The 335,218-nt window shown below is 66.1% G+C and carries 282 protein-coding genes, 2 tRNA genes and 2 pseudogenes; 149 read left to right on the top strand and 137 right to left on the bottom strand.

All coding sequences use genetic code 11. The features are described 5' to 3' along the window. Positions 1-291 precede the first annotated feature (291 nt). Entirely contained in the window at positions 292-2,007 is a 1,716-nt protein-coding gene (locus QX128_RS17695; RefSeq protein WP_316238076.1) for an N-acyl-D-amino-acid deacylase family protein, read from the top strand. Between the two features lie 4 nt (positions 2,008-2,011). Here QX128_RS17695 and QX128_RS17690 read toward each other — a convergent pair whose 3' ends face one another. Together QX128_RS17690 and QX128_RS17685 are read right to left on the bottom strand one after the other, a co-directional pair. After that, complete coding sequence (locus QX128_RS17690; protein ID WP_316238075.1) at positions 2,012-2,884, bottom strand: tetratricopeptide repeat protein; 873 nt, start codon at positions 2,882-2,884, stop codon at positions 2,012-2,014. A gap of 64 nt (positions 2,885-2,948) precedes the next feature. After that, positions 2,949-4,253 carry an MFS transporter gene (locus QX128_RS17685; protein WP_316238086.1) on the bottom strand — a complete coding sequence of 435 codons (1,305 nt, stop codon included), beginning with the start codon at positions 4,251-4,253 and terminating at the stop codon, positions 2,949-2,951. 256 nt (positions 4,254-4,509) lie between these two features. Here QX128_RS17685 and QX128_RS17680 point away from each other — a divergent pair, with 256 nt between their 5' ends. From QX128_RS17680 to QX128_RS17665, 4 genes are read left to right on the top strand one after another with little or no spacing between them, the layout of a single operon-like run. Further along, complete coding sequence (locus QX128_RS17680) at positions 4,510-5,169, top strand: ABC transporter ATP-binding protein (RefSeq protein ID WP_316218720.1); 660 nt, start codon at positions 4,510-4,512, stop codon at positions 5,167-5,169. Continuing rightward, a complete protein-coding gene (locus QX128_RS17675; protein WP_316238074.1) occupies positions 5,166-7,628 on the top strand; it encodes an FtsX-like permease family protein in 2,463 nt (820 codons plus the stop codon). The genes QX128_RS17680 and QX128_RS17675 overlap by 4 nt, the downstream gene beginning before the upstream one ends. Beyond that, positions 7,618-8,700 (top strand): lipocalin-like domain-containing protein, encoded by a 1,083-nt coding sequence (locus tag QX128_RS17670; protein WP_316238073.1) that lies wholly within the window; start codon positions 7,618-7,620, stop codon positions 8,698-8,700. Before QX128_RS17675 ends, QX128_RS17670 begins: the two co-directional genes overlap by 11 nt. A gap of 28 nt (positions 8,701-8,728) precedes the next feature. Further along, complete coding sequence (locus tag QX128_RS17665; RefSeq protein ID WP_316238072.1) at positions 8,729-9,121, top strand: MAPEG family protein; 393 nt, start codon at positions 8,729-8,731, stop codon at positions 9,119-9,121. A 61-nt stretch (positions 9,122-9,182) separates the two neighbouring features. Here QX128_RS17665 and QX128_RS17660 read toward each other — a convergent pair whose 3' ends face one another. After that, the gene (locus QX128_RS17660) at positions 9,183-10,370 is read right to left on the bottom strand and encodes an ABC transporter substrate-binding protein (protein ID WP_316238071.1); all 1,188 of its coding nucleotides are present in this window, start codon (positions 10,368-10,370) and stop codon (positions 9,183-9,185) included. A gap of 318 nt (positions 10,371-10,688) precedes the next feature. Between QX128_RS17660 and QX128_RS17655 the strand changes: the two genes are divergently transcribed. The 5 genes from QX128_RS17655 to QX128_RS17635 all read left to right on the top strand — a co-directional run bounded on the left by QX128_RS17655 (position 10,689) and on the right by QX128_RS17635 (position 15,464). After that, on the top strand, positions 10,689-12,239 hold the full coding sequence (locus tag QX128_RS17655) for an AMP-binding protein (RefSeq protein WP_316238070.1): 1,551 nt from the start codon (positions 10,689-10,691) through the stop codon (positions 12,237-12,239). Between the two features lie 97 nt (positions 12,240-12,336). Next, the gene (locus QX128_RS17650; RefSeq protein WP_315801664.1) at positions 12,337-13,086 is read left to right on the top strand and encodes a CBS domain-containing protein; all 750 of its coding nucleotides are present in this window, start codon (positions 12,337-12,339) and stop codon (positions 13,084-13,086) included. A gap of 12 nt (positions 13,087-13,098) precedes the next feature. After that, complete coding sequence (locus QX128_RS17645; RefSeq protein WP_316238069.1) at positions 13,099-13,404, top strand: cytochrome c; 306 nt, start codon at positions 13,099-13,101, stop codon at positions 13,402-13,404. Positions 13,405-13,732: 328 nt separating this feature from the next. Further along, positions 13,733-15,115 (top strand): PAS domain S-box protein, encoded by a 1,383-nt coding sequence (locus QX128_RS17640; protein WP_316238068.1) that lies wholly within the window; start codon positions 13,733-13,735, stop codon positions 15,113-15,115. Continuing rightward, positions 15,102-15,464 (top strand): response regulator, encoded by a 363-nt coding sequence (locus QX128_RS17635; protein WP_316238067.1) that lies wholly within the window; start codon positions 15,102-15,104, stop codon positions 15,462-15,464. Before QX128_RS17640 ends, QX128_RS17635 begins: the two co-directional genes overlap by 14 nt. Before the next feature lie 227 nt (positions 15,465-15,691). Here QX128_RS17635 and QX128_RS17630 read toward each other — a convergent pair whose 3' ends face one another. The 4 genes from QX128_RS17630 to QX128_RS17615 form a co-directional block, all read right to left on the bottom strand. Further along, positions 15,692-17,647, bottom strand: a complete 1,956-nt coding sequence (locus QX128_RS17630; RefSeq protein ID WP_316238085.1) for an acetyl-CoA carboxylase biotin carboxylase subunit — start codon at positions 17,645-17,647, stop codon at positions 15,692-15,694. 17 nt (positions 17,648-17,664) lie between these two features. Next, on the bottom strand, positions 17,665-19,281 hold the full coding sequence (locus QX128_RS17625) for an acyl-CoA carboxylase subunit beta (protein ID WP_316238066.1): 1,617 nt from the start codon (positions 19,279-19,281) through the stop codon (positions 17,665-17,667). A 140-nt stretch (positions 19,282-19,421) separates the two neighbouring features. Further along, positions 19,422-21,020 carry an AMP-binding protein gene (locus QX128_RS17620; RefSeq protein WP_315801669.1) on the bottom strand — a complete coding sequence of 533 codons (1,599 nt, stop codon included), beginning with the start codon at positions 21,018-21,020 and terminating at the stop codon, positions 19,422-19,424. Positions 21,021-21,135: 115 nt separating this feature from the next. Continuing rightward, positions 21,136-22,002, bottom strand: coding sequence for a 3-keto-5-aminohexanoate cleavage protein (locus QX128_RS17615; RefSeq protein ID WP_316238065.1), 867 nt, complete (start codon positions 22,000-22,002; stop codon positions 21,136-21,138). Positions 22,003-22,191: 189 nt separating this feature from the next. Between QX128_RS17615 and QX128_RS17610 the strand changes: the two genes are divergently transcribed. Beyond that, a complete protein-coding gene (locus QX128_RS17610) occupies positions 22,192-24,777 on the top strand; it encodes a cation-translocating P-type ATPase (protein ID WP_316238064.1) in 2,586 nt (861 codons plus the stop codon). On the opposite strand, the gene QX128_RS17605 is transcribed toward QX128_RS17610, so the two are convergent. The 4 genes from QX128_RS17605 to QX128_RS17590 all read right to left on the bottom strand — a co-directional run bounded on the left by QX128_RS17605 (position 24,744) and on the right by QX128_RS17590 (position 28,857). Next, positions 24,744-25,538 (bottom strand): helix-turn-helix domain-containing protein, encoded by a 795-nt coding sequence (locus tag QX128_RS17605; RefSeq protein WP_316179432.1) that lies wholly within the window; start codon positions 25,536-25,538, stop codon positions 24,744-24,746. The two genes, QX128_RS17610 and QX128_RS17605, sit on opposite strands and share 34 nt — an antisense overlap. 177 nt (positions 25,539-25,715) lie before the next feature. Next, complete coding sequence (locus tag QX128_RS17600; RefSeq protein WP_316238063.1) at positions 25,716-26,372, bottom strand: glutathione S-transferase family protein; 657 nt, start codon at positions 26,370-26,372, stop codon at positions 25,716-25,718. Next, positions 26,372-27,541 (bottom strand): acyl-CoA dehydrogenase family protein, encoded by a 1,170-nt coding sequence (locus QX128_RS17595; protein ID WP_316238062.1) that lies wholly within the window; start codon positions 27,539-27,541, stop codon positions 26,372-26,374. The genes QX128_RS17600 and QX128_RS17595 overlap by 1 nt, the downstream gene beginning before the upstream one ends. A gap of 176 nt (positions 27,542-27,717) precedes the next feature. Next, entirely contained in the window at positions 27,718-28,857 is a 1,140-nt protein-coding gene (locus QX128_RS17590) for an acyl-CoA dehydrogenase family protein (RefSeq protein ID WP_316238061.1), read from the bottom strand. A gap of 269 nt (positions 28,858-29,126) precedes the next feature. On the opposite strand from QX128_RS17590, the gene QX128_RS17585 reads away from it, so the two are divergent. After that, positions 29,127-30,359: an ABC transporter substrate-binding protein gene (locus tag QX128_RS17585; RefSeq protein ID WP_316179363.1), complete on the top strand. Its 1,233-nt coding sequence runs from the start codon at positions 29,127-29,129 to the stop codon at positions 30,357-30,359. A gap of 1,161 nt (positions 30,360-31,520) precedes the next feature. Here QX128_RS17585 and QX128_RS17580 read toward each other — a convergent pair. Further along, entirely contained in the window at positions 31,521-32,294 is a 774-nt protein-coding gene (locus tag QX128_RS17580) for a helix-turn-helix transcriptional regulator (protein ID WP_315801676.1), read from the bottom strand. 200 nt (positions 32,295-32,494) lie between these two features. Between QX128_RS17580 and QX128_RS17575 the strand changes: the two genes are divergently transcribed. From QX128_RS17575 to QX128_RS17560, 4 genes are all read left to right on the top strand, one after another. Continuing rightward, the gene (locus QX128_RS17575; RefSeq protein ID WP_316238060.1) at positions 32,495-34,762 is read left to right on the top strand and encodes a marine proteobacterial sortase target protein; all 2,268 of its coding nucleotides are present in this window, start codon (positions 32,495-32,497) and stop codon (positions 34,760-34,762) included. Between the two features lie 100 nt (positions 34,763-34,862). Further along, a complete protein-coding gene (locus tag QX128_RS17570) occupies positions 34,863-35,432 on the top strand; it encodes a class GN sortase (protein ID WP_316238059.1) in 570 nt (189 codons plus the stop codon). Positions 35,433-35,546: 114 nt separating this feature from the next. Then, the gene (locus QX128_RS17565; RefSeq protein ID WP_316238058.1) at positions 35,547-36,263 is read left to right on the top strand and encodes a DUF1614 domain-containing protein; all 717 of its coding nucleotides are present in this window, start codon (positions 35,547-35,549) and stop codon (positions 36,261-36,263) included. A gap of 57 nt (positions 36,264-36,320) precedes the next feature. Then, the gene (locus QX128_RS17560) at positions 36,321-37,142 is read left to right on the top strand and encodes an MlaD family protein (RefSeq protein ID WP_316238057.1); all 822 of its coding nucleotides are present in this window, start codon (positions 36,321-36,323) and stop codon (positions 37,140-37,142) included. A 29-nt stretch (positions 37,143-37,171) separates the two neighbouring features. Here the strand turns inward: QX128_RS17560 and QX128_RS17555 are convergent, their stop codons facing one another. The 7 genes from QX128_RS17555 to urtA all read right to left on the bottom strand — a co-directional run bounded on the left by QX128_RS17555 (position 37,172) and on the right by urtA (position 44,151). After that, the gene (locus QX128_RS17555; RefSeq protein ID WP_316238056.1) at positions 37,172-37,513 is read right to left on the bottom strand and encodes a zinc ribbon domain-containing protein; all 342 of its coding nucleotides are present in this window, start codon (positions 37,511-37,513) and stop codon (positions 37,172-37,174) included. A gap of 99 nt (positions 37,514-37,612) precedes the next feature. Continuing rightward, the gene (gene fmdA, locus QX128_RS17550) at positions 37,613-38,842 is read right to left on the bottom strand and encodes a formamidase (RefSeq protein ID WP_035648524.1); all 1,230 of its coding nucleotides are present in this window, start codon (positions 38,840-38,842) and stop codon (positions 37,613-37,615) included. A 36-nt stretch (positions 38,843-38,878) separates the two neighbouring features. Next, a complete protein-coding gene (urtE, locus tag QX128_RS17545) occupies positions 38,879-39,568 on the bottom strand; it encodes an urea ABC transporter ATP-binding subunit UrtE (protein WP_315801682.1) in 690 nt (229 codons plus the stop codon). Between the two features lie 200 nt (positions 39,569-39,768). Further along, positions 39,769-40,524, bottom strand: coding sequence for an urea ABC transporter ATP-binding protein UrtD (gene urtD, locus QX128_RS17540; RefSeq protein ID WP_315801683.1), 756 nt, complete (start codon positions 40,522-40,524; stop codon positions 39,769-39,771). 10 nt (positions 40,525-40,534) lie between these two features. Next, positions 40,535-41,674, bottom strand: a complete 1,140-nt coding sequence (urtC, locus tag QX128_RS17535; RefSeq protein ID WP_315801684.1) for an urea ABC transporter permease subunit UrtC — start codon at positions 41,672-41,674, stop codon at positions 40,535-40,537. A 38-nt stretch (positions 41,675-41,712) separates the two neighbouring features. Continuing rightward, positions 41,713-42,639 carry an urea ABC transporter permease subunit UrtB gene (urtB, locus tag QX128_RS17530; protein ID WP_315801685.1) on the bottom strand — a complete coding sequence of 309 codons (927 nt, stop codon included), beginning with the start codon at positions 42,637-42,639 and terminating at the stop codon, positions 41,713-41,715. A 249-nt stretch (positions 42,640-42,888) separates the two neighbouring features. After that, the gene (urtA, locus tag QX128_RS17525) at positions 42,889-44,151 is read right to left on the bottom strand and encodes an urea ABC transporter substrate-binding protein (protein ID WP_315801686.1); all 1,263 of its coding nucleotides are present in this window, start codon (positions 44,149-44,151) and stop codon (positions 42,889-42,891) included. Between the two features lie 183 nt (positions 44,152-44,334). Here urtA and QX128_RS17520 point away from each other — a divergent pair, with 183 nt between their 5' ends. After that, the gene (locus QX128_RS17520) at positions 44,335-47,709 is read left to right on the top strand and encodes an ATP-binding protein (RefSeq protein ID WP_316238055.1); all 3,375 of its coding nucleotides are present in this window, start codon (positions 44,335-44,337) and stop codon (positions 47,707-47,709) included. Beyond that, positions 47,699-48,610 (top strand): response regulator transcription factor, encoded by a 912-nt coding sequence (locus QX128_RS17515; protein ID WP_316179431.1) that lies wholly within the window; start codon positions 47,699-47,701, stop codon positions 48,608-48,610. Before QX128_RS17520 ends, QX128_RS17515 begins: the two co-directional genes overlap by 11 nt. 230 nt (positions 48,611-48,840) lie before the next feature. On the opposite strand, the gene QX128_RS17510 is transcribed toward QX128_RS17515, so the two are convergent. Next, a complete protein-coding gene (locus QX128_RS17510; protein ID WP_316238054.1) occupies positions 48,841-50,343 on the bottom strand; it encodes an NAD(P)/FAD-dependent oxidoreductase in 1,503 nt (500 codons plus the stop codon). 108 nt (positions 50,344-50,451) lie between these two features. Then, entirely contained in the window at positions 50,452-51,222 is a 771-nt protein-coding gene (locus tag QX128_RS17505; protein ID WP_316238053.1) for a S1 family peptidase, read from the bottom strand. Positions 51,223-51,331: 109 nt separating this feature from the next. On the opposite strand from QX128_RS17505, the gene QX128_RS17500 reads away from it, so the two are divergent. Further along, a complete protein-coding gene (locus QX128_RS17500; RefSeq protein WP_315801689.1) occupies positions 51,332-51,967 on the top strand; it encodes an HAD-IA family hydrolase in 636 nt (211 codons plus the stop codon). 89 nt (positions 51,968-52,056) lie between these two features. On the opposite strand, the gene mtnA is transcribed toward QX128_RS17500, so the two are convergent. The 3 genes from mtnA to QX128_RS17485 form a co-directional block, all read right to left on the bottom strand. Further along, positions 52,057-53,163, bottom strand: a complete 1,107-nt coding sequence (gene mtnA, locus QX128_RS17495) for an S-methyl-5-thioribose-1-phosphate isomerase (RefSeq protein WP_316238052.1) — start codon at positions 53,161-53,163, stop codon at positions 52,057-52,059. Between the two features lie 13 nt (positions 53,164-53,176). After that, positions 53,177-54,052 carry an S-methyl-5'-thioadenosine phosphorylase gene (locus tag QX128_RS17490; protein ID WP_315801691.1) on the bottom strand — a complete coding sequence of 292 codons (876 nt, stop codon included), beginning with the start codon at positions 54,050-54,052 and terminating at the stop codon, positions 53,177-53,179. Positions 54,053-54,142: 90 nt separating this feature from the next. After that, entirely contained in the window at positions 54,143-54,415 is a 273-nt protein-coding gene (locus QX128_RS17485; protein ID WP_316238084.1) for a phosphopantetheine-binding protein, read from the bottom strand. 403 nt (positions 54,416-54,818) lie between these two features. On the opposite strand from QX128_RS17485, the gene QX128_RS17480 reads away from it, so the two are divergent. From QX128_RS17480 to QX128_RS17470, 3 genes are read left to right on the top strand one after another with little or no spacing between them, the layout of a single operon-like run. Further along, positions 54,819-55,988 carry an acyl-CoA dehydrogenase family protein gene (locus QX128_RS17480; RefSeq protein WP_316238083.1) on the top strand — a complete coding sequence of 390 codons (1,170 nt, stop codon included), beginning with the start codon at positions 54,819-54,821 and terminating at the stop codon, positions 55,986-55,988. A gap of 42 nt (positions 55,989-56,030) precedes the next feature. Continuing rightward, positions 56,031-56,993 carry an amino acid--[acyl-carrier-protein] ligase gene (locus QX128_RS17475; RefSeq protein WP_316179339.1) on the top strand — a complete coding sequence of 321 codons (963 nt, stop codon included), beginning with the start codon at positions 56,031-56,033 and terminating at the stop codon, positions 56,991-56,993. A gap of 39 nt (positions 56,994-57,032) precedes the next feature. After that, positions 57,033-57,914, top strand: coding sequence for an acyl-CoA acyltransferase (locus tag QX128_RS17470; RefSeq protein WP_316238051.1), 882 nt, complete (start codon positions 57,033-57,035; stop codon positions 57,912-57,914). A 1-nt stretch (position 57,915) separates the two neighbouring features. On the opposite strand, the gene QX128_RS17465 is transcribed toward QX128_RS17470, so the two are convergent. Further along, a complete protein-coding gene (locus QX128_RS17465; RefSeq protein ID WP_316238050.1) occupies positions 57,916-58,803 on the bottom strand; it encodes a branched-chain amino acid aminotransferase in 888 nt (295 codons plus the stop codon). 141 nt (positions 58,804-58,944) lie between these two features. Here QX128_RS17465 and QX128_RS17460 point away from each other — a divergent pair, with 141 nt between their 5' ends. The 5 genes from QX128_RS17460 (at position 58,945) to QX128_RS17440 (ending at position 64,144) form a co-directional block, all read left to right on the top strand. Further along, positions 58,945-59,901, top strand: a complete 957-nt coding sequence (locus QX128_RS17460) for an alpha/beta hydrolase (RefSeq protein ID WP_316238049.1) — start codon at positions 58,945-58,947, stop codon at positions 59,899-59,901. 150 nt (positions 59,902-60,051) lie between these two features. Next, complete coding sequence (locus tag QX128_RS17455; protein WP_315801697.1) at positions 60,052-61,356, top strand: O-acetylhomoserine aminocarboxypropyltransferase/cysteine synthase family protein; 1,305 nt, start codon at positions 60,052-60,054, stop codon at positions 61,354-61,356. Positions 61,357-61,368: 12 nt separating this feature from the next. Then, entirely contained in the window at positions 61,369-62,349 is a 981-nt protein-coding gene (locus QX128_RS17450) for a homoserine O-succinyltransferase (protein ID WP_315801698.1), read from the top strand. Positions 62,350-62,436: 87 nt separating this feature from the next. After that, positions 62,437-63,678 (top strand): DUF763 domain-containing protein, encoded by a 1,242-nt coding sequence (locus QX128_RS17445; protein ID WP_316238048.1) that lies wholly within the window; start codon positions 62,437-62,439, stop codon positions 63,676-63,678. A 4-nt stretch (positions 63,679-63,682) separates the two neighbouring features. Beyond that, entirely contained in the window at positions 63,683-64,144 is a 462-nt protein-coding gene (locus QX128_RS17440; RefSeq protein ID WP_316238047.1) for an NUDIX domain-containing protein, read from the top strand. A 23-nt stretch (positions 64,145-64,167) separates the two neighbouring features. Here the strand turns inward: QX128_RS17440 and QX128_RS17435 are convergent, their stop codons facing one another. From QX128_RS17435 to QX128_RS17425, 3 genes and pseudogenes are all read right to left on the bottom strand, one after another. Continuing rightward, complete coding sequence (locus QX128_RS17435) at positions 64,168-65,865, bottom strand: methyl-accepting chemotaxis protein (RefSeq protein ID WP_315801701.1); 1,698 nt, start codon at positions 65,863-65,865, stop codon at positions 64,168-64,170. A gap of 844 nt (positions 65,866-66,709) precedes the next feature. After that, complete coding sequence (locus tag QX128_RS17430; protein WP_316238046.1) at positions 66,710-67,915, bottom strand: MFS transporter; 1,206 nt, start codon at positions 67,913-67,915, stop codon at positions 66,710-66,712. 104 nt (positions 67,916-68,019) lie between these two features. Beyond that, positions 68,020-68,297 (bottom strand): annotated as a pseudogene (locus QX128_RS17425) (MFS transporter); the annotation flags it as partial. 209 nt (positions 68,298-68,506) lie between these two features. On the opposite strand from QX128_RS17425, the gene QX128_RS17420 reads away from it, so the two are divergent. The 3 genes from QX128_RS17420 to QX128_RS17410 all read left to right on the top strand — a co-directional run bounded on the left by QX128_RS17420 (position 68,507) and on the right by QX128_RS17410 (position 72,339). Beyond that, complete coding sequence (locus QX128_RS17420; protein ID WP_316179322.1) at positions 68,507-69,703, top strand: FAD-binding domain; 1,197 nt, start codon at positions 68,507-68,509, stop codon at positions 69,701-69,703. 80 nt (positions 69,704-69,783) lie between these two features. Continuing rightward, a complete protein-coding gene (locus tag QX128_RS17415; protein ID WP_316238045.1) occupies positions 69,784-71,658 on the top strand; it encodes a chloride channel protein in 1,875 nt (624 codons plus the stop codon). 447 nt (positions 71,659-72,105) lie between these two features. Beyond that, positions 72,106-72,339: a hypothetical protein gene (locus QX128_RS17410; RefSeq protein ID WP_316238044.1), complete on the top strand. Its 234-nt coding sequence runs from the start codon at positions 72,106-72,108 to the stop codon at positions 72,337-72,339. 450 nt (positions 72,340-72,789) lie between these two features. Here QX128_RS17410 and QX128_RS17405 read toward each other — a convergent pair. Further along, positions 72,790-72,879 (bottom strand) — tRNA-Ser (locus QX128_RS17405). 220 nt (positions 72,880-73,099) lie between these two features. Here QX128_RS17405 and QX128_RS17400 point away from each other — a divergent pair. Further along, positions 73,100-73,444, top strand: a complete 345-nt coding sequence (locus QX128_RS17400) for a hypothetical protein (protein ID WP_316215259.1) — start codon at positions 73,100-73,102, stop codon at positions 73,442-73,444. 42 nt (positions 73,445-73,486) lie between these two features. On the opposite strand, the gene QX128_RS17395 is transcribed toward QX128_RS17400, so the two are convergent. The 4 genes from QX128_RS17395 to QX128_RS17380 all read right to left on the bottom strand — a co-directional run bounded on the left by QX128_RS17395 (position 73,487) and on the right by QX128_RS17380 (position 79,957). Beyond that, positions 73,487-74,947, bottom strand: a complete 1,461-nt coding sequence (locus QX128_RS17395; protein WP_316179270.1) for a trehalose-6-phosphate synthase — start codon at positions 74,945-74,947, stop codon at positions 73,487-73,489. 216 nt (positions 74,948-75,163) lie between these two features. Further along, on the bottom strand, positions 75,164-75,985 hold the full coding sequence (otsB, locus tag QX128_RS17390; protein WP_316238043.1) for a trehalose-phosphatase: 822 nt from the start codon (positions 75,983-75,985) through the stop codon (positions 75,164-75,166). Continuing rightward, positions 75,986-77,500 carry an MFS transporter gene (locus tag QX128_RS17385; protein ID WP_316238042.1) on the bottom strand — a complete coding sequence of 505 codons (1,515 nt, stop codon included), beginning with the start codon at positions 77,498-77,500 and terminating at the stop codon, positions 75,986-75,988. Between the two features lie 420 nt (positions 77,501-77,920). Further along, a complete protein-coding gene (locus QX128_RS17380) occupies positions 77,921-79,957 on the bottom strand; it encodes a methyl-accepting chemotaxis protein (protein WP_316238041.1) in 2,037 nt (678 codons plus the stop codon). 300 nt (positions 79,958-80,257) lie between these two features. Between QX128_RS17380 and QX128_RS17375 the strand changes: the two genes are divergently transcribed. From QX128_RS17375 to QX128_RS17360, 4 genes are all read left to right on the top strand, one after another. Then, entirely contained in the window at positions 80,258-80,743 is a 486-nt protein-coding gene (locus QX128_RS17375; RefSeq protein WP_315717018.1) for a (2Fe-2S)-binding protein, read from the top strand. Between the two features lie 99 nt (positions 80,744-80,842). Beyond that, on the top strand, positions 80,843-83,188 hold the full coding sequence (locus QX128_RS17370) for a xanthine dehydrogenase family protein molybdopterin-binding subunit (RefSeq protein ID WP_316238040.1): 2,346 nt from the start codon (positions 80,843-80,845) through the stop codon (positions 83,186-83,188). A gap of 18 nt (positions 83,189-83,206) precedes the next feature. Beyond that, positions 83,207-84,007: a xanthine dehydrogenase family protein subunit M gene (locus tag QX128_RS17365; protein WP_316179262.1), complete on the top strand. Its 801-nt coding sequence runs from the start codon at positions 83,207-83,209 to the stop codon at positions 84,005-84,007. A gap of 173 nt (positions 84,008-84,180) precedes the next feature. Next, positions 84,181-85,293: a CaiB/BaiF CoA-transferase family protein gene (locus QX128_RS17360; protein WP_316238082.1), complete on the top strand. Its 1,113-nt coding sequence runs from the start codon at positions 84,181-84,183 to the stop codon at positions 85,291-85,293. Positions 85,294-85,652: 359 nt separating this feature from the next. Here the strand turns inward: QX128_RS17360 and hppD are convergent, their stop codons facing one another. Further along, on the bottom strand, positions 85,653-86,771 hold the full coding sequence (gene hppD / locus QX128_RS17355) for a 4-hydroxyphenylpyruvate dioxygenase (protein WP_316215266.1): 1,119 nt from the start codon (positions 86,769-86,771) through the stop codon (positions 85,653-85,655). A 118-nt stretch (positions 86,772-86,889) separates the two neighbouring features. Here hppD and QX128_RS17350 point away from each other — a divergent pair, with 118 nt between their 5' ends. Both QX128_RS17350 and QX128_RS17345 read left to right on the top strand, forming a co-directional pair. Further along, on the top strand, positions 86,890-87,369 hold the full coding sequence (locus QX128_RS17350; protein ID WP_316238039.1) for an Lrp/AsnC family transcriptional regulator: 480 nt from the start codon (positions 86,890-86,892) through the stop codon (positions 87,367-87,369). A 90-nt stretch (positions 87,370-87,459) separates the two neighbouring features. Next, positions 87,460-87,771, top strand: a complete 312-nt coding sequence (locus tag QX128_RS17345) for a DUF1272 domain-containing protein (protein WP_315801714.1) — start codon at positions 87,460-87,462, stop codon at positions 87,769-87,771. Positions 87,772-87,846: 75 nt separating this feature from the next. Here the strand turns inward: QX128_RS17345 and fahA are convergent, their stop codons facing one another. The 5 genes from fahA to QX128_RS17320 all read right to left on the bottom strand — a co-directional run bounded on the left by fahA (position 87,847) and on the right by QX128_RS17320 (position 93,487). Then, positions 87,847-89,121 carry a fumarylacetoacetase gene (gene fahA, locus QX128_RS17340; protein ID WP_316238038.1) on the bottom strand — a complete coding sequence of 425 codons (1,275 nt, stop codon included), beginning with the start codon at positions 89,119-89,121 and terminating at the stop codon, positions 87,847-87,849. A 160-nt stretch (positions 89,122-89,281) separates the two neighbouring features. Beyond that, complete coding sequence (gene hmgA / locus QX128_RS17335) at positions 89,282-90,628, bottom strand: homogentisate 1,2-dioxygenase (RefSeq protein WP_316238037.1); 1,347 nt, start codon at positions 90,626-90,628, stop codon at positions 89,282-89,284. Beyond that, positions 90,628-91,584 (bottom strand): MBL fold metallo-hydrolase, encoded by a 957-nt coding sequence (locus QX128_RS17330; RefSeq protein ID WP_315801717.1) that lies wholly within the window; start codon positions 91,582-91,584, stop codon positions 90,628-90,630. The genes hmgA and QX128_RS17330 overlap by 1 nt, the downstream gene beginning before the upstream one ends. 27 nt (positions 91,585-91,611) lie before the next feature. After that, complete coding sequence (locus tag QX128_RS17325; RefSeq protein ID WP_316238036.1) at positions 91,612-91,839, bottom strand: DUF2783 domain-containing protein; 228 nt, start codon at positions 91,837-91,839, stop codon at positions 91,612-91,614. 13 nt (positions 91,840-91,852) lie between these two features. Next, complete coding sequence (locus tag QX128_RS17320; protein WP_316238035.1) at positions 91,853-93,487, bottom strand: FAD-dependent oxidoreductase; 1,635 nt, start codon at positions 93,485-93,487, stop codon at positions 91,853-91,855. A gap of 167 nt (positions 93,488-93,654) precedes the next feature. On the opposite strand from QX128_RS17320, the gene QX128_RS17315 reads away from it, so the two are divergent. Next, positions 93,655-94,212: a MarR family transcriptional regulator gene (locus tag QX128_RS17315; RefSeq protein WP_316179251.1), complete on the top strand. Its 558-nt coding sequence runs from the start codon at positions 93,655-93,657 to the stop codon at positions 94,210-94,212. 135 nt (positions 94,213-94,347) lie between these two features. On the opposite strand, the gene QX128_RS17310 is transcribed toward QX128_RS17315, so the two are convergent. Together QX128_RS17310 and QX128_RS17305 are read right to left on the bottom strand one after the other, a co-directional pair. Beyond that, the gene (locus QX128_RS17310) at positions 94,348-96,804 is read right to left on the bottom strand and encodes an adenylate/guanylate cyclase domain-containing protein (protein ID WP_316238034.1); all 2,457 of its coding nucleotides are present in this window, start codon (positions 96,802-96,804) and stop codon (positions 94,348-94,350) included. Between the two features lie 261 nt (positions 96,805-97,065). Then, entirely contained in the window at positions 97,066-99,147 is a 2,082-nt protein-coding gene (locus tag QX128_RS17305; protein ID WP_315801722.1) for an AsmA family protein, read from the bottom strand. Between the two features lie 212 nt (positions 99,148-99,359). Between QX128_RS17305 and QX128_RS17300 the strand changes: the two genes are divergently transcribed. Next, positions 99,360-100,034, top strand: a complete 675-nt coding sequence (locus QX128_RS17300; RefSeq protein WP_316179246.1) for a Crp/Fnr family transcriptional regulator — start codon at positions 99,360-99,362, stop codon at positions 100,032-100,034. A gap of 276 nt (positions 100,035-100,310) precedes the next feature. Next, the gene (locus tag QX128_RS17295; protein WP_316238033.1) at positions 100,311-101,945 is read left to right on the top strand and encodes a glycosyltransferase family 39 protein; all 1,635 of its coding nucleotides are present in this window, start codon (positions 100,311-100,313) and stop codon (positions 101,943-101,945) included. 24 nt (positions 101,946-101,969) lie between these two features. On the opposite strand, the gene QX128_RS17290 is transcribed toward QX128_RS17295, so the two are convergent. The 4 genes from QX128_RS17290 to QX128_RS17275 form a co-directional block, all read right to left on the bottom strand. Further along, a complete protein-coding gene (locus tag QX128_RS17290) occupies positions 101,970-105,122 on the bottom strand; it encodes an efflux RND transporter permease subunit (protein WP_316179242.1) in 3,153 nt (1,050 codons plus the stop codon). Then, positions 105,122-106,048 (bottom strand): efflux RND transporter periplasmic adaptor subunit, encoded by a 927-nt coding sequence (locus QX128_RS17285; protein WP_316179240.1) that lies wholly within the window; start codon positions 106,046-106,048, stop codon positions 105,122-105,124. Before QX128_RS17285 ends, QX128_RS17290 begins: the two co-directional genes overlap by 1 nt. A gap of 160 nt (positions 106,049-106,208) precedes the next feature. After that, positions 106,209-106,886 carry an OmpA family protein gene (locus QX128_RS17280; protein WP_315801727.1) on the bottom strand — a complete coding sequence of 226 codons (678 nt, stop codon included), beginning with the start codon at positions 106,884-106,886 and terminating at the stop codon, positions 106,209-106,211. A gap of 131 nt (positions 106,887-107,017) precedes the next feature. Next, positions 107,018-108,571 carry a caspase family protein gene (locus QX128_RS17275; protein WP_410053159.1) on the bottom strand — a complete coding sequence of 518 codons (1,554 nt, stop codon included), beginning with the start codon at positions 108,569-108,571 and terminating at the stop codon, positions 107,018-107,020. A gap of 351 nt (positions 108,572-108,922) precedes the next feature. Here QX128_RS17275 and QX128_RS17270 point away from each other — a divergent pair, with 351 nt between their 5' ends. Next, the gene (locus QX128_RS17270; protein ID WP_316238031.1) at positions 108,923-109,729 is read left to right on the top strand and encodes an N-acyl homoserine lactonase family protein; all 807 of its coding nucleotides are present in this window, start codon (positions 108,923-108,925) and stop codon (positions 109,727-109,729) included. Between the two features lie 944 nt (positions 109,730-110,673). Here QX128_RS17270 and QX128_RS17265 read toward each other — a convergent pair. Then, positions 110,674-111,651, bottom strand: a complete 978-nt coding sequence (locus tag QX128_RS17265; RefSeq protein ID WP_315801782.1) for a L,D-transpeptidase — start codon at positions 111,649-111,651, stop codon at positions 110,674-110,676. Positions 111,652-111,853: 202 nt separating this feature from the next. Here QX128_RS17265 and QX128_RS17260 point away from each other — a divergent pair, with 202 nt between their 5' ends. Then, entirely contained in the window at positions 111,854-112,732 is an 879-nt protein-coding gene (locus QX128_RS17260; RefSeq protein WP_409997898.1) for an efflux RND transporter periplasmic adaptor subunit, read from the top strand. A 377-nt stretch (positions 112,733-113,109) separates the two neighbouring features. On the opposite strand, the gene QX128_RS17255 is transcribed toward QX128_RS17260, so the two are convergent. Beyond that, complete coding sequence (locus QX128_RS17255) at positions 113,110-113,970, bottom strand: caspase family protein (protein ID WP_316179233.1); 861 nt, start codon at positions 113,968-113,970, stop codon at positions 113,110-113,112. 430 nt (positions 113,971-114,400) lie between these two features. On the opposite strand from QX128_RS17255, the gene QX128_RS17250 reads away from it, so the two are divergent. The 4 genes from QX128_RS17250 to QX128_RS17235 all read left to right on the top strand — a co-directional run bounded on the left by QX128_RS17250 (position 114,401) and on the right by QX128_RS17235 (position 120,512). Next, entirely contained in the window at positions 114,401-116,125 is a 1,725-nt protein-coding gene (locus QX128_RS17250; RefSeq protein ID WP_316238030.1) for a hypothetical protein, read from the top strand. Positions 116,126-116,336: 211 nt separating this feature from the next. After that, positions 116,337-117,062, top strand: a complete 726-nt coding sequence (locus QX128_RS17245; RefSeq protein ID WP_316215279.1) for a thermonuclease family protein — start codon at positions 116,337-116,339, stop codon at positions 117,060-117,062. Positions 117,063-117,216: 154 nt separating this feature from the next. Continuing rightward, on the top strand, positions 117,217-118,404 hold the full coding sequence (locus QX128_RS17240) for a pyridoxal-phosphate-dependent aminotransferase family protein (protein WP_315801732.1): 1,188 nt from the start codon (positions 117,217-117,219) through the stop codon (positions 118,402-118,404). Between the two features lie 8 nt (positions 118,405-118,412). Beyond that, positions 118,413-120,512, top strand: coding sequence for a S9 family peptidase (locus QX128_RS17235; RefSeq protein WP_316238029.1), 2,100 nt, complete (start codon positions 118,413-118,415; stop codon positions 120,510-120,512). A gap of 91 nt (positions 120,513-120,603) precedes the next feature. Here QX128_RS17235 and ubiG read toward each other — a convergent pair whose 3' ends face one another. Both ubiG and QX128_RS17225 read right to left on the bottom strand, forming a co-directional pair. Further along, positions 120,604-121,368 (bottom strand): bifunctional 2-polyprenyl-6-hydroxyphenol methylase/3-demethylubiquinol 3-O-methyltransferase UbiG, encoded by a 765-nt coding sequence (ubiG, locus tag QX128_RS17230; RefSeq protein WP_409997904.1) that lies wholly within the window; start codon positions 121,366-121,368, stop codon positions 120,604-120,606. Between the two features lie 47 nt (positions 121,369-121,415). After that, entirely contained in the window at positions 121,416-121,883 is a 468-nt protein-coding gene (locus QX128_RS17225) for a PH domain-containing protein (protein WP_315801735.1), read from the bottom strand. A gap of 159 nt (positions 121,884-122,042) precedes the next feature. Here QX128_RS17225 and QX128_RS17220 point away from each other — a divergent pair, with 159 nt between their 5' ends. From QX128_RS17220 to QX128_RS17200, 5 genes are all read left to right on the top strand, one after another. Next, complete coding sequence (locus QX128_RS17220) at positions 122,043-123,299, top strand: aspartate kinase (protein WP_315801736.1); 1,257 nt, start codon at positions 122,043-122,045, stop codon at positions 123,297-123,299. A gap of 302 nt (positions 123,300-123,601) precedes the next feature. Beyond that, complete coding sequence (gene ptsP / locus QX128_RS17215) at positions 123,602-125,869, top strand: phosphoenolpyruvate--protein phosphotransferase (RefSeq protein WP_315715187.1); 2,268 nt, start codon at positions 123,602-123,604, stop codon at positions 125,867-125,869. A 60-nt stretch (positions 125,870-125,929) separates the two neighbouring features. Further along, positions 125,930-127,015 (top strand): peptide chain release factor 1, encoded by a 1,086-nt coding sequence (gene prfA, locus QX128_RS17210; protein ID WP_316238028.1) that lies wholly within the window; start codon positions 125,930-125,932, stop codon positions 127,013-127,015. A 193-nt stretch (positions 127,016-127,208) separates the two neighbouring features. Continuing rightward, entirely contained in the window at positions 127,209-128,096 is an 888-nt protein-coding gene (prmC, locus tag QX128_RS17205; RefSeq protein WP_316238027.1) for a peptide chain release factor N(5)-glutamine methyltransferase, read from the top strand. Between the two features lie 563 nt (positions 128,097-128,659). Further along, positions 128,660-129,469: a DUF4167 domain-containing protein gene (locus QX128_RS17200; protein WP_316238026.1), complete on the top strand. Its 810-nt coding sequence runs from the start codon at positions 128,660-128,662 to the stop codon at positions 129,467-129,469. 86 nt (positions 129,470-129,555) lie between these two features. On the opposite strand, the gene QX128_RS17195 is transcribed toward QX128_RS17200, so the two are convergent. Then, entirely contained in the window at positions 129,556-130,332 is a 777-nt protein-coding gene (locus QX128_RS17195; protein ID WP_315801740.1) for a class I SAM-dependent methyltransferase, read from the bottom strand. Between the two features lie 192 nt (positions 130,333-130,524). Here QX128_RS17195 and gloB point away from each other — a divergent pair, with 192 nt between their 5' ends. Both gloB and QX128_RS17185 read left to right on the top strand, forming a co-directional pair. Then, on the top strand, positions 130,525-131,292 hold the full coding sequence (gloB, locus tag QX128_RS17190) for a hydroxyacylglutathione hydrolase (protein ID WP_315801741.1): 768 nt from the start codon (positions 130,525-130,527) through the stop codon (positions 131,290-131,292). A gap of 11 nt (positions 131,293-131,303) precedes the next feature. Continuing rightward, positions 131,304-131,738 (top strand): cupin domain-containing protein, encoded by a 435-nt coding sequence (locus tag QX128_RS17185; protein WP_315801742.1) that lies wholly within the window; start codon positions 131,304-131,306, stop codon positions 131,736-131,738. A 1-nt stretch (position 131,739) separates the two neighbouring features. Here QX128_RS17185 and QX128_RS17180 read toward each other — a convergent pair whose 3' ends face one another. The 4 genes from QX128_RS17180 to QX128_RS17165 all read right to left on the bottom strand — a co-directional run bounded on the left by QX128_RS17180 (position 131,740) and on the right by QX128_RS17165 (position 137,175). Next, positions 131,740-133,749: a putative bifunctional diguanylate cyclase/phosphodiesterase gene (locus QX128_RS17180; RefSeq protein WP_316215285.1), complete on the bottom strand. Its 2,010-nt coding sequence runs from the start codon at positions 133,747-133,749 to the stop codon at positions 131,740-131,742. Positions 133,750-133,973: 224 nt separating this feature from the next. Further along, positions 133,974-134,846 (bottom strand): DMT family transporter, encoded by an 873-nt coding sequence (locus QX128_RS17175; protein ID WP_316238025.1) that lies wholly within the window; start codon positions 134,844-134,846, stop codon positions 133,974-133,976. A gap of 153 nt (positions 134,847-134,999) precedes the next feature. Continuing rightward, complete coding sequence (locus QX128_RS17170) at positions 135,000-135,725, bottom strand: beta-ketoacyl-ACP reductase (protein ID WP_315801745.1); 726 nt, start codon at positions 135,723-135,725, stop codon at positions 135,000-135,002. Positions 135,726-135,996: 271 nt separating this feature from the next. Then, a complete protein-coding gene (locus QX128_RS17165; protein ID WP_315801746.1) occupies positions 135,997-137,175 on the bottom strand; it encodes an acetyl-CoA C-acetyltransferase in 1,179 nt (392 codons plus the stop codon). A gap of 383 nt (positions 137,176-137,558) precedes the next feature. Between QX128_RS17165 and phaR the strand changes: the two genes are divergently transcribed. Next, positions 137,559-138,158, top strand: a complete 600-nt coding sequence (gene phaR, locus QX128_RS17160; RefSeq protein WP_257167926.1) for a polyhydroxyalkanoate synthesis repressor PhaR — start codon at positions 137,559-137,561, stop codon at positions 138,156-138,158. Between the two features lie 39 nt (positions 138,159-138,197). On the opposite strand, the gene QX128_RS17155 is transcribed toward phaR, so the two are convergent. After that, a complete protein-coding gene (locus QX128_RS17155) occupies positions 138,198-139,865 on the bottom strand; it encodes a bifunctional diguanylate cyclase/phosphodiesterase (protein ID WP_316179424.1) in 1,668 nt (555 codons plus the stop codon). Between the two features lie 367 nt (positions 139,866-140,232). On the opposite strand from QX128_RS17155, the gene QX128_RS17150 reads away from it, so the two are divergent. Then, entirely contained in the window at positions 140,233-140,454 is a 222-nt protein-coding gene (locus QX128_RS17150) for a hypothetical protein (protein WP_315801747.1), read from the top strand. A 17-nt stretch (positions 140,455-140,471) separates the two neighbouring features. Here the strand turns inward: QX128_RS17150 and QX128_RS17145 are convergent, their stop codons facing one another. The 3 genes from QX128_RS17145 to mtgA form a co-directional block, all read right to left on the bottom strand. Further along, positions 140,472-141,197 (bottom strand): hypothetical protein, encoded by a 726-nt coding sequence (locus tag QX128_RS17145; protein WP_316179210.1) that lies wholly within the window; start codon positions 141,195-141,197, stop codon positions 140,472-140,474. A 188-nt stretch (positions 141,198-141,385) separates the two neighbouring features. Then, positions 141,386-141,568, bottom strand: a complete 183-nt coding sequence (gene rpmF / locus QX128_RS17140; RefSeq protein WP_006610266.1) for a 50S ribosomal protein L32 — start codon at positions 141,566-141,568, stop codon at positions 141,386-141,388. Positions 141,569-141,735: 167 nt separating this feature from the next. After that, positions 141,736-142,407 (bottom strand): monofunctional biosynthetic peptidoglycan transglycosylase, encoded by a 672-nt coding sequence (gene mtgA / locus QX128_RS17135; protein ID WP_316179423.1) that lies wholly within the window; start codon positions 142,405-142,407, stop codon positions 141,736-141,738. Positions 142,408-142,594: 187 nt separating this feature from the next. On the opposite strand from mtgA, the gene QX128_RS17130 reads away from it, so the two are divergent. Further along, positions 142,595-143,515, top strand: a complete 921-nt coding sequence (locus QX128_RS17130; protein ID WP_315801749.1) for a farnesyl diphosphate synthase — start codon at positions 142,595-142,597, stop codon at positions 143,513-143,515. Positions 143,516-143,524: 9 nt separating this feature from the next. Further along, positions 143,525-144,217: a DUF1345 domain-containing protein gene (locus QX128_RS17125; protein WP_316238024.1), complete on the top strand. Its 693-nt coding sequence runs from the start codon at positions 143,525-143,527 to the stop codon at positions 144,215-144,217. Here the strand turns inward: QX128_RS17125 and QX128_RS17120 are convergent, their stop codons facing one another. Next, on the bottom strand, positions 144,218-146,122 hold the full coding sequence (locus tag QX128_RS17120; RefSeq protein WP_316238023.1) for a caspase domain-containing protein: 1,905 nt from the start codon (positions 146,120-146,122) through the stop codon (positions 144,218-144,220). 220 nt (positions 146,123-146,342) lie between these two features. On the opposite strand from QX128_RS17120, the gene QX128_RS17115 reads away from it, so the two are divergent. Together QX128_RS17115 and QX128_RS17110 are read left to right on the top strand one after the other, a co-directional pair. Further along, positions 146,343-146,717: a nuclear transport factor 2 family protein gene (locus tag QX128_RS17115; protein WP_315801752.1), complete on the top strand. Its 375-nt coding sequence runs from the start codon at positions 146,343-146,345 to the stop codon at positions 146,715-146,717. A gap of 30 nt (positions 146,718-146,747) precedes the next feature. Further along, a complete protein-coding gene (locus tag QX128_RS17110) occupies positions 146,748-148,355 on the top strand; it encodes a Na+/H+ antiporter (protein WP_316179203.1) in 1,608 nt (535 codons plus the stop codon). Positions 148,356-149,276: 921 nt separating this feature from the next. On the opposite strand, the gene QX128_RS17105 is transcribed toward QX128_RS17110, so the two are convergent. The 5 genes from QX128_RS17105 to QX128_RS17085 form a co-directional block, all read right to left on the bottom strand. Beyond that, positions 149,277-149,789, bottom strand: coding sequence for a GNAT family protein (locus QX128_RS17105; RefSeq protein WP_316179201.1), 513 nt, complete (start codon positions 149,787-149,789; stop codon positions 149,277-149,279). 173 nt (positions 149,790-149,962) lie between these two features. After that, complete coding sequence (locus tag QX128_RS17100; RefSeq protein ID WP_316179199.1) at positions 149,963-150,220, bottom strand: hypothetical protein; 258 nt, start codon at positions 150,218-150,220, stop codon at positions 149,963-149,965. A 43-nt stretch (positions 150,221-150,263) separates the two neighbouring features. Continuing rightward, positions 150,264-151,553 (bottom strand): flavodoxin-dependent (E)-4-hydroxy-3-methylbut-2-enyl-diphosphate synthase, encoded by a 1,290-nt coding sequence (gene ispG, locus QX128_RS17095; protein WP_315803808.1) that lies wholly within the window; start codon positions 151,551-151,553, stop codon positions 150,264-150,266. A gap of 13 nt (positions 151,554-151,566) precedes the next feature. Then, the gene (locus tag QX128_RS17090) at positions 151,567-152,520 is read right to left on the bottom strand and encodes a DMT family transporter (RefSeq protein WP_316179196.1); all 954 of its coding nucleotides are present in this window, start codon (positions 152,518-152,520) and stop codon (positions 151,567-151,569) included. Positions 152,521-152,745: 225 nt separating this feature from the next. After that, positions 152,746-153,237 carry a Fur family transcriptional regulator gene (locus QX128_RS17085; protein WP_315751916.1) on the bottom strand — a complete coding sequence of 164 codons (492 nt, stop codon included), beginning with the start codon at positions 153,235-153,237 and terminating at the stop codon, positions 152,746-152,748. 174 nt (positions 153,238-153,411) lie between these two features. Here QX128_RS17085 and QX128_RS17080 point away from each other — a divergent pair, with 174 nt between their 5' ends. From QX128_RS17080 to QX128_RS17070, 3 genes are read left to right on the top strand one after another with little or no spacing between them, the layout of a single operon-like run. Further along, positions 153,412-153,891, top strand: a complete 480-nt coding sequence (locus tag QX128_RS17080) for a MarR family transcriptional regulator (RefSeq protein WP_315803810.1) — start codon at positions 153,412-153,414, stop codon at positions 153,889-153,891. Next, a complete protein-coding gene (locus QX128_RS17075; RefSeq protein ID WP_316179190.1) occupies positions 153,884-155,041 on the top strand; it encodes an HlyD family secretion protein in 1,158 nt (385 codons plus the stop codon). Before QX128_RS17080 ends, QX128_RS17075 begins: the two co-directional genes overlap by 8 nt. A gap of 4 nt (positions 155,042-155,045) precedes the next feature. Beyond that, entirely contained in the window at positions 155,046-156,602 is a 1,557-nt protein-coding gene (locus tag QX128_RS17070; RefSeq protein ID WP_316238022.1) for a DHA2 family efflux MFS transporter permease subunit, read from the top strand. A 264-nt stretch (positions 156,603-156,866) separates the two neighbouring features. On the opposite strand, the gene QX128_RS17065 is transcribed toward QX128_RS17070, so the two are convergent. The 6 genes from QX128_RS17065 to pcaF form a co-directional block, all read right to left on the bottom strand. Beyond that, entirely contained in the window at positions 156,867-158,561 is a 1,695-nt protein-coding gene (locus tag QX128_RS17065) for a flotillin family protein (protein ID WP_315803813.1), read from the bottom strand. A 36-nt stretch (positions 158,562-158,597) separates the two neighbouring features. Then, positions 158,598-159,248, bottom strand: coding sequence for an OB-fold-containig protein (locus tag QX128_RS17060; protein ID WP_316238021.1), 651 nt, complete (start codon positions 159,246-159,248; stop codon positions 158,598-158,600). A gap of 22 nt (positions 159,249-159,270) precedes the next feature. Next, a complete protein-coding gene (locus tag QX128_RS17055; RefSeq protein WP_316238020.1) occupies positions 159,271-160,437 on the bottom strand; it encodes a PspA/IM30 family protein in 1,167 nt (388 codons plus the stop codon). Between the two features lie 250 nt (positions 160,438-160,687). Beyond that, positions 160,688-161,752, bottom strand: a complete 1,065-nt coding sequence (locus QX128_RS17050) for a phosphotransferase (protein WP_316179183.1) — start codon at positions 161,750-161,752, stop codon at positions 160,688-160,690. 60 nt (positions 161,753-161,812) lie between these two features. After that, positions 161,813-162,706: a dioxygenase gene (locus QX128_RS17045; RefSeq protein ID WP_316179181.1), complete on the bottom strand. Its 894-nt coding sequence runs from the start codon at positions 162,704-162,706 to the stop codon at positions 161,813-161,815. A 132-nt stretch (positions 162,707-162,838) separates the two neighbouring features. Further along, positions 162,839-164,047 carry a 3-oxoadipyl-CoA thiolase gene (gene pcaF, locus QX128_RS17040; RefSeq protein ID WP_315803817.1) on the bottom strand — a complete coding sequence of 403 codons (1,209 nt, stop codon included), beginning with the start codon at positions 164,045-164,047 and terminating at the stop codon, positions 162,839-162,841. Positions 164,048-164,639: 592 nt separating this feature from the next. On the opposite strand from pcaF, the gene mutS reads away from it, so the two are divergent. Both mutS and QX128_RS17030 read left to right on the top strand, forming a co-directional pair. Beyond that, positions 164,640-167,372 carry a DNA mismatch repair protein MutS gene (gene mutS, locus QX128_RS17035; protein ID WP_316238019.1) on the top strand — a complete coding sequence of 911 codons (2,733 nt, stop codon included), beginning with the start codon at positions 164,640-164,642 and terminating at the stop codon, positions 167,370-167,372. 340 nt (positions 167,373-167,712) lie between these two features. Further along, entirely contained in the window at positions 167,713-168,711 is a 999-nt protein-coding gene (locus QX128_RS17030; RefSeq protein WP_316238018.1) for a hypothetical protein, read from the top strand. Here QX128_RS17030 and QX128_RS17025 read toward each other — a convergent pair. From QX128_RS17025 to QX128_RS17015, 3 genes and pseudogenes are all read right to left on the bottom strand, one after another. Next, a complete protein-coding gene (locus QX128_RS17025; RefSeq protein ID WP_316238017.1) occupies positions 168,703-169,512 on the bottom strand; it encodes a hypothetical protein in 810 nt (269 codons plus the stop codon). The two genes, QX128_RS17030 and QX128_RS17025, sit on opposite strands and share 9 nt — an antisense overlap. 214 nt (positions 169,513-169,726) lie before the next feature. Continuing rightward, positions 169,727-170,242 carry an OsmC family protein gene (locus QX128_RS17020; protein WP_315803820.1) on the bottom strand — a complete coding sequence of 172 codons (516 nt, stop codon included), beginning with the start codon at positions 170,240-170,242 and terminating at the stop codon, positions 169,727-169,729. Positions 170,243-170,299: 57 nt separating this feature from the next. After that, a pseudogene (locus tag QX128_RS17015) lies at positions 170,300-170,609 on the bottom strand (ABC transporter ATP-binding protein); the annotation flags it as partial. A 288-nt stretch (positions 170,610-170,897) separates the two neighbouring features. Here QX128_RS17015 and QX128_RS17010 point away from each other — a divergent pair. The 4 genes from QX128_RS17010 to QX128_RS16995 all read left to right on the top strand — a co-directional run bounded on the left by QX128_RS17010 (position 170,898) and on the right by QX128_RS16995 (position 177,215). Then, complete coding sequence (locus QX128_RS17010) at positions 170,898-173,693, top strand: [protein-PII] uridylyltransferase (RefSeq protein ID WP_316238016.1); 2,796 nt, start codon at positions 170,898-170,900, stop codon at positions 173,691-173,693. Between the two features lie 93 nt (positions 173,694-173,786). After that, positions 173,787-174,152, top strand: coding sequence for a DUF1304 domain-containing protein (locus tag QX128_RS17005; RefSeq protein WP_316238015.1), 366 nt, complete (start codon positions 173,787-173,789; stop codon positions 174,150-174,152). 308 nt (positions 174,153-174,460) lie between these two features. Further along, positions 174,461-175,687: an ABC transporter substrate-binding protein gene (locus QX128_RS17000; RefSeq protein WP_316238014.1), complete on the top strand. Its 1,227-nt coding sequence runs from the start codon at positions 174,461-174,463 to the stop codon at positions 175,685-175,687. A 277-nt stretch (positions 175,688-175,964) separates the two neighbouring features. Continuing rightward, positions 175,965-177,215, top strand: coding sequence for an ABC transporter substrate-binding protein (locus QX128_RS16995; RefSeq protein ID WP_316238013.1), 1,251 nt, complete (start codon positions 175,965-175,967; stop codon positions 177,213-177,215). A 331-nt stretch (positions 177,216-177,546) separates the two neighbouring features. Here the strand turns inward: QX128_RS16995 and QX128_RS16990 are convergent, their stop codons facing one another. From QX128_RS16990 to QX128_RS16975, 4 genes are all read right to left on the bottom strand, one after another. Beyond that, positions 177,547-178,164 carry an ATP-dependent Clp protease proteolytic subunit gene (locus QX128_RS16990; protein ID WP_316179172.1) on the bottom strand — a complete coding sequence of 206 codons (618 nt, stop codon included), beginning with the start codon at positions 178,162-178,164 and terminating at the stop codon, positions 177,547-177,549. A 41-nt stretch (positions 178,165-178,205) separates the two neighbouring features. After that, positions 178,206-178,565 carry a polyketide cyclase gene (locus QX128_RS16985; RefSeq protein ID WP_316179170.1) on the bottom strand — a complete coding sequence of 120 codons (360 nt, stop codon included), beginning with the start codon at positions 178,563-178,565 and terminating at the stop codon, positions 178,206-178,208. Next, positions 178,562-178,876 carry a metalloregulator ArsR/SmtB family transcription factor gene (locus QX128_RS16980; protein ID WP_315803827.1) on the bottom strand — a complete coding sequence of 105 codons (315 nt, stop codon included), beginning with the start codon at positions 178,874-178,876 and terminating at the stop codon, positions 178,562-178,564. The genes QX128_RS16985 and QX128_RS16980 overlap by 4 nt, the downstream gene beginning before the upstream one ends. Before the next feature lie 280 nt (positions 178,877-179,156). Beyond that, positions 179,157-179,582, bottom strand: coding sequence for a DUF1330 domain-containing protein (locus QX128_RS16975; protein ID WP_315803828.1), 426 nt, complete (start codon positions 179,580-179,582; stop codon positions 179,157-179,159). Between the two features lie 154 nt (positions 179,583-179,736). Here QX128_RS16975 and QX128_RS16970 point away from each other — a divergent pair, with 154 nt between their 5' ends. Continuing rightward, on the top strand, positions 179,737-181,941 hold the full coding sequence (locus QX128_RS16970) for a penicillin-binding protein 1A (RefSeq protein ID WP_316238081.1): 2,205 nt from the start codon (positions 179,737-179,739) through the stop codon (positions 181,939-181,941). Positions 181,942-182,150: 209 nt separating this feature from the next. Here the strand turns inward: QX128_RS16970 and QX128_RS16965 are convergent, their stop codons facing one another. The 5 genes from QX128_RS16965 to QX128_RS16945 form a co-directional block, all read right to left on the bottom strand. Then, positions 182,151-184,814, bottom strand: coding sequence for an EAL domain-containing protein (locus QX128_RS16965; RefSeq protein ID WP_316238012.1), 2,664 nt, complete (start codon positions 184,812-184,814; stop codon positions 182,151-182,153). 316 nt (positions 184,815-185,130) lie between these two features. After that, positions 185,131-185,970, bottom strand: coding sequence for a SprT family zinc-dependent metalloprotease (locus QX128_RS16960; RefSeq protein WP_316238080.1), 840 nt, complete (start codon positions 185,968-185,970; stop codon positions 185,131-185,133). Positions 185,971-186,178: 208 nt separating this feature from the next. Further along, on the bottom strand, positions 186,179-187,507 hold the full coding sequence (locus QX128_RS16955) for a polyhydroxyalkanoate depolymerase (protein WP_315803830.1): 1,329 nt from the start codon (positions 187,505-187,507) through the stop codon (positions 186,179-186,181). A gap of 124 nt (positions 187,508-187,631) precedes the next feature. Then, positions 187,632-188,444 (bottom strand): ABC transporter permease, encoded by an 813-nt coding sequence (locus tag QX128_RS16950; protein WP_316238011.1) that lies wholly within the window; start codon positions 188,442-188,444, stop codon positions 187,632-187,634. Further along, positions 188,441-189,232, bottom strand: a complete 792-nt coding sequence (locus tag QX128_RS16945) for an ABC transporter ATP-binding protein (RefSeq protein ID WP_316238010.1) — start codon at positions 189,230-189,232, stop codon at positions 188,441-188,443. Before QX128_RS16945 ends, QX128_RS16950 begins: the two co-directional genes overlap by 4 nt. A gap of 97 nt (positions 189,233-189,329) precedes the next feature. Here QX128_RS16945 and QX128_RS16940 point away from each other — a divergent pair, with 97 nt between their 5' ends. Together QX128_RS16940 and QX128_RS16935 are read left to right on the top strand one after the other, a co-directional pair. Beyond that, complete coding sequence (locus QX128_RS16940; protein WP_316238009.1) at positions 189,330-190,685, top strand: ActS/PrrB/RegB family redox-sensitive histidine kinase; 1,356 nt, start codon at positions 189,330-189,332, stop codon at positions 190,683-190,685. A gap of 178 nt (positions 190,686-190,863) precedes the next feature. Continuing rightward, complete coding sequence (locus QX128_RS16935) at positions 190,864-191,418, top strand: ActR/PrrA/RegA family redox response regulator transcription factor (protein ID WP_315715137.1); 555 nt, start codon at positions 190,864-190,866, stop codon at positions 191,416-191,418. Between the two features lie 23 nt (positions 191,419-191,441). On the opposite strand, the gene QX128_RS16930 is transcribed toward QX128_RS16935, so the two are convergent. The 3 genes from QX128_RS16930 to QX128_RS16920 all read right to left on the bottom strand — a co-directional run bounded on the left by QX128_RS16930 (position 191,442) and on the right by QX128_RS16920 (position 192,575). Then, the gene (locus tag QX128_RS16930) at positions 191,442-191,807 is read right to left on the bottom strand and encodes a hypothetical protein (RefSeq protein WP_316238008.1); all 366 of its coding nucleotides are present in this window, start codon (positions 191,805-191,807) and stop codon (positions 191,442-191,444) included. Between the two features lie 209 nt (positions 191,808-192,016). Beyond that, positions 192,017-192,313, bottom strand: a complete 297-nt coding sequence (locus QX128_RS16925; protein ID WP_316215310.1) for a hypothetical protein — start codon at positions 192,311-192,313, stop codon at positions 192,017-192,019. Continuing rightward, entirely contained in the window at positions 192,306-192,575 is a 270-nt protein-coding gene (locus QX128_RS16920) for a hypothetical protein (protein WP_316179156.1), read from the bottom strand. The genes QX128_RS16925 and QX128_RS16920 overlap by 8 nt, the downstream gene beginning before the upstream one ends. A gap of 509 nt (positions 192,576-193,084) precedes the next feature. Here QX128_RS16920 and QX128_RS16915 point away from each other — a divergent pair. The 3 genes from QX128_RS16915 (at position 193,085) to QX128_RS16905 (ending at position 193,927) form a co-directional block, all read left to right on the top strand. Beyond that, entirely contained in the window at positions 193,085-193,222 is a 138-nt protein-coding gene (locus tag QX128_RS16915; protein ID WP_316215311.1) for a hypothetical protein, read from the top strand. A gap of 103 nt (positions 193,223-193,325) precedes the next feature. Continuing rightward, positions 193,326-193,568, top strand: a complete 243-nt coding sequence (locus QX128_RS16910) for a hypothetical protein (RefSeq protein WP_315803839.1) — start codon at positions 193,326-193,328, stop codon at positions 193,566-193,568. Positions 193,569-193,666: 98 nt separating this feature from the next. Beyond that, positions 193,667-193,927 (top strand): DUF1488 domain-containing protein, encoded by a 261-nt coding sequence (locus QX128_RS16905; protein WP_315803840.1) that lies wholly within the window; start codon positions 193,667-193,669, stop codon positions 193,925-193,927. Between the two features lie 126 nt (positions 193,928-194,053). On the opposite strand, the gene QX128_RS16900 is transcribed toward QX128_RS16905, so the two are convergent. Continuing rightward, complete coding sequence (locus QX128_RS16900) at positions 194,054-194,536, bottom strand: MmcB family DNA repair protein (protein WP_316238007.1); 483 nt, start codon at positions 194,534-194,536, stop codon at positions 194,054-194,056. A gap of 146 nt (positions 194,537-194,682) precedes the next feature. Here QX128_RS16900 and QX128_RS16895 point away from each other — a divergent pair, with 146 nt between their 5' ends. Next, the gene (locus QX128_RS16895; protein WP_316238079.1) at positions 194,683-195,351 is read left to right on the top strand and encodes an MBL fold metallo-hydrolase; all 669 of its coding nucleotides are present in this window, start codon (positions 194,683-194,685) and stop codon (positions 195,349-195,351) included. A 6-nt stretch (positions 195,352-195,357) separates the two neighbouring features. On the opposite strand, the gene QX128_RS16890 is transcribed toward QX128_RS16895, so the two are convergent. After that, entirely contained in the window at positions 195,358-196,860 is a 1,503-nt protein-coding gene (locus QX128_RS16890) for a PHB depolymerase family esterase (RefSeq protein WP_316238006.1), read from the bottom strand. Between the two features lie 444 nt (positions 196,861-197,304). Between QX128_RS16890 and QX128_RS16885 the strand changes: the two genes are divergently transcribed. Beyond that, positions 197,305-198,543, top strand: coding sequence for an LLM class flavin-dependent oxidoreductase (locus tag QX128_RS16885; protein ID WP_315803843.1), 1,239 nt, complete (start codon positions 197,305-197,307; stop codon positions 198,541-198,543). A 149-nt stretch (positions 198,544-198,692) separates the two neighbouring features. On the opposite strand, the gene QX128_RS16880 is transcribed toward QX128_RS16885, so the two are convergent. Together QX128_RS16880 and QX128_RS16875 are read right to left on the bottom strand one after the other, a co-directional pair. Next, a complete protein-coding gene (locus QX128_RS16880; protein ID WP_316238005.1) occupies positions 198,693-199,976 on the bottom strand; it encodes an IS701 family transposase in 1,284 nt (427 codons plus the stop codon). 105 nt (positions 199,977-200,081) lie between these two features. Continuing rightward, on the bottom strand, positions 200,082-200,492 hold the full coding sequence (locus QX128_RS16875; RefSeq protein WP_316238004.1) for a response regulator: 411 nt from the start codon (positions 200,490-200,492) through the stop codon (positions 200,082-200,084). 359 nt (positions 200,493-200,851) lie between these two features. Between QX128_RS16875 and QX128_RS16870 the strand changes: the two genes are divergently transcribed. The 3 genes from QX128_RS16870 (at position 200,852) to QX128_RS16860 (ending at position 204,495) form a co-directional block, all read left to right on the top strand. After that, entirely contained in the window at positions 200,852-201,670 is an 819-nt protein-coding gene (locus tag QX128_RS16870; protein ID WP_316238003.1) for an outer membrane protein, read from the top strand. A 377-nt stretch (positions 201,671-202,047) separates the two neighbouring features. Continuing rightward, a complete protein-coding gene (locus tag QX128_RS16865) occupies positions 202,048-202,206 on the top strand; it encodes a hypothetical protein (RefSeq protein ID WP_315803846.1) in 159 nt (52 codons plus the stop codon). 912 nt (positions 202,207-203,118) lie between these two features. Continuing rightward, positions 203,119-204,495 carry a cytochrome P450 gene (locus tag QX128_RS16860; protein WP_316238002.1) on the top strand — a complete coding sequence of 459 codons (1,377 nt, stop codon included), beginning with the start codon at positions 203,119-203,121 and terminating at the stop codon, positions 204,493-204,495. Between the two features lie 149 nt (positions 204,496-204,644). On the opposite strand, the gene QX128_RS16855 is transcribed toward QX128_RS16860, so the two are convergent. After that, on the bottom strand, positions 204,645-205,487 hold the full coding sequence (locus tag QX128_RS16855; RefSeq protein WP_316238001.1) for a glucose 1-dehydrogenase: 843 nt from the start codon (positions 205,485-205,487) through the stop codon (positions 204,645-204,647). Positions 205,488-205,668: 181 nt separating this feature from the next. Between QX128_RS16855 and QX128_RS16850 the strand changes: the two genes are divergently transcribed. The 10 genes from QX128_RS16850 (at position 205,669) to QX128_RS16805 (ending at position 217,630) form a co-directional block, all read left to right on the top strand. Beyond that, on the top strand, positions 205,669-206,637 hold the full coding sequence (locus tag QX128_RS16850) for a sensor histidine kinase (protein WP_316238000.1): 969 nt from the start codon (positions 205,669-205,671) through the stop codon (positions 206,635-206,637). A gap of 191 nt (positions 206,638-206,828) precedes the next feature. Beyond that, complete coding sequence (locus tag QX128_RS16845) at positions 206,829-208,607, top strand: putative bifunctional diguanylate cyclase/phosphodiesterase (RefSeq protein ID WP_315803850.1); 1,779 nt, start codon at positions 206,829-206,831, stop codon at positions 208,605-208,607. Positions 208,608-208,739: 132 nt separating this feature from the next. Further along, a complete protein-coding gene (locus QX128_RS16840) occupies positions 208,740-209,933 on the top strand; it encodes a substrate-binding domain-containing protein (protein WP_315715117.1) in 1,194 nt (397 codons plus the stop codon). A gap of 66 nt (positions 209,934-209,999) precedes the next feature. Then, positions 210,000-210,764 carry an ABC transporter ATP-binding protein gene (locus QX128_RS16835; protein ID WP_316179140.1) on the top strand — a complete coding sequence of 255 codons (765 nt, stop codon included), beginning with the start codon at positions 210,000-210,002 and terminating at the stop codon, positions 210,762-210,764. After that, complete coding sequence (locus QX128_RS16830; protein WP_316237999.1) at positions 210,761-211,483, top strand: ABC transporter ATP-binding protein; 723 nt, start codon at positions 210,761-210,763, stop codon at positions 211,481-211,483. Before QX128_RS16835 ends, QX128_RS16830 begins: the two co-directional genes overlap by 4 nt. Further along, positions 211,480-212,490 carry a branched-chain amino acid ABC transporter permease gene (locus QX128_RS16825; RefSeq protein ID WP_315803853.1) on the top strand — a complete coding sequence of 337 codons (1,011 nt, stop codon included), beginning with the start codon at positions 211,480-211,482 and terminating at the stop codon, positions 212,488-212,490. The genes QX128_RS16830 and QX128_RS16825 overlap by 4 nt, the downstream gene beginning before the upstream one ends. Continuing rightward, entirely contained in the window at positions 212,487-213,557 is a 1,071-nt protein-coding gene (locus QX128_RS16820) for a branched-chain amino acid ABC transporter permease (RefSeq protein ID WP_316237998.1), read from the top strand. The genes QX128_RS16825 and QX128_RS16820 overlap by 4 nt, the downstream gene beginning before the upstream one ends. A gap of 204 nt (positions 213,558-213,761) precedes the next feature. Continuing rightward, positions 213,762-216,860 carry an EAL domain-containing protein gene (locus tag QX128_RS16815; RefSeq protein WP_316237997.1) on the top strand — a complete coding sequence of 1,033 codons (3,099 nt, stop codon included), beginning with the start codon at positions 213,762-213,764 and terminating at the stop codon, positions 216,858-216,860. Between the two features lie 146 nt (positions 216,861-217,006). Next, positions 217,007-217,411, top strand: a complete 405-nt coding sequence (locus tag QX128_RS16810) for a YccF domain-containing protein (protein WP_315756821.1) — start codon at positions 217,007-217,009, stop codon at positions 217,409-217,411. A gap of 142 nt (positions 217,412-217,553) precedes the next feature. Further along, a tRNA-Arg gene (locus QX128_RS16805) sits at positions 217,554-217,630 on the top strand. 30 nt (positions 217,631-217,660) lie between these two features. Here QX128_RS16805 and QX128_RS16800 read toward each other — a convergent pair. The 4 genes from QX128_RS16800 to QX128_RS16785 all read right to left on the bottom strand — a co-directional run bounded on the left by QX128_RS16800 (position 217,661) and on the right by QX128_RS16785 (position 221,137). Beyond that, on the bottom strand, positions 217,661-218,857 hold the full coding sequence (locus tag QX128_RS16800; protein WP_316179133.1) for an acyl-CoA dehydrogenase family protein: 1,197 nt from the start codon (positions 218,855-218,857) through the stop codon (positions 217,661-217,663). A 95-nt stretch (positions 218,858-218,952) separates the two neighbouring features. Next, positions 218,953-219,966, bottom strand: coding sequence for a formamidase (locus QX128_RS16795; protein WP_315803859.1), 1,014 nt, complete (start codon positions 219,964-219,966; stop codon positions 218,953-218,955). Between the two features lie 132 nt (positions 219,967-220,098). Beyond that, entirely contained in the window at positions 220,099-220,662 is a 564-nt protein-coding gene (locus QX128_RS16790) for a TetR/AcrR family transcriptional regulator (protein ID WP_316237996.1), read from the bottom strand. 13 nt (positions 220,663-220,675) lie between these two features. Next, positions 220,676-221,137 carry a nuclear transport factor 2 family protein gene (locus tag QX128_RS16785; RefSeq protein WP_316237995.1) on the bottom strand — a complete coding sequence of 154 codons (462 nt, stop codon included), beginning with the start codon at positions 221,135-221,137 and terminating at the stop codon, positions 220,676-220,678. Positions 221,138-221,413: 276 nt separating this feature from the next. On the opposite strand from QX128_RS16785, the gene QX128_RS16780 reads away from it, so the two are divergent. Both QX128_RS16780 and QX128_RS16775 read left to right on the top strand, forming a co-directional pair. Next, entirely contained in the window at positions 221,414-223,003 is a 1,590-nt protein-coding gene (locus tag QX128_RS16780) for an ATP-binding protein (RefSeq protein WP_316237994.1), read from the top strand. 95 nt (positions 223,004-223,098) lie between these two features. Then, positions 223,099-223,659 (top strand): hypothetical protein, encoded by a 561-nt coding sequence (locus QX128_RS16775; protein WP_316237993.1) that lies wholly within the window; start codon positions 223,099-223,101, stop codon positions 223,657-223,659. Between the two features lie 60 nt (positions 223,660-223,719). Here the strand turns inward: QX128_RS16775 and QX128_RS16770 are convergent, their stop codons facing one another. After that, on the bottom strand, positions 223,720-223,989 hold the full coding sequence (locus QX128_RS16770) for a hypothetical protein (RefSeq protein ID WP_316215327.1): 270 nt from the start codon (positions 223,987-223,989) through the stop codon (positions 223,720-223,722). A 342-nt stretch (positions 223,990-224,331) separates the two neighbouring features. Between QX128_RS16770 and QX128_RS16765 the strand changes: the two genes are divergently transcribed. After that, positions 224,332-225,153 (top strand): porin family protein, encoded by an 822-nt coding sequence (locus QX128_RS16765; RefSeq protein WP_315803865.1) that lies wholly within the window; start codon positions 224,332-224,334, stop codon positions 225,151-225,153. Between the two features lie 82 nt (positions 225,154-225,235). On the opposite strand, the gene QX128_RS16760 is transcribed toward QX128_RS16765, so the two are convergent. The 5 genes from QX128_RS16760 to QX128_RS16740 form a co-directional block, all read right to left on the bottom strand. After that, on the bottom strand, positions 225,236-226,360 hold the full coding sequence (locus tag QX128_RS16760; RefSeq protein WP_316237992.1) for an ABC transporter permease: 1,125 nt from the start codon (positions 226,358-226,360) through the stop codon (positions 225,236-225,238). Between the two features lie 3 nt (positions 226,361-226,363). Beyond that, the gene (gene rbbA, locus QX128_RS16755; RefSeq protein WP_316238078.1) at positions 226,364-229,111 is read right to left on the bottom strand and encodes a ribosome-associated ATPase/putative transporter RbbA; all 2,748 of its coding nucleotides are present in this window, start codon (positions 229,109-229,111) and stop codon (positions 226,364-226,366) included. 8 nt (positions 229,112-229,119) lie between these two features. After that, positions 229,120-230,220 carry an HlyD family secretion protein gene (locus tag QX128_RS16750; protein ID WP_410053158.1) on the bottom strand — a complete coding sequence of 367 codons (1,101 nt, stop codon included), beginning with the start codon at positions 230,218-230,220 and terminating at the stop codon, positions 229,120-229,122. Between the two features lie 116 nt (positions 230,221-230,336). After that, on the bottom strand, positions 230,337-230,549 hold the full coding sequence (locus QX128_RS16745; protein WP_316237991.1) for a hypothetical protein: 213 nt from the start codon (positions 230,547-230,549) through the stop codon (positions 230,337-230,339). Next, a complete protein-coding gene (locus QX128_RS16740) occupies positions 230,546-231,565 on the bottom strand; it encodes an AraC family transcriptional regulator (protein WP_316237990.1) in 1,020 nt (339 codons plus the stop codon). The genes QX128_RS16745 and QX128_RS16740 overlap by 4 nt, the downstream gene beginning before the upstream one ends. A 243-nt stretch (positions 231,566-231,808) precedes the next feature. On the opposite strand from QX128_RS16740, the gene QX128_RS16735 reads away from it, so the two are divergent. Beyond that, positions 231,809-232,231 (top strand): GFA family protein, encoded by a 423-nt coding sequence (locus QX128_RS16735; RefSeq protein WP_315803869.1) that lies wholly within the window; start codon positions 231,809-231,811, stop codon positions 232,229-232,231. Positions 232,232-232,579: 348 nt separating this feature from the next. Then, a complete protein-coding gene (locus tag QX128_RS16730; RefSeq protein WP_316237989.1) occupies positions 232,580-233,794 on the top strand; it encodes a helix-turn-helix transcriptional regulator in 1,215 nt (404 codons plus the stop codon). Here QX128_RS16730 and QX128_RS16725 read toward each other — a convergent pair. From QX128_RS16725 to QX128_RS16700, 6 genes are all read right to left on the bottom strand, one after another. Next, on the bottom strand, positions 233,791-235,746 hold the full coding sequence (locus tag QX128_RS16725; protein WP_316237988.1) for a tetratricopeptide repeat protein: 1,956 nt from the start codon (positions 235,744-235,746) through the stop codon (positions 233,791-233,793). The genes QX128_RS16730 and QX128_RS16725 overlap by 4 nt on opposite strands. Positions 235,747-235,815: 69 nt before the next feature. Further along, positions 235,816-236,559: a di-trans,poly-cis-decaprenylcistransferase gene (locus QX128_RS16720; RefSeq protein ID WP_316237987.1), complete on the bottom strand. Its 744-nt coding sequence runs from the start codon at positions 236,557-236,559 to the stop codon at positions 235,816-235,818. 38 nt (positions 236,560-236,597) lie between these two features. Continuing rightward, complete coding sequence (locus tag QX128_RS16715; protein WP_315803873.1) at positions 236,598-236,978, bottom strand: transcriptional regulator; 381 nt, start codon at positions 236,976-236,978, stop codon at positions 236,598-236,600. Continuing rightward, entirely contained in the window at positions 236,965-237,582 is a 618-nt protein-coding gene (locus QX128_RS16710) for a hypothetical protein (RefSeq protein ID WP_315715042.1), read from the bottom strand. The genes QX128_RS16715 and QX128_RS16710 overlap by 14 nt, the downstream gene beginning before the upstream one ends. 146 nt (positions 237,583-237,728) lie before the next feature. After that, positions 237,729-238,022, bottom strand: coding sequence for a DUF3551 domain-containing protein (locus QX128_RS16705; protein WP_316237986.1), 294 nt, complete (start codon positions 238,020-238,022; stop codon positions 237,729-237,731). A 208-nt stretch (positions 238,023-238,230) separates the two neighbouring features. Continuing rightward, a complete protein-coding gene (locus tag QX128_RS16700; RefSeq protein WP_316179112.1) occupies positions 238,231-239,205 on the bottom strand; it encodes a tripartite tricarboxylate transporter substrate binding protein in 975 nt (324 codons plus the stop codon). Positions 239,206-239,328: 123 nt separating this feature from the next. Between QX128_RS16700 and QX128_RS16695 the strand changes: the two genes are divergently transcribed. Beyond that, the gene (locus tag QX128_RS16695; protein ID WP_316237985.1) at positions 239,329-239,739 is read left to right on the top strand and encodes a VOC family protein; all 411 of its coding nucleotides are present in this window, start codon (positions 239,329-239,331) and stop codon (positions 239,737-239,739) included. Between the two features lie 18 nt (positions 239,740-239,757). Here the strand turns inward: QX128_RS16695 and QX128_RS16690 are convergent, their stop codons facing one another. Together QX128_RS16690 and QX128_RS16685 are read right to left on the bottom strand one after the other, a co-directional pair. Continuing rightward, positions 239,758-241,083 (bottom strand): DUF2330 domain-containing protein, encoded by a 1,326-nt coding sequence (locus QX128_RS16690; RefSeq protein WP_316237984.1) that lies wholly within the window; start codon positions 241,081-241,083, stop codon positions 239,758-239,760. After that, positions 241,080-241,904, bottom strand: coding sequence for an RnfABCDGE type electron transport complex subunit D (locus QX128_RS16685; protein WP_316237983.1), 825 nt, complete (start codon positions 241,902-241,904; stop codon positions 241,080-241,082). Before QX128_RS16685 ends, QX128_RS16690 begins: the two co-directional genes overlap by 4 nt. Before the next feature lie 155 nt (positions 241,905-242,059). Here QX128_RS16685 and QX128_RS16680 point away from each other — a divergent pair, with 155 nt between their 5' ends. Beyond that, positions 242,060-243,634, top strand: a complete 1,575-nt coding sequence (locus QX128_RS16680; protein ID WP_316237982.1) for an AMP-binding protein — start codon at positions 242,060-242,062, stop codon at positions 243,632-243,634. Between the two features lie 21 nt (positions 243,635-243,655). Here the strand turns inward: QX128_RS16680 and QX128_RS16675 are convergent, their stop codons facing one another. The 4 genes from QX128_RS16675 to QX128_RS16660 all read right to left on the bottom strand — a co-directional run bounded on the left by QX128_RS16675 (position 243,656) and on the right by QX128_RS16660 (position 249,165). Next, positions 243,656-244,957, bottom strand: coding sequence for a cytochrome P450 (locus QX128_RS16675; RefSeq protein ID WP_316237981.1), 1,302 nt, complete (start codon positions 244,955-244,957; stop codon positions 243,656-243,658). 112 nt (positions 244,958-245,069) lie between these two features. After that, positions 245,070-246,179 (bottom strand): HD-GYP domain-containing protein, encoded by a 1,110-nt coding sequence (locus QX128_RS16670; protein ID WP_315803881.1) that lies wholly within the window; start codon positions 246,177-246,179, stop codon positions 245,070-245,072. Positions 246,180-246,397: 218 nt separating this feature from the next. Continuing rightward, positions 246,398-248,680 (bottom strand): xanthine dehydrogenase family protein molybdopterin-binding subunit, encoded by a 2,283-nt coding sequence (locus QX128_RS16665; protein WP_316237980.1) that lies wholly within the window; start codon positions 248,678-248,680, stop codon positions 246,398-246,400. After that, complete coding sequence (locus QX128_RS16660) at positions 248,677-249,165, bottom strand: (2Fe-2S)-binding protein (RefSeq protein WP_315735504.1); 489 nt, start codon at positions 249,163-249,165, stop codon at positions 248,677-248,679. The genes QX128_RS16665 and QX128_RS16660 overlap by 4 nt, the downstream gene beginning before the upstream one ends. Positions 249,166-249,463: 298 nt before the next feature. On the opposite strand from QX128_RS16660, the gene QX128_RS16655 reads away from it, so the two are divergent. Both QX128_RS16655 and QX128_RS16650 read left to right on the top strand, forming a co-directional pair. Further along, complete coding sequence (locus QX128_RS16655) at positions 249,464-249,778, top strand: hypothetical protein (RefSeq protein WP_409997958.1); 315 nt, start codon at positions 249,464-249,466, stop codon at positions 249,776-249,778. Positions 249,779-249,810: 32 nt separating this feature from the next. Continuing rightward, a complete protein-coding gene (locus QX128_RS16650; RefSeq protein ID WP_315803883.1) occupies positions 249,811-250,482 on the top strand; it encodes a dienelactone hydrolase family protein in 672 nt (223 codons plus the stop codon). A gap of 193 nt (positions 250,483-250,675) precedes the next feature. On the opposite strand, the gene QX128_RS16645 is transcribed toward QX128_RS16650, so the two are convergent. The 3 genes from QX128_RS16645 to QX128_RS16635 all read right to left on the bottom strand — a co-directional run bounded on the left by QX128_RS16645 (position 250,676) and on the right by QX128_RS16635 (position 252,726). Then, a complete protein-coding gene (locus QX128_RS16645; protein WP_315803884.1) occupies positions 250,676-251,392 on the bottom strand; it encodes a polysaccharide biosynthesis/export family protein in 717 nt (238 codons plus the stop codon). Positions 251,393-251,574: 182 nt separating this feature from the next. Then, a complete protein-coding gene (gene msrA, locus QX128_RS16640; RefSeq protein WP_316237979.1) occupies positions 251,575-252,231 on the bottom strand; it encodes a peptide-methionine (S)-S-oxide reductase MsrA in 657 nt (218 codons plus the stop codon). A 177-nt stretch (positions 252,232-252,408) separates the two neighbouring features. Next, positions 252,409-252,726 carry a hypothetical protein gene (locus QX128_RS16635; RefSeq protein ID WP_315715027.1) on the bottom strand — a complete coding sequence of 106 codons (318 nt, stop codon included), beginning with the start codon at positions 252,724-252,726 and terminating at the stop codon, positions 252,409-252,411. Between the two features lie 357 nt (positions 252,727-253,083). Between QX128_RS16635 and rpsT the strand changes: the two genes are divergently transcribed. After that, the gene (gene rpsT, locus QX128_RS16630) at positions 253,084-253,350 is read left to right on the top strand and encodes a 30S ribosomal protein S20 (protein WP_012047584.1); all 267 of its coding nucleotides are present in this window, start codon (positions 253,084-253,086) and stop codon (positions 253,348-253,350) included. A 501-nt stretch (positions 253,351-253,851) separates the two neighbouring features. On the opposite strand, the gene QX128_RS16625 is transcribed toward rpsT, so the two are convergent. Beyond that, positions 253,852-254,172 (bottom strand): hypothetical protein, encoded by a 321-nt coding sequence (locus QX128_RS16625; RefSeq protein ID WP_315803886.1) that lies wholly within the window; start codon positions 254,170-254,172, stop codon positions 253,852-253,854. A gap of 496 nt (positions 254,173-254,668) precedes the next feature. Between QX128_RS16625 and dnaA the strand changes: the two genes are divergently transcribed. From dnaA to gyrB, 5 genes are all read left to right on the top strand, one after another. Then, positions 254,669-256,108 (top strand): chromosomal replication initiator protein DnaA, encoded by a 1,440-nt coding sequence (dnaA, locus tag QX128_RS16620; protein ID WP_315803887.1) that lies wholly within the window; start codon positions 254,669-254,671, stop codon positions 256,106-256,108. A 311-nt stretch (positions 256,109-256,419) separates the two neighbouring features. Beyond that, positions 256,420-257,538: a DNA polymerase III subunit beta gene (dnaN, locus tag QX128_RS16615; RefSeq protein ID WP_315803888.1), complete on the top strand. Its 1,119-nt coding sequence runs from the start codon at positions 256,420-256,422 to the stop codon at positions 257,536-257,538. A 97-nt stretch (positions 257,539-257,635) separates the two neighbouring features. Further along, positions 257,636-258,004, top strand: coding sequence for an endonuclease domain-containing protein (locus tag QX128_RS16610; RefSeq protein ID WP_316179097.1), 369 nt, complete (start codon positions 257,636-257,638; stop codon positions 258,002-258,004). 81 nt (positions 258,005-258,085) lie between these two features. Next, the gene (gene recF, locus QX128_RS16605) at positions 258,086-259,222 is read left to right on the top strand and encodes a DNA replication/repair protein RecF (RefSeq protein WP_316179095.1); all 1,137 of its coding nucleotides are present in this window, start codon (positions 258,086-258,088) and stop codon (positions 259,220-259,222) included. Positions 259,223-259,520: 298 nt separating this feature from the next. Continuing rightward, positions 259,521-261,956, top strand: a complete 2,436-nt coding sequence (gyrB, locus tag QX128_RS16600; protein WP_316215340.1) for a DNA topoisomerase (ATP-hydrolyzing) subunit B — start codon at positions 259,521-259,523, stop codon at positions 261,954-261,956. A gap of 63 nt (positions 261,957-262,019) precedes the next feature. Here the strand turns inward: gyrB and QX128_RS16595 are convergent, their stop codons facing one another. Further along, the gene (locus QX128_RS16595) at positions 262,020-264,014 is read right to left on the bottom strand and encodes an acetoacetate--CoA ligase (RefSeq protein WP_316237978.1); all 1,995 of its coding nucleotides are present in this window, start codon (positions 264,012-264,014) and stop codon (positions 262,020-262,022) included. Between the two features lie 321 nt (positions 264,015-264,335). Between QX128_RS16595 and murA the strand changes: the two genes are divergently transcribed. The 5 genes from murA to QX128_RS16570 all read left to right on the top strand — a co-directional run bounded on the left by murA (position 264,336) and on the right by QX128_RS16570 (position 269,768). Beyond that, a complete protein-coding gene (murA, locus tag QX128_RS16590; RefSeq protein WP_315803893.1) occupies positions 264,336-265,631 on the top strand; it encodes a UDP-N-acetylglucosamine 1-carboxyvinyltransferase in 1,296 nt (431 codons plus the stop codon). A gap of 443 nt (positions 265,632-266,074) precedes the next feature. Beyond that, a complete protein-coding gene (locus tag QX128_RS16585) occupies positions 266,075-266,731 on the top strand; it encodes a HEAT repeat domain-containing protein (protein ID WP_316237977.1) in 657 nt (218 codons plus the stop codon). Positions 266,732-266,738: 7 nt separating this feature from the next. Beyond that, positions 266,739-267,134 (top strand): DUF5071 domain-containing protein, encoded by a 396-nt coding sequence (locus QX128_RS16580; RefSeq protein ID WP_316237976.1) that lies wholly within the window; start codon positions 266,739-266,741, stop codon positions 267,132-267,134. 66 nt (positions 267,135-267,200) lie between these two features. Beyond that, entirely contained in the window at positions 267,201-267,680 is a 480-nt protein-coding gene (locus tag QX128_RS16575) for a DUF2867 domain-containing protein (protein ID WP_316237975.1), read from the top strand. Positions 267,681-268,382: 702 nt separating this feature from the next. Next, the gene (locus QX128_RS16570) at positions 268,383-269,768 is read left to right on the top strand and encodes an MATE family efflux transporter (protein WP_316237974.1); all 1,386 of its coding nucleotides are present in this window, start codon (positions 268,383-268,385) and stop codon (positions 269,766-269,768) included. A 5-nt stretch (positions 269,769-269,773) separates the two neighbouring features. On the opposite strand, the gene QX128_RS16565 is transcribed toward QX128_RS16570, so the two are convergent. Continuing rightward, positions 269,774-270,916 (bottom strand): FUSC family protein, encoded by a 1,143-nt coding sequence (locus QX128_RS16565; protein WP_316237973.1) that lies wholly within the window; start codon positions 270,914-270,916, stop codon positions 269,774-269,776. A 117-nt stretch (positions 270,917-271,033) separates the two neighbouring features. Here QX128_RS16565 and QX128_RS16560 point away from each other — a divergent pair, with 117 nt between their 5' ends. Further along, positions 271,034-272,404 (top strand): MmgE/PrpD family protein, encoded by a 1,371-nt coding sequence (locus QX128_RS16560; RefSeq protein WP_316237972.1) that lies wholly within the window; start codon positions 271,034-271,036, stop codon positions 272,402-272,404. 8 nt (positions 272,405-272,412) lie between these two features. Here QX128_RS16560 and QX128_RS16555 read toward each other — a convergent pair whose 3' ends face one another. Both QX128_RS16555 and QX128_RS16550 read right to left on the bottom strand, forming a co-directional pair. Continuing rightward, positions 272,413-273,819 (bottom strand): serine hydrolase, encoded by a 1,407-nt coding sequence (locus tag QX128_RS16555; protein ID WP_316237971.1) that lies wholly within the window; start codon positions 273,817-273,819, stop codon positions 272,413-272,415. A gap of 141 nt (positions 273,820-273,960) precedes the next feature. After that, positions 273,961-275,013 (bottom strand): helix-turn-helix domain-containing protein, encoded by a 1,053-nt coding sequence (locus QX128_RS16550; RefSeq protein WP_316215346.1) that lies wholly within the window; start codon positions 275,011-275,013, stop codon positions 273,961-273,963. A 140-nt stretch (positions 275,014-275,153) separates the two neighbouring features. Between QX128_RS16550 and QX128_RS16545 the strand changes: the two genes are divergently transcribed. Beyond that, positions 275,154-276,071 (top strand): pirin family protein, encoded by a 918-nt coding sequence (locus QX128_RS16545; protein ID WP_316179076.1) that lies wholly within the window; start codon positions 275,154-275,156, stop codon positions 276,069-276,071. Between the two features lie 39 nt (positions 276,072-276,110). Beyond that, positions 276,111-277,025: a phosphoribosylaminoimidazolesuccinocarboxamide synthase gene (locus tag QX128_RS16540; RefSeq protein WP_316237970.1), complete on the top strand. Its 915-nt coding sequence runs from the start codon at positions 276,111-276,113 to the stop codon at positions 277,023-277,025. Positions 277,026-277,978: 953 nt separating this feature from the next. On the opposite strand, the gene QX128_RS16535 is transcribed toward QX128_RS16540, so the two are convergent. Further along, a complete protein-coding gene (locus tag QX128_RS16535; protein ID WP_315803902.1) occupies positions 277,979-278,371 on the bottom strand; it encodes a nuclear transport factor 2 family protein in 393 nt (130 codons plus the stop codon). A 134-nt stretch (positions 278,372-278,505) separates the two neighbouring features. On the opposite strand from QX128_RS16535, the gene QX128_RS16530 reads away from it, so the two are divergent. Next, positions 278,506-278,985 carry an Lrp/AsnC family transcriptional regulator gene (locus QX128_RS16530; protein ID WP_316237969.1) on the top strand — a complete coding sequence of 160 codons (480 nt, stop codon included), beginning with the start codon at positions 278,506-278,508 and terminating at the stop codon, positions 278,983-278,985. A 140-nt stretch (positions 278,986-279,125) separates the two neighbouring features. On the opposite strand, the gene QX128_RS16525 is transcribed toward QX128_RS16530, so the two are convergent. Together QX128_RS16525 and QX128_RS16520 are read right to left on the bottom strand one after the other, a co-directional pair. Beyond that, complete coding sequence (locus tag QX128_RS16525) at positions 279,126-279,803, bottom strand: nitroreductase (protein ID WP_315803904.1); 678 nt, start codon at positions 279,801-279,803, stop codon at positions 279,126-279,128. Between the two features lie 113 nt (positions 279,804-279,916). Continuing rightward, positions 279,917-280,582: an HAD hydrolase-like protein gene (locus tag QX128_RS16520; RefSeq protein WP_316237968.1), complete on the bottom strand. Its 666-nt coding sequence runs from the start codon at positions 280,580-280,582 to the stop codon at positions 279,917-279,919. Between the two features lie 171 nt (positions 280,583-280,753). On the opposite strand from QX128_RS16520, the gene QX128_RS16515 reads away from it, so the two are divergent. Both QX128_RS16515 and QX128_RS16510 read left to right on the top strand, forming a co-directional pair. Next, positions 280,754-281,842: a mandelate racemase/muconate lactonizing enzyme family protein gene (locus tag QX128_RS16515; RefSeq protein WP_316237967.1), complete on the top strand. Its 1,089-nt coding sequence runs from the start codon at positions 280,754-280,756 to the stop codon at positions 281,840-281,842. A gap of 95 nt (positions 281,843-281,937) precedes the next feature. Next, positions 281,938-282,336, top strand: a complete 399-nt coding sequence (locus QX128_RS16510; protein WP_316237966.1) for a VOC family protein — start codon at positions 281,938-281,940, stop codon at positions 282,334-282,336. A gap of 25 nt (positions 282,337-282,361) precedes the next feature. Here the strand turns inward: QX128_RS16510 and QX128_RS16505 are convergent, their stop codons facing one another. Together QX128_RS16505 and QX128_RS16500 are read right to left on the bottom strand one after the other, a co-directional pair. Beyond that, complete coding sequence (locus QX128_RS16505; RefSeq protein ID WP_315803908.1) at positions 282,362-282,991, bottom strand: glutathione S-transferase; 630 nt, start codon at positions 282,989-282,991, stop codon at positions 282,362-282,364. Positions 282,992-283,139: 148 nt separating this feature from the next. Beyond that, complete coding sequence (locus tag QX128_RS16500; RefSeq protein ID WP_316237965.1) at positions 283,140-283,829, bottom strand: phytanoyl-CoA dioxygenase family protein; 690 nt, start codon at positions 283,827-283,829, stop codon at positions 283,140-283,142. A gap of 295 nt (positions 283,830-284,124) precedes the next feature. Between QX128_RS16500 and QX128_RS16495 the strand changes: the two genes are divergently transcribed. Then, positions 284,125-284,727: a hypothetical protein gene (locus QX128_RS16495; protein ID WP_316237964.1), complete on the top strand. Its 603-nt coding sequence runs from the start codon at positions 284,125-284,127 to the stop codon at positions 284,725-284,727. A gap of 17 nt (positions 284,728-284,744) precedes the next feature. On the opposite strand, the gene QX128_RS16490 is transcribed toward QX128_RS16495, so the two are convergent. Together QX128_RS16490 and QX128_RS16485 are read right to left on the bottom strand one after the other, a co-directional pair. Further along, on the bottom strand, positions 284,745-286,238 hold the full coding sequence (locus QX128_RS16490) for an NAD-dependent succinate-semialdehyde dehydrogenase (RefSeq protein ID WP_316237963.1): 1,494 nt from the start codon (positions 286,236-286,238) through the stop codon (positions 284,745-284,747). A gap of 153 nt (positions 286,239-286,391) precedes the next feature. Beyond that, on the bottom strand, positions 286,392-286,712 hold the full coding sequence (locus tag QX128_RS16485; RefSeq protein ID WP_315803912.1) for a hypothetical protein: 321 nt from the start codon (positions 286,710-286,712) through the stop codon (positions 286,392-286,394). Positions 286,713-287,052: 340 nt separating this feature from the next. Here QX128_RS16485 and QX128_RS16480 point away from each other — a divergent pair, with 340 nt between their 5' ends. Next, on the top strand, positions 287,053-288,243 hold the full coding sequence (locus QX128_RS16480) for a serine hydrolase domain-containing protein (protein ID WP_316237962.1): 1,191 nt from the start codon (positions 287,053-287,055) through the stop codon (positions 288,241-288,243). Positions 288,244-288,434: 191 nt separating this feature from the next. Here the strand turns inward: QX128_RS16480 and QX128_RS16475 are convergent, their stop codons facing one another. Beyond that, positions 288,435-289,436 carry an adenosine kinase gene (locus tag QX128_RS16475; RefSeq protein ID WP_315803914.1) on the bottom strand — a complete coding sequence of 334 codons (1,002 nt, stop codon included), beginning with the start codon at positions 289,434-289,436 and terminating at the stop codon, positions 288,435-288,437. A 70-nt stretch (positions 289,437-289,506) separates the two neighbouring features. On the opposite strand from QX128_RS16475, the gene murJ reads away from it, so the two are divergent. The 4 genes from murJ to QX128_RS16455 all read left to right on the top strand — a co-directional run bounded on the left by murJ (position 289,507) and on the right by QX128_RS16455 (position 293,494). Continuing rightward, complete coding sequence (murJ, locus tag QX128_RS16470) at positions 289,507-291,066, top strand: murein biosynthesis integral membrane protein MurJ (protein WP_315803915.1); 1,560 nt, start codon at positions 289,507-289,509, stop codon at positions 291,064-291,066. A 48-nt stretch (positions 291,067-291,114) separates the two neighbouring features. Continuing rightward, positions 291,115-292,167 (top strand): tryptophan--tRNA ligase, encoded by a 1,053-nt coding sequence (gene trpS / locus QX128_RS16465; protein ID WP_315803916.1) that lies wholly within the window; start codon positions 291,115-291,117, stop codon positions 292,165-292,167. Between the two features lie 154 nt (positions 292,168-292,321). Then, positions 292,322-292,816 (top strand): universal stress protein, encoded by a 495-nt coding sequence (locus QX128_RS16460; protein WP_315716941.1) that lies wholly within the window; start codon positions 292,322-292,324, stop codon positions 292,814-292,816. A 108-nt stretch (positions 292,817-292,924) separates the two neighbouring features. Next, the gene (locus QX128_RS16455) at positions 292,925-293,494 is read left to right on the top strand and encodes a NifU family protein (RefSeq protein WP_315803917.1); all 570 of its coding nucleotides are present in this window, start codon (positions 292,925-292,927) and stop codon (positions 293,492-293,494) included. An 82-nt stretch (positions 293,495-293,576) separates the two neighbouring features. On the opposite strand, the gene QX128_RS16450 is transcribed toward QX128_RS16455, so the two are convergent. Continuing rightward, on the bottom strand, positions 293,577-295,259 hold the full coding sequence (locus QX128_RS16450; RefSeq protein WP_316237961.1) for a PAS domain-containing methyl-accepting chemotaxis protein: 1,683 nt from the start codon (positions 295,257-295,259) through the stop codon (positions 293,577-293,579). 254 nt (positions 295,260-295,513) lie between these two features. Between QX128_RS16450 and tsaB the strand changes: the two genes are divergently transcribed. From tsaB to QX128_RS16390, 12 genes are all read left to right on the top strand, one after another. Continuing rightward, a complete protein-coding gene (gene tsaB / locus QX128_RS16445; protein ID WP_315803919.1) occupies positions 295,514-296,215 on the top strand; it encodes a tRNA (adenosine(37)-N6)-threonylcarbamoyltransferase complex dimerization subunit type 1 TsaB in 702 nt (233 codons plus the stop codon). Beyond that, a complete protein-coding gene (gene rimI / locus QX128_RS16440) occupies positions 296,212-296,694 on the top strand; it encodes a ribosomal protein S18-alanine N-acetyltransferase (protein WP_315803920.1) in 483 nt (160 codons plus the stop codon). The genes tsaB and rimI overlap by 4 nt, the downstream gene beginning before the upstream one ends. A 43-nt stretch (positions 296,695-296,737) precedes the next feature. Then, positions 296,738-297,193 carry a Fur family transcriptional regulator gene (locus tag QX128_RS16435; protein ID WP_315803921.1) on the top strand — a complete coding sequence of 152 codons (456 nt, stop codon included), beginning with the start codon at positions 296,738-296,740 and terminating at the stop codon, positions 297,191-297,193. Continuing rightward, positions 297,186-297,905, top strand: a complete 720-nt coding sequence (locus QX128_RS16430; protein WP_315803922.1) for an HAD family hydrolase — start codon at positions 297,186-297,188, stop codon at positions 297,903-297,905. The genes QX128_RS16435 and QX128_RS16430 overlap by 8 nt, the downstream gene beginning before the upstream one ends. Positions 297,906-297,960: 55 nt before the next feature. Beyond that, complete coding sequence (gene miaB, locus QX128_RS16425; RefSeq protein WP_315803923.1) at positions 297,961-299,358, top strand: tRNA (N6-isopentenyl adenosine(37)-C2)-methylthiotransferase MiaB; 1,398 nt, start codon at positions 297,961-297,963, stop codon at positions 299,356-299,358. Positions 299,359-299,422: 64 nt separating this feature from the next. Continuing rightward, positions 299,423-300,400: a PhoH family protein gene (locus tag QX128_RS16420; protein ID WP_316215359.1), complete on the top strand. Its 978-nt coding sequence runs from the start codon at positions 299,423-299,425 to the stop codon at positions 300,398-300,400. Positions 300,401-300,462: 62 nt separating this feature from the next. Continuing rightward, entirely contained in the window at positions 300,463-300,972 is a 510-nt protein-coding gene (gene ybeY, locus QX128_RS16415) for an rRNA maturation RNase YbeY (protein ID WP_315803925.1), read from the top strand. Between the two features lie 2 nt (positions 300,973-300,974). Beyond that, positions 300,975-302,144, top strand: a complete 1,170-nt coding sequence (locus QX128_RS16410; RefSeq protein ID WP_316237960.1) for a hemolysin family protein — start codon at positions 300,975-300,977, stop codon at positions 302,142-302,144. Then, positions 302,141-303,751, top strand: a complete 1,611-nt coding sequence (gene lnt, locus QX128_RS16405; protein WP_316237959.1) for an apolipoprotein N-acyltransferase — start codon at positions 302,141-302,143, stop codon at positions 303,749-303,751. Before QX128_RS16410 ends, lnt begins: the two co-directional genes overlap by 4 nt. 232 nt (positions 303,752-303,983) lie before the next feature. Next, a complete protein-coding gene (locus QX128_RS16400; RefSeq protein ID WP_006615449.1) occupies positions 303,984-304,400 on the top strand; it encodes a helix-turn-helix domain-containing protein in 417 nt (138 codons plus the stop codon). Positions 304,401-304,722: 322 nt separating this feature from the next. Beyond that, positions 304,723-305,856, top strand: a complete 1,134-nt coding sequence (locus QX128_RS16395) for a M20 family metallopeptidase (protein ID WP_316179044.1) — start codon at positions 304,723-304,725, stop codon at positions 305,854-305,856. Beyond that, a complete protein-coding gene (locus tag QX128_RS16390) occupies positions 305,853-306,590 on the top strand; it encodes a tRNA (guanine(46)-N(7))-methyltransferase TrmB (protein WP_316237958.1) in 738 nt (245 codons plus the stop codon). Before QX128_RS16395 ends, QX128_RS16390 begins: the two co-directional genes overlap by 4 nt. 21 nt (positions 306,591-306,611) lie before the next feature. Here the strand turns inward: QX128_RS16390 and QX128_RS16385 are convergent, their stop codons facing one another. After that, the gene (locus QX128_RS16385) at positions 306,612-307,688 is read right to left on the bottom strand and encodes a DUF2336 domain-containing protein (RefSeq protein ID WP_316237957.1); all 1,077 of its coding nucleotides are present in this window, start codon (positions 307,686-307,688) and stop codon (positions 306,612-306,614) included. Between the two features lie 424 nt (positions 307,689-308,112). Here QX128_RS16385 and rimP point away from each other — a divergent pair, with 424 nt between their 5' ends. The 11 genes from rimP to QX128_RS16330 all read left to right on the top strand — a co-directional run bounded on the left by rimP (position 308,113) and on the right by QX128_RS16330 (position 321,078). After that, positions 308,113-308,874, top strand: a complete 762-nt coding sequence (rimP, locus tag QX128_RS16380) for a ribosome maturation factor RimP (protein WP_316179039.1) — start codon at positions 308,113-308,115, stop codon at positions 308,872-308,874. A 14-nt stretch (positions 308,875-308,888) separates the two neighbouring features. Beyond that, a complete protein-coding gene (gene nusA, locus QX128_RS16375) occupies positions 308,889-310,511 on the top strand; it encodes a transcription termination factor NusA (RefSeq protein WP_316179038.1) in 1,623 nt (540 codons plus the stop codon). 80 nt (positions 310,512-310,591) lie between these two features. Beyond that, entirely contained in the window at positions 310,592-311,305 is a 714-nt protein-coding gene (locus tag QX128_RS16370; protein ID WP_315803932.1) for an RNA-binding protein, read from the top strand. Positions 311,306-311,382: 77 nt separating this feature from the next. Further along, positions 311,383-314,145: a translation initiation factor IF-2 gene (gene infB, locus QX128_RS16365; RefSeq protein ID WP_315803933.1), complete on the top strand. Its 2,763-nt coding sequence runs from the start codon at positions 311,383-311,385 to the stop codon at positions 314,143-314,145. Positions 314,146-314,305: 160 nt separating this feature from the next. Next, positions 314,306-314,722: a 30S ribosome-binding factor RbfA gene (gene rbfA / locus QX128_RS16360; RefSeq protein ID WP_315716923.1), complete on the top strand. Its 417-nt coding sequence runs from the start codon at positions 314,306-314,308 to the stop codon at positions 314,720-314,722. Beyond that, positions 314,722-315,828, top strand: coding sequence for a tRNA pseudouridine(55) synthase TruB (gene truB / locus QX128_RS16355; RefSeq protein WP_316237956.1), 1,107 nt, complete (start codon positions 314,722-314,724; stop codon positions 315,826-315,828). The genes rbfA and truB overlap by 1 nt, the downstream gene beginning before the upstream one ends. A gap of 2 nt (positions 315,829-315,830) precedes the next feature. Then, positions 315,831-316,100 carry a 30S ribosomal protein S15 gene (rpsO, locus tag QX128_RS16350; RefSeq protein ID WP_015663225.1) on the top strand — a complete coding sequence of 90 codons (270 nt, stop codon included), beginning with the start codon at positions 315,831-315,833 and terminating at the stop codon, positions 316,098-316,100. A gap of 359 nt (positions 316,101-316,459) precedes the next feature. Then, positions 316,460-318,616, top strand: a complete 2,157-nt coding sequence (gene pnp / locus QX128_RS16345; RefSeq protein ID WP_315803936.1) for a polyribonucleotide nucleotidyltransferase — start codon at positions 316,460-316,462, stop codon at positions 318,614-318,616. A 146-nt stretch (positions 318,617-318,762) separates the two neighbouring features. Continuing rightward, positions 318,763-319,233, top strand: a complete 471-nt coding sequence (locus QX128_RS16340) for a GNAT family N-acetyltransferase (RefSeq protein WP_316237955.1) — start codon at positions 318,763-318,765, stop codon at positions 319,231-319,233. A gap of 115 nt (positions 319,234-319,348) precedes the next feature. Then, entirely contained in the window at positions 319,349-320,188 is an 840-nt protein-coding gene (locus QX128_RS16335; RefSeq protein WP_316237954.1) for a hypothetical protein, read from the top strand. Positions 320,189-320,262: 74 nt separating this feature from the next. Further along, complete coding sequence (locus QX128_RS16330; RefSeq protein ID WP_316237953.1) at positions 320,263-321,078, top strand: hypothetical protein; 816 nt, start codon at positions 320,263-320,265, stop codon at positions 321,076-321,078. Positions 321,079-321,096: 18 nt separating this feature from the next. Here the strand turns inward: QX128_RS16330 and QX128_RS16325 are convergent, their stop codons facing one another. The 4 genes from QX128_RS16325 to fabA all read right to left on the bottom strand — a co-directional run bounded on the left by QX128_RS16325 (position 321,097) and on the right by fabA (position 326,076). Further along, positions 321,097-323,082, bottom strand: coding sequence for an autotransporter outer membrane beta-barrel domain-containing protein (locus QX128_RS16325; protein ID WP_316237952.1), 1,986 nt, complete (start codon positions 323,080-323,082; stop codon positions 321,097-321,099). 225 nt (positions 323,083-323,307) lie between these two features. Continuing rightward, positions 323,308-324,108: an enoyl-ACP reductase FabI gene (fabI, locus tag QX128_RS16320; RefSeq protein ID WP_316237951.1), complete on the bottom strand. Its 801-nt coding sequence runs from the start codon at positions 324,106-324,108 to the stop codon at positions 323,308-323,310. 146 nt (positions 324,109-324,254) lie between these two features. Then, the gene (gene fabB, locus QX128_RS16315; protein WP_315803942.1) at positions 324,255-325,478 is read right to left on the bottom strand and encodes a beta-ketoacyl-ACP synthase I; all 1,224 of its coding nucleotides are present in this window, start codon (positions 325,476-325,478) and stop codon (positions 324,255-324,257) included. Positions 325,479-325,554: 76 nt separating this feature from the next. Beyond that, positions 325,555-326,076, bottom strand: coding sequence for a bifunctional 3-hydroxydecanoyl-ACP dehydratase/trans-2-decenoyl-ACP isomerase (gene fabA / locus QX128_RS16310; RefSeq protein ID WP_316237950.1), 522 nt, complete (start codon positions 326,074-326,076; stop codon positions 325,555-325,557). 455 nt (positions 326,077-326,531) lie between these two features. Here fabA and irrA point away from each other — a divergent pair, with 455 nt between their 5' ends. Then, positions 326,532-327,002 carry an iron response transcriptional regulator IrrA gene (gene irrA, locus QX128_RS16305; protein ID WP_315803979.1) on the top strand — a complete coding sequence of 157 codons (471 nt, stop codon included), beginning with the start codon at positions 326,532-326,534 and terminating at the stop codon, positions 327,000-327,002. 107 nt (positions 327,003-327,109) lie between these two features. Here irrA and QX128_RS16300 read toward each other — a convergent pair whose 3' ends face one another. Continuing rightward, positions 327,110-327,595 carry an SH3 domain-containing protein gene (locus tag QX128_RS16300; protein ID WP_315803980.1) on the bottom strand — a complete coding sequence of 162 codons (486 nt, stop codon included), beginning with the start codon at positions 327,593-327,595 and terminating at the stop codon, positions 327,110-327,112. 413 nt (positions 327,596-328,008) lie between these two features. Here QX128_RS16300 and QX128_RS16295 point away from each other — a divergent pair, with 413 nt between their 5' ends. Continuing rightward, positions 328,009-329,010, top strand: a complete 1,002-nt coding sequence (locus QX128_RS16295) for a D-glycerate dehydrogenase (RefSeq protein WP_315803944.1) — start codon at positions 328,009-328,011, stop codon at positions 329,008-329,010. A gap of 127 nt (positions 329,011-329,137) precedes the next feature. On the opposite strand, the gene QX128_RS16290 is transcribed toward QX128_RS16295, so the two are convergent. After that, the gene (locus QX128_RS16290) at positions 329,138-330,067 is read right to left on the bottom strand and encodes a LysR family transcriptional regulator (RefSeq protein WP_315803945.1); all 930 of its coding nucleotides are present in this window, start codon (positions 330,065-330,067) and stop codon (positions 329,138-329,140) included. A gap of 122 nt (positions 330,068-330,189) precedes the next feature. Between QX128_RS16290 and QX128_RS16285 the strand changes: the two genes are divergently transcribed. Continuing rightward, a complete protein-coding gene (locus QX128_RS16285; protein WP_316237949.1) occupies positions 330,190-331,194 on the top strand; it encodes an aldo/keto reductase in 1,005 nt (334 codons plus the stop codon). 252 nt (positions 331,195-331,446) lie between these two features. Here QX128_RS16285 and QX128_RS16280 read toward each other — a convergent pair whose 3' ends face one another. Next, on the bottom strand, positions 331,447-332,250 hold the full coding sequence (locus QX128_RS16280; protein ID WP_315803981.1) for a molybdopterin-synthase adenylyltransferase MoeB: 804 nt from the start codon (positions 332,248-332,250) through the stop codon (positions 331,447-331,449). A gap of 151 nt (positions 332,251-332,401) precedes the next feature. Between QX128_RS16280 and QX128_RS16275 the strand changes: the two genes are divergently transcribed. Further along, positions 332,402-333,754: a peptidoglycan-binding protein gene (locus QX128_RS16275; RefSeq protein WP_316237948.1), complete on the top strand. Its 1,353-nt coding sequence runs from the start codon at positions 332,402-332,404 to the stop codon at positions 333,752-333,754. Positions 333,755-334,205: 451 nt separating this feature from the next. Then, positions 334,206-335,009 carry a ParA family protein gene (locus QX128_RS16270; RefSeq protein WP_316179014.1) on the top strand — a complete coding sequence of 268 codons (804 nt, stop codon included), beginning with the start codon at positions 334,206-334,208 and terminating at the stop codon, positions 335,007-335,009. The last annotated feature ends 209 nt before the right edge of the window (positions 335,010-335,218 follow it).

Below are 335,218 nucleotides of genomic sequence, written 5' to 3'. Positions count from 1 at the left end.
GAACATTCAACGCCATCTCCGAGAGCCGCCAAGAAAACGAGAATACCAAGCGTTAATTTGGTAAGTTAGCGCCAATGAGAGAGACCCCTCACCCGACCGAGCTTGCTGATCTGTCCTACATGCCCTCTCCCACAAGGGGAGAGGACGCAATCATGAGCACCTCTGATAGTTGCGCGACGTTTGAGACGCTTCCACCTCTCCATGCAACGCTGCTGTCTCTTCCCGCGTGTTGACATCATCGTGCATGCGTCGATGATGTCCCGATAATGACAATATCGGGGAAGACACGCCATGACGCAGCCAGATCTCGTGATCCGCGGTGGAACCGTTGCCGATGGCTCAGGCGGCGAGCTGCGTGAGGCGGATGTTGCGATCGCGGACGGCCGCATCATCGAGGTTGGCAAGGTCACAGCATCAGGCCGCGAGGAGATCGACGCCAAGGGCAAGCTGGTCACGCCCGGCTTCGTCGACGTCCACACCCATTACGACGGCCAGGTCACCTGGAGCCACGACATCTCGCCGTCGTCGCAGAACGGCGTCACGTCAGCGATCATGGGCAATTGCGGCGTCGGCTTCGCGCCGTGCCGGCCGGCCGATCATCAGCGGCTGATCCAGTTGATGGAGGGCGTCGAAGACATTCCCGAGCCGGTGCTCGAGGCCGGCATTCCCTGGGAATGGGAGAGCTTTCCGGACTACATGGAGTGGCTGGGCAAGCGTGAATTCGATCTCGACATCGGCGCGCAACTGCCGCATGCGGCGCTGCGCGTCTATGTGATGGGCGAGCGCGGCGCGCGGCGTGATCCCGCCACCGCCGACGACAACCGCGCGATGGCGGCGCTGGCGCGCGATGCGGTCAAGGCCGGCGCGCTCGGCTTCTCGACCTCGCGCACGCTCAACCACCGGACCTCGACCGGCGACTACACGCCGACCTTGAAGGCCGGCGAGGACGAGCTGACGACGATCGCGCAGGCCATGCACGGCGCCGGCCGCAGCGTGCTGCAATTCGTGCTCGACATCTCGACCATCCATGAAGACCTGCCGATGATGCTGCGCATTGCCGAGGCAACGAAATGCCCGATCTCGTTCTCGGTGACGCAGAACGACCGCGCGCCGCAGCGCTGGCGGCAGACGCTGGCCGAGATCAACGCCGCCGCTGCGCGCGGCCTGTCGGTGACGGCGCAGATCGCGGCGCGTCCGGTCGGGCTGCTGCTCGGGCTGGAGCTGTCGCGCAACCCGCTGCAGACGCATCCGAGCTATCAGGCGATCGCGCATCTGCCGCTGGCGGAGCGCGTCACCCGGATGCGCGATCCGCAGGTTCGCGCGGCGATCCTGAGCGAGCAGGCCAGCGCGACCGACGACCCGCTGTTCTTCAAGCCGAACTACGACAAGATGTACCTGCTCGGCGATCCGCCGGACTATGAGCAGCCGCCCGAGCGGTCGCTCGGCGCCCAGGCCCGCGCCCGCGGCTGTCGCCCCGAGGAACTGGCCTATGACGCGATGCTGACGGACGGCGGGCGCGGCATGCTCTACGTGCCGTTCCTCAACTATTCCGACGGCAATCTCGATGCCACCTACGAGATGCTGCGTGACCCGCGCAGCGTGCCCGGTCTCAGCGACGGCGGCGCGCATTGCGGCATCATCTGCGATGCCAGCTTCCCGACCTATCTGCTGACGCACTGGACCCGCGACCGCAAGCGCGGCGACAGGCTGTCGATCCCCTTCGTCGTCGCCGCGCAGTCGCGCAAGACCGCACTCTCCGTCGGCCTCGACGATCGCGGCCTGATCGCGCCGGGCTACAAGGCGGACGTCAACGTCATCGACTACGACCGGCTGCACCTGCATCCGCCGAAGGTGCATTATGACCTGCCGGTCGGCGGCCGCCGCCTGATGCAGGAGGTCGACGGCTACGACGCGACGATCGTGTCCGGCGTGGTCACGCGCCGCCACGGCGAGGCCACCGGCGCACGGCCGGGGCGGCTGGTCAGGGGAGCGCGCCGTGTGAGCTGAGACATCAACTGGCCGCGGCGACCGTCTCGGCGAGCCTCGCAAGCTCGGATCGTGCGGCCGAGTATTCGTTGAACCATGGCGGCAACGAGCGCAGGGCGATCTCCAGTGCCCGTGCGGCCTCGTCGTGGCGGCCGTTCAAGAGATGCCACTCACCGATGTAGAAATAGGCTTCAGCCTGTTCGGGAGCCGTTGCGGTCGCATTCAGCACCTGCTGCGCCGTCGCACGCTCCATCAGCAGATCGAACACCGGTCCAGGCCACTGCGCCGCAGTCCAGCGCGATGCGACAGCGGCGAGGTCGGGCCCGGCGCGCCCCGGCAACCGGGCGAGCGACAGGTAAAGAAACAGAACCGCATAGGGATCGAACTCGAGCGCGAGCGATCTTTCCATGTCCGCTGCCGCGGCATCGAACCTGCCGCGGCAAAACTGGATATAGCCACGCCCCCTCTGCATGATGGGGTCCTTGGGTGCGAGGCCGATCGCCGTCGTGCTCTCGACGATCGCGCGATCCGAATCGCCCTTTACGTGATGAAGGAACGCGAGTTCGCCATGAGCCGCGGCGACCCTGGGGTCGAGAGCGAGAGCTCGCGCCTGGTCATCAAAGGCGCCGTCCAAGTCGCCAAGGAGTTTCCGCGACACGCCCCGGGCGCCGAATGTCTGCGCGTTCGGCTTCAGCTTGAGGGCCAGGCCGAAATCCGCGATCGAACTGGCGTGGCTTCCCATGCCCTGAAGGGCGACGCCACGATTATGGTAGGCGTAATAGTTGCGCGGGTTGAGCTGGATCACCTTGCTGAAGTGGAGGATGGCGCCTGGGAAGTCCTCGATCTTCAGGCATCGCGCACCGCGCCAGTAGTGCAGCATATGATAGAACAGGCGCATCGTGCAGGACCTCAGCAAGGATGAATGCGAGGCCGCCTCCTGATGACCCCCGGCAGGGGTTGTATCACGCAAATTCCGGCGCGGCAGCCTGCTGCGCCTGCAGGCGGGCGCGTTCGCTGTTCGGCCAGAGCAACGCCAGGCCGAGCAGGCCGGAGATCACCATGATCACGGCGTTGATGGTGAAGCCGGACATGTAGCCTTCGAGCAGGCTGCCGGAGGCCTGGATCATCTTGCCCATCACCACCGGCGCCACGATGCCCGCCAGCGTATAGAGCGCGCCGTAGATCGCCATGGCGGCGCCCCGCTGCGTGACCGGCGTGAACTCGCCGATCATCGGCGGGCAGACGACGTAGATCGAGCCGCACAATCCCGATCCGACCACGAGCAGTGCGATCTTGGCCGACGCGGCGTCGACATGCGGCATCATCGCCATCAGGGCGCCGCCGATCACGAGCGGCGTCGCGCCGAGCACGCCGCGGGCCATGCGGGTGGATACGCCGCGCGCCATCAGCGTCTGCGACACGAAGCCCGTGGTCAGCACCACGCACGCGCCGAAGATCCAGGGCAGGATCGAGATGAAGCCGGCCTGCTGCTGCGAGAAGCCGAGACCCTTCACCAGGAACGGCGTGAACCAGGTGAGCCCGAGCGACAGCGCCCAATAGGCGCCGAAGGTCGCGGCGACGCAGCCGACGAAGGTGCGCGACGTCAGCAATTGCAGATACGGCACACGCTGCTCGCGCAGGCCGGCGAATTCGACCTCGGCCAGCGGCCCTTCCTTGCCCAGCCACAGCCACGCTACGCTCCACATCAGCCCGACCACGCCGAGCGCGCCGAAGGCATAGTGCCAGCCGTGATTGACGATGATCCAGTTCAGCGCGGGCACCGCGAGGATGACGCCGAACGCCGACCCCTGTGACAGGATCGCGGTCGGCATCGCTCGTTTCTCATCGGGAAACCATTTGTAGACGGCGTGAACGGCCACGGACGCGGCGGGACCTTCGCCGGCGCCGAGAATGACGCGGCAGATCAGCAGCGTGGTGAAGCCGACGGTGCCGACCATCGGGAACTGCGCCACCGCCCAGATCAGCGCCAGCACCAGCAGCACCCAGCGCGTCGGCACCTTGTTGACGACGAAGCCGACGACGATGGCGGAGATCGAGAACAGGAAGAAGAAGGACGATCCGAGCAGGCCGAACTGCTCGGCGTTCAGGTTGAGCTCGGTCATGATCGGCACGCCGGCGAGCCCGACCACGATCTTGTCGGCGAAGTTCACCAGCATGAACAGGAACAGCAGGAAGGTGATCTTCCAGGCGCCCTTCGGGGTCGCGCTTGCGCGGGATGTGCCCTTCAGCGTCGTCGGCGCGGCCATGGTCGTTCCCCGTTCTGTCATGATCCGCCCCTGTCATCCGGGCGTTTCGACGATGCTACCCACGAAGCGGCTCCGCAGGCAACCGGCTCGCGCGCTAAGTTGTTGCTGCAACGCGGGAATCCGCCCTCTTGGGCTGCATCGCGATACCCTCGCAACCTGATTGCGCGCGGCCGGCATCACATCGGCGGCGTCACGAAGAACGAGCACGTGATGTTCGCGTTGGCCCTTGTTATGTTGTGACGCAACAACCCCGATCATGCCCGTGCTCAGCGTCCGTCATCTCACCAAATCCTATCGATCCGGCGGCGAGCCGATCCATGTTCTGCGTGGCGTCGACCTCGACGTCTCCTCCGGCGAGCGCGTCGCACTGACCGGCGAATCCGGCTCCGGCAAGAGCACGCTGCTGCATCTGATCGCCGGGCTCGATGCCGCCGACAGTGGCGACATCCTGCTGGACGGCGCTGCGGTCGGCGCGCTCGACGATTCGGCACGCGCGGCGGTCCGGCGCGAGCGGCTCGGCCTCGTGTTCCAGCAGTTCAACCTGGTGCCGAGCCTGTCGGTGCAGGACAATCTCAGTTTCCAGGCGCGGCTGGCCGGTCGGCATGATCCGGCGTGGCACAGCGAGCTGGTCGAGCGGCTCGGGCTGAAGCCGCTGCTCAAGCGCTATCCCGAGCAATTGTCGGGCGGGCAGCAGCAGCGCGTCGCGATCGGCCGCGCGCTGGCGATCAAGCCGGCGCTGCTGCTTGCTGACGAGCCGACCGGCAACCTCGACGAGGACACCGCCGACGAGGTGATGGCGCTGACGCGCGACCTCGTCGCGCGCACCGGCTGCGGCTTCCTGATGGTGACGCACAGCGCGCGGCTCGCGGCGATGCTCGACCGTCACGTCCACCTGCATGCCGGACGCATCGCATGAGACGCGCGCTGTGGATATTAGCGGTGCTGCTCAGCCACTGGCGCCGGCATCCGATGCAGCTCGCGACCTTGCTGATCGGGCTGATCTCGGCGACCGCGCTGTGGAGCGGCGTGCAGGCGCTGAATCAGCAGGCCCGCAGCTCGTATGACCGCGCCGCCGCGATCTTCGGCGGCGCGCGCACGCCGATGCTGGTCGCGACCGACGGCAAGATGCTGCCGCAGAGCGTGTTCGCGGAATTGCGCCGCGCCGGCTGGGCGGTGTCGCCGGTGCTGGAGGGCCGCGTGCAGATCGACGGCCATTCACTGCGGCTGCTCGGCATCGAGCCGTTCAGCATCCCCCGGGAGGTCGGCGATGCGCCGATGGTCGGCCGCAGCGAGCTCGAGGCGTTCCTGACACCGCCGCACCGGACGCTGATCTCGCCGGACACGCTGGCCGATCTCGGAGTCAAGGACGGCGCGACGCCGCGGCTCAGCAACGATGTCAAGCTGCCGCCCTTGATGGCGCAGCAGCAGCTCGCGCCCGGCGTGCTCGTGGTCGATATCAGCGACGCGCAGCGGCTGCTCGACAAGCCCGGCCAGATGTCGCGGCTGCTCGTCGGCAAGGCGGCCGGTCAATTGCCACCGTTGCGGTCATTCGCCGGCGGCCGGCTACAGCTCCTGCAGCCGGAGGCCGAGACCGACCTGGAGCGGCTGACCGACAGCTTCCACCTCAACCTCACCGCCTTCGGCCTGCTGTCCTTCGTCGTCGGCCTGTTCATCGTCAATTCCGCCATCGGCCTCGCCTTCGAGCAGCGGCTGCCGGTGCTGCGCACCTTGCGCGCCTGCGGCGTGTCGGCGCGGCAGCTCAATGGCGTGCTGATCGGCGAGCTGATCGGCTTTGCCTTGGTGGCGGGCCTGGCCGGACTGGTGTGCGGCTACGTCATCGCCGCCGCGCTGCTGCCGAACGTGGCGGCATCGCTGCGCGGGCTGTATGGCGCGCAGGTGCCGGGCGAGCTGAGCCTGCAGCCGGAATGGTGGCTGGCGGGCCTCGTCATCAGCATCGCCGGCGAGCTGGCAGCGGCGACCACGAGCCTGATCAAATCGATGCGGCTGCCGATCCTGTCCACCGCGCAGCCCTATGCGTGGCAGGAGGCGCAGCGGCGCTGGCTGCGGCTGCAGAGCGCCTTCGCGCTCGCCTTCTTCGTCGCAGCCGGCCTGCTGCTGTGGTTCGGGCAATCGCTGCTGGCCGGCTTCGGCGTGCTCGCGGCGATGATGCTCGGTGCCGCGCTGCTGCTGCCGGCGATCCTGGAGCTCGTGCTGCGGCTCGGCGAGCGCGGCGCGCGCGCGGCGCTGGCGCAGTGGTTCTGGGCCGACAGCCGGCAGCAGATCTCGGGCCTGTCGCTGGCGCTGATGGCGCTCCTGCTGGCGCTTGCCGTCAATGTCGGCGTCGCGACGATGGTCGAGACCTTCAGCCGCACCTTCCTGGTCTGGCTCGACGGCCGGCTCGCCGCCGACGTCTACATCAGCGCCGCGGATGAAGCGCAGGCGCGCGACATCCAGACCTGGCTGCGCGCGCAGCCCGATGTCCAGGCCGTGCTGCCGGGCGGCCGCGCCGAGACGCAGTTGGCGGGCGCGCCGATCGACATTCTCGGCCTGCCCGATCACGACACCTATCGCGACCACTGGCCGCTGCTGCAGGCCGGCGACAACGCGTGGAAGCAGTTGGTGCGCGGCGACGCAGGCTTCGTCAGCGAGCAGTTGGCGCGGCGGCTCAATCTGTCTGTCGGCGACAGCATCGACCTCGCCGCGCCGACCGGCGATTGGCGCATCACTATCGTGGGGATCTATGCCGACTATGGCAATCCGAAGGGCCAGGTCACGGTCAACGTCGCCGCGCTGACGCGGCGCTTTCCGGCGACGCCGATCACGCGCATGGCCGTCCGCGCGGCGCCGGCCGACGTGCCGGGACTGATCGCCGCTCTCACCGACAAGTTCGGCCTGGACGGCCGCAATGTCATCGACCAGGCGACCGTGAAGCAGGAGTCGAAGCAGATCTTCAACCGCACCTTCGCGGTCACCGGCGCGCTCAACACCTTCACGCTGGGCGTCGCCGCGATCGCGCTGCTGACCAGCCTGCTGACCCTCGCGAACTCGCGGCTGCCGCAGCTCGCGCCGCTCTGGGCGATCGGGCTGACGCGGCGGCGGCTCGCCGAGGTCGAGCTGCTGAAGACGCTGTCGCTCGCCGGGTTGACCGCGCTGCTGGCGCTGCCGCTCGGGCTCGTCGTGGCATGGTGCCTGATCGCGATCGTCAACGTCAAGGCGTTCGGCTGGCGGCTGCCGTTCGACGTGTTTCCGCTGCAGCTCATCCGGCTGCTGATCGTGACGCTGGTCGCGGCGGTGATCGCCTCGCTGCTGCCGGTGCTGCGGCTGGCGCGGATGCAGCCGGCCGATCTGGTCAGGACCTTCACCATTGAGCGCTAGAGCGATCATCACGCGGCGCGGGCTGATCGGCGGGCTCGGCCTGCTGGCGCTGCCGCGGCTCGCGCGCGCGCAGGGCTTTGCGGGCCTGAGCGACAGCGCCGAGGGCTTTGCGCCGGTGACGCCGGGACGAGAGTTCAGCTTCCCAGCTGACCACGGCCCGCACGACCATTTCCGCATCGAATGGTGGTATGTCACCGCGAATCTCAGCGACGAGAACGGCAAGGCCTACGGCCTGCAATGGACGCTGTTCCGCTCGGCGGCGCGGCCGGGCCCGCAAGCCGAAGGTTTCGACAATCAGCAGCTCTGGATGGCGCATGCCGCGGTGACGCGCGCCGACAGCCACCGCTCGACGGAAAAGTTCGCGCGCGGCGGTGTCGGCCAGGCCGGCGTCGAGGCCAAGCCGTTCCAGGCCTGGATCGATGATTGGCAACTGCGCGGTACCGCCGCGACCGACGATCGAGCGCTGGCGCCGCTCGACATGCGCGGCGCCGGGCCGGATTTCTCCTACGCGCTGCATCTGGAGGCCGACCGTCCCGTGGTGCTGCAGGGCATCGGCGGCTACAGCCGCAAATCCGAGCGCGGCCAGGCCTCCTACTACTACAGCCAGCCGTTCTACCGCGCCCGCGGCCGCATCAGCTTCGACGATCAACCGGTCGAGGTCTCAGGCCAGGCTTGGCTCGACCGCGAATGGAGCAGTCAGCCGCTGGCCGCCGACCAGAGCGGCTGGGACTGGTTCGCGCTGCATTTTTCCGGCGGCGAGAAGCTGATGCTGTACCGGATGCGGCAGGGCAACGGCGACTACACGTCCGGCACCTGGATCCCAACGGACGGCGCCTCGCGCCCGCTCGGGCCCGGAGACATTGCCATGAGCCCGAAGGAGACGGTCACGATCGGTGAGCGCAAGCTGCCGGTCGGCTGGCGCGTCGAGATCGCCGCGCTCGGCATCGCCATCGACACCGCGCCGCTCAACCCCAAGGCCTGGATGGGCACGCGCGTGCCGTATTGGGAGGGACCGATCAGCTTCAAGGGCAGCCACACCGGGGTGGGCTATCTCGAGCTGACGGGATATTAACAGGCCGTCATCAAGGGGGGAACCGCGCATGTATCATTTCACCGCACTCGTCACCGTGCTCGCGCTCATGCTGTATTTCTACATGGCGGTCCGCGTCGCGCAGGCGCGCGCCCGGTTCGGCGTGAAGGCGCCGGCCGTCACCGGCAATCTCGATTTCGAGCGCACCTATCGCGTGCAGGTGAATACGCTGGAATGGCTGCCGATCTTCCTGCCGGCGCTGTGGCTGTTCGCGATCTATGTCAGCGACGCGATCGCGGCCCTGATCGGCCTCGTCTGGATCGCGGGCCGCGCGATGTACATGTTGTCCTACGCCAAGGCCGCGGAGAAGCGGGGCCCCGGCTTCGGCGTGCAGGCGCTCGCCGCCTCGGCGCTGCTGGTCGGCGCGCTCATCGCCATTCTCTGGCGCATGCTGCACGGCTGACCGCTCCGCCCTCTTCCGTCGTCCCGGCTTTCGCCGGGACGACCCCTTTAGCGTGGCAGGATCACTTCGTCAGCGGGCAGCCGCTCTCCTTGGCGGTGAAGAACGCCTTGTCGCCGGGCACCGTGGCGAGCTGCTTGTAGTAGTCCCACGGCTTCTTCGATTCCGACGGCTTCTTGACCTCGAACAGATACATGTCGTGGACCATGCGACCGTTGGCGAGCACCTTGCCTTGAGCAAAGGCGTCGTCGACCGGCAGCTCCTTCAGCTTCGCAGCCACCGCGTCGGAGTCCTTGGTTCCGGCGGCCTTCACCGCCTTCAGATAGGACAAGGTCGCGGAATAGGTGCCGGCGTGGATCATGCTCGGCATCCGGCCGGTGCGCTTCATGAAGCGCTCGCTGAAGGCGCGGGACTTGTCGTCACGATCCCAGTAGAAGCCTTCGGTGAGGATCAGGCCCTGCGCCGCCTCCAGCCCGAGGCCATGCACCTCGGACAGCGTCATCAGCAGGCCGGCAAGCTTCTGCCCGCCCTTGACGATGCCGAACTCGGCCGCCTGCTTGATCGAGTTGGTGGTGTCGAGGCCGGCATTGGCGAGCCCGATGATCTTGGCCTTCGAGCTCTGCGCCTGCAGCAGGAAGGAGGAGAAGTCCGACGAGTTGAGCGGGATGCGCACCGAGCCCAGCACCTTGCCCCCCTTCGACGTCACGATGTCGCTGGTGTCCTTCTCCAGCGCATAGCCAAAGGCGTAGTCGGCGGTCATGAAGAACCAGGTGTCGCCGCCGGATTCGACCAGCGCGCCGCCGGTGCCGACCGCGAGCGCGCGGGTGTCATAGGCCCAGTGGAAGCCGTAGGGCGTGCAGGCATCGCCCGTGATGCGCGAGGTCGCGGCGCCGACGACGATGTCGATCTTCTTCTTCTCCTTCGACAGCTCCTGGATCGCCAGCGCGACCGAAGAGGTCGTCAGCTCGGTGATCATGTCGACACCCTCGGTGTCGTACCAGCGGCGCGCGATCGTGGAGGCGAGATCCGGCTTGTTCTGATGGTCGGCCGTCACCATCTCGACCTTCTGCCCCAGCACCTCGCCGCCGAAATCCTCGATCGCCATCTTGGCCGCTTCGACGGAATATTTGCCGCCGTAGTCGGCATAGACGCCGGACTGGTCATTGAGGATGCCGATCTTGACCTGTGCCGACGCCGGCGCCGCCGCCAGCAGCGCACCGACGGCCGCAATAGCCAGCAAACCCGATTTCATATGGTCTCTCCCCGCATTTCTTGGTCTTGAGATGTCATTCGTTGGAATGCGCGCTCATGTTAGGCCAGAACCCCGGCCGCGCCCATCCCTTCCCGCCTCAGTCAATCGGCTGACAGCCATGTTGAGAGAGGCGGGCTCCTCCGCTACATTCGCGCCCAAACAACGAGCCGTCCCGCCGGGATGGTGCGCAGGGACGGAAACCGCCTGGACGCGTGAGGCAGCATCGTCTGCATCGCGTCGCCATGCCAAGGTGCCGCGGCAGGCGCCTTCCTCCCGCCCGCGCGCCGCGGCGAGCTGCGCGTATCGGCAGGAGGACACATGTACACCGGCAAGCACGCCCGGCTGCGCCCACTGCAGCCTGCCTTCATCATGGCCTCGACCGGCGAGGTCGTGACCTATCGCGAGCTGGAGGCGCGCAGCAACCGTCTGGCGCATCTGTTCCGCCAACGCGGCCTGAAGCGGCTCGACCACTATTCGATCTTCATGGAGAACAACAGCCGCTATCTGGAGGCGTGCGGCGCCGGCGAGCGCTCCGGGCTGTATTTCACCTGCGTGAACTCCTACCTCACGCCCGGCGAGCTGACCTACATCCTCAATAACAGCCGGTCGCGGCTCCTGATCACTTCCCTCGCCAAGCTCGACGTCGCGCGCGAGGCGCTGAAGGAGGCGCCCGGCATCGAGCTGTGCATCGTCGCCGATGGCGCAGGCGAGAGCGAGGGGATCGTCGGCCTCGCCGAGGCCACAGCCGGCCTGCCGGCGACGCCGATCGCCGACGAATGCGTCGGCACCGCAATGCTGTACTCCTCCGGCACCACGGGCCGGCCGAAGGGCATCCTGCGGCCGCTGCCCGAGCAGCCGCCGGTGCAGCAGCTTCCGATCTTCGACTTCCTGGAAAGGCTGTGGCGCTACCGCGAGGGCATGATCTACCTGTCGCCGGCGCCGCTCTATCACTCCGCGCCGCAGGCCGCGGTCAACCTCACCATCCGCGTCGGCGGCACCGCCATCATCATGGAGACGTTCGATCCCGAGCGTTATCTCCAGCTCGTCGAGCAATGGGGCATCACGCACACCCAATTGGTGCCGACGATGTTCTCGCGCATGCTCAAGCTGCCGGAGGACGTTCGTACCCGCTACGACCTCTCCTCGCTCGAGGTCGCAATCCACGCCGCAGCGCCCTGCCCGGCACAGGTCAAGGAGGACATGATCAGATGGTGGGGGCCGATCATCCACGAATATTACGGCGCCACCGAAGGCCTCGGCTTCACCGCCTGCGACAGCGCGGAATGGCTCGCGCATCGCGGCACGGTCGGCAAGGTGCTGTTCGGCGACCTGCACATCCTCGACGAAAACATGCAGCCTTGCCCGGTCGGGACCGCCGGCACGGTGTGGTTCAAGACGGGCTCGCCGTTCGAATACTTCAACGACCCCGAGCGCACCAAGGAGGCCCGTTCGGCCGACGGCAGCATGAGCACCGTGGGCGACGTCGGCTATGTCGATGCCGACGGCTATCTCTATCTCACCGACCGCGCCACCTTCATGATCATCTCCGGCGGCGTGAACATCTACCCGCAGGAATGCGAGAACCTGCTGATCACGCATCCGACGGTCGCCGATGCCGCCGTGTTCGGCGTGCCCAATCCCGATCTCGGCGAGGAGGTGAAGGCGGTGGTCCAGCCGATGTCGGGCATCATGCCCGGGCCTGAGCTGGAAGAGGAGCTGATCGCGTTCTGCCGGCAGTCGCTGTCGCGGCAGAAGGTGCCGCGCTCGATCGATTTCGAGAAGGAGCTGCCGCGGCTGCCGACCGGCAAGCTCTACAAGAGCCTGCTGCGCGACCGCTATTGGGGCAACAAGACGTCAAGGATCGTGTAGGGCGGCACGACCTCGGATTGATCCTGGTCAAGCGCGCGCGATGCCGCGGAGCTATTCTCCATCGATTGCGACCGTAGCGATTGCACGAGACGACGACATGCGCGCTCATCAAATCATGACCAGATCCGTGATCGCGGTGACGCCCGGAACCCCGGTGGCCGAGGCAGCGCGGATCATGCTGCACAACCACATCGGCGGGCTGCCGGTGGTCGACGCGTCCGGCACGCTCGTCGGCATGGTGACGGACGGTGATTTCCTGCGCCGCGCCGAGCTCGGCACCGAGCGCAGGCAAGGCCGCTGGCTCGACCTCCTGGTCGGCCGCGGTCGCATCGGCGCCGACTTCGTCCATTCCCACGGCCGGACGGTCGGCGACATCATGAGCCAGCCTCCGGTCACCGTCAGCGCCGATGCCAGCCTGGCGGAGATCGCCGAGATCATGGAAAAGCGCAACATCAAGCGTCTCCCGGTGATGAGTGGCGACCGGCTGGCCGGCGTGGTGACACATACGGATTTCCTGCAAACCGTGGCCGACCTCGCCACTGCCGTTCCGGGCCCCACCCCCGACGATGACGGCATCCGCAGCGCCATCCTCGATTCACTCGACCAGGCCGCCTGCAAGCATTGCCGCTTCAACGTCGTCGTCCGCAACGGCATCGCGCATCTCACGGGGGCGGTGCGCAACGAGAAGGAGCGGGCCACGGCGATCGTGGCGGCCAAGAGCGTCCAGGGCGTCAGGAGCGTGCGCGACCACATGTGGGTCTATCCGCCCCCAGAAGACGAGTTCGGCGGCGGTGACATCGTCTCGCTGCAGGACCAGCCGTCGACCGACGACGACCAGCCGCTGTGAGGAGAACCGGGCGTGCGACGTGCCTCCGTACCATCGCTGCTGCTGCTGGTCCTGCTCTCCGCTCCGGCGGCCGCCGAGGATCTCGACCACGGCCGCCAACTCGCCGAGCGCTGGTGCGCCGCCTGCCACGCGGTGGCCACCAAGCCGACCAAGTTCCGGCGCGCCCGGCCGTTCGTCGCCATCGCGGCCAGGGACAACGTGACGAAGGAGATGCTGACCAAGTTCCTCCTGCTTCCCCACGCAACGATGGCCAACAATCCGCTCAGTGCGAATGATGCGGCCGACCTGGCAGGCTACATTCTCAGCCTGAGGAAGTAGTTAAGGCCACATTCGCCAATGGGTTGAGCCGCAGCCCCCGGCCGGCGGCGTCCGGCTGCAAGCGCACCCTGGCGCCGGTTCGGCGGCAATTTAACAGGATCCCTTGGAACAAACCGCCCAAGCCTGCGTTCTCGGTGTTCGCCGTCGTGAGCTGGAGCACGTCGCACGGCCCCTGGGGGGTCTGCTGGCGGCAAGCCGTCCTGTCCTCGTTGCCGGAAAAACCAACAACAAGCAGCGATCGAGATAGCCCTTGCATTTGTACACAAACAAGTTGGTAATCCCGTGCGCGGCGTCTTCTCTGTCGACCTGTTAGCAAGGAGCCTGCGACGTGCACGGAATGCCCGGCGCCTCCCCCGCCCCACGCGTAACCGACGACGATACGGCCTATCTGGCGGCGATCGTGGAGTGCTCGGCCGACGCCATTGTCGGCACCACCGCAGACGGTATCATCCGCAGCTGGAACGCGGCTAGCGAACGGATGCTGGGGTTCACCGCGGCTGAAATGATCGGCAGACCCGTCTCCGAGATCATACCCCCCGAGCTGGCGGAAGAAGCGAGCGCCTTGCGCGCCAGGGTCAACGCGGGCGAAGCGATCGAGAGCTTCGAGACCGTCCGGCTGACCAAGCCGGGACGCCCGATCGAGGTTTCCATCACGTTTTCACCGATCCGCAGCAGCACCGGCGTGATCGTCGGCATCTCCAAAATCATCCGCGACGTCACGCTGTCGAAGAAGGCCGAGCGTGCGTCGGCGATGCTCGCGGCCATCGTCGCCTCGTCCTCGGACGGCGTCGTCAGCAAGACGCTGGACGGCACGATCACCAGCTGGAACAAGAGCGCCGAACGCATCTTCGGCTTCTCGGAAGGCGAGATGATCAACCACTCGATCCGCACGATCATCCCGCAGGAGCGCCAGGCCGAGGAGGACCGGATCCTTGCCACCGTGCTGTCCGGCGAGATCATCGACAATTTCGAGACCATCCGCCTGCGCAAGGATGGGGCACTCATCGACGTATCGGTGACGGTCTCGCCGGTCCGGGATTCCAGCGGCCGCATCATCGGCGCCTCCAAGATCGTGCGTGACATCACCGACAAGCGCCAGACAAGGGAGCAGTTGCGCACCTTGCTGGCCGAGGTGAACCACCGCAGCAAGAACCTGCTGTCGCTGGTGCAGGCGATCGCCCGGCAGATGACCCGTCACGGCCGCCAGCTCGACCTCAACCGCTTTCTGGAGCGCCTGCAGGCGATCGCGAGCAATCAGGATCTCCTGATTCAGAACGATTGGCGTTTCATTCCGCTCGACGGCCTCGTCCGCTCGCAGCTCGGCGCATTCAACGACCTGATCGGCAACCGCATCGCGATCGACGGACCATCGATCGAGCTGACGCCGGAGGCCGCGCAGTCGATCGGCATGGCGGTTCACGAGCTCGCCACCAACGCCGCCAAATATGGTGCGCTGTCGAACGACGACGGACGGATCGCGATCCGCTGGCTGCGCATCGATGACAGCTTCGACATGACCTGGGTCGAGAGCGGCGGGCCTGAGGTCGCGCCGCCGGAGCACACCGGTTTCGGCAGCCGGGTGATTTCCGACCTGGTGCGCGCCGGCCTGGATGGAACGGTCGAGGTCGAGTTCCTGCCGACCGGACTGCGCTGGCACCTGAGGTGCCCCCTGCAACGCCTCTGCCGCGACCGTCATCATGCGCGCCAGTGAGAAGACTCATCTCCTGATCGTCGAGGACGATCCCATGATCGGCTTCGACCTCGCGGTCGAGCTGGAAGCCGCCGGATTCACGGTGGTCGGCGTGGCGCCGACCGTGCACAAAGCCCTCCATCTGCTGGAGCGGAATCATTGCGATCTTGCCGTGCTCGACGTCAATCTCGGGCAGGAAACATCGGCGCCGATCGCGCGCGCCTTGGCGGCGGCCGGCGTGCCCTTCGTCGCCGTCACCGGCTATTCCGTCGATCAATGCCCGGAGGAATTCGCTACGGCACCGCTGCTGTCGAAGCCGTTCCAGACGTCACGGCTGGTAGCCGCACTGAGGCGGCAATTGCATCCGTGAAGTCTGTTGCAGTGGGAGACGAGCTTCCGCGTGACGTGGCTGCAGCCGTTGCATCTTCGAGACAAGCCGGCCTCTTCCCGCAAGTGCCCGCGCAATCGCTTGTGGCGGTCTCCGTCTTTCGCCCGTCTGTTTCCCACGTCGTCATGGCCGGGCTCGTCCCGGCCATCCACGTCGACGTTACGCCTGAAAGGACTCACGCAGGCAACTCACGCCCACCTGCCCGACGGTCAGGCCGCAATCTCCGCCACGATCCGGCCCGTCGTCACCTGGTCGCCCTCGGCGACCTCGATCGCGGTCACCGTGCCGGCGATGCCGGCGGTGTGGACGTGCTCCATCTTCATCGCCTCGAGCGTCACCACCGGCTGTCCCACAGCCACGCTGTCGCCCGGCTTCACCAGCACCGCGACCACACGACCATTCAACGCCGCGCGAACCCTGCCATCACCGCCGCCAGCCGCTGAGGATTGCGGCCTGGCCAACGTCACGTCGCGCAGCGCCAGCGTCTGGCCGCGATGCTGGACGAACAGCCGATCGTTGTCGCGGACGAAGCGCACGCTCTCGACGATCTCGGCGTGACGAACCCGAATCGCATCATCCGTGAGCGATACGATCTCGAAGCGATGCTCTGCATCGCCACGCGTCACGCGATAGATTCCATCACGCTCGCGCAGCAGCTCGCACTCGGCCACCTCGCCGGCGATCTCGAACCGGAGCGGCGTCGCGAAGGCGGCCGCGAGCGAGCGGCCGCGGCGGACGGGATGCGCGAGCGGATGGCTGACGGAGAGCAGCAGCGCGCCCAGCGCGAGGTCTGCCGCTTCGGCGGCCGGCGCACGCAGCTCGTCGCGATGCGCCGCGATGAATGCGGTGGTCGCATTGCCCGCGGCGAAGGCCGGATGCCGCAGGCAGGACATCAGGAAGGCCCGGTTGGTCGGGACGCCCAAGGCAACGGCCTGCTCCAATCCGGCGATCAGCCTTGCGCGCGCCTCCTCACGAGTCGCAGCATGGCTGATCAGCTTGGCGATCATCGAATCGTAATGGGGCGGGATCTCCGCGCCGGACTCCAGCGCATGCTCGACCCGGATCGTCTCGGGCATCTGCCACAGCGCCATCCGCCCGGACTGCGGCATGAAGTCGTGCGCCGCATCCTCGGAGCATAGTCGCACCTCGATCGCATGACCCGAGAAGCTGATCTGCTCCTGGCGTAACGGCAGCGGCTCGCCGGCGGCGACGCGCAATTGCCATTCGACGAGATCGAGTCCCGTCAAGGCCTCTGTCACGGGATGCTCGACCTGCAGCCGCGTGTTCATCTCCATGAAGTAGAACTGCCCGTCGCCGTCGAGCAGGAATTCCAGCGTCCCCGCTCCCTCATAGCCCAGCGCCTTCACCGCCTGCACCGCCACCGCGCCCATGCGCGCGCGCAGCTCCGGCCCGACCGCCGGCGACGGCGCCTCCTCGATCAGCTTCTGATGCCGCCGCTGTACCGAGCAGTCGCGCTCGCCGAGATGGACGGCATTGCCGAACGAATCGCCGAACACCTGGATCTCGATGTGGCGCGGATTGGCGATCGCCTTCTCGAGGATGACGGTGCCGTCGCCGAACGCCGTCGCGGCTTCCGAGCGTGCGCTGCGCAGCAGGTCGGGAAAGGCGTCCGCATCCGTCACCAGCCGCATGCCGCGGCCACCTCCACCGGCCACGGCCTTGATCATCACGGGAAAGCCGATGCGGCGCGCTTCGCGCAGCATCGCCTCGTCGCCCTGGTCCTCGCCCTGATAGCCGGGCACGCAGGGGACCCCGGCGCGGTGCATGATGTCCTTGGCGCCGGCCTTGTTGCCCATCGCCGCGATCGCCACCGGCGATGGTCCGATGAAGACCAGCCCCGCCTCCTCGCAGGCCTGCGCGAATCCTTCGTTCTCGGCGAGAAAGCCGTAGCCGGGATGCACGGCATCGGCCCCGCTCGCCTTGGCCGCAGCAATGATCGCGGCAATGTTCAGATAGGATTGCGCCGGCGGTGGCGCGCCGATGCGGACCGCCTGATCGGCGAGCCGGACATGCGGCGCACCATGATCAGCATCGGAATAGACTGCGACCACGCCGTAGCCGAGCCGGCGCGCGGTGCGCATGATCCGCAAGCCGATCTCGCCGCGGTTGGCGATCAGCACCTTGTGGAACGGCCTGCGTTGCATTCCCGTCATCTCTCCGCTCATGGCCTGGACACCGAGAATTGCATGCGCTGCGGCCGTCGCGCCTCCGCCTCGCGGCAGATCGCCAGCACCTCCGACAGCACCGCGCGGGTGTCGCGCGGATCGATCACGCCGTCGTCGAGCACGCGCGCCGAGGTCGCAAATACGTCCATCTGGCTGTCGAACACGCCGATGATCTGCGCCTTCATGGCGTCGAGCTTCTCGCGCTCCACCGGCTTGCCGCGGCGGGCCGCGGCCGCTTCGGTCACGATCGCCATCGTCTCCGCCGCCTGCTCACCACCCATCACGGCGGTCTTGGCGTTGGGCCAGGAGAAGCAGAAGCGCGGGTGGAACCCACGGCCACACATGCCGTAATTGCCGGCGCCGAACGAGGCGCCGCAATAGAGCGTGATCTGCGGCACGGTCGCCGAGGTCACCGCCTGGATCATCTTGGAGCCGTGCTTGATCATGCCGGCCTCCTCATAGGCGCGGCCGACCATGTAGCCTGTGGTGTTGTTGAGATAGAGGATCGGCGTTCGGCTCTGGCAACAGGACTGGATGAAGTGCGTCGCCTTGTTGGCGCCCGCCGGATCGAGCGGGCCGTTGTTGGTGACGATGCCGATCGCCTGCCCCTCGACGCGGGCATGGCCGCACACCGTGGCCGGTCCGTAGTTCGGAGCCATCTCGACGAAGTCACTGTCGTCGACGATGCGCGCAATGACCTGGCGCATGTCAACGGGACGCTTGTGGTCGAGCGGCATGATGCCGAGCAGCTCCTCCTGATCGTAGCGCGGCGGCTTGACCGGCGATGGCTCCTGCGATGGCCGGTCCCAGTTGAGCTTGCCCATGATCTCGCGCGCGATGCGCAGCGCGTCGCGATCGTCCTCGGCGAGATAGTCGCCGAGCCCGGAGATCGAGGTGTGCATCTCGGCGCCGCCGAGCTCCTCCTCGGTGGCGATCTCCCCGGTCGCGGCCTTCAGCAGCGGCGGTCCGGCGAGGAAGGCGCGGGTGCGGCCGCGCACCATGACGATGTAGTCGGACAATCCGGTCTGATAGGCACCGCCCGCGGTCGACGAACCATGCGTCACGGTGACCACCGGCAGGCCGGCCGCCGAGAGTCGCGCCAGGTTGCGAAAGATGTTGCCGCCGCGGACGAAATCCTCGACGCGGTAGCGCAGCAGGTTGGCGCCGGCGCTCTCGACGAGCTGCACGTAGGGCAGCTTGTTCTCCAGCGCCAGCTCCTGCACGCGCAAGGTCTTGTCGAGGCCGTAAGGCTGCAGCGCGCCGGCATCGATGCCGGCGTCGTTGGCCGAGACCATGCAGCGCACGCCGGCGACGAAGCCGATACCCGCAATGACGCCGCCACCCGGCACGCTCTTGGCCGGGTCCGGCGTATCGAACATGTAGCCGGCAAGCGTCGACAGCTCGAGGAACGGCGCGCCAGGGTCGAGCACCAGGGCGACGCGCTCGCGCGGCAGCAACTGGCCGCGCTGATGGAAGCGCTCCTTGGCCGCCGCGGAGGCATTGCGCGCGCGCGCCTCGAGATCGCGCATCCGCGCGATCAGGCCGAGCATGCCGTCACGGTTGGCCTGGAAGGCGGCGCCGGACGGAGAGATGGTGTTGTCGATCACAGCCACGAACGAGGTTCTCTCTTTTGGCCGTCATTCCGGGGCGCGCGAAGCGCGAGCCCGGAATCCATACTCCCGATGGTGGTTATGGATTCCGGGCCTGGCCCTCCGGGCCATCCCGGAATGACGGCGGAAGTCGTTGATACAACTCACGCGCTCTTCGCCGCGAAATGCTCGCCATAGGCCTGGCGCAGCTCGACCTTGCGCAGCTTGCCGGTGGCCGTCATCGGCATCTCCTCGAGCACCCGCACCAGCTTCGGCACCTGGAAGCCGCCGAGCGACTTGCGGCAGTGCTCGAGCAGTTCGGTCTCGCTGGCCTGCGCGCCGGGCTTGAGCTTGACGAAGGCCGAGACGGCCTCGCCCCATTGCGGATGCGGCAGGCCGACGACGGCGGCATTCTGCACCGCCGGATGCGCCAGCAGGGTCTCCTCGATCTTGACCGAGGCGACGTTCTCGCCGCCGGACTTGATCATGTCCTTCTTGCGGTCGAGGAACAGCACCTCGCCGTTGTCGATGACCGCGAGATCGCCGGTGTGGTGCCAGCCGAACTTGCGGGCGTCCTCGGTCGACTTCGGATCCTTGTAGTAGCCCAACATCACGTTCGGCCCGCGATGCACCAGCTCGCCGATCTCGCCCGGCGGCAGCAGATTGCCGGCATCGTCCATGATCGCGGTCTCGTTGACGAATAGCGACTCGCCCCAGTAGTTGCCGAAGCGGTTGAGCTGGACCTCGGGCCGCGACATCGTCGTCGCGGGATACATCTCGGTCTGGCCGCTGGTCAGCGCGAAGTTCGGACACAGCTCCTTGATCGCGCGCTCGAGCAGCGGCCGGCCCATCGGCGCCATGGTGTAGAGGCAGGTGCGCAGATGCGAGAGGTCGAACTCCTTGCGCCGCGGATGATCGAGGATGGCCTGGTACATCAACGGCAGACCGACGAACACGGTCAGCCGATCGCGCACGATCGCCTCCATGCAGGCGACCGGGTCGAAGCCGCGCATCAGCGCCATGCGGCCGCCGACCGAGAGATAGCTGAGCAGCAGCACGTGGCCGGCACAGTGGAACAGCGGGAACTGCCCGGTGATGCCGTCGTCACGCGAGAGCTGCATCTCGATGCAGTTGCTCATCACGGCCATCACCACGGCGAGGTGACAGTGCATCGCGCCCTTCGGCCGCGACGTCGTGCCCGACGTGTAGATGATCATCGCGAGATCGCGGTCGTTGATCTCGATCTCGGGCTCGACGTCCGAATGCCCCTGGATGAGGTCGTTGAAGCTGGCAAGCCCCGCGGTCCTCGCCGTCCCGGTGAGATCGACGGCGATCAGCTCGACGCCGCGCTGTTCCAGCGCCGCCCGCCGCTCCGGCTGCGCAAACAGATTGTCGTCGATGAGCGCGAAGCGGACCTCGGCGTGGCCGAGGATGTAGTCCATGTCGGCGGGCCCGAGCATCGTATTGATCGGCACCCAGACGAGACCGGCGCGATGGATGCCGAACAGCGCTTTGACGAACTCGATCGAGTTGTTGCAGACGGTCGAGATTGTCTCGCCCGGCTTCAGCCCCTTGGCGAGGAGATGGTTCGCGAACCGGTTGGCATCGCGCTCGAGCTCGGTGAACGTCACCTGGCGGCCGCCATCGGTGATCGCAACCCGATCCGGGAAGCGCCGCGCCGCGCGCTTCAAGAGATCGCCGATCGCAACCCGGCCGATCCGGCCCGGACCGGGCACGCCGCCGGTGGTCTCAAGATTGGTCATTGATTTACTCCTCCCCATCGGCGTCATTGCGAGGAGCGCAGCGACGAAGCAATCCAGAGCCCCGCCCACGACTCTGGATTGCTTCGCTGCGCTCGCAATGACGGAGCACTTCGCATCAGTTGACGGTGCCGAACATCCGCCGCGCCTCGGCGGGGCTTGCGATCTCGCGGCCCGCCCGCCTTGCGCAGGCGGCGATCGCCTCGATCAATTGGCCGTTCGAGGTCACCTTGGTGCCGTCGGCGAGATAGAACGTGTCCTCCAGTCCGGTGCGGAGATGGCCGCCGAGCTCGGCGCAACGCTGGTGCAGCGGCCAGATCTCGGCGCGGCCGATCGCGGTGACCTGCCAATGCGCCTCGGCGAGCTTCAGCTTGAGCAGGATCGGCAGCAACTCGGGATCAGCCGGCATGCCCGACGCGACGCCCATCACGAAGTTGTATTCGAGCGGGCCGTCATACATGCCGGTCTGGCGATACATCCCGACACAGCGCACGATGCCGACATCGAAGCATTCGAACTCCGGGATCGTTTGCGCGTCCTTCATCGCGGCGAGATAGTCCTGGATCTTCTCCACCGAGTTGTCGAACATCATCGGCGGCCAGGCCCAATTGTTGTCGGCCTTGACCTTGAGGTAGTTCAGCGAGCCGGCATTGCAGGCCGCGATCTCCGGCCGGGTCTGCCGGATGCAGTCGAGCGCACCTTGATAGTCCGGTCCCGATACGCCCGAGGTGTGATTGATGATCACGCCAGGACAGGCCTCCCGGATCGCCTGCTGGATCTCGCGGGAGACGTCGACGTCCCAGGACGGCAGATGCCCCTTGCCGGGCGCCTGCTGACGCAGATGGATGTGCATGATGGCGGCGCCAGCGTCATAGGCGCGCCGCGCCTCGCGCGCCATCTCCTCGGGCGTGACCGGCACGTGATGCTGCCTGGGATCGGTGAGCACGCCGTTCAGCGCGCAGGTGATGACGGCTTTGTCGCTCATGGCACTCGTTCGATGGGCTGCGCGCAGGCGGCGCTGTGCTGATAGGGTCCGTATATGACGGTCGCACGCCGGGATCTGCTTGCGTTGACTCGCTGGTGACAAGCAGCGCAACCGGATATTGCTTTGCATCAAGTCCGCGGCCGGAAACGGCGCTAAGCGGTTCCTGCTTCTCCTCCTTACGGGCGTGCAATGTCGACCGACCCACAACCTGCGCCAATGTTTCCCGATGGCTTGAGCGCGGCGGAAGCCGCGCGCCGGCTGCAGACGGAGGGCTTCAACGAGCTGCCGCAAGCAGGCTCGCGCTCGATCCTGCGCCTCGTCGCCGACGTTCTGAAGGAACCGATGCTGCTCCTGCTGCTGGGTGGCGCCGGGATCTATCTCGCGCTGGGCGACATGGCCGAGGCGATCCTGCTCGGCGTGTTCGCCTCGGCCTCCGTCTTCATCACCATCGTGCAGGAGGCGCGGACCGAGCGCGTGCTGGAATCGCTGCGCGACCTGTCCAGCCCGCGCGCCCTGGTGATCCGCGACGGCGAGCGCATCCGCATCGCCGGCCGCGAGGTGGTGCGCGGCGATCTCATCGTGCTCTCGGAGGGCGATCGCGTCGCAGCCGATGCGGTGCTGCGCGACTGCGACGATCTGCTCACGGATGAATCGCTGTTGACAGGCGAATCCGTGCCGGTGCGCAAGCGGCCGGCCGCCGGCGAAGCGATGGACGCGGCAACCGTGGCCGGCGGCGACGACCAGCCCTTCGTCTTCTCCGGCAGCCTGGTGGTGCGCGGCGGCGGCATCGCCGAGGTGATGGCGACAGGGCCGCACACGGCGATCGGCAGGATCGGCCAGTCGGTGACCGCGCTCGAGACCGAGACGCCGCGGCTGCGGCAGCAGACCCGGCGCCTGGTGGTGGCGTTCGCGATCGGCGGCGCCATCGTGGTTGCGATCACGGTCGTGCTCTATGCGATGTACCGCGGCGGCTGGCTGGAGGGAATCCTCGCCGGCATCGCGCTGGGCATGTCGATGCTCCCTGAGGAATTCCCGGTGGTGCTGACGGTGTTCCTGGCGATGGGCGCCTGGCGCATCTCGCAGGCGCGGGTGCTGACGCGGCGCGCCTCGGCAATCGAATCGCTCGGCGCCGCCACCGTGCTGTGCTCCGACAAGACCGGCACCCTGACGCAAAACCGCATGATGGTGGCCCGGCTGGTGCTGCCGGACGGCGGCGTGCTGCAGCCTGCGACGGCGACGCCGGAAGCCATCGCACCGCCGTTCCGCGATCTCGTCGCCACCGCCGTGCTCGCCTGCGACCCGCAGTCGCATGATCCGATGGAGAAGGCGCTTCACGCGCTCGGCGCCGACGCCACCGCGGGCGCCACGTTGCAGCGGCGCTACGGTTTGCGCCCCGACCTGCTGGCGATGACCAACGTCTGGTCGCGCGACGGCGCCGGTGTCGCGGCGGCCAAGGGTGCTCCGGAAGCGATCGCGAAGCTGTGCGGCGTCGACGGCGGCGCGCTGGCGGCGCTGCAGGCGCGCGTCGAGACGCTCGCCGCCGAGGGCCTGCGCGTGCTCGGCGTCGCCGAGGCGAGCTGGAGCGGCGAGGCGCTCCCCGACGCGCAGCAGGACTTCGCGTTCTCATTCCGCGGTCTCGTCGGCTTCGCCGACCCGCTGCGCCCGGAGGTGAAGGATGCCGTCGCCGAGTGCCGCGCCGCCGGCGTCCGCGTCATCATGATCACCGGCGACTATCCCGCGACGGCCACCGCCATTGCGCGGCAGGCCGGGATCGATCCCGAGCGCGTCATCGCGGGCCCCGAGCTTGCCGATCTCGACGACGACGCCCTGGCGCTTGCGGCGCGCGCGCCGACGGCGTTCGCGCGCATCATGCCGGAGCAGAAGCTGCGCATCGTCACCGCGCTCAAGGCCGACGGCGAGATCGTCGCGATGACCGGCGACGGCGTCAACGACGCGCCGTCGCTCAAGGCCGCGCATATCGGCATCGCCATGGGCGGCCGCGGCACCGACGTCGCGCGCGAGGCCTCGGCGATCGTGCTGCTCGACGATGATTTCGGCTCGATCGTCAAGGCGATCCGGCTCGGCCGGCGCATCTACGATAATCTGCGCAAGGCGATGAGCTTCATCCTCGCCGTGCACTTTCCCATCGCCGGGCTGGCGCTGCTGCCGCTCGTCACGGGCCTGCCGCTGCTGCTCGGACCCGTGCACATCGCGTTTCTCGAGATGATCATCGATCCCGTCTGCTCGCTGGTGTTCGAGGCCGAGACCGAGGAGAGCGACATCATGCGGCGGCCGCCGCGCGATCCGCAGGAGCCTTTGCTGCCGCGGCCGCTGGTGCTGTGGGGGGCGTTGCAGGGCATCCTGGCGATGCTCGCCACGGGTGGCGTACTGCTGCTTGCACACCGCAATGGCATGCCGGACGACGAGCTCCGCGCGCTGGTGTTCTTCAGCCTGGTGTCGGTGATCGTCAGCCTGATCTTCGTCAACCGCTCGTTCTCGAGCTCGCTGCGCGAGGCGCTGCTGCGGCCGAACCGCATGCTGCTGCTGGTGATCGGCTTCGTCGTCGCCGTGCTCGCGACAAGTCTGACGCTGCCTGCCGCTGCGGCGCTGTTCCGGTTCGGACCGCTGCACGCCGACGATCTCGCGCTGACTGCAGCCGCCGCGATCACGACGCTGATCATGCTCGAACTGTCGAAGTTTCCGCTGCGCGCCGCCCTGTCGCGGCGCGCGGACAAGCCGGATCAGGTGGTCAAGGCCGCCTCGCCGGCGCGGTAGATCGCGAGATCGCGCGAGCCGGAGAAGATCGCGCGCGGCTTCAGCCCGTAGAAGCGGCGGATCGAGTGGCTGAAATGCGTGGAATCGGGATAGCCGATGTCCTGCGCGAGATGCGCCAGGTTGAGGTCCTGGTTGGCGTAGTTGAGCAGATGCCGCGCGCGCTTCCAGGCGCGGAACGAGCGGAAGGAGATGTCGGTCTCCTCCTTGAACAGATGCAGGAAGCGCGACGTCGAGAGCCCGACGGCGGCGGCGCAGCTCTCGGCGGTCGCCGGCTCGCCGGAGAAGCGGCTGATCAGGCCGATCGCCTTGACCACGCGGGGATCGAGCGTCCGCTGCGGCAGCACCTCGCCGAAGCACAGCCGGTCGAACACGGCGCTGGTGACGTCGCCGCTCAGCGGCCGCTGCACCAGCTCCTCATAGGCGGCGCGGATGCGGCAGGCATAGGCCTCCGCCTCGCGCGCGACCTTGCTGGCGAAGCGGTCCAGGGTGCCGATCGGCACGCTCTCCGGCTCGATCGTCACGACGATGACGGTGCGATAATCACTCTCGATCGTGTGCTGCCTGTTGGGCGGCACGACCAGCAGCTCGCCGCAACGCTCCTCGCCGCCATCGGGAATCAGCCGCAGGCTGCCGGTGAGCGCGACGTAGATATGGCACGCGCCCGAGCAGCGCTGGCGCGGACGGCCGAGCAGCCCGGCGTAGAAGACGCGCTCGGGCGTGATCAGCATGAGATGGCCGGAGTCCCGGCGCGTCACGTCCATGGTCTTCACATCCATGGTCTTCCTCCTGAGGCGCGGCTCTGTCGGCCGCTTCTTTGGAAGAGAACCATAGCGCAATTCGCGTCGCTGTCATCGGCGATGACTGCCGATTTTTGTCGCGGTTAACCCAGTGCTCAAGGATGCATCCGTCATCCGGGACGCCCGAATGACGTGCGCAACTCACGGCCTGACACGCGGCTTGATGCCCTGCTCCACGCCTGCACGCTGCTCGGCAGCGCGCGCCCTCTGGTAGCCATCGCGCTGCTGCAGGCGCGCCCAATAGGCCGCCACATTCGGCCCGAACTCCTTGGAAAGGCCGAGCGTGTCGGCGAGCCGCAGCGCATAGCCGATCACGATGTCGGCCGCGGTGAAACGACCGGCGCACAAGAACTCGGCATTCGCGGTCGCTGCCTCCACCGCGCGCAGCCGGCCCAGGAACCATTTGGCATAGTCGGCGGCGACTTGCGACGAACGACGCTCTTCCGGCTCGAGCTGAGTGTATCGCAATACCAGCGTCTGCGGGAACGTCAGCGTCGCGTCGGAGAAATACATCCAGTTCAGGAACGCACCGTAGGCCGCCTCCTCAGGTCCGACCATCAGCGGCGTCGGGCCGTGCTTGATGCCGAGATAGTGACAGATGCCGGAAGACTCCGTCATCTTCGTCTCGCCGTCGATCAGAAGCGGGATCGTGCCGAGCGGATTGATCGCCAGATACTCCTTCGCCAGCACCCGCGGCGGGAACGGCAGCATCTTCAACTCGTAGTTCAGCTCAAGCTCTTCCAACATCCACAGCGGGCGGAACGAACGCGCGCCGTCGCAATGATACAGCGTGATCATCAGGCGTTCCCCGCTTTGCCGGTGCCGGGCAAGGTCCCCATCATCTTGCACAGGATGGTCAACATCACCTCGTCGGCGCCGCCGCCGATCGAGCTCAGGCGCGAATCGCGATAGGCGCGGCTGACCGGGGTCTCGTTCATGAAGCCCATGCCGCCCCAATATTGCAGGCAGGCGTCGGTGAGCTCGCGGCCGAGCCGGCCGGTCTTGAGCTTCACCATGGTTGCGAGCCGCGTCACGTCCTCGCCGGCGATCATCGCCTCCGCGGCCTGATAGGTCAGTGCGCGCAGCAGCTCGACCTCGGTCTGCATCTCCGCGAGCTTGAAGTGGACGACCTGGTTGTCGAGGATCGAGCGGCCGAAGGCCTTGCGGTTGCGCGTGTACTCGATGGTCGCATTGATGATCGCCTCATGCGCCTTGAGGCAGGCGGCGCCGGCCCACAGCCGCTCCTCCTGGAACTGCATCATCTGATAGGTAAAACCCTGCCCCTCCTCGCCGACGCGGTTGCGCTTGGGCACCCGGACATTGTCGAAGAAGATCTGCGCGGTGTCGGACGAGCGCATGCCCATCTTGTCGAGCTTGCGCGCGACCTGCACGCCCTTGCTCTTCATCGGCACGCAGATCAGCGACTTGTTGCGATGGACAGGTCCGTCGCTGGTGTTGGCGAGCAGGCAGATGAAATCGGCCTGGGTACCGTTGGTGATCCACATCTTGCCGCCATTGATGACGTAGTCGTCGCCATCGGAGCGCGCCTGGGTCTTGATCGAGGCGACGTCGGAGCCGGCACCGGGCTCGGACACGCCGATGCAGGCGACGTAGTCGCCTGAGATGGCTGGCGCCAGGAACTCCTTGCGCACCTCGTCGGAGCCGAACCGCGCCAGCGCCGGGGTCGCCATGTCGGTCTGCACACCGATCGCCATCGGGATCGCGCCGCAATTGATGGCGCCGAGCTCTTCCGCCATCATCAGCGCGTAGGAATAGTCCAGCCCCTGGCCGCCGAACTCGACCGGCTTGTTGAGGCCGAGAAAGCCGAGGTCGCCGAGCTTCTTGAACAGCTCATGCGCGGGGAAGATGCCAGCCTCCTCCCATGCGTCGACGTGAGGATTGATCTCGGCGGCGATGAACTTCTGCAGGATGCGGCGCGGTTCGTCGTGGTCGGCGGTGAAGAGCATTCTTCCTCGAGCTCCTGTCGTCTCTTTTCTTGACGTCATGGCCGGGCTTGTCCCGGCCATCCACGTCGTTGTTCTTGTGTGGCAAGCACCGTGGATACCCGGGCTCCGCCGCGCCGAAGGGGCTTTGGCCCCGCAGGCGGGTCAAGCCCGGGCATGACGAGCGAAGAGAGCGCTGCTCACAATCCCATCTGTCGGCTCGCCAGGTCCTTCATGATCTCCTCGGTGCCGCCGCCGATCGCATTGACCTTCACCTCGCGATAGATCCGCTCCACGCGGATGCCGCGCATGAACCCGGCGCCACCGAAGATCTGCACCGCTTCGGAGGCGCAGTAGGCCATCGTCTGCGTCGCCTGGTTCTTCATCATGCAAATCTCGGCGACCGGATTGTCGCCCTGTTCGAGCCGCCACGCCAGCATTTCCAGCATCGCCTGCGACGCCGCCACGCGCTGCGCCATGTCGACCAGCTTGTGGCGGATGACCTGGTGCTGCGCGAGCGGCTTGCCGAAGGTGTGGCGCTCCCGGGCGTAGGAGATCGCATCGTCGAGGCAGACACGGGCGTAGGCCGTGCAGCTCGCCGCCATGCCCATCCGCTCGCTGTTGAAATTGTGCATGATCAGCTTGAAGCCCTGCCCTTCCTCTCCGATCAGGTTCTCGACGGGCACGCGGCAGCCGTCGAAATGCAGGGTCGCCGTGTCCGACGCCCACCAGCCCATCTTGTCGAGCCTGGTGCGCGTCAGCCCCGGCGTGTCGCCGGGCACGAGCAGCAGACTGACGCCCGCCGGCCCCGGTCCGCCGGTGCGCACCGCGACGGTGATGTAGTCGGCCCGCATCCCGGAGGTGATGAATGTCTTCTCGCCGCTGACGACATAATGATCGCCGTCGCGGACGGCCCTGGTCCTGAGATTGGCAACGTCAGAGCCACCGCTCGGCTCGGTGATCGCCAGCGCCGAGATCTTGCGCCCCGCAAGAATCTCCGGCAGCACGCGCGCCCTCACCTGCGGCTGCGCGGCGCGCGCGATCGGCGGCGCGCCGATCGTATGGCTCATCAGGCTGGCACTGATGCCGCCGGCCCCCGCACGCGCCAATTCCTGCGACGATACGATCTTCATGAACTGGTCGGCCGGCACGCCGCCGAATTCCTCCGGGAAGCCGAGCCCAAGCAGGCCGATCTCCGCCGCCTTCAGATACAGCGCGCGCGGAAATTCGCCGGCCTCGTCCCACGCGCTCGCGAACGGCGCGATCTCCTTGTCGACGAAGCGCTTGATGACGTCGCGGAAGGCCTCGTGCTCGGCCGTATAGAACGGGCTTTTCGTCATGGCGGTGCCGGGAGGATCCTGCTTCGTGCGCCTCAGAAGATGCGCCGGAAACGCCCGTATCAACTTGCGTGGAGTGGCTGGCTGGCAAAATCACCTGCGGCGCGCCCGGTCGGCCCGGCCGGCTTCCCAGGGCCAGCGCCTGGACGCAAGACAGTGCATTGCACACATCTGCCCACTCGTTGTGGTGAGCGGCCTTGCACGGTCGCCATCGCCGCAGGCCAAGAGCAAGAACGACAATCACGAAAATTCAACCAGAGGAAGCCCAGGGAATGTTGCCGATGACGACCAGGACACTGCTCTCATTCGCGGCCGCGGCCGCCTTTTCCGTACTGGCGAGCCAGAGCGCCCTTGCGCAAAAGAAATACGACACCGGCGCCACCGACACCGAGATCAAGATCGGCAATGTCGAGGCCTATAGCGGCCCGGCCTCGGCCTACGGCATCATCGGCAAGACCGAGGAAGCCTATTTCAAGATGATCAACGACCAGGGCGGCATCAACGGTCGCCGGATCAACTTCATCTCCTATGACGACGGCTACAGCCCGCCGAAGACGGTCGAGCAGGTGCGCAAGCTGATCGAGAGCGACGAGGTGTTCCTGGTGTTCAACGCGCTGGGCACGCCGACCCAGACCGCCGTGCAGAAATATCACAACGCCAAGAAGGTGCCGCAGCTGTTCCTCGCCACCGGCGCCAGCAAGTGGAACGACCCCAAGGAATTTCCGTGGACGATGGGTTTCCAGCCCAGCTACCGCGTCGAGGCGCGGATCTTCGCCAAGTATATCTTGAAGGAAAAGCCGAACGCGAAGATCGCGATCTTCTATGCCAATGACGATTTCGGCAAGGACTATGTCCTCGGCATCAAGGAGGTACTGGGCGACAAGGCCAAGACCATGATCGTGGCCGAGGAGAGCTACGAGACCTCGGAGCCGTCGATCGATGCTCATATCGTCAAGCTGAAGGGCACCGGCGCCGACGTGTTCGTCAACATCGCGACCCCGAAATTCGCGGCCCAGGCGATCAAGAAGATCGCCGAGCTCGAGTGGAAGCCGATGCACCTGATGACCGACGTCTCGATCTCGATCGGCGCCGTGATGAAGCCGGCCGGCCTCGAAGCCTCCGAGGGCGTGCTCTCCGCCGGCTATCTCAAGGACCCGTCGGATCCGCAGTGGAAGGACGACGAGGGCATGAAGAAGTTCATGGCCTTCATCGACAAGTACATGCCCGGCGCCAACATCTCCGACGCCAACCTCGCCTATGGCTATGCCGCGGCGCAGACCATGGTGCAGACCCTGAAGCAGTGCGGCGACACTCTGACCCGCGAGAACGTCATGAAGCAGGCCGCCAGCCTGAAGGATTTCGCGCCGGATACCCTGATCCCCGGCATCAAGGTCAACACCGGCCCCAACGACTTCGCCCCGATCGAGCAGCTCAAGATGATGCAGTTCAAGGGCGGCAAGTGGGACCTGTTCGGCGACATCATCAGCGCGGATGTCGGGGGATAGCAGCGTCGCTGCGGCGCCTCACTCGGAATCGTCTAACGGCGCGCCGCATCGCTTGAGCCCCCCTCTCTCTACGCCGACGATCGGCTCCCCTCCCCCTTGCGGGGGGGGTTGGGGGTGGGGGTCTCCGCACTCCAAAGGCCGTGAAGGGCACAGCGCATTTCGGCGCCGCAACCACCCCCCAGAACAATTCCTTCTCATCACCCCAATACTTCGAGCGGTCTTCGTGGACCCCCACCCCCGACTCCTCCCCGCACGGGGGAGGGGAGCAGACTGCCCGTGACGCAACGTTCTGCCATCCAAAAACTTCTTGCTATTTTTCCGAATCCATGATCATCTCTCGACATCCCGCCTCACCGCAGAGGGGCGTTGCGCGCGATCGTCACGACACGCGAGGCGGGGATGCGGTGGCCGCGAGAGATCGCAGCGTCTTCTCACGAGGGCGCGGACGAACGATCGCTTGCGGACGTGAAGTCGCAGCGTCCTGACACCCCGAAGCTGGTGTCTCCCGCGCAACGCGCAAGCATTGTCGCGGCATGGTGGCCAACAAGCCGGTGCACCAGGGAGACTGCGTATAAGCGTTCAACCCATCGCGCAGGGAATGCCGGCGTGCTCGGCTTTGCCTGTGGTACCTGCCGCCTGCATTTTTTTCGCAGGCGGGCCATGGGTGAGGCCTTCACCCGGCATTCCCTGCGCCCTCTGCACGTGAAGAGGGACGGACTGATTGAAACCTCGGGCGAGTGTCGCCGCGAGACTGCGATGACACGTCCTTAGTCGATTGTCTGCTGATCGATCCGATCTGTCGTTGAGACGTTCGGCTGCTTGAACGTCGCGCTGTTTGATCCCGTGAATCCGCCTCACCCCACCGCCGTCGTCCCGGACAAGCCGTGACGCGCGAAGCGCGGCACGGTGCCGATCCGGGACCCATACTCCGCGGCGGTGATGTGGCGCGAAAAAGCCAATGACCAGCCGGACTCAAACCGCACCCTGGGGGTATGGGTCCCGGCGTTCGCCGGGACGACGCTGCATGGCTAGAAGCACGGCGGCAACTACAAACTCCGTCATTGCGAGCGAAGCGAAGCAATCCAGGGCCGAGTTCACGACTCTGGATTGCTTCGTCGCTTCGCTCCTCGCAATGACGGTGGTTAGTCGTGTGCCCAAATCTCACGGCACGCCCTGCACGAACAGCGCAAACGGCTCCTCGACGGTCTTGCGCAGGTGCTCGCGATAAAAACCATAGTGCGGATCGTCAGCACCGAGTCTGCCGAAGCTCGGCTCCACCACATTGCGCAGCGGGAGCAGCGCGATCGGCGCGGCGATCGGGGTCAGCAGCGAGCCGCGGCCCGCCAGGAGCGTCGTGATGATGCCGTACATCTCGCCGGTGATGGTCGGCCTGGAGACCGTGATCAGGCGGTGCTGGCCGTGGCGGTTGGTGACGAGGTAGACGAAGCCGGACTGGTTTGGCACGGCAACCTCGCCGAACTGCGTGAACGCCGCATCGAGCCGCGCGCCTTCGCGAAACGTCAGCGACGACGCGGCATCGTCCCAGACGATGTCGGTGCGGTAGGCGTAGATCGCGTCCTTGTCGCCGAATGACGGGCGCAAGGTGACGTAGGTGCCCTCGATCCACTCCACAGCCCGCCGCGAATAGGAGCCGAGGCTGTCGGGTGCAATGCCGCCGCTCGCGGCAGGCGCGGCGAGAGGTGCGCTCGGCGCCTTGCGCAGGGACATGCCGAGCGCCTGCTCGAGCCTGACAATGGTGGCGAGCGTGAACGGGCGGCGGCCGCCGAGCGCCTTCTCGAGGGTCGAGAGGCTCAGCTTGGCCTGCTCCGCCAGCGCTTGCCGCGACATCCGGCGCCGCGCGATCTCCTCGCGGACGGTCTCGGCGACCTGCCGGCTCTGCTCGTCGGAAAGCTCGCTGTTGTCCGGTATCGACATCCTGTCCCCTGCCGCGTGATGCGCACCTCTTCTAGCAGACGGACAAATCAGCACAAACCCGGACAGATCAGCCGCGCTCTCGACCACGACAGGACATGCGCGGGCGGGCGGCGGCCGAACAAGACCGACCATTCCGCTCGCGGTGCCGGCGCGCTGCGCCCAGTCTCGGCCTGCCGAATTTGTTCGTTGCGGAGGCAATGATGAGCGAGACAATGGACCACGATATCAGAAGCAGCACCCATCCGGTCAGGTCATGGATCGTGACCATGCTGCTATTCCTGCTGCTCCAGGCCGCCGCCGTGCTGCTGGTCGGCTTCACGGCGCTGTTTCTCAGCGTCACCCCTGGCTGGTCCGCCGAAGGGCCATTGGCGCCGCTGACCAGGCCGGGCGACGCCCGCTCCGGCGCACTGCTGTTCAAGTCCGACGGCCGCTATGCCGAGGCGCCGCGGCTCGGCATCGATGTCGACATCGTCGTCTCCGGCCCGACCGCGCGGGCGCGCGTGACGCAGCTGTTCAAGAACACCAGCTCGCAATGGATGGAGGCGGTCTATGTCTATCCGCTGCCACCCGACAGCGCGGTCGACACACTGAAGATGATCGTCGGCGACCGCGTCGTGGTCGGCGACATCAAGCCGCGCGAACAGGCCAAGGTGATCTATGAGCAGGCCAAGCGCGACGGCAAGACCGCGGCGCTCACCGAGCAGGAGCGACCGAACATCTTCACCAACTCGCTCGCCAATATCGGCCCCGGCGAGACCGTGCTGGTGCAGATCGAATATCAGCAGCCGGTGGCCGCGAGCGGCGGCGAGTTCTCGCTGCGGGTGCCGCTGGTCGTGGCGCCGCGCTACAATCCGGCGCCGATCGTGCAGAGCGTCGATCTGCGCCCGGGCGGCAACGGCTGGGGCGCAGCGAGCAACGATCCCGTGCCTGATCGCGACCGCATCTCGCCGGAGGTGCTCGACCCAGCCAAGACCGATCCGGTCAATCCGACGAGGATCACGGTGCGGCTGCAGGCGGGCTTCGCCATCGGCGAGGTCAAGAGTCACCATCACCAGGTGACGATCGACAGCCCCGATGCGAAGACGCGTGTCGTGACGCTCGCCGAGGGCGTGGTGCCGGCCGATCGCGATTTCGAGCTGACCTGGAAGCCGGCGGCCGCCGCGACGCCGTCGGTCGGCCTGTTCCACGAGCAGGTCGGCGATGCCGACTATCTGCTCGCCTTCGTCACGCCTCCCGCAGTGACGGCGTCGGCACAGCGTCCGCAGCCGCGCGACGTGATCTTCGTGATCGACAATTCCGGCTCGATGGGCGGCACCTCGATCCGCCAGGCCAAGGCCAGCCTGCTCTATGCGCTGAACCGCCTGCAGCCGGGCGACCGCTTCAACGTGATCCGCTTCGACGACACCATGACCGTGCTGTTTCCCGCCTCGGTGCCGGCCGATGCCGAGCATGTCGGCAGCGCGACCAGCTTCGTCAGTGCGCTCGACGCGCGCGGCGGCACCGAGATGGTGCCGGCGATGCGCGCGGCGCTCACCGACGACGGCAGCGACTCCGACCGCGTGCGTCAGGTGGTGTTTCTGACCGATGGTGCCATCGGCAACGAGCAGCAGCTGTTCGAGACCATCACCGCGATGCGCGGCCGCTCGCGCATCTTCATGGTCGGCATCGGCTCGGCGCCGAACACCTATCTGATGACGCGCGCCGCCGAGCTCGGACGCGGCGCCTTCATCCATATCGGTTCGGTCGAGCAGGTCGAGGACCGCATGCGCGATTTGTTCGCCAAGCTGGAGAACCCGGTGGTGACTGGGCTGAGCGCGACGTTCTCCGAAGCCTCTGCCGACCTCACGCCCACGGTGCTGCCGGACGTCTATCGCAACGAGCCGCTGGTGCTGGCCGCCAAAATCGATCGCCTCGCCGGATCGCTGCAGCTCAAGGGCCGCATCGGCGACCAGCCCTGGACCATCACGCTGCCGCTGTCCGGCGCCGCCGAGGGCAAGGGCCTCTCAAAGCTGTGGGCGCGGCGCAAGATCGGCGATGCCGAGGTGGCGAAGACGATGCGGCAGATGACGCCGGAGGAAGCCGACGGCGCCATTCTGAAGCTCGCGCTGGAGCACCAGCTGGTGAGCCGCCTGACCAGCCTCGTCGCCGTCGACAAGACGCCGCGCCGTCCCGACGGCGAGCCACTGAGGCTCGCCGAACTGCCGATCAACCTGCCGGCCGGCTGGGACTACGAGAAGGTGTTCGGCGAACGCGGCCGGATTCCGGCGATGCAGAAGGAGCGCCGCGCTGAAGCAGACCACGACGTCCAGCTCGCCGCGCTGAAGCGGCCGGTGGTGCCGGCAGCGCCGGCGACGGTCACGCTGCCGAAGACGGCGACCGATGCGGAGCTCAGCATGCTGCTCGGGTTGGGCCTGCTGATGCTCGAACTGATCTGGCTCGTCGCGATCAGGCGGCGGGCGGCCAACTAAGCAATGTCGTCATTGCGAGGAGCGAAGCGACGAAGCAATCCAGGGGCTGCACAACGACTCTGGATTGCTTCGCTTCGCTCGCAATGACGGAGGAGAGAGAATGCCACGATTTGTCATCCCGCTCGCAGTCGCGCTTGTCGGCCTCATCCTGTTCGGCCACGGCGCCCTCATCCATGCCAAGGCGATCGTGGCGCAGGTGCTGCTCGATCGCGCCTTCACCCGGACCATTGCGACCGGCCATGCGGTCAAGCCATGGTCCTGGGCCGACACCGTCCCGGTCGCGCGCATCGAGGTGAAGAGCCTCGGCGTCTCCACCATCGCGCTGGCCGGCTCGAGCGGCCAGGCACTCGCCTTCGGCGCCGGCCATGTCGAGGGCACGGCCGAGCCGGGCGAGACCGGAATCGCCGTCTATTCCGCCCATCGCGACACGCACTTCCGCTTCCTGAAGGACGTCAGCATCGGCGACGAGATCGACATCGTCAGGCGCGACGGCAAGACCTTCCGCTATCGCGCCGACGGGGCCAGCGTCGTGCGTTTCGATGCGTCCGGCATCGATCCGGACACCGAACGCCCTGAGCTCGTGCTCTCCACCTGCTGGCCGTTCGACGCGCTGACACAGGGCCCGGAGCGCTACGTGCTGCACGCCACGCTGATCGCGTCTGAAGAATGAACGAGACCATGGCTGCCCTTGGGAACTAGGCGCCGAATGACCATTTGTCACCCTGTCGCCCGCGTGAGATGATCCTGCGCGGGCAGCACGGTCCATCATCGAAGCGCTTTCGACATGCATTCCCAGATCCAATATCTGCCGATCACGCCCGTATTCTTTGCGATCCTGGTGCTCGCCTTCGGCGTCCTGATCGTCCTGATCCAGTTCGGCATCCTGCGCTACGCCTACATGAAGCTCGGCGTCAGCTCGGGCACCGCGATGCTGCTGCTGTTCGGCTCGCTGGTCGGCAGCTATTTCAACATCCCGATCACCATGCTGCCTGGGCAGGTCGCGCGCTCTGGCGAGATCATCGACTTTTTCGGCATGCAATATGTCGTGCCGTTGGTGCATCAATGGCCGGGTACTCTGCTCGCCGTGAATGTCGGCGGCGCGGTGATCCCGACGATCATGTCGACCTATCTCATGCTGCGCTACCAGCTCTGGCTGCGCGCCGCGATCGCGGTGCTGGTGATCGCCGTGATCATCCACGCGATGGCGACGCCGGTGCAGGGCGTCGGCATCGCCGTGCCGGTGTTCGCGCCGGTGGTCGTGACCGCGATCCTGGCGTTCCTGCTGTCGCGCGAATATGCCGCGCCGCTGGCCTATATCGGCGGCTCGATGGGCACGCTGGTCGGCGCCGACCTGATGAACCTCGACAAGATCGGCAGCCTCGGCGCGCCCGTGGCCTCGATCGGCGGCGCCGGGACGTTCGACGGCATTTTTCTCACCGGTATCCTGGCGGTGCTGCTGGCCGGCCTCGCCGCGCCCTCCCGGCCGGGCCTCGCGCGCTGAGCTTTCAACCGGGAGACATTGCGGCTAAAATCGAGCAGAGGCAGCAGTGGACACGGAATGCGCGCGATCAATCTTATCGTGGGAACCCTGACGATCGCGGCCGTCGCGGCCGGGATCAGCGGCGTCCTGATCAAGCAGAAGCGCCGCATCGCCGAGCAGCGCAGCACCATGCGCGTGGTGTTCGACGGCGGTTCGGCGGCCGGCCTCCGCAAGGGCGGGCCGGTGAATTTCGATGGCGTGCAGGCCGGGCAGATCCTCTCGATCAATCTCGAGAGCCCGCGCAAGATCGTTGCCATGATCACGCTCGACAAGTCAGCGCCGATCCGCAAGGACACCACAGCGGGCATCGAGTTCCAGGGCCTGACCGGTATCGCTGCGATCTCGCTGGTCGGCGGCGCGCCGACCGCTCCGCCGGTGCCGCTGGATCGCGACGGCGTGCCGGTGCTGACGGCCGACCTCAAGGACCAGGAGACGATGGTCGAGACGGTGCACAACATCGACAAATACGTCGTCAGCAACGCACCGGCGATCAAGCAAGCGCTGCAGACGTTCGAAACGGAGACCGCCTCGCTGCAGGCCAAGACCGCCGCCTTCGACTCTGCGATCGACAAGGCCGAGGATGTCTTCAAGGGCTTCGATACGCTGGTCACCAAGATCGACGGCGCCATTCCCGGGTTCGCGGACGGCAATCCGGGCCAGTTGTTCGACCAGATCAAGTCCATGCGCGAGCTCGTCGACAGCTTCAAGCGCAAGTCCGCCAAGGTGATCGACGAGGGCCGCAAGACGCTGGTCGACATCAGCGACGGCGCCAATGCGATGAGCGTCAAGTTCGGCGGCCAGCCCGCGCCGGGACCACGCCGGGTGCCGGCCTCACGCTGAGGGGCGGACACGCCGCCCCTCGCGTTCGTTCAGTGGCTGATCATCCAGGGGCGCGCCGTCGGAAAGCCCTTGGCGCCGCTCCTGGACTTGGTCATCAGCCGCGGCGATTTCTTCGGCGAGCAGCAGCCGCAGGCCGGCCCATGCTTGGCCTTGTACTCGGCAACCGTCTGCGGCGCGTGGCGGCTGCGCTCGTTGGTCGCATGCGCCGTGCGCCGCTCCGCCGGCATGCAGGCGAAGGCGGGCGCGGTGAGGATCACCCGCGGCGCCATGTCCTGGCATTGCGGACAGACCTGCGGCTCGTCACATTCCGACATCGGGCGCATGTCGGTGAAGGGGCCGCATTCGTCACAGAGATATTCATAGACCGGCATTGTCTCGTCTCCTGCGCAACATCGTCTCTCTCGTCCGCGCGGCGGATGCGGGGCGGCCAAATACGCGGCGGTCCCGCATCCCGTCGCACAGGGAGAGGGTTATTTGTCCGGCGAGATCGGCATCTGGATATCGCCGGTGATGTGCTTGATCGGGCCTGCCGCCGACGGCATCACGTCGAAGTCGAAGATCTCGGTCGGCAGCCACAAGGTCGCGCAGGCATTGGGCACGTCGACCACGCCGGAGATGTGACCCTGCACCGGCGCGGTGCCGAGGATCGAATAGGCCTGGGCGCCGGAGTAGCCGAACTTCTTCAGGTACTCGATCGCGTTGAGACAGGCCTGCCGATAGGCGATGTGGACGTCGAGATAGTGCTGCTTGCCGGCCTCGTCGACCGAGATGCCCTCGAAGATCAGGTAGTCACGATAGTTCGGCGTGATCGGCGACGGCTTGAAGATCGGGTTCTTAATGCCGTACTTCGCGACGCCGTCCTTGATGACGTCGACCTTGATGTGCAGCCAGCCCGCCATCTCGATGGCGCCGCAGAAGGTGATCTCGCCGTCGCCCTGGCTGAAGTGCAGATCGCCCATCGAGAGGCCGCCACCGGGCACGTAGACCGGGAAGTAGATCTTCGAGCCGCGCGACAGGTCCTTGATGTCGCAATTGCCGCCATGCTCGCGCGGCGGCACGGTGCGGGCGCCCTCGGCGCCGATCTTGGCCTTGACGTCGCCCTTGGCCTGGCCGGCATGCGCGGTCGGTGCGAACGGCGGATTGGCGAGGCCCGGCACGCGGGTCGGGTTGGTCGCGATCAACGCCGTCTCACGCTCGTTCCAGGTCGCCAGCAGCTTCGGATCGGGCAGACAGCCGATCAGGCCGGGATGGATCAGGCCGGCGAAGTTCACGCCGGGCACGTGACGCGACGAGGTGTAGAGGCCCTTGATGTCCCAGATCGACTTCTGCGCCAGCGGGAAGTGGTCGGTCAGGAAACCGCCGCCGTTCTGCTTGGAGAAGAAACCGTTGAAGCCCCACAGGCTCTCCTTCAGCGGACCGACGTCGAGCAGGTCGACGACCAGGAGGTCGCCTGGCTCGGCGCCCTTGACGCCGATCGGGCCGGACAGGAAGTGCACGATCGACAGGTCGATGTCGCGGACGTCGTCGGCCGAGTCGTTGTTCTTGATGAAGCCGCCGGTCCAGTCATAGGTCTCGATGATGAAGTCGTCGCCGGGATTGACCCACTCCACCATCGGAATGTCCGGGTGCCAGCGGTTGTGCACCTTGTCGTTCTCGTAGGCCGACTTGGTCAGATCGACCTTGATCAGTGTGTCAGGCATCAAGAGCTCCCCTTTACCTTTGCTTGGACGGAGTGGTTAGACGGACAGATATTTCGAGACCTGCGCGGCATCGACGGACTCGCGCGGATCGTCGCGGACGATCTCGCCGTTCTCGATCACCAGCACGCGGTCGGCGATGTCGAGCGCGAAGCTCAGCACCTGCTCGGAGACAACGATGGACAGCCCTTTCTCGTCGCGGATGCGCTTCAAGGTGCGCGCCATCTCCTTGATGATCGACGGCTGGATGCCCTCGGTCGGCTCATCGAGCAGCAGCACCTTCGGCTTGGTGGCGAGCGCGCGCGCGATCGCGAGCTGCTGCTGCTGGCCGCCGGAGAGATTGCCGCCGCGTCGGCCCTTCATCTCGAGCAGCACTGGAAACAGCTCGTAGATGTCGCCGGGCACCTCGGACTCGCCGGAGACGACGAGGCCGGTCTCGATATTCTCCTTGACCGTCATCGTCGAGAAGATCATGCGGCCCTGCGGCACGTAGGCGAGACCCTTGGCGACGCGCTCGTAGCTCTTCAGGCCCGACAGCTCGGTGCCGTTCATGTCGATGGAGCCGCTCTTGGACGGCAGGATGCCCATCAGCGACTTCATCAGCGTGGTCTTGCCCATGCCGTTGCGCCCCATGATCGCAACGATCTCATTGGGCGCGACCTTGACGTTCAGGCCATGCAGCACCTCGCTCTGGCCATAGGCGACATGGAGATCGGAGATTGCGAGCATCAATGGCTCCTGCAAAGTGATGAATTGGGACGAGGCTGCAGCAACATCGGCAGCGCGCTCCCTCCCCCCTTGTGGGGGAGAGTTGGAGAGGGGGGTAGTCCCAAGCGATACTGCCGCCGTGGGCCCCCTCCCCTAGCCCCTCCCCACAAGGGGGAGGGGAACGCAGCGTCACTCGGAGCAAACAAGATCGCGATCATCGCTCAGTGCCCCAGATAGACTTCGACGACCTTGGGGTCGTTCTTGACCTTGTCCATCGTGCCTTCGGATAGGATCTGTCCCTGGTGCAGCACGGTGACCTTGTGGGCGATGTCCTCGACGAACTTCATGTCGTGCTCGATGACGAGCACCGAACGGTCCTTGATGATGCGGTTGAGCAGCTCGGCGGTCTTGGCGCGCTCGCTGACGCTCATGCCGGCCACAGGCTCGTCGAGCATCAGAAGGTCCGGGTTCTGGATCAGCAGCATGCCGATCTCGAGCCACTGCTTCTGGCCATGGCTGAGCTCGGCCGCCGAGGTCTTGAGACGATCCTTCAGGAAGATCATCTCCGCGACCTCCTCCACGCGATCCTTGACGACCGCGTCGCGCTGGAAGGTCAGCGAGCCGAACACGGTGCGGCCGCGCGGAAAGGATATCTCGAGATTCTCGAACACGCTGAGATCCTCGAACACCGACGGCGTCTGGAACTTGCGGCCAACACCGGTCTTGACGATCTCGTTCTCGCGCAGCTTGGTCAGCTCCTTGCCGCGGAACTGGATCGAGCCCGAGGTCGCTTTGGTTTTGCCGCAGATCAGGTCGAGCACCGTGGTCTTGCCGGCGCCGTTCGGGCCGATGATGACGCGGATCTCGTTCTCTTCGACGTAGAAGGAGAGATCGTTGACCGCCTTGAAGCCGTCGAACGAGACGGTGAGGGCTTCGACCGCGAGCAGGAATTCCTTGGGCTGATGACCGATGAGCATCGCTGTCTCCTCACTCTGCGGGGGCGCCGTTGGCGACCAGGCCGCCATTGCCGGGCTTCTTGCTGCGGGACGCCAGCAGCCGGTCGATGCGCGGCTGCACGTAGTCACCCCAGATTCCGGCCAATCCGTTCGGGAAGGCGAGAACCACGGCGATGAACAAGGCACCCAAGCCGAACAGCCAGAGCTGCGGGAAGGTCTCCGACAGGCTGGTCTTGGCGAAGTTGACGAGGAGCGAGCCATAGACCGCGCCGAAGATCGAGAGCCGGCCGCCGACCGCCGTGTAGATCACCATCTCGATCGACGGCACGATGCCGACGAAGGACGGCGACATGAAGCCGACCTCGAGCGTGAACAGCGCGCCGCCGACCGCGGCGAATACCGCCGCGGCGCAGAAGGCGAAGATCTTGAAATTGGCGACGCTGTAGCCGGAGAAGCGGACCCGGTCCTCCTGCTCCCGCATCGCCACCAGGATGCGGCCGAGCTTGGTGAGACGGATGAACTGCGCGACCAGGATGGCGGCGAACAGGAAGAACACCTCGACGAAGTAGAGGATGTATTTGGCGTGATCGGTGCGGATGTCCCAGCCGTGCAGGGTGCGCAGGTCGGTGATGCCGTTGATGCCGCCGGTGTAGCCCTGCTGTCCCACGATCAGGATGGTCATGATGGCCGCGATCGCCTGGGTGATGATGGCGAAGTAGACGCCGCCGACACGCCGCTTGAACATCGCAGCGCCGATGATGAAGGCGAAGATCGCCGGCACCAGGATGATCGCGGCGAGCGCGAACGGGAAGCTCTGGAACGGCTTCCAGAAGAACGGCAGCTGCGTCAGCTGATTCCAGTCCATGAAGTCGGGAATGCCAGGGGTCGACTGGATCTTGGTGTTGGCGACGCTGGAGGCCTCAAGCTTGAGGAACATTGCCATGCAGTAGCCGCCGAGGCCGAAGAACACACCCTGCCCCAGGCTCAGAATGCCGCCATAGCCCCAGCACAGCACCAGGCCGATGGCGACGAAGGAGTACGTCAGGTACTTCGCGACCAGGTTGAGGCGGAAGATGTCGACCGCCAGCGGCAGGATGACCACGAGCAGAAGCAGCAGAGAGACGAAGCCGATGAGCTCGGAGCGATTGAAGAAGCGCGTATTGATGATCATGACGGTGCTTTCTGATTCCCGATTCCTGCGCGTTCCGGCTATTTGCGGACCTTGAGGGCGAACAGGCCCTGCGGCCGCAGCATCAGGATGGCGACGATCGCCAGCAGAGTGAGCACCTTGGCCATCGAGCCGGACATGAAGAACTCCATCGTCGACTGCGCCTGGGAGATGGTGAAGGCAGAGGCGATGGTGCCGATCAGGCTGGCGGCGCCGCCGAACACGACGACCAGGAAGGTGTCGACGATGTAGAGTTGGCCGGCGGTCGGGCCGGTCGAGCCGATCATCGTGAAGGCGGAGCCGGCGACACCGGCGATGCCGCAGCCGAGACCGAAGGTGTAGCGGTCGACCTTCTCGGTGTTGATGCCGACGGCGCCGGCCATCACGCGGTTCTGCACGACGGCGCGGACCTGCTTGCCCCAGCGCGACAGGAAGAGGACATAGGCGACCACGATCGTGATCAGAATGGTCAGGCACATCACGAACATGCCGTTGATCGGAATCTGGATCGCGTCAGTCGCCTGCCAGGAGCCCATCATCCACTCAGGCAGTTCGACGCCGACCTCGCGCGCGCCAAACACCGAGCGATAGGCCTGCTGCAGGATCAGGCTGAGGCCCCAGGTCGCGAGCAGCGTATCGAGCGGCCGCTTGTAGAGCCGGCGAATCATCGCCCACTCGACCAGCATGCCGAGCGCTCCGGAGGCGATGAAGGCCAGCATCATCGCGACGAAGAAGTAGCCCGGAAACAACGACGGCAGGAAATGCTGGAAGGCGTTCGAGGTCATCCAGGTGACGTAGGCGCCGAGGATCATGAACTCGCCATGCGCCATGTTGATGACGCCCATCTGGCCGAAGATGATGGCAAGCCCCAGCGCCATCAGCACGTAGACCGAAAACAGGATGAGGCCTGCGAACCCCTGCATCGCGAAGATAGCCCCGAGGTCGCCGATGGAATAGTCACCGAACATGATCCGTCCTCTCGTGATGCGTGGTGTCGGTGCGCACTGACTTGCGATGCGCGTTGGCGCCCGCAGCATTGCCGCCGGTAAGGTCGTTCCCTCCCCCCTTGTGGGGGAGGGCCAGGGAGGGGGGTCCACACGACGAACTGTGGGTGGGGTACCCCCCTCCCCAACCCTCCCCCACAAGGGGGGAGGGAGCGCACTGGTTGTGCGGCAACGGCGTCGCTTCATCGGCCGTCGCGATGCGCGACTCGCGACTTACTGATAGCCCTTCGGGAACGGATCGGGCTCGACCAGGTCGGCGGTCTCGTAGATCAGCTCGTACTGACCGTCCGCCTTGGCGCGGCCGACGCGGGTCTTGGACCAGAGATGGTGGTTCTCATGGATCCGGACATAGCCTTCCGGCGCGCCCTTGAACTCGATGCCTGGCGAGGCGGCGGCGACCTTGTCGATGTCGAAGCTGCCGGCCTTCTCGACGGTCAGCTTCCACAGCCACGGACCGAGATAGGCGGCTTGCGTCACGTCGCCGATCACGGTCTTCTCACCCCACATCTTCTTGAAATCGGCGACGAAGGCCTTGTTGTTGGGGTTGTCGAGCGACTGGAAGTACTTCATGCAGGCATAGGCGCCCGCGATGTTCTCGCCGCCGATGCCGTCGATCTCGTCCTCGGTCACGGAGATGGTGAGCAAGGTCTGCTTCGACATGTCGATGCCGGCGGCTTTCAGCTGCTTGTAGAACGCGACATTGGAGCCGCCGACGATGATCGCGTAGATCACGTCCGGCTTGGTCAGCTTGATCTTGTTGATGACCGAGTTGAACTGGGTGTGGCCGAGCGGGAAGTACTCTTCGCCGACGACCTTGCAGCCCTGCAGATGGCCCTCGATGTGCTTGCGCGCGATCTTGTTCGAGGTGCGCGGCCAGATGTAGTCGGAGCCGAGCAGGTAGAAGGTCTTCGCACCCTTGGTCTTGTTGACCCAGTCGAGGCCGGCGATGATCTGCTGGGTGGCTTCCTGGCCGGTGTAGATGACGTTCTTGGACTGCTCGAGGCCTTCGTAGAAGGTCGGGTAGTACAGCATGCCGTTGTACTGCTCGAACACCGGCAGCACCGCCTTGCGCGAGGCCGAGGTCCAGCAGCCCATCACGGCGGCGCACTTGTCGTTGACCAGGAGCTTCTTGGCCTTCTCCGCGAAGGTCGGCCAATCCGAGGCGCCGTCCTCCTGGATGTACTTGATCTTGCGGCCGAGCACGCCGCCGGCGGCATTGATCTGCTCGATCGCGAGCTTCTCGGCCTGCACCGACCCGGTCTCGGAGATCGCCATCGTGCCGGTGACCGAATGCAGGATGCCGACCGTCACTTCGCTATCGGTGACTGCAAGTCCGGTGGTGTTGACAGCGGAGGTTGCGGGACCGGCGCCAAAGGATGGCCGCGGCATCATGGCCAGCGCCGGGATTGCGGCCATTCCCATCAGCAATTGGCGCCGAAGTGGCGACTTCAGGCCCTTTTTGGTTTCATCTGACATGAGCACCCCATTCATTGGTTCGAGGACACGCGTTGGGTCAGACGAAGGATGGCGCGGTTTGTGCAACGCACGGATACGCAAGATTGCGTATACTGCACCGCAAAAGCGCGACGTAGGCTCTGCGTAGGTCTTGCGAGGGGCAGGCGAGTTGCGGACAAGCGCCCGCGGGTGAGGAGTTCGAAAGTGGCAGGGCGGCAGCGGATCGACCGCGTCAGGCGCCAGTACAACCAGTGGGTCGCCAACCAGACGTTGGAGGACTATGCGCTCCGCTTCACGGCCAAGAGCGCGCGGCGCTGGTCGGCCGCCCGCGTCGCCAACACCGCGCTGGGCGCAATCTCGTTCCTGGCGCTGGAGGCCATCGGCGGCACAATCACCTTGAACTACGGCGTGACCAATGCGACCGCCGCCATCCTAGTCGCCAGCGTGATCATCTTCTGCTGCGGCCTGCCGATCGCCTATCATGCAGCTAAATGCGGCATCGACATCGACCTGCTGACGCGTGGCGCCGGCTTCGGCTACATCGGCTCCACCATCACCTCGCTGATCTACGCCTCCTTCACCTTCATCTTCTTCGCCATCGAGGCGGTGATCCTCGCCTCCGCCCTCGAGATGTGCTTCGGCATTCCGCGCCCGGTCGGCTATCTCATCAGCGCCGTCGTCATCATCCCGCTCGTGACCTACGGCATCACGCTGATCAGCCGCTTCCAACTGTGGACGCAGCCGCTGTGGGTCGTGCTGCACGTCCTGCCCTTTGCCGCAATCGCCTATGCGAGCCCGCACTCCTTCGCCGATTGGCTGCAGTTTCCCGGCGAGCATGGCGATCCCATGGGCCATCTCGATCTGGCGCTGTTCGGGACCGCGGCGGCGGTCGTGTTCTCGCTGGTCGCCCAGATCGGCGAGCAGGTCGACTTCCTGCGCTTTCTGCCGCGCGATCGCCGCACGTCGAGGCGGTCATGGTGGATTGCGCTGTTATCCGCAGGCCCCGGCTGGATCGTGCTCGGTGCGCTGAAGCTGCTTGCGGGCTCGTTCCTGGCCTACTTCGCGCTCAGCCATGGAGTCTCGGCCGACCGCGCCGCCGAACCGGCACACATGTATCTCGAGGCGTTCCGCTACGTGCTGGCCCGGCCGGACCTGGCGCTTGCGTTGACCGGCACCTTCGTGATCGTGTCCCAGATCAAGATCAACGTTACCAACGCCTACGCCGGCTCGATCGCCTGGTCGAACTTCTTCTCCCGCCTCACCCACAGTCATCCGGGACGCGTCGTATGGCTGGTCTTCAACGTCGTGGTCGCGCTGCTGCTGATGGAGATCGGCGTCTACAAGGCGCTCGAGCAGACGCTGGCGCTGTACTCCAACATCGCGATCTCCTGGGTCGGCGCCCTGGTCGCCGACCTCGTGATCAACAAGCCGCTCGGCCTGCGCCCGCCGCAGATGGAGTTCAAGCGCGCTCATCTCTACGACATCAATCCGGTCGGCGTCGGCGCGATGACGATCGCCACGATCGTCTCGATCTGCGCCTTCTATGGCCTGTTCGGTCCGACCGGAAAGGCGCTGTCGACTTTCGTCGCGCTCGGCGTCGCGCTCGTCACGGCGCCCGCGATCGCCTATCTGACCGACGGAAAGTACTATCTGGCGCGCAAGCCGAAGCGGAGCTGGCAGAACATCGAGCAGATCCAATGCTGCATCTGTGAGCATCATTTCGAGCCGGAGGACACCGCCTCCTGCCCGGCCTATGCCGGCCCGATCTGCTCGCTGTGCTGCTCGCTCGACGCTCGCTGTCACGATCTGTGCAAACCGCACGCGCGGGCGCAAGCCCAGGTCGCCGCGGCGCTTGGCGGCATGCTGCCGGGGTCGGTGCTCGCCAAGATCAACTCGCAGCTCGGTCACTATGTCGGTGTCTTTCTGACATCGGCCGGACTCGTCGCGCTGACGCTCGGCATGATCTATCTGGAGACCTCGGCGGCGCTGCCAGGATTCAAGGGCATCATCTCCGACGTGCTGTGGAAGGTGTTCTTCGCTCTCTCCATCATCATCGGCGTCGTGACCTGGCTGTTCGTGCTGGCGCAGCAGAGCCGTCGCGCCGCCGAGGCCGAGACACGCCGGCAGACGCAGCTGTTGATTCAGGAGATCGAGGCGCACAAGCGCACCGACGCCGAGCTGCAGCGCGCCAAGGAGGTTGCGGAGTCCGCCAACCTCGCCAAGAGCCGCTATGTCGTCGGCCTCAGCCACGAGCTGCGCTCGCCGCTGAACGCGATCTCCGGCTATGCGCAACTGCTCGAGCAGGACACGAGCCTCGCACCGAAGCCGCGGGACCAGGTCCGCGTCGTCCGCCGCAGCGCCGATCATCTGTCCGGCCTGATCGACGGCATCCTCGATATCTCCAAGATCGAAGCCGGGCGGCTGTATCTGTCGCGCGACGAGGTCCGTCTCAGCGAATTCCTCGACCAGCTTGTGGGCATGTTCCGATTGCAAGCCGCCGCCAAGGGCGTCGACTTCGTGTTCAAGCGGCCGGCGGTACTGCCGCTGGTCGTCTACGCCGACGAGAAACGGCTGCGCCAGATCCTGATCAACCTGCTGTCGAATGCGATCAAATTCACCGCGGAAGGCAGCGTCCAGTTCGTCGTGCATTATCGCAGTCCGGTCGCGGAGTTCGAGGTGATTGATACCGGGCCCGGCATCCAGCCCGACGACCTCGAGCGCATCTTTGCGCCGTTCGAGCGCGGCGCGCTCGGGGCCGCTCAACCGCAGACCGGCACGGGACTGGGCCTGACGATCAGCCGCCTGCTCGCCGGGGTGATGGGCGGCGACATCAAGGTCGAGAGCAGGGTCGGCACCGGCAGCACCTTCAAGGTCAAGATCCTCCTGTCCGAGGTCACCAACCCGACGCGGCATGCGCCGGTGAAGGCGCCGGTCGCCGGCTATCTCGGACCGCGCAGGACGATTCTGATCACCGACGACGATCCCGTTCATCGCGACCTCCTGCGCGAGGTGTTGACGCCGCTCGGCTTCATCCTGCTGAGCGCGCCCGACGGTCCCGCCTGCCTCGCGCTCGCACAGCACTGCCAGCCGGACCTGTTCATTCTGGACATCTCGATGCCCGGCATGGACGGCTGGACGGTGGCCGAGACCTTGCGCAACAGCGGTCATCATCAGGCCCGGATCCTGATGACATCTGCGAGCGCGCTCGAAGCGCATGGCCGGCCGCTGGCGCAACCATTCCACGACAGCTACCTGATGAAGCCGATCGACATCCCAAGGCTGCTGGAGGCGATACGTCAATTGCTGAAGCTCGAATGGAGCTACCAGACCGACATCCCAGCGGCGCCGCCACGCTGGCGGCCGGACACCGGGTCCCGGCCCCCGCTCAACTATGTCGAGGAGCTGATGAGCCTCGGCCAGATCGGCTACATCAGGGCCATTCAGCTCAAGCTCGACGACATCAGCAACGCGCATCCGGAGCATGCCGACTTCGTCGCCCAGATGCGCACGCTTATCGACCGCTTCGATCTCGATCAGTACATGGCCACTCTGAAGACCTTGCATGCCTATGAGCACTGACAGCAGGAAGCGCGATGTCGCGCTGGTGGTGGACGACTCGCCGGAGACGCTTCGGCTGCTCACCGACGCGCTGGATGGTGCCGGCATGACGGTCATGGTCGCACTCGATGGCGCCGCGGCCATGCGCATCATCGACCAGATCACGCCGGACATCATCCTGCTCGACGCCGTCATGCCCGGCATGGACGGCTTCGAGACGTGCCGCAAGCTCAAGCGCGAGACGGGTCTCTCCAACGTCCCCGTCATCTTCATGACCGGGCTCGCCGATACCGAGCATATCGTGAAGGGACTGGAGGCCGGCGGCGTCGACTACGTCACCAAGCCGATCGCCGTCTCGGAGATGCTGGCGCGCATCCGCGTGCATCTCGCCAACGCCCGGATGACGCAGAGTGCGCGCGCCGCGCTCGACGTCTCCGGCCGCTTCCTGCTCGCCGTCAACCGCGAGGGACGGCTGATGTGGGCAACGCCGCAGGCGCAGAAGCTGCTGTCGGACAGTTTTGGCACCGCCGAGGAGCTCGTTCTTCCTGAAGCGCTGCGGCTCTGGCTGGATCAGGCGCAGAACGGCGGCGGGAAGGCCGCCGCTTCGATCCCCGATCATCCCGAATTGCGCCTCTATTACATGGGCGGAGCCGGGCCCAACGAGTTCCTGCTGCGGCTCGCCAAGGAGTCCTCCGGTGAGTTGCCCAAGGAATTCTCCAGCGAGTTCGGTCTCACCACGCGCGAGGGCGAAGTGCTGTCATGGCTGTCCAAGGGCAAGACCAACCGCGACATCGCGCAGATCCTGGGGCTGAGCCCGCGGACCGTCGACAAGCACCTCGAGCAGATCTACGCCAAGCTCGGCGTCGAGAACCGAACCGCCGCCGCGGCGATCGCGACGGGGGTGACGCGGCGGGAGGGATGAGACGGGCGGCGCACTCAGAAGCGCGCTCTGAAACTCGCTGTCGTCCCGGGCAAGCCCGCTGACGCACAGCGTCAACGGGCGCCGACCCGGGACCCATACCGCGTGATCTCGCTTGGGGCAGGATGTAAGCTGGCGTCGTGCCTCACATATCCGGCTGTGGTTATGGATCCCCGCGTTCGCGGGGATGACACCGAGGTTAGAGCGACAGCGAGTACTCCACCCCTCGGCGCTCACCCATATACGAACGCCGGATCATCCAGATCGATCGCCGGAATCTGGTCCTTCTCGCTCCAATAATCCTGGCTGTGCTGCCACTCCGGCTTGTCGCCGCGCTTGGGCAGCAGATGCATGTTGCGCATCATGTAGCCGGGATTGAAGTTTTCCGGGTCGATCCATGGCAGCAGCGGCATGTTGTGATCCTCCGGGCGCAGCGCCGGCACGACCTTGCTCACGCCCTTCTCCTTCATGTGCGCGAGCAGGCGGCACACGAAATCCGCGACCAGATCGGTGCGCAACGTCCAGCTGGCGCGGAAATAGCCGAACACCCAGGCGAGATTCGGCACGCCGGTGAACATCATGCCGCGATAGGTCACGGTGTCGGCGAAGTCGAGCGGCTTGCCGTCGATCGTGAACGCGATGTCGCCGAGCACGCAGAGATCGAAGCCGGTCGCGGTGACGATGATGTCGGCCTTGAGCTCGTCGCCGGACTTCAGCTTGATGCCGCCTTCGGTGAAGCTTTCGATCTCGTCGGTGACGACGGAGGCTTTGCCACTCTTGATGCCCTCGAACAGATCGGCATCCGGCACGAACGCGATGCGCTGTCGCCACGGGCGATAGCTCGGGGTGAAATGCTTGGCCGCCTGTTCGGGGCCGATGATGGCGCTGATCTGGCCGATCAGCTCCTTCTTGACCTGCTCGGGCTCCGTCAAGCAGCGCTTGGTGAACCAATCCTGCTCGAACAGGATCTTGCGCCTGACGATCTCGTGGATCCACTCTTCCTTGACATCAAGCCGACGCAACTCCTCGGCCAGCTCGATCGCGTTGCGGCCGATGCGGAAGTAGGTCGGCGAGCGCTGCAGCATCGTCACATGCGCGCATTTTCCGGCGATCGACGGCAGGATGGTCGCGGCCGTCGCACCGGAGCCGATGACCACGACCTGCTTGCCGGTGAGATCGAGATCCTCGGGCCAGAGTTGCGGATGCACGATGCGGCCCTTGAATTTCGCCATGTCCGGCCACTCCGGCGTGTAGCCCTTGGAGTGGCGGTAGTAGCCCTGGCACATCCAGAGGAAATTCGTGGTGAAGGTGACGGGCTGCTGATCCCTGCCCTTCACGGCTTGGACCGTCCAGAGATTGGTCGCGCTCGACCAGCTGGCCGACACGATGTGATGGCCGTAGCGGATGTGGCGGCCGAGATCGTTCTCTTCAATCACCTCGCCCATGTAGCTGAGGATTTCTTCCGCGGTCGCGATCGGCGGCCCGACCCACGGCTTGAAGCTGTATCCAAATGTGTGCAGGTCGCTGTCGGAGCGGATGCCGGGATAGCGGTGCGTCCGCCAGGTGCCGCCGAAGCCGTCCTGGCTCTCCAGGATCACGAAGCGCTTGTCGGGCATCTGCCTGGTCAACTGATAGGCGCTGCCGACACCGGAGATGCCGGCGCCGACGATGAGCACGTCGAAATGTTCGGTCGCGTGAGAGGACGCGGCCTCCCGGATGGGCGCGATGACGTTCATGGGAGTCCCTGGGCTTTGGTCTTGATGTTGTTTCCTCGCGTGACAGGCTGAACCCGATCACAGCGACGGTCAACCCATCGCGACGCGCGGCGTCGTGAACGCGGCGCCTCAATTTCCGCCGAGCGGCATGCCCCACTGCCGCGCGGTCTGCACGACCCAATCGCGATACAACGTGAGCGGCGTGACGCCGGTCATGCCGCCGCAGCCATCGCCGAGATTTGGCCCGGTCGACCATGAGATGACGCCGATCAGCACCTGTCCTTGCGCCTGCGTCTCGAATGCAGGCCCGCCGGAATCCCCGGTGCAGCCACCGAGCCCGGACCGCACGCCTTGCGTCGCCGGATCGACCAGCCGGATCTGCAATGTGCCTGGCCTGCCTGTGGCCACCAGCGCCGCGCCGCGCACCACGCCCCCGCTCTTGCCGTCGCCGGGGACGGCGACACCGATGCCTGCGACCGTGAATGCGTTGCCGGCGGCAAGCGGCGGCTGCGGCACGCCGAGCGCCACCGGCACGCGCTCCTTCGCTGGCGCCTCCAATTCCAGCAGCGCGACATCGGCGGTGGCGCGATGCGCCAGGATGGCCTGCACGCTGAAGCTGGGATGCACCGCCACCCGCCGGACCGTCTTGAGAACCGGCCTGCGGTCGCGATCGTATTCCACGATGCGGTAATCGAGACCCGGCTGCACGCAATGCCCGGCGGTCAGCACCAGCTTCGGGGCAATCAGCGCGCCGCTGCAGAAATTGCCGCGCGAGCCGACGATCGTGACCACGGCGCGGCCGATGCCATCATTCAGCGCCGGCGCATTGCCGACGATGGCCAGGGCCTGCGACGGCGCCAGCAGAGCGGCGGCTGCAATGATTGCGTGAGACGGCTTCATCGCGGCAGCAATAGCGGCTGACGCCGAGGTCGCCAAGTGCGACCGAGGTCGCCAAGTGCGGCATCCCATGCTAGCGATCATCCAGGGATCAAGGAAGGACAGGACTGACATGGTCGAGGCGGTGATCTTCGATTTCGGTGGCGTGCTGACGACATCGCCATTCGAGGCATTCGCACGGTTCGAGAAGGAGCGCGGCTATCCTGTCGACATCATCCGCAACACCAATGCCGCCAACCATCTCGAGAACGCCTGGGCGAAATTCGAGCGGGCCGAGATCGACCTCGACACTTTCGACCGGCTGTTCGCGGAGGAGTCGCTGGCGCTGGGCGGCGCTGCGGTCAGCGGGCGGGAGGTGCTGCCACTGCTCACCGGCGACCTCCGTCCCGACATGGTCGAGGCGCTCCGCCGCATCAAGGCGGAGTGCAAGACCGGCTGCATCACCAACAATCTGCCGGCGAACGCAATCGGCAGCCAGGGCGGCCGCTCGTTGTACGTCGCGGAGGTGATGGCGCTGTTCGATCACGTGATCGAGTCGGCCAAGATCGGCCTGCGCAAGCCCGATCCCCGGATCTACCAGATGATGACCGAGACGCTCGGCGTCAGCCCCGCGGACTGCGTCTACCTCGACGATCTCGGCATCAACCTGAAGCCGGCGCGCGAGATGGGCATGACGACGATCAAGGTGGTCAGCGCAGCGCAGGCGATCGCCGAGTTGGAAGCCGCGACGGGTCTGAGCCTGCGCTGATCGTCATTGCGAGGCATCCTTGCGCCGAAGCAATCCGAAGGCTTCGTGGGATTCTGGATTGCGTCGCTGCCCTCGCAACGGCGCTGATCCTAATCGTTCGTCTGTTTGGCCCGATCCGGAAATGCCGCCGCCAGTGCCGCGCCGTCGGCCCGCAGCACGCCGCGCTCGGTGATCAGCCCGCTCACCAGCCGCGCCGGCGTGACGTCGAAGCCGTAGTTTGCGACCGGCGATCCCGGCGGCACGATGCGCACCGTCTCGATACGGCCGTCGGCGGTGCGGCCGGTCATCTCGGTGACTTCCTGCGCACCGCGCTGCTCGATCGGGATCTGTCGTCCCTCGGCGACCGCGAAATCGATCGTCGGCGACGGCAACGCGACATAGAACGGCACGCCGTTGTCGTGTGCCGCGAGCGCCTTGAGATAGGTGCCGATCTTGTTACAGACATCGCCGTTGGCGGCGACGCGGTCGGTGCCGACGATGGCGAGATCGACCATCCCATGCTGCATGAGATGGCCGCCGGTGTTGTCCGGGATGACGGTGTGCGCCACGCCATGATGACCGAGCTCCCAGGCGGTCAGCGACGCGCCCTGATTGCGCGGCCTGGTCTCGTCGACCCACATATGGATCGGAATGCCGCGATCATGCGCGAGATAGATCGGCGCGGTCGCCGTGCCCCAATCGACGGTCGCAAGCCAGCCGGCATTGCAGTGGGTCAGCACGTTCACGATTTCGCCCGGCTTCTTGCGCGCCGCGGCCGCTTCGATCAGCGCGAGGCCATGCGCGGCGATGCCCTGGTTGATCGTGACGTCCTCGCCGGCAATGTCGACGGCGCGGGAATACGCCGCATCTCGCCGCTCCGACGGCGCCAGCCGGCGCAGCATCGTGCCCATCGTGTCGAGCGCCCATTTCAGGTTGATCGCCGTCGGCCGCGTCGCGATCAACATCTCGTAGGCGCGGTCGATGCCGGGATCGGAGCGGTCGTCGCGCATCGCCAGCGCCATGCCGAAGGCGGCGGTGGCGCCGATCAGCGGCGCGCCGCGAACCAGCATGCCGCGGATCGCGTCCGCCGCCTCCTCGCATGTCGTGATCTTCGCCACCACGAACTCGTGCGGCAACCGGCGCTGATCGATCGCGCAGACCGACCAGCCGTCGGAGTCGAGCCAGATGCTGCGATAGTGCCGGCCGTCCACCTTCATGTTCGATCCCCCTTCAACCGCGCAAGATACGGCCTGCGACCGCATCGAGCTTGTTCAGAAGCTCGGGATCGCGCGCCTCCGGCGCAGTGATCAAGGCGGTGTCGAGCGCACGGTCGGAGCCGATCGGGCACGGTTCGTGCTCGCGCGGAAACTCGCGGGCGAGCCGCGCAACTAGTGATTTCGCCTTGTCGGCGTTGGTGGTGAGCACGCGAATGATGTCCTGCACGGTAACGGCGTCGTGATCCGGATGCCAGCAGTCGAAGTCGGTCACCATCGCGACCGTCGCGTAGCAGATCTCGGCCTCGCGAGCGAGCTTCGCCTCAGGCATGTTGGTCATGCCGATCACCGAATAGCCCGACGCCTTGTAGGTCATGCTCTCGGCATAGGTCGAGAATTGCGGTCCCTCCATGCAGACATAGGTGCCGCCGCGCGCGATCGCGATGCCTTCGGCCTCGGCCGCCGCCGCCAGATGAATGCGCAACCGCGGCGAAACCGGATGCGCCATCGAGACGTGGGCGACGCATCCCCTGCCGAAAAACGAGCTCTCACGCTTGTAGGTGCGATCGACGAACTGATCGACCAGCACGAAAGTGCCCGGCGGCAGCTCTTCCTTGAACGAGCCGCAGGCCGACAGCGACACCAGGTCGGTGACGCCCGCGCGCTTCAGCACGTCGATGTTGGCGCGGTAATTGATGTCGGACGGGGACAGCCGGTGTCCCTTGTCATGGCGCGGCAGGAACACGATCGGCAGCCCCGCGATCGTTCCCCGGCGCAATGGCGCCGACGGCTCGCCCCAGGGGCTCGCGATCACCTCTTCGCGCGCATCTTCCAGTCCCGGCAGATCATAGATGCCCGAGCCGCCGATAATGCCAAGCACAGCCTTCGTCATGACGTCCCCATCTCCAACGGAGACGAGAATGCCAGCTTTGCGACGGATTGAAAACAGCGACGCGGGAAACCGCGGGGCGTGGCAGCCGGGTCAGGCGGCCTTGGCTGCCGCAAGCTGACCGCTCACCAGACGCTCCAGCGTGGCGACAGACTGGAAGTTCTCCGGCGTGATCAGCTCCTGCGGAATGGTGAAATCGAACTCCGATTCGAGCGCCAACATCAGGTTGACCATGTCTATGGACGTCAGCCCGATGTCGACGAGCTTTGCATCCGCCGTCACGTCGGTAGAACTGGCGTTCTGCGCGAGGATATCGCGCACGAGCACCATGATCCTGTGACTGACATCGACATCGAAACTCGGCATGGGGACCTCTTCACTCGCGGCTTGTTCCGGCACGTCGAATTTAATCGACGCTCGCGCAAGGAGATAACGCAATCCGGCGGCGAAAGAGTTACGCCGCATCCCCGTTCCAGGTCTGAACTCGTCTTAACGCTAACGGCTTGGCCCGAAATTCTCGGACCGAAACAACCAGGAATTAACCCCCACCCGTCGATCGCACAGCGTTTACCCTGAATTTCGTCGACGTATTTGAATCAAATCCATACCCTGCGTGCAGCCCAAAAAAGAAGGCGCAGTGCATCTGTCCTGATCTTGCGAGGACGCACGTGCCGATCTCTCAACGAGACAAAATCCGGAGTATCGATCGGTCATGACTCTCCAGGGAACCGCGCTTCGCAACCCGATCCCCGATGATGGCGAGAGCCTTATGCTCGATCGCAGCTCCTTGTTCCTGCAGCGGACCGCCGCTGTTGCCGCGCAGGCCGCCGCGGAAGCCGACGAGGTCGACCGTGACGGCCGCTTCCCCAAGGCCGCAATCGATGCGGCACGCGAGCACAAGCTGCTCGGGATGCAGATCCCGGTCGAGTTCGGCGGCTTCGGAGCCTCGATCCACGACATCGCCGACGTCTGCTATGCGCTCGGCCGCGCCTGTGCCTCCAGCGCCATGATCTTCGCCATGCACCAGACCAAGGTCGCCTGCCTTGTGCGTCACGGCCGCGGCAGCGCCTACATGGAATCCCTGATGCGCCGTATCGCATCCGAGCAGCTGCTGATGGCCTCTTCCACCACCGAGGGACAGAACGGCGGCAACATCCGCGCCAGCGCCGCGGCCGTCGGCCACGACGGTAACCGCATCTCGCTGAAGCGCGACGCCACGGTGATCTCCTATGGCGCGGAAGCCGACGGCCTCGTCACCATTGCCCGTCGCGCCGACAGCGCAGCCGCCTCTGATCAGGTGTTGCTGGCGCTGACCACGGACGATTATACGATCTCGCGCACCCTTGGCTGGGAAACGCTGGGCATGCGCGGCACCTGCTCGACCGGATTCGCGCTCGAGGTGAGCTGTCCGTCCGACCGCATGTTCACCGAATCCTATGACCGCATCCACGGCCAGACGATGACGCCGTTCGCGCATCTCTGCTGGTCATCGGCCTGGTCCGGCATTGCTGCGGCCGCGGTGGAGCGCGCCCAGCGCTTCCTGCGCAAGGCCGCTCGCGGCGCCGGCGGACAGATGCCGCCGGCAGCTGCACATTACACCGCGGCTAAGATGGCGCTGGCCCGGCTGCGCGCAATGATCGTCACCAACATGGATGCCTTCGTCGCCCATGAATATGACGAGCGGGCGCTGAGCTCGCTCGACTTCCAATCCTCGATCACGCTGTTGAAGGTGCAGGCCTCGGAGCTTGCCGTTGAGACCGTGATGCATGCGATGCGCGCCTGCGGGCTCTCGGGTTATCGCAACGACGGCGAGTTCTCGATCGGCCGCCACCTGCGCGATGTTCTGTCGGCGCCGATCATGATCAACAACGACCGTATTCTCACGAACATTGCCACGGCCAATTTGATGAGCACGGTACCGGCCTCGCTCCATGAATGACCGCGCCGATCGCAGCCATTGCCTCCACCCAGGATTTGCACAATGACGATCCCCGTTCTCCCGCAGTCGCCCGAGATTGCGCCCCAGCCGGCCGACGCGCTCGATCATCTGACCGACGCCCTGTTCCATCGCATGGGCGCGGATGGCGTCTATGCACGGACCGCGCTGTATGAAGGTGTTGTGGAGCGGCTCACGACGCTCATCACGCGGCATCGTGAGCCCGGCACGGAGGTCATGCGCTTCCCGCCGGTCATGAGCCGGACGCAGCTTGAGAAGTCCGGCTATCTCAAGAGCTTTCCAAATCTGCTCGGCTGCGTCTGTGGCCTGCACGGCACCGAGCGGGACATCCACGAAGCCGTGGCACGTTTCGACAAGGGCGGCGACTGGACCACCTCGTTGTCGCCGGCCGACCTCGTGCTGTCGCCCGCAGCCTGCTATCCGGTGTATCCGATCGCGGCGAGCCGTGGTGCACTGCCGGTCGGCGGCCTGCGCTTCGACGTCGCGGCCGATTGCTTCCGCCGCGAGCCGTCGCGGCATCTCGACCGCCTGCAGTCGTTCCGTATGCGCGAATATGTCTGCATCGGCACACCCGACGACGTCTCGGCATTCCGCGACCGTTGGATGGTGAAGGCGCAAACGATCGCCCACGATCTCGGGCTGTCGTTCCGCGTCGATCACGCCAGCGACCCGTTCTTCGGTCGCGTCGGCCAGATGAAGGCGGTCAGCCAGAAGCAGCAGGCGCTGAAATTCGAACTCCTGGTGCCGTTGCGATCGGAAGAGCAGCCGACCGCCTGCATGAGCTTCAACTATCACCGCGAGCATTTCGGCACGACCTGGGGCATCGACGACGCCGACGGCGCGCCGGCGCACACCGGTTGCGTGGCCTTCGGCATGGACCGCCTCGCGGTCGCGCTGTTCCACACGCACGGCATCGATCCGACGCGCTGGCCGTCGCGCGTGCGCGACGCGCTGCTGGTGGAGCGTCAGCCCGACGTCGTCGGCTGACGTCCTACCGCCATCGTCGGGAGATCGGCAGGCAATCTCATGACCGCGCGCAAGCCGCTGATCCGCTGCCGGGAGATCGGGGAGCCCGATCTCGACGCGGTCGCCGATCTGCTCACGCGCGGATTTCCGCGGCGGTCCCGCGCGTATTGGGCCACGGGCCTGCACCGACAGACCGCGCGTCCGGCGCCCGGAGGCTATCCCCGCTATGGCTATCTGCTGGAGAACGACGGCGCGGCCGTCGGCGTGTTGTTGCTGATCTACAGCAACCGGGGCACACCCGCGCAGCCGCAGATCTGGTGCAACCTGTCGAGCTGGTATGTCGAGCCGTCGTTTCGCAACTATGCGACGATGCTGACCCGGATCGCACAGCGTTTGCCTGAGGTGACCTACATCAACATCAGCGCCGCGCGCCAGACATGGCCGATCATCGAGGCGCAGGGCTTTCGTCCCTATTGTTACGGCTTGTTCTTTTCAGTGCCCGCCATGTCATTTGCCGGCCGCGGCGCGCAAGTGGAGCAGGTCGCCGTTGACGCCCAGGCGCTCGATGGACTTCCGCCCAGCGAGGCTGACCTGCTGATCCGCCACGCAGGCTATGGCTGCCTCAGCATCGTGGTCCGGTCGAAGCATGGCCCGGTTCCGTTGGTGTTGCAGCAGCTCCGGGTCCGGCAAGGACGGTTCGCATTGCCGGCAATGCAGCTGATCTACTGCCGTGACACCTCCGACTATGTTGCCTGCGCCGGCGCCGTGGGCCGCTTCCTGCTGCCGCGCGGACGCGTGTCCGTCGTCGTCGACGCCGACGGGCCGATTGCCGGGCTCTACGGCGTCTACACCGAACGCCGCGGCCGCAAATACGTCAAGGGACCGGAGCCGGGGCGGCTCGGCGATCTCAGCGATACCGAACTTCCCGTCTATGGGTCCTGACCTATGCCGCGGCCCTGAACCGGTGGGCATAGTCCCAGTACAGCCTGCGTGCGCGGCTGAAGACGGGACCGATTGGCAGCGTCCGGTCGTCGATGCGGATCACCGGCGCGACCTTGGCGAAGTTGCCCGACGAGAATATCTCGTCGGCGTTCAGGAAATCGTCATATCGGAGCGTCGTCTCGACCACACTGACACCATCGCCTCGCAGCAATTCGATCACGCGCTGTCGCGTGATCCCGTTGAGGAAGGTTCCGTTCGGCACCGGCGTGAAGACAACGCCGTCCTTGACCATGAACACGTTGGCATTGCCGAACTCCGCGACGTTGCCGAGCAGATCCAGCATCAGGCAGTTGTTGAAGCCGCGCGAGGCCGCTTCGATCAGCGCGCGCGAATTGTTCGGATAGAGGCAGGCCGCCTTGGCGTCGACCGGCGCGCATTCGGCCGTCGGCCTTCGGAACGGCGACAGCGTGATGGCGTTGCCCGTCGGCTGCGGCATCGGCGCCTCATAGATGCACAGGCACCAATTGGTGGTGTCGGGATCGAACAGGACACCGCCGCCGGCGCCATGCTGCGCCCAGTACATCGGGCGGATGTAGAGCTCGGCTCCCGCTCCGAACCGCGCGATCCCTTCCCGCGCCAGCCCCATCCAGGTCTCGACGTCCACCACGGGTTTGAGCCGGAAATTGATCGCGGACTGATTCACACGCGCGCAGTGCCGATCGAGATCGGGCGTCACGCCTTCGAACGCGCGCGCCCCGTCGAACACGGTCGATGCGAGCCAGGTCGCGTGGGTCCGCACGCCCATGATCGGCGCATTGCCCTCGCGCCATTCGCCGTCGAAGAAGGTCCAGGTCTGCGAGTAGCTGACAGGCTTGACGATGTGGGTCATGGCGGCGCTCCCGTTCGGCATCGATCGTATCTGCACTTCTGGCTTGAAGATTTTAAGGATTTCCCCGCCGCGGCCTGCCGCTCATGATCGATTCACTGCTGATGGGCACAATGGTCGCTGCCTTGGTTAACTGGAGCTGTCATGCCGCTCGACCCTCGCGCCCAGCGCCTGCTTTCGATGGTAGCTGCCGCTATGCCGGAAAGCCGGCAGCATCCGAGTGTCGGGCAACGCCGGCAGTCGCTGGCCAAGCTGATGCAGTTCGCGCGGAACGACTGCGGCGCCGTCATCACGCGGGATGGCACGTTCGCCGGCCCCTCCGGGCCGCTTCGTTATCGCCTTTATACGCCGGCAGCAGATCCGCACGATAGCGGAGCGCGCCCTGGCTTCGTCTATTTTCATGGCGGCGGTCTCGTGGCGGGCAGCATCGACACGCACGACAACGTCGCCGCTGCGCTTGCCGCCGCCTCCCGCTGCCGGCTGCTCTCGATCGACTATCGCCTCGCGCCCGAGCACCCGTTCCCGGCAGCGATCGAGGATGCGATCGCTGCCGTTCACTTCGCGATCGATCACGCGGCCGCGCTCGGCATCGACGGCAATCGGATGGTGATCGGCGGCGATTCCGCGGGCGCGACGCTCGCCGCCGCGGTTTGTCAGCAGGCCCACGACCGCGCCGACCTCAGAATCGCGGTGCAGTGCCTGATCTGCCCGGTGCTCGACTTTTTCAATCCCTGGCCATCGCGCGAGCTGTTCGGGACTGGCTACCTGATCGACAGGGGAACGTGGCAGGCGGACCTCGCCGACTGTCTGGACGGCAAGACCGATGTCGCGCATCCACTGATATCGCCGCTGTGCCGCGAGACGCTGGCCGGGCTTCCGCCCGCCGTGATCCACACCGCAGAGTTCGATCCGATGCGTGACGAGGGCAATGCCTATGCGGCACGGCTGGCGGAGGCCGACGTCACGGTCGCGCATGTCTGTCACGACGGCATGGTCCACAATTTCCACGCGCTCGGTGCGATCCTGCCGCAGGCCAAGGCCGCGCTGGATCTGGTCGGGCGGCAAATCCGGTCGCTCCTGCAAGTTTCTTCTATCCGCTAATTCGAAGTTCTTCGGCCACATCTCGTTAGGGTTATTTCGTCGTTCTTGTCGCGAATTATTGCCCGCTTTACGCCTGCGCTCCTACAACGGCACCACTCGCGGAATACGAGCAGCTCGCCGCATTGGTCGAAGCGAGCGTGGAGATCGCCGATGCGCAACGAGACGATTGCAATCCACGCAGGCTATGAGCCGGAGGCGACCACCAAGGCCGTCGCGGTTCCGATCTATCAGACCGCCGCCTACGCCTTCGACAGCGCCGACCACGGCGCCGCCCTGTTCAATCTCGAAGCCGAGGGCTACCGCTACAGCCGCATCTCCAATCCGACCACGGCGGTGCTCGAGAAGCGCGTCAGCGAGCTCGAGGGCGGCGTCGGCGCGCTCGCCGTCGGCACCGGGCAGGCGGCGCTCCACTTTGCATTCGTCAACCTCGCCGATGGCGGCGGCAACATCGTTTCGGTGCCGCAGCTCTACGGCACCACGCACACGCTGCTCGGTCACATCCTGCCGCGTCAAGGCATCACTGGACGCTTTGCCGACAGCGATGCGCCCGACGCCATCGAGCGTCTCATCGACGACAACACCAAGGCGGTGTTCGCGGAGACGATCGGCAACCCCGCCGGCAATGTCTGCGACATCGAGGCGTTGGCCAAGGTCGCGCATCGCAACGGCGTGCCACTGATCGTCGACAACACCGTCGCGACACCGATCCTGCTGCGGCCGTTCGACTACGGCGCCGACATCGCGGTGCATTCGCTGACCAAATTTCTCGGCGGCCATGGCACGACGCTGGGTGGCATGCTGGTCGACAGCGGCAACTTCCCCTGGAAGGATCACGCCGACCGCTTTCCCGCCTTTACCCAGCCCGATGCGTCCTATCACGGGATGGTCTACGCCGATCATTTCGGCCGCAGCGCCTACATCCAGCGCGCGCGCAGCGTCTATCAGCGCACCATGGGCGCGGTGCTGTCGCCGTTCAATGCCTTCCTGCTGCTGCAGGGTATCGAGACGGTCGCTCTGCGCATGGAGCGCCACGTCGAGAATGCGCGCAAGGTCGCCGAATTCCTCCGCAACGATCCGCGCGTGGCGTGGGTCAACTACGCCGGCTTCGCCGACAGCCGCTACTATCCCCTCGTCCAGAAATATCTCGACGGTCGCGCGTCGTCGCTGTTCACGTTCGGGATCAACGGCGGCATGGAGGCCGGCAAGGCGTTCTACGACGCCCTGAAGCTGGTCACGCGGCTGGTCAATATCGGCGATGCGAAGTCGCTGGCCTGCCATCCCGCATCGACCACGCATCGGCAGATGCCGCCGGACGACCAGCGCAAGGCGGGCGTCCTTCCCGAGACGATCCGGCTGTCGATCGGCATCGAGCATGTCAGCGACATCATCGAGGATCTCGACCAGGCGCTCGCCCAGGCCTGCCCTCGCCCGCGTCAATTGGATGCGGCGGAGTAGAGCGATCAGCCGATGACCCTGCTGTTCGACCGACATCGCAGGATCGCGAGCCCTGCCCTCGCGCCCGCCGAGTTCGACGACCGGGGCCGGCGCCCGATCGAGCTTTCGATCGGCCTCGTCAACAACATGCCGGACAGCGCCTTGAAGGCGACCGATCTCCAGATCGCCCGCCTGCTGCAACAGTGCGCGCCGCGGCACGTCCGCATCCGCCTGCACTGCTTCTCGCTGCCCTCCATCATGCGCTCGCAGGCGGCGAGGCACCACGTCGCCCAGTCCTACGCCGACATCGGGTCGCTCGACCGGCTCGGCATCGACGGCCTGATCGTGACCGGCGCCGAGCCCGTCGCGGCGGCCTTGCGCGACGAGCCTTATTGGTCGGACCTCACCTCGGTCATCGACTGGGCCAGAACCAACACCCGCTCGACGATCTGGTCCTGTCTCGCGGCCCACGCGGCCGTGCTGCATCTCGACGACATCGAGCGGCAGCGGCTGGCGAGCAAATGCTCCGGCATCTTCGACTGCGAGAAGGTCCAGGACGACTGGCTCACGCACGGCATCCATTTGCCGCTCCAAGTGCCGCACTCCCGCCTCAACGCCGTCAACGAGCCGCTGCTGGCGGAGCGCGGCTACGACATCCTGACCCGGTCTGACGAGGTCGGCGTCGACATCTTCGCGCGCTCGATGCCAAGCCGGTTCGTGTTCTTCCAGGGCCATCCCGAATATGACGCGCTCTCCCTGCAGCGCGAATACATGCGCGACATCGCGCGGTTTCTCGCCGGTCAGCGCGACGACTATCCGCGGCTGCCGAAATCCTACTTCAGCGCCGAGAGCGAGGCGGTGCTCAACGCGTTCGAGTGGCGGGCCAAGGAAAGGCGCGACCCGACGCTGGCGGCCGAGCTTCCGGGGTTGACGTTGCGGCCTGACCTCGCCGCCGAAAGCGCTGCACAGACGCTGTTCAGGAACTGGATCGCCCATCTCGGGCAGACCGGCTAACGCCAAAGTCCGCCCGACATCGGATCGATCGCGCATCGGCGCGCCTTCTGTTAGATTGGTGCGACACGCCTCCTCTGCAAGGTTCCGATGGCCCGACGTACCGGCAGCGCCGATCTTCCGCTCCATTCCGGACGCGTGCCGGCCTGGCTCGGCATGCGCATGGCCTCGCTTGGCGCCATCATCACCCAGGCGATCGTGCATCATTACGGCCGCGACGAATTCCTGGCGCGGATGTCGCATCCGTTCTGGTTCCAGTCGTTCGGCGCCGTGATGGGCATGGACTGGCATTCCTCCGGCATCACCACCAGCGTGATCGGCGCGCTGAAGCGCGGACTGAAGCCGCTGTCCGGCGAGCTCGGCATCTACGTCTGCGGCGGCCGCGGCGAACACTCGCGCAAGACGCCCGACGAGTTGCGCCTGCTCAGCGACCGGCTCGGCCTCGACGGCGAGGAGCTGGTGCGGACCAGCAAGCTGGTCGCCAAGGTCGACAGCGCCGCGGTGCAGGACGGCTTCGACCTCTATCTGCACGGCTTCTTCGTCACTGCGGACGGCAAATGGACCGTGGTGCAGCAGGGCATGAATGGCGGCAGCCGCCAGGCCCGGCGCTACCATTGGCACTCGCGCGAGCTTGCGAGCTTCGTCGACGCGCCACACAGCGCCATCGATGGTCCCGTCCAGGGCGAGATCGTCAACCTCACCGACAAGCGCGCCGCGCCGTCGCGCAACGCCCAGCTCGAACTGCTCACCGAGCTTGGCCCCGACCGCGTCGTCACCGAGTTCGAACGGCTGAGCACGCCGGAGCCGGCGCAGGGCGTCCTGCCGCATCTGGTCATGCCTGCGCATCACGACGTCAGGCCGAAGGACGTGTTCGCCCGCCGGCTGCACGGCACGCTCGCGGCCGCAGCCGAGCGCGGTCCGGTCGACTTTCCCGACCTGCTGCTGACGCCGGGCGTCGGCGCCCGCACCGTGCGCTCGCTCGCCATGGTCGCCGAGGTCGTGCATGGCGCGCCCTATCGATTCAGCGATCCGGCGCGGTTCTCGCTGGCGCATGGCGGCAAGGACCGGCATCCCTATCCGGTGCCGGTCAAGGTCTACGACGAGACCATCCGCGTGCTCAAATCCGCCGTCGGCAACGCCAGGCTCGGCCGCGACGAGGCGATGTCGGCGCTGAAGCGGCTCGACGACCAGGCGCGCCGGCTTGAGCGCAGCGCGACCGGCCCCTCGCTCGACGCCTTCATCGCGACCGAGCGCGCCGCCTCGCCCGAGCTCGACGGCCGCTCGGTGTTCGGCTGGGAGCGCGACCTCATCCAGCGCACCGGCGAGGCGTAGCGGCATGCCGGCGCGCAGCGCGGGCGTGCTCGCGTTTCGCCGCACCGCCAATGGAGTCGAGGTGCTGCTGGTGCATCCCGGCGGACCATTCTGGCGCAACAAGGATCTCGGCGCCTGGTCGATCCCGAAGGGCGAGTTCGGGCACGGCGAGGCGGCCGAGGCGGTGGCGCGGCGCGAATTCGCCGAGGAGCTCGGCACCGCGCTGACGGCGCCGCTCGTGCCGCTCGGCGAGATCAAGCAGCGCGGCGGCAAGGTGGTCGAGGCGTTCGCCGCCGAGACCGACCTCGACGCCGGCAGCATCACCAGCAACGCGTTCGAGCTCGAATGGCCGCCGCGCAGCGGCCGTATCCAGCGTTTTCCCGAGGTCGACCGCGCCGCCTGGTTCGACCTCGCCGAGGCGAGGATCCGGATCAATCCGGCGCAGGCCGCACTGCTCGACCGTCTCGTGGCGATCGGCGGAGGGTGAGCTGTCACCATCCGCCGCCGGCGTCACGCCGCGCGGACGTTGCCGAGGAATCGTCCGGTCTGGGTCTTGAGCTGATCCGACTGGCTGCCGAGCTGGGAGGCCGCGCTCAGCACCTGCGCCGCCGCGGCGCCGACCTGGCCGGACGCCTCGCGCACGCCGACGATGTGCTGCATGACGCCCTGCGTGCCCTGCGCCGCCTGCTGCACGCTGCGGGCGATTTCCTTCGTCGCCGCGCCCTGCTCCTCGACCGCGGCCGCGATCGCGTCGGTGATCTCGTTCATCTGGCCGATGGTCGCGCCGATCTCGCGGATGGCGTTGACGGTGGAGCCGGTGGCGTCGCGGATGGCTTCGATCTGGCTGGTGATCTCCTCGGTCGCCTTGGCGGTCTGCGCCGACAGCGCCTTGACCTCGTTGGCGACCACCGCGAAGCCCTTGCCGGCCTCGCCGGCACGCGCCGATTCGATGGTGGCGTTCAGCGCCAGCAGGTTGGTCTGGCCGGCGATGGTCTGGATCAGCGCCATCACCTCGCCGATCTTCTGCGACGCGTGGACCAGCCGGTCGACCATCGCTTCCGTCCGCGTCGCCTGTCCGACCGCGTTCTGGGCGATCGAGGACGACTGCGTGACCTGCTTGGCGATCTCCTGGATCGATGACGACAGTTGCTCGGCGGAGGCCGACACCGTCTGCACGTTCCTGGCGGTCTGCTCCGCGGCCGCGGCCACCTTCGCGCTCTGGTCGGTGGTGCCGGAGACGATGCTCGACATCGACTGTGCCGAGGTCTGCAGCTCGCCGGCGGCGGTCGCGGTGGTCTGGATCACGCCCCCGATCGAGCGCTCGAACTCGTCGGCGATCCGCACCAGCACCGTACGGCGCTCCTCGGCGGCCTGCTGCTTGGACTGCTCCTGCTCGGCCCGGAGCCGCTCGCTCTCGGCGAGATGCTCCTTGAAGATCTGCAGGCTGCGCGCCATGCGGCCGATCTCGTTCCGGCGATCGGTGAACGGCACCTCGAAGCTCAGATTGCCCTTGCTCAGCTCGTCCATCACGGCGCAGGTGCGGTCGAGCGGAACGACGACGCTGCGTCCGAGCCAGAAGGCGACGATCGCGGCGACCAGCAGACCGGCAAGCGCGCCGAAGCCGGCCCACATCGCGCGCTGATAGACGACCGCATCGACGTCGTCGACATACACGCCGGCCTGGATCGCCAGCATCTTGTCGCCGCTGCCATAGGCGCCGACATAGGACATCTTCGGCAGCTCGGTCGTGCCCCCGGCACGCGGCACCTTGTACTCGACGAATCCACCGCCGGCGCGGGCCATGCGGACGATGTCCTGGATCAGGAGCTTGCCAGTGGAATCCTTGAAGTCCCAGCGGTTGACGTTGATGTATTTCGGGTTGGCGTGGACATAGGTCACGCCCGCATCCGACGATCCGGTTCCGTAGACGCCGAGATAGTCGTTGTATTGGCCCCACCGCATGGCGCCGATCGCGGCGTAAGCCTGCTGCCGCGCCTGCTCCGGCGCCATCTTGCCGGCTGTCGCAGCGGCGTCATAATAGCTCAGCACCTTGACGGCGGACTCGACGAGGTTGCGGACCATGGTCTGCCGCTCCTCGAGAACGGTTCCGCGCAGCATCATGATCTGCATGGCGGAGACGGCGAACAGTGCGATCGACATCACGGCGATGATCGCCGCGAGACGCTGATAGACAGTCAGGTGTCGCATTTTCTGGTTCTCGTTGCGTGGACTGTATGCACGATACCAACCGTACATTAATGGTTTGCTATCCGTGCCGTCCGAACATCGGGCGAACTAATTAGTTTTTGGGCTGACCACCTCTGCGCACGCGAACTTTCGCTGGAGAACAACCAAAACAACATCGAGCAGCGATCGCTCGGATTAACATGCGATATTTGGAGGTATCCTCGAAGGCCGGCCGGTTCCCGGCCAAGTTCCCGTGGGTTAGGTGTCGAGTTCCATGGGTTCGCGCTGTCGCGACGCGTTCGGCGCCCGAGCTTTGTGCAGCGAAGCCCCTCGACTCACGAGGGCGCAGGGAAGACCAGGCATCGGCTGATTCCTGCGGCCCCCGTGCGGAAAGGAATGCACGGGGCAGGAACCACAGGTTCAGCCGGGTTGCCCGGCCTTCCCTGCGCAATGGTGTTACGGCTGCTTCGCACTCTCCCCGGGGACCGGCGTTCTTGCCCCCGTTTGCGACGACGCGCCAAAGGCACGCCACGCAGGCATCAGCGTCGGGATGCCAGGACCATGCGACTTGACCGTCCGTGCGGGCGCCGCTCGTCAGTCGGCGCCTGCACGTCCATCACATCCCACCCCAACGCTCCTGACGATGCGCAGCGCCCCTCGTCGATGAGGCGGGACAGCCATAGAGGAACACGAATTCCGATAAAACGAAAGATCAAAATTTGTGCAGGTCGGCGCGACCGAACCGATGTTATTGAAGCAATCGGCGAAATTCGTGTTTCGACGCAGGACGGATGCGGGCCGTCCCCGCGCCCTGGCGCTCCCGGCGACCCCATGTCCGGCCCGACGGGCGACTCAGTCGAACGCCTCAGGACGAGACCGTCGCGCGCATCGGACGGCGCTGCCGCAGCAGCAGCAGGATGACCACGGCCGCGCATGAGCAGGCCAGGCTCAGCGCCAGCGGCGCGTTGCTGCCGTAGCGGGTCAAAAGCTCGACGAGGATGGGCGCCGACACCGCCGATAGCAGGTTGAGCGGCAGTCCGATCTGGGCGGACGCCTTGGCGAACGCCGCCTTGTCGTAGAACACCAGCGGCATGGTGGCCCGCGCCACGGCGAGCGCGCCGCTGCCGAGCCCGTAGATCAGGATGAAGCCGCCGATCGCCGCGTGCGAACCGTCGCTCAGCATCAGCAGCAGCATCGCCACCGGCAGCGCCAGTCCGGCGACGATCGCAGTGGAGATGCCGTCCCAGCGGCCGCCGCCGAGAAAATCGATGGCGCGGGCGCTGATCTGGATCACGCCCAGCATCGAGCCGAAGCCGACCGCTTCGGCCGCCGACAGGCCTTCGGCCTTCAGGAGCTCGATCAGCACGGCGCCCATCCCGAACGCGACGAAGGCGTTGAGGCCGGAGGCACCGACCAGCAGATAAAAGGTGCTGCGCGCCGGCTTTGCAACCGGCACCGAGGTCGCGGTGTCCGATGCCGGCGGCAGATGATCATGGACGCGCCGCGGCAGCAGGAACACGAACAGCGGCAGCGACACCAGCAGCAGCAGCCCAGAATAGACGAGACAGGTGCTGCGCCAGCCGATCTGCGCTGACAGCGCCGAGGTGACCGGCCAGAAGATGCTGCTCGACAGGCCCGTGACCAGCATCAGCGCGCCGATGGCGCTGCGCGCGCGCAGGCCGGCAATTTCATTGAGCACGATGTAGGAGGCGGTCGAGAGCGTGGCGCTGCCGGCCACGCCGAGCAGGAGCCATGCGGCGTAGTAGGAGAGCGGCCCCTGCGCGGCCGACAGCAGCGCATAGCCGGGCGCCGCCAGCAGGGTGCCCGCGATCATCACCCGCCGGCCGCCATGCTTGACGAACGGCCGCGCCAGCAGCGGCGAGCACAGCCCCATCGACATGTACAGCACCGTGGTGCTGGCGAAGATCGCGGTCAGATCCATCTCCAGATCCGCCGCCATGGCCCGGCCGATCACCGCCGGCAGGCTGAGCGTGCCCCAGGCGATGAGCTGCGTGACGGCGAGGACGATCAGGACGCGCAGGAGGGAGGGATCGGCGATGACGGGGGGCATTTCTGGGCGAGGGCACTACAGGAGAGGGCGCGCGACACGCGCCACAATGCTGGTTTTAGAGCATTCGAGCCGCACGAGCCCCGCTGTTTCGGAATTGCGTCCCGTCACCGATGAGGGGGCTCGGACCACGTGCCGGCCATGACGTGCGCCGGTCGCCGCCGGCGAAGCAGCAACAGCATGAGCGGGGCGACGGAGGAGCAAGCGAAGGTCACCCCGGCGACGCGTTGCCGCCATAGCTGGTGAGCAGCGCAGCCAGGACAGGCGCCCAGACGGCCGACAGCAGATTGAGCGGCAACGCGATCTGCGCCGACGCTTTGGCAGACGCCGCCTTGTCGTAGAACACGAGCGGCATGGTCGCCAGTGACACCGCCAGCGCGCCGCTGCTGCTCCATCTCGATGATCCATCGAAGAACAGAGCTAGGAGCGGCCAACCACACCAAGCTCCGCTGTACTGCGTACGATAGCGTACCGAATATTCCACTTTGCATCCTATAAGCGCTGTTGCTGATAGCCTGTAAAATTTGTCCATGCGTTACCAACGTGCAACAGGACGCTCGATCAGCGAAGTTGGTCCACCTCATGAGAACCGCCTTGATTTCCGGCGCCGGGATCGCGGGGCCTGCGCTCGCATATTGGTTGAAGGCGGCCGATTTCGAGCCGACGCTCGTTGAGCGGGCCCCGGCCTTGCGCCAAGGTGGCTATGTCATCGACTTTTGGGGGCTTGGCTATGATCTCGCGGAGCGCATGGGTCTGCTCGGCGACATCAATCGCGTCGGTTATCATATGCGGGAGATGCGCATTGTAGACGGCGGGGGCCGGTCCGTTGCCGGATTCGGCGCAGCGATATTCTCGGAATTGACTGCCGGCCGCTATGTGACGCTCCAACGAAGCGACCTTTCCCGGCTGCTGTTTGAGAGATCACAGGGACAGGTCGAAAGCATCTTCGGCGATACGATCGTCGCCTTGGAAGAGCAGGCGGATTGCGTCCGGGTCCGGTTCGAGCGCGAGCGTGAACGACGATTCGATCTCGTGATTGGCGCGGACGGATTGCATTCGCGTACGCGCGCACTCGCCTTCGGACCGCAATCCAGGTTCGAAAAGCACCTGGGCTATGCCGTCGCGGCGTTCGAGGCGCGCGGCTATCGCCCTCGCGACGAGGATATTTATCTGATGTACGGACGACCGGGCCGGATGCTCGGTCGTTTCACGTTGCGCGACGATCGCACGCTGTTTCTGTTTGTTTTCCTTTCGACGAGAGAGGAGTTGCCCACCACGATGGATGCCCAGAAGGCGCTCCTCGACGACCTCTATCGGCACGATGGCTGGGAATGCTGCAAGATTCTGGCCGAACTCGAGCAAACTGAGTCGCTCTATTTCGACAGCGTCAGTCAGATCCAGATGCAAAACTGGTCCCACGGCCGCATCGCGCTGGTGGGAGACGCGGCATTCTGCGTCTCGCTGCTGGCCGGGCAGGGCTCGGCGCTGGCAATGATCTCGGCTTACGTCCTTGCCGGTGAACTCGCAGCTGCAGACGGGCAGTATCAACTCGCATTTCGGAGATACGAAACATTGTTGCGAAGCTACATCAATGCCAAGCAGCGTGGAGCCGAGCGCTTTGCCGGTGCTTTTGCACCGAAGACAGAGTTCGGGCTACGATTCCGCAACTTGGTGGTCAAAGCGTTTGCTCTTCCCGGCCTGGCCAGGCTCGCTATCGGGCGTGACATCACAGATTCCTTGGAACTTCCGCAGTATAGTTGGCCATTGTTCAGCAGAAGGGCGATCGATTAGCACTTGCCCTGACGCTGCACTCTGCGTCAAAGCCGTCCAAGTCCCTGTTGCCCAGTGCGGACGGCGTCCGGAACGCTTTTATGGCCGACCAGTCCGTATCTTGCGATCCCCACCTTGAGCCATTTCGTGTGACCCGGATGCCCACAGGACTGACTTCCGACAATATCAAAGCGATCGCAGCCGGCGGCCGCAAATCGCTGCTGGAGGAACGGCGGGTGAGCCTGCTCGTTCTTTGTGGCCTCGCCTTGGTTATCGGGGTGATGACTGGACTAGGCGCAGTTGTGTTCCGCGCCCTGATCGGCTTCGTGCACAACGTCTCTTACAATGGCAGACTCAGTTTCGTTTACGACGCCAATATCAGCGAGGGTCCCAGCCGCTTTGGCGACTTCGTTCTGTTGTCCCCGATGGTCGGGGGCCTGATTGTCGTTTTTCTCGTGAGGCGCTTTGCTCCCGAAGCAAAGGGACACGGCGTCCCCGAAGTGATGGATGCGATCTTCTACAAGCGCGGCAATATCCGCGGCACGGTCGCCGTGATCAAGGCGCTGGCCTCCGCAATATCGATCGGTAGCGGCGCCGCCGTCGGGCGCGAGGGGCCGATCATCCAGATCGGCTCGGCGCTTGGTTCGGCCTTCTCTCAATTCATCGGACTCTCCACGCGGCAGAAGATAACGCTGTTGTCCGCGGGCGCCGGCGCGGGCATCGCCGGAACGTTCAACACGCCGCTTGGCGGTGTGCTGTTCGCCCTCGAAATTCTCCTGCCGGAAGTGTCGAACCGCACCTTCCTTCCCGTCGTCGTGGCGACGGGCGCTGCGACGACGATCGGGCGAATTCTCATCGGCCCGGACCCGGCCTTTGCGGTGCCGGACGTTCAATTTCCCATGGTTGCGTCGTTCAATCCGCAGGAGGCGGTTGCGTTCGTCCTGCTTGGAGTGCTGTGCGGCGCAGCAGCCTGGTCGTTCATTCGGCTGCTCGTTTTCATGGAGGATGGATTTCCGAAACTGTCCGGAAACGAGTACGTCCAGAACATCGTGGGCATGGCTGTGATCGGCCTGATGATGGTGGGACTCAGTCACGCGTTCGGCCATTCCTACGTCGATGGGGTTGGCTATTCGGTCATTCAGGACATCCTAGACCACAAGATGACCGCGACGGGTCTTCTTGCGCTGCTATTCGCGCTGAAGCTGCTCGCCACCACCGTCAGCCTTGGCTGCGGGGCCTCTGGCGGGATCTTCTCTCCCTCGCTCTATCTTGGCGCCACTCTTGGCGCGGCATTTGCGACCGGGACCAGTTCGATCTTGCCTCATTCCGGGCTGACGCCGTCCTCGGCCGCTATCGTTGGAATGGCGGCCATGGTCGGCGCGGGAACCGGCGGCGTGATGACGGCCATCGTCATGGTGTTCGAGATGACGCGTGACTACGCGATCATTGTACCGGTGATCGTCGCGGTGGCGCTGGCTGCCGGCGTAAGGCGCGCGCTCGTCAATGAGACGATCTACACGGTCAAGCTGCGTCATCGCGGCCACCGTATCCCCAAGGAGCGGCATATCAATCTTTACCTGGTTAAGCAGGCGCAAGACATCATGGAGCGTCGCTTTATCGTAGCCAGGGCCGGCACAACGCTGAAGCAAGCCTTGCCCGCGGAAGATACCGATGACGCTCGAGCCATCGTCGTCGAGCGGGATGGCCGGATCGTGGGGCTGATTCCGCCGCGTTCGGGTCTGTGGATGGAATCTCAAACCAACCCTGACCTGTTTGTCGAAACCTTTGCCGAACGGCGGATGGTCATTTGTCGCGATCAGGACCTCCTGAGCCTGGTGTTTGCGAGACTCAAGCGCCACGGCGCCGGTGCCGCCATCGTCTTCCAGGGCGGCTCCCGCCCGCGGGTGAATGACATCGTCGGCATCGTCACCAAGCGTACGATTGCTGACGCGGTCATCGACAGCTACGAGGACTGATCCGCGCGGGGATCTGAAGCACGGCGGCCGCCGCGCCGTTTCGCTCGACGTCGTGCTGCCGCAGGCCCGCCACGTCCAAAGTCCGTACGATAGCGTACGACTCCTCGCGCTGGTTGTCTTCAAAGTCGCCCCAAGGAGGAGGGAAGTGAATGTTGTGGGAACGGGGGATGATTCGTGGACACTTCAAGAGAAATTGCGTTGCGATTGCCGCAGGCATATTGCGAGTTCTGTACGATGAGGACTCCTCACGTCCACGAACGGTTGGCCATCAACGGAACTCAAGTTGCACGTTCGGTCTGTTTCGCATGCAAGAGCGAGCGGCCGAAGGAACAACCGCAAGAGAGCCGCGGTCGTAGCTCGCAACTGCAAAAATAGACCAGCGCCGATCATTTCGGCGTGCAGCATGAGCAGGGGCCGCCAAGCCGACCGTCATACGGAGAAGCGCTCATGACCGCGAATGTTTTCGACGAGCACGAAGATCGCGTGAGGTTCATCACCGCCATTGCCATGGAGGTGAAAGCCCTCGCTCTGAGCGCATCCAGAGATGAGATGATCTCGACGAGCGATCCAGGGGCCGAAAAGTTGGTTTACGCCAAGGCTTACCAAGCCTGGGCCGATAGCAAGATCGAAGGGACGGCAGACGACATATTTGAGGCAGTCCAGGAAGTGCTCGACGTCTGAAGATGCGTCGTGTGAGCGAAATATCCTGAAGACTGTCATCCTCGGCATGGAAAAACGGAGAGCCACGGGAGCGCAACCCTGCGCAGTCTGCCGAAGGGCACCTGCAAGATGACTCTCTGCCAGCTTTCGCCCCATCGACGCCGCGCGGTTCGGCCAAGACCGCTCTGAGCTTGAGCGAGCATCGCGAAGTTCACCTCCTGGATTTCTCCCGCCGACGTGTGCCAAACGGCCGGGGCTGCTCGGTCCACTCCAATGAGGTTGTGCGGGATGATCCGATCCCGTTGGCGACCTTGGGGGAAGACCGTCTGGATCGAGGAGAAGTTGAGCCTTCCGTTAAAGGACGGGAATTGGCTCGCCCCAAGCCGAACGTTCGAGTTCCGCCATGCAACGAGCGGACGCCGCCTATCGAAGGCCCGCCATAGCGCAGTTTGGCGTAGAAAATCGTGCAGCTGGCGGAGAGAGTGGGATTCGAACCCACGGTACGGTTTCCCGCACACACGCTTTCCAAGCGTGCGCCTTAAGCCACTCGGCCATCTCTCCGGCGGCCCTCTCTTGGCGGGGTCGGCGGCGTTTTGCAAGCCGGGCGGGGGCCTCGGCGGCAAATTTCCCCCAAATCGCTGATAAAAATCATCAATCCGCCCTGGTTGCGGGCTCGATCTGGCCTCGCCGCCGCCTGGCCGGACCCACCGTGAACCGGCCGGGCGGACGGCACGACCACTGATTTGCGGCCTCGATCCGGCTGCCCATGAGGGACCTCGCCATGCCGCCATCCTCCCCTGCCTGTCTCGCCATCCTGCTGGCCGCGGCGTTCAGCCTCGCCGCCGCCGGGGCGGCGCGCGCCGATCAATGCACCAAACAGGGGGTCGACGTGACCTGCGACGACGGGCGCAAGGGGATCTGGCAGGGCGACGCGATCCTGTGGCCGGACGGGACCAGGTCCAGCCTGAATCCACACCCGTCCGTCATCATCGGCAACAAGGCCTCGGTGGTCGTCGGGCCGGGCGTGTTCGTCGGACAGGGCAAGGGCATGGTGCCGATGGACAATCCGAGCTCGCCGAACAAGCTGCGCTGCGCCGTGCTCGACGGCGTGTCCTACTGCCATTGAGCCTGTGAGCCTCGCCGCCACCGGCGGCGAGGCGCGAGCCATTCAGTGATAGCGCGCACCGGGCGAGAGCATGCGGCCGGCCAGGAAGCCCGCGGGCGCCGCAGGCAGGGGTTCGATCTCGACCTCGGCGGCGTCGCCGTCCTGCAGGGTTTCGACGAAGTCGGCAAACCATTGCTGGATCGAATGGCGGCGCAGCTTCGTCATCATGATCTCGTAGCGCATGCGGCGCTCGTTGAGCGGCATCGACAACGCCGTCGCGATCGTCCGGGCCATGCCATCGATGTCATGCGGATTGACCAGGAGTGCCGCGTCGAGCTCGTTGGCGGCGCCGGCGAATTTCGACAGCACCAGCACGCCCGGATCGACCGGGCTCTGCGCGGCGACATACTCCTTCGCCACCAGGTTCATGCCGTCGTGCAGCGGCGTGACGACGCCGACCTGGGCGCTGCGATAGAGTCCGGCCAGCACACCCTGGCCATAGCCCTTGTTGAGGTAGCGGATCGGCGTCCAGTCGACCTCACCGTGGCGGCCGTTGACCTCGCTGACGAGGCGCGCGACTTCGCTCTGCAGATTGCCATAGGCCTCGATCGATTCCCGCGAAGGCGTCGCGATCTGCAGCAGCGACGCGGCACGCAGCAGGCTCGGGTGCATCGTCCACATGCGATCGAAGGCATTGACGCGGTTGACGAGGCCCTTGGAGTAGTCCAGCCGGTCGACGCCGATGGCGAGCTTCTCGCCATTCAGGCTGCGGCGCAGCCGCGACACGTCCGGATGCGCCACCGCCTTCGCGGCCTGCTGCGCGAACTTGTCGGCGTCGATACCGATCGGGAACACGGCCAGACGCGTGCGGCCGTGCAGCGACCTGACCACGCCGTCGCGCACCTGAAGGCCGAGATCGGTGCGGATGCAGGCGGTGAAATTCTCCCGATCATCCTCGGTCTGGAAGCCGATCAGATCATAGGCGAGCATCGCGGTGACGAGATCGCGGTGATTCGGCACGCTGTCGATGACGCAGCGCGCGGGCCACGGCGTGTGCAGGAAGAAACCGATCGGGCTCTTCACACCGAGCGTGCGCAACTCCGCGCCGAGCGACAGGAAGTGATAGTCCTGGATCCAGAACAAGGTGTCCGGCTTCTGGAATCGAAGCAGCGCGCGCGCCACGAAGGCGTTGACCTCGCGATAGGACCGATAATCATCATGCGAGACGCTGATCAGATCGCTGCGCGAATGCAGCGCCGGCCACAGTGCCGAATTGGCGAAGCCTTCGTAGTAGCCGGCGTAATGCGCGGCTGGCAGATCGAGCAGCGCCAGCGCGCCTTCACCGATCTGCTCGATCTCCGCAATCGGTTCCGTCTGCGCGCCGTCACGCACACGTCCCGAAGACCCCACCCATACTGCCCCCGATTTCTCCACAACGGGCAGCAATGCTGCCGCAAGTCCGCCGGTCATTGGCTCGTTGGCTTTGCCACGCGCCACCCGATTCGAAACCACGACGAGGTTCACAGCTCCCTCCTGTTGGTCATGTCGGTTAACAGCTGTTCATCAATATGGTTCCAGGCCACCCTTTCAACCAAATGAAACCAAATTCGGGCATTCGCGCGGTGTAATCACAGCGTCAATCAAGTCAGAACGTTTCTAATCAAGAACGACGCATGCAACATGCGAATGCATGGCGAATGGAACTAATAACGCGGCGATGCGGAACCCCTGCGCGGACTGCTAGGTCGACGAATTAGTTCCGCCGTCGGCGAGGCGCGCCAGGAACGCGCGCACGTCGTCCGGTGCGTCGAAATGTCCGTCGACACCGAGCGCGCGGCGGCCGACCGAGAACGACAGGCCAGCGAAATCCGGCATGATCGCGAACACCGTCTCGTCGGTGACGTCGTCGCCGATGAAGAACGGCTTGCGTCCCTTGAACGGCGCGTGCCGCATCAGCTCGCGCACGCCGCTCGCCTTGGTGAGGCCGGCGTGCTTGATCTCGCACACACACTTGCCGGGCAGCACCTCGATCGGCGCCCCCGGCAACTCGGCGCGGATGCGCGACACCTCCTCGTAGATCGTTTTCTCCGCCTGCGGCGCGAGGCGATAATGCAGCGCCAGCGAGTACCCCTTGTCCTCGAGCAGAATGCCGGGGCTGAGCTTGGCGATCGCGGCGAGCCTGCGCTTCAGCTCCTTGTCCAGCGGCGGCGCCTTGATCGCATCCGCCTCGCCGCCGCCGCCGAGCCGCATCTCCGCGCCATGGCCGCCGACGGCGGGGTAGACCTCCGGCGCGAAGATGAGATCGATGTCGTTGAGCGAGCGGCCCGAGACCAGCGCCAGCGCGCCGGAGGTTCGTTGCAGCAACGCGTTCAGTGCCTCGGCGAGACCTGGCGGCACCCACACCTCGCGCGGCGTCGGCGCGAGATCGAGCAGGGTGCCGTCGATGTCGAGCAGGATCGCCACCTCGCGCAGATGCGGCACGAGACTCACCGGCGCCGGAACGATCTCGGCGGGCTCCGACGCAGGAGAACCGATCAGATCGGAGTTGTCGGACTTCATCATCTACTCCATGACAGCGAGCGGACGCGCCACCTGCTCGAGCGATTTGCGCTCGGCCGCGATGGCATAGCGCCAAGCGACGAGCGCCGCCACCAGCATCAGCGCGGCACCGAACAGATAGCCGCCGAACACCGCGCCGCGCGCCCCGCTGTCGAGCAGCACGCCGAACAGCGCGGGTCCCGCGACGCCGCCGATCCCGGTGCCGATGGCGTAGAACAGCGCGATCGCGAGCGCGCGCACCTCCAGCGGAAAATTCTCCGACACGGTGAGATAGGCGGCGCTCGCCGCCGGTGACGCGAAGAAGAAGATCACCATCCAGGCCGCGGTCTGGGTCGCGGCGCTCAGCACGCCGATCGAGAACAGATAGCCGGTGAGCGCAAGCAGCACGCCGGAGACGCCGTAGGTGAAGGTGATCATGGCGCGGCGGCCGAGCGTGTCGAACAGGCGGCCGAGCAGCAGCGGCCCGAGCACGTTGCCGGCCGCGAAGGGCAGGATGTACCAGCCGACGTGATCGGACTTGATGCCGTAGAAATCGGTCAGCACCAGCGCGAAGGTGAAGAAGATCGCGTTGTAGAAGAACGCCTGCGCGATCATCAGCGTCAAGCCGACCAGCGAGCGCTGGCGATAGACCGAGAACAGCGTGCGCGCGACCTCGGCGAGCGGCGTGTGATCGCGCATGCGCAGCCGGATCTTCGGCAGGGTCTTCGCACGCTCCTCGCGGTCATGGCCGGTGACGTCGCGCTCGATGGCGGCGACGATGTCGTGCGCCTGGTCCGGATGGCCATGGATCATCAGCCAGCGCGGACTTTCCGGAATCCACATGCGCATGATCAGCACGACCAGGCCGAGACAGGCGCCGATGCCGTAGGCCAGCCGCCAGCCGACATCCGGGCCGGTGACATCGGGATCGAGCAGCACGATGGCGCCGACGGCGCCGAGCGCGGCGCCCAGCCAGAAGCTGCCGTTGATCATGAGATCGGTCCAGCCGCGATAGCGCGCCGGCACCAGCTCCTGGATCGTCGAGTTGATCGCGGTGTACTCGCCGCCGATGCCGGCTCCGGTCAGGAAGCGAAACAGCGCGTAGGTCGCGACATTCCACGACAAGGCGGTGGCGGCGGTCGCGGACAGATAGAGCGCGAGCGTGATGAAGAACAGCTTGCGGCGGCCGATGCGGTCGGTCAGCCAGCCGAAGCCGAGCGCGCCGAGCACGGCGCCGGCGAGATAGGCGCTGTTGGCAAGCCCGATGTCGAGATTGGAGAAGTGCAGCGCCGGGCTCTGCTTCAGCGCACCCGACAAGGCGCCGGCGAGCGTCACCTCGAGCCCGTCGAGCACCCAGGTGATGCCGAGCGCGAGCACGACGCGGGTGTGGAAGGCGCTCCAGCGGAGGTCGTCGAGCCGGGCGGGGATGTTGGTTTCGATGACACGATCCTGGCCTGCCGTGTCGTCCGGCGGCGCGCTGGATGGCGGCGCTGACGTGATGACGCGGAGGTGCGGAAAGGATGCCTGTCGGGGTGCCATGGAATCCCAATGCGACGGCGCGGGTCGCACCGCATGCTCGACCGAGAGGATGAAGCAAATGCGGCAGCGAAACCCTGCCGCTGCGACCCAACGTCTCGGCCAGCGCTGGGTTCCCCCAAGCGGGGTGGGGAACCTACTCTCGGCACCAATCAGGCCGGGTCAGACGGTCGCGTGGCGGGCCCCAAATGCCGCCTCACACTTGGCTGTCGTCCCGGGCAAGTCCGCTGACGCGAAGCGTCGGCGGGCGCAGACCTGGGACCCATACCGCGGGATTGCACGATTGGGGCAGGCGACCGATACCGCCCGTCCCACGACTGCTGCGGCGTATGGGTCCCCGCGTGCGCGGGGACGACAGCGGAATGTGACGGGAGCAGGTCCGCTCTCACTGGCGATGCAGTGTGGACAAGCCGTGGTGAGACCTTACGCCGCGCGGATGTTGGCCATGAAGCGGTTGAGCTCCGCGCGCAGGCGGGCGCTCTCCGAGGACAGCGACTGGGCCGAGCGCAGCACCTCCTCCGAGGCTTCGCCGGTCTGGGTCGCACCGCGATTGACCTGGGTGATGTCGGTGGCGGCGGCCTGCGTGCCCGCAGCGACGCTCTGCACGTTCCTGGCGATCTCCTGGGTCGCGCCGCCCTGCTGCTCGACCGCGGTCGCGATCGACGAGGCGATGGTCGAGATCTGGCGGATGGTGCCGCCGATCTGCTTGATCGCGGTCACCGACTCCTGGGTCGCCGCCTGCATGCCTGAGATGTGGTTGGAGATGTCGTCGGTCGCCTTGGCGGTCTGCTCCGCCAGCGACTTGACCTCGGAAGCCACCACGGCGAAGCCGCGGCCGGCATCGCCGGCGCGGGCGGCCTCGATGGTCGCGTTCAGCGCCAGCAGGTTGGTCTGCTCGGCGATCGCGGTGATCAGCTTGACGACGTCGCCGATCTCCTGCGCCGCGCGCGACAGCTTGCCGATGCGCCCGTCGGTCTCCTCGGCCTGGGCCACGGCGGATTCCGCGATGCGGCTGGACTCGCGGACCTGGCGGCCGATCTCGTCGACCGAGGCCGACAGCTCGTCGGTCGCGCTCGCCACCGAGTGGATGCGGCCGGTGGCCTGGTCGGAGGTGCCGCTGACGCGACTCGCCAGCGACTGCGTGGTCTCGGCGGTGCGCGTCAGCGTCGAGGCCGCCTGCTCGAGGTGCTCGGCCGAGGTCGAGACGTTGGACACGATCGAGCCGACGGCGGTCTCGAACTCGTCGGCGAAGCGGATGAGCTCGGCCCGCCGCGCGGCGCCCGCCGCCTTGTTCTGGGCGTCCTGCGTCGCGGCGTCGCGCTCGGCCTTGGCCACCGCCTGCACTTTGAACTCCTCGACCGCCGCCGCCATCTCGCCGATCTCGTCGCTGCGCCCGAGGCCGGGCAGCCGGACGTCGAAATTGCCCGAGGCAAGCTCGCGCATCGCCTTGCACATCGTGATCATCGGCTTGGAAATGCCGTTGCCGAGCATCAGCGCCAGCACGGCGCCGAGCGTCAGCCCGCCGATCGCCAGCATCGCGATCAGCCGCTCGATGTCCGCGATGGTGGTGTTGGCGGCGGCCTCGATGCGCTGCTGGTCGGAGGCGACCTCGGATTTCAGCCCGTTCGACAGCGCGATGATCTCGGTCCCGACGAGGCCCATTTCCTGTTCGAGCTTGCCGAGCGCCTTCATGTTCTCCGATAGCTTGATGAAGGCGGCGCGATACTGCTTGATCAGGTCGCCGAGCTCGGCGACACGCTGGGTGATCTTCTCGTCATTGGCATAGATCGTCACCAGCGAGGTTTCCAGGAAGCGCGTGCGCGCGATGGCGCCGTCGGCGGTCTTGGCATCCGGCTTGGCGATATAGGTCCCGACCAGCGCGGACACGGTCAGGTACTGGCCGGTGAGGTCCTTGGCCGTCGTCTGCACCGACGGCAGGCCGGCGAGCGCGGCAGTGTCCGCCAGATCATCGAACTTGAAGCGGATCTTGTTGCCGATGATGCCGATCTGGTCGGTCGCCAGCTTGGCGTTCTCGCGGGTCAGGGCAACGATGCTCGAGAACGTCTTGGCGAAGGCCTGAAACTGCGCCTGCAACTTGCCGACCTGCGCACGCCGCTCGGCGCCGGTCGCGGCCATCGATTTGTCGATCGCGGCCTGGAGCGCCTGCTGGGCAGCGGTGGCCGCCGCCTCGTCCTCGGCTTTGCCGGTCAGGGCATAATAACGGGCGAGCGCCTGGTACGAGACCAGCTCGCGATCGACGGTGCGGGCAGTGTCGGCTTCCGCAACGCTGCCGCGATAGGCCGCCACCGCCGCGGCGACCCGCTCGAACCCCAGATAGGAGAAGCCGATGCTGACGGCGGAGATGGCCAGCACCACGGCAAAGCCGAGGACGATCTTGCCGCGAAATCGCAGGGTCAGAAAATTGGCACGCCGCGACTGCGGCGCAAGCTGCGCAGACATTCCCACCCCCGACACGCCATGCTTTAATATTGGCCACAAACCAACCCGCCCGGCGGCAACGCACCAGAGCGTGATCAAAACTACGTCACAATGGCTAAGGGGCGGTAAATGGGCAGCATCGGCCTACGGCCTGCGCTCTCACCTGTGCCGGTGCCGCCTCGCATGGCGGGCCACATGCGACCGAATCGCCGAGGCCGCGCGCAAGACGTCGCAATGACATCAGAGACGAAAATTCGAGTTGCAAAGTCCTGAGGGCGCTGTTTCTAATCAGAATAAGAAAAATTCATCGGGAGGTTACTCGTGTCGACAGTCAAACTGACGGTGAACGGCAAGGCGGTCTCGGTCGAGGCCGAGGATCGCACCCTGCTCGTTCACCTCCTGCGGGATCATCTCAATCTCACCGGCACCCATGTCGGCTGTGACACCAGCCAATGCGGCGCCTGCGTCGTCCATATCGACGGCCGTGCCGTGAAATCCTGCACCGTGCTGGCCGGCCAGGCCGCCGGCGCCAACGTCACCACCATCGAAGGCATCGCCAAGGGCGACGAGCTGCATCCGATGCAGGCCGCCTTCCGCGACAATCACGGCCTGCAATGCGGCTATTGCACGCCGGGCATGATCATGTCGGCCATCGATATTGTGCACCGCCACGGAGGCGAGCTCGACGAGAGCACCGTGCGTGAGGAGCTGGAAGGCAACATCTGCCGCTGTACCGGCTATCACAACATCGTCAAGGCCGTGCTCGACGCTGCCGGACGGATGAAGGTCGCGCAAGCTGCCGAATGAGGCGGGCGAGAGCCGCCGTTTACCGCAATACCGAGACCACGACCGCTGCGCGCGATGGCCGCGGCGGGACAATAGAACTCCGGTAGGGGAGAGATTCGCATGGGTATGGAAGGCATTGGCGCCAGCGTCGTCCGCAAGGAGGACAAGCGTTTCATCACCGGCAAGGGCCGCTACGTCGACGACGTCAAACTGGTGGGCATGACCTTTGCCCATTTCATCCGCAGCCCGCACGCGCATGCCAAGGTCAAGAGCATCGACTCCTCGGCCGCCGAGGCGATGCCGGGCGTGGTCGCGGTGCTGACCGGCAGGCAGATCGTCGACGACAAGGTCGGCAACCTGATCTGCGGCTGGGCCATCACCTCGAAAGACGGCTCGCCGATGAAGATGGGAGCATGGCCGGCGATGGCGCCGGAGACCGTGCGGTTCGTCGGCCAGGCCGTCGCTGTGGTGATCGCCGAGAGCAAGAACCTCGCCCGTGACGCGGCCGAAGCCGTCGTGGTGGAATATGAAGAGCTGCCGGCAGTGGCCGACATGCCCTCCGCGCTGAAGCCCGGCGCGCCGCAGCTTCACCCGGAGGCCCCCGGCAACGTCGTCTACGACTGGCACATTGGCGACGAGGGAGCGGTCAACGCCGCCTTCGCCAAGGCCGCCAACGTCGTCACGCTGGAATTGACCAACAACCGGCTCGCGCCCAACGCGATGGAGCCGCGCGCCGCGATCGCCGACTACGACGCGGCCGAAGAGCATTTCACGCTCTACACCACGTCGCAGAACCCGCATGTCGCCCGCCTGGTGCTGTCGGCGTTCTACAACATCGCACCCGAGCACAAGCTGCGCGTCATCGCGCCCGACGTCGGCGGCGGCTTCGGCTCCAAGATCTTCATCTATCCCGAGGAGATGGTGGCGCTGTGGGCCTCCAAGAAGGTCGGCCGCCCGGTGAAGTGGACCGGCGACCGCACCGAGGCGTTCCTGACCGACGCGCACGGCCGCGACCACATCTCCAAGGCGGAGATGGCGCTCGATGCCGACAACAAGATCCTGGGGCTGCGGGTCAAGACCCACGCCAATTTCGGCGCCTACATGTCGCTGTTCTCGTCCTCGGTGCCGACCTATCTGTACGCGACCCTGCTGTCGGGCCAGTACAACATCCCGGCGATCTATGCCGAGGTGATGGGCGTCTACACCAACACCACGCCGGTCGACGCCTATCGCGGCGCCGGACGCCCTGAGGCGAGCTATCTGCTGGAGCGGCTGATGGAGACCGCGGCGCGTCAGCTCAAGGTCGATCCGGCCGAGCTGCGGCGCAAGAACTTCATCACCCAGTTCCCGCACCAGACCCCGGTGATCATGGCCTACGACACCGGCGACTTCAACGCCTCGCTCGACGCGGCGATGAAGGCCATCGACTATGCCGGCTTCCCGGCGCGCAAGGCAGCCGCCAAGGCGCAAGGCAAGCTGCGCGGCATCGGCTTCTCCTGCTACATCGAGGCCTGCGGCATCGCGCCGTCGAAGGCAGTCGGCAGCCTTGGCGCCGGCGTCGGTCTGTGGGAATCGGCTGAGATCCGCGTCAACCCGGTCGGCACCATCGAGGTGCTCACCGGCTCGCACAGCCACGGCCAGGGCCACGAGACCACCTTCTGCCAGCTGATCGCCGAGCGCCTGGGCGTGCCGATCAGCCAGGTCTCGATCGTCCATGGCGACACCGACAAGGTGCAGTTCGGCATGGGCACCTACGGCTCGCGCTCGGCCGCAGTCGGCCTCACCGCGATCCTCAAGGCGATGGAGAAGGTCGAGGCCAAGGCCAAGAAGATCGCAGCGCATGCGCTGGAGGCTTCGGAAGGCGACATCGTCATCGAGAACGGCGAGTTCAAGGTGACCGGCACCGACAAGTCGATCGCGCTGCCGATGGTCGCCCTCGCCGCCTACACCGCGCACAACCTGCCGGACGGCATGGAGCCCGGATTGAAGGAGAGTGCCTTCTACGATCCGACCAACTTCACCTTCCCGGCCGGCACCTATATCTGCGAGCTCGAGGTCGACGAGGCCACCGGCAAGACGTCGTTCGTCAACTTCGTGGCGGCGGACGATTTCGGCCGGCTCATCAACCCGATGATCGTCGAAGGTCAGGTCCACGGCGGTCTCGTCCAGGGCATCGGCCAGGCGCTGCTCGAGCACGCGATCTACGACAGCAACGGCCAGCCGGTCACGGCGTCCTTCATGGACTACGCGATGCCGCGCGCCGACGACGTGCCGTCCTTCAAGCTCAGCCACACCACGACCCTGTGCCCGGGCAATCCGCTCGGCGTGAAGGGCTGCGGCGAGGCCGGCGCGATCGGCGCATCCGCCGCCGTGATCAACGCGATCACGGATGCGATCGGCAACAACAAGCTGGAAATGCCGGCGACGCCGGACCGCGTCTGGCACGCGATCCATGGCAACGCCTGATCGAACGGAGGAGCAACCATGTACCAGACCACTTATCACCGTGCCTCCTCGGTCGACGAGGCCGCGGCGCTGTTCTCCAAGGGCAGCGAAGCCAAGTTCCTGGCCGGCGGTCATACCCTGATCCCGGTGATGAAGCAGCGGCTTGCTGCTCCGTCCGATGTCATCGACATCGGCAAGATCAAGGACCTGATCGGCATCCAGTTGACCGGCGACACGCTCACCATCAAGGCCGCGACCACCTACTACGACATCATGACCAATGCCGATGTGAAGAAAGCGATCCCTGCCATCGCCCATCTCACCTCGGTGCTCGGCGATCCCGCGGTACGCTCCCGCGGCACGATCGGCGGCTCGATCGCCAACAACGATCCGGCAGCGGACTTCCCCGCGGCGCTGGTCTCGCTCGGTGCAACCGTGAAGACCAACAAGCGGTCGATCGCGGCCGGTGATTTCTTCAAGGGCCTGTTCACGACGGCGCTCGAGGACGGCGAGATCATCACCGAGGTGTCGTTCCCGGTGCCGGAGAAGGCCGGCTACGCCAAGATGCGCCACCCCGCGTCGCGCTTTGCGCTCACGGGTGTGTTCGTCACCAAGACCAAGGGCGGCGACGTCCGCGTCGCGGCCACCGGCGCCTCGCAGAGCGGCGTGATGCGCGTGCCCGCGATCGAGGCGGCTTTGAAGTCGAACTGGTCGGCGTCGGCGATCGACGGGGTCAGCATCCCGGCGAGCGGCCTGCTCAGCGACATCCACGGCTCGGCCGATTATCGCGCCAATCTGGTGAAGGTGATGGCGCAGCGCGCGGTGCAGGCCGCGGGCTGACCTCACAACGCGGATCATTCCGCGCAACGGCACGACAAATTCCATGCGGCGCGCAGCAATGCGCGCCGTTTTGCTTTGCGGCATACGGCGCGCTTGCGTTGGCCTGATGCACGCGGGACAATTGCGGATCAGAACGCGATCCGACAAGACGCGTGAATCAAGGACACAACGACGTGCTCGACAAGACCGCACCAGACACTCAGACCCGCGCCACCGGACCGCTCGCAGGCTTCCGCATCGTCGAGTTCGCCGGCATCGGACCGGGTCCGTTCGCCTGCATGCTGCTGGCGGACATGGGCGCGGAGGTGGTGACGCTGGATCGTGTCGGCGCGCGCAAGACGATGAAGTCGGTCGCCGGCCGCGGCCGCAAGGTGATCGAGCTCGATCTCAAGGACAAGTCGGTCATCGCCGAGGTGCTCGATCTGCTCGCCGGTGCCGACGCGCTGATCGAAGGCTTCCGGCCCGGCGTGATGGAGCGGCTCGGCCTCGGCCCCGACGTGGTGCTCGCGCGCAATCCGAAGCTGGTCTACGGCCGCATGACCGGCTGGGGCCAGGAGGGACCGCTGGCGCATGCGGCCGGTCACGACATCAACTACATCTCGATCACCGGCGCGTTGGCCGCGATCGGACCCAGGGAGCGCCCGGTGCCGCCGCTCAACCTGGTCGGCGATTTCGGCGGCGGCGCGCTGTATCTCGTGGTCGGCGTGCTCGCGGCGTTGCTGGAAGCCTCGAAGTCCGGCAAGGGCCAGGTGGTGGACACCGCGATGTGCGACGGCGCCGCCTCGCTGCTCGCGATGTTCTTCGACCTCACCGCGATGGGCCGCTGGACGGAGGGGCGTGAGCGCAACTTCCTCGACGGCGGCGCGCATTTCTACGGCGTCTACGAATGCGCCTGCGGCAACTTCATCTCGATCGGCTCGATCGAACCGCAGTTCTACGCGCTGCTGCGGCAGCACGCCGATCTTTCCGATCCCGCCTTCGATGCACAGATGGATCCGCGCGCATGGCCGGCGCTGAAGGAGAAGCTGGTCAGCGTGTTCAAGAGCAAGACGCGGGAAGAGTGGTGCGCGATCATGGAAGGCACCGACATCTGCTTCGCGCCGGTGCTGACGATGTCGGAGGCGCCCAAGCACGCCCACATGGCCGCGCGCGGCGTGTTCGTCCAGCGGCACGGCGTGACGCAGCCCGCGCCAGCGCCAAGGTTCTCACGGACGCCGTCGACCATCCGTGAGCCGGAGGTGACGGAGATCGGGACGCTGGTGAATGCTTGGAAGGCTGGGCGTTAAGCGGACGGCTGCGGTCGCGCCGACGGTGCGCTACGCGACTATTCCGATCTGAGTGAGTTGGCCACGCCCCTGCCTCAAACGCGGTGTCGTCCCGGCGAACGCCGGGACCCATAGCCACCGGCCGTCGTGTGGCGAAAATTATCGATGACTGTGCCCGACCGATACATCACGCGGTATGGGTCCCGGCGTTCGCCGGGACGACACTGTCTGTGGAGCGAAGGCGTGCGTCCCACACACACCGTCATTGCGTGCGCAACGACTTGTCCGCCGAAGCTCGAAGAGCGAAGGCGGAAGCAATCCAGGGCTACAGCGGAAGTCTGGGCTGCATCAGCGAGAACAACACACACCGATGAACGGCCCTACTCCGCCGCCTCGACCTTGAGCACGCCGCGGCGGATCTGGTCCTCCTCGATCGACTCGAACAGCGCCTTGAAGTTGCCTTCGCCAAAACCGTCGTCGCCCTTGCGCTGGATGAACTCGAAGAAGATCGGGCCGATGGCATTGGCCGAGAAGATCTGCAGCAGCACCTTGGTGTGACCGCCGGCAACGACGCCCTCGCCGTCGATCAGGATGCCGTTTCTCTGCAGCCGGGCGAGGTCCTCGCCATGCTTGGGCAAACGCGCGTCGATGCGCTCGAAATAGGTGTCGGGCGGCGACGGCATGAACGGCAGGCCGGCGGCGCGCAGGCCCTCGACGGTTGAGTAGATGTCGCGGGCGCCGCAGGCGATGTGCTGGATGCCTTCGCCGCGATAGATCTTCAGATACTCCTCGATCTGCCCGGAATCGCCGGCGTCCTCGTTGATCGGAATCCGGATCTTGCCGTCGGGGCTGGTCAGCGCGCGCGAGAACAGGCCGGAGGCGCGGCCCTCGATGTCGAAGAAGCGGATCTGGCGGAAGTTGAACAGCTTTTCGTAGAAGCCGGCCCACACGTTCATGCGACCGCGATGCACATTGTGGGTCAGGTGATCGATATAGTAGAGGCCCGAGCCCGCGGGCCGCGGGTCGCGCGCGCCGGTCCAGTCGAATTCGAGATCATAGGCCGAGCCCTTGGCGCCATAGCGATCGACCAGATACAGCAGGCTGCCGCCGATGCCCTTGATCACAGGAACGTCCAGCGTCTTCTGCGATGCGGGCAGGTCGGCCGGCTCCGCGCCGAGCGCGATCGCGCGCGCGTAAGCCTTGTTGGCATCGACCACGCGGAACGCCATCGACGGCGCGCAGGGGCCGTGCGCGGCGACGAAGTCGTGACCGTGGCTGCCGGGCTCCTCGTTGACGAGATAGTTGATGTCGCCCTGGCGATACAGCGTGATCGCCTTGGTCTTGTGGCGCGCGACCGCCACGAAGCCCATCAGCTTGAACAGGGCATGCAGCTCGCCGGCGTCGGGATGCGCATATTCGACGAACTCGAAGCCATCCGTGCCCATCGGGTTGTCGGCGGAGATGGTGGCAGGCGGCGCATCGTGCGGAAACGGACCCATGGCAAGCTCCTAGGCTGATTGGGTTCATGATCTCCCCAATTCGGTGCATGGAGTATGCAAACCATTGTCATTTTCGCCTAGATATGCACGATCCGTGCATGATTATGGGAGATAGCGCATGAATTTCGTCGATAGCTTCGATCTCCGCATCTTGGCCGCGCTCCAGGATGACGGTCGCCTGACCAACCAGGAGCTGGCCGAGATCGCCGGGCTCTCGGCCTCGCAATGCTCGCGGCGGCGGATGCGGCTGGAGGAGGACGGCGTCATCGCCGGCTACCGCGCCCAGCTCGCCAGCCAAGCGCTCGGCTTCGAGCTGATCGCCTTCATCCAGATCACGCTGGCGACGCATTCGCCCGACAACGCCGAGAAGTTTCGTGCGCTGGTGAACCGCATCGACGACATCCAGGAGGCCTACGCGCTGACGGGCGATTCCGATTACCTGCTGAAGGTGGTGCTGCGCGACCTCAAGAGCCTGTCAGACATCGTCAACAACGTGCTGATGCCACACCAGAGCGTGGCGCATGTACGCTCCTCGATCGTGCTCGATCGTCTCAAGGAAAGCGCCAAGCTGCCGCTGGCGTCGTTGTCGACTGGCTGAGCTTTCGCGGCGCGAATCGAGGGAAATGCGCCCTTCAACATCATCATTGCTTTTGCGACAGTGATCGCGTCCCTGACCTGCGAGACGCCCATGGCCCTGCAGCTTCGGCCCAATTGCGAATATTGCGACAAGGACCTGCCGCCGGCCGCGCAGGACGCGCGCATCTGCTCCTATGAATGCACCTTCTGCGCCGACTGCGTCGAGACCAGGCTGTTCAACGTCTGCCCGAACTGCGGCGGCGGCTTCGCGCCGCGGCCGATCCGGCCGGCGCGGCAGTGGCGGCCGGGGGTCTGCACGGTGAAACAAGTGCCGTCGGACAAGCGCGTTCACCTGAAATATGCGGCCGAGGATGTTGCCGCCTTCGTCGCCGGCGTGAAGCACGTGCCGCCAGTGGAGCGTTGAGCTCTCTTCCCGTCACTATGGATTCCGGGCTCGGCCCTGCGGGCCGCCCCGGAATGACGGCAGTGGATGGGGCGGCTACTCCGCTGCGACGATCGTGCCTTCGACCTCGCCGAAGCCGACGCGATAGCCGTTGCCCTGGCACCAGCCGCGCATCACCAGCGAATCGCCGTCCTCCAGGAACGTGCGCTTCACGCCGCCGGCGAGTTCGATGGGCTCGGTGCCGTTCCAGCTGATCTCGAGCAGGCTCCCGCGCTGGTGCTTCTCCGGGCCGGAGATGGTGCCACTCCCCAGGAGATCGCCGACGCTCATGGCACACCCTGACGAGGCATGGTGCATCAGCTGCTGCACGCTCGACCAGTACATGTACTTGAAATTGGTCTGCGCGATGGTCTGCGCGGCGTTGCTGCCCGACGCACGCAAGGCGACGTCGAGCGCGAGATCGTAGTTCTGCGCGGCCTTCTGCTGCAGGTAGGGCAGCGGCACCGGGTCCTGCGTTGGCCCGGCCACCCGGAACGGCTCCAGCGCCTCTGATGTCACCACCCATGGACTGATCGAGGTCGCGAACGCCTTGGCCTGGAACGGCCCGAGCGGGACGTACTCCCATTGCTGGATGTCGCGCGCGCTCCAGTCATTGAGCAACACGAAGCCGAAGATCATCGCCTCCGCCTGCGCCTCGGTCAGCATCTCGCCGAGCGGAGATGATTGGCCGATGACGACGCCCATCTCCAGCTCGAAATCGAGCCGCTTGCACGGGCCGAAGCTCGGCACGTCGGCGCTCGGCGGCTTCAGCTGCCCGCGCGGCCGGCGCACCTTGGTGCCGGAGACGACCACGGTCGACGCGCGGCCGTTATAGCCGATCGGCATGTGCAGCCAGTTCGGCTGCAGCGCGTTGTCCTTGCCGCGGAACATGACGCCGACATTGGTGGCGTGCTCCTTCGACGAATAGAAGTCGGTGTAGCCGGCGACGTGAAACGGCAAGTGCAGGTTGACGTCGTTGCGCGGCAGCAGCGCGCGGCTGCGCAGCGGCTTGTCGTCACGCAGGCGCGGATTGTCATGGCGCAGCAGTGCGCTGATCGCCGCGCGGGTCTTCGACCACACGGCGGGGCCGAGCGCCATGAAGGCATTCAGCGAGGATTGCGCGAACACCTCATAGGCCGGCGACAGGTCGAGCAGGCCCTCATCTTCGAGCACGGCGAGATCGAGCACGAAATCGCCAATGGCGACACCGACGCGCGGCTTCGGCGAATCGGCGGCGGAGAACACGCCATAGGGCAGGTTCTGGATCGGAAAGTCCGAGGCCGGATCGGCCGGAATGAAGGAGCGGAGTGAGGGGTCGTTGGGGTGGGTCAAAATGCTTCTCCAAACCGGGTCGTCATGCCCGGGCTTGACCCGCCTGCGCGGCCGAAGCCGCTTCGGCGCGGCGAAGGCCCGGGCATCCATCTAGCCGGCGGGACGATAGACGTGGATGGCCGGGTCAAGCCCGGCCATGACGGCATTGACATAGTTCGCGCTAAGGCCTGTTCGGATCAAACCGCCTCTCCAGTCCGTTCCAGCAATCGGCATAGTCAGGCTGCAAGGTGCCGGACTCCGCTGCGTGCCTGGTGATCCGCTGCGGGAAGCGCGTCTCGAACATGAAGGCCATGGTGCCGGTGAGCTTGACGGGCTTCAACTCGCCATTGCTGGCGTGATCGAACGCCTCGCGGTCCGGGCCGTGCGGCAGCATGCAATTGTGCAAGGACATGCCGCCCGGCACGAAGCCCTGCGGCTTGGCGTCGTAGACGCCGTAGATCAGGCCCATGAACTCCGACATGATGTTCATGTGATACCACGGCGGGCGGAAGGTGTTGTCGGCGACCATCCAGCGCTCCGGGAAGATCACGAAGTCGATGTTGGCGGTGCCCGCCGTCTCCGACGGTGAGGTCAGCACGGTGAAGATCGACGGATCGGGATGATCGAAGCCGATCGCGCCGACCGGCGAGAAGGTGCGCAGGTCGTATTTGTAGGGCGCGTAGTTGCCGTGCCAGGCGACGACGTCGATCGGAGAGTGCTTCAGCTCGGTCTTGAACAGCGCGCCGCCCCACTTCACATAGAGCTCGGTCGGGGTGTCCTTGTCCTCATACGACGCCACCGGCGTCAGGAAGTCGCGGGCATTGGCAAGGCAATTCGCGCCGATCGGGCCGCGCTCCGGCAGGGTGAAGGCGCCGCCGTAGTTCTCGCACAGATAGCCGCGCGCAGGTCCGGCCGGAATCTCGACCCGGAACTTGACGCCGCGCGGGATCACGACGATCTCGCCGGGCTCGGCATCGATGCGGCCGAACTCCGTGACGAACAACAGGCGGCCCTGCTGCAGCACGAACATCAGCTCGCCGTCGGCGTCGTAGAAGTGCTGATCGACCATCGACCTGGTGATGACGTAGACATGCGTCGCCATGCCGGCCTGCGTCGCCGCGTCACCAGCGGTCGTCATGGTCTGCACGCCCTGCAGGAACGTCACCTCGCCCGACGGCATCGGAGTCGGATCCCAGCGCAGCTGCTGTACCGTGATCTCCTGCTCGTGGCAGGGCGCGGTGCGCCACAGCCCGGCATCGACGCGTGTGAAGCGGCCGGAATGCTTCACCGACGGACGGATGCGATACAGCCATGAGCGCTCGTTGGACCCGCGCGGCGCCGTAAACGGCGAGCCCGAGAGCTGCTCGGCATAGAGACCATAGGCGCAGCGCTGCGGCGAGTTGCGCCCGATTGGCAGCGCACCAGGCAGCGCTTCGGTCTCGAACGAATTGCCGAAGCCGGACATGTAGCCCGGCGTAACCTGCCCCGTGGCGCGGTTGAGCTGGTCAGGCGATGTGTTGACGTTCATCATCCTTCTCCTTGCAGGCGGGCCCACATCTCGCGGTCGCGCTCGGCGGTCCAGATCACGGGATCGTCGATGCCACTGGCCTCGTCATAGGCGCGCGACACGTTGAACGGCAGGCAGTGCTCGTAGATCGCGAAGCTCGAGAACTTCGGGTCCATCACGTCGCGCGTGGCGGCCATGGATTCCTTCAGGCTGCGTCCCTTCGCGACCGACATCTCGGCCGCGCCGTACAGCGAGCTGACGAAGTCGCGCGTCATCGCGATCGCCTCGCGCACGGTGGCCTCGCCTTTCAGCGCATCGCCGCGACCGGGCGCGATCGCCTTGGGATTGAAGTCGCGGATCTCGTTCAAGGTCGACGGCCATTCGCGCAGATAGGCGTCGCCGCAATAGCAGGCCGAATGATATTCGATGAGGTCGCCGGAGAACATCACCTCGGCGTCCGGCACCCAGGCGACGATGTCGCCGGAGGTGTGGCCGGCGCCGAGCTGGATCAGCTGCACCTCGCGCTTGCCGAGATGGATCGTCATCTCGCCTTCGAAAGTCAGCGTCGGCCAGGTCAGGCCGGGGATGCTCTCGGCGTCCTGGAACAGGCGCGGGAAGCGGCCGTATTCGGAATCCCAGTCCTGCTGGCCGCGCTCGACGATCAGTCGGCGCGTCTCCTGCGAGGCGACGATGCCCTGGGCGTGATAGGCCGAAGCGCCAAGCACGCGCACCGCGTGGTAATGCGACAGCACGACATATTTGATCGGCTTGTCGGTGACGGTCTTGACGCGCTCGATCACCTTGTTGGCCATCGCCGGCGTCGCCTGCGCATCGAACACGATGCAGCCGTCATCGCCGACGATCACCGCCGAGTTCGGATCGCCCTCCGCGGTGAACGCATAGAGATCCGGGCCGATCTCGGAGAAGGTCACCTTCTTCTCGGTGAGATCCGTCGTGGATGCGAAACCTTTCGCCATCAGTTCATTCCTTGTGTGCGCGGCAGCCTATTGCTGCTGTTGTTGTTGCTGTTGACCGGCATCAGCCATGCTGCGTTTCGCCAGCGTGATCGCGGCACGCAGGACGCCGATGTCGCCGATGTGATTGGCGAGGATCAGGACCAATGCCGCATCGAGGTCGGCGCTTTCGAGGTCCGAGAGGCCGCGATGGGCTTCGACAATGGCGCGGAAGGCATCGTCGGGCTTGGGGAAATTGGAGGCGGTCGAGAGCGTCATCGTTGCGGCTTCCTCAGTTCAGGCCGCAGGCGCGTGCGACCGCCGCCGCGATCGCGGCGCGGCTCGGGTGCCGGAAGCGCGCCGCGACATAGCCATCCGGACGCAGCAGATAGGATGTGCCGGGTTTGGCACCGTAACGCTTGACCGCGAAGCCCTCGCCATCGGTGAGGCCATTCGGGTCGCCGACGCGGATGACACCGACATCGTCGGGCACGTCGATCGCCTCACCATTGGCGAACGACAGCAGCGTGAAGCGCCGGCCCTGAGCGTTGAACGCATCGGTAAGATGGAGGTGCCGTCCGTCGGCTGCCTTCAGCGGCGCATCCGGCATCGATGTCCCCGGGCGCGGTCCGGTCTCCCAGGCCTCGTCATCTTCGGTCGACAGCGGCGTCTCGTAGACCGAGGGAACCGACAGCCGGCCGCCATTGACCATGCGCTTGCCGAATTCGGTATCCCGGGCGAGCGCGAGCACCACTTTGCGCAGCCGCGCCTCCTGGTGCGAGTTCGGCGCCATGAAATCCGTCGCGCGCGTCGACTCGCGAATGTTCTCGTCGGCCGCCGCGCTTCGCTCCAGATGGTAGGTGTCGAGCAGCGCCGCAGGCGAGCTTCCGCGCAGCACGCGATCGAGCTTCCAGGCCAGATTCTCGGCATCCTCCAGCCCCGAATTGGCCCCGCGTGCGCCGAACGGCGAAACCTGATGGGCAGAGTCGCCGGCGAAGACGACGCGACCATGAATGAAGCGCTCCATGCGCCGGCACTGGAATTTATAGAGCGAGATCCACTCGAATTCGAACTGGTCATGGCCGAGCATGCGCGCGATCCGTGGCCGCACATTCTCCGGCTGCTTCTCGACGTTGGGATCGGCATAGCGGCTGAGCTGCAGGTCGATGCGCCAGACATTGTCCGGCTGCCGGTGCAACAGCGCCGAGCGTCCGGCGTGGAACGGCGGATCGAACCAGAACCAGCGCTCGGTGGGGAATTCGGCCGTCATCCTGACGTCGGCGATCAGGAACTGATCCTCGAACACCTTGCCGGAGAAGCCCGCGCCGACCATCTGGCGCAGCGAGGAGCGCGCGCCATCACAGGCGATCACATATTGCGCCGACAGCCGATACGGGCCGTCCGGCGTCTCGATCGTCAGCACCACGTGATCATTGCGCTGTTCGAGCGCGGTGACCTTGTTGCGCCAGCGCAGCGAGATCGCCGGCAGCGCGTTGACGCGATCGACCAGATAGGCCTCGGCGTAGAACTGCTGCAGGTTGATGAAGGCCGGCCGCTTGTGCCCGGGCTCCGGCAACAGGTTGAACTGATAGAGCTCGGACGGGCCGTGGAAGATGCGGCCGACGTTCCACACCACGCCCTTGTCGACCATCCGGTCGCCGACGCCAAGCCGATCCCAATATTCCAGCGAGCGCTTCGAAAAGCAGATCGCACGCGAGCCCTCGCCGATACGATCGGCATCATCGAGCACGACGACCGCATGGCCGCGCTGCGCGAGATCTATCGCGAACGACAGCCCGACGGGACCCGCACCTACGACGACGACCGGATGCGCGGCCGGCGTGGCCTGATCCTGGTCTTCGTGCCGATGATAGCCGAACTGAACCTTCGCCTGGCCCGCGCCCTGCCCCGGATTGGCCTGCACCATGGCTTGCTCGCCTTGTGGTTTTCTTGGACTTTTCGAAGCGACGATTTTCGAAGCGACCGACATTTCCTCGGGCGAGGCCATCTGGCCGTCTTGCCAGATAGTCTCACCTGCAACTATTCTAAAGCCGACGGCTTCGGCCGCGTCAACTCAAAAATCGGAGCGCGATCTTGGCGAAGCCATCTCCCGCGGCGTCCAGGCAGCAGGCGAAGCCGGTCGAGGATGACCGAAATGCCGCGGTGCCGCAGGACGACGAGCGGCTCGACCTGTTCAAGTTCGCGCCATTCCGGCTCAACCGTCTGGCCGCGGAGGTCAGCGCGGCGCTCGCCGTCGAGTATCGCGAGCGCTATGGGCTCGACATTCCGGAATGGCGCGTGCTGGCGACGCTCGGCTTCCGCCGCGAGGCCTGCAGCGCGCAATATGTCGCAGCGTGCACCCGCACGCACAAATCGACCATCAGCCGGGCCGTGACGTCGCTGCTGGAGCGGCGGCTGATCGAGCGGGTCGAGAACACCGAGGATCGCCGCGAGTTCCGCCTGCGCCTGACACGGAAGGGCAAGACGCTGTACGAGGAGTTGATCCCGCGTTTGCAGCAGCGCGAGCGCGAAATCATGGCATGCCTGTCCGCCGACGAGCGCAGGACGTTCGACCGCCTGATCGGCAAGATCGAGGCGAGCCTCGACCTGATCCAGACGAGCGAGGAGGCCGACGCGAAGCAGGCCTATTAGTTGCCAAGGTGTAGAGTGGGCAAAGCGCCGCCGGAGGCGGCGCGTGCCCGCCGTTCTTCGTCGGATTGAGACGGTGGGCGCGGCGCGTGAGACTGCTGCCAAGCAACAAGCACCGCCCAGGCGCCTTTGCCCACCCTACTTGTTGGTCGCCGACGAACGCCGCGGCTCCGCTGGGACGTCCAACACGTCGATACCCTCTCCCCGCCAGCGCAAAATCTCCATCGCCAGCACCGGGTGGTTGAATCCCTTCAGATGCAGGTCGTCGATCGGCCTGGCGTCGACCGACTGTTCGACCACGCCGTAGACACGACGCGACACGATCAGCTGTCCCGCCTTGGCCTCGTCGCACAGCCGCGAGGCGAGATTGGTGACGCTGCCGATCGCGGCATATTCCAGCCGGTGCTCGAAGCCGACCTGGCCGAGCGTCGCATATCCCAGCGCAATGCCGACGCCGAACCCCAGGCTGTGGCCGCGGTTTTTCCAGCGCTCGGTCAATTGTCCGATCTCTTCGCGCATTTCGAGCGCCATCCTCACCGCGCGCGTGGTGTGGTCCTCGAACGGGATCGGCGCGTTGAACAGGATCATCACGCCGTCGCCGGCATAGCGATCGAGCGTGCCCTCATATTTGAAGATGAGCTTGCCGAGCGCGGCGTGATATTCGCGCAGCACGTTCATCGCCTCCTCGGGCTCGGTGGTCTCGGTGAACGCGGTGAAGCCGCGCAGATCGCAGAACACGACCGTGACCTCGCGGCGGTGGCTTTCCAGCAGCGCTTCGTGACCATCCGACGACGCGATGATCTGGGCCACCTGCGGCGCCAGGAAGCGCTCCAGCCGTCTGATCCGCTCGATCTCCGCGAGCTGCTTCTCGACGCGCTCCTCGAGCGACTTGTTCCACTCGCGCAACTGCTCGGTCTGCTCGGTGAGCTTGGCGGCCTGCTGCTGCACGGTGGCGTGGGTCAGCGCCAGCTCGCGGCCCTTCTGGTCGACCTCGGTGAACAATCGCGCATTGCGCATCGCCAGCACGGCCTGGTTGGCAAATGTCCGCATCAGTCCGATCAGGTTCGGCGGGAACGTGCCGGCCGCCCGCCGAAGCACCACCAGCGCGCCGAGCACGCCCTGCTGATCGACCAGCGGCGTGAACAGCACGGCGCGGAAGCCGGCGGCGACGGCGACATCGCGCAGCGGGTGATCGGGTGCGCTTTCAAGCTCGGCGATCGCGATCGGCTCGCCGCTGCGCACGGAATCGGAGAGCAGGCTCATGCGCTCGTCGAGCACATTGTGCGCGCCGTCCCGGTCGACGCCCTTGGCCTCCACCAGCCTGAAGCGGCGTTCCGTGGCATCGTAGGAATAGATCAGCACGGCATCGGCATGCGTGATCTCCAGCGCGCGCGCCGCCACCGTCGGCAGCACGGCATTGAGATCGAGCGAGGAGGCCACCGCGCGTCCGACCTCCTCGAGCACCTTCAGCTCATTGATCGACTGAGCGAGATCGCGCGTCCGCTCCTCGACCTTGGCTTCCAGCACGGCATAGGACTGCGCGAGCTGGCCGGCCATGCTGTTGAACTGATCGGCGAGCTCCTCCAGCTCATCATGCGTCTTGACCTCGATGCGCTGGGCGAAATCCCCGGCGCCGAGCTTGCGCGCGCCGGCGCGCAATGCGGTGATCGGAACGAGCATGCGGCGCGCCAGCAGCGAGCCCGCGAGGATCGCCACGGAAAGACCGAGCGCGATCAACAGCGCCCCACGCAACAGCTGGTCCCGGATCGGCGCCAGCGCGTGCGCCGTCGATTGCTCGAAGAACACGGACCAGCCGAGCTTGGGCAGCGTCGCGACCGCCGAGAGCACGGCGTGCCCGGCGCTGTCCGCGCCGGAGGCCAGCGGCTGGCCATCCGGCGCGAGCACCGCCGCGACCTGCGGCAGCTTGGCGAGGTCCTGGCCGACGGCCGGCCCTTTCGCGGAGCTCGCCAGCACCTGGCCGCGCGGATCGACCACGTAGGCGGTGCCGACCTTGCCGACCTGTGCCTCGGTCATGAAGTCTTCGAGAAAGTCGAGATCGATGTCAGCCACGGTCACACCGGCATTGAAGCCGGAATGCGCGACCGAGATCGACATCATCGGCTGCGCGCCCTTGAAGGTCACGGCCGAGAAGCTGCTTCCATGCGTGACGGTGTCGGTGAAGCGCAGATCGCGCGACAGGTCGTTGCCCGAGGAGAACGAGATCGAGGTGCGCGATACCCTGAGCTGCTCGCGGCCCTGTCCGTCGAGCTGATACAACTGCCGCACGGCCGGTGCCTGACTCAGCAGCTGCACATAGTCGGCGCGGCGCAGCTCCAGCGTGTTGGCGCTCGCCCGCGTCACCCAGCTGATCTGCCGCTGCAGATCCGAGAGCGCCTGATCGATCCGCCGGGCGCTGGCGTCGGCCTTTTCGGCCATGGCGGCGGTCAGGCTCGCCTTGGTGGACTGATAGCTGATCCAGGTTTCGGTCGCGCCGTTCACGGCCAGGACGAACACGACGAGCCCGACCAGCGACACGACGTATTTGGCGAACAGGCCCTGCCGCAACGACCAGCCTCTGTTCTCGACCTCGCTCATCCGGACCCCTCACGCGCATCATCGCCGAGGTCAGCCTCGGACAAGCGCGTCCGCTGCCGTCCTCGCGGCAGCAACACCTCGGAGACGGGACCGCTCGGGTGCGAGACGATCCGTCGCCGGCATCCGTTTAGCACAGAATGGCATGCACAGCGGCGCCCACGCCGCGCGCGCTCGCGCGCCTCGTTATCGTGCGGCTGGCCCTGAATTGCATCCACCGCTCGGGGGACATCCTTCGCGGACTCGGCCGGTAGCGGTCATATATTACCTATTGAAGATGCGCTTCAGAACGTCGTTCATCGGCTGGCTGTCCTGGGCACCGTCCTGCAAGGGCTCGGCGGGAGCGGCCTCTGCCGCGCCCTGGCCGGCGTCGCCCGGAGGCCGCGAAACAGCGCCGTCCTGGGGCGCAACCAGCGTACGGCCGCGGCTCTTGGCGGGCGGCGACGCGCCCTGCAGTCCTTGCTGAATCAGATTGCCGATCGCCGATCCGAGATCGCCGCCAAGCAGGTCGGATTGGCCGGGGGCCGGGGCCTGCCCATTCGGGGCTGCCGCTGACGGCGCGCCGTTCGGACCAGCAGCACCGGTGGGCGCAGAATTTCCGATCAGGCCGCCGATGCCGTTGATCAAATTGTTCAGCCCGGCTCCGTCCTTGCCGAACAGGCCCTGGCCCATCTGCTTGAGCCTGGCGTAGGCCGCGTCCGGATTGTCGAGGATGCCGGCCATGTCGGGGTAGAAGCGCGGCTGACTCCAGGGGCCGTCGATGACGACGGGAATCCCAAGGCCGATCGGCTCCGAGGTGCGGCCCTGGCCCTCGGTCGTCATCACGAGCTTCGGCTCGACCCGCATCGCCAGCGCCCGATTGCCCAGATCGATCGTCCCCGTACCGGCGACCTTGACCAGCGGTCCGACCAAATTGAGGTCACTGGTGGCGGCCTGCCCGCGCTCGACCTGAAACGAGGCCGAGAGCTGCGTGAGATCGGTCGTCAGTTCCTTCGAATCCTGCCATCCCGACAGCGGATTGGATGTCAATGAGCGGATCATCTGCGCAACGTTGATGCCGCGGATCGCGCCGTCCTGGAACAACAGGAACGCCGAGCCGCTCAGGTTGCTCATGATCGCCTGCTGGCTGGCGCCATTGGAGCGCAAGGCGAGCTTGCCTTGCATCCGCGCATCGAGCTTGTCGAATCCGGCGACGTTAGAGAGCAGCGGCAGCGCCCGGATGCCGACGAGATCACAGTGCATCGCATAGGCCGGATTGCCCGTGGAGGCGTCGATCACGACCTCGCCACTGGCCTGCCCCTCATAGGCGCCGAGATTGGCGATGGTCGCCTTCAGCAGGCCACCGGCCAGCGAGGCTTCGAGATCGAGCGGACCGAGGCGGGCCCCGGAGAGAACGACGTCCGTCGCCGACAGCTTCACACGGGCATCGACGTAGTTGAGACCGCGCAAGTCGATTGCCGCCGTGCTCCATCCCGACGCGCCGGCAGGGCCCTGCGCGGCAGGCGCTCCCAAGTCGAGCCGGCGAACGTCGAGATCGACCTTCACCAGCGGCTTGCTCGCCAGATCGACCGAGGCCCAGCCGTTGAAATCGCCATCGCCGAGCGTTCCGCTGAGACCGTTGATCATCACCACCGGGCCATTCAGGCGAACGTCGGCGCGGCCGGCAAGACCGCCGCGGAATGCATTGGCCACGTCGATCTTGAACTCGACCGGCAGGGTCTGGCGGTCAATCGGCAGCGCCGGCGCCGGCGCTGTGACGTCGAACGTGACCGGGCGGTCGCCGGCCCGGGCCGTACCCGTGATCTTGACCTTGCCATCGGACAGAGACGCCGTCGCGCCGATGCCCTCGAGACGATTCTCGACGCGGTCGCGCGGGTTGGACAGGATGACGGCGCCGTCCCTGACGGTGACCCGTTCGATCCGGGCCGCAGGCGCCGCTTCTGGCTTCGCCGAGGCACGGCTGCGCGGCGCATTATCCCGCAGCCGCTCGCGCAGCAGCGGCAGATAGAGTGTGGGCTTGTCGATGATGATCTCGCCGATGTCGGGCCGGCCGGACCACAGGCTCGACAGCGCCACGTCAGCCTGCAGCTTGCCGATCGTCAGCCGATTGTTGCCGTCCCGCTCCTTCGGATCCTGCACGGTGATGTCCGTCAGGGTTGCATGCAGCGACGGCCACAGGCTGACGCTTGCCGAGCCGGCGATGCTCAGGCGATAGCCGGTGTCACGTTCGACGCGGTCCTGGATGGCCACCGTAAGGAAGCTCGCCGGAAGTCCAAAAGCCAGCGCCAGAGCCAGCACGACGATGACGGCGCCAATCAAACCGCCTGCGATCTTCAATGCCTTCATGTCGATGTCCCAAGCGCGAGGCGCGAGCGGTCTCCACCGGTTAGCGTGCGGCAATGCCGACCCGGTTCAATCCGAAATTTTCTCGGAACGAAGACCGCTCCCAGCGCGACCAAAATAGTCGGAAGCCCGTGCGTCATTATGTGACTTATGACACACTTCCGACCGGGGGGTTTCTGTAACTGAGGCTTTGAACCATTGCCGAAGGTATAGTGATGAGCAAGCAGGCCGAATTTGCGGTCATTCTGAAGATGAACCCGATGTTCGCCGACCTCGGTGCGGACGAGTTGCAGCGAATCTCGGGCCTCTGCCACACTCAGCATCTGTCGTCGGGCGAGGTACTGTTCCAGAAGGGCGACCCCGGCAATGCCCTGTTCGGGGTGCGGCGCGGCCAGATTCGCATCGAGACCGGTGCCACTGACGGCAGCCGGCTGACGCTCAACTTCATGGGGCCCGGCGATCTGTTCGGCGAGGTCGCCGTGCTCGACGGGCAGGAGCGCACGGCGGACGCCACCGCCGGTGAAGCAACCGAGCTGTTCGTGCTCCGCCGCGAGGATTTCCTCAGTTTCCTGGAACGCGAGCCCAAGGTGGCGATCAGGATCATTCAGCTGCTGTGCCAGCGCATCCGCTGGCAGAGTGAGCGCATGGAGGAATCCGTGCTGCAGCCGCTGCCGGTGCGGCTGGCACGCCGGCTGTGCGCGCTAGCGGAGGATTTCGGCTCCGAGGTTCACATCTCGCAGGAACAGCTCGGCGTCTTCGTCGGCGCGGCGCGCGAAAGCGTGAACCGCCAGTTGCAGGCCTGGCGCAAGGACAAGATCCTGGATCTGCAACGCGGCCGCATCCTGCTGCATGACCTGACCAGGCTGAACACGATCGCACGCAACGATTAGTTGGCCGAGCGCGGCAAGCGCGCAGCGTCGTTCACCGCAAATTTGTCGATTGCGGGTCCAGTCCATGGCGGGAACTGCCCGTCGTGCATCGTTTCGTATCAGCATCGGCCAAAGATGATCGCAATTGGGCCACCACGCCTCACAATTTGCGACATGAACTCTTTTTAACAGTTCTAACAGGGTTCAATCCGGCAGCGATGAACTCCACGGGCTCGCGCGCGGACGGTGCGCGGGGTGGGGCTTTGCGCGCCAGACAAGCGTGGTGGAAGCGAAGTCATGAGTCTTGCGTTGCCGGCGATCGCGATCGAGGCCAGTGGTTCGGTAGGCCGGTGGCGCAGAGCTCTCACGATCTGGATCGACGCCGTGGAGGACGGTTGGGCCGTTCCGGCCCTGATCGTCGGGTTCGTCGCGGTCTGGATGGTGTATTTCTCGGTCGCCTATCTGGGGGGCGATCTCCATCAGGATGTGATCGAGACCTGGTCGCTCGGACGCAGCTTCGACTGGGGCTCGACCAAGCATCCGCCGCTGATGGGCTGGGCCGCGCGGGCCTGGACCACCGTGTTTCCGCTGACCAACTGGTCGTTCAACCTGCTGGCGCTGACCAACGCGGCGGTCGGCCTCTGGGCCGTCGACCTCATCACCCGGCGTTTCGCGCGCGGTGACAAGCGCCTGGTCGTCCTGCTGCTGCTCATGCTGCTGCCGGTCTATCAACTGCACGCGCAACGCTTCAACGCCAACGCCGTGCTGCTGTCGAGCTGGCCGCTGGCGACGTGGTGTTTCCTGCGCTCGTTCGAGACACGTCACGTCGGCTGGGCCGTCGCGGCCGGCCTGACCGCGGCACTCGCCATGCTCGGCAAGTACTACTCGGTCTTCCTGATCGCGGGCTTTGCGGTCGCAGCGTTGTGCCACGGCGAGCGTCGGGCCTATTTCACCTCGTCCGCGCCTTGGATCGCGGCGCTGTCCGGCCTGGTCGCGCTCGCCCCCCATATCTATTGGCTCGCCACGACCGGCGCCCAGCCGTTCTCGCATGCGATCGAGCATCACGTCGGCAAGACCGCCTCGGCCGCCCTGGTCGAGGGCAGCGGCTTCCTGTCGGCGATGGCCGGCATCGCCGGTATCCCCGGCCTCATATGGCTCGCCATGACCCGGCCCCGCGCCACCCGCGTGCTGAACGATGCGCTCAGCCTCGACCCCGGACTACGGCTGCTGGCGATGATCAGCATCGGGACCGTGGTGTTCCCCGCGCTGGTCTCGATCGTGTTCGGCACCGACATGCCGCCGCTCTGGGGCCTGCAGGGCGTCTTCCTGTTCGTCATCGTGATCGTGTGTGGCGCGAGCTATCACGCCCCCCGCGACGTCACGATCAATCTCGCCGCTGCGACGATCGCGATCGCGGCATTCGCGGCCACAGTCGTAGCGCCCTTCCATGCCTTGTACCGGAACTACGTTCCGTTGAACGAGGGCCGCGATTTCTACGAGCCGGCCGTGACCGAGCTCGACCGCCTGTGGCATACGGCGTCGAACGGAGCCCTTGTCGCCGTCGGCGGCGATGACGGCCTCGCCTTTGCCGCCGCGTTCTACAGTCCCGACCACCCGCACTATGAAATGGCGCTTGTGCACCCGCACGAGTTGCACCCTCCGTCGGAAGAGCTGACTGCGCAGGGCTGGGCGGCGCTGTGCTACGACACCGACACCTCCTGCATCTCCGGCATGCAAGCCGCGGCAGCGCAGGCGCGACGTTCGGTACGGGCCGATTTCACGCTCCGGACCAAGCTGTTCGGCCTGGAGGGCGCGAGCCAGGGCTTCGTTGCCCTGATCGTTCCGCCTGAGACCACCGCGCCAGTCGACAGCGCGCCGAACGTGGCCCACGATCTCAGCGCGCGCCGCCGTACGCCCTCGACCGCGAACTGAAACAGCACGTTCCAGCACGTCATCTCATTCCGCGGCCGGCGACATCGCCGACGGCGGCGGCTTTGGCTGATGCCCCGCCTCCGGCCCATGGCCGGACTGCGCCTCGTCGGCAGTCTCGCCGGAGGAGACGATCAGCTTGCGGCCGAGGCGGGCGAACAACGCGCCGACGTCGTCCATCACCAGGAACATCGCCGGCACGAACAGCAGCGACAGCACGGTCGAGAACACCAGGCCGCCGATCACCGCGAGCGCCATCGGCGAGCGGAACTCGCCGCCGGCACCGACCGCGAGCGCGCTCGGCATCATGCCGGCGACCATCGCGATCGTGGTCATCACGATCGGACGGGCCCGCTTCATGCCGGCGTCGATGATCGCCTCGTCGCGCCTGACACCGGCATGAATCGCTTCGACCGCGAACTCGACCAGCATGATCGCGTTCTTGGTCACGATGCCCATCAGCATCATCATGCCGATATAGACCGGGATCGTGAGCTGCTTGCCCGTCAGCATCAGCGCGCCGATCGCCCCGCCGATCGACAGCGGCAGCGAGAACAGAATCGTGATCGGCTGCAGGAAGGTGCCGAACAGCAGCACCAGCACGGCGTAGACGATCATCAGCCCTGCCGTGATCGCCGTGATGAAGCCGGACGCCAGCTCGTTCAGGCTCTCGGCATCATCCGAAGGGATCAGCTTGACGCTGGCCGGCATGCTCTTTCTGACCGGCAGCTCGTCGATCTGCCTGGTCGCATCGCCGAGCGCCGCAAGTCCGACGAGGTCGGCCGCGACGGTGGCCTGCCGCCCGCGATCGTAGCGGCTGATGCTGGTCGGGCCCTGATCGAGCTTGATATCGGCGACCACCGCCAGCGGCACACCGCCCTTTTCGCCGTACTGCCCGAGCGGCACCCGCAACTGTTCGAGGATCTTCACGTCGCTGCGCGCCGCATCCTCGAGCTGCACCCGGATCGGGACGAGGCGGCCGCCGGCATCGTATTTCGCCAGCGCGGGACCGACATCTCCGATCGTGGCGACGCGGATGGTCTGCGACAGGCTTTCTGTCGACACGCCCAGACGCGCGGCCAGGTCGGCGCGCGGCTGCACCCGCAACTCCGGCCGGTCGAGCGAGGTGTCCGACACGACGTTGGAGATGATCGGAATCCGCTTCATCTGCGACGCGAGCTCGCTGGCAACGTTGTCGACCAGCTTGGGATCCGAGCCCGTCAGCACCAGCTTGATCGGGCGCAGACCATTTTCGTCGGTGAACCAGAAGCGGATGTCCGGAATGCTCTCGAGATCCTTGGTGATCTCGAGCTCGAGCTCCTTCTGGGTGATCTTGCGCTCGGTCTTCGGCGTGTAGTTGACGATCATCCCGGCGCGGCGAACCTCCATCGCGCCCTGAAGCCGGCCGCCGTCAACGAACACGCTGCGGACCTCGGGCCGCTTGCGCAGGCGCGCGACGATGTCCTCGGTCACCTTCTCGGTGTAGGCGAGCTGCGCCCCGGGCGGCAGCTCGATCGCGAGCAGCGATCGCGCGGCGTCCTGCGCCGGCAGGAACCCCTGCGACAGCAGGGTCGTGCTCCAGATCGAGCCCGCGAAGATCCCGATGCCCAGGAGAACCGTGATGAAGTAGTGCTTCACCGACCATGTGACGATGCGCTGATACGCACGCAGGATGAAACCGGGCGGCGGGTCGTCATGGTCGTGATGCTTGAGGAAGTAGGCCGCCAGCATCGGCGTGACGAAGCGCGCCGCCAGCAGCGAGAAGAACACCTGCACCGAGACGGTGATGCCGAACTGTTTGAAGAACTGTCCGGCGATGCCGGACATGAAACTGGCCGGTGCAAAGATCGCGATGATGGTGAGGCTGATCGCGATGACCGCGAGCCCGATCTCGTCCGCGGCATCGAGCGCCGCGCGATAGGGCGACTTCCCCATCCGCATGTGGCGCACGATGTTCTCGATCTCGACGATGGCGTCGTCGACCAGAATTCCGGTCGACAACGTGATCGCCAGGAACGACACCATGTTCAGCGAGAAGCCGAGAATATCCATCGCCCAGAAGGCCGGAAAGATCGACAGCGGCAGCGAGATCGCCGCGATCATCGTGGCGCGGAAGTCACGCAGGAACAGCAGCACGATGATGACGGCGAGGATCGCGCCCTCGAACAGGGTCGAGATCGCCGCTTCGTAATTGCCCTTGGTGAAATCGACCGACGTATCGATCAGCTTCAGCTCGACATCGGGATGGGCGGCTCTGACCTGGTCGATGCGCTTCTGGACCGCGGCGGCGACGACCACGTCGCTGGCGCCCTTGGCGCGCTTGATGCCGAGCGCGACCACCGGCTCGCCGTTGAAGCGCGCAAAGGTGCGCCGATCGGCGATCGTGTCGGTGACCGTCCCGAGATCGGCGAGCCGGACCTCGCCGCCGCCGAACAAGGGAATCATCGTGTTGGACAGCTCGTTCAGCGTCTTGGCGCCGGCAAGCGTGCGGATCGCCTGGTCGTTCTTGCCGATCTCGGCGCGGCCGCCGGCGACGTCGACATTGGTGCCGCGCAGGCTCTGGCTGACATTGACGGCAGTAAGGCCCATGGCCTGCAGCCGGTCGGGATCGAGCGAGACCAGAATCTCGCGCTCGACGCCACCGATGCGCTCGACCTGGCTGACGCCGCGCACGCCCTGCAGCTCGCGCTTGACCACGTCGTCGACGAAGAACGACAGCTGCTCCGGGGTCTTGCCCGGCGAGATCGCCGCATAGGTGACGATCGGCAGCCCGATCTTGTCGACGCGCGAGATCAGCGGCTCGGTGACGTTCTGCGGCAGGTCGGAACGGACCCGGGTGACGGCGTCCTTGACGTCGTTGATGGCGCGATCGGTGTTGGTCTCCAGCGCAAACGTAATCGTCGTCACCGACAGGCCGTCGGTGATCAGCGACTGGATGTGGCGCGCACCCTCGACGCCGGAGACGCCGTCCTCGATGATCTTGGTGACCTGGGATTCAAGCTCCGACGGCGCCGCGCCGAATTGCGCCACCGCGACCGAGATCACTGGAATGTCGGCGTTCGGCAGCCGCGTCACCGCGAGCTTGGTGAAGCTCATCCAGCCCAGGATCAGCAGGATGATGGAGAAGAGGATCGACGGCAGCGGGTTCCGGATCGACCATGCCGAAATATTCAGTGCCATCAGCGTACCCGCGTGCGATCGATGTCTTCGGCAAACATGGTCTTGATCTGGTCGCCATCGTGCAGCGAGCTGCCGGCGTCGGCCACCACGATTTCTCCCTCTGTCAGCCCGTCGAGGATCTCGCTCGACGTATCCGACACCAGGCCGACCCGCACCCGGCGGGTCTCGATCGTGTTGCCCTTCACGACCTGGATGGTGAGATGATCGATCGCCGTATTGGGCACGGCGACGCCGCAGCTCCGCCGGGCATCGATATTGGCGCGCGCGAACATGCCGGGCTTGAGCGACGGATTGCTGGTCAGCGCGATGCGCACATGGCCCAGCTGGGTGGTCCGGTCGACCTGCGGCGCCACCACGCGCAGGCGGCCGACAATGTCGGGAAGGTTGTCACGAGTGATGCGCACCGGCGCGCCCGTGCCGAGCTTCAGGAGATGAACGCTCGGAACCTCGGCGTCGAGCTCCAGCTCGTTGTTGACGGCGATGCGGAACATTGGGCCGGCCTGCGGCGAGGCCGGCGCACCGGCGATCGTGCGGACCTCGGTGACGAGTCCTGCGGCCGGCGCACGCAGCGACACCGGCCGGCTCGCGGCCGCTGCCGGCGCTCCCGGCTGCTGCGGCGGCGGCGTCAGGCGCGCCAGCTCCTGGTTCTCGGTGACGGTGTCGCCCTCCTTGACCAGAACGTCGATGACCCGCGATCCCTCCTGATCGGCGCCGACCACCGCCTCGCGGCGGGCCACGACGAAGCCGGTGACGCGCACGAGATCCGAGAAGCAGGCCTTCACCGCCTTGGTCACCAGCACCTGGGCCTGCATCGGCGGCTCCTCGGCAGTGTGATGGGGACGATGCTCGTACCAGTAATAGCCGGCGAACAGGGCCACGAAGACCACCGCGCTGGCTGCGGTTTTAAGGGATTTTGGCAGCTTCATCGGCAGGGGGATCCGGTCGGCGCGAGATGCGGGTTATGGATGCTGCGAATTTGGCGCGGGACGCTCCGACAAGGCGATGCGCCCCGCAATCCTGCGGGACGCATCCGGCCACCTCGATCTCCGGCCACGCGACCTCCGACGGCGCTTGATGGACGCGGCGCTACTTGGCCGCCGCCGTCTTGCTCTGCATGTTGACGACCTGGACGCGGCGGTTCACCTCGGCGAGCGGCTGGCTCGGATCCTTCAGCTTGCTCTTGCCGTAGCCCACCGTCACCAGGTCGGCGCCGGCGATGCCGAACTTCTCGACCAGATAGCGCTTGATCGAATCGGCGCGGCGCTCGGACAGGTCCTGATTGTAGGCCTCGCCACCGGCGGCATCGGTATGACCGGCGACGACGAAGGTCGACCCCTTCAGCTCGGCGTTGGTCAGCGCCCGGCCGAGCGCCTGCACCGACGGCAGCGACTTCTGGCTGATGTTGGCGGAGTTGTAGTCGAAGGTGATCTCGAGATCGATGTTCGGCTTGGTCTTGGCGACCGCCGCGATCTCCTCGCGCTCGGCTGATGACAGCGACCGCGTCGAGCGGCCGCGAATGCTCTGCAGGAACTTGTCCTGCTCCGGCGAAACCGCGGGCGCAGCCTCCGACGGCGGCGACATCGACAGCCCCCGGGTCAGCGGCTTCTTCTGCCCGGCCAGGGCGCGGACGATCTGATCCTCGCTGACGTCATCGGCGGCGAAGGCCGGCATCGCGACGAGCGACGCGGCTGCGCTCAGGACCGTCGCGGCCAGGAGAGCCGTCAAGCCGGCGGTCATGGTCGAATTCGTTTTCGGTGCGGTCATTGCCAATCCCTCCTCACGCGAACTGATCGTCCCGGTCTCCGCCGCGCCCGCACGCGACACCCGGCTGTTCGCTGTTATGTCGGTCCGGCCTGCCGCATGGTTCGAGCCGGCCGGCCGACGCGCGCAACAAATCAGCGCACGCCGTAAGCTTCGAACTCGCGGACGATGTTGGGGTCCATCGCCTTGGCGTTGGCGATGTCGAGCGCGCCCTCCTGCGCGGCGCCGTTACGCTGCTTGGCGAGACCTCGGCCATACAATGATGACGTCAGGCGCGGATTGATCTTCAGCGCCGCATCGAAATCGGCGATGGCGTTCTTGACCGCGCCGCTCTTGAGGTTGACCAGCCCGCGGCTGTCGAGCGCGTCCACGAAATTCGGCCGCAGCCGCAGCGCCTCGTTGCAGTCGCGCAGCGCAGGCTGCAGCTCGCCGACGACCGTGCGGGCCCAGCAGCGGTTGTTGAGCGCCTCGACGTCCTTCGGATTGATCCGGATGGTGTCGTCGAAATCGCGGATCGCCTGCGCGTAGGCGCCCTTGCTCGCATACACCTGGCCGCGCCGGTACAGCGCGCCGGCATCCTCCGGATTGGCCGCGATCTTGGCGGTCAGGCTCTTGATCGTGGGATCGTCGGCAAACGCATCCTCCGCCGGAGCAGCGGGGGCCGCGGGCGCAGCAGGCGCGGCGGGCGCCACGTTCGCGATCACGGGAGATGGCGCGGGCGCCGGCGGCGCCGGAGCAACCGGCGGTGCCGGCGGAGTATCCACCTTCTGCACCGGCGTCGGCTGCGGCGCGGGCGGAGCCGGCGGCAGCGGCGACGGCACCGGCGGCGCCACCACGACCTGCGTCGGAGCCGGCGCAGGGACGGGTGGTGCCGGAATCGGCGCGGCATTGCTCTCGGCCGGCGCAGGCGGCCTGACGCCGCCATTACCGGGCACGAAGGAGAAGTCCTCGGCCAGCGACGACGAGATCCACGGCACCTGCTCGCTGCGCGACGCGCGGGTGACGCCGACGCGGGTGCGGTTCAGCGTCTCCTCGGCGGTGAGGTCGGGAACGCGGATCTCCTTCAGCAGCTCCTGCACGAACAGGCTGTGATCCCGGCCGCTATCCGACACGACGGCGGACAGCGCGGCCGAGTACATCACCAAAGTACCGCTCGGTGCGATGACCGGCGCGAGCCCAGCCGAGGCGGTGCGGAACCTGCGCTCATAGGGATTGCGCCGGGAGGCATCGAGCAGCGCGATCTTCACGCCGGCGCCGCGGCTGTTGATCTCCTGCAGCACCTGCTCGAGGCCGATGCCGTCGCGCCGCACGTCGGCCTCCTGCCAGATCTGCGCATCGACCGGGATCATGTAGCTCTGCCGGCTCGACTGGATGCCGTAGCCGGAGAAGAACAGCAGCGCCACCGAGCCCGGCTTGAGCTTGCCATAGAGCCGGTCGAGGCCGCGGCGCATCGCGTCGCCGCCGGCATTTTCCAGGGTCTCGACGCTGAAACCGTCGCGCTTCAACTCGTCGGTGAGATCGCGGGCATCGTTGACCGGTTCCTTGAGCGGCGCCTCGGCATCCGGATATTTCGCATTGCCGATGACCAGCGCGAAGCGGTCGCCGGCCGCGCGCGCGGGCCAGGAGACCACGGCCGAGAACGCGACGGAGAACATCAGGCCGAGCGGCAGCAGCAGGCGGAAAGTCATCACGATGGCGGTCCAGCGGTCAGCAATCAGGCGCCGTCCAGCTTGCGCCGCGGCGACCATATCCCACGCGTCAGGCATTATCAAATCGCCGTGACGGTCCGTCAACCGCTTGCGGCAGTTGAAGAATCGTCTGAGGCGGCAACCGCCCGCAGGAGCCTGTTGCGAGCTGCTTGCCATGACACGAGCGGACCATGCAACGATCCCGATGTGTTGAAATGTGAGATGCCTCACGCTGTGTCGCGGCAGCGCACCGTCCGGTTCGACGGGCACCGCGATTGACCTCGATGCGATTGACCTCGATGCCTGCCGATGGCTCGATGGCTGCCGTGCCCAACCAACGAGAAGGCCATCATGGGGAACGCCACCGAGATCTACGCGCTGCGCTATGCAACGATGTCGCCGCGCACGCCGCACATGAACTTCCTGCAGCCCGACCCGCACGACAGCACGGCGCAGGATCTCGACTATTTCGTGTGGCTGATCCGCACTGACGGTCGCGACATCCTGGTCGACACCGGCTTCAACGCCGCGGAGGCCGAGATCCGCCACCGCACCCTGACGCGCGATCCGATCGATGCGCTCGCGTCCTTCGGCGTCGCGGCCGCCGATATCCGCGACATCATCGTGACCCATCTGCACTACGATCACGCCGGCAATCTCGACCGCTTCCCGAACGCGCGCTTTCATCTGCAGGAGCGCGAGATGGCCTATGCCACGGGCCGCTGCATGTGCAACGGCATGCTGCGCTACCCGTTCACGGTCGAGCACGTCACCACCATGGTGCGCCACGTGTATGGCGAGCGCGTCACCTTCCACAACGGCGACGGCGAGGTCGCGCCCGGCGTCACCGTGCACCGGGTCGGCGGCCATTCCGACGGGCTGCAGGTGGTGCGCGTCGACACCGCGCGCGGTCCGGTCGTGCTCGCCTCCGACGCCGCGCATTACTACGCCAATCTGCAGCGCCGCAGCCCGTTTCCGATCGTCTACAACATCGGCGACATGGCGCAGGGCTGGGAGATCATCGAGCGCCTCGCCGGCCATCCCGACCGCTTCATCCCCGGGCACGATCCGCTGGTGACCGAGCTCTATCCGCGCGTGAGCGAGGCGGCCGATGCCTATGCGCTGCATGTCGCGCCGTCGCGGTCGTTTGCGAGATGACGGAGAAGACCTGATCTTCTGATGTAATTGTCAAACAGCCCACGCGGTTGCAGGTCCGCGGTCTCGCGGCGCGTTTCGCGTCCGAGCTGTGATCATCGGGACACCCTCTTCAAGAGAGAGGGCGCAGGGAGAGCCAGGCCTCGGCTGAGGCCTGCGGCCCGCCTGCGAGAAAAAATGCAGGCGGCAGAACCACAGGTACAGCCGGAACGACCCGGCCCTCCCTGCGCGATGGCTTTACGATTTATACGCAGTCTCCCCGGTGACCGGCTTGTTTGCCACCGTAGCAACGACGCGCGCATCGCGCGCCGTGCGGACCTCAGCGTCGGGAGGCCAGGACCCTGCGACTTCACCGTCCGCGGCATGGCGTACGTCGGCATGCATTGAGCACGCTGCGCCATCTCGCGGCCATCGCATCCCACCCCAACGCGTCGTGACGTTCGCGAGCGCCCCTCTTCAATGAGGCGGGACGGGCGGAAATTTCCACCTGATTTGCCCGACGGCGCAAGGGAATTCTTTTTATCGGAATATCTGGACAAGCCCGATCGGCTTGGCATTGCTCGTTAAATTCGCCGCGGCGCGCAGGAAAGACGATGCGGCCGGTAGGGTGGGCAAAGGCGCTGGCACGTCCTCGCGACACGCACGATGGCTGCGCGCTTTGCCCACCATACGCGGTGAATTGGTCGTTGCAGCGATGCTGCTGTACTCCGCCACTCGCCGTCCCGAGCAAGTAGCGACGCGCGATCGCGTGGTTGCGATGCCGACCCGAGACTCATACGCGGCGGCGGTCGCGATGGGCGAACTGTCAATGACCGGCCTGCCTCAAACCGCTCCCTGGGGTTATGGGTCCCGGCGTTCGCCGGGATGACGGCGGTGGGTGTGGATCGAGCCGGGTCACGTCGTTCGGCCGGGATGATGGCGTAGCTTCGCCAGGCAACGGTGCCCGCTCAATGCAGCTCCACCTTCGCCTTCTTCGACAGGTGGTCGCCGAGGAAGCGCACGTCCCAATTGGTCAGGCGGACGCAGCCGTGCGATTCCGATTTGCCGACCTTGGACGGCTCGGCGGTGCCGTGGATGCCGTAGCCGTTGCCGACCGACAGGCCGATCCAATAGGCGCCGACCGGATTGTTCGGGCCGGGCTTGATGGTGAACGGCTTGCGCGACTTGACGCCCTTGAACTCGTAGTCCGGATTGTAGCGGTAGTTGGGATCGGCATCGCGCGAGGTGACCTTGAAGGTGCCGTCGGGCGTCGGTTTCTCCTCGCTGCCGACGGTGGCCGGAAACACCGCCACCAGCCTGCCGTCCTTGTCGAATGCCTGCACCGTGCCGGCGTCCTTGCTGATGTCGAGCCGCATGATCTCCGGCGCCTTGTCGTCCGGCCGGATCACGTTGGCGACGGCGATCTGCTCGCCCTCCTTGTCGAAGCTGGCCTTCGGATTGAGCGCCGACAGCAGCTGTTCGCTCATGTGGAATTTCTCGGCCAGCGCCTCGCGCGGCGAGGTGTAGCCGAGCGCCGGCAGGTCCTTCATGTCCTCCATGTGCTGCGGCAGCTTCTTCAGGAACGGCCCTTTCACATCGTCGCGGGTGATGGTGTAGGAGACGATCGCCGGCGCCTGGTCGCCGCGCAGCAGCGCGTCCCACAGCTCGGGCGTCAGCTTCGCATCCCCGGCAAGCCCCTTGGCGCGCGCGAACGCGGCGAGCGCCGTGCGCGCATTGTCGCCGAAGCGGCCGTCGATCTCGCCGGGCGAGATACGCGCGCGATCGAGCAGCACCTGGGCGCGGATCGCCACCGGGTCCATCTTCTCCTCGGCCGGCGGCCGCTTGCGCAGCTCCGCGCCGTTGACGGCGTCGGCGGTGAGCTCGGCGGAGACCGCCGGCGTGACGAGGGCGGCGCAGAGCAGAAGTGGTATCCAGAGCCGAAGCATGATCGTGAGTCCCAAATAGAGATGGCCGACATTCGGCAGCGTCAACGTGGACCCTGCCGAGAAAGTTCGGGGGTCCTCCGCTGAACGTCGCAGCATGCTGGCGCGACTACCAGGGACGCGGGTCGGCTGGCCCGGCGGCTGCACGTCTGCTATCCCGACTTCAGCCGTTCAATTGACGTGAGTTCGCGAGGATCGGTTTCGCATGCGACATGCCGCAATTGCCACGATGCGCCGGATGCCGCTATTGGCCGCGGCCGGCGTGCTGGCCCTGATCCAGCCGGTGCTGGCAGCCGACGACAGCGCACCGAAGGGCGCCGCGGTCAGCGTGCTCAAGGCGACCAAGGCCTGCTTCGACAACACGGTCGAGGTGTCCGGCATGGTGCTGGCGCGCAACGAGACCGCCGTCAGGCCCGACCGTCCCGGACTGAAGGTCGCGGAGGTGCTGGTCGATGCCGGCGACAGCGTCACGGCCGGGCAGAACCTGGCGCGGCTGACGCCGCCGGAGGGCGGCACGATCATGATCCAGGCGCCGGTCGCGGGCACAATCCTGTCGTCGAGCGCCACCATCGGCGCCTTCGCTTCCGGCCGCGGCGAGGCGCTGTTCTCCATTCTCGCCCGCAACGAATATGATCTCGTCGGCCTGGTGCCATCAGCGCAGCTCGGCAAGCTCGCGGTCAACCAGACCGCGCGGATCCGCATCGTCGGGGCCGGCGAGGTCGAGGGCAAGATCCGAAGGGTGGCGCCGACCGTCGAGCCGAACAGCCAGCTCGGCCAGGCCTTCATCGGCATCAACGGCACGGCGCGGCTGCTGGTGAATTCGTTCGGGCGCGCCGTGATCAAGATCGGCCAGAGCTGCGGCGTCGCGGTGCCGCTGACCGCCGTGCTGTACGATCCGGACGGCACCGTGGTGCAGGTGGTGCGCGCCCAGCGCATCGAGACCAAGCGGGTCGAAATCGGCCTGATGGCCGGCGGCCAGGTCGAGATCCGCGACGGCCTCGCCGAGGGCGACGTCGTCGTCACCCGCGCCGGCGCGCTGCTGCGCGAGGGCGACCCGGTGCGGCCGGTGATGGCGAGCAATTGAGGGCGGCGGCCGAGTCCTGCGGAACGGATGAAATGGGGAGGTCGCGCCAGTGGCGGTCGGCTCCCCTCCCCCTGGCGGGGAGGGGTCGGGGGTGGGGGTTCTCCGAGTCGCGCTCGACGTGATTTGCGAGCCAGCTCCTGGGAGGTTTTCAGCGATCCAAGGCAGCGCCATGCGGGAGGGATCGCTCCCGCATCCGCCAAAGCAGGATGTTTGCAGCAAAGGCTCAAGCCAACGACGCGCGGCGCCCGTGGACCCCCACCCCCAACCCCTCCCCGCAAGGGGGGAGGGGAGCTGACCGTCAGCTTGGTGAGAGGGGGGCAAACGCTCAGGCGCTCTGAGCGTCAGACGCGTTGAACGAGAGATGGAAACCCCAGGCCTCAGCTGCCGGCGTTGGCGACGTCGGCGCTGAAGCGGATGTCCTCGACCAGGGAGGACGACACCATCGGCACCTGCTCGCCGTCGGAGCTACGCGCGATGGCGTTGCGGGTCTTGTTGAACACGGTCTCGGCGCTCGGGCTCTTGCCGAGCTGGTTGAGCAGCTCGCCGACCAGCACGCTGTTCTGGCCCTTCGGATCGTCCAGCACCTTGCCCGGCGTCGCCGACGACAGGATCAGCGCATTGGCCGGTGCGTTGATCGGCGCGAGGCCGTGCGAATAGGCGCGGAAGCGGCGTTCATAGGGATTGCGGCGGGAGGCGTCGATCACCACCAGCTTGGCGCGCGCGCCCTGCTCGCGGACCGTATCGAGCAGACGCTCGATGCTGGTGCCCTCGCGGCGCACGTCGGATTCCCGCCAGATCTTGGCGTCGACCGGGATCATGTAGCTCTCGCGTCCCGCCTGGATGGCGTAGCCGCCGAAGAACAGCATCACGACCGAGTCGGGCTTGATCCTGGCCTTGAGGCGCTCGACCGCGCGGGTCATGTCGTCCTTGTTGGCATCCTCGACGACATCGACATCGAAGCCGTCGCGGCGCAGCGCGCCGGTCAGCGCGCGGGCATCGTTGATCGGCTGGACGAGCGGCGCATTCGCATCGGGATAGTGACCATTGCCGATGACGAGCGCGAGGCGCGCGCCGTTGCCGGTCGCCACGCTGCTCTGCTCGGAGGCGGCCGCCTTGGGCGCCTCGAGCGAACGCTTGTTGAGGGCAGCATGCGCGCCGATCGCGAGCGACACCGTGCAGAGAAGCGCGGCGGCGATCACGGCCGATCGGCGGGAAAGAGAAGGCTGCCTTGCGGTCATCACGTCAATCCTGGTCCGAGCCTGCCCGTCGATGCCAAAGGGGTGCACCCTTTGGTCGCGCTGGCGCCTCTGAGGTTTGAGGGGTTGCGAGACGATGTGTCGTCCCAATGCGCGCAAATTGCGGCGCCGCAACGAAGAAAGGATTAACCCGAACGAGCACCCAGGGCAACATCGGAACACCATTGACTTTTCAAGTACTTGAAGAGAAACGCAAATTTAACCATGGCGGCGATCTCCAAACGGCCCTGGGCGGACCGCCGGGAGGCCACATTGCCGCCAAATCCGCCTGCCGCGCCGTGACCGCCGTCACGTTGTCTTTGGCGGTCGAGCGTGTCAGTTTGCCCCATGCATGCGCACGGCGCGCCGTTTGTGGGGCGTTTCGAGCAGCGCATGCCGTTCGTCCCGCCTCCGACAACCCGCGAGTCCTCGCTTGAGTTTCCAGTATTTCGCCGGCGCGGCCTGTCGCGCACTGACGGCCCGGAAGGATGGGCCCTCGCTGTACGAGGTCTGCGACCCCATCCTGCGCCGGCCCGGCAGCGGCGACCCGCATCTGTCGAAATTCTACCGGACCGCGCTGGGGAACCCGGCGCTGCGCGCATTGCTGCGCCGTGCCGGCCTGCCCGAGCTGAACGATCCCGCTCGCCTCAATGCGCTGCGCGACGCGCTGGTTCTCGCCCGCGACAATCCGACGCCGGACTGGGAGCAGGTCGGCCGCCCGGTCGCCGATCTGGTCGACAGCATCGCCTTGCACCACCCTGCCCCGCCGCGCCGGACTGCGGCGGCGGCCATGCCGCCGGCCGGCGAGATCGACCGGGTGATCCGGGCCTGCGGTGCCGACCTGCTCGGCTCGTTCAGCCGCAATGGCTTCATCCCGACCTATGCCGCCTTCAACCTGATCGGCGATCCCGACATGAAGGGCTCCGAGGTCCAGATGGCGCTGCAGGGGCTCGACGCGCGCGGCTACAAGAACTCGACCCTGCTGTTCAACCTCGCCCGCGTCTTCATCGCGCGCTCGCCGGCGGCCGCGGTGATCAATCCGCCGTGGCGCGGCATCGCCGAACCGATGTGGGAGCCGGTGCAGATCCGCCACCGCTCGGCGTATTACGACGCGTTCTTCACCGAGGCGCTGCTGAGCTATCTGGAGACCGGCCTCGCCTCATCGGAGCAGACGAGCGCGGCGCGCGGCGCCATCGCGGCGATGGTCGAGTTCTGCCTGACCATCAGCCGCGAGCAGGTGCGCGGCGCCGACGGCAAGAGCTACGACGTCGTCACCGCGCTGGCGCCGCATCCGCATCCGCGGTTCTCGCGCTTCTTCACCCAGATCAAGCAGGACCTCGGCTTCGGCGTCTACGTGCCGGATTGCGACACCACGGCATGCTCGTTCTCGGCGGCGACGCAGGCCGGATCGGACGATCCGATGCTGAGCCAGCCGCTGCTGGACTTCTATGCCGGCTACCAGGTGCGCGCCGGCGGCAACGAGCCGCGCGTGACGGTGCCGATCAACGACAACGTCGACTACGAAGGCGGCGTCGCCACCTGGATCGACAGCCTGGCCGGCGAGCGGCCCTACGGCAACGATCTCGATCCGACGCTGAATCTCGACGTGCTCGAGGTCTCGTTCCGCAATCTCAAGCGCTGGCAGGTCCTGGAGACGCAAGGCAGGCTCGACGTCGTCAGGCGGATCGTCGGCTTCCAGCAGCGGCTGGTGCTGAGCGGCGCCTTCGCCGATCCGCGCTCGCACATCTATTATTTGCCGGAGCTGTACTGCGCCTATTTCGGCCGCTGCTACCACGCCTTCATGGCGCTGCCACCGGCGGCGCGGCAGGCGATCGACCCCGACGGCGCGTTCGAGCTCATCCGCCTGCGCGTGCTGGCCTATGTCGAGGACGAGCTGATCGGCCGCGAGATGAACCCGTTCGACGCGGCGCTGGCGCTGATCGCGCTCGGCCATCTCGGCGGCGCTGCAGCGAGCTTCGCGCCCGCGGTGCATTGCATCGTGACGTCGTTCGGCGAGGGCGGCCGGCGGCATCCGTACCGCGCCTATGAGTGGAACAAGATGAAGACCCCGACCCGCATCCTGGTCGGCGGCCCCGAGGTGACATCCGCGTTTGTGCTGATGGGCCTGGCGCTGGCCCGGCGGGTGGCGGTGAACTGATCGAGCGCGATCTCGGCGGCAAGGGCGGTGTGCTCCCCTCCCCCTTGCGGGGAGGGAAGCAGAGCGACGCCTTGGCCATAGCTCGGCTCCTACTTTCGGCCGCCATCGCGCGAAGTTGAGCGACTCAGGCAATCGCGGCGCTGGAACTGGCGGGCGATCCGCCGCACTATCGCTGCTATTGCCCATCCCCAAGGACGACCCGCGCCCGTTGATGTCGATGAAACCAGCCCTGCTCGTGCTCCTCCTGCTGCTGCCCTCCGTCGCGTCCGCGGCCGACATCACCGGGATTCCCAAGATCCGTGAGGCCGACGGGATCACGATCGGGGCCACCCGCATCCGGCTCGGCGGCATCGACGCGCCCTCCGTGGATCAGCTCTGCCTCAACAAGAACGGCGAGCGCTGGACCTGCGGCGTGGCCGCGCGTGACGAACTGATCAAGCACGCGGACGGCAAGAGCTGGACCTGTCATATCAGGTCGATCGATCGCCGCGGCCGCCAGGTGGCGCGCTGCGACGTCGACGGCGAGGACATCCAGAAATGGCTGGTGCGCAGCGGCTGGGCGCTGGCCTATCGCACCCTCTCGCATGACTACGAGCCGGACGAGGCGGAGGCGCGAGCCGCCAAGGCCGGCATGTGGCAGGGCGCGTTCATCGCGCCATGGGACTGGCGCGTACGCAACAAGAAGACTGCGATCCTCGGCGCCACCAAGCCGCCGGAGGGCGCGCGCAAGATCCTGCTCGCCTCGGCTTCGGGCCCGGTCGCGCCCTCGCCGGACTGCACCATCAAGGGCAATGTCAACGGCGCCGGCGAATGCATCTATCACACGCAGAAGAGCCGCTGGTACGCGCAGATCAAGATGCACGTGTCGAAGGGCACGCGCTGGTTCTGCTCGGTCGAGGAGGCCGAGGCCGCCGGCTGCCGCGAGACCCGGCGCTGAGCCCCGCCGCGCCGGCCCGCCGGGGCATGCCAGCCCCCCGGGTTCTCCGGCTTTTCTTATGCGGCGCCGCCACGTAAAACGGCGCTGGGCCGGCCGTGTGCGAGAGCCCATCACCACCCTCAACCGCCAAACCACATCGCCGAGGACACTGACAATGACCGTTCGCGCGGGCCGGGAGTTTCTGGCCATCCCGGGACCCACCACGATGCCCGACGAGGTGCTGCAGGCGATGCACCGCCCCGCGCTCGACATCTACTCCAAGCAGATGGTCGAGCTGACCGACGGCATCATGTCCGACCTCGGCCGGCTGTTCGCGACCAAGGGCAAGACCTACATCTACATCGCCAACGGTCACGGCGCCTGGGAGGCCGTGCTCTCCAACGTGCTGGCGCGCGGCGACAAGGTGCTGGTGCTGGAGAGCGGCCGCTTCGCGATCGGCTGGGGCAATGCGGCACGCGCGATGGGCGCCGACGTCGAAGTGCTCCGTGGCGACTGGCGCCGCGCGGTGCGGCCGGCCGAGGTCGAGGCGCGGCTGCGCGCCGACAAGGAGCACTCCATCAAGGCGATCGTGGTGGCGCAGATCGATACGGCGTCGGGCGTCGTCAATGACGTCGAGGCGATCGGCCGCGCCATCAAGGCCGCAGGCCATCCGGCGCTCTACATGGTCGACACCGTCGCTTCGCTCGGCTGCATGCCGTTCGAGATGGATGAATGGGGCATCGACGTCGCGATGTCCGGCTCGCAGAAGGGCCTGATGACGCCGCCCGGTCTCGGCTTCGTCGCCGCGAACGCCCGCGCGCTCGAGGCGCACAAGCGCGCCAACATGCGCACGCCCTATTGGGACTGGAGCGAGCGCGAGGGCACCGAGCACTATCGCAAATATGGCGGCACCGCGCCGGTGCATCTCTTGTTCGCGCTGCGCCAGGCCATGGACATGCTGTTCGACGAAGGGCTGCCGCACGCCTTCCGCCGCCATGAGCTGCTCGCCGAGGCCGTGCGACGCGCGGTGGCGAAGTGGAGCGAGGGCCAGGTGATCGGCTTCAATATCGCAGACGCCGCCGAGCGCTCCAACACCGTGACCACGGTGCTGGTCGGCGGCGGCCATGATCCGGCGGTGCTGCAGACCTACTGCAAGGAGCAGTGCGGCGTCGTGCTCGGCACCGGGATCGGCGATCTGCAGGGCCAGGCGTTCCGCATCGCCCATATGGGCCATGTCAACGCGCCGATGGTGCTGGGCACGCTCGGCGTGATCGAAATGGCGCTGGTGGCGTTGAAGATCCCGCACGGCCGCGGCGGCCTCGACGCCGCGATCCAATGGCTCGGCGAGAGCGTGACCCCGTAAAGGACGAGATGACAGACAGCAGCAAAACAGCGCCGGTGGCGCCGCGCCATCAGCACAGCTTCACCCGCCACGGCATCACCGTGCAGGACGACTATGCATGGCTGAAAGACGCGCGCTGGCAGGAGGTGCTGCACGATCCGTCGCTGCTGGATGCTGATATCCGCGCCTATCTCGAAGCCGAGAACGCCTATGCGGAATCCGTGCTCGGCCACACCTCACCGCTGCAGAAGAAGCTCGTCGCGGAGATGCGCGGCCGCATCAAGGAGGACGATTCCTCGGTGCCGTCGCCGGACGGGCCCTACGCTTATTTCCGCAAGTACCGCGAGGGCGGCCAGCACGAATTGTTCTGCCGGACGCCGCGCAACGGCGGAGCGGAGACCATCGGGCTCGACGGCGACGCGCTGGCGCGCGGGCATGAGTATTTCAAGTTCGGCGGCAGCCGGCATTCGCACGACCACAAGCGCGTCGCCTGGAGCGCCGACACCAAGGGCTCGGAATATTTCACCATCCGCGTGCGCGACTGGGATGGCGGCGATGATCTCGCCGACGTCGTCGAGGAGACCGACGGCGGCGCGGTGTGGTCGCGCGACTGCACGAGCTTCTTCTACGTCAAGCTCGACGACAATCACCGCCCGATGCAGGTGTGGCGGCATAAGCTCGGCACCAGGCAGGCCGATGACGTGCTGGTGTACGAGGAGAAGGACACCGGCTGGTTCACCCATGTGCACGAGTCGACCTCGGGCCGGTTCTGCGTCATCGCCGGCGGCGACCACGAGACCTCCGAGCAGCGGCTGATCGATCTCGACCATCCCGAGGCGCCGCCGCGGCTCGTCGCCGCCCGCGAGAACGGCGTGCAATATTCGATCGCCGACCGCGGCGACGAGCTGTTCATCCTGACCAATGCCGATGGCGCGATCGACTTCAAGATCGTCACCGCGCCGCTGTCTACGCCCGAGCGCGCCAACTGGCGCGACCTCATTCCGCACCGCGCCGGCATCTACGTGCTCGACCACGATCTCTATGCGGGCCATCTCGTGCGACTGGAGCGCGCCAACGCGCTGCCGTCGATCGTGATCCGCGACCTGACATCCGGCGAGGAGCACGCGATCGCCTTCGACGAGGGCGCCTATTCGCTCGACGCGATGGGCTCCTACGAGTTCGATACGACCAACCTGCGCTTTGCCTATTCGTCGATGACGACGCCGTCGGAGGTGTGGGACTACGACATGGTGACGCGCGCGAAAACCTTGCGCAAGCGCCAGGAGATTCCGTCCGGGCACAATCCCGCCGACTACGTCACCACGCGCATCATGGCGAAGGCCGATGATGGCGCCGAGGTGCCGGTGTCGCTGCTGCACCGGCGCGACTTCAAGGCCGACGGCTCGGCGCCGCTGCTGCTCTATGGCTACGGGTCCTATGGGCATGCGATGCCGGCGTCTTTCAGCACCAACCGGCTGTCGCTGGTCGACCGCGGCTTCGTCTACGCCATCGCCCATATCCGCGGCGGCACCGACAAGGGCTGGGGCTGGTACCTCGACGGCAAGCGCGAGAAGAAGACCAACAGCTTTGACGATTTCGCGGCTAGCGCCCGGGCGCTGATCGCGGCGAACTACACCAGCGCGAAGCGCATCGTCGGCCATGGCGGCAGCGCCGGCGGCATGCTGATGGGCGCGGTCGCCAACCGCGCAGGCGAGCTGTTCGCCGGCATCGTCGCCGAGGTCCCGTTCGTCGACGTGCTCAACACGATGCTCGACGACACCCTGCCGCTGACGCCGCCGGAATGGCCCGAATGGGGCAACCCGATCGAGAGCGAGACGGATTTCCGCACCATCCTGTCCTACTCGCCGTATGACAACGTCGCGGCCAAGGACTATCCGGCGATCCTGGCCATGGCCGGCCTGACGGACCCGCGCGTCACCTATTGGGAGCCGGCGAAATGGATCGCGCGGCTGCGCGCGACGATGACGGGGGGCGGTCCGGTCCTCCTGCGCACCAACATGGGCGCCGGCCACGGCGGCGCCTCCGGGCGCTTCAACCGGCTGGATGAGGTCGCGATCGTCTATGCGTTCGCCCTGTGGGCGGTGGGGCTGGCGGATCGGACAGCGTGAGCGCGGCCGACGCCGGCAATTGCCGGATGTGGCGCGGGATCGCACCCCATCGACACCGGTTGTGGAGCGGCAGCCGGGCACACCGCGCCGGCTAGACCATCTGCTCGGCGACCACCATGTAGTTCACGTCCATGTCGGTCGACAGGCTCCAGCGGTCGGCGAAGGGGCTGTAGACGACACCGCTCTGCTCGGTGATGACCAGGCGGTTGTCGAGCAGGTATTTGGTCAGTTCGTCCGGCGTGACGAACTTGCTCCACTCGTGCGTGCCGCGCGGCAGCCAGCGCAGCACGTATTCGGCGCCGACGATGGCGAGCGCAAAGCTCTTCCAGTTGCGGTTCAGGGTCGAGACCACCATCATGCCGCCCGGCTTCAGCACCGCGGCACAGCGGCCGAGGAAGGCACTGACGTCGGTGACGTGCTCGACGACCTCCATCGCCAGCACGATGTCGAAGCGCTCGCGCGGGTCCATCTCCTCGATGGTGGTGCAGCGGTAGTCGATCGACAGATGACCCTTCTCGGCATGCAGCCTGGCAGCGGCAATGTTGCTGGCCGAGGGGTCGACGCCGACGACCTGCGCGCCCAGCCGCGTGAACGGCTCGCACAGCAATCCCGCGCCACAGCCGATGTCGAGCATGCGCAGCCCCGACAGGCAATTCAGGCTCTTGGCGTTGCGCTCGAATTTCCGGCAGGCGGCATCGCGGATATAGGTCAGGCGCAGCGGGTTGATCTTGTGCAGGGGCGCCATCTTGCCCTTCGGGTCCCACCAGGTCTCGGACAGTTTCGAGAACTTCGCGATCTCGGCCGGATCGACGGTCGAGCCGGAGGGGACAGAAGGGCTGCGGGAATCCTGAGGCATTGTCATCGCTGAATACTCAATGATCGAAGCTGCGGCGCCGTACCGGGCTAACGCGCCGTGATGGCGTTCCGGAACGCCAGCGGCTCCGCGATGGTCGAAATGGTTTCCTTGCCCTCGCCCACACCCAAGATGGTGACATCGCCGTAATTGAGAACCCGTCCCATGATGGTCTGGTTGACGTCGACGCTCTCGACCTTGTCGAGGGCCATCTCGAAGGTACGGCGCTTGATGAAACCGGTTTTGTGCACGACGCGGCGATTGGTGACGTCCGTCTCGGTGGTGAGACGATGGAACCAGGCCCGGACCGTCCAATACAGCGCAACAATGGCGATGACGGCGGCGGTGGCCAGGCACAGCATGACCAGATTGTCGTTCACGGTCATGCGGGTGAGGACGAGCAATCCGAACACGACGATCCAGGCCCCGATCGCCGGAAGGTAGAACATCCAGTGCGCATTGGTCGAATACAGCACCTTCTCGCCGGGTTGCAGGATTTCGTCGATGTAACGCGCCATTCCAAGCCTCTAACCTGACCCTTAACCTGACCCTGTCACCACAAGGAACCGTCTTGCCCCCAGCCGCGGCGCTATGTATACGCGCGTTTCGGCTGGCGCGCCTCCGGTTTCGCGCTCAGTCGGTCAACTTATCCTCCTGATGGGAATGAGCGCGTCGTCATGGGTCGCCTCGTGCTGAAATTCGGCGGCACCTCCGTCGCCAACATCGACCGCATCCGCAACGTCGCGCGCCACGTCAAGCGCGAGGTCGATGCCGGTCATGAGGTCGCCGTGGTCGTCTCGGCGATGTCGGGCAAGACCAACGAACTGGTCGCCTGGTGCACCGAGGCGTCGCCGATGCACGATGCGCGCGAATACGACGCCGTCGTGGCCTCGGGCGAGCAGGTCACGTCCGGCCTGCTGGCGATCGTGCTGCAGGGCATGGGCATCCAGGCCCGCTCGTGGCAGGGCTGGCAGATCCCGATCAAGACCAGCGATGCCCATGCCTCGGCGCGAATCGTCGATATCGACGGCTCCGAGCTGATCCAGCGCTTTCGCGACCGCAAGGAGGTCGCGGTCATCGCCGGCTTCCAGGGCATCAACGCCGAAACCGGGCGAATCACCACGCTCGGCCGCGGCGGCTCGGACACCTCGGCGGTGGCGATCGCGGCCGCCATCAAGGCCGACCGCTGCGACATCTATACCGACGTCGACGGCGTCTATACCACCGATCCCCGGGTGGTGCCGAAGGCCAAGCGGCTCGACAAGATCGCCTTCGAGGACATGCTGGAGCTGGCGTCCCAGGGCGCCAAGGTGCTGCAGGTCCGCTCGGTGGAACTGGGCATGGTCCACAACATGCCGATCTTTGTCCGCTCCTCATTCGACAAGCCCGAGGATATCGACCCGCACGCCAACCAGCCGCCGGGGACGCTGATCTGCAGCGAGGAACAAATCATGGAAAATCACGTCGTGACCGGCATCGCCTTCTCCAAGGACGAGGCCCAGATCTCGGTGCGCCAGATCGAGGACAAGCCGGGTGTTGCCGCCTCGATCTTCGGACCACTGGCGGATGCCAACATCAACGTCGACATGATCGTCCAGAACGTCTCCGAAGACGGCAAGACAACCGATCTCACCTTCACGGTGCCGGCCACCGATTACAATCGCGCGCGCGAGACCATCACGGCGGCCAAGGACAAGATCGGCTATCAGCGCCTGGATACCGCGACCGACGTTGCCAAGGTCTCGGTGATCGGCTCGGGCATGCGCAGCCATGCCGGCGTCGCCGCCAAGGGATTTGCCGCCCTCGCCGCCCGCAACATCAACATCCGCGCGATCACGACCTCCGAGATCAAGTTCTCGGTGCTGATCGACGCCGCCTACACCGAGCTCGCCGTCCGCACGCTGCATACGCTCTACGGACTGGACCAGGCCTAGAAAATCCTCCTCCGCGACCACACCTGTCCCGTTATGTGACAGCGGGACGGGCCGGAGATCGTTCGAAAGCCGTTGACGCCGCCCGCGGTGGCAGGCGTTTTGCTTGGCAAAACAAGCCCTAATTCGCTATACGCCATCGCAGGATGGCAGCCGCAAACTGTGCTCCAGTGATGGTTGTTCTGGTTCGGGCCGGCACTCTGAGCGTGCGATAGTGCCGAATCGAGAAAGCTGTTCGATGCCGCGAGTTTAGCGCCAGATCCGGCCGCGTGCCGGGCTGGCCCCAGGAAGGGGGATTGTGCCACATGCGAAGCGCGTCGGGAGGCCCCCGCGTCCTGCTCAGACGGCTTCGCGAGACCATGGCGGAGCAGGTCTCGGCACAGGAGCGGCTCGACAAGATCGTGGTGCTGATCGCGGCCAACATGGTCGCTGAGGTCTGCTCGGTCTATGTGCTGCGCGTCGACAACACGCTCGAGCTCTACGCTACCGAAGGTCTGAACCGCGACGCCGTGCACATGACCGTGCTGAGCGCGCATGAGGGCCTTGTCGGCCTCGTCGCCAGCGAGGCCACGCCGCTCAACCTGAACGACGCGCAGAGCCACCCCGCCTTCTCGTATCGCCCGGAGACCGGCGAGGAGATCTACCACTCCTTCCTCGGCGTGCCGATCCTGCGCGCCGGCAACACGCTCGGCGTGCTGGTGGTGCAGAACCGCGCCAAGCGCACCTATGTCGAGGAAGAGGTCGAGGCGCTGCAGACCACCGCGATGGTGCTCGCCGAGATGATCGCCTCCGGCGAGCTCGCAGCGCTCGCCCAGCCCGGCGCCGAGCCGGCGGCGCGGCACTCGATCCACAAGACCGGTACGGTGCTCTCCGATGGCATCGCGCTCGGCCATGTCGTGCTGCACGAGCCGCGCGTCGTCATCAACAACTACATCGCCGAGGACCTGCCCAAGGAGATCAAGCGGCTCGACGCCGCGCTGCTCAAGCTGCGCGCCGACCTCGACCGCATGCTGGAGCGCGGTGACGTCGCCGATGGCGGCGAGCACCGCGAGGTGCTCGAAGCCTATCGCATGTTCGCCAACGATCAGGGCTGGTCGCACAAGCTGCACGAGGCGGTGGCGACCGGCCTCACGGCCGAAGCCGCCGTCGAGCGCGTGCAGTCCGACACCCGCGCCCGCATGCTGCGCTCGACCGATCCGTATCTGCGCGAGCGCCTGCACGATCTCGAGGATCTCGGCTACCGGCTGCTGCGCCAGCTCGTCGGCCAGGATCACGCGCCGCGGCGCGAGCACCTGCCCGACAACGCCATCCTGATCGCGCGCGCGATGGGTCCGGCGGCGCTGCTCGACTACGACCGCAAACGGCTGCGCGGCCTCGTGCTCGAGGAAGGCACCGCCAACTCGCATGTCGCGATCGTGGCGCGTGCGCTCGGCATTCCCGCCGTCGGCGAGGTGCCGAACGCGCCGGGCATCGCCGATCCCGGCGACGCCATCATCGTCGATGGCACGTCGGGCTCGATCTACGTTCGGCCGTCCTCCGAGATCGAATCCGCCTATGCCGAACGGGTGCGCTTCCGCGCCCGCCGCCAGGCGCAATATGGCGAGCTGCGCAACAAGCCCTGCGTGACCAAGGACGGCCAGCCGGTCGAGCTGATGATCAATGCCGGCCTGGTCATCGACCTGCCGCATATCGAGGACACCGGCAGCGCCGGCATCGGCCTGTTCCGCACCGAGTTGCAGTTCATGGTGTCCGCCAGCCTGCCGCGCTCCAGCGACCAGCTGGCGCTGTATCGCACGGTGCTCGACGCCGCCGGCCACAAGCCGGTCACGTTCCGCACGCTCGACATCGGCGGCGACAAGGCTCTGCCCTACATGGAGACCGTGATCGAGGAGAATCCGGCGCTCGGCTGGCGCGCGATCCGCCTCGGCCTCGACCGTCCGGGCCTGCTGCGCGGCCAGATCCGGGCGCTGCTGCGCGCCGGCGGCGGCCGCTCGCTGCGCATCATGTTCCCGATGATCTCGGAAGTCGCCGAGTTCGACACGGCCAAGGCGATCGTCGAGCGCGAGCTGACCTATCTGCGCCAGCACGGCCATACGCTGCCGGAGCGCGTCGACGTCGGCACCATGCTCGAGGTCCCGGCGCTGCTGTATCAGCTCGACGAGCTGCTTTCGAAGGTCGATTTCATCTCGGTCGGCTCGAACGACCTGTTCCAGTTCCTGTTCGCGGTCGATCGCGGCAACGCCAAGGTCTCCGAGCGCTTCGACACGCTGTCGACGCCGATCCTGCGGGCGTTGCAGCAGATCGTGCACAAGGCCAAGGCGGCGAAACGGTCGGTGTCACTGTGCGGCGAGATGGCCTCCAAGCCGATCGGCGCATTGGCGCTGATCGCGCTCGGCTACCGCTCGCTGTCGTTGTCGGCCACCGCGCACGGCCCTGTGAAGGCGATGATCCTCGAACTGGACGCCGGCAAGGCGGCGACGAAGATGGCCGAATGGCTGGCCGCGCCGGCCGGCAGCTTCTCGATGCGGCAGAAGCTGACCGAGTTCGCCGAGAGCGAAGGCCTCGCGCTGTAGCCGGCCTGTCGCGCCGGCCGCCTTCCGTCCGTATCGTTTGCTCCCAGATCAGATTGCAACATGTCGTCGCTTCCCGAAGCCAAACTCGATGTCCTGCTCGCGCATCACGCCTCGCTCGAGGCGGAGCTGCTCGGCCAGGTCAATTCCGACCGCTACGTTCAGATCACCCGCGAGCTCGCCGAGCTCAATCCGCTGATCGACGCGGTGAAGGCTTATCGTGCAGGAGTCAAAGAACTCGCCGACACCGAGGCGCTGATCGCCGATCCCGCCACCGATGCCGAGATGCGGGCGATGGCCGAGGCCGAGCGCGACGAGCTGATCGCGCGCCGCGGCGAGCTCGAGCAGAAGATCCGTGTCGCGCTGCTGCCCAAGGATGCGATGGACGACCGCAACGTCGTGCTCGAAATCCGCGCCGGCACCGGCGGCGACGAGGCCTCGTTGTTCGCCGGCGATCTGTTCCGCATGTACGAACGGTTCGCCGCCCTGCAGGGCTGGAAGGTCGAGGTGATCTCGGCGTCCGAAGGCACCGTCGGCGGCTACAAGGAGATCATCGCCGAGGTGCAGGGCCGCGGCGCCTTCGCCAAGCTGAAGTTCGAATCCGGCGTGCACCGGGTGCAGCGCGTGCCGGATACCGAGACGCAGGGCCGCATCCACACCTCGGCGGCGACGGTCGCCGTGCTGCCCGAGGTCGAGGATGTCGACGTCGACATCAAGCAGGACGATTTGCGCATCGAGACCATGCGCGCGCAGGGCGCCGGCGGCCAGCACGTCAACAAGACCGAATCGGCGATCCGCATCACCCACCTTCCGACCGGCATCGTGGTGATGATGCAGGACAGCCGCTCGCAGCATAAGAACCGCGCCTCGGCGATGAACATCCTGCGCTCGCGCATCTACGACGCCGAGCAGCAGAAGGTCGACGCGGCGCGCTCGGCCGAGCGCAAGGAGAAGGTCGGCTCCGGCGACCGCTCGGAGCGCATCCGCACCTACAATTTCCCGCAGGGGCGCGTCACCGACCACCGCATCAACCTGACGCTCTACAAGCTGCCGCAGGTGATCGCGGGCGAAGCGCTGGGCGAACTGATCGACGCGCTGACGACGGAGCATCAGGCGGCACAGCTTGCCGCGCAGGGCGCTGCGGCGTGAGCGGCGCCTGCGCGCTGCCAACCGAAGCGCGACCGTGTTGCGGCACATCAGCTGTCGTCCCGGCGAACGCCGGGACCCATCACCACAGGCATCCGTGGCTGGCAAAGGCTGCAACTCCGACCTTCCGCCTCGCAACGGCACGGCGTATGGATCCCCGCGTTCGCGGGGATGACCCGTGGAGAGAGCGCGGGCGATGACCGAGATCATCGCCGGCGCAAACATCGACTCGGCGCGGCGCGCGGTTGCGGCCCGCTTTGCAGCCGCCGGTCTCGATTCGCCGGAGCTCGATGCGCGGCTGCTACTGGGCCATGCGCTTCAGCTCGACCTCACCGGTCTCGTAATGCATGGCCAACGGCAGCTATCCCACGCGGATGCGCAGCGTCTGGAAGCGCTGGTGCAACGCCGGCTGGTCGGCGAGCCGGTGGCGCGCCTCCTCGGAGCCAAGGAGTTCTGGGGCCTGCCGCTGCAGCTCTCGGCGGATACGCTGGTGCCGCGGCCGGACACCGAGACCGTGGTCGAACTGGCACTCGAGCATCTCGCCACCGGCGGCGCCCTGACGCGCCCCTTGCGCATCGCCGATCTCGGCACCGGCTCCGGCGCGATCCTGCTGGCATTGCTGTCCGAGCTGCCACGGGCCCATGGCGTCGGCACCGACATCAGCGTCGGTGCGCTGGCCACTGCGCGGGACAATGCGCGCGCGCTCGGATTGGCCGACCGCGCCGGCTTCGTCGCCTGCTCCTATGCAGCAGCGCTGTCCGCTGGCTTCGACCTGATCGTGTCGAACCCGCCCTACATTCCGTCGTCCGAGATCAGCGAGCTCGACGTCGAGGTGCGCAGTCATGATCCGCTGCGCGCACTGGACGGAGGCAAGGACGGGCTCGACGCCTACCGCGCGCTGATCCCGCAGGCAGCGGCCCTGCTTCGGCCGGGCGGCGCTGTCATCGTGGAGGTCGGGCTTGGCCAGAGTGACGGCGTCGCTGCATTGATGGTGAGGGCTGGCCTGGCGGCCGATTCCTCCACGATCCGGGCCGATCTGGCCGGTATTCCCCGAACCGTCATGGGCCTAAAAAAGCTCCGGTAAAGGTCCGGGGATACGGAAAAAGCTCTTGGAATATCCCCCGGGAGCGACTACGTTCCATTCACAGCACCGGTGCAGGCCACGACGAGCGGTATTCACGGAACACCGCCGCGGTCAGATGCCAGAGAGCCACGCCGGGCGATAGGTTCCAGAACGCAGATCTGCTGAGCGCGAGAGCCGGATGGCTGCGCAGCCCGCGACTGCAAAGCGAACGAAAGCCTGACTTTGCACTTGAGGTCTTACGCTAAGCAAACTGGGTGGTCGTGGCGCATGTCGCCTTGGCTGGCTGAATGACGTGGTTCGCCGGTCCCAGGGACTGGCGGGTGGGGAACGCGTTTTGAACGCGCTTTTGTCGAGAGAATCGGCTGTCGATCACATCGGCATGGATCAAACCGGCATGTCGGAACCGACATGGGTCGGATGGGACCATTTGGACCGCGCGCGAGGCGCCCGAGCCCGGCGAAGGTATTTCAATACGCTCTCGGTATTCCGATAACAATCAGTGCATAACAATCAGTGCTCAGACAATCGGTGCTCCTAACGCAGGGTTGGAATAAAGGCAGGACATGAGAAACGGTCAGAACAACAAGCGGATGCGCAACCGGAACAGCGGTAACAACAATAATAACCGGCGCGGCCAGAATCCGCTGACCAGGGTGTTCGAGTCCAACGGGCCGGACATCAAGATCCGCGGCACAGCCTCTCATGTCGCCGAGAAATATGTCCAGCTTGCCCGCGACGCCCGCTCCTCGGGTGACCCCGTTGCCGCCGAAAATTACTACCAGCATGCCGAGCACTATTTCCGCCTGATTGCCGCCGCGCAGGAGCAATTCCGCCAGAACCAGCCGCAGCAGCCGCGCAACACCGAGGACCTGACCGTCGACGACCTCGATGATGACGGCGAGAGCTTCTCGCATTTCGGCCAAGAGCCCGGCTTCGTTCCGGCCCAGCCGCAGCCTCAGCCCCAGCCCTTCATGCGCGACCGCGAAGGCGGCCAGCGCGAGCGCGGCGACAACCAGCCCTATCAGCGCGAGCAGCAGCCACGCGAGCATCGCGAAGCGCGTGAGCATCGCGAGCCGCGGGAGCACCGTGAACCGCGGGAGCATCGCGAGCGGGAGCCGCGCGAGCACCGCGAGCGTCCGCAGCCCGTCCAGTACCAGCCGCAGCCGCAACCCCAGCCCGTCATCGCCGACAGCGGCGTCGATCGGCTGCCGTCCTTCATCACCGGTCCGCAGCCGCAGATCGCCAATCCCCCGGCCGCCTTCGAGGGCGCTGCCGAGCGCTATCCGCGCCGCCGCCGGCGTCCGCATGGTCCGCGCACTGAAGCGGCCGCTGCTGCACCGGCGCCGAGCGAGGATCTCAATCCGGGCGAATAGCGATTACGCTCCATCATGACGAAACGGGTGGGCTCAGAGCCCACCCGTTTTTTTGTGCGGGAGGCGCGCAGGAGAACGGCCCGGGATCATCCCTCGCGCGACGGCGGACCGGCCTCGCGGCGACCGGAGCCACTGGATCCGGGGGCCGACGGCGACGGCGCCAGCACCGGTTCGAGCCGCGGGATCAGCCGGATGCGCTCGCGGCGCGCCGGGATCACCCGGTAGACCTGCTTGGTCGCCTCGACGATGTGGACACCGGCGAACGGCAGCGACAGCGCCGCGCCGACGCGCTCCCAGGCCATCGCCGATTTCAGGAACCAGCCGCCAACCGGGGGCATGAACAGCGCCTCGCCCCAGCCGGTCGGCGTGAACCAGGTCTGCCGCAGCAGCTGCGTGATCTGCGAGCGCGAATAAGGCCGGCCATGGCCGAACGGCGTGTTGTCGGTCCGCGTCCAGACGCCGCGCCGGTTCGGGATCACGATGATCATGCGTCCCGCCGGCGCCAGCACCCGCCACATCTCGCGCAGCAGCCCGGCCGGATCGTCCGACATCTCCAGCGCATGCACGATCAGGATGCGGTCGACCGCCGCATCAGGCAGCGGCAGCGAGAATTCGTCCACCAGCGAGGCCAGCGTCGGCCGTGCCGTCGGCCATTTCAGCACCCCCTGGGCCGCCGGCATGAAGGCGATGCAGCGTTCGGAATCCTCGCGGAACAAGCCGAGATAGGGCGTGGGATAGCCGATGCCCAGCACCCGCTGCCCGGCCGCGCTCGGCCAGCGCGCGCGGATACCGCGGTTGATCAGGAGCCGCGCGACGATCCCGAGGCGACCCGAATAGAAATTTCGCAGATCGATCACGTCCATGACGTCAATGTATCATGCGGGCGCGCGCCGCCGCGCGCCCAATATTGCGTTGCGCCTCCAGCGTTAACGCCATATCTCTGCCCGGCACATCGGAGGCCGCCCGCAACGCCGCGCCCGGGCTCCGCCTCCACGACCTCTTGGCATCGCGAGCGCGACCATCGTGCCTCGCCCGGTCCCGCCGACGGAGACATCATGGCCGCCGACATCCGCGCCTTCACCTGCCTGTCCGACAATTTCGGCTATCTGATCCATGACCCTGCGACCGGTGCGACTGCCTCGATCGACGCCCCCGAGGCCGGACCGATCGTCCGGCAGTTGGACGCCGAAGGCTGGACGCTCACCGACATCCTGATCACGCATCATCATCACGACCACGTCGGCGGCGTCGCCGAGCTCAAGCAGAAATATGGCTGCCGGGTCGTCGCGCCGCACGACAAGACGACGGCGATCGCCAACGTCGATCTGCGAGTCGCCCATGGCGATGTCGTGAAGATCGGCGAATTGCTCGCGCGCGTGCTGGAAACGCCAGGCCATACGCTCGACCACGTCTCCTACGTGTTCGATGCCGACAAGGCGTTGTTTGCGGCCGACACGCTGTTCTCGGTCGGCTGCGGCCGCGTGTTCGAGGGCACCTATTCGATGATGTGGGACTCGCTGCTCAAGCTGCGCGCCCTGCCGGACGATTTCAGGCTGTATTGCGGCCACGAATACACCGCATCGAACGTCAAATTCGCCCTCACCGTCGACGGCGACAACGAGGCACTGAAAGCCCGCGCCGACGAGGTGGGACGGCTCCGTGCCGCCAACCGGCCGACCATCCCGTCGCTGCTCGGCGACGAAAAGAACACCAACGTGTTCCTGCGCGCCGACGATCCGGCCGTCGCGCTGCGGCTGCGCATGAAGGGCGCGAGCGCCGAGCAGGTGTTCGGCGAGTTGCGCGAGCGCAAGAACAAGTCGTAGGGCTGAGGACGATGGCTACGCTCTCGGCTGCCGACATCATCGCGCGTCTCGGTCTGCAGCCGCATCCGGAGGGCGGACATTTTCGCGAGACGTTTCGCGATCCGGCCGTCGACGCCTCCGGCCGCGCCGCATCGACGCTGATCTATTTCCTGCTTGCGCGCGGCGAGCGTTCGCATTGGCACAGGGTCGATGCAGTCGAGACCTGGCACTTCTATGCCGGGGCACCGCTGACCTTGCGGATCGCCGCCGAAGGCCAGGCGCCGCAAACGACGACGCTGGGCATCGACCTCGCAGCCGGCCAGCAACCGCAGGCGGTGGTGCCCGCCCATGCCTGGCAGGCCGCCGAGAGCAGCGGCGATTGGACGCTCGTCGGCTGCACGGTGGCGCCGGGCTTCATGTTCGAAGGATTCGAACTCGCGCCGCCCGGCTGGGAGCCGGAGGTCTGAGTCAGGCGCTCGCGCCGACGACCTTCGCGGCCGGCTCGGCGAAGCGCTCGCGCTCCTGGGCGAGGAAGCCGGAAACCGCATCGGCCGGCATCGGCTTGGCGAAGTAGTAGCCCTGGATGTAGTCCGCGCCCAGACGCCGCAGGCTGTCGAGCTGCTCCTTGGTCTCGACACCTTCGACTACGCACGAAATTTCCATGTCGGCGCAGAGGCCGGTCAGCGACTTGATGATCTTGTGGCTGATCGGATTGGCATTGACGTCGCTCACGAAACTGCGGTCGACCTTGAGCTTGTCGAGCGGCAGCCGGTGAACGTGGCTGAGCGACGAGTAGCCGGTGCCGAAATCGTCCAGCGAGATGCCGCAACCGATCGCCTTCAATGCCGCGATCGACTGCTCGGCACGAGCGAAATCGAAGGTGACGGCGGTTTCGGTGATCTCGAACTCGATGCGGCGCGGCGGCACACCGCTGGCATGGATGACCGCCAGCAGCGGCAGAACGCCGTCCGGAGAACAGATGTCGTGTGCGGAGAGATTGAACGACACGCGAATGTCGTCCGGCCAGGTCCGCGCCGCGGCGAGCGCCTTGACCAGGAGACAACGCGTCAGGCTGCGGATGACGCCGATCCGCTCGGCGGCCGGGATGAAGCTCGCGGGCGACACCGTGCCCAGCTTGGGACTGTGCCAGCGCGCCAGGACCTCGAAGCCGGTGGTGCGTGAGTTCGTGGCGTCCATGATCGGCTGAAACGCCAGATCCATCTCGGCGTCGAAATCGGCCGTGCGCAACAGATGCTCGATCACGCTGCGGCTGCGGATCTCCGCCTCGAGCTCGGTCGAGAAGATGATGGCCTGGCCGCGGGCGCGACGCTTGGCGTGGTAGAGCGCATAATCGGCGCATTCGTACAGCGCATCCGCAACCATGGCCGAGCGCGGATACAGCGCAAAGCCGGTCGAGCACGACAGGCCCGTATGAGTCGTGTCGAACTGATAAGGCAGCTTGATGAGGTCGGTGATCTGCCGTCCGAGGTTGAGCAGATCGTCGTCCGTTGGATTGCCGGCGACCACCAGTCCGAACTCGTCGCCGCCGAGCCGGGCGAGATGGACCTGGCCGCCATGGCCGGCACAGGCGTCGCGGATGCGGCGCGCGGCCTCCATCAGCACGCGGTCGCCGACCGTATGCCCATAGGTGTCGTTGATCGGCTTGAAGCCGTCGAGATCGATGATGCCGACGGCAAGCCGCGTGCCGTCCCGCTCGGCCTCGGCGAAGGCTTGCGTGAGCTCCGAGAAGAAGCGACGGCGATTGGGCAGATCGGTCAGCGAATCCAGATTGGCGAGCCGGAAGTTCTCATCCGACAGCGCTTGCGTCGCGGCCTGCTCCGCGAGCAGCGATTTGCGGCTGGCAACCAGCGCAGCGAAATCGCGGTAGTAGATGAACAGCACCGTGACCATGGCGCCGGACACGAGCAGCTGATTGACAGCGATCGCCCGCAGCGCGTGAACGCCCGTGGACATGAAGAAGACGACATAGGGGACGATGACCACGAGGGTCACGATCAGCGCCGCGGAGCGCAGATGCATGAGGCAGAAGATGATGCCGATGACCGTGACCGCCATGTAGAACGCGACCTGCCCCTTGGCGAACGGATCGCCATAGGGAAACAACGCGAACGACCAGACGACGAACAGCGCTCCGATCGGACCGGCAATCCGGTTGGTGACACGGAGGTTGCGCAGCACCTCGGCGTCGCTGCTGGCGGACTCGCCCTGCCGCAGCCACCACAGCATGCGAACGCCGGTAATCGTCGACAGCAGCGCCGGCACTGAAATCGTCAGCCACGCCGGCGCCACCGGCAGGAACGTGTAGGCGAGCGCCAGACTATTGGTGATGAGAATGAAATAGAGCAGCGGCACCTGCTTGGAGAACGCTTGGAACTGCGCACGCGTCAGCTCGGGATTGTCGGCGGGAACGCGAAACAACTCCGCCGCGCGGGCCATGTAACGTCTCACGTCCGGCATTGCCGCCCCGTTGTCAGCACCATTTCGCAGGGACTATCGCTCAGGACGGGTAAAGGGCGGGTTAGGTGCAGAACGCGTCAAACTGTAATCGACGGTTGTGAGCTACCGGCCGGCGCGCTGGTTTTGCGCACGGTTAAGTGCGCATCAAGGATAACCGTCGGATTGGGCCGCCGAAGTTCGCATGCGAGGCCTGACTCCGCTCACCTCGCCCTTCACCCGAGCGCTCAGCGCTTGCGCAGAAGGAACATGTCCTTGGCCGCGACCAGACCGCCACCGGCGATCAGCAGCGCCGCCACGGCGATCGTCGCGCTCGGCCGCGCGTAGCCGGCAACGATCAGGAACGCCGTCGACAACAGCGGCGTCGCATAGGACGCCGCACCCAGCACCCGAATGTCGCCGCGCTTCATGCCGATGTCCCAGGCATAGAACGCAGCACCGACCGGACCGATGCCGAGACCGACAACAGCGAGCCACTGCATCGGACCGTCAGGCCAGACCGTTCGCTCGACCGCAACATGGACCAGAGCCGCGAGAGCGGACGTCGCCAGGCAGAAGCCGGCGACGGCATCGGTCGGCACCGCCTTCAGACGGCGCGAGAGCACCGAATAGATCGCCCACACGAACGCCGCGACGAAGGCGGCCGCAAGCCCCGGCAACTGGCTCGCAGCGAAGCTCGCACCATTGCCGAGCAACAGCAGCGCGGTGCCGACGAGACCGATCCCGGCACCGATCACGTGATGAACCGCGAGCCGCTCGCCCGGCAGAAAGGCCGAGAACAGCACGATCAGCAGCGGCCAGAGATAGTTCAGCAGCCCGGCCTCGGCCGGTGGCGCGAAGCGCAGCGCCAGAAAATAAAGCGCGTGGTAGCCAAACAGCCCGCCCACGCCCACGACCCACGCCGCCACCGGCTGCCGCAGCACCTCCAGCCCGGCCGCTCGGCGGATCAAACTGGCCAGGCCGACCGCACCGCCGATCGCGAAGGTCATTGCCGCCAGTTGGAAGGCGGGAATCGTGCCGGTCGCGACCGTCAACAAGGCGAGCAGCGACCACATCAGGATCGCGGTCAGACCGATCAGGGTCGCAGTGCGCTGGGACATCAGGCGGCAGGCTCCGTCACGGCCGGCTCATGCCGGCCACCCACGCCTGCGTCCGTGCGGGGAGCGTCCAAGACGTGAATGCCCGCGGCGAGCGCGGGCATCACGTTTTCCTTAGCCGCAGACGGCGGCCGGAGGCAACGCCGCCGGCGCAGATCACACCATGTACTGGCCGCCATTGACCGACAGCGTCGAGCCGGTGATGGCCCCTGCCTCGTCGGCCGCGAGGAACACCACAGCGCGCGCGATCTCCTCGGGCTCGCCGAGGCGCCCCACCGGAATCAGCGGCAGGATGGCTTTCTCGAGCACGTCCTTCGGCACCGCCTGCACCATCTCGGTGTTGATGTAGCCCGGGCAGATCACGTTGACGGTGATGCCGGCCTTGGCCGTCTCCAGCGCGAGCGCCTTGGTGAAGCCGATGTCGCCGGCCTTCGCCGCGGAGTAGTTGACCTGGCCGAACTGGCCCTTCTGGCCGTTGATCGAGGAGATGTTGATGATGCGGCCGAACTTGCGCGCGCGCATGCCCTCGATGACCGGGCGGGTCATGTTGAACAGCGAGCCGAGATTGGTGTTGATCACCGCGCTCCATTGCTCGAGCGTCATCTTGTGGAAGGCGGTGTCACGGGTGATGCCGGCATTGTTGATCAGGACATCGACGGGACCGAGATCGGCTTCGACCTTCTTGATGCCCTCACCGCAGGCCTCGAACGAGCTGACGTCCCATTTGTAGACGGGGATATCGGTCTCGCTCTTGAACTTCTCCGCAGCGGCATCGTTGCCGCCGTAATTCGCCGCGACCTTGTACCCAGCCGCCTTCAGCGCCTTGCTGATCGCCGCTCCGATACCGCGCGTTCCCCCCGTCACCAACGCCACACGTGCCATGTCGAATCCTTCCCTCGATGACTGATCGCACAGGACAACCTCTGGCTGCCACCATGCACACCGTTGTTATTGGATCATGAACCTCCGTGCGACGATCAACTTGCCGCACGACCATCCATGCTCGCTCAACTCCATTTTTTTAGTGGTCGATTATGCGACGTGTTTGACGGACATCAAGAACAAAACGCCCGGCGAGATCGCCGGGCGTTGATCTTTAGTTGAGCTGGACGCGATTGCGAAGACTGAACGGTTCGCAGTCACTGCCGGCTTTTTAGTCGCGTGCGACGCACAGCGCGATGCCCATGCCGCCACCGATGCACAGCGTCGCGAGGCCCTTCTTAGCGTCGCGCTTCTGCATCTCATGCAGCAGGGTCACGAGCACGCGCGCGCCGGATGCGCCGATCGGATGGCCGATCGCGATCGCGCCGCCGTTGACGTTGACCTTGGCCGGATCCCAGCCGAGGTCCTTGTTCACGGCACAGGCCTGCGCGGCGAACGCCTCGTTGGCTTCGATCAGGTCGAGGTCGGCGATGTTCCAACCGGCCTTCTTCAGCGCCGTGCGCGACGCCGGGATCGGGCCGGTGCCCATGACCTTCGGATCGACGCCGGCCTGGCCCCAGGACACGATCCGCGCGAGCGGGGTCTTGCCTTCCTTGGCCGCCTGCTTGGCGGTCATCAGCACCACGGCCGCTGCGCCGTCATTGATGCCCGACGCGTTGCCGGCTGTGACCGTGCCGTCCTTCTCGAAGGCCGCGCGCAACTTGGCCATGGCCTCGATCGTCGCGCCATGACGCGGATATTCGTCGGTGTCGACCACAGTGTCGCCCTTGCGGCTCTTCACCGTCACGGGCGCGATCTCGTCCTTGAACCTGCCGGCCTTCTGAGCCGCCTCGGCCTTGTTCTGCGATGCAACGGCGAACTCGTCCTGCTGCGCACGCGTGATCTGATATTGCTTCGCAACGTTCTCGGCGGTGTTGCCCATGTGATAGCCATTGAAGGCGTCCCACAGGCCGTCCTTGATCATCGTGTCGACCAGATCGAGCGAGCCCATCTTCACGCCGGCGCGCAGATATTGCGCATGCGCCGCCATGCTCATCGACTCCTGGCCGCCGGCGACCACGATGTCGGAGTCGCCATTGACGAGCGCCTGATAGCCGAGCGCAACGGAGCGCAGGCCGGAGCCGCACAGCTGGTTGATGCCCCAGGCCGGGCTCTCGACTGGAATGCCGGCGGCGATCGAGGCCTGGCGCGCCGGGTTCTGGCCCTGCGCCGCAGTCAGGATCTGGCCCATGATGACCTCCGAGACGCGGCCGGGCTCGACACCGGCGCGCTCCAGCGCGGCCTTGATGGCCACCGCACCCAGCTCATGGGCCGGGACACTGGCGAAGGCACCGTTGAAACTTCCAACCGCGGTGCGGGCGGCGCTGACGATGACGACATCGTCTGACATGAGCATCTCCTGGGGTTCTTGATCTTGGACGTGGAAACGAGGGCTTGAGAGATCGGGCGTATTTGAAATCAAACCGAATTTCTTCGTTCACGGTCGCGCCGGCCGTCCGCAAGCCTCGGATTGGCAGATGCGCAACCTTCGCACTTCATCCTGTTAACGTCGTTGCGACATGTCAATTGGCGGCATCAGCGATTCCTGTTGCGGCGCATTCAAATTGGCACGCTTGGCGGTTTCGTGAGCAGGAATTCTGCTGCGGGATTAACCGTTCCGCACAAAACCGTAGCCGAACTCGCCCGAAAGTGATTACGTTATTGCATTGCGTAGCTCTTCGCCCTGCGGCGACGCCGCCGGGTTCCCTGTTCTCGGTTTGCATGTGTGAGCTCATGGCGAAATCTGACCAACCCACCACGATCAAGAAATACGCGAACCGGCGGCTCTACAATACCGGGACGAGTACCTACGTGACCCTCGAAGATCTGGCCTCGATGGTTAAGAACGGGGAGGATTTCCTGGTCTACGACGCCAAGACCGGCGACGACATCACCCGGTCCGTGCTCGCCCAGATCATCTTCGAGCAGGAGAACAAGGCGGGACAGAACCTGCTGCCCACCACATTCCTGCGCCAGTTGATCCGCTTCTACGGCGACAGCATGCAGATGGTGGTACCAAAATACCTGGAGCAGTCGATCGACACACTGACCAAGGAGCAGGAGAAGTTCCGCAAGCAGATCGCCGACACCTTCAGCGGGACGCCGTTCGCGCCGCTCGAGGAGCAGGTGCGCCGCAACATGGAGCTGTTCCAGCAGACCTTCTCGATGTTCAAGCCGTTCGCGCCTGGTGCGGTCCGCGCCGAGGAGAAGGCCGCCGAGCCCGCTGCTGCCGCCGCCGACGACAACATCGACGAGCTGCGCCGCCAGATGAAGGAAATGCAGGACCGGCTCGACCGCATGTCGGAGCCGAAGAAGGACGAGCAGCAAGGCTGACGCTTGCCGCTTGATCCGCGATTGGAGGCCGGCGGCTGATCAGCTCGCCGCCGGCAATTCTGCCCTGCCGTGCTCGATCCACGGCCGATCGACCGAGGCGAGGCCGATCACCCGGCCCTGGATGTAATCGCAGCCCCAGTCGCGCAGCAGCGCGACCGACGCCTCGTCCTGCACCCATTCCGCGACCGTCTTGATCTGCAGCCGTCGCGCCAGCTCGACCAGCGTCTGGACGAAGGCGCGGTCGTCAGCCGAGCGCACGAGATTCTGCACGAAGGCGCCGTCGATCTTGACGATGTCGACGCCGAGCTTGCGCAGATTGCGGAACGAGGTGTGCCCGGCGCCGAAATCATCGATGGCGATTCGGCTGCCGAGATCCTTCAGCCGCGTCACGAAGCCGCGGAGATCGTCGACGTCCTGGATCTCGACCGTCTCGGTGATCTCGACGATCAGCCGTTCGGCGACCCCAGGATGGGCGCGCATCATGGATTCGATCGAGGCCCACCAGTCCGGATCCATGGTGGTCTCAGGCGAGATGTTGAGGCTCAGGGTGACGTCGGGCGTGCTCGCGAGCTCAGCCACCACCAGCTCCAGAATGCGGTGATCGACCAGACGGATCAATCCGAGCCGTTCGGCGACCGGGACGACGTCCGGCGCCAGCAAGGCCCGGCCGTCATCCTGGCGCATCCGCACCAGACATTCATAGAAGGCGGGCGCAAGCGTGTTGGCATTCACCACCGGCTCGAACGCCGTGACGATGCGCCGCTCATTGAGCGCCGTCACGATCTCGTCGGTGACGCGGATGTTGACCTTGCGCTGCGCGTCGCGCTCCACGTTCGGCCGCCAGGTCGAGAACGATCCGATGCGGCGGCGCTTGGCGGCGTCGAGCGTCTCATGGGCGCGGTTGACCGCTTCCTCGACCGAGCGGGCGTGACGGGGAACACTCACTGCGCCGATCGTCGCGGTGACGGCGACCGGACCTGACTTGGTCGGCACCACCTCGTCGCGCACGGTCGCGAGAAAGCGCTCGGCGGCGGTGGTCATGTCGTCCATCGTACAGTTCTTCAGGATCAACCCGAACTTGTTGCCCGAGAACCGCCCGAGCGTGTCGCCACCACGGAGCCGGCCCCGGATGCGCTGCGCGATCTCCAGCACGACGCCGTCGGCGACGTCGAAGCCGAAGGCGTCGTTGATGCGCGCGAGATGATCGATGCCGACCAGCATGAAGGCGCAGGAGAAGCGGAACCGCTGCGCCTCCTCGATCACCTCGGCAAGCGTCGCCAGCAGATGCGTCCGGTTCAGCTCGCCGGTCAGCGGATCGTGCCGTGACAGCTTGAGCAGTTGCTCCTCGCGGGCGTGGCGCTCGTTGTTGATCCGGACGATGCCCTGGGCGCGGGCCGGCCGCCCGTCGGAGCCTGCGAACCAGCAGCCGGTTTCCTCGACCCAGATCAGCGGCGCCCCGGCGTGGGTGCGCACGCCATATTCGATCCGGTACGGCGTGCCGCTGGCGCCGTATAGCGGTGCCGTCTGGAGCATGATCTCAGTGCGGATGCCGCGGTCCGGCTCGATCAGCTTGCTGAACTCGGCCCCATTGCAGAGCTGCGGCAACGGAACATCGGCAAACACCGCCCCGACGTGATCGCTCCAGACGATCACGTCGCTTGCCAGATCCCAGACGAAGGCGGCTTGGCCCAGGGACGCCAGGATCATCGCGGTCTGTGGCAATTCGGATGTCAAGGTCGCCTCGTTTCGGCACAGGCCGGCAGGACCGGCGCTGATTTGGGAACGGCCGACGCGTACCCGCGCGAGCGGCGGCGGCCGACTTCGCGAATCAGACTACGCATCTCTGGTTAACGGAGAGCATGCCGAGGCGACGAGCGCGTGTCCGAGACGCGTCAACCATGTTTGGAACATGCAGCGCCCAGCGACGCTTGGGACGGCATTGCTTTTGCGAGATCGAGGAGCGAAAGGTACCGGCGTCCCAGAACGTGACAATCGCGCCGGCGATGGTTGGACAATGTTAACGATTGATCAGGACGGCGGTCGCCTGGACGGGTTGGAGGAGACCTCCCGCTCGGTGACGCTGCTGCCGAGCGATGCGAGCCATGACCGTCGCGCGCGGATCATTCGCGCAGCCCGCCCCGATGCCGGCTTCGTGACCCATCTGATCGCGACCGCCGAGCAGCTGCCGCAGACCCGCACGCTCAGGCGCGCGGCCGCTGCCGACGTCCACAGTGCCTATGCGGCGAGGCTTCAGCCGGTCACGCGTGCCGGCGGCCGGACCCGAGAAATGATCTAAGCGCGCGCTCCTGCGTCTCAGGGCTTCAGCGTCTCGGGCTTGGGCGGCTCAGAAGCGGTCGGAGCAGCGGCCTCGGCCTCCTTCGGCTCCGCGACCCAGCCGGTCGTCGGCGCGGGAGCCGGCCGAGGGACCGAGCGGTCGAGCAGGACGGATTCGGCGACCGAAGCAGCCGCCGGCACCGCATCGGTCGGCTCTTGAACGACGGGTGCAGCAGCGTCCGCGTGCTGGACCTCCGGCTCCTGAATTTCCGTCTTGGTCGGTTCTTTGACCGCTTCCCGGGCAGGCTCTTCGACAGGCTCAGGTTCTGGATCCGCCACGGGCGCTTCGACGGGAGCCGGCATGGGTGCGGGGGCTGCGACGACGGCGCGGGCGGCGCGCTTGGTGCGCAGCGAGACTCCGCTGAAAAAATCGACCATCGCCAGCAGGGTCAGCAGCAGGAAGGTCGAGTTCCCGAACTTCTGCCACATCGCGAATTCGGCGGCGGCGCCGCCGAAGACCAGCAACGACAGCAGGTGGTCGGTGAGATATTTGCCGTTCGGCTTCGCCGCCTTGATGATCTCAAGCAGCAGCAGCAGCACGCCCAGGGCCAGCAGCATGTCGCCGAGCGAGATCGTCCAGAGCTCGCCGGACGGAAGCTGAAGGCGCAGCAGCGTCTCGCTGAAGGCGACCCCCGGCATCAGGAAGACGATCATGTTGTAGATCGCCAGCGGGATCAGCAGCAGCGGGAAACCGACCATGGACATCGGTTGAAGCCTTGGATGGCGCGGGCGGCGGCCCGGCGCAAAATCAATCGGTGCGAAGAAGATGACAGCGAGACGGGATCACGCGGCACAGATACGCAACGGTCCCGGCGAATCACGTCGCACGGGACCGCTTTCAACCCCATCGATGGCCGAATTCGGGCGGCTTGGAAAGCGGCCCGCGCGGACAATCAGGCGTCTTTCTTCTTCAGGACCTGGCGGCCCTTGTACATGCCGGTCTTCAGGTCCAGGTGGTGCGGACGACGCAGCTCGCCGGAATCCTTGTCCTCGACATAGGTCGGCTTCTTGATCGCGTCAGCCGAGCGGCGCATGCCGCGGCGCGACGGCGAAGTTTTTCTTCTGGGGACGGCCATATCGGTATCCTCTAGGGTATTTTTGCAAGGCATCGTCCGCAAAGGACGGCTGCAGCCATGAAGCTGGCGAGCCCGGATGCCGATCAAGGCCGCGCTTATAGAGGAAGGGGTGCGGCATGGCTAGGGCTCTCCGAGGCATTTTTGGCCAAAATTGCGCCGCTCGGACCTTACCGCCGCTCCCCCCAACAGGTCTGCAGGCCGGAGGACTGCGCCCGCATCATATAGGTTGCGGACAGCCGTCTCACGCCGGGGCCGGGCGTGCGGGCACTGCGCCGGACCGGGTTCGGCAGGATCGAGGCCATCAGCGCCGCCTCGCGCGGGCCGAGCCCCGCGGCCGAGCGGTTGAAGGCGTAATTCGCGCCGGCTTCGGCGCCGAACTGGCCGGACGGGCCGAGCTCGGCGATGTTGAGGTAGATTTCGAGGATGCGCCGCTTGCCGAGGACGAGGTCGATCCACAGCGCCAGCGGCAGTTCCAGCGCCTTGCGGACATAGCTGCGGCCCTGCCACAGGAACAGGTTCTTGGCGACCTGCTGGGTGATGGTCGAGCCGCCGCGGCTGACCTCGCCGTCCTCGGCATCGTCCATGACCTCGCGCAGCGCGCCCCAGTCGATGCCGTGATGGCTGCAGAATTTGGCATCCTCCGCCGCCACCACCGAGCGCGGCAGATACGGCGACATCGCCGAGAGGTCGATCCAGTGCCGCGTCACCGGCTGCCCCGTCACCGACCGCCACAGCATCAGGGTCGAGACCGGGTGGCCCACGGCATAGAACGGCGTCAGCGCGTAGGGCACGAGCAGCACCAGCACGGCGATCACGAGGAGGGTTCTGACGGTACGCAAGGGCAGGCGCCGCTCGGTTGGGACCGCCGTGGGGGCGGCCAGTTGGCCGGGATTATCCGACATCTCGATGTGGTTTCCTGCTTTTTTCCGCCGTTGCGGCTGAAAGCCGCCACCGCCCCGGCAATTGACGAAGTCGCCGCCATCAACGATTGTCCGGCGAATTTCGCCTCCCTGGAGCTCTTCTTAAATGACTGCGACGGCCACCGACTTCACCCAACGCCTGGACAAGACCGCGGAGGAGACCGAAGCGCTGCTCGGGGAGCTCCTGTCCGATGCGCCGATGGCCGACGAGATCATCAGGCCGAAGCGGCTGATCGAATCGATGCGCTATTCCAGCCTGAACGGCGGCAAGCGGCTGCGCCCGTTCCTGGTGGTCGAGAGCGCCGCCGTGTTCGGCGTCCCGCGCCGGGGCGCGCTGATGGCCGGCGCCGCACTCGAATGCATCCACTGCTACTCCCTCATCCATGACGACCTGCCGGCGATGGACAATTCCGATCTGCGCCGCGGCCGCCCCACGCTGCACAAGGCCTATGACGACGCCACCGCGATCCTGGCCGGTGACGCCCTGCTGACCATCGCCTTCGACATCATCACCCGCGACGAGATTCATCCCGATGCCGGCGTCCGCCTCGCTTTGACCCGGGCGCTGGCCCGCTGCGCCGGTGTCGGCGGCATGGCCGGCGGCCAGATCCTCGACCTCGCCGGCGAAGGCCGGTTCGGCGACAGCGGCCCGGTCGACGTCGCCCGCGTTCAGCAGATGAAGACCGGCGCCCTGCTCCGCTTCGGCTGCATCGCCGGCGCCCTGCTCGGTCAGGCCTCGGCGGCCGAGTACCAGGCGCTCGACGATTACGGCCGCGCGCTCGGAGAGGCCTTCCAGATCGCCGACGACCTGCTCGACGTCGAGGGCGATGCGGCGACGCTCGGCAAGCCGGCCGGCGCCGACGCCGAGCTCGGCAAAACCACCTTCGTCACCCAGCTCGGCATCGAGGGCGCCAGGCAGCGCGTCCGCGACCTGCTCGCCCGCGGCGACGCCGCGCTGTCGATCTTCGGCGCCAAGGGCGATGTGCTGCGCGCCGCCGCCCACTTCGTCGCCGAGCGCAAGAGCTGAGGCGGGGCGTTGGCCGGAGTCCATCCTGACGATCCGGACCTCGCCCGCTTTGCAAGGCTGCCGGCTGCGCTGCGCGTCATCTATGCGCGGCCGCGCACCTTCATCGCGCTGGGCATCGCGATCGTCGCGTTCTTCCTGCTGCCGCCGGCACTCCGCCTGATCACGCGGCTGCTGATCGGCTGGGACATCTTCACCACGATCTACCTCGTGCTGGTCGCGGTGATGATGCTGCGCAGCGAGCATCAGCACATCCGCCGCAAGGCGATCATGCAGGACGACGGCCGCTTCGTGATCCTGCTGGTCACGGCGCTCGGCGCCTTCGCCAGCATCGCCGCGATCGTGCTCGAACTCGGCGCCTCAAAGCGCGATGCTCCGGCGCTGACGCTGGCGCTGCTCACCGTCTCGCTGTCCTGGGCCGCGGTGCATGCGACCTTCGCCCTGCACTACGCCCATGATTATTACCGCGGCGCCAAGCCTGGGGGCCTGCAATTCCCCAGCGGCGACAAAGACGAGCACGCCGACTACTGGGACTTCGTCTACTTCTCCTTCATCATCGGCATGACCGCCCAGGTCTCCGACGTCGGCATCACCGACAAGATCATCCGCCGCACCGCGACCGTCCACGGCATCATCTCGTTCGTCTACAACACCGCGCTGGTCGCCCTGATGGTCAACATCGCCGCCAGCGCGATCTCCTCCTGATCAGTTGCATACCTCGACGCTGGCATTGTTGGCCGGCCCGCCGCCGCCGCGATATTCGAGCCGGCAGCCGGGCCGGACGGTGCGGCACAGATAGGCGTCGCAATAGATCTGCCCGCCCGACTTCGCGGGCCGGGCCGCCTGCGTCTGCGGCCTGGTGTAGCCCTGGGCCGCCCCGATGCCGAGACCGCCACCACCTCCGATCCCCACCCCGACGCCCGTACCGGGAGCCGGCATCGGCAGGCCGGCGTCCGGTGCCGCACGGCCGCGGCGGCGCGACGGCACATCCTCGTCGCCGCTGCTGTCGCGCTTGGCGACCGGCTTCCGGTCGCGCCGCTTCTCGCATTCATTGTCGTCGTTGACGAACGAGCCTTCGGCACAGACGATGCGGGTGCAGCGGTCGCCGTCCGGCTTGCTGCCATGCTGGCAGACCAGGGGGCACACCCGCGCCTGCTTGAGCTTGATCGCCTGGAGCGCATCGGCCGATGCCGCCTGGGTGTCGAGCTTGGTGCCGGCATAGCGGTTGAACTGCGACAGCGAGCGGCGCGAGGCCGAGCCCCAGTCGCCATCGGCATCCTCGGTGAGGCAGCCGACCCGGCGCAGCTCGAGCTGCACCGACTTGGTGAGATCGGCGGGCTGCGCGGCCGGGGTCAGCGCGGCCACCTGCGGCCCCTGCTGCGGCGCTGCGGCCGTCGGCGTGCCGGACGAGGTCGCCGCGCGCGGATTGTCGACCGCCGCGAGCTGCTGGTCCCCGCGCTTCTTCTCGGCTTCGGCCGCCTGCTGCTGCGCGAGCTGCGTGGCCTTCTCGGCTGCGATCCGCGCCTGCTCCGCGGCCTTGGCCTCGGCCTCCGCCTTGGCGAGCGTCTCCTTGCGCGCGCCCTCGGCGGCGAGCCGCGCCCGCTCGGCCTCGGTCGCGCGGGCTTTCTCGGCGGCGACCACGCGGTTCTCCTCGGCGGTCAGCTTTTCGAGCTGCAGCTTGGCGAGGCTCGCATAGAAACCGTCGGGGTACTGCGCCAGGAAGGCGTTCAGCGCGCCCTTGTTGCCGACCTGCATCGCGAGCTCGTAATCGCGCCGGATGTCGGCCTGAGGGTTCGGCGGCGGCGTCACCGGCATCTGCGTCACGACGCGCGGCACGCCGGGAACCAGCGGCACGTCCTCGCCGCCGAGCGAGCCGTACACGAACGGTTCCTGGCGGTTGGCGGTCGCCTTCAACACCTCGTCGCGGACGAAGCCGAACGCCTTGCGGACGTCGAGCCCGGGCGTCGCGATGTGCCGCGACAGCGCCAAGGTGAACGGTGAGTTCTTGCCGTCGCCGTCCTGCGCCGTCGAACCGGCCTTGGCGGAATAGGCGATCAGCGTGTTCGGGCTGGTCGGCTCGACCTTGGCGAGGCCGCGGCCGAGGCTGCGGGTCGCCACCGTCCGCTGCATGTTGCGGGTGAACGGGTTGTCACGGCAGGCATCGAGAATGACGAGGCGCAGCTTCTTCGCCGGCTCGACGGCAACCAGAATGCGGTCGAGCGACAGCGTCTCGTCGTAGACATCGGTGTCGCGCTCGAGCCGGGCGTCGATCGGGATCAGATAGTTCGACCCTTCGACCTCCATGCCGTGGCCGGCGTAGTAGACCACCGCGATATCGGCATCGCGGGCGGCATCGGCGAAATCGCGCAGTGCCCGGCGCGTCTCCCGCGCGGTGAGATCGCGCCGGTAATCGACGACATCGAAGCCCGCGCTCTTGAAGGTCGCCGTCATGACCGCGCCGTCATTGACCGGGTTCGTCAGTTGCGGCACGTTCTGATAGGCGGAGTTGCCGATGACGAGCGCCACCCGCTTCTCCGCCATTGCCGGGTGGCCGGCCAGCAGCAGCGCTGCCGCCATGAGAAAACCGCCCAATCGAACTGACCACGACATCGTATCTACCCCATAGCCCTGGGAAACATGCTCGGTCTGCTAGCAGATTGCGGCCGTTCGGCTTGTGACCGGGATCACGCAAGGTTCGGTCCGGGGACATCCCGCCTGGGCCACGATATTTCTGTCGACGGAGCATCATCCGCAGTTCATGGCTTGCCAAGCCCCGTTTTGCATCGAAAATGCGATCCTTGTTTGTCCGCGGTTCCCCAGGGAGTTGGCCATGAGCGCAGACCGTTCCACCGTCGAGGCCGTCGTGCAGGGCTATTTCGACGCGCTCTACGAGGGCGACGCCGACAAGCTCGGCGCCGTGTTCCACCCCACCGCGGACCTGCGCTGGGTCGACAACGGCGAGCTCAAGATCCTCACGGTGCCGGACTGGCTGGCCTGGGTGCGCAAGCGCCCCTCCGCCAAGGGCGAAGGCAAGCCGCGCGAGGACTTCATCGTCACCATCGACCGTTCGGACGACAAGACCGCCTTCATCAAGGTGCGCTGCCAGCTGCCGCCGCGCTATTTCACCGATTACCTGGTGGCGATGAAGCTGAAGGACGGCTGGCAGATCGTGTCGAAGTCCTACCGCTACGACCTCCGGGATTGAGGCCGGCGCAAGGACGCCCGGCTGTTTCAAATGGAAGCCCATTTTCAGACCTTCCTGATCCTGCTGGCCGTGCTGGCGGGAACCGCCCTTCTTGCACGGCGAGCCAACCTGGCGCCGGCGATCCTGCTGATGCTCGCCGGCATCGCGCTGGCCTTCGTGCCGGGCATGCCCGCCTTCGCGCTGCCGCCGGAGTTGGTGCTGCTGGTGGTGTTGCCGCCGCTGATCTATTCGTCGAGCGTCGCGATGAGCTGGCGCGAGTTCAAGCGCAATCTGCGGCCGATCGTGCTGCTCGCGGTCGGCTGCGTGATCTTCACCGCCTCCATGGTGGCGATCGCGACCCACTATCTTCTCGGCCTGCCCTGGAGCCTCGGCTTCCTGCTCGGCGCCATCGTGGCGCCGCCCGACGTCGTGGCGCCGCTCGCCATCGCCCGGCGGCTGCACCTGCCGCGCCGGGTGATGGTCATCCTCGAAGGCGAGGGCCTCGCCAATGACGCGACGGCGCTGATCCTCTATCGCTTCGCCGTAGCCGCCATCACCACCGGCGCCTTCTCCTTTCCGGTCGCGGCCGGCGAGTTCGGCCTGATCGTGGTCGGCGAGATCGCGTTCGGCATCGGCGTCGGCTGGCTGATGCTGCGCGCCCGCCACTACGCCCGGGATCCGCAGGTCGAGATCACGCTGTCGCTGCTGACACCCTATCTCGCCTACTGGATCCCCGAGCATGTCGGCGGCTCCGGCGTGATCGCGACGGTCGCCTGCGGGCTCTATATGAGCTGGAACGGGCCGCTCTGGATCTCCTCCGCGACCCGCCTGCAGGGCGTGTTCTTCTGGGACCTCGTCGTCTACCTGATCGAGGGCATGCTGTTCCTCTTGACCGGCTTCCAGATGCGGCTGATCTACGAGAAGTCGAAGGCGTTCCCGCTCGACGAAATCATGATCGCCACCGCGCTCGTGGTCGCGATCGTCGTGATCGCACGCTTCGCCTGGACCTTTCCGGCAACCATCCTGCCACGCGTGCTGAGCCCCTCGCTGCGCGCCAGGGATCCGCTGCCGCCGTGGCAGCAGACCTTCATCATCGGCTTCACCGGGGTCCGCGGCACGGTCTCGCTCGCCACCGCGCTGGCGCTGCCGCTCACGCTCTCGACCGGTGAAGCCTTTCCCTATCGCGACGAGATCCTGTTCATCGCCTTCGGCGTGATCTTCTTCACCTTGATCGGCCTCGGCCTGACCCTGCCGATCGTCGTGCGCCTGCTCGGCGTCTCCAACACCGGACGCGCCGAGCATGTGCGAGAGCACGAGCAGGAGATTGCGGCACGGCGCGAGGGGCTCGACCGGGCGCTGAAGTCGCTGGAGATGATGACCAGCGACCGCGAGGTGTCCGACGAGGTCATGCGGCTGCTGCGCGCTCGACACGAGGTCCGCGTCAACCAGCTGCCGGCCGCGTTCGACGCCGACGAATACGACGCCTCCGCGCTCGGCATCGAGCTGACCCGCGAGCTGATCGGCGTGGAACGCAAGACCATTCACGTCATGCTCCGCGACGGCCAGATCACCGACGAAACCCGCCGCCGCATCGAGCGCGATTTGGATCTGGAAGAGGCGAGCCTCGCCAACCGGGAATACGGGGAGTTGCCGTTGTAGAAGTGGATTGTTGAGCGCAATCGCTCATCAACACGCACGCCGTCATTGCGAGCTGCGCTCGCAATGACGTGGATGGAGCGGGGGTACAGATACGGCGACTGAATTTGTAGACACAGCATTGTAGACACAGCATCTCATCCTCGCACCCGCGTTTCGCGTCCGAGCATTGATGTCTCTCTCGCCCTCTCTCAACAGAGGGCGCAGGGAAGGCCGGGCCCCGACTGAGGCCCGTGGCCCGCCTGCGAAAAAAATGCAGGCGGCAGGAACCACAGGTTCAGCCGGACAGACCCGGCCCTCCCTGCGCAATGGTTTTAACGGCTGCTTCGCACTCTCCCCGGGGACCGGGCTTTCTTGCCCCCGTCACCAGCGGATCATCACCGCCAGCTTGGCATCAGCATCGGGATGTCAGGACCATGCGACTTGACCGTCCGCGCCATGACGTTCGTCCGCAAGCACCGAGCTCACTGCGCCACGTCGCGTCCACCGCATCCCGCCTCCACGTTCGTGACGACCGCGAAGCGCCCCTCGTGAGCGAGGCGGGACGGGCGGAAACATCGATCTGATTTGCCCGACGGCACAAGGCCTGACGGCTGCGACATGGTAACGCGACGGGCAAAATTTGAGATTCGTAAGTGCTGGCGGCTTGCCGAGCGAAGAACGGCCGATATGACCGATAGCCGACCACATCCTCCGCTGTCGTCCCGGCCTTGAGCCGGGACCCATAATCACAGGGCAGGGTGATAGCGAAGAAAGCAGCGGCAGCCTGCTCGACAACTGAGGTCGGTGGTTATAGGTCTCGGCTCAAGGCTGGGACGACACTGTTGGCGCGGTAAGATCTCGCCAACAAACTTGCTCTTGTCTCACGTGGTCCGATCCGCCGCCCATCGCCGGTTCTCACCGCGCTCAACGTGGCAGCCTCTCTCACCGCTCGATCATCCAGCGCGTCACCGCCTGGTGGTAGTTCATCGGGCCAGGCACGGTCTTGTAGGTCTTCAAGTAGCGGAAACCCGCCGTCTGCAGCGCGCGGTTGGGGGCGGTGTTGTAGGCGTGCGGCTCGCAGAACAACTGCTTGAGCTGCAGCTTCTCGAAATACAGGTCGACGCTGCGGCTGACGCATGCGGCGCCGAGGCCGCGGCCGCGCAGCTCCGGCTCGGTGACGTGCAGATGCATGTGGGCGCGATTGCCGTAGACGATGCGGTCGCAGCTGGAGAAGCCGATCGGCCGGCCGTCGAGCCGCCAGATCACCAGCAGCGCCGCGCGCTCGGCGAGCGGCGTCGCGTAGAGCGTCTTGAACAGGCTGCTCCAGACCGCCCTGGTCGGCATCCGGGTCGGATCGATGCCCATCAGGTCGAGCTGCTCGATGCTCGACGCATAGAAGTAGTCGATGACCAGCGAGGTCTCGGCGAGCTCCATTTCACGGATATCGAGAGTCATCGAGGCGTCCCTTTTTCAGCAGGCCTCAAGGTGCTGATCATGCGGGCAGCAGTGGGGCGTGGCCGGCGGATCGTGCCGGTCACGGCAGCGGCGCGTAGCGGCTGATCCACGGATGAAAATTCCAGACTGAGGCGCGCGGCACAAGCAGCTGACGGTTGCAGGGCTGGCCGCTCTCAAGGTTGCACTTTGAAGAGGAGGTCGCTTTGCCGGCTCTTCCTCGTGCTTTCGGCGCCCTGCGCCACGGCGAACGCGTATGCCGCGACCTGAATGATGCGCACGCTTGCTTCCCCATCGTCATGGCCGGGCTTGTCCCGGCCATCCACCTCGTTCGGCATCCTGGGAAAGACGTGGATGCCCGGGACAAGCCCGGGCATGACGGAGAAACTAATAAGCAGATGCTCGGGCAGCGATATGAAGCACAGCGCAATCATCCCAGAGACGCAGGAGGCGCCGCCGATTCAGATCCGGGCGCCCCTACTCCGCCGCGGTCACGCTTTCCGCAGCCTTGGCTCCGCTGCCGTAGCGCTGGTCGATGTAGTCGATCACCAGCGCCTTGAAGTCGGCGGCGATGGTCGGACCGCGCAGGGTGCGGAACTTCTTGCCGTCGACGAAGACGGGCGCGGCCGGGGCCTCGCCGGTGCCGGGCAGCGAGATGCCGATATTGGCGTGCTTGGATTCGCCGGGGCCGTTGACGATGCAACCCATGACGGCGACGTTGAGCGCTTCCACGCCCGGATATTGCGTCTTCCAGGCCGGCATCTCCTCGCGGATGAAGTCCTGGATCGAGCGCGCCAGCTCCTGGAACGTGGTCGAGGTGGTGCGGCCGCAGCCCGGGCAGGCCGCGACCAGCGGCACGAAGGTGCGGAAGCCCATGGTCTGCAGCAGCTCCTGCGCGACCTGGACCTCGAGCGTGCGGTCGCCGCCGGGCTCCGGGGTCAGCGAGATGCGGATGGTGTCGCCGATGCCCTGCTGCAGCAGGATGCCGAGCGCGGCCGAGGAGGCGACGATGCCCTTCGAGCCCATGCCGGCCTCGGTGAGGCCGAGATGGATGGCGTAGTCGGAGCGCGCGGCGAGGTCCTGATACACAGCGATCAGGTCCTGCACGGCCGAGACCTTGGCCGACAGGATGATGCGGTCCTTCGGCATGCCGAGCTCCTGCGCGCGCTCGGCCGAGTGCAGCGCCGACTGCACCATCGCCTCGCGCATCACCGCGCGCGCATCGCGCGGGTTCGCGGAGGCCGCGTTCTCGTCCATCAGCTTGCTGAGCAGCTCCTGGTCGAGCGAACCCCAATTGGCGCCGATGCGCACCGGCTTGCCGTATTTGTTGGCGAGCTCGATGATGGTCGAGAACTGGGTGTCGCGCTTGTCCTTGAAGCCGACATTGCCGGGATTGATGCGGTATTTCGCCAGCGCCTCGGCGCAGGCGGGATAGTCGGTCAGCAGCTTGTGGCCGATGTAGTGGAAGTCGCCGATCAGGGGCGTGGTGATGCCGCGCTTGTCGAGCTGCTCACGGATGTGCGGGACCGCGGCGGCGGCCTCGTCGCGATCAACGGTGATGCGGACCATCTCCGACCCGGCGCGCGCCAGCGCTGCGACCTGGGCCACCGTCTGCTCGACATCGGCGGTGTCGGTGTTGGTCATGGACTGGACCACGATCGGCGCCCCGCCGCCCACGGCGACGTTGCCGACCATGACTTTGGTGGTCTGATGCCGGGGAGCGGGTCCGGCGACATCGGTCTGGGTCAGTGTCTCGGGCTTGTTCATGGGCGCTCGGATATCAGGTTTTGGTGACATTCAGCAATGGATCAGTCGCGGCCAGGACCACGCGGTTCGGGCGGTTTACGAGAAAAAGCCCAACGATCACAAGCACGGCGGCGAGGCCAAAGGCCAGCGTCAGGGCGTCATGCAGGATGAAATAGCTCGCCACCACCCCGAATAAAGGGGTGATGAAGGTAAATGCCGACAATTTGCTGGCCGAATAGGCCTTCACCAGCGCGAACCACAGGGTAAAGGTGGTCCCGACCACCCAGATCGACTGGTAGGCCATCAGGCCGATCACGAACGGGCTGGGAACCTGATGGAGCCGTTCCCCGGCCAGCAGGGCTGCCGCCCCCAGGATCGGAATCGACATGGCAACCTGGTAGGACAGGGCCTTCTCCGGGGGGGCGAAGCGGAGCCGGGTGCCTTTTGCGACGACCGTGGTCGCGCCCCACAGCAACCCGCCCCCGACCACCATGAGGTCGCCGAGCAGCACGGTTCGATCGACATTGGCCTGGGGAACGCCGATCGCCAGCGCCACGCCCGCGAAACTGAGCGCCAAGCCCGACCATTGCATGGCGCCGAGCCGCTCGCCCAGGAAGCGGTAGGAGCCAAGCGCGACGAAGAACGGCGCGGTGTACAGGAACACGACCGCGCGAGAGGCGGACGTCAGCAGCAATCCGCCATAGATCAGCACGAACTCGACGCCGAACATCGTGCCGGCGATCAGGCCGGGGACGAGCGTGCCGTCGCGCTCGAACATCCTCACGCCGCGCACCCGGGCGATGAGCAGGAGGACGGGCAGCGCCCCGGCCGAGCGCAAGGTCGCCTGCAGCATCGGCGGAATCTCCGGTAGCGCCAGCTTGACCGCGATCTGGTTGAAGGCCCAGGAGATGCAGAGGACGAGAATGACTGCGATGGCGCCGGGGCCAAGGGGCCGGCTCGCGGCTGACGAGGTGGACGTTGCGGACACGAGGACGTGGACTCCCGAAAGCGTTTCCTTGTTGGACCGCAATTGAACCTGCGGTCAGCGTAGCCGCCAACCACCCGAGACGAGGCTGATGTGGCTGCTGCAACGGCACTGGTCACCTCGCCCCGCTGGCGGGGAGAGGGGCGCACCAGCCTCGCGGCAAGGTCATCGCATACGACGGTCGGTCACATGTGTACAGCTGTGCGACTTGAGCTCCAGTGACCGACCTCACGCCGCCTTCTGGCAATGGGCGCACAGCCCGGTGATCTCGACGACCGACAGTTTCGGCGTGAAGCCCGATGCCGCGGCAGCCAGCTTCAGGCTTTCCGCGATCGGCGCTGCCGGAACCTCGCCGACGGCGCCGCAGCTCTCGCAGATCAGGAACGCCACCAGCGCGGTCTGCTCATGGTCGTGGGCGCAGGCGAGGAAGGCGTTGCGGCTCTCGATGCGGTGCACCAGGCCGTTCGCCATCAGGAACTCGAGCGCGCGATAGACCGTGATCGGCGCCGGCCGCGCGGCGACCTTGGCGAGTTCCTCGATGATCTCGTAGGCGCCGAGCGGCCGGTGGCTCGACAGCAGCGCCTCCAGCACCTGGCGGCGCTGCGGCGTGAACTTCTGGCCACGCTGGGCGCAGATGCGCTCGGCATGGTCCAAGGCATCGGCCGCGCAGCGGCCATGATCGTGGTCCGGCGCCGGGAAGGTGGGTTTTGCGAGGGTCATTGGCGACAATCTAGCATCTCGGGCCGCTCTCGCCAAAGGCCGCGGCCGAGCCATGCATCCTGAGCGGAGCGGGTGCGCTCGGCGGGGCCATGAAATATTCATAAGCTTGCTTATTATATCCGTGGCTCATTACAGCCAAAGCTTAGTTCCCTCCGATCCCGAATCGAGACCGCCATGAGCCGCACCTCCGCGGACGCCAACTTCCTGTTTACGCTCGGCGAGCTGCAGCGCCTGATGCGCGCCTATGCCGACAAGGAGGCCGCGCGCTTCGGCATGACCCGCGCGCAATGGGCCGTGCTGGCCAAGGTCGAGCGCAACGAGGGGATGAAGCAGTCGGAGCTGGCCGAGCAGCTGGAGATGCAGCCGATCACGCTGACACGGCTGATCGACAAGCTCGCCGAAGCCGGGCTGATCGAGCGCCGCGGCGACGACACCGACCGCCGCGTCAACAGGCTCTATCTGAAGAAGGCCGCCCGCCCGCTGCTCGCCAAGCTCGGCGTGCTCAAGGCCGAGCTGACCGACACCGCCCTTCAGGGCATCAGCGCCGGTGATGCCGAGCGGCTGATGACCCATCTCGAAGCCATCAAGGAAAACGTGAGAAACGCCCTGCAGTCGCTGTGCGACGAGCAGCGAAAGGAACAGCGCTATGGCTGAGCCCGCCCTGAAACTCGCCCCTGAACAGAAGGCCAGCCCCGATGCGGCGGCGCCCGCGGCCGCGGCCGCGAAGCCGGCGCGCCCCGGATTCCTGCGCCGCTACCGCCGCATCTTGCTGCTGGTCGTGCTGCCGCTCGTCGCCGCCATCGGCGGCCTCGTGCTGTATCTCAATGGCGGCCGCTACGTGACGACCGACGACGCCTATGTCGGCGCCCAGAAGGTGCTCATCACGCCCGATATCTCCGGCAAGATCGTCAAGGTCGTCGTCAAGGAAGGCCAGCAGGTGCAGAAGGGCGACGAGCTGTTCGAGATCGACCCCATGCCCTATCGCCTGGCGGTCGACCAGGCCAAGGCGGCGCTGGAGCAGGCGCGGACGAGCTATGAGAATCTCACCGCCAACATCAAGATCTACGGTCAGATGCTCGACCTCGCCCAGCAGGGCATCGAGCTCAAGCAGAAGGACGTCGAGCGCAAGCAGACGCTCGCCAAGAACAATTTCGGCTCGCAGCTCGACCTCGACAACGCCGCGAACGCGCTGGTGACGGCGAGCGCGCAGGCGCAGTTCATCAAGCAGCAGCTGTCGAATGCCAGGACGCAACTGCTCGGCAATCCCGAGCTGCCGCTGGAGCAGTTCCCGCCGTATGTCCAGGCGAAGGCCAAGCTCGACGACGCCCAGCGCGACCTCGACCACACCACCTTGCGCGCGCCGATGCCGGGCATCGCCACGCAGGTCGACCAGATCCAGCTTGGCCGCTTCGTCACCGCGGGCACGCCGGTCTTCTCGGTGATCGACATCGCCAATCCCTGGGTCGACGCCAATCCGAAGGAGAGCGACTTCACCTATGTCGCGGTCGGACAGCCGGTCGAGCTCGACGTCGACGCGTTCCCGAACCACCGCTTCAAGGGCACGGTCGGCTCGCTGTCGCCGGGCACCGGCGCGCAGTTCGCAATCCTGCCGCCGCAGAACGCGACCGGCAATTTCGTCAAGGTCGTGCAGCGCGTGCCGGTCAGAATCCATTTCGACAAGTCCGACAAGTTCGTCGCGAAGCTGAAGGCCGGCATGAGCGTCAACGTCTCGATCGACACCGGGCATGAGCGTTCGCTGGCCGGGCTGTTCGGATCGGCGCACGCGGCGGACAAGGACGAGTAGCGTCATGACCGCGCCGGCAGCCTCATCGGCGGTTCCGGGCCTGCGCCGGAACATGGTGACGATCTGCGCAATGACGGCGACGATCATGCAGGCGCTCGACACCACCATCGCCAACGTCGCGCTGCCCTACATGCAGGGCACCCTGTCGGCGTCGCAGGACCAGATCAACTGGGTGCTGACGTCCTACATCGTCGCCGCCGCGATCATGACCGCGCCGGTGGGATGGATCGCCAACCGCTTCGGCCGCAAGCGCACCTTCATCGTCTGCTCGGCCGGCTTCACCATCGCGTCCGTGATGTGCGGGCTGGCCCAGGACATCACGCAGATGGTGCTGTTCCGCCTGCTGCAGGGCGTGTTCGGTGCCTCGCTGGTGCCGCTGTCGCAGGCGGTGATGCTCGACTCCTACGCGCTGCATGAGCGCGCCAAGGCGATGGCCATCTGGGGCATGGGCGTGATGCTCGGCCCGATCATGGGGCCGTCGCTCGGCGCCTGGCTGACCGAGACCTATTCCTGGCACTGGGTGTTCTTCGTCAACCTGCCGTTCGGCGCCGTGACCGTGCTCGGCCTGATGGCGTTCATGGAGGAAACCAAGCCGAACGCGGAGCTGACCTTCGACTGGTTCGGCTTCGCCGCGCTCGCCATCGGCATCGGCTCGCTGCAGATCGCGCTCGACCGCGGCGAGGATCAGGGCTGGCTGGAGAGCAACGAGATCATCATCGAGTTCATCGTCGCCGGCGTCGGCTTCTATTATTTCCTGGCGCATTCGCTGACGACGCGGCGCCCGTTCATCCAGTTCGCGCTGTTCAAGGACCGCAACTTCGTCGGCGGCTGCGTGTTCATGACGGTGATGGGCTTGGTGCTGTTCTCGACCATGGCGCTGTCCTCGCCCTATCTGCAGAACGTCATCGGCTATCCCATCATCACCGCCGGCGTCCTGCTCGCGACCCGCGGCTGCGGCACCTTCGTCGCGATGATGCTGGTCGGCCGCCTGCTGCGCTACATCGAGGCGCGGACCTTGATCGTGGTCGGGCTGGCGCTGACGGCGCTGTCATTGTTCCAGATGACGGCGTGGACCGACCAGACCGGCGTGCCCGAGATCATCACCATCAGCATCATGCAGGGGTTCGGCTTCGGCCTCGTCTTCGTGCCGCTCTCGACCGTTGCGTTCCTGACGCTGCCGGGCGAGTTGCGCACGGATGGAACCTCGATGCTGACCCTGGTGCGAAATGTCGCAAGCTCGATCGGCATCTCCATCGCGATCGCGCAGCTCACCGAGGGAACGCGGCGCAACCACGCGATCCTGGTCGAGCACATCAATCCGTTCAATCACGCCCTGCAGATGCCCAATGTCGCCGGCCTGTTGAACCTGTCCACCGATGCCGGGCGCGCAATGGCCGACGCGATGGTCATGGTGCAGGCGCAGATCCTGGCCTTCTCGCACGACTACCAGCTGGTCATGACGTTCATCCTGGTGTCGATCCCGCTCGCGGTCATGATCGGCTCGACGCGCAGCGCGCTGCGCGCCCAGTCTGCCCCGGCCGACCACGCCGTGATGGAGTGACCGCTTCCCCGCGACGGAAAATGCGTACGCTATCGAGACACGGTGGGGTCGGGATAGCAAAAAGGTGACCACGACGTGATGGATTTGTAACTTCAATCCGGCGCGTTTCAGGCTATCTTCTGTTCACCCCACTCGGTTCTCTGCGTATGAGTTGCGCGCAGAGACTGCACCTCATGAGCGCCCCACTCGTGATGTGCCGGGCGGGGGCGGTGGCTCCTCCAGCGCCGCCCCCAGCCCCGGGGCTTCCCTTTTCATGTGTCTTGCTTACGGCTTCTGCAGTGGCTCGATCTTCGGCCCGGCAGCGGTATTCGTCTCCGTGGCCGGCACGATCACACCCGCCAGCGCCTGCACCGGATCGTCGCCGGGCTTGAATCCGGACTGCACCAGGATCTCGTCGATCAAGGGCTTCAGCGCGTGCACGCGCAGCAGCTCGCCGGCGAGGCCTTCGCCGAAGCCGACATTGCCGCCAGCGCCGACATTGCCGTTGCCGCCGAAGGCGCCACCGGTGTGCAGGATGCGGACGTCCTTCAGGTTGGCGATCGGCTTGACCATCTCGCCGAGCGCGGCGGGCATGGTCGCGATGCGCTGCTTGGCGAGCTCGAAATCGATCACGTTGCTGCCGAGCTTGTTCTGCGCCTCGTTCTTCATCAGGATCACCGCGGCTTCCGCCTCGCCGATCTGGCGCACGCCGACGGCCTTGATCTTGTTGGCCTCGGCCTCCGCTTCGGCCAGGGTCTTCGCCGCCGCGCCGCGATCGACCGCGGCGCGCTTCTCGGCCTCGGCTGCAACGGTGATGCCGGTCGAGCGCTGCTCGGCCTCTTTCCGCGCCGCCATGACCGCGGTCTGACGCTCGCGATCGGCGATCTCGATGGCGCGCGCCGTCGTCACCTTTTCCTCCGCGGAGACCGCGAGCGCCTCGGCCGCCTTGGCGACCGCGCGGGCCTCCGAGGTTTCCTTGCTCTTGGTCGCGATCTGGATGTCGTTGTCCTGGGTGGCGATCTGGATCTCGCGGTCGGCGTCGGTCTTGCGGCGGTTGATCGCGAGATTGCTTTCGATCGCCGCGGTCTCGCGCACCTTCAATGCCTCGGCTTCGCGCTGGGCGATCTTCTGCTGCGCCTCGATGCGGGCATTCTCCTCGGTCTGCCACGCGGTCTGGGTGGCGCTCGCAACCTCGGCGCGGGTGCTCGCGGTCTTGTTGGCGATGTCGCGCTCCTGGCTGAGCTCGGCCTCCTTCTTGGTGCGCTCGATCGTCAGGGTGAGCTGGCGCGCCTCGAGGTCCTTCTGCGCAATCGCGACCTCGTTGTCGCGCACGATCGCGTTGCGGTCGCGGCGGCGGGTCTCGGTGACCGTTTTCAAGAGAGTGAGGCCTTCGGCGTCGAAGAAGTTCTCGGCGTTGAAGAACGAGATGTCGGTCTGGTCGAGCTTGGTCAGCGACACCGATTCCAGCTCCAGGCCGTTGGACTGCACGTCGGCCTCGACCGCGGCCTGGACGTGCTTGACGAAATCCGAGCGCTTCTCCTGCAGGTCCAACAGCTCCATCGTCGCCGCGACCGAGCGCAGTCCGTCGACGAACTTGGCCTCGACCTGGTCGCGCAGCAATTCGGCATTGTTGGTGACGGCGCCGAGCGTCTGCGCGGCCAGCGCGATCGAATCGACGTCGGGTTTCACGCGCACGTAGAATTCGGCGTCGATGTCCACGCGCATGCGGTCCTTGGTGATCAGCGAATCCTTCTTCGAGCGCTCGACGCGCAGCCGCAGCGTCTTCAGATTCACGCGCGCGATGGAGTGGAAGATCGGCAGCACCACGGCGCCGCCGTCGAGCACCACCTTCTTGCCGCCGAGGCCGGTGCGCACGAACGCCTCGTCGCGGGTGGAACGATGGTAGAGAACGGCAAAGACAGTGCCGAGAACGACCAGCAGCACAACGCCGATCGACGCAGGCAGAACCAGATCAAACATGGGATTTACTTTCGGGTTGAGGAAAGTGTCTTGGGGCTAAAGTGTCTTGGAGCTCGTGAGCTCGTCGGCTGCGGCGATCGCGATGAAGCGGCCGTCCTTGCGGTCGACGAGGAGAACCGACGCGCCCACCAGCAAGGCTGGTGAGTCCGGCGCGGCCGAGGCCGTCACCATGTGCCAATTGCCGTGGACGTCCTTGACGCGAACGCGGCCGGGCAGCCCGCCGTCGAGCGGGCCGACCGCGACCTCACCGGTGCGGCCGACGAGATCGGACAGGCCGACCGCATAGCTCTCATCCTGCGGGACCAGCCGCGCCGCATAGCGCGTCGAGCTGCGCAGCAGCGGCACGGTGACGACGGCGGCGAGCATGCCCGCGGCCGTTGGCGGCAGCGCCACCGCTACCAGCCGCGCGGCATCCTGGATGAGAAAACCCGTGATCGAGAAGATGCCGAGCGCGAGCAGGATGCAGATCATCAGCGGCACACCGCCGACATTGATCCAGGACAGCACGTGACCGACGCTGGTGCTGTCGCCGTCGTGACCGAGATCGACGGTCTGGCCGAGCAGCTCGCTGATCGACAGGCCGATCAGCATCGAGCCGATCTCGACGCCGCCGACCAGCACGATCATCACGGCGGCGATCGCGAACGGCCGCACCTCGGGTTGCATGAAATGGTCGACGATGGTCATGGGACGACGCGCCCCTGCCCGTTCAATTCTGCGATTTCAGCCGCGCCAGCCGCTCGGCAATGTCCTTGTCGCGCTTCAGCTTCGACAATTCGTCGATGTCGGGCGACGGCGCGATGCCTTCCGGCACGCCGGTCGCGCGGGCGATGACGCGGGAGGCGCGCGCGGCCCTGGCGAGGCCGGTATCGCCAGACTTGCGCGATGTGGCCTTCGGCTGCTCGGCGAGCGCCTCGCTGCGCTCGAGCTCGACGAGACGCGCCTGCGCGTCCTGCAGGCTCGACAGGATCGCACGCAGCGTCGTGAGCACCGCATCGACGCGCTCGGCATTCTCGTCGATCGCCTTCGACAGCACCTCGAACTGGGCTTCGAGATCCATCTGCCGGGCGATGCCGGCGCGGGCGAGATCGTCGCGGTGCTCGGCGATGGCGACGCGGACCTGCTCAGCCAGCACGGTCGTCTCGCGCTCGATCTCGGCGCGGCGGGCGTTGAGCCGATATTCCTCGGCGCGCGCATGCGACAGGCTCTCGCGCGATTCGCGCTCGGCCTGCTCGATCTCGCGGATCGCCTGGCTGACCAGCGCGACCCGGTTCTTGTCCTCGGCCTTTTCGATCGCTCCATAGGCGATGCCGGCGATGAGGCGCCCGGCGCGTGACAGGAGCGTGTCGGGAGCCGGCGCGTGTTCGGCGAGCATGACGTGGTCCTTTCCTGGGCTGATGGTCGGATGTGAGCTGGCGGTGACGCCGAAACGGACTTCGACGTCGCCATTATCGGTGCGGACGAGTTGCGCCGGCGTCGCGTGCGTCCAGCCCGCGGCATAGCCGGTGACCTCGAACGGGATGGTGAAGCGGCCGAGCGCGGTGCCGAGCGACAGCGTGCCGGCGTCCCGAACATTCACCAGGCGGTCGTCGAGCGGCAGTCGCGGGGTCGATGCGGCGCGATAGGCGGCGCGGTCGCGCAGGCCGAGCGTGACCAGGCGCGAGGGCAGCCGGGTGGCCTTGCGGACCGGCCCATAGGCATGGCCGTGCAGCGCGACCAGATTGGCGCCGATGCCTTTGGCGGCAGCGATCTCGTCGAGCATGTCCATCATCCGGGCATAATCGGCGAAGGTCGCCTCGATCGCCGCCCGCGCCTCGGAGTTGGGGACGAGACGGTAGCGAACAGCCTGATCGTAAATTCCGGCCATGAGGAACATCAAAGCACTATTTTCGTGCTTTCGCAAGCCACCCTCTACCCCTGGGGAGCCGCACCTTTCCGTGACCACGCCGAACGCCGTGCACATGCAGATATGTCGCGCCGCCCCCATCCGGCGGTTTAAGGCCGATGAACAATCTCTGGTGATCGTTAAGACGGCTGATAACGGCAGCGCCAAAAGCACGGCATTGACGTGCAACGTCGCGATGAACACGCCTGACGTGCAGCGACCTCAGTGGATGTCGGGACGATCAGTCCAGCAGATCGCGGCAGCCGAGGTCGTCGATGGCGCGGAAGATGCGCTCCAGATGAGCCCACCAGATCAGCGGCGGGATCTCGATCGCCCATTGCCAGACCGGCTTGGTGATGTGCCACAGCACGGCGTAACGATAGTCCCGATCGAGCGCCGCGCGGTCATAGCCGGTGACACCATGCGCAACCAACGTCTCGTGATAGCAGTCGAGCAATGGCCGCTCGACGACGGAGCGGCGCTCGGGAAAGAGATGCAGCGCGATCATGTAGGCGAGATCCTGCGCCGGCACGTTGATCCGCCAATGGTCGAAATCGAACACACGGACGTCATCGCTGCCTGCGGCCTTGGGCACGAGGAAATTCCAGACATGCGCATCGCCATGGGCGATGCTGAGATTTCGCCGCGAATGATAGCGCTCCAGAAGCTGTGGCGTGGCCGCGAGGAAACGCTCGTAGATGGCGCGACGCTCTGCGCTCAGCCGGTCACCCAGCTGATCGGCGAAGCGCGCGTAGTGGCCGGCAAACTCGCTGACATTCGCCGCCGTCTGCTCTGGTGTCGCGAAGCTACCGACGCTCACGCCGAGCCGCGGATCGTCCCACCACGCCGCATGCAGCCGCGCCAGCGCGCGCACGATTCGCTCGGCGTCCGGCACGGTCGGCGGCAGCGGCCATTGTGTCGCCATCCGATGGGTGTCGGTGAGATCCTCCAGCAGCAGGTGCCAGGTCATGGCGCCTTCGTCCCAGGCACCGCCGAAGCCGCCCGGCACGAGGCGCGGCGGCATGACCCGTGCCAGCTCCCGATAGAAGGTGACCTCGTGGCGGCCGCCCTGCCACAGCGTCTTGGCAAAGGCCGGCAGCGGGGTCTTCAGGATCAGCGTCTTCGGCGCATCCGGCGCGGCGCCATCATAGGTCAGCCCAAGACGGATGATGCGCGACACCAGCATCGGGCGGTCGCTGATCACGGTGACATCCGACACCGTGCCAGAATCGAGCACGCCCGCGTCGCGCATCGTGGCCGTCAACGCGGCAGGCTCGGCAGCGGAGGGCAAGTCGGTTGAGGCCATGCGGGCCCTATCCCTTCAGGGTTGCAGCCTGGCCCACACTAGCATGGAAGTCGTTGAGCGCTACTTGATCGGCGCCCGCGGCAGTACGGTGTCGCCGGCTTCCATCCGGTAGACGTGATCGAGCGAGTACCAGGGCGCGGTGATATCGACCTCCGTCGGGTGCGGCGCATCGTGGCGAATGAAGTTGCCGAGCAGCGCCTTGGTCACGCCGAACTGCACGTCGCTGTCGATGTGCGGGTCGTTGGGGTCGTAGACCTGCGAGATCAGGACCTTGAAGCCGGGCTTGACGATCAGCGCATGCAGATGCGCCGGGCGATAGGGATGGCGGCCCTGCGCCTTCAGGAGACGGCCGACGACGCCGTCGGTCGGGATGGGGTAGCCGACCATCATCACCGAGCGAAACCAGAAGCGGCCGTCGGCGTCGGTCACGAGCTTGCCGCGCAGGTTCATGTCGGCCTGCTCCGGATCCTGGTTCTCGTAATAGCCGACCGGCGAGGCGTGCCAGACGTCGACCTCGGCGCCGGCAATCGGCGCGCCCTTCGGATCGACCACGCGCCCGTGCACGAACAACGCCGGACCCAGCGTCGCCGAACGCACGATCGAGCCGCCGTTCTCGGTAACAGGCGAATTCAGCCGCCAGAACGGGCCAAGCAGCGACTGCGCCGTCTCTGTGTTGCCGCCATCGCCATTGTTGAGCAGGCAGACCAGCGGCGAGACGCCGAGCGAGCCGGCCATCAGCACGACTTCGTTATGCGTGTCGTTGGTGCGCTGTCCGAGCTCGGCAATGATGGCGGCGGCTTCGCGAAATTCCGCCTCGGTCAGCCTGACATCGCGGACGAAGCCGTGCAGGTGCTTGATCAGCGACACCATGATCTCGCGCAGCCGCGGATTCTCGGTGCGCTCCATCACCGCCAATACGGCCGGCGTGACGTCCTGTTCGCGGGAGATGGTCATGGCGGCGCTCTCCGCTGTTTCCCCTCATGGTGAGGAGGCGCGAAGCGCCGTCTCGAACCATGAGGCCAGTGCCGGGCCTCATCCTTCGAGACGCCCGCCAAGAGGCGGGCTCCTCAGGATGAGGGTTTGGGATCAGTTGATCATCTCGACCGCCAGCGCGACGCCCTGACCGACGCCGACGCACATCGTGGCCAGCGCACGCTTGCCGCCGCGCACCTCAAGGCCGTGCACCGCGGTCATCGCGATGCGCGCGCCGCTCATGCCGAGCGGGTGTCCCAGCGCGATGGCGCCGCCATGCGGGTTGACGAAATCGGCGTCCTCGGCGACGCCGAGCTGGCGCAGGCAGGCGATGCCCTGGGAGGCGAACGCCTCGTTGAGCTCGATCAGGTCGAAATCGCTGATCTTCAGGCCGAGCCGCTCCATCAGCTTGCGCACCGCCGGCACCGGGCCGATGCCCATGATGCGCGGCGGCACGCCGGCGGAGGCGAGACCGAGCACGCGCGCGCGGGGCGTGAGGCCGTGCTTCTTCACCGCCGCTTCCGAGGCGAGAATCATGGCGGCGGCGCCGTCATTGACGCCGGAGGCGTTGCCGGCCGTGACGGTGCCGGGATTGCGCACGATCGGCTTCAGCTTGGCGAGGCCTTCGAGCGTGGTCTCGGGGCGCGGATGCTCATCCTTGTCCACCGTCACAGGGCCGGCCTTGCCGCCGGGCACCATGACCGGCGTGATCTCGGCGGCGAAATAGCCCGACGCGATCGCCTTTCCGGCGCGCTGCTGGGAGCGGATCGCGAACGCGTCCTGGTCGGCGCGCGAGACCTGGAATTCCTCGGCGACGTTCTCGCCGGTCTCCGGCATGGAGTCGACGCCATACTGCTGCTTCATCAAGGGATTGATGAAGCGCCAGCCGATCGTGGTGTCGAAGATCTCGGCCGAGCGCGAGAACGCTTCCGTCGCCTTGCCCTGCACGAACGGCGCGCGCGTCATGGATTCGACGCCGCCGGCGATCGCCAGATCGACCTCGCCGGCGCGGATCGCACGTCCCGCCGCGCCGACCGCGTCGAGGCCGGAGGCGCAGAGACGGTTCAAGGTCTGGCCGGGAATGGAATCCGGCAGGCCCGCGAGCAGCAGCGCCATGCGCGCGACGTTGCGGTTGTCCTCGCCAGCCTGGTTGGCGCAGCCGAAGAACACCTCGTCGACGGCAGCCCAGTCGAGATTGGGATGCTTCGCCTTGAGCGCCTTGAGCGGGGTGGCCGCGAGATCGTCGGTGCGCACCTTGGCCAGCGCGCCGCCGAAGCGGCCGATCGGAGTCCGCACCGCATCACAAATGAACACGTCTCGCATCGCTCTCTCCCGAACTTTCGTGTTTCTGGTCAGAATTGACGGCGGTTTTAGGAGTGCCCTGGAGGCAGGTCAAATGACGGGGACGCGGGGTGCTATGCGCCGACAATGGCGTGCGCACACCGTCTCCCCGCACACGGTGCGCCCCCTCCCCCGCTTGCGGGGGAGGGTTGGGGTGGGGGCCGCCCCAAGCGCCACTCGTCGTGTGGAGAGACGTCCCCCACCCGTATCGCATCTTCGATGCGATACGACCTCCCCCGCATCCGCCTTCGCTCCTCGAGCTACGGCGGACAAGCGCGGGGGAGGCGCAACGACTTTCACTGCCCGAACCGCAAGTTTGGCGAACACCGTCGCGCCACACTCGCCATCATTCCGGGGCGGCGCGCGCAGCGCGGCGAGCCCGGAATCCATCCGGCTGCGCGTGATGCCGCACGATGGATTCCGGGTTCGTGCTGCGCACGGCCCGGAATGACGAGAGGAGAGAGCGGCGCCCCTCACAAGCGGTCGATCAGGGCAAGAATCGCCATCGTGGAAAACCGGGACATCGCCTGCAAAGCGGTAGGACCGTCCGGGCAAATTGGCTAGTTTCCGCGCCATGACGATCCAGCAACCCATCTCCGCCCCGGTTCCGCCTGACACCGCGCCCGCCGAGGCGCCGGCCAAGCTCACGCCGATGATGGAGCAGTATCTCGACATCAAGGCAGCGCATCCGGGGCTGATGCTGTTCTACCGGATGGGCGACTTCTACGAGCTGTTCTTCGAGGATGCGGAGGTCGCCTCGAAAGCGCTCGGCATCGTGCTGACCAAGCGCGGCAAGCACCTGGGCCAGGATATCCCGATGTGCGGCGTGCCGGTGGAGCGCTCCGAGGACTATCTGCATCGCTTGATCGCGCAAGGCATCCGCGTCGCCGTGTGCGAGCAGATGGAGGATCCGGCGGCGGCGCGGGCGCGCGGCAACAAGAGCGTGGTCAAGCGCGGCGTGGTGCGCGTGGTGACGCCGGGCACCTTGACGGAAGACAATCTGCTCGACGCGCGCGCCAACAACTATCTGCTGGCGATCGCGCGCAGCCGCGGCTCGTCCGGCGGCGACCGGCTCGGGCTCGCCTGGATCGACATCTCGACTTCGGACTTCATCGTCACCGAATGTGCCTTTGTCGAGCTCACGGCGACGCTGGCCCGTATCAACCCGAACGAGGTCATCGTCTCCGACGCGCTGTATTCGGACGCGGCGTTCGAGCCTGTGCTGCGCGAGCTTACCGCCGTGACGCCGCTGACCCGCGACGTGTTCGACGGCGCCACCGCAGAGCGGCGGCTGTGCGACTATTTCGCGGTCGCGACCATGGACGGGCTCGCGGTGCTGTCGCGGCTGGAGGCGACCGCCGCCGCTGCCTGCGTCACCTATGTCGAGCGCACGCAAGTGGGCCAGCGCCCGCCGCTGGCGCCGCCAGCGCGCGAGGCGACCGGCAGCACCATGGCGATCGATCCGGCGACCCGCGCCAATCTCGAATTGACGCGCACGCTCGCCGGCGAGCGGCGCGGCTCGCTGCTCGACGCCATCGACTGCACGGTGACCTCGGCCGGCTCGCGTCTCCTCGCGCAACGCCTCGCTGCGCCGCTGACCGAGCCCGCGCAGATCGGGCGAAGGCTCGACGCGGTCAACGTCTTCGTTGCCGACAGCGCCGCACGCGAGGACATCCGCTCGATCCTGCGCGGCGCGCCCGACATGACCCGCGCGATGGCGCGGCTCTCGGTCGGCCGCGGCGGCCCGCGCGATCTCGCCGCTCTGCGCGATGGCATCCTCGCCGCCGACCAGGCGCTGGAGCGGCTGTCGGCGCTCGACCAGCCGCCGCAGGAGATCGCCTCGGTGATGGCCGCGCTGGCGCGGCCGGCGCGCGCGCTGGCCGACGAATTCGCCCGCGCGCTCGACGAGCAGCTGCCGCTGATCAAGCGCGACGGCGGCTTCGTTCGATCAGGCTATGATGCGACCTTGGACGAGACGCGCAATCTGCGCGACGCCTCGCGGCTCGTCGTCGCCTCGATGCAGGCGCGCTACGCCGACCAGACCGGCGTGAAGGCACTCAAGATCCGGCACAACAACGTGCTCGGCTATTTCGTCGAGGTCACCGCGCAGCACGGCGACAAGCTGATGACGGCACCGTTGAACGCGACCTTCATCCATCGCCAGACGCTGGCCGGCCAGGTGCGTTTCACCACGTCGGAGCTCGGCGAGATCGAGGCCAAGATCGCCAATGCCGGCGAGCGCGCGCTCAATCTCGAGCTCGAGATCTTCGACCGGCTGTGTGCGGCCGCGCTCGCGATCGGCGACGATCTGCGCGCCGCCGCGCATGGCTTTGCGATGCTGGATGTCGCCACCGCCCTCGCCAAGCTCGCGGTCGACGACAACTACGTCAGGCCCGAGGTCGATGGCTCGCTCGGCTTTGCCATCGAAGGTGGCCGCCATCCGGTGGTCGAGCAGGCCCTGAAGCGCGAGGGTCAGCCGTTCATCGCCAATTCCTGCGACCTGTCGCCGACGCCGGGACACAAGAGCGGCCAGCTGTGGCTGCTCACCGGTCCGAACATGGCGGGTAAATCGACCTTCCTGCGTCAGAACGCGCTGATCGCCTTGCTGGCGCAGATCGGCAGCTTCGTGCCGGCGAGCCGCGCCCGCATCGGCATCGTCGACCGGCTGTTCTCGCGCGTCGGCGCCGCAGACGATCTCGCGCGCGGACGTTCGACCTTCATGGTCGAGATGGTCGAGACCGCCGCGATCCTCAACCAGGCCGGCGAGCGCGCGCTGGTGATCCTCGACGAGATCGGACGCGGCACCGCGACGTTCGACGGTCTCTCCATTGCCTGGGCGGCGATCGAGCATCTGCACGAGAGCAACCGCTGCCGCACGCTGTTCGCGACGCATTACCATGAGCTGACAGCCCTCGCCGCCAAGCTGCCGCGGCTGTTCAATGCCACGGTGCGGGTCAAGGAATGGCAGGGCGACGTGGTGTTCCTGCACGAGGTGCTGCCCGGCTCGGCCGACCGCTCTTACGGCATTCAGGTGGCGAAGCTCGCCGGTCTCCCCCCGGCGGTGATCAGCCGCGCCAAATCGGTGCTGGCGAAGCTGGAGGCTCAGGACCGCGGCCAGAGCGCGCGTGCGCTGGTCGACGACCTGCCGCTGTTCGCGGTGCCGTCGCGCGCGGCCGTGGAGCCTGCGATGTCGAAGGAGACGGAGGAGCTGATCGCCGCGGTGACGGCGCTGCATCCCGACGAGATGACGCCGCGCGAGGCGATGGACGCGCTGTATCGGCTGAAGGCGAAGCTGCCGCGCAACTGATTTGTTTCTCCGTCATTCCGGGGCGCGCATCAGCGCGAACCCGGAATCCATTTCTCGTCGGCACATGCGGTCCAATGGATTCCGGGTTCGCGCTACGCGCGCCCCGGAATGACAGCAGGGATGGGGAGGCAGCTCGGTCCACACTCTCCGTCATTGCGCGCTGCGCTCGCGATGACGGTGGAGAAAGCGGTCGAGGCGGCGGCGGTTTGTCGGGTGGATGGGGACAGGCCAAAGGCAGACTCGCAAGCAATGAGGAACGTCGTCTCCCCTTTCAAAATTTGCGCGAGACTGTCATTCTGGCGAGATGACCACGCGTTCTCGTACAGTGCTGTCTACCGCCTTGACTGCCAAGCTGTCGGCGCTGGCGTCCACTCGCGAGAACTGGGATGACGAGTTGCCGGCTATTCTGGCGGACCTCTCTGCCGTTCCACATCATCTGGTTGTTCTGGCTTCCCGCGAGATCGCGCTGGCGGCGCGTCTCGGCTGGGAGCCATTATTGATGGATCGCCTGATCGGTGCATTCACCGACGAGCCGATCTATGTCCGTGATCTTGCCCTGATGCGACGAGCTCCGAACTATGCTTGGATTTTCCTATTTCATCCGAGCGGCCATGTTCGCGAAGCAGCCCTCGATTCGTTGCAAAGACCGCCCGAGTCTGCGTTCTTTCTTGCCGCTGTCGCTTGGCGGTTGAATGATTGGGCCGAGCCGGTCCGACGTGCCGCCGCGCGCTATGTGCAGCGCGTCCAACGTCAGATCGTTCCGGAAGTTGCAGCAAGCAGTGCCCCCTATCTCCTCGATCGCCGACACAGTTGGGGACGCTGGAGCCGCGAAGCCGACCTGCTCGATGACGTTTTCGGCAGGCCGGACGTGCTGCCGATCATTGCCGGCTTCCTGCAACGGACGGCGAACGGCTCGCTGGCCAAGTATCTGCGTCTACTCGCGCGCAATCCTGCGATCGATCAGTATCTACCGGCCCTGGCCGCATCGGCGATCCAGCCGCAGGTGAGGGCCATTGCCTATCGCAGCCTGCTGACAGGCAACGTCACCTGGTTCGCGGGCTATGAGTGGCAATGGATCGACAAGGTCTACGGCATCAGGAAGCGCGTTCCGAAACTCGATCACCGTCCCCTGCAGGACATCGCACTGCCGCCTGATCTGTTCTGGCAGGCGGCGCGCGACGCATCGGTGATCGTGCGGCGTGCTGCAACCGATGCGCTGATCGCCAGTCGTGCGGCCGTCCCTGACGAAGACCGGCTGATCGCGCATTTCGAGCAGGACAAGAACCCATCGGTGCGATCGCGCGCCGACTTCCTGCGCCGGCGTCCACGTCTATCGTAACGGTCGGACGCCCGCCGCCTTCCGCCGCCCCAGCCACCACAGGCCGAGATTCCAGCCGACACAGGTCGCCAGCGCGCCACTCAGACCGAACGCCGCACCGAGATGCAGGCTGCCGAGATGCAGCACGACGACGGCGAGCGAGAAGCCGATCAGGCCCCAGGCACCGTTGGCCAGCACGGCCGCGGTCGCGGGTCCGCCGATGCGCGGCTGCAGGATCAGCATCATCGAGGTGAAGACGATCGGAAACAGCGCCAGGATGCCGGAGACGCTCGGGCCGGCCCAGCCCGACACCGAGGTCACGGTCGCAACCAGCGTCGCGACCAGCGAGGCGCGTAAGGGAACGTCGTACCAGCGCCGTGTGATCAGCGGCATCTTTGCATGACGGTAGCGCGCGAGCTGCGGCAGGCAGATCGCAAAGGTCACGACGTTGGCAGCGATGCCCATCGACAGTGTCCACTCGACGCTCTTGATTAGGGCGGCGAGACCAAGCCACACCGCGACGGCGGTGGCGCTCGCCACCCCCACGCTGTGGCGCTGCGCCAGCACGGCATAGGCGAGACTGAGGAAGATCGTCGCGGCATTGATCGGCAGGCTGGTCAGCGCGCCCTGCGCGATGAAGGCGGCGTCGTGGTCGAGCGCGAGGAACACGTAGGTCGGCCCCGCCGAGATCGGCAGGGTCGCGACTAGCGCGCCAATGACGGGTCCCGTGCGCTCGGCGATCATCGACGCCGAGACCACGAATGACGCGGCGATCGCCATGCGCAGGGCCAGCAGCAGCAGGAAGGAAGGATCGAGGGACATCAGCTCATGCCGCAGCGGCGGTGGGCTCCCTCTCCCGCTTGCGGGGGAGGGCCGGGGTGGGGGCGCGGCTCGGGTGGTGCACGTCGTGTGGAGAGAATTCCCCCACCCGCCTCGCATCTGCGATGCGACCTCCCCCGCGCGCGGGGGAGGCGCAGACCGAGCGCGCCTCGCCGGCTCGCGCTCACCAACGGCGGGACACAGAATGAACGAAGGGCTACGCCGCCACCCGCTTCAGACTGACCGACACCTTCGGGCCGTTCTTGATGGTCTGATAGACCACGCAATAGCGCTCGGTGAGCTTGAGCAGCAGGTCGAGCTTGTCCTGCGGGGCGTCGGTGTCGACCTCGAAGCGCAGGCGGATCTCCTGGAAGCCGACCGGGGCCTCCTTGTCGACGCCGAGCGTGCCGCGGAAATCGAGATCGCCTTCGGCCAGCACATGGCCGCTCTTGAGCGGCACCTCGACCGCGGTCGCGACCGATTTCAAGGTGACGCCGGCGCAGGCGACCAGCGCCTCCAGCAGCATGTCGCCGGAGCACAGCTCGAGCCCGGAGCCGCCGGTTCCCGGATGCAGACCAGCCACGGCAAGCGCGCGCCCGGTCTCGAGCTTGCAGGTCAGCCCCTCCTGCCCGACCTCACCCTTGGCCTTCAAGGTGATCACGGCGGCGGACGGGTCGGCCTTGTAGCGTTCCTTGATCGGCGCCTGCATGGCGCGCAGCTCGGCAGCATCCATTTGTCGTTCTCTCCCGGATTTATTTCAGACGAGATGTACCGGGACCGGCTGCCGCTGTCACCACCACAGGCCGCCGCCGGGCTCACGCCTGCCCTGCGTGTCCGGCATCGTCCGGTCGAGCGAGCGGTCCAGCGCGGTCAGCACGTGGCGCTTGAAGTGGTCGAACAAGGGCGCGTTGCGGTCCCGCGGCCGCGACAGATTGATGGTGATCTCCTCGAACAGCCGGCCGGGATGCGGCCGCATCACCAGCACGCGGTCGGCCAGCACGAGTCCAGAGATCGAGAAGATGATCCTGCAGGTCCTTGCGGGTGAGGGCGTCGAGCGCCGAGAACGGCTCGTCGCGGCAGAGCGCACGCGCGCCGCAGACCTCATTCACCGGCTCGGCCGCGCGTCAAGCGTCGCCCCCCAGTAGAACCACGGCCGCAACCGCAGCAAATCCGCGCCCCGACAATCACCCGTCGCAGCTCCCTTGGAGCCTCGGAAATCTCTCTTTTATTACAAGAGTTTATTCCGGAAGCGCGCGAGAATTGCTTTTCCTTTCGACGGCGCGGTTCAGAACGATCATCATCCCGTGACCACCGATGACAGCATGGATCGATTGTTGCATTGGAAGTTTCGTGACAGCACAGGCCTTGTTCGATATCCGGTTGCAGCCATGGACAGCGTCGCCCCCCATTCCCACCCCGACAGCGTTTCCGATTTCGACAGCGCCGGCATCGCGGCTGCGGTCGACGCGCTGGCCGCGCAGCATTCGGGACGCGAGGACATGTTCCGCGCGGCCGTGGTGCAATTCCTCAAGGCCGAGCTGGTCAAGGCGCGCGCGGCGGCCCAGGCGCAACTGCTGAAGGACAGGCATGGCCGGCGCTGCGCCGAGCAACTCTGCTTCGTGCAGGACGAGATCATTCGCATCCTCTACGCCGCGGCCACCCAGCACCTCTATCGCTCGCAGGTACCGAGCGGCGCCGAGCGCATGGCGGTGGTCGCCACCGGCGGCTATGGCCGCGGCCTGATGGCGCCGGAGTCCGACATCGATCTGCTGTTCATCCTGCCCTACAAGCAGACCGCCTGGGGCGAGCAGGTGGCCGAAGCCATCCTGTATTCGCTGTGGGACATGGGCCTGAAGGTCGGCCACGCGACCCGCTCGGTCGACGAGTCGATCCGCCAGGCGCGCGGCGACATGACGATCCGGACCGCCATCCTGGAGACGCGTTATCTTGCAGGCGACCGGCCGCTCTATGACGAGCTGGTCGCGCGTTTCGACAGCGAGGTTGTGCAGGGCACCGCCGCCGAGTTCGTCGCCGCCAAGCTCGCCGAGCGCGAGGAGCGGCATCGCCGCGGCGGCCAGTCGCGCTATCTGGTCGAGCCCAACGTCAAGGACGGCAAGGGCGGCCTGCGCGACCTGCACACGCTGTTCTGGATCGCCAAATACGTCTACCGCGTGCGCGAGACCGCCGAGCTGGTCGAGCGCGGCGTGTTCGACGCGCATGAATACCGCACCTTCCGGCGCTGCGCGGACTTCCTGTGGTCGGTGCGCTGCAACCTGCATTTCGTCAGCGGGCGTCCGGAAGAACGGCTGTCGTTCGACCTGCAGCGCGAGATCGCGGTGCGGCTGGGCTACACCAGCCATCCCGGCATGCAGGATGTCGAGCGCTTCATGAAGCACTACTTCCTGGTCGCCAAGGAGGTCGGCAATCTCACCGCGATCCTGTGCGCCAAGCTCGAGGACCAGCAGGCCAAGCCGGCGCCGGTGCTGAGCCGGATGATCTCGCGCCTGACCACCGGCTCGACCTGGCGGCGCGTGCCGGAGAGCGACGACTTCATCGTCGACAACAACCGCATCAACCTCGCCGCGCCCGACGTCTTCAAGCACGATCCGATCAATCTGATCCGCATCTTCCGGCTGGCGCAGAAGAACAACCTCGCCTTCCATCCCGACGCGATGCGTGCGGTCACGCGCTCGTTGAACCTGATCAACACCGACCTGCGCGACGATCCCGAGGCCAACCGGCTGTTCATGGAGATCCTGACCTCCAACGATGCCGAGGTCGTGCTGCGGCGGATGAACGAGACCGGCGTGCTCGGCCACTTCATCCGCGCCTTCGGCCGCATCGTCTCGATGATGCAGTTCAACATGTATCATCACTACACGGTCGACGAGCACCTGATCCGCTGCATCGGCTTCCTGCAGGAGATCGAGCGCGGCGGCATCGACGAGTTCACCCTGGCCTCCGACCTGATGCGCAAGATCCGGCCCGAGCACCGCGCCGTCATCTACATCACCGTGCTGCTGCACGACGTTGCCAAGGGCCGCCCCGAGGACCATTCCATCGCCGGCGCCAAGATCGCGCGCCGGCTGTGCCCGCGGCTCGGCTTCAACAATGCCGACACCGAACTGGTCGCCTGGCTGATCGAGGAGCATCTGACGATGTCGACGGTGGCGCAGTCGCGCGACCTGTCGGACCGCAAGACGATCGAGAATTTCGCCGCCGTGGTGCAGTCCGTCGAGCAGATGAAGCTGCTGACCATCCTGACCACCGCAGACATTCGCGGCGTCGGCCCCGGCGTCTGGAACGGCTGGAAGGCGCAGCTCCTGCGCACGCTGTATTACGAGACCGAGCCGGTGCTGACCGGCGGCTTCTCCGAGGTCAACCGCGCCAAGCGCATTACCGCGGCGCAGGCCGAATTCCGCAACGCCTTCACCGACTGGCCGGAGGACGAGCTCAACACCTATATCGGCCGGCATTATCCGGCCTACTGGCTCAAGGTCGAGCTGCCGCGCAAGATCCGCCATGCCCGCTTCGTGCGATCGAGCGAGGATGCGGGACACAAGCTCGCGATCAATGTCGGCTTCGATCCGGCCCGCGCCGTCACCGAGCTGACGATCTTCGCGATGGACCACCCCTGGCTGCTATCGATCATCGCAGGCGCCTGCGCCTCGGCCGGCGCCAACATCGTCGACGCCCAGATCTACACCACGACCGACGGGCGCGCGCTCGATACCATCGCGATCTCCCGCGAGTATGAGCGCGACGAGGACGAGGGCCGGCGCGCGACCCGGATCGGCGAGACCATCGAGCAGGTGCTGGAAGGCAAGCTGCGGCTGCCCGACGCGGTGGCGCGGCGCACCACGCGCGGCAAGCAGCACAAGGCGTTCTCGGTCGAGCCGGAAGTGACCATCAACAATCAATGGTCGGAGCTCTACACTGTCATCGAGGTCTCCGGCCTCGACCGGCCCGGCCTGCTCTACGAGCTGACCACGGCGATCTCGAAGCTGAACCTCAACATCGCCTCCGCCCATGTCGCCACCTTCGGCGAGCGCGCCCGCGACGTGTTCTACGTCACCGACCTCCTGGGCGCGCAGATCAACGCGCCGACCCGGCAGGCCGCGATCAAGAGCGCGCTGCTGCATCTGCTGGCGAACGACGACGCGGCCGCTCAACCGGCGGCATGAGGGACCATCGCGCGGCCCTGAGCCGCTCGGAGCCGATTTGAAAAAGGGGACCGGCACCAGCGCCGGCTCACGCAGGCTTGGGGGAGCCGAACCATGGCATTGATTGCAAACATCGTCGTCGGGCTGATCGGCCTGCTGCACGTCTACATTCTCGTGCTGGAGATGTTTCTCTGGACCAAGCCGGCCGGCTTGAGGGCGTTCAACAACACGCCGGAGCGCGCGGAGCAGACCAAGGTGCTCGGCGCCAATCAGGGCCTCTACAACGGCTTCCTCGCCGCCGGCCTGTTCTGGGGCCTGGCCCACCCGGCGCCGGCCTTCGCGTTCCAGATCAAGATCTTCTTCCTGCTCTGCGTGCTGGTCGCCGGGCTTTACGGCGCGGCCACCGCGAGCCGCAAGATCCTGTTCATCCAGAGCGTGCCGGCCGCGATCGGCCTCGTGCTGGTCTGGCTCGCGGGCTGACCATCGAGTTTGCGGCCGTCCTTCGAGACGCCGGCCTCCGGCGGGCTCCTCAGGACGAGGGCGGAATTCGCGGCGCAATCTCCACCCTCATGGTGAGGAGCGCCGCCTTTGCGGCGCGTCTCGAACCATGAGGCCAATGCTCTCGCCGAAAGGCGACGAAATCAGCACACGCCCCCGCCCCGCGGAACCGCCCCACCCGCGCTCCCCTCGCCTTGCGTCCGCCAAGCCGTTCCTCCACACTGCCTTCCAGCGATGGCGCCCATTGGGCAGACCAGCCGCACAACAAATCAGGAGGAACGATAGACCCCATGCGACAGGGATATTTCCGTCTTGCAGGGGCGGCCGCTCTGGCCGTCACCCTCTCCGTCACGTCAGCCTCGGCCCAGAAGAAGTACGATCCCGGCGCTTCGGATACCGAGATCAAGATCGGCCAGACCGTGCCGTTCTCGGGTCCCGCCTCGGCCTATGCCTCGATCGGCAAGACCCAGGCCGCCTATTTCAACATGATCAACGAGCAGGGCGGCATCAACGGCCGCAAGATCAAGCTGATCCAGTATGACGACGCCTACTCGCCGCCGAAGGCCGTGGAGCAGGTGCGCAAGCTGGTCGAGGACGACGAGGTGCTGCTGACGTTCCAGATCATCGGCACGCCGTCCAACGCCGCGGTCCAGAAATACCTCAACGCCAAGAAGGTGCCGCAGCTGTTCGCGGCCACCGGCGCCACCAAGTTCACCGATCCGAAGAACTTCCCCTGGACCATGGGATACAATCCCAACTACTTCACCGAGGGCCGCATCTACGGCCAGTACATTTTGAAGGAGCACCCCAATGCCAAGGTCGGCGTGCTCTATCAGAACGACGATCTCGGCAAGGACTACCTCAACGGCATCAAGGCCGGCCTCGGCGACAAGGCGGCGACGATGATCGTGTCCGAGGCCTCCTACGAGGTCTCCGATCCCACCATCGACTCCCAGCTCCTCAAGCTCAAGGCGGCCGGCGCCGACCTGCTGTTCTCGGCCGCGACGCCGAAGCAGGCGGCGCAGGCGATCAAGAAACTGCACGAGCTCGACTGGCACCCGGTGCACATCGTCGACATCAATGCGACGTCGGTGGGCGCCGTGCTGCAGCCGGCGGGACTGGAGGCGTCGAAGGGCGTGATCTCGGTCAATTACGGCAAGGACCCGCTCGACCCGCAGTGGAAGGACGATCCGGGCATGAAGCGCTATTTCGAGTTCATGGCCAAGTACTATCCGGACGGCGACAAGAACTCGAACTTCAACACCTATGGCTATGGCAATGCCGAACTGCTGGTGACCATCTTGAAGATGTGCGGCGACAATCTCACGCGCGAGAACGTCATGAAGCAGGCAGCGTCGCTGAAGGATGTCGTCGGCGACCTGTCGCTGCCGGGCATGAAGATCAACACCTCGCCGACCGACTACCGCGTCAACAAGCAGTTGCAGATGATGAAGTTCAACGGTGAGCGCTGGGAGCTGTTCGGCCCGATCCTGGAGGACAAGGGCGCGGCAGGTTAGCACTGCTCAACGTCGTTCTGGGCGGCGCGCAGCGACGAACCCGGAACCTCGAGATTCCGGGTTCGCGCTCCGCGCGCCCCGGAACGACGTGATCGACATCGAAGGTGCGGGGCTGCGCGAGGGCGCGGCCCCGTTTTGCGTCGCGGCACGGATTGCGCCGGTTGGTCGCTCCCTGAAACGTTGCCTTGTCGACTTGCTTCCTCCACACTCGCGTGCAGCGATGGCGATATAACAACCAGGAAGAACCATCGACAACATCACCGGAGGGAGGACCCGCATGAGAACGTCACTGTTCGGTCTCGGCGGCGCCAAGACATGTGCAATCGCACTTGCTGCGTCGCTTGCCATTGCTCTGCCCACGTCGTCCGCCGACGCCCAGAAGAAATACGACACCGGCGCGACCGACACCGAGATCAAGATCGGCCAGACCGTGCCGTTCTCCGGCCCGGCCTCCGCCTATGCCGGCATCGGCAAGACGCAGGCCGCCTATCTAAAGATGATCAACGACAAGGGCGGCATCAACGGCCGCAAGCTCAACCTGATCCAGTATGACGATGCCTATTCTCCGCCTAAGGCGGTCGAGCAGGTGCGCAAGCTGGTCGAAGGCGACGAAGTGCTGTTCACCTTCCAGATCATCGGCACGCCCTCGAACGCCGCCGTGCAGAAATATCTCAACGGCAAAAAGGTGCCGCAGCTCCTGGCATCGACCGGCGCCTCGCGCTTCACCGATCCGCAGAATTTCCCGTGGACCATCGCCTACAATCCGAACTACCAGTCGGAGGGACGGATCTACGCCAAATACATTCTCGCCAACCACCCCAATGCCAAGATCGGCATCCTCTACCAGAACGACGATCTCGGCCGCGACTACATCGCCGGCCTCAGAAGCGGCCTCGGCGCCAAGGCCGATACGATGATCGTGTCGGAGGCATCCTATGAGCTGTCCGATCCGACGGTCGACTCGCAAATCGTCAAGCTGAAGTCGTCGGGCGCGGACCTGCTCTACGACGCCTCGACGCCGAAATTCGCGGCGCAGGCGATCAAGAAGCTCGCCGATCTCGGCTGGAAGCCGGTGCACATCCTCGACATCAATGCCAGCCCGGTGTCGGCGACCTTGAAGCCGGCCGGCCTCGACATCTCCAAGGACATCATCAGCACCAATTACGGCAAGGACCCGGCCGACCCGCAATGGAAGGACGATCCGGGCGTGAAGGCCTATTTCGAGTTCATGGACAAGTATTATCCGGAGGGCGACAAGCTCAACACCGTCAACACTTACGGCTATTCGACCGCGGAGCTGCTGGTGCAGATCCTGCGCCAGTGCGGTGACGACCTGACGCGCGAGAACGTGATGCGCCAGGCCGCCAGCATCAAGGGCTTCGTGCCCAGCCTCGCGCTGCCCGGCCTCTCGATCACGACGTCGCCGACCGACTTCCGCATCAACAAGCAGATGCAGATGATGAAGTTCAATGGCGAGCGCTGGGAGCTGTTCGGCCCGATCATCGAGGACACGGGAGCCGCGGGGTAAGCCCCCGCGACTAAGCGCAAGAGGCAACAAATCGTGCCAAAACCTCAACTCCGCTCCCTCCCCCCTTGTGGGGGAGGGTTGGGGAGGGGGTAGCCACGAAGACGGTCGCCCGGAGCTACCCCCCTCCCTAGCCCTCCCCCCACAAGGGGGGAGGGAACGGACGATTTTCGTGGCAAAGCATAATGGCCCACGCGACGCTAACGAGCCTACGCTGCCCTCACCGGCCGCGGCCGCTCGGGTCATCACGGCGGCCTCTGGAATACTAGGTCACCCGCCTTCGGCGGATGACGACACTCGTCGCGACAGCAACCACCGTCGCCTCACAGGCGCATCAATCGCTGCTGACGCTACCCAGGTCCCGCTGCTTCACGACCCGGTCGATCAAGCCCCACTGCAGGCCTTCATCCGCGGTCATGAAATGATCGCGATCGAGCGTACGTTCGACATCCTCGTAGCTGCGTCCGCAATGCTCGGCATAGAGCCGGATCATGCGGCGCTTGGTCTGCTCCATCTCCCTGGCGTGGATCAGGATGTCGGACGCCTGGCCCTGGAAGCCGCCGAGCGGCTGATGCACGTGAAGGCTCGCATTGGGCAGCGCGGTGCGCTCGCCAGGCTCCCCCGCCATCAGCAGGAACGACCCCATCGAGCGCGCCGTTCCCATGCACAGCGTATGCACCGGCGCCTTGACGAATTGCATCGTGTCGTACATCGCGAGCCCGCTGGTGATCACGCCGCCGGGCGAATTGATGTAGAGGTGGATCGGCCGCTTCGGGTTCTCTGCCTCGAGAAACAGCAGTTGCGCGCAGACCAGGGCGGAGACGGTGTCGTTGACCTCGCCGTTGAGGAAGACGATCCGCTCGCGCAGCAGCCGCGAATAGATGTCGAAGGATCGCTCTCCCCGGCTCGACTGCTCGATGACCATGGGGACGAGTTGCATCGTGTCGCGCATGCGCGAGCTCCCGTTCAGTGAGTTGCTGATGAGTTGAAGCGTCAGGCCGCGCGCATCAAACTGCGCGTGTTGCCGTTCGCCGCCGGCGGCGTTCGCCGCATCAGCGTCGCCGCGGCCAGCCCGTGGATGATCCTGAGCCGCGTGCCGCCATCGGCGTTGGGCATGACCTGGAACGTCACGATGCTTTCGAGGTAGGGCGGCTCGTCGTCGCGCATGCGGTAGCGCACTTCCTCGCCTGGCGTCGACGAGATCGGCGCGGCATCGGCGAGGTCGCCGGGCGGCAGCCAGGTGTCGCGCAGCGCCGGACTGCTGATGGCACGCCAGACTTTCTCCGGCGGCGCATCGAGCTCGTAGTCGAGCACCAGTTCATCGCCCTGCGCGTCAGCCTCGAGATCGGTCATTGGTCCATGTCCTTCAGCAGGGTTTTCAATGCATCGACCCGTGATGGCCAGTAGGCGCGGTACTTCGCCAGCCAGCGCGCGATGTGCGCCAGGCCATTCGGATCGACCTCGTAGTTGACGAAGCGGCCCTGCCGCTCTTCCCGCACCAGCCCCGCGTTCCGCAGCACCGCGAGATGCTGCGACATCGCCGGCTGGCTGATCGTCAAACCTTCGCGAAGGGCGCTGGCATTCATGCCGCCGGCCGCGAGCTTCTCGAAGATCGCGTAGCGCGTCGGATCGGCCAGCGCCTTGAAGATGTCACTCTCGATCATGACGACACATAAGCATAAACTTATGTTTTGTGCAAGCCCGCAGCCCAAGCATTGGCGAGCCTATCGAGCGATCCCACGCTCGCGGACTGCATTCCACTGTAGAAAACACTCTCGCAAAGTCCCCCGCTGCGCTCCCTCCCCCCTTGTGGGGGAGGGTTGGGGAGGGGGGCCTCCGGGCGACCGTCTTCGTGGCCACCCCCTCCCTAACCCTCCCCCACAAGGGGGGAGGGAACCTACCGCCGATGGGGCGTCGACTTCGACCAACACTGCTGAGAAAAAACTACGCCGGCACCTCGCCAAAGTTCTTCCCCACCGGCAGTACCGCATGCCGGATGAGCCGCGAGTCTTCCACCGCCGCCTGCCTGTGCTTCACCGCTTCGCGGTAGACGGGATCCCGGATCATCTCGACGAACGCCTGCACGGACGGATATTCCGCGATGAAGCAGTGATCCCAGCGCTCCTCCTGCGGGCCGATCAGCATCAGCTCGAAGCGGCCCTGCCAGATGATGCGGCCGCCGAGGCGCTCGAACACCGGGCCGCTCTCGCGGCCATAGGCGGCATAGGCTTCCGCGCCGCTGACCTTGCGTCCGTCGGGATAGGCCGCCTCCTTGCGCAGTCGCACCAGGTTCAGCATGTGGATCGGACCCGGGCGGTCGTTCTCCCGGAACTGCGCGAACACCTCCTTGGTGGGATCGATATGGCCCATGAACTCCCTCGTCTGTTGTTGTTTACCTTGGCTTAACCATAACGCGGCGTTACGAGCGCGAAACTCCTAATCGCGCGTTAAGCTCTTCCTAACTGCCCCTTAAACTCCGGACATTACCGTGGTCGGACGGCGGGATCGCGGGCTCGGGTTGCGTATGGCGCGGGGACGGAAACAGGGCGGCGGACGCAAGGAGCCGCGATTCGGTCTTGCGGCCGCGATGGCCGATCTGCGCCTCGACCCCAAGGATCGCATTCCCTCCGACAACGCGCCCAAGAAGTCCGCTGCAAAGAAAAGGCCGGTTGAGCCGGACGACGAGGACGATGTGCCGGCGCGCGCGCCGAAAGCCACCCCACCGAAACCGAAGCCTGCCCGAGCCAAGTCACGCTGGGGGATGTCGGTCGGCCGCATGTTCTACTGGGCACTGGTCTGCGGCCTGTGGGGCGTGATCGCGCTGGTCGGCGTCGTGATCTGGGCCGGCGCGCATCTGCCGCCGATCCAGTCGCTGGAGATCCCGAAGCGGCCGCCGACGATCGAGATCGTGGGCTATGACGGCAGCATGCTGGCGCAGCGCGGCGAGATGGCGGGCGCCAATGTCGCGCTGAAGGATCTGCCGCCCTATCTGCCGAAGGCCTTCATCGCCATCGAGGACCGCCGCTTCTATCAGCATTTCGGCATCGATCCGATCGGCATCGCCCGCGCCGTGGTCGCCAACGTCCTGCATCGCGGCGTGTCGCAGGGCGGCTCGACCCTGACGCAGCAGCTCGCCAAGAACCTGTTCCTGACCCAGGAGCGTACGCTGGCGCGCAAGCTGCAGGAGGCCGAGCTGGCGCTGTGGCTGGAGCGCAAATATTCCAAGCGCGAGATCCTGGAGCTGTATCTCAACCGGGTCTATTTCGGCTCCGGCGCCTATGGCGTCGAGGCGGCGGCGCAGCGCTATTTCGGCAAGTCGGCGCGGCAGGTGACGATCGGCGAGGCCGCGATGCTCGCAGGTCTCGTCAAGTCTCCGTCGCGGCTGGCGCCGAACCGCAACCCGGAGGGCGCCGCCAAGCGCGCGCAGACCGTGCTCGCGGCGATGGCCGACGCCAAGTTCATCACCGACGCCCAGGCGCAGGCCCAGATCGCGCACCCTTCCGTCGCAGTGAAGCCGGCGGGCGCCGGCACCATCAACTACGTCGCCGACTGGATCGGCGAGGTGCTCGACGATCTCGTCGGCCAGGTCGAGGAATCGATCGTGGTGGAGACCACGATCGATCCGAAGCTGCAGAGCGTCGCCGAGGCGGCCATCATCGACGAGCTCGCGGCGAAGAGCGTCAAGTTCAACGTCAGCCAGGGGGCGCTGGTGGCGATGACGCCGGACGGCGCCGTGCGCGCCATGGTCGGCGGCCGCAACTATTCCGACAGCCAGTTCAACCGCGCCGTCACCGCCAAGCGCCAGCCCGGCTCGGCGTTCAAGCCGTTCGTCTATCTCACCGCAATCGAGCAGGGCCTGACGCCGGACACGGTCCGGCAGGACGCGCCGCTCGATCTGAAGGGCTGGAAGCCGGAGAACTACACCCGCGAATATTTCGGCCCGGTGACCTTGACCCAGGCGCTGGCGATGTCGCTCAACACGGTCGCAGTGCGCGTCGGCCTCGAGGTCGGGCCGAAGAACGTGGTGCGGACCGCGCACCGGCTCGGCATCGCCTCCAGGCTCGATCCCAACCCGTCGATCGCGCTCGGCACCTCCGAGGTGTCGATGATCGAGCTGGTCGGCGCCTATGCGCCGTTCTCGAATGGCGGCCTCGCCGTCTCGCCGCATGTGGTGACGCGGATCAGGACGCTCGACGGCAAGCTGCTCTACATGCGCCAGACCGAGCAGCCGGTGCAGGTGATCGAGCCGCGCAACGCGGCGATGATGAATCAGATGATGCAGGAGACGCTGATCTCGGGCACCGCGAAGAAGGCCGAGATCCCGGGCTGGACCGCTGCCGGCAAGACCGGCACCAGCCAGGATTTCCGCGACGCGTGGTTCATCGGCTACACCGCGCATCTCGTCACCGGCGTCTGGCTCGGCAATGACGACAACTCGCCGACCAAGAAGGCGACCGGCGGCGGCCTGCCGGTCGAGGTCTGGACGCGCTTCATGCGACCAGCGCATCAGGGCGTGCCGGTGGCGGCGCTGCCGAATGCACAGAGCCCCGGCGTGGTCCCGACACTGGCGCAGATCGCCTCACAGATCACGGCGCCGACGGCCCCTGCCCCCAATGCCGCCTACTCCGCGCGCTCGGCGCCGCCGCCAAGCCGCAACAATGTGCGGCCGGAGCCCGCCGCCGGCCTCGATGGCTGGCTGGTCGACCGGCTGTTCGGTGGTCGGCGCTGAGCTGAGCTCATCGCGTGACGACTTGCGCCACGCCCACCGTCATTCCGGGGCAAGGCCGCAGGCCTTGAACCCGGAAGCTCGAGTGGCTTGGCAGGCGTTCGTTTCAACAATCTCGGGCTTCCGGGTTCAATCGTCGACGCGCATGCGCGCGTTCACGATTGCCCCGGAATGACGATGGCTCGGCTGAGGATGGATGCAGCCCGGCTGGCTCAGCCGGCCGCCTTGGCGATCGGAAGCGGAGCCGGGTCAACCGCCGCAGAACCAGCCGTCTGCGCCAAAACGCGTCCGATCTGCCGCAGCATCAGGCTCGCGCGGTGGGCGCTGTAGTCCAGCAGCCAGCGGCTGAAGGCACTGGCGGCCATCGGCCGCGCGAACAGGAAGCCCTGCATCGCATCGCAGCCGAGCTCGGCCAGCAGCTTGCGCTGCGGCTCGGTCTCGACCCCTTCGGCGACCACGGCCACGTCGAGGCTCTGGCCGACGCGCACGACCGCGGTCACGATCGCCCGCGTGCCGCTGTCGTTCTCGAAATCACGCATGAAGCTGCGATCGATCTTCAGCTCGTCGATCGGCAGCTGGGCCAGCCGGCTCAGGCTGGAATAGCCGGTGCCGAAATCGTCCAGCGACAGGCCGACGCCCATGTTGCGCAGCTCGTTCATGGTCGCGATCACCGTGGCGCGCTCGTTGAGGATCACCCCTTCGGTGATCTCCAGCATCAGCATCTTCGCCGGCAGGTCGTTGGCGGCCAGGATCTGCGCCACCATCGCCGCCAGGTTGACGTTCTGGAAGTTGATCGGCGACAGGTTCACCGAGATGCAGGGGATATCGAGACCGGCACGCCGCCACGACGCCATCTGCTGACAGGCCAGCTTGATCGACCACACACCGATCTGCTCGATCAGACCACATTCCTCGGCAAGCGGAATGAACTTGGCGGGCGAGACCTCGCCGAGCACCGGATCGTGCCAGCGCGCCAGCGCTTCGACGCCGTGGATCGCGCCGTCGCGGGTGCGGATCTGCGGCTGATAGTGCAGGGTCAGGGCCTCGCTGGCGATCGCCTCGCGCAGCGCGGTCGAATGCATCAGCCGCTCTTCGGCGAGCTTGTCGATGTCGGCGCTGAAGAAGCGGTAGGTCGCCCGTCCCCCGCGCTTGGCCTTGTACATCGCCGCATCGGCCTGCTTGATCAGGGTCTCGATGTCCTTGGCATTATCGGGATAGAGGCTGAGCCCCATGCTCGCCGACATCGGCACCTGCCGCTTGCCGATCGTCAGCGGCATGGCGAGCGCCGCGGTGATCCGCGCCGCCGCCAGCGAGGCCTCGAGCGGATCGCGGTTCTGCAGCACGATCACGAACTCGTCGCCGCCGAGCCGGCCCAGCATGTCGCCGGCGCGAATCTGCGCCCGCAGGCGGTTGGCGAAGCCGACCAGGAACTCGTCGCCGGCGGCATGGCCCAGCGTGTCGTTGACGTCCTTGAAATTGTCGGCGTCGAGGAAGGCGACGGCGACGTGTCCGCCTTCCGGACAGGCCTTGATGGCCTCGGCGATCAGCGACGGGATGCGGGCACGGTTGGGCAGGCCCGTCAGCATGTCGTGATAGGCGACCTGCGAGATCGTCGAGCGGACCTCCTGGCGCTCGATGGCGAGCGCACCGAGCTGGACGCAGGCGGCGACGATCTGCTCGTGCCAGGGGCTGGGGCCGCGGCATTCACGGAAGTAGAAGGCAAAGGTGCCGATGACGCGGCCGTCCTTGCCCTTGATGGGCGACGACCAGCAGGCGCGCAGGCCGGCGGCGAGCGGGCCGGCCTTGTAGGGCTGCCAGCGCGGATCATTGTCGATGTCGCGCGACAGCACCGGCTCGCAGAGATAGGCGGCGGTGCCGCAGGAGCCGACGTCCGGCCCGATCGGGATCCCGTCGAGGCTGGCGGAAAAATCGGCCGGCAGGCTCGGGCCGCCGAGCGGATGCACGTGCCCATCGGAATCGACGTGCAGGATCGAGCAGACGACGTCAGGGGCGAGCTCTTCGACCCGGCGGCACAGTTGATCGGCGATGGTCGTGATCGAAACGTCGGACGCCAGCGACGCCATGATCAGCTGCTGCAGCGAGCGCAGCTGCTTGGTCTCCCGGATGTCCGTGAGCAGCCCGAACAGATATCTGACCTTGCCCCGCCTGGTCCGGTGCGCCTTGACATAGGCGGTCGTCCAGATCTCGCGGCCGTCCTTGTCGTAGACCAGCACGTCCTCCTCGATGCCGCGGTCGTCCTCGAGGCATTGCCTCAGCCGGTTGACGATGGCGGGATCGGTGCAGGGGCCGGTCAGCAGTTCCTCGGCGCGGCGCCCGATCGCCTGTTCAGGCGTGTAGCCGAACAGGCTGGCAAAGGCGGCGTTGGTGTACAGGACGTTGAGATGGCGATCGGTGACGATGACGGCCCGGTTGGTCCGATCGGCGACCGATGTCAGCAGCGCATTGCGCTCGCGCATGTCGACTTCGGTGGTCACGTCACGAATGAACAGCAACGAACGGACCGGCTCATCCTCCCGGCCCGGCGGGAGCGCGCACAATGACAGGCGGAGGCGGGTCCGCCCGCCGTCGGCATGACGCATCGTCATTTCGCGGGCGTCGGACTGATCCGGCTCCTGCTGCGTGTCGGTCGCCTCGGCGCACGGGGTCGCCGCGATCAGATCCGCGGGGAGACCCAGGCTTTCGAGGTCGGCGCCGACCAGAGCGGCCGGCTCACGCCGCAGCAGCACCGACGCCGCCTGATTGGCGTGCTGGACGTGGCCCTGCGCGTCGAGAAAGAGAATCGCCTCGGAGGCACCGTCGAGCGCGGCAGAGAGCAATTGTGTGGATGCGGCCGGTTGAAACTCGCTTGCAAACATCGTTCGATTCGAGGCGCGCTGCACGTTTCGAGAGAAACGATCGGCGCTTTGGTTGCAGCGAACGGCCCGGCAGCTCGCTGGGACGTCACCTTGGGTTGATTGCGGTAAATCTGGCGAGCGCAGCGTTACAGCCACGTTAAGGCGCCGCCGATTTGGGCAATATCCTGCGACTGCAGGCGAGAAGGCTTAAGAATTCGATAGTCCGCAGGCGGGTTCTGAGTTCATCGATGCAGATTGGAACCCGACGAAGAAATGGCCCGGACCAGAAGGCCGGGCCATTGGGACTCACATCGTCGAGAGGTCTGTCGTCGAGACCTCAGTCGTCGATGCCATAGCGATGCAGATCGTTGCCGCAGGTGTCGAGCCACTTCTTGGCGCGCTCGACCGAGGCGCAGATTCTGCCGCACACCTTCCAGAACCGCGGCGAGTGGTTCATCTCGATCAGATGCGCGACCTCGTGCGCGGCGAGATAGTCGAGCACGAAGGGCGGCGCCAGGATGAGACGCCACGAGAACGACAGCGAGCCGGCCGAGGTGCACGAGCCCCAGCGGCTCGACTGGTCGCGGATCGACAGCCGCTTGACCTTGACGCCGAGCTGCTCGGCATAGCCGTCGGCGGCCTTCTGCAGGTCACGGCGCGCCTCGCGCTTGAGGAAGTCGAGCACGCGGCGTTCGGTGTGCTCGATCCCGCCGGCCACGCACAGGATCTTCTCGCCACTGTCGCGCGTCTCGGTCCACACCGTGCCGCGCTCGCCGGCGCGATGCACGATCTTGTGCGGCACGCCGCGCAGCGGCACCAACGTGCCCGGCAGGAATGGCGCCGCCTTCGGCAGCCGGCCGAGACGCGCCGCGATCCACGCGCCGTGACGCTGCGCGAAGTCTTTCGCTTCGATGATGGTGCCGCGCGGAGGCATCGTCAGGATCGCTTCGCGATCCGACGGATGAATTCTCAGGGTATAACGTCGCGCACGACGGTGACGCCGCAATCTAATCGAGTAGATTTGCGAGCCGTGCTTGACGAGAAGACGCGAGGGTTCGGCGGGCCGCCGATAAAGTAGCGCGCGAGTGGCCATTTCTGTCAGTCCGGGGGGTAAGAACTCGCCCGGATTTTGCCACATCCACCGCCAGGGAAAGCGCTCGGCGCAAAAACAAATCATTTGCCCAACATACAGGGGTTCCGAAGGTTCCGCACCCCAGCAGTTGGGCCTCTCAGGCTCCCGAAGATATGAATTCAGGTTCAAAAGCATCGCTCAAGGAGCGACGCCACATTCACTGCTTGAGTCACTCCTGAATTCCGGTTTCTACCGTCCCTTCAAAGAGTTACCGCGCAGCCGGATTCGGATGCGCGGTGAATGTGATTGTCGCTCATTCAGCCGCAATGGCGAGCAGCGACTTGGGATCGGCCGCCGACAACATGAAATCGTTGATGCGCGGCACGATCTCCGACTTGAATCGCGAGCCGTTGAACACGCCGTAATGACCGACACCCGGTTGCACGTAGTGAACCCGGCGATGATCCGGGATCGACGAGCAGAGTCCATGCGTCGCTTCGGTCTGACCGAGACCGGAGATGTCGTCCTTCTCGCCTTCGACGGTCATCAACGCCACACGCGTGACCTTCGACGGGTCGACCAGCGTGCCGCGGTGGGTCATCTCGCCCTTCGGCAGCGCGTGTCGGATGAACACCGTCTCAACCGTCTGCAAATAATATTCCGCAGCCAGGTCCATGACGGCGAGATACTCGTCGTAGAAGTCGCGGTGCTTGTCGACCTGGTCGCCATCGCCCTTCACCAGATTGGCGAACAGCGCCTTGTGGGCGTCGACATGGCGGTCGAGGTTCATGCTGATGAAGCCGTTCAGCTGCAGGAAGCCCGGATAGACGTCGCGCATCACGCCGGGATGCGGGAACGGCACCTTGGTGATGACGTGGTTGCGGAACCAGTCGATGCCGCGCTCCTGGGCGAGATTGTTCACGCCGGTCGGATTGCGCCTGGTGTCGATCGGGCCGCCCATCAGGGTCATCGAGATCGGTGCGAACGGATCGCGCTCGGCCTCCATGACCGACACCGCGGCCAGCACCGGCACCGCCGGCTGGCACACCGCCATGACGTGCATGTTGGTGCCGAGGAAGCGCAGCATCTCGATGACGTAGTCGATGTAGTCGTCGAGGTCGAAACGGCCCTCGGCCAGCGGAACCATCCGCGCATCGGACCAGTCGGTGATGTAGACCTCGTGAGTCGGCAGGAACGCCTCGACGGTACCGCGCAACAGCGTCGCGTAATGGCCGGACATCGGCGCCACGATCAAGAGCCGGGGCTGGGGCGCGCGCAGAGGGCGGGTCAGCTTGCGGTCGAAATAGAGCAGCCGGCAGAACGGCTTTTCCCAGATCGCGCGGACCTCGACCGGGGTCCGGATGCCGTTGACCTCGGTCTCGTCGAGACCCCATTCGGGCTTGCCGTAGCGGCGCGTGGTGCGCTCGAACAGCTCGCAGGCCGCTGCGACCGACTTGCCCATCTCGGTATGCGCCCAGGGATTGAGCGGGTTCTGAAACAAGATCTTGGTGGCATCGGTGACAGCGCGCGCCGGATTGAGCGAGGCATGCGCCATTTCGTACATCCAGTACATCGGCGTCGTCAGGACCGGACTGCCTTCCGACGCCAGGGGCGGTGCACCGCCAAACTCACCTATCGGCATTCTCGTTCAACCTCTCTGCAACGCAGCATACTGCCGAATGCGTAATTAAGCGTCAATGCGGTGTTGTACGTGTCAACGCCGCAAAGCGACGAAATGAGCCCGGAAATCCACGGGAAAAGCGCAATTATTCCCCTGCCGCCAGCAGCGAGCCGGCGCGGCGCGCGCTGCGCAAAAGAGCAATGAATGCCGCAAACGACGCCAGCAGCAGGGCGGCATTGAGCCCGAGCGCGGTCAGCATCAGGTCGGACCGGAAGACGTGATCGGCCAGCAGCGCGCGCATGCCTTCGAACACGTAGGTCGGCGGCAGCGACCAGGCGACGAGCTGCAGCCAATGCGGCAGCACCTGGACGGGATAGTACACGCAGGCCAGCGGCATCAGCGCGAACATCAGCGTCCAGACGATGCTCTCGGCGCCGAGCCCGTTGCGCAGCACCAGACCCGACACGAAGATTCCGACCGCCCAGGAGGTGAAGATCAGGTTGCAGAAGAACGCGATCAGCGGCAGCCCGAGGCTGTAGAAGTTGAAGTCGAAGAACCAGACCGCGATCAGGGTCATCGGAATGATGCCGATGGCCAGCCGGATCAGGCTCATCGTCATCAGCGCCAGCAGGAATTCGATCGGCGTCAGCGGGCTCATCATCAGGTTGCCGATGTTGCGCGCCCACATCTCCTCCAGGAAGGAGATCGAGAAGCCGAGCTGGCCGCGGAACAGGATGTCCCACAGGATGACCGCGCCGATCAGCGTGCCGCCGGCTTTGGCGAAAAAGCCGGCATTGGCGGTGATGTAGGTCTGCAGGAACCCCCAGGTGATGATCTGCAGGGTCGGCCAGTACATCAGCTCCAGCAGCCGCGGCCAGGACGACAGCAGCAGGTACCAATAGCGCAGGATCATCGCGCCGATGCGGTGCGGCGAGATGTGGAGGGAAAGATCGTTCATTGCGCCGCCTCCCGGTCGCGGCCGCGGGCGACGTCGAGAAACACCTCCTCGAGCGTCGAGCGGTTGTAGCGCGCCATGATCTGCGCCGGGCTGTCGTCGTCCTCGATGCGGCCGCGCTTCATGATGATGATGCGGTCGCACAGACGCTCGACCTCCAGCATGTTGTGGGAGGCGAGCAGGATGGTGGCGCCGCGGCGCGCGCGATAGCGCTCGAGATGGCCGCGCACCCAGTCGGCGGTGTCGGGATCGAGCGAGGCCGTCGGCTCGTCCAGGAGCAGCAGCTCGGGATCGTTGATCAGCGCCTTCGCCAGCGCGACGCGCGTCTTCTGCCCGGCCGAGAGCTTGCCATTGGCGCGATCGATGAAGTCGGTCAGGTCGAGCTGCGACGCGAGTTCGGCGATCCGCTCCTTGAGGTGGTCCACCGCATAGAGCCGGCCGAAGATGGTGAGGTTCTGCCGCACCGTGAGACGCATCGGCATGTCGACATAGGGGCTCTCGAAGTTCATCCGCCCCAGCACGGCCGCCGCCTCGTCCGGCATGCTGTGGCCGAGCACGGCGACCTCGCCCGAGGTCGGCTGCACCAGCCCCATGATCATCGCAATCGTCGTGGTCTTGCCGGCACCGTTGCCGCCGAGCAGCCCGGTGATGCTGCCCCGGCGGATCGCAAAGGAGATGCCGTCGACGGCCGTCGTCGTCTTGTAGACCTTGGTCAGCCGCGACACGGCAATCGCGGGCGAAACCGAGCCGGAATCGGATGAGAGGGTCGGCACTGCGTCATCTTGCGTCATGGGAGGGGTTCATTGAGGCATTGTGCCGCAAACCGCAACAGGCCACCAACGGCCGCCCAGATTTGTCGCCGCGCCTGCGCGGCATTAGGTTCCCGTCATGACCGACGACGCCCTGATCATCGACACGCCCGACACCGACTATCGCCATCCGCGCCAGCGCGTCCGGCTCGACACCATCCTGCGGCTGCGCTGGCTGGCGGCGCTCGGTCAGTTGAGCGCGATCTTCATCGTGGTGCAGGGGCTGGAGTTCGACCTGCCGGTGGTGCCCTGTCTGGCCGTGATCAGCATCTCGGCGCTGCTCAATCTCGGCCTGCAGATCGCCTTCAATCCGATGCAGTTGCTGGAGCCGGCCCACGCCGGTGGCCTGCTCGCGCTCAACATCATCGAGCTGACGGTGCTGCTCTATCTCACGGGAGGGCTCGAGAATCCGTTTTCCTACATGTTCCTGGCGCCGGTGCTGATCTCGGCGACCGCGCTGCCGGTCCGCCTGACGATCATGCTCGGCCTGCTCGCCGTGGCCTGCGCCACCGCCTTGTTCTTCATGCACCTGCCGCTGCCGTGGGAAGGCGAGGAGCCGCTGATCTTCCCGCCGATCTATCTGTTCGGCGTCTGGCTTTCGATCGCGCTCGCGATCGGCGTCACCAGCCTCTATGCGTTCCAGGTGACCGAGGAGGCACGGAAGCTGTCGGACGCGCTGGCGGCCACCGAGCTGGTGCTGGCGCGCGAGCAGCACCTCACCCAGCTCGACGGTCTCGCGGCGGCCGCCGCGCACGAGCTCGGCACCCCGCTCGCGACCATCGTGCTGATCTCGCGCGAGTTGGAGCGCGCCCTGCACGACAACAGCCAGGTCACGTCCGACATCAAGACCCTGCGCGAGCAGGCGCAGCGCTGCCGCGACATTCTCGGCAAGATCACCCAGCTGTCCTCGATCGGGTCGATGTACGACCGGATGAAACTGTCGACCTTGATCGAGGAGACGGTCGCACCGCATCGCGACTTCGGCGTCGACATCAAGGTGCGCGTCGCGGTGGCCGCAGCCAAGGAACCGGTCGGCTCACGGAATCCTGCGATCCTCTATGGCGTCGGCAACATCCTGGAGAATGCCGTCGATTTCGCGCGCAACGCCGTCGAGGTGAACGCCTGGTGGAACAACGAGACGGTCGAGATCGTGGTGTCCGACGACGGCCCCGGCTTCGCACCTGATATCCTGAAGCGGATCGGCGAGCCCTATCTGTCGCGGCGGCCGAGCGTCGAGGACGGCCCGGGAGGTAACCAGGGCGGCGGACTCGGGCTCGGCGTGTTCATCGCCCGCACCCTGCTGGAGCGGACCGGGGCCAAGGTCTCGTTCAGCAATCGCACCTTCCCCGACCACGGCGCCGTGGTCCAGATCGTCTGGCCGCGGCGGCGCTTCGAGGCCAGCGAGGACGACGATGGCGAGGCGGAGCCGGAATGAAACCCGCGGGGCAGCCGCCCCTGGCGTGCTCCTGGCATACAGCGCACCCGCCCCTGCGCGGCGTCACGCCGCAGACTGCGGCAACCCGCGATCTTGGCAGCGGCGACTCGGCAGACCATATGAGGATGGACCAGATCGTCTCGCAACCATCGAGCCTTCTTCTCAAGGATATATGACCGTGGGCGCCATCGCCGAACTGACGAACCACCCGGACCGCTCTCTCCTCATCGTGGAGGACGACAAGCCGTTCCTGGAGCGCCTGTCGCGCGCCATGGAGACTCGCGGCTTCACCGTCACCTCCTGCGAAAGCGTCGCCGAAGGTATTTCACAGATCGGCAAGGCGGCGCCGGCCTTTGCCGTGGTCGACCTCCGGCTCGGCGACGGCAACGGCCTCGACGTGGTGTCGGCGCTGAAGCGCAAGCGTCCCGAAGCCCGCGCCATCGTGCTGACCGGCTACGGCAACATCGCCACCGCGGTGACCGCGGTGAAGATGGGCGCGGTCGACTATCTCGCCAAGCCGGCCGATGCCGACGACGTGGTCGCCGCGCTGCTGTCGACCACCAGCGAAAAGTCCGAGCTGCCGCAGAATCCGATGTCGGCCGACCGCGTGCGCTGGGAGCACATCCAGCGCATCTACGAGATGTGCAATCGCAACGTCTCGGAAACGGCGCGCCGCCTCAACATGCACCGCCGCACCCTGCAGCGCATCCTCGCCAAGCGCGCACCGAAGTAAGCGAGCGCTTGCTCGCTCCGGCGTCAGTGCGTCTTCACGAACGCCTGTAGCGCGTGGAAGACCGTGCGCCGCGGGTTGCGGCTGCACCAGTTGCGCATCCAGCTGTCGACCTCGGTCAGATCGAGCTTGATCTGCCGGCCCTCGTCGCCGCGGTCCGCATTGATCGCGGAGACGTAGCCCATCATCCACTGCTGATATTTTGATATGGCGTTGACGTAGGGTTCGTCGCCATTGCTGATCGCCTTGTAGGTGCCGGGCGGCTGCTCCTCGGCGGCGGCGATGAAGCGCTCGCAGGAATCGGCCCCCACGCCGAGGACGTAGAACGCCTTTTCCTCCGCGCGGACTCCAGTCGCGAAGAGCAGTGCCAACGCCAAGACCACCCGTCGCATCTGTCGTCCCTGTCCGCACCCCTGGGCTGGATACTGCTCGAACCTTAAAATTGTTCCGGCATGTTGCGCCCTATGCGGGGCAATTATCAGGCAAAGCCGGGGAAATTGCCGGGAGGCCAGACGGGTCGATGCTGTCGCCCTTGGCAACAGTCCTGAATCGGGCGCGGGTGCACGATAGGCTGATAGGCGCCACGATTCGCCGGCTCGCGTCAGCTCTCCCCGGCCAGCCGGGAGAAATCGGCCAGCACGGCGGCGATCAGCTCTCGGTGCCTGGTATCCTGTTCCGCAAGACTCGCGGCGTAGAGGTTTAGCAGATAGCGCGCCTTCGCGGCAGCTTCCGGCCACGACGCAGCCGCGTGGGCGAGCAGGTGCTGCTCGAGAACCGCCTGGCGCTCGCGCAGGTCCCGTGCGTGAGTTTCGGCCTCCGCCAACGCGCGACGCAGGTCCACGGCCTTCTGCGCGCTCATCCCGCGGTGGCTGTCGAGATCGAACGGTTCGTCAGTCATCCGATGCACTCGCGTCGATACGCTGCGCGTCTGCAAGATCGGCCGAACTGATGGATACCATCTCGACGGCACCAGAGTGCGGACGGTCGGCGGGCAGCATCATCATCGTCGCGACCCGGCGGTAGGCAGCAAAGGACAGCCCCTCGATCATCTCTTCGTCCGTGACCACCTCATAGGTGCCTTCCGGCAGGAGACGCTCGATGCTTCTGATCCGGAACGGATGTCTGAAGGTGACGAATTCGCGCCGCGAGCGAATGCTCATCTGCGCCTACCTTTCGCAACAGGCCCGCTGTCGCTGTCGCAACCTCAAGGCTTTTACGAAGCATGCGCCTTGCAGCCGGCAATAGCCACCGCTTTCTCGTCAGCACGAAGGATGAGCGGCTGGGCCGTCATCGCGCCGTGTCGCTGCGCTTTGGTGCTCGCTATTGCAGGAGCCAGGGTGTATCAATAGTGATCACCGCCATTCCGACGGCATTCACCGGTGACTGAGGGTCACGAGCGCTCCCGCCGCAAACCACGCGAGGGATAGCCAATGCCGCAGTTTCGTCTGAGCGAGTGGATCGTTCCACCCATCATCGTGCCGCTGCTGCTGATCCTTCTCGCGCTCGCAACTGCCGCGCTGCATTCGTAGATCAGACCGCCGTGCGCCCCGTCGGCGCCGGTGGACGAAGGCCACCCGACGACAAGGCAGTGACGCCGCGCACGCAGGATCGACACGGCGCCTTCGTTCGATGCGCTGAACCAGCTCCAACCCGAGTCGAGGAGACCGACATGGCCAAAGGTCAGCAAAAAAGCAATCGGGAAGCCAAGAAGCCCAAGAAGGAGAAGCCCAAGAGCATTGCCGCAGCGCCGAGCCAGAAGGCCGGAGCATGGCAGCCGGATTTTTCCAACGACAAGAAGAAGCGTTAGGGGCTTTCCGGTCTCACCAGTCTGGATGGTTCTCCCGCATGCAAGGCCGCGCGCAATGCGGTGGCGATGCGGCCGACCGTACTGGCAGCGCAAAGGACAGAACATGGCGCGCGAAACGATCTATTTCGTCCAGGCGTTCAGCACCGGCCGGGGCGGACGCCCGAAAGCCGAGACGCCGATCGCCTGCAAGACGGAATCGAGCGCGCTCCGAACTGCGGAACGACTGGTGTCGAGCAAGGCAGGCGTCGTCGCCTTCTCGTCATCGGGCGATCCCGACATGGGCGACTATGACGATGAGCCGACGGTTTTCTTCCGCCACGGCGAGTTGCCGTCGGCTTTCGATTGAGATGCGCACCCGCTTTGCCGCCGGCAACCACCGCCGAGCGCCCCCTTGGATGACGTCCGCCCATCTGCGGCGCCCTCCGAACCTGATCGGACACACACATGATTGAGTTTCCAAATCACAGCCGCTCCTATGATCGCACGCGACGTGCCGTACGGTTCTGGGGCTACGACAGCGCAATCGAAGCGTCGTTCTTCGTCGACGAGGGCGCGTTGAGACGCCTTCAACCCGACACCTGTCCGGACGAGTCCGGCTTTCTGACTGCGTTCGATTCCAACCGTGAGCGCATCTGCGCCGCCGCCGCCAAGGTCTATGTCCGAGGAAGCCGGGGATCCTACGATCTCGTCGCTGCAAATTTTTGACGGCGCTGCCTGCGGATCGGCTCTCAGCGATGCGATGTCTCTCATCTCGAGAGTCGTGACCTGACGGAGCCTGCGTCACCTACCTAGGCAGGGAACCCCGTCCAGTGGAGCGCACTTGAGGATTCTCTAGAGGTCCGCGTGGCCCTGCGGGTCGATCAGCCGGTTGATCCGCTGCGCCGCCGCGAGCCCGAAGCGCACCGTCATCAGCTTGCGCGTCGCCGCCGGCAATCTGTGTTCGGGCGCCTCGCAATGCAGGTGGGCGCCATAGGCATCGGCGACGATCAGGCCGGTGTCCCGCGGAAAGATCTCGCACGGCAGATCCTGCGTGAAGGCGAAGAACAGCCGGTCGCAATGGGCACGGTAATCCTCCCATTTGTGATCGGCGCGCAGATCCTCGACCGACGACTTGATCTCGACGATCCAGATCTCGCCGCGCTCGTTCAGCGCCACCAGGTCGGCGCGACGGCCCGACGGCAGCGGCAGCTCGCTGATGGTGGCAAAGCCGAGCGAGCGCAGCAGCCGCGAGGTGCCGCGCGCGATCGAAAGCGCCGTTTCCGACTGGCGGCGGTCGACTGGGACGAGGCTGATTCTGGCGGCTGACGAGTCCATCGCTGCAGCATAGCCGATTCCAGGCGTCTCCCAAGCCCTGTTGACGCCCCGATGCGGGCCGCTGCAGCGCGGAGCCGCGGCGGAGCTCCGCACCGACAGCCGCCTTTTCACTTGGCGCATTGCGAAAAATCGGCATGCTGGCGCCCATGACCGAGCAGAACCAGACCAGGGCGAAGGCCGGCGCGATGATCGTGCCCGTCACGCCGTTCGAGCAGAACTGCACCATCCTGTGGTGCGAGGCGACGAAGAAGGCGATCGTGATTGATCCCGGCGGCGACGTGCCGAACATCCAGGCGGCGATCGCGCAGGCCAATGTCACCGTGGAGAAGATCTGGCTGACGCATGGCCATATCGATCACGTCGGCGGCGCGGCCGATCTGCGCGACCAGCTGAAGGTGCCGATCGAGGGACCGCATGTCGCCGACAAATTCCTGCTCGACAACGTCGTCGCCAGCGGCGCGCGCTTCGGCATCACGGGCGTGCGCGACGTGACGCCCGACCGCTGGCTCGAGGAAGGCGATACGGTCGAGATCGGCGAGCTCGTCTTCGACATCCTGCACTGCCCCGGCCATTCGCCGGGCAGCATCGTGTTCTTCAACAAGGACATGCGCTTCGCCCATGTCGGCGACGTCTTGTTCAACGGCTCGGTCGGCCGCACCGACCTGCCCGGCGGCAGCCACGACACGCTGATCCGCTCGATCAAGGACAAGCTGCTGCCGCTCGGCGATGACGTCGGCTTCATCTGCGGCCACGGCGCCGGCTCGAGCTTCGGCCAGGAGCGGATGACGAACCCGTTCCTGACGGGGATGGCCTGAGACGAACTACTTCAGGCCGGCCGCCTGCAGCGCGCGCTCGATCACCGCGGCCACGTCGATCACACGGCGCCGCTTCTGCGGCGGCGCCTGCGTCGGGACGGCGGTCGCGGGCTTGAGAACCGGCGGCGCGTCGGCCGGCGTCATGTCGACCGCCTTCGCGCCTGACGGCCTTGGAGCTGAAGGCTTGATTTCGACCGGCGTAACGGCCGGCTTCGCGGCCACCGCTTGCCCGACCACCGGCGCGGCTGGCCCGGATCCCGGCAACTCGGGTTTCGGCTTCGCGGCCTTGCCGGAAGCAGACCGCGTCCCCTTCGCCCGCGCCGGCGGACGCGCCGGTGTCGGCTTGACCGGCGCCGCCTTGACCGGTGTCTCCGGCACGGGCTTGGCCTCGGTCGGCTCGACCGCGGCCGGCGCATCCGGCCGCCGCAGCATTTTCGTCAGGGCCGGCAGCGCCGAGATCGGCGACACCTCGGGAATGAGCTTCGTGCTCGGCGAGGTCGCGACCGGCTTCGGCTGACGGATCCAGTCGGTCACGCCGAAGAACTTCGCGATCAGATAGGACGAGGAGATGCCGGCTTCGAGCAGGAACGGCCCGGCCTTGCCATAGCGCTTGTCGTTGGCCGCGACGCCGATCGGCGTGCCATGCGCCATGTTGGAGATGGTGAAGGATTCGACCACGGTCTCGCCATCGGCATTCCACCACTGCTCATGCGGATAGCCGTTGACCTCGCCTGCGGCCATCGGCGCCAGCGGCAGGTGATGCAGGTCGAGCCATTGCTTGACGATCTCGCCGGCATTGTCCGGATGCACCGTGTAGTCGGCGGTGCCGTGCCACACCGACAGCTTCGGCCATTTGCCGCGATGGCTGGAGGCGCGGCGCACGAGATCGCCGAGCTCGCCGGCCGGCCGCGCCGGCGGCATCCGCATCTGCAGGATGGCGTCGCGCATGTTGCGCGCGGTGCCGAATGGCAAGCCGGCGATCACGGCGCCAGCCGCGAACACCTCCGGATGCGCCGCCAGCATCGCCATGGTCATGGCGCCGCCCGCCGACAGGCCGGTGACGAAGATGCGGTTCGCATCGATGGCGTAGTCGGCCACCATGCGGGCGATCATCTCGCGGATCGAGGCGACCTCGCCCTGGCCGCGCGTGATGTCCTCGGGCTGAAACCAGTTGAAGCAGCGCTGCGGATTGTTGATGCGCTGCTGCTCCGGCATCAGCAGCGCGAAGCCGAAATGCTTTGCGAGCGTCGACCAGCCGGCGCCGAGATCATACTCGGCGGCGCCCTGCCCGCAGCCGTGCAGCACGACGACGAGCGGCAGCAGCGGCTGTCGCTGCGCCGGCACATGGGCGAACATCTTCAGACGGCCGGGATTGCTGCCGAAGCTTTCGACCTCGACCAGCGGACATTCGGGCGCGGGATGGGACTGGCGGTGGAAATCTGCGAATCCGGTGATGCCATTCAGCTCGCGCAGCCGTCGCAAATACTCAACATTTTCAGCGAGGGACAACGGCAGCTCCTTGGCAGTCACGGATCAAACCCACCATCACCCAGATGGTTGCTGCAGCGCAAAAGAAAAAGCCCGCGAGATTGCGGAGCTCGGCAATTTGATTGCGAATTTCGCTCTTGCTGCGATCTAAATGCCACGCCGACGCGGCTCTTCACACAGCAATCACCGAAATGCGAACCGACGAGGCGTTCGATCGCCGCAAGCGTGAAAGCGACACGCGACGCAACCCGGAAAGGCAGTCACCACGTTTGGCAAGTCGCCATTGCAGCCACAGGTCAACGAATCGACCACCCCGCGCCGAGTGTGAGCACCGATCGGCGATCAGTAAACAAACAAATGGCAGCCATGCACCGGTCGTCCCGCGCGGCAAGATGATTGCCTCGCACCGAGGCGCCAATTAGCCTGATCGGCAAGCAACAACGAATTCCGCTTGGGAGAAAACACATGGCGCGGCTCAAATTCGGCGCGTTCCTCGCTCCGCATCATCCGATCGGCGAGCATCCGATGCTGCAATTCCGCCGCGACCTCGATCTGGTCTCGCAGCTCGACGAGCTCGGCTATGACGAGTTCTGGTGCGGCGAGCATCATTCCAGCGGATGGGAGACGATCGCCTCGCCCGAGATGTTTCTCGCTGCTGCCGGCGAGCGCACCAAGCGCATCAGGCTCGGCACCGGCGTCATCTCGCTCCCCTACCATCATCCCTACAACGTCGCGCAGCGCATGGTGCAGCTCGATCACATGACCGGCGGCCGCGCCATCTTCGGCTCGGGGCCGGGCGCGCTCGCCTCCGATGCCCACACGCTCGGCATCGATCCGATGACGCAGCGTGACCGTCAGGACGAGGCGATCGCGGTCATCCGCCGCCTGTTCAACGGCGAGCGCGTCACCGCCAAGAGCGACTGGTTCACGATGAACGACGCGGCCTTGCAGATCCTGCCCTTGCAGGAGGAAATGCCGTTCGTCGTGGCGTCGCAGATCTCGCCGTCCGGCATGACGCTCGCAGGCAAATACGGCATCGGCATCATCTCGCTCGGCTCGATGTCGACCCAGGGCCTGATGGCGCTGCCGCAGCAATGGGAGTTCGCCGAGGACGCGGCGAAGAAGCACGGCACCACCGTGAGCCGCGCCAATTGGCGCGTGCTGCTGTCGTGGCACATCGCCGAGACGCGCGAGCAGGCGCGCCGCGAGGCCGGCCCCGGGCTGATGCGCTGGCACAACGAATATACGGTCGGCACCCTGATGCGGCCGGGTTTGAAACCATTCGCCTCGCCGGACGAGGCTGTCGACAAGACCGCCTTCGTCGAGGGCGCGGCGTCGACGATCGGCACGCCCGACGATCTCGTCAAGACGATCAAGAACCTGATGCAGGTGTCGGGCGGTGTCGGCCACATCATCGGCTTCGTGCACGACTGGGCCAATCCGGAGAACACGCGCCGCAGCTGGGACATGGTCGCGCGCTATGTCGTGCCGGAGATCAACGGCTACATCGACGGCCTGCGCCGCTCGCAGAAATTTGTCATCGAGAACCGCGACATCTTCGAGCGCGCGGGACAGGCCGTGATGGCCAAGATCATGGACAACGACAAGGCCGCCGCGGCGCTGTCGCAGACCGGACCCGGCCGCATCGCGATTCCCGCGGTGAATGCGCCGGATCTGCAGGAAGCGGCGAAGCGGAGGGGATGAGAGTGTAGGGCGGATTAATACTACTGCGTCACAAATTTCTTCTTTTGGGCTTTGAGACAAGGCCGCAGCATGGGCATCGAGGTAAGGTTCTGGCGAGCATGCGCGTCAGCCGTATGCGCATGGTTGCAATCGAGTTCGGGATGTGGCGCTCAGGCCGCGCGGGCGGCGCCTCTGGGTCGATAATCGTCGGGTAAGGCAGGCGCCTGGATTGCCCAGGTGGAACGTGGTCCTGAGGGAGGAATCGTCGCCTGCTCGGCGATGAGGAAGCCGTAAGCCGCGATGCACAGCGTGGCGTGGTGATGGAAGCCGCGCCAGCCCCGTCCCTCGTAGTGGCCGAGCCCGATCTCCTGCTTCAGCTCTTCATAATCGCGCTCGACCCTCCAGCGCAGCTTCGTGAAGTCGATAAGCTTCCGGAAGGTGGTTGTCGCAGGCAATGTCGAGAGCCAATATCTGGTCGGCTCCTTTTCCTCTTTGGGCCATTCTATCAGCAGCCACTCCGATTTCAGTTGCTCCGGGATCAGCTTGTTGTGCCCGACACGAACGCGCACCCGGGCGAAGCGCGATGACAGCCATTCGGCCGAACCCTGGCGCCACCGGATCGTGTGCCAAGCCTCCTTTGGCAGGCCACACGCAACCTTCTTGGCCGAGACCAGGTCAGGCTCGTCACGACGACCCGTGTTGTTCAGCGGCTTTCCTTTCCGCCGCGGACCGCTCCCGGGCGGCCACATCAAGGTGTTGGGCAGAATGCCCGCGACATAGGTCAATCCGAGCGCCGTGATCTCCGTGCGCAGTTGCGAGTCACGCCCGTAGCCGGAGTCCATCAAGACCACCCCACGCGGCAGACCGGCTTCACATACAGAGCGGATCTGATCGAGCGCGATCCTCGACTTGGTCTTGAACTTGATGTCTTTGGGCACGCCTGCCTTCTTTCGCCGCGTGCGGTCCTTGGTCCAGACGTCCGGCAGATACAGCCGATAGGCCACCGGCAGGCTGGCGGCGTGGTTGGCAATCGACAGCGTCACCGCCACCTGGCAATTGGCCTGCTTGCCGAGCTCGCCACAATATTGGTGGTGCACGCCGACCGAATGCTTTCCCTTCTTGGCAAACGACGTGTCGTCGAGAATCCAGGCCTCGATCGGCCCGGCTTTCTCCATCGCCGGCAGCACCATCTCGCACACCTTGGCCAGTACCTTCTCGTCCGACCAGGGTGAGGCATTGACGAAGTGCAGCAGCGACTGATGCTGGGCCGCCGTCCGCGCCGGCGCCGTCCTGGCCGCCATCGGTTCTACGCTCTTGCGCTCCCCGGGCAGCATCAGGCCTGTACAATAATCGTGAAGCGGGTTTACTCTGTCCGCGTGCCCGATCTCGCTCGCGAGACCTTCGATATAGGCTGAAAATCGACGCGCACTGGCTTCCTCAGGCTTGAGATCCATTCGACCCTCCCGCGCGTGAAAGTCTGAATCTCTACAAATACTTGATTCTTAGCCGGGTATATCGTCGATTTTTGACTCAGTAGTACTAATCCGCCCTACGCACGGCTACCTCACCGCCGCGACCAGCCTCTCGCACTCAGCGAGCGTCGCGATCTGCTTCAGCGTCTCGCGCAGCGCCGGCAGGTCGACGGGCTTCTGGAATTGCGGATAGACCACGAGCCCGAGCACGGTCGCGAGGCGGACATGCTCCTCGCGCGTGGCGTCCTCGGCGCCGCTGATGAAGATCACCGGCGTGCGCGATTTCAGCTCGTTGAGCAGCAGCAGGATGTCGGCGCCGCAGCGATCGCCGAGCGACAGATCCAGCGTGATGCAGTCGAAGGTCCGCTGGCGCAGCAGATCGGCCGCCGCCTCGACCGACGTCACGCAGGTCGCCTCGTAGCCGCACTGCGCGGCGATCTTGCGCAGGATCGAGAGATGCACCTCGGCATCCTCGATCACCAGCAACTGATTGCTCATGCCCTTGCCCTCGTCGCACGTTGACCCGACGTCAAGTCAGGCCGTTGCTAGATGCCGCCGATGGCCGCGAGGTAAACATTCGGCTCCGTGGATTTACGGGTGAAGGGGACGCGGGGGCCGCCTGGGGCGAGGCGGACCTGATGACGTGCGGGCCAGCCGGAGCAGGCTCGCAGCGAGTGTGGTCATCGATGCCGACTCGGCGCCATCTCGTCGAGCGCCGCCTCAACCCGGTCGACGTATCCCGCCAGCAACACCGCGAACTTTTTGATCCAGCCAATCGCGATGCAATTGCCGCGTTCGATGCAACCGGCGATGGTGCCGCAACCATGTCGAATCGACGTCGCGCGCTGGGGCAAAGCATGACGAAATCTGGAGTGGCCGGGATTGCGGCCGCGTTGGCGAGCATCGTCCTCGCGGGATCAGCGCTGGCGGCCGACCTGCCGGTGAAGGCATCGCCGGTTGTGGCCGCGCCGTCGTGGACCGGCGTCTATGCCGGCGTGTCGGTCGGCGCCCGCTGGGCCGACAATGATTGGCGGACCAGCGACATCTCGCCGAACTTCGGGGCCGGCGTGTTCGTGCCGACGGCCGGCACCGGCGGCGCCATAGACAGCGTGGCGGCCAGGATCGGAGGCTATCTCGGCGTCAACTGGCAGTTCGCCCCGTCATGGGTCGCAGGCCTCGAGGGCGACCTTGGATGGGCCGACAACAAGACGACCGCGAATCCCCTGCCGGGAACCACCGGGCTGTTCTTCGGCGCGCCGCTGGTCGGCCTTCCCACCGGCTCCGTGAAGGAGACGTGGGACGGCAGCGTGCGCGCCCGGCTCGGCTATCTGGTTACGCCGGACACGCTGGTCTATGGCAGCGGCGGCGTGGCGTGGCAGCGCCTCGAGCTGAACGCCAACTGTACCGTTGTTCCAGGCAATGCTTTCTGCTTCGGCAATCCGCACAACGAGACCCAGGCATCGACCAGGGTCGGCTGGACCGTCGGCGGCGGCGTCGAGCACATGATCGGCGGCCACTGGATCGTGCGCGCCGACTATCGCTACGCGGATTTCGGCACCTGGACCCAGACCTTCTTCGTTCCCGGCGGCGTCGGCCCCGGATTCGACGACCGCTTCACCGCGCACGTCACGACGCGCACCCACACCGCGACAGTGGGACTCGCCTACAAGTTCTGAGGCGCGGTCGGTCCTGATGAATGCAAGGTGGGCAAAGCAGCCGCCGCAGGCGGCAGCGTGTCCATTATTGATCTCAGAGCTCCTCAGAAGATGGTGGGCACGGCGCCACCGCAAGCGAGCCCGCCGAGCGATCAACGGATCGCCTTTGCCCGCCCTACGGCCGCGTGATCCGCGGCGACATCAACCTATGACTTGCCAGCTTTTGGTCACACAGTCTGATCTCCGGAGATGGAGGCGCCAGCAACCGCATGGCGGACACCGGCGCAGCGAGCGTCACGAAAATTTTCTTAACCCGGACCTGCTACCTCTCGCGCGTAGGATGCTTCAGGCAGCCCGCCGCCTCGACCCGGCGGGCTTTTCCGTGGGAAAGCTCGCCAATGTCACTCTCGTCAGCCAGGAACTACGCGCTGCGCGCCGAACGGTCGCAGGATCCCAAGGAGGCCGCCGACCTCCTGGCAAAGGCGATCCTGGAGCTGGCCGCCTCGATCGAGGCAACCGACGCCAAGGTGAAGAAGATCAACAAATCGGGCGGCTGATGGTCTCGGCGTCCAGATCGGAACGCGTGGCGACTTCTGCTTGTGGCGCGGCTTGCTCGCCCCGAAAGATGATCCGCTGATCCTGCGTCGATTGACCGCCGATATCGCGGCATTACTCGCGAGCGACAGCAGGAAGTATTGGCGACCGTCCGGGCCGACGGGCAAATCGCTTCCAGCAAAGCGCCTTTGAGAACGCGAAGCCGCACCGCGCCGGCCTGCCGATCGCAGGCTCATCACCATAAGGCGGTGCGCGCCGAAAAACTCATTTCACGAACCAGCTCAATCACATCACCCCTGTCCAGTCCCGCGCGCGAAAATATTTTGCTTTCGTTTTTCCGAATTTCGCATATCGTCGCGTCGTCCCGTCTCGATCAGAGGGGCGCTTCGCGGTCGTCACGAACGTTGAGGCGGGATGCGGTGGGCGCGTCGATGTTGCAGCGTGGGGTGATCCCGCGCCGACGAACAGCAGAGATGCGCACGGTCAAGTCGCGTGGTCCTGGCACCCCGATGCTGGTGTTACGCTTGCGGCAGCGCTCACGCGTCGCGCAGGCAACGGTGGCCAACAAGCCCGGCGCACCGGGGAGAACGCGAAGCAGCCGTCAAAACCATCGCGCGGGGAATGCCGGGATGCCTCGGCTGAACCTGTGGTACCTGCCGCCTGCATTTTTTTCTGCAGGCGGGCCATGGGTGCGGCCAGCGCCCGGCATTCCCCGTGCCCTCTTCCCAGGGAGGGCAGCAAGTCCAGCAGGACTCGGACGCATGAAGCGCGTCGCGAGATCGCGAACGCGTGCGATGCAGCACAACTACACCGAGACGAAATAACGCAGCGTATTGCATGATGGCTGCATCCGCCCTTCAATGAAGCGTCGGCGCGTCGCCGCGCCCCGCCGCCCCGAAAACGGAGCCTGCTTGATGTCGATGCAAAGTGTGGCCACGCCATCGTTCCGCCTGACCTCGCCGCGGCGCAACTCGCTGACCCATATCCCCGGCGACGAAGGCTGGCCGATCATCGGCAAGACATTCGAGACCCTCGCCGACCCCAAGGGCCACGTCGAGCGCAACGCCAGGAAGTATGGCCACGTCTACCGCACCCACATGTTCGGCGACGTCAACGTCGTGCTGCTCGGCCCCGAGGCCAACGAGCTGGTGCTGTTCGATCAGGCCAAGCTGTTCTCGTCGGCGCATGGCTGGGGCCACATCCTCAACCTGCTGTTTCCGCGCGGCCTGATGCTGCTCGATTTCGACGAGCACCGCATGCACCGCAAGGCGCTGTCGGTCGCCTTCAAGGCCGGGCCGATGAAGTCCTATCTCGCCGGCCTCGATCGCGGCATCGCCGCGCGCATCGCGCAGTGGAAAGCGAATCCGGGCGAGATGCTGTTCTATCCGGCGATCAAGCAGCTCACGCTCGACCTCGCCGCGACGTCCTTCCTCGGCACCGAGATCGGCCCGGAGGTCGACGCCATCAACCGCGCCTTCGTCGACATGGTCGCAGCCTCAGTGGCGCCGATCCGCAGGCCGCTGCCAGGCACGCAGATGGCGCGCGGGGTCAAGGGCCGCCAGCGCATCGTCGCCTATTTCTCGGAGCAGATTCCGCTGCGCCGCGCCAAGGGCGAGGGCGACGATCTGTTCTCGCATCTGTGCCGCGCCACCGACGACCACGGCGCGCTGCTGTCGACGCAGGACATCGTCGACCATATGAGCTTCCTGATGATGGCGGCGCACGACACCCTGACCTCGTCGCTGACCTCCTTCATCGCCCAGCTCGCCGCGCATCCACAGTGGCAGCAGAAGCTGCGCGAGGAGGTCGCGAGCCTCGGCCTCGCCAAGGACGAACCGATGAGCTCGGAGCATCTGGAGAAGATGAAGCTCACCGAGATGGCGTTTCAGGAGACGTTGCGGCTGATGCCGCCGGTGCCGTCGCTGCCGCGCCGTCCGATCCGGGACTTCACCTTCAAGGGTTTTGCGATTCCCGCCGGCACCGGCGTCGGAATCAATCCGATGTACACCCACCACATGCCGGAGATCTGGCCGGAGCCGGAGCGGTTCGACCCGATGCGCTTCACCGACGAGGCCCAGCGCGGCCGCCACCGCTTCGCCTGGGTGCCGTTCGGCGGCGGTGCGCACATGTGCCTCGGCCTGCACTTCGCCTACATGCAGGTGAAGTGCTTCGCGCGGCACTTCCTCGCCAACCTCGAAGTCTCCTTCGCCCCCGACTATCGGCCGGACTGGCAGGTCTGGCCGATCCCGAAGCCCCGCGACGGACTGAAGGTGCAGCTGAAGGCGGTTTGATCGCAATGTGCCGACAACTGGAAGACCAGCGTACGCCGACAAAACTGGATCGCTTCGCTTGCGCTCGCGATGGCGGAGGTTAGACCACGGCTCTCTCAGCGCGTCATTGCGAGCGAAGCGAAGCAATCCAGGGTGATGAGCGCCCTCCGCTACTCCACCGCATCCCCGAGCAGCTTGCGCATCGCGGCGTAGCCCTGCTGCTGCTGGCTCCAGTTGCGGCCGCCGGTGATGGCGCCGTCGATGACGAGATCATGGCCGTTGATGAAGCTGGATTCGTCGCTGGCGAGAAACACCGCGGCATAGGCGATGTCGTCGGGCAGGCCGGCGCGCGGAATCGGCTGCGCCGTGGCGTAGGCGTTGCGGATCGTCTCCGGCGTCTTCTCGGCCGCTTCGGTCGAGAGGCCGAGCGCCTTGCCGAAGATGCCGGTGGCGATCAGTCCCGGCGAGATCGAGTTGACGCGCACGCCGGATTCGCCGAGCTCCATCGCCACGCATCTCGTCAGATGGACCACGGCCGCCTTGGCCGTGCTGTAGACCAACGAGGTGGAGAAGCCGGCGAGCCGGCCGGCGATCGAGCCGTTGTTGATGATACTGCCGGCGCCCTGCTTCTTCATGTGGGGCGCTGCGTATTTCATGCCGAGCATGACGCTGCGCACCAGCACCGCCATGGCCTGGTCGAAGCGATCGGCGTCGAGGCCTTCGATGCCGCCGGTCTGCGCCGGGCCGCCGGCGTTGTTGAACACGCAATCGAGCCGGCCGAAGCGCTCGACCGCGCCATCGATCAGCTCCCGCACCTGCTCGTCGACCGTGACGTCGGTCTGCCGGAATACGCAATTCGCTCCGAGCCGGCTCGCCAGCGCCTCGCCCTCCGCGCTGCGCCGGCCAGCGACGACGACCTTCGCACCCTCGGCCACGAAGATTTCCGCCGTGCGCAGGCCGATGCCGCTGGTCGCGCCCGTGATCACGGCGACCTTGCCCTCCAACCGTCCCATTCCCTACTCCTTGCGTTGCTGCTACGTGCTCGTTCTTGGCGGCGGAATAATAAGCGCCCGAGTTCCGCCGCGGAACCGTCATCGTGCGCGCCAAACGGCAACACACGCAAGACGGCTTCCATCAACCGGACAAATTACCGCCACGTCGGCCTTAATTTGGTTGCGCAGTTGAGGCTCATGGATGTCCATGACGCGACTCATCGACGACATCAAGCGGATCTGGCGCGGCGAGCAGCAGCCTTCCCTGACATGGAGCTGCATGTTTGCCGCGATGTGCCTGCTCGCAGCCACGGCGATCCGCTACGGCATGGCGCATCTGCGGCCCGACGTGTTCTTCACGCCCTACATGCCGGCCGTCTTCTTCGCCACCGCGATGGGCGGATCGGGCGTCGGCCTGGCAACGGCGATCGCAGGCGCAGCGCTCGGCCTGACGCTCGATTTTGGCGGCGGTCCGGCGGATGGCGCCCGGCTCGCGCTGATGGCGATGTATATGGTCGTGGCGCTGCTGGTGATCTGGGGCGTCGATCACTACCGGCGGCTGGCCGGCAAGCAGCGCGAGATCGCCCGGCGGCTCACCGAGGAGGAGCAGTATCGCAAGCTCCTGGTCGACGAGCTGCATCACCGCCTCAAGAACAAGACCTCGACCATTCACGCCGTGCTGCATCAGGTGCTGTACGACCAACCGCAGGTGTGGAGCCGCATCGACCAGCGCATCCGCGCGCTCGCGACCGCCGACGATTTGGTCGCGCGCGCCGAAGGACAGGGCTGCGACCTCAAGGACCTGCTGGTGTCGGAGCTCGGGCCTTATGGCCAGGTCCGCTTCGAGCTCCACGGCCCGCCGCTGTTCCTGCCCGCCAAGCTCGCCGTCAGCCTCGCTTTGATCTTCCACGAGCTGGCGACCAATGCCGGCAAATACGGCGCCTTCGCCTCGCCGCGCGGCTTCCTTCAGGTGTCATGGACGATGCAGGAGGACCGTCTCCATCTGACCTGGGACGAGGCCGCGGGTCCGCCGATCGGTCCGGTCGGCATGCCCGGTTTCGGGAGCAAATTGCTCAAGGCCGCGTTGTCGTCGTTCGACGGCAGGACCGAGACCAGCTTTCTCGAATCCGGCCTTCACTGCACCTTGCAGTGTCGCGTGCCACCGAATTGAATTGGCCGCCGGGCGGCCAATCCTGCCTGCGACTTTCGCCGCATGCGTCCGGTCGCGTCGTTCTTCCGATTCAGGAACGGTTAATGACGCCGCGGCACAAAGCTCCGTTCTTTCCAAGACTTGGCGCGCGCGTTCCGGGTTTCTACGTAGCGCTTAACTAAAATGAAGCGGGAACTTTGCACAATCGGCGCATGTACAGCAGCGACCGATTCAACTTTTCTCCCGGACCGAACGAGGGGCTGGGCTCGACCGAGGCCGAGTTGCGCTTCCTGCGCACCGTCCTCAGCCAGCTTCCCTCGGGCGTCACGGTCCAGGACGAGCACGGTCGCTTTCTGCTGGTCAACGATACGGCCGCCGTCCAGCTCGGCGCCGCCGCCAACAGCATCGACGGCCTCTCGGCGCCGCATCTCCACAACAGGCGCACGGCCTGCCGCGAGATCCTTGGCCGGGGACGAACGGTGATCGGCGAGGAAAAGGTGGCAGGCGAGCGCGGCGGGCAGACCCTGCTGACAGCGCATCGGCCGGTTCGCATCGGCGACCAGAGCGTCCTCATCTCCAGCTCGGCCGACATCAGCGAGCAGAAGGAGTTCGAGGACCAGCTGTTTCGCGCCGCCTATTATGACGAATTGACCGGCCTGCCGATGCGCCGCGTGGTCGAGCATCGCGCCGACCTCCTGGTCCGGCGCGGCCGCGTCGACGGACGCTTCGCACTCGCCTTTCTCGACCTCGATAATTTCAAGTACATCAACGACTATTACGGCCACGCCACCGGCGATGCGCTGCTGGTCGAGCTCGCCAAGCGCATCAGCCGCGACCTGCGCGAGTCGGACCTGCTGTCGCGCATCAGCGGCGACGAGTTCCTGCTGCTGCTGCATCCGATCGAGCGTGCCGAGGAGGTCGCCGAATTCCTGCACGACATGCTGGACCGCCTGAACGCGCCCTTCTTCATCGACGGCGCGGAGGTGTTCGCCTCCGCGTCCGTCGGAGTCAGCCTGTTTCCCGAGCATGGCGCAAGCTACGACGTGCTGCGCCAGAACGCGGATCTGGCGATGTACCGCGTCAAGAACAGCGGCAAGGGCACGCTGGCCTTCTTCTCCAGCGCGATGGAGCACGAGGCGCTGGCGCGCATGAAGGTCGAGCAGTCGCTGCGGCTCGCGATCCTGGAAAAGCGCTTCTGCTGCGCGTTCCAGGCCAAGGTCGACATCCGCACCGAGGAGATCAAGGGCATCGAGGCGCTGGTACGGCTGCGCGACAATGAAGGCGTGATCCAGGCGCCAGGCTCCTTCATCAATCTCGCCGTCGAGCTCGGCCTGATCGACGAGCTCGCCCATCTCGTGCTGGACGAGATCGTCAAATCGATCGATCTGATCAACGACGCGTTTGGACCGGACGCGACGATCAGCATCAACGTCGCGGCGAAACAGGCGTCGAATCCGGAATTCATGCAGCCCTTCGCGCTGGCGATCGCGGCGACCGGCTTTCCCAAGCGGTTCATGATCGAGGTCACCGAGGACGCGTTCGTGACCCGCAGCCATTTCCAGGATGAGATCGTGCCGCTGCTGCGCGGGATCGGCGTCGGCATCTCGATCGACGATTTCGGCATCGGCTATTCGTCGCTATCGGCGCTCGCCGACATCACGGCGGACGAGATCAAGATCGACCGCTCCTTCATCACCGACATTCATAAGCGGCCGCGCAGCCAGGGCATCCTGCGCGCGATCGAATCCCTGAGCGAGGCGCTGGGCATGACGGTGATCGCGGAAGGCATCGAGTCGTTCGAGGAGCTCGCCTATCTGCAGGCCGCGACCAAGATCCGCTATGCGCAGGGCTACTACTTCTCGCGTCCGATCTTCCTGGAAGAGCTGAAGCCGGCGGCCCCGCTTGCAAGCGAAGCGCGCATCAGTCTCGCCAGTCGCCCTGTGCAGGAAAATCGCCAGGCCTATGCGCGCAGCAGCCGCTATCGGCGTTGACCTCTCGGAGGACGGAGCCCTTCAGCACAAAATATGAGCGTCACCGGCTGCCGCTGAAAGCGCCTTGACCCAGGCTGAGCCTGCACACTATCAGTTGCAGGCAACAGCCGCCGGTAGCTGGGAGGAAGGCTCGTGAAGACGTCACATATTCTCAAAGGTATTGTTTCATCATTGACTGCCGCCCTGCTGGCCACCGCCGCCCAGGCCGACGATCTGAAAATCGCTCTCATCTACGGCAAGACCGGCCCGCTCGAGGCCTACGCCAAGCAGACCGAAGCGGGTCTCCGCCTCGGCTTCGAATATGCCACCAAGGGCACCAACATGATCGACGGTCGCAAGATCGTCATCATCACCAAGGACGACCAGGGCAAGCCCGATTTGTCGAAGGCCGCACTGTCCGAAGCCTATCAGGATGACGGCGCCGACATCGCGATCGGCACGACCTCCTCCGCCGCGGCGCTCGCGGACTTGCCGGTCGCCGAGGAGAACAAGAAGATCCTGATCGTCGAGCCGGCGGTCGCCGACCAGATCACGGGCGAGAAGTGGAACCGCTACATCTTCCGCACCGGCCGCAACTCGTCGCAGGATGCGATCTCCAACGCGGTCGCGATCGGCAAGCCGGGCGTCACGGTCGCCACGCTGGCGCAGGACTATGCCTTCGGCCGCGACGGCGTCGCTGCCTTCAAGGAGGCGCTGGCCAAGACCGGCGCGACGCTGGGGGCCGAGGAATATGTGCCGACCAGCACCACCGACTTCACCGCCGTCGGGCAGCGCCTGTTCGATGCGCTGAAGGACAAGCCCGGCAAGAAGATCATCTGGGTGATCTGGGCCGGCGCTGGCGATCCACTGACAAAGCTGCAGGACATGGATCCGAAGCGCTACGGCATCGAGCTGTCGACCGGCGGCAACATCCTGCCGGCGCTTGCCGCCTACAAGCGGCTGCCGGGCATGGAAGGCGCCACCTATTACTATTATGACATTCCCAAGAACCCCGTGAACGACTGGCTGGTGGCCGAGCACCAGAAGCGCTTCAACGCGCCGCCGGACTTCTTCACCGCCGGCGGCTTCTCGGCCGCGATGGCCGTCGTCACCGCCGTCACCAAGGCCAAGTCGACCGACACCGAGAAGCTGATCGCGGCGATGGAGGGCATGGAGTTCGATACGCCGAAGGGCAAGATGATCTTCCGGAAAGAAGATCACCAGGCGCTGCAAAGCATGTATCACTTCCGCGTCAAGGTCGATCCGAACCTCGCCTGGGCCGTCAACGAGCCGGTGCGAGAGATCAAGATCGACGAGATGGCGGTGCCAATCCGCAACAAGCGCTGAGATGATGAATTGCGTGCCCGGCCCTCGCGCCGGGCACGTTCTTACTGGCACTGACAAGCTGGCGACATGGCCCTTACCCTCGAAACCCGCGACCTCACCATCCGTTTCGGCGGTCATGTCGCGGTCAACAGCGTCAGCTGCAGCTTCAGGCCGGGCGAGCTGACCGCCATCGTCGGCCCCAACGGGGCCGGCAAGACCACCTATTTCAACCTGATCTCCGGCCAGCTGACGGCCTCCTCGGGCTCCATCCTGTTCGACGGCCGCGACATCACCAGTCTCTCGGCACCCCTGCGCACCCGCGCCGGCTTGGGACGCGCGTTCCAGCTCACCAACCTCTTTCCCAATCTCAGCGTCGAGGAGAACGTGCGGCTCGCTGTGCAGGCACAGAGCGGTGTGCACTATGACCTGCTCCGCCCCTGGATGGCGCGACGCGACCTGATTGCGCGAGCGGACGCGATCCTCGACCAGGTCGCGCTCGGCGGCCGCCGCAGCGTCACCGCAACGACGCTGTCGCATGGCGACCAGCGCAAGCTCGAAGTCGCGCTGATGATGGCGCTGGAGCCGAAGGTTTTCATGTTCGACGAGCCGACGGCGGGCATGAGCATCGACGAGGTGCCGGTCGTGCTCGACCTGATCGGCAGGCTCAAGCAGGACAAGAGCAAGATCATCCTGCTCGTCGAGCACAAGATGGACGTCGTGCGCTCGCTCGCCGACCGCATCATCGTGCTGCATAACGGCCAGCTGGTGGCCGACGGAAAGCCCGCGGAGGTGATCGCCTCGCCGATCGTGCAGGAAGCCTATCTGGGCGTCGCCCCGCGGAGCGCGGCATGAGCGCGCTACTGAAGCTGTCTGCCGTCGAGACCTATATCGGGCGTTATCACATCCTGCAGGGCGTGGATTTCGAAGTGCCGGAGGGGCAGACCACGATGCTGCTCGGCCGCAATGGCGCGGGCAAGACCACGACGCTGCGCACCATCATGGGGCTGTGGCAGGCTAGGAATGGAACGATCGCGCTGGCCGGCGAACCGATCGAAAAACTGGCGACGCCCGACATCGCCCAGCGCGGCGTCGGCTACGTACCCGAGAGCATGGCGGTGTTCTCGGACCTCACCGTCAAGGAGAACCTGGTGCTCGCGGCGCGCAACGGCCCGCTCGACGATGCCCAGCTCGCCTGGATCTTCGGCTTCTTCCCTGCCCTGAAGAAGTTCTGGCTGTCTCGTGCAGGCAGCCTGTCCGGCGGCCAGAAGCAAATGCTGTCGATTGCGCGCGCGATCGTCGAGCCGCGCAAGCTGCTGCTGATCGACGAGCCGACCAAGGGCCTGGCGCCGGCGATCGTGGTGTCGCTGATCGAATGCCTCAAGGAGATCAAGCGCCGTGGCGCCACGATCCTGCTGGTCGAGCAGAATTTCCACGCCGCGCGCGAGCTCGGCGACCAGGTACTGGTGATGGACAACGGCACCATCGTCCATCGCGGCGAGATGGCCGCGCTCGCGGCCGACGTGCCGCTGCAGGAGCGCCTGCTCGGCCTCAGCCTGGAGGCGCATCAATGAGCGAGATCGCTGCGACCGAGGCACTGCCGAAACCGAAGCGCGACATTGCGCCCCTGCTGCTGCCGGTGGTGCTGGCGCTGCTGATGATCCCGCTGGTGGGATCGACGAGCTCCTGGGTGACCCTGACGGTCGCCAGCCTGGCGATGGGCATGATGATCTTCATCATGGCGTCCGGCCTGACGCTCGTCTTCGGGCTGATGGACGTGCTCAATTTCGGCCATGGCGCCTTCATCGCCGTCGGCGCCTATGTCGCGACGCTGGTGCTGCTGCCGCTGGCGAGCTGGGCCCAGTCCGACTCACTGCTGACCAACCTCGCCGTCCTCGTCCCCGCAGCGCTGCTGTCGATGGGCGTCACCGGCGCGCTCGGCCTCGTCGTCGAGCGCGTGCTGGTGCTGCCGGTCTACGGCCAGCACCTCAAGCAGATCCTGATGACCACCGGCGGGCTCATCGTCGCCGAGCAGACGCTGTATGCGCTGTTCGGTCCGCAGATCATTCCGCTGCCGCTACCCAACGCATTCCGTGGCTCCTTCATCATCGGCGACGTCGCGATCTCGAAATACCGGCTGCTGGCCATGCTGGTCGGCCTGGCGATCTTCGTCGCCATCGAGCTGGTGCTGAACCGCACCAAGCTCGGTCTCCTGATCCGCGCCGGCGTCGAGAACCGCGAGATGGTCGAGGCGCTCGGCTATCGCATCCGTCGCCTGTTCCTCGGCGTCTTCATGACGGGATCGGCGCTGGCCGGACTCGGCGGCGTGATGTGGGGGCTGTATCGCGAGCAGGTGCACGCCTCGCTCGGCGACGAGCTCACCGTGCTGGTGTTCATCGTCGTGATCATCGGCGGGCTCGGCTCGATCACCGGCTGCTTCATCGGCGCGATCCTGGTTGCGATGGTCGCCAACTATGGCGGCTTCCTGGTGCCCAAGCTCGCCCTCGTCTCCAACATCCTGCTGATGGTCGCTGTGCTGATGTGGCGGCCGCGCGGTCTCTATGCGGTGACCAGCCGATGATGATCCTGTCCGGCGATCCGCCCCGCAGCCGTGCGCTGTCGATTTTGCTCGTCGTCATCATTCTGGCGCTCCTGGCGACGCCCTTCATCTTCCCCGGCGCCAAGGCGCTCAACGTCGCCGCCAAGATCTGCATCTTCGCGGCGCTGGTCGCGTCCTACGATCTCCTGCTCGGCTATACAGGCTCGGTCTCGTTCGCGCATACGATGTTCTACGGCATCGGCTCCTACGCGATCGCCATCGCGCTCTACGGCCTCGGCCCAAACTGGACCTCGGTGGCGGTCGCCGTCGCCGCCGGGCTGCCGCTCGCTTTGCTGCTCGCGCTCGCGATCGGGCTGTTCTCGCTGCGCGTCGAGGCGATCTTCTTTGCGATGATCACGCTCGCCATCGCTTCCGCGTTCCTGGTGCTGGCGTCGCAATTGTCGTGGCTGACGGGCGGAGAGGACGGCCGCAGCTTCCAGCTGCCCGAGCTGTTGCGCCCGAGCACCGTGTTCATCGGCAAGGACTGGTTCGGCTTTCCGATCAACGGCCGCATTCTGACCTATTACCTGGTGCTGTCGGCCTGCGCGCTGATGATCCTGGCGCTGCTGCGCGTCGTCAACTCGCCATTCGGCCGCGTGCTGCAGGCGATCCGCGAGAACCGTTTCCGCGCCGAGGCGCTCGGCTATCGCACCGTCTTCCATCTCACCTACGCCAACTGCATCGCCGCGATGATCGCCGCCTGCGCCGGCATGTTGAACGCGCTGTGGCTGCGCTATGCCGGGCCCGACACGTCGCTGGCGTTCTCGATCATGCTCGACATCCTGCTGATGGTCGTGATCGGCGGCATGGGCACCATCTACGGCGCCATCATCGGAGCTGCGATCTTCATCCTGGCGCAGAATTACCTGCAGGCCCTGATGGGGATCGCTTCGAACGCGGCTGCTGACGCCGGATTGCCGCTGCTGCCCGGCCTGCTGCACCCCGACCGCTGGCTGCTGTGGCTCGGCCTCCTGTTCATCGCCAGCGTCTACTTCTTTCCGACCGGCGTCGTCGGCCGCCTCCGCAACAGGCCGGGTGCGGCGCGCTGAGCTGCAAGTACCCTTAAAATTCTGCGCAACGGCGCCGCCGCAGCCTCTGCCGCACGGTATTCGCATGCAGAAATTATCGTTTGCCGCGAAGTTTCGGCGCGCGCCTTAAGCGACGGCTAACCGCATTTCCTAACCGGTCCGGCACCAGTGCCTTGTTATCAAGCTGGCTTGCAACAAGTCATTTCCTCCCGGGTCGATCAAGGCATGCAAGGCGCAGCAGATACGTCAGGGACCGGTAGCGAGCCGGAACGGATTGGCACGTCCCTCTGGCGCGGTCCGGTGCCATGGCTGATTGCGTGCGGAGCGCTTCTCATCGCAGCCATCGTCATCGGGACGATCGTCATGGCCAGCGGCTTTCGGGCGCGTGCGATCGCCAACAACGAGCGCGAACTCGAGAACACCGTGCTGCTGTTGAGCCGGCATTTCGCGCAGCAGTTCGAAGATGCGGAGACCGCGGTATCGCACGCGATCGGCCGCATGCAGCTCGCGTCGATCGCTTCGCCGGAGGCATTCCGGGCCGAGATGGCAAAGCCCGAGATCAGCGAGATGCTGCGCTCTCAGGTCAATGGCCTGTCCTATATGGGAGACCTCACGATCGTCGACGTCGACGGCAATTTCGTGAACTGGTCGTCCAACGACCCGCTGCCGGCCATCAACGTCGCGGACCGCTCCTACTTCAAGGACCTGCAATCGACATCGCGGCCGGACAGCTTCGTGATCCTGCCGGTCATGAGCCGCGTCACCGGCGGCTGGGCGACCATCGTCGCGCATCGCCTGAACGGCGCGAACGGGGAATTCCTCGGCTTGCTGACCCGCCGGGTGGATCCGCACACTTACGAGACGTTCCTGGAATCGATGGCCCTCGGGAAGGGCTCGTCGATCATGCTGGTCCATTCCGACGGCGCCGTGCTGGCGCACTACCCGCACGCCGAATCCCTGATGGGCGCCAGGATCGGGAACGACGAGTTGCTGAAGGGCGTCGCCGAGAGTGGCCTGCGCACGACCCTGCTCACGAGCTCCGTCGACAACCTGGAGACGATCGCGTCGGCTTCCAGGATCGGGCGCTTCCCGCTCGTCATCTCGGCCAACAGGCCGGTCGACGCCGCGCTCGCGGACTGGCGATCGCAGATGGTGCTGCTCGTGGGTGCGGCGGTGCTTGCGATCGCGGTCATCGCCGTGACGTTCAGCCTGATGATCCGACAGATCGTGCGGCAGGGGCGTGCGGCAACGCGTCAGCTGGAGACCGAGAAGGAAAGGGTCGAGACTGCGCTGGACAACATGACGCAGGGGCTGATCTCATTCGACGCGAACGCATGCGTCGTGATGTTCAATCAGCGCTTCATCGACCTGCTCGGCCTGTCCACGGACGTGATCAGGCCCGGCGCCCACCTCAGCGAGGTCATCGCGCACTGCAAGGCGCGCGGATCCTTCAACGGCGACGTGACCGACTTCTGCGCCGACATCATCGACAGAGCCGCGGCAGGCGGCACGTCGCAGATGATCGCGGAGGGCGGAGCCGGCCGCTTCTTCAACATCATCGACAAGCCGCTGGCCTCGGGCGGATGGGTCACGACGATCGAGGACATCAGCGAACATCGCAGGCTCGAGCAGGAGCGCGACCGCAACTACGCATTCCTGCGCGAGATCATCGACCACATCCCGTCGCACATCATGGTCAAGGACGTCCGCGATCGCCGCTATGTCCTGGTCAACCAGTCGACCGAGCAGCGCTTCGGCGTGCCGCGCGAGGAGATCGTCGGCAAGACGGCGTTCGACCTGCTGCCGCGATCGGTCGCGGAAAAGGTGACCGCGGACGACGACCGGGCTCTGGAGCAGTCGGACGGGCTGTTTCTCGCCGAACATCCCTGGCAGAGTCCGAGGCTGGGATTGCGTTACATCACGTCGCGGCGCATCGCCGTCGCCGACGATGCGCGCGAGCCGCGCTATCTGATCAACGTGATCGAGGACACCACGGAGCGGCGGCTGGCCGACGAGAAGATCGCCCATCTCGCCCATTTCGACGCGCTGACCGAGCTGCCGAACCGCGTGCTGTTCCAGGAGCGCATCGACGAGGAGCTGGAACGCGCGCGCCACGGCACCTTCTTCGCGCTGCTCTACATCGATGTCGACGAATTCAAGGGCATCAACGATTCGCTCGGCCATCATGTCGGGGACGAGCTGTTGAAGACGATCGCGCGCCGCATCGAGGGCTGCCTCGCGCCGGAGGATATGGTCGCCCGGCTCGGCGGCGACGAATTCGCGGTGCTGCTGACCACCGTTGCGGACCGGGACGCGGTCATCGTGGCCGTGAAGGAGATCCTCGAGGCCATCCGCAAGCCCTATCGCTGCCTGGGCCACCAATTGTCGACCGATGCCAGCATCGGCATCGCGCTGGCGCCGCAGGACGGCGTCGAGCGCGACCAGCTGACCAAGAATGCCGATCTCGCCATGTATGCCGCCAAGGCCGGCGGCCGCCGCACTTTCCGGTTCTTCGAACCGTCGATGGACGAAAACGCGCGCGCGCGGCTGCAGTTGCAGCAGGACCTGCGCCGGGCGATTACGGAAGGCCAGTTCGAGCTGCACTACCAGCCGCTGCTCGGCTTCAGCGAGAACATCATGACCGGCTGCGAGGCGCTGCTGCGCTGGCGTCATCCGGAGCGCGGCATGGTGCCGCCGCTCGACTTCATTCCGCTCGCCGAGGACACCGGGCTCATCAACGAGATCGGCGACTGGGTGTTGCGCACCGCCTGCGCCGAGGCCGCGCATTGGCCCGCCGGCATCCGCATCGCCGTGAACGTCTCGCCCGTGCAGCTCAAATCGCCGACCCTGGCGCTGCGGATCGCAGGTGCGCTGTCGGCGGCCGGTCTTGCGCCCGAACGGCTCGAGGTCGAGATCACCGAGGCGGTGCTGATCAGCGACGACGACGTCGCGCTCGGCATCCTGCACCAGTTGCACGACATGGGCGTGCGCATCGCGCTCGACGATTTCGGCACCGGCTATTCGTCGCTGAGCTATCTGAAGCGGTTTCCGTTCGACAAGATCAAGATCGACCGCTGCTTCGTCAGCGACATCGGCGCCGGCAGTTCGTCGGCGATCGTGCAGGCGGTGGTCAGCATCGCCGCCGCCAGCAACATGACGACGACGGCCGAGGGCGTCGAGACCGGAGCGCAGCAGACGGCACTGCGCCAGCTCGGCTGCACCGAGATGCAGGGCTACCTTTTCAGCGCCCCGAAGCCGGCGGCCGAGCTGCGCAAGCTGTTCGCTCCGGACGCGGCGGCAGGGAGCCTGCAGGCCGCCGGCTGAGCCGGCTTTTCGGCTCCCTCAACGCGCCGGCCGCCCCGGCCGAGCCTGCGGCGCGAGGCCACGCAGATTTCGACGCCCGGCCCGCTACCGGCCTTGGCGCCGCGTTCCTATATCCGGAGCGGCAACAACGGAGTTGGCAGGTCGTCATGCAGCCGGTTTCCATGCTTCTGAACATCCTCTGGATCCTGTGCGGCGGCGCCTACATGGCGTTCGGGTGGCTGGTCGCCGCGGTCGTGATGGCGATCACGATCGTCGGCCTGCCCTGGTCCCGCGCCGCCTTCAACATCGCCGCCTATACGCTGCTGCCGTTCGGCTCGCGCGCGGTTCGCCGCGACGAGCTCACCGGCATGGAGGACGTCGGAACCGGCGTTCTCGGCCTGCTCGGCAACATCATCTGGTTCGTGCTGGCCGGCTGGTGGCTGGCGCTCGGCCACCTCCTTACCGCAATCGTGCTCGCGGTGAGCATCATCGGCCTGCCCTTCGCCTGGGCCCATCTGAAGCTCGCCGGGCTGGCATTGTGGCCGATCGGCAAGACCATCGTGCCGGCGTAAGCCGGTTCGGCAGGAGCGGCCGGGCCGCGCAACCCGGCCGAACTGCCCGCCCGCCTCGCGGCGCGTGCGGCCGTCCGCCCGGTCCGGGAGCATCCAAGGCCGTTGCCGTCGCTCAGGCAATCGGCTAAACGATCTGCCGTACGCACCCGTAGCTCAGCTGGATAGAGCGTTGCCCTCCGAAGGCAAAGGTCACACGTTCGAATCGTGTCGGGTGCGCCAGCCCTATTCCGGTCTCGCCCGCGTCTGGTCTTAGCCGCGCACCACGCCGGCCCGCGCCTTCAGAAACTCGCGCGCGACGATCAGCTTCTGCACTTCGGTCGCGCCTTCGTAGATGCGCAACGCGCGGATCTCGCGGTAGAGGCTCTCCACGATCTCGCCTTTGCGCACGCCGCGGCCGCCGAACATCTGCAGGGCGCGGTCGATGACGCGTTGCGCGGTCTCGGTCGCGGTGAGCTTGGCCATCGCGGCCTCGCGGGTGGTCGGCAGCTTCTGGACGTCGCGGCGCCAGGCCGCGCGATAGGTCAGCAGCGCCGCGGCGTCGGTATCGGTCGCCATCTCGCCGAACGCGGCCTGCGTCATCTGCAGGTCGGCCAGCGCGCCGCCGAACATCTGCCGGCTCGAGGCGTGCGCCTGCGCCTCGTCGAGCGCGCGGCGGCCGAAGCCGAGGGCGGCAGCCGCCACCGATGAGCGGAAGATGTCGAGCGTCTGCATCGCCAGCTTGAAGCCGCCGCCAGGCGCGCCGAGCCGGCGGCTGGCCGGGATGCGGCAATTCTGCAGGCGGAGCGTCGCCAGCGGGTGCGGTGCGATCACCTCGATGCGCTCGGCAACGGAGAAACCGGGATCATCGGGAAACACGACGAAGGCGGAGATGCCGCGCGCGCCGGGCGCCTCGCCGGTGCGGGCGAACAGCGTGTAGACGTCGGCGATGCCGCCGTTGGAGATCCAGGTCTTCTCGCCATCGAGCACGTAGGTATCGCCGTCCAGCCGCGCCGCGCAGGCCATCGCGGCGACGTCGGAGCCCGCCTCCTTCTCGGACAACGCGAAAGCGGCGAGCCATTCGCCGGCGCGCACCTTCGGCAAGACACTGGCGCGCAGCTCCGGCGAGCCGCCGAGCGCGATGGCGCCGGAGCCGAGGCCCTGCATGGCGAAGGCGAAATCGGCCAGACCGTCGGCATAAGCGAGCGTCTCGCGCGACAGGCAGATCGCGCGCGAGTCGATCGCGCCGGCATCCGCATCGGGCGCCACGACGGCGCTGTCGAGCAAGCCTGCGGCACCAAGCGCACGCACGATCTTGCGGCAGGCGGTGTCGACGTCGCCGTGATCGACCTCGTCGAGAACGCCCGAGCCGACGAAGCGGTCGAGCTGGTCGCACAGGGCGCGGTGACGCGGCTCGAAGAACGGCCAGTCGAGCCAGTCGCGGGGGATCACCTTCGCCGATGCACTCATGACAAAACCTGTCCGCCAATTATTTTAAGTATAAAATAATTCGCGGACGATCGATCTGTCAAGCTTGCGGCGGCCGCACGCGCCGCCGCATTCGCTCACTCCGCCGCCTTGCCGAGCCTGCCGAAAGCGCGCGTCGGCGCCGGGAAGCCGCAGGAGGTGCCGTCGGTGATCTTGACCTGATCCTCCCAGGGCAAGCGATAGGTGCCGGCGACCATGTCATGCATGAAGGTGTAGGGACAATCCATCGCGCCGCCCTTCACCGCGACATAGCCGCGGTGCCAGAGCTGATAGATGTTGTTCTCGACGCCCCAGTTGATGCGGGCCTCGCGCACGAGATCGGGGCGCACCTCGGCGGTGATGATCTCGTCGGCGCGCCCCGTCGTGCCGTGCGCGATGATGCTGCCGTCGAAATTGACGATCATGCCCTCGCCCATAGAATCGAACGAACCGTCGGAGCCGCACATGCAGACATTGGCCGTCACCATCAGGTTCTGGAACGCGTTGGCCTGGTTGGTGAAGCGCCAGCTGTCGCGGATCGGCGCGGTGTAGCCGGCGGTGCGGATCATGATCTCGGCGCCCTTGTAGGCGCATTCCCGCGCCATCTCCGGGAACATGCCGTCATGGCAGATGATGAGTGCGATCTTGGCGCCGCGCGGTCCCTCGATCACGGGGATGCCGAGATCGCCGGGCTCCCACGGCTCGACCGGAATCCATGGATGCAGCTTGCGGTAATACAGCTTGATGTCGCCGTGGTCGTCTATGATCAGACCCGAATTGTAGGGATTGCCGTCGGGGTTGTGTTCCATGATCGAGAAGCAGCCCCAGATCTTGTTGTCGATGCAGGCCTGCTTGAACGCGGCGACCTCCGGCCCGTCGAGCCGGCACATGATCTCGGGATTGGTGTCCATCGACAGCCCATGCAGCGAATATTCCGGGAACACCACGAGGTCCATGGTGCCGAGATTCCGCCGGGCCTTGCCGACCATCCAGACGATCTTCTCGGTCTGCCGCGCGAGGTCGTCCTTGGTCACGACGACCGGGAGCTGCAGCTGCACCAGGCCGATGACCACGCCGTTATCGGATTTATTGAGACCGCCTAACCCGTTCATGCCGGACCTCCCTGGTGTCGCCGCTGCTCGAGACGTCGCCCAAGACAACCACGATTTCACGAGAGCCGCGCGCCGATATTTCAGCCCGCCATTTGCCGCTTGCTGAGGCAGCGGCCGCCAGCGTTTCGAGAGTCAGACGACGGAAGATCGTTGCAGACGCGCTTGGAACCGCGTCAGCGCGCGGCCGAAAACGGCCGCCTCACCGGTTGCCCGCGCCAGCACCAGTGCACCCTGGATGCCGAGCACCACCTCCTCGGCGCCGTCGGCGGCCTGTGCCGCCGGCCAGCCGTCGCGGATCAGCGCATCGCGCAAGGCCTCGATCCAGCGCGTGAAGTAGCTGGCGATGGCGGCGGCGAAGCGATCCCGCGTCTCGTCGAGCGCGAACGCCCCGACCAGGCAGACGCGGCGGCCGGAACGGAAGTAGTCGTCGACGCCGCGCCACATCCGCGCGATCGACTGCTCCGGCGGATCATCGCGCAGCGGCGCATAGATCTCGCGCTCGAACCAGGCGTCGACATGCGCCAGCACCGCGCGCGCCATCTCGTCCTTTCCGCCTGGAAAGAAGTGATAGAGGCTGCCTTTGCCCAGTCCCGTCGTCTCGGTGATCCGGCTGAGCGAGGTGCCCTCGAAGCCGAATTCGCGGAACACCTCGGCAATCAGCGGGACGACGTCGGCGCGCTCGTTGAGCGTCCGCATGGCTCTCCCTGTTTCAAAGTCCCAATTCGGTCAGGCCGGGATGATCGTCCGGCCGGCGCCCGAGAGGCCAGTGGAATTTGCGATCGGCCGCCTTGATCAGCAGGTCATTGATGCAGGCGTAGCGACGCTGCATCAGCCCCTGCGCGTCGAACTCCCAGTTCTCGTTGCCGTAGGAGCGAAACCAGTTGCCGCTGTCGTCGTGCCACTCATAGGCGAAGCGCACCGCGATCCGGTCGTCGCTGTGGGCCCAGATCTCCTTGATCAGGCGGTAGTCGAGCTCCTTGGCCCATTTGCGGGTGAGGAAGGCGACGATCTCGGCGCGGCCGGTGATGAACTCTGCGCGATTCCGCCACCGGCTGTCGGGCGTGTAGACCAGCGACACCCGCTCGGGGTCGCGGCTGTTCCAGCCATCCTCGGCCATGCGCACCTTCTGGGTGGCGGTCTGCAGCGTAAACGGCGGGGCGAGAGTGCTCACGGGACATCTCCTTGTATACCATTCGGAATACTATGTACCGATCGGTACAAGGCGTCAAGCCGCGCATGTTAAAGAGAGCTCCCGGCACAAGCTCAGCCGTAAGCAATCGGATCGACGCGGAGCCCACCATGCTTGCGGTGCCGGTTTACCGAATGTGTGTGTCGTGACAGTGAGAACCCTTGTGTGCTCAACGGAAATTCGATGATCTGCTAAGGGAACCGGCCGAGCCGCGGGGGCGACACGGTCCGTCGGCTACATGTTTTGGGGAAATCGGACATGTCGATGCTCACGCCGCATGGCGAGTGCCTGCTGTGGACACCTGAGCTGATATGGGTGAATACGGTGTCCGACATCCTCACCTCGTTCGCCTTCTTCACCATTGCGTTCGTGCTTGCCTTCATCGTCTATCGCCGCCGCGACTTTCAGTTCAGCTACATCTTCTGGGCCTTCGCGTTGTGGGTGTCCTTCTGTGGGATGACGCGGCTGATCGAGGTGCTCACGATCTGGGTTCCAGCCTACAGCCTGGAGGCGGCCACCAAGGGCTTCCTGGCCTTCATGTCGGTCGGCATCGCCGCGGCGCTGCTGTTGATGCTGCCGCGGGTCCTGACGATGCCGTCCCGCGCCGAACTCCGGAACGCTTATGCACAGCTCGAGGAGGAGACGCGGCAGCGCCGCACCGCGGAAGCCATGGTCAAGCGCTTCCAGGAGATCGAGGCCACCGAGGCGCAGGTGCGGCAGGCGCAGAAGATGGAGGCGATCGGCCAGCTCACCGGTGGCGTCGCGCACGACTTCAACAACATCCTCACCGTGATCACGGGCACCATCGAGATCCTGGCCGAGGCGGTGAAGGACAGTCCGCAGCTGGTGCAGATCACCAGCCTGATCAACTCGGCCGCAGCGCGCGGTGCCGACCTGACCAAACACCTGCTGGCCTTCGCCCGCCGCCAGCCGCTGCAGCCGCGCAGCGTCGACATCAACGGCATGGTCGTCGACACCGCGCGCCTGCTGCGCCGGACGCTCGGCGAGCAGATCGAGATCGAATCCATGCTGGCGCACGATTCGGCGCCGGCCATGATCGACCCGAGCCAGCTGTCGACCGCGATCCTGAACCTCGCGCTCAACGCGCGCGATGCCATGCCGAACGGCGGCAAGCTGACCCTGGAAACCAAGAACGTCCTGCTCGACGCCGCCTATGCGCGCATGAACCCTGAGGTGATCCCCGGCAACTACGTGATGATCGCGGTCAGCGACACCGGCGAAGGCATTCCCGCCAATCTGCTCGACAAGGTTTTCGAGCCGTTCTTCACCACCAAGGACGTCGGCAAGGGCGTCGGCCTCGGCCTCAGCATGGTCTACGGCTTCGTCAAGCAATCCAACGGGCACATCAAGATCTACAGCGAGCCGGGGCACGGCACCTCGGTCAAGCTGTACCTGCCGCAGGCCAATGCCGACGCCGACGCGGCACTGTCGACCATCAGCGCCGAGGGCATGGAGCGCGGCGACGAGACGATCCTGATCGTGGAAGACGATTCGCTGGTGCGCGAATATGTCATCGCCCAGATCAAGCGGCTCGGCTACACGACGCTCGCCGCCAGCAAGGCCGACGAGGCGCTGGCGCTGATCGACAGTCACCCCCGCATCGACCTGCTGTTCACCGACATCATCATGCCCGGCGGCATGAATGGTCGCCAGCTCGCGATCGAGGCGCTGAAGCGGCGCCCGAACCTCAAAGTGCTCTACACGTCGGGCTATACGGAGAACGCCATCGTCCATCACGGCCGCCTCGATGCCGGCGTGCTGCTGCTCACCAAGCCCTATCAGAGCGCCGACCTTGCCCGCATGATCCGCACCGCGTTGAACGCGTGATCGGCCCCCATTCCCGAGACGAATGATCTGCCTTGAACGCCAGCGCGTTTCCAGGCCGAGGCGCGCGCGGCGGCCTGCGGAATTGAGGGACTTGAATGGGCAAGACGTTCGGACGCTGGCTGGCCGCCGTGCAGGCCTATGCATCGGCCGATGATGCGCGCTCCGACATTGCCGCCAAAGTGGCGCTCGTCATCGTCTCCAACCAGCCATTCTACCCGCTGTATCTCCACGCCATCGCAGGCCGCGCAGCCTGGCCGGCCTGGCTGACGCTGCTCACGACGCCGTTGTTCGCGGCCGTGCCCGTGCTCGCGAAGCGCCAGCCGTTCGCCGGCCGCGCCCTGATGGTGCTCGCCGGAACTGCCAACACCGTGTTCTGCGTCAAGCTGTTCGGCGCCCAGAGCGGCGTCGAGCTGTTTCTCATTCCCTGCGTGTTGCTGGCCGCGCTGCTGTTCGCACCCACGGAGCGCCTGCGGTCCTTGCCGCTGCTCGCGTTGCCGTTCGTTTGCTATCTGCTGATCGATTCCCGGCTCGGCGAGCCGGTGATGAGCGTCGTGGATCTCAACTACGCCTCGCTGATCGCAATCAACGCGATGAGCGTGGGCGCGCTGTCCGCCCTGATCGGCCTGCTCGCTGCAGCGCGCATGGCACCGGAGTGAGATGCAGCATAAGGCGCCATCCGGATGAGCGCAGCGAAAAAACGGTGCCGTGATCTGGCGCTACGCCGCAGCCATCTGCCGGTGCGACGACCTGTAGGAGGCCCCATGATGGCTGATATTGAAGTTCAAGTTCGCCGGCGGTTGTGACGGTGCATGGCGGGCGAGGAAGTAATCCTCGAGTTCGGCGACCGCGCGGCTTTCCCATTCGGCAGCCTGCGCCAGCAGTGAGTCGCGCTGATGCGGACGGAACGCCGCGGTCTGGCGGTACAAGGAGGCGATGGTACGATAGCGCCGCACGTTCTCGAGAACCGCTTCCCCATTCATCATCATGATGCTCTCCCCTCTCCGTCCCCCAGGACGTGCCGAAGGTGCACGCATGCACTTTGCGAAATCGTTAGCGGGCGCGATGGAGCGTGCGGATGGTTGGCGAATCGTTGACTAACGCGGTGCGTCGAATTGTCCGGATCGTCGATCGACGACGGTATCGATCGACCGCCTCCCCGCCGCACGCTCGAATTTACAACGACTTAAGGTTAAGGACGCACTCGCATAAAGTGACGTCGTCACAGATACTTACGCTCACGAGTGTTGTAGTTGAACTACAGCCTAATAGGCCGAATTGTGAGAAATCCTTGTCTCAATGTTGCTGATATTCATTGAGGATTGTGACCGATGAAAACCCTTGCCTCCGCCGTCTCTTTGCTCCTCGCCAGCTCGCTCGGCGCATTCGCCGCGGATCTGCCGGCCCGCTACACCAAGGCGCCTCCCCCGGCCGTGATCTACAATTGGACCGGCTTCTACTTCGGCGGCAGCGTCGGCTATGGCTGGGGCCGGTCGAACTTGAACACGACGCTGGACCAGACCAGCAGCTGGGCGGTCGAGGGCGCCGCCTTCCAGAATCAGTTCGTCAACATCAGCAACAACCGGCTCAATCCGGCTGGCGTGCTCGGCGGTCTGCAGGCCGGCTACAACTGGCAGAGCGGCGCCGGCGTCTTCGGCATCGAGGCCGACATCAACGGATCTGACCTCAACAAGCGGACGGTCTACACGGCGGCCAACCCGCCCACGACCCGCACCTTCAACGAGAGCATCCGGAACGACTGGTTCATGACCCTGCGCGGCCGCGCCGGTTACGCGGTCGATACGACGCTGTTCTACGTCACTGGCGGTCTCGCCGTCGGCAATGTCAAGGGCAGCTGGGATCTGACCTCGGCGAATGGCTACACAAAGACCGCCTCTGCCAACGAGACGCGGGTCGGCTGGACGGTCGGCGCCGGCGTCGAGCATGCGTTCGCGCCGAACTGGACGGTCAAGGCGGAATATCTCTACACCGACCTCGGCAGCATCAACTACACCTCGGCCTACGTCCCGGGCAGCACATTCGCCCCGCCCGGCTCGAACTACGTCGAGCGCCTGTCGCAGGACTTCTCATTCCACACGGTCCGGGTCGGCGTGAACTACAAGTTTGGTGGCCCGGCGGCCGCGCGCTACTGATCGCCGTCATCCATACCGACACCATTCAAGGGAAAGCCTCGGCCGCAGTGCCGAGGCTTTTTTGTTGGGGTCGAGGGCGGGCTCAGGCCGCCGCGATCGCCGCCCGGAAGCGGCGCAAGGTCAACGCCAGGACCACCGCGCCGATGGCCGCCACCGCGACGAATTGCGGCCACACCACATCGAGGCCGGCACCGCGGTAGAGGATCGACTGGGCGAACGACACGAAATGGGTCGATGGCGACGCCTTCATGATGGTGGCAAGCCACACCGGCTGGCTTTCCACCGGCGTCATCCCGCCCGACAACAGGTTCATCGGCACGGCGACGAGGATATAGAGCAGGCCAAGCTGCGGCATCGACCGCGCGATGGTGCCGAGAAACAACCCGACGGCGGTCGCGAAGAACAGATAGAGCACGGTGCCCACCATGAACAGCGGGATCGAGCCCATGATCGGCACGCGCAGATACCAGCGCACGACGGCGTAGAGCGCGATGGCGACGGCGACCGCGATCACCAGCGCGTTGGCCCAGATCTTCGACATCGCGATCTCCAGTGGAGACAGCGGCATGACCAGCAGATGGTCCATGGTGCCATGCTCGCGCTCGCGCACCAGGGCCGCGCCGGCCAGGATGATCGCGAGCATGGTGACGCTGTTGATGATGCCCATCACGCCTTCGAACCAGGCCGTGGTGACGTTGGGATTGAACGCGATCCGCGTCACCAGGTTGACCGGGGCGGACGAGGACGTCTCCGAGCGGGCCACGAACCAGGCAACCTCGGTGTTGATGATCTGCAGCGCATAGCCGGATCCGATACCCGCCTGGATCATCGCGGTCGCGTCGACGTTCACTTGCACCGAGGGCTTGCGGCCCGCCAGGACGTCGCGCTGGAAATTCGGCGGGATGTCGAGCACGAAGGTGAAGCGGCCGTTGTTCATCAGCCGCTCCACCTCGCTCTGGCTGATGTAGACCGGCGGCTGGAAGTAAGGCAGCTGGAATACGCTGGCGATCCGACGCGACAGCTCGGAGCTGTCCTCGTCGACGACGGCGATCGAGGCGCGATGCAGCTCCTGCGAGCTGCTCTGCGCCTGGCTGATCACCGCCACCGTAAACGAATAGATCACGAGCCCGATCAGCACGGCGTCGCCGAACAGGCTGCGCAGCTCCTTGGTTCCGAGCCAGAACACGTTGGAGAGCGAGCGCATCATCGCTCAGGCCTCTTGCTTCGGCAGCATCGCCAGGCTGAACCCTGTCAGGACGGGAATGAAGATCAAGAGGATCAGGATATCGGCGCCGACATCGGCGAAGCCAAGTCCCTTGGTGAAGGTGCCGACCGCAATCGGGCGGTAGTAGGTCATCGGGAACACCATGCCGATCAGCTTGGCCACGCCGGACAGCGACGACACCGGGACCAGCATGCCCGAGAACTGCGTCGCCGGCAGCACGGTGAGGATCGCGGTGCCGAACAGCGCCGCGATCTGGGTCCGGCAGAAGGTCGAGATCAGCATGCCGAAGCCGGTCGTGGTGATGACATAGACCAAGGTGCCGACCATCAGCGGCAGAAACGCGCCCTTGAGCGGGACCCGGAACAGGACCATCGCCATCACATACATCAGCGCGAAGTTCGCCAGCGCGACCGCGATGTAGGGCAGTTGCTTGCCGAGCAGGAATTCGAGCCGCGTCACCGGCGTGACATAGAGATTGGTGATCGACCCCAGCTCCTTCTCGCGGACCACCGCGAGCGCCATCAGGATGGCTGGAAACAGCGCCAGCAACAGCGCGATCGTGCTCGGAGCCATGGCGTAGATGCTGTCGAACGCCTGGTTGTACTTGAACCTGATCTCGACATTGACCGGCGAGGCCGGCAATGGCTGCGTCGTCTTGACGGCGGGATCGGACAGATAGAGCTGATGCGTGCCTTCGAGATAGCCCCGGATGGTCTCGGCGCGGAACGGCATCGCGCCGTCGATCCAGGCCGACACGAACGCCGGCCGGCCGCGCTTGATGTCGACGCCGAAGTTCGGCGGGATCTCGATCGAGGCCTTGATGTCGCCGCTCTTCATCCGCCGCTCGAGCTCGGCATAATCTGCAAGCGGCGGCCGCTCGACGAAGTAGCGGGAACCTCTGAGCTCCGCGAGATAGGCGCGGCTCTCGGGCGACTGGTCGCGGTCGAGCGCGGCGAAGGTCAGGTTGTTGACGTCCGTGGAGATGCCGAAGCCGATCACGATCATCAGGAACGCCGTTCCGAACAGCGCGAACATCAGACGGATCGGGTCACGGATCAGCTCGAGACCTTCGCGGATCGTATAGGCCAACAGCCGCCGCAGGCTGACGGCGCCCCGCCGTCGCTCCTCGCGCGGCCGGTCGGCGGGCTTTGGATCGGGCCTCGCCTGGGTCAGTGTGACCGGCGGATCGGCGACACCAGCGTCCTGCTCGAGGAAGGCGATGAAGGCCTGCTCCAGCGTCTGCGCGCCCTTGGCGCGGATCAGGCCGTCCGGCGTGTCGGTCGCCAGCACCCGCCCCTCATGCATCAGCGACAGCCGGTCGCAGCGCGCCGCCTCGTTCATGAAATGCGTCGAGACGAAGATCGTCATCTCGTCCTGGCGGGACAGCTCGATCAGCAGGCGCCAGAACTGATTGCGCGCCACCGGATCGACGCCCGACGTCGGCTCGTCGAGGATCAGAAGATCCGGCCTGTGGACGATCGCCACCGCGAGCGACAAGCGCTGGCGGATGCCGAGCGGAAGATCGGCCGCGAGGCCGTCGATGTGATCGGTCAGGTCGCAGCGCTCGACCAGTTCGGCAATGCGCTTCTCGGCGGCGTCGCGCGGCAGATGGAACAGCCGCGCATGCAGCACCAGGTTCTGCCGCACCGTGAGCTCGCCATACAGCGAGAACGCCTGCGACATGTAGCCGACCCGGCTGCGTGATTCATGATTGCCGGCCTCCATGGAGCGGCCGAAGATCAGCGCCTCGCCTTCGGTCGGCGGCAGCAGCCCGGTCAGCATCTTCATCGTCGTGGTCTTGCCGCAGCCGTTGGAGCCGACGAAGCCGAAGATCTCGCCCTTGCGGATCTGGAAGTTGACGCCGTCGACCGCGGTGAAATCGCCGAAGCGGCAGGTCAGGTCGCGCGCGACGATCACGGTCTCGTGGCTGCCGTCGAGCTCGGTCTTGGCCGGCATCTCGGCGCGGTCGCGCGCCGAGCGGTCGGGCAGCAGCGCGACGAACGCATCCTCGATCGAGGCGGCCTGCGTCTGCGCCTTGAGCTCGGCCGGCGTACCGGTCGCGAGGATGCGCCCGTCGTTCATCGCGATCAGCCAGTCGAAACGCTCGGCCTCCTCCATATAGGCGGTGGCGACGATCACGCTCATGCCCGCCGCGCTGCGCGCGCGCAGGCGGTCGATCAGGTCCCAGAACTGCCGCCGCGACAGCGGATCGACGCCGGTAGTCGGCTCGTCGAGGATGAGAAGATCGGGATCATGGATCAGCGAGCAGCACAGGCCGAGCTTCTGCTTCATGCCGCCGGACAGCTTTTTCGCCGGCCGGTCGGCGAAATCGGACAGCGCCGTCGCCTCCATCAGTTCGGCGATGCGCCAGTCGCGCTCGGACCGCGACTGGCCGAACAGCCGGGCGAAGAACGCGATATTCTCGCGCACGCTGAGATCGGGGTAGAGATTCTTGCCGAGGCCCTGCGGCATGTAGGCGATCCGCGGACACACTTGCGTGCGGGCGCGCCGGTCGGCCATGTCGGCCCCAAGCACGCGCGCCTGCCCGGCCTGGATCGCACGCGCGCCGGCCAGGATCGACAGCAGCGACGACTTGCCGACGCCATCCGGGCCGATGAGGCCGACCACGCGGCCGGCGGGAATGTCGATCGAGACGTTGTCGAGCGCGATCACGTCGCGATAGCGCTGCGAGACGTCCCTGACCATCGCGACCGGAGACGCATCGCCGATCATGTCGGCCATCATGGCGCTGCTTGCAGGCGCGCCGGCCATGCAACGTCGGAATTCCACCTGACATACGCCACGCCCGGCAATCCGCTCCTCACGGCATCGGCATGCGCGGCCAGCCTGTCCGGATCGACGCGCACGCGGATGCGAAACATCAGCTTGTCGCGCTCGCTGCGGGTCTCGACGGTCTTCGGCGTGAACTGCGCCTGGCTCGCCACGAATGACACTTTCGCCGGGATCGGACGATCCGGATAGGCATCGAGCACGATCCGCGCGTCGGTGCCGATCTTGACCTTGCCGACCTCCTCGGTCGGCAGGAACACGTCCATGTAGACATAACCGATGTCGAGCATGGTGAAGATCTTGCCGCCCGCGGCGAGGACTTCGCCGACATTGGCGAGACGATATTGAATACGGCCGGGCTTTGGCGCGATCAGTGAGTTGTCGGCGATCTGAACGGTGTAGAGCGCGACGTCGTGACGGACCGCTTCGAGCCCGCGTTCGGCTTCGAAAATCCGCGCCTGCGCGCCGGCAAGGCCGGCGGTCGCAGTGTCGAGCGCCTGCTGGCGCTGATCGGCCAGCTCCCGTGTGGTCCAGCCGCTCTGCAGCAGGCTGCGGGTGCGCTCCATCTCCTGCTCGGCGAGCGTCTTCTGCGCCTGCAGTTGCGCGAGATTGGCACGGGCCTGATCGACCACGTGCTGCGCCTGCTCGGCCTGGGCCTGCGCCTTCGACAGCGACTGCTGCAGCTCCTTCGTGTCCATCCGCGCCACGATCTGCCCGGCCTCGACGCGATCGCCGATATCGGCGCGCAGCTCGGCGACACGGCCGGCATATTTGGTCGCGATGTCGATCTCGTCAGCCTCGATGCGGCCATTGCTGACGCTGATGCCGAGGGGCAGCGGCGGATGCAGCCGCTGCCACCAGACGTAGCCGCCACCACCGGCCGCCCCGACGGCAAGGAGGAGCACGAGAAGCGGCCACACTGCCCACCTGCGCCGCGGCTGATGGGACACAGGAACCGGCATCGCCGGCGTGGGAACGACGGCTGCGGTTTCAGCACGGACGCGCTGAACGGGCCGTTCGTCGCCGGCGAGTTGCGTGTCCTGTGGATCCATTCCGAAAAACCTTCTCCGCTGAAGCATGGCGCTCGTTTGCCATAGGCGCGGGAGAATCCGTTGACACAGCTCAACCAGCCCCGCGCATGCCGCCGAAGCCTGCGATCACGTTTGGGTTACGGCGCGGAATCCGACGTCGCGATGGCATGGATCAGCAGCAGACTGCTGAAGATGACGAACAAGGCGAACGCCTGGAATTCGCGTGAAGACATATCGAGCAGGACGAGCATCCACTCGATCGGCAGACCGGCGAGCATGAGCAGGAGAAGGCCGGTTGCCGCGACGAAGATGCCATCGAGGATCCTCAACACGATCGTCTTGGACGTCATGGCGTGCTCCCCGTTAAGGACACGCGCGCGGTCGGCTGCCCGCGGCTGCCTCCGCAATCGCCCCGGACCTCCCGCGGGGTCAGCCCGTACTGGCGTCGGAACGAGCGATTGAAGTGCGAGAGATCGCCGAAGCCGACATCATAGGCGATGCTGGCAATCGCAAGCTGGCCATGGGCCGGGTCGCAGAGCATGCGATGCGCGTTCGCAAGCCGCACGCCGGACAGGAACGCGGAGAAGGTGGTGCCGTCGATCTCGAACAGGCGCTGCACGTAGCGTGGCGTGACGTTCAATTTCGCCGCGATCGTCGCCACCGACATGTCGCGGCGCCGGCTGTTGGCGATGAGGAACGATTTTGCGAGCTTCAGCCGCGCCGCGCGCAATCCTCTCGCGCGCATCGTCTCGGCGAGGTCGGCGGCCGGCCCGATCGACAGCGCGAGCAGGTCCTGGACGTGGCGTACCGACAGATTGAGCAGTTGCGCATCGATCGCGCCGCTGCTGGCCATGAGCCAGCCCGCATAATGGTCGAGCAGCTGCAATGCGCCGCGATCGACCGGCATCGGCCGCATCAAGGCATCCGCGATGCTGACATCCGCGGCTTCGACCATCACGCGTGGCATCAGCAGCGTGAATGATCGACCATTGCTGGTGCGATGGAACGCGCTCGCATCGGCGCCGCTGAGGATCGCCGCCTCGCCTTCGCGCAGCTCGCGGGTCTGCCCGGCGGACTCGACGAACGCGGTTCCCTGGCGATTGATCGCGAGGATGACGTTGTCCGCACCGTCGGCGAGATAGCGGCCGGACCGCGAGATGCGCGCCGGCGTGGCCCAGGCATCGAGCAGTTGCAGCCCCGGCAGGGTCAGGGCCCGATTGCGCGCCTTGAACGCGAGATCCGGCGCGGGCTCGAAATCGACACGCAGCATGACCTGGCCGTAGTGCTCGCGCCAGAACGCCGCGCGCTCCGGTTCCGGAATGTTGTCGGTCGAGAATTCGACGATGCGCGAATTGAAACCTGACATGCGATCACCCGAGACAATCCGAAACTGAAACCTGGAGCCGCGCGCTCCATCCAAGGCGGAATCGATAGCGTCATCGCCGCAAACGCGGCGTCCTCCGATCAGAGGATGTCGCCTGTCGGAGGATGGCCGAATGTGAACTGGGTCACGCGCGGTCGTGCCAGCCCTGCCGATCGTCGCCGCGCGCCAAGACACAGGGCTTCGGGAGTGATGCCGTCTGCGGCCTTACAACCAACGAGGACGAGGATGACACTCACTGGACGATGTTTTTGCGGAGCGGTCGAAGTCGAGGTGTCCGGGGCGCCAGAGGCGATGGGCTATTGTCACTGCCGGTCGTGCCGCTCGTGGTCGGGCGGCCCTGTCAACGCCTTCAGCCTGTGGAAGCCGGACGCGGTCAGGATCGCAGCCGGCACCGAGCACGTGGCGATGTTCCAGAAGACGCCGTTGAGCCAGCGGCAGTACTGCGCCAAATGCGGTGGACATTTGATGACCACTCATCCGCCGCTCGGGCTGGTCGACGTGTTCGCGGCAACGCTTCCGGATCTCGATTTCAAGCCGGCCGTGCACGTGAACTATGCCGAGACCGTGCTGCCGATGCGCGACGGCCTGCCGAAGCTGAAGGACTTTCCGCGCGAGTTCGGCGGCTCGGGCGACGCCGTCGCTGAGTAGCCTGGCGATGCCGAGCCCCGGAGCATGACAGGTTCCGGGGCTCGGCCGGCGTCCTTCTCATATCTCATCAGTCGAGCAGATGCCGATGATCGTGGATCAATCGGCGCGCGGTGCGCAACCGCGACTCCTGAAGCGCGGCGAGCACGGCCCGCGCCATCCGGCGCATCCGACGTCGAATTCTGTGCGACTGTCGCCGCACGCGCGGCACAGGGATCCTCATCACTCATCTCCGGCCAAGTGAAGCTCCGATCGTGCGCCACTCCTCAGCCGACGGCCTGGGCAGGCCTGCCAATCTCGCGGCTTCGCGCGACCGTTGCGCGATGAACCTCACGCGCCGCATGCCGACCCATGAAGGGGAATATCGTCCACGCGCCCGGGTTGATTATTCAGACCGGCGCACCCTTTCCCGGTCATGGCAGCGAGGTCACCGTGCAGAGCGAGTTCTATTCGCGGGCGTTGGACGCCATCTATCAGGGCTTTGCGGAACCGGATGGCATCACGGACGCACTGGATTGCGTCCGGGAACTGACGAGGTCCGAGGGTGCCACCTTCGAGGTCATCGACCCGATCGTCCGGCAGCCCCTGACCTTTCACAGCAGCGGTGTTGCTGCGGCCGAGGGCGACGACTACCTCGCCTACTTCGCGCCCCGCAATCCGCGCCTGCGCATGGCGCTGAACCAACAGCGCGGCGAACTGGCCTGGGACTATCAGGTCATGGACGAGAGCGCCATGAACCGCGATCCGTTCTATGCAGAGTTCCTGCCGCGCGCCGGGCTTCGCTATTTCCTCTCAGCGGTGCTGGAGCGGTCGCCGCAGCGGATGGTCGCCCTGACCCTGCAGCGAACGCCGCGGCAGGGCCATGTCGGCAAGGCCGACATCGCCCTGATGCACCGCCTCACGCCCCATCTGCAGCGCGCACTTAGAATGCGAAACAGCCTCGTCACAGCCTATGGCAACGATATCGGCACGACCGCACTCGATGTGCTGAAGGACGGCGTCGCACTGCTCGATCCGAGAGGCGAGATCGTCTACCTCAATCCGAGCCTGCAAGCCATCTCGGCAGACGGCGCCATGTTCCGGATCGAGAGGCGCGGCATCGTCTTCGCCTCGGCCGATCTGCGCAATCGCTATGCGCGCGCGCTCAGCGCGGCGACGCGTACCGACGGCCTGATCGGCACGGATGCCGCGCTCGATTTCCTGGCGCCGCGTCCAGGCGGCTTGCCGCCTTGCACGATATCGCTGCGCTCCCTGCACAAACGACACCCCCGTTCGGATTGGCCCGCTGCGATGGTGGTGATGCTGGTGCGTGATCCGATGCGGGACAGCCCGGCGGCGCATCTGCTTCAGGACCTTCATGGTCTGACCAGGGCGGAGGCGCAACTGGCCTGTGCGCTGAGTACCGGCATGACTGCGGTCGAATATGCCGCGCATCGCGGCATCAAGGTCACGACGGTCTACACGCATCTCAAGCGCACCCGGGAGAAGACGGGATGGCGCAGCGTCGCCGAGCTGACGCGGCGCATCCACGAAATCTCGATCGGTCTGCTGAATGCCGATCCTTAAGTCGCGGAAGTCGCGGAAAACGCCGCGACCTGCTGCGCCAGCGCATCGCGCACGCGCACGACGACGTCGGCATAGTCACGTCGCGCGTCCTGGCGGAACAGCCGCACGCTCGGATACCAGGGACTGTCGTCACGGCCGAGCAGCCAGCGATAGTCCGGCGTGAAGGGCAGCATGATCCAGGTCGGCTTGCCCAGCGCGCCGGCCAGATGCGCCACGCTGGTATCGACGGTGAGGACGAGGTCGAGACTGTCGATCAGCGCAGCCGTGTCGACGAAGTCACGGATGTCGGCGGTGAGATCGAGAATGTCGTCGCGCGCGGCGAGCGCGGCCTTGTCGGACGGCCGCGGCTCCTTCTGCAGACTGACGAACCGCGCCCCAATCTTGAGCAGCGGCGCGAGCGCCGGCAGCGGAATCGAACGGTTGTGATCGTTGAGATGCGAGGGGTTGCCGGACCAGACGAGCCCGACCCGCAAGCGGTCATGCGGACCTAATCGCTGCTCCCAGATCGCCCGGCGCGCCTCGGGAGGGCGCGGCAGATAGCATGGCGCGGCAGGGATGGTGTCGAGCCGGGTGGCAAAGGCGAGCGGCAGGCTCGACAGCGGGCAGTGATAGTCGATGGAAGGCAGCGCATCGATGCCGCGGGCAACACACTGCGCCACGCCGTCCAGGCCGGACAACAGCGGCTGCAGCGGCGCGTCGACCTCGAGCACGACGCGCGCGCCCTGCTCGGCCACCAGGGTGGCGTAGCGCGAAAACTGGATGGTGTCGCCGAGCCCCTCGTCGCTGTGCAGCAGGATCGTCTTGCCGGCCAGCGGCGCATCGGCAAGCCACAGCGGCGCCTCGAAGCTGCGCTCGACGAAGCCGACGGCGCGACATTTGCGTCCCCATTCGCGCGCCGCCCAGCCACGGGCGAAGTCGCCGGTCAGCAACCGGAACAGCGCCGCGTTCCAATGCGCATCGGCGAGGTCCGGCTTCAGCGCGACGGCGCGATCGAAGCTGTCGAACGCCTCTGCGAAACGATGCAGCTCGGCCAGCGACGTGCCGCGATGATTATGGAAATCCGCGGTCTGCGGCCGGAGCGCGATCGCCTTGTCGAACATGGCGACGGCGTCATCGTGACGGCCGAGGTTCTGCAGGATGCAGCCATAGCCATTGGCGACGTCGGGATCGTCAGGCGCCAGCGCCTGCGCACGGCGGCCGAACGTCTCGGCTTCCTGGTAGCGGCGCAGCCGCCGCAGGGCGATTCCCTTCAGATACAGCACGCCCGCCTGATCGGGCATCAGCCCCAGCGACTGCCCAAAGCGCGTGATGGCCTGCTCGTAATGGCCGGCATCGAAATGCAGTGCGCCGGCCTTGTTGGCCGCCTCGAGGTGGTCAGGCCTGAGCTGCGCCACCTGATCGAAGGCCAGGGCCGCCTCGTCGCGCCGCCCCTGCGCTTCCAGCACCTCGCCGAGACGAAACCAGGTCGCGGCGCGATCGGGCGCGAGCTGCAGCAGCCGATCGCAGGCCAGCGCCGCCTCGGCGTGCCGCTGCCTCAGTTGCAGCAGTTCGCCAAGCGCATCCCAGCTCTCGATCGCATCCGGCTGCAGCTGCAGCGCGCGATCGTAAGCCTTGATCGCTTCATCGGTGCGGCCGGCGAGCCGCAGCGCCTGCGCAAGGCCGACGAAGGACTCCGCGGCCGACATGTCCTGCCGAACGGCGCGGGCGAACCACTCAATCGCATCATCGGCGCGCTTGAGCGCCAGGCAGACCTGTCCCATCGCACGCAGCGCGTCGAGCGAGGCTGCGTCCAGCGTCAGCGCGCGGCGGCACGCATCCTCGGCCTGCGCGAGCTGTCCGGCGCGCAGCAGCCGCAAGGCCGCGGCACACAGCGCATCAGGCGTATCGCTGTGGCCCATCGATCCGGATTTGGCCGGGGGCTTGCCGGCGGACCGGCGCGGCTTGTGCTTCATCAGGGGATCTCTGCGCTCGTGCTGCAAGCGGTAGATGATTCCCCGATGCGCGGAAAGATTGCGCCGTCGTCAGGCGACCGGCGCCGGTGCCAGCGGCGCCGCCTCGAGGCCGCCGAAGCGGCGCTCGCGGCCGCGGAAGGAGGCGAGCGCCTGGGCCAGATCGGCGGCATCGAAATCGGGCCACATGCGCTGGGTGAAGTGCAGCTCGGCATAGGCACCTTCCCAGAGCAGGAAGTCCGACAGGCGCTGCTCGCCGGAGGTGCGGATGATCAGGTCGACGTCGCGCAAGCTGGTTTCGCCGGTCACGAGATCGGAGAAGGCCGCACGCGTCAGGCCATCGAGCTCGCGGGCCTTCGCCGCCGCCGCGAGGATGGCGTCGCGCGCCGAATAGTCGACGGCGATGCGCAGGTGCAGGGTGTTGCCGTCACGGGTGGCCGCTTCGGCCCGGCCGATCGCGTCGGCGATGCCGCCGGGCAGCCGGTCGCGGCGGCCAATCACGGTGAGGCGGACGCCGTTGCGCACCAGCGCCTCCACCTCGCTGGCGAGATAGACCCGCAGCAGCGCCATCAGGGCTGCGACCTCGGCCCGCGGGCGCCGCCAATTGTCGCTGGAGAACGCATACAGCGTCAGCGTGCCGATGCCCTGGTCGGGCGCAGCTTCGACGACGCGCCGAATCGCCTCGACGCCCGCCTCGTGCCCGCGCAGCCGCGACAGGCCCTTGCGCGTCGCCCAGCGGCCATTGCCATCCATGATGATGCCAACATGCAGGCCATCCACCACAGCAGGCGATTGAGGTTGCAGACTACTTTGCATTGCAAAGCTCCAGGTCAAAAATAAGCGCGATGCGAGAGTCAGACGCGGCCCGGGATCAGGCCGGCCGACGATGGCGTGTGCTCCTTGCCGGCAGCGGCCGCGGCGTCGCGGACGAGGCGCTCGAGCACGGCGAGATAGTCGAGGAAGCGGCGGCGTCCCGCCTTCGTCAGCCGGCAGGTGGTATGCGGGCGATTACCCTCATAGCCCTTGGTGACCTCGACGAGACCGGCCTCCTGCAGCACCTGCAGATGCCGCGACAGATTGCCGTCGGTCAGCCCACAGAGCTGCTTGAGGTCGGCAAAGGCGAGACCCTTCGGGTGCGCCATCAGCGAGGTGAGCAGGCCGAGCCTTGCCTTCTCGTGGATGACGCGATCGAGGCCGTCATAGGAGAACGGCGCGCTGCCATCAGTCTTCGACATCGGACTCTCCGGTCGCAAAATACAGAATGCCCGCCATCAGCCCCTGTCCGATCGCGAACGGAAGCCCCATCGTCCACGGCGACAGCGCATGCGTGGCGCTGCCGACCAGCAACACGGCGAAGCCGGCCATGAAATAGAACGCCCCGGCAAGCGCTACCGTGCGCGGCAGCGAGCGCACCGACGCGAACACGCCGAGCGACATCAGGATCTGCCACAGGCCCGGCAGCATCCACAGCGCCTCCGGCGCGAACTTCCACAACAGCACCGCGAGCAGCACGCCGGCGATGCCCGCTGGCAGGAACTGCTCGACCGCCTGATGGATCATCGCGTCTGCAAGGCCGGAATGATGCCGGCGCGATCGCGCCCGCATCTCGAACCAGATCATGGTCAGCGACACGCAGGCTGCCGCCGCCCATCCGAGCAGGAACGTCCACGCGTCGGCCGTCGGGTCGCGCAGAAACAGCTGCTGAAGCAGCGCAGTGACCAGCGCGACGGCCGAGGTCGCGGCCATCGTCGCCGGCCCGTAGCCGCGAAATGCCGTGCCCGCCGCAAGCTGGCTGCGGATCGCGATGATGTCCGCCAGCGCCTTATCGAGATCGCGCATGTCTCACCTGAAGCCGGTGACCGGCTCTTTTAACTTTGCGGTACAAAGTATATACGAACGCAAAGTCGATGCAAGCCCGCGCGATCCCGGAAGCGCGCCTGCGTCAGCCGATCGGTCGCGCACGCCGACCCGCTCGGTCGAGGGTGTCAGTAATACTGATAGCGGTGCACGCGGCGCCGCGGCGGCATGTCGACATAGACCGAGGGGCGGCGGCGGGCAGGATCGAACGCGACGCGCGGATTGATGCCGCAGCCTGCATTGCGCCCGGAGGCACTCGCCCGGCATTGCTCGAAGGTCTGGTAGGAGCAGTCACCGGGGTAACCGACGCCTCGGCCCTGCACACACCAGGGATAGTCGTAACCGCCTGCGGAGGCCGGCGCGATACCGCCACCAAGTGCAACGCCGACGAGGCCGGCTGCCATCATCATAACCTTGCGCATGATCTGTTCCTCTTCTGGCCGGAGGGTTGCACCACACCGGCATGGTCAAAAAACGACAAATCGGCGGAACGGATCACCAACCAAGGCAGTGACGTGTCGCCTGCGCGGCACGTCACCTTCAGCCCTCGACACCCGTCTGGCGGGCTGGCGCCTCATCGAAGACCTGCCGCGGCGCGCGGCCCGGCGATCGCGGCGTCGCCTACTCGTCTCATTCGACCTTCAGGCCGGCGAACTCGACGACCTTCTTCCACTTCTCGGTCTCGGCGACGATCTGGGCGCCGAACTGCTCCGGCGACTGGATCAGCGGCTCGCCGCCGAGATCGACGAGACGGGTCTTGATCTCGGGCTCGGCCAGGATGGTGTTGACCTGCTTGTTGAGCTTCTCGATGATCTCCTTCGGCGTGTTCTTCGGCGCGCCGATACCGAACAGCGCGCTCGCCTCGTAACCGGGTACGGTCTCGGCGACGGCCTGGACGTCCGGCAATTGCGTTGAGCGCTGCTGGGTGGTGACGCCGAGCGCCCGCAACGAGCCGGAGCGGATATGCTGGATGATGGAGGGCATGTTGTCGAAGATGACCTGCACCTGGCCGCCGAGCATGTCGGTGATCGCCGGCGCCGCGCCGCGATAGGGCACGTGCTGCATCTTGGTTCCGGTCATCGCCATGAACATCTCGCCCGACAGATGCACCGAGGTGCCGTTGCCGGACGAGGCCATGTTCACCTTGCCGGGGTTCGCCTTGAGATAGGCGATGAACTCGGCGACGGTCTTGGCCTCGATGTCCTTGTTGACGGTCATCACGTTGGGGACGCGGTTGAACGAGGCCACCGGCGCGATATCGCGGACGAAGTTGAATTTGAGATTGGTGTAGAGGCTGGCATTGATGTAGTTGGCCGGATTGACCAGCAACACGGTGTAGCCGTCCGCCGCCGCGTTCACCACGGCATCGGTGCCGATATTGTTGCCGGCTCCCGGCTTGTTCTCGACGATGAACTGCTGACCGAGCGTCTCGGACAGCCGCTGGCCGATCAGCCGCGCCAGGATGTCGGTCGCGCCGCCCGGAGGATACCCCACCACGAAGCGGACGGGACGGGTGGGATAGTCGGCCGCGGAGGCGTTGCGAACAGCAGCGATGGACGGGACGGCGGAGGCGATCAGACCAAGCGCGGTACGACGTGAAATCATGCGTTTCCTCAGGCATTATCGTTGGGCGGCGGTCAACGAGCCGCCAGGATCTATTGTAACATCGATTGTAACAGAGTGCCGCGATGGCGGCGAGATCGATGTCCCATCAGGAGGGAAGAGCCCATGCCGGTCAAGGTCGATGCGCTCGATCATCTGGTCATCAATGTCGCCGACGTCGAGCGCACGACGGCGTGGTATCAAGCAGTGCTGGGCATGACGGTCCAGGTGTTTGATCCCGGACAAGGCAAGGCGAGGCGCACGTCGCTGCTGTTCGGGAACCAGAAGATCAACGTGCGACCGAAGGACGCGGACAAGGTCGACTGGTTCACGGCCGACCACGTCGTGGCCGGCAGCGACGACCTCTGCTTCCTCACCACCAGCACCCCCAACGAGGTTGTGGCGCATCTCAGGGCGCTCGGCGTCGCCATCGAGGAAGGCCCGGTCGCCAAGCAGGGCGCGCGCGGCACCCTGCGCTCGGTGTATTGCCGCGACCCCGACGGCAGCCTGATCGAGATCTCGTCGTATCAGGATTGAGCCGGGGCCACGCCGAGGTCATTGCCTCGCGGTCTCGCCGCTCTTCTCCATTTTGGCGGCGATCTCGCTGCGCGACCATCCGGTCAGTTGCGCGAGATCCGTCGCCTCCCTGGCGAAGCGTGCGGCGAGATTGTCCTGGTAGGTCTTCGCCGCTGGACAGGACGCCTCGCCCCGCCAGGGGTGGTGCTGGACATAGCGGCCCTGGAAATTGCTGCGGTCCTTGGTCTCGATGAACACGATGTCCTCGGGGAACGTCTTGGCATCGTAGCGCACGTGCAGCCGGGTCGCGTAGGCATCGGAGCCGCCACGGCGCGTGGTGCGGAACGAGGCGTCATCGTCGCTGCCGATCCAGCGCGCGCCGAGCTCGACCAGCTCCCTGTTGCTCATCGGATCGGCGGCGCAGGGGTCGCACCATCCCATGTCCCAGGCATATTCGACGAACACCGCCTGCATGTTCTCACGCGCGACGGCGCGCTCGAACAGCGCCTTGTAGAACGGCCCGAACTCGTCCTTCACATAGAGCGGGACATCGATATCGGATGGGATCTTCACCGTGCGATAATTGGCCGCCTCGATGCGGCCGCTCCTCGTCAGGGCATAGATGATGAGGTCCTGCGGTCCCCTGGCATTGACCGTGCCGAGCCGCAGCGGCACCATGAACTTGGCGCTCCGGTAGCGTACCTGCAGGGGCCGGAGCTGGCCGTTCCCCAGTCCCTTCATCCGCTCGACATTGACCTTGGCGACGAAGAACCGCATGCCCTGCCTGATGTAGCTGCCGAGCACGGACTCCGCGCCTTGCGGGATGCGATAGTCGTTGTCGGTCAGCCAGCGGGTCAGACCGTCGCTCTCCTGCGCCGACAGGATCAGCACGTCGTATTCGGCGACGTCGTAGCTGGCCTCGACGGTGACGCCATAGTTCCGCCGGGCCATCTCGTAGACGGCGCCTGCCATCATTGGCGCCGCGGACATGGCCCGCGCCGCAACGACGACCGGCGCGCAAGGGTCGGCATCATGATATTCGACCAGCCGCGGCGCGGTGTATTTGTCGAGATGATCGATCGTCTTCGGCTCGACCACGCCGATCTGCTTGCGCTCGATGAAGGTCGGCACGGGAACGACGACCGCGAACTCCTTCACGTCGCCCTCGAAGTCGCTGGCCATCGTGATCGCGGTCTGCTCGCCGTCGCGGGCCAGCACGACCTTCGACGACTGGTTGAACAGTTTTGCATCCGCCTGGGCGACATAGAAGCCGCAGAAGGCATTCGCCGGCGCCATCGCCGCGTTGGCCAGGATCGCGGTGGCCGCGACGCCGGTGCGGAAGAGCTTGTTGTCACGCGGGGTCATGTCGACACTCCTTCGGGAACGGATGAACGCCAGGAAAAGCGGGTCTCAGGGACGAGCCGATCGAGCAGCAGCGTCAGCGGCGACAGCGCGATCAGCGCCACATAGAGCGCCGGCCGCATCTGCAGGGCGAAGGTGAGGTAGTGCGCCGCGACCGCAACGCTCAGCGCGAACAGCAGCCGGCCGACGCGCGAGTCCGGCGAGGTGCGCGGGTCGGAGATCATGAAGAAGGTGAAGATCAGCAGCGAGCCGCTCTGCAGCTGATGCAGCGGAATCGCCAGGGGATCGCCGAGCCAGGCGGCGCGCAGCAGCAGGAGCGCGGCGTGACTTGCGAAGAAATACAGCGCGACATCCACCCGGCGTGACGCACTGAGCACGAGGATCGCGAAGAAGCCGGCGAGGCTCGCGAACCAGATCTCCGTACCCCATTGGCCCGGCGAGATCCACACGCTCTTGGAGCCGAGCAGCAGCCCCACGATCGCGAGCCCGGCCGGGTTGAACATGTGCTTGCCGTCGATGCGCAGCACGAATTTGGAGCCGATCGCGATCATGGCCGCCGCCGCATGCAGCCACAGCGCATCGGCGCGCAACAGCAGGCTGAGCGAGAGGCCGGTGATCAGCGGCGATTTGAGATCGAGCGGCACGCCGGCGATGCGGCAGCAGGCCACCTGCGTGAGCAGCGCCATGGTGACCGCGATCACGCTCGCTGCGGGACGCGCGCCGAAATCGATCGCGGCGAAATTGATCGCCAGCAGCGTCGCCAATGCCGCGATCTGGAAATAGCGCGCATCGGGCAGCCGCCATGGTCGTGGCTCGGCCTGCATGCAAACCTCCGGGCGTGTCTTGCCGCGCCATTGGTCGCCCGCAGACGGAGACGGGTTCAATCCCGATTTGATCGCGGCGGCGCGAGGTGGCAAAAGATGACGACAAGAACGAAGCGGCCGGAGACAGGCCGTACTCAAGAATGGCGGGAGCGAAGATGAACGGAACGACGATGGCAGCGGGCACGGTGACGCCGTTCGACGGCATGGACGCGCCCTGGCTGTTGAAGCTGCGCAGCGAGACCCGGCGCGACCATCCGTTCCTGATCTCCGCGCCGTTCGATGCGCCGGCGCGCCGCTGGACCTATGGCGCCTTTCACGACCGTGTCGGCGCCTTGGCCGCAGGGCTGGTCAAGCGCGGCGTCCGGCCTGGCGATGCCGTGCTGATCCATCTCGACAATTGCGTCGAGGCGATGCTCGCCTGGTTCGCCTGTGTCGAACTCGGCGCACTCGCCGTCACGACCAACACGCGCTCGGCAGCCGCCGAAATGAGCTACTTCGCCGAGCACTGTCGCGCGGTGGCGGCGATCACCCAGCCGGCCTATGCCGAGATGATCGCAGCGCATTGCCGCGGTCTCAAGTGGATGGCCGTGATCTCGCACGATCCCGGTCAGGCGGAGGCGCCGGCCGTCGGACGCGGCCAGCGCTTCGAAGCGCTGTTTGCCGACAGTGCCGACCGGCCGCGGCGGCCGGCCGACCCGCTGGCGCCTTGCAGCGTGCAATACACCTCGGGCACGACGTCGCGGCCGAAGGCGGTGCTGTGGACGCATGCCAACGCGCTATGGGGCGCCAAGGTCAATGCCGTGCACGAGGACCTTCATCAAGGCGACGTGCACCAGACCTATCTGCCGCTGTTCCACACCAACGCGCTGGCCTATTCGATGCTGGCCACGCTCTGGGTCGGCGCGACCTGCGTGATCCAGCCGCGCTTCTCCGCGAGCCGCTTCTGGAGCGTCGCGCTCGAGCATGGCTGCACCTGGACCTCGACCATCCCGTTCTGCATGAAGGCGCTGCTCGACCAGGAGGTGCCGAAGCATCACAAGTTCCGGCTGTGGGGCACGGCGGTATCCGAGCCGCCTGCGTTTGCCAGGTTCGGCATCAAGATCATCGGCTGGTGGGGCATGACCGAGACCATCACCCACGGCATCGTCGGCGAGATCGACCAGCCCAACGCGCCGATGTCGATCGGCCGGGCCGCACCGGAATACACCATCCGCATCACCGACGATGACGGCCGGCCCACCGAGGTCGGCGCCACCGGCAACCTCGCCATCAAGGGCGTGCCCGGCCTGTCGTTGTTCGCCGAGTATCTCTACAACGCCGAAGCGACCCGCACGAGCTACGATGCCGACGGCTTCTTCCTCACCGGCGACCGCGTCACGCGCCTGGCCGACGGCTTCATCAAGTTCGGCGATCGCACCAAGGACATGCTCAAGGTCGGCGGCGAGAACGTCGCGGCGTCCGAGATCGAGCAGGTGATCATCACCGTGCCCGGCGTGCGCGAGACCGCCGTCGTCGCCAGGAAGCATCCGATGCTGGACGAGGTGCCGGTCGCATTCGTGATCCCGCAGCCCGGGATCGCGCGCGACGAACTTCCCGGGAAGGTGCTGGCCGCCTGCCGCGCCGGCCTCGCCGACTTCAAGGTGCCGCGCGAGGTGAAGCTCGTCGACGAGATGCCGCGCTCGACCCTGGAGAAGGTCGCAAAGGCCGAGCTGCGCAAGCTGCTGGATTGAGGAGGATCGAGCGGCTCGACCTCAAGACATCTCCACGCGGATCGGCAGCTTCTTCGGCCCGTTGACGAAAGTCGCCTGCGTCATCTTCACCGGGCCCGCCGGCGACAGCGACGCGAGGCGCGGCAGCAACTCCTCGAACAGGATGCGCATCTCGAGCCTGGCGAGATGCTGGCCGAGGCAGAGATGCGCGCCATAGCCGAAGGCGACGTGCCGGTTCGGCTTGCGGTTGCAACGGAACGTGTCGGGCTCGTCGAACACGGCTTCGTCGCGATTGCCTGACGCGTAGCACAGCATGAGCCAGTCGCCCTTCGCGATATGGCGACCGCCGAGCTCGGTGTCGGCGGTGGCGCTGCGCATGAAGTGCTTGACCGGCGTCATCCAGCGGATCGCCTCGTCGACAAGTCCGGGGATTAGCGCGGGATCGGCCTTGACGCGCGCGAATTGTTCGGGGTCTTCCGCCAGCGCCCAGATCGCGCCGGCGGTCGACGACGACGTCGTGTCGTGGCCTGCGGTCGCAACGATCATGTAGTAGCTGGTGCGGTCATGCAGCGGCATGTCCTCGCCGTTGATCCTGGCATGGGCGATGACGGTGGCGAGATCGTCGCGCGGATTGGCCCTGCGGTCGTCGGTGATGCGCTGGAAGTAGGCGGCGAAATCCGCGACCACGGCCTGCAGCATGGCCGCGAACACCTCCGCCGACAGCGCCTCGCGCACCCGCGCGGTGTCCGGATCCTGCGGGCCGAACAGCTCCTGCGTCAGCTTGAGCATGCGCGGCTCATCTTCTTCCGGCACGCCGAGGATCTCCATGATCACATGCAGCGGATAGCCGAGCGCGACGTCCGCGACGAAATCGCAGACGCCGCCATTGGCCGCGGCCTTCGCCGCCATGCGGTCGACGGTCGCACGCGCGATCTGGCGAATGCGCGGCTCGAATTTGGCGATGTTGGCCGGCATGAACCAGCCCTGCGTCAGCGCGCGATATTTCGGATGGTCCGGCGCATCCATCTGCACCAGCGAACGCACGAGATTGGGCTGGCCGGTGATCTTGTGAACGCGCTCCAGCACCGCCTTGTTGGTCAGCGTGGTCGCACGGTCGGCATTGTGGAACAGATCGTTCTGACGGCTGATGGCGAGAATGTCAGCGTGCCGCGTCACCACCCAGAACGGATCGAACGCATCGAGCTCGGCCCGCCCGAGCGGGTTGTTGGCGCGCAGCCAGCGATAGGCATCATGGATGCGGTGGTCGGCGTAGCAGGCCGGATCGACCAGCGCGGCGGCGATGGGCCCGGGAATGACCTCGCCGGCCTGTTCGGCTGCGCCCATGCTGCTCCTCCCGCCTTTCATCGATTGGCGGGTAGGATAGTGCGCCTCCGCAGAGATGCACTTGCGTCGAGCAGCTACCGCCGGGCGATGGATGCGCTCTCAGGCGATCGCGTCAATGCGCGCCCATCGCGACCGGGCGAAACGCCTGCAGCAGTTGCTGGTCGAGCTTCGGGCCCATGTTCTCCATGATCTGGAACGCACGGGCATGGGTGAAGGCCGGCCGATAGGCGCGGTGCTCGATCAGCGCGGCGTAGATGTCGACGATCGTGGTGAGGCGCACGATGTCGCTGATCTGCTCGTTGTGCAGCCCGTCAGGGTATCCGGAGCCGTCGAGGAACTCGTGGTGATGCAGGATGACGTCGAGCATCTCCGGCGGGAAGCCGCCCTGCCGCCACAGCGCCTCGTAGCCGCGGCGCGGATGCTGGCGCAGCAGCGCGATCTCCTCCGCCGTCAGCTTGCCCTGCTTGTCGAGGATCGCGACCGGAATAAACGCCTTGCCGACGTCGTGCAGCAGCGCCGCGCGGACCAGCCGGCGCTGATCGTCGTCGCGCATGCCCAGATGAATCGAGAAGCCGACCGCAAGCCCGGTCACGAACAGGCAATGCCGGTAGGTGTCGTTGTGGTGACAGCCGACCACGGTCATCCATTCGCGCAAGGACGAGTGCTTGATCGCCTTCAGGATCTTGTTCTCGGCCGCGACGATGTCCTCCATCGTCAGATGCGCGCCGGTGGGCAGCTTCTCGAAGATCTTGACCATGATGGCCTGCGCGGCCTCGACGCCGCGATTGAGCAGCTTGCCGCGATCAGTCTCGTCATAGCCGTCGTCGGCGGGGAGCGCCGAGCGGATGCGCTGCAGCACATCGGCGGGGCTGAACGGCCGCGCGATGGTGTCGGTGGCGCCCAGCGCCCACGCCTGCATGGTGGCGTGGTGCAGCGCCTCGGCCAGCACGAACAGCCGGGGCACCTCGCTATAGGCGCGCGACGACAGCTTCTTGCGCACCCGCTGCACGCTCTCCGGCGAGCGCAGGTTGATGTCGACGATCACGCCGGAGAAGCGGTTGCCGGGGTTCTCGGGGATTTCGGTGGTCGGCATCATGTCGACGTCGCCGACCGAGCGCAGGATGCGCGCCAGCTCGCTGCTCTGGTCACCGCGATCCGACGCGAGCAGGAGATGGCGCCTGTTCGCGGTCTGGGTCACGGTCTGCTTGGCTGTCGCGCTCATACGGGCTCGCCCCCTGCGGTTTGCTGCTCATGCAAGTTACCGGGATACGGGTTCGTCGCGGCTTAAGCCGATCATTCAAGCTGTATCGTTTCAGGTGAGCGAGAGGTTAAGGGAATTGGTCAAATCGTCCGGCGCGGAGACCTGACCGCAGCGCAAAAAGCAACCGCCGGAGACTGGCTCCGGCGGTTCCCAGATACGGCGCTGGCCGCGCGACGACGCTAGGCCTTCATCGCCGCCTTGACCGCCGCCGACGTGATCGGCAGCGAGCGCAGCCGCGCGCCGCAGGCGTTGTAGATGGCGTTGCCGAGCGCCGGCGCGACCACGGTCACCGCGGGCTCGCCGACGCCGGTCGCCTTCTCGCCATTGGCGATGACGGCGATCGCGACCTCCGGCACCTGGCTCATGCGCAGCGGCGTGTAGCTGTCGAAGTTGGTCTGCTCGATGCCGCCGTCCTTCAACGTCGCCTTCTCGTACATCGCCAGCGACAGCCCCCACAGCGCCGCGCCCTCGACCTGGGCGCGGATGTTGTCGGGATGCACCTGGGTGCCGACGTCGGTCGCCACGGTGAGCTTCTTCACCGTGACCGCGCCGTCGTCAGCCACCGCGACATGGGCGACGCACGCCGTCCAGCTCGCGGTCGCCCGCTCCTGCGACGACACGCAGGACACGCCCATGCCCTCGCCCTTCGGCAGCTTCTTCGCGCCGTAGCCGGACAGGCCCATCGCCGCCAGCAGCGTGTTACGCAGCCGCTGTGCGCCGCCGTCGTTCTTGCCCTTGCCGTCGAGCAGCGCGATGCGGAACTGCGCCGGGTCCTGTCCCGAGGCCACCGCGATCTCGTCGATCATGCTCTCGACCGCCCAGAACGTCCAACCCGGCGCCACCGAGCGCAATTGCCCGGACGGCGTCGCATTGTGCGCGAGCTCGTTCTTGATCGCGCGCACATGGTGGTTGGGCACGGTGTAGAAGAAGTCGGCGCCGTTGACCGTGAACGAGTCCAGCGGGCCCTTCTTGTCGACCGAGGGCGACAGGAAGTCCGGGATGCCCCAGCGCGCCGTCGGCCACGCCGAGACGACGTCGTGGCTGAGCGCGATCAGCTTGCCGTTGCTGTCGAGCCCGGCCTTGACCTTCTGGTAGGTGAGCGGCCGCGAGTAGTCCATCGTCATGTCGTTCTCGCGGGAGTAGATCACCTTGACCGGCTTGCCCACGGCCTTGGCCGCCTGCACCGCCGGCACCATCATGTCGGCGTCGAGCCTGCGGCCGAAGCCGCCGCCGAGCCAGGCCTGGTGCATCACGACATATTTCGGATCGATCCCGGCAGCACCCGCCGCGATCGCGCCGGAACGGGTCGCGAACTGATTGCCGGAGTAGATGTGCAGGATGTCGCCCTTGAACTCGGCGGTCGCGTTCATCGGCTCCAGCGGCGCATGGATGTTGATGCTGGTGGTGTACTCCGCCTCCAGCACCTTGGCCGCGCCCGACATCGCTGCAATGGGATCGCCATCCTTGACGAAGAACTGCCCGGCATCGTCCTGCGCCTGCAGCCGCATCGCCTCGGTGATGATGGTGTCGGTGCTGACATTGGCGTAGGGGCCTTTGTCGTAGCTGATCTTGAGCGCGTCCGCCGCCTTCCTGGCGTTGGCATAGGTGTTGGCGACCGCCACCACCCAGCCCGAGGTCGAACCGGTCTTGTCGTCGAGCGTCACCGCCTTGATGAAGCCCGGCACCTTCTTGGCCTCGGAATCGTCGACCGCCGTGACCGTGGCGCCGAAGCGCACCGGCGGCGTGACGACCTTGCCGTAGACCATGCCCGGCAGCATCGTATCGATGCCGTATTTCGCCGTGCCGTTGGTCTTGGAAGGAATGTCGAGCTGCGGCACCGAGACGCCGATCATGGTGTACTGATCGGGCGTCTTGAGCGTCAGCGCCTTCAATTCGTCAGGCGTGAAGCTCTTGGTGATCTTGCCGCTCTTGACGATCTCGGCATAGCTCATCTGCTTCTTGGACTTCGGATGCATCACGACGCTGTCGCGCACGACCAGCTCCTTGGCCGGCACGCCCATCGCGGTCGCAGCCGCCTCGGTGAGCGCGATGCGGCCGGCTGCGCCGGCGCGGCTCATGGCATCGAAGTTCATCATCGTGCTCCAGCTGCCGCCGGTGATCTGGGCGCCGAGCACGGGATCGTTGAACTTCGGATCGTTGGAGGCGAGCTGGACCCGCATGTCCTTCCAGGCGGCGCCGAGCTCCTCGCAAACGATCTGCGCCATGGTGGACGCAATGTGCTGGCCCATGTCGGCCTTGCCGCAGGTCACGGTCACGATGCCGTCCGGCGCAATCGCGTACCACACGCTGGGCTCGAAGTTTGCAGGCGCCGCGGCGGCGAGTGCGCTGTCGGCGAGGCCGGCATAACCGAGCACGAGGCCGGTCGCGGCGATGCCGACCAGGAACGAGCGGCGGCTGAGATCGGGGGCCATCGAAGGCGCTGCTTTCACGTGCTGGTTCATGTCGCCCTCCGGTCGCTGGTGTTCGACGCGGTGCGCATCTCGGACGCGGCGCGCTGGATCGCCTTCTGGATCCGCGAATAGGTCATGCAGCGGCAGAGATTGCCGTCCATATGTGCGACGATCTCCTCCTTGGTCGGGCTCGTGGTCTTGGCGAGCAGCGAGGCCGCCTGCATGATCTGGCCGGACTGGCAGTAGCCGCATTGCGGCACCTGCTCGGCGATCCACGCCTTCTGCAGGGGATGATCGCCCTTCTGCGACAGCCCCTCGATGGTGGTGATCTTCTTGTTCGCGACGTCGCCGACCATGGTCTGGCACGAGCGCACGGCCTCGCCGTTGACATGCACGGTGCAGGCGCCGCACAGCCCGGCGCCGCAGCCGAACTTGGTGCCGGTCATCTGCAACTGCTCGCGGATGACCCATAGCAGCGGCGTATCGTGCGCCGCGTCGACGGACATGGTCCGCCCGTTGATGGTGAGATTGGGCATGTGGTTTCTTCCCCGCCCGGCGTGCGACTTCGCTTACGGCGAAGTTCGGTTTTATCGATTCGCTGGAACCCACCGGATAGATGCCAGCCATCATAAGAATGATCGCGTTGCCACGGCGACGCAACGGGATTTGAGCGCCGGCTTGCGAAATGAAACGGCATTTGCGTTGTGCAGCGCGAACGATGCTGGGCTCGTGACGCCGCGCACGCTAAGAAGAGATGCAGCCAACGCCGACAGCGAGAAGAGATTTCAGCCCATGAGACCATCCATACGCATGACGCGGTGCCTGGCTGCGGCCATGCTGCCGAGCCTGTCGGCCGTAACCCCTGCTGCGGCAGGGCAGACGCCCGGCGTCGCTGACGCGCCTTTCACAGCGACGTTATTCAATGTCACGCCGCTTGCCTTCGGCATGGATGTCGGCGAGACATCGCGCGTGCTGGAGCAGCCGTTGATCTATCTGAACGGCACGCCCGGCAACGAGACCTTTCTGGCACTGCGCAATCTCGGCGGCAGCGGACTGGTCCCGCACCATCACCGCCTCTACCTGAAATTCCGCAGGGGACGGCTGACAGGCTGGAAAGAGGACTACGGCACCAACTGGATGTGGCGCTGACAGGCGCCTGACGACCGCAAAGAGGACATAACGTGGGACAGGACATCAAGCTGACGGCATCGGACGGGTTCCAGCTCGGCGCCTATCGCGTCGATCCGACGGGAACTGCAAAGGGCGCGCTGGTCGTCATCCAGGAGATCTTCGGTGTCAACCATCACATCCGTAACGTCTGCGACCGCCTCGCCGCCGAAGGTTACGTTGCCATCGCGCCGGCGATCTTCGACCGCGTCGAGCCCGGCTTCACCTCGGGCTATTCGCCTGACGAGATCGCGGTCGCGCGCAAGTTCGTCGCCAATCCGGATTGGGCGGCCTTTTTGCGCGACACCCAGGCCGCAATCGACGGCGTGAGGAATGTCGGGCCGGTCGGCATCATCGGTTTCTGCCTCGGCGGCAGCATCGCCTATGCGGCTGCGACCAAGCTCACCGGGCTGAAGGCCGCGGTCGGCTATTACGGCGGCGCCATCGTCCGCTTCGCCGACGACAAGCCGACGGTGCCGACCCAGCTCCATTTCGGCGAGAAGGACGCGGGCATCCCCCTGACCGACGTCGAGACCATCAAGGCCAAGCGGCCGGACGTCGAGATCTTCGTCTATCCCGGCGCACAGCACGGCTTCGGCTGCGACGAGCGTGCGAGCTACGACAAGCCGAGCGCGGATCTGGCGTGGACCCGTAGCCTCGCGTTCCTCGGAACGCATTTGCGCTGAACCTCACCACCGTCATTGCGAGGAGCGAAGCGACGAAGCAATCCAGAGTCGCGCGTGACGCTCTGGATTGCTTCGCGGAGCCTGTCATCGGGCCGCGCATGTGCGCGGACCCGTTGGCTCGCAATGACGGCGGATGGAGCAGCGCGCCACTCGGCGGCAATGTATCCCTGTAGCCGGGCGAGACGTGCTGATATCAGAACCAGCGCTCGCCGACCTGGATCGTATCTCCCGGCTTGAGCGAGGTCCCGAGCGGAACCTCGTAGCGCGCGACTCCGGACGCATCGGTATGCGTCAGGGTGACGATGTCGCGCCGCGCCCGAGGCGAGAAGCCGCCGGCGATCGCGATTGCGCTCTCCACCGTCATGTTGGGCACGTAAGGGTATTGGCCGGGCGCCTGCACCTCGCCGAGGATGAAGAACGGGCGATAGGCCTCGATCTCGACCGCCACCGATGGCTCGCGGATGTAGCCGTTGCGGAGCTTGGCGGTGATCTCGGCGGCGAGGCCGGCGGTGGTGCGGCCACGCGCCGGCACGCTGCCGATCAGCGGCATCGTGATCGATCCGGACGCGTCGATCGCATAGGTGTTGGTCAGGCCCTCCTGGCCGTAGACGACGACGCGCAGCTTATCGCCGGCGTCGAGATGATAGGCGGAGTCGCGCCGCGCCGGCACGTAGCCGGCGGGAACGACATAGGCGCCCGCGCGAGTGGCGGCAGCGAACGAGTTGCGCAGCGCCGGGATCGCCCCGCCCTGCCCGGTGGCGGCAACCGGGCCGGAGGAAGGCGTTCCATAGGCCATCGCGTCGAGATCGCTCTGCGGCTGGACGGCAGCGACGGGGGAGATCGTCTGCATGCAGCCCGACAACAGGATCGCGGACAGGACGGCAATGACCGGAACAAACAACGCGCGCACTCGAACAATCCTTGAATGAGGATGTGCGTTAGTCATGCGCGGTTAAGGTTAACAAACCGTTGGCGCGTGCAGTCCGTGCATCCGCAAGCGCGCCGCGGTGAAGGCGGTTCGAAAAAAATCCCCCTCCCACCGCGTGGGAGAGGGACCCGAGAATATTCGGCGCGATCCAGCGCGCGGCTGGCCTAGGCGCTCACGCCGACACCGATCGGGCACGCGACCCCGGTGCCGCCGAGGCCGCAATAGCCGGCCGGATTCTTCGCGAGGTACTGCTGATGATAATCCTCGGCGAAATAGAATGGCCCCGCCGGAGCAATCTCGGTCGTGATCGCGCCGAGCCTCTTGGCACGCAGCGCCGACTCATAGGCCGTCTTCGACGCCTCGGCGGCCTCGCGCTGCGCATCGCTGAACGTGTAAATCGCCGAGCGATATTGCGTGCCGACGTCGTTGCCCTGGCGCATGCCCTGGGTCGGGTCATGGCTCTCCCAGAACGTCTTCAGGAGCCGCTCGTAGGACATGACCTTGGGATCGAACACCACCAGCACGACCTCCGTGTGCGCCGTCTGCCCCGAGCACACCTCCTCGTAGGTCGGGTTCGGCGTATGGCCGCCGGCATAGCCGACGGCGGTGACGTGGATGCCGTCGCCGAGCTGCCAGAACTTGCGCTCCGCGCCCCAGAAGCAGCCGAGCCCGAACACGGCCTGCGCGAGGCCGTCGGGATAGGGCGGCAACAGGCGGCGACCGTTGACGAAATGCGTGGCGGCGGTCGGGATCGGCTGAGTGCGGCCGGGCAGCGCCTCGGCGGCAGACGGCATGACAGGGGCTTTGCGCATGAAGAACATGGGATGTCTCCGCTCATGGCCAGCGCCCGCGGGACGGCCCACGGCGCGATGACCTCTCCTCAGGGGGAATATATAGGGCTCTACGGGTCCAGCAGTAGCGCTGTTACGCCGCGCCAGCGGTTCCCGCGGCATGCTGCCAGCATACAGCTGCCGGCGCAGCGAGACGAACCGCCGCGCTCAGTCGCGTCCATAGCCGATCAGCGGCTTGCGCGGCCGGAACAGCAGCATCAGCAGGATTCCAAGCAGTCCAAGCACCGCAAACACCGGCTGGTCCAAAAACACCTTGACGATCCACTCCCACAAGAACGGGGCCTTGGCCTCGATCCAGGCCTTGAAGGCGGCCTGGCTCGCCTGGTGGACGTCGTTCCAGAGCTGGCCGAAACGGGTGAACTGCAGGGTCTGGTCGGCCACCCAGCGCGCGCCGTCATAGACCAGGAAGATGAAGCTTCCGGCCAGCAGCAACAGCCCTACCAGACGGAAAAAACCGCGGATCATGCCTCACCTGCCCTCTCTCGCACGCCCTTGCGGGCAGCAAGGCCATAGCGGGGCCCCCGCAGAAATTCAACCTCGTCAGGGGCTTAGAACCGGGTTTTGGTCGATTCCGGCCGCCGCGGGCGCTCCGAGACCGTTGACGCTCGGCAGGCCTGCCCCTATAAGGTCGCCATTGGCGGTGGGCGCAATCCCGCCGCCGCTGTTCTTTGAGCAGCGCCGATCCGCCGAGCATCCGCTCCGGTCATGGCATTCTCAGAGAGGCGTCCGAACAACCCACCGCGTCGATGGGGCCGCGTCAAGCGGGCCGCGCGCGTACCCGCAAGAGCGGCGACTGCTCGCCGCCGAAGGATATTTGAGAGCATGGCCAACACGACCTCCGCGAAGAAAGCGACGCGCAAGATTGCCCGCCGCACCATCATCAACAAGTCGCGCCGCACCCAGATGCGCGGCGCCGTTCGCTCCGTCGAGGACGCGATCAAGAAGGGCGACCGCGAGGCTGCGCTGAAGGCGATGGCCAACGCCGAGCCGCAGCTGATGCGCGCCGCGCAGCGCAACATCATTCACAAGAACAACGCGAGCCGCAAAGTGTCGCGCCTCACGCATCAGATCGCCAAGCTCGCGAAGTAACGCGACCGCGCCACTGGCGAACTATCAAGATGCAAACAGCCCGGCTCGCGCCGGGCTTTTCTTTTTGCGCATTGCGCCGGAGCACATTCGTTCCTCGCCGCGCCTTCTATTTGATGGCGATATCGCGTCGCGAATGCGATCTGCGCGTGTTGGAGGATGCGCGACGTCATACGCGCCTGACATTGTTCCGTAGTCCTACGTGACGTTCCGTAGTTTTACGCGGTGACAATATTGTCTCACCTGAAACAGCGAAGACTCTGCGCGTCGCGCTTGCGCAGCGATGTCAAGTGAGCGCGGCGCGTCGTTCACGTCACGCACCGCGCATCGCGGGAGTTACCCGCGTCCGGCAATCGCGAAAAACATCGTCTCGAAAATGACTTAAGCGCATAGCGCGACCAAGTGATTGGAAAAGCGGGTGAGGCCGGTCGAAACATAAAAAAATTATGAAGAAATTTTGGGCAGACGATGTTGTTTGTCACATCCGAGATTCCTCGCGATGATTCAAAACGTTGCTTTCTTAACGCGCAACACCGCGTCGCAACCGCTGCGAAGACTCGTCACGCGTGCTCCGATCTTATGGATTGCGAGTCCCGACGCATCGTGTATTTCTTTAATCACTCGCGGCGCCCACGATCTTGAGACCAGCGCGGTTTTAGAAACGGGGCGGACGTGCAAATCGGCGGCGGTGTGCGCGTTGGCGACGCTTTCCAAAGCGATGGCCGGATCTGTACCCATAGCAATATGGGGAACGACCGAACTTTGTCGAAATTTCTCGGGCGCAGCATCATCGTTGCGCCGCTTTGAACAAGAGAAATACGACATCGGTCGACCCGGCCGGAGCTCGTGGCGGCTTCGCTCACCGAGTGGACAAGTTGGACGGGATGTACGGCGGTGCGGCTGAATCTTGGGGTTCGGACGCGGCGGCATTGGGATGACAACTTGCCGTGAGCAATCACGGCAGGGCGGGGAGGTTGCATGCTTTACGGACAAATTGCGGGCACACACCATAAGCTGGTTCCGGATCACGCACCCTTGGCGGTCGGCACTTTGGCGGTCGGCACTGAAGTGACCGGTACGACCAGCACAGCCATCGCCAGCACGGCCATCGGCCCTCCCGCTCGTCCGAGTATGCGCTGACCTCGCGGAGTAGTTTTCTTCACCAGCATTGATCAGCCCAACGGCGCTCGCGCCGAACGGCAAGCCATGTCTGGAGTTGAGCCTCCGCTCGAGGTCTCGCTGCGGGAGACGCGTCCTTCCACGGGACGCCTGCCCGGCGATCACACGACACCACCACTCAATTCGAAAAGTTGCGACTGCCATGACAAATTCGGAACAGGAACGCTGGTCTCGCGTGAAGGGTCGGCTGCGCTCGACCGTCGGCGAGGATGTCTATACGAGCTGGTTTGCGCGGATGGACCTCGAAGCCGTCCAGGACGAAAGCGTTCATCTGTCGGTGCCGACGCGTTTCCTGAAGAGCTGGATCCAGGCGCACTACGCCGAGCGCGTGTTGTCGTGCTGGCAGGCCGAGATGCCGGAGGTGCACCGTATCGATCTGTCCGTTCGCACCGCGATGCGCTGCGCGACGCCGGTCAAGGAAGCCCCCGTCGCCGTCGAAGCCCGCCGCGCCGAGCGCAGCGACGCCAAGCCGGCGACCAGCGCCGACACGCGAACGGCGTCGGCTGCGGCTTCGCTCGCCACGAGCCATGATGCGCTCGGCGGCTCGCCGCTCGATCCGCGGCTGACCTTCGCCAGCTTCGTCGTCGGCCGCGCCAACACGCTGGCCCATGCGGCGGCGCGCCAGGTCGCCGACGGTCGCCGCGGCGATCCCGTGATGTTCAACCCGCTCTACATCCATGCCGGTGTCGGGCTGGGCAAGACGCACCTGCTCCAGGCCGTCACCTGGGCCGGCAACGCCGGCGGCGAGCGCAAGGTGCTGTACCTCACCGCCGAGAAGTTCATGTACGGCTTCGTCGCGGCGCTGAAATCGCAGACCGCGCTGGCGTTCAAGGAAGCACTGCGCGGCATCGACGTGCTGGTGATCGACGACCTGCAGTTCCTGCAGGGCAAATCCACCCAGGCGGAGTTCTGCCATACGCTGAATGCGCTGATCGACGCGGGGCGCCAGGTGGTGATCGCAGCCGACCGGCCGCCGTCCGACCTCGAAAGCCTCGATGATCGCGTCCGCTCGCGGCTTGCCGGCGGCCTCGTCGTCGAGATGGCAACTTTGGGCGAGGATCTCCGCCTCGGCATTCTCAAGTCGCGCGTCGCGGCGGCCCGCGCCCATCATGCGAGCTTCGACGTGCCGGAGCCGGTGCTCGACTATCTCGCCCGCTCCATCACCCATAACGGCCGTGATCTCGAAGGCGCGATCAACCGCCTGCTGGCGCATTCCAAGCTCAACAATCAGCCGGTCACGCTCGACATGGCCGAGCGCGAGGTGCGCGACCTGGTCCGCCCGCAGGAGCCGAAGCGGATCAAGATCGAGGACATCCAGCGCGTCGTGGCGCGGCAGTACAACGTCAGCCGCTCCGACCTGTTGTCGTCGCGCCGCACCGCCAACGTGGTGCGCCCGCGCCAGGTCGCGATGTATCTCGCCAAGACGCTGACCCTGCGCTCGCTGCCCGAGATCGGCCGCCGCTTCGGCGGGCGCGACCACACCACCGTGCTGCACGCCGTGCGCAAGATCGAGGCGCTGGTCGGCAAGGACGTCACGCTGAACGACGAAGTCGAGTCGCTGAAGCGCCAGCTGCAGGATTAGAGGGCACGCACGGCCAGGGGAGCGGACAGAAGGTTCGCCCCCAGCCGGGCCATTGTCCCGGCGGCTCGACGCTGCCCTCGGGCGTCATGCTCGGCCCCTGCCTCCGGGTCCCGGAAGAGCCTGCCGAAACATGGGAAATCGGCTCCGCATCCCTTGCGCTTGAGCCTCATCCGCGCCACTTTACGCCTCCCCCTCACGCTCCTGGACGCTGGCCAAGCGCCGTTCGGGCGCGAGGTGCCATCGGCCGCGGCGCTGCTCTAGCCCGCCGGCATTCCAGGACGAGATCAGTTGGGAACGGGCGGGTAAGTGCAATGAAGGTGACCGTCGAACGCGCGCAGCTCCTGAAGTCGCTGGGCCACGTCCATCGTGTGGTCGAGCGGCGCAACACCATCCCGATCCTGGGTAACGTGCTGGTCCGCGCCGAGAACGCCCGGCTGTCGCTGCGCGCAACTGACCTCGATCTCGAAGTGACGGAAACCCTGGCCGCCGAGACCGCCACCGCGGGCTCGACCACAGTTCCGGCGCACATGTTCTACGACATCGTCCGCAAGCTGCCGGACGGCTCGCAGATCGTGCTGGAGAGCGACGGCGAGCGCGCGGTGCTCGCGATCCGCGCCGGCCGCTCCAAGTTCACCCTGCAGACGCTGCCGGAGAGCGATTTCCCGGATCTCGCCGCGGGCGAAATGACGCACGCCTTCGGAGTTCCGGCCAAGGACATCAAGAGCCTGATCGACCGCACGCAGTTCGCGATCTCGACCGAGGAGACGCGCTACTACCTCAACGGCATCTATCTGCATGCCGGCGGCACCGCCAAGCAGCCGACGCTGCGCGCCGTCGCCACCGACGGCCACCGCCTCGCCCAGGTCGACCTGCCGCAGCCGGCCGGCGCCGCCGAGATGCCGGGCGTGATCGTGCCGCGCAAGACCGTCGGCGAGGTGCAGCGGCTGATCGAGGACAATGACAGCGAGATCAGGATCGAGCTGTCGCAGGGCAAGATCCGCTTCACGCTCGGCCAAGTGGTGCTGACCTCGAAGCTGATCGACGGCACCTTCCCGGATTACGGCCGCGTCATTCCGCAGAACAACGACAAGGAGCTGGTCGTCGACAAGGCCGATTTCGCCGCCGCCGTCGACCGCGTCTCCACCATCTCCTCCGAGCGCGGCCGCGCCGTGAAGCTGGCGCTGGCGCCCGGCAAGCTGGTGCTGTCGGTGACCAATCCGGATTCCGGCAGCGCGACCGAAGAGCTCGAGGTCGAGTACGCCGCGGATGCCCTCGATATCGGCTTCAACTCGCGCTATCTGCTCGACATCGCCGCCCAGATCGAGGGCGAGGTCGCCGTGCTCCGGCTTGCCGATCCCGGCTCGCCGACCCTGATCCAAGACCGCGACAACAGGAATGCGTTGTACGTGCTGATGCCGATGCGGGTGTGAGGCGCGCTGCACGCAACGCTTGGGACGAGCCACACGACGAAAATCCCCTCTCCCCTTGCGGGAGAGGGTGCCGAGCGAAGCGAGGCGGGTGAGGGGTATGCCTCCACGATCACCGAGCCATCGGACGACATCCACACGCATCCGCGGCTTCGCCAAGACGATGCGACGTCAGCCGACCGAATCCGAAGCGGCCATGTGGCGACTGCTACGTGATCGCAGGTTTGAGAAATACAAATTCCGTCGTCAGGCGCCCGTAGAGCAATTCATCCTCGATTTCGTTTGCTTCGAAAAGCGCCTGATCATCGAGATCGATGGCAGCCAGCATGCTGACAACGAGAAAGACACCGAGCGAGACGCGATCTTGAAAGCTGCAGGATTTCGCATCGTTCGCTATTGGAACAACGACGTGCTGTACAATTCGACCGCCGTTCAAGAGGACATCCTCACGAAGCTGAGCGAGCCGTGAGATACCCCTCACCCGCCGCCTTCGGCGGCACCCTCTCCCGCAAGGGGAGAGGGGATTTCGAATGTGTGGCCTAGATTTCCCATGACCCCCTCCCGCATCCACCGTCTCGCGCTGACGCATTTTCGCAGCTATCGCGCTGCCAGCGTCAGCGTGCAGGCGGACATGGTTGCGCTGGTCGGCGCCAATGGCGCCGGCAAGACCAATTGCCTGGAGGCGATCTCGTTCTTCGCGCCGGGACGCGGCCTGCGCCGCGCGACACTCGAGGATGTCGCCGACAACCAGGGCGACGGCTCCTGGGCGGTCTCGGCGGAGGTCGAGGGGGCGCTGGGGCTGACGACCTTCGGCACCGGCATCGAGCCGCCGCGCAGCGACGCCAGCACCACCAGGCGCTGCCGCATCGACCGCGAGCCGGTGGGCTCGGCAGCCGCCTTCGGCGACCACATCCGCATGGTGTGGCTGACGCCTGCGATGGACGGCCTGTTCATGGGCGCGGCCTCGGAGCGGCGGCGCTTCTTCGACCGCCTGGTGCTCGCGATCGACAGCGAGCATTCGAGCCGCGTGTCGGCGCTGGAGCGCAGCTTGCGCTCGCGCAACCGGCTGCTCGAGGTGCGCAATTTCGACGACCACTGGTGTGGCGCGATCGAGCGCGAGACTGCGGAGCTCGCGGTCGCCGTCGCCGCGAGCCGCGGCCAGACCGCGGTGAAGCTCGCTGCGATGCTGCGCCAGCGCGGACAAGCCTCGGCGTTCCCATCCGCCGAGATCGCGCTCGACGGCTGGATGGAGAATGCGCTGCTGAGCGAGCCGGCGCTTGCCGTCGAGGACCGCTACCGCGCGATGCTGCGCGACAATCGCGCGCGCGATGCCGCGGCGGGCCGCACGCTCGACGGGCCGCATCTCACTGATCTCCATGTCGTCTACGCGCCGAAGAACATGCCGGCGCGCGACGCGTCGACCGGCGAGCAGAAAGCGCTGCTGATCGGCCTCATCCTCGCGCATGCGACGCTGGTCGCCGAGACCACCGGCATCGTGCCGATGCTGCTGCTCGACGAGATCGTCGCCCATCTCGATCCCGGCCGCCGCACCGCTTTGTTCGCCGAGCTCGGCACGCTCGGTGCCCAGGTATGGCTGACCGGCGCCGATCCCGCGGCGTTTGCCGAACTACGCGAGCTCGGCGAGATCTTCGACGTCGAGGCCGGACGGATCAGCGCGCGGCGGTAACGCCTTCGGCCGTTGGTCGGGATCCCCCCGGGGTCATACCGGACTCGTGCCCTGAATCGCACGCGAAAGCGCCCCGCCGCACGCCTCAAAACCAGCCGCGGGAATGGCCTGAATCCGGCTTTCGGAGGGGACGAAAACGACCCTCGCCAGGCCTTGAAAAACCGTTAAAAAACGCTATCTCTTCAATGTCTTACGAAGGGCCACTTTGCGCTAGGCGCGTGGCTTCTTTCGTGAGAGAAAGAGCGCTCTCGGCATGCGGTTTGCGATGCCGATTCGACCACCCTTCCGAAGGCCCCACATGACCGAACCCGCCCGGCAAACCATCGCCGACACCGAGCCTGCAACCGCGAACGAGTACGGCGCAGAATCGATCCGGGTGTTGAAGGGCCTGGACGCGGTGCGCAAGCGCCCGGGCATGTATATCGGCGACACCGATGACGGTTCCGGCCTGCACCACATGGTCTACGAGGTCGTCGACAACGCGATCGACGAGGCGCTGGCCGGCCACGCCACCGCGGTGGAGGTGATCCTCAATCCGGACAATTCGGTCACCGTGCGCGACGACGGCCGCGGCATTCCCGTCGACATCCACAAGGGCGAAGGCGTGTCGGCGGCCGAGGTCATCATGACCCAGCTGCACGCCGGCGGAAAATTCGACCAGAACTCCTACAAGGTGTCCGGCGGACTGCACGGCGTCGGCGTCTCCGTCGTCAACGCGCTGTCGAGCAAGCTGCAGCTCCGCGTCTGGCGTGACGACAAGGAGCATCTCATCGAGTTCGCCCATGGCGATGCGATTGCGCCGCTGAAGGTGGTCGGCGAGGCCAAGGGCAAGCGCGGCACCGAGGTGACGTTCCTGGCCTCGACGGAGACCTTCAAGAACGTCGAATACGACTACGCGACGCTCGAGCATCGCCTGCGCGAGCTCGCCTTTCTCAATTCCGGCGTCAACATCGTGCTCTCCGACATGCGCCACGCGGTCGAGAAGCGCGAGGAGATGCATTACGACGGCGGCGTCGAGGAGTTCGTCAAATATCTCGACCGCAACAAGAAGGCGATCGTTCCGGCGCCGATCATGGTGCGCTCGGAGGTCAACGGCATCACCGTGGAAGCTGCGCTGTGGTGGAACGACAGCTATCATGAGAACGTGCTGTGCTTCACCAACAACATCCCGCAGCGTGACGGCGGCACCCATCTCGCCGGCTTCCGCGGCGCGCTGACGCGCCAGGTCAACGGCTATGCCGAGGCCAATGCGAAGAAGGAGAAGATCGCGCTGACCGGCGACGATTGTCGCGAGGGTCTCACCGCCGTTCTTTCCGTGAAGGTGCCAGATCCGAAGTTCTCGTCGCAGACCAAGGACAAGCTGGTGTCCTCGGAAGTGCGTCCCGTGGTCGAGAACGTTCTGAACGAGGCGCTCGCCGCCTGGTTCGAGGAGCATCCGGGCGAGGCCAAGACCATCGTCGGCAAGGTGATCCAGGCCGCAGCGGCACGCGAGGCCGCGCGCAAGGCGCGCGAGCTGACCCGCAAGAGCCCGCTCAGCGTCTCCTCGCTGCCCGGCAAGCTCGCCGACTGCCAGGAGAAGGATCCGGCCAAGTCCGAGCTGTTCATCGTCGAGGGTGACTCGGCCGGCGGCAGCGCCAAGCAGGGCCGCAACCGCGAATTCCAGGCGGTGCTGCCGCTGCGCGGCAAGATCCTCAATGTCGAGCGCGTGCGCCCCGACAAGATGCTGTCGAGCGAGCAGATCGGCACGCTGATCACCGCGCTCGGAACCGGCATCAGTGACGAGTTCTCGATCGACAAGCTGCGCTATCACAAGATCATCGTGATGACGGACGCCGACGTCGACGGCGCCCACATCCGCACGCTGCTGCTGACCTTCTTCTACCGGCAGATGCGCGAGATCATCGACCGCGGCCATCTCTACATCGCGCAGCCGCCGCTCTACAAAGTGATGCGCGGCAAGTCCGAGCAGTATCTGAAGGACGAGCGCGCGCTGGAGGATTATCTGATCGGCACCGGGCTCGACGACTGCGTGTTCAAGACCGCCGAGGGCGAGGAGCGCAAGGGCCGCGACCTGCTGGGGCTGGTCGAGGAAGCGCGGATCGTCCGCAACATCCTGCGCAATCTGCACAGCCGCTACGATCGCAAGGTCGTCGAGCAGGCCGCGATCGCCGGCGTGCTGCGGCCGGATATCACCCGCGACCTGGCGACCGCGGACGCCGCGGCCGAGTACATCGCGAAACGGCTCGACGTGCTGGCCGACGAGGTCGAGCGCGGCTGGATCGGTCACTTCCTCGAGGGCCAGGGCTTCACCTTCGAACGCACCGTGCGCGGCGTCAAGGACGTCGCCGTCATCGACGACGCGCTGCTCGCCTCGGCGGATGCCCGCAAGCTCGACGACTATGCGGCCCGCCTGCAGGAGGCCTATGCCAAGCCCGGCACCTTGCGCCGCGGCGACGTCCAGACGGTGATCCACGGCCCGGTCGATCTGTTCGAATCCGTCATCGATGCCGGCCGCAAGGGCGTCACCCAGCAGCGCTACAAAGGTCTGGGCGAGATGAACCCGGAACAGCTCTGGGAAACCACGCTCGACACCGAGGCCCGCACGCTGCTGCAGGTCAGGGTCAAGGAGGTCGACGAGGCCGACGACATCTTCACCAAGCTGATGGGCGACGTCGTCGAGCCGCGCCGCGAATTCATCCAGGACAACTCGCTGTCGGCGAACGTCGACGTGTAGGCCCAGATGCCGGGACGCTCCAGCCGTCCGGCCTGTCCCTCATCGGGCTGACGCTCGCCCCTGTCATCCGCCTCGCCGTGCCGCCGCGAACTGCGTGAACCAGTCCAGCGCCGCCGGGTTGCGGGTGGCATCCTTGCTCGCGACCTTGTCCGGAGCGTCGCCGAGCAGCAGTCGACGGACCGGCACCTCCATCTTCTTGCCGGTCAGGGTCATCGGGATTTCCGGCACGCCGATGATGACGTCGGGGACATGCCGCGGGCTGCGCTCGTGGCGCAGCCGCCGGCGGATCTCGTCCTGCAACCCGTCCGTCAGCTCGATGCCCTGGGCGAGTTGCACGAACAGCGGCATGTAGAAGCCGCCGTCCGGCTGCTCGATGCAGATGACGAGACTATCGACGATACCGGGAATCCCCTCCATCGTCCGGTAGATTTCCGCCGAGCCGATCCGCACGCCATGACGGTTCAGCGTGGCGTCGGAACGGCCCAAGACGTGGCAGCCGCCGCGCGCGTTGAAGCGGACACGATCGCCATGGCGCCAGACCCCCGGATAGACGCCGAAATAGCTGTCCGTATACCGGACGAAATCGGCATCGCCCCAGAAGCAGAGCGGCATCGAAGGCATCGGCGCGCGCACGACGAGTTCGCCGGCCTCGTCGATGATCTCGCGCCCCGCATCGTCGAACGCGACCGCGGCCACGCCGAGCGCCGGAGCCTGGATCTCGCCAGCATGCGTCGGCAGCAGCGGCGAGCCGGCCAGCAGACCGGAACAGAACTCCGTTCCGCCGGATTGCGAGGAGGCCCAGACCTCGGGCTTGACCGCCTCGTGCACCCAGCGAAACACCTCCGGTGTCGATGGCGATCCGACCAGCATCACCGACTGCAGCCGCTCCAGATTGAACTCGCGGCCCGGAACGACGCCCTGCTGCCGCACCAGCTGGATGTAGCTCGGGCTGATGCCGAGCACGGTCACGCCGGCGGCTTCCACGAGCCGCCACACCAGCCGCGCGTCCGGATGGCTCGGATGGCCGTCATAGAGCACCGAGGTGCCGTTCATCAGCGGCCCCCACATCAGCGTGTTCCAGACCATCCAGCCTGTCGTCGAGTAGAAGAACAGCGTGCCGTCCGCCTCGATCTCGAAATGAAACGCCGCCGACTTGTAGTGCTCGAGCACGATGCCGTGGTGATTGTGCACGATCGGCTTCGGCAGGCCGGTCGTTCCCGAGGTGAACAGCACCCAGAGCGGATGATCCGATGCGACGCGTGCGAACTGAAATGCGTCGCGCGCGATCGCCGGACCGTCGAGCAGGTCGGGCCACGCCCGAATGCCGCCACGAAACTCCGGCGCCTTGCGCGCGGCCGGATGATAGTCGAGCATGACCAGCATCTCGGCGCTCGGCAGCGCCGCGAGGATCGTCTCGAGATCGCCGATGCGGTCGAAATCCTTCGCTCCGTAACGATAGCCGTTGACCGCGAAGACGAGCTTCGGCGCGATCTGCGAAAAGCGGTCGATCACCGTCTGCGCGCCGAATTCCGGTGCCGCCGAGGACCACACCGCGCCGATCGCCGTGGTCGCGAGCATCGCGATGACGGCTTCGGGAATGTTCGGCATGTAGGCGACGACCCGGTCGCCCTTGCCGATTCCCATCTCGCGCAGCGACGTGGCGAGCCGCCGCACGCGGCGTGCGATTTCGCCCCAGCTCGCGGCCGCCAGCGGACGCAGCTCCGAGCCGTGATGCAGCATCGCTCGATCGGGACTGCCGCTCAACTCGTGGCGCAGCACGTGCTCGGCGAAGTTCAGCCGCGTCCCCGTGAACCAGCGCGTCCGCGGCATCGGATCGCGCGAGACGACCTCGCCGATCTCGCCGTCGGCCATGACCTCGAAATAATCCCAGATCGAACGCCAGAACCCGGCGACGTCGTCGACCGACCACTGCCAGAGATCGTGATAGCCGGAGAAGCTGTGGCCGCGCGAAGCGAGCCAGTCGAGATATCGGCGGATGTTGGCGCGCGCCTGTCGCTGCGCCGAGCAGGTCCAGACGTCAGCTTGATCATCGGCCATTCCAGCGTTTCTCCATCCCTGCCGCAGCCGCGGCAGCCAACGACCATCGGCCGCGCTACACCGGCCGTCAAGAACACGGCGCGCTCCCCGGCCGCTGCCCCGCCGCCGTGGCAAAGTGGCCCGCCGCGATTTTCCGGCATTGATTCCGTTTTGGAATTGGCGTTAGGAGTCGGTCTCATGAGGACCCCGGCGGCCCGTGAACCAGGTTCGCGGTCGCCGGATTGCGGAACAGGTTGATCCCGCTGGACACCCTGTGCCCGAACGCCGTCGCGAAGCCGGCAAGGGCAACGGCCACACGCTTCGACAACGGATCATCACCGCATGGCGCCCATTCAATACATCGTCGAGGGCGGTCACCGGCTCAAAGGCGCGATCGAGCCGTCCGGCAACAAGAACGCCGCGCTGCCGATCATCGCCGCCGCGCTGCTGACCGAGCATCCGGTCACGCTCGACAACGTGCCGCGCATCCGCGACACCGAGACCCTGGTCGAGCTGATCCGCTCGGTCGGTGCCTCCGCCGAATGGCGCGGCCGCAACCGGCTCGCGATCCATGCCAAGGACATCCGCGCCGCCGATCTCGATCCGGATCTGTGCATTCGCATCCGCGCCTCGATCCTGCTGGCAGGACCCCTGCTCGCCCGCTGCGGCGAAGTGGCGCTGCCGCCGCCTGGCGGCGACGTCATCGGCCGGCGCCGGCTCGACACCCATTTCCTGGCCTTCGAGCAGCTCGGCGCCACGGTCACCGCGACCGACAAGATCGAGCTGCGCGCCTCCGGCCTGAAAGGCGCCGACGTGTTCCTCGACGAGCCCAGCGTCACCGCCACCGAGAACGCGCTGGTCGCCGCCGTCGCTGCGCACGGCACGACCTATCTGCGCAACGCGGCCTCGGAGCCGCATGTCCAGGACCTCGCGCATTTCCTGGTGGCGCTCGGCGCCAACATCGAGGGCATCGGCACCAACACGATGGTGATCCATGGCGCCAGCACGCTCGGTCAGGCGTCCTACGCGATCCAGCCCGATCACATCGAGGTCGGCTCGCTGATCGGGCTCGCCGCGGTGACGCGCTCTCCCTTGCGCATCGTGCGCGCCGGTACCGAGCATCTGCGCTCCATCCGCATGGGCTTCGAGCGGCTCGGCATCGTCTGCGAGGTCGCCGGCGACGATCTCATCGTGCCCTCGGAGCAGACGCTCAGGATCAAGGACGATTTCGGCGGCCACGTGCCGAAGCTGGAGGACCAGCCCTGGCCGGCCTTCCCGGCCGACCTGATGTCGATCGCGCTCGTCACCGCCACGCAATGCGAGGGCGTGATCCTGATGTTCGAGAAGATGTTCGAGTCGCGGATGTTCTTCGTCGACAAGCTGATCTCGATGGGCGCGCGCATCGTGCTGTGCGACCCGCACCGCGCCATCGTCGCCGGCCCCAGCCGCCTGCGCGGCGCCCGCGTCGTCTCCCCCGACATCCGCGCCGGCATGGCCATGCTGCTCGCCGCACTCTGTGCCGAGGGCACCTCGTATATCGACAACGCCGACCAGATCGAGCGCGGCTACGAGCGCATCGACGAGCGGCTGAATGCGCTGGGCGCCAAGATCACGCGCGTGCCGGAGCGGGGACGGTAGGCATTATCCGACCCGGCTGTCTGCTCGCAGCAGCCAGACCGCGACGTTGAACTCATCGCAGCGCTTGAGATCGGAAGATCAGCGCGATGCCAGCGAATGCGCCCTCTCCCCTTGTGGGAGAGGGCATCCCCGGCCTATCCGTTAACTCACTCGGGTGAGGGGTCTCTATCCACGGCAGACGCTTGTGGAGAGAGACCCCTCACCCGACCGAACCTGCCGAACCGGCATACATGCCCTCTTCCACAAGGGGAGACGGCGCACTCACGAACAACGCGGCTCCGCTCGATCTGATCGTAGAGCCGACAAGAGCGCCACGTACGCCATCGTCGTCATCAACAGCCGATGATGAAGCATTGTCTCATCAGATGTGTGATGCCGACGAGCGCCATTCCCTGTAGTGTTCGGACGTCGTCCACCGTCCGGTCAGCCCTGGCCTCTCGTCGATGCCGTTCACGCACGAATCAATCCGCGCTCTTTTGACACGCCCTGATGCCGCAGCGCTGGCCTTGTTGCGCGACGCGTCGGCCTCGGCCGACGAGTTCATTCGTCGAACCGCTGTTGAAATCATAGGCCGGCATGCGAGCGGCCGGAACCTAAACGACGTGATCTTGCGTGCCCTGGCCGATCAATCCGACTATGTCGTACGCGCAGGCTGCAAGGTCATCGAAGATTGGAGATGGGACGCTGCTCACGATGCTATCTCGAATCTGATCAAGAGCCCGTCTGTATCCACGCGACAGGTCTCCATCCGCACACTGGGCGCGATTTGGCAGCAGACGGATTTTCAGCCGGTCTTTCAGATCTACAAGACGGACGCGGAGACCGCGGTCCGGCGCGAGGCCGCGTGGACCCTCCGAAACAACGTCTCCAGCGCGGATTGGCGGCTCTTGTTCGATGCCTTCCGCACTGACGCGTTACCTCGACATCGTGGATGGGCGTGTGACATCGCCAGCGCGTTCGGACATTCGGACGTCGTTCCCTTCCTGAACCCGCTCTGCACCGATCGCGATGGCCACGTGCGAAAGGCGGCTGCGAAGGCCATGGGTGCTTTACAGGCGCATACACTCCCCGTGGTCGAGACGGTCGACGTCGACGTTTAGGCGCTCCATGGACGACATCTCCCATCTTCTCCCACGCAGCAAGAACGACATCGATGGTGCACGGGCCGTCGTGCAAGCTGGCTATCCTGCAGTCGCCCCGATACTCGGCGAACTGACGGTTTGGCTGAAGGATTACAACTGGCCCATTGCTCACATCATCGCGCCATTCCTGTCGTCGATCGGTACCCCGATGGTGCCGCACATCTGGCATGTCTTGAAATCCGACGATCATGTCTGGAAGTATTGGATCATCCAGTTGCTGCTTCCCGGCCTTCCGCACGACACCGCGCTCGAATTTCGTCCGGAGCTCGAGCGCCTCTGCTACACTCCAAGCGATGCCGAGCGTCGCGAGGAGCTCGATCAGCAGGCACGCCGAGTCCGCGCTTACTTCGGTTGGACTTGATGTGGAAAGCAGGCGCAGACGCGTCACCCGCCATATACGAACGACCAACCTCGAGGCTCACTGCACATGGCCATCAGCGAGATCACTCCCAACGTCGACCGTACCAGATGGCTCGCCGGCGCGGAGTTCGCCGACGCCTTTCGCATCACGATTGACGAGCCAGACATCGATGCCCGCACGGCGGCCGAACGCATGCTCGGTCACGCGCCCTGGTGGATGGCGGCGCTCCTGAAGCTCCGCAACCTGCTGGTCAGGCCCTTCGGTCTGAAGACCTCGGGCGCGGACCCAAGCAACCCACGTCCTCTGATCGGGATTTTTCCGGTCGTCGACGAAACGCCGGCCCGGCTCGTGCTCGGCTTCGACGACAAGCATCTGGACTTTCGCGTCCTGGTCGACGTGGCCTCTCAGCACGCGACCTCGCAAGTGACAGCGACCACCTTGGTCGAGACCCACAATGCTCTCGGCCGCATCTATCTCGCCATGATCAAGCCGTTTCACCGGCTCGTCGTGAAGGCGATGCTCCGGCAGGTCGCAGCAGCCGCATGATGACACGCGAGTCTTCGGCTCGCTGTCGCACCGGCGCTCCGTGCCCAAGCCGCCGATATCGTGGCTGCCGTTTTTCCGAATTTTTTGCTTGCTATTATTCCAAGAATCAGAAACAATGTAGCCATCCCGTCCTCATGAGAGGGGCGCTTCGCGGTCGTCACGGACGTTGAGGGCGGGGATGCGGTGGGCGCGGCGGCTCACAGCGTGCACTCGGTTTACCGAGGCTGGCGCGTGGACGAATGAGCTGCCGCGTACGGCGAAAGCGTATGGTCCTGGCCTCCCGACGCTGAGGTCAAGCCGGCGGGCGATCCGCTGACGACGGGGGCAAGAAAGCCCGGTCCCCGGGGAGAGTACGTATAAGTCGTTCCAACCATCGCGCGGGGAATGCCGGGATGTCTCGGCTGAACCTGTGGTTCCTGCCGCCTGCATTTTTTTACGCAGGCGGGCCATGGGTGCGGCCAGCGCCCGGCATTCCCCGCGCCCTCTCGCTTCCGAGGGCCATCGATCAAGCAGAGCTCGGACGCGTCAGCGCCGCGAGATCGGTCCGTCATGCACGCGATCACGTCAATGCGAGTGACGATACGCCTCGCGCCGCCGTTGGCAATTGGCCGGATGGAGCTGCGCCTCCGTGCCGCACGCGGCTGCGACCGGACATGCCGCCGTGATGTGCACGACGCCGCAGGGCCTGCTATAGCCCCGACCATGACCTCCACAGCCGGAACCGACTACGCTCCGCCGCCGGCGGCGCCGACACCTCCTCTCGCCCTCGAACTCTGGGAGACGGTCCGCCTGGCCGCGCCGATGGCGCTGACGCAACTATCGCAGATCGCGATGATGTCGACCGACCTCGCCTTCATCGGCCGTCTCGGCGGCGATGCCGTCGCGGCGGCCGCATTGGCGGGCACGGTGTATTTCGTCGGCTCGACCTTCGGCATGGGCCTGATGTCGGCGGTGGCGCCGCTCGCCGCCCAGGCGTTCGGCGCCGCGGATGCGGCACTGGTGCGGCGCGCGCTCCGTGTTGGACTATGGGCCGGCCTGTTCATCGCGCTGCCGATCATGATGATCGCGCTGAACGGCGAGGCCATCCTGCTCACGCTCGGACAGGCACCGGGCGTGGCGCAGCGCGCGCAGGACTATCTCGCCGGTCTTACCTGGGGGATCGCGCCGATGCTGTGGTTCCTGGCGCTGCGCAGCTTCATGGGCGCCGTCAACCGCCCCGAGCCGGTGCTCTGGATCACACTGGCCGCGATCCCGCTCAACGCGCTGCTCGTCTATCCGCTGCTCTACGGCCACTGGGGTTTTCCGCGGCTGGGCCTGACCGGCGTCGGCCTCGCCACCTCGACCGTCAACCTGGGAACGTTCCTCGCCGGGCTGTGGTTCGCAGCGTTCCGCCCGCCATTCCGCGACTACCACGTCCTCGCGCGACTGGGCCGTATCGACTGGCGACTGATGCGACAGCTCCTCATCATCGGCGCGCCGATCTCGCTGTCGTTCCTGCTCGAATACGGCCTGTTCTCCGCGGCCGCGATCCTGATGGGACTGATCAGCACGGCCGCGCTCGCCGCGCACCAGATCGCGCTGCAGATCACCGCGATCCTGTTCATGGTGCCGTTCGGGATCAGCATGGCCGCGACCGTGCGCGTCGGCCACGCCGCCGGGCGCGATGATGCGACCGGCGTTCGCCGCGCCGGCTTGATGGCGATGTTGCTCGGCCTTTCACTCGCAGTGCTGTTCACGCTCGGCATCGTCATTGCGCGCCATGACATCGTGCAGCTGTTCCTCGGCTCCGGGATCTCCGATGCCGAAACGACAGCGGCGCTGGCCGCCACGCTGCTGCTCGTCGGCACGACGTTCTTCATCACGGACGCATTGCAGAGCATCGCGGTCGGCGCGCTGCGCGGCATCAAGGATACGCGGGTGCCGCTGCTGCTCGCCGTGCTCGGCTATTGGCTGATCGGCTTCCCCGCCTCTTATCTGCTTGGCCTCCACACCGCGCTCGGCGCGGTCGGAATCTGGATCGGCCTGTCGATCGGCACCACGATCTACGCCGCGCTGCTGGTGGCGCGCTTCCTGCGGCTCACCCGATGAAGAGTTCAGGCGCCGGCCGTATCGGACGACTCCCCGGGCTCCGGCCGATGCACCTTGCCGGCCGACGCTCCGGACCATTCGGCGACGACGCGCTCGAGGTCGATCAAGTTCTGCCGCATCTGGTCGAGCGAAAAGCCCAGAGCGAAGAAGCGCTCGGCGGCATCGCCGGGCAGCCCGCGCGTCAGCCCGTCGCTGCGGACGGCGGCGACCTGCTCGGCATAGGCTTTGACCGCAACATGGATCGGCCAGATCGGCGGTGGGCCGGAGCCGTTGCGGATGGCCGCGGCACAGCCGCGCAGATAGCTCGCGATCGCATCGCTGACGCGCGCCACCGGCGCCGACAAACGTGCCTGCAGCTCCGAGGGCAGCGGCACCACGCTGGCGCGGCCGATCATCACGACGTCATGGCGGAGGCGCAGGATCGTCCGCAGCAGCGGACCGGTGTCGGCGCCAGAGGACAGCCGCGCCGAGCGTTCGCGCTCGGCCTCCGCCCCGGTCGCGTTCAACTCGGTGAGCGCGGTGCCGATACCGTCCTGGATCCGATGCAGCGCGTCGTTGTCGCGGCCCCGCGACAGGCCGGCCAGAAGCTCGGTCATTGCTGCGGCGATCAGTTCGAGCAGGCGGCCTGCCGCGCTGCGCATCTGGACATGCGCCCGCGACGGCAGCACGATGAACGACACGGCGAGGCCGGTGAACGCGCCGACCGCAACCTCGAACACGCGGTCGATCGCCGATCCCAGCGGATCGAGATGGCCCATCGTGGGCACCAGGAGCACGATGACCGCGGTCACGGTGGCCGCGTTGAGGCTGGGATTGATCGCGGCGACGAAGGCGAGCGGGGTCACCGCCAGGATCAGCATGCCGAGCAGTTGCAATTCGCCGGAATGCGGAATGAACACGGTGATGGCGCCGCCATAGATCGCACCGCCGATGGTGCCGAACATGTAGTCGCGCGTCGCCTTCAGCGAACGCCCGACACTGCCTTGCGTCACGATCAGCGAGGTCAGCACCGCCCACAGCGGCAGCTTCAGGTGGAAGGCCGTGGCAACGGCAAAAGCGAGCGTCGCCGCCACCGTGCCGCGGACCGCCAGCGACATCTGCGCCTTGCGGCCGCGCAACCTGCCGAACAGCTCCTTGAACGACGCCATCAATCATCCACCTCGAACGGACCAGCGCGTCGGCATGGCAGCCTCCCACCGGGCCGGACCGGCTTGAAAGGCGGAATCAGCTTGCCTACCCTGGCTGCAACGATGTGAGGAAACACGATGGCCCAGGAAACCGCAACGCTCGCCGCCTACGTCGCCGCGCTGAAATACGACGATATCCCGCCCGAGGTGCTCGACCGCGCCAAGGTGCTGACGCTGGATTTTCTCGGCAGCGCCATCCGCGCCCGGCGCGAGGCGGAGTCGACGCCGTCGGTGGTGAACATGCTGGCGGCGCTGAAGCTGGATGCGGCGGGCGAGGCGACCGTGTTCGGCGACGACAGAACCTGGACGCCGGCGGTGGCGGCGCTGCTCAACGGCACGATGGGCCATTCGCTCGATTTCGACGATACCCACGCCGATTCCTCGCTGCATCCGAGCGCACCCGTGGTGCCGGCCGCGTTCGCCGTCGGCGAGATGGTCGGCGCCTCCGGCCGCGAGGTGCTGACCGCTATTGTCGCCGGCTACGAGGTGTGCTGCCGGCTCGGCAATGCGCTCGATCCGACCTCGCATTATGCCCGCGGTTTCCACCCGACCGCGACCGCCGGCACCTATGGTGCGGCGGCCGCCGCCGGCAAGCTGTTCGGGCTGTCCGAGCAGCAGTTGATCTACGCCTTCGGCGTCTCCGGCAGCCAGGCCGCGGGCTCGCTGCAGTTTCTCGTCAACGGCGCCTGGAACAAGCGCTATCAGGTCGGTGCGTCCGCGATGAACGGCGTGATCGCGGCCACGCTCGCCAAGAACGACTTCGTCGGCGCGATCGAATCCGTCGAGGGCAGGCACGGCCTGCTGGTCGGCTACACTGACACGCCGCACCATGAGAAGGCCGTCGCCGGGCTCGGCTCCACCTATGAGACGATGAAGATCGGCGTGAAGCCGTATCCGAGCTGCCGCTACACCCATGCCGCGATCGACGCCATCATCGCGCTGCGCCGCGAGCACAATCTGACGCCGGACCAGGTCAAGCGCGTCGAGATCGGCCTGCATCGCAACGGCATCACCTTGACGGGCGACGCCTCGACCAAGCGGCATCCGAGCTCGATCGTCGGCGGCCAGTTCTCGATGTTCTTCACCGGCGCGCTGGCGCTCGACCAGGGCCGCTTCGGCTGGGACGACTACACGCGCCTTGGTGACGCCGCGATCAACGCGCTCGCCGACAAGTTCGACGTCGTGCAGGATGACAAATTGGAGATCGGCCGCAGCCATCCGTTCGGCGCCCGCGTGACCATCACCACCGAGGACGGCGTGCACGAGCGGCTGCACGATGATCCCTCGGGCGAGCCGACCTCGTTTCCATCGGCGCAGGCGATGAGCGACAAGTTCATCACTTTGGCACGGCCGGTGCTGAGCAGCCGCGCGCAAAGCTTTGCCGATGCGATCCTGTCGCTGGAGCGTTTCGACCGTGTGGCGCAGGCGACGGCGTTGGGGAGAACGTAGCGCATGCGTCATTCCCCTCTTGTCGCCGCGATCACGTCGCTCACGAGCTGCGCCACGCCGTCGGCCTCGGGCGGCCAGTTCACGGTGCGACCGAAGCGCGCGATGACGAGGCGCTCGGATGGGATGACGATGACGTACTGGCCGAGCGTGCCCTTGGCGAATAAGGCGTCGCGCGGCCAGCCGTGCGCGATGCGGTAGTTGGCGCCAAAACTGTCGCCGCGGTTGGTCCAGAAGCCGGCGCCGAGGCCGACATAGGCGTTCGGTGTGGGCGTGGCGACGTAGTCCGCCCAGCCGGCGGGCAGGATGCGCCGGCCGGCGACCACGCCGTCGTCGAGATAGAGCTGGCCGAGCCGCGCCCAGTCGCGCGCCGAGGCCAGCATCTGGCTCGATCCCTCCGGCGTGCCGGCGGCGTCGAACTCGATCGTGACGCTGGCCATGCCCAGCGGATCGAACAGCTCGCGATGCGCGAAGCGCAGCACATCCGCGGCGCTGCCGCCGGCGGCATCGCGGATGAGATGTGAAAGGATGACGGTGTTGCCGTCGTGATAGTTGCTGACCGCGCCCGGAGCAGTTTTGAGCGGCATGGATTCGGCATAGGCGGCGCGGTCGGGCTCGACGAACTTCATCCGGTTGACCGGCTCGAGCGCCGACAACAGCGAGGCCTGCAGCGAGCTGCCGAGCGCGAGACCGGCGGTGTGGCGCAGCAGATGATCGACGGTGATGGCATGACGCGGATCGCTTTCGCTCTGCCACGCCGCCACCGGCGCGGGCGCATGCAGCGCGAGCTTGCCCTGGTGGACGAGAATGCCGATCAGGGTCGCGGTCATCGACTTGGTCGCGGAGAAGCCGAGCAGCGGGGTGTCGAGCGTGAAGCCGGGCGCGTAGCGCTCGGCGATGACCTTGCCGTCCTTCATCACCAGGACGGCATGGGTGCGCCGGAACGGCGGCGCCTCCGGCTCGGCAAAGGCGCGGTCGAGCGCCGCGGCGAGCGCCGGTGTCGCCGGCGCCACGACGTGCGGCGGAGCGATGTCGGGCAGCAAGGCCGGCTGCGGCGGCGACAACCGGACGGTCGGCCAGTCGCGGCTCTCGCCATGGTCCACGTGGCAGCCGAGCCCGTCGCGATACACGGCGTGGCTCCGGCCGAGCCCGAGCAGCGTCACGCTGACGTCCTTGGCGGCGCGATCGACGCGGACGTCCATTGCCCAGCTCAGCAGGCCGGCGCCGGGCATCGCGGCCCGGGTCTCGGAGAGCGTGCGGTCCGGGTCGAGACCGGAGACGAAGGTCTCCGAGCACAGCACGCTGGCGATGAAGCCGGTTGCCACCTTCGGCACATCGCGGGCGCGGGCGCCGCCGACCGCCAGGGCGGTCAGCGCGGTGGTGGCAACGAGAGCAGGCAGCAGGCGGCGTCTGGTCATGAGGAGCTCCGGAAGTTCGATCCGCCGGACCAGACCGCGGCTGCGGCCCGGATGCTCGCCGATTTCGCAAATCGCACCAGCCGGGAATGGCCGGGACCTCGCCGATTCTGGAATTCCTCCGTGATTTCAAGGCCGAACAGATCACGCTGCGGCCAGCCTCATGCGCCGGTATTCGGTCGGCGTCACCCCAGTCACCGCCTTGAACGCCCGGTTGAACGGACCGAGCGACTGGAAGCCGGCGTCCATGGCGATGGTGATGACCGGGACCTCGGCCTGGGCCGGATCGGCGAGCGCGGCCTTGGCCTCCTCGATGCGGTGGGCGTTGAGGAAGGTGTTGAAGTTGCGGTAGCCGAGCTCGCCATTGATCAGCCGCCGCAGCCGGTATTCAGGAATGGAGAGCCTGGTCGCCAACATCCCGATGGTGACGTTGTCCCGCCGATAGATCCGCTCATCCGCCATCAGCCGCATCAGCGCGTCGACCAGCCTGCGGTCCGCGGCCCTGGGAGCCGTGGCTTCGGGCTCTGCGACCGGCGGTGTCTCCGGCGCGAACACATCGCCGGCACCGACCCTGAGCAGCATCAGCGCGACGGCGCCGACCACGACCAGGAACATCGCCGCATTGACCACATTGGCAAGCTCGGATGGGCCGCTGCCGGCGGACGCCATCTGCAGCAGCGCATTGACGCCACCGTAGGACAGCGCCGCGATCACGACGAAGGCCCGGATGCGCCGCCGTCCCTCGACGAGATCCGCCGACCAGGAACGGATGGTCTGCGCCAAGGTCAGGCCAAGGAAGCCGAGCGCCAGCACATTGTTGGCGACGATCACGAGCCGGCCATGTCCGGCAGGTCCGAGCACGAGACAGCCGATCAGGCTGAAGCCGAACACAGCCAGCCAGATCAGGCCGTGCAGCCCGCGCAACGCAAAGCCGTCGTCGAACAGCGCGCGGCAGAACAGCCAGAGCACGATGATGTCGGCCGTCGCGAGCGCAATCAGCGGCGCGGAAGCGAGCGATGGCGCCGCCGTCCCGCCGATGTTGAAGGTCGCCGCATGCGCGGCCGAGCCGAGCGCCAGCGCGATCGCCAGCCGGCCGCGCCATTGACCACCGAGGTCACGTCCCAACGCGACGGCGAGCACGGCGAGCAGCGCAATGGCGGCGGCGCGAAGCACGAGATCGAGGCTGTCGAGCGTCATCGTCACGGATCCGTTGTCAGCGCCGGAACTCTAGGCCGGAGTGCCGCTCCGTTCAAATCACGCCGACGCCGCGACCTCATGCCCTGCCCTCGCCGTCGCGAAGCTGCTAGGCTCGCGTGACCACATCTCAGGAGCGTCCCATGAGCTGGCAGCCTTCGAACGATCCCGAATTCGGCGATCCCACCTCGTGCGATGCGCTGGAGCACGTCATCGTGCCGCGCACCCGTGATCTCGGCGACGGCTTTGCGGTACGCCGCGCGCTGCCGCATGGCCGCCGGCAGATGGTCGGGCCGTTCATCTTCTTCGACCATTTTGGTCCGGTGCAATTCGTCTCCGGCAAGGGCATGGACGTGCGGCCGCATCCGCATATCGGCTTGGCCACCGTCACCTATCTGTTCGACGGCGCCATCATGCATCGCGACAGCGAGGGCAACGTCCAGGAGATCCAGCCCGGCGCGATGAACCTGATGACCGCCGGCCGCGGCATCGCGCATTCCGAGCGCACGCCGGATCTGCAGCGGCAGAACGGCCAGAACATGCTGGGCCTGCAGAGCTGGATCGCGCTGCCGGTGGAATCGGAAGAGATCGCGCCGAGCTTCCAGCATTACGCGGCGGGCGCGCTGCCGACGGTCAGCGACACCGGCTTCTCCGCGCGCATCATTGCCGGCCGGGCGTTTGGAAAAGCCTCTCCGGTGACGATGGTTTCGCCCTGGTTCTATGTCGAGGTGACGGCGCAGGCCGGCACGGTGGTGCCGCTCGATCCGGACCACGAGGAGCGTGCGATCTACATCGTCGACGGCGAGGTCGAGATCGCCCGCGAGCGCCACGAGGGTCCGCGGCTGCTGATCTTCCGCCCGGGCGATGCCATCAGCGTGCGTACGGTGAAGCCGACCCGGATGATGTTCCTCGGCGGCGACGCACTGGAGGGGCCGCGCCACGTCTGGTGGAATTTCGTCTCCTCCAGCAAGGAGCGCATCGAGCAGGCCAAGCAGGACTGGAAAACCGGCCGCTTCGCCGCCGTCCCGCAGGAGCACGAGTTCATTCCGCTGCCGGAATAGGCTATGGGAGGCGATGCTCCCTTTCGAAGGCCCCGAACGATGACCACGCTTCTCGCCAGCAATCTGCCGCTCCCGAAGATCGGCCGCGGCAAGGTCCGCGACATCTACGCCGTCGGCGACGACCGCTTGCTGCTGCTGACCACCGACCGCATCTCGGCCTTCGACGTCGTGATGAACGAGACCATCCCGATGAAGGGCGCGGTGCTGACGCAGATCTCGGCCTACTGGTTCAACGCGCTGGAAGGCGTCGTGCATCACCACATGATCTCGGCCGACACCGACGGGATCCTCGCCGAGGTGCCGGCGCTGCAGCCGCATCGCGAGGAGATCCTCGGGCGGGCGATGCTGTGCAAGCGCACCACCGTGTTTCCGATCGAATGCGTGATCCGCGGCTATCTCTCGGGCTCGGCCTGGAAGGAATATGCCGCCAGCGGCACGCTGGCCGGCGAGCAGCTTCCCACCGGCCTCGTCGAGAGCCAGAAGCTCGAGCCCGCGATCTTCAGCCCGGCGACCAAGGCCGAGACTGGCCATGACGAGAACATCACCATTGCGCGGATGCGCGAGGTGGTCGGCGACGACACGGCCTATACGTTGGAGAGCATGACCCGCGCGGTCTATACGCTCGGCGAGACGCTGGCGCGTGAGCAGGGCATCATCATCGCCGACACCAAGTTCGAGTTCGGCCGCGACAAGGATGGAAACATCATCCTGATCGACGAGGCCATGACGCCGGATAGTTCGCGGTTCTGGGCCGTCGACGCCTATCAGCCGGGGAAGCCGCAGCCGAGCTTCGACAAGCAGCCGCTGCGCGACTATCTCGACGCCGAGCGCAAGGCCGGCCGCTGGAACGGCGACGCTCCACCGCCGCCGCTGCCGCAGAGCGTGGTGGACGCGACGAGCCAGCGTTATCTGGAGGCGTTCCGGCGCGTGACGGGCAGCGAGCTGAAGATCTAAGGATCGCTTTTCTGCGGTCAGCGGTTGCACGACCAGCGCTCTTGTTTGGACGTGTGAGCTGAACTCATGCCGCATCGGCAGTGCTCCCCCTCACCCCGCTGGCAGGGAGGGGAGCCGCTGATCCGGATCGCATTCGAGGCAATCCGAGCTCCCCTGGAAGGGGCAGAGCCATGGTATCTGGCGATCAGAGTCGTGCGCTCATGCGTCGCCACATCGTCATGGCCGGGCTTGTCCCGGCCATCCACGTCGTTCAGCACGCTGAGCGCCACGTGGATGCCCGGGACAAGCCCGGGCATGACGGCGTAACTAACGTCCGGGATTGTTTGTCGCCACAGCCCGTACCTCATATGAAATGGCCCTATTGCAAGCGAGGCGAGCGCCGAGCATGCATGAGCCCCGCCATCCATGTTAAGACGCGCCTGATTGGCCTCGCGGCGCAATGGCCCGAGTTCTGCTGATCGATCCCGCCCTCTGGAAATGCCGAGGGCGCAGGGAAGGCCGGGAGCTGGCTGCTCCCATGGCCCGCCTGCGGAAAAAAATGCAGGCGGCAGGTACCACAGGTTCAGCCGAGACATCCCGGCCCTCCCTGCGCGATGGGTTTACGTCTGCTCCGCGCTCTCCCCGGGGACCGGCTTGTTTGCCCCCGTCGCCCTGATGACACGTCCTGTCAGGGATCGCGTCACCGCGGACTTGGCGCCAGCTTCGGGGCGCCAGGACCACACAGCTTGAACGTCCGCGAGCTGTCCATCGTCCAGCGCATCAGCACCTGACAGACCCGCGGCCACCGCTCCCCGCCTCTACGTATCGTGACGACGCGTACGCCCCTCTGCATGAGGACGGGATGCAGGGATAAGAACATGATTTCGGAAAATTAGCAAGCACAAACTGGTGCGGCAGAATAGCCCGACGGGCAGTTGCGTACGGCGCGCATTTGGCGCAGGTCGGCTGAACAATTACTTCCCGTCCGCAAAACGCCGCTCCACATGAAACGACTTGGCCGTCACCAGCCACTCGCCGCCAATCAGGTGAAAGCAGAGATAGTCGAGATAGAGAATCAGATCGATCCTGACGCGAACCTTCACGACCGCCTGCGTGGATGATGCGAAGTCGATGAGCAGAATTTCCTGCTGGCGGGGCGCGCTCTTCGACTGCGGCGAGGGGGTGGTCGTCAACAGCTGACGATACTCGGCCGCGGTCAGGACGCGCAGAGCCTCGTCACGCAGGCCGTGCAGTTGCGCGGTCGGCGCAAACACTCGGTCAAATCGTTCGACATCAGAGTCGAACATGGTGTCGAAGTATCGCTCGACGGCATCGAGCAACGTCTGGGGCACAGCGGTGTCGGTCATATCCAGGTCTCCGGAGGCTCGTGGGAAGCACGTCATCCTCGCCCCGAACCGGCGCGCATGTCCTTGCGAACTGTGCTAACGTACGGGCTCGTTACGCAATAAACCCGCTGTTTTCCGCGACTGATGTCAGAGATATGCCAAAAGCCAAGCTCGATGCGATCGACCAGCGCATCATCGGGGAATTGCAGGCCGACGCCCGGCTCAGCAATGTCGAGTTGGCCGACCGGGTCGGCCTGTCACCGTCTCCCTGTCTTCGTCGCGTCAAGCGGCTGGAGCAGGACGGCGTCATCCAGGGCTATCGCGCGGTCCTGAATCGCGACGGCGTCGGCCTCGGATTCTCGGCATTCCTCGCGATCAAGATCGCGGGACATGCGAACGAGCACGCTCTGGCCTTCGAAGAGGCCGTCTGCGCGATGCCGGAAGTCCTGGCCTGCCATCTGGTCTGCGGCGAGTCGGACTATCTGCTCGAGGTCGTCACGGCCGACCTGGAGCACTACCGGCAGTTCCTGGTCGAGCGGCTGCTGAACCTGCCCATCGTCCGCGAGGTCAAAAGCAACATCGCGATCCAGACCCGCAAGGCCGCGGCACCGTTGCCGCTGCAGCACGTGCAGTGACGCTATCGGCAGACGAATGCGCCGGTCGACGGTGGTCACGCTGCCGCCTTCGGCGGCGGCTTTGCCCACGCTACAGCTTGGATCCGACAACGCACGTCATTGGCCTCATCGGTCTACGGACCTCATCTCCCGGCCCGCCACTAATCCCCGAACCCCACGAACACCGTCGCGTCCTTCACCGACTTCCGTTCCGACACCACGGCATTGGCCGGGAAATCATGATCCGGCCAGCCGAGCGCGATGCTCTTCATGATGACCTGGTCGTCGGCGATCCCGGCGTGCTCGCGGACGACGGGGGACTGCATGATGCCCTGGCTGTTGATGACGGCGCCGAGGCCGCGTGACCATGCGGCATTGACCAGCGCGGTCGTGACGGCGCCGCAGTCGAACGGCGTGTCGTCGCTGCCGTCGAGCACGCGGTCATAGGTGACGATGATGCAGACCGGCGCATCGAACTGGCGGAAGCCGCGCAGCACCCAGTCCTGGCGCTTCTCCTTGTCGTCGCGCGCGATGCCCATCGCGGAGAACAATTGCTTGGCGACGCCGATCTGGCGCTCGCGGTGCGCGCCGTCGAACGGCTGACCGATGCGAAACTCGCGCGACTGCGGCACGCCGGCGAGCATGCGCTCGGTGTTGCCGGCACGGATGCGGTTGAGCGGCTCGCCGGTGATGACGTAGAAATTCCACGGCTGGGTGTTCATCGACGATGGCGCGCGCATCGCCAGCGTGAGGATTTCCTCGATCAGCGCCCGCGGCACCGGATCCGGCTTGTAGCCACGGATGCTGCGGCGGCCGAGGATGACGTCGTCAAACTGCATATGCTGGTATTCCCGGAATGATCACTGAGCTGGCCGCGATCTTCGCGACTTTCCGGTTCCAGTGCAAGGTTGCGACGCGCAGGCGATCATCTGCGTCACCGCCTCGAACCGGACTAACGCCTCAGCATCGTCAGCACCGCGCGCGCCAGATCATCTGGATTTTCCACGAGACGGTCTGCACCGGCGGTTTCGAGCTCGTCGCGGCTGCCATAGCCCCAGAGCGCGCCGAGACTCCGCATCTTCACGGCATGGGCGCCTGCGATGTCGTGGCGGCGGTCGCCGACCATGAGGCTGTCGCGCGCGGCGATATTCCGTTCGGTGAGGATATGCGCGAGCAACTTGGGCTTGTGATCCAGCGCACCCGACGGCACCGAGCCATGAATGGCCTGGAAATACGATATGAGATCGAGATGCTCCAGGATGCGCCGCGCGAACAGCTCGCGCTTCGACGTTGCGAGATAGATGCGCAAGCCCGCATCGTGCATCGCCTGCAGCGCCTCCCGGATGCCGGGATAGAGCGTGCTGCCGAACAGACCGATCTCGCCATAGTGCTCGCGGTAGGCCACGACGGCCTCGTCGACGCGACCGTCGCCGTGGGCCTGCAGCAGCACACGCAGCATGTCCTGCAGCGGCGGACCGATCACGGCGGTGACGTCGAGCGTGTCGTCAGGCGCATGACCGAGCGACCGCAGGGCCGCGAGCGCGCTCGCGGCAATGCCGGGGCGCGAGTCGATCAGCGTGCCGTCGAGGTCGAGCAGCACTGAGTGAACCGGAGACATGTCCGAGCATAGCGGCCGGTGTGAGACGCGTAAACGCCCGCTCCGCGCCGCGCAGACGCGGGCATCAGTTCCGCCGCGACAATGAATGCATCAGGCCGATGGCTTGAGCAATTGCCCGCGGTCCGCCGCAGGCCTACGCTGATAAGAAACGCCAGGGAAGGAACCGAGCCGATGGCAGTGATCGCATCGATCGAGACCGGTCTTTATCGCATCCCACTTTCCGTCACGCTGTCCGACAGCACGCATGGCGAGATGACAGCCTTCGAGTTGATCACGTGCAGGGTGCGCGATGCCGACGGCGCGGAGGGTGTCGGCTACACCTACACGGTCGGCCGCAACGGCCCCGCGGTCGCCGACATCGTCAGGCGCGAGATCCCCGATCTGGTTGCGCGGCACGAGGCCGACGACACCGAGGCGATCTGGCATCGGGTGTGGTGGGGCCTGCATTATGGCGGGCGCGGCGGTCCGGTCGTGCTGGCGCTGTCGGCGCTCGACATCGCGCTGTGGGATCTGAAGGCGCGGCGCGCGAAGCTGCCGCTGTTCCGGCTGCTCGGCGGCTTCGATGCCCGGGTGCCCTGCTATGCCGGCGGCATCGACCTCGATCTGTCGGTCGACGCTCTGCTGAAGCAGACCGACGACAATCTCGCCAAGGGCTTTCGTGCCATCAAGATGAAGGTCGGCCGGCCGGCTCTCTCCGCCGACGTCGCGCGCGTGCAGGCGATGCGGCAACATCTCGGCGACGGCTTTCCGCTGATGGGCGATGCCAACATGAAGTGGACGGTCGAGGAGGCGATCCGCGCCGCCCGCGCGTTGCAGCCGTTCGATCTCACTTGGCTGGAGGAGCCGACCATTCCCGACGACATCGCCGGCCACGCGCGCATCCTGAGCGCCGGCGGCGTGCCGATCGCGGCCGGTGAAAATCTGCGCTCGCTGTGGGACTTCAAGAACTACATCGCCGCCGGTGCGGTGTCGTATCCCGAACCCGACGTGACCAATTGCGGCGGCGTCACCGCGTTCATGAAGATCGCGCGGCTCGCCGAGGCGTTCAACCTGCCGGTGACCAGCCATGGCGCGCACGACATCACCGTGCACCTGCTGGCGGCCTGCCCGAACCGCTCGTTCCTCGAAGCGCACGGTTTTGGCCTCGACCGCTACATCGAGCATCCGCTCGTGCTCTGGGATGGCCTGGCCCAGGCGCCGGCGCGGCCGGGCCATGGCATCGCGTTCGACTGGGAGGGGCTGGCGAAGCTCGCGGCGTAATGCGGCCGATGCTCGGACACCACTGCTGACACAAGGCTGTCAGCAGCCCTGCGATAGCGGGTCGGGGACCGATCCTCGAACGCAAGGTAAAAGTCATGAAGTTCGCATCGACCCGTCTGGTGGCGGCCGACATCAAGGCCGTGGTCAGCTTCTACGAAAAGGTCACCGAGCAGACGGCGGATTGGCTGGCGCCGGTGTTCGCCGAGATCGTCACGTCGCGCGCAACGCTCGCGATCGGCAGCGCCGAGACCGTGGCGCTGTTCAAGGAGGGCAGCGCCGAGCCCGGCGCCAATCGCAGCGCCATTCTGGAGTTCGAGGTCGATGACGTGGATGGTGATTTCGCGCGGTTGAAGGACGAGGTCGAGGTGGTGCACGCGCCGAAGACGATGCCGTGGGGCAACCGCGCCGCTCAGTTCCGCGACCCGGAGGGCACGATCGTCAGTCTTTATACGCCGGTCACCGACACCGCCAAACAGCGCTTCGGATCACGCTGAAGAGACTCGCGGGCGCGCATCCGCCCTAAGCCTTTGCGCTCGGACGGCTCGAAACCTCGCCGTACCATCGCCTGAGATGATGGAGATGATTCGGCGGATCGAGCTTGGCGCGGGCTGCAAAGTCGACCGACACCATGGCGGTGATGTCGGCGATGCTGAAATCGGGCCCGCAGACGAAGGCGTGCTCGGCCAGCCGCGCGTCGAGCCATGCGAAGTAGTGCGCGACGCGCAGGCGTCCGCGCTCCGCGAGCGCCGGGATCTGCTCGAGCGGCAGCGGACCCGGCAATGCCCGGCGCTCCAGCCCAGGGGTGCCGTTGCGAAAGGCCTCCTGGAGAGCGTAGAGACCGTCCCATTCGATCCGCCGGATCCAGCATTCGATGAGCGCCCGTTCTTCGGCGTCGCGGCCCATCAGAGGCGGTGCGGGATGCAGCTCCTCGAGATAGCGGCAGATCGCGATGACGTCGGTGATGGCAGCCCCGCTGTCGAGCTCCAGCACCGGAACGGTGCATTGCGGATTCAGCGCGCGAAACTCCGGCTCGAACTGCTCGCCGGCACGCAGATCAAGCCGAACCATGGGAATGGCGAGACCTTTCTCGGCGAGAAAGATCCGCACGCGGCGCGGGCTTGGGGCGACTGCGGCATCGTACAGCTTCATGAGCGTTCTCTCTGTCTGACCAAACCACGGGCGCGTGACGTCGGAACGAGTCGGCGCGGGTCGTTCTGCGCTGTCACGATCGACGTCGTGGCATGTTCCCAGGCCCGCGGCCTCGCCGCGGGATGACGGTGGTCATGACGCAGCCGGATCAGTCAGCCCCGAAAATCTCGTCCTGATCCATCCGAACCGCGCGCAACTTGCGCGTCCTGCGCCAGTCCTCTTGCTGCGAGAAGACGGCGTAAGTGATCAGCAGCGAGCGGCGGCGCGCGCCGCTGCGGTTACGCGTCGCGCCGTGCAACAGGTTGACGTCGAACAGCAGGATGTCGCCGGCCTCGCCTGCCGTGACGAACGCAGACGACGCGGCCCGCGCATCGTCCGTGTCGAGGCGATGCGAGCCCGGCACCACTTGCGTGGCGCCATTGTCGGGGCCGAAGGAATCGAGAAAGGCCAGCGCCGACACGGCGTCGGTGCGCCGGCGATCGACGCCGTCGCGATGCAGCGGCTGCTGGCCGCCATCGGCACACGGCTCGCGCCCTTCGACCTGGCCGAGGAAGAACGGCGCCTTCAGGACATGATGCACGGCGGCGAGCATCACCGGCAGGCGGCAAACCTGCTGCACCGTCGCATCGAGATCGACCATGGCGTGGCGCCAGTCGCGGCCGCGCGGCACCGGCCATTGCTCGGACGGCCGCGTGCCCAGCTCGAAGGCGTCGCGTAATGCGACAAGCCAGTCCGCCGGAATCGCACCGCGCAGCAGCAGATAGCCATCCCCATCGAGGCGGCGCGCCTCCGCGTCCTGAAGCTGGCCGACGCTGCTGCGCGGGAGGGCTGCGGTCATAGTGGGCTCGCAAAACAGAGGGCGTGGTTCGCTGCATCATGGTCGGCGATCCGGCGCTCCGCGGCAAGCGCCCGCTCGCTCCCAGGTCGCCAGGTGCCCCTCGCTGCTGCATTCATCCGGCCATGACCGCCATCGCTCCGGAGGACGCTGAGACGATGGGCCGCACCGCGACCCGGGCGGCTCGCCGGGGCCAGTTTACGTTTCATTAACCCCCTCGACCTACGTCTCGTTAGCAACACTCTGCAACGATCCGACATACGGGGTAAACGAGCAATCGAGCTCCTTGGAAGCACGCATGGTCGCCATCCAAAGCACCAACCAGATCTCGCCCGCCAATGAGCGGGTCTATCGCCAGAGCAACCTGCTCGGCGAGTGGAAGGGCAGTTGGACGGCCAACGGCCAGGCCGTGAGCTTCAAGGTCGTCAACATCAGAGGCGCCGCGGCCACGGTGGAATACACCCACAACGGCCGCACCGAGCGCGGCATCGGCCAGGTCAATGGCTCGACCATCGACTTCGGCGCGGTCACGCTCGGCACCAAGAACGGCAAGAACGCGGTGCTGCTGTTCTCGGCCGGCGGCGGCAAGGCCACCGCGATGCTCGAAAAGCAGGCGCCTCCCGCCGACGAGAGCAATCTGGTCGGCAGCTGGGCCGGCTACTCCGGCGAGAACGGCCAGAGCGCGAGCTTTCGCGTGCTGTCCGTCAGCGGCAAGGAGGCGCAGGTCAGCGTGACGACCAACGGCGTCACGCGCGAGGGCACGGGGATCGTCTACAACAACGTCATCATGTTCGGCCAGTCGCAGATCTCGACGACCGACGGCAAGAGCGGCAAGGTCATCTTTCAGGTCGGCAACAAGTCCTACCTGGTGCCGGTCGACAAGCTGCCGAAGATCGCCTGAACTCAGGCGTCCGAGGTTCAGACGCCCGCCATCATCACGTATTTGATCTCGAGATATTCCTCGATGCCGTGATGCGAGCCCTCGCGTCCGAGGCCGCTTTCCTTGACGCCGCCGAACGGCGCGACCTCGGTGGTGATCAGGCCGGTGTTGACGCCGACCATGCCCGACTCCAGCGCCTCCGCGACGCGCCAGACCCGGCCGAGATCGCGGGCGAAGAAGTAGGACGCGAGACCGAACGGCGAGGCGTTGCACATCGCGATCACATCGGCCTCGCTATGGAAACGAATGACCGGCGCGAGCGGGCCGAACGTCTCTTCATGCGCGACCAGCGCATCGGCCTTCACGTCCGACAGCACGGTCGGCTCGAAGAAGGTGCGGCCGAGCGCATGGCGCTTGCCGCCGGTGACGATCCTGGCGCCGCCCTTGACCGCATCGGCGATGTGGCGCTCGACCTTCTCGACCGCTTCCTCGTTGATCAGCGGTCCCTGCACCACACCGGCCTCGGTGCCGTCGCCGATCTTCATCGCCGCGACCCTGGCGGCGAGCTTGTGCACGAACTGGTCGTAGATGCCGTCCTGCGCGTAGAGGCGGTTGGCGCAGACGCAGGTCTGGCCCATGTTGCGATATTTCGAGACCATCGCGCCCTCGACGGCGGCATCGACGTCGGCATCGTCGAACACCACGAACGGCGCGTTGCCGCCGAGCTCGAGGCCGAGCTTCTTCACAGTGCCGGCCGACTGGCGATAGAGAATCTTGCCGACCTCGGTCGAGCCGGTGAAGCCGACGAAGCGCACCGACGGATGCTCGCACAGCACCTTGCCGATCGGAGGCGCATCGCCGGTGATGATGTTGAGCGCGCCCGCAGGAATCCCGGCGCGCTCGGCCAGCACGGCGAGCGCCAGCGCCGACAGCGGCGTCTCGTTGGCCGGCTTCAGCACCACGGTGCAGCCGGCCGCCAGCGCGGGCGACACCTTGCGGGTGATCATCGAGTTCGGGAAATTCCACGGCGTGATGGCGCCGCAGACGCCGATCGGCTGCTTCAGCGCCAGGAGACGTGCATCCGGCTTCTGCGTCGGGATGGTCTCGCCATAGACGCGGCGCGCCTCCTCGGCGAAGAACTCGATATAAGCGGCGCCGATATCGACCTCGCCGAGCGCCTCCGTCAGCGGCTTGCCCTGCTCGGAGGTCAGGATCAGCGCGAGGTCCTCGCGGTTGGCCGTGATGAGCTCGAACCATTTGCGCAAGATGTTGGAGCGCTGCTTGGCGGTCAGCCTGGCCCAGGTCGGGAACGCGCGCGCGGCGGCCTCGACGGCTCGCGTGGTCTCCGCCGCGCCGAGTTGCGCGACCTTGGCGAGCTCGGCGCCGGTGGCGGGATTGTTGACCGGGAGCACCGGCGTACCGACCCACGCACCATCGATGTAGCACTGCTCACGCAGCAGCGACGGATCCTTCAGGCGGTGACGCAGGCTCGGAGCGGCAGTGGAGGCACGGGCGGCGGCGGGCGGTGTCATCGGGCTACTCCTCGGAGCGAGCGATCTTTCCCCCGACTATAGCCAAGCCCCGGCGGCAGCGCACGACTCGTGCGCCTCCTCAACGGTACATTCGATCCGGCGATCCGTGCCTGTACGGCACCGGATGCTGAATGCCGACGCGCCGGCGCGGGATCAGGCCGCGCCGCTCATATAGGTCTCGCGGCGGCCGATCATGCGCTCCGCCGCCGCCTTGGCGTCGGCCTTGGTCGAGGTGGCGCAGGTGCGGTATTCCAGGTCCGGCAAGGTGGCGGGATCACGACGGCCGAACCATGATTTCTGCCCCACGGGCAGCAGCGCCAGCGCCTGCGCCACATTGTCGACCGCGCCGAACGCGTACAGCGCTCCGGTCGCCGCAATGCGCACTTCGTAGATGCCGGGCGTGATGGGCGCCTCGATATTGTCACCGCGCCCCGGGCGGGGATACCGCTTCCACTCGCTCCATGTCGAAATCATATCGCCCCCAACGGCGGACATTGCCGCCAAAACACGTCATCGGCTCGAAAAAGCCGGTTCTCGAACTCTTTAATGCAAAAATGGTTGCAACTCACAACAGGCGCAAGCCCGTGGTGGGAACATGGCCCCCATGTGTCGGTCTCGCGGCTACATGGAACTAATCATGATTCTGGCGGAAAATTGAAGCGCTGTGGCCTCCGCAGCGCTGTTGTCCCCGGCTGCTTCGTTCGCGCCGCATCATCACGAGATCGCGACCGGCCGTGGGACCGGCGGTCCTTGCTGGCCGGGCCGGCGCGAGGAACAATCGCCTACCGTCATCAAGAACGGAACGGAGGAGACCATGCAGAACAAGACCGACATCGACGGCGTGCTGCGGCAGAAGGCGGAGGCGGGAGCGATCCCCGGCGTCGTCGCCGTCGCCGCCGACAGCAACGGCATCATCTACGAAGGCGCCTTCGGCAGGCGAGACCTCGGCCGCGACGATCCGATGACCGCCGACAGCGTGTTCTGGATCGCCTCGATGACCAAGGCCATCACCTGCGCGGCCGGGATGCAGCTGGTCGAGCAGGGCCGGCTGTCGCTGGATGCGCCGATCGGCACGGTGCTGCCCGACCTCGCGGCGCCCAAGGTGCTCGACGGCTTCGACGCCAATGGCGACCCGATCCTGCGGCCGGCGAAGACCGCGATCACGCTGCGCCATCTGATGACTCACACCGCCGGCTTCTGCTACGACATGTGGAACGGCGACATGGCCACTTATGTGCAGAAGGCCGGCACGCCCGGCATCATCACCTGCAAGAACGATGCGCTGGCGCTGCCACTCGCCTCCGATCCCGGCACGCGCTGGGAATACGGCATCAACATCGACTTCGTCGGCAAGGCGGTCGAGGCCGCCAGCGGCCAGAAGCTCGACGCCTATTTGCGCGACCATCTGTTCGCGCCGCTCGGCATGGACGACACCGGCTTCAAGCTCGGTCCGTCGCAGCGCGCCCGCCTGGTCGGCATGCATGCGCGCGGCGAGGACGGCAGTCTCGCGCCGATTCCGTTCGAACTCGAGCAGGAGCCGGAATTCCACATGGGTGGCGGCGGGCTCTACGGCACGGCCGGCGACTACATCCGCTTCACCCGGATGATCCTCAACAATGGCCGCGGCAACGGCAACCAGGTGCTCAAGCCCGAGACGGTCGCGGCGATGCGCGACAACCACATCGGCGAGCTCGAGATGACGAAGATGGCCGCGGCCGTGCCCGGCGTGACCAACGACGTCGATCTCTATCCCGACATCGTCAAGAAATGGGGCCTCAGCTTCATGATCACGACCGCGCAGACTCTGGAAGGCCGCAGCGCCGGCAGCCTCGCCTGGGCCGGCCTCGCCAACACCTACTACTGGATCGATCCCGCGCGCGACGTCACCGGCGTGATCCTGATGCAGCTGCTGCCGTTCGCCGACCGGCTGTGCCTGGAGACCTTTGCCGGCTTCGAGCGCGGCGTGTATGCCGGGCTGGATGCGGCGGGCAAGAAGGCGGCGTGAGAGAACCCAACGCTCGATCCACGCAGGCAAGATCGTTGTTAGTTGCGCGTCATGCCCGGGCTTGTCCCGGGCATCCACGTCTTTGATCCTGCAAACCGAAGATCGTGGATGGCCGGGTCAAGCCCGGCCATGACGATGGAGAGAGATGTGTCACACGCGACAGAGAATGGCCGAGCCGCCTCAGCCCAGGCCTAAACCTTCAGCCCGCTCTGCACCGCCAGTTCCTTCAGCGACACCTGCGGCCTTGCGCCGATGTGCTGGATCACTTCGGCCGCAGCCAGGCCGCCGAGGCGGCCGGCCATCTCGTAGCCGGTCTTGCGCACCAGCCCGAACAGGAAGCCGGCGGCGAACAGATCGCCGGCGCCGGTGGTATCGACCAGGCTCTCGATCGGATGCGCCGGCACCGAGATCACGCCGTCATTCGACACCACGACGCAGCCCTTTTCGCTGCGGGTGACGATGCCGAGCGTGGCGTCCTCGCGCAGCTGCTTCAGCGCGCCGTCGAAATCCGAGGTCTGGTACAGCGAATGCAGCTCGGCCTCGTTGGCGAACACGAGATCGACGGTGCCGCCGCGCATCAGGTCGAGAAACTCCTCGCGATAGCGGTCGACGCAGAACGAATCCGACAGGGTCAGCGCGACCTCGCGTCCGGCGTCATGCGCGATCGCCGCCGCCTTCACGAACGCATCCTTGGCGTCCTTCGGGTCCCACAGATAACCTTCGAGATAGATGATGCGCGCCGCCGCAATCTGCGCGGGATCGATGTCCGCGGCGGTGAGATTTTGCGCGGCGCCGAGATAGGTGTTCATGGTGCGCTCGCCGTCCGGCGTCACCAGGATGTAGCAGCAGCCGGTCGCCGGGCCGTCGGCAGCGGGCGCGGTATCGAAGGTCACGCCGGCGGCACGGATATCGTGCCGGTACATCCGGCCGATCTGGTCGTCCTTGACCTTGCCCACGTAGGCGGCACGCGCGCCCAGGCTGGCGAGGCCGGCGATGGTGTTGGCCCCCGAACCGCCGGACATCTCGGTGGCCGGGCCCATATCGGCATAGATCGCGGCCGCGCGGGCCTCGTCGATCAGCGCCATGCTGCCCTTGGTCATGCCGTGCCGGGCGAGAAAGGCTTCATCGGCATGCACCAGCACGTCGAAGATCGCGTTGCCGATCCCGAGAACATCGTATTTCGCGTCAGTCATCCACTGGCCCCGTTTACGGCGTTTTGCAAACGCTGCGGCCTATCACAAGCGGCGCTGCTATAGAAGCCTGATGATCCGCTCATTCGTGACTGTGGTGTCAGGAACACTGGCTTCGCGCCTGCTCGGCTTCATCCGGGATGCGCTGATGGCCGCGCTGCTCGGCGCCGGTCCGGTTGCGGACGCATTTCTCGCAGCGTTTCAACTCGTCAACGTCATCAGGCGATTGCTGACGGAGGGCGCCCTCAATGCGGCCCTGGTGCCGGCCTGGCTGCGAATATACCAGCAGGCTGGTACGACACATGCGGCAGCTTTTGCCGGCCGTGTGCTCGGCACCGTCAGCGCCGGCCTGCTCGCCGCCACCCTGGTGCTGGCGCTGCTGATGCCGTTCGTGATGACCCTGCTCGCGCCGGGCTTCGCCGGTGAAGAGACGCTCACCTTGGCCGTCAATGATGCCAGGCTGATGCTGCCCTATCTCGCCTTCGCCGGCCCCTCGACGGTGCTGCTCGCACTGTCCAGCGCGCAACGACGCTTCGCGCTCGCGGCCTTCGCCCCGCTGCTGTTCAACGTGGCATTGATCAGCGTGACCATCGTGTTGCTGATGCAACATCCGGATCCCTCGCGGGCCGCGCTGATGCTCGCCGCGACCATCGGCATCGCCGGGCTGCTGCAGCTCGCGTTGCTCGCGCGGCGCGGACGCAGCAGCCGCATTGCCGCGCCGGTGCGTATCGCCCTCGACGCCGAGATGCGCGGCTTCTTCGCCAAGGCGCTGCCCGGCATGGTCGCCAGCGCCGGCCCGCAACTGCTCGCGGTCGGCGGCGCGATCATCGCCTCCACCTCGCCGTCCGCGGTGTCGTGGCTGTATTTCGCCAACCGCCTGATCGAGCTGCCGCTCGGGCTCGTCGGCGTTGCCATGGGCACGGTGCTGGTGCCGGAGCTGACGCGCGCGCTGCACGAGGGCAACAAGGCGGCTCTCGCGGAGGTGCAATCGCGCGGCCTCGAGCTGACGATCGGGCTCGCGCTGCCTGCGACGCTCGGACTCATGATCCTGAACGAGCCGATCATTCGTTTGCTGTTCGAACATGGCGCATTCAGTTCGGACGATGCCGCCGCGACGGCGCAGGTGCTGACATGGCTCGCGGCAGCGTTGCCGGCGCAGGTGCTGACCAAGGCGCTGCAGCCCGCCTTCTTCGCGCGCGAGGACACGCAGACGCCGCTGCGCGCGACGTTGATCGGATGCTCTGTCGCGATCGCGCTGGCGTTCCTGCTCGCACACGTCTTCGCGGCAAGCGGCATCGCGGCGGGGCTCGCGCTCGGTGCCTGGGCCAATGCCGCGGTCCTGATCCGGCGCGGCGCCACGCGCTTCGGCTTCGCGCTTTCCCCGGCCTCGCGACGCCGGCTGCCGCGCATCACGCTGGCCGCCATGGTCATGGGCGCGGTCCTCTGGATCGCCGCCGGACGCTTTGCCGGCACCTGGAGCAGCAGCCATCTCGGCGCGGCCGCGCTGCTCGGCGCCCTGATCGGCGGCGCCGTCATCCTCTACGGAGGGCTTCTCGTGTCCCTCGGCGCCGTGAGCTGGCGCGAAACCGTCCGGGCGATCCGGCAAAAGCCCGCCGCCGACTTGCACCTTTGAGGCGCACGTGCCAAACGACGCCCAAATCCATCATCCGGAACAGTGATCATGGCCTTCGTGGAACGGGTTTTCTCGGGCGTCCAGCCGACCGGCAACCTGCATCTCGGCAACTATCTCGGCGCGATCGTCAACTTCGTGAAGATGCAGCAGACCCACAACTGCATCTATTGCGTCGTCGACATGCACGCGATCACCATGCCGATCGACGTCTGGGGCGGCCCCGCCGAGCTCGCGCGCAACACCCGCGAGGTCACGGCCGCCTTCATCGCCGCCGGCATCGATCCGAAGAAGCACATCGTGTTCAACCAGAGCCAGGTCTCGGGACACGCCGAGCTGGCCTGGATCTTCAACTGCGTGGCGCGCATCGGCTGGCTGAACCGCATGACGCAGTTCAAGGAGAAGGCCGGCAAGGATCGCGAGAACGCATCGGTCGGCCTGTACGACTATCCGGTGCTGATGGCCGCCGACATCCTGCTGTACCGCGCCACCCATGTTCCGGTCGGCGAGGACCAGAAGCAGCATCTCGAGCTCTCGCGCGACATCGCGCAAAAGTTCAACAATGATTTTGGCGACTCGATCCGCAGCCACGGCTTCGGCGACGGCCTGTTCTTCCCGCTGCCGGAACCCTTCATCACCGGTCCCGCGACGCGCGTGATGTCGCTGCGCGACGGCACCAAGAAGATGTCGAAGTCCGATGCCTCGGACTATTCGCGCATCAACCTCACCGACGATGCCGATACGATCGCGCAGAAGGTCCGCAAGGCCAAGACCGATCCGGAGCCGCTGCCGACCGAGGAAAAGGGGCTGGACGCACGTCCCGAGGCCGATAACCTCGTCGGCATCTACGCCGCGCTGTCGGACCGCAGCAAGGCCGATGTGCTCAGGGATTTCGGCGGCGGCCAGTTCTCCAGCTTCAAGAATGCGCTGGTCGAGCTGTGCGTCACCAAGCTCGGGCCGATCGCCGCCGAGATGAAGCGCCTGACCGCTGATCCCGGCTATGTCGAGTCCGTGCTGGTCGACGGCGCCGACCGCGCCCAGGCCATCGCCGCGGAGACCATGAAGACGGCCAAGGACATCGTCGGCTTCATCCGCAAGCCCTGACCAGAGCAGCACGGCGCGAGTTCCCGAAGTCGGCCTTGCTGCCGCACCACCGGTGTCATTGCAGGCGCCATGGAACCCGCAGCCCTCTCCCCAACGGAGATGGGCTGTGGCAGCATCGCGGCCGGATCGACTCGCAGCAGCAGGCGGGAACGCGATGGCGGCGCAGCGGCAGAGCTACCAGACCGGCCATGCGCCGAAATGCCTGGTCGTGGTCGACGACAGCGAGGAATGGGACCGCGCGGTCCGCTATGCCGGCCGCTGGGCGGTCCGTTCCGGTGGCCGCATCGTCATGCTCCACGTCATCGAAACGGAGGACCAGAACCAGCAGTGGCTGGGGGTCGCCGACCTGATGCGGGCGGAGGCGCAGGAGCAAGCGCATGCCGAGCTCGACCAGGCCGCGGCGCTGCTGTCCGCGATCGGCGTGACCGCGCCGGAACGGGTCATCCGCGAGGGTGAGCCGACAGCGCAGATCCTGGAGACGATCGAGCATGACAGCGACATCGCGCTGCTGGTGCTCGCCGCCCATTCGGGCCCCGAGGGGCCGGGACCCCTGGTCACCCATGTCACCAAGACGAGCGGCGCCTTCCCGATCCCGCTGGTGATCGTGCCGGGCGATCTCGGTGACGCCGATCTCGACGCTCTTTCATAGGCTTAGAGCGGAAACGCCGGCCGAGCCCCCTTGATCGTGCGCGCGCTCGCGCCATCTGCTATGAGGACACCACAGGCCGGCCTTGAACCGGCGCTGCCGGAGAAAACCATGTTCATCCAGACCGAAGCCACCCCCAATCCCGCCACCTTGAAGTTCATCCCGGGCCGAGTCGTGCTGCCCGCTGGCACGATGGAATTCAACAGCCGCGACGCCGCCGCGCGCTCGCCGCTGGCCGAGCGCCTGTTCGCCGTCGACGGCGTCACAGGCGTGTTCTACGGCGCCGATTTCATCACCGTCACCAAGAGCGACGGTGAATGGCAGCACCTCAAGCCGGCGATCCTCGGCGCGATCATGGAGCACTACATGTCGGGCGCGACGCTGCTCGCCGACGGCAGCGCCGCCAATGACGACTCCGCCGACGAGGACGACGAGTTCTACGACGAGGCCGACACCGAGACGGTCGGCATGATCAAGGACCTGATCGAGAGCCGCGTCCGCCCGGCCGTGGCCAATGACGGCGGCGACATCACCTTCCGCGGCTTCAAGGATGGCATCGTCTATCTCAACATGAAGGGCGCCTGCTCCGGCTGCCCGTCATCGACCGCGACCCTGCAGCACGGCATCCAGAACCTGCTGAAGCATTTCGTGCCCGAGGTGGTCGAAGTCCGGCCGATGTGACAAGGGGGGCGAGCGAGTAGGGAATAGTGAGTAGCGAGTAGATGCATTCCCTATTCGTTGCTCCCTATTCGCCATTCGCTCTCTACGCCGCCTTGCCGATGGACGCTGCCTCCGCAGCTGCCTGGCGCATGTTCTCCGACATCTCGCTGGTGACGGCGCTCTGCTCGCCGACGGCGTGCGCCGTCGATGAAACGTAGTCATTCACGCTCTCGATCGCGTTCTTGATGGCGCCGAGCGCGCCGACGACGTCGGACGAGATGCCGTTGAGATTGCCGATCTCGCTGCCGATGCGATCGGTGGCCTGCTTGGCCTGCGTGGCCAGGTTCTTCACCTCGCCGGCGACGACGGCAAAGCCGCGCCCCGCCTCGCCGGCACGGGCCGATTCGATCGTCGCATTGAGCGCCAGGAGATTGATCTGGCCGGTGATGCTGCCGATCAGCTCGACGATGCTGCTCATGGCGCCGGCTGCCGAGGACAGGCGCTTGGCCTGCTGGTCCGCGTCTTCGACGCGCGATACCGCCGCCGTCGCCGTCTCCTTCGACTTCGCCATGGCATCGGCGATCTGCTGCACCGAGGAATTGAGCTGCTCGGCGCCGGCGGCGACGTGCTCCATCATGCCGCGCACCTTGTTGCCCTTCATGCGGCTGATCACCTGCGCAGTGACGTCGCTCGCGAATTTCACGATCTTGAACGGCTTGCCGTTGAGATCCTTGATCGGATTGTAGCTCGCTTGAATCCAGACCTGTCGTCCGTCCTTCCCGGCGCGCTCGAACTCGCCCATCTGGAATTCGCCACGGCCGAGCGCGGCCCAGAACTCGCGATACGCGGCGCTGTCGCCCATGCCCGCCGGCATGAACATGCGATGGTGCTGACCCTTGATCTCCGCCAGCGTGTAGCCGAGCGTGGCGAGGAAGTTCTCGTTGGCGTCGAGCACGATGCCGTTCAGGTCGAATTCGATCACCGCCTGGGACTTGCGGATCGCGGCGATCTGGCCGGCGAAATCGGCCGCAGCCAGCTTCTGCTGCGTCACGTCGGAGGCGTATTTGACGACCTTGAACGGCCGCCCCTCGTCATCGAGAATCGGGTTATAGGACGCGAGAATCCAGATCTCCCGGCCGCCCTTGCCGCAACGCTTGAACTCGCCCGAGCGAAATTCGCCGCGACTGAGGCTGGTCCAGAATTCCTTGTAGGCGGCGCTGTCGCGTTCGTCGGGCAGCACGAACATGCTGTGATGCCGGCCCTTGATCTCGGCCAGCGTGTAGCCCATCGCGCTCAGGAACTGATCGTTGGCATCGATGATGGTGCCGTCGAGATTGAACTCGATCACCGCCTGGGCGCGCCCGATCGCCGCGATGTTGCCGGCGTCCTCGATGCTGCGCATCTTCTGCTCGGTGATGTCGGTTGCGAATTTGATGATCTTGACCGGCTTGCCGCCGTCGATCACCGGATTGTAGCTCGCCTGGATCCAGACGGCGCGGTGGCCCTTGCCGAACCGCTTGTACTCCCCCGAACGAAACTTCCCGGCCCGCAGATCGGCCCAGAAGACGCGGTACTCGGCGCTGTCGCGCATCTCGGGCGCCACGAACATCGCGTGGTGCCGGCCCTGGATCTCGCTCAGCGAGTAGCCCATCGCGTCGAGGAAATTCTGGTTGGCGGTGATGATCGTGCCGTCGGTGTCGAACTCGATCACCGCTTGCGAGCGGTTGATCGCCGCGACCTGCGCCATCGCATCGCGCGATGCCGAACTGCCTGACCAGAATGACATGGAAATTCCTCTTCTCGGGACGGGGGCGGCCATCCGCCAACGGGCGGCGCGTCATCTCTCCCCCGAACGTGCCGAGCGGATAATTCCCACAGGCGCGGAAAGATTTGCTTAAATGGCATATAGTTCAGTAACTTAGCGTATCAGTAGTTGCGCCTTGATGCGTTTTTCCCGATGAGGATGTAAGAAGGCGTCAACTAACTTTATCACGGTACCACAATAGGTATTTGCGCTCTCTTCAATGCGAACCCGACCGGATGTTGATCCTCGCCATCGATACTGCCCTCGACCATTGCGCCGCTGCCGTGCTGGATACTGATTCGGCCTTGATGCGGGCGCAGGAGACACTCCCGATGAAGCGCGGCCACGCGGAGGCCCTGATGCCGCTGCTCGCGCGCGTGATGCAGCAATCCGGCGTCGGTTTCGCCGATCTCGACCGCATCGCGGTGACGACCGGCCCCGGGAGCTTCACGGGGTTGAGGGTCGGGCTCTCCGCCGCCCGCGGCATCGGATTGGCCGCCCACAAGCCGGTCGTCGGCGTGACCACGCTGTCCGCCTACGCGGCGCCGATCGTCAGCGAGGACCGCGCCAACCCGGTAATCTCGGCGATCGATGCCCGGCACGACCATGTCTACTACCAAGTCGTGAGCGGCAACGGCGAGGAGCTGGTCGCGCCCCAGGTGGCTGCGCTGGACGACGTTCTGGCGGTCGCGCGGCTCGGCGCCCCACACCTCGTCGGCAACGCCGCGGCGCTGCTGGCCGAGCGGTGGCCGAAGGAATCAGCCGCGCCAGTTGCGGTCGACTCGCAAGACGGACCCGACATCGGCTGGGTCGCCTGGCTCGGCGCGGCCGCCGACCCGGTGCACGCGCCGGCGCGGCCATTCTATCTGCGCGCACCCGACGTCAAGCCGCCCGCCGGCGCAACGCGTCAACCGGTGCAGACGGCCATCTCGTCATGAACATGTTCTTCCGCTGGCTCGGCAGCCCCAAACCGTTGATCGAAGCGGCCTCGCTGCGCGACGCCGCCAGACTCGCCCAGATCCACGCCGCCTCGTTTCACCGCGGCTGGGGCGAAGGCGAGTTCGAGGCGATGCTGGCCGAGCGCAACACCATGATCCATCGGCTGCGGCTCGGGCGGAAGCTCATAGGCTTCATCGTCTCGCGGATCGGCGCGGACGAAGCGGAAATATTGTCAGTTGCACTTGACCCAAATCAGCGCGGCCGTGGATTTTCTCGTGATCTGTTGCTGCAGCATCTCGGGCACCTTGCGGGGCGCGGGGTCCGGACGGTCTTTCTCGAAGTGGAGGAAAACAACCAGCCGGCCCGCCGACTCTATGAACGCGCCGGATTTGCGACCGTGGGCCGTCGGGAACGCTATTACCTTCAGCCCGGCGGGGAACAGTTGAATGCGCTTCTGATGCGCCGGGACTTGTCGTAACCTGCGCTTGGTGGCAGAAAGCGCATCCTTGAGGCGAGACACGATGACCTCCTCCTTGAAAACTACGCCAGCGCTCAATTCCACCGGAATCGAGGCCCGCTGTGCCGCCACCGGCATGCGCATGACCGAGCAGCGGCGGGTCATTGCCCGCGTGCTCGCGGAAGCCTGCGACCATCCCGACGTCGAGGAGTTGTACCGGCGCTGCGTCGCCGTCGACGACAAGATCTCGATCTCCACGGTCTATCGCACCGTGAAGCTGTTCGAGGATGCCGGCATCATCGAGCGCCACGATTTCCGCGAGGGCCGCGCCCGCTACGAGCAGATGCGCGACAGCCATCATGATCATCTGATCAATCTGCGCGACGGCAAGGTGATCGAGTTCACCTCCGAGGAGATCGAGAAGCTGCAGGCCGAGATCGCCCGCAAGCTCGGCTACAAGCTGGTCGACCACCGGCTGGAGCTGTATTGCGTGCCGCTCGACGAAGAGACGAATGGCTGACGTAGCGCCGGCTTCGAACTTCGATCTCGTCATTTTCGATTGCGATGGCGTGCTGGTCGACAGTGAGGTGATCTCCTGTCAGACGCACGCCGACGTGCTCAGCCTGTGCGGCTATCCGATCACGACCGAGCAGGTGTTCGCGCGGTTCCTGGGCCGGTCGCTGAAACAGGCGAAGCTTGAGGTCGAGGCCGAACTCGGCCGCAGCCTGCCCGACGATTTCAACCCGAAACTGCAGGATCGCCTGTTCCGCGCCTTCGAGCAGGACCTCGCGGCCATCGACGGGATCATGGAGGCGCTCGACACCATCGACGTGCCGGTGTGCGTCGCCTCCTCCGGATCGCACCAGCGCATGCGCGTCAGCCTCGGCGCCACCCGGCTCTACGATCGCCTCGCCCCGCACATCTTCTCATCCTCCCAGGTCGAGAACGGCAAGCCCGCGCCCGATCTGTTCCTGTTCGCGGCAGCGCAGATGAAGGCGCGTCCCGCGGCCTGCGTGGTGGTCGAGGACAGCACGGCCGGTATCCGGGGCGGTGTCGCCGCCGGCATGACGGTGCTTGGGTTTCACGGCGGCAGCCACTGCCGGCCCGGGCACGCCGACGACCTGCGCGCCGCCGGCGCCACCCTGGTTTTCGACGACATGCGGCAGTTGCCGGCGATTCTGAGCCGGCTGGCCGAGAAAAAGCCTGCGATCGCTGGATTTCCGGCCCCCTAGTCTATATCTGAGCGCGGCGCCAATTGGGCGCGCCTCCGACTGCATGCAAGGGTTCATGACGCCGCCGCGCAAGCTGCACATCAAGTCCTATGGCTGCCAGATGAATGTCTACGATGCCCAGCGCATGGTGGACACGCTGGGGCCTGAGGGCTTCGTCGAGACCGCCGAGGCCAGCGACGCCGATCTCGTGATCCTCAACACCTGTCACATCCGCGAGAAGGCCTCCGAGAAGGTCTATTCGGAGCTCGGGCGGCTGCGGGTCGCCAAGGAGGACGCCGCGCGGGCCGGCCGGACGATGCAGATCGCCGTGGCCGGCTGCGTGGCGCAGGCGGAAGGCCAGGAGATCATCACCCGCGCCCCCACCGTCGACGTCGTGGTCGGGCCGCAGAGCTACCACCATCTGCCGCAGCTCCTGGCCCAGGCCCGCCGCGGCGAGCGGGCGATCGAGACCGAATTCCCGGCCGACGACAAGTTCGGCTTCCTGGCGAAGCCCAGCCGCGAGGCCATCCGCGCCCGCGGCGTCTCGGCCTTCGTCACCGTGCAGGAAGGCTGCGACAAGTTCTGCACCTTCTGCGTCGTGCCATATACACGCGGCAGCGAGATGTCGCGCGCGGTGGCGCGCATCGTCGACGACGTGGCGCAGCTCGCCGACAACGGCGTTCGCGAGATCACTTTGATCGGCCAGAACGTCAACGCCTATCACGGCGAAGGCCCCGACGGCCGGCCCTGGACGCTGGGTCGGCTGCTCTACAGGATTGCCGAGATTCCGGGGGTGGCGCGGATCCGCTACTCGACCAGCCATCCCAACGACGTCGACGACAGCCTGATCGCGGCGCATCGCGATCTCGCAGCGGTGATGCCGTTCGTGCATCTGCCGGTTCAGTCGGGATCCGACCGCATCCTGAGCGCCATGAACCGCAAACACACGGCGACCGATTATCGCAAAGTCGTCGACCGTTTCCGCGCCGTCCGTGACGACATTGCATTCTCTTCGGATTTCATCGTCGGGTTCCCGGGCGAGACCGAGGAAGATTTTCGCGCCACCCTCGCCCTGATCGACCAAATCGGCTACGCTGCGGCCTATTCGTTCAAGTATTCGCCGCGTCCGGGAACTCCGGCAGCGGACATGCCGGAGATGGTGTCAGCGACCGAGATGGACGAGCGATTGGAGCGCCTCCAGAGCTTGATCGACAGCCAGCAAGCAGCCTTCAACAAGGCCGCGATCGGCCAGGTCGTCGACGTGTTGTTCGAGCGGCCAGCGCGCAGGCCCGGGCAGCTCGTCGGACGGACCGCGTATCTGCAGCCGGCTCACGTCATGGCGTCCGACGACATCATCGGCCAGGTTCTGCCGGTGCGGATCGACAGTCTCGAACGCTACAGCCTGCTCGGCGAGCTCGTCACGGCCGCGCCGGCAGTGATCTCCCCCACGCCCCTCGTGTCCATCGGAGGCTGAGCACTTGCCCAAGAGCGCATCGGATTCGTCTTCCCTCGCTCCCAGCCGCAAGTACGACCGCGACATGTCCATGCCCCCCGAGACCCAGGTCGTCATCGATTTCGACGACAACCGCGCCGCATCCGCCCTGGTCGGCCCCTACGGCCAGAACCTGGCGCTGGTCGAACGACGCCTCGGCGTCGTCGTCGATTCCCGCGGCAACCACATCACCATCGGCGGCACCCGCGACGGCTGCGATGCCGCGCGGCGCGTGCTGGAATCGCTCTATGCGCAGGCCGTCAAGGGCCAGGATCTGGCGCAGGGCGACGTCGAGGGCGCGATCCGCGCCGTGGTCGCGCAGGGCTCGCTGTTCGAGTTCGACGCCAAGAACGCCAAGAACGCGTTCGAGAGCATCAACCTGCGCAAGCGTCCGGTGCGCGCCCGCACCGCCGCGCAGGATTCCTATATCCGCGCGCTGAAGCGCCACGAGCTGGTGTTCGGCATCGGTCCGGCCGGCACCGGCAAGACCTGGCTCGCGGTCGCGCATGCAGCGCAGCTGTTCGAGCGGAAGGAAGTCGACCGCATCATCCTCTCACGCCCGGCTGTCGAAGCCGGCGAGCGGCTCGGCTTCCTGCCTGGTGACCTCCGCGAGAAGGTCGATCCCTATCTGCGCCCGATCTACGACGCGCTGTACGATCTGATGGATGCGCGCATCGTCGAGCGTGCGCTGCAGGCCGGCGAGATCGAGATCGCGCCGCTCGCCTTCATGCGCGGGCGCACCTTGACCAATGCCGCGATCATTCTCGACGAGGCGCAGAACACGACATCGATGCAGATGAAGATGTTTCTCACGCGCCTGGGCGAGAACAGCCGCATGATCATCACCGGCGATCCCTCGCAGGTCGATCTGCCGAACGGCCAGACGTCGGGCCTCGCCGAGGCCGCGCGGCTGCTCGACGGCGTCGACGGGATCGCGCAGGTCAGGTTCACCGGCGAGGACGTCATTCGCCACGAATTGGTGGCGCGTATCGTCGCCGCCTATGAGAGCCCAAAGGCGCGCTGACCCCGAGAGCAAGCTCGCCGATCGGCGCGTGATCCAAGCGCCATCCGCACAGAACGACCAGGATGCCACAAAGTCCCATTCCAACCACCGAGGTGATCGTCGCCGCCGACTGCTGGCAGGACCAGCCCGACGCCGAGGACGTCATACATCGCGCCATCGTCGCCGCCGCCGAGACGGTCGACGCGGACGTCGGCGACGCCGAGATCGCGGTGATGCTGACGGACGACGACGGCATCCGCACCCTGAACAGCAATTGGCGCGGCATCGACAAGCCGACCAACGTGCTGTCGTTTCCGGCGCTGCAGCCGACCGGCCCGCGTGGCGACGACGACGCGCCGCGCATGCTAGGCGACATTGCCATCGCCTACGAGACGCTGCGGCGCGAAGCCGACGAGGAGCAGAAGCCGTTCGACCAGCACCTCAGCCATCTCGCGGTGCACGGCTTCCTGCACCTGATCGGCTACGATCACGAGACCGACGACGAGGCCGAGGAGATGGAGGCGCTCGAGCGCGAGATCCTGGCCCATCTCGGCATCCCCGATCCCTATGCCGACCGGGAGCGGACGAATTGATCATGGCCGACTCCGAACCCATTCACGACAATCCGCGCAACACGCGCAATCTTCCGGCCGTGGTGCCGGCATCCGAGCTCGGCCGCTCGCCGAGCGAGAACTGGCTTTTTCGCGCGCTGCGCAATCTGTTCGGATGGAAGGGCGGCGGATCGGTGCGCGACGACCTGCAGGTCGTGCTCGACGCCTCGACACCCGACGACATCGGCTTCTCCGCGGTCGAGCGCACGCTCCTGCGCAACATCCTCGATCTGCACGAGCGGCGGATCGCCGACGTGATGGTACATCGCGCCGACATCGTCGCGGTCAGGCGCGACATCACGCTCGGCGAGCTGATGAGCCTGTTCGAGAGTGCCTCGCATTCACGGCTCGTGGTCTACAACGACACGCTCGACGATCCCGAGGGCATGGTCCACATCCGCGACCTGCTCGCCTTCACCACCGCACAGGCGCGCGTCTCGGACGAGGTCAAGGCGCGGCGCAAGAAGCCGCTGCCGGCCGGGCTCGACCTGAAGGCAGTCGACCTCTCGATGCCGCTGTTCGAGGCCAACATCATCCGCAAGCTGCTCTATGTGCCGCCATCGATGCGCGCGATCGATCTGCTGGCGCAGATGCAGGCCTCGCGCATCCATCTGGCGCTGGTGGTCGACGAATATGGCGGCACCGACGGACTGGTCTCGATCGAGGACATCGTCGAGCAGATCGTCGGCGAGATCGACGACGAGCACGACAGCGACGAGCCGCCGGCGATCGTGCGGCAGGCCGACAACGCCTTCATCGCGGACGCCCGCGCCAGCCTCGACGACGTCCGCCGGGTGATCGGCGAGGAGTTCGTGACGGGCGAGGCCGGCGAGGGCGTGGAGACGCTCGGCGGCTATCTCGTCAACCATGTCGGCCGGCTGCCGGTGCGCGGCGAACTGATCTCCGGCCCCGGCAATTTCGAGGTCGAGGTGCTCGATGCCGATCCGCGCCGGGTCAAGCGGCTGCGCATCGCGCCGCGCAAGGAACGCCCCACGCCCCGCCCGCCGCGCGAAAGCCGGCGTCGAGACGTTGCGCCGGAAGTGACCCTGCCGGACACGGACGTCCCGGCCGAGCCGCCGCCGGCAGAGGCCGGCCCTGCGCCGGTCCATGACGATAGCAGCCCGCCAAGGGGCGACGGAGCCAGCTCACAGTGATCCGCCCATCGACGATTCGCGGCCTCGCCATCGGCGTTGTCCTGGCCTGGGGCTGGAAGCGTGCGGCGATCGCGCTCGCTGCCGGCGCGCTCTCCTCGCTGGCGATGGCCCCGTTCAACGCCTGGCCGGTGCTCGCGATCACCTTCCCGGTGCTGGTCTGGCTGATCGACGGCGCCGCGGCGGGACGGCGGCGCGGCATCCCGGCTGCCGCCTTCACCGGCTTCTGCTTCGGCATGGGCTATTTCGTGCCGGGCCTGTACTGGATCGGCAACGCGTTCCTGGTCGATGCCGACACCTTCGCCTGGCTGATGCCGTTCGCCGTGCTGGGCCTGCCGGCCTATCTCGCGCTGTTTCCGGCGCTGGGCTTCGCCTTGGCCCGGTTGATCTGGACGCGTGATGCAACCCGCATCCTGGCGCTCGCCGTCTGCCTGACCGCGAGCGAATGGCTGCGCGGCCACGCGCTGACCGGCTTCCCCTGGGACACGTTCGGCTATGCCCTGTCGCAGCCGCTCGCGCTGGCGCAGGCGGGCTCGCTGATCGGGATCTGGGGCATGACGTTCCTGGCAATCGCGATCTTCGCCAGCCCCGCAGTGCTGATCGACGGCAAGACCTGGCGTGAGCGCTGGCGGGCGCCGGCCGCGGCCGCCGCCCTGCTCGTGACGATGGGCGTGTTCGGCGTCATCCGGCTCGGGCTGCATCCGACCGCCTTCGTCGCCGACCTCAAGCTGCGGATCATGCAGCCGAACCTGCAGCAGGACGTGAAGTTCAACTATGGCGCCAAGGCCGACGTCATGCGCCGCTATCTGGCGCTGTCGGACCGCGCCTCCGGCCCGAACGCCACCGGTGTCCGGGACGCCAACGTCCTGATCTGGCCGGAATCGGCGTTCCCGTTCTTCCTAACCCGCGAGGCGGACGCGATGGGCCAGATCGCCGACCTGCTGTCACCGGGCACGGTGCTGATCACCGGTTCGGTCCGCGCCCCCGACGCGCCTCGCAACACCCCGATCACCCGGGCCTACAATTCGATCTACGTGATCGATCACGACGGCACCGTGCTGTCGGTCTACGACAAGCTCCATCTGGTCCCATTCGGCGAGTTCCTGCCGTTCCAGACTCTGCTGGAGCGGATCGGGCTCGAGCAGCTCACGCGGGTGCAGGGCGGCTTCATCCCCGGCACGGTGCGACGCAACCTGGACGTGCCACACGCCCCACGTGTGCTTCCTTTGATCTGCTACGAGGCGATCTTTCCGAGCGACAGCGTGCCGAGCGAAGAACGACCGGGCTGGATCGTCAACCTGACGAACGATGGCTGGTTCGGCATATCGACCGGTCCTCATCAGCATCTGCAGCAGGCGCAGTGGCGCGCGATCGAGCAAGGACTTCCATTAGTTCGATCTGCGAACACCGGCATCTCCGCAGTGATCGATCCGGTCGGCCGTATCGTTAAGCAATTGCCTCTCGGCGCAGAGGGCGTGCTGGATTCCGCGCTGCCTGTTGCGTTGCAGCCGACCGTCTATGCAAGGCTCGGCGACATTCCGGTTGCGATCCTGTTAGTGATCGCCCTGAGCACCGTCGTTCGCAGACGTGTTGCTCAAAAGCTTCCCTGACGACAGCAAGATCTCGATTCTTTCCGGGTCCGTAAGATTTTTTTTGACAAGCAAAACCCCAAGTGTTGACAGATAGCTGCTGCAATTCGCATTCTCGCGCGGCAGCATGAGCCGTCCAGTTCGTTGCTCGGCCGTCTTCGTTAGTACGACATGCGAACAGAAATTGACGGTGTGAGCGCCTGAGGCATACTGCGACCGCCTCGTTCCGAGGCCCATTCTAAGGAGTTGAGAGATGTCGACGAAAGCGCCCAACCCTGTTGACAAGCATGTCGGCAGCCGGGTGCGGATGCGCCGTATCATGTTGGGCATGAGCCAGGAAAAACTTGGTGAGGCTCTCGGACTCACGTTCCAGCAGATACAGAAGTACGAAAAAGGCACCAATCGAGTCGGCGCCAGCCGGATTCAGCAGATATCGGAGGTTCTGCAGGTCCCGGTCTCCTTCCTGTTCGAAGGGGTCCCGAGTGGCGGGACCAACGGTGAAGCTTTCGGCGAAGGCGCTTCGCCCGCCTATGTGTCTGATTTCCTGGCGACCTCCGAAGGACTGGCGTTGACCCGCGCATTCACGCGGATCCACGATTCGAAGCTTCGTCGCAGCATCGTCGACCTGGTCGAGCAGATCGCTGATCGCGAAGCTCCGGAAGAAGGCTAGCTGATGCGCCGGCGCTGACATTCCTATCGTGATCACTCTCATAGGAATGTCAGCGCCCTCGGGGGGCCATCAGCGGGGCACGTTTGCGGACGACGCGCTGGGCACGCTTCATTCCGCAGACGAATGAACCGATAGACAGGTTGGATCACGACCAATAGAGCGCGATGGCTCCCCTTCGGGAAAGGCTATCGCGCTCTAAATCTTTTTATGCACATGTGGCCTGGAACTCCGGCGTCCCGGCCGCCAACCCGCCCCGCGACGCGCCAGCGCGCCCAACCGCCTGCTACCACTTCGTAACCATCGAGAACGATTTACAAAGCTCATGACAACCAGCAGCAGCAGCCCGTTCGATAGTCGCACAATTCTCGAAGGCATCCGCCAATGGGTCGAGATCGAGACCCCGACCGAGGCGCCTGATCAGGTCAACAAGCTGGCTTCCCTTGTCGCGGATGGTTATCGGGGGCTCGATGCCACGATCGAACGGATCGCCGGACGCGACGGCTGCGGCGACCACCTCGTCGCACGGTCGTCGTGGGGACAGGACGAGCCTGGCATCCTGGTCCTGAGCCATCTCGACACGGTGCATCCGATCGGGTTCATCGCGCGGCTGCCGTTCTCGGTCGACGGCGACGTCGCGTACGGTCCGGGGATCTACGACATGAAGGGCGGCGCGTATCTCGCCTTCCACGCCTTTCGTCAACTCTGCGCAGGCGGTCAAAAATCGCCGCTCGGCATTACTCATTTGTTCGTCTCGGATGAAGAGATCGGCAGCCCGACCTCGCGCGCGCTGATCGAGGAGGAAGGCCGCAAGGCCAAATACGTCCTCGTCACCGAGCCCGCGCGTGACGGCGGCAAGATCGTGACCGGACGCAAGGGCGTGGCGCGGTTCGACGTGACGATCCGCGGCGTGCCCGCGCATGCCGGCGCGCGTCCACAGGATGGACGCAGCGCGATCCGCGAACTCGCCAACGTCATTCACGCCCTCGAGGCGCTCAACGACCCCGCCCGCGGCATCACCGTGAATGTCGGCGTCGTGCGCGGCGGAACACGTCCGAACGTGATCGCCGAGGAAGCTTATGCCGAGGTCGACGCACGGCTGCCGACGCCTGCCGATGCCGAGGAAATCCTGCCCAAGATCCTGGGGCTGACCTCGCGCAGCGATGGCGTCACGGTCGAAGTGAGCGGCGAGGTGAACCGGCCGCCTTACGTCAAGGGCAACGCCGGCGCCGCCCTGTTCGAGCATGCGAAATCGCTCGCCGACGAAATCGGCTTCGAGCTGATCGACACCTATACCGGCGGCGGTTCCGACGGCAATTTCACCGCACCGTTCACGGCGACGCTCGATGGGCTCGGCGTCGATGGCAAGGGCGCGCATACGCATTACGAGCAGATGTACATCTCCTCGATCGAGCCGCGGACAAGGCTGCTCTACCGCCTCTATGAAACGCTGCGATGAGCACCGCAATCAACATGCCCGTCGACGACGACAATCACACCGACACCGCGGCCCTGCATGGTCAGGGCTCGTTCTTCGGCCGGCGCAAGGGCCACAAGCTGCGGGCGCATCAGGCCGACCTGGTCGGCAACCTGCTGCCGCATCTCGCGCTCGATCTCGCCGCTCCCGCGGATGCCGTGCTGCCCACGCTGTACGATCCGCCGGTCGACGCGCTGCGGCTGGAGATCGGGTTTGGCGGCGGCGAGCATCTTGCCGCCGAAGCAAAGGCGTTTCCGACCACCGGCTTCATCGGCTGTGAGCCCTATGTCAACGGCATGGCCAAGATCCTGTCGGCGATCGAGGCCGACAACATCGGCAATATCAGGCTGCTGGCCGGCGACGCCGCCGAACTGCTGGCCTGGCTGCCGCCGCGATCGCTGCAGCGGATCGACCTGATCCATCCCGATCCCTGGCCGAAGCGGCGGCACTGGAAGCGGCGTTTCGTGCAGGATGCGACGATCGCCGCGATGGCGCGCGTCCTGAGGCCCGGCGGCGAGTTCCGCTTCGTCAGCGACATCGCCGACTATTGCGCCTGGACGCTGTGGCATCTGCTCCGGTCGCCCGAGTTCGCCTGGACGGCCGAGCGCGCCGACGACTGGCGTCTGCCCTGGCCGGGCTACACCATGACGCGCTACGGACGGAAGGCGACGCGCGAAGGCCGCGTCGCCAACTACCTGATCTTCCGCCGGCGCTGACCACTGCGCCGTGGGCGTCATTCAATGCCGTGTCTTCCAGAACGCGACGACCCGCTCGGCGGTCGATGGCAGCAGGCGCGCGTAGTTGACCCTGATCGCATCGATGTCGCGCTGCGCCGGCACGCGTTTCGGTCCGAGGCGCAGCAGGATCAGTGTGTGCACGGTGCGCCAATCGAGCCCGATCATGCGCCCCAGGATCAGAAGCGGATCGTGACGATCGCCCGACATGAGCCGGTCGAGCGTCGCGATCTTCAATCCCGTCATTGCGGCGAGCGCCGCGATGACCTCCTCGTATTTGTGCTCGGATGCGAAGCCGAACAGCGCCGACTGGTCCAAGGCACCGGCTTCATACAGCGACAGGATGGTCCGCTGCGCCGGCACGAAATTGCGCGTGCTGTCTGTTGCCTGTGCCGCATCGGCGAGCTCGGCGAGGGCCTGCTTGATCCTCGCCTGCTTGTCCGGCGGCACCACATCGAACAGCCGCCGCCTGACGACATCGAGCGCACCGGCCAGCAATTGTCGCATATGATCGTCGGAAACATCGTCGCGCCGGCCGACCGTGAGCGTCAGCACGCCGTCTGAACTCGCGCGGTGGATCAGCGCGGCATAGCCGCGCGGGGAAAACGCGGCGCCATCATTGGCAGCGGTCCGCCGCACCACGTCGCGATCACCACGGCGCACCAGCACATCGGTCATATCGGCCGACAGGCGCGTCCGCTCTGCCATCGCGAGCAGATGTCCCTGGCTCTTGTCGCGCGCAATGGCGATGAGCACGGGATCGTCGAGCACGAGCGAACGGCGCAACAGCGGACCCGCCACCGCAACCTCGTCGTCGCGCGCCAGCCGGCTGACGACGGCACGGGGCGCCCTGAGGAGCCGCGACAACCGCTCCGCCAGATCGATCCGCGTCGGCAGATCCGCGAACGGGACCAGATCGATCAGGAGACCGTCGAACAGATTGATGTGCTCGGGACGCAGCTTCGTCGCATCCTCGAAGAACAGGTCGGCGATGCGGCGCGTGGCCTCGAGGCCGCGTTCAGCATGGCCCTGCCTGACGATCCGGCCGAGGCCGGGGATCAGCGCGGTTGCCGGGGTCATGACGTCTACTCGATACGCAACACGACACGTTTCCGTGCGCTCCGCTCCGTGCGGCACGACTACGGAGGCGAAAAGCGCGAACTCAGCTCATTTTTAAGCGATCTTGGTGAATGAAGGGTTAGACCCTGCGGCATTCGGCCGTTCCCGGTCGGGGAAAACGATCCGATCCGCACTCCTGGCGCGGAGCAGATTCCCAGTTCCAGGCGCCGTTTGAGCCGACACGACCCTTGCCGTCAGGCGGCAAAGCGGCTATATGAGCGCCATCAAACATCATCTCATATACGATCGCGTAGTGAGGGTGGGCCCTTCCGGACCCGCTCTTTTTTGTTACCTGGATCGCTCCGCCACGGGCGGGATCGGTCCGGTGAGCGCGATCGAACAGGCCCGACGGCCCAACCAAGCAAGACACGCGATCGACGCCTCGATGACGGAACCTACGTTCGCAACCGCTGACACCGACCTCCTGACCGAGCCCCGTCTCGTCGTTGAGCCGGGCGTCGCGGCGCGCGTCGCGGCGGTGGCTGACCCCGTGCTGCAGGGAATGGGGTACCGTCTGGTGCGGATCCGCATCTCCGGCGAGGCCGGCTGCACCGTCCAGGTGATGGCCGAGCGCCCCGACGGCACGATGCAGATCGAGGATTGCGAGGCGGTGTCGCGGGCGCTGTCGCCGGTGCTGGATATCGCCGACCCGATCGACCGTGCCTACCGGCTCGAGATCTCCTCGCCGGGGATCGACCGGCCGCTGGTCCGCCGCTCCGATTTCGAGCGCCATGTCGGGCATCTCGTGAAGATCGAGATGGCGGTGGCGCATCAGAACCGCAAACGCTTCCGCGGCATCATCAAGGGCGTCGAAGGTGACGGCGTCCGCATCACCCGCGACGACGTCGCCAAGGACCAGGATGCCGATGTCGTGCTGCCGATGACCGACATCGGCGACGCCAAGATGGTGCTGACCGACGAGCTGATCGCCGAATCCATGCGCCGCGGCAAGGCCGCCGAGCGTGAGAAGAAGCGCGAGCTTGGCATCGCACCGCCGCTGGCGCCGCACGCCAAGCCGGCGGCCCAGGCCAAGCCGAAGCCGAAGTTGAAAGACAAGCAGCCGGCCAAGAAGCCGCTGCCGACCAACACCAAGAAACATCGCCTCGCTGCCGACCGCGCGCGCAGGGGCGAGATCGATCCTGATTAGAGGAGACTTGAGCCATGGCCGTCAGCGCCAACCGGTTGGAACTGCTGCAGATCGCCGACGCCGTCGCGCGCGAGAAGTCGATCGACCGCGGCATCGTGATCGCCGCGATGGAAGACGCGATCGCCAAGGCCGCCCGCGCCCGCTACGGCAGCGAGACCGACGTTCATGCCGAGATCGATCCGAAGAAGGGTGAGCTGCGGCTGTCGCGCCACATGCTGGTGGTCGAGAAGGTCGAGAACCCCTCCAACCAGATCTCGCTGGATGATGCGCGCCGCGCCAACCCGGGCGCCCAGATCGGCGACACCATCGCGGACACCCTGCCGCCGCTGGAATATGGCCGCATCGCCGCGCAATCGGCCAAGCAGGTCATTGTGCAGAAGGTGCGCGAGGCGGAGCGCGACCGGCAGTACCAGGAGTTCAAGGACCGCATCGGCGACATCGTCAACGGCGTCGTCAAGCGCGTCGAGTATGGCAGCGTGATCCTCGACCTCGGCCGCGGCGAGGCCATCATCCGCCGTGACGAGATGCTGCCGCGCGAGGTCTTCCGCAACGGCGACCGCGTCCGCGCCTATGTGTTCGACGTGCGCCGCGAGACCCGGGGACCGCAGATCTTCCTGTCGCGCACCCATCCGCAGTTCATGGCCAAGCTGTTCGCGCAGGAGGTACCGGAGATCTATGACGGCATCGTCGAGATCAAGGCGGTCGCTCGCGACCCCGGCTCGCGCGCCAAGATCGGCGTTGTCTCCCGCGACTCCTCGGTCGACCCCGTCGGCGCCTGCGTCGGCATGCGCGGCTCGCGCGTGCAGGCCGTGGTGAACGAGCTGCAGGGCGAGAAGATCGACATCATCCCCTGGTCGCCGGATATCGCGACCTTCGTGGTCAACGCGCTGGCGCCGGCCGAAGTCGCCAAGGTCGTCATCGACGAGGACCGCGAGCGCATCGAGGTGGTCGTCCCCGACACCAACAACCAGCTCTCGCTGGCGATCGGCCGCCGCGGCCAGAACGTCCGGCTCGCCTCGCAGCTGACCGGCTGGGACATCGACATCCTGACCGAGCAGGAGGAATCGGAGCGCCGCCAGGCCGACTTCGAGAATTCCACCCGCGTGTTCATGGAATCGCTGAACGTCGACGAGGTCGTCGGCCAGTTGCTGGCGTCCGAAGGCTTCACCTCGGTCGAGGAGCTCGCTTTGGTCGACCTCAAGGATCTCGCCGGCATCGAGGGCTTCGACGAGGAGACCGCGACCGAGCTGCAGACCCGCGCCCGCGAATTCCTCGAGCAGCAGGAAGCCGAGCTCGAGGCCAGGCGCAAGGAGCTCGGCGTCGAGGACGCGGTGAAGGACGTGCCCGGCGTCACCACCAAGATGCTGGTCAAGTTCGGCGAGAACGACATCAAGACGGTCGAGGACCTCGCGGGCTGCGCCACCGACGATCTGGTCGGCTGGACCGAGCGCAAGGAGGGGGGCGAAGCCACCAAATTCCCCGGTTTCCTCGACGGTCTCGATGTCTCCCGCGATGACGCCGAAGCCATGGTCATGCAGGCCCGCGTCAAGGCCGGCTGGATCAGTGAGGCTGACCTCGCCAAGGCCGAAGCCGAGCCCGAGAATGAGGACGAAACGACCGAAGGACAGCCCGCCTGACCCGTTTGGCTCGCCCCATGGACACCGCAATGACCCCCACCCTGACCCAGCTCGCTTGAGATGAGGAGCCGCATCACCGCATGCTCGCTTTGGCCGACCCCGAGCTCGACAATGGACCGCGGACCGAGAAGTCCGCGACCATGCGCATGTGCGCGGTCAGCCGCGAAGTGCGGCCGATCGGCGAGCTGATCCGCTTCGTCGTCGGCCCGTCGGGCGAGGTCGTGCCCGACATCAAGCGCAAGCTGCCGGGGCGGGGCTTGTGGATCACCGCCTCGCGCCAGGCGGTTGCGGAGGCGGTGCGGCGTCACCATTTCAGCCGAGGCTTCAAGACAAACGTCCGCGTCCCGCCTACCCTTCCCGAAGACCTGGAAGCCTTGCTGGCCCGCAGCGCGATCGAAGCGCTGGGGATTGCCGCCAAGGCGGGCGAGGTCGTCTCCGGTTTCTCCAAGGTGGAAGCGGCGCTGTCGCAGCGGCAGTCACGGTCGACCTTGGCAGCCCTCGTCCATGCTGCGGACGGTGCAGCCGACGGGATCCGCAAGCTCGACGCGCTGGTGCGGCCGAACGCCGAGGGTCAGGGCCAAGCCCCGACAATTCCGATCATCTGCTGTCTCACTTCGGCAGAATTGGATTTGGCACTTGGGCGCTCAAATGTGATACATGCTGCCGTGCTCGCAGGCCCGGCGAGCAGGACATTCCTGTCGCGCAGCCAGACACTGGTCCGATACCGGTCGGCCGACGCTGACAAGATTGCCGGAACCGCGGCCACGAAATCTGCTTCGACTTCGAAGACATAGCGACGAATACGCGACGATTGCACGAATGGGACGGTGCGGCAGACCCGCACGCAGGTAAACGAGATTAGGACGACTGAATGGCCGACAACAACACTCCGGGCGACAAGAAACTGAGTGTCCCGACCAAGACCTTGACGCTGAAGCCGCGCGTCGAGACTGGCACGGTGCGCCAGAGCTTCCCACATGGCCGGAGCAAGCAGGTGGTGGTCGAGAAGCGCGGCACCAAGCGCCGTGTCGGCGATGGGGCGCCCGATGCGCCGCACGCGCCGGAGCCGACCGTCGCCAAGGCGCCGACGCCGCCGCCGGCGAGCAACCGCCCGTCCGGGCCGCGGTCGTCCGGTCCACAGCGCAGCGGCTCCGGCGTCGTGCTCCGCACCCTGACAGAGGACGAGCGCTCGGCGCGCGCCAGCGCGCTGGCCGACGCCCGCGTGCGCGACATCGAGGAACGCCGCCAGGCCGAAGAGGAAGCCCGCCGCCGCGCCGAGCGCGAAGCCGCCGAACGCGCCGAGCGCGAGGCTGCCGAGGCGCGCCGCAAGGCCGAGGAAGAGCGGCACCGTCACGAAGAGGAAGCCAAGCGCAAGGCCGAGCTCGAGGCCAAGAAGCGGTTCGGTGAAGGCGAGGCGCCCCGTCCGGCGACATCCGCGCCGCAGCCCGCCGCCACCGCACCGGCCCGCTCGACGCCCGCCCCCGGCAGGCCCGTCGGCGCACCGGGCAGCCGGCCGCAGCAGATTGGTGGTCCGAGCTCGCGGCCCGGCGGCGCCCAGCCGGCGGGCGCCCGCCCGGCCGGCGCCCGTCCTGCCGCAGGCGGCCCGCTCGGCCGCGCGCCGGCGGCGGTTGCCGCCGGTCCCGACGAGGATGAGGGTCCGCGCCAGATCCGCAGGGGGCCCGGCGGAGCCGCACGTCCCGCGCCGCCGCCGAAGACCACGCACAAGCCGGGTCCGCAGAAGCAGCGCGGCCGCTTGACGGTGGTCACGGCGCTCACGGCCGACGATGTGCGCGAGCGCTCGATCGCATCGTTCCGCCGCCGCACGCAGCGCCTGAAGGGCCATGCCGCCAACGAGCAGAAGGAGAAGCTCGTCCGCGAGGTGACGATTCCGGAAGCCATCACCATCCAGGAGCTGGCGAACCGCATGTCGGAGCGCGCGGTCGACGTGATCCGTCTGCTGATGCGCCAGGGCGCGATGCACAAGATCACCGACGTGATCGATGCCGACACCGCGCAGCTGATCGCGGAAGAACTCGGCCACACGGTCAAGCGCGTCGCCGCCTCGGACGTGGAAGAGGGCCTGTTCGACGTCGTCGACGATTCGACCGACACCGAGCCGCGCTCGCCGGTCGTCACCGTCATGGGCCATGTCGACCACGGCAAGACCTCGCTGCTCGACGCGCTGCGACACGCCAACGTGGTCTCGGGTGAAGCCGGCGGCATCACCCAGCACATCGGCGCCTATCAGGTGACCGCGCCGGATTCCGGCAAGAAGATCACCTTCATCGACACGCCCGGCCACGCCGCGTTCACCGCGATGCGCGCCCGCGGCGCCAAGGTCACCGACATCGTCGTGCTGGTGGTCGCGGCCGATGACGGCGTCATGCCGCAGACGATCGAGGCCATCAACCACGCCAAGGCGGCGAAGGTGCCGATGATCGTGGCGATCAACAAGATCGACAAGCCCGACGCCCGTCCCGAGCGCGTCCGCACCGAGCTGCTGCAGCACGAGGTGCAGGTCGAATCGCTGGGCGGCGAGGTCGTCGACGTCGAGGTGTCCGCCAAGAACAAGACCAATCTCGATCGTCTGCTGGAGATGATCGCGCTGCAGGCCGACATCCTCGACCTCAAGACCAATTCGGATCGCCCGGCCGAAGGCACCGTGATCGAAGCCAAGCTCGATCGCGGCCGTGGTCCGGTCGCCACCGTGCTGGTCCAGCGCGGCACCTTGCGGGTCGGCGACATCATCGTCGCCGGCGCCGAGATGGGTCGCGTCCGCGCCCTGATCTCGGACCAGGGCGAGACGTTGCAGGAGGCAGGCCCGTCGGTGCCGGTCGAGGTGCTCGGCTTCAACGGTCCTCCGGAAGCCGGCGATCGTCTCGCCGTCGTCGAGAACGAAGCCCGCGCCCGCCAGGTCACCAGCTACCGCGCGCACCAGAAGCGCGAGAACGCGGCAGCCTCGATCTCCGGCATGCGCGGTTCGCTCGAGCAGATGATGTCGCAATTGAAGACTGTGGGCCGCAAGGAGTTCCCGCTGATCATCAAGGCCGACGTGCAGGGCTCGCTGGAAGCCATTCTCGGCTCGCTGGAGAAGCTCGGCACCGAGGAGGTCGCCGCCCGCATCCTGCATGCCGGCGTCGGCGGCATCAGCGAGTCCGACGTCACGCTGGCCGAAGGCTTCAACGCCGCGATCATCGGCTTCTCGGTGCGAGCCAACAAGGAAGCGGCCGCACTCGCCAAGCGCAACGGCATCGAGATCCGCTACTACAACATCATCTACGACCTCGTGGATGACGTGAAGAAGGCGATGAGCGGTCTCCTGGCCCCCACGCTTCGGGAAACCATGCTCGGCAATGCGCAGATCCTGGAGGTGTTCAACATCTCCAAGGTCGGCAAGGTCGCCGGCTGCCGCGTCACCGACGGCACTGTCGAACGCGGCGCCAATGTCCGCCTGATCCGCGACAACGTCGTGGTTCACGAGGGCAAGCTGTCGACCCTGAAGCGCTTCAAGGACGAAGTGAAGGAAGTGCAGGCCGGCCAGGAATGCGGCATGGCCTTCGAGAGCTACGGCGACATGCGTGTCGGCGACGTCATCGAGTGTTATCGCGTGGAGACCATCCAGCGCTCGCTGTAAGTCCGAATCCTACAGAGCGCTGCAATTCGAGCGAGCAGCGATTCCGTGAACATGCGGAATCGCCGCGCCTCTTGAACTTAACGAAGCGTCGTTGAACTCAATCAGAATGATCCTCTCGCCCGTGCTCACGCCGGGCGACGATCCATTGGATTTTTGAAAAATGCCTCGCCATCACCAGAGGGGAAGCGCCGCTTCCGGCGGCTCGCAGCGTCAGTTGCGCGTGGCCGAGACCGTGCGTCACGCTGTCGCCGACATTCTCAGCCACGGTGACGTGCACGATCCGGACCTGGAGGGACACATCATCACGGTGCCCGAAGTCCGCATGTCGCCCGACCTGAAGCTCGCCACGATCTACATCATGCCGCTCGGCGGACAGGATACGGACGTCGTGCTCACGGCGCTGGAGCGCAACAAGAAGTTCCTGCGCGGCGACATCGCGCGGCGCGTTAACCTGAAATTTGCACCTGACATCCGCTTCCGCGTCGACGAGCGATTCGACGAAGCGGAACGGATCGAGAAATTACTGCGAACACCCGCGGTGCAGAGAGACCTCAATTCGGATTCGGAAGAGAGCTGATGACCATTCCCCCCGAAACCGGCACTGTCGACGCGCCGAGCGCTGAACCGACCGCGGCCAAGGCGATCCATTCCGCCGACGGACGCCCGTTGCGCGACAACAATGATCCGCGCAACAAGCAGCGCCAAGGAAACGGTCAGGGCAACCAGCCGCGCCGCGATCGTCGCGACGTCCATGGCTGGGTCGTGCTCGACAAGCCGATCGGCATGACCTCGACCCAGGCCGTGGCGGTGGTGAAGCGCCTGTTCCAGGCAAAGCGCGCCGGCCATGCCGGCACGCTCGATCCGCTCGCCTCCGGCGGCCTGCCGATCGCGCTGGGCGAAGCCACCAAGACGGTCCCCTTCGTGATGGACGGCCGCAAGCGCTACCGCTTCACCGTGACCTGGGGCGAGGAGCGCGATACCGACGACACCGAAGGACGGGTCGTCGAGACCAGCGACAGCCGGCCGGATGCCGCGGCGATCCGGGCGCTGCTGCCGCAATTTACCGGCCGGATCGAGCAGACGCCGCCGCGCTATTCCGCGATCAAGGTCCAGGGCGAGCGCGCCTACGATCTCGCCCGCGACGGCGAGGTCGTCGAGCTGCAGCCGCGCCCGGTCGAGATCCATGAACTGACCCTCGTCGACCAGCCCGACACCGACCATTCGGTATTCGAGGCGGAATGCGGCAAGGGAACCTATGTCCGGGCGCTGGCCCGCGACATGGGCCGCCTCCTCGGCTGTTACGGCCATATCAGCGCGCTCCGGCGGACCCTGGTGGGTCCGTTTACCGAGAACGACATGATTCCGCTGGAACAGTTGGAGGCTTTGTGCAATAGAGCCGCGTCCGGTGAGGGAAGCCTCGCCGACGCACTCCTGCCCGTTGAGACCGCGCTGGACGACATCCCGGCACTGGCCGTCACTCGGGCTGATGCGGCAAGGCTCCACAGGGGCCAGGCCGTTTTGTTGCGCGGACGGGATGCGCCCAATAGTAGCGGCACAGTCTATGTCACGGTCGCAGGCCGCCTTCTGGCGCTTGCCGAAATTGGCAATGGCGAACTCATCCCCAAGCGCGTGTTCAACCTGACCGGACTGACTGCCAGCTCCGGTCGCAACGAAAGAGACTGACGATGTCGGTGACCGCAGAGCGCAAGGCGGAAATCATCAAGGCGAACGCCACCAAGGCCGGTGATACCGGTTCTCCCGAGGTGCAGGTTGCGATCCTGTCGGAACGCATCAACAACCTGACCGGCCATTTCAAGACCCACGGCAAGGACAATCACTCCCGCCGCGGCCTCCTGAAGCTGGTGTCGACCCGCCGTTCGCTGCTGGACTATCTGAAGAAGAACGACGAGGCGCGCTACAAGGCGCTGCTCGAGAAGCACAACATTCGTCGTTGAGCTTCGCTATGGAATGAGCGCGCGCGTCATTGCGCGCGTTGACGACATGATCCTGAGGACGCCGCACGCGCGGCGTTCGCTCATCCGGGATCATGCGGTCTGGCCGGATCTGGAAAGAAGCGGATACGCTCTTCGACTGATCCGACCAGGACCATGCAGTACGCTTCAGCAGCAATCCGGCCGCTGGGCGTGACGGGCAAGGTGCCCGTTATTTACGAGAAGGATGGACGCCATCCGAAATAAGAAAACCATGGCAGGATCGCAGGCCGCTGATCGCATTCCAGCGCCCCGCAATCTTGCGCATGGTTTTTTTGTTTCTGGGGAGTCCGCCTTCGATCATCTCATGAAAGAAGATACCCATGTTTACCAAGCATTCCGTCGAGATCGACTGGGGTGGGCGTCCGCTCAAGCTGGAAACCGGCAAGATCGCCCGCCAGGCTGACGGCGCCGTCGTCGCCACCTATGGCGAGACCGTCGTGCTCGCGACCGTCGTCGCCGCCAAGGCGCCGCGGGAGGGCGTCGACTTCCTGCCCCTGACCGTCGACTATCAGGAAAAGACCTACGCCGCGGGCCGCATTCCCGGCGGCTATTTCAAGCGCGAGGGCCGTCCGACCGAGAAGGAGACGCTGGTCTCCCGCCTGATCGACCGCCCGATTCGCCCGCTGTTCGTCGATGCCTGGCGCAACGAGACCCAGGTGATCGTGACCGTGCTGTCGCACGACATGGAGAACGATCCGGACATCGTCGCGCTGGTCGGCGCGTCGGCAGCGCTGACCTTGTCGGGCGTTCCGTTCAAGGGCCCGATCGGCGCGGCCCGCGTTGGCTTCGCCAATGACGAATATATCCTCAATCCGACCCTCGACGAGATGGCCGACACCCAGCTCGACCTGGTCGTCGCCGGCACCTCGGACGCCGTGCTGATGGTGGAATCGGAGGCCAAGGAGCTCAACGAGGACATCATGCTCGGTGCGGTGATGTTCGGTCACCGTCACTTCCAGCCGGTGATCAACGCGATCATCGAGCTCGCCGAAAAGGCCGCCAAGGAGCCGCGCGACGTCGCGATCATCGACAACGCCGCGATCGAGAAGGAGATGCTCGGGATCGCCGAGCAGGACCTGCGCACCGCCTACGCGATTCCGATCAAGCAGCAGCGCTATGCTGCCGTCGGCGCCGTCAAGGAAAAGGTGATGGCCTACTTCTTCCCCGAGGGGCAGGAGCCGAAATACGACAAGCTCCGTATCGCCGCCGTGTTCAAGGAGCTCGAGGCCAAGATCGTCCGCTGGAACATCCTGGACACCGGCAAGCGTATCGACGGCCGTGACGCCAAGACGGTGCGTAACATCGTCTGCGAGGTCGGCGTGCTGCCCCGCGCCCACGGTTCGGCGCTGTTCACCCGCGGCGAAACCCAGGCGCTGGTCGTGACCACGCTCGGCACCGGCGAGGACGAGCAGTACATCGACGCGCTGTCGGGGACGTACAAGGAGACGTTCCTGCTGCACTACAACTTCCCTCCCTACTCGGTCGGTGAGACCGGCCGTCTCGGCGGCACCAAGCGCCGGGAGATCGGCCACGGCAAGCTCGCCTGGCGCGCCATCCACCCGGTGCTGCCGCCGCACCACGAGTTCCCCTACACGACGCGCGTCGTGTCGGAGGTGACCGAGTCCAACGGTTCGTCGTCGATGGCGACCGTGTGCGGCTCCTCGCTGGCGCTGATGGATGCCGGCGTGCCGCTGAAGCGGCCGACCGCGGGCATCGCGATGGGTCTGATCCTAGAAGGCAGCCGCTTCGCCGTGCTGTCCGACATCCTCGGCGACGAGGACCATCTCGGCGACATGGACTTCAAGGTCGCGGGCACCGAGAGCGGCATCACCTCGCTGCAGATGGACATCAAGATCGAGGGCATCACCGAGGAGATCATGCGGGTTGCGCTGGGTCAGGCCCGCGAAGGCCGCATCCACATCCTGGGCGAGATGTCCAAGGCGCTGACCGCCGCGCGCGCCGAGCTCGGCGAATACGCGCCGCGCATCGAGACCTTCAAGATCCCGACCGACAAGATCCGCGAAGTGATCGGCACCGGCGGCAAGGTGATCCGCGAGATCGTCGAGAAGACCGGCGCCAAGGTCAACATCGAGGACGACGGCACCGTGAAGGTCGCCTCCAACGACGGCGAGGCGATGAAGGCCGCCATCAAGTGGATCAAGTCGATCGCCTCCGATCCGGAGGTCGGCCAGATCTATGACGGCACCGTCGTCAAGGTGATGGAGTTCGGTGCCTTCGTGAACTTCTTCGGCACCCGTGACGGCCTCGTGCACATCTCGCAGCTCGCCGACAAGCGCGTGCAGAAGACCACCGACGTCGTCAAGGAAGGCGACAAGGTCAAGGTCAAGCTGCTCGGCTTCGACGACCGCGGCAAGACCCGGCTGTCCATGAAGGCGGTCGACCAGACCACCGGCGAGGATCTCGAGGCCAAGCAGAAGGACGCGCCCGCCGAGGCGCGCGAAGCCGCCGGCGAGTAAAGCCGGGGCACCCTTCGAGTGAAACACAAAGGGCGGCTTTCGAGCCGCCCTTTTTTGTTGTCCTATCGGTCGCACACCCTCGCGCGTCCCAGGTCATGGCTGCGGATGCAGAGGCCAGGCCGTCACCCCGCTTCAGGTCACCCCACATGCACCATCCTGTCATCCGCCCCGCTCGCCCGGACGAATACGACGCCATCGCGAGGCTCTGGATGGAGAGCTGGTGCTCGACCGGGCTGGAGCGCCCGAGCGACACGCTGCTGAGCCTGCTGAAGGAGCGCGTGCCGCGCGAGATGGAGGGTGGCTGGAGCCTCTATGTCGCTGATGACGGCGGCCAGCTCGCGGCGATGCTCGCGATCAACGTGCCCCTGCTCTATCTCGACCAGCTGATGATCGCCCCCTCGCATCAGGGCCGCTCGCTCGGCCGCCGCCTGCTCGCCTTCACCCGCGAGCTGCTGCCCGACGAGGTCTGGCTGCGTTGCGCCGAAGGCAACGGGAAGGCGTGGCGCTGGTACGAACGCGAGGGCTTCGCGCTGGAAAAGAAGCAGGCTGATCCGCTGCACGGCCGCATCATGAAATATTATCGATGGAGGCGTGGCGACCGGGCGGCGGACTCATGATCGCGGAGCGTGCAAGCGCTGATCTTGCACGTGTCGGCCGGAAACCGTTGCGTGCGCCTTCGCGGGCGAACTAAGTTCGGGTTCCCGCTCGCTTCGTCAATCTCGAACATCCGCCATGTCCGCACCGCTCCTGCTGATCCCCCGTCTTGCGCTCGTCGGTCTCGCTGCTGCCTTCACAACTGCGGCTTGGGCCCAGGCTCCGTCGACGATGACAGCCCCGGCCAAGGCCGCGCCCGCCGCCAAGAAGTCCTCGGGAAAGAAGCCGGCGGCAAAGCCGATCGCTGTTGAAAGCGGTCCCTGCCGGCTGGGCGTCATTGCCGCGCTCGGCGACCAGCTCGCCGTCAGCAAGTTCGGCCTCACGGTGTTCGAAACCGAAGAGGACGAGGTCACCCTGCCGGGTTGGGGACTGGACGACCTCGCCGTGGCGCGCGTGCGTGCGGCGACCGCCGGCGATCCGACCGTCCGCAGGGTCGGCTATCCCAAAGGCGCGTTCGAGCCCTACTACCATCCGACGTCGCGCTTCCTGCCCGATCCGAAGGAGAGCCTGACCTCGATCGTGCGCAACGTCACCACGAATGCAAATTGCGAACGCTACCTCGTGGTCACCAGGTTTGAGGCGACCATTCCCAACACCACCCTGAGGCTCAGGGGCATTGGCGCTTACAATCAGGGCCTCGGATCACTCATCCGGCACTCGCACCTGTTCGCGAACGTCAACATCACGCTGATCGACGGCCATTCCTACGAGAAGATCGGCTCATTCTCGGCGGATACCGGCGCACGGCTGGCCGAGACCATGAGGCTCACCGAGGATCCCCTCAACAAGCTCGACAATGCCGACTTCCCCGAGCCTCTTGCCGCCGCAGCCACGAGCACCGTGCTACGCGAACGCCCGCGCAGCCTGGTCGCGGCGAAGCTCGATCGCGACCTGCCGAGCTACCTGAAGATCGAATGAGCCGTCGCCCGCTGTCATACGCCTCGAACGGGCTTCACCGTCCGCATTCGTTTCTCCCAGCACGAGTTTTCCCAGTGACGATTTCACGCCTGCTCGCGCCGCTGCTCATTGCCGTGCTCTGGTCGGGCACCAACGCCCTGGCGGAATCGTCACCTGCGCCGCTGAGCGCCAAGCCTGCGGCAAAGCCGGCGGCCGGCGTTGCCAAGGCCGCCAAGCCGGCAAGGGCCGTCCGCGAGGGCGGACCGTGCGAGCTCGGGGTGATCTCAGCGCTCGGCGATGTCTTCACGGTGCAGAAGAACGGCATGACCCGTCTGGGCAACGAGTACGCCGAAGTGCCGGTCTCCTGGGGTTTCGACGATCTCGTCTACGCGCGCGTGAAAGCAGCCGCGGGTGATGCCGGGATCCGCCGCATCAGCGTCCCCAAAGGAGCATTCGATTCGTTCTATCAGTCGCCCCCGGTCAAGGCCGAGAACGGGAAGCTCACACCCATCGTCAGGAGGGTGGCCGGTTCGGCGGGGTGCGCTCGTTACCTCGTGATCACCCGCCGGACCGACAGCGAACCCTCGACGAACGACGAGGTCACCGGCGTCGGCGTGGTCAATCGGGGCGAGGGTTTTGGCCGGATCAGCCACGTCTTCATCATGATCGATATCCAGCTCTATGACGGCGCGACATTCGAGACGCGCGAGCCTGCCACGAGTTCCAAGGCGCTGCTCTCACGGCTGACGTCCGGCGTCGGACCGCCGTCTCATGCCGGCGACGTCGACAACTCCGCATTTCCCGCCTCGCCGCCGGATGCCGCGAACAACAACGTGCTGCGTGACATGGCGCGCTCGATGCTCAAGTTCCGGCTCGACCAGCGCCTGCCGGCTTATTTTGAGCGCGAATAGAACCATCAGCTCGGCGCGTCATAGCCTGATCTTCAGCACCGCATGGCCTGACTGCTGGACGAGGCCGGACGGCGTCGCGTTGATGCCGTAGCGAACGCTGAGGTCGAGGCGATCGTTGCCCGCAGCGACAAGACCAAGCCCGGCCGAGTAGACCCAGGGCGACAGGCTGAGGCCCCGGGTGACGAAGCCGTCGCCGCCGCCGGAGAAGGCGGCGCCGATCTGCAATGCCTGGTTCAGCGCGTTGTAACCGACGCCGACATCGCTGATCAGACGAACCTGCGTTGTCGGCGCATAGACCGCTTTCAGCTGCGCCGTCGTCACGAGTTCCTGATAGACCTGAGGATCGACGTCGAGGCTGAAACCGCCGGCACCGCTTTCCCGATAGGAGCCGCTGCGAACCGTGCCGTAGTCCAGGCGCAGTGCAGGAACGAGCGCGAGGTCGTCTCGCAGCGGAATGCGGGTCTTGATGCCCGCACCGGCGTGGCCGCTGTAGGAACGATAGCTGCCGCCGGCGGACGCACCCATGAAGTTCAGTGACCGGCTTTCGCCGTTGTCGCTCGATCCGCCGTCGAGCTGATAGTCGAAGGTGACATCAGAACTGACGGCGTAGGCCCCATAGAGCCCGAGCTGATAGGAGGCGAGACCGAGACGGTTTGGCACCGCATCGTCGCTTCCGCTGATCGTGTGATGAGAATAGCCAAGAACGCCGCCGATGATGGCGCGGGACGAGACGGCCACATCGGCGCCGAGCGCCAGACCCGCGCCGACGGCACTATACCCGGGAACGCCATCACGTCCTGTCTGCTGCGCGGTGCCGCCGAGAGGCTGCATCCAGACATTGCGGCCAGCAGCCCAGCCGGTGCTGCTGACCTCATCGAGCCTGTTGGTCATCGTCTGCCGGAAGGCCTGCTGGCTGACATAGGTTGCCTGCGACGCCGCCCCGGTCAGCACCGGCAGCGTCTGCTTGACGGCGGCACTGAGCGAGGGACCGCTGAGATTGTCGAGCGCGGCAAATCCCGAGACCATCGATCCGCTCCAGCCGGCCGACGTCATCGACAGCCGGTACAGCACGTCGGCGGCTTCCAGGCCGACGCGGCCGCCGGCCGACCGAAGCGCAGTGCCATAGGGCTGGATCAGCGACATCGTCGCCAGATCGCCGGTCATGCTTCCCGTGAGATCATACGTCGAGGTGACCATCTGCGCATTAGACGCATTGCCGCTCATCGCGCCATAGAGGCTGGTCAGGCTGCCACGCGACAGCGTATTGAACAGCACGCTTCCCTCCGGGGTGACCGAGCCGAGCAGGGTGAAGCCACCGGCCGTGCTGCCCGTCGGCGCGACGCCCGCGCCCCAGAAATAGCCGTTCTGATAGTTGGTGATGACGAAGCGGCCCGGCGCCTGCGTGCCGAACAATGTCGGACTGACGATCCGCCACGGCGTGCCGGCGGTCCATGCCCATTGCGGGACGGAGTTGGCCGGCACCGGTGCTGACGGCGGCGGCGTGAAGGTCGCGGGATCATAGGGCAGCATGTAGGCCCAATGCGTCACCAGCAGGCTGTCGCCGGTGATCATCTGCATTTCCATGCTGGTCACGCCGTTGACGTTGCGCATATAGCCGAGCCCGACGGTCGCAGTGCCGCCGCCGGTCGGCGTGAACAGCATGGTGATCTGGCCGCTGGTGGTGACGAAGCCCTGGATGGTCGAGGTGTCCGTCAGCAGCGCCGGGCCGATCCTGAGCTGCGCGACGCTGGTGCCGGTGAAGGCGCCGTTGGTCGCGGTGCCCAGGGTCCACAACGTCTGGTCACCGATCGGGACCGGATTGGAGAAGCCCGTCTTCGGCGACAGGTAGGCGAGCAGTTGCGCCGTCGGCACATACCAGTTGGTGTTGGAGATCGTGGAGTCCCAGACGCTCGATTGCGCCTTCGCCGGCCCTGCGCCCCCTGCCGCAAGCACGATGCCGGTCATCGCGCAGAGAGCGATGACACGGACTTTCGAACGCAGCATCAATCGCCCCCACGACTTGTCTTGCTGCCGGCGCGAGCGTCTGGCTGACGGCCGCGGCCGATGCACCGGTCATGATGCATCGCAGCGTCATCGCAACAGCCAACCGCAAGAGTTGCGCCAATGCCTCCTGATTAGCCGTTCAGGAACATTGTCTTCAACTGGGAAAATTTGGGTCGATCGGAGGACGGAGTCTCGCGCCCCCGATACCGCCGATGCGCGCGGAGGTCAGTCCGCCTTGAGATCCTCGGGGCGCGGCATCGAGATCACGTTATATCCAGAGTCGACGTAGTGGATCTCGCCGGTGACGCCACCGGACAGCTCCGACAACAGATACAGCGCGGAGCCGCCAAGCTCCTCCAGGGTCACGCCGCGGCCGAGCGGCGAGTGCTTCTGCTGGAACGCGAACATGAAGCGGGCGTCGCCGATGCCCGAGCCCGCCAGCGTGCGCACCGGGCCGGCCGAGATCGCGTTGACGCGGATGCTGCGGCGGCCGTAATCGGCGGCAAGATAGCGCACCGAGGCTTCCAACGCGGCCTTGGCGACACCCATCACGTTGTAGTTCGGCATCACGCGGTTGGAGCCGTCGAAGGTCAAGGTGATCATGCTGCCGCCGCTCTCCTGCATCAGCTCGGCGGCGCGCTTGGCGATCTCGGTGAAGGAGAAGCAGGAGATCAGCATCGTGCGCGCAAAATTCTCGCGCGACGTGTCGGCATAGCGGCCCTTGAGCTCGTTCTTGTCCGAGAAAGCGACGGCGTGGACGATGAAGTCGAGCCCGCCCCAGGCTTCGCGCAGCGAAGTGAACACGCCATCGACGCTGGCGATGTCCTCGACGTCGCAAGGCAGCACGTGCTTGACGCCGAGCTCGTCGGCCAACGGGCGGACGCGCTTGCCGAGCGCGTCGCCCTGATAGGTGAAGGCCATCTCGGCGCCATGCGCAGCCAGCGTCTTGGCGATGCCCCAGGCGATCGAATGGTCGTTGGCGATGCCCATCACAAGCCCGCGCTTGCCCTTCATCAGACCCTGCATGATGTCTCTCCTTCGTCATGCCGGGATCGGCCCAGCCAGGATGATCGTTCCGCCTTCGAGACGCCAATGGCCGGACATCGGTGCGAAGAATGAGCTTCGCGCTGCTGCCCGGCCATGATGCCGACGAAACCAGTGCTATTGAAATCTTAAGCGTCGAGCTGCTTGAACACCAGCGTCGCGTTGGTGCCGCCGAAGCCGAACGAGTTCGACAGCACGGTGCCGAGCTTGGCGTTGTCGATGCGCTTGCGCACGATCGGCATGTCGGCGAAGGCGGGATCGAGCTCGGTGATGTTGGCGCTCTCGCAGATGAAGCCGTTCTTCATCATCAGCAGCGAATAGATCGCCTCCTGGACGCCGGTGGCGCCGAGCGAGTGGCCGGTCAGCGCCTTGGTGGCGGCGATCGGCGGGCACTTCTCGCCCGATCCGAACACCTTGCGGATCGCCTCGATCTCCGGCGGATCGCCGGCCGGCGTCGAGGTCGCGTGCGGATTGATGTAGTCGATCTTCGTCTTCACGGTCGACAGCGCCATCTTCATGCAGCGCTCGGCGCCTTCGCCCGACGGCGCCACCATGTCGTAGCCGTCCGAGGTCGCGCCGTAGCCCGCGATCTCGCCGTAGATCTTGGCGCCGCGCGCCTTGGCATGCTCAAGCTCTTCCAGCACGAGGACGCCGGCGCCGCCGGCGATCACGAAGCCGTCGCGCGTGACGTCATAGGGCCGCGACGCGGTCGCGGGCGTGTCATTGTGCTTCGACGACATCGCGCCCATCGCGTCGAACAGCACCGACAGCGTCCAGTCGAGCTCCTCGCAGCCGCCAGCGAACATCACGTCCTGCTTGCCGTACTGGATCATCTCGTAGGAATTGCCGATGCAATGATTGGACGTCGCGCAGGCCGAGGAGATCGAGTAGTTGACGCCCTTGATCTTGAACCAGGTCGCCAGCGTCGCCGAGGCCGTCGACGACATCGCCTTCGGCACGGCGAACGGACCGACGCGCTTCGGGCCCTTGGTGCGGGTGATGTCGGCCGCCTCCACCAGCGTGCGCGTCGAGGGCCCGCCGGAGCCCATGATGATGCCGGTTCTGACGTTGGAGACGTCGGTCGGCTCCAGCCCGGAATCGAGGATGGCCTGCTCCATGGCGACGTGATTCCACGCGGCGCCCTCGCCGAGGAAGCGCATGGCGCGGCGGTCGACCACGTCCGCGGGATTCAGCGTCGGCGCGCCTTGCACCTGCGAACGAAACCCAAGCTCGGCATATTTCTCAGCACGGGAGATGCCGGACTTCGCCTCGTACAGGCTGGCAAGCACCTCCTGGGTGTTGTTGCCGATCGATGAGACGATGCCCATGCCCGTGATGACAACCCGCCTCATGATGTCCGCCTCACCTTGCTCGTGTGTTGTGTTGCAGTCGTGCCTGCTGCACTGTCTGTGGTCGCAGCCTGCCGGTTCAAGTCGGCGCGGCGTCCTGCTTGAACAGGCCGACCTTCAGGTCCTTGGCGCGATAGATAATCTCGCCATCCATCGAAAGCCACCCGTCGGCAATACCGAGCACCAGCTTTGAGCGCATCACGCGCTTGATGTCGACGTTGTACACAACCTGGCGCGCGGTCGGCAAAACCTGGCCGGAAAACTTGAGATCGCCGAGGCCCAGCGCGCGGCCGCGCCCTGCGCCGCCCGTCCAGCCGAGGTAGAAGCCGACCATCTGCCACATCGCATCGAGGCCGAGACAGCCTGGCATCACCGGATCATTCTTGAAATGGCAGCCGAAGAACCAGAGATCCGACTTCACGTCGAGCTCGGCGCGGACGACACCCTTGCCGTACTCGCCGCCGGTCTCGGAGATCTCGACGATCCGATCGAACATCAGCATCGGCGGCAGCGGCAGTTGCGCATTGCCGGGGCCGAACAGCTCCCCGCGGCCGCAGGCCAGCAGGTCCTCGTATTCATATGCGCTGCGCCGATCCAGCATGCTTGGTGGCCTTTCTCAACGATCCCCGGTGGAATTTGTGCCGCGCGACATGGACCCTTCCCGCGCGCCGCCCCCTTCCGCGCCGCGCTGGCCGGTCATCGCGTCGGCACGAAGGCTGGGCCATCGCACCAGGCGAACATGACCGCTGTCGGCGGCGGGCTTAACGACGCCTGGATTCGCGCACATGGCCATCACGGCCGCCGGCGCTCACCATGGCAGGGCAAATCGGGTCCGGGCGCTCTCTAACATAGAGGATTGCGGCGTCAATGCGCGTATCCAGGTAAATCGACGCAGCACCGGGCCCCGCGCCCGAACCGGGCGGCAAATGCAGTTTAGGGGCGTTCTAGATACGTTAGTTGCGATAAGCTTGCATCTGAATGGGTTTCTTCCTATATCAGTTGTGGATGAGAGCGAATTGTGCGGTGCTTGAAGTGGATGTCAGCAACAACGCCTCGATGAATGGTCATGATCGCGGCAACCCGGATCTCGGGAGCGGCCGGCAGCCGGCACTCAATGGCTGCCCATGGCACGACGTCAACGAGATGCTGCAGGCGGCCGGGCTGCGCCCGACCCGCCAGCGCATGGCCTTGGGCTGGCTGTTGTTCGGCAAGGGTGCGCGGCATCTGACCGCCGAAATGCTCTATGAGGAAGCGACGCTGGCCAAGGTTCCGGTCTCGCTCGCCACGGTCTATAATACGCTGAACCAGCTGACCGACGCCGGTCTGCTGCGCCAGGTCAGCGTTGACGGCACCAAGACCTATTTCGATACCAACGTCACCGCCCACCATCACTTCTATCTCGAGAACAACCACGAGCTGGTCGACATCCCTGACCAGCATCTGGCGTTGTCGAAGCTGCCGGAGGCGCCCGAAGGTTACGAGATCGCCCGGATCGACATGGTCGTCCGGCTGCGCAAGAAGCGTTGAGCCTCCGGAACATCGTCATAGAAGCATCATGCCCGCAGCCGCTGCGGGCATTTTTGTGTCGGGCGTGCGTCAGGATAGAGGTCAGCGGATGGCGCTGACCTGGGCCTTCAATTGACCTGCTCGTCGGCGTAGACGCCCCACAGCCGCTGCTGCTGGATCCAGCCTTCGAAACCATTGCCGAGCACGTGGCACCAGCCGTTGCCGCATTTCTTCACTTGCGCGACGACGCCGGCCTGCAGCCGCGCGGTGACCCCGCTCGTGGCGTCGGCGCTCTCATAGATCGGGGCGAGATCGTCCTTGTTCTTCATCGTGACCACCGCCGTGCGGCGCCCCGACAGCAAGGAGTGATAGACCCACCCCTCCGAGCCTTCGGAATCGCGCACGCGGCGCCAGTTCTCATATTCCGCGGTGATCTCGACCGGCAGGCCGGAGCGCGTATAGACCCAGGCCACGTCGTTGTCCTTGGTCGGACCGGCGCGAACGTTCACATGATCCGACTTCAGGCTGACATAGCGCGGCACCGGCAGGCCGCTGGTGGTGAGAACGGAGTCCTTCGCCGCAACGCGGCCCCTGCCGACGGCAACGTCGAACAGACAGACCAGCAGCACCACGACAGCACCCAAACGCCACAACGTCGATTTACTCAACTTACTCTCCCTCGAAAGGATCGACCCGCGCTCCGATCAAAGCGGATTGCGTTGCGATCCTTCGCCCGATCCCCATCGAACCGCCCGGCTGCCCCCCTTCGTGCTCGGAGAGGGCTTGCCGAAAGCGCCAGTCCCGACCCGCCGTTGGCTTCTTGTCTTGGCCCGGCCTTCTGCTAGACAGGACCGAACACAAGCGGCCAGGAAGCGCCTGAGAATCGCTCGCGAAGCCCTGTCAGGGACGGATCGGCCCACCTGCGAGATCCGACACGACCAGTCCAGGGAAGCGCCGCTCTCAGGCGACGACGGTAGTTTCGGCGAACCCGGTTAATGAGGTCTGAAGGATCTCATGAGAGCAGCACATGTCAGGTAGGAAAAAGCCCCTCGTCGTGGTGACACGCAAGCTGCCGGACTCGGTCGAGACCCGCATGCGCGAGCTGTTCGACGCCAGGCTCAATCTCGACGACGAGCCGATGAGCCAGGAGCAGCTCGCCGATGCCGTGCGCACCGCCGAGGTGCTGGTTCCGACGGTCACCGACCACATCAGCGCCGACATTCTCAATCAGCCCGAGTGCAAGCTGCGCATGATCGCCAACTTCGGCAACGGCGTCGACAACATCGACGTCGCCGCGGCGGTGGCGCGCGGCATCACCGTCACCAACACGCCGAAGGTCCTCACCGAGGACACCGCCGACATGACCATGGCGCTGATCCTCGCCGTGCCGCGGCGGCTGATCGAGGGCGCCTCGGTGCTCACCGAGGGCAAGAACTGGGCGGGCTGGTCGCCGACCTGGATGCTCGGCCACCGCATCGGCGGCAAGCGGCTCGGCATCATCGGCATGGGCCGCATCGGCCAGGCGGTGGCGCGGCGCGCCCGCGCCTTCGGCCTGCAGATCCACTATCACAACCGCCGACCGGTCGCGCCGGTGATCGCCGACGAGCTCGGCGCCACCTATTGGGAGAGCCTCGACCAGATGCTGGCGCGGATGGACATCATCTCGGTCAACTGCCCGCATACGCCGGCGACGTTCCATCTCCTGTCGGCGCGCCGGCTGAAGCTGATCCGCAAGGACGCCTACATCGTCAACACCGCGCGCGGCGAGGTGATCGACGAGGAGACGCTGACGCGGCTGATCGAAGCCGGCGACATCGCCGGCGCCGGCCTCGACGTGTTCGAGCACGAGCCGGCGGTGAACCCGCGCCTGGTGCGGCTCGCCAAGGCCGGCAAGGTGACCCTGTTGCCGCACATGGGCTCGGCCACGATCGAGGGCCGCGTCGAGATGGGCGAGAAGGTCATCATCAACATCAAGACCTTCCTCGACAACCACCGCCCACCGGACCGCGTGCTGCCGAGCATGCTGTAGGCCGACCAGCCATCTCAGCAATCGGTGTCGACCCTGCGAACGCAGGACCCATACCGCGCGATGTCTGAAAACGGGCACGCGGCTGATCGCGCATAACGTATTCAGTTCGGTGGCTATGGATCCCGGCTCAAGGCCGGGACGACAGCTCGGTCCGGCCGCCCGCCCGCTTCCGCCACTCGCCGACGAAAGACACGAACGCTGCCAGCGCCGGCGGTGGTTGGCGTCGGCTCGGATAATACAGATACGGCCCGGGGAACGGCGGACACCAATCGTTGAGCACGCTGACGAGGCGGCCATCCGCCAGCGCATCACGCACATGTCCTTCGAAGGTCGCCCAATAGCCAACGCCGTCACAGGCGGCACGGAAGGCCAGACCGAGCTGGACCGCGATCAGCCGAGCCGGCGGCGCGATCCTGATCACCTGCCCGTCCTTCTCGAACTCCCATTCCAGCATCGCACCGGACGAGAAGCGCGTCCGAATGCAGCCATGCTGCAGCAGGTCGCGCGGATGCGCGGGACGGCCATGCTGCGCAACATATTGCGGTGAGGCGACGATGGCGTAGCGCTGCGTTTCGCCGAGCGGTACGGCGATCATGTCCTGCGCCAGGTGCTCGCCATAGCGCACGCCGGCATCGAACCCGGCCTGCACGATGTCGACAAAGCCGCTGTCGGCGACGATCTCGAGCTCGATCAGCGGATAGGCCTGAAGGAACGGCGCGACCATCGGCGCCAGCACCAGATCGACCGCAGGCGGCGGCGCATTGATGCGCAGGCGTCCCGCCGCGACCTGCTGCTGGCCGCGCACCTGATGGATCGCCGCTTCGATCTCGGACAGCGCAGGCTCGAGCCGTGCCAGCAGCGCCTCGCCGGCCTGCGTCAGGCCGACGCTTCGCGTGGTCCGGTTGAGCAGCCGGACGCCGAGCCGCTGCTCCAGCTCCTTGAGCCGCTGGCTGAGGCTGGATGCCGCGAGCCCCTGCTCGCGCGCGGCGCGGCGGAAATTGCCGCTGCGAGCCACGGCAGCAAAGGCTTGAAGATCACGGAGGTCCGGCTCGCTCATTGTTCGACATGTTGAACAGTCCATTCGGAATTGTCCAGCTTTTCGAACCGCGGAAATCCGCCGATATCCGCGTTGTCCGGGCGGACCAGCAGGCCGCCTGCGCCAGCAAGAGGAGATTGATCATGCAAACCCGCCAACTCGGCTCGACCGGCCCCGAGGTTTCGGTCATCGGACTAGGCTGCATGGGCATGTCGGACTTCTACGGCCCCACCGACCGGTCCGAGAGCATCGCCACCATCCACGCCGCACTCGACGCCGGCATCACGCTGCTCGACACCGGCGACTTCTACGGGATGGGCCACAACGAGATGCTGATCCGCGAGGCGCTGGCCTCGGCCGGTCCGCGCAACGTGCAGATCTCCGTGAAGTTCGGCGCGCTGCGCGGCCCCGACAGGAGCTGGCTCGGCTATGACAGCCGGCCCGAGGCCATCAGGACCTTCCTGTCCTATTCGCTGCAGCGGCTCGGCGTCGACGCCATCGACATCTATCGCCCGGCGCGGCTCGATCCCAAGGTGCCGATCGAGGAGACCATCGGCACGATGGCCGAGCTGAAACAGGCCGGCTACATCCGGCATATCGGGTTGTCGGAGGTCGGTTCCGAGACGATCCGCCGGGCGCACAAGGTGCACCCGATCGCGGATCTGCAAATCGAATATTCGCTGATCTCGCGCGGCATCGAGAGCGACATCCTGCAAACCTGCCGCGAGCTCGGCATCGGCATCACCGCCTACGGCGTGCTGTCGCGCGGACTGATCAGTGGCCACTGGTCGAAGGACCGCGCCAATGCCGCTGATTTCCGTGGCCATTCGCCGCGTTTCCAGGGCGACAATCTCGACCGGAATCTTACCCTCGTGGACACGCTGCGCGGCATCGCCGACGAGGTCGGCGCCACGCCGGCGCAGGTCGCGATCGCCTGGGTGGCCGCGCAGGGCAACGACATCGTCCCGCTGGTCGGCGCCCGCCGCCGCGACCGCCTCGACGAGGCGCTCGGCGCGCTCTGCGTCAAGCTCACCGAAGTGCAACTCGCTGCGCTCGACAAGGCCTTCCCGATTGGCGTCGCGGCAGGCGAACGCTATCCGGAGTCGCAGCTGGTCCACATGGACAGTGAGCGCGGGAAGCGAATGTGAGCCGAGACCGGGCAAGCCCCTCGGCGTCGTCCCGGCGAACGCCGGGACCCATATCGCGTGACGTCTGAAACGGGCAGGCCGTCAATTCCGCGCGCCTCATCACGCTCACGGAGTATGGATCCCGGATCGGCGCCGCGCCGACGCTATCGCGTCGCCCCGGCTTGTCCGGGACGACAGCGGAGAGTGAGGCGAGAGTCTCTCAACTCATGACCGACAACTAGATGCGTGGCGGCCTCTCGGCTCACGCACACCTCACTTTCGGTGCGCACTCAAATCCGCAATCACAGGCCCGTCGCCATTCAACGGGTTCGCCGGATCGCGCCCGTAGCGCAGCGTCTCGAACCGCATCGTGCGCGCGTCCAGCATCAAGAGCCGGCCGACCAGACCCTCGCCGAAACCGACGATCTCCCGGATCGCCTCCAGCGCCATCATCGATCCCAGCATGCCGGCGAGCGCGCCCATGACGCCGGCTTCCGCGCAGGCCGGCACCGTGCCCGGCGGCGGCGGCTCGGGGAACAGGCAGCGATAGGTCGGATTGAACTGGCCCTTCTCGTTCCGCTCATGCGCGCGGATCGTCGTCAGCGACGCATCGAAAGTCCCGAGCGCGCCGGTGATCAGCGGCTTCTCGGCCAGGAAGCAGGCGTCGGAGACGAGATAGCGGGTGTCGAAATTGTCGGAGCCGTCGAGCACGAGATCATAGCCGCCGATCAGATCGAGCGCGTTGTCGGCATTGAGCCAGCTTCGATGCGCCACGACGCTCACATGCGGATTGAGCGCATTGATGCGCTCGGCGGCGCTCTCGACCTTGGGCCTGCCGATGTCGGGGGTCGCATGGATGACCTGGCGCTGCAGGTTCGACAGCGATACGACGTCGTCGTCGACCACGCCGATCGTGCCGACGCCGGCGGCGGCGAGATACATCAGTGCCGGCGCGCCGAGGCCGCCTGCGCCGACCACCAGCACCGCGGCGCGCTTCAGCGCCGCCTGACCGGGACCACCGACATCGCGCAGCACGATGTGACGGGCATAGCGCTCCACTTCTTCGTCGCTCAGCATCGTTACACCGTCCTTCCGCCGCCGCATCGCTGTCAGCCCATTGCCGGCCCATGGCGAAGACGGCGGATCTCCGCACTGAACCCTCGCCGGATTGTGACCGACCAAGCAGATGTGCTTATTTAGCGGCGCGGCAAGAGCATCGGGATTTGTCATGAGACGGCTGGCCACGGCAACCTTCATCTGCGGGATCGCCGCGTGCGCGTCGGTGCAGGCACAGACGCCCACGATGCCCGGCGCCAGGCCCAAGCCGGTCGCGACCCAGCCAGCGCGCCCGGGCGTTCAGGCGCCCGCCGACACCGCCAACGCGATGAGCCAGGCCGAGCGGCTTGCGCTGCAATCCGATCTTGCCTGGGTTGGCCAATACAATGGCGCCATCACCGGCGACGTCAGCGAGCGCATGGTCAATGCGATCAAGGAGTACCAGAAGCTATCCGGCGGCAAGCCGACCGGCGTGTTGAACCCGCAGGAGCGCGCCGTGCTTGCCGACACCGCGCGCCGCAAGCAGGAGGGCGTCGGCTGGAAGCTCGTGACCGAGCCGGTCAGCGGTGCCCGGCTCGGCATCCCGACCAAGCTGGTGCCGCAGCAGACCAGCGACGGCAACGGCTCGAAATGGACATCGCCCACCGGCACCGTGCAGGTCGTGCTGTCGCGCCGCAAGGAGGCCAACCCGACCACCGCGGCACTGGCCGACCGTGAAAAGAAGGAAGCCGGCCGCACCGTCGACTACAGCGTGGTGAAGCCCGACTTCTTCGTGCTCTCGGGCCTGCAGAACCTGAAGAAGTTCTACATCCGCGGCACCTTTCGGGGCGACGAGGTGCGCATCCTGACCATCCTCTACGACCAGGCGACCGAGAACACGGTCGAGCCGGTCGTGATCGCGATGTCGAGCGCCTTCACCGCGTTCCCGTCGACATTGGCCGCGCAGCCCGCGCCACGGCGCCGCGTCGATTACGGCACCGGCATCGTCGCCACCCAGGACGGCGCCATCATCGCCGATCGCGAGGTGACCGACGGCTGCGTGGCAATCACCATTCCCGGGTTCGGCCATGCCGAGCGCGTGGCCGAGGACAAGGAGCGCGGCCTGGCGCTGCTGCGCATCTACGGCGGGCGCGGCCTGAAGCCGCTGGCGCTGTCGGGCGGCAGTGCGAAATCGTCGGTCGACATCGTCGGCATCGCCGATCCGCAGAGCCAGGGCGGCGGTGCCGCGATCAGCACCGTCAAGGCGCAGCTCGCCGCCAACGGCACCGGCGACGCCTCGCTGGCGCCGGCGCCCGGGCTCGGCTTTTCCGGAGCGGCGGCGCTCGACGGCGACGGCAAGTTCGCCGGCGTCACCTTGCTCAAGCCCGGCGTCCTCGCGGGCACGGCACTGATCCCATCGACACAGGTCGTGATGGTCAGCGCCGATGCGACGCGTGCGTTTCTCGCCTCGCATGGTGTCAAGCCCGACGGAACCTCGCTCGACGCCAAGGCGGCCACGGTGCGCGTGATCTGCGTGCGGAAGTAGAGCCTGCGCCAAACCGGTTCGGCATCGCGATCGTGCCGCTGTGCACTGCAGCGCGGCAGCGTTTACGCAATGTTAAGCATGTCGTTTTAGAAAAAATTAAGGGCCCAACGGCGGCCGGCGGGGATCGGACGTGCAGCATCGCGACTGCATGGGATGATGCTCGGCGATGCCGATCGCTCGCCCGCGGCTCGCTGCCGCTCAACTTCCTAGCACCTTGCTATCAACTCGGAACGGCTCCCGCCGTAGTCAACCGGTCTGTGCAGGCACAGGCCGAGCGTGAGAAAGTTCGAACAGTTTTGTCGGCGTGCTGATTCGGACCACCGCGATCCCTCTGTTAGTTGGATCGGGCCGGGACTGTCCTGAGCGAGAATAGCTCCGCACCGCGCAACCGCGATGCACTCAGCTTTGGCGTTCTCATAAGTTCCGTCAACATCCGAAGGACTGTCTCCCGATGTACACGATCGTTTTGGCCACGCAGAAGGGCGGCAGCGGCAAGAGCACGCTGGCGATTGGTCTGGCCGTGGCCGCGCAGCAGGCCGGCCACAAGGTGCGCGTGATCGAGACCGACCGTCAGGGCACGCTGACCAAATGGCAGGCGCGCCGCGCCGCGGGCGAGCCGATCGTCGAAGCCGGCTACGACGCCAAGATGATCGAGCCTCGCCTCGAAGCGCTGGCCCGCGACGGCTTCACTGTCTGCGTGATCGACACCGGGGCCGGCATCACGGCGTCCACGACGGCCGCGATCCGCCACTGCGATCTGTGCCTCATTCCGGCGCGTCCGAGCGTCGCCGACATCGAAGCGACAGCACCGACCTTGAGCATCGTGCGCGCCTGGCGCAAGCCGTTCGCCTTCGTGCTCAACCAGGCCCCGATCCGCGGCGGCCATCGCGTCACCGATGCGACGACTGCGCTCGACGCCGACGCGCCACGCGACATCGCGGAGGTGCTGGCGCAGCCCTTCATCATGATGCGCAACGACCACCAGGACGCGCTCGCCGCCGGTCTCGGCGTCAGCGAGTTCGATGCGGCCGGCAAATCGGCGCAGGAGATTCGCAGCCTGTGGCGCTGGACCGCCGGCAAGCTTGCAGGCGATCACGTCATGCACGACGCGGGCGAACTGAAGGACGCGAGCGAGCACGCCGAGGTCGAGTTCCCGATCATGCTGACGCCGCCCACCGAGGAAGCGAAACTGCCGGTGGCGCGGGTGTATCCGACCTGGGCCGACAACGGCATCAACTGGAAGGCGGGATTGTAGTCCTCGTTAGTTGGACCCGAGCTTCTGCCGCGACGGCGGTGCGCTCCCTGGCCCCGCTCTTGCGGGGAGAGGGTTGGGGTGAGGGGCAGACGCGGGGCAGACACACGGGAAGTGTTCGTGGTGAGACCTGTCCCCCCATTGGCGCTAACTTACCATTTTGCTGCCGGAAATGGATGATTCCTCGGTCGAGTGACTGACGAATCGCTTTC

The sequence above is a fragment of the Bradyrhizobium sp. SZCCHNR1015 genome, assembly GCF_032489875.1.
Classification (GTDB): Bacteria; Pseudomonadota; Alphaproteobacteria; order Rhizobiales; family Xanthobacteraceae; genus Bradyrhizobium.
The sequence above is the reverse complement of the archived record's forward strand: the minus strand, read 5'-3'. Positions and strand labels throughout refer to the sequence as shown.

What these genes read in the sequence shown, in the direction of transcription:
- QX128_RS16685 (WP_316237983.1), bottom strand. Translation starts at nt 241,904, where the DNA reads ATGCAGGCCGAGCCACGACCATGGCGGCTGCCCGATGCGCGCTATTTC.
- QX128_RS17330 (WP_315801717.1), bottom strand. Translation starts at nt 91,584, where the DNA reads ATGGCGAAAGGTTTCGCATCCACGACGGATCTCACCGAGAAGAAGGTG.
- QX128_RS16770 (WP_316215327.1), bottom strand. Translation starts at nt 223,989, where the DNA reads ATGATGATGAATGGGGAAGCGGTTCTCGAGAACGTGCGGCGCTATCGT.
- QX128_RS16875 (WP_316238004.1), bottom strand. Translation starts at nt 200,492, where the DNA reads ATGAGCAATCAGTTGCTGGTGATCGAGGATGCCGAGGTGCATCTCTCG.
- QX128_RS17665 (WP_316238072.1), top strand. Translation starts at nt 8,729, where the DNA reads ATGTATCATTTCACCGCACTCGTCACCGTGCTCGCGCTCATGCTGTAT.
- fmdA (WP_035648524.1), bottom strand. Translation starts at nt 38,842, where the DNA reads ATGCCTGACACACTGATCAAGGTCGATCTGACCAAGTCGGCCTACGAG.
- QX128_RS17500 (WP_315801689.1), top strand. Translation starts at nt 51,332, where the DNA reads ATGGTCGAGGCGGTGATCTTCGATTTCGGTGGCGTGCTGACGACATCG.
- QX128_RS17180 (WP_316215285.1), bottom strand. Translation starts at nt 133,749, where the DNA reads ATGCCGGACGTGAGACGTTACATGGCCCGCGCGGCGGAGTTGTTTCGC.
- QX128_RS17280 (WP_315801727.1), bottom strand. Translation starts at nt 106,886, where the DNA reads ATGACCGCACCGAAAACGAATTCGACCATGACCGCCGGCTTGACGGCT.
- urtD (WP_315801683.1), bottom strand. Translation starts at nt 40,524, where the DNA reads ATGCTCATCGGTCATCAGCCCAAGGAATTCCTGCTCGCGGTCGAAGCC.
- QX128_RS16480 (WP_316237962.1), top strand. Translation starts at nt 287,053, where the DNA reads ATGCAGAACAAGACCGACATCGACGGCGTGCTGCGGCAGAAGGCGGAG.
- QX128_RS17110 (WP_316179203.1), top strand. Translation starts at nt 146,748, where the DNA reads ATGGAAGCCCATTTTCAGACCTTCCTGATCCTGCTGGCCGTGCTGGCG.
- QX128_RS16560 (WP_316237972.1), top strand. Translation starts at nt 271,034, where the DNA reads ATGGCCCAGGAAACCGCAACGCTCGCCGCCTACGTCGCCGCGCTGAAA.
- QX128_RS17450 (WP_315801698.1), top strand. Translation starts at nt 61,369, where the DNA reads ATGACCCTGCTGTTCGACCGACATCGCAGGATCGCGAGCCCTGCCCTC.
- nusA (WP_316179038.1), top strand. Translation starts at nt 308,889, where the DNA reads ATGGCCGTCAGCGCCAACCGGTTGGAACTGCTGCAGATCGCCGACGCC.
- QX128_RS17345 (WP_315801714.1), top strand. Translation starts at nt 87,460, where the DNA reads ATGGCCCTGCAGCTTCGGCCCAATTGCGAATATTGCGACAAGGACCTG.
- QX128_RS16895 (WP_316238079.1), top strand. Translation starts at nt 194,683, where the DNA reads ATGACCGAGCAGAACCAGACCAGGGCGAAGGCCGGCGCGATGATCGTG.
- QX128_RS17060 (WP_316238021.1), bottom strand. Translation starts at nt 159,248, where the DNA reads ATGACCATCGTCGACCATTTCATGCAACCCGAGGTGCGGCCGTTCGCG.
- QX128_RS17120 (WP_316238023.1), bottom strand. Translation starts at nt 146,122, where the DNA reads ATGTCGTGGTCAGTTCGATTGGGCGGTTTTCTCATGGCGGCAGCGCTG.
- QX128_RS17410 (WP_316238044.1), top strand. Translation starts at nt 72,106, where the DNA reads ATGACCGCGAATGTTTTCGACGAGCACGAAGATCGCGTGAGGTTCATC.
- msrA (WP_316237979.1), bottom strand. Translation starts at nt 252,231, where the DNA reads ATGTTCTTCATGCGCAAAGCCCCTGTCATGCCGTCTGCCGCCGAGGCG.
- QX128_RS17175 (WP_316238025.1), bottom strand. Translation starts at nt 134,846, where the DNA reads ATGTCCCAGCGCACTGCGACCCTGATCGGTCTGACCGCGATCCTGATG.
- QX128_RS16920 (WP_316179156.1), bottom strand. Translation starts at nt 192,575, where the DNA reads ATGAGCATTCGCTCGCGGCGCGAATTCGTCACCTTCAGACATCCGTTC.
- QX128_RS16295 (WP_315803944.1), top strand. Translation starts at nt 328,009, where the DNA reads ATGTCAGGTAGGAAAAAGCCCCTCGTCGTGGTGACACGCAAGCTGCCG.
- QX128_RS16695 (WP_316237985.1), top strand. Translation starts at nt 239,329, where the DNA reads ATGCCGGTCAAGGTCGATGCGCTCGATCATCTGGTCATCAATGTCGCC.
- gloB (WP_315801741.1), top strand. Translation starts at nt 130,525, where the DNA reads ATGGCCGCCGACATCCGCGCCTTCACCTGCCTGTCCGACAATTTCGGC.
- QX128_RS16485 (WP_315803912.1), bottom strand. Translation starts at nt 286,712, where the DNA reads ATGATTTCGACATGGAGCGAGTGGAAGCGGTATCCCCGCCCGGGGCGC.
- murJ (WP_315803915.1), top strand. Translation starts at nt 289,507, where the DNA reads ATGATCCGCTCATTCGTGACTGTGGTGTCAGGAACACTGGCTTCGCGC.
- hmgA (WP_316238037.1), bottom strand. Translation starts at nt 90,628, where the DNA reads ATGAACGTCAACACATCGCCTGACCAGCTCAACCGCGCCACGGGGCAG.
- pnp (WP_315803936.1), top strand. Translation starts at nt 316,460, where the DNA reads ATGTTTACCAAGCATTCCGTCGAGATCGACTGGGGTGGGCGTCCGCTC.
- QX128_RS17255 (WP_316179233.1), bottom strand. Translation starts at nt 113,970, where the DNA reads ATGACCGCAAGGCAGCCTTCTCTTTCCCGCCGATCGGCCGTGATCGCC.
- urtE (WP_315801682.1), bottom strand. Translation starts at nt 39,568, where the DNA reads ATGCTCGCAATCTCCGATCTCCATGTCGCCTATGGCCAGAGCGAGGTG.
- QX128_RS16880 (WP_316238005.1), bottom strand. Translation starts at nt 199,976, where the DNA reads ATGGATCTCAAGCCTGAGGAAGCCAGTGCGCGTCGATTTTCAGCCTAT.
- QX128_RS16830 (WP_316237999.1), top strand. Translation starts at nt 210,761, where the DNA reads ATGAGCGCGCTACTGAAGCTGTCTGCCGTCGAGACCTATATCGGGCGT.
- QX128_RS16745 (WP_316237991.1), bottom strand. Translation starts at nt 230,549, where the DNA reads ATGACGTCCAAGACGATCGTGTTGAGGATCCTCGATGGCATCTTCGTC.
- QX128_RS17220 (WP_315801736.1), top strand. Translation starts at nt 122,043, where the DNA reads ATGGGTCGCCTCGTGCTGAAATTCGGCGGCACCTCCGTCGCCAACATC.
- QX128_RS17070 (WP_316238022.1), top strand. Translation starts at nt 155,046, where the DNA reads ATGACCGCGCCGGCAGCCTCATCGGCGGTTCCGGGCCTGCGCCGGAAC.
- rimI (WP_315803920.1), top strand. Translation starts at nt 296,212, where the DNA reads ATGAACATGTTCTTCCGCTGGCTCGGCAGCCCCAAACCGTTGATCGAA.
- QX128_RS17050 (WP_316179183.1), bottom strand. Translation starts at nt 161,752, where the DNA reads ATGGCCTCAACCGACTTGCCCTCCGCTGCCGAGCCTGCCGCGTTGACG.
- QX128_RS17575 (WP_316238060.1), top strand. Translation starts at nt 32,495, where the DNA reads ATGAGCGAGACAATGGACCACGATATCAGAAGCAGCACCCATCCGGTC.
- QX128_RS17475 (WP_316179339.1), top strand. Translation starts at nt 56,031, where the DNA reads ATGACGATCCCCGTTCTCCCGCAGTCGCCCGAGATTGCGCCCCAGCCG.
- QX128_RS16270 (WP_316179014.1), top strand. Translation starts at nt 334,206, where the DNA reads ATGTACACGATCGTTTTGGCCACGCAGAAGGGCGGCAGCGGCAAGAGC.
- QX128_RS16945 (WP_316238010.1), bottom strand. Translation starts at nt 189,232, where the DNA reads ATGACGCAAGATGACGCAGTGCCGACCCTCTCATCCGATTCCGGCTCG.
- QX128_RS16575 (WP_316237975.1), top strand. Translation starts at nt 267,201, where the DNA reads ATGGCCATCAGCGAGATCACTCCCAACGTCGACCGTACCAGATGGCTC.
- QX128_RS17685 (WP_316238086.1), bottom strand. Translation starts at nt 4,253, where the DNA reads ATGGCCGCGCCGACGACGCTGAAGGGCACATCCCGCGCAAGCGCGACC.
- QX128_RS16925 (WP_316215310.1), bottom strand. Translation starts at nt 192,313, where the DNA reads ATGACTGACGAACCGTTCGATCTCGACAGCCACCGCGGGATGAGCGCG.
- QX128_RS16340 (WP_316237955.1), top strand. Translation starts at nt 318,763, where the DNA reads ATGCACCATCCTGTCATCCGCCCCGCTCGCCCGGACGAATACGACGCC.
- QX128_RS16595 (WP_316237978.1), bottom strand. Translation starts at nt 264,014, where the DNA reads ATGGCCGATGATCAAGCTGACGTCTGGACCTGCTCGGCGCAGCGACAG.
- QX128_RS16510 (WP_316237966.1), top strand. Translation starts at nt 281,938, where the DNA reads ATGAAGTTCGCATCGACCCGTCTGGTGGCGGCCGACATCAAGGCCGTG.
- QX128_RS16940 (WP_316238009.1), top strand. Translation starts at nt 189,330, where the DNA reads ATGACCGACGACGCCCTGATCATCGACACGCCCGACACCGACTATCGC.
- QX128_RS17695 (WP_316238076.1), top strand. Translation starts at nt 292, where the DNA reads ATGACGCAGCCAGATCTCGTGATCCGCGGTGGAACCGTTGCCGATGGC.
- QX128_RS16430 (WP_315803922.1), top strand. Translation starts at nt 297,186, where the DNA reads ATGGCTGACGTAGCGCCGGCTTCGAACTTCGATCTCGTCATTTTCGAT.
- QX128_RS16700 (WP_316179112.1), bottom strand. Translation starts at nt 239,205, where the DNA reads ATGATTTCACGTCGTACCGCGCTTGGTCTGATCGCCTCCGCCGTCCCG.
- QX128_RS17290 (WP_316179242.1), bottom strand. Translation starts at nt 105,122, where the DNA reads ATGGCACTGAATATTTCGGCATGGTCGATCCGGAACCCGCTGCCGTCG.
- QX128_RS16385 (WP_316237957.1), bottom strand. Translation starts at nt 307,688, where the DNA reads ATGACCCCGGCAACCGCGCTGATCCCCGGCCTCGGCCGGATCGTCAGG.
- QX128_RS16290 (WP_315803945.1), bottom strand. Translation starts at nt 330,067, where the DNA reads ATGAGCGAGCCGGACCTCCGTGATCTTCAAGCCTTTGCTGCCGTGGCT.
- QX128_RS17600 (WP_316238063.1), bottom strand. Translation starts at nt 26,372, where the DNA reads ATGATCACGCTGTATCATTGCGACGGCGCGCGTTCGTTCCGCCCGCTG.
- QX128_RS17415 (WP_316238045.1), top strand. Translation starts at nt 69,784, where the DNA reads ATGGCCGACCAGTCCGTATCTTGCGATCCCCACCTTGAGCCATTTCGT.
- QX128_RS16395 (WP_316179044.1), top strand. Translation starts at nt 304,723, where the DNA reads ATGACAACCAGCAGCAGCAGCCCGTTCGATAGTCGCACAATTCTCGAA.
- QX128_RS16795 (WP_315803859.1), bottom strand. Translation starts at nt 219,966, where the DNA reads ATGAACGGGTTAGGCGGTCTCAATAAATCCGATAACGGCGTGGTCATC.
- QX128_RS17225 (WP_315801735.1), bottom strand. Translation starts at nt 121,883, where the DNA reads ATGGCGCGTTACATCGACGAAATCCTGCAACCCGGCGAGAAGGTGCTG.
- QX128_RS16335 (WP_316237954.1), top strand. Translation starts at nt 319,349, where the DNA reads ATGTCCGCACCGCTCCTGCTGATCCCCCGTCTTGCGCTCGTCGGTCTC.
- QX128_RS16710 (WP_315715042.1), bottom strand. Translation starts at nt 237,582, where the DNA reads ATGCGCGATCTCGATAAGGCGCTGGCGGACATCATCGCGATCCGCAGC.
- fabA (WP_316237950.1), bottom strand. Translation starts at nt 326,076, where the DNA reads ATGCTGGATCGGCGCAGCGCATATGAATACGAGGACCTGCTGGCCTGC.
- phaR (WP_257167926.1), top strand. Translation starts at nt 137,559, where the DNA reads ATGGCGAAATCTGACCAACCCACCACGATCAAGAAATACGCGAACCGG.
- urtC (WP_315801684.1), bottom strand. Translation starts at nt 41,674, where the DNA reads ATGATCATCAATACGCGCTTCTTCAATCGCTCCGAGCTCATCGGCTTC.
- QX128_RS17010 (WP_316238016.1), top strand. Translation starts at nt 170,898, where the DNA reads ATGGACAGCGTCGCCCCCCATTCCCACCCCGACAGCGTTTCCGATTTC.
- QX128_RS17020 (WP_315803820.1), bottom strand. Translation starts at nt 170,242, where the DNA reads ATGGATGCTGCCGAGCTGCGCGCCATGCAGGCGCCGATCAAGGAACGC.
- QX128_RS16545 (WP_316179076.1), top strand. Translation starts at nt 275,154, where the DNA reads ATGAGCTGGCAGCCTTCGAACGATCCCGAATTCGGCGATCCCACCTCG.
- QX128_RS16950 (WP_316238011.1), bottom strand. Translation starts at nt 188,444, where the DNA reads ATGAACGATCTTTCCCTCCACATCTCGCCGCACCGCATCGGCGCGATG.
- QX128_RS17605 (WP_316179432.1), bottom strand. Translation starts at nt 25,538, where the DNA reads ATGGACGTGACGCGCCGGGACTCCGGCCATCTCATGCTGATCACGCCC.
- QX128_RS16680 (WP_316237982.1), top strand. Translation starts at nt 242,060, where the DNA reads ATGAACGGAACGACGATGGCAGCGGGCACGGTGACGCCGTTCGACGGC.
- QX128_RS16750 (WP_410053158.1), bottom strand. Translation starts at nt 230,220, where the DNA reads ATGGATCCACAGGACACGCAACTCGCCGGCGACGAACGGCCCGTTCAG.
- QX128_RS16720 (WP_316237987.1), bottom strand. Translation starts at nt 236,559, where the DNA reads ATGCAAAGTAGTCTGCAACCTCAATCGCCTGCTGTGGTGGATGGCCTG.
- QX128_RS16985 (WP_316179170.1), bottom strand. Translation starts at nt 178,565, where the DNA reads ATGACCGATCTCGAGGCTGACGCGCAGGGCGATGAACTGGTGCTCGAC.
- QX128_RS16280 (WP_315803981.1), bottom strand. Translation starts at nt 332,250, where the DNA reads ATGCTGAGCGACGAAGAAGTGGAGCGCTATGCCCGTCACATCGTGCTG.
- QX128_RS17105 (WP_316179201.1), bottom strand. Translation starts at nt 149,789, where the DNA reads ATGACTCTCGATATCCGTGAAATGGAGCTCGCCGAGACCTCGCTGGTC.
- QX128_RS16435 (WP_315803921.1), top strand. Translation starts at nt 296,738, where the DNA reads ATGACCTCCTCCTTGAAAACTACGCCAGCGCTCAATTCCACCGGAATC.
- QX128_RS16505 (WP_315803908.1), bottom strand. Translation starts at nt 282,991, where the DNA reads ATGAAGCTGTACGATGCCGCAGTCGCCCCAAGCCCGCGCCGCGTGCGG.
- QX128_RS17595 (WP_316238062.1), bottom strand. Translation starts at nt 27,541, where the DNA reads ATGCTCTTCACCGCCGACCACGACGAACCGCGCCGCATCCTGCAGAAG.
- QX128_RS16820 (WP_316237998.1), top strand. Translation starts at nt 212,487, where the DNA reads ATGATGATCCTGTCCGGCGATCCGCCCCGCAGCCGTGCGCTGTCGATT.
- QX128_RS17505 (WP_316238053.1), bottom strand. Translation starts at nt 51,222, where the DNA reads ATGAAGCCGTCTCACGCAATCATTGCAGCCGCCGCTCTGCTGGCGCCG.
- QX128_RS17350 (WP_316238039.1), top strand. Translation starts at nt 86,890, where the DNA reads ATGAATTTCGTCGATAGCTTCGATCTCCGCATCTTGGCCGCGCTCCAG.
- QX128_RS17615 (WP_316238065.1), bottom strand. Translation starts at nt 22,002, where the DNA reads ATGAGCGACAAAGCCGTCATCACCTGCGCGCTGAACGGCGTGCTCACC.
- QX128_RS16635 (WP_315715027.1), bottom strand. Translation starts at nt 252,726, where the DNA reads ATGATCCGCGGTTTTTTCCGTCTGGTAGGGCTGTTGCTGCTGGCCGGA.
- QX128_RS16525 (WP_315803904.1), bottom strand. Translation starts at nt 279,803, where the DNA reads ATGCAGTTTGACGACGTCATCCTCGGCCGCCGCAGCATCCGTGGCTAC.
- QX128_RS16760 (WP_316237992.1), bottom strand. Translation starts at nt 226,360, where the DNA reads ATGATGCGCTCGCTCTCCAACGTGTTCTGGCTCGGAACCAAGGAGCTG.
- QX128_RS17000 (WP_316238014.1), top strand. Translation starts at nt 174,461, where the DNA reads ATGCGACAGGGATATTTCCGTCTTGCAGGGGCGGCCGCTCTGGCCGTC.
- QX128_RS17300 (WP_316179246.1), top strand. Translation starts at nt 99,360, where the DNA reads ATGAGCAAGCAGGCCGAATTTGCGGTCATTCTGAAGATGAACCCGATG.
- QX128_RS17465 (WP_316238050.1), bottom strand. Translation starts at nt 58,803, where the DNA reads ATGACCCACATCGTCAAGCCTGTCAGCTACTCGCAGACCTGGACCTTC.
- QX128_RS17515 (WP_316179431.1), top strand. Translation starts at nt 47,699, where the DNA reads ATGAGCACTGACAGCAGGAAGCGCGATGTCGCGCTGGTGGTGGACGAC.
- QX128_RS17275 (WP_410053159.1), bottom strand. Translation starts at nt 108,571, where the DNA reads ATGACTTTCCGCCTGCTGCTGCCGCTCGGCCTGATGTTCTCCGTCGCG.
- QX128_RS16885 (WP_315803843.1), top strand. Translation starts at nt 197,305, where the DNA reads ATGGCGCGGCTCAAATTCGGCGCGTTCCTCGCTCCGCATCATCCGATC.
- QX128_RS16860 (WP_316238002.1), top strand. Translation starts at nt 203,119, where the DNA reads ATGTCGATGCAAAGTGTGGCCACGCCATCGTTCCGCCTGACCTCGCCG.
- QX128_RS17650 (WP_315801664.1), top strand. Translation starts at nt 12,337, where the DNA reads ATGCGCGCTCATCAAATCATGACCAGATCCGTGATCGCGGTGACGCCC.
- QX128_RS16850 (WP_316238000.1), top strand. Translation starts at nt 205,669, where the DNA reads ATGTCCATGACGCGACTCATCGACGACATCAAGCGGATCTGGCGCGGC.
- miaB (WP_315803923.1), top strand. Translation starts at nt 297,961, where the DNA reads ATGACGCCGCCGCGCAAGCTGCACATCAAGTCCTATGGCTGCCAGATG.
- QX128_RS17270 (WP_316238031.1), top strand. Translation starts at nt 108,923, where the DNA reads ATGGGGAACGCCACCGAGATCTACGCGCTGCGCTATGCAACGATGTCG.
- QX128_RS17560 (WP_316238057.1), top strand. Translation starts at nt 36,321, where the DNA reads ATGCGCGCGATCAATCTTATCGTGGGAACCCTGACGATCGCGGCCGTC.
- QX128_RS17580 (WP_315801676.1), bottom strand. Translation starts at nt 32,294, where the DNA reads ATGTCGATACCGGACAACAGCGAGCTTTCCGACGAGCAGAGCCGGCAG.
- QX128_RS17310 (WP_316238034.1), bottom strand. Translation starts at nt 96,804, where the DNA reads ATGAGCGAGGTCGAGAACAGAGGCTGGTCGTTGCGGCAGGGCCTGTTC.
- QX128_RS17385 (WP_316238042.1), bottom strand. Translation starts at nt 77,500, where the DNA reads ATGGCACCCCGACAGGCATCCTTTCCGCACCTCCGCGTCATCACGTCA.
- ubiG (WP_409997904.1), bottom strand. Translation starts at nt 121,368, where the DNA reads ATGCCTCAGGATTCCCGCAGCCCTTCTGTCCCCTCCGGCTCGACCGTC.
- QX128_RS17655 (WP_316238070.1), top strand. Translation starts at nt 10,689, where the DNA reads ATGTACACCGGCAAGCACGCCCGGCTGCGCCCACTGCAGCCTGCCTTC.
- QX128_RS16530 (WP_316237969.1), top strand. Translation starts at nt 278,506, where the DNA reads ATGCCAAAAGCCAAGCTCGATGCGATCGACCAGCGCATCATCGGGGAA.
- QX128_RS16775 (WP_316237993.1), top strand. Translation starts at nt 223,099, where the DNA reads ATGGGCAAGACGTTCGGACGCTGGCTGGCCGCCGTGCAGGCCTATGCA.
- QX128_RS16520 (WP_316237968.1), bottom strand. Translation starts at nt 280,582, where the DNA reads ATGTCTCCGGTTCACTCAGTGCTGCTCGACCTCGACGGCACGCTGATC.
- QX128_RS17055 (WP_316238020.1), bottom strand. Translation starts at nt 160,437, where the DNA reads ATGTTCCTCATGGCCGGAATTTACGATCAGGCTGTTCGCTACCGTCTC.
- recF (WP_316179095.1), top strand. Translation starts at nt 258,086, where the DNA reads ATGACCCCCTCCCGCATCCACCGTCTCGCGCTGACGCATTTTCGCAGC.
- QX128_RS17115 (WP_315801752.1), top strand. Translation starts at nt 146,343, where the DNA reads ATGAGCGCAGACCGTTCCACCGTCGAGGCCGTCGTGCAGGGCTATTTC.
- urtA (WP_315801686.1), bottom strand. Translation starts at nt 44,151, where the DNA reads ATGTCAGATGAAACCAAAAAGGGCCTGAAGTCGCCACTTCGGCGCCAA.
- QX128_RS17170 (WP_315801745.1), bottom strand. Translation starts at nt 135,725, where the DNA reads ATGGCACGTGTGGCGTTGGTGACGGGGGGAACGCGCGGTATCGGAGCG.
- prfA (WP_316238028.1), top strand. Translation starts at nt 125,930, where the DNA reads ATGTCGTCGCTTCCCGAAGCCAAACTCGATGTCCTGCTCGCGCATCAC.
- QX128_RS17100 (WP_316179199.1), bottom strand. Translation starts at nt 150,220, where the DNA reads ATGATTGCGCTGTGCTTCATATCGCTGCCCGAGCATCTGCTTATTAGT.
- QX128_RS16905 (WP_315803840.1), top strand. Translation starts at nt 193,667, where the DNA reads ATGATTGAGTTTCCAAATCACAGCCGCTCCTATGATCGCACGCGACGT.
- trpS (WP_315803916.1), top strand. Translation starts at nt 291,115, where the DNA reads ATGGCCTTCGTGGAACGGGTTTTCTCGGGCGTCCAGCCGACCGGCAAC.
- QX128_RS17265 (WP_315801782.1), bottom strand. Translation starts at nt 111,651, where the DNA reads ATGCTTCGGCTCTGGATACCACTTCTGCTCTGCGCCGCCCTCGTCACG.
- QX128_RS16810 (WP_315756821.1), top strand. Translation starts at nt 217,007, where the DNA reads ATGCAGCCGGTTTCCATGCTTCTGAACATCCTCTGGATCCTGTGCGGC.
- QX128_RS16675 (WP_316237981.1), bottom strand. Translation starts at nt 244,957, where the DNA reads ATGGGCGCAGCCGAACAGGCCGGCGAGGTCATTCCCGGGCCCATCGCC.
- rpmF (WP_006610266.1), bottom strand. Translation starts at nt 141,568, where the DNA reads ATGGCCGTCCCCAGAAGAAAAACTTCGCCGTCGCGCCGCGGCATGCGC.
- QX128_RS16735 (WP_315803869.1), top strand. Translation starts at nt 231,809, where the DNA reads ATGACACTCACTGGACGATGTTTTTGCGGAGCGGTCGAAGTCGAGGTG.
- pcaF (WP_315803817.1), bottom strand. Translation starts at nt 164,047, where the DNA reads ATGCGAGACGTGTTCATTTGTGATGCGGTGCGGACTCCGATCGGCCGC.
- QX128_RS16420 (WP_316215359.1), top strand. Translation starts at nt 299,423, where the DNA reads ATGTCCATGCCCCCCGAGACCCAGGTCGTCATCGATTTCGACGACAAC.
- QX128_RS17570 (WP_316238059.1), top strand. Translation starts at nt 34,863, where the DNA reads ATGCCACGATTTGTCATCCCGCTCGCAGTCGCGCTTGTCGGCCTCATC.
- QX128_RS17260 (WP_409997898.1), top strand. Translation starts at nt 111,854, where the DNA reads ATGCGACATGCCGCAATTGCCACGATGCGCCGGATGCCGCTATTGGCC.
- QX128_RS17480 (WP_316238083.1), top strand. Translation starts at nt 54,819, where the DNA reads ATGCTCGATCGCAGCTCCTTGTTCCTGCAGCGGACCGCCGCTGTTGCC.
- QX128_RS16670 (WP_315803881.1), bottom strand. Translation starts at nt 246,179, where the DNA reads ATGAGCGCGACAGCCAAGCAGACCGTGACCCAGACCGCGAACAGGCGC.
- QX128_RS17200 (WP_316238026.1), top strand. Translation starts at nt 128,660, where the DNA reads ATGAGAAACGGTCAGAACAACAAGCGGATGCGCAACCGGAACAGCGGT.
- QX128_RS16815 (WP_316237997.1), top strand. Translation starts at nt 213,762, where the DNA reads ATGCAAGGCGCAGCAGATACGTCAGGGACCGGTAGCGAGCCGGAACGG.
- QX128_RS16370 (WP_315803932.1), top strand. Translation starts at nt 310,592, where the DNA reads ATGCTCGCTTTGGCCGACCCCGAGCTCGACAATGGACCGCGGACCGAG.
- rbfA (WP_315716923.1), top strand. Translation starts at nt 314,306, where the DNA reads ATGCCTCGCCATCACCAGAGGGGAAGCGCCGCTTCCGGCGGCTCGCAG.
- QX128_RS16655 (WP_409997958.1), top strand. Translation starts at nt 249,464, where the DNA reads ATGCTGCCGAGCCTGTCGGCCGTAACCCCTGCTGCGGCAGGGCAGACG.
- rpsO (WP_015663225.1), top strand. Translation starts at nt 315,831, where the DNA reads ATGTCGGTGACCGCAGAGCGCAAGGCGGAAATCATCAAGGCGAACGCC.
- QX128_RS17325 (WP_316238036.1), bottom strand. Translation starts at nt 91,839, where the DNA reads ATGACGCTCTCGACCGCCTCCAATTTCCCCAAGCCCGACGATGCCTTC.
- QX128_RS17320 (WP_316238035.1), bottom strand. Translation starts at nt 93,487, where the DNA reads ATGGTGCAGGCCAATCCGGGGCAGGGCGCGGGCCAGGCGAAGGTTCAG.
- QX128_RS16565 (WP_316237973.1), bottom strand. Translation starts at nt 270,916, where the DNA reads ATGGCGTCGTTCAAGGAGCTGTTCGGCAGGTTGCGCGGCCGCAAGGCG.
- QX128_RS17305 (WP_315801722.1), bottom strand. Translation starts at nt 99,147, where the DNA reads ATGAAGGCATTGAAGATCGCAGGCGGTTTGATTGGCGCCGTCATCGTC.
- gyrB (WP_316215340.1), top strand. Translation starts at nt 259,521, where the DNA reads ATGACCGAACCCGCCCGGCAAACCATCGCCGACACCGAGCCTGCAACC.
- QX128_RS17025 (WP_316238017.1), bottom strand. Translation starts at nt 169,512, where the DNA reads ATGTCCCTCGATCCTTCCTTCCTGCTGCTGCTGGCCCTGCGCATGGCG.
- QX128_RS16990 (WP_316179172.1), bottom strand. Translation starts at nt 178,164, where the DNA reads ATGCGCGACACGATGCAACTCGTCCCCATGGTCATCGAGCAGTCGAGC.
- QX128_RS16955 (WP_315803830.1), bottom strand. Translation starts at nt 187,507, where the DNA reads ATGCCGATAGGTGAGTTTGGCGGTGCACCGCCCCTGGCGTCGGAAGGC.
- QX128_RS16870 (WP_316238003.1), top strand. Translation starts at nt 200,852, where the DNA reads ATGACGAAATCTGGAGTGGCCGGGATTGCGGCCGCGTTGGCGAGCATC.
- QX128_RS17245 (WP_316215279.1), top strand. Translation starts at nt 116,337, where the DNA reads ATGTCGATGAAACCAGCCCTGCTCGTGCTCCTCCTGCTGCTGCCCTCC.
- QX128_RS16515 (WP_316237967.1), top strand. Translation starts at nt 280,754, where the DNA reads ATGGCAGTGATCGCATCGATCGAGACCGGTCTTTATCGCATCCCACTT.
- QX128_RS17680 (WP_316218720.1), top strand. Translation starts at nt 4,510, where the DNA reads ATGCCCGTGCTCAGCGTCCGTCATCTCACCAAATCCTATCGATCCGGC.
- QX128_RS16995 (WP_316238013.1), top strand. Translation starts at nt 175,965, where the DNA reads ATGAGAACGTCACTGTTCGGTCTCGGCGGCGCCAAGACATGTGCAATC.
- QX128_RS16725 (WP_316237988.1), bottom strand. Translation starts at nt 235,746, where the DNA reads ATGAAGCACAAGCCGCGCCGGTCCGCCGGCAAGCCCCCGGCCAAATCC.
- QX128_RS16800 (WP_316179133.1), bottom strand. Translation starts at nt 218,857, where the DNA reads ATGAGTGCATCGGCGAAGGTGATCCCCCGCGACTGGCTCGACTGGCCG.
- QX128_RS16535 (WP_315803902.1), bottom strand. Translation starts at nt 278,371, where the DNA reads ATGACCGACACCGCTGTGCCCCAGACGTTGCTCGATGCCGTCGAGCGA.
- QX128_RS16915 (WP_316215311.1), top strand. Translation starts at nt 193,085, where the DNA reads ATGGCCAAAGGTCAGCAAAAAAGCAATCGGGAAGCCAAGAAGCCCAAG.
- QX128_RS17195 (WP_315801740.1), bottom strand. Translation starts at nt 130,332, where the DNA reads ATGGACGTGATCGATCTGCGAAATTTCTATTCGGGTCGCCTCGGGATC.
- rimP (WP_316179039.1), top strand. Translation starts at nt 308,113, where the DNA reads ATGACGGAACCTACGTTCGCAACCGCTGACACCGACCTCCTGACCGAG.
- QX128_RS17470 (WP_316238051.1), top strand. Translation starts at nt 57,033, where the DNA reads ATGACCGCGCGCAAGCCGCTGATCCGCTGCCGGGAGATCGGGGAGCCC.
- QX128_RS16835 (WP_316179140.1), top strand. Translation starts at nt 210,000, where the DNA reads ATGGCCCTTACCCTCGAAACCCGCGACCTCACCATCCGTTTCGGCGGT.
- hppD (WP_316215266.1), bottom strand. Translation starts at nt 86,771, where the DNA reads ATGGGTCCGTTTCCGCACGATGCGCCGCCTGCCACCATCTCCGCCGAC.
- QX128_RS17155 (WP_316179424.1), bottom strand. Translation starts at nt 139,865, where the DNA reads ATGATCCTGGCGTCCCTGGGCCAAGCCGCCTTCGTCTGGGATCTGGCA.
- QX128_RS17620 (WP_315801669.1), bottom strand. Translation starts at nt 21,020, where the DNA reads ATGACCAATCTTGAGACCACCGGCGGCGTGCCCGGTCCGGGCCGGATC.
- QX128_RS17295 (WP_316238033.1), top strand. Translation starts at nt 100,311, where the DNA reads ATGAGTCTTGCGTTGCCGGCGATCGCGATCGAGGCCAGTGGTTCGGTA.
- QX128_RS16570 (WP_316237974.1), top strand. Translation starts at nt 268,383, where the DNA reads ATGACCTCCACAGCCGGAACCGACTACGCTCCGCCGCCGGCGGCGCCG.
- ybeY (WP_315803925.1), top strand. Translation starts at nt 300,463, where the DNA reads ATGCCACAAAGTCCCATTCCAACCACCGAGGTGATCGTCGCCGCCGAC.
- QX128_RS16400 (WP_006615449.1), top strand. Translation starts at nt 303,984, where the DNA reads ATGTCGACGAAAGCGCCCAACCCTGTTGACAAGCATGTCGGCAGCCGG.
- rpsT (WP_012047584.1), top strand. Translation starts at nt 253,084, where the DNA reads ATGGCCAACACGACCTCCGCGAAGAAAGCGACGCGCAAGATTGCCCGC.
- QX128_RS16740 (WP_316237990.1), bottom strand. Translation starts at nt 231,565, where the DNA reads ATGTCAGGTTTCAATTCGCGCATCGTCGAATTCTCGACCGACAACATT.
- QX128_RS17380 (WP_316238041.1), bottom strand. Translation starts at nt 79,957, where the DNA reads ATGTCTGCGCAGCTTGCGCCGCAGTCGCGGCGTGCCAATTTTCTGACC.
- tsaB (WP_315803919.1), top strand. Translation starts at nt 295,514, where the DNA reads ATGTTGATCCTCGCCATCGATACTGCCCTCGACCATTGCGCCGCTGCC.
- QX128_RS17440 (WP_316238047.1), top strand. Translation starts at nt 63,683, where the DNA reads ATGCCGGCGCGCAGCGCGGGCGTGCTCGCGTTTCGCCGCACCGCCAAT.
- otsB (WP_316238043.1), bottom strand. Translation starts at nt 75,985, where the DNA reads ATGATGAAGTCCGACAACTCCGATCTGATCGGTTCTCCTGCGTCGGAG.
- QX128_RS16975 (WP_315803828.1), bottom strand. Translation starts at nt 179,582, where the DNA reads ATGGGCCATATCGATCCCACCAAGGAGGTGTTCGCGCAGTTCCGGGAG.
- QX128_RS16765 (WP_315803865.1), top strand. Translation starts at nt 224,332, where the DNA reads ATGAAAACCCTTGCCTCCGCCGTCTCTTTGCTCCTCGCCAGCTCGCTC.
- QX128_RS17675 (WP_316238074.1), top strand. Translation starts at nt 5,166, where the DNA reads ATGAGACGCGCGCTGTGGATATTAGCGGTGCTGCTCAGCCACTGGCGC.
- QX128_RS16325 (WP_316237952.1), bottom strand. Translation starts at nt 323,082, where the DNA reads ATGCTGCGTTCGAAAGTCCGTGTCATCGCTCTCTGCGCGATGACCGGC.
- QX128_RS17490 (WP_315801691.1), bottom strand. Translation starts at nt 54,052, where the DNA reads ATGACGAAGGCTGTGCTTGGCATTATCGGCGGCTCGGGCATCTATGAT.
- QX128_RS16730 (WP_316237989.1), top strand. Translation starts at nt 232,580, where the DNA reads ATGAAGGGGAATATCGTCCACGCGCCCGGGTTGATTATTCAGACCGGC.
- QX128_RS17435 (WP_315801701.1), bottom strand. Translation starts at nt 65,865, where the DNA reads ATGCGACACCTGACTGTCTATCAGCGTCTCGCGGCGATCATCGCCGTG.
- QX128_RS17130 (WP_315801749.1), top strand. Translation starts at nt 142,595, where the DNA reads ATGACTGCGACGGCCACCGACTTCACCCAACGCCTGGACAAGACCGCG.
- QX128_RS16450 (WP_316237961.1), bottom strand. Translation starts at nt 295,259, where the DNA reads ATGTCATTCTGGTCAGGCAGTTCGGCATCGCGCGATGCGATGGCGCAG.
- QX128_RS16900 (WP_316238007.1), bottom strand. Translation starts at nt 194,536, where the DNA reads ATGGACTCGTCAGCCGCCAGAATCAGCCTCGTCCCAGTCGACCGCCGC.
- QX128_RS16455 (WP_315803917.1), top strand. Translation starts at nt 292,925, where the DNA reads ATGTTCATCCAGACCGAAGCCACCCCCAATCCCGCCACCTTGAAGTTC.
- QX128_RS17365 (WP_316179262.1), top strand. Translation starts at nt 83,207, where the DNA reads ATGTACCAGACCACTTATCACCGTGCCTCCTCGGTCGACGAGGCCGCG.
- QX128_RS16790 (WP_316237996.1), bottom strand. Translation starts at nt 220,662, where the DNA reads ATGCGGACGCTCAACGAGCGCGCCGACGTCGTCCCGCTGATTGCCGAG.
- QX128_RS17185 (WP_315801742.1), top strand. Translation starts at nt 131,304, where the DNA reads ATGGCTACGCTCTCGGCTGCCGACATCATCGCGCGTCTCGGTCTGCAG.
- QX128_RS16410 (WP_316237960.1), top strand. Translation starts at nt 300,975, where the DNA reads ATGGCCGACTCCGAACCCATTCACGACAATCCGCGCAACACGCGCAAT.
- QX128_RS17045 (WP_316179181.1), bottom strand. Translation starts at nt 162,706, where the DNA reads ATGACCATCTCCCGCGAACAGGACGTCACGCCGGCCGTATTGGCGGTG.
- QX128_RS16610 (WP_316179097.1), top strand. Translation starts at nt 257,636, where the DNA reads ATGCCTCCACGATCACCGAGCCATCGGACGACATCCACACGCATCCGC.
- rbbA (WP_316238078.1), bottom strand. Translation starts at nt 229,111, where the DNA reads ATGATCGGCGATGCGTCTCCGGTCGCGATGGTCAGGGACGTCTCGCAG.
- QX128_RS16550 (WP_316215346.1), bottom strand. Translation starts at nt 275,013, where the DNA reads ATGACGCTCGACAGCCTCGATCTCGTGCTTCGCGCCGCCGCCATTGCG.
- QX128_RS17085 (WP_315751916.1), bottom strand. Translation starts at nt 153,237, where the DNA reads ATGACCCTCGCAAAACCCACCTTCCCGGCGCCGGACCACGATCATGGC.
- QX128_RS17235 (WP_316238029.1), top strand. Translation starts at nt 118,413, where the DNA reads ATGACAGACAGCAGCAAAACAGCGCCGGTGGCGCCGCGCCATCAGCAC.
- QX128_RS17240 (WP_315801732.1), top strand. Translation starts at nt 117,217, where the DNA reads ATGACCGTTCGCGCGGGCCGGGAGTTTCTGGCCATCCCGGGACCCACC.
- QX128_RS16690 (WP_316237984.1), bottom strand. Translation starts at nt 241,083, where the DNA reads ATGACCCCGCGTGACAACAAGCTCTTCCGCACCGGCGTCGCGGCCACC.
- QX128_RS17285 (WP_316179240.1), bottom strand. Translation starts at nt 106,048, where the DNA reads ATGAAGCTGCCAAAATCCCTTAAAACCGCAGCCAGCGCGGTGGTCTTC.
- QX128_RS17370 (WP_316238040.1), top strand. Translation starts at nt 80,843, where the DNA reads ATGGGTATGGAAGGCATTGGCGCCAGCGTCGTCCGCAAGGAGGACAAG.
- QX128_RS17080 (WP_315803810.1), top strand. Translation starts at nt 153,412, where the DNA reads ATGAGCCGCACCTCCGCGGACGCCAACTTCCTGTTTACGCTCGGCGAG.
- QX128_RS16460 (WP_315716941.1), top strand. Translation starts at nt 292,322, where the DNA reads ATGGCGGCGCAGCGGCAGAGCTACCAGACCGGCCATGCGCCGAAATGC.
- irrA (WP_315803979.1), top strand. Translation starts at nt 326,532, where the DNA reads ATGAATGGTCATGATCGCGGCAACCCGGATCTCGGGAGCGGCCGGCAG.
- QX128_RS16580 (WP_316237976.1), top strand. Translation starts at nt 266,739, where the DNA reads ATGGACGACATCTCCCATCTTCTCCCACGCAGCAAGAACGACATCGAT.
- QX128_RS17565 (WP_316238058.1), top strand. Translation starts at nt 35,547, where the DNA reads ATGCATTCCCAGATCCAATATCTGCCGATCACGCCCGTATTCTTTGCG.
- QX128_RS16845 (WP_315803850.1), top strand. Translation starts at nt 206,829, where the DNA reads ATGTACAGCAGCGACCGATTCAACTTTTCTCCCGGACCGAACGAGGGG.
- QX128_RS17635 (WP_316238067.1), top strand. Translation starts at nt 15,102, where the DNA reads ATGCGCGCCAGTGAGAAGACTCATCTCCTGATCGTCGAGGACGATCCC.
- QX128_RS17485 (WP_316238084.1), bottom strand. Translation starts at nt 54,415, where the DNA reads ATGCCGAGTTTCGATGTCGATGTCAGTCACAGGATCATGGTGCTCGTG.
- fabB (WP_315803942.1), bottom strand. Translation starts at nt 325,478, where the DNA reads ATGAGGCGGGTTGTCATCACGGGCATGGGCATCGTCTCATCGATCGGC.
- QX128_RS16970 (WP_316238081.1), top strand. Translation starts at nt 179,737, where the DNA reads ATGGCGCGGGGACGGAAACAGGGCGGCGGACGCAAGGAGCCGCGATTC.
- QX128_RS17145 (WP_316179210.1), bottom strand. Translation starts at nt 141,197, where the DNA reads ATGTCCATGGTCGGTTTCCCGCTGCTGCTGATCCCGCTGGCGATCTAC.
- QX128_RS17445 (WP_316238048.1), top strand. Translation starts at nt 62,437, where the DNA reads ATGGCCCGACGTACCGGCAGCGCCGATCTTCCGCTCCATTCCGGACGC.
- QX128_RS16540 (WP_316237970.1), top strand. Translation starts at nt 276,111, where the DNA reads ATGACCACGCTTCTCGCCAGCAATCTGCCGCTCCCGAAGATCGGCCGC.
- QX128_RS16965 (WP_316238012.1), bottom strand. Translation starts at nt 184,814, where the DNA reads ATGTTTGCAAGCGAGTTTCAACCGGCCGCATCCACACAATTGCTCTCT.
- QX128_RS16855 (WP_316238001.1), bottom strand. Translation starts at nt 205,487, where the DNA reads ATGGGACGGTTGGAGGGCAAGGTCGCCGTGATCACGGGCGCGACCAGC.
- QX128_RS16500 (WP_316237965.1), bottom strand. Translation starts at nt 283,829, where the DNA reads ATGACCGCAGCCCTCCCGCGCAGCAGCGTCGGCCAGCTTCAGGACGCG.
- prmC (WP_316238027.1), top strand. Translation starts at nt 127,209, where the DNA reads ATGACCGAGATCATCGCCGGCGCAAACATCGACTCGGCGCGGCGCGCG.
- QX128_RS16780 (WP_316237994.1), top strand. Translation starts at nt 221,414, where the DNA reads ATGTCGATGCTCACGCCGCATGGCGAGTGCCTGCTGTGGACACCTGAG.
- QX128_RS17165 (WP_315801746.1), bottom strand. Translation starts at nt 137,175, where the DNA reads ATGTCAGACGATGTCGTCATCGTCAGCGCCGCCCGCACCGCGGTTGGA.
- mtnA (WP_316238052.1), bottom strand. Translation starts at nt 53,163, where the DNA reads ATGAAGGTGGACGGCCGGCACTATCGCAGCATCTGGCTCGACTCCGAC.
- QX128_RS16665 (WP_316237980.1), bottom strand. Translation starts at nt 248,680, where the DNA reads ATGAACCAGCACGTGAAAGCAGCGCCTTCGATGGCCCCCGATCTCAGC.
- QX128_RS17555 (WP_316238056.1), bottom strand. Translation starts at nt 37,513, where the DNA reads ATGCCGGTCTATGAATATCTCTGTGACGAATGCGGCCCCTTCACCGAC.
- QX128_RS16390 (WP_316237958.1), top strand. Translation starts at nt 305,853, where the DNA reads ATGAGCACCGCAATCAACATGCCCGTCGACGACGACAATCACACCGAC.
- QX128_RS17400 (WP_316215259.1), top strand. Translation starts at nt 73,100, where the DNA reads ATGCCGCCATCCTCCCCTGCCTGTCTCGCCATCCTGCTGGCCGCGGCG.
- QX128_RS16585 (WP_316237977.1), top strand. Translation starts at nt 266,075, where the DNA reads ATGCCGTTCACGCACGAATCAATCCGCGCTCTTTTGACACGCCCTGAT.
- fabI (WP_316237951.1), bottom strand. Translation starts at nt 324,108, where the DNA reads ATGCAGGGTCTGATGAAGGGCAAGCGCGGGCTTGTGATGGGCATCGCC.
- QX128_RS16555 (WP_316237971.1), bottom strand. Translation starts at nt 273,819, where the DNA reads ATGACCAGACGCCGCCTGCTGCCTGCTCTCGTTGCCACCACCGCGCTG.
- QX128_RS16275 (WP_316237948.1), top strand. Translation starts at nt 332,402, where the DNA reads ATGAGACGGCTGGCCACGGCAACCTTCATCTGCGGGATCGCCGCGTGC.
- QX128_RS16960 (WP_316238080.1), bottom strand. Translation starts at nt 185,970, where the DNA reads ATGATTTGTTTTTGCGCCGAGCGCTTTCCCTGGCGGTGGATGTGGCAA.
- QX128_RS16865 (WP_315803846.1), top strand. Translation starts at nt 202,048, where the DNA reads ATGTCACTCTCGTCAGCCAGGAACTACGCGCTGCGCGCCGAACGGTCG.
- QX128_RS16930 (WP_316238008.1), bottom strand. Translation starts at nt 191,807, where the DNA reads ATGCGACGGGTGGTCTTGGCGTTGGCACTGCTCTTCGCGACTGGAGTC.
- murA (WP_315803893.1), top strand. Translation starts at nt 264,336, where the DNA reads ATGGCGCCCATTCAATACATCGTCGAGGGCGGTCACCGGCTCAAAGGC.
- QX128_RS17660 (WP_316238071.1), bottom strand. Translation starts at nt 10,370, where the DNA reads ATGAAATCGGGTTTGCTGGCTATTGCGGCCGTCGGTGCGCTGCTGGCG.
- QX128_RS17075 (WP_316179190.1), top strand. Translation starts at nt 153,884, where the DNA reads ATGGCTGAGCCCGCCCTGAAACTCGCCCCTGAACAGAAGGCCAGCCCC.
- QX128_RS17460 (WP_316238049.1), top strand. Translation starts at nt 58,945, where the DNA reads ATGCCGCTCGACCCTCGCGCCCAGCGCCTGCTTTCGATGGTAGCTGCC.
- QX128_RS17065 (WP_315803813.1), bottom strand. Translation starts at nt 158,561, where the DNA reads ATGTTTGATCTGGTTCTGCCTGCGTCGATCGGCGTTGTGCTGCTGGTC.
- QX128_RS17610 (WP_316238064.1), top strand. Translation starts at nt 22,192, where the DNA reads ATGTCGACCGACCCACAACCTGCGCCAATGTTTCCCGATGGCTTGAGC.
- QX128_RS16495 (WP_316237964.1), top strand. Translation starts at nt 284,125, where the DNA reads ATGGTCGCCATCCAAAGCACCAACCAGATCTCGCCCGCCAATGAGCGG.
- mutS (WP_316238019.1), top strand. Translation starts at nt 164,640, where the DNA reads ATGACGATCCAGCAACCCATCTCCGCCCCGGTTCCGCCTGACACCGCG.
- QX128_RS16715 (WP_315803873.1), bottom strand. Translation starts at nt 236,978, where the DNA reads ATGTCGAAGACTGATGGCAGCGCGCCGTTCTCCTATGACGGCCTCGAT.
- truB (WP_316237956.1), top strand. Translation starts at nt 314,722, where the DNA reads ATGACCATTCCCCCCGAAACCGGCACTGTCGACGCGCCGAGCGCTGAA.
- QX128_RS16705 (WP_316237986.1), bottom strand. Translation starts at nt 238,022, where the DNA reads ATGCGCAAGGTTATGATGATGGCAGCCGGCCTCGTCGGCGTTGCACTT.
- QX128_RS17005 (WP_316238015.1), top strand. Translation starts at nt 173,787, where the DNA reads ATGGCATTGATTGCAAACATCGTCGTCGGGCTGATCGGCCTGCTGCAC.
- QX128_RS16490 (WP_316237963.1), bottom strand. Translation starts at nt 286,238, where the DNA reads ATGACACCGCCCGCCGCCGCCCGTGCCTCCACTGCCGCTCCGAGCCTG.
- ispG (WP_315803808.1), bottom strand. Translation starts at nt 151,553, where the DNA reads ATGAACAAGCCCGAGACACTGACCCAGACCGATGTCGCCGGACCCGCT.
- ptsP (WP_315715187.1), top strand. Translation starts at nt 123,602, where the DNA reads ATGCGAAGCGCGTCGGGAGGCCCCCGCGTCCTGCTCAGACGGCTTCGC.
- urtB (WP_315801685.1), bottom strand. Translation starts at nt 42,639, where the DNA reads ATGTTCGGTGACTATTCCATCGGCGACCTCGGGGCTATCTTCGCGATG.
- QX128_RS16980 (WP_315803827.1), bottom strand. Translation starts at nt 178,876, where the DNA reads ATGATCGAGAGTGACATCTTCAAGGCGCTGGCCGATCCGACGCGCTAC.
- QX128_RS17455 (WP_315801697.1), top strand. Translation starts at nt 60,052, where the DNA reads ATGCGCAACGAGACGATTGCAATCCACGCAGGCTATGAGCCGGAGGCG.
- QX128_RS17510 (WP_316238054.1), bottom strand. Translation starts at nt 50,343, where the DNA reads ATGAACGTCATCGCGCCCATCCGGGAGGCCGCGTCCTCTCACGCGACC.
- QX128_RS16910 (WP_315803839.1), top strand. Translation starts at nt 193,326, where the DNA reads ATGGCGCGCGAAACGATCTATTTCGTCCAGGCGTTCAGCACCGGCCGG.
- QX128_RS16825 (WP_315803853.1), top strand. Translation starts at nt 211,480, where the DNA reads ATGAGCGAGATCGCTGCGACCGAGGCACTGCCGAAACCGAAGCGCGAC.
- QX128_RS17430 (WP_316238046.1), bottom strand. Translation starts at nt 67,915, where the DNA reads ATGCCCCCCGTCATCGCCGATCCCTCCCTCCTGCGCGTCCTGATCGTC.
- QX128_RS17690 (WP_316238075.1), bottom strand. Translation starts at nt 2,884, where the DNA reads ATGCGCCTGTTCTATCATATGCTGCACTACTGGCGCGGTGCGCGATGC.
- dnaN (WP_315803888.1), top strand. Translation starts at nt 256,420, where the DNA reads ATGAAGGTGACCGTCGAACGCGCGCAGCTCCTGAAGTCGCTGGGCCAC.
- QX128_RS17585 (WP_316179363.1), top strand. Translation starts at nt 29,127, where the DNA reads ATGTTGCCGATGACGACCAGGACACTGCTCTCATTCGCGGCCGCGGCC.
- dnaA (WP_315803887.1), top strand. Translation starts at nt 254,669, where the DNA reads ATGACAAATTCGGAACAGGAACGCTGGTCTCGCGTGAAGGGTCGGCTG.
- QX128_RS17630 (WP_316238085.1), bottom strand. Translation starts at nt 17,647, where the DNA reads ATGCAACGCAGGCCGTTCCACAAGGTGCTGATCGCCAACCGCGGCGAG.
- QX128_RS16660 (WP_315735504.1), bottom strand. Translation starts at nt 249,165, where the DNA reads ATGCCCAATCTCACCATCAACGGGCGGACCATGTCCGTCGACGCGGCG.
- infB (WP_315803933.1), top strand. Translation starts at nt 311,383, where the DNA reads ATGGCCGACAACAACACTCCGGGCGACAAGAAACTGAGTGTCCCGACC.
- QX128_RS16285 (WP_316237949.1), top strand. Translation starts at nt 330,190, where the DNA reads ATGCAAACCCGCCAACTCGGCTCGACCGGCCCCGAGGTTTCGGTCATC.
- QX128_RS16475 (WP_315803914.1), bottom strand. Translation starts at nt 289,436, where the DNA reads ATGACTGACGCGAAATACGATGTTCTCGGGATCGGCAACGCGATCTTC.
- QX128_RS17590 (WP_316238061.1), bottom strand. Translation starts at nt 28,857, where the DNA reads ATGACGAAAAGCCCGTTCTATACGGCCGAGCACGAGGCCTTCCGCGAC.
- QX128_RS16625 (WP_315803886.1), bottom strand. Translation starts at nt 254,172, where the DNA reads ATGTCGTATTTCTCTTGTTCAAAGCGGCGCAACGATGATGCTGCGCCC.